At 69.0% G+C, this 452,528-nt stretch carries 395 protein-coding genes, 2 tRNA genes and 6 pseudogenes (1 of these 403 running past the window's edge); 171 read left to right on the top strand and 232 right to left on the bottom strand.

The genetic code is table 11. From position 1 onward, the window contains the following. Positions 1–39 precede the first annotated feature (39 nt). The 5 genes from ABD156_RS14700 to ABD156_RS14680 form a co-directional block, all read right to left on the bottom strand. Positions 40–717: a vWA domain-containing protein gene (locus tag ABD156_RS14700; RefSeq protein WP_344272348.1), complete on the bottom strand. Its 678-nt coding sequence runs from the start codon at positions 715–717 to the stop codon at positions 40–42. 254 nt (positions 718–971) lie between these two features. Beyond that, positions 972–1,910 (bottom strand): AAA family ATPase, encoded by a 939-nt coding sequence (locus ABD156_RS14695; protein WP_344272276.1) that lies wholly within the window; start codon positions 1,908–1,910, stop codon positions 972–974. Then, positions 1,907–3,028 carry an NDMA-dependent alcohol dehydrogenase gene (locus ABD156_RS14690; RefSeq protein ID WP_037810481.1) on the bottom strand — a complete coding sequence of 374 codons (1,122 nt, stop codon included), beginning with the start codon at positions 3,026–3,028 and terminating at the stop codon, positions 1,907–1,909. The genes ABD156_RS14695 and ABD156_RS14690 overlap by 4 nt, the downstream gene beginning before the upstream one ends. Before the next feature lie 28 nt (positions 3,029–3,056). Next, positions 3,057–4,556 carry an aldehyde dehydrogenase family protein gene (locus ABD156_RS14685; RefSeq protein WP_344272272.1) on the bottom strand — a complete coding sequence of 500 codons (1,500 nt, stop codon included), beginning with the start codon at positions 4,554–4,556 and terminating at the stop codon, positions 3,057–3,059. Positions 4,557–4,619: 63 nt separating this feature from the next. Next, positions 4,620–6,266: a sigma-54-dependent Fis family transcriptional regulator gene (locus ABD156_RS14680; protein ID WP_344272270.1), complete on the bottom strand. Its 1,647-nt coding sequence runs from the start codon at positions 6,264–6,266 to the stop codon at positions 4,620–4,622. Positions 6,267–6,394: 128 nt separating this feature from the next. On the opposite strand from ABD156_RS14680, the gene ABD156_RS14675 reads away from it, so the two are divergent. After that, positions 6,395–6,964, top strand: coding sequence for a YdcF family protein (locus ABD156_RS14675; RefSeq protein WP_344272268.1), 570 nt, complete (start codon positions 6,395–6,397; stop codon positions 6,962–6,964). A gap of 392 nt (positions 6,965–7,356) precedes the next feature. Here ABD156_RS14675 and ABD156_RS14670 read toward each other — a convergent pair whose 3' ends face one another. Both ABD156_RS14670 and ABD156_RS14665 read right to left on the bottom strand, forming a co-directional pair. After that, on the bottom strand, positions 7,357–8,508 hold the full coding sequence (locus ABD156_RS14670; protein ID WP_344272264.1) for an integrase core domain-containing protein: 1,152 nt from the start codon (positions 8,506–8,508) through the stop codon (positions 7,357–7,359). A 149-nt stretch (positions 8,509–8,657) separates the two neighbouring features. Then, complete coding sequence (locus ABD156_RS14665) at positions 8,658–9,701, bottom strand: TetR/AcrR family transcriptional regulator C-terminal ligand-binding domain-containing protein (RefSeq protein ID WP_344272262.1); 1,044 nt, start codon at positions 9,699–9,701, stop codon at positions 8,658–8,660. An 85-nt stretch (positions 9,702–9,786) separates the two neighbouring features. Between ABD156_RS14665 and ABD156_RS14660 the strand changes: the two genes are divergently transcribed. From ABD156_RS14660 to ABD156_RS14610, 11 genes are all read left to right on the top strand, one after another. After that, positions 9,787–11,238 (top strand): FAD-dependent oxidoreductase, encoded by a 1,452-nt coding sequence (locus ABD156_RS14660; protein ID WP_344272259.1) that lies wholly within the window; start codon positions 9,787–9,789, stop codon positions 11,236–11,238. Positions 11,239–11,247: 9 nt separating this feature from the next. Beyond that, positions 11,248–11,676 (top strand): MarR family winged helix-turn-helix transcriptional regulator, encoded by a 429-nt coding sequence (locus ABD156_RS14655; RefSeq protein WP_344272256.1) that lies wholly within the window; start codon positions 11,248–11,250, stop codon positions 11,674–11,676. 387 nt (positions 11,677–12,063) lie between these two features. Next, complete coding sequence (gene abc-f / locus ABD156_RS14650) at positions 12,064–13,686, top strand: ribosomal protection-like ABC-F family protein (protein WP_344272253.1); 1,623 nt, start codon at positions 12,064–12,066, stop codon at positions 13,684–13,686. Continuing rightward, a complete protein-coding gene (locus ABD156_RS14645; protein ID WP_344272250.1) occupies positions 13,683–15,299 on the top strand; it encodes an ABC-F family ATP-binding cassette domain-containing protein in 1,617 nt (538 codons plus the stop codon). The genes abc-f and ABD156_RS14645 overlap by 4 nt, the downstream gene beginning before the upstream one ends. 78 nt (positions 15,300–15,377) lie before the next feature. Next, positions 15,378–16,502 carry a serine hydrolase domain-containing protein gene (locus tag ABD156_RS14640; RefSeq protein ID WP_425546107.1) on the top strand — a complete coding sequence of 375 codons (1,125 nt, stop codon included), beginning with the start codon at positions 15,378–15,380 and terminating at the stop codon, positions 16,500–16,502. 63 nt (positions 16,503–16,565) lie between these two features. Further along, positions 16,566–17,732 carry an SPFH domain-containing protein gene (locus tag ABD156_RS14635; protein ID WP_344272244.1) on the top strand — a complete coding sequence of 389 codons (1,167 nt, stop codon included), beginning with the start codon at positions 16,566–16,568 and terminating at the stop codon, positions 17,730–17,732. A gap of 25 nt (positions 17,733–17,757) precedes the next feature. Then, positions 17,758–18,891: a TFIIB-type zinc ribbon-containing protein gene (locus ABD156_RS14630; RefSeq protein WP_344272241.1), complete on the top strand. Its 1,134-nt coding sequence runs from the start codon at positions 17,758–17,760 to the stop codon at positions 18,889–18,891. Between the two features lie 173 nt (positions 18,892–19,064). Continuing rightward, on the top strand, positions 19,065–20,165 hold the full coding sequence (locus tag ABD156_RS14625) for a methyltransferase (RefSeq protein WP_344272239.1): 1,101 nt from the start codon (positions 19,065–19,067) through the stop codon (positions 20,163–20,165). 63 nt (positions 20,166–20,228) lie between these two features. Then, positions 20,229–21,497, top strand: a complete 1,269-nt coding sequence (locus ABD156_RS14620; RefSeq protein ID WP_344272237.1) for a sensor histidine kinase — start codon at positions 20,229–20,231, stop codon at positions 21,495–21,497. Between the two features lie 238 nt (positions 21,498–21,735). Continuing rightward, entirely contained in the window at positions 21,736–22,110 is a 375-nt protein-coding gene (locus tag ABD156_RS14615; protein ID WP_344272235.1) for a helix-turn-helix domain-containing protein, read from the top strand. Between the two features lie 111 nt (positions 22,111–22,221). Then, complete coding sequence (locus ABD156_RS14610) at positions 22,222–24,165, top strand: NB-ARC domain-containing protein (protein WP_344272232.1); 1,944 nt, start codon at positions 22,222–22,224, stop codon at positions 24,163–24,165. A gap of 221 nt (positions 24,166–24,386) precedes the next feature. Here ABD156_RS14610 and ABD156_RS14605 read toward each other — a convergent pair whose 3' ends face one another. Then, positions 24,387–25,601, bottom strand: a complete 1,215-nt coding sequence (locus tag ABD156_RS14605; RefSeq protein WP_344272230.1) for a hypothetical protein — start codon at positions 25,599–25,601, stop codon at positions 24,387–24,389. A gap of 193 nt (positions 25,602–25,794) precedes the next feature. Here ABD156_RS14605 and ABD156_RS14600 point away from each other — a divergent pair, with 193 nt between their 5' ends. Then, on the top strand, positions 25,795–28,779 hold the full coding sequence (locus ABD156_RS14600; RefSeq protein WP_344272227.1) for an AfsR/SARP family transcriptional regulator: 2,985 nt from the start codon (positions 25,795–25,797) through the stop codon (positions 28,777–28,779). Positions 28,780–29,082: 303 nt separating this feature from the next. Here ABD156_RS14600 and ABD156_RS14595 read toward each other — a convergent pair whose 3' ends face one another. Genes ABD156_RS14595 through ABD156_RS14580 form a run of 4 tightly spaced genes read right to left on the bottom strand, consistent with a single transcriptional unit; the run spans position 29,083 to position 31,881 of the window. Continuing rightward, entirely contained in the window at positions 29,083–29,283 is a 201-nt protein-coding gene (locus ABD156_RS14595) for a ferredoxin (protein ID WP_344272224.1), read from the bottom strand. Beyond that, positions 29,280–30,398: an NADH-ubiquinone oxidoreductase-F iron-sulfur binding region domain-containing protein gene (locus ABD156_RS14590; protein ID WP_344272221.1), complete on the bottom strand. Its 1,119-nt coding sequence runs from the start codon at positions 30,396–30,398 to the stop codon at positions 29,280–29,282. Before ABD156_RS14590 ends, ABD156_RS14595 begins: the two co-directional genes overlap by 4 nt. After that, positions 30,395–30,958: a ferric reductase-like transmembrane domain-containing protein gene (locus tag ABD156_RS14585; RefSeq protein WP_344272218.1), complete on the bottom strand. Its 564-nt coding sequence runs from the start codon at positions 30,956–30,958 to the stop codon at positions 30,395–30,397. Before ABD156_RS14585 ends, ABD156_RS14590 begins: the two co-directional genes overlap by 4 nt. Continuing rightward, the gene (locus ABD156_RS14580) at positions 30,955–31,881 is read right to left on the bottom strand and encodes an FAD:protein FMN transferase (RefSeq protein WP_344272215.1); all 927 of its coding nucleotides are present in this window, start codon (positions 31,879–31,881) and stop codon (positions 30,955–30,957) included. Before ABD156_RS14580 ends, ABD156_RS14585 begins: the two co-directional genes overlap by 4 nt. A gap of 379 nt (positions 31,882–32,260) precedes the next feature. Here ABD156_RS14580 and ABD156_RS14575 point away from each other — a divergent pair, with 379 nt between their 5' ends. From ABD156_RS14575 to ABD156_RS14565, 3 genes are all read left to right on the top strand, one after another. Beyond that, a complete protein-coding gene (locus ABD156_RS14575; RefSeq protein ID WP_344272212.1) occupies positions 32,261–33,349 on the top strand; it encodes a glycosyltransferase in 1,089 nt (362 codons plus the stop codon). Positions 33,350–33,457: 108 nt separating this feature from the next. Then, entirely contained in the window at positions 33,458–34,906 is a 1,449-nt protein-coding gene (gene argG / locus ABD156_RS14570) for an argininosuccinate synthase (RefSeq protein WP_344272209.1), read from the top strand. Between the two features lie 115 nt (positions 34,907–35,021). Next, positions 35,022–36,623, top strand: coding sequence for a DUF885 domain-containing protein (locus ABD156_RS14565; protein WP_344272206.1), 1,602 nt, complete (start codon positions 35,022–35,024; stop codon positions 36,621–36,623). Positions 36,624–36,672: 49 nt separating this feature from the next. On the opposite strand, the gene ABD156_RS14560 is transcribed toward ABD156_RS14565, so the two are convergent. Then, on the bottom strand, positions 36,673–37,095 hold the full coding sequence (locus tag ABD156_RS14560; protein WP_344272203.1) for a Fur family transcriptional regulator: 423 nt from the start codon (positions 37,093–37,095) through the stop codon (positions 36,673–36,675). A 118-nt stretch (positions 37,096–37,213) separates the two neighbouring features. On the opposite strand from ABD156_RS14560, the gene ABD156_RS14555 reads away from it, so the two are divergent. Then, positions 37,214–37,612 carry a Fur family transcriptional regulator gene (locus ABD156_RS14555; protein WP_344272200.1) on the top strand — a complete coding sequence of 133 codons (399 nt, stop codon included), beginning with the start codon at positions 37,214–37,216 and terminating at the stop codon, positions 37,610–37,612. A 3-nt stretch (positions 37,613–37,615) separates the two neighbouring features. Here ABD156_RS14555 and ABD156_RS14550 read toward each other — a convergent pair whose 3' ends face one another. Beyond that, positions 37,616–38,455, bottom strand: a complete 840-nt coding sequence (locus tag ABD156_RS14550) for an SDR family oxidoreductase (protein WP_344272197.1) — start codon at positions 38,453–38,455, stop codon at positions 37,616–37,618. A gap of 82 nt (positions 38,456–38,537) precedes the next feature. On the opposite strand from ABD156_RS14550, the gene ABD156_RS14545 reads away from it, so the two are divergent. The 3 genes from ABD156_RS14545 to ABD156_RS14535 all read left to right on the top strand — a co-directional run bounded on the left by ABD156_RS14545 (position 38,538) and on the right by ABD156_RS14535 (position 40,442). Next, on the top strand, positions 38,538–38,900 hold the full coding sequence (locus tag ABD156_RS14545) for a winged helix-turn-helix transcriptional regulator (protein ID WP_344272194.1): 363 nt from the start codon (positions 38,538–38,540) through the stop codon (positions 38,898–38,900). Between the two features lie 77 nt (positions 38,901–38,977). Then, positions 38,978–39,844 (top strand): alpha/beta fold hydrolase, encoded by an 867-nt coding sequence (locus ABD156_RS14540; protein ID WP_344272191.1) that lies wholly within the window; start codon positions 38,978–38,980, stop codon positions 39,842–39,844. Positions 39,845–39,848: 4 nt separating this feature from the next. Then, positions 39,849–40,442 (top strand): TetR/AcrR family transcriptional regulator, encoded by a 594-nt coding sequence (locus ABD156_RS14535; RefSeq protein WP_344272188.1) that lies wholly within the window; start codon positions 39,849–39,851, stop codon positions 40,440–40,442. Here ABD156_RS14535 and ABD156_RS14530 read toward each other — a convergent pair. Continuing rightward, positions 40,435–41,100 carry a YdcF family protein gene (locus ABD156_RS14530; protein ID WP_344272185.1) on the bottom strand — a complete coding sequence of 222 codons (666 nt, stop codon included), beginning with the start codon at positions 41,098–41,100 and terminating at the stop codon, positions 40,435–40,437. The two genes, ABD156_RS14535 and ABD156_RS14530, sit on opposite strands and share 8 nt — an antisense overlap. A gap of 518 nt (positions 41,101–41,618) precedes the next feature. Then, positions 41,619–42,974, bottom strand: coding sequence for an NAD-dependent succinate-semialdehyde dehydrogenase (locus ABD156_RS14525; RefSeq protein WP_344272182.1), 1,356 nt, complete (start codon positions 42,972–42,974; stop codon positions 41,619–41,621). 237 nt (positions 42,975–43,211) lie between these two features. On the opposite strand from ABD156_RS14525, the gene ABD156_RS14520 reads away from it, so the two are divergent. Next, positions 43,212–43,727, top strand: a complete 516-nt coding sequence (locus ABD156_RS14520) for a lytic polysaccharide monooxygenase auxiliary activity family 9 protein (protein ID WP_344272179.1) — start codon at positions 43,212–43,214, stop codon at positions 43,725–43,727. A 56-nt stretch (positions 43,728–43,783) separates the two neighbouring features. On the opposite strand, the gene ABD156_RS14515 is transcribed toward ABD156_RS14520, so the two are convergent. From ABD156_RS14515 to ABD156_RS14495, 5 genes are all read right to left on the bottom strand, one after another. After that, positions 43,784–44,572, bottom strand: a complete 789-nt coding sequence (locus ABD156_RS14515) for a nuclear transport factor 2 family protein (protein ID WP_344272176.1) — start codon at positions 44,570–44,572, stop codon at positions 43,784–43,786. 36 nt (positions 44,573–44,608) lie between these two features. Beyond that, the gene (locus ABD156_RS14510; protein WP_344272173.1) at positions 44,609–44,851 is read right to left on the bottom strand and encodes a PLDc N-terminal domain-containing protein; all 243 of its coding nucleotides are present in this window, start codon (positions 44,849–44,851) and stop codon (positions 44,609–44,611) included. A gap of 130 nt (positions 44,852–44,981) precedes the next feature. After that, positions 44,982–46,097, bottom strand: a complete 1,116-nt coding sequence (locus tag ABD156_RS14505; RefSeq protein ID WP_344272170.1) for an FAD-dependent oxidoreductase — start codon at positions 46,095–46,097, stop codon at positions 44,982–44,984. 1,595 nt (positions 46,098–47,692) lie between these two features. Further along, positions 47,693–51,043 carry a TM0106 family RecB-like putative nuclease gene (locus tag ABD156_RS14500; protein WP_344272166.1) on the bottom strand — a complete coding sequence of 1,117 codons (3,351 nt, stop codon included), beginning with the start codon at positions 51,041–51,043 and terminating at the stop codon, positions 47,693–47,695. Between the two features lie 918 nt (positions 51,044–51,961). Beyond that, the gene (locus ABD156_RS14495; RefSeq protein ID WP_377927077.1) at positions 51,962–52,921 is read right to left on the bottom strand and encodes an alpha/beta hydrolase; all 960 of its coding nucleotides are present in this window, start codon (positions 52,919–52,921) and stop codon (positions 51,962–51,964) included. Positions 52,922–53,222: 301 nt separating this feature from the next. Here ABD156_RS14495 and ABD156_RS14490 point away from each other — a divergent pair, with 301 nt between their 5' ends. Next, positions 53,223–53,762 carry a GNAT family N-acetyltransferase gene (locus ABD156_RS14490; protein WP_344272160.1) on the top strand — a complete coding sequence of 180 codons (540 nt, stop codon included), beginning with the start codon at positions 53,223–53,225 and terminating at the stop codon, positions 53,760–53,762. A 180-nt stretch (positions 53,763–53,942) separates the two neighbouring features. On the opposite strand, the gene ABD156_RS14485 is transcribed toward ABD156_RS14490, so the two are convergent. The 4 genes from ABD156_RS14485 to ABD156_RS14470 all read right to left on the bottom strand — a co-directional run bounded on the left by ABD156_RS14485 (position 53,943) and on the right by ABD156_RS14470 (position 57,875). Beyond that, positions 53,943–54,782, bottom strand: coding sequence for a phosphotransferase family protein (locus ABD156_RS14485; RefSeq protein ID WP_344272157.1), 840 nt, complete (start codon positions 54,780–54,782; stop codon positions 53,943–53,945). A 99-nt stretch (positions 54,783–54,881) separates the two neighbouring features. Continuing rightward, positions 54,882–55,790, bottom strand: coding sequence for a ribonuclease Z (locus ABD156_RS14480; protein ID WP_344272154.1), 909 nt, complete (start codon positions 55,788–55,790; stop codon positions 54,882–54,884). A 154-nt stretch (positions 55,791–55,944) separates the two neighbouring features. Next, a complete protein-coding gene (locus ABD156_RS14475) occupies positions 55,945–56,910 on the bottom strand; it encodes an NAD-dependent epimerase/dehydratase family protein (protein WP_344272151.1) in 966 nt (321 codons plus the stop codon). Further along, positions 56,907–57,875 (bottom strand): ScbA/BarX family gamma-butyrolactone biosynthesis protein, encoded by a 969-nt coding sequence (locus ABD156_RS14470; RefSeq protein ID WP_344272148.1) that lies wholly within the window; start codon positions 57,873–57,875, stop codon positions 56,907–56,909. The genes ABD156_RS14475 and ABD156_RS14470 overlap by 4 nt, the downstream gene beginning before the upstream one ends. A gap of 181 nt (positions 57,876–58,056) precedes the next feature. Here ABD156_RS14470 and ABD156_RS14465 point away from each other — a divergent pair, with 181 nt between their 5' ends. Then, complete coding sequence (locus ABD156_RS14465) at positions 58,057–58,680, top strand: ScbR family autoregulator-binding transcription factor (protein WP_344272145.1); 624 nt, start codon at positions 58,057–58,059, stop codon at positions 58,678–58,680. A 439-nt stretch (positions 58,681–59,119) separates the two neighbouring features. Here ABD156_RS14465 and ABD156_RS14460 read toward each other — a convergent pair whose 3' ends face one another. Beyond that, a complete protein-coding gene (locus tag ABD156_RS14460) occupies positions 59,120–59,734 on the bottom strand; it encodes a ScbR family autoregulator-binding transcription factor (RefSeq protein WP_344272143.1) in 615 nt (204 codons plus the stop codon). Between the two features lie 274 nt (positions 59,735–60,008). On the opposite strand from ABD156_RS14460, the gene ABD156_RS14455 reads away from it, so the two are divergent. Beyond that, positions 60,009–60,776 (top strand): AfsR/SARP family transcriptional regulator, encoded by a 768-nt coding sequence (locus tag ABD156_RS14455; protein ID WP_344272141.1) that lies wholly within the window; start codon positions 60,009–60,011, stop codon positions 60,774–60,776. Between the two features lie 359 nt (positions 60,777–61,135). Continuing rightward, positions 61,136–61,570: a hypothetical protein gene (locus ABD156_RS14450; protein WP_344272139.1), complete on the top strand. Its 435-nt coding sequence runs from the start codon at positions 61,136–61,138 to the stop codon at positions 61,568–61,570. Positions 61,571–61,671: 101 nt separating this feature from the next. Here ABD156_RS14450 and ABD156_RS14445 read toward each other — a convergent pair whose 3' ends face one another. The 11 genes and pseudogenes from ABD156_RS14445 to ABD156_RS14395 all read right to left on the bottom strand — a co-directional run bounded on the left by ABD156_RS14445 (position 61,672) and on the right by ABD156_RS14395 (position 89,661). Beyond that, on the bottom strand, positions 61,672–62,244 hold the full coding sequence (locus ABD156_RS14445; protein WP_344272136.1) for a hypothetical protein: 573 nt from the start codon (positions 62,242–62,244) through the stop codon (positions 61,672–61,674). Between the two features lie 149 nt (positions 62,245–62,393). Next, positions 62,394–63,221 carry an ABC transporter permease gene (locus ABD156_RS14440; RefSeq protein WP_344272133.1) on the bottom strand — a complete coding sequence of 276 codons (828 nt, stop codon included), beginning with the start codon at positions 63,219–63,221 and terminating at the stop codon, positions 62,394–62,396. Further along, on the bottom strand, positions 63,221–64,144 hold the full coding sequence (locus tag ABD156_RS14435; RefSeq protein ID WP_344272130.1) for an ATP-binding cassette domain-containing protein: 924 nt from the start codon (positions 64,142–64,144) through the stop codon (positions 63,221–63,223). The genes ABD156_RS14440 and ABD156_RS14435 overlap by 1 nt, the downstream gene beginning before the upstream one ends. A 104-nt stretch (positions 64,145–64,248) precedes the next feature. Beyond that, positions 64,249–74,652 carry an SDR family NAD(P)-dependent oxidoreductase gene (locus ABD156_RS14430; RefSeq protein ID WP_377927049.1) on the bottom strand — a complete coding sequence of 3,468 codons (10,404 nt, stop codon included), beginning with the start codon at positions 74,650–74,652 and terminating at the stop codon, positions 64,249–64,251. Positions 74,653–74,662: 10 nt separating this feature from the next. Continuing rightward, positions 74,663–79,381: a type I polyketide synthase gene (locus ABD156_RS14425; protein ID WP_344272124.1), complete on the bottom strand. Its 4,719-nt coding sequence runs from the start codon at positions 79,379–79,381 to the stop codon at positions 74,663–74,665. A gap of 11 nt (positions 79,382–79,392) precedes the next feature. Continuing rightward, positions 79,393–84,402: pseudogene (locus tag ABD156_RS14420) on the bottom strand (type I polyketide synthase); the annotation flags it as partial. A 221-nt stretch (positions 84,403–84,623) separates the two neighbouring features. Next, a complete protein-coding gene (locus ABD156_RS14415; protein ID WP_344272118.1) occupies positions 84,624–85,496 on the bottom strand; it encodes a nucleotide disphospho-sugar-binding domain-containing protein in 873 nt (290 codons plus the stop codon). Positions 85,497–85,595: 99 nt separating this feature from the next. Further along, positions 85,596–88,151, bottom strand: a complete 2,556-nt coding sequence (locus ABD156_RS14410) for an ABC transporter permease (RefSeq protein WP_344272115.1) — start codon at positions 88,149–88,151, stop codon at positions 85,596–85,598. Then, entirely contained in the window at positions 88,148–88,915 is a 768-nt protein-coding gene (locus ABD156_RS14405; protein ID WP_344272112.1) for an ABC transporter ATP-binding protein, read from the bottom strand. Before ABD156_RS14405 ends, ABD156_RS14410 begins: the two co-directional genes overlap by 4 nt. Then, entirely contained in the window at positions 88,912–89,142 is a 231-nt protein-coding gene (locus ABD156_RS14400; RefSeq protein WP_344272109.1) for a hypothetical protein, read from the bottom strand. The genes ABD156_RS14405 and ABD156_RS14400 overlap by 4 nt, the downstream gene beginning before the upstream one ends. 99 nt (positions 89,143–89,241) lie before the next feature. Continuing rightward, on the bottom strand, positions 89,242–89,661 hold the full coding sequence (locus tag ABD156_RS14395; RefSeq protein ID WP_344272106.1) for a hypothetical protein: 420 nt from the start codon (positions 89,659–89,661) through the stop codon (positions 89,242–89,244). Positions 89,662–89,731: 70 nt separating this feature from the next. On the opposite strand from ABD156_RS14395, the gene ABD156_RS14390 reads away from it, so the two are divergent. After that, positions 89,732–90,442 (top strand): TetR/AcrR family transcriptional regulator, encoded by a 711-nt coding sequence (locus tag ABD156_RS14390; protein ID WP_344272103.1) that lies wholly within the window; start codon positions 89,732–89,734, stop codon positions 90,440–90,442. Positions 90,443–90,847: 405 nt separating this feature from the next. On the opposite strand, the pseudogene ABD156_RS14385 reads toward ABD156_RS14390, so the two are convergent. Then, positions 90,848–100,294: pseudogene (locus tag ABD156_RS14385) on the bottom strand (type I polyketide synthase); the annotation flags it as partial. 248 nt (positions 100,295–100,542) lie between these two features. Here ABD156_RS14385 and ABD156_RS14380 point away from each other — a divergent pair. The 3 genes from ABD156_RS14380 (at position 100,543) to ABD156_RS14370 (ending at position 103,559) form a co-directional block, all read left to right on the top strand. Further along, positions 100,543–101,226 carry a PIG-L deacetylase family protein gene (locus tag ABD156_RS14380; RefSeq protein ID WP_344272097.1) on the top strand — a complete coding sequence of 228 codons (684 nt, stop codon included), beginning with the start codon at positions 100,543–100,545 and terminating at the stop codon, positions 101,224–101,226. 65 nt (positions 101,227–101,291) lie between these two features. Then, a complete protein-coding gene (locus tag ABD156_RS14375; RefSeq protein ID WP_344272094.1) occupies positions 101,292–102,584 on the top strand; it encodes a nucleotide sugar dehydrogenase in 1,293 nt (430 codons plus the stop codon). A 15-nt stretch (positions 102,585–102,599) separates the two neighbouring features. Next, a complete protein-coding gene (locus ABD156_RS14370) occupies positions 102,600–103,559 on the top strand; it encodes an NAD-dependent epimerase/dehydratase family protein (RefSeq protein ID WP_344272091.1) in 960 nt (319 codons plus the stop codon). 53 nt (positions 103,560–103,612) lie between these two features. Here ABD156_RS14370 and ABD156_RS14365 read toward each other — a convergent pair whose 3' ends face one another. Further along, positions 103,613–103,756 (bottom strand): LuxR C-terminal-related transcriptional regulator, encoded by a 144-nt coding sequence (locus ABD156_RS14365; protein ID WP_344272088.1) that lies wholly within the window; start codon positions 103,754–103,756, stop codon positions 103,613–103,615. 17 nt (positions 103,757–103,773) lie between these two features. After that, a complete protein-coding gene (locus ABD156_RS14360) occupies positions 103,774–106,362 on the bottom strand; it encodes a helix-turn-helix transcriptional regulator (protein ID WP_344272085.1) in 2,589 nt (862 codons plus the stop codon). A 728-nt stretch (positions 106,363–107,090) separates the two neighbouring features. Here ABD156_RS14360 and ABD156_RS14355 point away from each other — a divergent pair. The 3 genes from ABD156_RS14355 (at position 107,091) to ABD156_RS14345 (ending at position 109,656) form a co-directional block, all read left to right on the top strand. Then, complete coding sequence (locus tag ABD156_RS14355) at positions 107,091–107,735, top strand: lytic polysaccharide monooxygenase auxiliary activity family 9 protein (protein WP_344272082.1); 645 nt, start codon at positions 107,091–107,093, stop codon at positions 107,733–107,735. A gap of 759 nt (positions 107,736–108,494) precedes the next feature. Beyond that, entirely contained in the window at positions 108,495–109,277 is a 783-nt protein-coding gene (locus tag ABD156_RS14350; RefSeq protein ID WP_344272079.1) for a thioesterase II family protein, read from the top strand. 109 nt (positions 109,278–109,386) lie between these two features. After that, complete coding sequence (locus tag ABD156_RS14345; protein ID WP_344272076.1) at positions 109,387–109,656, top strand: hypothetical protein; 270 nt, start codon at positions 109,387–109,389, stop codon at positions 109,654–109,656. 951 nt (positions 109,657–110,607) lie between these two features. Here ABD156_RS14345 and ABD156_RS14340 read toward each other — a convergent pair. Next, positions 110,608–111,210: a TetR/AcrR family transcriptional regulator gene (locus ABD156_RS14340; RefSeq protein WP_344272073.1), complete on the bottom strand. Its 603-nt coding sequence runs from the start codon at positions 111,208–111,210 to the stop codon at positions 110,608–110,610. A gap of 92 nt (positions 111,211–111,302) precedes the next feature. Here ABD156_RS14340 and ABD156_RS14335 point away from each other — a divergent pair, with 92 nt between their 5' ends. The 3 genes and pseudogenes from ABD156_RS14335 (at position 111,303) to ABD156_RS14325 (ending at position 113,879) form a co-directional block, all read left to right on the top strand. Continuing rightward, positions 111,303–112,130: an MBL fold metallo-hydrolase gene (locus ABD156_RS14335; RefSeq protein WP_344272070.1), complete on the top strand. Its 828-nt coding sequence runs from the start codon at positions 111,303–111,305 to the stop codon at positions 112,128–112,130. A gap of 312 nt (positions 112,131–112,442) precedes the next feature. Continuing rightward, positions 112,443–113,424, top strand: a pseudogene (locus tag ABD156_RS14330) (glycosyltransferase). Positions 113,425–113,490: 66 nt separating this feature from the next. After that, positions 113,491–113,879 (top strand): annotated as a pseudogene (locus ABD156_RS14325) (dihydrofolate reductase family protein). Between the two features lie 46 nt (positions 113,880–113,925). Here the strand turns inward: ABD156_RS14325 and ABD156_RS14320 are convergent. From ABD156_RS14320 to ABD156_RS14285, 8 genes are all read right to left on the bottom strand, one after another. After that, entirely contained in the window at positions 113,926–119,733 is a 5,808-nt protein-coding gene (locus ABD156_RS14320; RefSeq protein WP_344272067.1) for a type I polyketide synthase, read from the bottom strand. Then, entirely contained in the window at positions 119,730–135,497 is a 15,768-nt protein-coding gene (locus tag ABD156_RS14315) for an SDR family NAD(P)-dependent oxidoreductase (protein ID WP_344272064.1), read from the bottom strand. Before ABD156_RS14315 ends, ABD156_RS14320 begins: the two co-directional genes overlap by 4 nt. A gap of 108 nt (positions 135,498–135,605) precedes the next feature. Then, a complete protein-coding gene (locus tag ABD156_RS14310; RefSeq protein WP_344272061.1) occupies positions 135,606–136,802 on the bottom strand; it encodes a cytochrome P450 in 1,197 nt (398 codons plus the stop codon). Continuing rightward, complete coding sequence (locus ABD156_RS14305) at positions 136,799–138,067, bottom strand: methylaspartate mutase (RefSeq protein ID WP_344272058.1); 1,269 nt, start codon at positions 138,065–138,067, stop codon at positions 136,799–136,801. The genes ABD156_RS14310 and ABD156_RS14305 overlap by 4 nt, the downstream gene beginning before the upstream one ends. Continuing rightward, positions 138,064–138,540 carry a cobalamin B12-binding domain-containing protein gene (locus ABD156_RS14300; RefSeq protein ID WP_344272054.1) on the bottom strand — a complete coding sequence of 159 codons (477 nt, stop codon included), beginning with the start codon at positions 138,538–138,540 and terminating at the stop codon, positions 138,064–138,066. The genes ABD156_RS14305 and ABD156_RS14300 overlap by 4 nt, the downstream gene beginning before the upstream one ends. Next, positions 138,537–139,751: a type III PLP-dependent enzyme domain-containing protein gene (locus ABD156_RS14295; protein ID WP_344272051.1), complete on the bottom strand. Its 1,215-nt coding sequence runs from the start codon at positions 139,749–139,751 to the stop codon at positions 138,537–138,539. The genes ABD156_RS14300 and ABD156_RS14295 overlap by 4 nt, the downstream gene beginning before the upstream one ends. Continuing rightward, positions 139,748–141,217, bottom strand: coding sequence for an AMP-binding protein (locus ABD156_RS14290; protein WP_344272048.1), 1,470 nt, complete (start codon positions 141,215–141,217; stop codon positions 139,748–139,750). Before ABD156_RS14290 ends, ABD156_RS14295 begins: the two co-directional genes overlap by 4 nt. Before the next feature lie 175 nt (positions 141,218–141,392). Then, positions 141,393–142,889: an AMP-binding protein gene (locus ABD156_RS14285; protein ID WP_344272045.1), complete on the bottom strand. Its 1,497-nt coding sequence runs from the start codon at positions 142,887–142,889 to the stop codon at positions 141,393–141,395. A 233-nt stretch (positions 142,890–143,122) separates the two neighbouring features. Here ABD156_RS14285 and ABD156_RS14280 point away from each other — a divergent pair, with 233 nt between their 5' ends. Next, positions 143,123–143,368 (top strand): phosphopantetheine-binding protein, encoded by a 246-nt coding sequence (locus tag ABD156_RS14280; RefSeq protein ID WP_344272042.1) that lies wholly within the window; start codon positions 143,123–143,125, stop codon positions 143,366–143,368. Here ABD156_RS14280 and ABD156_RS14275 read toward each other — a convergent pair. Then, positions 143,361–144,320: an ACP S-malonyltransferase gene (locus tag ABD156_RS14275; protein WP_344272038.1), complete on the bottom strand. Its 960-nt coding sequence runs from the start codon at positions 144,318–144,320 to the stop codon at positions 143,361–143,363. The two genes, ABD156_RS14280 and ABD156_RS14275, sit on opposite strands and share 8 nt — an antisense overlap. Next, on the bottom strand, positions 144,313–145,245 hold the full coding sequence (locus ABD156_RS14270) for a proline iminopeptidase-family hydrolase (protein WP_344272035.1): 933 nt from the start codon (positions 145,243–145,245) through the stop codon (positions 144,313–144,315). Before ABD156_RS14270 ends, ABD156_RS14275 begins: the two co-directional genes overlap by 8 nt. A 232-nt stretch (positions 145,246–145,477) precedes the next feature. On the opposite strand from ABD156_RS14270, the gene ABD156_RS14265 reads away from it, so the two are divergent. The 3 genes from ABD156_RS14265 to ABD156_RS14255 are packed head-to-tail and all read left to right on the top strand — an operon-like array spanning position 145,478 to position 148,523. Beyond that, a complete protein-coding gene (locus tag ABD156_RS14265; RefSeq protein ID WP_344272032.1) occupies positions 145,478–146,740 on the top strand; it encodes a nucleotide disphospho-sugar-binding domain-containing protein in 1,263 nt (420 codons plus the stop codon). After that, positions 146,731–147,846: a sensor histidine kinase gene (locus tag ABD156_RS14260; RefSeq protein WP_344272029.1), complete on the top strand. Its 1,116-nt coding sequence runs from the start codon at positions 146,731–146,733 to the stop codon at positions 147,844–147,846. Before ABD156_RS14265 ends, ABD156_RS14260 begins: the two co-directional genes overlap by 10 nt. Before the next feature lie 23 nt (positions 147,847–147,869). Continuing rightward, positions 147,870–148,523 carry a response regulator transcription factor gene (locus ABD156_RS14255; RefSeq protein WP_067580506.1) on the top strand — a complete coding sequence of 218 codons (654 nt, stop codon included), beginning with the start codon at positions 147,870–147,872 and terminating at the stop codon, positions 148,521–148,523. A 332-nt stretch (positions 148,524–148,855) separates the two neighbouring features. Here the strand turns inward: ABD156_RS14255 and ABD156_RS14250 are convergent, their stop codons facing one another. From ABD156_RS14250 to ABD156_RS14240, 3 genes are all read right to left on the bottom strand, one after another. Beyond that, positions 148,856–149,065 carry an acyl-CoA carboxylase epsilon subunit gene (locus ABD156_RS14250; RefSeq protein ID WP_344272024.1) on the bottom strand — a complete coding sequence of 70 codons (210 nt, stop codon included), beginning with the start codon at positions 149,063–149,065 and terminating at the stop codon, positions 148,856–148,858. 395 nt (positions 149,066–149,460) lie between these two features. After that, the gene (locus ABD156_RS14245) at positions 149,461–151,029 is read right to left on the bottom strand and encodes an acyl-CoA carboxylase subunit beta (protein ID WP_344272021.1); all 1,569 of its coding nucleotides are present in this window, start codon (positions 151,027–151,029) and stop codon (positions 149,461–149,463) included. Next, on the bottom strand, positions 151,022–151,792 hold the full coding sequence (locus tag ABD156_RS14240) for a thioesterase II family protein (RefSeq protein WP_344272018.1): 771 nt from the start codon (positions 151,790–151,792) through the stop codon (positions 151,022–151,024). Before ABD156_RS14240 ends, ABD156_RS14245 begins: the two co-directional genes overlap by 8 nt. A 162-nt stretch (positions 151,793–151,954) precedes the next feature. Here ABD156_RS14240 and ABD156_RS14235 point away from each other — a divergent pair, with 162 nt between their 5' ends. Beyond that, entirely contained in the window at positions 151,955–152,794 is an 840-nt protein-coding gene (locus ABD156_RS14235) for an alpha/beta hydrolase (RefSeq protein WP_344272015.1), read from the top strand. Here ABD156_RS14235 and ABD156_RS14230 read toward each other — a convergent pair. After that, a complete protein-coding gene (locus ABD156_RS14230) occupies positions 152,776–153,462 on the bottom strand; it encodes a GNAT family N-acetyltransferase (RefSeq protein ID WP_344272012.1) in 687 nt (228 codons plus the stop codon). The two genes, ABD156_RS14235 and ABD156_RS14230, sit on opposite strands and share 19 nt — an antisense overlap. A 151-nt stretch (positions 153,463–153,613) precedes the next feature. Here ABD156_RS14230 and ABD156_RS14225 point away from each other — a divergent pair, with 151 nt between their 5' ends. Continuing rightward, a complete protein-coding gene (locus ABD156_RS14225; RefSeq protein ID WP_344272009.1) occupies positions 153,614–154,336 on the top strand; it encodes a VOC family protein in 723 nt (240 codons plus the stop codon). Between the two features lie 41 nt (positions 154,337–154,377). Then, complete coding sequence (locus ABD156_RS14220) at positions 154,378–154,866, top strand: GNAT family N-acetyltransferase (RefSeq protein ID WP_344272007.1); 489 nt, start codon at positions 154,378–154,380, stop codon at positions 154,864–154,866. 7 nt (positions 154,867–154,873) lie between these two features. On the opposite strand, the gene ABD156_RS14215 is transcribed toward ABD156_RS14220, so the two are convergent. Next, positions 154,874–155,305: an Lrp/AsnC family transcriptional regulator gene (locus ABD156_RS14215; RefSeq protein ID WP_344272005.1), complete on the bottom strand. Its 432-nt coding sequence runs from the start codon at positions 155,303–155,305 to the stop codon at positions 154,874–154,876. 161 nt (positions 155,306–155,466) lie between these two features. Between ABD156_RS14215 and pdhA the strand changes: the two genes are divergently transcribed. The 3 genes from pdhA to ABD156_RS14200 are packed head-to-tail and all read left to right on the top strand — an operon-like array spanning position 155,467 to position 158,821. Beyond that, entirely contained in the window at positions 155,467–156,567 is a 1,101-nt protein-coding gene (pdhA, locus tag ABD156_RS14210) for a pyruvate dehydrogenase (acetyl-transferring) E1 component subunit alpha (RefSeq protein WP_344272002.1), read from the top strand. Beyond that, the gene (locus ABD156_RS14205; protein WP_344271999.1) at positions 156,564–157,580 is read left to right on the top strand and encodes an alpha-ketoacid dehydrogenase subunit beta; all 1,017 of its coding nucleotides are present in this window, start codon (positions 156,564–156,566) and stop codon (positions 157,578–157,580) included. Before pdhA ends, ABD156_RS14205 begins: the two co-directional genes overlap by 4 nt. Further along, entirely contained in the window at positions 157,580–158,821 is a 1,242-nt protein-coding gene (locus tag ABD156_RS14200; protein WP_344271996.1) for a dihydrolipoamide acetyltransferase family protein, read from the top strand. Before ABD156_RS14205 ends, ABD156_RS14200 begins: the two co-directional genes overlap by 1 nt. A gap of 6 nt (positions 158,822–158,827) precedes the next feature. On the opposite strand, the gene ABD156_RS14195 is transcribed toward ABD156_RS14200, so the two are convergent. From ABD156_RS14195 to ABD156_RS14175, 5 genes are all read right to left on the bottom strand, one after another. Beyond that, a complete protein-coding gene (locus ABD156_RS14195; RefSeq protein ID WP_344271993.1) occupies positions 158,828–160,096 on the bottom strand; it encodes a glycosyltransferase family 2 protein in 1,269 nt (422 codons plus the stop codon). Further along, positions 160,093–160,266: a hypothetical protein gene (locus ABD156_RS14190; RefSeq protein ID WP_344271990.1), complete on the bottom strand. Its 174-nt coding sequence runs from the start codon at positions 160,264–160,266 to the stop codon at positions 160,093–160,095. The genes ABD156_RS14195 and ABD156_RS14190 overlap by 4 nt, the downstream gene beginning before the upstream one ends. A gap of 22 nt (positions 160,267–160,288) precedes the next feature. Continuing rightward, positions 160,289–161,971, bottom strand: coding sequence for a DUF2334 domain-containing protein (locus ABD156_RS14185; RefSeq protein WP_344271987.1), 1,683 nt, complete (start codon positions 161,969–161,971; stop codon positions 160,289–160,291). After that, a complete protein-coding gene (gene wecB, locus ABD156_RS14180; protein WP_344271985.1) occupies positions 161,968–163,161 on the bottom strand; it encodes a non-hydrolyzing UDP-N-acetylglucosamine 2-epimerase in 1,194 nt (397 codons plus the stop codon). Before wecB ends, ABD156_RS14185 begins: the two co-directional genes overlap by 4 nt. Positions 163,162–163,529: 368 nt before the next feature. Next, positions 163,530–164,015, bottom strand: coding sequence for a carboxymuconolactone decarboxylase family protein (locus tag ABD156_RS14175; RefSeq protein ID WP_344271982.1), 486 nt, complete (start codon positions 164,013–164,015; stop codon positions 163,530–163,532). 46 nt (positions 164,016–164,061) lie between these two features. Between ABD156_RS14175 and pdxR the strand changes: the two genes are divergently transcribed. Further along, positions 164,062–165,459: a MocR-like pyridoxine biosynthesis transcription factor PdxR gene (gene pdxR / locus ABD156_RS14170; protein ID WP_344271979.1), complete on the top strand. Its 1,398-nt coding sequence runs from the start codon at positions 164,062–164,064 to the stop codon at positions 165,457–165,459. Positions 165,460–165,477: 18 nt separating this feature from the next. Here the strand turns inward: pdxR and ABD156_RS14165 are convergent, their stop codons facing one another. Next, a complete protein-coding gene (locus ABD156_RS14165; RefSeq protein WP_067580482.1) occupies positions 165,478–165,687 on the bottom strand; it encodes a TOBE domain-containing protein in 210 nt (69 codons plus the stop codon). 229 nt (positions 165,688–165,916) lie between these two features. Between ABD156_RS14165 and ABD156_RS14160 the strand changes: the two genes are divergently transcribed. The 3 genes from ABD156_RS14160 (at position 165,917) to ABD156_RS14150 (ending at position 168,373) form a co-directional block, all read left to right on the top strand. After that, positions 165,917–166,093 carry a CsbD family protein gene (locus tag ABD156_RS14160; protein WP_344271974.1) on the top strand — a complete coding sequence of 59 codons (177 nt, stop codon included), beginning with the start codon at positions 165,917–165,919 and terminating at the stop codon, positions 166,091–166,093. A gap of 117 nt (positions 166,094–166,210) precedes the next feature. Beyond that, positions 166,211–166,819 carry an acyl-CoA-like ligand-binding transcription factor gene (locus ABD156_RS14155; RefSeq protein WP_344271971.1) on the top strand — a complete coding sequence of 203 codons (609 nt, stop codon included), beginning with the start codon at positions 166,211–166,213 and terminating at the stop codon, positions 166,817–166,819. An 18-nt stretch (positions 166,820–166,837) separates the two neighbouring features. Next, on the top strand, positions 166,838–168,373 hold the full coding sequence (locus ABD156_RS14150) for an FAD-dependent monooxygenase (RefSeq protein ID WP_344271968.1): 1,536 nt from the start codon (positions 166,838–166,840) through the stop codon (positions 168,371–168,373). Here ABD156_RS14150 and ABD156_RS14145 read toward each other — a convergent pair. Then, positions 168,345–169,154: a class I SAM-dependent methyltransferase gene (locus tag ABD156_RS14145; protein WP_344271965.1), complete on the bottom strand. Its 810-nt coding sequence runs from the start codon at positions 169,152–169,154 to the stop codon at positions 168,345–168,347. The genes ABD156_RS14150 and ABD156_RS14145 overlap by 29 nt on opposite strands. 23 nt (positions 169,155–169,177) lie before the next feature. Then, the gene (locus tag ABD156_RS14140) at positions 169,178–169,999 is read right to left on the bottom strand and encodes a class I SAM-dependent methyltransferase (protein ID WP_344271962.1); all 822 of its coding nucleotides are present in this window, start codon (positions 169,997–169,999) and stop codon (positions 169,178–169,180) included. A 36-nt stretch (positions 170,000–170,035) separates the two neighbouring features. Here ABD156_RS14140 and ABD156_RS14135 point away from each other — a divergent pair, with 36 nt between their 5' ends. Next, entirely contained in the window at positions 170,036–171,466 is a 1,431-nt protein-coding gene (locus tag ABD156_RS14135; protein WP_344271959.1) for a xylulokinase, read from the top strand. A 4-nt stretch (positions 171,467–171,470) separates the two neighbouring features. Beyond that, positions 171,471–172,154 carry an alpha/beta hydrolase family protein gene (locus tag ABD156_RS14130; RefSeq protein ID WP_344271956.1) on the top strand — a complete coding sequence of 228 codons (684 nt, stop codon included), beginning with the start codon at positions 171,471–171,473 and terminating at the stop codon, positions 172,152–172,154. On the opposite strand, the gene ABD156_RS14125 is transcribed toward ABD156_RS14130, so the two are convergent. The 3 genes from ABD156_RS14125 to ABD156_RS14115 form a co-directional block, all read right to left on the bottom strand. Then, entirely contained in the window at positions 172,147–172,857 is a 711-nt protein-coding gene (locus tag ABD156_RS14125) for an anti-sigma factor family protein (protein WP_344271953.1), read from the bottom strand. The two genes, ABD156_RS14130 and ABD156_RS14125, sit on opposite strands and share 8 nt — an antisense overlap. After that, positions 172,854–173,393, bottom strand: coding sequence for a sigma-70 family RNA polymerase sigma factor (locus ABD156_RS14120; RefSeq protein ID WP_037810598.1), 540 nt, complete (start codon positions 173,391–173,393; stop codon positions 172,854–172,856). Before ABD156_RS14120 ends, ABD156_RS14125 begins: the two co-directional genes overlap by 4 nt. A gap of 1,265 nt (positions 173,394–174,658) precedes the next feature. Then, a complete protein-coding gene (locus ABD156_RS14115; protein WP_344271946.1) occupies positions 174,659–174,901 on the bottom strand; it encodes a hypothetical protein in 243 nt (80 codons plus the stop codon). A 127-nt stretch (positions 174,902–175,028) separates the two neighbouring features. On the opposite strand from ABD156_RS14115, the gene ABD156_RS14110 reads away from it, so the two are divergent. Continuing rightward, complete coding sequence (locus ABD156_RS14110) at positions 175,029–175,913, top strand: DUF3800 domain-containing protein (RefSeq protein ID WP_344271943.1); 885 nt, start codon at positions 175,029–175,031, stop codon at positions 175,911–175,913. 253 nt (positions 175,914–176,166) lie between these two features. On the opposite strand, the gene ABD156_RS14105 is transcribed toward ABD156_RS14110, so the two are convergent. Next, positions 176,167–176,586, bottom strand: a complete 420-nt coding sequence (locus tag ABD156_RS14105) for a DUF5709 domain-containing protein (protein WP_344271940.1) — start codon at positions 176,584–176,586, stop codon at positions 176,167–176,169. 71 nt (positions 176,587–176,657) lie between these two features. Here ABD156_RS14105 and ABD156_RS14100 point away from each other — a divergent pair, with 71 nt between their 5' ends. Genes ABD156_RS14100 through ABD156_RS14090 form a run of 3 tightly spaced genes read left to right on the top strand, consistent with a single transcriptional unit; the run spans position 176,658 to position 179,748 of the window. Continuing rightward, entirely contained in the window at positions 176,658–177,731 is a 1,074-nt protein-coding gene (locus ABD156_RS14100; RefSeq protein ID WP_344271937.1) for a VanZ family protein, read from the top strand. Between the two features lie 50 nt (positions 177,732–177,781). Further along, a complete protein-coding gene (locus ABD156_RS14095) occupies positions 177,782–179,260 on the top strand; it encodes an AlkA N-terminal domain-containing protein (RefSeq protein ID WP_344271934.1) in 1,479 nt (492 codons plus the stop codon). Further along, positions 179,257–179,748 carry a methylated-DNA--[protein]-cysteine S-methyltransferase gene (locus tag ABD156_RS14090; RefSeq protein WP_344271931.1) on the top strand — a complete coding sequence of 164 codons (492 nt, stop codon included), beginning with the start codon at positions 179,257–179,259 and terminating at the stop codon, positions 179,746–179,748. Before ABD156_RS14095 ends, ABD156_RS14090 begins: the two co-directional genes overlap by 4 nt. A 689-nt stretch (positions 179,749–180,437) precedes the next feature. Here the strand turns inward: ABD156_RS14090 and ABD156_RS14085 are convergent. Both ABD156_RS14085 and ABD156_RS14080 read right to left on the bottom strand, forming a co-directional pair. Next, positions 180,438–181,262 carry an isocitrate lyase/PEP mutase family protein gene (locus tag ABD156_RS14085; RefSeq protein ID WP_344271928.1) on the bottom strand — a complete coding sequence of 275 codons (825 nt, stop codon included), beginning with the start codon at positions 181,260–181,262 and terminating at the stop codon, positions 180,438–180,440. 87 nt (positions 181,263–181,349) lie between these two features. Further along, a complete protein-coding gene (locus ABD156_RS14080) occupies positions 181,350–181,982 on the bottom strand; it encodes a peptide deformylase (protein WP_344271925.1) in 633 nt (210 codons plus the stop codon). Positions 181,983–182,075: 93 nt separating this feature from the next. On the opposite strand from ABD156_RS14080, the gene ABD156_RS14075 reads away from it, so the two are divergent. Beyond that, positions 182,076–183,272 carry a cysteine desulfurase-like protein gene (locus ABD156_RS14075; protein WP_344272345.1) on the top strand — a complete coding sequence of 399 codons (1,197 nt, stop codon included), beginning with the start codon at positions 182,076–182,078 and terminating at the stop codon, positions 183,270–183,272. Beyond that, positions 183,273–184,007: an enoyl-CoA hydratase-related protein gene (locus tag ABD156_RS14070; RefSeq protein WP_344271922.1), complete on the top strand. Its 735-nt coding sequence runs from the start codon at positions 183,273–183,275 to the stop codon at positions 184,005–184,007. Here ABD156_RS14070 and ABD156_RS14065 read toward each other — a convergent pair. After that, positions 184,004–184,552, bottom strand: coding sequence for a TetR/AcrR family transcriptional regulator (locus tag ABD156_RS14065; RefSeq protein ID WP_452039184.1), 549 nt, complete (start codon positions 184,550–184,552; stop codon positions 184,004–184,006). The genes ABD156_RS14070 and ABD156_RS14065 overlap by 4 nt on opposite strands. Beyond that, a complete protein-coding gene (locus ABD156_RS14060; protein WP_344271919.1) occupies positions 184,452–185,045 on the bottom strand; it encodes a GNAT family N-acetyltransferase in 594 nt (197 codons plus the stop codon). The genes ABD156_RS14065 and ABD156_RS14060 overlap by 101 nt, the downstream gene beginning before the upstream one ends. Before the next feature lie 318 nt (positions 185,046–185,363). Here ABD156_RS14060 and ABD156_RS14055 point away from each other — a divergent pair, with 318 nt between their 5' ends. The 4 genes from ABD156_RS14055 (at position 185,364) to ABD156_RS14040 (ending at position 188,596) form a co-directional block, all read left to right on the top strand. Further along, on the top strand, positions 185,364–185,786 hold the full coding sequence (locus ABD156_RS14055) for a hypothetical protein (RefSeq protein ID WP_344271917.1): 423 nt from the start codon (positions 185,364–185,366) through the stop codon (positions 185,784–185,786). A gap of 556 nt (positions 185,787–186,342) precedes the next feature. Then, a complete protein-coding gene (locus ABD156_RS14050; RefSeq protein ID WP_344271914.1) occupies positions 186,343–186,897 on the top strand; it encodes an Rv1733c family protein in 555 nt (184 codons plus the stop codon). Between the two features lie 710 nt (positions 186,898–187,607). After that, complete coding sequence (locus tag ABD156_RS14045) at positions 187,608–188,057, top strand: helix-turn-helix domain-containing protein (RefSeq protein ID WP_344271911.1); 450 nt, start codon at positions 187,608–187,610, stop codon at positions 188,055–188,057. After that, positions 188,054–188,596, top strand: a complete 543-nt coding sequence (locus tag ABD156_RS14040) for a toxin (protein ID WP_344271907.1) — start codon at positions 188,054–188,056, stop codon at positions 188,594–188,596. Before ABD156_RS14045 ends, ABD156_RS14040 begins: the two co-directional genes overlap by 4 nt. A 207-nt stretch (positions 188,597–188,803) precedes the next feature. Here the strand turns inward: ABD156_RS14040 and ABD156_RS14035 are convergent, their stop codons facing one another. Both ABD156_RS14035 and ABD156_RS14030 read right to left on the bottom strand, forming a co-directional pair. After that, positions 188,804–192,205: an aminotransferase class I/II-fold pyridoxal phosphate-dependent enzyme gene (locus ABD156_RS14035; RefSeq protein ID WP_344271904.1), complete on the bottom strand. Its 3,402-nt coding sequence runs from the start codon at positions 192,203–192,205 to the stop codon at positions 188,804–188,806. Between the two features lie 107 nt (positions 192,206–192,312). Then, positions 192,313–193,254, bottom strand: a complete 942-nt coding sequence (locus tag ABD156_RS14030) for an NAD-dependent epimerase/dehydratase family protein (protein ID WP_344271901.1) — start codon at positions 193,252–193,254, stop codon at positions 192,313–192,315. A 265-nt stretch (positions 193,255–193,519) separates the two neighbouring features. Between ABD156_RS14030 and ABD156_RS14025 the strand changes: the two genes are divergently transcribed. Continuing rightward, positions 193,520–194,650 (top strand): MAB_1171c family putative transporter, encoded by a 1,131-nt coding sequence (locus ABD156_RS14025; RefSeq protein ID WP_344271898.1) that lies wholly within the window; start codon positions 193,520–193,522, stop codon positions 194,648–194,650. Here the strand turns inward: ABD156_RS14025 and ABD156_RS14020 are convergent. From ABD156_RS14020 to ABD156_RS14000, 5 genes and pseudogenes are all read right to left on the bottom strand, one after another. After that, positions 194,632–195,282 carry a DUF998 domain-containing protein gene (locus ABD156_RS14020; RefSeq protein WP_344271895.1) on the bottom strand — a complete coding sequence of 217 codons (651 nt, stop codon included), beginning with the start codon at positions 195,280–195,282 and terminating at the stop codon, positions 194,632–194,634. The genes ABD156_RS14025 and ABD156_RS14020 overlap by 19 nt on opposite strands. Before the next feature lie 81 nt (positions 195,283–195,363). Then, positions 195,364–195,668, bottom strand: a pseudogene (locus ABD156_RS14015) (thioredoxin family protein). Continuing rightward, entirely contained in the window at positions 195,668–196,057 is a 390-nt protein-coding gene (locus tag ABD156_RS14010) for a MerR family transcriptional regulator (RefSeq protein ID WP_344271892.1), read from the bottom strand. The pseudogene ABD156_RS14015 and the gene ABD156_RS14010 overlap by 1 nt, the downstream one beginning before the upstream one ends. A gap of 29 nt (positions 196,058–196,086) precedes the next feature. Further along, positions 196,087–197,286 carry an FAD-dependent monooxygenase gene (locus ABD156_RS14005; RefSeq protein WP_344271889.1) on the bottom strand — a complete coding sequence of 400 codons (1,200 nt, stop codon included), beginning with the start codon at positions 197,284–197,286 and terminating at the stop codon, positions 196,087–196,089. An 85-nt stretch (positions 197,287–197,371) separates the two neighbouring features. Further along, entirely contained in the window at positions 197,372–197,827 is a 456-nt protein-coding gene (locus ABD156_RS14000; protein ID WP_344271886.1) for a MarR family winged helix-turn-helix transcriptional regulator, read from the bottom strand. Positions 197,828–197,882: 55 nt separating this feature from the next. On the opposite strand from ABD156_RS14000, the gene ABD156_RS13995 reads away from it, so the two are divergent. After that, the gene (locus ABD156_RS13995) at positions 197,883–198,698 is read left to right on the top strand and encodes a class I SAM-dependent methyltransferase (protein WP_344271883.1); all 816 of its coding nucleotides are present in this window, start codon (positions 197,883–197,885) and stop codon (positions 198,696–198,698) included. 80 nt (positions 198,699–198,778) lie between these two features. Beyond that, entirely contained in the window at positions 198,779–200,263 is a 1,485-nt protein-coding gene (locus tag ABD156_RS13990) for an alpha/beta hydrolase (protein WP_344271880.1), read from the top strand. Positions 200,264–200,323: 60 nt separating this feature from the next. Here the strand turns inward: ABD156_RS13990 and ABD156_RS13985 are convergent, their stop codons facing one another. The 3 genes from ABD156_RS13985 to ABD156_RS13975 form a co-directional block, all read right to left on the bottom strand. Next, positions 200,324–200,731, bottom strand: coding sequence for a hypothetical protein (locus tag ABD156_RS13985; protein WP_067580428.1), 408 nt, complete (start codon positions 200,729–200,731; stop codon positions 200,324–200,326). A 66-nt stretch (positions 200,732–200,797) separates the two neighbouring features. Beyond that, a complete protein-coding gene (locus ABD156_RS13980) occupies positions 200,798–202,186 on the bottom strand; it encodes an aspartate aminotransferase family protein (RefSeq protein ID WP_344271876.1) in 1,389 nt (462 codons plus the stop codon). Positions 202,187–202,354: 168 nt separating this feature from the next. Further along, entirely contained in the window at positions 202,355–202,840 is a 486-nt protein-coding gene (locus tag ABD156_RS13975) for an Lrp/AsnC family transcriptional regulator (RefSeq protein WP_182891173.1), read from the bottom strand. A 188-nt stretch (positions 202,841–203,028) separates the two neighbouring features. Between ABD156_RS13975 and ABD156_RS13970 the strand changes: the two genes are divergently transcribed. Continuing rightward, positions 203,029–204,399: an APC family permease gene (locus ABD156_RS13970; RefSeq protein ID WP_344271871.1), complete on the top strand. Its 1,371-nt coding sequence runs from the start codon at positions 203,029–203,031 to the stop codon at positions 204,397–204,399. On the opposite strand, the gene ABD156_RS13965 is transcribed toward ABD156_RS13970, so the two are convergent. The 6 genes from ABD156_RS13965 to ABD156_RS13940 form a co-directional block, all read right to left on the bottom strand. Then, positions 204,389–205,030, bottom strand: a complete 642-nt coding sequence (locus ABD156_RS13965) for a class I SAM-dependent methyltransferase (protein WP_344272339.1) — start codon at positions 205,028–205,030, stop codon at positions 204,389–204,391. The two genes, ABD156_RS13970 and ABD156_RS13965, sit on opposite strands and share 11 nt — an antisense overlap. A 293-nt stretch (positions 205,031–205,323) precedes the next feature. After that, a complete protein-coding gene (locus tag ABD156_RS13960; protein WP_344271868.1) occupies positions 205,324–205,815 on the bottom strand; it encodes a GNAT family N-acetyltransferase in 492 nt (163 codons plus the stop codon). 1 nt (position 205,816) lies between these two features. Then, positions 205,817–206,884 carry a transcription termination factor Rho gene (gene rho / locus ABD156_RS13955; protein WP_344271865.1) on the bottom strand — a complete coding sequence of 356 codons (1,068 nt, stop codon included), beginning with the start codon at positions 206,882–206,884 and terminating at the stop codon, positions 205,817–205,819. Positions 206,885–207,200: 316 nt separating this feature from the next. Further along, positions 207,201–207,965 carry an ArsR/SmtB family transcription factor gene (locus tag ABD156_RS13950; RefSeq protein WP_344271862.1) on the bottom strand — a complete coding sequence of 255 codons (765 nt, stop codon included), beginning with the start codon at positions 207,963–207,965 and terminating at the stop codon, positions 207,201–207,203. 107 nt (positions 207,966–208,072) lie between these two features. Continuing rightward, on the bottom strand, positions 208,073–209,527 hold the full coding sequence (locus tag ABD156_RS13945) for a M81 family metallopeptidase (RefSeq protein ID WP_344271859.1): 1,455 nt from the start codon (positions 209,525–209,527) through the stop codon (positions 208,073–208,075). Next, positions 209,524–210,669: an ROK family transcriptional regulator gene (locus ABD156_RS13940; protein WP_344271856.1), complete on the bottom strand. Its 1,146-nt coding sequence runs from the start codon at positions 210,667–210,669 to the stop codon at positions 209,524–209,526. Before ABD156_RS13940 ends, ABD156_RS13945 begins: the two co-directional genes overlap by 4 nt. A gap of 150 nt (positions 210,670–210,819) precedes the next feature. On the opposite strand from ABD156_RS13940, the gene ABD156_RS13935 reads away from it, so the two are divergent. The 6 genes from ABD156_RS13935 (at position 210,820) to ABD156_RS13910 (ending at position 218,117) form a co-directional block, all read left to right on the top strand. Then, positions 210,820–212,619, top strand: a complete 1,800-nt coding sequence (locus ABD156_RS13935) for a peptide ABC transporter substrate-binding protein (protein ID WP_344271853.1) — start codon at positions 210,820–210,822, stop codon at positions 212,617–212,619. A gap of 4 nt (positions 212,620–212,623) precedes the next feature. Further along, the gene (locus ABD156_RS13930) at positions 212,624–213,583 is read left to right on the top strand and encodes an ABC transporter permease (RefSeq protein ID WP_344271850.1); all 960 of its coding nucleotides are present in this window, start codon (positions 212,624–212,626) and stop codon (positions 213,581–213,583) included. Beyond that, a complete protein-coding gene (locus tag ABD156_RS13925; protein ID WP_344271847.1) occupies positions 213,580–214,410 on the top strand; it encodes an ABC transporter permease in 831 nt (276 codons plus the stop codon). The genes ABD156_RS13930 and ABD156_RS13925 overlap by 4 nt, the downstream gene beginning before the upstream one ends. After that, complete coding sequence (locus ABD156_RS13920) at positions 214,407–216,032, top strand: dipeptide ABC transporter ATP-binding protein (RefSeq protein WP_344271844.1); 1,626 nt, start codon at positions 214,407–214,409, stop codon at positions 216,030–216,032. Before ABD156_RS13925 ends, ABD156_RS13920 begins: the two co-directional genes overlap by 4 nt. After that, entirely contained in the window at positions 216,029–216,946 is a 918-nt protein-coding gene (locus ABD156_RS13915; RefSeq protein ID WP_344271841.1) for an ROK family protein, read from the top strand. Before ABD156_RS13920 ends, ABD156_RS13915 begins: the two co-directional genes overlap by 4 nt. 226 nt (positions 216,947–217,172) lie before the next feature. Then, positions 217,173–218,117 (top strand): MBL fold metallo-hydrolase, encoded by a 945-nt coding sequence (locus ABD156_RS13910; protein WP_344271838.1) that lies wholly within the window; start codon positions 217,173–217,175, stop codon positions 218,115–218,117. A 329-nt stretch (positions 218,118–218,446) separates the two neighbouring features. Here the strand turns inward: ABD156_RS13910 and ABD156_RS13905 are convergent, their stop codons facing one another. From ABD156_RS13905 to ABD156_RS13890, 4 genes are all read right to left on the bottom strand, one after another. Beyond that, positions 218,447–218,848 (bottom strand): histone-like nucleoid-structuring protein Lsr2, encoded by a 402-nt coding sequence (locus tag ABD156_RS13905; protein WP_344271835.1) that lies wholly within the window; start codon positions 218,846–218,848, stop codon positions 218,447–218,449. Between the two features lie 300 nt (positions 218,849–219,148). Next, positions 219,149–220,774 (bottom strand): phospholipase C, encoded by a 1,626-nt coding sequence (locus tag ABD156_RS13900; protein WP_344271832.1) that lies wholly within the window; start codon positions 220,772–220,774, stop codon positions 219,149–219,151. A gap of 45 nt (positions 220,775–220,819) precedes the next feature. After that, positions 220,820–222,016: a Dyp-type peroxidase gene (locus ABD156_RS13895; protein ID WP_344271829.1), complete on the bottom strand. Its 1,197-nt coding sequence runs from the start codon at positions 222,014–222,016 to the stop codon at positions 220,820–220,822. Continuing rightward, positions 222,013–223,182, bottom strand: coding sequence for an EfeM/EfeO family lipoprotein (locus tag ABD156_RS13890; protein WP_344271826.1), 1,170 nt, complete (start codon positions 223,180–223,182; stop codon positions 222,013–222,015). Before ABD156_RS13890 ends, ABD156_RS13895 begins: the two co-directional genes overlap by 4 nt. A gap of 317 nt (positions 223,183–223,499) precedes the next feature. Between ABD156_RS13890 and ABD156_RS13885 the strand changes: the two genes are divergently transcribed. The 4 genes from ABD156_RS13885 to ABD156_RS13870 all read left to right on the top strand — a co-directional run bounded on the left by ABD156_RS13885 (position 223,500) and on the right by ABD156_RS13870 (position 226,457). Then, a complete protein-coding gene (locus ABD156_RS13885; protein WP_344271824.1) occupies positions 223,500–224,297 on the top strand; it encodes an SDR family oxidoreductase in 798 nt (265 codons plus the stop codon). A 65-nt stretch (positions 224,298–224,362) separates the two neighbouring features. Beyond that, entirely contained in the window at positions 224,363–225,265 is a 903-nt protein-coding gene (locus tag ABD156_RS13880) for a helix-turn-helix transcriptional regulator (protein ID WP_344271821.1), read from the top strand. Positions 225,266–225,296: 31 nt separating this feature from the next. Beyond that, the gene (locus ABD156_RS13875; RefSeq protein WP_344271818.1) at positions 225,297–225,995 is read left to right on the top strand and encodes an RraA family protein; all 699 of its coding nucleotides are present in this window, start codon (positions 225,297–225,299) and stop codon (positions 225,993–225,995) included. A 69-nt stretch (positions 225,996–226,064) separates the two neighbouring features. Beyond that, positions 226,065–226,457: an NUDIX hydrolase gene (locus ABD156_RS13870; protein WP_344271815.1), complete on the top strand. Its 393-nt coding sequence runs from the start codon at positions 226,065–226,067 to the stop codon at positions 226,455–226,457. On the opposite strand, the gene ABD156_RS13865 is transcribed toward ABD156_RS13870, so the two are convergent. From ABD156_RS13865 to pucL, 5 genes are all read right to left on the bottom strand, one after another. After that, entirely contained in the window at positions 226,435–227,535 is a 1,101-nt protein-coding gene (locus tag ABD156_RS13865; RefSeq protein WP_344271812.1) for a glycerate kinase, read from the bottom strand. The genes ABD156_RS13870 and ABD156_RS13865 overlap by 23 nt on opposite strands. Further along, positions 227,532–227,909 (bottom strand): allophanate hydrolase-related protein, encoded by a 378-nt coding sequence (locus tag ABD156_RS13860; RefSeq protein WP_009082380.1) that lies wholly within the window; start codon positions 227,907–227,909, stop codon positions 227,532–227,534. The genes ABD156_RS13865 and ABD156_RS13860 overlap by 4 nt, the downstream gene beginning before the upstream one ends. Positions 227,910–227,925: 16 nt before the next feature. Then, positions 227,926–229,368, bottom strand: a complete 1,443-nt coding sequence (locus ABD156_RS13855) for an NCS2 family permease (protein WP_344271806.1) — start codon at positions 229,366–229,368, stop codon at positions 227,926–227,928. Between the two features lie 176 nt (positions 229,369–229,544). Beyond that, positions 229,545–230,033 (bottom strand): nucleoside deaminase, encoded by a 489-nt coding sequence (locus ABD156_RS13850; protein WP_344271803.1) that lies wholly within the window; start codon positions 230,031–230,033, stop codon positions 229,545–229,547. 35 nt (positions 230,034–230,068) lie between these two features. Beyond that, on the bottom strand, positions 230,069–230,941 hold the full coding sequence (pucL, locus tag ABD156_RS13845) for a factor-independent urate hydroxylase (RefSeq protein WP_344271801.1): 873 nt from the start codon (positions 230,939–230,941) through the stop codon (positions 230,069–230,071). Positions 230,942–231,101: 160 nt separating this feature from the next. Here pucL and ABD156_RS13840 point away from each other — a divergent pair, with 160 nt between their 5' ends. From ABD156_RS13840 to ABD156_RS13820, 5 genes are all read left to right on the top strand, one after another. Continuing rightward, positions 231,102–232,622 (top strand): PucR family transcriptional regulator, encoded by a 1,521-nt coding sequence (locus tag ABD156_RS13840; protein ID WP_344271798.1) that lies wholly within the window; start codon positions 231,102–231,104, stop codon positions 232,620–232,622. Between the two features lie 180 nt (positions 232,623–232,802). Continuing rightward, positions 232,803–233,102 carry a YciI family protein gene (locus tag ABD156_RS13835; RefSeq protein WP_116198492.1) on the top strand — a complete coding sequence of 100 codons (300 nt, stop codon included), beginning with the start codon at positions 232,803–232,805 and terminating at the stop codon, positions 233,100–233,102. Positions 233,103–233,240: 138 nt separating this feature from the next. Continuing rightward, positions 233,241–234,110, top strand: a complete 870-nt coding sequence (folP, locus tag ABD156_RS13830) for a dihydropteroate synthase (protein WP_344271791.1) — start codon at positions 233,241–233,243, stop codon at positions 234,108–234,110. Then, a complete protein-coding gene (locus ABD156_RS13825) occupies positions 234,110–234,922 on the top strand; it encodes a pyrimidine reductase family protein (protein WP_344271788.1) in 813 nt (270 codons plus the stop codon). The genes folP and ABD156_RS13825 overlap by 1 nt, the downstream gene beginning before the upstream one ends. A gap of 14 nt (positions 234,923–234,936) precedes the next feature. Then, complete coding sequence (locus ABD156_RS13820) at positions 234,937–235,992, top strand: amidohydrolase family protein (protein WP_344271785.1); 1,056 nt, start codon at positions 234,937–234,939, stop codon at positions 235,990–235,992. Here the strand turns inward: ABD156_RS13820 and ABD156_RS13815 are convergent. Together ABD156_RS13815 and ABD156_RS13810 are read right to left on the bottom strand one after the other, a co-directional pair. Further along, positions 235,989–236,492 carry a GNAT family N-acetyltransferase gene (locus tag ABD156_RS13815; RefSeq protein WP_344271782.1) on the bottom strand — a complete coding sequence of 168 codons (504 nt, stop codon included), beginning with the start codon at positions 236,490–236,492 and terminating at the stop codon, positions 235,989–235,991. The genes ABD156_RS13820 and ABD156_RS13815 overlap by 4 nt on opposite strands. Further along, entirely contained in the window at positions 236,473–237,228 is a 756-nt protein-coding gene (locus ABD156_RS13810) for a hypothetical protein (RefSeq protein ID WP_344271779.1), read from the bottom strand. The genes ABD156_RS13815 and ABD156_RS13810 overlap by 20 nt, the downstream gene beginning before the upstream one ends. A gap of 93 nt (positions 237,229–237,321) precedes the next feature. On the opposite strand from ABD156_RS13810, the gene ABD156_RS13805 reads away from it, so the two are divergent. Next, a complete protein-coding gene (locus tag ABD156_RS13805) occupies positions 237,322–238,140 on the top strand; it encodes a helix-turn-helix transcriptional regulator (protein WP_344271776.1) in 819 nt (272 codons plus the stop codon). 110 nt (positions 238,141–238,250) lie between these two features. Continuing rightward, entirely contained in the window at positions 238,251–239,777 is a 1,527-nt protein-coding gene (locus ABD156_RS13800; RefSeq protein ID WP_344271773.1) for an AMP-binding protein, read from the top strand. A gap of 5 nt (positions 239,778–239,782) precedes the next feature. Here ABD156_RS13800 and ABD156_RS13795 read toward each other — a convergent pair whose 3' ends face one another. Both ABD156_RS13795 and ABD156_RS13790 read right to left on the bottom strand, forming a co-directional pair. Beyond that, the gene (locus tag ABD156_RS13795; protein ID WP_344271770.1) at positions 239,783–240,016 is read right to left on the bottom strand and encodes a hypothetical protein; all 234 of its coding nucleotides are present in this window, start codon (positions 240,014–240,016) and stop codon (positions 239,783–239,785) included. A 14-nt stretch (positions 240,017–240,030) separates the two neighbouring features. Continuing rightward, positions 240,031–240,477, bottom strand: a complete 447-nt coding sequence (locus tag ABD156_RS13790; RefSeq protein WP_344271767.1) for a MarR family winged helix-turn-helix transcriptional regulator — start codon at positions 240,475–240,477, stop codon at positions 240,031–240,033. A 101-nt stretch (positions 240,478–240,578) separates the two neighbouring features. Between ABD156_RS13790 and ABD156_RS13785 the strand changes: the two genes are divergently transcribed. Further along, the gene (locus tag ABD156_RS13785) at positions 240,579–241,793 is read left to right on the top strand and encodes an amidohydrolase family protein (RefSeq protein ID WP_344271764.1); all 1,215 of its coding nucleotides are present in this window, start codon (positions 240,579–240,581) and stop codon (positions 241,791–241,793) included. Between the two features lie 74 nt (positions 241,794–241,867). Here ABD156_RS13785 and ABD156_RS13780 read toward each other — a convergent pair whose 3' ends face one another. The 5 genes from ABD156_RS13780 to ABD156_RS13760 all read right to left on the bottom strand — a co-directional run bounded on the left by ABD156_RS13780 (position 241,868) and on the right by ABD156_RS13760 (position 245,119). After that, the gene (locus tag ABD156_RS13780) at positions 241,868–242,413 is read right to left on the bottom strand and encodes a dihydrofolate reductase family protein (RefSeq protein WP_344271761.1); all 546 of its coding nucleotides are present in this window, start codon (positions 242,411–242,413) and stop codon (positions 241,868–241,870) included. Between the two features lie 86 nt (positions 242,414–242,499). After that, positions 242,500–243,537: an LLM class flavin-dependent oxidoreductase gene (locus ABD156_RS13775; RefSeq protein ID WP_344272337.1), complete on the bottom strand. Its 1,038-nt coding sequence runs from the start codon at positions 243,535–243,537 to the stop codon at positions 242,500–242,502. Then, positions 243,537–244,049, bottom strand: coding sequence for an SRPBCC family protein (locus tag ABD156_RS13770; RefSeq protein ID WP_344271758.1), 513 nt, complete (start codon positions 244,047–244,049; stop codon positions 243,537–243,539). The genes ABD156_RS13775 and ABD156_RS13770 overlap by 1 nt, the downstream gene beginning before the upstream one ends. 136 nt (positions 244,050–244,185) lie before the next feature. Then, the gene (locus tag ABD156_RS13765; protein ID WP_093573414.1) at positions 244,186–244,689 is read right to left on the bottom strand and encodes a winged helix-turn-helix transcriptional regulator; all 504 of its coding nucleotides are present in this window, start codon (positions 244,687–244,689) and stop codon (positions 244,186–244,188) included. 40 nt (positions 244,690–244,729) lie between these two features. Further along, entirely contained in the window at positions 244,730–245,119 is a 390-nt protein-coding gene (locus ABD156_RS13760) for a cupin domain-containing protein (RefSeq protein ID WP_344271752.1), read from the bottom strand. Positions 245,120–245,170: 51 nt separating this feature from the next. Here ABD156_RS13760 and ABD156_RS13755 point away from each other — a divergent pair, with 51 nt between their 5' ends. The 3 genes from ABD156_RS13755 to ABD156_RS13745 all read left to right on the top strand — a co-directional run bounded on the left by ABD156_RS13755 (position 245,171) and on the right by ABD156_RS13745 (position 248,517). Then, positions 245,171–246,136 carry a helix-turn-helix domain-containing protein gene (locus tag ABD156_RS13755; RefSeq protein ID WP_344271749.1) on the top strand — a complete coding sequence of 322 codons (966 nt, stop codon included), beginning with the start codon at positions 245,171–245,173 and terminating at the stop codon, positions 246,134–246,136. 230 nt (positions 246,137–246,366) lie between these two features. After that, a complete protein-coding gene (locus ABD156_RS13750; protein ID WP_344271746.1) occupies positions 246,367–247,548 on the top strand; it encodes a lytic transglycosylase domain-containing protein in 1,182 nt (393 codons plus the stop codon). A gap of 75 nt (positions 247,549–247,623) precedes the next feature. Beyond that, positions 247,624–248,517 (top strand): SDR family NAD(P)-dependent oxidoreductase, encoded by an 894-nt coding sequence (locus ABD156_RS13745; RefSeq protein ID WP_344271743.1) that lies wholly within the window; start codon positions 247,624–247,626, stop codon positions 248,515–248,517. A gap of 126 nt (positions 248,518–248,643) precedes the next feature. Here ABD156_RS13745 and ABD156_RS13740 read toward each other — a convergent pair whose 3' ends face one another. After that, positions 248,644–249,447: a TetR/AcrR family transcriptional regulator C-terminal domain-containing protein gene (locus tag ABD156_RS13740; RefSeq protein WP_344271740.1), complete on the bottom strand. Its 804-nt coding sequence runs from the start codon at positions 249,445–249,447 to the stop codon at positions 248,644–248,646. 120 nt (positions 249,448–249,567) lie between these two features. Here ABD156_RS13740 and ABD156_RS13735 point away from each other — a divergent pair, with 120 nt between their 5' ends. The 4 genes from ABD156_RS13735 (at position 249,568) to ABD156_RS13720 (ending at position 252,919) form a co-directional block, all read left to right on the top strand. Beyond that, entirely contained in the window at positions 249,568–249,981 is a 414-nt protein-coding gene (locus tag ABD156_RS13735) for a DnaJ family domain-containing protein (RefSeq protein WP_344271737.1), read from the top strand. A 193-nt stretch (positions 249,982–250,174) separates the two neighbouring features. Then, positions 250,175–251,305 carry a metallophosphoesterase gene (locus tag ABD156_RS13730; RefSeq protein ID WP_344271734.1) on the top strand — a complete coding sequence of 377 codons (1,131 nt, stop codon included), beginning with the start codon at positions 250,175–250,177 and terminating at the stop codon, positions 251,303–251,305. 120 nt (positions 251,306–251,425) lie between these two features. Continuing rightward, entirely contained in the window at positions 251,426–252,226 is an 801-nt protein-coding gene (locus ABD156_RS13725; RefSeq protein WP_344271731.1) for an alpha/beta fold hydrolase, read from the top strand. Positions 252,227–252,262: 36 nt separating this feature from the next. Beyond that, positions 252,263–252,919, top strand: coding sequence for an HAD family hydrolase (locus ABD156_RS13720; protein WP_344271729.1), 657 nt, complete (start codon positions 252,263–252,265; stop codon positions 252,917–252,919). Between the two features lie 171 nt (positions 252,920–253,090). On the opposite strand, the gene ABD156_RS13715 is transcribed toward ABD156_RS13720, so the two are convergent. Continuing rightward, positions 253,091–253,549: an NUDIX hydrolase gene (locus ABD156_RS13715; protein ID WP_344271726.1), complete on the bottom strand. Its 459-nt coding sequence runs from the start codon at positions 253,547–253,549 to the stop codon at positions 253,091–253,093. Positions 253,550–253,687: 138 nt separating this feature from the next. On the opposite strand from ABD156_RS13715, the gene ABD156_RS13710 reads away from it, so the two are divergent. After that, the gene (locus tag ABD156_RS13710; RefSeq protein WP_344271723.1) at positions 253,688–254,131 is read left to right on the top strand and encodes a DoxX family protein; all 444 of its coding nucleotides are present in this window, start codon (positions 253,688–253,690) and stop codon (positions 254,129–254,131) included. A 30-nt stretch (positions 254,132–254,161) separates the two neighbouring features. Here ABD156_RS13710 and ABD156_RS13705 read toward each other — a convergent pair whose 3' ends face one another. The 6 genes from ABD156_RS13705 to kynU all read right to left on the bottom strand — a co-directional run bounded on the left by ABD156_RS13705 (position 254,162) and on the right by kynU (position 260,105). Then, positions 254,162–254,761 carry a GTP-binding protein gene (locus ABD156_RS13705; RefSeq protein ID WP_009082429.1) on the bottom strand — a complete coding sequence of 200 codons (600 nt, stop codon included), beginning with the start codon at positions 254,759–254,761 and terminating at the stop codon, positions 254,162–254,164. After that, a complete protein-coding gene (locus tag ABD156_RS13700) occupies positions 254,742–255,113 on the bottom strand; it encodes a DUF742 domain-containing protein (RefSeq protein ID WP_344271717.1) in 372 nt (123 codons plus the stop codon). The genes ABD156_RS13705 and ABD156_RS13700 overlap by 20 nt, the downstream gene beginning before the upstream one ends. Continuing rightward, entirely contained in the window at positions 255,113–255,529 is a 417-nt protein-coding gene (locus ABD156_RS13695) for a roadblock/LC7 domain-containing protein (protein WP_009082431.1), read from the bottom strand. Before ABD156_RS13695 ends, ABD156_RS13700 begins: the two co-directional genes overlap by 1 nt. Next, positions 255,529–258,036: a sensor histidine kinase gene (locus ABD156_RS13690; RefSeq protein ID WP_344271711.1), complete on the bottom strand. Its 2,508-nt coding sequence runs from the start codon at positions 258,034–258,036 to the stop codon at positions 255,529–255,531. Before ABD156_RS13690 ends, ABD156_RS13695 begins: the two co-directional genes overlap by 1 nt. 376 nt (positions 258,037–258,412) lie before the next feature. Continuing rightward, a complete protein-coding gene (locus ABD156_RS13685; RefSeq protein WP_344271708.1) occupies positions 258,413–258,703 on the bottom strand; it encodes a hypothetical protein in 291 nt (96 codons plus the stop codon). 211 nt (positions 258,704–258,914) lie between these two features. Continuing rightward, the gene (gene kynU, locus ABD156_RS13680; protein ID WP_344271705.1) at positions 258,915–260,105 is read right to left on the bottom strand and encodes a kynureninase; all 1,191 of its coding nucleotides are present in this window, start codon (positions 260,103–260,105) and stop codon (positions 258,915–258,917) included. 145 nt (positions 260,106–260,250) lie between these two features. Between kynU and ABD156_RS13675 the strand changes: the two genes are divergently transcribed. Beyond that, positions 260,251–262,077 carry an AMP-dependent synthetase/ligase gene (locus tag ABD156_RS13675; RefSeq protein ID WP_344271702.1) on the top strand — a complete coding sequence of 609 codons (1,827 nt, stop codon included), beginning with the start codon at positions 260,251–260,253 and terminating at the stop codon, positions 262,075–262,077. A 146-nt stretch (positions 262,078–262,223) separates the two neighbouring features. Here the strand turns inward: ABD156_RS13675 and ABD156_RS13670 are convergent, their stop codons facing one another. Next, positions 262,224–263,111, bottom strand: a complete 888-nt coding sequence (locus ABD156_RS13670; RefSeq protein ID WP_344271699.1) for an SDR family NAD(P)-dependent oxidoreductase — start codon at positions 263,109–263,111, stop codon at positions 262,224–262,226. A gap of 352 nt (positions 263,112–263,463) precedes the next feature. Between ABD156_RS13670 and ABD156_RS13665 the strand changes: the two genes are divergently transcribed. From ABD156_RS13665 to ABD156_RS13645, 5 genes are all read left to right on the top strand, one after another. Then, positions 263,464–264,672: an MFS transporter gene (locus ABD156_RS13665; RefSeq protein ID WP_377927008.1), complete on the top strand. Its 1,209-nt coding sequence runs from the start codon at positions 263,464–263,466 to the stop codon at positions 264,670–264,672. A 464-nt stretch (positions 264,673–265,136) separates the two neighbouring features. Next, a complete protein-coding gene (locus tag ABD156_RS13660) occupies positions 265,137–266,501 on the top strand; it encodes a GGDEF domain-containing protein (RefSeq protein ID WP_344271697.1) in 1,365 nt (454 codons plus the stop codon). Between the two features lie 584 nt (positions 266,502–267,085). Continuing rightward, a complete protein-coding gene (locus ABD156_RS13655) occupies positions 267,086–269,257 on the top strand; it encodes a phospholipase A2 (protein ID WP_344271694.1) in 2,172 nt (723 codons plus the stop codon). Between the two features lie 164 nt (positions 269,258–269,421). Next, positions 269,422–271,095, top strand: coding sequence for an LCP family protein (locus ABD156_RS13650; RefSeq protein ID WP_452039182.1), 1,674 nt, complete (start codon positions 269,422–269,424; stop codon positions 271,093–271,095). 124 nt (positions 271,096–271,219) lie between these two features. Then, positions 271,220–271,810 carry a helix-turn-helix domain-containing protein gene (locus tag ABD156_RS13645; RefSeq protein ID WP_344271692.1) on the top strand — a complete coding sequence of 197 codons (591 nt, stop codon included), beginning with the start codon at positions 271,220–271,222 and terminating at the stop codon, positions 271,808–271,810. Positions 271,811–272,144: 334 nt separating this feature from the next. Here ABD156_RS13645 and ABD156_RS13640 read toward each other — a convergent pair whose 3' ends face one another. Then, the gene (locus ABD156_RS13640; protein ID WP_344271689.1) at positions 272,145–273,605 is read right to left on the bottom strand and encodes a flavin-containing monooxygenase; all 1,461 of its coding nucleotides are present in this window, start codon (positions 273,603–273,605) and stop codon (positions 272,145–272,147) included. A 71-nt stretch (positions 273,606–273,676) separates the two neighbouring features. Between ABD156_RS13640 and ABD156_RS13635 the strand changes: the two genes are divergently transcribed. Both ABD156_RS13635 and ABD156_RS13630 read left to right on the top strand, forming a co-directional pair. Then, a complete protein-coding gene (locus tag ABD156_RS13635) occupies positions 273,677–274,276 on the top strand; it encodes a TetR/AcrR family transcriptional regulator (RefSeq protein ID WP_344271687.1) in 600 nt (199 codons plus the stop codon). Between the two features lie 220 nt (positions 274,277–274,496). Further along, positions 274,497–275,033 carry a hypothetical protein gene (locus tag ABD156_RS13630; protein ID WP_344271685.1) on the top strand — a complete coding sequence of 179 codons (537 nt, stop codon included), beginning with the start codon at positions 274,497–274,499 and terminating at the stop codon, positions 275,031–275,033. 818 nt (positions 275,034–275,851) lie between these two features. Here ABD156_RS13630 and ABD156_RS13625 read toward each other — a convergent pair. Further along, positions 275,852–276,073: a DUF3618 domain-containing protein gene (locus ABD156_RS13625; protein WP_037358573.1), complete on the bottom strand. Its 222-nt coding sequence runs from the start codon at positions 276,071–276,073 to the stop codon at positions 275,852–275,854. A gap of 124 nt (positions 276,074–276,197) precedes the next feature. On the opposite strand from ABD156_RS13625, the gene ABD156_RS13620 reads away from it, so the two are divergent. Further along, positions 276,198–276,271 (top strand) — tRNA-Leu (locus ABD156_RS13620). A gap of 103 nt (positions 276,272–276,374) precedes the next feature. On the opposite strand, the gene ABD156_RS13615 is transcribed toward ABD156_RS13620, so the two are convergent. The 7 genes from ABD156_RS13615 to ABD156_RS13585 form a co-directional block, all read right to left on the bottom strand. After that, complete coding sequence (locus ABD156_RS13615) at positions 276,375–276,881, bottom strand: hypothetical protein (protein WP_344271678.1); 507 nt, start codon at positions 276,879–276,881, stop codon at positions 276,375–276,377. Between the two features lie 85 nt (positions 276,882–276,966). Then, positions 276,967–278,409, bottom strand: a complete 1,443-nt coding sequence (locus ABD156_RS13610) for an ATP-binding protein (protein ID WP_344271675.1) — start codon at positions 278,407–278,409, stop codon at positions 276,967–276,969. A gap of 76 nt (positions 278,410–278,485) precedes the next feature. After that, entirely contained in the window at positions 278,486–278,851 is a 366-nt protein-coding gene (locus tag ABD156_RS13605) for a MerR family transcriptional regulator (RefSeq protein ID WP_344271672.1), read from the bottom strand. Positions 278,852–278,869: 18 nt separating this feature from the next. Beyond that, positions 278,870–279,625: an SDR family NAD(P)-dependent oxidoreductase gene (locus ABD156_RS13600; protein ID WP_344271669.1), complete on the bottom strand. Its 756-nt coding sequence runs from the start codon at positions 279,623–279,625 to the stop codon at positions 278,870–278,872. A 45-nt stretch (positions 279,626–279,670) separates the two neighbouring features. After that, on the bottom strand, positions 279,671–280,261 hold the full coding sequence (locus ABD156_RS13595) for a dihydrofolate reductase family protein (RefSeq protein ID WP_344271666.1): 591 nt from the start codon (positions 280,259–280,261) through the stop codon (positions 279,671–279,673). Beyond that, a complete protein-coding gene (locus tag ABD156_RS13590; protein WP_344271663.1) occupies positions 280,258–281,067 on the bottom strand; it encodes a metalloregulator ArsR/SmtB family transcription factor in 810 nt (269 codons plus the stop codon). The genes ABD156_RS13595 and ABD156_RS13590 overlap by 4 nt, the downstream gene beginning before the upstream one ends. A gap of 46 nt (positions 281,068–281,113) precedes the next feature. Continuing rightward, positions 281,114–282,178, bottom strand: a complete 1,065-nt coding sequence (locus ABD156_RS13585; protein ID WP_344271660.1) for an FAD-dependent oxidoreductase — start codon at positions 282,176–282,178, stop codon at positions 281,114–281,116. 75 nt (positions 282,179–282,253) lie between these two features. Here ABD156_RS13585 and ABD156_RS13580 point away from each other — a divergent pair, with 75 nt between their 5' ends. Beyond that, a complete protein-coding gene (locus tag ABD156_RS13580) occupies positions 282,254–282,853 on the top strand; it encodes a TetR/AcrR family transcriptional regulator (RefSeq protein ID WP_344271658.1) in 600 nt (199 codons plus the stop codon). Here ABD156_RS13580 and ABD156_RS13575 read toward each other — a convergent pair. Further along, a complete protein-coding gene (locus ABD156_RS13575) occupies positions 282,840–283,739 on the bottom strand; it encodes an MBL fold metallo-hydrolase (RefSeq protein ID WP_344271655.1) in 900 nt (299 codons plus the stop codon). The genes ABD156_RS13580 and ABD156_RS13575 overlap by 14 nt on opposite strands. 115 nt (positions 283,740–283,854) lie before the next feature. Between ABD156_RS13575 and ABD156_RS13570 the strand changes: the two genes are divergently transcribed. From ABD156_RS13570 to bcp, 4 genes are all read left to right on the top strand, one after another. Continuing rightward, complete coding sequence (locus tag ABD156_RS13570; RefSeq protein ID WP_344271652.1) at positions 283,855–284,730, top strand: LysR family transcriptional regulator; 876 nt, start codon at positions 283,855–283,857, stop codon at positions 284,728–284,730. A gap of 31 nt (positions 284,731–284,761) precedes the next feature. Beyond that, complete coding sequence (locus ABD156_RS13565; RefSeq protein WP_116205006.1) at positions 284,762–284,944, top strand: hypothetical protein; 183 nt, start codon at positions 284,762–284,764, stop codon at positions 284,942–284,944. Positions 284,945–285,141: 197 nt separating this feature from the next. After that, positions 285,142–285,681 carry a hypothetical protein gene (locus ABD156_RS13560; RefSeq protein WP_344271648.1) on the top strand — a complete coding sequence of 180 codons (540 nt, stop codon included), beginning with the start codon at positions 285,142–285,144 and terminating at the stop codon, positions 285,679–285,681. Between the two features lie 15 nt (positions 285,682–285,696). Then, complete coding sequence (bcp, locus tag ABD156_RS13555) at positions 285,697–286,173, top strand: thioredoxin-dependent thiol peroxidase (protein WP_344271645.1); 477 nt, start codon at positions 285,697–285,699, stop codon at positions 286,171–286,173. A 48-nt stretch (positions 286,174–286,221) separates the two neighbouring features. Here bcp and ABD156_RS13550 read toward each other — a convergent pair whose 3' ends face one another. From ABD156_RS13550 to ABD156_RS13505, 10 genes are all read right to left on the bottom strand, one after another. Continuing rightward, on the bottom strand, positions 286,222–286,800 hold the full coding sequence (locus ABD156_RS13550; protein ID WP_344271643.1) for a dihydrofolate reductase family protein: 579 nt from the start codon (positions 286,798–286,800) through the stop codon (positions 286,222–286,224). Positions 286,801–286,864: 64 nt separating this feature from the next. Further along, positions 286,865–287,686, bottom strand: a complete 822-nt coding sequence (locus ABD156_RS13545; protein ID WP_344272329.1) for an AraC family transcriptional regulator — start codon at positions 287,684–287,686, stop codon at positions 286,865–286,867. A gap of 51 nt (positions 287,687–287,737) precedes the next feature. Beyond that, positions 287,738–289,492, bottom strand: coding sequence for a sensor histidine kinase (locus ABD156_RS13540; protein WP_344271640.1), 1,755 nt, complete (start codon positions 289,490–289,492; stop codon positions 287,738–287,740). Next, on the bottom strand, positions 289,482–290,171 hold the full coding sequence (locus ABD156_RS13535) for a response regulator transcription factor (protein WP_344271637.1): 690 nt from the start codon (positions 290,169–290,171) through the stop codon (positions 289,482–289,484). The genes ABD156_RS13540 and ABD156_RS13535 overlap by 11 nt, the downstream gene beginning before the upstream one ends. A gap of 66 nt (positions 290,172–290,237) precedes the next feature. Continuing rightward, on the bottom strand, positions 290,238–290,846 hold the full coding sequence (gene rdgB / locus ABD156_RS13530; RefSeq protein ID WP_344271634.1) for an RdgB/HAM1 family non-canonical purine NTP pyrophosphatase: 609 nt from the start codon (positions 290,844–290,846) through the stop codon (positions 290,238–290,240). Continuing rightward, positions 290,843–291,619 carry a ribonuclease PH gene (gene rph, locus ABD156_RS13525; protein WP_344271632.1) on the bottom strand — a complete coding sequence of 259 codons (777 nt, stop codon included), beginning with the start codon at positions 291,617–291,619 and terminating at the stop codon, positions 290,843–290,845. Before rph ends, rdgB begins: the two co-directional genes overlap by 4 nt. Before the next feature lie 37 nt (positions 291,620–291,656). After that, a complete protein-coding gene (locus ABD156_RS13520; RefSeq protein WP_344271629.1) occupies positions 291,657–292,424 on the bottom strand; it encodes an MBL fold metallo-hydrolase in 768 nt (255 codons plus the stop codon). 36 nt (positions 292,425–292,460) lie between these two features. Then, positions 292,461–293,261 carry a glutamate racemase gene (gene murI, locus ABD156_RS13515; protein WP_344271626.1) on the bottom strand — a complete coding sequence of 267 codons (801 nt, stop codon included), beginning with the start codon at positions 293,259–293,261 and terminating at the stop codon, positions 292,461–292,463. Further along, positions 293,258–293,944, bottom strand: coding sequence for a rhomboid family intramembrane serine protease (locus ABD156_RS13510; RefSeq protein WP_377927000.1), 687 nt, complete (start codon positions 293,942–293,944; stop codon positions 293,258–293,260). The genes murI and ABD156_RS13510 overlap by 4 nt, the downstream gene beginning before the upstream one ends. Positions 293,945–294,154: 210 nt before the next feature. Further along, a complete protein-coding gene (locus ABD156_RS13505; protein ID WP_344271623.1) occupies positions 294,155–295,474 on the bottom strand; it encodes an MFS transporter in 1,320 nt (439 codons plus the stop codon). 22 nt (positions 295,475–295,496) lie between these two features. Here ABD156_RS13505 and ABD156_RS13500 point away from each other — a divergent pair, with 22 nt between their 5' ends. Further along, positions 295,497–296,141: a TetR/AcrR family transcriptional regulator gene (locus tag ABD156_RS13500; protein WP_344271620.1), complete on the top strand. Its 645-nt coding sequence runs from the start codon at positions 295,497–295,499 to the stop codon at positions 296,139–296,141. Between the two features lie 49 nt (positions 296,142–296,190). Here ABD156_RS13500 and ABD156_RS13495 read toward each other — a convergent pair whose 3' ends face one another. From ABD156_RS13495 to ABD156_RS13485, 3 genes are all read right to left on the bottom strand, one after another. Beyond that, positions 296,191–297,141: a PLP-dependent cysteine synthase family protein gene (locus ABD156_RS13495; RefSeq protein ID WP_344271617.1), complete on the bottom strand. Its 951-nt coding sequence runs from the start codon at positions 297,139–297,141 to the stop codon at positions 296,191–296,193. A 4-nt stretch (positions 297,142–297,145) separates the two neighbouring features. Next, positions 297,146–297,424, bottom strand: coding sequence for a MoaD/ThiS family protein (locus ABD156_RS13490; protein WP_344271615.1), 279 nt, complete (start codon positions 297,422–297,424; stop codon positions 297,146–297,148). Between the two features lie 67 nt (positions 297,425–297,491). After that, the gene (locus ABD156_RS13485) at positions 297,492–297,899 is read right to left on the bottom strand and encodes a M67 family metallopeptidase (protein WP_067593663.1); all 408 of its coding nucleotides are present in this window, start codon (positions 297,897–297,899) and stop codon (positions 297,492–297,494) included. An 81-nt stretch (positions 297,900–297,980) separates the two neighbouring features. Between ABD156_RS13485 and ABD156_RS13480 the strand changes: the two genes are divergently transcribed. Next, positions 297,981–298,352: a hypothetical protein gene (locus tag ABD156_RS13480; RefSeq protein ID WP_344271611.1), complete on the top strand. Its 372-nt coding sequence runs from the start codon at positions 297,981–297,983 to the stop codon at positions 298,350–298,352. A 2-nt stretch (positions 298,353–298,354) separates the two neighbouring features. On the opposite strand, the gene ABD156_RS13475 is transcribed toward ABD156_RS13480, so the two are convergent. The 3 genes from ABD156_RS13475 to clpS are packed head-to-tail and all read right to left on the bottom strand — an operon-like array spanning position 298,355 to position 300,206. Further along, positions 298,355–299,392: a P1 family peptidase gene (locus ABD156_RS13475; RefSeq protein WP_344271608.1), complete on the bottom strand. Its 1,038-nt coding sequence runs from the start codon at positions 299,390–299,392 to the stop codon at positions 298,355–298,357. After that, positions 299,353–299,910 (bottom strand): DUF2017 domain-containing protein, encoded by a 558-nt coding sequence (locus ABD156_RS13470; protein ID WP_067593672.1) that lies wholly within the window; start codon positions 299,908–299,910, stop codon positions 299,353–299,355. The genes ABD156_RS13475 and ABD156_RS13470 overlap by 40 nt, the downstream gene beginning before the upstream one ends. Beyond that, complete coding sequence (gene clpS / locus ABD156_RS13465; protein ID WP_067593947.1) at positions 299,907–300,206, bottom strand: ATP-dependent Clp protease adapter ClpS; 300 nt, start codon at positions 300,204–300,206, stop codon at positions 299,907–299,909. Before clpS ends, ABD156_RS13470 begins: the two co-directional genes overlap by 4 nt. Positions 300,207–300,280: 74 nt before the next feature. Between clpS and ABD156_RS13460 the strand changes: the two genes are divergently transcribed. Together ABD156_RS13460 and ABD156_RS13455 are read left to right on the top strand one after the other, a co-directional pair. After that, on the top strand, positions 300,281–301,585 hold the full coding sequence (locus ABD156_RS13460) for a nicotinate phosphoribosyltransferase (protein ID WP_344271600.1): 1,305 nt from the start codon (positions 300,281–300,283) through the stop codon (positions 301,583–301,585). 10 nt (positions 301,586–301,595) lie between these two features. Beyond that, positions 301,596–302,171 carry an isochorismatase family protein gene (locus tag ABD156_RS13455; protein ID WP_344271597.1) on the top strand — a complete coding sequence of 192 codons (576 nt, stop codon included), beginning with the start codon at positions 301,596–301,598 and terminating at the stop codon, positions 302,169–302,171. A 4-nt stretch (positions 302,172–302,175) separates the two neighbouring features. Here the strand turns inward: ABD156_RS13455 and ABD156_RS13450 are convergent, their stop codons facing one another. Then, positions 302,176–302,835: a choice-of-anchor P family protein gene (locus tag ABD156_RS13450; protein WP_344271594.1), complete on the bottom strand. Its 660-nt coding sequence runs from the start codon at positions 302,833–302,835 to the stop codon at positions 302,176–302,178. A 187-nt stretch (positions 302,836–303,022) separates the two neighbouring features. Here ABD156_RS13450 and ABD156_RS13445 point away from each other — a divergent pair, with 187 nt between their 5' ends. From ABD156_RS13445 to ABD156_RS13435, 3 genes are all read left to right on the top strand, one after another. Beyond that, complete coding sequence (locus tag ABD156_RS13445; protein ID WP_344271591.1) at positions 303,023–303,613, top strand: biotin transporter BioY; 591 nt, start codon at positions 303,023–303,025, stop codon at positions 303,611–303,613. 91 nt (positions 303,614–303,704) lie between these two features. Then, complete coding sequence (locus ABD156_RS13440; RefSeq protein WP_344271588.1) at positions 303,705–305,756, top strand: ATP-dependent DNA helicase; 2,052 nt, start codon at positions 303,705–303,707, stop codon at positions 305,754–305,756. Positions 305,757–305,813: 57 nt separating this feature from the next. Further along, positions 305,814–306,146, top strand: a complete 333-nt coding sequence (locus ABD156_RS13435; RefSeq protein ID WP_067593690.1) for a hypothetical protein — start codon at positions 305,814–305,816, stop codon at positions 306,144–306,146. A gap of 334 nt (positions 306,147–306,480) precedes the next feature. Here the strand turns inward: ABD156_RS13435 and ABD156_RS13430 are convergent, their stop codons facing one another. From ABD156_RS13430 to ctaD, 4 genes are all read right to left on the bottom strand, one after another. Further along, positions 306,481–306,885: an OsmC family protein gene (locus ABD156_RS13430; RefSeq protein ID WP_344271578.1), complete on the bottom strand. Its 405-nt coding sequence runs from the start codon at positions 306,883–306,885 to the stop codon at positions 306,481–306,483. 51 nt (positions 306,886–306,936) lie between these two features. Further along, the gene (locus ABD156_RS13425; RefSeq protein ID WP_344271575.1) at positions 306,937–307,710 is read right to left on the bottom strand and encodes a peptidyl-tRNA hydrolase; all 774 of its coding nucleotides are present in this window, start codon (positions 307,708–307,710) and stop codon (positions 306,937–306,939) included. After that, positions 307,707–308,936: a phosphoserine phosphatase SerB gene (gene serB / locus ABD156_RS13420; protein WP_344271572.1), complete on the bottom strand. Its 1,230-nt coding sequence runs from the start codon at positions 308,934–308,936 to the stop codon at positions 307,707–307,709. Before serB ends, ABD156_RS13425 begins: the two co-directional genes overlap by 4 nt. 419 nt (positions 308,937–309,355) lie before the next feature. Further along, complete coding sequence (gene ctaD / locus ABD156_RS13415; protein ID WP_344271569.1) at positions 309,356–311,128, bottom strand: aa3-type cytochrome oxidase subunit I; 1,773 nt, start codon at positions 311,126–311,128, stop codon at positions 309,356–309,358. 135 nt (positions 311,129–311,263) lie between these two features. Here ctaD and ABD156_RS13410 point away from each other — a divergent pair, with 135 nt between their 5' ends. Continuing rightward, positions 311,264–312,094 (top strand): phosphotransferase enzyme family protein, encoded by an 831-nt coding sequence (locus tag ABD156_RS13410; protein WP_344271566.1) that lies wholly within the window; start codon positions 311,264–311,266, stop codon positions 312,092–312,094. Here ABD156_RS13410 and ABD156_RS13405 read toward each other — a convergent pair. Further along, positions 312,087–312,824, bottom strand: a complete 738-nt coding sequence (locus ABD156_RS13405) for an alpha/beta fold hydrolase (RefSeq protein ID WP_344271563.1) — start codon at positions 312,822–312,824, stop codon at positions 312,087–312,089. The genes ABD156_RS13410 and ABD156_RS13405 overlap by 8 nt on opposite strands. 50 nt (positions 312,825–312,874) lie before the next feature. Here ABD156_RS13405 and ABD156_RS13400 point away from each other — a divergent pair, with 50 nt between their 5' ends. Beyond that, positions 312,875–313,399, top strand: a complete 525-nt coding sequence (locus tag ABD156_RS13400) for a GNAT family N-acetyltransferase (protein WP_344271560.1) — start codon at positions 312,875–312,877, stop codon at positions 313,397–313,399. 81 nt (positions 313,400–313,480) lie between these two features. Here the strand turns inward: ABD156_RS13400 and ABD156_RS13395 are convergent, their stop codons facing one another. Further along, positions 313,481–314,887: an MFS transporter gene (locus ABD156_RS13395; protein ID WP_344271557.1), complete on the bottom strand. Its 1,407-nt coding sequence runs from the start codon at positions 314,885–314,887 to the stop codon at positions 313,481–313,483. Between the two features lie 65 nt (positions 314,888–314,952). On the opposite strand from ABD156_RS13395, the gene ABD156_RS13390 reads away from it, so the two are divergent. Further along, a complete protein-coding gene (locus ABD156_RS13390; RefSeq protein WP_344271554.1) occupies positions 314,953–315,447 on the top strand; it encodes a CGNR zinc finger domain-containing protein in 495 nt (164 codons plus the stop codon). A gap of 10 nt (positions 315,448–315,457) precedes the next feature. Here ABD156_RS13390 and ABD156_RS13385 read toward each other — a convergent pair whose 3' ends face one another. Then, on the bottom strand, positions 315,458–315,763 hold the full coding sequence (locus ABD156_RS13385) for a hypothetical protein (RefSeq protein ID WP_344271551.1): 306 nt from the start codon (positions 315,761–315,763) through the stop codon (positions 315,458–315,460). Between the two features lie 171 nt (positions 315,764–315,934). Continuing rightward, entirely contained in the window at positions 315,935–317,059 is a 1,125-nt protein-coding gene (locus ABD156_RS13380; protein ID WP_344271548.1) for an alkaline phosphatase family protein, read from the bottom strand. Positions 317,060–317,104: 45 nt separating this feature from the next. On the opposite strand from ABD156_RS13380, the gene ABD156_RS13375 reads away from it, so the two are divergent. Further along, positions 317,105–317,308 (top strand): FmdB family zinc ribbon protein, encoded by a 204-nt coding sequence (locus ABD156_RS13375; RefSeq protein ID WP_344271545.1) that lies wholly within the window; start codon positions 317,105–317,107, stop codon positions 317,306–317,308. A gap of 55 nt (positions 317,309–317,363) precedes the next feature. Here ABD156_RS13375 and ABD156_RS13370 read toward each other — a convergent pair whose 3' ends face one another. Beyond that, positions 317,364–318,476: a trans-sulfuration enzyme family protein gene (locus ABD156_RS13370; protein ID WP_344271542.1), complete on the bottom strand. Its 1,113-nt coding sequence runs from the start codon at positions 318,474–318,476 to the stop codon at positions 317,364–317,366. 59 nt (positions 318,477–318,535) lie between these two features. On the opposite strand from ABD156_RS13370, the gene ABD156_RS13365 reads away from it, so the two are divergent. Beyond that, positions 318,536–319,051, top strand: a complete 516-nt coding sequence (locus ABD156_RS13365; protein WP_037815315.1) for an Lrp/AsnC family transcriptional regulator — start codon at positions 318,536–318,538, stop codon at positions 319,049–319,051. Between the two features lie 18 nt (positions 319,052–319,069). Next, the gene (locus tag ABD156_RS13360) at positions 319,070–319,504 is read left to right on the top strand and encodes a GNAT family N-acetyltransferase (RefSeq protein ID WP_344271537.1); all 435 of its coding nucleotides are present in this window, start codon (positions 319,070–319,072) and stop codon (positions 319,502–319,504) included. Here the strand turns inward: ABD156_RS13360 and ABD156_RS13355 are convergent. The 7 genes from ABD156_RS13355 to ABD156_RS13325 form a co-directional block, all read right to left on the bottom strand. Then, positions 319,498–321,264 (bottom strand): 3-hydroxyacyl-CoA dehydrogenase family protein, encoded by a 1,767-nt coding sequence (locus tag ABD156_RS13355; protein ID WP_344271534.1) that lies wholly within the window; start codon positions 321,262–321,264, stop codon positions 319,498–319,500. The two genes, ABD156_RS13360 and ABD156_RS13355, sit on opposite strands and share 7 nt — an antisense overlap. Before the next feature lie 116 nt (positions 321,265–321,380). Beyond that, a complete protein-coding gene (gene dhaM, locus ABD156_RS13350) occupies positions 321,381–322,067 on the bottom strand; it encodes a dihydroxyacetone kinase phosphoryl donor subunit DhaM (RefSeq protein WP_344271530.1) in 687 nt (228 codons plus the stop codon). Further along, positions 322,064–322,687, bottom strand: coding sequence for a dihydroxyacetone kinase subunit DhaL (dhaL, locus tag ABD156_RS13345; RefSeq protein WP_344271528.1), 624 nt, complete (start codon positions 322,685–322,687; stop codon positions 322,064–322,066). Before dhaL ends, dhaM begins: the two co-directional genes overlap by 4 nt. Continuing rightward, positions 322,687–323,688 carry a dihydroxyacetone kinase subunit DhaK gene (dhaK, locus tag ABD156_RS13340; RefSeq protein ID WP_344271525.1) on the bottom strand — a complete coding sequence of 334 codons (1,002 nt, stop codon included), beginning with the start codon at positions 323,686–323,688 and terminating at the stop codon, positions 322,687–322,689. The genes dhaL and dhaK overlap by 1 nt, the downstream gene beginning before the upstream one ends. Before the next feature lie 78 nt (positions 323,689–323,766). Next, positions 323,767–324,771 (bottom strand): DUF3558 domain-containing protein, encoded by a 1,005-nt coding sequence (locus ABD156_RS13335; RefSeq protein ID WP_344271523.1) that lies wholly within the window; start codon positions 324,769–324,771, stop codon positions 323,767–323,769. A gap of 47 nt (positions 324,772–324,818) precedes the next feature. After that, a complete protein-coding gene (locus tag ABD156_RS13330; RefSeq protein WP_116203183.1) occupies positions 324,819–325,094 on the bottom strand; it encodes a hypothetical protein in 276 nt (91 codons plus the stop codon). A 10-nt stretch (positions 325,095–325,104) separates the two neighbouring features. Next, positions 325,105–326,802 (bottom strand): sodium:solute symporter family protein, encoded by a 1,698-nt coding sequence (locus ABD156_RS13325; RefSeq protein WP_344272323.1) that lies wholly within the window; start codon positions 326,800–326,802, stop codon positions 325,105–325,107. Between the two features lie 288 nt (positions 326,803–327,090). Between ABD156_RS13325 and ABD156_RS13320 the strand changes: the two genes are divergently transcribed. Next, positions 327,091–327,516 (top strand): hypothetical protein, encoded by a 426-nt coding sequence (locus ABD156_RS13320; RefSeq protein WP_344271516.1) that lies wholly within the window; start codon positions 327,091–327,093, stop codon positions 327,514–327,516. Between the two features lie 16 nt (positions 327,517–327,532). Here the strand turns inward: ABD156_RS13320 and ABD156_RS13315 are convergent, their stop codons facing one another. Beyond that, positions 327,533–328,249, bottom strand: coding sequence for a TetR/AcrR family transcriptional regulator (locus ABD156_RS13315; protein ID WP_344271513.1), 717 nt, complete (start codon positions 328,247–328,249; stop codon positions 327,533–327,535). An 89-nt stretch (positions 328,250–328,338) separates the two neighbouring features. Here ABD156_RS13315 and ABD156_RS13310 point away from each other — a divergent pair, with 89 nt between their 5' ends. Then, positions 328,339–328,923, top strand: a complete 585-nt coding sequence (locus ABD156_RS13310; protein ID WP_344271510.1) for a flavodoxin family protein — start codon at positions 328,339–328,341, stop codon at positions 328,921–328,923. 86 nt (positions 328,924–329,009) lie between these two features. Here the strand turns inward: ABD156_RS13310 and nucS are convergent, their stop codons facing one another. Then, complete coding sequence (gene nucS / locus ABD156_RS13305) at positions 329,010–329,669, bottom strand: endonuclease NucS (protein WP_344271507.1); 660 nt, start codon at positions 329,667–329,669, stop codon at positions 329,010–329,012. Positions 329,670–329,771: 102 nt separating this feature from the next. Between nucS and ABD156_RS13300 the strand changes: the two genes are divergently transcribed. After that, a complete protein-coding gene (locus ABD156_RS13300) occupies positions 329,772–330,311 on the top strand; it encodes an NUDIX domain-containing protein (protein ID WP_344271504.1) in 540 nt (179 codons plus the stop codon). Positions 330,312–330,816: 505 nt separating this feature from the next. Here the strand turns inward: ABD156_RS13300 and ABD156_RS13295 are convergent. Both ABD156_RS13295 and ABD156_RS13290 read right to left on the bottom strand, forming a co-directional pair. Next, positions 330,817–331,590: an enoyl-CoA hydratase-related protein gene (locus ABD156_RS13295; protein ID WP_344271502.1), complete on the bottom strand. Its 774-nt coding sequence runs from the start codon at positions 331,588–331,590 to the stop codon at positions 330,817–330,819. Further along, positions 331,563–332,561, bottom strand: coding sequence for a GlxA family transcriptional regulator (locus tag ABD156_RS13290; RefSeq protein WP_344271500.1), 999 nt, complete (start codon positions 332,559–332,561; stop codon positions 331,563–331,565). The genes ABD156_RS13295 and ABD156_RS13290 overlap by 28 nt, the downstream gene beginning before the upstream one ends. Positions 332,562–332,633: 72 nt before the next feature. On the opposite strand from ABD156_RS13290, the pseudogene ABD156_RS13285 reads away from it, so the two are divergent. Beyond that, positions 332,634–333,190 (top strand): annotated as a pseudogene (locus ABD156_RS13285) (cysteine hydrolase family protein). Positions 333,191–333,506: 316 nt separating this feature from the next. Here ABD156_RS13285 and ABD156_RS13280 read toward each other — a convergent pair. The 4 genes from ABD156_RS13280 to ABD156_RS13265 all read right to left on the bottom strand — a co-directional run bounded on the left by ABD156_RS13280 (position 333,507) and on the right by ABD156_RS13265 (position 337,085). Continuing rightward, positions 333,507–335,531, bottom strand: coding sequence for a protein meaA (locus ABD156_RS13280; protein WP_344271497.1), 2,025 nt, complete (start codon positions 335,529–335,531; stop codon positions 333,507–333,509). A gap of 50 nt (positions 335,532–335,581) precedes the next feature. Then, entirely contained in the window at positions 335,582–335,899 is a 318-nt protein-coding gene (locus ABD156_RS13275) for a DUF6191 domain-containing protein (protein ID WP_344271494.1), read from the bottom strand. Between the two features lie 2 nt (positions 335,900–335,901). Continuing rightward, positions 335,902–336,435 carry a hypothetical protein gene (locus ABD156_RS13270; protein WP_344271492.1) on the bottom strand — a complete coding sequence of 178 codons (534 nt, stop codon included), beginning with the start codon at positions 336,433–336,435 and terminating at the stop codon, positions 335,902–335,904. A gap of 104 nt (positions 336,436–336,539) precedes the next feature. Further along, positions 336,540–337,085 carry a hypothetical protein gene (locus ABD156_RS13265; RefSeq protein ID WP_344271489.1) on the bottom strand — a complete coding sequence of 182 codons (546 nt, stop codon included), beginning with the start codon at positions 337,083–337,085 and terminating at the stop codon, positions 336,540–336,542. Positions 337,086–337,208: 123 nt separating this feature from the next. Between ABD156_RS13265 and ABD156_RS13260 the strand changes: the two genes are divergently transcribed. Continuing rightward, positions 337,209–337,835, top strand: a complete 627-nt coding sequence (locus tag ABD156_RS13260) for a LysE family translocator (RefSeq protein WP_344271486.1) — start codon at positions 337,209–337,211, stop codon at positions 337,833–337,835. A 27-nt stretch (positions 337,836–337,862) separates the two neighbouring features. Here ABD156_RS13260 and ABD156_RS13255 read toward each other — a convergent pair whose 3' ends face one another. From ABD156_RS13255 to ABD156_RS13245, 3 genes are read right to left on the bottom strand one after another with little or no spacing between them, the layout of a single operon-like run. Further along, entirely contained in the window at positions 337,863–339,053 is a 1,191-nt protein-coding gene (locus ABD156_RS13255) for an alpha/beta hydrolase family protein (RefSeq protein WP_344271483.1), read from the bottom strand. Continuing rightward, positions 339,050–339,856 (bottom strand): NmrA family NAD(P)-binding protein, encoded by an 807-nt coding sequence (locus ABD156_RS13250; protein WP_344271480.1) that lies wholly within the window; start codon positions 339,854–339,856, stop codon positions 339,050–339,052. The genes ABD156_RS13255 and ABD156_RS13250 overlap by 4 nt, the downstream gene beginning before the upstream one ends. Continuing rightward, positions 339,849–340,244 carry a nuclear transport factor 2 family protein gene (locus tag ABD156_RS13245; protein WP_344271477.1) on the bottom strand — a complete coding sequence of 132 codons (396 nt, stop codon included), beginning with the start codon at positions 340,242–340,244 and terminating at the stop codon, positions 339,849–339,851. The genes ABD156_RS13250 and ABD156_RS13245 overlap by 8 nt, the downstream gene beginning before the upstream one ends. Before the next feature lie 94 nt (positions 340,245–340,338). On the opposite strand from ABD156_RS13245, the gene ABD156_RS13240 reads away from it, so the two are divergent. Further along, positions 340,339–340,929, top strand: a complete 591-nt coding sequence (locus tag ABD156_RS13240; protein WP_344271474.1) for a TetR/AcrR family transcriptional regulator — start codon at positions 340,339–340,341, stop codon at positions 340,927–340,929. Between the two features lie 10 nt (positions 340,930–340,939). Here ABD156_RS13240 and ABD156_RS13235 read toward each other — a convergent pair whose 3' ends face one another. After that, a complete protein-coding gene (locus tag ABD156_RS13235; RefSeq protein WP_344271471.1) occupies positions 340,940–341,587 on the bottom strand; it encodes a Uma2 family endonuclease in 648 nt (215 codons plus the stop codon). Further along, on the bottom strand, positions 341,482–342,756 hold the full coding sequence (gene murA / locus ABD156_RS13230; RefSeq protein ID WP_344271468.1) for a UDP-N-acetylglucosamine 1-carboxyvinyltransferase: 1,275 nt from the start codon (positions 342,754–342,756) through the stop codon (positions 341,482–341,484). Before murA ends, ABD156_RS13235 begins: the two co-directional genes overlap by 106 nt. A 61-nt stretch (positions 342,757–342,817) precedes the next feature. Between murA and ABD156_RS13225 the strand changes: the two genes are divergently transcribed. Together ABD156_RS13225 and ABD156_RS13220 are read left to right on the top strand one after the other, a co-directional pair. Next, positions 342,818–343,384, top strand: a complete 567-nt coding sequence (locus tag ABD156_RS13225) for a cob(I)yrinic acid a,c-diamide adenosyltransferase (protein ID WP_344271465.1) — start codon at positions 342,818–342,820, stop codon at positions 343,382–343,384. Further along, complete coding sequence (locus ABD156_RS13220) at positions 343,366–344,409, top strand: alpha/beta fold hydrolase (RefSeq protein WP_344271462.1); 1,044 nt, start codon at positions 343,366–343,368, stop codon at positions 344,407–344,409. Before ABD156_RS13225 ends, ABD156_RS13220 begins: the two co-directional genes overlap by 19 nt. Here ABD156_RS13220 and ABD156_RS13215 read toward each other — a convergent pair whose 3' ends face one another. The 17 genes from ABD156_RS13215 to ABD156_RS13135 form a co-directional block, all read right to left on the bottom strand. After that, a complete protein-coding gene (locus ABD156_RS13215) occupies positions 344,410–344,580 on the bottom strand; it encodes a hypothetical protein (RefSeq protein ID WP_344271459.1) in 171 nt (56 codons plus the stop codon). A gap of 81 nt (positions 344,581–344,661) precedes the next feature. Beyond that, the gene (locus ABD156_RS13210; protein ID WP_344271456.1) at positions 344,662–345,096 is read right to left on the bottom strand and encodes a DUF2550 domain-containing protein; all 435 of its coding nucleotides are present in this window, start codon (positions 345,094–345,096) and stop codon (positions 344,662–344,664) included. A 27-nt stretch (positions 345,097–345,123) separates the two neighbouring features. Further along, the gene (locus ABD156_RS13205; protein ID WP_344272320.1) at positions 345,124–345,480 is read right to left on the bottom strand and encodes a F0F1 ATP synthase subunit epsilon; all 357 of its coding nucleotides are present in this window, start codon (positions 345,478–345,480) and stop codon (positions 345,124–345,126) included. A 123-nt stretch (positions 345,481–345,603) separates the two neighbouring features. Continuing rightward, positions 345,604–347,031: a F0F1 ATP synthase subunit beta gene (atpD, locus tag ABD156_RS13200; protein WP_344271452.1), complete on the bottom strand. Its 1,428-nt coding sequence runs from the start codon at positions 347,029–347,031 to the stop codon at positions 345,604–345,606. Beyond that, positions 347,031–347,969 (bottom strand): F0F1 ATP synthase subunit gamma, encoded by a 939-nt coding sequence (locus ABD156_RS13195; protein ID WP_344271449.1) that lies wholly within the window; start codon positions 347,967–347,969, stop codon positions 347,031–347,033. Before ABD156_RS13195 ends, atpD begins: the two co-directional genes overlap by 1 nt. Positions 347,970–347,980: 11 nt before the next feature. After that, a complete protein-coding gene (gene atpA / locus ABD156_RS13190; RefSeq protein WP_344271446.1) occupies positions 347,981–349,618 on the bottom strand; it encodes a F0F1 ATP synthase subunit alpha in 1,638 nt (545 codons plus the stop codon). Between the two features lie 54 nt (positions 349,619–349,672). Then, a complete protein-coding gene (locus tag ABD156_RS13185; RefSeq protein WP_344271443.1) occupies positions 349,673–350,497 on the bottom strand; it encodes a F0F1 ATP synthase subunit delta in 825 nt (274 codons plus the stop codon). Positions 350,498–350,503: 6 nt separating this feature from the next. Further along, positions 350,504–351,052, bottom strand: coding sequence for a F0F1 ATP synthase subunit B (locus ABD156_RS13180; RefSeq protein WP_344271440.1), 549 nt, complete (start codon positions 351,050–351,052; stop codon positions 350,504–350,506). Positions 351,053–351,080: 28 nt separating this feature from the next. Continuing rightward, positions 351,081–351,335 carry an ATP synthase subunit c family protein gene (locus ABD156_RS13175; RefSeq protein WP_037815373.1) on the bottom strand — a complete coding sequence of 85 codons (255 nt, stop codon included), beginning with the start codon at positions 351,333–351,335 and terminating at the stop codon, positions 351,081–351,083. Positions 351,336–351,393: 58 nt separating this feature from the next. Further along, the gene (gene atpB / locus ABD156_RS13170; RefSeq protein ID WP_344271433.1) at positions 351,394–352,179 is read right to left on the bottom strand and encodes a F0F1 ATP synthase subunit A; all 786 of its coding nucleotides are present in this window, start codon (positions 352,177–352,179) and stop codon (positions 351,394–351,396) included. Positions 352,180–352,561: 382 nt separating this feature from the next. Further along, positions 352,562–353,053 (bottom strand): Cg1360 family ATP-synthase-associated protein, encoded by a 492-nt coding sequence (locus ABD156_RS13165; RefSeq protein WP_344271430.1) that lies wholly within the window; start codon positions 353,051–353,053, stop codon positions 352,562–352,564. 51 nt (positions 353,054–353,104) lie between these two features. Further along, positions 353,105–354,262, bottom strand: a complete 1,158-nt coding sequence (locus ABD156_RS13160) for a glycosyltransferase family 4 protein (protein WP_344271427.1) — start codon at positions 354,260–354,262, stop codon at positions 353,105–353,107. Positions 354,263–354,353: 91 nt separating this feature from the next. Further along, positions 354,354–355,004 carry an L-threonylcarbamoyladenylate synthase gene (locus tag ABD156_RS13155; protein WP_344271424.1) on the bottom strand — a complete coding sequence of 217 codons (651 nt, stop codon included), beginning with the start codon at positions 355,002–355,004 and terminating at the stop codon, positions 354,354–354,356. Between the two features lie 604 nt (positions 355,005–355,608). Further along, positions 355,609–356,799, bottom strand: coding sequence for a hypothetical protein (locus ABD156_RS13150; RefSeq protein WP_344271421.1), 1,191 nt, complete (start codon positions 356,797–356,799; stop codon positions 355,609–355,611). Between the two features lie 130 nt (positions 356,800–356,929). Further along, entirely contained in the window at positions 356,930–359,032 is a 2,103-nt protein-coding gene (locus tag ABD156_RS13145; RefSeq protein ID WP_344271419.1) for a M6 family metalloprotease domain-containing protein, read from the bottom strand. 396 nt (positions 359,033–359,428) lie between these two features. Continuing rightward, on the bottom strand, positions 359,429–360,295 hold the full coding sequence (prmC, locus tag ABD156_RS13140) for a peptide chain release factor N(5)-glutamine methyltransferase (RefSeq protein ID WP_344271416.1): 867 nt from the start codon (positions 360,293–360,295) through the stop codon (positions 359,429–359,431). Between the two features lie 76 nt (positions 360,296–360,371). Further along, positions 360,372–360,716 carry a MerR family transcriptional regulator gene (locus ABD156_RS13135; RefSeq protein ID WP_344271414.1) on the bottom strand — a complete coding sequence of 115 codons (345 nt, stop codon included), beginning with the start codon at positions 360,714–360,716 and terminating at the stop codon, positions 360,372–360,374. Positions 360,717–360,772: 56 nt separating this feature from the next. Here ABD156_RS13135 and ABD156_RS13130 point away from each other — a divergent pair, with 56 nt between their 5' ends. The 3 genes from ABD156_RS13130 to wsfD are packed head-to-tail and all read left to right on the top strand — an operon-like array spanning position 360,773 to position 363,749. After that, complete coding sequence (locus ABD156_RS13130; protein ID WP_344271411.1) at positions 360,773–361,510, top strand: alpha/beta fold hydrolase; 738 nt, start codon at positions 360,773–360,775, stop codon at positions 361,508–361,510. After that, positions 361,507–362,286: a TIGR03619 family F420-dependent LLM class oxidoreductase gene (locus ABD156_RS13125; RefSeq protein WP_344271408.1), complete on the top strand. Its 780-nt coding sequence runs from the start codon at positions 361,507–361,509 to the stop codon at positions 362,284–362,286. Before ABD156_RS13130 ends, ABD156_RS13125 begins: the two co-directional genes overlap by 4 nt. Positions 362,287–362,321: 35 nt before the next feature. Then, complete coding sequence (gene wsfD / locus ABD156_RS13120) at positions 362,322–363,749, top strand: glycan biosynthesis hexose transferase WsfD (RefSeq protein WP_344271405.1); 1,428 nt, start codon at positions 362,322–362,324, stop codon at positions 363,747–363,749. A 3-nt stretch (positions 363,750–363,752) separates the two neighbouring features. Here the strand turns inward: wsfD and prfA are convergent, their stop codons facing one another. Continuing rightward, positions 363,753–364,823 (bottom strand): peptide chain release factor 1, encoded by a 1,071-nt coding sequence (prfA, locus tag ABD156_RS13115; RefSeq protein WP_344271403.1) that lies wholly within the window; start codon positions 364,821–364,823, stop codon positions 363,753–363,755. Positions 364,824–364,904: 81 nt separating this feature from the next. After that, positions 364,905–365,132, bottom strand: a complete 228-nt coding sequence (rpmE, locus tag ABD156_RS13110) for a 50S ribosomal protein L31 (protein WP_043832086.1) — start codon at positions 365,130–365,132, stop codon at positions 364,905–364,907. A 233-nt stretch (positions 365,133–365,365) separates the two neighbouring features. Between rpmE and ABD156_RS13105 the strand changes: the two genes are divergently transcribed. Further along, positions 365,366–365,890, top strand: a complete 525-nt coding sequence (locus ABD156_RS13105) for a CHAP domain-containing protein (protein ID WP_344271396.1) — start codon at positions 365,366–365,368, stop codon at positions 365,888–365,890. 160 nt (positions 365,891–366,050) lie between these two features. On the opposite strand, the gene rho (ABD156_RS13100) is transcribed toward ABD156_RS13105, so the two are convergent. The 6 genes from rho (ABD156_RS13100) to argS form a co-directional block, all read right to left on the bottom strand. Next, the gene (gene rho, locus ABD156_RS13100) at positions 366,051–368,087 is read right to left on the bottom strand and encodes a transcription termination factor Rho (protein WP_344271393.1); all 2,037 of its coding nucleotides are present in this window, start codon (positions 368,085–368,087) and stop codon (positions 366,051–366,053) included. A 406-nt stretch (positions 368,088–368,493) separates the two neighbouring features. Next, entirely contained in the window at positions 368,494–369,414 is a 921-nt protein-coding gene (gene thrB / locus ABD156_RS13095; RefSeq protein WP_344271390.1) for a homoserine kinase, read from the bottom strand. An 85-nt stretch (positions 369,415–369,499) separates the two neighbouring features. Then, positions 369,500–370,555 (bottom strand): threonine synthase, encoded by a 1,056-nt coding sequence (thrC, locus tag ABD156_RS13090; protein ID WP_344271387.1) that lies wholly within the window; start codon positions 370,553–370,555, stop codon positions 369,500–369,502. Then, positions 370,552–371,826, bottom strand: coding sequence for a homoserine dehydrogenase (locus tag ABD156_RS13085; protein WP_377927071.1), 1,275 nt, complete (start codon positions 371,824–371,826; stop codon positions 370,552–370,554). Before ABD156_RS13085 ends, thrC begins: the two co-directional genes overlap by 4 nt. A 63-nt stretch (positions 371,827–371,889) precedes the next feature. Next, entirely contained in the window at positions 371,890–373,320 is a 1,431-nt protein-coding gene (lysA, locus tag ABD156_RS13080; RefSeq protein WP_344271384.1) for a diaminopimelate decarboxylase, read from the bottom strand. Positions 373,321–373,323: 3 nt separating this feature from the next. Beyond that, positions 373,324–374,988: an arginine--tRNA ligase gene (argS, locus tag ABD156_RS13075; protein WP_344271380.1), complete on the bottom strand. Its 1,665-nt coding sequence runs from the start codon at positions 374,986–374,988 to the stop codon at positions 373,324–373,326. A 203-nt stretch (positions 374,989–375,191) separates the two neighbouring features. Here argS and ABD156_RS13070 point away from each other — a divergent pair, with 203 nt between their 5' ends. Further along, positions 375,192–376,031: a thioredoxin-like domain-containing protein gene (locus tag ABD156_RS13070; protein WP_344271377.1), complete on the top strand. Its 840-nt coding sequence runs from the start codon at positions 375,192–375,194 to the stop codon at positions 376,029–376,031. 2 nt (positions 376,032–376,033) lie between these two features. After that, positions 376,034–376,780 (top strand): DUF305 domain-containing protein, encoded by a 747-nt coding sequence (locus ABD156_RS13065; protein WP_377926978.1) that lies wholly within the window; start codon positions 376,034–376,036, stop codon positions 376,778–376,780. 44 nt (positions 376,781–376,824) lie between these two features. Here ABD156_RS13065 and ABD156_RS13060 read toward each other — a convergent pair whose 3' ends face one another. From ABD156_RS13060 to ABD156_RS13050, 3 genes are all read right to left on the bottom strand, one after another. After that, positions 376,825–377,421, bottom strand: coding sequence for a flavin reductase family protein (locus tag ABD156_RS13060; protein WP_344271374.1), 597 nt, complete (start codon positions 377,419–377,421; stop codon positions 376,825–376,827). A 10-nt stretch (positions 377,422–377,431) separates the two neighbouring features. Further along, positions 377,432–378,352, bottom strand: coding sequence for a cation diffusion facilitator family transporter (locus ABD156_RS13055; RefSeq protein ID WP_344271371.1), 921 nt, complete (start codon positions 378,350–378,352; stop codon positions 377,432–377,434). Positions 378,353–378,485: 133 nt separating this feature from the next. Beyond that, positions 378,486–379,607 carry an alpha/beta fold hydrolase gene (locus ABD156_RS13050; RefSeq protein ID WP_344271368.1) on the bottom strand — a complete coding sequence of 374 codons (1,122 nt, stop codon included), beginning with the start codon at positions 379,605–379,607 and terminating at the stop codon, positions 378,486–378,488. 104 nt (positions 379,608–379,711) lie between these two features. Here ABD156_RS13050 and ABD156_RS13045 point away from each other — a divergent pair. The 3 genes from ABD156_RS13045 to ABD156_RS13035 all read left to right on the top strand — a co-directional run bounded on the left by ABD156_RS13045 (position 379,712) and on the right by ABD156_RS13035 (position 383,284). Next, positions 379,712–379,787: transfer RNA gene (locus ABD156_RS13045), tRNA-Arg, on the top strand. Between the two features lie 289 nt (positions 379,788–380,076). Beyond that, a complete protein-coding gene (locus ABD156_RS13040) occupies positions 380,077–380,886 on the top strand; it encodes a hypothetical protein (protein WP_344271365.1) in 810 nt (269 codons plus the stop codon). Between the two features lie 217 nt (positions 380,887–381,103). Next, a complete protein-coding gene (locus tag ABD156_RS13035; protein ID WP_344271362.1) occupies positions 381,104–383,284 on the top strand; it encodes an ATP-binding protein in 2,181 nt (726 codons plus the stop codon). Positions 383,285–383,745: 461 nt separating this feature from the next. Here the strand turns inward: ABD156_RS13035 and ABD156_RS13030 are convergent, their stop codons facing one another. Then, positions 383,746–384,405, bottom strand: a complete 660-nt coding sequence (locus tag ABD156_RS13030) for a response regulator transcription factor (protein WP_344271359.1) — start codon at positions 384,403–384,405, stop codon at positions 383,746–383,748. Then, complete coding sequence (locus ABD156_RS13025) at positions 384,402–385,484, bottom strand: sensor histidine kinase (RefSeq protein ID WP_344271356.1); 1,083 nt, start codon at positions 385,482–385,484, stop codon at positions 384,402–384,404. Before ABD156_RS13025 ends, ABD156_RS13030 begins: the two co-directional genes overlap by 4 nt. 208 nt (positions 385,485–385,692) lie before the next feature. Here ABD156_RS13025 and ABD156_RS13020 point away from each other — a divergent pair, with 208 nt between their 5' ends. Then, the gene (locus ABD156_RS13020) at positions 385,693–387,090 is read left to right on the top strand and encodes an alpha/beta hydrolase family protein (protein WP_344271354.1); all 1,398 of its coding nucleotides are present in this window, start codon (positions 385,693–385,695) and stop codon (positions 387,088–387,090) included. 10 nt (positions 387,091–387,100) lie between these two features. Here the strand turns inward: ABD156_RS13020 and ABD156_RS13015 are convergent, their stop codons facing one another. Continuing rightward, a complete protein-coding gene (locus tag ABD156_RS13015; RefSeq protein ID WP_344271351.1) occupies positions 387,101–387,742 on the bottom strand; it encodes a DUF4304 domain-containing protein in 642 nt (213 codons plus the stop codon). A gap of 117 nt (positions 387,743–387,859) precedes the next feature. On the opposite strand from ABD156_RS13015, the gene ABD156_RS13010 reads away from it, so the two are divergent. Then, complete coding sequence (locus ABD156_RS13010) at positions 387,860–390,688, top strand: RICIN domain-containing protein (protein ID WP_344271348.1); 2,829 nt, start codon at positions 387,860–387,862, stop codon at positions 390,686–390,688. Here ABD156_RS13010 and ABD156_RS13005 read toward each other — a convergent pair. Next, the gene (locus ABD156_RS13005) at positions 390,685–391,140 is read right to left on the bottom strand and encodes a MarR family winged helix-turn-helix transcriptional regulator (protein ID WP_344271345.1); all 456 of its coding nucleotides are present in this window, start codon (positions 391,138–391,140) and stop codon (positions 390,685–390,687) included. The two genes, ABD156_RS13010 and ABD156_RS13005, sit on opposite strands and share 4 nt — an antisense overlap. An 84-nt stretch (positions 391,141–391,224) precedes the next feature. Here ABD156_RS13005 and ABD156_RS13000 point away from each other — a divergent pair, with 84 nt between their 5' ends. Together ABD156_RS13000 and ABD156_RS12995 are read left to right on the top strand one after the other, a co-directional pair. Beyond that, positions 391,225–391,554: a rhodanese-like domain-containing protein gene (locus ABD156_RS13000; RefSeq protein WP_344271343.1), complete on the top strand. Its 330-nt coding sequence runs from the start codon at positions 391,225–391,227 to the stop codon at positions 391,552–391,554. Between the two features lie 26 nt (positions 391,555–391,580). After that, positions 391,581–392,147 carry a YceI family protein gene (locus ABD156_RS12995; RefSeq protein ID WP_344271341.1) on the top strand — a complete coding sequence of 189 codons (567 nt, stop codon included), beginning with the start codon at positions 391,581–391,583 and terminating at the stop codon, positions 392,145–392,147. Positions 392,148–392,230: 83 nt separating this feature from the next. Here ABD156_RS12995 and ABD156_RS12990 read toward each other — a convergent pair whose 3' ends face one another. The 3 genes from ABD156_RS12990 to ABD156_RS12980 all read right to left on the bottom strand — a co-directional run bounded on the left by ABD156_RS12990 (position 392,231) and on the right by ABD156_RS12980 (position 396,943). Then, complete coding sequence (locus tag ABD156_RS12990) at positions 392,231–395,062, bottom strand: AfsR/SARP family transcriptional regulator (protein ID WP_344271339.1); 2,832 nt, start codon at positions 395,060–395,062, stop codon at positions 392,231–392,233. Between the two features lie 97 nt (positions 395,063–395,159). Then, positions 395,160–395,711, bottom strand: coding sequence for a GNAT family N-acetyltransferase (locus ABD156_RS12985; RefSeq protein WP_344271337.1), 552 nt, complete (start codon positions 395,709–395,711; stop codon positions 395,160–395,162). Beyond that, positions 395,708–396,943 carry an amidohydrolase family protein gene (locus ABD156_RS12980; RefSeq protein WP_344271335.1) on the bottom strand — a complete coding sequence of 412 codons (1,236 nt, stop codon included), beginning with the start codon at positions 396,941–396,943 and terminating at the stop codon, positions 395,708–395,710. The genes ABD156_RS12985 and ABD156_RS12980 overlap by 4 nt, the downstream gene beginning before the upstream one ends. 80 nt (positions 396,944–397,023) lie before the next feature. Between ABD156_RS12980 and ABD156_RS12975 the strand changes: the two genes are divergently transcribed. Together ABD156_RS12975 and ABD156_RS12970 are read left to right on the top strand one after the other, a co-directional pair. Next, entirely contained in the window at positions 397,024–397,467 is a 444-nt protein-coding gene (locus ABD156_RS12975) for a MarR family winged helix-turn-helix transcriptional regulator (protein ID WP_344271333.1), read from the top strand. A gap of 53 nt (positions 397,468–397,520) precedes the next feature. Further along, positions 397,521–398,303, top strand: coding sequence for an IclR family transcriptional regulator (locus ABD156_RS12970; RefSeq protein ID WP_344271331.1), 783 nt, complete (start codon positions 397,521–397,523; stop codon positions 398,301–398,303). 139 nt (positions 398,304–398,442) lie between these two features. On the opposite strand, the gene ABD156_RS12965 is transcribed toward ABD156_RS12970, so the two are convergent. Next, the gene (locus ABD156_RS12965) at positions 398,443–398,853 is read right to left on the bottom strand and encodes a barstar family protein (RefSeq protein WP_344271329.1); all 411 of its coding nucleotides are present in this window, start codon (positions 398,851–398,853) and stop codon (positions 398,443–398,445) included. Next, complete coding sequence (locus ABD156_RS12960; protein ID WP_344271327.1) at positions 398,853–403,043, bottom strand: golvesin C-terminal-like domain-containing protein; 4,191 nt, start codon at positions 403,041–403,043, stop codon at positions 398,853–398,855. The genes ABD156_RS12965 and ABD156_RS12960 overlap by 1 nt, the downstream gene beginning before the upstream one ends. Between ABD156_RS12960 and ABD156_RS12955 the strand changes: the two genes are divergently transcribed. The 5 genes from ABD156_RS12955 to ABD156_RS12935 all read left to right on the top strand — a co-directional run bounded on the left by ABD156_RS12955 (position 403,012) and on the right by ABD156_RS12935 (position 407,551). Then, positions 403,012–403,764, top strand: a complete 753-nt coding sequence (locus ABD156_RS12955; RefSeq protein ID WP_344271325.1) for a YncE family protein — start codon at positions 403,012–403,014, stop codon at positions 403,762–403,764. The genes ABD156_RS12960 and ABD156_RS12955 overlap by 32 nt on opposite strands. 170 nt (positions 403,765–403,934) lie before the next feature. After that, on the top strand, positions 403,935–404,660 hold the full coding sequence (locus ABD156_RS12950) for a creatininase family protein (RefSeq protein ID WP_344271323.1): 726 nt from the start codon (positions 403,935–403,937) through the stop codon (positions 404,658–404,660). 4 nt (positions 404,661–404,664) lie between these two features. After that, entirely contained in the window at positions 404,665–405,543 is an 879-nt protein-coding gene (locus ABD156_RS12945) for an amidohydrolase family protein (protein ID WP_344271322.1), read from the top strand. Continuing rightward, a complete protein-coding gene (locus ABD156_RS12940) occupies positions 405,540–406,442 on the top strand; it encodes a dihydrodipicolinate synthase family protein (RefSeq protein ID WP_344271321.1) in 903 nt (300 codons plus the stop codon). The genes ABD156_RS12945 and ABD156_RS12940 overlap by 4 nt, the downstream gene beginning before the upstream one ends. After that, positions 406,439–407,551: a mandelate racemase/muconate lactonizing enzyme family protein gene (locus tag ABD156_RS12935; protein WP_344271320.1), complete on the top strand. Its 1,113-nt coding sequence runs from the start codon at positions 406,439–406,441 to the stop codon at positions 407,549–407,551. The genes ABD156_RS12940 and ABD156_RS12935 overlap by 4 nt, the downstream gene beginning before the upstream one ends. Here the strand turns inward: ABD156_RS12935 and ABD156_RS12930 are convergent. Together ABD156_RS12930 and ABD156_RS12925 are read right to left on the bottom strand one after the other, a co-directional pair. Then, on the bottom strand, positions 407,535–409,109 hold the full coding sequence (locus ABD156_RS12930) for a N,N-dimethylformamidase beta subunit family domain-containing protein (RefSeq protein ID WP_344271319.1): 1,575 nt from the start codon (positions 409,107–409,109) through the stop codon (positions 407,535–407,537). The genes ABD156_RS12935 and ABD156_RS12930 overlap by 17 nt on opposite strands. Continuing rightward, entirely contained in the window at positions 409,106–410,458 is a 1,353-nt protein-coding gene (locus ABD156_RS12925) for an MFS transporter (protein ID WP_344271318.1), read from the bottom strand. The genes ABD156_RS12930 and ABD156_RS12925 overlap by 4 nt, the downstream gene beginning before the upstream one ends. 215 nt (positions 410,459–410,673) lie before the next feature. On the opposite strand from ABD156_RS12925, the gene ABD156_RS12920 reads away from it, so the two are divergent. After that, complete coding sequence (locus tag ABD156_RS12920) at positions 410,674–412,104, top strand: FAD-binding oxidoreductase (protein ID WP_344271316.1); 1,431 nt, start codon at positions 410,674–410,676, stop codon at positions 412,102–412,104. A gap of 46 nt (positions 412,105–412,150) precedes the next feature. Here the strand turns inward: ABD156_RS12920 and ABD156_RS12915 are convergent, their stop codons facing one another. Beyond that, on the bottom strand, positions 412,151–412,597 hold the full coding sequence (locus ABD156_RS12915; protein WP_344271314.1) for a VOC family protein: 447 nt from the start codon (positions 412,595–412,597) through the stop codon (positions 412,151–412,153). A gap of 106 nt (positions 412,598–412,703) precedes the next feature. Between ABD156_RS12915 and ABD156_RS12910 the strand changes: the two genes are divergently transcribed. Continuing rightward, entirely contained in the window at positions 412,704–413,885 is a 1,182-nt protein-coding gene (locus tag ABD156_RS12910) for a winged helix DNA-binding domain-containing protein (RefSeq protein ID WP_344271312.1), read from the top strand. Here ABD156_RS12910 and ABD156_RS12905 read toward each other — a convergent pair. Then, complete coding sequence (locus tag ABD156_RS12905) at positions 413,854–414,861, bottom strand: aldo/keto reductase (RefSeq protein ID WP_344271310.1); 1,008 nt, start codon at positions 414,859–414,861, stop codon at positions 413,854–413,856. The genes ABD156_RS12910 and ABD156_RS12905 overlap by 32 nt on opposite strands. Positions 414,862–414,952: 91 nt before the next feature. Between ABD156_RS12905 and ABD156_RS12900 the strand changes: the two genes are divergently transcribed. Further along, the gene (locus tag ABD156_RS12900; protein WP_344271308.1) at positions 414,953–415,855 is read left to right on the top strand and encodes a S66 peptidase family protein; all 903 of its coding nucleotides are present in this window, start codon (positions 414,953–414,955) and stop codon (positions 415,853–415,855) included. A 547-nt stretch (positions 415,856–416,402) separates the two neighbouring features. Here the strand turns inward: ABD156_RS12900 and ABD156_RS12895 are convergent. Together ABD156_RS12895 and ABD156_RS12890 are read right to left on the bottom strand one after the other, a co-directional pair. Next, positions 416,403–416,873: a dihydrofolate reductase gene (locus ABD156_RS12895; RefSeq protein ID WP_344271305.1), complete on the bottom strand. Its 471-nt coding sequence runs from the start codon at positions 416,871–416,873 to the stop codon at positions 416,403–416,405. Next, entirely contained in the window at positions 416,873–417,670 is a 798-nt protein-coding gene (locus ABD156_RS12890; protein WP_344271302.1) for a thymidylate synthase, read from the bottom strand. The genes ABD156_RS12895 and ABD156_RS12890 overlap by 1 nt, the downstream gene beginning before the upstream one ends. 93 nt (positions 417,671–417,763) lie before the next feature. Here ABD156_RS12890 and ABD156_RS12885 point away from each other — a divergent pair, with 93 nt between their 5' ends. Both ABD156_RS12885 and ABD156_RS12880 read left to right on the top strand, forming a co-directional pair. Then, on the top strand, positions 417,764–418,972 hold the full coding sequence (locus ABD156_RS12885) for a cytochrome P450 (protein ID WP_344271299.1): 1,209 nt from the start codon (positions 417,764–417,766) through the stop codon (positions 418,970–418,972). A 60-nt stretch (positions 418,973–419,032) separates the two neighbouring features. Continuing rightward, entirely contained in the window at positions 419,033–419,926 is an 894-nt protein-coding gene (locus ABD156_RS12880) for a hypothetical protein (protein WP_344271296.1), read from the top strand. Between the two features lie 4 nt (positions 419,927–419,930). Here ABD156_RS12880 and ABD156_RS12875 read toward each other — a convergent pair whose 3' ends face one another. Continuing rightward, entirely contained in the window at positions 419,931–420,437 is a 507-nt protein-coding gene (locus ABD156_RS12875; protein WP_344271293.1) for a DUF1453 domain-containing protein, read from the bottom strand. Between the two features lie 144 nt (positions 420,438–420,581). Between ABD156_RS12875 and ABD156_RS12870 the strand changes: the two genes are divergently transcribed. The 3 genes from ABD156_RS12870 (at position 420,582) to ABD156_RS12860 (ending at position 422,903) form a co-directional block, all read left to right on the top strand. Then, complete coding sequence (locus ABD156_RS12870; RefSeq protein WP_344271290.1) at positions 420,582–421,175, top strand: TetR/AcrR family transcriptional regulator; 594 nt, start codon at positions 420,582–420,584, stop codon at positions 421,173–421,175. A gap of 252 nt (positions 421,176–421,427) precedes the next feature. Next, positions 421,428–422,111, top strand: coding sequence for a papain-like cysteine protease family protein (locus tag ABD156_RS12865; RefSeq protein ID WP_344271287.1), 684 nt, complete (start codon positions 421,428–421,430; stop codon positions 422,109–422,111). Positions 422,112–422,120: 9 nt separating this feature from the next. Beyond that, on the top strand, positions 422,121–422,903 hold the full coding sequence (locus ABD156_RS12860; protein ID WP_344271284.1) for a hypothetical protein: 783 nt from the start codon (positions 422,121–422,123) through the stop codon (positions 422,901–422,903). Here the strand turns inward: ABD156_RS12860 and ABD156_RS12855 are convergent. Together ABD156_RS12855 and ABD156_RS12850 are read right to left on the bottom strand one after the other, a co-directional pair. Next, entirely contained in the window at positions 422,890–423,825 is a 936-nt protein-coding gene (locus tag ABD156_RS12855) for a helix-turn-helix transcriptional regulator (protein ID WP_344271281.1), read from the bottom strand. The genes ABD156_RS12860 and ABD156_RS12855 overlap by 14 nt on opposite strands. Positions 423,826–423,932: 107 nt before the next feature. Then, positions 423,933–424,373 carry a MarR family winged helix-turn-helix transcriptional regulator gene (locus tag ABD156_RS12850; RefSeq protein ID WP_344271278.1) on the bottom strand — a complete coding sequence of 147 codons (441 nt, stop codon included), beginning with the start codon at positions 424,371–424,373 and terminating at the stop codon, positions 423,933–423,935. Between the two features lie 129 nt (positions 424,374–424,502). Here ABD156_RS12850 and ABD156_RS12845 point away from each other — a divergent pair, with 129 nt between their 5' ends. Further along, on the top strand, positions 424,503–425,573 hold the full coding sequence (locus ABD156_RS12845) for an LLM class flavin-dependent oxidoreductase (protein WP_344271275.1): 1,071 nt from the start codon (positions 424,503–424,505) through the stop codon (positions 425,571–425,573). Then, positions 425,570–426,103 carry an NAD(P)H-dependent oxidoreductase gene (locus ABD156_RS12840; protein ID WP_344271272.1) on the top strand — a complete coding sequence of 178 codons (534 nt, stop codon included), beginning with the start codon at positions 425,570–425,572 and terminating at the stop codon, positions 426,101–426,103. Before ABD156_RS12845 ends, ABD156_RS12840 begins: the two co-directional genes overlap by 4 nt. On the opposite strand, the gene ABD156_RS12835 is transcribed toward ABD156_RS12840, so the two are convergent. Then, entirely contained in the window at positions 426,055–426,963 is a 909-nt protein-coding gene (locus ABD156_RS12835) for a LysR family transcriptional regulator (RefSeq protein ID WP_344271269.1), read from the bottom strand. The genes ABD156_RS12840 and ABD156_RS12835 overlap by 49 nt on opposite strands. A 107-nt stretch (positions 426,964–427,070) precedes the next feature. Between ABD156_RS12835 and ABD156_RS12830 the strand changes: the two genes are divergently transcribed. From ABD156_RS12830 to ABD156_RS12820, 3 genes are all read left to right on the top strand, one after another. Then, positions 427,071–427,460 (top strand): hypothetical protein, encoded by a 390-nt coding sequence (locus tag ABD156_RS12830; RefSeq protein WP_344271266.1) that lies wholly within the window; start codon positions 427,071–427,073, stop codon positions 427,458–427,460. Beyond that, complete coding sequence (locus tag ABD156_RS12825; protein ID WP_344271264.1) at positions 427,457–429,031, top strand: multicopper oxidase family protein; 1,575 nt, start codon at positions 427,457–427,459, stop codon at positions 429,029–429,031. Before ABD156_RS12830 ends, ABD156_RS12825 begins: the two co-directional genes overlap by 4 nt. Positions 429,032–429,148: 117 nt before the next feature. Beyond that, entirely contained in the window at positions 429,149–429,634 is a 486-nt protein-coding gene (locus ABD156_RS12820; RefSeq protein WP_344271261.1) for a hypothetical protein, read from the top strand. Between the two features lie 42 nt (positions 429,635–429,676). Here the strand turns inward: ABD156_RS12820 and ABD156_RS12815 are convergent, their stop codons facing one another. The 3 genes from ABD156_RS12815 to ABD156_RS12805 all read right to left on the bottom strand — a co-directional run bounded on the left by ABD156_RS12815 (position 429,677) and on the right by ABD156_RS12805 (position 432,957). Further along, complete coding sequence (locus ABD156_RS12815; RefSeq protein WP_344271258.1) at positions 429,677–430,813, bottom strand: PucR family transcriptional regulator; 1,137 nt, start codon at positions 430,811–430,813, stop codon at positions 429,677–429,679. A gap of 161 nt (positions 430,814–430,974) precedes the next feature. Continuing rightward, positions 430,975–431,658, bottom strand: a complete 684-nt coding sequence (locus tag ABD156_RS12810) for a response regulator transcription factor (protein ID WP_344271255.1) — start codon at positions 431,656–431,658, stop codon at positions 430,975–430,977. 42 nt (positions 431,659–431,700) lie between these two features. Continuing rightward, positions 431,701–432,957: a sensor histidine kinase gene (locus ABD156_RS12805; RefSeq protein WP_344271252.1), complete on the bottom strand. Its 1,257-nt coding sequence runs from the start codon at positions 432,955–432,957 to the stop codon at positions 431,701–431,703. Between the two features lie 99 nt (positions 432,958–433,056). Here ABD156_RS12805 and ABD156_RS12800 point away from each other — a divergent pair, with 99 nt between their 5' ends. From ABD156_RS12800 to ABD156_RS12780, 5 genes are all read left to right on the top strand, one after another. Further along, on the top strand, positions 433,057–433,563 hold the full coding sequence (locus ABD156_RS12800) for a hypothetical protein (RefSeq protein ID WP_344271249.1): 507 nt from the start codon (positions 433,057–433,059) through the stop codon (positions 433,561–433,563). Further along, positions 433,560–434,609: a peptidoglycan-binding protein gene (locus ABD156_RS12795; RefSeq protein ID WP_344271246.1), complete on the top strand. Its 1,050-nt coding sequence runs from the start codon at positions 433,560–433,562 to the stop codon at positions 434,607–434,609. Before ABD156_RS12800 ends, ABD156_RS12795 begins: the two co-directional genes overlap by 4 nt. Next, positions 434,606–435,304, top strand: coding sequence for an ABC transporter ATP-binding protein (locus ABD156_RS12790; protein ID WP_344271243.1), 699 nt, complete (start codon positions 434,606–434,608; stop codon positions 435,302–435,304). The genes ABD156_RS12795 and ABD156_RS12790 overlap by 4 nt, the downstream gene beginning before the upstream one ends. Before the next feature lie 62 nt (positions 435,305–435,366). After that, entirely contained in the window at positions 435,367–436,500 is a 1,134-nt protein-coding gene (locus ABD156_RS12785; RefSeq protein WP_344272311.1) for an ABC transporter permease, read from the top strand. Positions 436,501–436,769: 269 nt separating this feature from the next. Beyond that, on the top strand, positions 436,770–437,408 hold the full coding sequence (locus tag ABD156_RS12780; protein ID WP_344271240.1) for a helix-turn-helix transcriptional regulator: 639 nt from the start codon (positions 436,770–436,772) through the stop codon (positions 437,406–437,408). A 5-nt stretch (positions 437,409–437,413) separates the two neighbouring features. Here ABD156_RS12780 and ABD156_RS12775 read toward each other — a convergent pair whose 3' ends face one another. Further along, complete coding sequence (locus tag ABD156_RS12775; protein ID WP_344271238.1) at positions 437,414–438,037, bottom strand: response regulator transcription factor; 624 nt, start codon at positions 438,035–438,037, stop codon at positions 437,414–437,416. Between the two features lie 146 nt (positions 438,038–438,183). On the opposite strand from ABD156_RS12775, the gene ABD156_RS12770 reads away from it, so the two are divergent. The 3 genes from ABD156_RS12770 (at position 438,184) to ABD156_RS12760 (ending at position 440,326) form a co-directional block, all read left to right on the top strand. Further along, complete coding sequence (locus ABD156_RS12770) at positions 438,184–438,759, top strand: TetR/AcrR family transcriptional regulator (RefSeq protein ID WP_344271235.1); 576 nt, start codon at positions 438,184–438,186, stop codon at positions 438,757–438,759. Between the two features lie 122 nt (positions 438,760–438,881). After that, positions 438,882–439,595, top strand: a complete 714-nt coding sequence (locus ABD156_RS12765) for an ABC transporter ATP-binding protein (RefSeq protein ID WP_344271233.1) — start codon at positions 438,882–438,884, stop codon at positions 439,593–439,595. Further along, entirely contained in the window at positions 439,592–440,326 is a 735-nt protein-coding gene (locus tag ABD156_RS12760; RefSeq protein WP_344271230.1) for an ABC transporter permease, read from the top strand. The genes ABD156_RS12765 and ABD156_RS12760 overlap by 4 nt, the downstream gene beginning before the upstream one ends. Before the next feature lie 308 nt (positions 440,327–440,634). Here ABD156_RS12760 and ABD156_RS12755 read toward each other — a convergent pair whose 3' ends face one another. The 3 genes from ABD156_RS12755 to ABD156_RS12745 form a co-directional block, all read right to left on the bottom strand. Continuing rightward, entirely contained in the window at positions 440,635–441,204 is a 570-nt protein-coding gene (locus ABD156_RS12755) for a hypothetical protein (RefSeq protein ID WP_344271228.1), read from the bottom strand. Then, positions 441,201–441,734, bottom strand: a complete 534-nt coding sequence (locus ABD156_RS12750) for an RDD family protein (protein ID WP_344271225.1) — start codon at positions 441,732–441,734, stop codon at positions 441,201–441,203. Before ABD156_RS12750 ends, ABD156_RS12755 begins: the two co-directional genes overlap by 4 nt. Positions 441,735–441,827: 93 nt before the next feature. Continuing rightward, positions 441,828–443,303 carry a flavin-containing monooxygenase gene (locus ABD156_RS12745; protein WP_344271222.1) on the bottom strand — a complete coding sequence of 492 codons (1,476 nt, stop codon included), beginning with the start codon at positions 443,301–443,303 and terminating at the stop codon, positions 441,828–441,830. An 80-nt stretch (positions 443,304–443,383) separates the two neighbouring features. Here ABD156_RS12745 and ABD156_RS12740 point away from each other — a divergent pair, with 80 nt between their 5' ends. Then, on the top strand, positions 443,384–444,025 hold the full coding sequence (locus ABD156_RS12740) for a TetR/AcrR family transcriptional regulator (RefSeq protein ID WP_344271219.1): 642 nt from the start codon (positions 443,384–443,386) through the stop codon (positions 444,023–444,025). On the opposite strand, the gene ABD156_RS12735 is transcribed toward ABD156_RS12740, so the two are convergent. From ABD156_RS12735 to ABD156_RS12710, 6 genes are all read right to left on the bottom strand, one after another. Beyond that, the gene (locus ABD156_RS12735; protein WP_344271216.1) at positions 444,012–444,869 is read right to left on the bottom strand and encodes a sigma factor; all 858 of its coding nucleotides are present in this window, start codon (positions 444,867–444,869) and stop codon (positions 444,012–444,014) included. The genes ABD156_RS12740 and ABD156_RS12735 overlap by 14 nt on opposite strands. Positions 444,870–444,880: 11 nt before the next feature. Then, positions 444,881–445,918, bottom strand: a complete 1,038-nt coding sequence (locus ABD156_RS12730; RefSeq protein ID WP_344271214.1) for an NAD(P)/FAD-dependent oxidoreductase — start codon at positions 445,916–445,918, stop codon at positions 444,881–444,883. Positions 445,919–445,983: 65 nt separating this feature from the next. Continuing rightward, positions 445,984–446,445: a GNAT family N-acetyltransferase gene (locus ABD156_RS12725; protein WP_344271211.1), complete on the bottom strand. Its 462-nt coding sequence runs from the start codon at positions 446,443–446,445 to the stop codon at positions 445,984–445,986. 84 nt (positions 446,446–446,529) lie between these two features. After that, positions 446,530–448,110: an ABC-F family ATP-binding cassette domain-containing protein gene (locus ABD156_RS12720; protein WP_344271208.1), complete on the bottom strand. Its 1,581-nt coding sequence runs from the start codon at positions 448,108–448,110 to the stop codon at positions 446,530–446,532. 158 nt (positions 448,111–448,268) lie between these two features. After that, on the bottom strand, positions 448,269–448,916 hold the full coding sequence (locus ABD156_RS12715) for a class I SAM-dependent methyltransferase (protein ID WP_344271205.1): 648 nt from the start codon (positions 448,914–448,916) through the stop codon (positions 448,269–448,271). Between the two features lie 40 nt (positions 448,917–448,956). Beyond that, positions 448,957–449,520, bottom strand: coding sequence for a class I SAM-dependent methyltransferase (locus ABD156_RS12710; RefSeq protein ID WP_344271201.1), 564 nt, complete (start codon positions 449,518–449,520; stop codon positions 448,957–448,959). 89 nt (positions 449,521–449,609) lie between these two features. Between ABD156_RS12710 and ABD156_RS12705 the strand changes: the two genes are divergently transcribed. Then, positions 449,610–450,188, top strand: coding sequence for a helix-turn-helix domain-containing protein (locus ABD156_RS12705; RefSeq protein ID WP_344271199.1), 579 nt, complete (start codon positions 449,610–449,612; stop codon positions 450,186–450,188). Here the strand turns inward: ABD156_RS12705 and ABD156_RS12700 are convergent. Beyond that, positions 450,178–451,140 carry a sigma-70 family RNA polymerase sigma factor gene (locus ABD156_RS12700; protein WP_344271197.1) on the bottom strand — a complete coding sequence of 321 codons (963 nt, stop codon included), beginning with the start codon at positions 451,138–451,140 and terminating at the stop codon, positions 450,178–450,180. The genes ABD156_RS12705 and ABD156_RS12700 overlap by 11 nt on opposite strands. 62 nt (positions 451,141–451,202) lie before the next feature. Here ABD156_RS12700 and ABD156_RS12695 point away from each other — a divergent pair, with 62 nt between their 5' ends. Both ABD156_RS12695 and trpB read left to right on the top strand, forming a co-directional pair. Continuing rightward, positions 451,203–451,811: a maleylpyruvate isomerase family mycothiol-dependent enzyme gene (locus ABD156_RS12695; RefSeq protein WP_344271195.1), complete on the top strand. Its 609-nt coding sequence runs from the start codon at positions 451,203–451,205 to the stop codon at positions 451,809–451,811. Between the two features lie 70 nt (positions 451,812–451,881). Next, a protein-coding gene (gene trpB, locus ABD156_RS12690; protein ID WP_344271192.1) for a tryptophan synthase subunit beta crosses the window boundary here: on the top strand, positions 451,882–452,528 show its 5' portion. Its footprint extends 511 nt past the window's final position; only the first 647 of its 1,158 coding nucleotides appear in the window; its start codon is at positions 451,882–451,884; its stop codon lies beyond the right edge, outside the window.

Below are 452,528 nucleotides of genomic sequence, written 5' to 3'. Positions count from 1 at the left end.
GGGGAACCCTGAGGGACTCTGAGTCCCTCAGGGTTCCCCTCACGGACGGTCTAGCAGCGTGGCCAGTGCGGCGGGGGCGGCTGCAGCACCGCTGAGTGGGTGCCAGCGGGCACCTGATTCCCGGGCGAAGCGTTCGGCTTCCTCGCAGTCTTCGGCTGGGGCCAGGATCAATAGTTCTTCGCAGGCGCGGGCGGCGGCCAACGGGTCCTCGTCATCTGTTGCTCGGCAATCCGAGAGCAGGAGAATCGTTTTTCTGGCTGCTCGCGAGGAAGTTAGTTGTTCATTCGCTTTCCGCAAAGCCGCCGCCAGGGCTGTTACTCCGTGGCCTCGCAGCGACAGGACCGAATCCACTACCGACGCCTTCGAGCGGGAAGAGCGTAGCGGGCGGATTACCTCTGCGGTTCGGGCGAAGGAAACCACTGCATGTTCCGCTGGTGCTCGCCATGAACACGCCGCAGCGGTGAGGGCAGCGGCGGCCAGGCGGGCTCCGGTCATGGAGCCGCTGGTGTCGATTACCAAGCACAGGGCCAATTCGGGGCGTGCCCACCGGCGGGCTATCAGGTCGTCCAGGGCTGGGACTCCGCCTACTGCGGCCGCGTCTACCAATGCGGGCAGGGAGCGGTCCAGGTCTAGTTCGCCGCCTCGGTCGGCTCGGTCTCGGCGTAGTTTTCCTACCCCTCGGGCTCGGGCGACGCCGCGGCGTGCGACGTCGATCATCAGGCGGCTGGCTAGGCCTCGGGCGGCTGCGCGCAAGGACTCGTCGGTGGCTTTGCTCATCTCGACTAGCAAGGCCATTGCCTCGTCCGCATCCTCACGGAACGCCGCACTGAAGGCTTCTTCGTCCAGTACGCCGACTTCGGGCGAGATTTCCGCGAAGCGGCCGTTGCGGGAGAGTTCGGAGCGCGGTGTGGTGCTGCTCCGCGCGGAGCCTGGCCGGGGTGACCGCTGCTGTTGGCCCGCCGGTGGCGGGCTCAGGCTTCCCCCGGCGGGTCACCGTCCTTCGAGTCCGGTGGAGGGGATTCCGTGCCGAAGACTGCGACGTACAACTCGTCGATTACTGATTCCGCAGTGCGACCGCTGGATTCGTGCAAGGCGATCCGGCCGGACAGGGCGGCCAGTGCGGCGTCGTGGCCGATTCGCCAGTCCGTGGCGGAAGCGCCGCGGATTCGGGCCAGGGAAACTGCCAGGCGTACGACGTCGATGGCGCCGCGTACGGAGGAGCCGACTCGGACATCGCTGTGGTCGCGGGTGCGGCGGACCAGATCTACTACCTGGTCTCGCCATTCTGCGGGAACCGGCGGGCTGCGGCGGGCGACGATGTCGGCTTCCTCGTCTTGGCTTTGGTAGCCCATGACGATTCGGCAGACGCGATCGTAAATCGCCGACGAGATTCGGGCGGTGCCGACTGCGTCGAAGGGGTTCATCGCGGCTACCAAACGGAAACCGTCCGCTGCGCGTACTCGACCCAGGCGCGGCACGTGGAGTTCGGCTTCCGACATTACCGTGATCAGGACGTTGAGGGTCTCCTCCGGGATTCGGTTGACTTCCTCGACGTACAGCAGGCCGCCGGTGCGCAGGGCTTCGATCAGCGGACCGTCCACAAAGGTCTCTGGCACGTAGCCTTCGGCGAGTACTCGCGAAGGGTCGAATTGTCCGACGAGGCGGGCAGGGGTCAGTTCCGCGTTGCCTTCGACGAAGACGAACGGTGAGCCGCCTGCTTCCGCGACTGCGCGCAGGAGCGTGGTTTTTCCGGTGCCTGGCGGGCCTTCCAGCACGACGTGTGCGCCGCAGTCGAGACCGGCCAGGAGCAGTTCGATTTCGCGGCGGCGGCCGACGACATCGGCGGTCAACAGGGGAACCGCGGACTGCGGGCCGGAAACCGGCCCGCAGTCCGCCGACAAAGCCGTCACGGTGCGTCGTGGACCAGCACGCCGCGCACGTTCCGGCCCTCCAGCAGATCGTCGTACCCCTGGTTGACCTCTTCCAGGGTGTACGTGCGGGTGATGATCTCGTCCAGCTTCAGGTCCCCGCTCTGGTACAGCCCGAGGATCTTCGGGATGTCCACGGTCGGGTTGCAGTCGCCGAACAGGCTGCCCTTCACGGTCTTCTTGAACAGCGTCAGGATCGAGCCGGGGAGGTTGACGTTGTTGACCGACAGTTTGTTCAGCCCGGTCAGCACGATCGTGCCGCCCTTGCCGGTGGCGTTGAACGCGCCGGTCACGATCTCCTCGGTGACGATGCCCGCGGTCACGATCGTCTTGTCCGCGCCGTTGCCGTTGGTGAACGACTGCGCCAGCTCGGCCGCTTCCTCCGGCGTCGCGACCGCGTGCGTCGCGCCGAGTTCCATGGCCTTTTCGCGCTTGTTCTCCAGCGGGTCCAGCGCGATCACGTTCTTCGCGCCGGCGTAGCGCGCGCCCTGCACCGCGTTGATGCCGATGCCGCCGACGCCGGACACGATCACCGTCTCGCCCGGGCGTACGTTGGCCGCGTTGACCGCCGAACCCCATCCGGTCGGGACGCCGCAGCCGACCAGCACCGCCTTGTCGAGCGGCAGGTCGTCGTCGACCTTCACGACCGAGTTCTGGTGGATCGTCGAGTACTGGCTGAACGTGCCGAGCATGCACATCGCGCCGTACTGCTTGACCGGGCCGGGGCCGCTGAACGGGAACCGCTCGCCGGGCAGGTAGCCCTCGAGGATCGTGGCGCCCATGTCGCAGATCGCCTGCTGCCCGGTGGAACACCAGCGGCACACGCCGCAGTTCGGGATGAACGAGCACACCACGTGGTCGCCCGGCTTGACCCGGGTGACGCCGGGGCCGACGTCCTCGATGATGCCCGCGCCCTCGTGGCCGAGCACCATCGGCAGCCGGGCCTCCAGGTCGCCGTGCGCGATGTGCACGTCCGAGTGGCACAGGCCGGCGTGCGTGTACCGGATCAGCACCTCGCCCTCGCCGGGGCCTTCGAGGTCGAGTTCGACCACCTCGATCGGCTTGCCCACCTCGTAGACGACTGCGGCTTTCGTCTTCATCGGGAACTCCTTTGTTCGAGCGGGCGGATCACAGCGCGATGTTCACGGACTTGGTCTGGGTGTAGAGGTCGAGCGCGGCCGCGCCCAGCTCCCGGCCCCAGCCGGACTGCTTGTAGCCGCCGAACGGCATCGCCGTGTCGAAGCCGTTGTACTGGTTGACCCACACCGAGCCTGCCTTCAGTTCCTTCGCAGTACGGTGCGCCTTCGCGACGTCGCGTGTCCAGACCCCGGCAGCCAGTCCGTACTCGCTGTTGTTGGCCGCGGCGGCCACGCCCTGTTCGGCGTTGAACGGCATGGCCGCCACGACCGGGCCGAAGATTTCTTCCCGGACGATGCTGAATTCCGGTTTCACGTCAACGAAAACGGTCGGCTCGATGAAGCATCCGGTGTCGCCCCAGCGTTTTCCGCCGGTGAGCGCGCGGGCGCCGTCGGCGAGGCCTTCGCCGAGATAGCGCGAAACGCGGTCGAACTGCTCCTGGGAAACCATCGGGCCCAGCTGGGTTTCCGGGTCGAGGCCCGGCCCGATTTTCACCTGGCTCGCCGCCTGCGCGACCGCCTGGGTGAACTCCTCGAAGATCGTGTCCTCCACGTACAGCCGCGTTCCGGCGACGCAGCACTGGCCGTGGTTGAACATCCACGCGTTGACCGAGCCGGGCACCGCGAGGTCGAGATCGGCGTCGGCGAACACCACGTTCGGGCTCTTTCCGCCCAGCTCCAGCGAAACCTTCTTCAGGTTTCCGCTCGCCGCCTGGACGATCTTCTTGCCCACCTCGGTCGAACCGGTGAACGCGACCTTGTCCACGCCTTCGTGCGCGGCCAGCGCGGCCCCGGCGTCGCCGAAGCCGGTGACGATGTTGACCACGCCGGGCGGGAATCCGGCTTCCTCGAACAGCTTGCCCAGCAGCAGCGCGGTCAGCGGCGTCTGTTCGGCGGGCTTGAGCACCACGGTGTTGCCCGCGGCGAGCGCCGGCGCGATCTTCCACGCGGCCATCAGCAGCGGGAAGTTCCACGGGATGATCTGCCCGCACACGCCGACCGGCTCGCGCAGCGTGTAGGCGTGGAACTGCGCGTCCGGCGCGAACGGCATCGACACGTTCACCGTGCTGCCTTCGATCTTGGTCGCCCAGCCCGCGTAGTAGCGGAAGACGTCGGCGGCCCAGTTCGTGTCCACCGCCGTCGCGATGGCCGCGGACTTGCCGTTGTCGAGCGCTTCCAGCTGGCCGAAGATCTCCGCCCGCTCGGACAGCAGATCGCCGATGCGCCAGATCAGCCGTTCGCGTTCGTTCGGCTTCATCGCGGCCCACGGGCCCGCGTCGAACGCCTTGCGCGCGGCGGCGACGGCGCGGTTGACGTCCTCGGCCTCGCCGTGCGCGACCTCGGCGATCTTCTCCCCGGTGGCCGGGTCGTAGGTCGGGAACGTCCGGCCCGACGCGGCCGGGACCCAGCGCCCGCCGATCAAGAGCTCCAGCGGGCCGGACACGAACTCCCGGACCTGGGTGTGCAGGGGGAATTCCACCGTTGCGGTCACCTGGCGCCTCCTCACTTCGTTGTGATGGAGGTCATCGTCACCCGGCGGACCGGGGGCGAAGTGTTACAGAAGTGGACAGTCGTCGGTCACACCCAGCGCCTGCATCCGGCGATAGAGCGTGGTGCGGCTGATGCCGAGTTCGCGGGCCGCGCGCAGCTTGTTGCCTTCGCTGGCGCGCAACGCCGTGACAATCGCGTTCCGTTCGGCGAGTTCGCGCCCGCCGAGCTGCCTCGTGCGGGAACTGCCGCGGCACGCGGGCGGCAGCTGGGCGAGGTCGATCACCCCCGTGTACGGAAGGCGGGACACTTCGCGCATCACCGCGCGCAGCTCGTGCAAGTTGCCCGGCCACGGATGCGTGCGCAGCGCGGCCAGCGCGGTGCCGGTGAAGTGCGGTTTCCGGTCCGGATATTCGTCGCGGAGCATCGTCACGGCGATCGCGGGCAGGTCGTCGAGGCGCTCGCGCAGCGGGACGAGAGCGACGGTTTCCGCGCACCTTGCCGCGATCGCCGCGACGGCTGGGGACATCGCGTCTGACGGGACGGAAGTGAGCAGCAACCGGGCCGATTCCGGGTTGTCGAGCGCCTCGCCGACCAACGGGAGCAGGCTCTCCGGAAGCAGGTGCACGTCGTCCAGGACAACGGCGGTGTGCGGCTGCGCGACGAGGTCAGTGAATCTTGCTGCCCAGGCTCGGGGTTCCTCGCGGAGCGCGGCGGCGGCGTGCAGGACGACCGGATCGTCCACGCCGGCTCGCGCACGGGCCGCGGTGGTGCGGCCGGTGCCCGGTTCGCCTGTGACGAGGACCGAGCGTGCTGGTTTTGTCGCGGCAGGGGCCGGTTTTCGGCTGCTGCTCGGTGCCTTCGCGATCCGGAAGACGGCACCGTCCGTCGAACCTTCGACGCGTTCGGCTACGACCGAAAGACTGATTCCGTCACCCACATCGAGGCGAGTGTCGAATACTCCGCGTTCCGGGACTTGCGGCAACAGCGTGCGCAGCAGGGTCGGATCGGCCGGCCTCAACTGTTCGATGCAGGTCTCGTTGGCGAACACCAAATCCCCGCCGAGTACCGCGACCGGGACGCTGCGGTGGTGCGTGGCCTGCTGGAACGCCAGGAAGAGCCGCCTTTCGCAGGCACGGGCGCTCTCCAGCACAAGCTGTTCGATGTCGCCGACGACGCGTTTCACCAGCGGCCCGAAAAGCGGGTTGCCACTGTCGCTCTCGCCGGTGATGTCGAGGACGCCTTCGATGCGCCCGGTGAGCGGATGGCGGATCGGGTGGCCGTAGCAGCTGAACCGCTTCAACGCGTCGGCGTAGTGCTCCTGGCCGTGGATTTCCACCGCCTGGCGCGATTCGTGCGGCGTGCCGAGCGCGTTCGTGCCGACACGGCCCTCGCTGAGCTGCGACCCGTGCAGCACGCCGAGGTCTTCCAGTTGGCGCTGCAGGCCGCGGTCGCCGAACCAGCGGAAGACGAGCCGGCAGTCGCGGTCGGCGAGCAGGATGGAGAACCGGGTGCCGGTGAGCTGCTCGACGAGCTGGTCCAGCACCGGGCGGGCGGCGGTCATCAGCCGGCTGCGCGGATCGACCTCGGCGATCGAAATCGCGGCCCGGTCCAGCTCCGGCTCCACGCCGAACAGCCGGGACCGGCGCCACGAATCGGCGATCGGCGGCCGCAGGACGGCGGAGCCCTGCGACGGTATCCCTCCGAGCGACACTGCTCCTCCCGACTACCGGACGGCGACGTAGCGGTTCGTGTGACAGTACCTTCGCGGATCGACAAGTTCCAGACGTGCGTCTTTCTCGGCCCAGTCTGTCCTTTGTGGACACTGGTACGATCGGGTGGGTGCTGCGGCGTTTTCTGATGCTCCTCGTCCTGGCGTCCGGCTGGGCCGAGTGGGAACACTGGCGATCCTCGCGTCGCGGAATGGGCGACCGTCCCGGGACGGCGGGCACCGGCGAGGCGGTCGTCGTGCTGGGGTACCGAAACGGCGGGTCGCGGGCCAATTTCGTGAACCGCTGGCGAGTCCGGGCGGCAGTACGTTCCCAGGCACCCGGCCTGTCGCGGCTGGTGCTGTGCGGCGGCGCTGTCGGCGGCGCGGAGGCGGAGGCCGTGCTGATGGCGCGGTATGCGCGGGCGTACGGCTACCGCGGCGAGCTGGTGCTGGAGACGGAGAGCCGGTCGACGTGGGAGAACGTGCTCGGCGCAGTGCCGCTGATCGAGGACGCGGACCGGATCAAGATCGTCTCGAATTCCTTGCACGCGGAGAAAGCACGCCACTACCTGCGGAAGCAGCGGCCGGACCTGGCGGAGCGGCTGGTGCCCGCGGCGGATTACCGGTTCGGGGAACTGCTGGCGGTGAAGCCGGTGCTGGCGGTGCTGGGGAAACAGAGGTTGCTGCGACTGCGGCAGTGAGCCGCGGCCATCCCGCCACGGTGAGCCGCGACTGCGGCGATGAACTGCGGCTGCGGCGATGAGCCGCGGCTGCACCGGTGAACTGCGGCTGCACCGGTGAACTGCGGCTGCAGCGATGAGCCGCGGCTGCAGCGATGAGCCGCGACTGCGGCCGTGAACTGCGGCCATCCCGCCACGGTGAGCCGCAGCTGCACCGGCGAACTGCGGCAGCGGTGGTGAGCCGCGGCCATCCCGCCGCAGCGCGCCCGAACCCAGCGCTAGCCGGGGCGCTCGCCGCGGCTGCCTCTCCGCAGCTCGGCACCCTGCCGCGGACAACGGGCTCCGGGCTCGTGAGTGGCAATGCCGGTTAGAACCCGGGTGCCATGTTTCAGGACCTCACGGACAGATGTGTTTCAGGACTTCGTGGACGGTTTGTGGTTGGTGAGGCGTTGGTAGCGTACTGATCTGTTGAGGGTGAGCTGGCGGGCGAGGGTGTCGCCGGTCATGACGGTGACGCGGTCTGCTTGCCAGTAGACGGTGGCGGTGTGTCCGGCCCAGTGGCGTCCGAGGACGATGGAGCAGCCGGAGAACGCGATGACGCCGGTGGCGGAGACGGGGCGGGCGGTGACGCCGCTGGGCCGGTGCGGGCCGGTGGCGGAGAGAGCTTTCGGTCGGGCGTCGTAACGCTGCCGGGGTGTCTGGCCGTCGAGGCTCTGGTGGCGGCGGTGGTTGTAGATCCGCCGGTAGTCCTCGAGCAGGTGTTGCAGGTCGGCGAGGGTGTCGGCGGGCGGTCGGGCGGCGAGCCATTTCCGCAGGGTCTGGTGGGCGCGTTCGTCTTTGCCGCAGGTTTGCGGGTGGTGCGGGGTGGAGGCGATGGCGGTGATCCCTCGCTCGGCGAGGCGGCGTTCGAGGTCGACCATGCGGCCGCGGTGTTTGCCGGAGAAGGCCAGTCCGTTGTCCGAGAGCAGCCGGACGGGCAGGCCGTGGCCGGCGAAGGCCTGTTGCAGCGCGGCCCAGGTGTCGGCGCCGTTCTCGCTGGCCGCGGCGTAGGCGCCGACGTCGAGGCGGGAGTGGTCGTCGAGGATCTGGACGATGCAGACTTTGGTGCCGTCGGCGAGGCAGTGCTCCATGCCGTCGATCTGCCAGCAGCCGTTGGGGTCGGCGTATTCGAACCGGCGCCGCGTTCGCGGTTTCTTGCGGGGTTGCGGGACGATCTGGCCGCGGGCGCGCAGGATCCGGTAGACCGAGGACTGCGAGGGCACGGGGGTGGTTCCGGCGTCTTCGAGTCGCCAGCGGATCGAGATCGGGCCGTTGTCGAGTCCTTCGTCGGCGAGTTCTTTGCGGGCCCGCAGCACCGCCTCGGCCGCCGCCGGCCCGAACGCGGTCGGGCGGCGGTGCGGGGCGGTGCTGCGGCGGGTGAACCCGTCGGCTCCCTCGTCCCGGAACCGGGCCAGGTATTTGTAGAAGGTGTCCCGGGACAGGCCGTGCTCGCGGCAGAACCTCGCGATGTTGACGTTTTCGCCTGAGGCGGCGCGGGCGACCGCGGCGACGAACTCGGGATCCATCGAAAACCCTGCTCTGCCCATCGACGCATGATCACCACGAAACAACTGGTCACCACGCCGACAGGCCGGTCAGTGTCCGCGATGTCCTGAAACATCAACTGTTCACGATGTCCTGAACTGGAGCAGCCGGTTAGAACCGGGATCGCCGCTCACGAGACCCCAGCAGCTCCCGGCAGATGCGCGTTGATCTTGGCCACCAACGCTTCCAGCCCGGCCCGCTCGTCCGGTTCGAGCGACGCGAAGACCATCTCGTCCGCCTCGGCCAGCACCGCATCCAGCCCCGCGACCAGGCCGAGCCCGGCTGGCGTGGCGAAGACCCGCTTGCGCCCGCCCTCCGTACGGCGCTCGACCAGACCGCGGCGCTCCAGCCCCTTCAGCAGCAGGGAGACATTCGCGGGCGTCGTGTAACTCATCTCCGCGACGTCTCGCTGGATGACGCCAGGCTGCCGCTCCAGGTAGCCGAGCACCATGGCCTGTTCGAAGGTGAGGTCGCGCGTGCGGCTCCATTCCTCGATCCGCTTGCGCTGCACCCAGCGAATCGACCGGAAAAGGTCGCCCGGCAGCGTCTCCGGCTGCCTTTTCCGGCTCGAAGTTAAGTCTTTAACTCTTGACTGGACGAGTGGAAGGAAGACCTCGTCGACGATCGACCGGATCCGCGCGGGCCGGGGCGGCGCGAGATCCAGCAGCAAGTCGTGGCGCACCAGCTGGAACGGCAATTCGAGCACCGCGGCGGAGAGGTGCGCCAGGTCGATCTCGCCCCGGTCGTGCGCGCGCTGGTAGATCGCCCCTTGCGGGAGCAGCCGGTCGCCGATGATCTGGTCGCGGACTTCGCCCGGGGTGGTGCCGGCGCCGAACGACAGCCCGGAGAAAGCCGCGGCGGCCGCGATGGCGAGGAATCCGGCCAGCGCTTCGCTGGTCGCGGTCAGGTACGCGAGCAGATCGCCGCGCAAGCTTCCGGTGTCCGGGGCGGCGATCGGGTTGACGTCGCGGTGCCGCCGCATCGCGGCCAGCACGAGCTCATCCTTGTTGGCCCACCGCCGATAGAGCACGGCCTCGCTCGTGCGGGCGCGCACGGCCACCGATTCCATGGTCAGCCGCGCGTATCCGGCTTCGACCAGTTCGTCCCATCCGGCGGCCAGCAACGCGGATTCCAGCTCCTCGCCGCGGCGGCGGCGGACGGTTTCAGGGGCCACCTGGCCCACAGTAGAAAGGTTTGTCTTTCTTAGCAAGTTTCCCTACCCTGGCGGACAGGAGTTCTTCGGAGCCAGGGGGTAGAAATTGTCCACGCCAGAATTTCCAGTCCTGATCGCCGGAGCGGGCCCGACCGGGCTCACGCTGGCCTGCGAACTCGCCCGGCGCGGCGTCGCGTTCCGGCTGATCGAAGCGTCGCCTGGCCTTCGCCCGGGCTCGCGCGGCAAGGGTCTGCAGCCGCGCAGCCTCGAGGTGTTCGACGACCTCGGCGTCATCGACCGCATCCTCGCCAACGGCAAGGCAGCGATGCCGATCCGCCTGACCAGCCCGGACGGCCAGACGAGCGGCGGCCCGACCTACGAGCAGCGGCTCGATGTTCCTTACCCCGCAACGGTCATCACGCCGCAATGGCGGGTCGAAGAAACCCTCGGCCTGCGGCTGGCCGAACTCGGCGGCACAGTCGAATTCGGCACCGCACTCGAAAGTTTCGACCAATCCGCCGACGCCGTGACGGCAGTGCTGCGCACCGGCGACCAGACCGAAACCGTCCGCGCGGAGTGGTTGATCGGCTGCGACGGCGGCCGCGGCGTCGTCCGCAAACAGGCCGGGATCGCGTTCGAAGGCGAGACGGACGAGCGGATCCGGATGATCGTCGCCGACCTGGCCGTCGACGGCCTCGACCGCGACGCCTGGCACATGTGGCGCTGCGACGAGGGTTTCGTCAGCCTCTGCCCGCTGCCGTCCACCGAGCTGTTCCAGTACCAAGCGCCCATCCTCGGCGAATCCGACCTCGACCTCGCCACCCTGCAAACGATCTTCGACCGGCGAAGCGGCCGCACCGACCTCCGCCTGCACAAACCGGAATGGACGTCCGTGTGGCGCTCCAACACCCGCCTGGCCGACCGATACCGCGAAGGCCGCGTCTTCCTCGCCGGCGACGCCGCGCACGTGCACTCCCCCGCCGGCGGCCAGGGCATGAACACCGGCATCCAGGACGCGCACAACCTGGGCTGGAAACTCGCCGCCGGGGTACCGGCACTGCTGGACACCTACGAGTCCGAACGCCGCCCGATCGCCATCGGCGTGCTGCAGCTGTCGACCGCACGGCTGGCCGAAGCCGCCAAACAGAAGAGCATCCCCATCCGCAGCGACCGGGACACGACCCAGCTCAACGTCAACTACCGCGGTTCCGTCCTGGCCCGCGACGACCGCGCCGATTCCGCCCAGCTCCGCGCAGGCGATCGCGCCCCCGACGCCCCCGGCCTCACCACCACGACCGGCAAATGCCGCCTCTTCGACCTCACCCGCGGCGGCCAATTCACCCTGCTGAACTTCGGCCCCCGCTTCGAGTCCGCCGTCCGCACCTTCCATGTCGTTCCCGAAGCCGCCGCCGAGGACGAGATCGCGGATTCCGCCGGCCACCTGGCCCGCGCATACTCCCCGACCGACCGCACCCTCGTCCTGCTCCGCCCCGACGGCTACGTCGGCCTGATCTCGGACGCGGGCGACTTCGCCGCTGTCACGGAGTACCTGCTCTAGCCTCTTCCCATGTCCGCCCCCGACGAACTGGCCGCGACGCTGTACGGCGCGGTCAGCCTGATCGCCCGCAGGCTGCGCCAGAGCCAGGTCACGGCCGAACTGTCCCTGCCGGAACGCTCCGCACTGGCCCGCCTGAACCGCGACGGCCCCGCCACCACCGCCGCGCTAGCCCGCGCCGAGCAAATCACCCCGCAAGCCATGAGCGCGACCATCAGCGGCCTGTCCACGCGAGGCTTCGTAACCCGGGCCCCAGACCCCGCCGACGGACGCCAGATGATCGTCTCGCTTACCCCCGAGGGCGTTGAGGTACTGCGCGCCCGCCGCGATGCCCGGATGCGCCAGTTCGCGGCTTCGCTCAGCACGAGCTTTTCGCCGCAGGAGCTGGCGGTGCTGAAGGAAGCGGCCCCGTTGCTGGAACGGTTGGGCCAGACGTTCTGACCCCTCGTCCGTCCACTGTGGAACCCGGATGCGCTTCGTCCGCTTCCTGGTATCCTGGCCGACGGACAGCAGACTCGATCAAGAGGATTCCTATCGTGGCAGGTGAAGACGACATCTCCGGGTGAGCCCGGGGCACGGGCCATCACGGCACCGGCCCCTCGCTGATCCCTGCGCGGCACAAGACCGCGCGTGGAGATTCCCCGTGCAGGTCAGGCGATCTACGTCACAAGACCCACGGGCTGCGAGGCATCCGATCACCGGCGAACGCGCCGATCGGATGAAGCCCAGGCACCAGCCGGGCGGCAGGTCGCGAACGGCCCTTCCCAGTCGTCCACACCACCACCAGCAGGACAAACACGCCCTGCCGATCCACCGCGAGGCCGCACCATGTCCGATCTTCGTATCGTCCTGTCCGGGATCTCCTTCTCCTGGCCCGACGACACCCTCGTCTTCGACCAGCTCTCCGCCACCTTCCCGGCGGGCCGCACCGGGCTCGTCGCGCCCAACGGGGCCGGGAAGTCCACTCTGCTGAAGCTCGTCGCCGGGCAGCTCAAGCCCGCGGCGGGCAGTGTCACCGTCGACGGGGTGCTCGGGTATCTCCCCCAGGACCTGCCGCTCACCGCGGACCGCACGGTCGCCGAGGTGCTCGGCATCGACGCGATCCTCAAGGCCATCACCGCCGTCGAGGAGGGCGACGCGGCCGAGGAGCACTTCACCGCCATCGGCGCGGACTGGGACATCGAGGACCGCACCCGCGCGCAGCTCGACCGGCTCGGGTTGGGCGACCTCACGCTCGACCGGCTGCTCGGCACGCTCAGCGGCGGCCAGGTCGTCTCCCTCGGGCTCGCCGCCCAGCTGTTGCGCGACCCGGACGTCCTGCTGCTCGACGAGCCGACCAACAACCTCGACCACACCGCGCGCCAGCAGCTTTACGACGTGCTTTCCGACTGGTCCGGCTGCTTGCTCGTGGTCAGCCACGACCGCGCGCTGCTCGACCGGATGGACCGGATCGCCGAGCTTGGCGCGGACGAAATCCGGTTCTACGGCGGCAATTTCACCGAATACGAGCAGACCGTGCAGGCCGAACGCGAGGTCGCGGAAAAGAATATCCGCAACGCCGAACAAGAGGTCAAACGCGAGAAGCGCGAAATGCAGCAAGCCAGGGAACGCGCGGACAAACGGGCGAGCAACGCGAAGCGCAATCTGTCCAGCGCTGGTCTGCCGAAGATCTTCGCGGGGACGATGAAGCGCAACGCGCAGGAGTCCGCGGCGAAGGCGGACGGCACGCACGCGGCGCGGGTCAGCGCGGCGAAGGCCAAGCTGGACCAGGCGGAACGGTCGTTGCGAGAGGATCAGAAGATCAGCCTGGAGCTGCCCAAAACGGCGGTACCGGCCGGGCGGACCTTGTTCGACGGCAAGCATCTTCGGGTGCGCGGGCTGTTCGCGGGCGAGGGTGCGGATCTGTCGATCCGGGGTCCCGAACGCATCGCGCTCACCGGGCCGAACGGCGTGGGCAAGTCGACGTTGCTGCGGCTCATGCACGGCACGCTCACGCCGGACGCGGGCGAGATCAGCCGGGCGGACGGGCGGATCGCGTATTTGTCGCAGCGGCTCGATTTGCTGGATCCGGAACGCACGGTCGCGGAGAATCTTGCCGGCGCAGCACCGGAAATGCTGCCCGCGGACCGGATGAATCTGCTGGCGCGCTTCCTGTTCCGCGGCGCGCGAGCGCACTTGCCGGTCGGAGTGCTGTCCGGCGGCGAACGGTTGCGCGCGACGCTCGCGTGCGTTCTCTTCGCCGAGCCTGCCCCGCAACTGCTGCTGCTCGACGAGCCGACGAACAACCTCGACCTGGTCAGCGCCGGCCAGCTGGAAAGCGCGCTCAACGCCTACCAGGGCGGGTTCGTGGTGGTCAGCCACGACGAGCGGTTCCTGGCCGAGATCGGCGTCGACCGCTGGCTGCGGCTGGAAAACGGGCAGCTGCGGGAAACGGCCGGGATCACGGAATGACCGCCCTGCGCGCGCACGAGATCGTGCGGGTGCTCGGGGAACGGCGCGTGCTCGACGGAGTGTCGGTCACCGCCGCCCCGGGTCGCCGGATCGGGGTGATCGGCGAGAACGGCACCGGGAAATCGACGCTGCTGCGGGTGCTCGCGGGGGTGGACCAGCCCGATCGGGGCGAGGTCGAAAGGCCGCCGGATCTTGGCTTCCTGCACCAGGAAATGCCGTTCGACCCAGGCGAGACAGTCGCCGACGTCCTCGATCAAGCCCTCGCCGCGGCCCGCGAAGTGCTGGCCGAGCTTGACCGAGTCGCGGCGCTGCTCGCCGAAGCGCCCGAAGATGCCGCGCTGCTGACCGAGTACGCCGAGTTGCTCGACCAGGCCCAGCAACACGAGGCGTGGGACGCGGACCGGCGCGCGGAGATCGTGCTCACCGGGCTGGGGCTCGAAGGGATCGACCGAGAGCGCACGCTCGGCTCCCTTTCCGGCGGCCAGCGCGGACGACTCGCCCTGACCGGGCTGCTGGTGCGCCGTCCGTCCGCGGTGCTGCTCGACGAACCGACCAACCACCTCGACGCCGAAGCCGCCGCGTTTCTCGAGGCCCAGCTGCGCGAATTGCCCGGAACGGTCGTGTTCGCGAGCCACGACCGGGCGTTTCTCGACGCGGTGTGCACCGACATCCTCGACCTCGACCCGGCCCCGGACGGCCCGGTGCGCCACGGCGGCACCTACACCGACTACCTCGGCTGGAAGCGGGCCGAACGCGAGCGTTGGGAACGGCAGTACGTCGAGGAGCAGGAAGAACTGGAGGAACTGCGCGACGCGCTCGGCGTCACCGCGCATCGGGTCGCGCCGGGCCGCCTCGCGCCGGACAACGAGAAAATGGGTCTCGGCCGCCGGTCCGGGCGCGTGCAGAACCAGATCTCCCGGCGAACCCGGGCCACCACGCGACGGCTGGACGAGCGGGAACGCGCCCAGCTTCCCGCGCCACCGCCGCCGCTCCGGTTCCGTCCGCACGCGCTGGCGGCCGAGAATCCGCGAGAAACCCTTGCGACGCTGGATAATGTGCACCTGCCAGCCCGGCTGTCCGTAGACCGGCTGGAGATCCAGGCGGACACCCGGCTGCTGGTCACGGGCCCGAACGGCGCGGGAAAGTCAACGCTGCTCCTGCTCCTGTCCGGAGATCTCACCGCGGAAGGCGTAACCCGGCAGCCCGACCTCAGCACCGGATTCCTCAGTCAAGACACCACTTTCGCCCGCCCGCAACGCACCGCCCGCGCCACCTACCTCGCCGCACTGGGTCCGGAACGCGTCGCAACCGTCCCGCTGAACTCATTGGGGCTGCTGACAAATCGCGAAGCTTCCCGACCGGTCGGCGAGTTGTCCGTCGGGCAGCGCCGCCGTCTCGCGCTCGCGCTCCTCATCGCCGACCCGCCGCACCTGCTCCTGCTCGATGAACCCACCAACCACCTCTCCCCCACGCTGTGCGACGAACTGGAGGACGCCCTCGGCACCAGCCCGGGCGCGATCGTCGCCGCCACGCACGACCGGCGGCTGCGCGAAAACTGGAGCGGGCAAGTCCTCCATATCGGACCCGACCACCGCGCTAGGCCGTTAGAGTGATCCGCGCCGGGCGGATGTCCAGTGGAAGGCCCGGGCGACGACCACTCCGCGGAACATCCGCCGCGAAGGGAACGAATGATGCACGAAACCTTGCGCCGCCACGTCGACTCCGGATTCATCCCGGGCGCGGTAGCCCTCGTCGCCCGCGGCGACGACGTCCAGGTGACCGCGCTGGGCTCTCTCGACGTCGAAGGCACCGCGCCGATGGCCCGCGACTCCATCTTCCGGATCGCCTCCATCACCAAGCCGATCATCGCGGCTGCCGTGCTGATGCTGGTCGAGGACGGCCGGTTCGACCTCGACACCCCCGTCGCGGAATGGCTGCCCGAACTGGCCGATCCGCTGGTCGTGCGGACGCCGCAAAGCCCGGTCGACGACGTCGTGCCCGCCGAAAGGCCGATCACCGTCCGCGACCTGCTGACCTCCCGCGCCGGCTACGGCTTCCCGTCGGACTTCTCCCTGCCGCAGGTCCAGGAGCTGTTCACGGTCCAGACCGACGGCCGCGAGGTCCGGCTGCGCCCGGAGCCCGACGAGTGGCTCGCCCGGCTGGCGCGCATCCCGCTGCTGCACCAGCCCGGCGAGGCGTGGCTGTACGACACCTGCTCTGACCTGCAAGGCATCCTGATCGCCCGCGCGTCCGGCCAGTCGCTGCCGGACTTCCTCGCCGAGCGGGTGTTCGAGCCGCTCGGCATGGCCGACACCGCGTTCGAGGTCCCCGAGGCCAAACGACACCGGTTCGCGAGCTACTACCGCGAAGGCGAGAACGGCCTGGAGCTGGCCGACGCCCCGGACGGCCAGTGGCGCGAGGTGCCGCTGTTCCCCGCCGGATCCGGCGGGCTCGCGGGCACCGTCGACGATTGGCACCGCTTTGCCCGAATGCTCCTTTCCGACGGCGAAGGATTGCTGTCGAAGGAATCCGTGAGGCAGATGACGACCAACCACCTCACCGCGGAGCAGATCGCGGCCAACCCGGTCTTCCTCGAAGGCCAGGGCTGGGGGTTCGGCGGAGCGGTCGACGTCGAGCCGACGCAGCCATGGCAGGTCCCGGGACGCTACGGCTGGGTCGGCGGCACCGGCACCAGCGCGTACCTGACGCCTTCGACCGGTTCGGTGGCGATTCTTCTCACCCAGCGCGCGGTGGACGGACCCGGTGGCATACCGCACATGCAGGACTTTTGGCGCGAGGCGGCCGCGCCGCGGTGATCCGCCGCGGGTCGCGCACTGTACTGTGGCCCGCGGGCACGAGGCAACGACGAGGGGTCAGACGTGGGCATCTTCGACAAGATCCGCGGCGAGTTCATCGACATCATCGAGTGGACCGACGACAGCCGGGACACCATCGTGTGGCGCTTCCCGCGCTACGACAACGAGATCAAGATGGGCGCCAAGCTCACCGTCCGCGAATCGCAGGCCGCGGTGTTCGTGAACGAGGGCCAGGTCGCCGACGCCTACCCGCCGGGCATGTACACGCTGCAGACGCAGAACATGCCGATCATGTCCACCCTCAAGGGCTGGAAGTACGGCTTCAACTCGCCGTTCAAGGCCGAGGTGTACTTCGTCAACACCCGGCAGTTCACCGACCTCAAATGGGGCACGCAGAACCCGGTCATCCTGCGCGACCCCGAGTTCGGCATGGTCCGGCTGCGCGCGTTCGGCGGGTACGCGATCCGGGTCGTCGAGCCGGTCGCGCTGCTGAAGGAACTGGCCGGCACCGACCCGCAGTTCCGCACCGAAGAGGTGTCGGACTACCTGCGCAGCATGGTCATCAGCAAGCTCGGGCCCGCGATCGCGGCCGCCCAGGTGCCGATGCTCGACCTGGTCACCCAGCAGGACCAGATCGCGGGCAAGATCGCAGTCGCGCTGAACCTCGAACTGCGCGAGGTCGGCATCGAGATCTCGAAGTTCATGATCGAGAACATCTCGGTGCCGCCCGAGGTCGAGGCCGCGATGGACAAGCGGACCCAGATGGGCGTGGTCGGCGACCTCGACCAGTACACGAAGTTCCAGTCCGCGAACGCGATCGAGGCGGCGGCGAACAACCAGGGCGGCGCGGGCGAGGGCCTGGGCATCGGCCTCGGCATGGCGCTCGGCCAGCGCGCGGCCGGACCGCAGCAGCAGCCCGCCCCGCAGCAGTACCAGCAGCAGGCTCCCCAGCAATACCAGCAGGCCCCGCAGCAGCCGCAGTACCAGCAGCAGGCTCCGCCGCAGATGCCGCCGCCGCTGCCGCAGAGCGAGCAGTGGTTCATCGGCGCGAACGGCCAGCAGCTCGGCCCGTTCGACCGCGCGGGCCTCGGCCAGCAGATCTCGGCGGGCACGCTCGCCAAGGACACCCTGGTGTGGAAGGCGGGCATGGCCCAGTGGACCGCGGCCGCGCAGGTGCCGGAGGTGTCGGCGCTGTTCGGCGCGACCCCGCCGCCGCTGCCGCCGTCCTGAGCCGCATCAACCTTCTGGGGGACCCATGACTGAACCGCGCTTCCCGCAGGAAGGCGTGGCCAACACGACCTATCCGTGCGGAGGCTGCGGCGCGCGGCTGGAGTTCGCGCCGGGCACGACGGCCATGCAGTGCCCGTACTGCGGATTCCGGCAGGAGATCGCGGCCGGCGAGCGGGAGATCCGCGAGATCCCGTTCGCCGAGCTGGCGAACCTGGCGCGCAAGCCGGTGGGGTCGATCGGCAAGTACGTCTTCGTGTGCCAGCGGTGCGCGGCCAGGACGGAAACGAACGAGACCGCCAGCATGTGCCAGTTCTGCGGCGCGCCGCTGGTCATCGAGCCAGGAGCGTCCGGCCAGCTGGTCCCGGAGGGTGTGCTGCCGTTCGCGTTCGACCGTCCCGCGGTCAGCACGCACCTGAAGAAGTGGACGTCTTCGCGCTGGTTCGCACCGACCGCGTTGAAGAAGGTCACCACCGCCGAGTCCACGAAGAGCACCTACATCCCGCATTGGACGTACGACTCGCAGACCGTGTCGGTCTACACCGGCGCGCGCGGCGAGTACTACTACGTCACCGAGAGCTACTACGAGAACGGCGAGCGCAAGACGCGCCAAGTGCGCCATACCCGCTGGTACCCGGCGCGCGGGCAGGTCGCGCGGAACTTCGACGACGTCCTGGTCCCGGCGAGCACCCAGCTGCCGCTGCCGGAGCTGGACAAGCTCGCGCCGTGGCCGCTGCTCGACTCCGCGCCGTACCAGCCACAGTTCCTCTCCGGGCACTTCGCGCTGCGGTACGACGTGGAACCGGAGAACGGCTTCGAAGAGGCGAAAAACCGGATGGCCCCGGTCATCGCCGACGACTGCAAATACGACATCGGCGGCGACACCCAGCAGCTGAATTCGGTCGACACGCGGCACAACAACGTGACCTTCAAGCTGATGCTGCTCCCGGTGTGGGTCGCGACCTATGTGTACGCCGGGAAGAACTGGCAGATCCTCGTCAACGGCCGCACCGGCGAGATCCACGGCCAGCGTCCGTGGAGCAAGGTCAAGATCGCCATCGCGGTGGTCATCGCGCTGATCGTGATCGCGGCGATCGTCTACCTCGTCGCGACGAAGGGCCACAGCACCGGCACGACGCACCATTCCGTTACGCACCACTGAGTTTTCGAAGGAAGTGATGTGCCGTGCTGATGGGCATGGTTCTCGGCGACCGCTTCTCCCGCGTTTCGCGGGAGCACGCGGGTACGCCGCTGTCTTGACCGGCGGGAATCCTCGCCTGCTCTCCGCGAAGCGTCGACGGCTTACTAGCCCTTCGACCCTTCCCGGGAGCATCCATGTCCACCGTCCAGTGGACCGAAAACGGAACAATCCACACTGCCCGCTGGCATTCCGGAAACGGAACTCCGCCGCCGGGCCGCATTGTCGTCGTCGATGACCGGCTGACCGCTGCGGCGGCACTGCGTTTCGCTCGCGCTGGCACCGGAATGCTCTGGCGCGGCGACTTTCCCCACGCACGACAGCTGGTGCGCGCCATGGACCGCCGGCTTCCGCAGCGCTCGGGTTCTTTCGCCGAGGTGCGTTCAGCGCGCTCGGAACGCGCGACGCTGCTAGGAAAAGTCCTGGTCTCAGTAGAGATCGACCATTCGCTGCACCTCCGCCGAGCCCCCGACATCCGAGCCGCCTGCGAGCACGCGTTCGGCGGTTTACCCGGCACGTTGATCTCGTTGCGTGAGCTGCTCGGCGCCCTGAGCGCTTATCAATGGCATCAGAAAGGCATACACATCAAGGCTTTGAACGCTCGGCTGTATCCCGCGTACAGCGTGTTCGCTCCGACACGCAGCGAGTACCTCGATCTCGTCGCGCGGGAACCGTTGCCGGGCAAGGGTTCCCCGACCGCCTTCGATCTCGGCACCGGCACCGGAGTGCTCGCCGCCATCCTCGCCCGGCGCGGTGCCGCCGAAGTGGTGGCGACCGACCTGAACCCGCGCGCCGTGCGTTGCGCCCGCGACAACCTGCGACGACTCGGCCTGTCCGACCGGGTCCGCGTCGTCGAAGCCGATCTCTGGCCCTCGCGGCAGCGTGCCGATCTGGTCGTCTGCAATCCGCCCTGGCTGCCCGGAAACCCGACTTCGGCATTGGAACTCGGAATCTACGACGCCTCGTCCGCCATGCTGAACCGCTTCCTCGACGGACTCCCGGATCATCTGATGCCGCACGGCGAAGGCTGGCTGATCCTGTCGGACCTCGCCGAACACCTCGGCCTGCGGACCCGGGCCGAATTGCTCGACCGGATCTCCGCGGCCGGTCTCACAGTCGCGGGACGGCGAGAAACCACGCCACGGCACCGAAGCGCCACGGACAGTGCCGATCCCTTGCACGCGCAGCGTGCCCGGGAGCGGACAATGCTGTGGCGGCTAACCATGTCCAGAGCGTGACCCGGCGTTTCCACACTGGACTACACCAATCGAATATCCTCGCCGAAGACACGGGGAGGGACGATGCCCGGACCGGGTTTTGCCGTACCACGCCGGGACTTCGTGCGGACACTGCTGCATCGCGGCAGCCCGCCGGAGCGGCCGGACGCCGGCGAGGACCTCGCCGCGGTCGGTGACGCGACGCTGGCCCGCGCCGCGCGGTACTGGGTCGTCGTTCCGGTCGCCTACCGGATCGCCGCGTTCGTGAAGGTGTTCATCGGGTTCGCCGCGGCCAACGGCAGCACCGGGCTGGTTCCGGTGCTGCCCGCGGCCGCGCTGGGCGTCGCCGCGAACGCCGCGTTCCTGTGGTGGCTGCTGCGTTCCGGCGGGCTGCCCGCGCGGCGGACGCGGCGGGTGCTCACCATGGACCTCGGCGCCGGGCTCCTGCTGAACCTGCTGATCGCGGTGCTCGCGCCGGACTCGGTGCAGCCGTTCGCGATCGACGTCACCTGGACGTGGCTGGTCGGCTCGGTGGCGATGTGGGCTGGGACCTCCGGGCTGCCCGCCGCGTTGCTGCTGCTCGCCGCGGCCGTCCCGGTGCGCGTCCTGCTGACCCTGGCGGGCGGGCTGCGGCTGGACGACCATCTCGCGATCAACCGGTCGATCGGCTGTCTCGTCGCGCTGGCCGTGTCGATCGTGGTGGCGTGCGGGATCCTGGTGCTGCTGGGAGTCGGCACTCGGTTCGCGCTCGACATCGGCCTGCGCCGCGGTCAGGAAGCCGAACGCAAGCGCACGCAGCGGTTGCTGCACGACAGCGTGCTCCAGACGCTGGAAGCGCTCGCGATCGCCCCGTCCGACGACGCCGACCACGCCGCCGAACGGCTCGCCCAGCTGCGCTCGGTCGCGCATGCCGAGGCGGCCGAACTCCGCCGGAGCATCACCGAACCGATCGAACCGCGCACGAGACGCGGCTTCGTGGTCGAACTGGCCGACGTCGCCGCCGACATGGCCCGCGAGGGTCTGCGCACTCAGCTCGTGGCCGCCGATTTCGCTGACGACGACCGTCTTTCCGCCGATCGCCGCACCGCGATGTGCGAGGCAGTACGAGAAGCGTTGCGAAACACGGTCAAGCACGCCGGAACCAGTCGCGTCGTGCTCCGGGTGGAAGAACGCGACGGCGGGACCGCGGTGGTCGCCCGAGACCAGGGCCGCGGCTTCGACGTCCGCGAACGCGGCCCGGGATTCGGCATCCGGCAGTCCATCGAAGCACGCCTGGCGGAGGTCGGAGGCACCGGACAGGTGGAATCGACGCCGGGGCACGGGACCCGGGTCACGCTGTGGGTGCCGCACTGACCGGAAGCCTTTCCCGATGACCGGAACGAGATCGGTTCCGCGCTGCCCGGCCACGACGTTTTGGGGAAAAACCGGATCGGGACGCGCATTATTCAATCCCTCTTTCGCGCACTTGCGTAACCATTTGATAACAAACAACCTCGATTCCATGCACCCCGTTCGTAGGTTCACATTCCGTCTTCCCGAGGCCGATAATGGAGGGTCTTGCACCTTCAGGCCCAGCAGCGGGAGCGCTTGCATGGACACGCCGGACGAGGCACGCACGAATCGGACCGAGCGGAATCGCCGGATGCTCGAATCCTGGCGGGCAGGCGCGTCGATCACCGAGATCGCCAGGGAACACGGCCTGTCGCTGAGCTGGACCGGACGCCTGCTGCGCCAGGAAGGCGCCGTCCTGCCGGAAATCCGCCAGGGCGTGCGCCGGGAACTCGACGTGCCGCGAATAGTCCACGAGTACCAAGCCGGATCTACTATTCAGAGCATCGCGGACACGCATCAGGCGTCCTACGGAACTATCCGTCGCTTGCTGCTCCGGGAAAAAGTCACCATACGCCCACACGGCGGTCAGAATGCTCTCGTTCGGCGCATGCCTGGTGACACCCAGCGTCACTGAGCCCGAATGTGGTGGGTGACTCGGACCTCTTTTCGTTCCTTTTGCCGCCCGGAACAGGTAGGGAGGAATAATCGGGGGTGTGGAATGACTGAAGCGCGGCCAGGAGCGGCAGTGGCATCCGGCAGACCAGTGCGGGCGCCGGTCCAGCTTCCGCCCGCGCCGCCCGTGCTCCTCGGCCGCACCGCCGAACTGGCCCGGCTGGACGAAATCCGGCTCCGGTCCGACCCCGCCCCGTCGGTCGTCGTGCTCACCGGCGTCGGCGGAATCGGCAAAACAGCCCTCGCCCTGCACTGGCTGCACACCCATCGCACTCGTTTCCCCGACGGCATCCTGTGCACGAGATTTTCCGCCGGAGGAAACGAAACCGCGGAATCCACCAGCGGCGCCTTGCACGGATTCCTGACCGCGCTGGGAGTTCCGGCCGACGACATCCCCGCTTCGCTCGCCCAGCGGGCCGCCGAATTCCGCGCGGTGACCGCAGATCGACGCTTCGCCGTGCTGCTCGACGACGTCGTGCACAGCGCCGACGCCCGCGCCGTGCTGCCGTCCAGCGCGAACGCGGTCGTGCTCGTCACCAGCCGGTCCCAGCTGACCAGCCTCGCGCTGGACGGCGCGGAAATCCTTCCGCTCAGCCCGCTTCCGGACCAGCCTGCCCGCGAGGTGCTGGCTCGCGCCGGGCAACGGCACCTCAGCCACGAGGACGCACAAGACCTGCTGGCCGCTTGCGCCGGCCTCCCGCTGGCGCTCGCCATCACCGGAGCGAGGCTGCGCGCCCGCCCAAGACGCCAGCCGCACCAGGAAGCCCGCCGCGGGCGCACCCGGCGGTTCGGCGATTTCACCGATATCGCAACGGTTTTCGACGACTCGTACGCCGCCCTCGACGACTCGGCGGCCCGGCTCTACCGAACCTGCGGCATCCTGCCCGGCCCGCATCACGCCGTCGACGCGCTCGCCGACACGCTCCAGAGTTCGCCCGCCCATCTGGACGACGCCGTCGACGAACTGATCGAAGCCAACCTCCTCCACGAACTGGAGGACGAAACCGTGGCACAGCATGACGTCGTCCGCCACGACGCCCGCGTGCGCGCGGAACACCAGGACGCCGAGGCCGACCGGGATTATCTCGTGCACCGCTACATCCGCTGGTACCGCGACCAGACTGTCACCGCGAGCGCGCTCATCCACCCGTTCCGCCCGACGTTCGCGTCCGAAACCGTTGCGGCGACCGGGTCTTTCACCGACCGGGACCACGCGGTGAGCTGGTGGCGACGAGACCGTTCGGTCATCAACGCGGTCGCGAACGCCGCCTCGGCCCACGGCTGGGACGAGGAGCTGTGGCAGCTCGCCGAGGCGTCCTGGGGATTCTTCTTGCACCACAGGGATTACGAAGCGTTCCTCGAGCTGTGCACAGCCGGGATCGAGGCGGCCCGGCGGTGCGAGCAGCCGTTGGCCGAAGCCCGGTTGCACAATCAAGCTGGATTCGTCTGCGACCAGCTCGGCCGTTACGCCGCAGCCGCCGCGCACAACGCCGTGAGCCTTGAAATCGGCGAACGAGAGCAGCACGGCCCGACCCAGGCCTCCGCGCTGGCCCGGCTCGCCAGGAACGCCCGGAGACAGCAAGAGTGGGAAGCAGCGCTTGAACTGTACGAGCGCAGCGCCCGGAAGCACGCCGAGATCGGACTTCCACGCGGGGTCGGCATGGCTCGTTACCGCCGCGGCGAAGTGCTGATCAAGCTGGGTCGCGACGACGAAGCACTCAGCGAACTGACCGAAGCTACCGCCATCCTCGACGAAGAAGGCGACGCCGCCCAGTTCGCGCGTGCGGTCGTCCCGCTCGCCGCGATCCACGCCCGGCGGGGCGACTACCGCCGGGCGCGCACCGAACTCCTCCAGGCACTCGAAGGCGTCGAACGCCTCCAGTCACCGCATTTCCAGGCCGAGATCCTCACCGCGCTCGCCGGTCTCGAACGCGGCGAGGGCGACGAGACAAGCGCCCAGCGCCATCTCGACGAGGCCCGACGCCTCGGCGGGGACTCCTTCGAGCCGCCGCACTGACCACGCGGCCCCGCCCGGCCAGCAGACCGCCGCGGCGATCGCACCCGGCCATTCCGCTCTCAGCTCGTCGGCCTCGCACCTCGTCGCGGTGCCGGCCCGGACCCGGACCACGACGTCCGCGCCGGCTGCCTGTCGAGGTCCGGCCCGATCCACGTCGACGACCAGCACCGGCATCGCGCGGCGTCCGGGCAACGCGATCCGGACGCGCGCGACGCCAGGGGTCACGCGTCCCACCCCGGCAGCGGCCGGGGCACCGCGGGCAACGGCGGATACGCCAGCGTGTCCGGTTCGGACAACTCCAGCAGCCGGTACATCGCCGACCGCAAAATCCCCGCCGAGCAGTCGATCCTCGTGCTGGCGACCGGCAGCACCTCCGCCGTTAGCCTCGGTGCGGCGGCGATCGCGGCTTCCTCCTGGGGCTCGAGCGGCTGGTCCAGATCCAGCGGTTTCGCGTGCGCCCGCACGACGTCCGCGACGCTCCCGGCCTGTGGCCGCCCGTCCGGCAGCGACGCGAGGGTCACCGGCCGTCCGGTCGCCGCCGCGTAGCCCGTGGTCGAACCGTGATCCCCGATCACCCAGTCAGCCGCGATCATCGTGGCCTGCCATCCCTGCTCAGGCGGGATCACCCGCAGACCCCGGCATCCTTCGAGCCAGGCAGTGACCTGACGGCGCCCGTGCACTGCCCAGACGTTCGGATGCAGCACCGCCGCCACCGCGTAGCGGTCGTCCGGCAGCGCGTTCACGATCGCTTCGTACATCTTCGGGACACGGCCGAACGCCGAGTCAGTGAACCAGGTCGAACTCAGCACCACCAGCCGCCGCGAGCCGACCTTCAGCGCCAGCCGGTATCGCTCCCGCTGCCCGGCCGCCGCCCGCATCCCGTCAAGACAGATATCGCCGGCCACGACGGCCGCGGGTACCGCCTCCGGGCACCGCTCGCGCAGCACTTCGACCTCCGCCTCCGTTCCGAGCGCCAGCACTGACGGGAGCACTCGCCCGCGAAACGTGAGCAGATCTCGGTCCAACGCAGTCGTCTCGATCGTCGCCCCGCCTGCCTTCCGGCTGAACCGACGCCCGGGGACCTGCCCGACCCCGTGCCCGATCAGCATCAGCGGCCCGCGCACCTGGTCGAGGTGGCGGTGGCTGGCCGCCAGCACCAGATCGAACCGGTGCGCCACCGCCTGCTCCCAAGGCAGCACCAGCCCGTGCTGCGCCCGCACGTACTCCTCGACCCCGGCCCACCGGTCGGTGCTGTGCGGCACCGTGAACATCACCTGCACCCGCAGATCCCGTTCGAGCAGCGAGATCAGTTCGACCAGTCGCGTCCCCGCCGTCACGGTCGGAACGACCGCCAGCACCGCGCGGCAATCCGGCCGCGTCACCCGCGACGCGGCGTCGAGACCGATCGGACCGCGAACCCACACGTCGTGCGCCATCTTCATCCCCTCCGTCCAGAACCAAGCCGACGAGCCGAGGCTGCGGCGCGGTTCTGACCGGACGCTTCCCGCCGCTGGACACAAAGGGGACCGATTCCGGACAAGACAATTCCCGGGATGATCGTTATCCCGAACCGGTCGCCGACGCACCGGATCAATGCGAAACTGGACAATCGACGAGGGAGGACGTCGAATGGACTTCGCCTACGGAATTCTCGGGCAGACTGCGGTGCGGATGCACGGGAAGATGAATGAGCAGTGGGGCCAGCGGCAGACTCGGAATATTCTCGGCGTCCTGCTCACCCGGCCGGGCCAGCGCTTTTCCCAGGACGCCCTCATCTCCTGGCTCTGGGACGACGATCTGCCCGGAAACCCGCAGCACGCCCTGCACAAGGCGGTCTACCGGCTGCGTGAAGCCCTCGCCGAGGCGGACTCGCCCGTCTCGATCCCCCGGTCCGGCGACGGCTATCTGGTTGATCTCGACGAGAAACTCGTGGACGTCGCCGCTTTTCGGAAGAGAATTCGGAAAGCGCATGACGCGGCCCGTTCCGGCGATCATGAAGCGGCGTACGAATCAGCGGAGTCCGCGCTTTCGTTGTGGCGCGACGAACCGCTGGCGGGTCTCCGCACCGAACGCGCGGGCAATTGGCGCGAGGACAAAGTCAAATCCATGTTGCTTCCCGCACGAGAAATCCTGACGAGCCAATTGCTCGCGCTCGGCCGTCCCGACGAAGCCGCGGGCTGGATGCAGGAGCTGGCCCCCGAACACGCCTGCCGGCTGGCTTTCGTCAAGCTCCAGATCCAGATCTACTACGCGCTCGGGCAGTCCGAGCAGGCCCAGGCCCATTTCCTCGACGCCAACCGCCGGTTCCACGACGCCGCCGACGACACCGCCAAGGCCGTGTTGCGCGCCTTCCACGACGAGCTCCGGGGCCGTTACGAGAACCCGCCGCCCGCCGCCCCGGTGCGCCGAGCCGCGCCGCCGTCCCATCCGTTTCCCCGCGATCTCCGCGGGTTCATCAGCCGCGCCGACGCGCTGGAAACGCTGGACCAATGGCTCCGGCCCGGCTCGCCGACGCGCTCGCCCGCGGTCGTGCTCAGCGGTCCGCCCGGCATCGGGAAGACGAGCCTCGCGGTGCACTGGGCGCACCGGGCCGCGGACCGGTTCCCGGACGGCGCGATCTACCTCGACCTGCACGGCTTCGGCCCCGCGCCGCGGCTCGAACCGTCCGACATCGTCGACCAGCTTCTCCAGGAACTCGGCTATCCCGTCGACCACGTCGTGGACGCGACAGCCCGCGCCGCGGTCCTGCGCCAGCAATTGGCCGACCGGTCCGTATTGGTGATCCTCGACGACGCGGAGAACTCCGAACACGTCGACCGGCTGCTGAACGTGCTGTCCGAATGCGCGGTGATCGTCACCTCGCGCCGCCGGCTCGGCGCGCTGACCCGGCGGCACGAACTCGCCGCACTCGGCCTCGACCGCCTCGACGACCACGATTCGCTGGAGCTGTTCGCCCAGCGTCTGCGCGGCCGCGGCGAACGAGAACCCGACGCGGCCCGCCGAATCGCCCACCTCTGCGACGGCCTGCCCCTCGCCTTGACCCTGATCGCCGAGAGCGCCGCGCGCCGTCCGGGCCTGAGTCTCAGCACCATGCTCGAGCAACTGCGAGACCCCGAAATGCTCCTGAGCATCGGCGACGACGGGGACGACCAAAGCCTGCGCGCCGCCTTTTCCTCGTCGTATCACATGCTCGAACCGCCAAGCCAGGCCGTTTTCCGGCTGTTCGGCCACCACCCCGGCGCGGAAATCCACGTCGACACCCTGCTGTCCGCGGCCGGACGCCCCGCCGCGGAGACTCGGCGGGCACTGGAAACCCTGGTCGCACTGCACTTGATCGACCAGCCCGGCGACACGGATCGCTACCGGATCCTCTCTATCTTCCACCGCTACGCGCAGACGCTGAGCACTCAGCACTACGACCCGCAACCGTTGCGGCGCTTGCTGTCCCACTACTGCAGCACGGCGGACAACGCGCACCGGATGGCGCACCCGCACCGCGACCGCCCGCCGCGGCTCGACCCGGCACCGGACATCCGCCCGACACAGTTCGAGACGTCGGCCGCCGCCCACCGCTGGTTCCTGCGCGAACGCACCAACCTCACCGCGCTAGCCGCGCTCGCCGAGCAACACCAGCTCTTCGACTACGCGTGCACGCTTCCGCATCTCATGCACGACACCTTCGTCATCTACGGCTTCTACGACGACGTGACCGCCGGGCTGGCCATCGCGGCCCGGGCCGCGCGAGCGAACAAGGACTCTCACGCGGAAGGGTCGACGCTCAACGATCTGGGGGAGCTGCACCTCACGCTCAGCAACCACAAAGCGGCCGAGGACGCGCTCTCCCGGGCGCTGGAACTGGCCATCGACGACGAATCGCCCGTGGCGAAACTGACCATCAACGTCAATCTCGCTCGGCTCCACCGGCTGACCGGCCGTCACCGGGAAGCGATCGCCCTCTTCCGCAGCTGCATCACGCACGCGCAACGCAACGGCGATCCAGTCCGCGAGGCGAAGGCGGAGCAGTACCTCGGCGAGACCCTCGCCGAACTCGACCAGTACGAAAAGGCACTCCCGCACTACCACCGCGCCCTGCACCTGCGAGGTCTCACCGGCGACGCCTCCGGGCAGGCGGCCACCTACATCACGCTGGCCGAACTCCATCTCGGCCAGGAGGAATTCGCGGTCGCCCACCGGCATTGCCAGCTGGCCCAAGCCCAGATCGCCGGCGACCTCACCGCCGGGATGCGGCTGCGCACCGTACAGGCGCGGCTCGCCGCGGCCGAACGGAACGACCGAGCCGCGCTGCGCTTGTCGCAGGAAGCGGTCGAACTAGCCGGGCGGGCGCACAACGCGACCGGCCAGGCTCGGGCGCTTGAGGCGTTCGCCGAGATTCTCTACGCACGAGGAAATCGCGAGGACTCTGTCGACGCCTGGACTCGCGCCGCCGCCTTCTACCGGGGCCGCGGCCGGGACGCCAAGGCCGACCGCGTCGAGGAGCGGCTGGCCGAGGCCCGGGATCCGCACACGATTCCGCAGGCCAGGGACGGTGAGAGCGACGAGGAAAACACCGTGGCCATGCCTGCTCCGCGACGATCCGTAATCCGCCATCGCTAAAACGGCGGGGGCGCCGAAACGGTTCACTCCGCGGTAGGGCAAACTCATCCATCCGAGGACGTCTGCATTTGCCGACACACTTTGGGTAACCCCTGAAGCTCGTTCGCAGAGTAGCCCGGACGGCCTGGGCACAGCGATATCCATGTTGTGGTGAAATAAATTCATAAATTGCACGAGGAGCGCTAGTTGACCGCCATCGCGTCAGCTCTTATTAGCATCTTGCCAGTGTCGATCATGGCGCTGCACGCCATCAGCGATTGGTGGCGTTGTTGAATAGTCGTTAATACGGGGCTGGCGTTGCGATTAATCTGATTTCCGCAGTCGCAACGCCAGCGCCGGACAAGCCGCAGCCGCCCGTCGTGCCTCGGCCAGCAGCGACGCGGGCACCGCTCCCCCGCGAATGATCGGGTAGCCCCATTCGTCCACAGTGATCAGTTCCGGCAGGACGTCCGCGCACAAACCGTGTGCGCGGCAGGCGATCGGGTCGACCGTCAGGCGGTTCATGCCGCACCTGCCGTGATTCGGCACGAGCCCGCGGCCAGGTGGGCTTGGGCGTCAGAGGCGAAGACTCGCAGAGCGCTCGCGGCAAGGCGGACCGCTCCGTCCGGATGAGCGCACGCGCCTCGTCCGCTGAGCAGCGGGAGGCGGCGGGCCAGGCGGCCGGTCGCGTCCCGGCCGACCAGCAGGTCGGTGAAATCCGCGGCGACAGCGGGGAGTCCGAACATGCACGGACCGCATTGTCGGGCTGATTCGGCGGCCAATCTCAGGAGAATATTCCTCGTCAGCTCCAGGCCGCAGTTTGGTTCCGGGAGCAAGTGCAGGGAGGACAAGCCCGGCTCGCGGCCGAGCGGCACCGGGTCGGCGAGGGAGCGCGGCATCCAGGTACCGCCGTAGCCGCCGATCAGGACTGCTTGTGCGGTAACGGATCCGCCGGCGCGGGCGAGGATCGCGGAAACGGGTGTGTCTGCCGGGACCTCCAGGACACCGGGACGGGCGACGGCTCCGGTGACGGTGACCAGGTCAGTGTGGACAGAACGATAACGGTCCGCGCCGATTCTGGCGACCATCGCGAAGCGGGCCAAGGTTTCGACATTCTGCACGAGCGTCGGGCGGCCACGCAGGCCGCGTTCGGTCGGGCGTGGGAATTTGCCGGTCGGGCGGGCGTCGCCGGTGCCCAGGAAATGCACCAGCGCGGTTTCTTCGCTGGCAACGTATCGAGGCGGTACTGCGACCAGCTTCACCGGCACGGCATCGCGACGTTCGGCCAAAGCGGCCAGGACGCTCCGGTTCTCTTCGTGCAGACAGAGAAAAGCCTCGGTCGCGCCGACTGCGCGAGCGGCGACCTGAATGCCGTCCAGCACTAGGTGTGGCGCGAGTTCAAGCAGGGCACGGTCCTTGCTGCTGAACGGATCGCTCTCGCAGCCGTTGGCGACCACAATGGACCGTCCAGGTGCGACGGAGCGCAGTTTCGCCGCGGCGGGGAAGCCCGCGCCGCCTCGGCCGCGGATGCCGGCGGCGTCGATTTCGTGGATCAGCGCGTCGCGATCCAGGGCAGGGAGTCCACCGTGGACAGACACATGGGCGGCAAGGTTGTTCCGGTGCAAGGGAAGCACGTTCACCTCCGAAGTGGAGAGAGGCGACGAGCCTCGGTGTCGGGACTGGTACTGCCGAACCGCACGCTCGCGGCGGCCAGTACGGCGAGCAGGCACGCGATGTCAAGAGCAATGAGCAGCGGACGTGCGCTGTCGGACGCCACGAGACCGATGCTGTGCACGAACGCGACCGGCCAGCACAGGTAAGCCAGCCAGTGCACCGCACGCCACAACCGCGGCGGGATACGGGTCCTCAGTAGACTCGTGACGACGATGGCGAGCAGCAAGTCCACCGCTACCGCACCGAACCCGATCCCGATCGGTGCATAACCCGAAACGAACGGAACGACGACGGCGAGCCAGCTGAGGTCCACGTAGCCGTCGACGACCGCGAAGACGATGTGTGCGGCCAAAAACACGAGACTGGCCAGGGCGAGGTTCCGATGCAGGTCCGCGAGCGCGAAGCGGGGCCACCGCCGCGTCGCGAACCTTCCCGAATTCAGGAGGCCGAGAACCACGACGGCCGTCGAGAACACCAGCGAGACAATTCCGGTGCCACGGCTGAAATACCAGAGCGCGGAACTCACGACGCACGCTCCCGGCGATCCCCCGGCCACCCCGCCGTCGTCCGGATCGCACCGCGCGAACTCACCAGCCGCGCGGGCAATCCGCGCGACCCGAGCCAGTCCAGCGCGGCTACGCCCAGCACGACCGAAGCGGTGCTCGCCGTGTTGGCGTCCACACAGGACTTCGCCGCCACCGATACCGTCCGCCAGCATGGATCCGCCGATTCGCCCGTGCGCGGGTCGACGATGTGGTGCACCGCGCGGCCGCCGCGGCGCCACGTTCGCCGGGCTACCCCGGACGTCGCCAGGCCGCCGCTGGTGAGCGTGATCGTCGTGTCGGCGTGGGCAACCGCGTCGCGGTGGTCGTCGCCGATCGCCACTTGCCAGCCGCCCGCCGGAGCCGGACCGGCGACAGCGAGGTCGCCGCCGAGGTTCACCAGCACGCCGCAGCCGGTGCGCCCGGCGATCTCGGTGGCAGCCTGGTCCGCGGCCAGCGCTTTCGCGGTCGCGCCGAGGTCCAGCATTACGCCGCGCGGCACCACGACAGTCCGCCTGGCCGGTTCGAACAGCACCCAATGCGATCCCGGCGCGGGAATCGGGGCCGCGGCGGGTCCGTCGGTGATCTCGGCGAAGTCCCGGTCGTAGCCGAGCGCGGCCATCGAACCGCCGACCGTCGGATCGACCAGTCCGCCGCTCAGCCACGAAGCCCGCAAGGCCGCCGACAACGCGTCGGCCAGCAGCGGGCTCACCTCCACTTCCCGGCCCGCGGCACGATGGAGTGCCGAAATCTCCGAATCCGTACGGAATCGGCTGCATGCCCGATCCAGTTCGGCGAGCCGCGTCCGCAGCAACGCGGTCGCCGGGCCGAGCGCGGCCTCCTCGGTGACGAGCACCCGCGCGGTCGTGCCCAGCGCGGGAAACGCGGCCGAATACGGCCCGGTCACGACGCACCCGATCCCGTGTGCGCGTGACCGGAACCGGATCCCGGGTCCTGCGCGGGCGCCTGCAACTGGTCTTGGCCGGTAGTACTCGATCCGGTGCCGCTGTCGCTCGAGGATGATCCAGTCCCGCTGGTGGACGTAGAGCCAGCCGCCGTCAGCCCGTATCCGATGCCGCCGGCCGCCGCGACTCCGAGCACGGCCGCGACCGCCGTGACGAACGCGGTCCGGTGCCGGACGCGTGCCCGTTCCTCTTGCCGTCTCCTGATGTCCGGGTCCATGCCGGGTGTCCTCTCCGGTGGTGGGAACACCCAGTCTCAGCCGCGAATCTATGAGTCCGCTGGGAGCGACCTGTCAGTTTGCTTCCAGTCACTACACTCCGTGCATGGGCACGGTCCTCGCGTGGGCGACGCTGGCGGTGTGGACCGGACTCGCGTTGTGCCACAGCTGGTTCTGGCGCACCGACCAACGGCTTCCCCCGCTGGTCCGGCCGGAGATCTGGCCGTCAGTAGCCATCGTGATCCCCGCCCGCGACGAAGCCGGGCTGCTCCCGGAAACCCTGCCCACGCTGCTCCGCCAGACCTATCCCGGAGACGCCCGCGTCATCCTCGTAGACGACGGCAGCAGCGACGGCACCTCTGGCGTCGCCCGCGCCTTGGCTGTCCCCAATGGACTCCCGCTCACCGTCACGAGTCCCGGCGAACCACCGGAGGGCTGGACCGGGAAACTCTGGGCCGTCGCGCACGGTGTCCGCGAAGCAGGAGACGTCGACTTCCTTCTGCTGACGGACGCTGACATCGCACACGACCCGGGCTCGCTCGAGACTCTCGTCGCCGCTTCCGCCAGCGGCCGGGACCTGGTATCCCAAATGGCCGTCCTGCGTACCGCGACGTTCTGGGAACGGCTGATCGTGCCCGCTTTCGTCTACTTCTTCGCGATGCTCTACCCCTTCCGCCGCGTGAACTCCGCCCGCTGGCGCACCGCTGCCGCCGCCGGCGGGTGCGTCCTGGTCCGCCGTTCAGCGCTCGAACGCGCCGGCGGAATCGGCACCATCCGCGGCGCAGTGATCGACGACGTCGCACTCGCCCGCGCGGTCACGTCCGCAGGCGGCCGGATTTGGCTGGGTTACGCGTCGAAGGTCCGAAACGTCCGCCCGTATCCGCGGCTCGCGGACCTGTGGCAGATGGTGGCCCGCAGCGCCTACACCCAGCTCCGGCATTCACCGCTGCTGCTGGCTGGGACCGTCGTCGGCATGATCGCCGTCTTCCTCGCCCCGCCGGTGCTCGCCCTGACCGGCTCGTGGCAGGCCGCCGCGGCGTGGCTCCTGATGGCGGCGACGTTCGTCCCGGTCGCCCGGTATTACCGGCAGCCTTTGGTAGCGGGGCTGTTGCTGCCGTTCACTGCTGGGCTGTACACGCTGATGACACTGGACTCGGCGCGTCGCCGGACTGGGTGGAAGGGCCGCACGTACTGAAGTAACGAAGCTCAGCAGCAGGCTGTCCGCTGGCGAGCTGGACGCGCGAGAGCGAGTTCACACCACCCGGGGATGCACGTTCATACATCGTCGTGCATAATCATTCCTATGTCCAAGGTGCTCACTTCCCTTCCCGTCGGCGAGCGGGTCGGCATCGCGTTCTCCGGCGGCCTCGACACGTCCGTGGCGGTGGCGTGGATGCGCGACAAGGGTGCGGTTCCGTGCACCTACACCGCCGACATCGGCCAGTACGACGAACCCGACATCGCGTCCGTCCCCGGCCGCGCGCACGCCTACGGGGCGGAGCTCGCGCGGCTGGTCGACTGCAAGGAAGCCCTCGTCGAGGAGGGGCTCGCCGCGCTGACCTGCGGGGCCTTCCACATCCGCACCGGCGGCCGGGCCTACTTCAACACCACTCCGCTCGGCCGCGCGGTCACCGGCACCCTGCTGGTGCGCGCGATGCTGGAGGACGACGTCCAGATCTGGGGCGACGGCTCCACCTACAAGGGCAACGACATCGAGCGGTTCTACCGCTACGGCCTGCTGGCCAACCCGGGCCTGCGGATCTACAAGCCGTGGCTCGACGCGGCGTTCGTCGGCGAGCTCGGCGGCCGCAAGGAGATGTCCGAGTGGCTGCAGGCGCACGACCTGCCCTACCGCGACAGCACCGAGAAGGCCTACTCCACCGACGCCAACATCTGGGGCGCCACGCACGAGGCGAAATCCCTTGAGCACCTCGACACCGGCATCGAAATCGTCGAGCCGATCATGGGCGTGCGGTTCTGGGACCCGGCGGTCGAGATCGCGCCCGAGGACGTCACCATCGGCTTCGAGCAGGGCCGTCCGGTGAGCATCAACGGCAAGGAGTTCGGCACCGCGGTCGAGCTGGTCCTGGAGGCCAACGCGATCGGCGGGCGGCACGGGCTCGGCATGTCCGACCAGATCGAGAACCGGATCATCGAGGCCAAGAGCCGCGGCATCTACGAGGCCCCGGGCATGGCGCTGCTGCACGCGGCGTACGAGCGGCTGGTCAACGCGGTGCACAACGAGGACACCATCGCCAGCTACCACAACGAGGGCCGCCGCCTCGGCAGGCTGATGTACGAGGGCCGCTGGCTGGACCCGCAGGCGATGATGCTGCGCGAATCGCTGCAGCGCTGGGTCGGCACCGCGATCACCGGCGAGGTCACGCTGCGGCTGCGGCGCGGCGAGGACTACTCGATCCTCGACACGTCCGGCCCGGCGTTCAGCTACCACCCGGACAAGCTGTCGATGGAGCGCACCGAGGACTCCGCGTTCGGCCCGGTCGACCGGATCGGCCAGCTGACCATGCGAAACCTCGACATCGCCGACTCGCGCGCGAAGCTGGAGCAGTACGCGAGCCTCGGCATGGTCGGCGGCACCTCGCATCCGAAGCTGATCGGAGCCGCGCAGGCGGCCGCGACCGGCCTGATCGGCGCGATGCCCGAGGGCGGGGCCGAGACGATCGCGTCCCGCGGCCGGGCCGACGACGTCGAACTGCTCGACCGCGCCGCGATGGAATCCGGCACCGACTGAGCTTTTTCCCCCGAATGCCCGCGCCGGAACACCGGCGCGGGCATTCTCTATACCAGCAGCCAGACCCCGCTAACGTCTCTATATTCCGGCGGAGCCTCCCGGCTAACGTGGCGGCGTGACCCCGATTTTTCAGCTGTCCGCCGACCACGTCACGGCCGAGGCAGCGCTCGACCCGATCGCCGCGACCCTGGACGGCGTGACCACCGACGCGACCGCGCTCACCGACCTCACCCCGGACGGTTTCGCGGCCCGAGCCGACCTGGCCCGGCGCACGCTCGCCTCGCTCGCGACGCTGAGTCCCGAGTCCCGCGCGGACCGGATCGCGTCCGCGCATCTGCGCGACAGCCTCGAGGCCGAGCTGGCCTGGCACGAGCTGGACGAGCCGTTCCGCCAGGTACAGGCGCATTTCGGCACGCTGAGTTCGATCGCCGATTCGGTCCGGCTGCTGCCGCGCCGCGACGCGGACGACTGGCACGTCCTCGCGGTCCGGATGTCCGGCGTCGAAACAATGCTGTCCGGCTGGCAGAAAACGCTGCAGGCCGGTCTCGACCGCGGGCTGCGCGCGGCCCGTCGGCAGGCGCTGGAAACGGCGGCTCAGGCCGAGCGGTACGCCGGTGTCCACAATGTACTCGTCGAGGAGTACGGCGACGGGCCGCAGGCCGGCGAACTGCGTGCCGGAGCCGACGCCGCCCATCGCGGTTACGCGGCGCTCGCCCGGTTCCTGCGCGAGGATTACGCCCCGCACGCCACCGAAACCGACGGCGTCGGCGCGGAACGCTACGCCGTCGCGGCTCGGCTTTCCCTTGGCGCGGACCTTGATCTCGCCGAGGCCTATGAATGGGGCTGGGCGGAACTTCAGCGCATCGAAACGGAAATCGCCGCCGAGGTCGCGAAAATCCAGCCCGGCGCGAGCGTGGCGGAAGTCCTCGCGCTGCTGGACGAAGAGTGCGCGGTCGACGGCGAAGAGTCCTATTTGGACTGGCTGCGGCAGGCACACGACCGCGCGCTGGACGCGGCAGGCCAGCACTTCGACATCCCGGAACCGTTGCGCGCCTTGGACGTCGTGCTCGCGTACGGCTCCGCGTCGGGTTCGCCGTACTACACCGGCCCCGCCGAAGACGGCACCCGTCCCGGCCGCACGTGGTGGCCGCTGGGCGGACGGAAACGCTTCGCGACCTGGTCCGAGCTGACGACGGTGTTCCACGAAGGCGTGCCCGGACACCACCTGCAGATCGGCGTCGCGGGCCTGGCCGGGGACTCGGTGAGCCGTTACGCGCGCGTCCACTCAGTGAGCGGCCACGCGGAAGGCTGGGCACTGTACGCCGAACGCCTCGCCGACGAACTGGGCTGGTTCTCCGAGCGCGGCACCCGGCTCGGCATGCTCGCCGGCTCCGCGCTCCGGGCCGCGCGCGTCGTGATCGACCTCGGCTCGCACCTCGATCTGCCGCTGCCGGACGGTTCCCGCTGGGACTTCGACACCGCCTGCCGGTTCCTGCACGAACGCGGGCTGGCCGCGGAACACCGGGTACACGCCGAAATCGTGCGCTACCTCGGCTGGCCGGGCCAGGCGATCTCGTACAAGATCGGCGAACGCGCGTGGCTGCGGGCGCGCGCCGAAGCCGCCGCCAAACCCGGGTTCACGTTGCGCCAGTGGCACCACGACGTGCTGGCCGTCGGACCGGTCGGGCTCGCGGCGCTGCAGGACTCGCTGCGTTAGACCCTCGTGAGTGCCTGCACCGGTTAGAACCGGCGCGAACACTCACGAGCTAGCCCTTGGCTTCGCACTCCGCGCACATCCCCCACCACGTGACCTCGGCCTGGTCCACCCGGAAACCGGGCACCGGACCGGGTTCGAGGCACGGCGCGGCTCCGATCGCGCACGGCACGTCCTGGATCCGGCCGCAGCCGCGGCAGACCAGGTGGTGGTGGTTGTCGTGGGTTTCGAGTTCGAACCGCGCCGGCGAGCCCGCCGGCTCGAGCGGACGCAGCAGCCGGGCGCCGACGAGGTCGTCGAGCACGTTGTAAAGGCCCTGCCTGGACAACGCGCCGACGGCCCCGTCGGCGTCGAGCACCGTCGCGATCTCCGCGGCCGTGACGTGCGGGGTCCGCGCGACCGCGGCCAGCACCGCACGCCGCTGCGGCGTGTTGCGCAGGCCTTTGTCGCGCAGGCGCGCCCCGAACTCGTCCATGGCCCGGATGGTACCCCCAGACTTGACCGAATCAATTCTGGCGTGCAGTGGCTCACAGTCCCAGAGTTGACCCGATCTTACATTTGACTGGATCAACTTTGCGGACTACAAAGGAAGCGTGCTCACGACCTCCGCACCCCTCCCGTCCAGCGCCGACGCCGGCACCCGGCTCCGGCGCGCCGGCCTGCGCGTGACGACCGCCCGGCAGGTCGTGCTGGAAGTGCTGGCCGAAAACCCGCACGTGACCGTCGCGGAGCTGCTGCCGCTGGTCCGCGAACGGCTGTCGATGGCGTCCACGAGAGGCGTTCACGACGTGCTGACCACCGGGGTCGCCGCCGGTCTCGTCCACCGCTTCGACCACGTCGGCGTCGCGCAACGCTACGAGCTGTCCGGCTTCGACCACCGGCATCTGCTGTGCCGTCAATGCGGCCGGCTGGAGGCAATCGACGGCGCGCCAACGGAATCCGCCGAAGAAGTGGAGTCCGGCCTGTGCTCGCGGTGCGCCTCGGCCGAGTAGAGCTCAGCGGAACGCGGCGAGGTTGCGAGCCGCCCAATCGGCGAACGAACGCGGTGCGCGGCCGAGAACCCGCTCCACGTCCGGGCTGATGCGCAGTTCGGCCGCGTTCGGGGAGCTGAGGATGTCCAGCGTGTCGTCGGCGAGTTCGCCCGGCACGCTCTGGATCATGGCCGCTTTGGCCTCGGCGCGGGTCAGCTCCTGGAACCGCACCGGCTTGCCGAGCGCGGCGGCCAGCACCTCGGCTTGCTGCCGCGGCGTGATCACCTCCGGCCCGGTCAGCTCGTACACGCCGCCGACGTGCCGGTCGTCCACCAGGCACGCGGCCGCGACCTCGCCGATGTCCGCGGGGTCGACGATCGGCACCCCGGTGTCACCGAACGGCGCGGCGACAATTCCCCGCGTGCGAACGGATTCCGCCCACCCCAGCGCGTTGGAGTCGAACCCGCCGGGCCGCAGAATGGCCCAGTCGAGGCCGGACTCCCGCAGCACGTCCTCCAGCTCGCGCATCGCGATCCGTGTCGTGCCGAACGGCCTGGTCGCCACGCCCAGCGACGACAGCAGAACCACTCGGCGAACCCCGGCGTCCGCAGCCTTCGCGATGAGGTCGGCCGGGTTGGCGCCGACGGCGTGCAAATCGCCGGACAGCAAGAGGAACAACGCTTTCGCGCCGGCCAGCGCGGGTTCGAGACTGGCCGGATCAGCCAGATCCGCCACGACATGGCGGGCGCCGTCCGGCACCTGCGCGGCCCGCCGCGACACCGCCGTCACCTGCTCGCCCGCGTCGATCAGCGCTCGTACCAACGGCCTGCCGATGTTTCCGGTCGCCCCGGTCACCACAATCATGAATCGCTCCTTCGGTAGGCGACCGACGCTAGGCCGACCTGCTTACTCTTCGTAAGGACATACCTTTGGGTAAGCTCGATACGTGACAGGAAGCGCGCAGTTCACCCCGGCCGTCTCGCAGCCGCGCTATGAGGTGTTTCACACCGACTGCCCCGCGCGGGCCGTGATCGACCACGTGACCAGCCGGTGGGGCATCTGGATCCTCATCTCGTTGCGGGACAAGGAACTCCGGTTCTACGAACTGCGCGAGAGCATCCGGGGCATCAGCGAAAAGATGCTCGCGCAGTCCCTGCGCGCCCTGGTCGAGGACGGCCTCGTCTGGCGCCACGTCGAGCCGACCACGCCGCCTCAGGTCACCTACGGGCTCACCGAGTTCGGCCAGGAGGTCCGCGAACCGCTGGACGATCTTTTCGACCGGATCACCCAGCGGATGGACCCGCGCTAGCCCAAACGCCCTGGTCAGACCGCACATTACCGCAGAGGTAATTTACATACAGACTGCATGTATGTATCTTCGCCAGCATGAACGCACACGAGGAACTCGGCACCGCCCGGCACGTCAACCTCCCCCAAGGCGAACTCCGCTACTTCGAACGCGGCCGCGGCCGCCCAGTCGTTTTCGTCCACGGCGTACTCACCAATGCCCTCCTCTGGCGGAAGGTCACCCCCGCCGTCGCGGACGCCGGTTTCCGTTGCCTGGCACCAGATCTTCCGCTGGGCGCCCACTCGGTCCCGATGCGCTCGGACGCCGACCTCAGCGCCCCCGGCCTCGCCACCCTCCTCGGCGACTTCCTGACCGCGCTCGACCTGGAAGACGTCATCCTGGTCGCCAACGACACCGGCGGCGCCATCACGCAACTGCTGCTCGCGCGGTACCCGGAACGAGTCGGGCGGGTCGTGCTGACGCCGTCGGACAGCTTCGAGTACTTCTTCCCGCCGATCTTCCAGCCGCTGCCGGCCATCGCCCGCGTCCCCGGCTCGATGGTGCTGCTGGGCCAACTCCTGCGAATCAAGGCGCTGTACCGGCTGCCGCTGCTGTTCGGCTGGGTCACGAAGCGCCCGCTGCCGCCGGACATCGCGCAGGAGTACCTGGGAAAGCTGCGGAAATCCCCTGGCCTGCGAAGGGATCTGCGCAAGTTCCTGCGCACCGTCGACTCAAGCCACACCCTGGCCGCGGCCGAAAAACTGCGCCAGTTCAAGCGTCCGGTACTGCTCGTGTGGCCACCCGAGGAGAAGCTGTTCCCGATCAGCCTCGCCCACCGCCTGGCGGAGGTCTTGCCGGACGCGGAAATCGTCGAGGTGCCGGACTCGTACACCTTCGTCTCCGAGGATCAGCCGGACGCTCTGGCCGGTCACATCACGCGCTTCGCCGCCGCCATGGCAGATTAGGTGCGTGCGACGTACCCAGCAAGAACGCTCCGACGCGACGCGAGCCGCACTGATCAAGGCCGCCCGCGACCTCTTCGGCGCGCGCGGCTACCACGACGTGCCCGCCGAAGAAATCACTCGCACAGCCGGCGTCACGCGAGGCGCGCTCTACCACCACTTCGGCGACAAACAGGGCCTGTTCCGGGCCGTCGTCGAAGTGCTGGAACGGGAGCTGACCGCCGAGGTCTCGGAAGTCCTCGATTCCGCGGCGGACCCGCTTTCCGGGCTTTCTTCCGCGCTGGGAGTGTTCCTGGACGCCTGCCTGCGCCCCGACGTCCGGCGAATCTCCCTGACGGATGCCCCGGCCGTACTGGGCTGGGATGCCTGGCGGGACCTGGAAGCCGAGTACGGCCTTGGCCTGGTCGCGGAAAACCTGGCGGCCGCACGGGAGGCCGGGTTGATTGTGGACACGCCGGTGGATGCTTTGGCGCAGTTGGTGCTGGCCGCGGTGATGGAGGCGGCGCGGATGATCGCGCACGCCGACGACCCGGGAAGGGTGCGGGGGGATGTGCAGCAGGTGTTTTCGGGGTGGTTGAGCGGGTTGTTGCTTCCTAGGTGAGGAGCCGGGCTGTGTAGCCGTGCGCTATCAGGCTCTCGAACGCTCGCTCAACCTTTTTCGGAACATCTTGGGGTATCGCGAATCCTTGCTGGGCGTAGACGCTGATCCGCTGTGTGTCGCCGACGAGCATGGAGATGACCCGGTCTACGTCGCCGATGCCTTGGATGTACTCGTCCAGCGGCAGCGGCTGGGAGGCGCACAGGACTTCGACCTCGGGCCAGAGCTTCTTACACGTCGCGTAAGCGCGGCGTTGTTGGTAGGGGCGCGAGATCAGTGTTACCGATCTGGCCTGGATCCCCTGTGCTTTCAACAACTCTCGGCTTCTCGCGATGTTGTCGCCGGTGTTTCGGGCCGTTGGCTCGACCAGGATCGCGCCATCGGGAATGCCTAGCTGCAATGCGTGTTCTCGGTAGTGCACCGCTTCGCCACGCGGGAATCGCTCTACGGTTGTCGGTGCGTTGGCTCCGGTGAAGACGATCTTCGGGAAGTAGCCCTGCTGGTACAGCTTCGCGGTGTGGGTAGCGACGCCGAGATCGTGGCTCCCCAGCCCGATCCCGACGTCCGTGGGGCGGAGTTCGTGGTGCAGGTCGTGGTAGTCCCATAGCGTTTGGACCTCAGCGCGGAGATGCTCTGAGAGGGTGGTCGCGCGCTCGGGCATGCGAGGACTCCGTGGTCAGTCGGGGATCTTGAACGTATAGGACCAGGAGAACCGGTTCGCCGGCGAGGAGCTCCAGCGTCTCGATCTCGTCGGGCGTGGGCATGCGTGAGCAGACAGTCTCGCTGATCGTGTCCGGCTCGAGGCCCTGCAACGTGAGGACCAGGAAGCCACCGCCACGACCGGCTGGTCCCGGAGTGTCGTCGACGAGACGGGTGCCCTCGACATCTTCCGGCCGGTAGTAACTGGAGAGGGTGTGCGTCGGGCGCCCCGCGTCCTTGACCAGACGCGCACGCTCGTAGACAGGCGAGCCGACGCTGAGGGCTTTTCACCCCACGAACGCGCGGAGGTACCGAACTGTCGCGGACTATGACCGCTGACACCATCACGAGGCCCTCGACTGGGCAGGCCACGAAGAGCGCACGGCCGCAAGGCTTGCCCCCCGTCCAAGGAGAACCAGAGCGAACCGAATTAGCCCACAACAGACTTCGACATCCCGGCTGTCCGAGAGCGGCCAGCACTCAAAACCGGATCGACTTCTGGTTCATGAACTCCTCAATCCCGGACGGCCCCAGCTCCCGCCCCATCCCCGAGCGCTTGATCCCGCCGAACGGCAAATCCGCCTGCGACCCGCCGGATTTGTTGAAATACACCATCCCCGCCTCAAGCCGGTCCGCCGCTCGGCGCAACCGCGCCGGATCCGTGCCGAATACCGCCGCGCCCAGGCCGAACGGCGAGTCATTGGCGATCTCAACAGCATGATCATCCGAATCAGCCCGGAACAAGATCGCGACCGGCCCGAAGATCTCCTCCCGATAAGCGTCCATCTCCGGCGTGACATCAGTCAGGACAGTCGCTTCCAGATACGCGCCCTCGCCACGACGCCCACCGGTCCGCAGCGTCGCGCCCTGGTCAACCGCGCGAGCCACCTGACCAGCGACCTCGTCAGCGGCAGCGACGGAAGCCAGCGGAGGCAACTTCACCGAAGGATCAGCCGGATCCCCCGGGACGTAATAGTCCGCGACCCGTTTAGTGAAGCGGTCCACGAATTCCGCATAAAGGTCAGACTGGACAATAATCCGCTTTGGCGCATTACAGGACTGTCCACAGTTCCGCATCCGCGCGGTCGCCACAGCTTGAACCGTTTCGTCCAAATCCGCAGTGTCGAGCACCAGCAACGGATCCGCCCCGCCCAGTTCCAGGACGCATCGCTTCAGATTTCGGCCCGCCTCGGCTGCCACCGAAATACCCGCCTGCTCACTGCCAGTCAGGGAAACGCCCTGGATGCGCGGGTCAGCAAGAATCGCCGGAACCTGACGACTCGAGGCGAAGACGTTCACGTACGCATCGTCCGGAACGCCTGCTTCGTGCAGAATCGCCTCGATCGCCAGCGCGGAACGCGGGCAGATCGACGCGTGCTTGAGCAGGATCGTGTTCCCCAGCACCAGATTCGGCGCGACAAACCGGGCCACCTGGTAGCACGGGAAGTTCCACGGCATCACGCCCAGCAACGCGCCGATCGGTTCCTTGCGGATGACCGCGGACCCGCCGCGGATCGGGAGCGGCTCGTCGGCGATCAGGTCCGGGCCGCGCTCCGCGTAGTAGCGGAAGATGTCCACGACGATCCCGACCTCGCCGCGGCCCTCGTTGACGCGCTTGCCCATCTCCAACGTCATGATGGCGGCCAGCTCGTCCGCGCGCTGCGAGAACAGGTCCGCGGCGCGGGCGACGATCGCTGCTCGTTCCGCCACCGGACGGTCTCGCCAGCTGCGATATCCGTGGCCGACACGCTCGATCGCCGCGCGAACCTCCGCGTCGCTCGCGTTCTCGATTTCCTCGATCAGCTGGCCCGTTACCGGGTCGGTCACCGTGTACATCGCGGTCTCCCTGCGGTCGGCATCCTCGGCGACATCCTATTGCATACAGTATCCCGTGTATAGATAACGCAGGGTAGCTGATCCTTGACCGAGTGCGGGCGGACAGGTATGGTCTAGACCACAAATCTCCCCACCCCCTCCGCCCGCGCTCCACCCCACCGCGGGCTCGTCGGTCGTGCCGTGGCTCGTCCGGCCGCCCTCCGGCGCGGGAGCGGGCCCGGCTTCGAAGGAGCCACCATGCCCCGCAAACGCACGATGCTCGCCGCACTCGGCGGCGCGGTCCTCGCTCCGGTGCTGATGCTGATCGGCCCCGGCATCGCCAGCGCGCACGGCTACGTCAACTCCCCGCCGAGCAGGCAGGCCCAATGCGCGGACGGAACAGTGTCCTGCGGCGACATCAAGTGGGAACCGCAGAGCGTCGAAGGTCCCAAGGGCCTGCAGAGCTGCAGCGGCGGCAACGACCGGTTCTCCGACCTCGACGACGACAGCAAGGGCTGGAAGGTCACCCAGGTCGGCACCCAGGTCACCTTCACCTGGGTGTTCACCGCGCGGCACCGCACCAGCGACTACGAGTACTTCATCGGCGGCACCCAGGTCGCGAGCTTCAGCGGCAACGACCAGGCCCCGCCGGAAACCGTGTCGCACCAGGTCGACCTGAGCGGCTACACCGGACAGCAGAAGGTGCTCGCGGTGTGGAACATCGCCGACACCGGCAACGCGTTCTACGCCTGCATCGACTTGAACGTTTCCTGACCGCGCGAAAGGCGGGGCAGCCGGGGGGGGGAATCTCCGCTCCGGCTGCCCGGCCATCAGGCGAACGCCTCGGCGACCGCGAGGCTGTCTTCGTAAACGTGATACCGCGTGATCAATCCGCCGGCGACGGTCAAACACACCGCGAAGCTCGTCGCGAAACGTTTGCCAGTCAGCTTGACCGTTTGCGCGCTGGTCCCGACGAGCACCGCGTCCGGGCCGTCGATCATGATTCGGTCGACCCGAACTTCTTCGGGGGCACAAGCACTTCCGAGCGTCCGGAAGTGGTCCGCGACGTCCGCCCGCGAGGAGCGGGGGCGGATCCACGGCACCGCGGGATGCTTCGGTTCCGGCCAGCTCACCCACCAGTCGACCGGTTCCGCGAAAAGCTCCGCGATCCGGTCCGGGTCGCCTTGCCCGACCCGGCGCGCTAATTCGTCCGCCGTCGCCCGGGCGTCCGGGAACGCGGGACGCGGCGGTTCGGCGAACTGGCAGTCACGCAGGATACGGCCGTCCTCGCCGAGTTCTGCCACGACGAAGCCGGTCCAAGCGACCTCGCCGCCCGCCGCGGGGACCATGTAGGTGCTGAACCGGACCATGCCGTGATGGCCCACCGCGTCTCCGGCGGGCCGGAACACAAATCCCGCCCCGCCAACGAATTCTTCGAAAGCCTCACCGACCCGGCGCTCGAGCGCCTGATGGCCCCGATACTCCGCGGACTCGATGAACTGCACCCCGTCCTCGGCCCACAACGACTCGATCGCCGCGCGCCGGGTGGCCGGGTCGGGTTCGTTCCACACTGCGACATACCGGTCGGCGAACGCGCCGGCGTCAATCTCGTGATCCATGCCCGGACGCTAACCGCGCTCCACTGACATCCTGTGTCAGCGAAACGAGGTCTCCGCACTCTTCTTGCCGACCAGGAACCACAGCACCGGCCCGATGAACGGCGCGCAGAACGCGAAGATCACCCACACGAACTTCATCCCGCCGCCGAGCGGACTGCCGAGCACGCTCACCAGCGCGCCGAGGAACAACAGGACCGGAAACGCCACCAGCGCCATCATCCCGGCGACAGCGGCGAAGTGCAGGCCTTGATGGACAGTGTCGGCCAGGACGACGGTCATCAGAGGTTTCCTCTCTCACAGCGGGCTGAAGCCCATTGTGCGAGCGGAACCGCCTGCCCCGGATCGGCTTGACGGCTCGATCCGGGTACCGCTTAAGTCGTACGCGCGTCCACTATGGACGCTGTGGACGTCAGGCTCCGAACAGTTCGAGCAGGGCCGCCGGTGCGTCAGCGCGGAAGCAGCTTTCGAGACTTGCCGCCGACTCCGTCGCCGATTTCCTGCTGCGCGGGAACAATGCGGCCTCGTACTCGGCGAGCGCGCGTTCGACGTCGTCCGGGTGCCGGGCAAGGGCGAGCCCCAACTCGGCACCGTCGAGCATGGCGAGGTTCGCGCCCTCTCCGGCGAACGGCGACATCAGGTGCGCGGCGTCGCCGACCAGCGTGACGCCAGGCACCCGCGCCCACGAATGCTCGACGGGGAGCGCGTGGATCAGCCGCGGGATCAGGTCGCCGTCCGCGTCCGTGACCAGGGCGCGGAGCTGGTCGGACCAGCCGTCGAAGTGGCTCAGCACAGCGGCCTTGGCGGCGTCGTGATCGGTGAAGTCAATGGAGGCGGTCCAGGTTTCCGGGACGCGCACGGCGGCGTAGACGTGGAGGCTGCCGTCCGGTTCGCGGTGCGCGAGAAAGCCTTTGTCCTCGCCGAGCGCGAAGCTCATACCTCCGCCGAGGAGAGCTGCCGCCTCCGGGTGCTTGGTGTCGGCATCGAGGAGGTCGATCTCGACGAAGGAGATGCCGGTGTAGGCCGGTTTTTCCGGCGAGACCAGCGGACGGATCCGAGACCAGGCGCCGTCGGCTCCGATGAGCACGTCCGTGGTGAGCGAAGTGCCGTCGGCGAGGGTGAGGCGATGCCCTCCGCCAGGCAGCGGCTCCGCGGCGATGACCTTCGTGCCCCAGCGGACGGTGCCTTCCGGCAGCGAGTTGAGGAGGAGGTCGCGCAGGGCTCCACGGTCGATCTCCGGACGCCCGCCGCTGCCGTCGTCCGCCTCGGAGAACAGAAGGGCGGCGGCGCGGTCGTAGACGCGGGTTTCCTGGCCGCCGGAGTGAACCAGGGCGCGGAATTCGGCGTGCAGGCCGGCGGCGTGGAGGGCGACCTGGCCGGAGTCGTCGTGGATGTCGAGCATGCCGCCCTGCGCGCGGGCGGACGGAGAGGCGTCGAGGTCGAGAACGGTCGCTTCGATGCCGTGGACGTGCAGGACGCGGGCGAGGCTGAGACCGCCGAGGCCGGCGCCGACGATGGTGATGGTCATGAGGTGCTCCGTTTCTTTCGTGGGTGGCTTGATGCGAGCATAACGAACATGTTCGTTACGAACAAGTTCGTTGCCGAGTGACGCCGGTCAACCTTCGCTTGGATGCCCGGGCGCCCAAGCCTCGCTGGGATGGTTAAGTCAAGGACGGCGGCGTACCCGACCGTGCGGCGAACGCACAACGATTCACCAGACAGCGCAACCTGATCGAGGTTCAGCCGTCGCCGGCTACTCGAGCCGACCAAGCGGTCACTCGATTGGTGGCGATCCAGATCACCTTATGGGGCCGGAACATTCGCGCGGTTCGAGCGTTGTACAGGGTGTCGGTACGGAGGTGCCCCCGGGCCTCACCTTCTGCCTTCCAGGAATACCGGTTCGGCCGGAGCCTGGTCGTGCCACTCGCCGCGAGGCGGCCCCCGTACCGGCGCACAAACCACCCGCTCCGCGCGACTGCTCCCCCCAGGCGCGGAACGGGATCCGGTGCTCCTGCTCCCGCCGGCCGGTAACCCCCAGCCGGTCCGGTCGGCGAGCGGGAGCACACCCCCGGACGCGGGAATGTTCTTGGCCCGCAACGAGTTGTATTGAGTAGCGGCAGCACTGACAACCTAGCCAAGCCCGCCGGTGCGCGGGGCGGTCCAGATGGGACTGTCCGCGCCGAACACACCGGTTTCTCCCAGCCACCCCGTCCGTTGCGGCATCTCCCCCAGTGCCCCGCGCGGACGGGGATCCAGCGCCCCCGCTCCGGCTCCCGCAAGCCGGACGCGCGGGGCGCTCAGACCACCTCGCTCGCTGCGCCACCCCTCCCCCACGGTCGCGCGAGCGGGGACATGTGCCCGCCCGGCCGCCGGATCCCGACCGCCCCGGCCGGGGCGGGCACCCCCAGCAGGCCAGCCCCTTTGACGCCGGGGCCGTCGATGCAACCCAGTCGGCACGGGCCAGCAGCTGAGTCCATGCTGGCCAGCGGACGCAGCTCAGCGGCTCAGTCGACGCGGACCCGTGGACGCACGCCAGTCGCGCAGGTCAGCAACCCAGTCGACGCAGGCATGTCGATGCAGGTCCCGTCGACGCATGCCAGTCGATGCCGATCCGTCGTTCCCGATCCGCCGATGCAAGCCAGTCGGTGCAGGTCCGCCGAAGCGAACCCCGCCGACGTAGGCCCGTCGATACTGGCCTCGTCGACGCAAGCCCCCGTCAACGCCGGGGCCATCGCCGCAACCCAGTCGACACAAGCCGGCAGCTGAGTCCATGCGGGCCAGGCGACACAGTTCAGCGGCTCAGTCGATGCCGGTCCGTCGACGCCAGCCAGTCGGCGCAGGTCCGCCGACACAGGCTGGTCGCCGCAGGCCGGTGGACGCAGCTCAGCAGCTCAATCGACGCGGACCCGTGGACGCACGCCAGTCGTGCAGGTCAGCAACCCAAGTCGACGCAAGCACCTCTACTCAGATCCCGTCGACGCATGCCAGTCGATGCGGATCCGTCAACGCCAGGCACACCGGTGCAACAGCCGGTGCAGCCAGTCGTTGCAGGCCAGTCAATGCCGGTCTCGTCGATGCAACCCAGCCGACGCGGGTCAGTCGACGCGGGTTAGTCGACGCGGGTCAGTCGATCCACTCGCGGGCATCCCGCAGCAACCCGAGCATCCCGGAGACCAGCCGCATCTGGTCCACCGTTCTGATGTCCGCCTCGAGCAGCTTCGGGGAGCACACCAGAACCGCGACGGACTGCGCGCGGGAGAGAGCGACATTCAACCGGTTGCGGGACAACAAGAAATCAAGGCCTCGTGGCAAGTCTACCGCCGACGAGGACGTCATGGTGGTCACCACAACGGGTGCTTCTTGCCCCTGGAACCGGTCCACCGTGCCGACTCGGACGTCGCCGAAACCAGCGTCGGACAAGGCCCGCGTCACGACCCGTGCCTGCAAGTTATACGGGGCCACGACAAGGAAATCGGCGTCAGCAAGCGGCCGGCCCTCCCACGAACGGCCGTGCAGCGACTTGATCACCGAGACCACTTCCGCGGCTTCTTCCACCGAACGCGTCGTATTCCCGCTGTGCTCGACCGTCGCCAGATAGAGACCCGACGGGAAGCCGTCGATCGAGCGTTCCGCGCTCGGATGCGAGTGCAGCAAACCGGCATACGACAGATTCGAAACCGGCGCGCACACCGCGGGATGCATGCGACGGGTCAGGTCGAGGAAATATCCCAGTTCCGGCGGGATGATGTCCGCGTCGCCGATCAGGTGCCCCAGCGCGGACGCCTCCGCACCTGCCGGGTGCGTGCCCTGCACCACCTGCGGCAGCTGCTGCGGATCCCCCAGCAGCACCACGTTTTTCGCGCACATCGACACCGCCAGCGCGTCCGCGAGGGCGAACTGGCCGGCTTCGTCGATCACCAGGACGTCGAAGGGTTCTTCGCGCACGGCGGCGTTGGCGAAGGTCCACGCCGTGCCGCCGACCAGGTGACCGGTGTCGTGTTCTTCACGCCACCGTACCAGCGCGTTGTTGTTTTTCGGTTGTTCCCAAGGCAATGACGTGTCCGGCGTTCGCTTCGCACGCTTGGCGCAGGCCATCTCCGGCGCGTTCTCCATGGCCGCCGAGAGCACGTTCTCGACTGCCTTGTGACTGTTCGACGTGACGCCGACAGTCCGGCCCGAGCGCACCAGATGCGCGATGAGTTTCCCGGCCAGATAAGTCTTTCCGGCCCCGGGCGGGCCCTGGACGGCGAGCACGGAACCGTCGAGCTGGTCGACCGCGGTGATCACGGTGGCGACCAGATCTTCCCCCGGTTCGGGCAAACCGCCACGCAACCGGGGGATGCGGCGCAGCAGGTCGACGCCGGGGTGTGACGGCAACGCAGGCAGGGTTTCCCCGACCAGCCGGGCAAGATCGGCGACGGCCTCGTCCTTCGGCGACGGACGGACGGGGCTGCCCGGCAGGACGGCCGCGGGAAGATCGTTCGACGTCCGGTCCGGGGCGCTGCTCTCCTCCAGGGTCACTTCGACGGCCGTCGCGGACACGACTTTCGCGTCGCGAGCATCGGGGCCGTAACGCAATCGCACGTCGTCGCCGGGCGCGAACGGATGCGGGCGGTCCGGGTCGCACCGCACGGCCAGCGTGCGTTTCGCGGTGCGCAACCGGCCGGACGGCGGCACCCACTCGCCCGCGGTCACCGACACCGGGACCGCGCAGGTCGTGTCCACTTCGAGGTCGCTGAGCGGGGCGGCCAGCTGCCGGAAGAACTCCCACCACGCCGGGTTCGTCTCGCGCCGGTGATAGCCGACGGACGCCGCCAGCAGCGCGCGGGCGTGGTCGTCGGGGGTGAAATCCGCGGGGTCCTCAGGGAGGCCGTCCAGGAGCGGGTCGACCAACGCGGCCATAACGGCGGCACGTTCGGCTCGGCGCTGGGCGGCTTCCTCTTCTTCGGTGCGGCGGAGCAGAGCGTCCACTTCGGACTCGGGGTCCGACTCGGCTAGCTCGATTCCGGCGTCGGCGCGCAAGCGGTGGAGGAATTCGTGCAGGCGCAAGGTGGAGACGCAGTCGTACTCGTTGTAGTCCGCGATGCCGCGCAGGATTTCGTCGGCCTGCTCGGTGTTTCCGGCGGAGGAGAGCGTCAGGTAGTCCTCGTACGCCTCGATGCTCGAGGCTGCCGTTTTTACCTCGCCGTCGCGGGCTTCCGGCATGTACAGTGGTTCTAAATACTTGATCGAATACGACCGCTGTCCTACCCGCAAAGCCTTGCGTACCACGGCATACAGGTCGATCATCGCACCGCTGCGCAGCAGCTCGTCCACGGCTTCCTCCCGCGTGCCGTGGACGGCGGCGAGCCGCTTGATCGCCGTGACCTCGTACGGCGCGTAGTGGTAGACGTGCGCGTCGGGGTGTTCCGCGAGCCGTGCGGTGGCGAAGTCGATGAACTCCTCGAACGCTCGTTTCTCCTGCGCGCGCGAGTGTGCCCAGAACGGGGTGAAGCGCTCGTCCGGGGTGACCGCGCCGAAGAGGTACTCCAGGCCGGTGCCGGCCAGTGCGTACGGGTCGCCTTCCATGTCGAAGAAGACGTCGCCGGGGCTGGCTTCGGGCAGTTCGGCGAGCGCGTCCGGGGCGATGATTTCGTAGGCCAGCTCGCCGGTTTCGTCCTGGCGCACCTGGATCGCGGCCTGCGCGCGCAACGAGGCGAACGTGCCCTCGGACATGTCGCGCGGACGGTCGGCGGGTTCGGAGCCGGCGAGCGCGTCGATGGTGCCGAGCCCGGCGGTCACCAGCTTGCGCCGCTGCTCGCTGCGCATCCCGGCGACGAGCGACAGATCCCGGTCGGCCTCGCGCGCGGACGAGCAGTGGTCGGCGAAGGCGCACCCAGTGCACGCCGGGCGCTCGTCGGCCCAAACCCGGTCCGGCAACTGCGGCGGACGGTCCTGCAACCGGTCGCGGAGCCGGTCCACGAGCGGGAGGAAGTCGTCGACGCGGAGGCTGCGCGTGCTGCCGTCGCCGAGCAGCAGGTGCATCTCCGGGCCGGTGGGCCAGCCGCCGCGGCGCAGAGCGTCGGCGTACGCGGTGAGCTGCACGACCGCGGACGGCTTGGCGTGCCGGGCGAGCTTCGTGTCGTAAACCTCGTAGCGGCCCTGGTCGTCGCGCAGGAGGAAATCGGCGCGGCCGGAGAACTCGCCGTCGTGGAACACCGCCTGGTAGACGACCGGCGCGCCCGCGCGCAGCGCCTCCTCGGTGGCCTTCGCCGCGACGACCGGATCGTGCTCCTCGATCTCGACGACCTGCGCCCGCTCGCCGCGCAACCGGCTGAGCGTGGCCGCCTCGTGCGCGCGCCCGTGCTTCACCGCCAGCCGATCGGGTGCGGAACTGGGCCGCGGCGCGCCGGGTATCCCCGCCGCCAGCGCCTGCTTGAGGATGCTCCGGTGCTCGCATTCGAGCAGGTCAGCGAGATCAGACGGCGTGTACATCGCCCGGCAGTCTGTCACGGGCGGTCGTGGCCCCTTGCGAGGCGGGGTGGCGACACGCCGCCCGGAATTGTCGGTGGTGGGTGGGATGATCTTGGGGTGGTCAGGGAGCGGGAGTTGAGGAGGGTGGAGGTGAGTGCTGGGGCAAAGGTTGTGCGGAGGTGAGAGGGGTTGGTGGCGAGTTGGTGGTGCGGTTGCGCTGAGGTGGAGCGGTCGGCCTGAGGTGGCGCGGCTGGCCTCATGTGGCGCGGTTGGCCCGACGTGGCGCGGCTGGCCTGATGCGGTGCGGTTCCGCTGAGATGAACCGGTCGACCTGACGTGGTGCGGTTAGTCGGAGGTGGCTTTGGGTTGGAGTCTGTGCTGAGTGGGTCTTGGTGATCTGCGGGCTGGCGGGTTGCCGGTCAGGTCGTTCGGCGGAGTGCGCACCGCCTCGGCGACCTCGGCAGGCGGCGCACGATTCGCTACGACGCGGAACGGCAATGCGGAACGGCCAAGCGATCGCTGCACCAGGCTCGCGGGCGACGACGCGTGCCTCGGCCAGCGCGGGTCTCGGTGGGGATCGTGGCATGCGCAGGACTGCGGCCTCACGACCACCACGGAGCTCGGCGCGAGCTCGCGGCACCCGCAGGATCGCGGCCTCACGGCCAGCACCGGTCGCGGTCCCAGGTCGCGGCACCCGCAAGGTCGCGACGTTCCGGCCTACAAAGGACTCGGCGCGAACTCGTGGCACCCGTGAGGCCCGGCCTTACGGCAACACGGGTCTCGATGCAAGGTCGCGCGGCACCCGCAGGGCCGCAGCCATCCGGCCCACACGGGACTCGGCGCGAGCTCGCGGCACCCGCAGGATCACAGCGTTGTCGATCATGCCGTTCCGAGACGTGCGCGCCACCCCGAGGGCCTCGGCAGGGTGGCGCCGTCCCGCTACGGCGTTGGGCGGTTGAGCAATCGCTCGAGCCACGACTCGCGCGCCGCGATGCATGCTTCGGCCGGGGCGGATTGTGGTGCTAGGTCATGGAAGCCGTGGAATGCGCCGCCCCAGACGTGGAGTTCGGCGTCGCCTCCGGAGGCCCAGATTGAGGTTGCGAAGGCTACGTCTTCGTCTCGGAAGACCTCCGCCGCGCCGACGTCGATGAAGGTTGGTGGGAGGCCGCTCAGGTCGGTTGCGCGTGCGGCGGCTGCGTAGGGCGAGACGTCGGCGGTACCTCGGCGGTCGCCTAGGACTGCGGTCCACGCGGTCAGGTTGCTGGTCCGGTCCCAGACGCCGACGCCGTCGTACTGGTGAGCCGACACTGTCTCGTTGCGGTCGTCGATCATCGGGCATTGCAGCAGCAGGCCGAGCAGCGTCGGGCCGTTGCGGTCGCGGGCCAGCAGCGCGGTTCCGGCGGCTAGTCCTCCTCCGCCGCTGCCGCCGAACATGACCAGGCGGTCGGGGGCGAAGCGTAGGGCGTCCGCGTTGGCGGCCATCCATCGCAAGCCCGCGTAGCAGTCCTCGACGGGTGTCGGGTCGGGATGTTCCGGGGCCAGCCGGTATTCGGCGGTGACGGCGACTGCGTCGTACTTCAGCACCCAGTCGATCAGCGGGCCCGCTGCGGCGAAGCGGTCTCCCATGACCATTCCGCCGCCGTGGAGGTGGTAGATGCCGACGCCCGGGGTCTCGTGGTTCACCTGCGAAAGGACGGAGACTTCGATCTCCGCGCCGTCGTAACCGGGGATCGTGTGGTGCGTGCAGCGGACCGGGCGGTCGCCGATTTGTTCTTCGATGGTGGGGAAAGGGAGGCTCCGGTAGTACCGCAACTGGTCCGGTGTCATGCCGACTGGCACGCAGCCGTCGAGGGTCGGCAGGACTGTGGCCAGTTCTGGATCGAAGGCGGGACGCGGCATTTCCTGCGTCATGAGTGCTCCTGGACGTCATCGATCCCTCGCCCCGACGGCGCGCGGCGCAGCGCGAGAGGAGGAGGTTGGTGGGAAAGAGCTACTGCCAGGGCACGCGTCGGCCAGTACGCCGCCGAGAACCCGGCGGCTAGTCTCTGTCCACCTCGATGAGCATGCCGCCAGTTTACCCGACTGCGGGGGCATCCTGTGCCGAATTTCCTGCGGGGCGCGGTCGAAGCCGGTGCCGGGCAAGGACTTTGAGCGGACTCCGGACCGGGGGCGAGTCTCGGCGGGTGCAGAATGGGCGGTCGTGACGGTCGTCCTCTCCATACCCCGAACCGAGTCCGCGAGAGCCCTACAGCTGCGGCCATGGCGGTCGGAGGATCGGCGGGCGCTGGTCGTCGCGCATCGCGATCCGCTGTTACGCCGCCGGTTGACGTCCCCTCTCACCGGCGACGGCGATGCCCGGCGGTGGCTGGACGCACAGGCGTCCGGCTGGGAGTCCGCAACACAGTTCAGCTTCGCGGTGGTAGCCGACGACGACACGCCGCTCGGGCACGTCGTCGTGAAGGTCCGGGACGCGGGGACGGCCGAGGTCGGCTACTGGACTGCCGCCCAGGCCCGGGGTCGTGGCGTTGCTGCCCGGGCGTTGGAAACCGCGTCGCGGTGGGCGCTCGGCGCGCAGCGGATCGTCCCGTTGAGCCGCCTGGACTTGCTTCATGCCGAGGACAACCTGGCTTCCTGCCGGGTCGCGGAGAAGTGCGGCTACGTCCTCGACGGACTGTTGCCGCCCGCACCGCCGGACTTTCCGGTCAGCGGGCACCGGCACGTGCGCATCTCAGGAGACTGACTGCCAGCGGGGCGGCGGGCCGGTCGCACTTCCGTCGGCCGAACAAGCAAACGGACTCGCTGGTAAGTGGCAGGGGTTTCAGGGGTTTCGTGGCCGCCCATCCCCCGCGCAGGAACCCGACGCGCCGTCCCTCGTTGAAGGCTCGGTCCCTGCCTCGAACGCCGAAATTCCGGCAGGCTGCTAGCCGCGGGCCTCCAGCCAGGCGACGATGGCTCGGACGAAGCCGTCGACGCTCGACAAGGGTTTGCCTGCGAAGATCGCGTGCAGGTGCTCGACGCCGATCGGATCGTTCCAGGCCTGGGCGCGCCGGCAGGTCTCCTCGTCGGTGGCCGCGCGGAGGACGTCCCAGCCGTGCCAGGTCGCGACCAATGCCGCGTCGATGGCCGGGTCGGCCAAGGTCGCCAGGTCCCAGTCGAGGACGCCGGTCAGTTTGCCGTTCGGGTCGAAGTGGACGTTGCTGCCGCCGAGGTCGCCGTGGACGAGTCTGGCGGGGGTCTCTTCAAGAGCCAGCAGTGTGTCCAAGCGTTGCTGGACTCCGGGTTGCCACTTTTCCGGCAGGCGCGGGATCACGTCGTGCAGGATTTCCGCCCAGCCCAGGCCGTTGGCAGATCGGCGCGGGCGGTGGAGGACGTCCGCGAGCCGCGGTGAGATCTCAACCTCGCGCAGTGCCGTCAACAGCGGGCCGAACGCTGCTGGGTCGCCGACGCCTTCTGGCAAGCCCTCGCCGTCGATCCAGGAGACCGCGACGGCCGCGCGGTCGCCGAACGTGGTCACTGGGGTCAGCGGCTCTGGCACGGCGAAAGGCAGTCCGACTGCCGCGACGGCGCGGAGGATCTCGGCTCGGCGCGGTAGCTCGGCTGCGGCGTCGGGGCGTTTGCTGATCCGCACGGCCGCGACGCCGGGCAGCAGCACGACGTGGTGCATGTTTCCCTGAGCGGCTAGCCGGGCGGAGCCGACCGCGGGACCGGGGACGAGTGCTTCGGCGATTTCGAGCAGGTCAGTGGGGACCGGTTGACGCATCCCGCGAGTTTGCCGGACATGGTCGCGCATCGCCGTCGCGGAGGTGCTCTAGGGCGCGAAGGCACCTTCGCAAAGCTGCCGCAACCTCGCGAAGGTGCCTCACCGCCGCGGAGGCAACGGCACCACGTCCAAATCCCGGGCCACGTGGATCTCCCCGTCGAACACCTTCGCTGCCTCGTCGCGGAACCGGTCCGCCTCCTCGTACGGGTAGCGCTGCGAGAAGTGCGTCAGCAGCAACTCCCGGGCACCCGACTCCGCAGCCAGCCGACCGGCGTCGGTGCTGGTCAGGTGGCCGTAGCGGTAGGCCAACTCGGCGTCGTCGGCGCGGAAGGTCGATTCGGCGATCAGCAGGTCCGCGTCTCGCGCGCAGGCGAACGCGCCCGCGCACAGGCGCGTGTCCATCACGAACGCGACCACCTGCCCCCGGCGCGGCACGCTCACGTCTTCCAGCCGGACCACGCCGTCCGCTGTCGCATACACCCCGTCGGCCTGGAGTTTTCGTATCGCTGGGCCTTGGACGCCTGCCGCGGCGAGCGCGTCCGGCAGCATCCGGATCCCGTCCGGTTCGGTGTAGCGGTAGCCGAAGCAGTCGATGCGGTGTTCCAGCGGGTACGCCGACAGGGCACCGCCGAGCGGGCCAGGGGCGGAGATCGGCAGCGGGACCAGCTCGGCGCGTTCGTGGAACGACGTCGAGTGCCGCAGCCGGTCGAAGTACTCCTGGCCGGACGCTGGGTAGTGGCAGCGGACGGGATGCGCGACGCCGTCCAGCGAGAGCCGTTGGATGATGCCGGCCAGGCCGAGGCTGTGGTCGCCGTGGAAGTGGGTGACGCAGAGGTGGGTGAGTTCGCTCGCCGTCGCGCCGGCGTACATCATCTGCCGCTGGGTGCCTTCGCCCGGATCGAAGAGGATGCCGTCGGCGTCGAAGCGCAGCAGGTAGCCGTTGTGGTTGCGGTGCCGGGTCGGCGTCTGGCTCGCCGAGCCGAGCACCACTAGCTCGCGTCGGGACATGACGATCATCTTCGCGCCACGCCGGGGCCGGACGCCACCGAAATGAACTCCGCGGAAACAGCGGCGGCCGTCCGGGATGAAATTCCCCGGACGGCCGCGCGCCGCGAATAATTGCCGTTTGAATTCGTTCGATCACTTTCCGCGAATTCGATCTTCACCCGGCTTCGGGAATTGCCAGTGTTTCCCGATACCACTTCCGGGACTGAGCCATTCGGACGCCGAGCCCCGGTCCAGGGGAGACTCCGGTGAGATCCCAGACCTTTTCGCTGGCATACCAATGGTCCTTCGTGAGCAGCGACCACTGGTGCCCGCTGAGCCACGGCGTGCCCGCCCGATGCTCGGCGAGGGGCCGGTCGTGGTCGGGAACGGGCAGGTCAAGCAGGGTGCAGACGGCTTCGAGCAGCTCGCGCATCCGCACCGGTTCCGGGTCGGCCACGTGGAACACCTCGCCGGGGCGGCCCAATGCCGGGTCCAGCGCGAACGCGCTGAGCACGGCAGCGAGATCCCACGACGAGACCACTGAAGTCCGGGACCTGCCGCCCTCAGCCCACGCCGGCACCGCCCGCAGCCACTTCACCAGCGTCGGGACCACGTACCGGTCGCCGTCGCCGTACACCAGGTGCGGCCGCAGAACGATCCCGCCCGCGGCGCGGACCCGCTGCTCTCCGGCCAGCCTGGTGCGGCTGGTGGCCGAGGCGGGCCCGAGGTCGAGTGTGTCCTCGGGCGCGCCTCGATGCTCGCCGTCGCGGTAGACCGCGCAGGTGCTCAGGTACACGATCCGGCGCGTGCCCGCCCGCCGCGCTTCCGCGAGGAGCCGGGCCGTGCCGAGATCGTTGACCTGCGCGCATTCCTCTTCGGTGCCGCCGATCCGGGACGCGGCGTGCACGAGCGTCGCGACGCCCGTGCACGCCCCGGCCAGCCCGGCCGCGCCGGCGAGGTCGCCTCGGTGGACCCGCGCGCCGGATCGCGTGATCCACTCCGGCACCTCGCCGCGCGCCAGCACCCGCACCGCGGCGCCGCGGGCGAGCAACGCCCGCAGCACCGCCGAACCGATGAACCCGGTCGCTCCGGTGAGGAGGATTTCCCCGGTCGTACTGTCCGCCCCCAGGCCGGCAGTCATGACCTGCGCATCGCCAGGGTGCCGCTCGCCACGGGACGGCCCTTCTGCTCCGCCACCACTCGCACCAGGCGGGACCCGTCCGCGTCGACGCCGATCTCTTCCGCCGTCAGCAGGCATTCCGAGTCGAACTCGACGTAGACGGAAAAGTCGAAGTCCGTGCGCAACGGCAGCGCGTACGGGTCTCCGAGCGTCAGCAACGCCGCCTGGCGCGCGCCTTCCAGCAGCACCATGCCCGGGACGTGGTCCACCGAGTGGTCGAACAGGACCGCGTGGTCCGGGTCGAACTGCAGGGACCAGGTGCCGGGCGTCGCGGTCTCGGCGACCAGCACGTCTTCCTTGCGTTCCCGGCCGACGAGCACCGGTTCCACCGTGGGCAATGCGATGGCCTGGAACGGCGTCGCCGCGAAGTGGTCGCCGCGCAGCCGGCGGTAGACCGCCGGGGACACGCAGCGAATCGTCTCCGAGGCGGTGCCGATCAGCTCCCCGTCGCGGAAGCAGCCGAACTCGAACCGCATGCCGCCGACGTTGTTGCCCCGGCGGATCACGTCCTGCACGCTCACCCGCAGCACCACGTCGATCGGCCTGCCCTCGGTGACCAGCCCTTCGGGGGTGATAGAGCTGGTCTTGCGGCCGCCGACGAACACGGTGCCGAGCGAGACGCCGTACGCGCGATGCGCGACCAGCATGATCGCTTGGCGGAATGTTTCCAGGTACAGCATGGGATCGTGCGATCCCGGAGTGCGCGGGCCGAAGAACCCGTGCCGGCGCGGCCACTGCGCGCCGACCTCGAACCGGTCCTGCCCCACGATGTTCAGATCAGTGACGAAAACTTCCGAGACGGCCGCGCGGTGCACGAGATTGCGCGGGATCGTCTGCTGGAAGTCGACCGGGCTTCCGCCCGGCGAACTTTCGCCGTCGATGATGAAGGTTCTTCCGACAGACTCCTCTAACAGCGTACCGACCATGTCGGTCCTCCCAGAAAAAAAGTACTTCCCCAGTACCCCCACAACATTTTTAGCGGAAAAGGGCGGACAAAACCATACCTACCTACCGGTTTTTTTCTCTGGCTCCGCGGGCCGCGCGGAGGTAGACTGGTGTGTCAGCGTGGCCCGGAGCGGGCCCGCGATCCCCCCGAGAGGAGTCACAGTGGCTCGCCAGGAACGCGCGGAGCAGACCCGAAATGCCATCCTCGACGCTGCCGCGTCCAGGTTCGACGCGGTCGGCTTCCTAGGCGCGAGCCTGTCGGACATCCTCGCCGAGGCCGGGGTCACCAAAGGCGCGCTGTACTTCCACTTCAAGTCCAAGGAAGAACTCGCGGACGCGCTGATCAACGAGCAGTTCACCGTGTGGGACCCGCTGGCCGACATCGAGAGCCCCGGGCTGCAGACGGTCATCGACCTCACCCAGAACATGGGGCACAGCCTGCGCAAAGACGTGCGCGTGCGCGCCAGCATCCGGCTCGTCATCGAGCAGGGCTCGTTCGTCACGCCCGCCGCGGGCGCGTACAAGCAGTGGACCGACACCATCCACGGCTGCCTGCTCGCCGCGAAGGCCGCGGGCGACGTGCGCAAGGACGTCAACGCGCACGATCTCGCGCAGTACGTGGTCGCGTCGTTCACCGGGACCCAGCTCAGCTCGCAGGTGCTGACCGGGCGGACGGACCTGCACGAGCGGGCCACGTTCATGTGGCAGACGATCCTGAACGCGGTCGTCCCGCCCCGGCGGCTGCACAAGTTCGATCCGGCCGGGACTTTTCCCGCCGACGACTAGCGGGCTCTGGGGTACGGGGCGAAACCGGACGGTCGGTTTGCGAGGCTGAGGTCGCTGCGGCGGAGTCGCGGTGGGGATCCGGAATCAAACCGGCGCAGTCGCGGTGCGGCTCGGGGATCAGCCGGGCGTGCAGTTCAGGCGCCGGTCAGCTCGGTGACGCGTCCCGGAAAACGACCCGGCACAACTCGGGCGTCGGTCGCCTCGGCAACGCGCCGCTGGCATCAACCTGGCACAACTCAGGCACCGGTCGCCGCGGCGACGCGCCCCTGGCATCAACCTGGCACAACTCAGGTCCCGGCCGCCGCGGCGACGCGTCCCTCGAACCAACCCGGCCTAGCCCACGCACCGGTCGCCTGGGCGATGCGTCCCCGGAATCAACCCGGCCCAGTTCAGGCGCCGCCCGCCTCGGCGACGCGTCCCGGAAACAACCCGGCACAGCTCAAGTGCCAGTCGCCTCGGCGGTCGAATCCGCTGGTTGCGCCGCCTCGATCACCCGCCACAGCTCGGAAAGCGTGCTGGCCAGGTCCGTGCCGGCCGGGATCGTCCCGCTTGCCGCCGCCGATTCCAGGCCGACGCAGGTCACCACGACCAGGAGTGCCGCCATGTCCGGGCGGACGTGCGGGCTCAACTCCCCCGCCCCGTGCGCGGCGGCGATGTGCGCGCGCACCTGGCCGAGCCACGCGCGGACGAAGGCGACGAACCGCGGGTCGTTCGAGCCCATTTCGCGGGCGAGCCGGAAGCTCGCGCCCACCTTCGCGTCCTCGGCGAGCCAGCCCATCAGCGCCCGGCTCAGGTCGGCCAGCCTGCGCAGATGCGGACGCCGCCCGCGCGCCCGCGCGACGTGCTGGTGCAGGACCGCCACGGCCGCCGATTGCACCTCGTCGCAGATTTCGTCCTTCGACGAGAAGTGGAAGTACAGGCCGCCCTTGGTCACGCCCGCTTCGCGCGCGATGTCCACCATGCTCGTGGCCGCGTAACCGTCGCGGTGCAGCAGCGCCGCGGCGGCGTCCAGCAGCAGGAGCCGGGTGAGCTCCGCACGAGCCTGTTTCGTCACCGTCTTCCCCATCGTCTCGCGCCGGGAACGGCACGGCGTGTGTCCCGACCGCCCAATCATGACATACCGACCGCCCGGTTTACCAGAGATTCCGGCCGATTACCTGGCTCCCGCCGGGAATTCAAGATCAAAACAGACCAACCTCCCGGTTTTATCTTGAAAACCGACCTCCCGGTTTGCTATGGTCCAGTAGTGGACCCGGCTCGGACCGGCAGGCAGCGGCGCTGGGGGCGCCGCCGGACGGGTCCGGCGCGAGAGACACCGGAGGGCAGTCATGCTGAACTACGAAATTCTCGGACAGATCAGAGTGAGCGGCCGGCCCGGCGTCTGCGCCCCGCGGGCCCGCAAGATCGAGACCTTGCTGTCCGTGCTGCTGGCCAAGAACAACCAGGTCGTGACGGCTGAGCATCTGATCGGCGAGATCTGGGGCGAACATCCGCCCGCGAGGGCGAGTGCGGCGTTGTATGTGTATGTGTCGCAGCTGCGGAAACTGTTGCGCGGCAATGGTGAGAGTGCGGAAGACAGCCCTGTTGTCACCAGTCCGCGGGGGTATTCGCTGCACGTTGGGATCGACGAGCTTGATGCTGATCGGTTCACCCGGCTTTACGAGCAGGGGCGCGCGTTGCACTGGGATCGTGGCTACGGTCAGGCTGCGAAGGTGTTGCGGGAGGCTTCTCAGCTGTGGCGCGGGGCGGCGTTCGGGGGGTTCATCGACTCTCCTGATGTGCAGGCGTATGCCACGTTGCTTGAGGAGAGCCGGCTTGGGTGCCTCGAGCTGTTGATGGAGACCGAGCTGCTCATCGGGCGGCATCGTGAGGTTGTCGGGCAACTGTCGGCACTTGCGAAGGAGCACACGCTTCGGGAGACGTTCACCGAGTACCTGATGACCGCGCTGGCTCGGTCCAATCGGCGGGCTGAGGCGTTGGAGACGTTCGCGTCCGCGCGGCAGAACCTGGTGCAGCAGTTGGGGATTGAGCCGGGGAGCTCGTTGCGGAAGCTGCATCACAGCATTCTTGTCGGGGAGATGTCAGACGCTGTTTGAGCTTGGTCGTGGGGGTGGCCCGGTCTTCCGCTTCGGCGGGGGGCCGGGTCTTTTTTGTGTGCGGGCGCGCCGCGGGAAAGCGGGTTGCGACGGGGCAGCCCGAAGCCTGATTCGGCTGACGGTCTGCGGGTGCTTGTCAAGGCGGGAAAGCCGAAAACTTGTTTCTGGCACAGAGGATTCGTGACCGCCACGCCTCCGCCGCCAGCAAGGAGGCCCCGCGGATTGCCGCCAGATCCGGACGCTCGTATCACCCAGCGAGACGGCCTCTGGCCGCCACGCCGTCGACACGGCCATGCTTGTGCCCGCCGCGCGGCCCTTGTCACTTCATCTCACCACCGTGAATCTCCCAGGAGTCTTCGATGGTCCACAAAATGAGCTTGGCCAGTCTGGCCATCGCGGCAAGCGTCGCCGGGCTGGCTCTCCTGCCCGCGGCGGCATCGGCCGCACCCGTGGCACCCGCGGTCCGCCCCGTGTCCCCGCACACCGCACCCGCGTTCAACGCCAGCGGCAGCTATACCCTCTTCCAAAGCAACGGTGTCAACGCGACAGTCAACGTCACCCAGGACAGCCTCGGCAAGCTGTACGGGTCTGCTACCACCGGTCGGGCTGCCGGAACCATCGAGAGCGGGGCATCGGTCGACGGCACGTCCATCCAGTTCACTATCGCCTGGACCAACGGACCGCACGGCCGTTACACCGGTTCGTTGGGCGCCGACCGGCGCCTCTCCGGTTTCACGTTCGACCTGGGCCACCCCGAAAGCCAAGCCACCTGGGCCACCACCCAAACCTTCTGAGTGTGCGAATGGGCGGTTTCTTTGCGGGAAAAGCCGAGAGGGGAACCCTCAGGGACTCTGAGTCCCTCAGGGTTCCCCTCACGGCACCCCTCAGCTACCGCTCAGCTGCGGTAGACCGAGACTACGAAACCGCCGCACGTGACTGGTTCTCCGTACCAGCCGCCCCAGCGGCTGTCTAACGCCAGGCCTGCCAGTTCGGCCATCAGGTCCAGTTCCGCGGGCCAGACATAACGCAGGGGCAGCGACGCGTCGGTCAGGTGCACGATTTGGCGCACGTCGTCGACCGCGCGTACGCGGGAGTCTGCGGTCCAGCACGCCGGATCTGGGTGGCGGCCCTGCACCACCAGGGCGCCGCCAGGGCGCAGGAGGCGGCTGTAGCGGCCGATGGCGCGCAGCTGGTCTCGTTGGTCTGGCAGGCGGGAAAGCACGTCCGCGCCCAGGTATCCCGCGTCGAAGCGGGGGCCGGGTTCCAGGTGGACTTCGTAGCCTTCGCCGGCCAGTGCGTCGGCTACTGGGCCGCCGCCGGGGACCAAGATTCGGCCGGGGCCGTGAGACCTCGATACGCGGTCGGTTACTTCGGAGAGGAACGCGACCGCGCCGGCGGGGTCGTCCGCCAGCGGGGCCAGCCACGCGGCCACGGGATCGACCGGCTTTTCCATCACCCGGGTCGGCATGTCGCCACCTCACTTCACGCAGTGGTCCTCTCTACTCCACAGAGAGTGCCGGACCGATCTAAAGCGGATCTAGCGGAATCGGGTTCCCCTAGGCAAGCCTGAAGGGCGACCCGCGGCACGCGGGTCGCCCTTCAGCGGTGAAAAGTGGTTCAGCCCTTGGTGCGCCGGTTGAACTTGCGCACCGCGAGGAACGAGGCCGCGGCGGTGATCACGCCCCACCAAGCGAGGGCGAGCCACGCCGTACCGCCGGCGGGAGTGCCGTTCATCAGCGCGCGGACGGCGTCCATCAGGACCGTGAACGGCTGGTTGTCCACGATCACCCGCAGCACGCCGGGCATTGCCTGGGTCGGCACGAGGGCACTGGAGGCGTACGGCACGAACACGAGGATCATGCCGAGACCGCCGGCACCTTCGACCGTCTTCGAGATCGAGCCGAGCAGCACGGCCAGCCAGAAGACGCCTGCCGCGAACAAAACCAGCAGGCCGATCGCGGCGAGCCAGCCCAGTGCGCTGCCGCCGGGGCGGAAGCCGATCGCGAAGCCGATCGCCACCATGATCACGAACGACACCAGGCTGCGCAGCATCCCGGCGGCGACGTGGCCCACCAACACGGCCGGGCCGAACATCGGCATCGAGCGGAAGCGTTCCACGAGGCCCTGGGTGAGGTCCGCGGCGACGCCGACGACCGTGGTCGTCGAGTTGAAGCCGATGCTGATGGCCAGCAGACCGGGCACCAGGTAGTCGACGTAGGCCATGCCGGGCACGTTGATCGCGGGCCCGAACATGAAGCGGAACAACAGCAGCAGCACGATCGGCAGCGACACCGCCTGCAGCAGCATCTCCGGGTTCCGCGTGATGTGCTTGACGTTGCGCCCGATCAGCACGCGGAAGTCGGACAGCACCGAGGCCAGCCCGGCGCTTTCGGGCACCGCGGGGATCTGCGCCCCCTCGGTTTCCCTGGACAAGGTCTGGGTCATCACTTCGCTCCCGCGGTTGAGGTGAGGGTGTGGAACACGTCGTCGAGCGTCGGCTCCGACAGCTCGATCCCGGCGGGCTCGAGCCCGGCGTCGGCGACCCGGTTGAGCGTCGCGCGCACCTGGCCGGGGTGGTCGATCGGGACGCTGACCGTCTCGTCCAGCAGCACGCCGCCGGTGACCTGCTGCGCACGACCCGCTTCGGCGACCGACGCGAAGGTCAGCTTGAGCCGTTCGGTGCCGACGCGGCGCTTCAGCTCGGTGGCGGTGCCCTCGGCGACGACGCGGCCCTTGTCGATGACCGCGATCCGGTCGGCGAGCTGGTCGGCCTCGTCGAGGTACTGCGTGGTGAGCAGGACCGTGGTGCCGCCGTCGAGCAGCTTGCGGATCGCGTCCCACATCGCCGAGCGGCTGCGCGGGTCGAGACCCGTGGTGGGCTCGTCGAGGAACAGCACCGGCGGCGACGTGATCAGGCTGATCGCGAGGTCGAGGCGGCGCCGCATGCCGCCGGAGTAGGTCTTCACCGGACGGCCGGCCGCTTCTTCGAGGTCGAACTGCGCGAGCAGCTCGGCGGCCCGCTCCTTCGCCCGCGCGATCGGCAGGTGGAACAGCCGCCCCATCATTTCCAGGTTTTCGCGGCCGGTGAGCAGTTCGTCGACCGCGGTGTTCTGTCCGGTGAGGCCGATCTGCTCGCGGACTTTGCGGGTGCGCTTGGCGACGTCGTGCCCGTTGACGGTCACGGTGCCGCCGTCGGCCTCCAGGAGGGTGCTGAGGATCCGCACCGTCGTGGTCTTGCCGGCGCCGTTGGGGCCCAGCAGCGCGAACATCGTGCCCCGCTCGACGCTGAGGTCGACGCTCTCCAGGACGTCGACATCGCCGTAGGACTTGCGCAGCCCCCGTGCTTCGATTGCGTAGCCGGTGACCATCGGGTTACCTCTCCTCGGTTCGGTCAAGCGGGGAAACTGTCGGGATCAAGTGGGCCACAGCGGCCGCGAGAGCGGCAATACCGGCCGGGCCCGATAGGGGTGGGCTAATCGTCGTCCCCACCCCCGATCGCCATGCTGATCAACGCGTCGGTGTCCAGCTCGTCGATCGTGTCCTCGTCCACTGCGGACGATTCCAGCTCCTCGTCGGCGACGGACTGTTCCGGGATCTGAATGCCCGCCAGCTCGAGCAGCCCGTCGAGCAGGCCCGCCGAACGCAGCCGTTCCAGCGGGATCGCCGACAGCGCGTCCCGGATTCCCTGGTCCGACAACGGTTCCGGCTCGGTCTCGGCCGGGGCCAGCTCGGTCACCAGGTGCTCGGCGAGGATCCGCGGCGTCGGGTAGTCGAAGATCAGGCTGACCGGCAGCTTCAGTCCGGTGACGAGGCTGAGCTTGTTGCGGAACCCGGTGGCGGACAAGGAATCGAAGCCGACCTCGTTGAACGAGCGGTCCGCCTCCACCGCCTCCGGACCGGCGTGCCCGAGCAGCGTCGCCGCGTGCGTGCGCACCAGGGTGAGCACGGTCGGCACCCGCTTGCCCGGCGGGAGCGCGCCGAGTTTCTGCGCCAGCGATTCGGTGTCCTCCACGGCGTCCTGAGCCGCGCGCCTGCCGCGAGTGCCGGCGAGTTCGCGCAGGACGGCCGGGAGGTCGTCGTCGCCCGAGGACGCCAGTACGCGGGTGTCCAGCGCGATCGGCACGAGCAGCGGTTCGGGTGAACCCGCTGCCGCGTCCAGCAGGCGCAGACCGTCCTCTGTGGACAGCGCGGTGATGCCGGTTTCGCCGATGCGGTGGGCGTCCGCGTCCTCCAGTGCCGCACCCATGCCGCCGCCCCACAGGCCCCAGGCGAGCGAGGAGCCCGCGAGACCCTCGCGTCGGCGGCGGACCGCCAACGCGTCGAGGTAGGCGTTGGCCGCGGCGTAGCTGCCCTGGCCCGGTGCGCCGAGCACGCCGGCGGCCGAGGAGAACAGGACGAACGCGGTCAGGTTGCGGTCGCGGGTCAGCTCGTCGAGCGTCGCCGCGGCGTCGACCTTCGGGCGCAGGACGTGGTCGAGACGTTCCGGGGTAAGGGAAGTCAGGACACCGTCGTCCAGGACACCCGCTGCGTGCACGACTCCGCGCAGGTCGATTCCGTCCAGCAGGGCGGAAACCGCGGCGCGGTCTGCCACGTCGCAGGCGGCGAGCGTGACTTCGGCGCCGAGACCGGTGAGTTCGTCCCGCAGTTCGGTCGCGCCGGGTGCGTCCGCACCGCGACGGCTGACCAGCAGCAGGTTCTGCACGCCGTGTTCGGTCACCAGGTGCCGGGCGACGGAACCGCCGAGCGCGCCGGTCGCGCCGGTGATCAGCACCGTGCCTTCGGAGTCCCAGACCGGCGCGGCAGCGGCGTCGGCGGCGCGTTGCAGTCGCGGCACCAGCACCGCACCGGCACGGAGAGCGACCTGCGGTTCGTCCGATGCCGACACTGCGGCAAGGGTGCGGCCGCTAGGGGTTCCGGTGCCGAGGTCGATCAGGGTGATCCGGTCCGGGTGCTCGGCTTGCGCCGAACGGACCAGCCCGGCCACCGCGGCTCCGACCGGGTCGGGGCTTTCCTCGGCGTCGGCCGCGACCGCGCCGCGGGTGACCACCAGCAGCGAGCCCTCCGGACGGGCGAGGAACGTCTGCAGTTCGCCGAGGACTCGGTGCAGTTCCGTGTGCACGTCGTCGCCGGTGGCGGGCAGCACGACCAGGCCGGAAGCGTCGTCGATGCTGGTCGCGGCGGTGGCGCCGAGGGCATCGGTGAGGCCGAACGGGTCGTCGCCGACCACGGTCCAGTCGGTGACCTCGGCGACCGCGTCGAGGTCGGTCTGCTCCCAGGCGAGGCGGAACAGCGACTCCGCGCCCCCGGTTTCGGCGGCTTGCGGCTGTGCCGACATCGGACGCAGCAGCAGCGAATCCACCGAAGCGACCGGCGCACCGGTGGCATCGGCGATCTTCAGCTCCGCCGCGCCCGAGCCGATCTGCTTCACGTGCACCCGCAGCGTCGTCGCGCCGACTGCGTGCAGCCGAACGCCTTCCCACGCGAACGGCAGCGCCGGTTCGTCGCCGACCGCGCCGGAGACGCCGATGGTGTGCAGGGCGGCGTCGAGAACGGCCGGGTGGATGCCGTAACGGTCCACATCGGACACCGTGGCGGGCAGCTGGATCTCCGCGAAAGCTTCGCCATCGCCCTTCCAGGCGGCGACGAGGCCGCGGAACGCGGGACCGTACGCGAGACCGTCGGCGGCCAGTTCCTCATAGGTGCCCTCGAGTTGCACCTGCTCGGCGGCGGGCGGCCAAGCGGAGAGGTCGAACTTCTCCGACTTCCCTGCCTTCGCGAGGCGTCCGGTGGCATGACGGGTCCATGGGACGCCGTCCGCCGCGCCCTCCGGTCGCGAGTGGACAGTGAAGGCGCGAATGCCGTTCTCGGCCGCGTCGAGCGCGAACTGGACGCGCACGCCGGTCCGCTCCGGCACCACCAACGGGTACTCCAGCGTCAGCTCGTCCAGACGCGGGCATCCGGCCTCGTCACCGGCGCGGATCGCCATCTCGACAAAACCGGTGCCGGGGAACAGGATCGAGCCGCCGACGACGTGGTCAGCCAGCCACGGGTGCGTGCCGACGGACAGCCGTCCGGTGAACAGCAGGCCTTCTGCGCCAGCCAACTCCGTCGCGGTACCGAGCAGCGGGTGGTCCTCCTGACCCGGTGCGGCGGCCGTGCTCTCCAGCCAGTAACGCTGACGCTGGAACGGATACGTCGGCACCGGCACCGGGTGCGCGCCGGTCGGGGCGTAGATCGCCGACCAGTCGACGTCGACGCCGCTGACATGCAGTTGCGCGACACCGGTGAGCGCGGCGACGGCTTCGTCCTGCTCCTTGTGCAGCAGTGAAGCGAGCACGAGACCGTCTGGGCGCTCGTCGAGGCAAGCGTCGGCCATCGCGGTGAGCGTGGTGTCCGGCCCCAGTTCGAGGAAGCGGGTCACGCCGTCTGCGGCGGCTCGGGTGACGGCGTCGCGGAACTGCACGCCTTCGCGGACCTGGTTCACCCAGTACTCCGGCAAGGTCAGGTCATCAGCGGGCTCGCCGGTGACCGTGGAGATGATCGGGGTCCTCGGCTCCGAATAGGACAGTCCTTCCGCGACAGTGCGGAATTCGGCGAGCATCGAGTCCATCAGTCGCGAGTGGAATGCGTGCGAGACGCGGAGTTGCTTGGTTCGCTCGAACTTCGCCGCCACTTCGGCGACCGCTTCCGCGGCACCGGAGACGACGACTGCGGTCGGGCCGTTCACCGCGGCAATGTCCACAGTGTCCCCAGCGGCTTCGCGAACCGCTTCGGGAGTCCCGTCGATCGCGACCATCGCGCCGCCGGTCGGCAGGGCCTGCATCAGCTTGCCACGGGCAACCACGAGCTTCGCGGCATCGGCCAGCGAGAAGACGCCAGCGCAGTGTGCGGCGGCAAGTTCGCCGATCGAGTGTCCGGCCAGCAGGTCCGGCTTAACGCCCCAGGATCGGACCGTGCGGAACAGCGCGACTTCCAGCGCGAACAGCGCCGGTTGGGTCCAGCGGGTCTCGTCGAGGCCGTCGCCGCTTTCGATCACTTCGCGGAGCGGGCGGTCGAGGTGCTTGTCGAGTTCGGCGCACACCTCGTCGTAGGCCTCGGCGAAGGCCGGGTACCGCGCCGCCAGCTGCGAGCCCATCTGCGCCCGCTGCGAACCTTGGCCGGCGAACAGGAACGCGGTACGGCCGCTACCGGTGGCGGTGCCGCGAACGACGCCGCGTGCGTCCTCCTCGTCCACCAAGGCCGCCAGACCGCGCACGAACTGCGGCGAACGGCTGCCGATCAGCACCGCGCGGCGGTCGAACGCACTGCGTGCAGTCGCCAGCGAGAGGCCGATGTCGGCGAGGCTGCCTTCCGGGTCCTCGTCCACATAGGACATCAGCTGCTCGGCCTTGGCCCGCAACGCTGCCGCACCGCGACCCGAGACTGGCCACGCGACCGGACCGTCGTACTCCGGACCCGTCGAGGCGGTGACCTCGCGGCGGTCGCCTTCCTCCAGGATCACGTGCGCGTTCGTGCCGCTCACGCCGAAGGACGAGACGCCGACGCGTCGGGTGTGGCCGTTCGGCAGCCACTTCACCGGCTCGGCGAGCACTCGCACCGCGCCGGTGGACCAGTCGATCTCGCTGGACGGCTTGCCCACGTGCAACGTCGCGGGGAGTTCGCCGTGCCGCATCGCTTCGATCATCTTGATCACGCCTGCCGCACCGGCGGCGGCCTGCGTGTGCCCGATGTTCGACTTGACCGAACCGATCCACAACGGACGGTCCGCCGACGTCTGCGTGCCGTAAGTGGCCAGCAGCGCCTGGACTTCGATCGGGTCGCCGAGCTTCGTGCCAGTGCCGTGTGCTTCGACGGCGTCCACATCGGACGGTTCCAGTCCGGCGTCGGCCAGCGCGGCGCGGATCACCCGCTGCTGCGCAGGACCGTTGGGCGCGGTCAGGCCGTTGGACGTGCCGTCCTGGTTCACCGCGCTGCCCTTGAGGACCGCCAGCACCGGGTGGCCGTTGGCGCGGGCGTCGGAGAGGCGCTCCAGCACCAGCACGCCAACACCTTCGGACCAGGTGGTGCCGTCGGCGTCGTCAGAGAACACCTTGCAGCGGCCGTCGGCGGCGAGGCCCTGCTGACGGCTAAATTCCACAAAGGTCTCCGGCGTGGCCATCACCGTGACGCCGCCGGCCAGCGCGAGCGAGCAGTCGCCGCCGCGCAACGCCTGGGCCGCCATGTGCATCGCGACCAGCGAAGACGAGCAAGCGGTGTCGACGGACACGGCCGGGCCTTCGAGGCCGAGGGTGTAGGAAACCCGGCCGGTGACGATCGAGCCGGCGCTGTTCGCACCCACGTAGTCGTGGTACTGGACGCCCGCGTAGACGCCGGTCGGGCTGCCCTTGAGCGAAACCGGGTCGATGCCGGACCGCTCCAGCGCCTCCCAGGACGCTTCGAGCAGCAGCCGCTGCTGCGGGTCGATCATCGGCGCTTCCTTCGGCGAGACACCGAAGAACGTCGGGTCGAAATCGCCCGCGTCGTAGACGAATCCGCCGCGCGCGACGTAGGTGGTGCCGGGACGGCGGCCGGTCGGGTCGAGGAGGCCGTCGATGTCCCAGCCGCGGTCGGCCGGGAAGTCCCCGATCGCGTCGCGACCCTCGGCGACCAGTTCCCACAGCTGTTCCGGCGAGGTGACGCCGCCGGGCAGACGACAGGCCATGCCGACGATCGCGATGGGCTCGTCCGAGTTGTCCTTAGTGGACACGGTCTTGATTTCGACCGCCGTTCCCGCCAGTTCGTCGAGCAGGTGCGCGGCGAGGGCGGTCGGCGTGGGGTGGTCGAAGATCAGCGTCGCGGGCAGCCGCTGGCCGGTGGCCGCGGTGAGGCCGTTGCGGAGTTCGATCGCGGTCAGCGAGTCGAAGCCGAGCGACTGGAACTGTGCCGACGGCTCAATCTCGTGTGCTGCACGGTAACCGAGCACCGTGGCGGCGTGGCTGCGCACCAGTTCCAGCACCGCGTCACGGCGGTCTTCTTCCGGAAGGCCCAGCAGCCGTGCGCCAAACGAGTCCACTGAGGACTCTGCAGCGGCGGCGACCCGGCGCGTGGTGCGGCCGACGAGCTGCTCCAGCGTGCGCGGGAGCCGGTCAAGCTTGCGCAGCACCGGCAGGTCGAGCTTGGCCGGGACGGCGGTCGGCTTGCGGACGGCGATGGCGCGGTCGAACATCGCCAGACCCTCCGCAGTGGACAGTGGCACGATGCCGCTGGCCGCGAGCCGCTGCACCTCCTCTTCGGTGAGCGTGCCGCCCATGCCGCCGACCTCGCCCCACAGGCCCCAATCCAGCGACAGACCCGGCAGACCATGCGCGACGCGGTGCGACGCGAGGGCGTCCAGGTAGGCGTTGGCCGCGGCGTAGCTGCCCTGCCCGGGCGCGCCGAGGACGCCGGAGACCGACGAGAACAGCACGAACGCGGACAGCGCGATCTCGCGGGTGAGTTCGTGCAGGTTCAGCGCGCCATCGACCTTCGGGGCGAGCACAGCGTCGACCCGATCCGGGGTCAACGCGGTGACCACGCCGTCGTCGAGAACGCCAGCGGCGTGCACGACCGCGGTGAGCGGGTTCTCCTCCGGCAGCGACGCCAGCACGCCGGCCAGCGCCTCGCGGTCGGCGACGTCGCAGCGCTCCAGCCGAACGTCAACGTCGCTCTCGCGCAGTTCGGCGGCCAACTGGTCGAGAGCGGGCGTGATCCGGCGGCTGAGCAGCAGCAATCGGCGGACGCCGTGCTCGGCGACCAGATGCCGGGCGAGCTTTCCGCCCAGCGCGCCGGACGCGCCGGTGACCAGCACCGTGCCGTGGGGGCAGAAGTACGGCCGCTCCAGCTCCGGCGTCGTGCGGACCAGCCGGGGCACGAGGACGGTGCCGAGCCGGACCGCTGCCTGAGCCTCGCCCGAGGCCAGGACCTGCGGCAACACCGCTTCCGGTGTGGTTTCGGCGTCGAGGTCGAGCAGGACGAACGCGTCCGGATTCTCCTCCTGCGCGGAGCGGACCAGGCCCCAGACCGCGGAGGCGGCGAGGTCGGTGACGTCTCCGGCGGCCGGGACCGCGCCGCGCGTGACCACCACGAGCCGGGCCTGCGAGGGGTGTTCGTCGGCCAGCCAAGCCTGAAGCGCGGCCAGCACACGGTGCGTGAGTTCGTGGGTCTCCGCGGCAGTGCCGGATTCGCCGACGCACTCGAGAATCTGGACGTCGGCAGTGTCCACAGTGGTCTCGACGTCCGCCGAACGCTGCCATTCGATCCGGTACAGCGGCGCGGCCTGCTCGGCGACCGGCGCGGTGAACGCGCGGAACACCGTCTCGGCGACCGTCGCGACCGGAGCCCCAGTCGGGTCGGCGAGGGCGATGGTGAAACCGTCCTCTGTGGTCGGTGTGAACCGCACGCGCAGCGCGGACGCACCGGTGGCGTGCAGCTCAACTCCGGTCCAGCAGAACGGAACCCGGCCGACACCGCCGTCACCGCCACCGGCGACACGCAGCGCGTGGGTGCACGCGTCGAGCGCGGCCGGGTGGAGGCCGAAGCGGTCAGCGTCACTGTCCTCCGGCAACGCGACTTCGGCGAAGATCTCACCGTCGCGCTGCCAGACTGCTTGCAGGGAACGGAAAAGCGGGCCATACGTCAGGCCGGTGTCGGCGAAGTCGTCGTACAGACCGTCGATGGCGACCGACTCTGCGCCAGCGGGCGGCCACTCGGTCAGCGCAGTGCCGCCGCTGGCCGACTGCGGAGCGACGCTGCCGGTTGCGTGCAGGGTCCAGTCGGCGTCGTCGTCCTCGGTTCGCGAGTGGACAGTCACCGAACGGACGTCGCGCTCCCCCGCCGCTCCGACGGTGACCTGTACCTGGATGCCGCCGCGCGCCGGCAGGACAAGCGGGCTGCCCAGGGTCAGCTCCTCGATCCGGCCGGAGCCGACCTGGTCTCCGGCGCGGACGACCAGTTCCAGGAACGCCGTTCCGGGCACGGTGACCGCGTCGCCGAGCTGGTGTTCGGCCAGCCACGGGTGCGTTTCGACGGACAGCCGGCCGGTGAGGACGACGCCGTCGGTGTCGGCGAGCGCGACGGCCGCGCCGAGCAGCGGGTGCCCGGCGGACGTCAGCCCGGCGGCGGTGACCTCGTCACGGTTGGCGCGGGCGTCGAGCCAATACCGCTTGCGCTGGAACGCATACGGCGGCAGGTCGACACGCTGGGCACCACGGTCGGCGAAGACCGCGGCCCAGTCCGGGGTCAGACCGCTGACGAACAGCTCGGCCAACGCGGTGAGCGCGGCGGCCGGCTCTTCGCGGTCCTTGCGGAGCACCGGGACCACGAGCGCGTCGGACGTCTGGCGGACCAGCGCGGACAGCACGCCGTCCGGACCGACCTCGACGAAGCGTCCGACACCTTGTGCTGCAAGGGTTCCGACCCCGTCGTGGAACCGGACCGCGGCGCGGACCTGGCGCACCCAGTAGTCCGGAGTGGACATGTCAACATCGGGGCCGACCGTGGAGACCAGCGGGATTTCCGGCTGGCTATAGGTCAGGCCACGGGCCACGGCGGCGAACTCCGCGAGCATCGGTTCCATCAGCGGCGAATGGAACGCGTGCGACACCTTGAGCTTCGAAGACTTCCTAGCTGAGAATTCCGCCACCACGGCGGCGACGGCGTCCTCGGTGCCGGAAAGCACGACGGAATCCGGGCCGTTGATCGCGGCGATGCTGACCTCGTCCGTCAGATGCGGCGTGACCTCGTCCTCGGTCGCCTGCAGAGCCACCATCGAACCGCCGGACGGGAGGGCCTGCATCAACCGAGCCCGAGCGGCGACCAACGTGGCGGCGTCGGCCAGCGAAAAGACTCCGGCGACGTGCGCGGCGGCGAGTTCGCCGATCGAGTGGCCGAGCAGGAAGTCCGGCTTGATCCCCCACGACGCGAGCAACCGGAACAGCGCCACCTCGATCGCGAACAGCGCGGGCTGAGTGTAACCGGTTTGGTTGATCAGTCGCGGTTTCTCGAACAGGACTGTCTTGAGTGGACGGTCGAGGTGCTGGTCCAGTTCGGCGCAGACCTCGTCCAGCGCCGCGCTGAAGACCGGGAACGCAGCGGCCAGCGCGGCCCCCATCCCGGCCCGCTGCGCGCCTTGGCCGGAGAACAGGAACGCGGTCAGTCCTTCCACCTGCGTGCCGGTGACGACATCCGGAGTCGCGACACCGTCCGCGAGCGCGGCGATGGCTTGCTTCGGGTCCTCGGCCAGCACGACCGCGCGGTGCGACAGCGGCGACCGCGAGGTGGCGAGCGAAAAGCCCAGGTCAAGCGGGGTCACATCGAACGACGCCAACTGCTCGGCCTGCGCCCGCAGCGCCGCACTCCCGTGGCCAGCCAGCGGCAGCGGAACCGCGACGCCCTCCGGCCAGCTCGGCGTAACGGGTACGGCGGCCTCCACCGCAGGCGCTTCCTCCAGGATGATGTGCGCGTTCGTACCGCTCACGCCGAACGACGAAACACCCGCGCGACGTGGGCGTTCCCCAGTCGCCCACGGACGCTCGGTGCGCAGCAGCTCGACCGCGCCGGAGGTCCAATCGACCTCTGTGGACGGTTCGGTGACGTGCAGCGTGCGAGGCAGCAGACCGTGCCGCATCGCCTGCACCATCTTGATCACGCCGCTGACACCCGCCGCCGCCTGTGCGTGACCGATGTTCGACTTGATCGACCCGAGCCACAGCGGCTCGGTACGGTCCTGGCCGTAGGTGGCCAGCAATGCTTGCGCCTCAATGGGATCGCCCAGCGTGGTACCGGTGCCGTGGCCCTCGACAGCGTCCACATCGGACGCCGACAGCCGGGCGTTGGCGAGCGCCTGCCGGATCACCCGCTGCTGCGAAGGACCGTTCGGCGCGGTGAGGCCGTTGGACGCGCCGTCGGAGTTCACCGCCGAGCCGCGCACGACCGCGAGCACCGGGTGTCCGTTGCGCTGGGCGTCGGAAAGCCGTTCCAGCAGCAGGGTTCCCGCGCCCTCGGCCCAACCGGTGCCGTCCGCGCTGTCGGAGAACGCCTTGCACCGACCGTCCGCCGCAAGACCGCGCTGACGGCTGAACGCGAGGAACGGTCCCGGGCGCGACATGATCATCACGCCGCCCGCCAGCGCGAGCGAGCAGTCCCGCTGGCGCAGCGACTGGACCGCCAGGTGCAGCGCGACCAGCGAAGACGAGCACGCGGAGTCGATCGTGACGGCCGGGCCTTCCAGCCCGAGCGCGTAGGCGATCCGGCCGGAGATGACCGAGCCGGCGTTGCCGGTGCTCAGGTAGTCCTCGACCTCGCCCGCGAGCACGGACGGCGGCAGCTCGTCGTAGTAGTCCTGCCCGCCGCTGCCGACGAACACGCCGACCTGCTGTTTCGCCAGCGAGTGCGGCGCGATGCCGGCCCGCTCGAAGGTCTCCCACGCCAGCTCCAGCACGATCCGCTGCTGCGGATCCATCGCCAGGGCCTCGCGCGGCGAGATGCCGAAGAACGGCGCGTCGAACTGGCCCGCGTCGTGGACGAACCCGCCTTCGGAGACGTAGCTCGTGCCGGGGCTGTCCGGGTCGGCGTCGAACAACCGGTCCAGCGCCCAGCCGCGGTCGGCGGGGAACTCCCCGATCGCGTCGCGGCCGTTGGCGACCAGCTCCCACAGGTCGTCGGCGGACCGGACGCCGCCCGGGTAGCGGCAGCCCATCGCGACGATCGCGATCGGCTCGGATTCCGCGGCCTCGACCGCGCGCAGCCGCGCCCGCGTCTCCTGCAGGTTGGCGGTGACCCGCTTCAGGTAGTCGACCAGCTTGGTTTCGTCGGTCCTGGCTTCGTCAGACATCTGGAGAACCTCTTGTCGCAGAATCAAGGGCGGGTGGTCAGGCGCCGAGCTCGTCGTCGATGAGGGCGAACAGTTCGTCGGTGGTGGCCGCTTCGAGCGCTTCGGAGCCGGATTGGCCGCCGGACAGCGTCTGGTGCAGCGCGGCGACGACCGCCTGCAGCCGGGGCAGGATGCGGGACCGGTCGATCTCCGCGGCGTCGAGCGCGGCGGCCGCCGCTTCGAGCCGGTCGAGCCCGGCCTCGAGCGGGACCTCCGTCTCGCCCGCGCACAGCTGGCTCCACAGGTGCTCGGCCAGCGCCTGCGGGTTGACGTGGTCGAACGCGACCGTGGCGGGCAGCTTCAGGCCGGTGCCGGCGCCGAGCCGGTTGCGCAGGTCGACGGCGGTCACCGAGTCGAAGCCAAGTTCCTTGAAGGCCCGGGCGGGTTCGACCGCGCCGCCGTCGTCGTACCCGGCGACTGCCGCGACTTCGCCGCGCACCAGGTCCAGCACGGTCCGGCGCTGTTCAGCCGGGCTCAGCGACGCCAGCCTGGTGGCGAGGTCGCCCGCGCCCACCGGCTCGGCGTCGGTCTGGTCGGCTGCCGCCTCGGGGATGCCGCGCAGCAGCGGGCGGGGCCGGGCGAGCTGGTAGACCGGCGCGAACGCGGCCCAGTCGATGTCCGCGACAACCAGCTGGGACTCGTCGTGGTCGAGTGCCTGGCCGAGTGCTTCGACGGCCAGCCGCGGATCCATCTCGGCCAATCCCATGCGGCGCAACAGATCGCTCGCGTCCGCGTCGACCATGCCGCCACCGCCCCAGGACCCCCAGGCCACCGCGGTCGCGGTACGACCGGCCGCACGACGGCGCCGGGCTAGCGCGTCGAGGTAGGCGTTGCTGGCGCCGTAAGCGGGCTGGCCGGAGGTGCCCCACACCGCGGCGCCGGAGGACATCAGGGCGAACGCGTCGAGTTCGGTGTCGCCGAGCAGCCGGTCGAGCAGCTCGGCCCCGGTGACCTTCGCGCGGATCGCGGCGGTGAACTCCTCCGGTGTGACGTCGGCCAGCGCGGGCTCCCGGGTCAGCACGCCGGCGGCGTGCACCACGGCGGTCGGCGGGTGCTCGGCGAGCAGCTTGGACAGCGCTGTCTCGTCGGCAACGTCGCAGGCCACGACGGTGACGCGGGTGCCGGAAAGCTCTTCCACCAGCTCACGCGCACCCTCGGCTTCGAGACCGCGACGGCTGGTCAGCACCAGGTGCTCCACGCCTCGTCCGGCGAGCCAGCGCGCGACGTGGCCGCCGACCGCACCGGTGCCGCCGGTGATGAGCACGGTGCCGCGCGGCTGCCACGGCTCGGCGACGTCCGGGCCGAGCGGCGCGTGCACCATCCGCTTGGCGAACACTCCGGACGGCCGGATCGCGACCTGGTCCTCGTCGTTGATGCCGGAGACGACAGCGGCGAGCTTCGCCGCGTCAGATGCGTCCGTGACGTCGACCAGACCGCCCCAGCTGCCCGGCTGGTCCAGGGCGACCACGGTGCCGAGGCCCCAGACCGAGGCGGCCTCGGGGTCGGCGTCGGAGAAGGCATCGACTGCGACTGCGCCTCGGGTGACGACCCAGGCCGGAGCGTCGATCTCGTTGTCCCGCAGGGCTTGCAGGAGCGCGATGGTGGTGAGCGTCGGGTTCTCGGCGAAGGCGAGCAGCGAGAGGACGCCGTCGAACGGGCGGACCGCGGTTGCCTCGCCGAGCAGTTCGGCCAACGCGGTGCGGGTGTAGTCGGCGGCGACCAGCCGGACGACGTCGCCCTGTTCGGCCAGTGCGTCCGCCATGTCGGTTGCCTGCTTGTCCCCGGCCGGGACGACGATCAGCCAGCTGCCGGTGAGTCCGCCGGTCACGCCGGACAGCGGGGCCCAGGACACCCGGTACCGCCAGGAGTCCACGGTGGACAGTTCGGTGCGGCGGCTGTGCCAGGCGGCCAGTGCCGGGACGACCTCGGCGAGCGGGCCGGTCCCGACGCCGAGCCGGGTGGCAAGCGCGTCGACGTCACCGCCGGTCACGTCCTGCCAGAACTCCTGGTCGGCCACTGGGGTCGCAGTCTCCGCCGTGACGGCTTCTTCTTCGTGCCAGAAACGCTTGTGCTGGAACGGATAGGTCGGCAGGTCGACGATCTGGCCGCCGGGGACCAGCGAGAGCCAGTCGACCGAACCGCCGCGGACCGAGTACTCCGCCATCGAGGTCGCGAACCGGGTCAGGTCGCCCTCGTCGCGGCGGAGGGTGCCGACGACCGAGCCGGTGTGCCCGGTTTCGTCCAGCGTCTCCTGGATGCTCATGGCCAGCACCGGGTGCGGGCTGATCTCGATGAACCGCGTGTAGCCCGCCTCGGCGAGCTGCGCGACGACCGGGGCGAACCGGACCGTGCGGCGCAGGTTGGCGAACCAGTACGCGGCATCCACAGTGGACTCTTCGACCGCGTCGAGGGTGACCGTGGAGGTCATCGCGACGTCGCCGCGCCTCGGCTGGATCGGGCCGAGGTCCGCGAGCAGCCGGTCCGAGAGGTGTTCGACGTGCGCCGAGTGCGACGCGTAGTCCACCGGGACCAGCTTCGCGCGGAAGCCTTCGGCCACCAGTTGATCACGCAGCTCTTCGAGCGCTTCGGTGTCGCCGGACAGCACCGCGGAGGTCGCACCGTTGTCGGCGGCGACCGAGATCCGGCCGCCCCACGCGCCGAGCCGCTCTTCCAGTTCGGTCGCCGGGAGGCCCGCCGCGAGCATGCCTCCACCACGGCCGCCGAGGATGTCGCCGATCGCTTTGCTCCGCAGCGCTACCACCAGCGCACCGTCCTCAAGCGACAGTGCACCTGAGACAGTCGCGGCGGCGATCTCGCCCTGCGAGTGACCGATCACCATGTCCGGCTCGACGCCGTGCGCACGCCACAGCGCGGCCAGCGAAACCATGACCGCCCAGAGCATCGGCTGCACGACGTCGACCCGGTCGGCCGGCGGGGTGCCCGGCTCGCCGCGCAGGACCTCGATGACAGACCAGTCGGTGAACTTCCGCAGCGCGGTGTCGCATTCGGACATTCGCGCAGCGAAGGCCGGGGACTGCTCGATGAGGTCGAGCGCCATGCCCGTCCACTGTGAACCCTGGCCAGGGAACACGAAGACAGTGCGCCCGCGCACATCCGCGGTGCCAGTGATCACGTCCGGCCTCGAAGCGCCAGACGCCAAGGCGCGCAACGCTTCCTCAGCCTGCTTGCGGTCCTGCGCGACGACCACCGCACGGTGGTCCAGCGGTGCACGACCAGCGACGAGCGTGTGCACGACGTCGGCGAGGTCACTGTCCACTTGAGCCAGTTGTCCGGCGGACTCGGCCAGCGCGGCCGGAGTCTTCGCCGACAAGGCCAGCGGGTAGACGGGACCCGAAACAGCAGTCGTTTCCTCAGCGACCGGGGCCTGCTCCAGGATCACGTGCGCATTCGTCCCGCTCACGCCGAACGACGACACCGCCGCCCGCCGCGGCCGGTTGACCTCGGGCCACGCCTGCGGTTCGGTGAGCAACTCGACTGCGCCGGACGTCCAGTCCACGTGCTTCGACGGCGTCCCGACGTGCAGCGTCTTCGGCAGCCGGGCGTGTTGCAGGGCCTGCACCATCTTGATCACGCCCGCAACGCCAGCGGCGGCCTGCGGGTGGCCCATGTTCGACTTGATCGACCCGAGCAGCAACGGCGCACCGCTGCTGCGCTGACCGTAGGTTTCCAGCAGCGACTGGGCTTCGATCGGGTCGCCCAAAGCAGTCCCGGTGCCGTGCGCCTCGACAGCGTCCACATCGGACACCGAGAGTCCTGCGTCGACGAGCGCGGCTTCGATCACCCGAACCTGCGAAGGACCATTGGGCGCGGAGAAACCGTTGCTAGCACCGTCCTGGTTCACCGCCGAACCGCGCAGCAACGCGAGCACGCGGTGCCCGTTGCGCTGCGCGTCGGAAAGCCGCTCCAGGACCAGTACGCCAACGCCTTCCGCCCACGACGTGCCGTCGGCGTCGTCGGAGAACGACTTGCTCCGACCGTCCGCCGCGAGACCGCGACGGCTGCAGAAGTCCACGAACATCTCCGGCGTGCCCATCACCGCGACGCCGCTCGCCAGCGCGAGCGAGCAGTCGCCGCGCCGCAGTCCTTGCGCGGCCATGTGCAGCGCGACCAGCGAAGACGAGCACGCGGTGTCGACCGACACCGACGGTCCTTCGAGGCCGAGCGTGTAGGAAACCTGGCCCGACACGAGGCTGCCGTCCGGGCTGCCGCCGCTGTAGTCGTGGTACATCACGCCGGCGTAGACGCCGGTCGCGCTGCCCTTGAGCCCGTGCGGGTCGAGCCCGGCGCGCTCGAACGCCTCCCAGGACGCTTCGAGCAGGATCCGCTGCTGCGGGTCGGCGCGGCGGGCGTCGCGCGGGCTGATGCCGAAGAACTCGGCGTCGAAATCCGCTGCGTTGTAAAGGAAACCGCCGTGCCGGGTGTAGGTCTTGCCGGGTCGCTCGGGCGTCGGGTCGTAGACGCCCTCGATGTCCCAGCCGCGGTCGGCCGGGAACTCCCCGATCGCGTCGCGGCCCTCGTCGACGAGGTCCCACAGGTCGTCCGGCGTCCGCACGCCCCCGGGGTAGCGGCAGCTCATGCCGATGATGGCGATCGGCTCGGTGTCTCGCGCCTCCAGTTCGTGCAGCCGGCGGCGGGCCTGCTTGAGATCGGCCGTCGCACGCTTCAGGTAGTCGCGGAGCTTGTCCTCGTTGCTCATGGTCTGCCCGTTCATGAGATGCCCAATTCGTCGTCCAGGACGGCAAACAGCTCGTCGTCGGTGGCCTCGTCCAGATCGGCTTCGGTTTCGGCTCCGGCGTGCGCGTCGGCCCACTTGCGCACCAAGGCGTCCAGCCGCGCGGCGACCTTCGCGGTCGACCCGTTCAGCGTTCCGGCCGCGCCCCCGAGGAGGGTTTCCAGCCGGTCGATCTCGGTCAGCAGCGGTTCGGCCGGGCCGCGGCCCACGCCGAGCAGCTCGTGCAGCCGCCGGGCCAGCGCGGCCGGGGTCGGATGGTCGAACACGATGGTCGCGGTCAGCTTCAGCCCGGTCCGCGCGCCGAGCTGGTTGCGCAGTTCGACGGAGGTGAGGGAGTCGAAACCCATCTCCTGGAACGCGCGCTCCGGCTCGACCGCCGCGGCGTTCGCGAAGCCGAGGATCGCCGCGACCTGCTCGGACACCAGGCCCAGCAGGTACTCCTCGCGCTCGGCCTCGGGCACGGTCGCCAACCTTGTCGCTGCCGGAGCCTTTTTGGCTGGCCGGCGAACCATGCTCCGGAGGACCGGCGGCAGGTCGTCGGTCCGGGCGCGCAGCGCCGCCTGGTCCAGGCGGACCGGCGCGAGCACGGGTTCGGTCGACGCGAGGCTGGCGTCCAGCAGGGCGAGTGCTTCGGCGGTCGCCATCGGCGGCGTGCCCAGGCGGCGGAGACGGCGGAAGTCCGCTTCGGACAGTTCGCCCGCCATGCCGCCGTCCTCGGACCACGCGCCCCAGCACAGCGACGTCGCCGGAAGTCCTTGTGCGCGACGGTGTTCGGCCAGTTCGTCGAGGAAGGCGTTGGCCGCGGCGTATCCCGCCTGCCCGGCCGCGAGGACCGTGCTGGCGGCGGAGGAGAACAGGACGAACGCGTCCAAGTTGCTCGTTAGCTCGTGCAGGTTCCAGGCACCGTCGACCTTCGGCGCGAAGACGCGGGCGGTTTCTTCCTCGGTGAACGTCTCGACGCGTCCGGCCGACGGCACGCCTGCCGCGTGGATGACGGCGGCGAGCGGGCCGACGGTTTCGAGCAGGTTCCGCACAGACTCCGCGTTGGTGACGTCGCAGGCTTCGATCGAGACCGTCGCGCCTCGGGAAGTCAGCTCGTCGCGTAGCTCGGCCGCACCGGGGGCGTTCGCTCCCCGACGGCTGGTCAGGACGAGGTTCCGCAAGCCGTGTTTGGTCACGAGGTGCCGGGCGACGACTGCGCCGAGCCCGCCGGTACCACCGGTGACCAGGACTTTGTCCCAGTTCAGTTCGGCCGGTTCCGCCGCGACGGTGGCGAATCGCGGGGCGAAGACCTGGCCGTCGCGGACCGCCGTTTCGGGCTCGCCGGTGGCCAGAGCCGGGTCGGGATCGCCGTCGACCAGCGCGAATCGGCCCGGGTTCTCGGCTGCGGCGGCGCGGACCAGTCCCCAGACGGGGGCGAGCGCCGGATCGACGTCCTCACCGTTTACCGACACCGCTCCGCGCGTGACGACCGCGAGGCGACCGTCGCCGTCGAGGGTTTCCTGGATCGCCGCGAGCACCTTCGCCGCCACTGCGCGCGCGGCTTCCGGCACTCGACGCTCCGAAGTGGACACTTCGAGGATCCGGAAGTCGTGCTGTTCGCCAATATTCTCGACGGGCTCCCACTTGACCCGGTACAGCGAGTCTTTCGCCGGAGCCAGCTTGAGCGCCCGCGCGGCGAGTGCCTCGACGGTCAGGACCGGGCCGCCGGTGGCGTCGGCGATCTGCAGGGTGATCGTGTCGGTGCCCGCCGGGGCGACTCGGACCCGCAGCGTCGACGCGCCCGGCGAGTGCACGGTCGTGCCGCTGAAGGAGAACGGCAGCATCGGTTCGGCACCGCCCTCGGGGGCCGGGCCGAGGAGCTGCGCGTGCATGGCGGCGTCGAGCAGGGCGGGGTGGACGCCGTAGTCGCGGGCCTCGGCACCGTCGGGAAGCGTGACCTCCGCGTAGATGACGCCGCCGTCTTGCCACATCGCTTGCAGGCCCTGGAAGGCCGGGCCGTAGTCGTAACCAAGTGCGGCGAGAGTCGTGTACGGGTCGTCCAGCTCGACCTTCGTCGCACCGGCGGGCGGCCACTCGGTGAGGTCGAAGGAGGGGGCTTCTGCAGTCGGGGCAACGAAACCGCTGGCGTGCCGGGTCCAGGTTTCGGCGCTGTCCTGTCGCGAGTGGACAGTGACGGTGCGGCGGCCGTTGTCGTCCGGAGCCTCGACGGAGACCTGGATCGCCGCGCTTTCGGTGAGGGTGAGCGGCGCTTCGAGGGTGAGTTCCTCGATGTGCACGCAGCCGACCTCGGCAGCGGCGCGGTACACCAGCTCGACAAACGCCGTCCCCGGAACCAGAACCGTGCCGAGCACGACGTGGTCGGCGACCCAGCCGACGCTGGTCGTCGACAGCCGGCCGGTCAGCACCACCGAATCGGTCTCCGGCAGGTGGACGACGGAACTCAGCATCGGGTGTTCGGCGGGCCGCTGGCCGTGTTCGGTCGCGTCGCCGCCGGTCGTGTCGGCGGCGAGCCAGTAGCGGGTGCGGCGGAAGGCGTAGGTCGGCAGCTCGACGCGACGCGCGCCCGGGTAGAACGCCGTCCAGTCCACCGGGACGCCGCGCGCGTGCAGGGTCGCGAGCGCGGTGACGGCGGTGATCGCTTCGCCGCGGTCCTTGCGCTGGGCCGGGACGAAGGCGAGGGTGTCGTCGTCAAATCCGTTCCGCGCGGCGGCGGTGAGGACTGCGGACGGTCCAATCTCGACAAACGTCCGAACGCCTTCGTCCACCAGCTTCTCGACCCCGGCGTGGAACCGGACCGCGGCGCGGACCTGACGTACCCAGTAGTCCGGAGTGGACAGATCCTCGCCTACACCGACAGTGGAGACGATCGGGATCTGCGGCTTCGCGTAGGTGAGCTTCTCGGCCGCGACGGCGAATTCGGCGAGCATCGGTTCCATCAGCGGCGAGTGGAACGCGTGCGACACCTTGAGCTTCGAAGACTTCCGCCCGTCAAACGCGGCCACCACGGCGGCGACGGCGTCCTCGGTGCCGGAAAGCACGACTGAGTCCGGGCCGTTGATCGCAGCAATACTCACCTGGTCGGTCAGATGCGGCGTGACCTCGTCCTCGGTCGCCTGCAGAGCCACCATCGACCCGCCGGACGGCAAAGCCTGCATCAGCCGCGCCCGCACGCCGACCAAGGCCGCTGCGTCCGGCAGCGAGAGAATCCCGGCGACGTGCGCGGCAGCCAGCTCGCCGATCGAATGGCCCAGCAGGAAGTCCGGCTTAATCCCCCACGACGCGAGCAACCGGAACAGCGCCACCTCGACCGCGAACAACGCAGGCTGAGTGAACCCGGTGCGCTCCAGCTCGGCGGCATCGTCGAGGACTGTCTTCAGTGGACGGTCCAGGTTCGGGTCGAGTTCGGCGCACACCGCGTCGAAGGCTTCGGCGAACGCCGGGTACTTCGCGGCGAGTTCCTTGCCCATCCCGGCCCGCTGTGCGCCCTGGCCGGTGAAGAGGAACGCCGTACGGCCGTTGGTGCGGCGGTCCCGTACTTCGCTCAGGCCGTCTCGCGTCGCACCGACAAGCACGGCGCGGTGGTCGAGCATGGACCGGGTGGTGGCCAGGGAGAAACCGACATCGGTCGGCGATCCTTCAAGGCCGGTGAGCTGGTTGACCTGAGCAACAAGCGTGTCCGCCGTGTCCGCGGAAACCGGCCAAGCCAGCACCGGCACCTCGATCGGCGCAGCGGCCTCTTCGACCGGCTCGGCCTGTTCGACAATCACATGCGCGTTGGTGCCGCTGATCCCGAACGACGACACCGCGGCGCGACGGGCACGTCCGGTCTCCGGCCACGGGCGGGCCTCGGTGAGCAGCTCGACCTCGCCGGCCGACCAGTCCACGTGCGGCGAGGGCGCGTCGACGTGCAGAGTCTTCGGCAGCACGCCATGCCGGATCGCCTCCACGACCTTGATCACGCCGCCGACGCCGGCCGCCGCCTGGGTGTGTCCGATGTTCGACTTCAGCGAGCCCAGCCACAGCGGTTCAACGCGGTCCTGGCCGTAGGTCGCGAGCAACGCCTGCGCCTCGATCGGGTCGCCGAGCTTCGTGCCGGTGCCGTGGCCCTCGACGAGGTCGACGTCCGCCGTGCTCAGCCCGGCCGATTCCAGCGCCTGGCGGATCACTCGCTGCTGCGCGGGTCCATTAGGGACAGTCAGACCGCTCGACGCACCATCGGAGTTCACCGCGGAGCCGCGGATCACGGCGAGCACCGGGTGACCGTTGCGGCGGGCTTCGGAAAGCCGCTCGACGACGAGGACACCCGCGCCCTCGCCCCAACCGGTTCCGTCGGCAGCGGCGGCGAACGCCTTGCACCGGCCGTCGTCAGAAAGCCCGCGCTGCTCGGAGAAATACACGAAGGTTTCCGGAGTGGCCATCACCGTCACGCCGCCGACCAGCGCCAGCGAACAGTCGCCGCGACGGAGCGCTTGCGCGGCCCAGTGGAGCGCGACGAGCGACGATGAGCACGCGGTGTCCACGCTCACCGCCGGTCCTTCGAGCCCGAGCGCGTAAGCGACCCGGCCGGACACGACGCTGCCGGCGGCCGCGTGCCCGGCGTAATCGTGGTACATGACGCCGGTGAACACGCCGGTTTCGCTGCCGCGCAACGTCTCCGGCACGATCCCGGCCCGTTCCAGCGCGGTCCACGAGGTCTCCAGCAGGATCCGCTGCTGCGCGTCCATCGCGAGCGCCTCGCGCGGCGAGATGCCGAAGAACTCCGGGTCGAATTCCGCCGCGTCGTAAAGGAATCCGGCCTCACGAGTGTTCGTGGTGCCGGGCCGCTCGCCGCTGGGGTCGTACAGCGTGTCCAGCGGCCAGCCGCGGTCCTCCGGGAAGCCGCCGATCGCGTCGGTTCCGGTGGCGACGAGGTTCCACAGGTCCTCGGGCGACGTGACGCCGCCCGGGTACCGGCAGGCCATGCCGACGATCGCGATCGGCTCGCCGTCGCGCTCGCGCGTTTCCTGCAGTGCCCGCTTCGCTTCGCGAAGATCAGTCGTCGCGCGTTTGAGGTAGGCGAGCAGTTTGCGCTCGTTCTCGCCGCCGGACTGGAAGTCGCTACTCACGCCAATCGCCCCGCCTAACCGCGAAAAAGGGTGGAAAGTGCCACGTCGGGAACGCTACCGACGGCGCTGGCGGGCCCCCACCCCTAGCGGCCCCACATTCAGCTGGCCAGCGCGGCGGCGACCGTGCGAGGGGCCGGCAGCGCGGCCACCTCCGCACGCAAAGCGCTCGCACCGGCACGAAGCGTTTCTCCCGTTAGCCGGGAAATCCCTTCTGCCGCACCGGAAATACCCGCTCCCGCCGCTGTCACGCGAGCGCTGAAAGCAGACTCGGTCAACGACAGCTGCGGCAGTCCGTACGCCACCGCGGCAAGCGCCAAGGTCTCGTCACCGTCGTGCACCACCGCCGCACAGGTCGGCAATACGGCAGCTGGCGGCGCGGCGTCGACGAGCTTCAGTTTCTGCGGCAATTCAAGACCAGCGGGCAGCTCTGCCGCACAGACAATTTCAGCGTCCACATCGGACATTGCCCGGAAGGCCGGCTCGTACCACGACGGATCGTTCAGCGACAGGAGAATGCGAGCCCGGCGTGCCTTGCGGCGCAACCAAGTCGGCACCTCGACGGGGCCGAAGTACGGCACGTGCCGCAGCGGTTGTCCCGGAGAGTCCCGCAATGAAGGCGGAACGACGTCGAGCGCGAGGTCCGCAGCTGCGTCAGGTTCATCGTCCGGACTCAGCACGCGAACCGCCTTGGCGTCGACCGCGCGCGCGGCGGCGATTCCGGCAGGAGCGTTCGACACCACCGCCGCGGGTCGCCACAGTTGCGCGAACTTGGTCAGCGCAGCGGATTCGGCGAGCTCCGCGTCGCCGTCCTCGAGCTCGACCGCGACACAGCCGGTGCGCAGGATGTCCTCGACGAACGCGGGCCGTCCGGCGATTTTCACGTCGTGCCCGGCAGTTCGCAGCGCCCAGGCCAGCGGAACCAGGGTGTGCAGACGGGCCGTTGACGACGGCGCGGCCAGGAGTACACGCATGGGGATCACTCCAGATACGACAAAACCGGGCCGGCCCGGTGCGGACAGTCGTGACGAGACTATCCACCCCGGACCGGCCCGGCGTACCCCTAGAAACCGTTACTGGCCAGGCATTTTCACCGCTTCGATGGCGTTGCGGCGCATCGCCAGCCGCGCCGAGAGCGCGGTCGCCGGCCACACGATCAGGAAGATCGCGAGGACCACGCCGAGGAACACCCAGATCGGCCCGGACGGGATGATCTCGCCGGTGGTGAGCGCCATCGGCACCACGGTGAAGAGCGAGATCACGATGCCGAGCACAAGCCCGGTCACCGCCACGATCCCGCCTTCCACGAACAGCATCCGCCGGATCTGCCCGCGATCCGCGCCGGCGAGCCGCTGCGCGCCGAACTCCCGCCGTCGGGCCAGCACGGCCACCGCGAGCGTGTTCACCGCGGCGATCGCGGCGTACGCGATGGCCAGCACGGCCAGCAGATAGTTGATCAGCGCCTCGACGTCGGCACTCGCCTGGAAGCTCGCGGCGAGCGCGCTGTCGTCGCCGACCGTGACCCCGGGCCAGTCCTTCGCCCGGTCGGACAGCGCCGACACGATCGCACTGGCGTCCCCGCCCCGCACGAGCACCTGCGACGCCAGGCCGCTGGTCGTGTGAGCGGCCAGGAGGTCCGCGGGCAGAATCATGCTCGCGTAGCTGGACGGGCTGTCCAGCAGCGCGACCACGGTCACCGGGACCTGCGCCCCGTCGCCGAGCCGCATCTTGATGTTCGAGCCGACCTTCACTTCCAGCTTTTCAGCGACCGACGCGGGCAGCGCGACGGAATTCCCGCGCAGCTGCGTCAGCGAGCCTTCGGTGACCTCGGTGGCGAGCACCGTGCCGCCTTGGTCCTGCGCGGCGACGCCCAGCAGCCGCAGCGGGTCGCTTCCGTTGCCGTCGTAGGGCTCCTCGACCCAGCCGGAGCTGGTGACGAGCGGCGATGAGGTCGCAACCCCTGGCGTACTGCGGATCTGCGCGAGCTCGTCCGGTGAGAACCCGCCCGCGGTCGAGGTGACCACCGCGTCTGCCTTCAACTGACCGGCGTACGCGGCGATCTGCGCTTTTTGGGCGGTGGTCTCGGAATACACGTTGCCGAGCGCGACCGCGCTGGCGAGCGTGATCGGCGTGAGCACCGCAGCGAACGCGACCGCCCGTGCCCGGGTGTTGATGACCGCGAGCGTGGCGTCGCGGCCGGCGACCCGGCGCACGAACGGACCGAACCGGTCCACCACCCAGGCGATGATCTCCGGACCGAGCAGCGCGACGCCGATCGCGCCGGTGAGCACCGCCGGTCCGCCGATCGCCGCCGCGGTGTCGGCGGGCATGAAGATCGTGGTCGCGGCGAGCAAAACCGTCGCCGCACCGCAGATCAGCGCGCCCATGCGGCGCATCGCGTTCACCTTGACGCCCGGGATCGCCGCTTCGGCCAGCGCCTGGATGGGCCGGGCCCGCGCGGCGGCGAGCGCGGCGAACCACGCGGCCCCGAAGGTGATCGCGAGCGTGGCGATGACCCCGGCCGCGAACGCGATGATGTCCTGGGTGAAAGCGAGTTCGTCCGGCACGATGCCGAGCGAGCCGCTGGTGCTGAAGATCCAGTTTCCGAGCAGGCTGCCCAGGAACGCCCCGCACACCGCGGCGATCGCGCCGACCGCCATCGTCTCCATGACGACCATGCGGTGCACCTGTTTCGGCGTCGCCCCGGTCGCCCGCAGCAGCGCGAGCTCCTGCTGCCGCTGCCGGACGGTGAGGCTGATCGTCGCCGAGACGACCAGTGCCATCACGACCAGCACCATGCCGCCGAACACCGCCGCGAGCAGGATCAGCGGCAGCTGGCTTCCGCTCACGCCGAGGAATTCGGCCGAACCGCGGTCGTCGCCGGTCAGCACGGTGAGCGAGGGAACCTGTGCGGAAATCTTGCCCGCCAGGTCCGCCGCGTCGACGCCGTCGGTCGGAAAAACGCCGACGAGGCCGACCGTTCCGGGATGCGGGTTGAACCGCTGGGCGTCCGTGACAGAGAAGAAGAACGCGGGCGCCTTCACGGTCTGCGACGGCTGTGCGACACCGGAAATCTGGAACGACTGCCGCTGCCCGTTCACCGCCAGATCAACGGCGGAACCGGCATGCAGCCCAGCCGCGGACGCGGTGGTCGCGTCAATGACCACTTGCCCCGGAGTGTTCGGCGCCGCGCCTTCGGTGAGCTTGTATCCGCCCAGCGAAGCCGAATCCCAGCCGTGTCCGGAAAGGACAGACGCACCCGACTCGGCGGGCGCGCCGTCGTGCAGCAGCACGGTCGCGAACGACACGTCCGGCACCGCTTGTCCGACACCCTGCACCGCGGAGATCTTCGCGACCTGGTCCTCCGGCAGCACCGCACGCTCGGCGTACGGGACGACCTGGGATTCCTCGTCCGGCAGCTTGAACCCGGCGGACCCGCCGACCACGAGCGGCGCCGCGGACAGCCGTTCCGGCGCCGCCTTCAGCACGATCGCCGTCTCGAACAGCCCGGCGCACGCGATCAGCAGACCGCAGCCGATGAGGATGGCGACGAACGACGCGAGCGACGCCGCCGCGCGGTACCGGAGGCTCGACAGCGCGAGCGCGAGCACCACTCGCCGCGAACTCACCGCTGCCTCCTCGCTTGCTCGCCGAGGTGCGCCAGGGTGCTCGCGACCGCGTCGACGCTGGGCGTGGCCATCTGCGTGACGATCCGGCCGTCGACCAGGAACAGCACGTTGTCCGCGTGGGACGCCGCGACCGGGTCGTGGGTGACCATCACGATGGTCTGGCCCGCGCTGACCAGCTCGCGCATCAGGCCGAGCACCTCGAGCGCGGTGGTGGTGTCGAGCGCGCCGGTCGGTTCGTCGGCGAACACCACGGCCGGGCGGGCGGCGAGCGCGCGGGCGATCGCGACGCGCTGCTGCTGTCCGCCGGACAGCTCGCCGGGCCGGTGCTTCACGCGCTGGGACAGCCCGACGCGCGCGATCACCTGGTCCACCCACGGCTTGTCCGGCGTGCGGCCGGCCAGGAGCGTGGGCAGCGTGACGTTCTGCTCCACGTTCAGCGCCGGCATCAGGTTGAACGACTGGAAAATGAACGCCACGTGCTCGCGGCGCAGCTCGGTGAGCTGGGTTTCGTTCTTGCCCTTGAGGTCGGTCCCCACGAGGGTGACCTGCCCCGAGGTCGGCGTGTCCAGCCCCGCCGCGCAGTGCAGCAGCGTGCTCTTGCCGGACCCGGACGGGCCCATCACCGCGGTGAAGGTGCCTGCCGGGAAGGCGACGGACACGCCGGCGAGCGCTTCGACGGCGCTCTCGCCGCGGCCGTAGGTCTTGTGCACCGCGTCCAGCTGGACCGGTGTCGCCACGGAAGTAGTGGTGGGCACGTCGTTCACTCCGATCCGTTCCCGGAACCGCGGCGCTCGAGCGACCACCAGACCGCGAGCACGATCGCGCCCCCGCCCAGCGTCCAGAGCCAGAAGGGCGACTTGAAGGACATGCTGATGAGGCTCATCAGCAGCCAGATCACGAACTGGACGCCGGTGATGGCGGCCCAGGCGATCGTGACGATTCGGCGAGCGAGTCCGCTCCCGGAGCGGGTCTTCTCGGTGCTCTCCGACATGAGGCCCCCCAATACGGCTTCGACGGAGTCGGGATTAATTGTGTAAGGCTTGAACAGTTTAGCGGACTCCCGCGGACGGGGGAACCCCAGGGGTTTCGCTCAGGACGCCCGGCCCGCCGTGGCCCGCGCCCGCCGGTCGAAGTCCCGGACGCTCCACACGCCCGCGACCAGCACTCCGCCGCCCAGATAGACCCAGAGCAGCCACAGCGGATCCCACTGCCCGCCGATCACCCCGATGCCGAACCAGATCAGCGTGTTGACCGCCACGACCACCACCCACAGCCCGAACGCGAGCTTCGGCGCGGCCTCCAGCAGCGGCGGCGGCGACCCGGACGCCCGCCCTTCGACCGCGGCCCGCAACGCCGCGTGCGACTCCGCGAGCCGGATCCGGGCCAGCCTGCGAGCCGCTTCCTGCCCGTCGCAGACGCCCTCCGAACGGGCGTGCTCGACCTCGGTAGCCGCCAGCTTCCGATCCAGTTCGGTGACCTTCCCGAATCCGAACCGGTTGGTCTCGCTCACGTTGGCTCGCCCCCAGACCAGATCAGTGTAAGACTTGCACAGTTTACTGAAAGACGTACCGGAGCGAAAGATGCCGATCGAGCCCGATCCCCGAGCCCTGCCGCCGGGCCTGACCCCAGCCTGGCTGGGCGCCCCCCGTCCCCGCCGAGGACCGAAGCCGTCGCACACCGTAGCGGCGGTGGTAGCCGCGGCGGTAGAGCTGGCCGACACCGAAGGCCTGGCAGCCGCGTCGCTGCCGAACATCGCGTCCGCACTGGGCCTGACGACCAACGCGCTGTACCGTTACGTGAGCTCGAAAGACGAGCTGCTGATCCTCCTGGCCGAAGCCGGCTTCGGCGCACCTCCGCCCGCCCCTGTCGGCCTGGACTGGCGCTCCGCCGTCCGCACCTGGGCCGACGCCGCAACCAAGCGATACGCGGCGCGCCCGTGGCTGCTGGACGTCCGCGAGGGCCTCACTCCACACCGCCTGCGCTGGACCGAGCAACTCCTGGCGATCTTTGTTGAAGCCGGTCTGTCCACAGTGGACGCCCTGTCCTGCGCAGAACTGGTCTCGGCAACAGTCCGAGCCACCGCAGACCGCCGCCGCACGATCGCCGACCCGGACTCCCCGGAATCCACCGAGTACGCAGCCGAAGTGCGGGCCTTCCTGCACCCCCGCCTGACCGAAGGCGACTACCCGCACCTGGCCGAACTAACGGAGTCCCAAGAATTCCCGGCCGCCGCCCCCGAAGACTTCGCCCTGGAACGAATCTTGGACGGAATCGCCGCCCTGCTCCCATAACGAGTCCGTGAGGGGCCCCTTCACGGAATCAGATTCCCTCAAGGAGCCCTTCACAGCCCACCCGCTCGTTCGATCGCTCGTTCGCCGCCGCGATGCGCCCCACCGCCACATTCGGTGCATCCCACGCACCCAATGCGGCATTCGGTGCGTCACATGCACCCAACGCCACATTGGGGCGCAAGCCCCGCCCACTCACCAACCGCAGCCAACGCACCCACGCATGGAGGCACCCACCCCACCCCCAACCCCGATACGAAGCCTCCTCTGCGGTTCGGGGGTGCTTGTCAAGGCATCTTTCCCGCCTTGACAAGCACCCCCGAACCGTCAGCACAATAAAACTTCGGGGTGGTGGCCCCACACCGGACGCAATGTCGCCGCCAGGCGACGAGCCCCCCGCGAAAGAACTCAGAGACTACCCAGCCACCCCTCCACAGCCTTAGCCGTAGTCTCCACATCCGAATCCACAATACTGAAATGATCCCCAGGCACAGTAACCACACCATCAGCCCGATCCCAGGTAGTCCGCCACAACCCAGGATCCTCCTCCGCCCGCTCAACAGAATCCCCAGCGATGACAAACCGCCGATCCGGCCGAACCAACACCACCGGCGAAGAAACCTCAGGCAGCCGAACCCCGTCCAGCAACCCGAGATAATAAGCCATAGCAGTCAACTTATCCCGGTCAAACGGCCCGAACTGCTCCTCCCGCTCAACCATCCCAGCAGCCATATCCCGAACAGTATCCCCGGCATCCCCGCCGTCCATGGAATAACTGTCCAAAAGCACAACCCCAGCCGCCTGAACCCGAGCAGCCAACGCATAAGCCAGAACCCCACCAGAAGAATGACCCACGAGAACAAACGGCCCGTCCCCGGAAAGCCGAACACTCTCCGCCAGCACATCCAGCAGGGCATCCAAATCAGCAGGCAACGACTCCCCAGCCACAAACCCCGGCGTAGGCAAGGCAGCAACCCGCCGCACCCCCCGGAACCGAGCAGCCAGCTTCGCGTACTGATAAGCCCCACCCATCCCAGCCGGAGTAGGAACCGCCAGCAACCTCAACTCGGCAGGCCCATCAGAAAGCTCCACCGGCCGAGGCTCCTCCCGAAGCTCACCCACCGTCCGGAACGTAGGCCGTAGCCGAGCCGCCGCCCCCAGCAACGCAAGACCGTTCTCCACCTGCCCGCCCCGGACAGCCTCGAAGAACATCTCCGTAACCGGATCCCCGCCAACCTCGGCCGCGGGCCCGGTCAACACGGACAGCAAATGCTTCGCCAACCCCGCCGGCGTCCGATGATCGAACGCAACAGACGCAGGCAACGAAACCCCCGCCACCCCACCGATCCGATTCCGCAACTCAACCGCGGTCAGCGAATCGAACCCGATCTCCAAGAAGTGCGCGTCCTCGTCAAGCTCGGCGGTATCGGCATACCCCAGCAGCCCGGCAACCTGCTCCAGCACAAACGTCCGCAGCCCCGGCTCGGTCAACTCCAGCTCCGAGACATCGTCAGCCACCGCACGCCGCTTCTTCACCGCAACCTGCGTCGACGCAACCGCCCCCGGAGCCACGAGCTCCCGCAAAGTCACCGACTCAGCCACCGCGACCGGCCGTCCGGAACGATCAGCGAACAACACCGCCACCCGATCGTCGCCAAGCGGAGTCACCCGAACCCGCAACTTCGCCGCCCCAGTGGCGAACAGCCGGAAGTCCCGCCACTCCACCGCGTCCCCGCCCACAGTGGACAGTACCGCGTCAAGAACCGCCGGAGACAGCCCAAACCGCTCGTCCGGAGCAATCTCAATCTCCCCGAACACCACTCCGTCGACAATCCAAGCAGCATCCAGCCGCCCAGCCGCCACCGATTCCGCCCCAGCAGGCGGCCACTGGCCAAGTCCCTCCGGTTCACCGCCATCGTCGACGGCCACAACGCCCTCGGCATGCCGAATCCACGCACCATCGTGTCGTGAGTGGACAGTCACCGAACGCTGCCCAACGCCATCCGGCTCGCCAACCACGAGCTGCACATGCTCAGAAGCCAACGGCGACTCGACGGCCAACCGCACCAACCGCCCGCACCCGACCTCGTCGCCGGCGCGGACTGCCAACTCCACGAACCCGGCGACCGGGAACGCCTCATCAGCAGGCAAAGTCCCGCTCAACACCACAGTGGACGATCCGGCGACAGTCAACGCAGGACCGAACAATGTCGCAAGCCCAGTCCCCGTAGCCCGCCGAGCCTCCATGTCCACCGACGGCCAGTACCGCGTCCGATGGAACGCATACGGCGGCAACGGAACAGCAGCCGCGGCTCGCCCGGAGAACATCCGCCGGACCTCCAGCCCAGCGCCAAGAACATGCAACTGCCCAGCCGCCAGAAGCGTCGAAGCAACCTCGCCCCGATTACGCCGAAGCACCGGAACAAACTCCGCGTCCTCGACCACAGCTTCAGCAGCCGCGGTCAGCACCCCGTTCGTACTCAACTCGACAAAGCGAGTAGCACCCGAAGCCCGAACCGCCTCCGCGAAGCGAACCGTGTTCCGGCAGTTAGCCACCCAATGCGCCGGATCAGACAACTCGTCGGCCACCTCAGCACCAGTGACCGTCGAGACCACCGGCACAGTCGGTGCGGCGAACGTCAGCTCCTGCGCGATCTCTTCCAGCTCTTCGAGGATCTCGTCCAGCAACGGCGAGTGCACCGCGCAATCGATCGCAAGCCGGTTAGTCCGCCGGCCGAGCTTCTCAAAGTGAGCGACGATCACCTGAACATCACTGTCCACACCGGACACCACCACCGACCGCGGCCCGTTCACCGCAGCCAGTGCGACGTCCTCGCCAAGCAACGGTCGCACCTCGTCGGCACTGGCCTCGACCGCGACGACAGCACCAGTGCGGGTCTCCGCCATCAACTGACCCCGGTGCGCGACCAGCTTCACCGCATCGTCCAAAGAGAACACGCCAGCCAGATGCGCGGCCGCGATCTCCCCGACCGAATGCCCCACCAGCACCTCCGGCCGCTGCCCCCACGATTCCAGCAGCCGATACAACGCCACCGAGAAGGAGAACACCGCGGCCTGGCTGAACTGAGTCCGGTCCAGCAACTGCGCATCCACCGACCCGGCCTCAGCGAACATCACCGCGCGCAACGACCGCCCGAGGTGCTGATCGAACTTCGCCGTGACGCGCTCTAGTTCGTGCGCGAACACTGGGAACGCAGCGGACAACTCCGCTCCCATCCCCGCCCGCTGACTGCCCTGCCCCGGCAGGAGATACGCAGTCCGGCCGCCAGAACGAGCTCGTCCCGTCACCACAGAGTCCGAAGTAGACAAAGCCGCCAGCGCCGCACGAAGCTCGGCCGCGTCCGAACCGACCACCGCGGCCCGATGCGAGAACAACGGCTGCCGATTCGCCTGCGAGTAAACGACATCCAACGTCGGATACGCATCGAGGTGCGCCAGCAATGCCCGAGCCTGATCCGGAAGCGCCGCCGCAGTACGCGCGGAGAACACCAGCGGCGGCAACACTCCGCCGGAGTCAACCGCTTCAGCCGCTTCCGCCACGACATCCGGAGCCTGCTCCAGAATCACGTGTGCGTTGGTACCGCTGTACCCGAACGCCGACACCGCGGCACGACGCGGCCGATCCACCTCCGGCCAATCCCGAGACTCGTCCAGCAGCCGCACAGTTCCGGCAGCCCAGTCGACATCGTGCGTCGGCTCGGTGACGTGCAAGGTCGACGGCAACACTCCGTGCCGCATCGCCTGCACCATCTTGATCACGCCGGCGACACCCGCAGCCGCCTGAGTGTGCCCGATGTTCGACTTCACCGAGCCAAGCCACAGTGGACGGTCCGCCGACCGCTCTCGGCCGTAAGTGGCCAGCAATGCGGCAGTCTCAATCCGGTCGCCCAGCGGAGTGCTCGCGCCATGTCCCTCGATGGCGTCCACATCGGACGCCACCAGACCAGCCGCCGACAACGCACGCCGAATCAGCTTCTCCTGTGCCGGCGCGCTGGGCGCATTGAGCCCGTTGGAAGCACCATCCGCATTGACCGCGCTGGACTTCACCACGGCCAGCACGTCATGCCCGTTGCGCTGCGCGTCAGACAGCCGCTCGATCACGAGCACCCCGACGCCCTCGCCCCAGCCAAACCCGTCCGCCGCGGCCGAGTACGGCTTGCACCGGCCATCGCGAGCGACAGCACCGTCGAGGAACTGCGCGAACGGCGCCGGCGAAACGAGCGCCGAGACCCCGGCAACCAACGCGAGCGAGCAGTCCCCGCCGCGCAACGCCTGGGTCGCCTGATGCAGCGCCACCAACGACGACGAGCACGCGGTATCCACCGACACCGCAGGCCCTTCGAGACCGAACGCGTACGCGACCCGTCCGGAGACCACGCTGCTCAGCGCTCCGGATCCGCGGTAGGCCCCGCCGCCTTGTTCGAGCGCGTCGCCCGGGTCGTAGTCCGACTGCATCACGCCGACGAAGACCCCGGTCGTGCTTCCCTTGAGCGCCAACGGATCCACGCCCGCGTTTTCCAGCGCGACCCACGACGACTCCAGCAACATCCGCTGCTGCGGATCCATCATCACGGCTTCGTTGGGGCTGATGCCGAAGAACGCGGCGTCGAAGTCGGTGGCGTCCGGAACGAACCCGCCGCGCGGCGTGCCGCCCTCCGGAGCGACCTGCTCCAGCCAGTGGTCCATGTCCCAGGCCCGGTCGGTCGGGAAGTCGCTGGTCCCGTCCTGACCGGCGGCGACCAGCTGCCACAGCTCGTCCGGCGTGGTCACGCCGCCGGGGAACCGGCAGGCCATGCCGACGATCGCGATTGGCTCGTCGCTGCCCACCACCGTGGTCTCCGGCCCGGCCGCGTCCGCGTCCAGGTCGCCGAGCAGCTCGTCGTGCAGGTGCGCGGCCAGGTCGCCGGCGGTGGGGTGATCGAAGACCAGCGTCGCGGTGAGGCTGAGGCCGGTGACGTCGTTGAGCGTATTGCGCAGCTCGACCGCGGTCAGCGAGTCGAAGCCAAGGTCCTTGAACGCCCGGTCGGCGTCGATCACGTCCGTCGACGTGTGCCCCAGCACCGCCGCCGCGTGCTCGATGACCAGGTCACGCAGGTGATCGAGGCGCTTGTCCGCGGGCAGCCGGACCAGCTTGCCCAGCAACGAGTCCGTCCCGGCCTCGCGGTCGGCGACGGTACGCCGAGCCGCCGGGACCAGGCCGCGCAGCAGGTCCGGCACCGCGCCGGCCTCGCGCCACGCGGGCAGGTCGAGCTTCACCGGCACGAAGACCGTGCCCGTCGAGCCGACCGCGGTGTCGAACAGCGCCAGCCCCTCAGCCGCGGTGAACGCGCCGAGCCCGCGCTTGCCGTTCGTCTCGCCAGCCATCCCGGCCGCCGATTCCCACATGCCCCACGCCAGCGAGTGCGCCGGCTTGCCCTCGGCGCGGCGGTGCGCGGCGAGAGCGTCGAGGAAAGCGTTTGCGGCGGCGTAGTTCGCCTGGCCAGGAGCACCGAGCACGCCTGCGGCTGACGAGAAGGTGACGAACGCGTCGACGTCGCCGGCCAACTCGTGCAGGTGCCAGGCGGCGAGCGCCTTCGGGTTGAAGACGCCGTCGATCCGCTCCGGAGTCATCGACGGCAGCACGCCGTCGTCCAGCACACCGGCGGCGTGCACCACTGCGGCGACCGGGTGCTTCTTCAGCAGCCGCGTCACGGCCCTGCGGTCCGTCAGGTCGCACGCGGCGACAGTCGTCTCCGCACCGAGCTCGGCCAGCTCCGCAACGAGTTCGGCGGTGCCAGGTGCCTGGTCGCCACGACGGCTGACCAGCAACAACTGTCGCGCGCCCTGCTTCGCGAGGTGCGTGGCGACGATCCGGCCGAGCGCCCCAGTACCGCCGGTGAGCAAGACAGTCCCGGCCGACCAGTCGACCGGCTCCCCCAGCTCCGGCGTCGCCCGGACGAGACGCGGTACACGCACCTCAGCACCGGACACCCGCACCGCCGATTCGTCGGCCGCCGCGATGGCCGCGAGCTGCTCGTCGGTCGCGTCGCCCTCGATGAGCACGATCCGGCCCGGGTTCTCCACCTGCGCGGACCGGACGAGACCAGCCACCGCGGCCCCGGCCAGATCGTTGCCGGTCACTACGAGAAGCTTCTCTTTGCCATCCGACTGCAGTTTGGACAGTGCACTGTGGACGGCCTTCTTCGCCTTCGCCGCGTCATTCCCGGCCTTCGCCCGGTAGACCTCGTAGGCCTCCTGCGCGTCCGGCAGCGTTGTCGGCACCCAGTCCACTTCGTACAGTTCGTCCGAGCCGGTCGGAGCCGCAGCCGCCAGCTGTTCCTCGCTGATCTGCCGCAACTTCAACGTGCCGACCCGCGCGACCGGCGCGCCCGCGCTGTCGGCAAGACGCAACTCGACGGCCTGTTCACCAGTCGGTCGCACGTGGACTCGCAACGAAGACGCACCTGTCGCGAAAAGCTCCACTTCGGACCAGGAGTATGGCAGCGTCGTCCCTTCCCCGGCCGCTGCGCTGAGCCCCACAGCGTGCAGAGTCGCGTCGAACACCGCCGGGTGCAGGCCGAATGCCTCGGCCCCAATCCGTTCCTGCTCGGGCAGCGCGACCTCGGCGTACACGTCCTCGCCGCGCTGCCATGCCGCCTGCAGGCCTTGGAACACCGGCCCGTAAGCCATTCCGTGCTCGGCCAGCAGGTCGTACATTCCTTCGACGTCAACGGTCTCGGCACCGGACGGCGGCCATTCGCTGAGGTCGAAGTTCGTTCCGGAAGCGGCGGACGCGAGCGTCCCGTCCGCGTGCCGGGTCCAGCCGACGGCCGTGGCGAGATCGTCGGGTCGCGAGTGGACACTGATCGGCCGGGTCCCGTCCGCAGCCGGAGTGCCGATGCGCACCTGGATCCGCGCGGCACCCTTCGCGGGCAGCACGAGCGGCGCGTGCAGCGTCAACTCCTGGACGCGACCGCAGCCGACCTCGTCCCCGGCGCGCACCGCGAGTTCCACAAACGCCGTGCCAGGCAACAGGGTCGAGCCGCCGACAGCGTGATCGGCCAGCCACGGATGCGTCGCCGTGGACACGCGCCCGGACAGCACCACGCCGTCCGCGTCGGCGAGCAACGTCGCCGCGCCGAGCAGCGGGTGGTCGACCGGGTCGAGACCCATCGACGAGACATCCCCGGATTCGGACGAAACCTCCAGCCAGTAACGCTGGTGCTGGAACCCGTAGGTCGGCAGGCCCGCGCGGCTCGCACCCCGCGAGGCGAAGTGCGCGGCCCAGTTCGGCACCACGCCGCGGACATGCAGCGTCGCCAACGCGGTCAGCAGCGCCACGTCCTCGGGGACGTCACGACGCTGGCCCGGCACCGCAACGGCGTCACCGGCGGACTGCGGAACCACGGCGGTCAGCGGCGCGTCCGGGCCCAACTCGAGGAACCGGTTGACACCGTCGGCAGCGAGCGCACGGACAGCATCAGCAAACCGGACCGGCTCGCGGACGTTGCGCACCCAGTACTCGGGATCGGTCAGCTCGGCGTAGACCTCTTGGCCGGTCACGCTGGAGATCACCGAAATCGTCGGCTGCGCGTACGCAATGCTCTGCGCGACGGCACGGAACTCGGCGAGCATCGGCTCCATTAGTCTCGAGTGGAACGCGTGCGAGACCTTGAGTTGCGTCCTCCGCCGCCCGGCGTCGCTGAACTTGGCGGCCACCGCTACGACGGCGTCTTCAGCGCCGGACAGCACGACAGAGCGCGGCCCGTTCACCGCGGCGACATCGACTGTCCCTTGTGGATCGTGCTCCGCGACCTCGTCTGGAGTTCCTTCGACGGCCACCATCGCGCCGCCCTTCGGCAACGCTTGCATCAACCGTCCGCGAGCGGCGACCAGCTTTGCCGCATCAGTCAACGAGAACACGCCCGCGCAATGCGCAGCGGCAAGCTCACCGATGGAGTGGCCGCACAACGCGGCCGGGGTCAGCCCCCACGACTCAACCAACCGGAACAACGCGACCTCGAACGCGAACAGCGCGGCCTGGGTGTTCGCGGTCTGCGCCAAAACGTCGGCGTCGCCGTCGATGATCTCGCGGATCGGCCGGTCGAGATGCCGGTCCAGCTCCGCGCACGCCGCCGCGTAAGCCTCGGCGAAGACCGGGAAGACCTCCAGCTGACGACCCATCCCGACTCGCTGAGATCCCTGGCCGGAGAACAGGAACGCCAGCGAAGCCTCGCCGCGCGCCAGACCGCTTACCGCGCCCAGCTCACCGTTCGCGAGCGCGTTCAACGCGGGCAGAACGTCCTCAGTGGACTTGCCGATCACCGCAGCCCGGTGGTCCAGATGCGTCCGCGATGCGCCCAAGGTGGCGGCGACGTCGAGCAGGTCCAGTTCCGGCTGTGCCGCAAGGTGTTCAGCCAACCGCGCCGCCTGCGCCCGCAAGGCCTGCGGCGTCCGGCCGGAAACCACGACCGGAACCGCCGCCTCGTCACGCGGGTTTTCGGCAGCCTCCGGCGCCGGTGCTTCCTCAATGATGATGTGCGCGTTGGTCCCGCTCAGCCCGAAGCACGAGACCGCACCGCGTCGCGGCTGTTCCCCGCGCTCCCACGGCCGGGCCTCGGTCAGCAGCTCGACCTTGCCCGCGGTCCAGTCCACATGCCGAGTCGGCTTGTCGACATGCAGCGTCTTCGGCAGCAGGTCGTTGTTCAGCGCCAGCACGATCTTCAGCACGCCTGCGACTCCGGACGCCGCTTGGGTGTGCCCCACGTTCGACTTGATCGACCCCAGCCACAGCGGCTCTTCGCGCTCCTGGCCGTACGTCGCGAGCAGCGCCTGCGCCTCGATCGGGTCGCCCAGTTTGGTCGCGGTGCCGTGCGCCTCGACGACGTCGATCTCGTCCGGCCTCAGCCGCGCGTTCGCCAGTGCCTGCCGGATCACGCGCTGCTGCGCGGGCCCGTTTGGCGCGGTCATGCCGTTGGACGCGCCGTCCTGGTTGATCGCGGTGCCGCGGACGAGCGCCAGCACCGGGTGTCCGTTTCGTTGGGCGTCGGACAGCCGCTCGACCAGCAGCATGCCGCAGCCCTCGGACCAGCCGGTACCGTCCGCGGAGTCGGCGAAGGTGCGGCAACGAGCGCTGCGGGCGAGCGTGCCGTCTAGGGAGAACTCGACAAACGTACGCGGCGTCGACATCACCGAGACGCCGCCGGCGAGCGCGAGCGTGCACTCGCCGTTGCGCAGCGCTTGCACCGCCAAGTGCAGCGCGACGAGCGAGGACGAGCACGCGGTGTCGATGGTCACCGCGGGTCCTTCGAGCCCGAAAGTGTAGGCGAGGCGACCGGAAATGACGCCGGAAGAGCCGTAGCTGCCCTGATAATTGTGGTACATCGTGCCTGCGAAAACGCCGGTCGGGCTGCCTTTCACCGAATGCGGCGCGATCCCCGCGCGCTCGAACGCCTCCCAGGACGTTTCGAGCAGCAGCCGCTGTTGCGGGTCCATCAGCAGCGCCTCGCGCGGACTGATGCCGAACAGGTCGGCGTCGAAATCGAGCGCGTCGTGCAGGAAACCGCCCTCGCGCACATAACTCGAACCCGGCCGTTCGCCGGTCGGATCGTAGAGCCGGTCAAGGTCCCAGCCCCGGTTCGACGGGAACTCGCCGATCGCGTCGACGCCCCCGGACAGCAGTTCCCACAACGCTTCCGGGGTGCCCGCGCCGCCGGGAAGCCGGCAGGCCATCCCGACGATCGCGATCGGCTCCCGTGCGGCTTCGGTGAGCTTGCGGTTCTTTTCGCGCAACCGCTCGGTTTCCTTCACCGAAGCCCGGAGCGCACCGACCAGCTTCTCCTCGGAGTTGCCCACGTGCCCACGTTCCTTCCGCGTCGCATGCTCGCCCGACGTCGTGACGATACGAGCGCGGCCGCGGGCGGACCCACCCCTAACGGCCCCTGCCGCGCCGGTCCGCCCGGCCGGCCAAGGTCCGCTTTAGACGGTCTTTAGGGGTTGTCGCACGCACCGGCGGATGTCAGATTTTGCTGGCGTTCCAAGCCATTTCGCACGGCTCGTTTCCGCTGGGGGTTTCACCGCCCGGACAAGGACTGGGGAATCGTATGCACACGTTGACACGCAGGCTGCTGGTGGTGGGAGCCCACGGCGACGACGAAACGCTCGGCGCGGGCGGGACTATCGCCCGGCTCGCCGACGAGGGCGTCACCGTTTCGCTTTGCATTCTCACCAACGACGACGGTTCGCGTTCGGCCGCCGGCGCCGAGGTCACCAATCGCACCGACGCGATCGAACTGGCCGCGAAAACGCTCGGCATCGAGCGCGTGCGAGTCCACGAATTCGGCGACAACCGGCTCGACACGGTCAGCCACCTCGAACTGAACCAGGTCGTCGAGCGCGAGGTCCGCGAATTCGAGCCGGACACCATTTTCGCCACGAGCATGTGCGATCTGAGCACCGACCACGCGCTGGTCAGCCGCGCCGCGCGGGTCGCCGGGCGACCGGGCAAGGGCCCGGTGCGCGAGGTCCGCACCTTCGAGATCCGCTCCGCCACCGACGTCGGAGAGGCCTCCGGGCTGCCGGTCACGTTCCGGCCGAACTGCTGGCAGATTCTCGACGAAAGCCACGTCGAACGCAAAATCGAAGCGCTGCGCGCCTACGGCAAGGAGCTCGAGCCGTGGCCGAATCCGCGCAGCGAACGCGGCGTCCGCGCCTTGGCCGAATACCGCGGCTCGCAGGTCAGCGCCGGCCTCGCCGAGGCCTTCGAAATCGTCCGTTCGGTCCGATGACCGGGTTTTCCTCCGCTTTTTCCACTCGCTTTTCCCACAGCCCATCCAGAAACGGGTGACCAGGAATGACCAGTACTGTCGCTGAATTCGAGACCATCGCCGAACGGAACGAACTGACGTCGGTCGCGGTGATCGGGATGGGCTACGTCGGCCTGCCGACCGCGCTCGGACTGCACGCCGGCGGCGTCGGCGTGATCGGCATCGACCTGTCGCAGAACCGGCTCGACTCGATCCGCTCCGGCGAGGTCGACCTCATCGAAGCCGACCACCGCAGGCTCGAGAAGGCCGTGCACCAGGAGGATTTCCAGCTCACCACGGATTCGGCGCGGATGGCCGAGGCGGACGCGGTGCTGGTGTGCGTGCCGACCGGGCTCGACGAGTACCTGATGCCGGACCTCGGCCCGCTCGAGGCGGCGTGCGCGGCGCTGGTCGCGAACGCCCGCCGCGGCCAGACGTTCATCCTCACCTCGACCAGCTACGTCGGCACCTCGAACCGGCTGCTGGTGAAACCGCTGGTGGCCAAGGGATTCACGATCGGGCGTGACCTGTTCGTGGCATCCAGCCCGGAGCGGATCGACCCCGGCAACGTCACGCACACCCAGTCCGAGACGCCGCGCGTGCTGGGCGGCGTGACCCCGGTGTGCACCGCGATGGCGCAGCGCGTGATCAACGTGCTCACCCCGAGCGTGCACTGCGTCAGCTCGCCGGAAGCGGCCGAGATGACCAAGCTGTACGAGAACACGTTCCGCGCGGTGAACATCGCGCTGGCCAACGAGTTCGCCGAGATCAGCGACGGCTTCGCGATCGACCCGATCGAGGTCATCGACGCGGCGGCCAGCAAACCGTACGGCTTCATGGCCTTCCACCCCGGCCCCGGCGTCGGCGGCCACTGCATCCCCTGCGACCCGCACTACCTGCTGTGGCAGCTTCGCGCGACGCAGAGCAACGCGCCGCTGGTGACCCAGGCGATGCACGCCATCGCGGAACGGCCGAAGCAGGTTGTCGACCGCGTACTGAACACACTGTCGCGCGAAGGCAAGGGCATGGCGGGTACGCGCGTGCTGGTGGTCGGTGTGACGTACAAGCCCGGCGTGCAGGACGTGCGTTCGTCGTCCGCGCTCGACATCCTCGACCTTCTCGCCGCGAAGGGCGCGAAGGTCGGCTACTACGACCCGCTGGTCCCTAACGTCCGAGTCACCGGCGGTTCGCTCGACACCGTCCCTGAGCCGGACGGCGAGGACTGGGACGTCGCGCTCATCCACACCGTCCAGCCGGGCCACGACTACGAATGGCTCGCCGACTGCCCGACTGTCATCGACGCCACCTATCGCTTCGACCGTGCGCTCTTCGCTAACTGAGAAAGGGACATTAACGTGCGTTACCTCATCACCGGAGGCGCCGGGTTCATCGGCTCCCACCTCACCGAGCACCTGCTGGCCCGCGGCGACGAGGTCGTCGCACTGGACAACCTCAGCACCGGCACCCTGGACAACCTCACCGGATTCGCCGGGCACCCCGGCTTCCGCTTCGTGCGCGGCTCGATCACCGACCCGAACGCGGTCGAATCGTGCATGGCGGGCATCGACGCGATCTTCCACCTCGCCGCCGCGGTGGGCGTGTTCACCATCCTCGACAAGACCATGGACAGCCTGCGCACCAACCTGCACGGCACGGAGAACATGCTCGACGCGGCGCTGCGTCACGACGTGCCGATCCTCGTCGCGTCCACGAGCGAGATCTACGGCAAGAACACCGCCGACGGCCTGCGCGAGGACGACGACCGGATCATCGGTTCGCCGCTGAAGAACCGCTGGTCCTACGCCGAGGCGAAGGCGCTGGACGAGACTTTCGCCCACCTGTACGCGGTGGAACACGGCCTTCGCATGGTGATCGTGCGGCCGTTCAACACCGTCGGCCCGCGCCAGACCGGGCGCTACGGCATGGTCATCCCGCGCTTCGTGACGCAGGCGCTGGCCGGCGAGCCGATCACGGTCTTCGGCGACGGACAGCAGACCCGCTGCTTCTGCCACGTGCAGGACGTCGTGCCCGCTCTGGCGGACCTGCTCGCCGACGAATCCGCGTACGGCAAGGTGTTCAATCTCGGCAGCAACGAACAGACCACCATCTCGCAGCTGGCCGAGCGCGTGATCGGCGCGACCGGTTCGAGCAGCACCATCACGAAGGTGCCGTACGAGGAGGCGTACGGCGACGGGTACGAGGACATGCAGCGTCGCATTCCCGACTGCACCCGCGCGTACAACCAGATCGGCTTCGTGCCGACGCGTTCCCTGGACGACATCATCAACGCGGTGGTCGCCGACCGCCGATCCTGACCTGTTCCCGGTTCCGGTGAAGGGCCTCTTGCGGATTTCGCGCGAGAGGCCCTTCACGCGTTTCGGAGCTTGACGTAGACGGTGCTCAGGTGGCCGGCGGCGGTGTTCGCGGACACTCCCAGTACCTCCGCGATCACCGCCACCGGCATGCCCTGCGCGGCGAGCTCCGCGACGCGCAGCTCTACGTCGGTCAGCACCCTTGCCCCGCTTTCCGTCACTGCCCGGCACCGGCCAGTTCGCCCGCCAGCGCGCTCCGCCCGGCCACGCCGAGTTTCCGGTACACCCTGGTCAGATGTTGCTCCACTGTGGACACTGTGATGTACAATGTTTCGGAGATCTGGCGGTTGGTCCGCCCGTGTGCCGCGAGTTCCGCGACGCGCAGTTCGGCCTCGCTGAGCGCGGTCGCCGCCGCTCCCTCCGGATCCGCGCGCGGCGGCTCGGGTCTCGACGCCACCGGACGCGGAGCGAGCGGACGCATCGGCTGTCGCGGCACCTGCACCGGTTTCACCAGGCCCGCCGAGCGTTCCGCGCGCTGCCCGAGCTGGTTGATCGCGCGAACCGTGCGGGCCAGCTCAAGCCGGTCGCCGGATTCCTTGAACGCCTCCGCCGCCCGGTTCAGCAGGCCGGACCGCGCGCCGGTGTCCCCGGCGAACGCCAGCACCCGCAGCGCCACTGCCCGCGAGAACGCGTCCGTCGTGTCCGCCAGCTGCTGTTTCGCCAGCTCGACCGCCAGGCTCGGGTTGCGCAGCCGCAGATTCGCCTCGGCGAGGTCGGTCCGCCACGGGGCCACTGCGGGCAGGTCGAGGTTGCGGTCACGGAGAATGCGCTGGCACTGCTGGAAATCGCTCACCGCGGAGAGACCGCGGTTCGTGGCCAGGTGGAACTGTCCGCGCGCCCTGAGGAACCGTACGCCGCCGAGTGTTGTGTACACCGTTTCGGGCAGCGCGTGTCGCAACACCGCGGCTGCGGCCTTAAACGCACCCGCCGCCGTGTACGCAGTCAGCATCGTCGCAAGCGGGTACGTGATCGCGACGCCCCAGTTCGGTTCGTCAAGCAGCGCAAGCGCACGGCTCGCCGCTTCAGCCGCTTCGGCCGGTTCGCCGCGACGCAGCAGCAGGCTCGCGCCGATAGCGTCGAGCATCGCCTTCCACGTCACCGCGCCGCGATACTCGGCCTCCTCGGCCAGCGAAGAGCACCAGCCTTCCGCGCGGTCCGCCTTGCCGTCGTACGCGAGCGCGAGGATGGCTGTGGCCAACGCTTCCAGCGAAGTGTCCGAGAGCCGGCAGTTCTGCAGAATCCGCTCCGCGCACACCGAAGTCTCTTCGCTGCCGCCGACCTGCCATACCGAGGCGAGCGTGGTTGCCGTGCGCATCCAGGGATCCGATGCGTCGACCGACAGCTCTGGTGCCGTGCCGTAATGCCAATGCGCGGCGAGAGTCAGTTCAGCGGCCATGCGCGGGTGCAGCGGCTCGAGGTCGTCGCCCAACCGGACCAGCGCGGACTCGAACGTTTCCCGGTCACCGAACCACAATGACTGGCGCACCAACGCGATCCGGTCGGATTGGTCGAGCGAACCAGCGTCCCGCAAGGCCGCGAGATGCGGTGCGGCCGCCGCCGGGTTGACCCGCCAGGTGATCTTGGCCAGCAGCTGCGAGATCATCTGCTGCTCCCACGACGCGGTGGTCGTCGATGCCGCCAGCTGCAGACAGCGGGTGGCGAAGTCGACGTCGTCGCCGAGCATCACCTGCTCCGCCGCCGCGACCAGCACCGGCAACGCCCACTCCGCCTGCGCTTCGCCCGCCGCCACGAGATGCCGCGCGACCTCCGGTGCCGACAACCCGCGTGCGTGCTTCACCTCAGCCGCCCGGATGTGCAGCCGCACCTTCTCGGACCCGCGCAACCCGCCGACGACCGCCGCCGCGGCCGGCTGCTGCCGGAACCGCACTCCGTCGACCAGCCCAGTCTCCACGAGCAGTCCCGCGGAGGCCTCCGCCTCGACCGGATCGACGCCAGCGACCGTCGCCACCGCGTCCGTGGTCACGTCGGTGTCCAGCACCGCGATCGCCGTCGCCACTTCCCGCAGCGGCGAACCGTAGCGACGCAGAAGCCGTTGCACCGCGTCGGAATACACCGCGCCGTCGTCCATTGAGCTACGAGATGCGTCGACCAACGCACTGACCAGCAACGGATTCCCCGCGCTCAGCCCGTGAATCCGCTCGGCGTCGCCGTGGTCGGAGACCAGCTGCGCGATCGCCTCCACGGTGAACGGCGTGAGATGCACGTACCGGTGCGGCTGCGCGGCGAATTCGACGCCCTCGCCCGAATACCAGCCGTCCGGCTGCGTCAGCACCAGCAACATCGCGGCCGACCTCGCCCGCCGCTGCAACCGCAGCAACAACCGCGCCGACGTCTCGTCCACGTGCTGCAAATCGTCGACCGCGATCAGCAGCGACCGCTCCCGCGCCAGCCGGTGCAACGCACTGCACAACGCGGCGATCCGGTCCTCGCCGTCGGCCGCGGCGAGCACTTCGCGCGGCAATGCCGGACTGGCGAGCAGCTGGTCGAGCACACCACCGTCGACGTCGCGCTCGTCGGCCGCCCCCGCCGCGGTGAGCGTCAGAACGCCCAGCTCGCGGGCACGTGCCACCACTTGGTTCTGTACCTGTGTTTTCCCGCTGGCCGGTCCTCCGCCGACCAATACCGTGTCTCCTGCCCCCGCATCGCATTCGATCAGCAGGCCCTCAAGGAGGGACACTGCTTCGTTCGGCTCGGTGCGGCGGTTCTGCCCCCAGTTCACGCCCATCGCAAGCTCCTCGACCCAACGGTCATCTTCCTGCGTGTGCCACAGTCGCAGCCGCCCCCTAAGCACAGCCAACCGCGATCTAAAGTCACTCAATCAGGTGATCACGATTACCTTGCGTTGCGGTGGTGTGGTTTTTTGTGCGGTGACGCCTGCGTGCGAGGGGAAGATTTCTGTTGTCAGGACTGGGTTTTGGCTCCGGACAGTGATCTTGATTCTCTCGCTTCAGCGGTCGGGGTTGACCACTTCGAGCGATGGTGTAATCGAACTTGTGTTCGAGAGAATGAATGGGTGACCACGACTACGACGCTCCCGTTCGATGCCGAAGAACGGCAAGTCCCGCACCAGGAACGACCTGGCCTCGCCCAGCTCCGCACCCCGCCCCCAGGACCATCGAGGTCGCGGGATCCCAGCGCCTCGGGACCCCCAGCGCCTCCAGAACCTCGGGACCCCAGTGCCCAGTGCCCCAGGGCCTCGGGGCCTCAGAGCCCCCGGACCCCAGAGCTTCGGGGCCAGGGCCTCGAGACCTCAGAGTCTCGGGACCCCTGGACTTCGGGACTTCCGGACTCGGGCTTCCGGCTTCGAGCTTCGAGCTTCGAGCTTCGAGCTTCGAGCTTCGAGGCGAGCGGAGCACGCGAGAAATCACCCGCGCCCAACTTTCGCACCTACAAGCCGACGCCCCGGGCACCTACCGTGATGTGGTCTAGACCTCTCAGGAGAGGAACCTCGCGATGAAGTTTTCCCGCTCCGCCGTCAAGGTCGCGATGCTGACCGCCGTGCTCGGCACGGTCTCGGTGTTCACCGCCGTCCCCGCCCTCGCGCACGGCTCGATGGGCAACCCGATCAGCCGGATCATGCAGTGTTTCCAGGAGGGTCCGGAAAACCCGCAGTCCGCCGCGTGCAAGGCCGCCGTCGCGGTGGGCGACAGCTGGCCCATCTACGACTGGGACGAGGTCAACATCGGCGACGCCAGCGGCCGCAGCCGAGAGATCATCCCGGACGGCAAGCTGTGCAGCGCCGGCCGCGACAAGTACAAGGGCCTCGACCTGGCCCGCGACGACTGGCCGGCCACCACGATGCCGAGCAGCGGCCCGTACACCTTCCAATACCAGCTGACCGCCGCGCACGAGGGCACCTTCGAGCTGTACGTCACCAAGCCGGGCTACGACCCGACGAAACCGCTCAAGTGGTCCGACCTCGAAGACACCCCGTTCTACAAGCAGGACAACCCGCCGATCGCCGGCAACGCCTACCAGCTCCAGGCAAACCTGCCCGGCGGGCGCACCGGCAGGCACCTGATCTACTCGATCTGGCAACGCCACTGGCCCGACTCCGGCGAAGCCTTCTACTCCTGCTCGGACGTGATCTTCAACTGACTCTCCCCCTGCCCCCTGCCCGGCGACCGCGGTCCACAGTGGACAAAAACCCCGCGCCACCTGGTCCGCTGGGCAACAGCAGCGCCCCTAGCCGCGCTCAGAACCCGACGAGAAAGAGGACTGCGCAGGCGTCCGCGGCCGGCGCTGCCACCGTCTCCAGACCACAACCCCGAGGAGGAAGGCACCGAGGATCCGTTGGAAGACAACTGCGTCCAGGTCAGCATCGGAACGGCGACGCGCAACTCGAACAACGCGGTGAAGACCGGCAACAGCAAGACCCCACCACCAAACCCGGCCACCGCGGAAAGCAACGCGAGCAAAAACGCGGCGAGGGCGGCGGCAAGCAACGCAGGCAGCAGATCGACCGGCACCGCCCCAGGCTGCCACCGACGCCGCCCTCACGCTCAGCGCACCTTCACGAATGCGGCCCCACGCCCAGCGCACGTTCGCCATGCCGCCCGCGCCCAGCGCATCCTCACCAACGCCGACCCGACTCCCAACGCACTCTTGCCAAGACCGCCCCACACCCAACACATCCGCCAACGCCGCCCCATGCCCAGCGCACTCTCGCCAATACCGCCCACGCCCAGCACACGTCCGCCAACGCCGCCCCACACCCAGCGCACCTCCAACGCCGCCCTCCGCTGAGCCCAGGCCAAGCGGACCAGGCACAACCCACCCCCTCCCTGGCCAAGACCCAGGCCGCTAGGGGTTGTCCCGCACCGCCCGGCCCCGAACACTCCTGGTTTTGTGACTGCAGTGGACGAAACACCCGCGAACGCACGCACCAGCCGGTGGATCCGCCGTTTCCACCCGACTGACCAGGCACGGGTGCGTCTGGTGTGCCTCCCGCACGCCGGCGGCTCGGCGACCGCCTACTTCCCGCTCTCCGCGGCCGCGGCGGGGCAGGACTTCGAGGTGGTCGCCGTCCAGTACCCGGGCCGCCAGGACCGTCGCGCCGAACCATGTCTGGACACGGTCGCCGCCATCGCCGACGCGATCACCGGCGACCTGGCCGACTGGTCCGACCTGCCGGTGGTCTTGTTCGGCCACAGCATGGGCGCGACCGTCGGCTACGAGGTAGCCCGCCGCCTGGAGGCGCGGGGCAATCCCCCGCTGGGCCTGTTCGCCTCCGCCTGCCGGGCCCCGTCCGCGCAGCGCATCGAGTTCGTCCACCAGCGCGACGACGACGGCTTGATCGCCGCCCTGAAGGAACTCAGCGGCACCGACGCCGGCGTACTCGGCGACGACGAGTTGCTGCGCATGGTCCTGCCCGCGATCCGCGGCGACTACACCGCCGTCGAAACCTACCGGCACCAACCGGGTTTGGAGCCAAGCTGCCCGATCCAGGTCCTGGTCGGCGACGCGGACCCGGTAACCGACCTCGACGAGGCCGGCGCCTGGCGCGAGCACACCACCGGCACCTGCCAGGTCAAGATCTTCCCCGGCGGCCACTTCTACCTGAACGACCAGCTCAACGCCGTCCTGCAGACGATCACCACAACCCTCGCCGGATGGCAACCGGGAATCTGCCGGGGATAAGGGTGGGGAAACCCCAGGGAAGCTTCAGGAGCACACCCCATGGTTCCGGCCCGCCAGTTCCGAGAAACTAGGTACATCAAGGAAACACCCCCTCAACCAGGAGGCCATCATGATGGCGATCACCACCGCCCCCGGCGTCACCCAGCGCATGCTCGCCAACGGCCACCTGGAGCTGACCTGCCGCACGACCCACCGCCACATCGAATGCGAGCCGGTGGCCGCCGCGATGTGGATCGCCCTGAAGCAGCACAACGGCGACGTCGACCAGGCCGCCGCCACCCTCTCCGCCCTGTGGGAAACGAACGAAGACGACACCCGCTACGACCTGATCGCCCTGGCCGGTTCGCTGTGCTCGCTGGGCATGGCCACCGAGTCGTAACCGAAACCGCCTCGATTCGCTCGCAAAACACCAGGCCTGGGCCGACATCCACACCGAGAACGACCCAGCCCGCACGAAAACCGTTGCCGAGCCTGTCCCCGAAGCGCGGCCAACTCAACTCAATCCCGGCCGAGTCCGAACGCCACTCCCGCGACGCTCCCGGCCGAAGCGGCCCGCACGTCCTAGGCCGCGCCGAAGATACCGACGCGAACGGCACCGGCGTCAACTCGCACACCGGGCACCAATCCGGACCCGAGCGCTACGGCATCGCCTGCCGTACCTACGAGCACCAAGCCAGATCAAAGCACTGCCGCACTCTCCCGCCGCAACTTCGCACACGAAGCCAGACCCCGCTACCCGGCACCCGCCCGCCATACCTGCGCGCACCGGGCCAGCCAGACCCGAGCACCGCGGCACCCGCCACACCTGCGCGCACGAAGGCAGACGCGAGCAAAGCCACGCCACGCCCACCGCACCTGCACTGCATTGCACTGAACTGCACCAAGCCAGACCCGGCCGCTGCGACACCCGCTCGCCGCGCTGCGTCGCACTAAGCCAGGCCCGCCACTCTTGCACGCGGAGCGTGCTGCAACACTGCCCGCCGCTCCTGCGCCGCACCAAGCCAAACCCAGCCGCCGCGACACCCGCCCGCCAGGCCAGTGCCGCGCCCGACCGCCGCTCCTGCGCCGCGCCCGGCCACCGCGACACCCGCCCGCCACGCCAGCGTCGTACCCGGCCACCGCGACACCCGCCCGCCACACCAGCGCCGCACCCGGCCAGGCCCGGCCACTGCGACATCGTCCGCCATGTCTGCGCGGCACCAAAGATCCGCGCACCGCGGAACCCTGGCCCCGCGCAGGAACACCGGCAGCAACCGCCTTAACGCGGCTCAGCTCCGGACTGACCAAGCGGCTCCCGCACTCTTGCACGCGGACCGCCCAACGCGGGGACTCAGGATTGCGCCAAGGCCCGCTCGATCGCACGTCGCGCGCGATCCGCCGCTGTCCGGTCATGCTGGAGCTGCATCGCCGCATTCAGTGCTAGTCCGGCGGCGATGATCTCGAACAGCGCCTGCTCGACGTCGAACCCGGCAGGCAGCTCACCGTTCTCCACCGCTGCCGCCAGGTCCGTTCGTAGCTGCTCCCGCCAGCGCGACCACACCTCGGCCACCGCGTCGCGGACACGGCCGGGGCGGCCGTCGTATTCGGTGAGCGCTGCGGTCATCAGGCAGCCGCCGGGGAGCAGGGGTGCTTCCAGGTAGTCCACCGAGTTGGCGCACACCGCGCGCAACCGCCGCAGGCCTGGCAGTTCGGGCAGCGCGGGCTCCGCCACGCGATGCCAGAAGTCCACGAACGCCTTGTCCAGCGTGGAGATCTGCAGCGTCTCCTTGGTCCCGAAATGCTTGTGCACCCCGGACTTGCTCATCTCCAGCTCCTCGGCGAGCCGGCCGATCGTGATCCCCTCCAGCCCTTCCTCGGAGGCGATCTCGGCCGCTCGCTCGAGGATCCGGCCCCGGGTGGCCTGCGCCTCGGCCGCTGAACGTCGCGGTGACATGCGCCAAGGATAGCGTACGGGCGTTCGCTATTGATTTAGCGTACGTCCGTACGCTAAATTTCCGGCAACCACCGAGACCAAGGGAGCACGAGATGCGGTTGCGACGACTGGGATGGGCCGGACTGGAGATCGAGGCGGGCGGCGAGCGCCTGGTGATCGACTACGTCCGGGACCTGTCACCGCTGTTCACCGGATGGAAGTCCGGCGAAGGACTGGCGGTGCCGAGTGGGAAAGTCACTGCCGCACTGGTCTCCCACCTGCACCGCGACCACACCGACGCGGCCGCGCTCGCGGACGTGCTGGCACCGGGAGCGCCCGTACTGCGCCCCGCGCCCGGCCACGGCGACGACGTGGACAACGTCACCACCCTGCCCGCCGAACACGAACTGGCCCTGCACCGATTGGCCGTCGAAGTCGCGGATCCCTGGTCGACCCGCGAAATCGGGCCGTTCCGCGCCACAGCGGTTCCGGCCGTCGACGGACTGGGCGACCCGCAGCTGAACTGGGTCGTCGAAGCCGACGGGCAGCGAGTTTTCCACGGCGGCGACACGATGTTCCACGGCTACTGGTGGCTCATTGCGCGCCGGTTCAGCCCGTTCGACGCGACATTTCTCCCCGCCAACGGCGCGGTGGTCGACGCGCCGCACCTCCAGCCGCCGAGTCCGCTGCCCGCCGCGATGGACCCGCGGCAAGCCGCCGCGGCCGCGGAGATCCTCGACGCCCGGTATGCGGTGCCGATGCACTACGAAGCCGAGCAGCCGGACAAGATCGCGGGCTACGTCGAGGTTTCCGATCCGGAGGCCGAGTTCCGCCAGCATGCCGGACAGCGCGCTCGAGTGCTGCCCGTCGGGGAATGGCTGGACCTGGCGCACGCGACCGGGAACTCCGCCGTGGCAGCGAGTTCCGGCACCAGAGCGTAAGGCATGCCCGCCGCTGCGACGGCACGACGGCGGTCCATTGTGGACGTCCTGCCACGACAAGCCTTCAAGACACAGTCCCGCAGGTCGCCGCAATCACGGGGAGGGCGCGATTCGGCGTGCGCCCCAGCAGCGCCCCCTCGAACCGCCTCGACGGATTGGCTCGCGCGTGGCAACTGCAGCTCGGTGAGCCTGTATCCCCCGTTGCCACACCTCCGGCAAGCAGGCTAGTCTCGTTTCAGATGCCGACAACATCTGAAATTGCCATCCATGGTACCGGCCGTCTCTGTCTGGCCAGGAAGGAGCAGGTCAGCGGTGCGCGTGCTTTTCGCCAGTCTCGCGTCGGTCGGGCACACCTACCCGCTCATCCCGCTCGCGGTCGCTGCCAAGGAGGCTGGGCACGAGGTGCGTTTCGCCGCGGGCGAGAACGTGCACGCGTCCTTGCACCGCAATGGATTGCGCCCCTTTCGGCCAGCGGATTCGTTCTACGAGATCTACGCCGAGGATCTCGAATCCGACCTGGCACGGCTGCGGCCTGACCTCGTAGTCCATGAATGGGGGGCAGCCGGGTCCGGCGATCGCGGCGCGGCGGGCCGGGATTCCCGGTCTCTGGCACGGGTTCGGTCGCCTGTTTCCCGACGGGATCGGGCTGGAGCGGCCCGGCCTGGACCGGCCGCATCTCGACATTTGCCCGCCGTCCTTGCAGGACAAGGACTTTCTCGCGACGGCCGAGCGGATCGAGCTGCGGCCGGTCGCCTATTCCGAACCCCTGCCGGAGTGGCGGGTCGAGCGGACGTCGCGGCCGCTGATCTATCTGACGCTCGGTACCGCGTTCGGCACGGCGGAGGTGCTCACCACGGCTATCCAGGGTTTGACGGCGCTCGACGCCGACGTGGTCGTTGCTGCTGGGAACGTCCAGCTTGGTGCGGTGCCGGGAGATGTCACGGTCCACCGTTGGGTACCGCAGGCGGAGTTGCTGCCATCTGTCGACGCGGTGGTGCATCACGGCGGCAGCGGTACGACGCTCGGTGCGCTCGCGGCCGGGGTTCCGCAGCTGGTTCTTCCTCAGGGAGCGGATCAGTTCGGCAATGCGGAAGCACTCAGCACCGCGGGGGCTGCGGTGAGCATTCTTCCCGGAGAGCTGAGCGCGGACAGTGTTGCCGAGGGCGTCCGGAAGCTGCTGTTACCGCGCAGCGGGCACCGGGATGCGGCGCGGGCGATCGCGGAGGAGATCGCGCGCATGCCGTCGCCAGGAGAGGTTGCTCGCGACCTGCCTCGGTGGGCCGAGAGCAGATAGCTGTCGATTCCCGGGTGCCCAGTTCGTAGCCACAGTAAGAGCCCCTTCGAACGAGGAGAGCAGGCCATGTCGGCTACGTACACTGTCGACGTCTTCACCAGCCTCGACGGATTCGCCGCGCACTCCGGCGACTGGGGCGGTTACTGGGGCAAACAAGGTCCCGAACTCCTCGATCACCGCCTTGACCTCTCGATCCGGTCGACGTCGTCGCTCGGCTCAAGGAGGAGTCCGCGGTGCCGTTGCGGTCGCACGGCAGCCTCACGCTGAACCGAGCACTCATGGCGGCCGGTTTGGTCGACGTCGTCCAGGTGACGTTGTTTCCGATCATCACGGGGAAAACCGGAGCCGATCCGGTCTTTCGCGGCGGCGACGACTACGACCTCGAACTTCTCGACACTCGGACGTTCGACGGGCGTATCCAGGAATTTCGCTACCGGCCATGTCTTCACCGGTAGCAAGCGCCTGGGCCGCCCGCGCGGATCGGCGGGCGGCCCAGGCTGGTTACCTGGCTTCCAGTTCCTCGTCCAGCAGGGCGAACAACTCGTCCGCGCTGGCTCCTTCCACGTCCTCGTCCGGGACCAGCGACGCGAGCACTGCCTTCAACCGCGTCACGACTCCGGAGACCTCGTCCGGTTCCAGGCTTCGCACGACGTCTTCCAGCGCGTCCAGCTGGATCTCGACTGCTGACGGCGCACCGTCCGCGACGAGGTGTTCTCCCAGGACCTGCACGGACGGGTAATCGAAGATCAGCGTCGCGGGCAGGCGCATTCCGGTGAGGACGTCCAGCCGGTTGCGCAGTTCGATGGCGGTCAGGGAGTCGAAGCCCAGTTCGATGAAGCCCTTTCGCGGGTCCACCGCGTCCCGTCGTTCGTGGCCGAGGACTACGGCGGCGGTGCCGCAGACCAGGTCGACGGCGGCCCGCACTCGTTCGGCGCCGGACAGGCGCAGGACCTGGTTCCAGGAATCGTCGACGACCTCGACGCGGCGGCGTCCTCGGACCAGGCCGCGCAGCATCGCGGGGACGCTGTGGGCGTCCGCGCGAAGACCGGACATGTCCAGCCGCACCGGCACCAGCGACGGCTGGCCGGCGGCGACTGTCGCGTCGAACAACTCCAGGCCGTCGGCGAAGGACAGGCCGAAGACGCCGGACCTGGCCATGCGGATCAGGTCGGTGTCGGCCAGATCGTTGGACATGCCGCCTTCCGACCACAGGCCCCACGCCAGCGACACGGCGGACAAGCCTTGCGCCGCGCGGTGGTGGGCAAGGGCGTCCAGGAAGACGTTCGCCGCGGAGTAGTTGGCTTGGCCTGCGGCACCGAGTGTTCCGCCGGCCGAGGAGTACAGCACGAAGGCGGCCAGGTCCAGGGACGCGGTCAGTTCGTGCAGATGCCACGCGGCGTCGACCTTCGGGCGGAGCACGGCGTCCATCCGTTCCGGGGTCAGCGACAGCAGCACGCCGTCGTCGACGACACCGGCGGTGTGGATTACCGCGGTCAGCGGGTGGTCGGAGGGAACATCGGCGATGAGGCCTGCGACGGCGTCCCGCGAGGCCAGGTCGCAGGCCACCAGCGAAACCGACGCACCCAACTCGGTCAGGGAGGCGACGAACTCGTCGGCTCCTGGTGCGGCGGGGCCACGGCGGCTCGTGATGAGCAGGCGGCGGACGCCGTGTTCGGTGACCAGGTGGCGGGCGATCAGCTGGCCGAGCACACCGGTGCCGCCGGTGACGAGAACGGTGCCATCCGGGTCGAAGGCGACGGCTCCGGAGGGCGCGTACTTTGCCAGTCGGTGCACCAAAACCGCGCCGTCGCGGACTGCGACGCCGGGTTCGTCGGCGTACATCGCGCCGAGCACCGAACCGATCGGGAGCGGGCCGTCGTCGAGGTCTACGACCATGAAACGGTCTGGGTACTCGAGTTGCGCGGTGCGGATCACGCCCCAGAGCGCGGCGTGGGTGAGGTCGGGCGCACCCTCGTCCGGACGAGTGGCGATCGCGCCGGAGGCGACGACGACCAACCGCGAAGCAGCCAGAACGTCCTCGGCGACCCAGGATTGGGCCAGCGAAAGGAGGTTGTGGACGGCCGCGCGAGCCCCTTCCGGGGTCGCCGTTTCGGGAGCGGCGAACGGCACGTAGACGACGTCCGGCACCAGCGCGCCGTTGTGGATGGCTTCCAGCAGCGCGTTTATGTCCACATAGGACTCGCCGCCGAGGCTGAAGGGATCGTTGCCCAGGACGGCGGTGGTCACCGCGGCGACGTCGTCGCCCTGCCACGGGATCCAGTCGACGCGGAACAGCGAATCGTCCACCGCGGAACGCGCGGCGGCGGCGAACGCGTCGTCCGCGATGGGGCGCAACGCCAGCGAGTCCACGCGCAGCACCGGTGCGCCGGACGCGTCCGTCGCGGTGAGCGAGACGGTGTTCTCGACGTCCGACGAGATCAGCACGCGCAGGTTCGCCGCGCCGCCCGCGTACAGCGAGACGCCGGACCACGCGAACGGCAGGACCGGCTTGTCCTCGGTCGGGCCGGCGAGGCCGATCGTGTGCAGGGCAGCGTCCAGCAGCGCGGGGTGCAGGCCGAACGCGCTGCCGTCCGCGTGCTCGGGCAGCGCGACCTCGGCGGCCAGCACGTCGCCCGCTTGCCAGGCACGACGGAGGCCCGCGAAAACCGGGCCGTAGTCGAAGCCTTGCGCGGCCAGCTCGTCGTACCGGGAGGTCACGTCGATCTCCGTGGCCCCGGCCGGCGGCCATGCTGCGGCGACCGCGGACGGCTCACTGGCTGGGGAGAGCCGGCCGCTGCCGTGCTGGACCCACTCGTCGGCGTCCTCGGCCTGGGAGAAGATCCCGAGCGCGCGGGTGCCGTCGTCCTCCTCCGCGCCGACGGTCACCTGCAGCCGCACCGCGCCCTGTTCCGGCAGGATCAGCGGCGCGGCCAGGGTGAGCTCGTCGACCCTTCCGCAGCCGACCTCGTCACCCGCGCGCACGGCCAGCTCGACGAACGCCGTGCCGGGGAACAGCGCGTTGCCCTGGACGACGTGGTCGGCCAGCCACGGCTGCGCGGCCAGCGAGAGCCGTCCGGTGAGGACGACGCCGCCGGAATCCGCCGTGCCGACCACCGCGCCGAGCAGTGGGTGCGCGGCTTCCCGCTGCCCGACCTCCGCGACGCCGCGAGCCCGCGCGCCGGTTGGGTTGTCCAGCCAGTAACGCTTGCGCTGGAAGGCATAGGTCGGGAGTTCGACCGGGTGCGCGCCGGGGTAGAACGCGTCCCAGTCGGCTGTCCCGCCGAGCGTGAACAGAGTCGCGACCGCGGCGGCGGCCGACTCCGCTTCGGCTCGGTCCTTGCGCAGGACGGGGATGAAGGTGGCGTTGGCAAGGGCGGCGCCGATGGTGGCCGGGTCGAGGGTGGCGGTGCCGCTGGCTGCGGAACCGACACCGTCGGCACTCGCCCTGGATGCACCGGTTGACGCACCGTTGCTACCGGCATTGCCGACACCGGCTTCGCGGCGAAGGGCAGCATCGCTACCGGCGGCAACGACTTCAGCCGCACCACCGATCGCAGCACCGGCACCGGCGGTGCCAGCGTTGGCATCGCCGCCAACCGCGCCACCGGCACCGGCAGCACCACCGTGAGCAACACCGCCGACCGCACCATCCACATTGGCACCGCCGCTGACCGCGCGTCCGTTACCGGCAGCAGCACCGCTGGCAGCATCACCGACGTTGGCACCGCCGCCGATCGCGCGTCCGTCACCGTCACCGGTAGCACCACCGTTGACCGCACGCCCGCTACCGCCGCTGGCAGCAACACCGGCGTTGGCACCACCGTCGGCCGCACGTCCGCCACCGGTCGTACCCGCCGCAGCGGCGTCCGCACAGCTTTGCCCCATCGCGGTCAGCACCGCGCTCGGGCCGACTTCGACGAAGGTGTTCACCCCTGCGCCAGCCAGCGCGTGTATGCCGTCCGCGAAGCGGACTGCTGAGCGGACCTGGCGCACCCAGTAATCCGGCGTGGCCACATCCGCCGATAGCTCCACTGTGGACACAACAGGCACCGAAGGCGCAGAGTACGTCAGCGTGCGCGCCACCGCGGCGAACTCGTCCAGCATCGGGTCCATGAGCGGCGAATGGAACGCGTGCGACACCCGCAACCGCGAAGTTCGATCAAATTTCCCAGCAACCGCAAGTACTTCTTCTTCTACCCCCGACACTACCACCGACCGAGGGCCGTTCACGGCGGCGATTCCTACACCATCGGTTAGTAGCGGAAGCACCTCGTCCTCGGTAGCCTGCACCGCGACCATCGCACCGCCGGTGGGCAGCGCTTGCATCAGGCGAGCTCGGGCGACTACCAGTTTTCCGGCGTCGGCAAGGGAAAGCACCCCGGCGACGTGCGCGGCGGCGATTTCTCCGACGGAGTGGCCCAGCAGGTAAGAAGGACGGACGCCCCACGACTCCAGGAGGCGATACAGGGCGACTTCCACCGCGAACAAAGCAGGTTGCGTGTAGCCGGTCTGGTCGAGACGGTCGGCATCGGCGAGCAGGGAGCGCAGAGGGACGTCGAGGTCCAGAGAAGCACCGACCTCGTCCAGGGCGGCGGCGAAGACCGGGTACGCGGCGGCGAGGTCCAGGCCCATGCCAGCACGTTGGGCACCTTGGCCGGTGAAGAGGAAAGCCACGCGAGGAGTAGAAGCTACGCCTTCGACCACCGCGGAAGATGCGCGGCCTGCTGCATAATCTGCCAGAGCGCGCGCGGCAGCTTCCCGGTCGGCGGCCACCACCCCGGCCCGATGCTCGCTGAGGGTTCGCGTCGTGGCAAGGGAAAGCCCGACGTCGGCGGCGGAGCCTGAGGGAGCAGACCCAGCCAGTTGAGAAGCCTGAGCCCGCAGAGCCTCCGGCGCGGAAGCCGATAGCAGCCAGGTCACTGGCCCAGCAGAAGCGGACGGCGCCGGAGCCGGATCGCCTTGTTCGACGATCACGTGCGCGTTCGTCCCGCTGATGCCGAACGACGAAACCGCAGCCCGCCGGGGACGGTCGGCCGACGGCCAAGGCGTCGATTCGTTCAGCAGTGCGACAGTGCCATCAGCCCAGTCGACGTGCGGCGAAGGCTCGTCCGCGTGCAGCGTCGGCGGCAGCACGCCCCGACGGAGGGCCTCGACCATCTTGATGACCCCGCCGACCCCAGCGGCAGCCTGAGTATGTCCGACGTTCGACTTGAAAGAGCCGACATACAACGGCCGTGAAGGGGTAGCGACCTTGCCATAGGTGGAGATCAGAGCTTGCGCTTCGATCGGGTCGCCTAGTTTGGTGCCGGTGCCGTGCGCCTCCACGGCGTCCACATCGGACAGTTCCAAGGAGGCATCAGCCAGGGCCGCACGGATTACCCGCTGTTGAGCAGGGCCGTTGGGCACGGTGATCCCGCTCGAAGCGCCGTCCGAGTTCACCGCGCTGCCACGTAGCACCGCGAGTACGTGGTGCCCGTTGCGCCGAGCGTCGGAAAGCCGTTCCAGCAACAGCATTCCGGCACCCTCAGAACACCCGACACCATCCGCGCCGCTGCCGAAGGCCTTGCAGCGACCGTCCGAGGACAGGCCGTGCTGTTCGCTGAAGTACACGAACATGTCCGGCGTGACCATCACCGTCACCCCGCCCGCCAAAGCCAGCGAGCATTCCCCGCGCCGAAGTGCTTGTGCGGCAAGGTGCATCGCGACCAGCGACGACGAGCAGGCGGTATCAACCGACACGGACGGGCCCTCAAGGCCCAGTGTGTACGAGACGCGCCCGGAGATCAGGCTGCCGTCGCTGCTGCCCGCGCCGTAGTCGTGGTACATGACGCCGGTGAACACCCCGGTCGCGCTACCCCGAAGGGTCGACGGCACGATCCCGGCCCGCTCGACGGCTTCCCACGCAGTCTCGAGCAGCAACCGCTGCTGCGGGTCCAGCGTGACCGCCTCGCGCGGGCTGATGCCGAAGAACTCCGGCTCGAAATCAGCGGCGTCGTAAAGGAAACCGCCTTCGTTCGAGTAGGTCGTGCCGGGCCGGGCACCGGTCGGGTCGTGCAGGGCGGCCGTGTCCCAGCCGCGGTCGGCCGGGAACTCGCCGATCGCGTCGACGCCGCCGGCCACCAGGTCCCACAGCCGCGCGGGCGTGGTGACCCCGCCGGGATACCGGCAGCCCATGCCGATGATCGCGATCGGCTCGGACTGCCGCGCGGCCAGCCGCTGGTTGTCCGCACGGAGCCGTTCGTTGTCCGTCATGGACTGCCGCAGCGCGGCGACGATCTGCTCGGTCGAAGGAGCGGACTTGTCGGTCACTGGGATTCACCCCGTTCGTCGGTGCCGCCCATCGCGGAGCGGACCAGGTCGGCCAGGTCCATCGAGGCGACTGCCGCCGCCGCGTCGTCGGTGCCGTTCAGTTCTTCTTCAACAGGAACTGCCGAAGCAGGCGCCAGTTCCGCCAGCAGGTGCCGGGCCAGCGGCAGCGGGCTCGGGTAGTCGAAGATCAGCGTCGCGGGCAGCCGCAGCCCGGTCGCGGCGCCGAGCCGGTTGCGCAGTTCCAGCGCGGCGAGCGAGTCGATGCCCAGGTCGGTGAAGCCCTTCTCGACTCCGACCGCCGAAGCGTCGTCGTACCCGAGGACTGCCGCCGTGTGCTCGCGCACTAGGTTCAGCGCCGCCGAGTCGCGCTCGTCCGCCGGGAGCGTGGCGAGCTTGTCGGCGAACCCGGCTTCCGGTGTCGCTGCCGCCGACGAGGCAACAGCTGCCCGCCGCGGTCCGGCTGTGACGAGACCCTTCAGCAGTGCCGACGCACGGTCGGCGTCCTTGAGGTCGAGCTTCACCGGCACCAACGCCGCCGCCGAAGCCGCCAGAGCCGCGTCGAACAACTCCAACCCCTCAGCCGCAGTCAGCTCTGCGACGCCGGACCGGGCGATGTGCGCCAGGTCCACCTCGCCGTCGGTGCCTTCCCACGGACCCCACGCGAGCGACGTCGCCGGGAGGCCGAGCGAAGCGCGGTGCTCGGCCAGCGCGTCCAGGAACACGTTGCCAGCCGCGTAGTTCGCCTGCCCCGCCGCGAGCAGCAAGCCGCCCGCCGAGGAGTAGAGGACGAACGCCGCCAGGTCCCGAGAAGCCGTCAGCTCGTGCAGGTTCCAGGCCGCGTCCACCTTGGGCCGCAACACATTCTCGACCTGCTCCGGCGTCAGAGCGCTCAGCACCGCACTGTCCATCTGCCCGGCCGCGTGCACCACAGCGGTCAGCCGCGGCAGCGTGTCGAGCAGCTTCGCCAGCGCGTCCCGGTCGGTGACGTCGCACGCGGCCACAGTCACCTTCGCACCCGAGCCGGCCAGTTCGTCGACCAGTTCCCGCGCCCCCGCCGCGTCGAGACCGCGACGGCTGGTCAGGACCAGGTCGCGGGCACCGCGAGCGACCAGGTGCCGGGCCAGCAGCCCGCCGAGCAGACCCGCGCCGCCGGTGATCAGCACCGTGCCGTCCGGATCCCACTCGACCGGCTCGCCGACCTCGGTGACCCGGGTCAGCCGCGGCACGCGCACCTCGCCGTTCCGCACCCGAGCTTCCGGTTCGCCGGACGCGACGACCGCGGGCAGCGCCCGGGCCGACTCGGCCGAAGCGTCGAGGTCCACGACCTGAATCCGGCCGGGATTCTCCGCCTGCGCGGCCCGCACCAGACCCCAGACCGGAGCCTGCGCCAGCTCGTCGCGAGTGACCACGACCAGCTTGCCGTCCCCAGTGGACAGCCAGTTCTGCAAGTGCCGCAACGTTTCCTGCACGACCTGGTGCACCTGAGAAGGCACCGAGCCAGTACCCGAACCGACCGGCAGCACCAGGACATCCGCGTCGACCGGCTCGGCCTTCGTCGGCACCCCGAGACCGAGGTCGTCGGTACCGAGCACGGCCCAGCCGTCCAGCGAAGGAACCAGCCGAACGCCTGAAGCGGGCTGCCATTCGATCCGGTACAGCGAGTCCGGCACCTTCGCGCCGAGCTGGCCTTCCGACACCGGCCGCGTGACCAGCGAGGCGATCTGCGCCACCGGAGCACCAGCGGCGTCCGCCAGGTCGAGCGACGAACCGCTGTCGGTCTTCCGGACCCGCACCCGCAGCGCGGTCGCGCCGCTGGCCTGCAGCGACACCGAGTTCCATGCGAACGGGATAGTCGTCTCGGTCAACGCCTTCGGACCGCCCGGGATCAGGAAGTCCGTCGCGCCGAGCGCCGAGTCGAGCAGACCCGGGTGCAGGCCGAATTCGTTCGCCGCGGTGCCTTCCGGCAGCGCGACCTCGGCGTATACCTCGCCTTCGCGCAGCCAGATCGCCCGCAGGTTGCGGAACGTCGGCCCGTAGCCGAAGCCGAGCCCGGCCAGGTCGTCGTACAACCCAGTCAGGTCAACCTGTTCCGCACCGGCTGGCGGCCACTCACTCAGCGAGAATTCTGCCGCCGAACCATTGGCCAGCGTGCCCGCGGCGTGCTGGACCCAGCCAGCTTCGGTCCGCGAGTGCACCGACAGCTCCCGGCGGCCGCTGCCGTCCGGCGCGCTGATGACCACGCGCAGGTCGACTCCGTCTTCCGGCAGCAGCAGCGGTGCCTGTTGGGTCAGCTCCTCCAGCAGGTTGCAGCCGACCTGGTCACCGGCGTGAATCGCCAGCTCGACGTACGCGGTGCCAGGCAGCATCGTCCGCCCCATCACCACGTGGTCGGCCAGCCACGGCTGCGTCGCGACCGACAGCCGTCCGGTCAGCACCGCGCCGCCGTCGGGCAGTTCCACCAGGGCACCCAGCAGCGGGTGTCCGGCGGACTGTGCGCCCAAAGTGCTGACGTCGCCGGTCGGCTTAGTCGCGTCAAGCCAGTAGGACTTGTTCTGGAACGCGTACGTCGGCAAGTCCACAGTGGACGCACCCTGGCCGGCGAACAGCGCCTTCCAGTCGATCTTCGCGCCCCGGGAGAACAGCGTCGCCAGCGCGGTGAACACGGTCGGCACCTCGGCCCGGCCGCGCCGCATCGCGGGCACCTGGACGACCCGGTCCGGCCGGTCGGCCACCGCGGTGTCGCATTCGCGAGCCATCCCGGTGAGCACCGCGTCCGGGCCCAGCTCGACGAACCGGGTCACTCCCGCGGCGAGCAGCGTGCTGACCCCGTCGGCGAACCGGACGGCCTCCCGCACGTGGCCCACCCAGTACTGCGGCGAGCGCAGTTCGGCGGCGGTCGCGATCTTGCCGGTCACGTTCGACACCACCGGGATCGACGGCGCGGAGTAGGTCAGCTTCTCCGCCACCACCGCGAACTCGGCCAGCATCGGCTCCATCAGCGACGAGTGGAACGCGTGCGACACGACCAGCTGCTTCGTCCGTCGACCGGCTTCCTTGAAGGCCGCCATCGCAGCCTGCACCGCCTCTTCCGGACCAGAGATGACCACGGATCGCGGCCCGTTCACCGCCGCGATGTCCACACCCGAAGGCAGCGAGGCGCGCACCTCGTCCTCGGTGGCCGCGATCGCCGCCATCGTGCCTCCGGTCGGCAGCGCCTGCATGAGCCGGCCGCGAGCAGCGACCAGCGAGCAGGCGTCGGCCAGCGAGAACACTCCGGAGACGTGCGCCGCCGCGAGTTCGCCGATCGAGTGCCCGGCGACGTAATCCGGCGTGACGCCCCAGGATTCGACCAGCCGGTACAGCGCGACCTCGATCGCGAACAGCGCGCATTGCGTGTACGCGGTCTGGTTGAGCAGCGGCGAGTCTTCCCAGATCACCTGCTTGAGCGGGGTTTCCAGCTCGGCGTCGAAGAGTCCGCAGATCTCGTCGAACGCTCCGGCGAAGGCCGGGAACGCCTCGTACAGCCCGCGTCCCATGCCCGGCTGCTGCGCGCCCTGTCCGGTGAACAGGAACGCCGTCAGGTCGGCCGCGCTGACCGTGCCCGCGACAGTGCCCGCCGGGGTCCGGCCGTCGGCCAGTCCGTCGAGCGCCTTCAAAGCCGCTTCTCGGTCGGCCGCCAGGACCACCGCGCGGTGGTCGAGCGCGGCCCGTGCAGTGGCCAAGGTGTAGCCGACGTCGGTCAGGCTGACGTCCGGGTTGGCCCGCAGGTGGGCGGCCAGCCGGGCGGCCTGGTCGGCGAGCGCCTGCTCGACCGAACCAGCCAGCGGCAACGGGATTGCCGCGAGTTCCGGTGCGGTGCGCCGGGTTTCGGTGGCCGGCGCGGGCGGTGCCTCCTCGATGATGATGTGCGCGTTGGTGCCGCTGATGCCGAACGACGAAACGCCGGCGCGACGCGGGTGACCGTTGCGCAGCCACGGCCGCGGTTCGGTGAGCAGCTCGATGTTGCCCGTGGTCCAGTCGACGACCGGCGACGGCGCGTCGACGTGCATCGTCTTCGGCAACATGTTGTGCCGCAACGCCTGCACGACCTTCATCACGCCGGCGGCACCACCGGACGCCTGCGCGTGGCCGATGTTCGACTTCACCGAACCCAGGTACAACGGCCGCTCGCGGTCCTGCCCGTAGGTGGCCAGCAGCGCCTGCGCTTCGATCGGGTCACCGAGCTTCGTGCCCGAACCGTGTGCCTCGACAGCGTCCACATCGGACGGTTGCAGCCCACCAGCCGCGAGAGCCGCGTGGATCACGCGTTCCTGCGACGGGCCGTTCGGGGCGGTCAGACCGTTGGACGCACCGTCCTGGTTGACCGCGCTCGACCGGACCACCGCGAGCACCTCGTGGCCGTTGCGCTGCGCGTCGGACAGCCGCTCCAGCAGCAGCAGACCAGCGCCCTCGGCCCAGCCGACGCCGTCGGAAGCCGCGGAGAACGACTTCGACCGGCCGTTGGGCGAAAGCACGCCCTGGCGGCTGGAGTCGACGAACAGGTCCGACTGCGACAGCACCGTGACGCCGCCGGCCAGCGCCAGCCCGCATTCCCCCGCCCGCAGCGCCTGCACCGCGAGGTGCAGCGTGACCAGCGAGGACGAGCACGCGGTGTCCACCGTCATGCTCGGGCCCTCAAGGCCGAGCAGGTAGGAGATGCGGCCGGAGACGACCGCGCCGGAGCTCCCGTTCGGGATGTAGGCGGCGACGTCGGCCGGGGCGCCCGGGGCACGGCTGCCGTAGTCGTCGTACATCGCGCCGGTGAAGACGCCGGTCAGGCTGCCGCGCAGCACGGTCGGGTCGATCCCGGCGCGCTCGATGGCCTCCCACGCGGTCTCCAGCAGGAGCCGCTGCTGCGGGTCCATCGCCATCGCCTCGCGCGGGCCGATGCCGAAGAACGCCGGGTCGAATTCCGCCGCGTCGTGCAGGAAGCCGCCCTGGTTGGCATACGTCTTGCCGCGCTTGCCGCGTTCCGGGTCGTAGATGCCCTCGGTGTCCCAGCCGCGGTTCGTCGGGAAGCCGGAGACCGCGTCGACCTCGTCGACCAGCAGCTGCCACAGGTCCTCCGGAGACCGGACGCCGCCGGGGTAGCGGCAGGCCATGCCGACGATCGCGATCGGTTCCTGCATCGACGCGTTCGTCCGGGCCGTCGTCGCCGGCACCTTCGCGACCGCGCCGAGCAGCTTGCCCTTGACGAAGTCCGCGACGGCCTTGGCGGTCGGGTGGTCGAAGATCAGCGTCGCGGGCAGCGTCAGGCCGGTCGCGGTGCCGAGGAGGTTGCGGAGTTCGACCGCGGCGAGCGAGTCGAAGCCCAGCTCCTTGAACGCGCGCGTTCCGTCCACTTCGGACTTGTCCGCGTAGCCGAGCACGGTGGCCACCTGCGTGCGGACGAGGTCGAGCAGCACTCGGTCCCGTTCGCTTTCGATCAGCGCGGCCAGTTCGTCGGCGAGCGCGTTGTCCGCCGCCTTGGCCGCCTTCGCCACGCGACGTGCCTTCGGCGGCACGAAACCACGCAGCAGTGCGGGCAGTTCGTCAGTGCGAGCCCGCAGCGCCGGGACGTCCACGCGAAGCGGCGCGATGACCGCGTCTTCCGTGGCCACGGCGGCGTCGAACAGGGCCAGACCCTGCTCGGCGGTCACCGCGGGCAGGCCCAGGCGGGCCATCCGGGCGAGGTCGGCTTCGGCGAGGTCGCCGCCGAGTCCGGTGTTCTCCGCCCACAGCCCCCAGGCCAGCGCGGTTGCCGGAAGCCCGGCAGCGCGCCGGTGTTCGGCGAGCCCGTCGAGGAACGCGTTGGCCGCGGCATAGTTCGCCTGCCCGGCGGGGAGCACCTGGCCGCCTGCCGAGGAGAACATGACGAACGCGGACAGCTTCCGGTCGGCGGTCAGCTCGTGCAGGTGCCAGGCCGCGTCGACCTTCGGGCGCAGGACTGCGTCAAGCTGTTCTGCGGTGAGGGAATCGAAGACACCGCTGTCGGCGGTACCGGCGGCGTGCACCACCGCGCCAAGGTCCGGCAGGCCGTTAACCAGTTGCTCGACCGCTTCCCGGTCAGCGACGTCGCAGGCCGCCACCTGGACCGTCGCGCCCAGGTCAGTCAGCTCTTCGACCAGCTGCGCGGCACCCGGAGCGTCGAGGCCGCGGCGGCTGGTGAGCACGAGGCTCTCCACGCCGTGCTCGGCCACCAGGTAACGCGCCAGCAGGCTGCCGAGACCGCCGGTGCCGCCGGTGATCAGGACGGTGCCGTCCCACGAGGTCGTGCCGGTCGATTCGGTGCGGGTGTAGCGCGGGGCGAGCACCGAACCGGCGCGGATCGCCGCTTCCGGCTCACCCGAGGCGACCACCGCGGCGATCGTCTCGACCTTGGTGTCCGTGTCCGCGTCGATCAGGAACACTCGTCCAGGGTGTTCGGCTTGCGCAGCGCGGGCGAGGCCCCACAGCAGACCCTGCGTGACGTCCACAGTGGACTCGCCAGCCGGAACCGCCGACTGCGTGACGATGGCGAGTTTCGTGTCCGTCAGCCGCGATTCGGCCAGCCACGCCTGGATCTCGGCGAGCAGCCAGGTGACGTTGGCCCGTGCCGCTTCCGGCACCGTGCCGTCCGCGGCAGGCACCGAGAGCGTCACGAGACCGGGCACCGGCTCACCGCGATCGACGGCACCGAGCAGGTCAGCGAACCCGCTGTAGGTGGCGGCCACGCCGACTCGGCCCTGGCCGATCGCGACGACGTCGCCCGGCTCCGCGGCCGGGACCGGCACGGACTGCCAGCCGATCTTGAGCAGCGAACCGTCCGTGGTCTCCGCCTGCGCGGCCAGTTCGGTCCGCACCGGCCGCGAGACCAGCGACTCGACCGACGCGACCGGGTTGCCTTCGCCGTCCGCGACCTCGATGGACGACAGCTCGTCGCCGTCGATCCGCACGATCCGCACCCGCAGCACCGAAGCGCCGACCGCGTGCAGGCTGACGCCGTTCCACACGAACGGAAGCAGCGTCGAACCGCTCGGGTCGCCGAGAAGATCGGCGTGCATCGCGGTGTCGAGAAGCGCCGGGTGCAAGCCGTAGGAGCCCGCCGTGGACGCGGCCGGTTCCGGCAGCGAGACCTCGGCGAACACCTCGTTGCCCCGTCGCCACGCGGCCTGGAGGCCCTGGAAAGCCGGGCCGTAGCCGTAACCGCGTTCGTTGAGCAGCTCGTACGCGCCCTCGACCGGGATCGGAGTCGCGCCCGCCGGCGGCCATTCGGTGAGGCCAGCGGGTTCCGGCCGCGCGGCGGCGGACAGGGTGCCCAGCGCGTGCTGAGTCCAGTCGCCGTCCGATTCGACCGGGCGGGAGAACACGGTGACCGGGCGACGGTCGCCGTTCGCGGGCCCGACCACGACCTGCAGCGCGACCGCGCCGTCCGGCGACAGGATGAGCGGCGCTTGCAGCGTCAGCTCCTCGACCACCGGATGGCCGACCTGGTCGCCAGCGGCGACGGCCAGCTCGACGAACCCGGTGCCGGGCACCAGGATCGCGCCCTTCACCACGTGGTCGGCGACCCACGGCACCGAGGAAGCGGACAACCGTCCAGTGAGGACAGTGGTGTCCGAACCGGACAATGCCACGACCGCGCCCAGCATCGGGTGCGCCAGCGGCTGCTGACCGACCGAGGTGACATCGCTGGACGGAGTCGCGTCGAGCCAGTAACGCTTGTGCTGGAAGGCATACGTCGGCAGGTCGAGCCGGACCGGACCGTCGCCGAGCAGCGGGCCGAGCTTCGCCGCGCCGCGGATGTGCAGACGACCGGCCGCGGTGAGCGCGGTGCGCACCTCGTCCTGCTCGCGCCGGCCAAACGGCACGAACTCCGCGTCGACGCTCTCCGGGCCGAGCGCGGACAGCACGCTGTCCGGGCCGATCTCCAGGAACGTCTGGACGCCGCTCTCCGCCAGAGTGGTAACCGCAGCACCGAACCGGACCGTCTCGCGGACATGGGTGACCCAGTACTCCGGCGAACGCAGCTCGTCGTCGGTGGCGAGTTTCCCGGTGACCGTCGAGACAATCGGGACCTTCGGTGCGTCGTACTTCAAGCCAGCGGCGATCTCGCGGAACTCGTCAAGCATCGGCGTCATCAGCGGCGAGTGGAACGCGTGGCTCACGCGCAACCGTCGCGTTTGGACATCGCCAGCAGCGCGCTCGATCTCGGCGACCACGTCCGCGTCACCCGAGATGACCACGGCGGCCGGGCCGTTCACCGCTGCGATGCTGACCGCGTTCTCGTGGCCCTGCAGCAGTTCGCGGACCGTCTCTTCGGTCGCGGAGAACGAGACCATCGCGCCGCGCCGGTCGTTCAGCGCGCCCATCAAGCGACCGCGAGCGGCGACCAGTTTCGCTGCGTCCTCAAGGGAAAGCACGCCCGCGACGTGAGCCGCGGCCAGCTCGCCGATCGAGTGCCCGGCGAGCGCGTCGGGCCGGAAGCCCCACGACTCGGCGAGCCGGAACAGCGCGACCTCGACCGCGAACAGCCCGGTCTGGGTGTACTGCGTCTGGTCCAGCAGGCCGCGGTCGGCGAGTTCGGTGGTGCCGAACACGACGTCCCGCAGCGGCACGTCGACCAGCGGGTCGATCGCCGCGCACACCGCGTCGAACGCCGTCGCGAAGGCCGGGTACGCGTCGTACAGCTCGCGTCCCATGCCGACTCGCTGCGCGCCCTGGCCGGAGAACAGGAAGGCGAGCTTCCCGTCCACCACTTGACCGGTCGGTGCGTCGCCGCCCACCAGCGCGTCGAGTCCGTCGGCAAGTTCTGCCGCAGTCTCGGCGACCACCACCGCGCGATGTTCCAGCGAGGCCCGCGTCGCAGCCAGCGAACGCGCGATCTCCGCGACGGAAACGCCCTCAGCGAGCCAAGAACGCAGCCGCGCCGCCTGTCCGCGCACCGCAGCGGCGGACCGGCCGGACAACGCGACCGGAACGATCGTCTGCGTCTCGGAAGGCCGCTCGACCGGGATCGCCGGAGCCTGTTCCAGGATGACGTGCGCGTTCGTGCCGCTGATGCCGAACGACGACACCGCGGCGCGGCGCGGCCGATCGACCTGCCACTCCCGCGATTCGGTCAGCAGCCGGACCGCTCCGGTCTCCCAATCGACCACAGTGGACGGACGGTCGACGTGCAGCGTCTGCGGCAACTGGCCGTGCTGCATCGCCATGACCATCTTGATGATGCCGGCGACACCCGCCGCGGCCTGGGTGTGACCGATGTTCGACTTGATCGACCCGAGCCAAAGCGGCTGATCCTCGGAACGGTCTTGGCCGTAGGTGGCCAGCAGCGCCTGCGCCTCGATCGGGTCACCCAGCGTCGTGCCAGTGCCGTGACCCTCGACAGCGTCCACTTCGGACGGCTGCAGACCAGCGTCGGCCAACGCCTTGGCGATTACCCTTTGCTGCGAAGGGCCATTCGGTGCGGTAAGGCCGTTCGACGCGCCGTCGTGGTTCACCGCGGAGCCGCGGAGGACGGCGAGCACCGGGTGCCCGTTGCGGCGTGCGTCGGACAGCCGCTCGACGAGCAGCATGCCCGCGCCCTCACCCCAGCCGGTACCGTCCGCCGCTTCGGCGAACGCCTTGCACCGGCCGTCGGCGGAAAGCCCGCGCTGACGGCTGAAGTCGATGAAAGTGTCCGGAGTGGACATCACGGTGACACCGCCGGCCAGCGCCAGCGTGCACTCGCCGCGACGCAGCGCCTGCACCGCCCAGTGCAGTGCGACCAGCGACGACGAGCAGGCAGTGTCCACGGTGACCGTCGGGCCTTCGAGACCCAGCGCGTACGACACGCGACCGGACACGACGCTGGCGAGGCTGCCGTTGCCGAGGTAGCCCGCGATGTCGTCGGAGACCGTGCCGAGGCGGGTGCCCCAGTCGTGGTACATCACGCCGGCGAACACCCCGGTCGCGCTGCCGCGCAAGGCGACCGGGTCGATTCCGGCGCGCTCGAACGCCTCCCACGAGACCTCCAGCAGCAGCCGCTGCTGCGGGTCCATCGCCGCCGCCTCGCGCGGGCTGATCTCGAAGAAGTCCGCGTCGAATTCGGCCGCGTCGTGCAGGAAGGCGCCGTGCTTGACGTAGGAGTGGCCGGGCTTGCCGGGCTCCGGGTCATACAGCGAGTCGACGTTCCAGCCGCGGTCGACCGGGAAGCCGGACAGCGCTTCCTCGCCCTCGGACACCAGCCGCCACAGGTCTTCCGGCGTCGCGACGCCACCCGGGTAGCGGCAAGCGATGCCGACGATGGCGATCGGCTCCTCCGGGTCCACGGTGGTCACCGGAGTGATCGTGCGAGTCGGGGCCAGCCCGGCCAGGCGCGACGCCAGGTACTCGGCGAGCGCGCGCGGCGTCGGATAGTCGAACACCAACGTCGCGGGCAGCCGCATGCCGGTGACCGAGTCGAGGATGTTGCGCAGTTCCACGGCGGCCAGTGAGTCGAACCCGATCTCGCCGAACGGGCGAGCCGGGCTGATCGCGTCCGCGCTGTCGTGGCCGAGTACAGCCGCGACGTGCGTGCGCACCAGGTCGAGCAAGGCGCGGTCCCGGTCTGCTTCGGCGAGGTGCGCGAACCGCTCGGCGAACTGCTGCTCCGGCGTCACTTCCCCGCTGGCGACGGCGATCCGGCGGCGACCGGCGGGAACGAGCCCGCGCAGCACAGCCGGAACATCCTCGCCGCGCGACCGCAGGGCAGCGCGGTCGACGCGGGTCGGCACGACCGTCGGAACGCCGGTGCCGAGCGCGGCGTCAAGGGCAGCAAGGCTTTCCGAGACGGTCAGCGGAGCCAGGCCCAGCCGCGCGATGCGGTTACGGTCCACTTCGGTCAGTGTCGCGCCCATGCCGATCGCCTGACCGGCGTCCGGGGCCCAAAGACCCCAGGCCAGCGACGTCGCGGGCAGGCCAGCGGCGTTGCGGTGCTCGGCGAGTGCGTCGAGGAACGTGTTGCCAGCGGCGTAGTTCGCCTGCCCGGCACCGTCGGCGAGACCGGCCGAGGAGGAGAACAGGACGAACGCGGACAGGTCCAGCTCCGCAGTCAGCTCGTGCAGCGCCCACGCCGCGTCGAGCTTCGGGGCGAGGACCGCGTCGAGCTGCTCGGCGGTCAGCGAGCCGATCATCGCGTTGTCCAGCACGCCAGCGGTGTGCACGACGGCGGACAGCGGGTGCTCGGCTTTCTTGATGGCAGCCGACAGCGAACGCTTCTTGCTGACGTCCGAGGCGACCACCTTCGCGGTCGCGCCCAGCTCAGCCAGCTCGTCGACCAGTTCGGCCGCGCCCGGCGCGTTGGGGCCACGACGGCTGAGCAGCAGCAGGCTGCGGACGCCGTGCTTCGTGACCAGGTGCTTCGCGACCTGGGCACCGAGACCGCCGGTGCCGCCGGTGATCAGCACGGTGCCGTCGGCGCGCCAGGTCGGCTCCCCGCTTTCGGCGGCCAGCCGGACCAGCCGACCGGCCGAGACCGCGTCACCGTCGATGCGCAGCTCCGGCTCGCCCGAGCCCAGCGCGGTCGCCAGGGTCGCCGCCGTGGCAGCGCCCTCGACCAGGACCACGCGACCCGGGTGCTCGGCCTGGGCCGAACGCACGAGACCACGGACGGCGGAGTCGGCCAGCGAGCCGCGCGTCAGCACGACCAGCCGCGACGAGGCGTAGCGGTCGCCTTCCAGCCACTGCTGCAGCACAGTCCGCACGCGGTGCGCGGTCTGCTTGGCAGCGGCGGCGATGTTCTTGCCCGGCACGGAAACCGGCAGCAGCACGACCTCGGGCACGTCGACCAGCGACACCAGCGAGTCGACCACCGGAACGTCGAAGCCGCTGACCGAGCCCAGCGAGGCGAGCGTCGGCAGCTCGGCGGAACCGGTGACCGGCGTCCATTCGACGGTGTACAGCAGGTCGCGCGCCTGGGTGCCGAGGTCAGCCTCGCGGACCGGCCGCGAACGGAAAGACTCGACGGACAGCACCGGCGTACCGGCCACATCCGTCACGTCGATCGAGACACCGCCGGTGGCCGGCGACGTGATCCGCACCCGGACCTCGGTCGCACCGGAAGCGTGCAGCCGCACGCCGGTCCACGCGAACGGCAACCGGATCTCGTCCGGCTCGCGCGCCTCGCCCGGAGCGAAGTCGGTGGCGTGCAGGACCGCGTCGAGCAGCGCCGGGTGGACGCCGAACGCCGCGTCGCGACCGGTTGCGGGCAGCGCGACCTCGGCGAACACAACGTCGTCGCGCTTCCACGCGGTGCGCAGGCCCTGGAACAGCGGGCCGTAGCCGTAACCCTGCTCGGCGAGTTCGGTGTACAGCTCGCTCGTCGCGACCACTTCGGCACCGGCGGGCGGCCATTCGCCGCGCGGGGCGGGCTCGACCACCGGACCGGCGGCGAGGACACCGATGGCGTGCCGGGTCCAGGCCGCGTCGGCGTCGTTGTCGGGGCGGGAGTGGAACTCGATGGTGCGGCGGCCGTCGACGTCCGGGCCGACCAGCGTCTGCAGCGCGACGCCACCCGTCTCCGGCAGTGCGAGCGGGGCCTGCAGCGTCAGCTCGTCGACCACGCCGTAGCCGACCTGGGCGGCGGCGTGCAGAGCCATCTCGACGAACGCGGTGCCCGGCAGCACCGGGGTGCCCGCGATCGCGTGGTCGGCCAGCCACGGGTGCGTCCGGAGCGCGACGCGGCCGGTGAGGACCAGGCCGTCGTCGCCCGCCAGGCCGATCTCGGCGGCAAGCAGCGGGTGCCCGGAAGCGAGCTGGCCGAAGTCCGCCGCGTCGCCGTGGCCGGTCGGCGCGGTAAGCCAGTAGTGCTTGTGCTGGAAGGCATACGTCGGCAAGTCGACAACCTGTGCCGGACCGAAGAACGCCGTCCAGTCGATCGCCACGCCACGGGTGTGCAGGCGGCCGAGCGCGGACGCGAGAGTGGTGACCTCGGGCCGGTCGCGGCGCTGCGCGGGGGTGAACGCGATGGCGTCGCTGGTGCCGGCGGCCATCGCGGACAGCACGGCGTCCGGGCCGACCTCGATCGCCGTCGTGACACCGGCGTCGACCAGCGCCTTGACGCCGTCGGCGAACCGCACCGCGCGGCGGACGTGCCACAGCCAGTACCCCGGCGAGCAGAGTTCTTCGGCGGTCGCGATCCGGCCGGTCACGTTCGAGACGACCGGGATCGCCGGGGCCGCGTAGTCGACGACCTCGAGGATCTCGCGGAACTCGGCCAGCATCGGCTCCATCAGCGGCGAGTGGAACGCGTGCGACACGCGCAGCTCGCTGATCTTGCGGCCCTGCATGCGGAACACCGACACGACGGCTTCCACCGCTTCGCGCTCGCCGGAGACGACGACCGACGTCGGACCGTTCACCGCGGCCAAGCTGACCTGGTCGCCGAGCAGCGGCTGGACCTCGTCTTCGGTCGCCGCGATGGCGACCATCGCGCCACCCTCCGGAAGCGCCTGCATCAGCCGTCCGCGAGCGGCGACGACCAGGCACGCGTCGGCGAGCGACCACACGCCCGCGATGTGCGCGGCGGCGAGCTCGCCGATCGAGTGGCCGAGCAGGAGATCCGGCCGCACGCCCCACGATTCGAGCAGCCGCGCCAACGCGACCTCGACCGCGAACAGCGCGCACTGGGTGTACTGCGTCTCGTTCAGCTCCTCGGCGTTGTCGCCGAAGAGAACGTCGCGCAGCGGGGTCTCCATCTGGACGTCGAGGTGGTCGACGGCCTCGTCGAAGACCTCGGCGAACTTCGGGTACGCCAGATACAGCTCACGCCCCATCGCGAGGCGCTGCGAACCCTGGCCGGTGAACAGCATCGCGAGCTTGCCCGGCGTGCGCTCGCCAAGGACGACGTTCGGGTCCTGCTCCCCTGCCGCCAGCGCCTGCAGCCCGCGCACGGCGTCAGCGACGTTCTCCGCGACCACAACAGCGCGCTGGTCGTGCGCGGCGCGAGTGGTGGCGAGCGAGAAGCCGAGGTCAGTCAACTGCAGGGATTCCACAGTGGACACGAGCGCAGCGGCCTGCGCCTGCAGCGCTTCTTCGCTGCGCGCCGAGACAACGAGTGGCAGGACCGGCAGCTCGTCACTGGTGGTTTCCGCTGCTTCGACGGCCGGAGCCTGCTCGATGATGACGTGTGCGTTGGTCCCGCTCACGCCGAACGACGAGATGCCGGCGCGGCGCGGACGTTCGTTCTCCGGCCATTCCCGCTGCTCGGTCAGCAGCTCGACCGCCCCTGCGGTCCAGTCGACGTGCGGCGTCGGCTCGTCCACGTGCAGCGTCTTCGGCAGCACGCCGTGCCGGATCGCCTCGACCATCTTGATGATGCCCGCGACACCCGCCGCGGCCTGCGTGTGACCGATGTTCGACTTAATCGACCCGAGCAGCAGCGGCGTCTCGCGGTCCTGGCCATAGGTGGACAGCAGCGCCTGCGCCTCGATCGGGTCGCCGAGCCGGGTACCAGTGCCATGCGCCTCAACAGCGTCCACATCGGACGCTTCCAGACCAGCGTCGGCCAGAGCGCGCTTGATCACGCGCTGCTGCGAAGGACCGTTAGGCGCGGTAAGGCCGTTCGAGGCACCGTCGGAGTTGATCGCCGAGCCACGGACCACAGCGAGCACCGTGTGTCCATTCGCGACTGCGTCGGAGAGCCGTTCCAGCACCAGCACGCCGACACCTTCGGCAAACCCAGTGCCATCCGCCGCCGCCGCGAAAGCCTTGCAACGACCGTCTTCCGCGAGACCACGCTGGCGGCTGAACGCGGTGAACGTGCCCGGCGCCCCCATCACCGCGACACCACCGGCCAGCGCGAGCTGAGTTTCCCCACGCCGCAACGCCTGCACCGCCAAGTGCAGCGCGACGAGCGAGCCAGAGCAAGCAGTGTCAACGGTCAGCGTCGGCCCTTCGAGACCGAGCGCGTAAGCGACGCGACCGGAGACGACGCTGGGCGCGTTGCCGGTGAGGAGGTAGCCGTCGAGACCGTCCGGAGCTTCGTGCAGCCGCGGGCCGTACTCCTGTGCCTCCGCGCCGATGAACACGCCGCCCGGAGTGCCGCGCAGCGTGGACGGGTCAATCTTGGCCCGCTCCAACGCTTCCCACGCGGTCTCGAGCACGAGCCTCTGCTGCGGGTCCATTGCGGACGCTTCGCGCGGCGCGATGCCGAAGAACCCGGCGTCGAATTCCCCGGCACCGGGCAGGAATCCGCCCGAGGTGACGTAGCTGCTGCCCGGCTTGTCCGGGTCGGGGTCATACAGGCTGTCGAGGTCCCAGCCGCGGTCCTCCGGGAAGCCGGAGATGGTGTGCACCTCGTCGGCGACCAGCCGCCACAACGCTTCCGGCGACACCGCGCCGCCCGGGTAGCGGCAGCCGATGCCGACGATCGCGACCGGCTCGTCGTTCGCGCCGCCGGCGGCCAGTGTCGCGGCCGACTCCTCCGCGCCGAACACCTCGGCGTGCAGGAAACGCGCGACCGCGGCCGGGGTCGGATAGTCGAAGGCCAGCGTCACCGGCAGGTCCAGCCCGGTCGCGTCGGACAGCTGCGCGTGCAGCTCCACCGCCGCGAGCGAGTCGAAACCGTGGTCGGAGAAAGCTTTCTCCGGGTCGAGGACGGCCGGAACCTCAGGCAGCGCGGCCTGCAGCGCCGCCCGCGTCGCGTCGTGGACCACGCCGGCGAGGAACCCCGCGCGGTCCGCCGGCGGCAGAAGCGTCAGCCGCTCCGCGAAGCCGGATTCCCGATTCTTCTCACTCTCACGCATTGCGCACTCCACCGCGGTAGCCAGGCAGCATTCATGGGTCGTCGGTCGGATCGTATGGCCGGCTCGCGCCGCGCCGGATCCCCAGAAAACGTCGTTAGGGGCGGGAAATCACCAGGCGACGCGCAGCAGCGACGGGCCGCGCACGATCACCCCGTACTCCCATTTCACGCCGTCGCGCCCGTCCGCGAGCCGCAATTCCGGGAACCGCTCCAGAATCGCTTTCAGCGCCTCCTGCAGTTCCAGCCGGGCCAGCTGCGCCCCGATGCAGTGGTGCGGGCCGTGCCCGAACGCGACGTGCGGGTTCGGGCTGCGGGTGAGGTCGATGACGTCCGGGTTCGCGAACACCTCCGGATCGCGGTTCGCCGCGTGCAGCGCGGGCAGCACCGGATCGCCCGCCCGCACCACGACGTCGCCGATCCGGATGTCCTCGCGGGCATACCGGGCGAACATCGCCGCGGTGTTGATCGGCACCCAGCGCAGCAGCTCCTCCACCGCGGTCGGCATGATCTCCGGCTGCGCCCGCAGTTGCGCGAGCAGCTCCGGCTGCGTCAGCAGGGTGAAGATGAAGCTCGGCAATGCCGAGGACACCGTCTCCACGCCACCGGTGAGCAGGCCCGCGCCGGCGATCGAGATGAGCTCGTTTTCACTGAGCTTGTCCCCGGCGTCGCGCGCGTAGACGAGCGCGCCGAGGAGGTCGTCGGTCGGGTCCTCGCGGCGTTGCGCGACCAGCTGGGCCACGTAGTTGTCCAGCTGATCGCCGTAGACGTCGAGCACGTCGCCCTTCGCCGTGGCGTCGCTGACCAGCGCCTGGGTCCACTCGCGGAAGATCGTGTGGTCTTCCTTGGGCACGCCGAGCAGGTTGCAGATCACCGTGACCGGCAGCGGCCGCGCGAGGTCCTCGACGAGGTCGCCGGGCGCGCCGTTCTCGATCATCGCGTCGATCAGCTCGTGCGTCAGGACGCGGACGCTCTCGCGCATCGCCTCCAGCCGGCGCGCGGTGAACGCCTTCATCACCAGGCGGCGCAGGCGGGTGTGGTCCGGCGGGTCCATGCCCATGATGCCGTCGCCCATCTGCTGACGGCGCATCCGCGGCTGGTCCAGGCCCTGGGCCAGCTCCCGGCTGAACCGCGGGTCCGCGCTCACCAGCTTGACGTCGGCGTACTTCGTCGCCAGCCACGCCTGCTCGCCGAAGGGCAACTGCACCCGGCTCATCGGCTCGTCGCGCTGCAACTGGTGGTAGGTCTCGGATACGGACGTCTCGTGCATGTCGAACGGATACGCCCGGACGGTACGGCGCGTGCTCATCGCGAATCCCCTCCGATCGCGGTCATCGGCTGCTCCAATGCCTGGGTGTCATGGGTGTGCTGGACGTACGAGAGCGCCGACATCAGCGTCGACGAGGTGATCCGGCCGCTCGGCGCGCGTTCGGCGATCCCGCGCAACGGCAGCGAACCGAGCTCGGACCACCCGAGCCGGCCGTCCGCGTCGAGCGTGCTGCGCGCCTGCCCCGCGTTGTCCGGGTGCAGGCAGTACGGCACGTCGAGCAGACCGCGTTTGAAGGCGACCACGAGCGCGCGGTCGAGATCGGCGTGGCTGTTGAGGACCGCGTCGACCAAGGCGTACGCCTCGCGGTACACCTGGTTGTCTTCGTCCACAATGGTCTTGACGCCTTTCGCCGAGGCTGCCGCGTGTTCGAGCGCGGTCACGTTCTCGGCGACGGTCGGGATCCGGTGGGCTTCGGCGGCGGTCTTGACGATCAGCCGTTCCGAACCGGTGCTCATCGCCAGCTCAGCCGCCTTGCCCAGCAACAACATCGCTCCGTCGGGCGTGCGCGGGAAGAGGCCCATGTAGGCGTAGATCACCACGTGCCAGGTCGCTTCCGGCAGGAACTCGGCGCACAACCGGCGCAACGCGGCAACGGCTTCGCGGTCCTGCTGCAGGTTCGTTTGCTGCGCGTAGCTCACCGAAATGCTGCGCACACCCTTGCGGTAGAAGAACAACGCTTCCAGCACGCTGATCGCGACCAGTTCGCTCGGCGGACACAGCTGTCCGAGCATGCAGCCGCCGAACGTCTCCAGATGCGGACGGCCGCCAGGATGTTCAGCGTCGACCAGCAGATCGCAGCAGTACGCCCAATTCCGCACGGATTCGTCGAGCGGCGTGCGGCTGTAAGGCAGGCAGTAGGAAATCGGGCCGCCCTCGGTGGCATGCAGCCCGGCGGCGATCATCGCGCGGAAGATGTCCACCGGCCGGGCCGAGCCGTGCCGGACCTGCACCGGGAAATCCGGGCCTTCGAGACCGTCGAGCATCGCCCGGGTCACCTCGGGCGGATGGTTGACGATCGGGTAGCCGTTGAGCGGAATTCCGTTGCGCAGCGCGTGTTCCGCGGAATCGGTGTCGCGGACGCGGGTGTAGCTGTCGAGCGTGAGCGTGCCGACAGTCGCGGCGTTCGCGCGCTTGGTCGCGACCAGCCCGGCGCGCATCGCGGCCGGACTGTCGAAGCCCATGCGCGGCTGCACGACCAGTTCCCCGGCCGCGTGCCGCTGCGCTACGAACCGCTCGAAGCTCACGCTCCCTCCAACTGGCTGACCCCGCCGGGAAGCGTGGCCGCGAAGTGCCGGAAGGCGGCGGCGTTCTGCTCGTCGAAGACTCCGTCGAACCCGGCGAACAGCAGTTCCGCGGTCTGTTCGTCGGAAAGCGGGCCTCCGGTGCCGAGTTTTCCGCCGATGACGATCGGCAGCCGGCGCAGCTCAGGAAGCGCCCGCAGCCGTTGCACGACCCGGAGCCCGTCCTGGTAGCCGTGGCCGTTGACGCTGCTCAGCACGAGCATCGACGGACGGCGGCTGACGCATTCGGACTCCAGCAGCTCGTCCGGCACACACGCGCCGAGGTTCACGACGTCGAAACCGAGTTCCGCCACCAAAAGTTCGAGGTAGACCAGGTTCCAGGTGTGCGAATCGGACGCCATGCTGCTCACGATCACCGTGCGCCCGCTGGGTTCTTCGACGATGCTGCCGCCGTAAGCGCGGACTTCCTCGCTCATGGCGACACCTCATAGGCTCGCTGATAGTCCAAACGGGACACCGAAATGACCTCGTCGCCGCGAACCACGACTTCGGTCGGCGCGGAACGGCCGAGGAAGCTGATCAGACTCGCGGTGACGCCGTACGCGCCCACGTTCGGCACAGTCAGCAGGTCCCCGGCCGACAGCTCGGGCAGCTTCGCGGCCTTCGAGAGCGAATCGCCGGGGGTACACAGTGGACCGACGAGTTGCCCCGGGTTGTCGCCGACCTGCTCGACCCCGACTGCGGCGGGCAGCAGGCGTCCAATGCCGGAAAGGCCGCCGACCACGTTGATTCCGGCGTCGAGAATGACGAACCGGTGGCCCCGGCTCTCCTTCACGTTCACGACACCAGCCAGCAGCGTCCCGCAGGTCCCGGAGAGATAGCGGCCGGATTCGCAAGCCAGCTCGACCTCGCCGCTACGCCACTCCGGCAGGTAGAGGTCAAGCAGCTGCTCCAAACCGTTGCGCAGCTTCGGGTAGTCGGTGCGCTCGCCGGGAACCGCGTACGGCGAAGAGAATCCGCCGCCGATGTCGAGCAGTTCCAGCGGCAGTCCCACTTCCTGGCGAAGCTGCGAGGCCGACTGCAGCACGAACTCGTACTCGCCGAGCAGCGCGTCCTCGTCCTGCGCGTTGCTCATGGTGAAGAAGTGCGCGCCGACGATCTTGGCTCCGGTGACCGCCTTGAACAGCGGCATCAGCTCGGGCAGAGTCTCGGCGTCGACACCGAACTGCGACGGGCGACCCATCATCCGGATCCCGGTCGACGCACTGCCCTGCGTGGTGTTCACCCGCAGCAGGCAACGCGCGACAGTGTCCTGCCGGTCCGCGGCGGCACCGACATGCTGCAGGTCGGTCAGCGATTCGACGGAGAACAACCGGACGCCCGCGGTGATCGCCGCGTCCAGCTCGCCGTCGGTTTTGCCCGGACCGGTGTAGAGGATGTCTTCCGGCGCGAACCCGGCGGTCAGCGCGTTGGCCAGCTCGCCGGTCGAGCTGATCTCCGCGCGGCAACCGCCCTCGCGGAGTTCGCGGGCGATCTCCGGATGCGGGTTGGCCTTCAGCGCGTAGTAGACCGCGAACCCCTCGGGCAGCAGGCTGAACAGCTGATCGCGCGATTGGGCGGTCACGTCAAGGTCGTACACGTAAGCCGGCGTGCCGAACCGTGCGGCCAGCTCGTCGTACTTGCTCATTTGCGGGCACCTTCCACCAGCAGGGCGAGTTCCTTCGTCGCGTTCTTGCCGTGCGCGGTGAGCGGGAACTCGTCCACGACGTGGCACAGCGCGGGCACCTTCTGCGGCTCGAGCCGCTGCGCCAGTTCCTTGAGCACCGTGGTCGGCGGCAGGTCGCTTTCCACGCAGATCGCCAGGTCGCGGGTCTCGCTCGGCGGGATCGCCCCCGCCGCGCGCACGCCCGGGATGTCCATCGCGGCCGCCTCGATCTCCAAAGTGGACATCCGGATTCCCTTGCGCTTGAACATGTCGTCGCGGCGGCCCTCGAAGTAGAGGTAGCCGTCCTCGTCGAGCCGGCCGTAATCGCCGGTGTGCAGCCGCAGTTCGCCAGTGGCCTCGTCGCGGCGGAACGCTCGCGCGGACAGCTCCGGGGCGCGCCAGTAACCGGGCATCACGTGCGGTCCGGCAGCCACGATCTCGCCGATTTCGCCCGCGGGCAACGGAGTCCCGTCGGCGGCGAGGATGTGCACGGTCGTGCCGGGCAGCGGAAGGCCCGACGAACCCGGACGTTCGGTGTCTTCCTCGGGCGGCATCACGGTGATCCGCTTGCATTCGGTCTGGCCGAACTGGCGGACGACACGCACGCCGGGGAAAGCGTCGCGGAGCTTCTCGATGGTCGAATCCGGCAGCGCCGCACCGGTGTTGGTGAACAGCCGCACCGGAGCCGGTTCGCGCTGGTCGCGCTCGGCCAGCGTGGCGATCATCGTCGCGAGCGAAGGCACGATCGGGACGACCGTCGCGCCGACCTCGCGCATCCGTTGCAGGAGGCGAAGATCGGACTCGGCGTCGGCGAGCACGATCTCGCTGCGGCCGAGCGTCGAGAGGAGGACTTTGTACAGGCCGTAGTCCCAGGACATCGGGAAGCGGCAGAAGACGACGTCGTCCTGGCGGTACCCCAGCACCGCCTGGATCGCGCCGGCCGCGAAGGTGACCTGCCGGTGCGGCCCGATGACGCCCTTGGGCGCGGCCGTGCTGCCGGAGGTGTAAACGAGGACCGCGACGTCGTCGAGGTCGACCTCGGTCGGCTCTGTGCGAGTCTTGTCGCGGTAAGCTTCTTCGACTTCCGTCCACAGTGGAGCGAATTCTTCGGGCTGCAGGATCAGCACCGGTTCGGCGTTCTCGACGACAGAGTCGAAATGGAACTGCTTCATCGCCGGATTGATCGGCACGAACACCGCGCCCCGCCGCGATGTGCCGTGGAAGAGCGCGACCAGCGCCCGGTCCGTCGGCAACTGCACCACCACGCGATCGCCGCGCCGCACCCCGCGCCGCGCGAGGACCGCCTCCACCGCGTGACTCCAAGCGGCCAGCTCGGCATACGTCCACACCCCCGCCCGGTCGCGCACCGCGGCGGCGTCCGGCGCACTGGCCACCGCCGCGTCGAGCAGGGCATGGACGAGAGAACCGGATTCGTTCACGACTGCCACTCCCGAAAGGATTCGTAGAATCACCGTGCCTGCGCGGGATAGCTCCCCGACGTCGGGAAAGTTATCCGCGCGCAGGCGGTGATCCACACCCCTAACGGCCCCTAGCTGGCAGTCTGCCGGTCCGTGAAGGGCTCCTTCCGGGAATCTGATTCCCTCAAGGAGCCCTTCACGAACCTTAAGCGGGGACGGGGCTGAGGATCTCCGCGGCGCGCCCGGCGAGCGTCTTCCGGTCGATCTTCCGGTTGGAATTCAGCGGGAACTCCTCGACATGCTCGTACCGTCGCGGGATCACGCCCTCGGGCAGCACCGCCCGCAACGCTCGCACCAGTTCGAGCACCGGCCGCCGCGGCCCGGTGTAGAAGACGAACAGCTCGGTCCCGGCGTCGCCCTGGACGCCGAGCGCCACCGCCTGCACCCCGCACGTCTGCAGCGCGTGCTCCACCTCGGTGAGCTCCACCCGCCAGCCGAGCACCTGCACCTGCGAATCGAGCCGCCCCAGGTACGCGAGATCGTCGCCGCCGAGCCGGCGCACCCGGTCGCCGGTGCGGTAGAAGCGCTGCCCGTCGCGGTCGAGGAACCGGCCCTTCTCGTCGGCCGGGTCGAGGTAGCCCGGCGTCAGCTGCGGTCCCGCGATGGCGAGTTCGCCCTCCCCCGCCTCGTTCTCGTCGATGAGCAGGTACTCGTGCCCCTCGTGCACCGCGCCGATCGGCACCACGCCGTTCACCGCGACGCGCGGGGTTTCCTCGTCGTCCCAGCGGTACCCGGCGACGGTGATGGTGAGCTCCGTGGGGCCGTAGAGGTTCTCGGTCACGGAATTGCCCGCCGCCGCCCGCCAGTCCGCAGTGTCGCGGACGGTCAGCGCTTCCCCGGCGAAAAAGCTCCATCGCAGGCCGGGCATCGCGCCCGGGGTGAGCCGTCCGGTGCGGCGCACCAGATCGATCGCGCTCGGCGTGGAGAACCAGACGGTGAGGCCGCGCTCCTCCACGAACGCCGGCACGTTCCGGTACGCCGCCGCCGGCAGGACCACCGCTTCCGCACCCGCGCCCCACGCGCAGAAGAGGTCGAACATCGCGCAGTCGAAGTTCAGGTCGAACGTCTGGGAGAAGACGTCGTCCGGAGTGAAGTCGTACCGCGCGTCGAGCAGGCCGAAGTAATGTTCGGTGGAGCCGTGGCCGATGCGGACTCCCTTCGGCCGTCCCGTCGAGCCCGAGGTGAACAGCACGTACGCGGAGTCCTCAGGTCGCACGTCCTTGGGCTCGCTGAGGGCTTGGGCCGCTTTCAGTCCTTTCTGGTTAGCCTCCGGAGCGAGGAGCGTCTTCACCGACGGAGCGACGGTCAGCCCGCGTTCGTCGGCGATGATCGCGTCCACCTCCGCGGCCTCGACCATCTGCGCGGTCCGGGCCGCCGGGAAGTCCGGCCGCAGCGGGACAACCGTGGCCCCCGCGTACAGCCCGGCCAGAATCCCGGCGTAGGCAGTGACTCCCTTCCCGGCCAGCACCCCTACCGTGTTCGCGCCGGACTCCGCCAGCGCACCGCCCCACAGCAACGCCCGCTCGTGCAGCTCGCCGTAGGTGAAGGTCTCCCCGCCGACGCTGACCGCCGGGCGGGACTCGGAACGGGCCAGACCGCGCAGGAAACGCGAGTGCAGTCCCGAGGTAGTCGTCGTGTCCATCGTGGTCCTCCGCGTACTGTGCCGATCGCTGCTGACCCGACCACAGTCACGGCCTCGTGGCTTCGCGGCAACGGTTGCGTGCCGGGTGGGGGGTCGGCCTGCTTTCGGCCGGATGAGCAATAGGGGTGCCTGCGCGTCGCCCGGGAGCGACGGCGCGGGGTAAAGTTCAAAACCGAACCGGGCGGTCGGTTTCCCTGCCTGGTGAAGTGCCCGACCCAGCCACCGGAGTAGCCATGTGGGACAGCTCTTTCGACGAAGCCCTCCGCCCGTACCTCCCGTTCCTGCCCGCTGACGAAGCGCTGACCGCCGAGACCCCGCTGAAGGAGTACGGCCTCGACTCGCTCGCCACGGTGGAACTGCTGGCGGTGCTGGAGGAGAAGTACAACGTCCGGTTCTCCGACGACGCGCTGAACCTGGAGACGTTCGAGAACCCCGGACGCCTCTGGACGACGCTGTCGCAGCTGCAGCCGGCTAGCTGACCCGCGAGGGACCCGCGCCGCGCCGCCGCGGCTGCAGCGCGAGCCGCGGGTTCACCGTGGTCACCTCGAACCGGCTGGTGGTGGCGCGGACGCGGCCGAACAGCGTGTCCGGCCCGGCCACCCACAGCTTGCGCACGCCGAGCTGTTCGAGCGACGAGACGACGTCCGGCCAGCGCAGCGGCTCGACGATGCTGTCCAGCAGCATCGTGCGGACCTGCTCGCCGGACCGCAGCACCGAACCGTCCTGGTCAGCGATGATCGGAAGGAGGGGATCATGGAAGTCGAGGCCGCCGAGCACCTCGTCCTCGGCCTTGCGCCGCAACGCGCCGAACGCACGCGAGTGCAGCGGAGGACGCATCGTGTACAGCGACAGCCCGCCCATGCTCCGCACGGTCTGCTTGAGCCAGTCGAGGTTCCGCTCCCGCACCGAGACCATGTAGAAGTCGTGGTCGATGTAGCAGGAGATGTCGGCCCACTCGCCGCGCCCGTCGAGTTCCGTCAGCGCGTCGCGCAGTTTCTCTTCCGGGGTGCGGACAAACGAGTGCGTGACGACGTCGGTGTGCTCGGTCGCGAAGAACTCGTCGAGGCATTGCGCGAGCTTCGCGGTCATCCACACCGCGTCCGGGAAAGTCAGCGAACCGGCGTACACGCTGGCCGGCTTCTCGCCGAAACTCGGGCCGGTGCAGTAGTCCGGGCTCATCCCGTACTCCTGTTCGGCCCACTCGGCGAGCGCGACGCAGGTGAGCATGAACCCGACCTGGGCGTACTCGGAGTAGTCGCCCTCGGCCTCGCGGAAGCGGTCGACCAGCGAGTAGCCCAGCCGGTCGTCGGCGTCCTTGATGAGCCTGCGCGCGAACGGGTTGATGAGCAGGAACTTGCCGAAGTCGACGAACCGGCACGGGCTCATCCCGGGGAACACGACCGCCGATCCGGCCTGGCTGGCCTCATCCATGACTGGCGACCTCTCTCTCGGCGGGGGAATGGACTTCCTGCAGGAATCCCAGCAGGATTTCGCGGAACCGTTCCGGTTCCTCGAGATGGGGGACGTGGCTCGATTCCGGGAGGATCTCCCAGCGCACGTCGTGGATCCGGTCGTAGTACGGCTGCACGGTGGCCGGGGTGGCCTCGTCGTGCGCACCGGAAATGAGCAGGGTCGGCACCTCGATGTCGTCGAGGCGGTCGACCACCGAATAGTCCGCGAGCGTGCCGGTGACGGTGAACTCGCTGGGGCCGTTCATCACCGAGTAGACGGTGTTGTTGTCGGCCATCTCCATGAACGAGGCGACGTAGTCGGGCGGCCACGGCAGCACGCGGCAGACGTGCCGGTCGTAGAAGACGCGCATGAGGTCGAAGTACTCCTGCGTGTCCGTGGTGCCCGCCGTTTCGTGCGCCCGCAGGCCTTCGTCGACGCCCGGCGGGAGCAGCGCGCGCAGCCGGTCCATCTCGCTGCGCCACAGCTCGTAGGACGCCGGCGAGTTGGCGATCACCAGCCCGCGCAGGCCGTCCGGACGCTCGGCGGCGTGCCGCGCGACGACAAGGCCGCCCCACGACTGTCCATAGAGGACATAGTTGTCCTCGATGCCGAGCCGGTGCACCAGATTGTCCAGCTCGTCGCCGAACAGCTCCGGGTTCCAGAACCCGGGATCGGCGTCCGGCAGCCGGCTCGACCCGCCGCTGCCGAGCTGGTCGTAGTGCACGACCGGGAATCCGTGCCCGGCGAGCTCGGTCAGGCTCAGCAGGTAGTCGTGCGTGCTGCCCGGCCCGCCGTGCACCACGACCACAGCGGGCGCCGCTCCTCCCGGTTGCCCGGTGACCCGGTACCAGGTGCGGTGCTCGCCGAACGGGACCCAGCCTTTCGCGGTGGGCGCCACGGCCATGCTCATCACCTCGTTCGCCTCCCTCGTCCGTCTCCGGCACAGCGCGGCCGGATCCGATTACCTGTCTATCTGCCGCGGCCCGCGCGCCATAGCCCCTAAGGGGCATCTAAAGCCGAGCCAAATCCTCCTTGCCCGTGCCGGATTCAGGGGTCCCCTACCGGGTGGGCGCGGGCCTGGCGCGGCCCTACCGTTTCCCTTGTTCTCCTGTGACTACGAACCCGGAGCTGCCGCGATGCGCGTGATGCTGATGGTCTTCCCGACGAGGACGCACGTTTACAGCATGGCTCCGGTGGGCTGGGCGCTGGCCGCGGCCGGGCACGAGGTGCGCTTCGTCGGGCAGCGCAACCCGCGCGAGGTCGCGTCGTTCGCCGAAACCGGGCTGGACGCCATGTGGTTCGGCGACGAACTCGACATCGCCCGGCACCGCCAGCTGCAGGTCGACGGCAACAACGCGATGCAGGGCGACTTCCGGATCTCCGAAAGCCGTCCCGAGTGCTACACCGACGAGTACGTCCGCAACGTGTACGAGCACTGGGTCGACGTGTTCCGCTGGACCACGCCGGACTCGCTGCTCGACGAACTCGTCCGCTTCGCCCGTCAGTGGCAGCCGGACCTCGTGGTGTGGGACCCGATGATCTACGCCGCGCCGATCGTCGCGCACGCGCTCGGCGTGCCGCACCTGCGGATGATGTACGCCGCCGACCAGACCGCCCGCATCGGCGCGCAGTACCGCGACCTCAGAGCCAGCCGCCCCGAGGACACCGCGCCGGACCCGTTCGTGGCGTGGATGTCCGCCGCGGTCGGCCGGTTCGGCGCGGACTACGACGAAGCCCTCCGCTACGGCGTGCGGACCATCGACTGCCATCCGTCGTATCTGCGGTACGACGGCGTGGACGTCGACTACGTCCCGGCCCGGTTCGTGCCGCAGAACAAGCCGATGGCGATCCCCGCGTGGGTCCTGGAGCGGCCGGAGCGGCCGCGGGTGATGCTCACCCTCGGCATCTCCAACCGGCAGGTGCTCGGCGTCGAGGAGACCTCGGTCGGAGATCTGCTGGACGGGCTCGCCGACCTCGACATCGAGGTGATCGCCACGTTGAACGCGAGCCAGCTCGCGTCCGTGCGCGCGATCCCGGACAACGTCCGCGCGGTCGATTTCGTGCCGATGAACGAACTCCTCGCCTCGTGCTCGGCGATCGTGCACCAGGGCGGCGGCGCGACGATCAGCAACGCGGTGGTGAACGGCGTCCCGCAGCTGGTCATCCCGGGCACCACGTGGAGCGAACGCGGCTCCGCGGTGGCTCAGGTGAAGCGCGGCAACGGATTGCTGGTGGACCTCGAGGACGTGACGCCCGCGAGTGTCCGCGACGGAGTGTGCCGGCTGCTGGAAGAACCGTCCTTTCGGGAGTGTGCGCTCGAGGTGCGCGACGAGATGCTGGCGACGCCCACTCTCGACGACCTCGTGCCGGAGCTGGAACGGATCGCGCTATGCCCGTGACGCGGCCTCCGACCATGCGCACGATCGGGTTTCTGGTGCTGAGCCTCCCGATCCGGCTCGCCGCGTTCGTGCTGATCCTGGTGACCATGCTGGTCGGCGTCGGGACGACGATGCTGTGGATCGGCATCCCGATCCTGCTGGTCGCGACCTCGCTGATGCGTTCGTACTGCGCGTTCGAACGACGCTGGGCGCACCAGATGCTCGGCGCCGCGATCGCCGAACCCGTCCGCCGCCGTCCGGCGGGCCCGGGCATGCTCGCGGTGTGGCAGGCGCGCCTGCTCGACCCCGCCACCTGGCGCGAGTTCGCGTTCGTGCTGATCGCTTTTCCGCTGGGCATCGTGGAATTCGTGGCGGGCGTCGTGTCCACCGCAGTACCTCCTTTCGGAATCTTCGTGGCGCCGCGCATCGGGGCGATGCACGGCGAGCTGGCGGCATCGTTCCTCGGCCCGAACCGCACCGCGCAACTGGAAGCGCGCACGGTGCAGCTGCAGAACTCGCGAGCACGCGGAGTCGACGCGGTGGAAGCCGAACGACGCCGGATCGAACGCGACCTGCACGACGGCGCGCAGCAGCGGCTGGTGTCCGTCGCGATGAGCCTGGGCCGGGCCCAGCTCAAACTCGATCTCGACGACCCGACCGCGGTCCGCGAACTCATCGGAGCCGCGCACGCCGACGCGAAACTCGCTGTCTCGGAGTTGCGCGACCTGGCGCGCGGGATCTATCCGCCGGTGCTCCAGGATCGTGGCCTGGACGCCGCGTTGTCTTCTCTTACCGCAAGAATGCCTATCCCTATTGAGGTCGAGGTTACCGTACAACCCCGTCCGCCCGCACCTGTCGAAACGACGACGTACTTCATCGTGAGCGAAACGCTCACCAACGTGACCAAACATTCCGGTGCCGACCGCGCGTCCGTGCGAGTGACCCGCGACGACGACACCGTGGTCGTGGAAATCACCGACAACGGCCACGGCGGCGCCTCGATGCGCCCCGGCGGCGGCCTGGCCGGCCTGGCCGACCGCGCCGCCACGATCGACGGCGTGCTCACCGTCGTCAGCCCCGTCGGCGGCCCCACCGTCGTACGGGCCGATCTGCCCGTCCGCTGGTGAATCCTGTTGTGGAGGCAAGGAAAATGCGCGTCGTGATCGCGGAAGACTCGGTGCTGTTGCGCGCCGGAGTGCAAAGCCTGCTCGCGGACGTCGGCATCGAAACCGCCGCCGCGGTGGACAACGGCGACGATCTGCTGGTGGCGATCCGAGACCACCGCCCCGACCTGGTCATCGCCGACGTCCGCATGCCCCCGACCTTCACCGACGAGGGCCTGCGCGCGGCTTTGGCCGCCCGCAAGGAAATCCCTGGCCTGCCGGTGCTGGTGGTGTCGCAGTATGTGGAAGGAAGCTACGCGGTAGACCTGATCGCGGAAGGCACTTCCGGCGTCGGCTACCTGCTGAAGGAACGAGTCGCCGACGTCGCGGATTTCCTGGAAGCCGTCCGCCGCGTCGCCGGCGGAGGTTCGGCGATCGACCCGGACGTGGTCGCGCAAATGCTGTCCCGCAGCCGGGATCCGCTGGAGGCGTTGACGGCGCGGGAAACCGAGGTCCTGGCACAGATGGCACAGGGCCTGTCGAACACGGCGATCGCCAAGGCGCTCGTGGTGACTCAGGGGGCGGTGGAGAACCACATCAGCAACATCTTCGCGAAGCTCGGCCTTGAGGCGAGCCGGGATCAGAACCGTCGTATCCGCGCTGTGCTTACGTATTTGGACAGCACCGCGGTGCACGCCTGATCCCCCAGCCGCCGCATCCACCCTGCCCCGCCGTACACGCCTGATTCACCAGATCGATACCGTGCAGATGTTCGACCGGCGGCGGTAGCTTGGGGATATGGATCTTGGACCTGTTCCCGTGTCGTCCGTTGTGGACGATGTAGTTGTTCTCCTGTGGCGCAACGCTTCCACTGCACACCGCCGGTCTTCGAGACCGGCACTCCGCCCAGCCCGGCAATCCCGAAGACCGATGCTCCGTGCGGCTGTCGAAGCCGGTAACGCTGTAGTGCGGAAAGCCCGCATCGCCTTGCGCCGATGCGGGCCCCGCTCCTTCGCTCCATCGCCGGACCTGGCTACCGCGCCCGCCAGCTCGTCGCCGGAACAAACCTTGTCGACGGTTGCCGAGGTGACGGCACGGCAATTTCCTCGCGCCCATTCCCCGCTGCCTGACCGACTGCGGCCAACGCCACCAACAACGCAGCCACTTCACCGTCGTCCGGATTCCCACGCACCACACGTACTGCGGGCGTTACCGCCGCAGCACCCTGGTCACCACGCGTCATGGCAGCTTCCAGCCCAGCCGAATCTCCCGGTGCCACAGGGACCTCCGTCCTGTCCTCGACTCCAGACGTCATCGCATCGCGTCGATCACCGACCGCACCACCAGACTCCAGCCCAGGCAAATCCCCCGGCACCGAAGGGACCCCCGTCCTCGCCTCGACCACAGACGTCATCGCATCGCGTCCTTCACCGGCCACCCCACCAGATTCCAACCCAACCAAATCCCCCGGCTCCAGAGAAATCCCGACCCCAGCCACCCCATCCCGCGCAGCAGGCAACTCCGCCGCACCCGATTCGCCGTCCGCGTCAGAAACTCCCGCACCCGGCCCCAGATCCGCGGCCGCTCCGACCGACCCCACCACATCCCCCGTTCCTCGACGCGCGACCCGGGCCGCCATCACATCGGCGGGTTCCCGTGCTTGCGCGCCGGAACGTCGGCGTGCTTGGCCCGCAACATCGCCAGCGACCGGATCAGCATTTCCCGCGTCCGGCCGGGCTCGATCACGTCGTCGACCAGACCTCGCTCGGCCGCGTAGTACGGGTGCATCAACTCGGTCTTGTACTCCTTGATCTTCTGCCGCCGCACCGCCTCCGGGTCGTCGGCCGCGTTGATCTCGCGCCGGAAGATCACGTTCGCCGCGCCCTCCGCGCCCATCACCGCGATCTCGTTCGTCGGCCACGCCAGCGAAACGTCCGCGCCGATCGAGCGCGAGTCCATCACGATGTACGCGCCGCCGTAGGCCTTCCGCAGGATCATCTGCACGCGCGGCACCGTCGCGTTGCAGTAGGAGTACAGCAGCTTCGCGCCATGCCGGATGATGCCGCCGTGTTCCTGGTCCACCCCGGGCAGGAAGCCCGGCACGTCGACCAGCGTCACCAGCGGAATGTTGAACGCGTCGCACGTCTGCACGAACCGCGCGGCCTTCTCGCTCGCCTCGATGTCGAGCACCCCGGCGAGCGTCGCCGGCTGGTTCGCGACGATCCCGACCACGTGCCCGTCCAGCCGCGCCAGGGCGCACACCACGTTCGTCGCCCAACCGGCGTGCACCTGGAGAAACTCGCCGTCGTCGACGATTTCCTCGATCACCGCGCACATGTCGTACGCGCGGGCCGAGTCCGTCGGCACCACCTCGAGCAGCTTGTCCGTGCGGCGGTCCGCCGGATCGGCCGTCTGCTCCACCGGTGGCACCTCGTTGTTGTTGGAGGGCAACAACGAAATCAGGTACCGCACGTCCTCGAGACAGCTGGGTTCGTCGTCGTAAACAAAGGCGGCGACACCCGACGTCGAGGCGTGCACGTCCGCGCCGCCAAGACCGTTCTGGGTGATCTCCTCGCCGGTCACCGCGTGCACCACGTCCGGGCCGGTGATGAACATCTGCGAGGTTTCCCGCACCATGAACACGAAATCCGTCAGCGCGGGCGAGTACGCGGCACCGCCGGCACACGGGCCGAGCATCACCGAGATCTGCGGAATGACCCCCGAAGACCGGGTGTTGCGCTGGAAGATCCCGCCGTACCCGGCGAGCGCCGTCACGCCCTCCTGAATCCGCGCGCCCGCACCGTCGTTGAGCGACACCAACGGCGCACCGGCCGCGGCGGCGAGATCCATCACCTTGTGGATCTTCTGGGCGTGCGCCTCGCCAAGCGCGCCGCCGAAAATACGAAAGTCGTGGGCGTACACGAAAACCGTGCGCCCATAGACCGTTCCCCAGCCGCACACAACGCCGTCCGAATACGGCTTCCGGTGTTCAAGGCCGAACGCCGTCGCGCGGTGCCGGCGCAAGGACTCGATCTCGGTGAAGGAACCTGGGTCGAGCAGCAGTTCGATGCGTTCGTGCGCGGTCAGCTTGCCGCGGTCGTGCTGGCGGGCGGTCGCGGCGTCGTCGGGGCCGCGGCGCGCGGCCTCTTTGATCTCCCGCAGTTCCTCGAGCCTGCTGTCGAATCCGACCGCCAGTGCCTCAGACATGTGCACGCCCCTTGTCGACAAGCCGATCGGTCAGATACCGGAGAATCACGTCCTGGTGCCGGGTCAGGAAGAAGTGCCCGCCGGCGAGCGGGACCAGCTCGAAGCCCGCCGAAGTGTGGTCGCCCCACGACCGGACCTCGTCGACCGAGGCGACCGGGTCGTCGGTGCCGGTGAACGCGACCACCGGGGCCGCCAGCGGCAAGCTCGGCTGGTACCGGTAGGTCTCCACGGCGCGATAGTCGTTGCGCACCACGGGAAGGATCATCCGCACGACGTCGTCGTCGCCGAGCAGGTCCATTTCGGTGCCGCTCAACCGGCGCAGTTCGTCGATCACGCCGTCGTCGGTGCGGGTGTGCACGTTCTCGTCGCGATGCCGCGACGGGGCCCGGCGGCCGGACACGAAGAGCGTGTCCACGGCGGTGCCCGCGGCCTCCAGTCGGCGCGTCACCTCGAAGGCGATCATCGCGCCCATGCTGTGGCCGAACAGCGCGAGCGGCAGGTCGTCGCGGCCGCGCAGCAGCTCGGCGATCCGGTCGGCCAGCGCGTCGATGGTGGTCAGGAACGGCTCGTGCCGCCGGTCCTGGCGGCCCGGGTACTGCACCGCGAGCACCTCGATGTCCGGCGTCAGCGCCCGCGAAACCGGGAAGTAGAACGGAGCCGAACCTCCGGCGTGCGGCAGGCACACCAGCCTTGCCTTCGCCTCGGGCGACGTGTGGAAGCGGCGAAACCAGCTGTCCTCGTCGGAATTCGCGCTACCCGTCATGTCGTCCCACCGCCTTTCCGACGTCTGCGCCGGGACGACCCGGCCACGGATCCTTCTTCGCCGACCCACGGTAACCGCGCCCACCGCGCGCAACGACCCCTAACTCCCCCTAGATCCACAATGGACAGTCACGCCCAGCCCCCTTGGCCGAAGGATTCCCGCATGCAGCCAACGTTCGTCCTCGTGCACGGCTCCTACGCCTCCGGACGCTGCTTCACCGCGCTCCACCGCGAACTCGCCCTGCGCGGTCACCGCAGCCTCGCCGTCGACCTCCCCGGCCACGGCACCGCTGGCTTCTCCACCGCCTACCAGGCCCAGGACCTCGCGGCCTTCGCCGAAGAACCCTCGCCGCTGGCCGGCATCACGCACGCCGACAACGTCGCACACGTCGTCGAAACCGTCCGCCGCGTAAGCGAATACGGGCCGGTGATCCTCCTAGGGCACAGCCGCGGCGGCTTCACCGTCACGAGCGTCGCCAACGCTGTCCCGCACCTGCTGGCACGAACCGTCTACGTCTCCGCCTGGTGCTGTGTCACTGGTACCGCAGCCGACTACCTCGCGACCCCAGCCTTCAGGCCGCCCGACACCGGCGTCAACCCCATCGGAGACCCGCGACGCCTGGCCGCCGTCCGGATGAACTGGCGCACCACCGATCCCACGCACCTGGCCGCGCTGAAACGCGCCTGGACCACCGACGGCACCGACGCGGAAGTGGTCGCTTTCCTGTCTACCCTTGACCCCGACGAATCGCGAGACGCCGGTACCGACGTCGTAGACCCAGCGGCCTGGGGCCGGATCCCGCACAGCTACGTCCGGCTGACCGCGGACGCCAGCATGCCCCTCGCCTTGCAAGACCACTTCATCGAAGAAGCCGACGCCCTCACCCCCGACAACCCCTTCGACGTGTACTCCCTGCCCGTCGGCCACGTCGATCCGCTGCTCCGCCCGGCAGCCCTCGCCGAAATCCTCGCCGGGACCGCCGGCTACCGGGAGGGAGCCTGATAAACGCCGAACTGCATGTGCCGGGCGAGCCGGAACCCCAGCTTCTCGTACAACCGGATCGCGCCGGTGTTCGTCCCGGCGGCGTGGAGAAACGGCCGTTCCCCGCGTTCCCGGATCCCCGCGGCCACCGCCAGCACCAGCCGGGCGGCCAGGCCCTGCCCCTGGAACGCCGGATCCGTGCAGACCGCGCTGATCTCCGTCCACCCCGGCGGATGCATCCGCTCGCCCGCCATCGCCACCAGGACACCGTCACGGCGAATGCCCAAGTAGGTGCCCAAAGTGATCGTACGGGGCAGAAACGGGCCGGGTTTCGTCCGGGACACCAGATCGAGCATCTCCGGCACGTCCGCCGCGGTCAGCCGCACCGCCTCGGCGTCGGCTGCTGCCGGAGCGGCCGAGCCGTCCATCTGCACCCCGGCGATCTCGGCCTCCACCGTCCAGTCCGCGGGCGGCGGCGTCCCGACCGCGCCGACCACGACCGTCGACGCGCCCGGACCGATGAGGTCGGCGATGTCGTGCCACACCCGCTCGTCCGGCTCGTCCGGCACGGCAAGGAACGGAGAGACGTCCACCGGATACCGCAGCACCTGCCCCTTCTGCTCCGCGAACGACGCGTGCGGGCCGCTCAACGCGGCCCAAGCGGGGTTTTCGAGCGGGGACGTGCTCATTCTCGCCTGCCATTCCGATCCGGGGTACCCGGTCAAGAATGCGTGCGCCGGACCAGCCCCGGCCACTTCCTCCCACATGCTGAGCAGCCGAGGACCGCTGCTGTCCGCAATCCGCCATAGCGTCGCCGCCATCACTGACGAAGGGATCTCGATGAGCACCGTCGACCGCAACCAGCCGCTCGGCACCCCGACCTGGATCGACCTCGCCGTGCCGGACCTGGACCGCGCGCAACGCTTCTACCGCGCCGTCCTCGGCTGGACCTTCGACGGCAATCATTGTCTGCTGCGCGACCTCCCGGTCGCCGGCCTGCGCCAAGCAACCGACCCTCGAGCAGGCTGGACCGTCTACCTGGCCACCGACGACTGCGACGTCACCGCGAAAGCCGTCACCGCCGCAGGCGGCAAGCTTCTCGACCAACCGCACGACGACGGAGACCACGCCCGCGTCGCAGTCGCGGAAGACCCGACCGGGGCGCGGTTTGGGATCTGGCAAGGCCGCAAACTCCCCGGGGCCAGGCTGGTCAACGAGCCCGGCACCCTGCTGCGCAACGACCTCGTCACGCCAACCCCCAAGCAGGCGCGCGACTTCTACTGCGAGGTCTTCGCCTTCACCCTCGATGGCAACGACGACCTCGCCGGCGTCGACTTCACCTTCCTCCGCCGCCCAGACGGCCATGAAATCGGCGGCATCATCGGCGACCAGTCCGCCACAGCGGCGGCGTGGGGCACCCTGTTCCTCGTCGGCGACGCTGACGCGGCGGGCAAGCAGGCCGTCGAACACGGCGGCGAGGTGGTCGAAGCGCAAGACAGCCCCTACGGACGCATGGTGACCGTCCGCGATCCGTTCGGCACGGAGTTCGTCCTGGGTTCCTGAACCGGCTCCATCGCCCTGAACTCGGTGCTAGAACAGGACAGGTGGACCTCGAAACCCTTCCCGGCGCGACCCTGCGCCCAGCGACCCCGGACGACGCCGCCGAGCTGATGGTGCTCCAGCGGTGTTGCTGGGTCCAGGAAGCCCTGCTCAACAACACCCTGGAGCATCCCGCGCTGACCGAAGACCTCGAAGAGGTCCGCGAGTCGATCACGACCTGGCGCAGCTGGGTCGTCCGGCAGGGACACCGGCTCGTCGGCGCGGTCCGCGCCCGCACGGTCGAGGACGGCGGCTGGGAGATCGGCCGCCTGATGGTCGCGCCCGATCTGGCAGGGCGCGGCCTCGGACGCGTCCTCCTTGAGCACGCCGAGCGCCACGCCCCGCCGGAGACGAAGCAGTACGTGCTCTTCACCGGCGCGTCCAGCGAACGCAACATCGCCCTCTACCAACGGGCCGGGTATCGCCGCGCGCCGATGCCGTTCGAAGCGACCGGCGTCCTCCAGCTCGCGGTCTACCTGGTCAAAGCGGCCTGACCAAGGCTCACAGCTCGTCGAAGACCAGCACGGTGTGCGTCGAGAGCACGTCCGGCATGGACTGCAGCCGCTCGAACACCAAGTCTCGCAGGCTGTCCGCGTCGCGAGTCCGCACGAACAGGATCAGGTCGTTGTCCCCGGACACCAGGCCGCCGTGTTCGATTTCCGGGATGTGCTTGAGTTCCGCGCTCACCGTGCGCCACGAGTTCTGCGTGACCTTCAAGTACACGTACGCGGCCAGCCCCTGCCCCATCCGGCGCGGATCAGTCACGGCCGCGTACCCGGTGATCACTCCCTCGCGGTGCAGCCGCTCCACGCGCGTGTAGCAACCGGCCCGCGAAATGTGCGCGCGTTCGGCCAGCGCACGCATCGAAGCGCGGCCGTCTTTCTTCAGCTCGGCGATCAGTTTCAGGTCGATCTCGTCGAGCGTCGCTGCCATTTGTCCATCCGGCCGGGACATCCGCGCCGCCTCCCAAGCCAATCGTCCAGCAGAGATTCCACAACCCGGTCATCATTCCACACTTGCCGAACAAGTCTGGACCCTTGATCGCCCGACGGCGAGTATCAGGGCCTACTCGTCTTTGTCGATGGGAGCTGTCGGTGACCACCACGGAACGCACTGCCGCGTCCTATTTCCTGCCCAGCGACGAGCCGCTCGGCCTCGTGACCGCCGACGGCGCGCCGACGCCCGATCCGGCGCTCGCGATGCCCGCGGACGACGTCCTCCTCCGCCTCTACCGCGGCATGGTTTCCGGACGCCGCTTCGACACCCAGGCCACCGCGCTCACCAAACAGGGCCGGCTCGCGGTGTATCCGTCGGCACGCGGGCAGGAGGCCGCCGAGATCGGCTCGATCCTTGCGCTTCGCCCGCAGGACTGGCTTTTCCCGACCTACCGCGACTCGATGGCCGTCGTCGCGCGCGGCGTCGACCCGGTCGAGGTGCTTACGCTGCTGCGCGGCGACTGGCACTGCGGCTACGACCCGTACCGCGCCAATGTCGCTCCGCAGTGCACGCCGCTCGCCACCAACACGCTGCACGCTGTCGGCTTCGCACACGCTGCCCGCGTGAAGGGCGAGGACACGGTCTCGCTCGTTCTCGTCGGTGACGGTGCCACCAGTGAAGGCGACACGCACGAAGCGTTGAACTTCGCCGCCGTCTGGAAAGCACCGGTCGTCTTCCTCGTACAGAACAACGGCTACGCCATCAGCGTCCCGCTCGAGAAGCAGACCGCCGCGCCTTCGCTCGCGTACAAGGGTGTCGGCTACGGCATGCCCTCCGTACTCGTGGACGGCAACGACGCAGCCGCCGTACACGCTGTCGTCGAGCAGGCTGTCGAGCGCGCCGCCGCCGGCGAAGGGCCGACGCTCATCGAGGCCATCACCTATCGCATGGAGTCGCACACCAACGCCGACGACGCGACGCGCTACCGCGACAAGGCCGAAGTGGAGCAGTGGCTCACTCGCGACCCCATCAGCCGCCTTAAGCAGTACCTCACCGACCGTGGCCTCCTCGACGACAAGACGCAGCAAGAGATCGACGCGCGCGCCGAAGAGGAAGCTGCCGCGTTGCGCGAGCGGATGAACGTCGATACCAAGCTCGACCCGGCGGATCTCTTCCGGCACGTCTATGCCGAACCGACCGCCGCGTTGCGGCAGCAGGCCGCCGATCTGGCGCACGAGAACACCGAGGACCAGGCATGACCGCCACTCTGGACACGACGCTGTCCCTCGCCGGCGCACTCAACCGCGCCCTCGCCGACGCCCTCGCCGAGGACGAGCGCGTGCTCGTCTTCGGCGAGGACGTCGGCACGCTCGGCGGCGTCTTCCGCGTCACCGACGGACTCGCCGCACGCTTCGGCGACGCCCGCGTCTTCGACTCGCCGCTGGCCGAATCCGGCATCGTCGGCACCGCGATCGGGATGGCGATGAACGGCCTGCGCCCGGTGATCGAGATGCAGTTCGACGCCTTCGCCTACCCCGCGTTCGAGCAGATCACCAGCCACCTCGCCAAACTCCGCAACCGCACCAAGGGCCAGGTCGAACTGCCCGTGGTGATCCGGGTTCCCTACGGCGGCGGCATCGGCGGCGTCGAGCACCACTGCGACTCGTCCGAGGTCTACTACACGCACACGGCCGGCCTGCGCGTCGTCACCCCGGCCACGCCGGACGACGCCTACACCCTGCTGCGCGAGGCGATCGACAGCCCGGACCCGGTCATTTTCCTCGAGCCCAAGCGCCGGTATTGGGAAAAGGGAACCGTTGACCCGCAACGGCGCTCGCCTGGTCTCGACAAAGCGGTGATTCGCCGCGAAGGCAGCGACGTCACCCTCATTTCCTACGGCGGCGCACTCGGCACGACTCTCGAAGCTGCCGAAGCCGCCGCGGAAGAGGGCTACCACGCCGAAGTGATCGATTTGCGCAGCCTCGCGCCCTTCGACCTGGAAACGGTCGCCGCGTCCGTGCGTCGCACCGGCCGCGCGGTCGTGGTGCACGAAGCGAGCCGATTCTGCGGCTACGGCGCCGAAGTCGCCGCGCAGTTGTCCGAGCACTGTTTCCATTACCTGGAAGCGCCGGTCTTGCGCGTCGCCGGTTTCGACATTCCTTATCCCGCGCCGAATCTGGAACAGCACCACCTGCCGGGCGTCGACCGGATCCTGGACGCGATCGAACGGCTCCAGTGGGACGACGCGGCACCGCTCGACGGGGAGAAGTGATGGCCGTCTTCAAACTGCCCGACCTCGGCGAAGGTCTGACCGAGGCGGAAATCGTCGCGTGGCACGTCGCGGTCGGCGACACGGTGACCGTGGACCAGACCGTGGTGGAGGTCGAGACCGCGAAGGCAAGCGTCGAGGTCCCGGTGCCGTTCGCGGGCCGGGTCGCGACACTGCACGGAGCAGCGGGCGAGGTGCTGACCGTCGGCAGTCCCTTGATCACTGTGGACAGTGCCGCGGACTTCACTGAGCCCGGCGTCGTCACGCCGGAGGGCAGCGGGAATGTCCTGATTGGCTATGGCACCAGCCAAACCCGCACCCGACGGGCGAGGCAACCCCGCGGAAGCAAGGCTCCTGCCTCAACGCCAGCTGCGGCACCGAAGTCCACTTCGGACCGCATCCGCGTCGTGTCCCCGCTAGTCCGCCGTCTAGCCCGCGAGTCCGGAGTGGACCTTCACGCGCTCAACGGCACCGGAACCGACGGCATCGTGAGCCGCGCCGACGTAGAACGCGCGATCGCCGCCACGGAAATCCCAGCGCCCCCAGCGGCAACGACCGACGAGCAACGAATCCCCCTGCGCGGCCTCCGCAAAACCGTCGCCGACAAACTCACCCGCTCTCGCCGCGAAATCCCCGAGGCGACAGTCTGGGTGGACGTCGACGCGACCGAACTGCTGCGGCTGCGCACCGCGCTCAACAGCGATCCGCATGCCCCGAAGCTCAGCCTGCTCGCGCTCATCGCCCGGTTCGCCGTCGCGGGCCTGCGCCGTTTCCCCGAGCTGAACGCGCATCTGGAAGGCGACGAGATCGTCATCCCGTCCGCCGTCCACTTGGGATTCGCCGCGCAGACCGACCGCGGCCTGGTCGTCCCGGTGGTCCAGAACGCGCACCAGCACACGCTGGAAGATCTGTCCGCCGCGCTCGCCGACCGCACCGAACAAGCCCGCTCCGGACGGCTCGCTCCGAGTGACCTCACCGGCGGCACGTTCACCGTGAACAACTACGGGGTGTTCGGAGTGGACGGTTCGGCCGCGATCATCAACTACCCGGAGGTCGCGATCCTGGGCGTCGGCCGGATCATCGACCGGCCGTGGATTGTGGACGGTCAGGTCACCGCCCGCAAGATCACCGAGCTGACGCTGGCGTTCGACCACCGCGTCTGCGACGGCGGCACCGCAGGCGGGTTCCTGCGCTTCGTCGCCGACTGCATGGAAAACCCAGTACGGCTCCTGCGCACCCTGTGAGGACGGTCAGGCTGGCAACTCTGCCAGCCTTTCCGTTTTCGCCCACACATTCCGCTTCAAGACGATCCGGAACACCGCTCGCCACGTCGCCAGCACGCCGAGCAACAGGAACGCCGGATAACACAGCCCGGCCAGCAACGCCCGAGGCAGCGGTTCGTCGCGCAACCGGACAAAGTAGACGATCGCCCACATGATCCCCGGCAGCAGCAACGCAGCAAGCCACAACGCCACCGCTTGCGTCAGATTCCCGGTCTCCGCGACCAAACCGCCGAACGAGTTCCCAGTCACCAACGCCACCGGAACGATGACCAGCAGCGCCGCCGCGAGCAAGGACAGCGGAACAGTCAGCCAAGGCACCACGAGATAGACCAGGAAGTCGAACAACCCAGTCCCGGCAATGAACCGCGAGGTCGCGAGACTACGCAAATGCCGTGAGCACTGAAGGTTTCCTTGTGCCCAACGAGTCCGCTGACGCAGCAGGCGACGCACGTCCTCCAGCCCCTGCTGAGTCACCCAAGCCCGCTGCGTGTACCGGATCCGCACCCCGGCCAGATGCAGCCGAAGACCCAGCTCAAGATCCTCGACCAGGCAGTCGCTCCACGGCGACGGCCCGAACCTCCGCAGCACCGACAATCGCGTGAACTGCCCATTGCCACCCATCCCGACGCTGCCGAGCACATCCCGCAACGATTGCGAAGCATCCGCGATCGCGCCGAACTCCAAGTCCTGCAACAATGCCAGCAATCGGTGTCTATTGTGGATTCGCACCCGGCATTGCACCGCGCCGACGCCTCGGCTCCGCAGCATCGCCGCCACTTCCGTAAGCAGCCCGGCGCTGCCGCGCCCGTCACCGTCGATGATGCCCACAACGGTCTGCGAAACAGTGCCCTCCCGCTCGGCAATGCCGTCAATGTACCGGTAACCCGCATTGAGAGCCTCGCCTTTGCCCTGCCGAGCCTGCGGCAAGTCACGCCGCAGCACATGCAGCCGTTCGTCAGCAATGCCCGCGAGGATCTCCGGCGTACCGTCGTCGGATCCGTCATCAATGACGAGCACTCGCACCGGAGTTTCGGGAGTGCCCAGCCGCAACGCATTCCGCACCGTGTTGGCGATGACGCGTTCTTCGTTCAGCGCCGGAATGACAATCCAGAACAGCAACGGCTTGGAGGATCGTTCCGAAGCAGGTCGCGGTGCACGCCAGGCAAAGGCCGCCAGAACCAGGTTGTGCACCGGCCACCAGCACAACAGGAGCACGAACCACCACGGCTGCGTCATGCCGCGTGCCGACCCCGAGACCCGTTGGCACGCAGGCGAACCGAGCGGACCGTGAACGCCATTGCGACGAAGCCAGCCACGGACAGGACAAACCACAGCACCCCGTGGAACGGTGCGACACCGATCGCGGCAGCGGAGACGACCGCGGGAGCGACCCGGGTGACAGACATTTCTTTTCCTTCCAGAAGAAACTCAAGCAGCAACGGCAGCGGGCGACACGAAGCGATAGCCGAGCCCCTCGATGCCCTCGACCACCTTCCGAAGGTCGCCGATGCCGAGAAACGGGTGATAGTAGAAACTGACGACGCTGTCGGTCACCACGCGATGGGTTTTCGCGTCGGCCAGGATGTCGTCGGCAGTGCGCGCGGCATGCTGGTTGAACTTGGCCGGAGCGACGTTGCCGACGTTCTCCGGCACCACGACAGTCCCGTAGACATCGCGGACCGGATACGGGAAGAACTGGCCGTAGACCTCGCGATAGGACACGTCCGTCAGTCCACATTGGCCGCCGTCGCACTGGCCGGCGTAGTAGCTGCCCCGGTCGTACCGCATCGGGAAGATCCGGCCCGCCTCCTGATAGTCCACAGCGGACCCGCCGTAGTGCGGGAACTCGAACGCGGCCGGCCGCGGCAGTCCGACTCGGTCGAACTCGGCGAGCCCGGTCGCGATGCGACTGCGGAACCATTCCGGCGAGTCCTCCGGAACCGGTCCGCTGAGCCGCACATTGTCCTTGTGGTCGACGGTCGCGCGGTAGAACTCGTAGTCCGCAGCGCTGGTTCCCGAGTACGGATTGTCCGTCTCGCCGTACTGGTGGCTGTAGCCGTGCATCACCAAGGTCCCGCCTCGCGCGACGGCATCCCGCAGCGCCGCAACGAGTTCCGGACTGTCCACCAGCCTCGCGAACGTCGGCTTGCCGCCGTTCGCTTCCCCGCGCGGATCCGCGTAGTACGGATACACCGCCAGCGAGAACGGTACGCCGCGCCCGCTGAGATAGTCGGTGATCGCCCGAACTTCGGCAGGTGGCGTCCGCGGGCCGATGTCCTCGATCCGTACCAGCGCACGTCGGCGTTCCGGAGCGTCCGGCGAGAGCACGCCGAGCAGAATGTCCGCAGCAGCCAAGTAACGATCGCCCGCGCCAACATACGAATACGGAACTTCGGCAAGGTACGTAAACGATCCACTGTGGACCGCCCACGGCGACGTCGCGCCGTCCGCGGACTTCGCCTGCGCCAGCACCTTTGCCTTCGCCGACGTCACGCGGACTCCCACGACATCGACCCCCGCGTTGGGATCGCGCCGCAGGTCAGTGTCCCGGTAGGACACCGTCGTGATCTTGTCCTCTCGGAACGGTGCCCACGTCCAACCCCACTTCCCGGCGAGTGTCGGCGCGTGGTCGAACAGCTGCCAGATGTTGCTGCCGATCCACACCACCGGCAGCCGGGTCCGGCTCACGTCGTCCAGCAACGCGGGCGGCAACTGTGCGTCGTAAACCGTCCCGACGTAAACGACCGCCTGGTACTCGTTCAGCTCACCGCGCTGATAGTCGGCGGCGGGCTGCATTCGCCAAGCGGTGGAACGGGAAACCAGGTTCGCCGTCTGGATCGCGTTGGCCTGCGCCTCCTCCGCGACCTGCGTCGCGGGCGGACTCGGCCGCAACCGTCGCCCGTCGTCGAACAGCACCAAGGTACGCCGGTCGTCCCGCCCACCAGGACCGGCCAGACCGATTTTCGGTTGCCGCAGAACCGGTTCAATCGGCGAAGCCGCTTCCGAGCCGGAGCCGTGGTCCGAGACCACCACGACGATCCCGCCGACCAAACTGACCACCGCGACGACAATGATCCCGAGCCGCAACCATGCCGGGAACCGTTGCTTCACTGCACAACCTCGGCCAACTCCGGAACGAACGGCTCCGGCGCTTCAACAGTCAGGCCGAGCAACCAGGCCACCGCCTGCTCAGTGCGCTCAGCGGCACGGCCGTCACCGAACGGATTGGTGCGCGCGTTCATCGCCGCGCGCTGCGCCGGGTCGGTCAACAGCCTCGACGCGGTGTCCACAATGAGCTCGGCATCCGTGCCGACGAGCATCGCGCAACCAGCGTCGACCGCTTCCATCCGTTCCGTCGTGTCCCGCAGCACCAGCACCGGCACCTTGAAGGTCGGCGCTTCCTCTTGAATACCACCGGAATCGGACAACACGAGCGAACTCGCCGCGATCGCCGCCGCGGTCTGCTCATACGGCAGCGCCGGAGTAAGCACCACGCGCGGGTTCCCGGCGAGCGCCGAAGTGACCGCCTCCTGCACCGCCGGGTTCGGGTGCATCGGCAGCAGCACGCGAACGTCCGGATGGCGCGCGAGCAGAGTGTCCACAGCGGACAGAATGCGAGTCAGCGGCTCGCCCCAGGACTCCCGGCGATGCGCAGTGACCAGAACCAGCCGGCACTCGCCGCGCGTCGCCGACTCGACCACATCGGCGACCGCACTGTCGGCAAAGGACACTGGCCGGTCAGTAACCCGGGAAATCGCGTCCACCACAGTGTTTCCAGTGACCAGCAGAACGCTGTCGTCGACGCTTTCGGCACGCAGGTTCTGCGCGGCCGCCGGCGTCGGGGCCAGGTGCAGGCTCGCGGTCTGCGTGACCAGCCGCCGGTTCAACTCCTCCGGGAACGGCGACTGCAGATCGAAGGAGCGCAGCCCGGCTTCCAAGTGCACCACGGGAATCTTGCGCCAGAACGCGACCAGCGCACCGGCCACAGTGGACGTCGTGTCGCCCTGCACGAGCACCGCCGCGGGCGGCCGTTGCGCGGCGAGCGCGTCCAGACCGGTGACGAGCTGCGAGAACAACTCGGGCTGACCGCCGTCGACCCGGTTCAGCGTGAGCCGCAGGTCCGGGGTCAGCGAGAACGCCGCGAGTACCTGGTCGACCAGTTCGGGATGCTGCCCGGTCGCGACGAGCACCGGCTCCAGCCGTCCGGACCGGCGCATCTCCTGCACGACCGGCGCCATTTTGATCGCCTCCGGCCGGGTTCCGGCAATCAGCCAGACCACCGGTGCGTCACCCCGGGTCATCACGGAACTCCATTTCAGCGAGAGCGGACACGAACCGGGAAAGAACCCCTGGATCGCGCCGACCACGCTAACCGCGGCATCCGGAATAGACCTCACCCTCGCGGGTAAAACTCACCGTCAGTAGTCGCCGTCACAAGCCGTCAGTAAGGCACCAAACCGCGGTCAACCTCGGTTTTAAGCAGCTGCTTACTTAGCCGAACCCGGATGCACCAGGCACGTCGAGCACACAAGGTAATCACGCTGGATCGGTTAAGTCACCAGTCGCGGAAAAGGGCACCCGAAACCCGGATGCCCTTTTTCCATTCCGCGGTCAAACCGACGGTATGGCCGCCCGCGATCCTGCTCACATAGTGGTCCAGACCACCGGGTCAGTGTTTCCCCGGCACGTATTCGCCGGGCACCATCCGCGTCGTGACGGCGAACCGGTTCCACGCGTTGATCACCGTGATCGTCGCGATCAGCTGAGCCAGCTCGGCCTCCTCGAAGTGCTCGGCCGCGCGGGCGAAGACCTCGTCCGGCACGAAACCGTCGGTGAGCACGGTGACCGCTTCGGTCAACTCGAACGCGGCGACCTCCTTCGCCGTGTAGAAGTGCTTCGACTCCTGCCACGCCGGGAGCTGGATGATGCGCTCGGTCGATTCACCGGCGGCCAACGCGTCCTTCGAGTGCATGTCGATGCAGAAGGCGCAGTGGTTAAGCTGCGACGCGCGGATCAGCACCAGCTGCCGCAGCGCGGGGTCGAGGCCGTGCCGGGTCGCGGCGTCGAGACGGATCATCGCCTTGTAGGCCTCGGGCGCCAGCTCCGCCATCTTGAGGCGGGGCGGTTCCACCGGAAGTCGTTCTGTCGTGGTCATGGTTTCGACTCTACGAGCGATTGGCACTCTGTTATGGTCCATTTCCGTGCGCGCGGAGTGGGCCAGTTCGCTGAGTGAAGACCTCCACCTCGACCTGCGCGGGCCTCGCCTGCGCGACGGCCTGATGGAGGCCCTGCGCGACGCCATCCGCACCGGACGCCTCGCCCCGGGCGCGAAACTGCCGTCCAGCCGCACGCTCGGCGCGGATCTCGGCATCGCCCGGAACACCGTGGCGCAAGCGTATGCGGAACTCGTCGCCGAAGGCTGGCTCACCGCGCGCCAAGGCGCCGCAACCCGGGTTGCCCCGCGCGCCGAGATCGCGCCCGCGCCGACTGTGCCGAAGCCCGCGTCGCGACACCGGATCGTGCACGACCTACGCCCCGGACAGCCGGATCTGTCCGCATTCCCTCGCGCAGACTGGCTCAAGGCCGCACGCCGCGCACTGGCCGTCGCGCCAGACGACGCGTTCGGCTACGGCGGTCCGTACGGCCGCCCGGAGCTGCGCGAAGCCCTGGCCGAGTACCTCGCCCGCACTCGCGGCGTACGCGCGCACCCGGACCAGATCATGATCTGCACGGGTACGTCGCACAGTCTCATCGTCCTCGCCGAAGTACTGAAGCAGCGAGAAACGCCGGCGGTCGCTGTGGAGTCATACGGCCTGCAGGTGCATCGCGCGCATCTCGCCAAGGTCGGCCTGGACACCCCGCAGCTGCCGGTGGACGCCGACGGCGCGATGGTCGAACGCCTCAACGACCTGCCCGACGTCGGCGCAGTACTGCTGACGCCGTCGCACCAGTTCCCCACCGGCGTCGCGCTGCATCCGGACCGCCGCGCCGCGGTGGTGGACTGGGCGCGCCGGACCGGCGGCTTGGTGCTGGAGGACGACTACGACGGCGAGTTCCGCTACGACCGCAGCCCGGTCGGCGCGATGCAGGGGCTCGACCCGGAACACGTGATTTACCTTGGCACCACCAGCAAAGCACTCGCACCGGGACTTCGGCTCGGCTGGATGGTGCTGCCGCCGCGGATCGCCAGAGTCGCCGCCGAAATCAAGGGCGAGCGCGACCCGCACTCCGGCGTGCTCGACCAGCTCACGATGGCCGAGTTCCTCACGTCGGGAAGCTACGACCGGCACATCCGCGCGATGCGGCTGCACTACCGCCGCCGGCGCGACCAACTCGTCGCGGCGCTGGCCGAGCACGCCCCGAACACGCGGGTGACCGGGCTGTCCGCCGGATTGCAGGTGCTCGTGGACGTGCCGTCCGGCGAGGAAGACGCCGTGGTGCAAGGGTCCGCGTGGCAGGGGCTGGCCATGCACGGGCTCGGCGCGTTCCGGCATCCCGACGCGCCCGCGGACCGCGACGCGCTGGTAATCGGTTTCAGCACGCCGTCGGCGAGCGCGTGGTCGGGCGCGCTGGCCGCGTTGTGCCGGGTGCTGCCCTAATCACTCACTCGACATCACTCACTCGACGCCGAGCATGACCTCGGTCGACTTCACCAGCGCGGTCACCGGCTTGCCGACCTCGAGTTCAAGCTCCTCGGCGGCGTCCTTGGTGATCGAGGCGACGACAGACTGCCCGCCGTCGAGCTGGACTGTGACCACGGTCATGACCGCACCGGGCTGGACCGCGGACACAGTGCCGGTGAGTTGGTTGCGAGTGGACAGACGCATGGCGTGAAACTCCTTCGAAACTGAACGGAACACGGCCACAGTAAAGGGAAATCTCCCGATTCGCTGCCGCCGTCCCCGACCGCCCGCAGCAGGTGCGGAGGCAGTCACTCGACCGTGTCCGCAGGTGCTGCCCGCGGACCGGGTACGCGCCGATTCCGCGTTTTCGCGAGTTTGCCGCGCCGGAGAGCGGGTAGCCGAAGCGCGAGGGACGAGAAAGGGAGGACCCACAGTGAACGACAAAGCCGAAAACAAGGCCGAAGAACTTAAGGGTCGCGCCAAGGAAGCGATCGGCAACGCCACGGACAACGAGCAGTGGCAGGCCGAAGGCAAGGCAGAGCAGGGCAAGGGCAACCTCAAGCAGGCCGCCGAGAAGGTGAAGGACGCGTTCAAGAGCACCAAGGACTGACCGGACGCGCGTCGCCGAGAAGCCCGAGGCATCTCGCCCCGGGCTTCTTCTTCGCCCTCAAACTTGCGCAACGCGCAAACATTGCGCGCCACGCAAGCAGCGCGCTATGGTGGTCACATGACCGAGCGACCGAACCTGCGAGACCGCCGCCGCCAAGAGACCCGGGTCGACATCTCCTGGGCGGCAGTCCGGCTCACAGTCGAGCGCGGTCTGTCGAACGTGACCATCGAGGAAATCGCCCGTGCGGCGGGAGTTTCGCCGCGCACAGTCAACAATTACTTCTCCAGCAAAGCCGAAGCGATCGTCGCGCGGCACCAGGACCGGGCTCGCGGGATCGCCGATCACCTCCGCGCGCGCCCGGCGGCGGAACCGCTGTGGACCGCGCTGCGGGAAGCCTCGCTGGCGCAGCTCGACGACGACCGCGGCACCGCTTCCGGCGGCACCTCCGATCCACAGTGGACCGCCGGAGTCCGGGTCATGATCGCGGAACCCGCGCTGGCGGGCGAATTCCTCAAAGCCAATGTCGCGGCCGAAGAATCACTGGCCGAAGCGATCGCGGAACGCCTCGGCGCGGACGTCCACGATCTCCGCGTCCAGATCATCGCCACCACCGCGGGCGGCGTGCTGCGCGCAGTCATCCAGGAATGGCTGCGCACCGACCCGCCCGCGGAGCTGTCCACCATCGTGCACCAGGCGTTCGACACCCTCGCCGAGGTGCTTCCCTGATCCCGCAAGGAGATCCCCATGTCCGCCGTCGTCATCGCGGGCGCCGGGCCGAACGGCCTGATGCTCGCCGCAGAACTCTGCCTTGCCGGAGTCCGCCCCGTGGTGCTGGAGCGGCTCGCCGAACCCGACGGGGTGCGCCGTGCCAACGGTCTCGTCGGCCAGGTCGTGCCGCTGCTGCACCGGCGCGGGCTGTTCGAGAAGCTCACCGGCAGCCCTCGACCGGCGCCCGCGCCACGGTTCGTCTTCGGCGCTTTCCCGATCGAATTCGCCGATCTGCCCCGAAACCCGATGTACCTCCTGCCGAAACCGCAGCACGAACTCGAGCAGACCCTGATCGAGCACATCCTCGGGCTCGGCGCCGAACTCCGCCGCGGCCACGAAATCACCGGCTTCGCCCAGGACGAGAACTCGGTGACCGTGCGGGTTCAAGGACCGGACGGGTCCTACGAAATCGCCGCGGACTACCTCGTCGGCGCGGACGGCGGACGCAGCACCGTGCGCAAGCTCGCCGGAATCGACTTCCCCGGCGTCACCTGGGACGAATCGGTGTCCCGCAGCGCGAATGTCCGAATCCCGCAGTCGTTCGTCGACCCCGCGACCGGCGGGCTGAAGCTGGAAACCGGCGTCCTCCCGCCGTTCCTGCACCACCGGACGGAAACCGGGGTGTTCGTGTTCGCGCCGTTCGACCCGGCGAACCCCGCCGTGTCGACCAGCGAACGAGGCGGTGCCGCCGACTTCGCCGAGGACGATCCGCTGACCATGGAAGAACTGCGCGCGAGCGTGCGGCGCGTGCTCGGCGTCGAGCTGCCGCTCGAACCTCCGTCCGGCGCCGGGCCGTTCCTGCTGCGCAGGCTGACCGGCGGCAACACCAGGATCGCCGAGACCTACCGGCGAGGCCGGGTCCTGCTGGTCGGCGACGCGGCCCACGTGCACTCGTCGATCGGCGGGCCGGGGCTGAACCTCGGCCTGCAGGACGCGGCGAACCTCGGGTGGAAGCTCGCCGCGGAGGTCCAAGGCTGGGCTCCGCCGGGGCTGCTCGACAGCTACGAAGGCGAACGTCGTCCGGTGAGCGAGCGCGTCGTGATGCACACGCAGGCGCAGAGCGCGCTCGTCGCGCCCGGGCCGGAAGTCACCGCGCTGCGCGAATTCTTCGCCGAACTGCTGGCCTTTCCGGATACGCGGCAGCACGTCGCCGACCTGATGTCCGGGGCCGACATCCACTACGGCACCGACCCGAGCACCGGCCGGTGGGCTCCCGACCTGGCGCTCGCCGGCCCAGCTCCGCTGACCGCCGCCTACCAGGCCGCACGGCCGGTGCTGCTCGACCTGACCCCTGGCGCCGTGCTCGCCGACGTGGCCGCACCGTGGCACGACCGCGTGACCACCGTGTCCACCGCGGCCACCGGCGACGCACCAACGGCCCTGCTCATCCGCCCGGACGGTTACGTCGCCTGGTCCTCCGCCGACGCCGAACCAGACGTCGAGGCGCTCCGAACCGCTCTCGCACAGTGGTTCGGCGCACCGGTCAGGTCAGCCGTGTCGTTGCCACGTTGATGAGCGCCCCGGCCGGCAGCGTGCCGTCCGGGGCCACCAGCGACCGGGACGCCACCTTGAACGCGGTCCGCAGCCCCATCAGCTGCGTCTCGTCGAGGGCGTCGACCTGGTAGTAGGTGTCGTGGCAGGTCTGCCAGACCGAATCCGGCGGGCCGGACAGGTCCACCAGCAGCTGGTGCCATTCGACCGGCGCGAACCCGGCCGGGCCGAGCAGCGCGTCGAGGCCTTCGCGGGTGCGGCTGCGCGGGTCGCCGGAGGTCGGGATCTGCCGGTCCTCGGCGACCACCGCGAAGAGCGGCCGGGCGACCTTCAGGAACACCTCCAGTGCGTCGGTCCCGCCGCCGCCGACACCGATCACGAAGGCGCCGCCGGGCCGCAGCACGCGGGCGGTCTCGGCGATCACCTTCTCGACGTCGGACATGAGCATCAACGCCATGTGTGACACGACCGCGTCGTAGCCGTCGTCCTCGAAAGGCAGCTCCTGCGCGCGGCCGGGCCGCAGATCCGCACCGGCGAGCCCGGCCCGGCCGCGGGCGACGTCCAGCTGCTTGGCGGAAAGGTCGATGCCAGCGAGCTTTTCGGTACCGCGACCGGCGAGCACGGCCAGCAGCGCGCCGTCCCCGCAGCCGAGGTCGAGCACGCTGCCCGGCTGGCCAACGTGGTCGGCGAACGCCTCGTACACCGAGCGTCCGTCGACGCGGCCCCGATCGGCCAGTTCGGACGCGGCTGCCGGGTTCCGGTCGTGATAGTCGCGCAGGAACTCTTCGGCGGGCGTCATCATGCCCGTGACGGTAGCGCGAACGGTCACTTCAGCAGCTCGGTTTTGGCCAGGTTGACGCAAAGCCCCGCCGGAAGCCGTCCGTCGGCGGTGCGCAGCTGCTCAGTTTCGGCGAGAAAGGCCGCGCGCAGCCGGGACAACTGAGCGTCGTCGAGGGTGTCGGTCGAGTAATACGATTCGCAGCACAACGTCCACACCTCGTCCGGCGCGGCGGTCAGGTCGATCTCGTACGGTTCCCAGGAAACCGGCGCGAATCCGGCCGGAGCGAGCACCTCGTCGATCCCCTCGCGGTTCGAGGTGCGCCGCTCGGCGGTGTAGGTGGCCCGTCGTTCCTCCGGCACCTCCCGGAACAACGGCCGGGCCAATTCCAGGAACACCGGAGTCGCGCCGGTCGATTCGGGACCGCCGACGACCACCGCGAACGTCCCGCGCGGAGCCAGCACCCGCGCGATCTCGGCGGCGACCTCCTCGGGGTTGTCCATGAGCATGAAAGCCATGTGCGACACGACCGCGTCGAAGCTGTCGTCCGCGAACGGCAGCTCCTGCGCCCGCCCGTGGAACAGCTCCGCACCGGCCAGCTCGGGCCGTTGCCGGGCAAGCGCGAGCTGTCCGGAAGAAAGGTCGACGCCAGCGAGCTTTTCCGCGCCGCCCCGGGCGAAAACGGCCAGCAGCGCGCCGTCGCCGCAGCCGAGATCGAGCACCCGGCGCGCGGGCGCGACACGATCGGCCAGCACCTCGTAACTCGTCCGGCCGTCCCCAGTCACCCGACCGGACTCGATCAGCACGGACATCGCGTCCGGTTTGCGATCGTGGTACTCGCGCAGGTAATTCTCCGCGGCAGAGGTCATGCTCCGACGGTAGCGAATTCCTGGTACCCCTGTGGCATGGACGAAGAAGCTCTGCTCGGCATCGACGTCGGCACGACCGCGGTGAAAGTCGCCGCGTTCACGGCGGACGGCCGGGAACTCGCGGCGCATTCGGTGCCCTATCCGATCGCGCGGCCGCGTCCCGGCTGGGCCGAACAGGATCCGGAAAACTGGTGGCACGCAACGGAAACCGCGCTGCACACCGTCCTTTCCGGACTCCCCGCCGGTTCGGTGCGCGCGGCCGGAATCGTCAGCCAGGTCAACACCCATCTCCTCGTCGGCCAAGACCTGCGGCCGCTCGCCCCGGCGGTGATCTGGCAGGACCAGCGCTGCGCGGAGATCGCCGCGGAACTCGACGCCCGCTTCACTGACGACGACAAAAAACGCATCTGGGGTGGGCCGATCGTGCTCGATGCGTCGTTCGCGGGCGCGCGGGCCGCGTGGTTCGCGCGCGAACAACCGGAGCTGTGGTCCCGCGCGCGCTGGATGATGAGCCCCAAGGACTTCATCGGCGCCCGGCTCACCGGAAGGGTCGCGACCGACCTGCTGTCCGGCGTACGCATCGCGGGCGCTTCCGGTTACCTGCCCGAAGCAGTCGCGCTCGTCGACGGGCTCGGCGAGCGACTGCCGGAACTGCTCGCTCCAGAGGAACCCCTCGGCCACGCTGCCGTACTGGGCGACGCACCGGTTGTCGTCGGAACCATGGACGCGTTCGGCGCGGTTTTCGGCACCCGCACCACGGAACCCGGCCGTGCGATGGTCACCTGCGGGACGTCGTTGGTCGTCGCAGCCGCCTCGCACCGGAACGAATCGGTCCGAGGGCTGGTCACCTTCCCGCCGCGCGGCGACGTCGTCGTCCACGCCGGACCGACCCAAGCCGCCGGCGACGCCGTTCGCTGGTGGAGCCGGGTGTCCGGGCTGTCCGTGCCCGAGGTGTTCGCTTCCGCCGCGGACGGCCAGCCCGGCGTGGTGTTCCTCCCGCACTTGCAAGGCGAACGCGCGCCGCTGTGGGATCCAGACCTGCGCGGCAGTTTCCTCGGCCTGACCTCGTCCACGAGCACCGCGGACCTGTCGCGAGCCGTGCTGACCGGTGTCGCGTTCTCCGCACGGCACGTACTGGAAACCGTCGAAGAAGCCTGCGGCGAACGTCTTCCGTCGGTGACGTTCTCCGGAGGCGGCGCACGGAGCGACCTCTGGACCCAGCTCCACGCGGACGTCCTGTCCCGCCCCGTCGAACGCCTCCGTGTGCACGACAGCGCCGCCCTCGGAGCGGCGCTGCTCGGCGCCGTCGGCGCGGGCCAATACCCGGACGTCGAAACCGCCGCGGCCGCGACCGTCGCCGTGGAGCGAACCTTCGCCCCCGAGACGGACCTGACCGGCCTGTACGAGGCGTACCGCGCGGCACACGAAGGGCTCGCGAGAGTGCACGAACGGCTGGCCCGATGGTGATCTAATGGCCAGCATGGAAACCCTCCGCTACGGCAGCGAGCCCAGCCAGTTCGTCGAACTCCACGGGACTCCGGGCGGGCGGGGCACCGCCGTCCTGCTGCACGGCGGATGGTGGCGCGCCCGGCACGACCTGCACCAGCTCGACCCGATGGCAGCCGACCTCGTCGCCGCGGGCTGGTACGTGGCGAACCTGGAGTACCGGCGCATCGACGGCGACACCGGCGGCTGGCCGCAAACCCTGGACGACGTGCTGGCCGCGATCGCCGCCGTCGAACGCCCCTCCGCGCTTCCGACCGTCGCGATCGGACACTCCGCGGGCGGCCACCTGGCGCTCTTGGCCGGGGGTTCGCTCGCCGGTGTCGTCGCACTGGCCCCGATCACCGACGTCCCCCGCGCGCGGGCCGAGGAATTGGGCGAAGGGGCCGCCGGACTGTTCCTGACCGGCGACGACCCAGCGGCCTCCCCCATCCGGCAGGTCCCGATCGGCTGCCCGCAGCTGGTCGTTCAAGGCGACGCCGACGTCCGGGTCCCGGTGGCGCACAGCCGCGACTACGTGGCCGCGGCGAAGGCGGCCGGCGACGACGTGGACTACGTCGAGCTTCCCGGCGTCGATCACTTCCGGCTGATCGACCCCGCGGACGAGCCATGGCAGCCCGTCCGGGAATGGCTCGACCGCCGGTTCAGCTGACGTCCGCCTCCACGAACCGGTGGCCTGCAGTGTTCTCGATAGCCACCGCCGCGACCTGAGCCGGGTCGACGACCGCCGTGCCGTAGAGGTACGCGCCGTCCCGCGCCGCTCGCTCCGACACCATCCAGCCGCCCGCGACCTGGCGCTGGCCGTTCTTGCCGATGACCACCAGCAGGCATTTCTGCCCGGCCGGAATGCCGGTCACCGAACCGTCCACGCGCACCCAGCCGGTCTCCGGCACGATGCTCGCGGTGAGCCGGGTCTGCCCGCTGGCGTCCGCGCCGGAAATGACCTTCGTGCCAGGAACCACGCTGGTCGACGACGGCGGCGGCGCAGTCGGCACCGCCACCGCGGGCCCGGACCAGTTGCGTCCCACCAGCACCCCGACACTCACCGCGACCGCGGCCACCACGACCGCCGCGACGATCGCCATCGAGCGTCCCCGCCCGGCCTGCGCGCGCGACTCCGCGCGCACCCGGTCGACGGTCCGCTGCATCACCAGGTCCGCGCCCACCGGCGGCCCCTCCAGCAACGCCTCCGGCGGCAACTCCCCGAGGAAACTCTGCACCTCGCGCAGGGACGCGGCCTCGGCCCGGCACCGCTCGCAGCCGTCCAGATGCGCCTCGACGTCGCGCTGCTCGCCCGAGGCGAGCTGACCGGACAGGTATCCCGCCAGGTCGACATGTTCGTCGGCAGTGTTCATCCGGCCACTCCTTCCGCTCGCCGGAACTCTTCCCGCAACGCCCGCAACCCGTAATACGAGCGGGACTTCACCGTGCCCGGAGGAATCCCGAGCCGCTCAGCCGCCTCCGCGACGCTCCGTCCCTGCAGATACATCTGCTCGAGCACCTCGCGATGCTCCGGAGAAAGCCCGTCGAGCGCGGCGAGCACCACCATCGAGTCGACGACCTGATCGGCATGATCCCGCTCGACCGGCCCGCCCGACGGCGACTCGGCCACCTCCTGCGGCCGCGCCTCCTTGGCCCGGAACCGGTCGATCACGAGGTTCCGCACCACGGTGAGCAGCCAGCCGCGCACCGACCCGCGCCCGTTGACCAGACTGTCCGGACTGCGCCACGCGCGGACGAGCGCCTCCTGCACCACATCCTCCGCCGCCGCGCGGTCGCCGAGCAGCCGGGTGGCGTAGGCGAGCATCGCGCGCCCATGCTCCTCGAAAAGCGCGCGGACCAGCGCCTCGTCCGCAACCGCCCGCCGATGACGAGCCCTGAACCCGGCCATGCCCCGATCATCCTCCCGCTCGAGGCCGATTGTCCCGCACCGGCGGCGTGTTGCTCCCTACCCGGTGCTGACCCGTTCCTGCTGCTGTTCTTTCCAACGCTGGGTGAGACTCCGCGTCCCCCGCCCTCGCTGTTCCGCCGCCCTCGCTGTCCCCCGCCCTCGCTGCCTCTCGCTCGATGCGGCTGGCTGTCCGCTGCGCCGACCGCGCTGGGCGCCGCAGCCTTTCCCACTCCGCTGCCTCATCGGTGTCGCCTCCCCGCCCCGCCGCCTCATCCGTCTCGCTTCCCCGCCCCGCCGCCTCATCCGTGCCGCTTCCCCTCCCCGCCGCCTCATCGATGCCGCCGCCCCGCCCCGCTGCCTTATCCGTCTCGCTCCCCCGATCGGTGCAGCTCTCCCGCCTGGCACCGCACCTGCCCGGCGAGCTTTCCCCGCTGGGCACCGCTGCCCCGATCGATACCCGCCCACCAGCGTGGTTCCGCCGACACGATCGGGGAACGCACCGCCTGCGAGCCCCGGACCTGGGCTAAGTTCGAAATTGATCCAGCCGGAAGGCTTGCTCACCAGGTCGGCGCACGCCGGTGCCGTGCACTGGGATCACCGTCCCGGCCGCCCGACCGCCCTGGAGCCGCCGGGAGCGCTGCGCACACCGCCCTCCCGGCGGCTCCGGGGCACCTTGGGCCGTTTCGCCCCTGCCCTCCCGGCGACTCCGGGATGCCATGGGCCGCTCCCGCCCTCCCGGCGGCTCCAGGGCACCTTGGGCCGCTTCGCTCCGGACCGCCCGGCGCTGATGTGCACGCCGGTGGCGATTCGTAACACCCGGGCTGATCCAGTTGGAGCCAGGGCCGCCCCATACGCCAGGACGTTCCGACACGCGCAGCTCTCGCCTGGACGGCGACCAACCGTCGCACCACCAGCAGCCATCACACCAGAGCGGCCCTCGCCGCGACCCTGAGGTCTCATCCCTGGGAACCGCGGCCAACGCAGCGCGCGCCCGTCCGGGGACGTTTGGTATTAGCGACTGCAGGCCTGGCAAGCATCCGCTAGAACCCGCTGGCAATCGCCGCGGCCAGCCGCCTCCAGCGAGCTTCCGCGGAAGGAAGGCCTGCCATCGCTCGGAATCCCCGGCTCAAGGCCGCGCCGAGGCATCACCCGTCCGCCGAAACAACCCCCGCCACAGCGCTGCGGCTCGACACGAATCCCAGGCCGCAGAGCCAACTGCTTCCGACCGGCCGCGCAAAGCACCCGCGCCACTGTCCACAAAGGACTCAGGCGGCAGCCGCGCCGAGGTCGGTCAGCACCACCGGGCTCGCCGGGGCTCCCCGGCGGCGGGCGATTCTCACCAGGCCCCGGCGGCGCAGGCGGTCCATCGCCTGCGTTTCCCACAGCGGGACCCGCCCGCCGACCGACCACAGGTAGCATTCCGCGGTCCCGGCGAAACCGTTGCGGACCACCACCAGTCCGCGCCGGACGTCGTCCAGTGCGTGTACGTCCTCCTCGACGAGCACCATGACCGGCTCCCTCCGTCCCCTTCATGGTGAAACGTCCGGGGCCGCCGGCACATCCGGGAATCCACCTCAGGGGTCCCCTGGAGAAATGGGGTCGCCCTCGCCTCGCGGACCTGGCAGGATCGGCCTTGTGCGGCCGCCGGCGATCGCGTGCGACGAGTCCGGTTCGGAGGGCGTGAACCTGATCGGCGCGAACACCGCGGTATTCGCGCACGCCGCCGTCCGGCTGGAACCGGCGGACGCCGCGGAATGTGTTGCGCGGCTGCGGGAACTCATCGGTTCGCCCGCGCTCGAGTACAAAGCCAACCATCTGCTGCGCGCGAAGAACCGCGCCGCGTTGGAGTGGCTGCTCACCGAACCTCTCGCCGATGCCGCCAGCGTCCTGCTCGTCGACAAGGCGCTGTTCCTCGCGGGCAAGATCGTCGATTTGCTCGTCGACCAGACCCCGTACCCGGAATGCCTGCGACGCCGTCCGGACGCTCGCGCCCGTGCCCTCCACCAAGACGGTCCACGCCTCCACGGACCCGGCCGCTGGACAGAATTCCTGCGCTCGTTCACCGGACTGTTGCGTACCTCGAACCGCCGCCTCCCGGCGACCACTCCCGACGAATTCTTCGCCCAGACGGACGTCCTCGGCGATCTGGTCGCGGCCCGCCCGCAACTGACCGCCCTGCGGGACGACCTGCTCGCCAACCCGGGCCTCGTCCCGCCGCTCGACCCGTTGATGCCCGCCCTCGCCGACACGATCGCGTTCTGGCGGCCGGAAAAAGTCATCCACGACGAGCAGCCGTCCCTCACCCCGGCCCGGCTCGCGCAACTGCTCGACCCGGTGCCGCGGTGGCGATTCGCCGACTCGAAGTCCGAACCGCGGGTCCAGATCGCCGATTTCCTGGCCGGGGTCGCCCGGCGGCTGACCGAGGAAACCCTGCACGGCGACGGGGACGCGGAGCTGGTCAAACTGCTGCGGCCGTACGTGCTTCCGGCGTCAGTCTGGATCGGGGATCCGGCGGACTAGCGCGGTCATCACCGCAATGGCACCCGAACGCGGTCGACGGACTTCCGGCTGGCCTGCCGACCCGGGAGAGGCGTTACCAATCCTGAGGGGTCGGCGCCGAGCTCCCGGCTGACTTGCCGATCCAGGAGAGGAATCACCAATCCCACAGGATTGGCGACGAACTCCCGGCAGGCTCGCCGCCCCAGGAGAGGAATCACCAATCCCACAGGGTCGGCACCAAGCTCCCGGCAGGCTTGCCAACCCCGCGGAGGAGTCACCAATCCCGCGGATTGACGACGTGCACTGCGGCTTCCTCAGCCGACGCCGCACCGCCGTCGATGCCGATGTCCGAGGCATACAGCTCGGCCTCGGTGTCGGGGCCGAAGCCGGCGTTGGAGGCGACGAGGCGGCCCGCGCGGAAGTCGCCGACCTCGTCGTCGACCAGTTCGCCGTCGGTGTCGTCAGTGTCGCCGAGGCCGTCGCCGTCGGTCGCGCGGATGTCCGGGAGTTCGCGGGCCAGGCGGCCCGCCCAGCTTTCCCCGGCGGCTTCCTCGGCGGCGGTGGTGCCCCAGTCGCGGGTCGCGAGTGGACGTTCCGGCGGCGAATACCCCTCGTCGTAGGGGTCGCCGTCCTCCAGGGTGTCTTCGGGATCCAGCACGCCGGTGTCGGCGTTGTCTTCGATGTCGTCGTCCACTGCTCCTCCTTCCCGCGTGCCCAGGTTACTGCCGCCCGCTAGCCTGTGCGCTCACGCCGGGTGGAGGAACGATGACTCAGTGGAGCGGTCCCACGCTGATCGCCGTATTCGCCGGATTCGGGCTGGCGTTCGTTTTGGTGGTGCCGTATGTGGCGGTCAGCTATCGCAAACGCGGCGAACTCGGCCTGCTGCGCGCGATCGCCGCGCCGGCGTTCCTCGTGTACTGCTTCGCACTGGTCACCTACACGCTGCTGCCGTTGCCGAACGTCGACGCGGCGTACTGCGCGGCGCACGAATCGCTGCGGCATCCGGTGTGGAATCCACTTCAGTTCCTTGAAGACATGAAGCAGTTCAACACCGGGTTGCTGGATAATCCGGCGCTGCGTCAGGTGTTGTTCAATGTCGCGTTCTTCGTGCCGTGGGGCGTGTTCCTGCGGCGGCTGTTCGGGCGGAGCATCGGGTTCGCGATCGTCAGCGGGTTCTTCGTGTCGCTCGCCATCGAGACGACCCAGCTGACCGGCGTGTGGTTCCTGATGGAGTGCCCGTACCGGCTGTTCGACACCGGCGACCTGCTGTCGAACACCGTCGGAGCGGGGGTCGGCGCGCTGCTCGCGCCCGTGCTGCGCCGGTCTGGACGGCTGCGTCCGGCCGACGAGCCGCGTCCCGTCCTCGCCCGGCGGCGGCTGCTGGGCATGGTGCTCGATCTGATCTCGGTCACGCTGGTGGGCGTCGTGCTGAGCATGATCGCGCTCGTGGTGCAGTACGTCATGAAGGGCACGCTGCAGAACAACACGCTGATCGACGACGTCCTCGGCCGTTGGGTGCCCACCGCGGTTCTGCTGCTGCTCGTGCCGCTGGCGGGCAACGGCGCGACGCCTGGTCAGCGTGCGGTCATGCTGACGGTCGTGCGCGCGGACGGGCGGCCGCCGTCGGTGTTGCAGTCGATCGTCCGGTTCCTGATCGGTTCGGGCGGCTATTTCATTCTGGTCGGCTTGGACTCCGGGTGGACGTCGCTGTGGCTGCTGGCGCATCTGGTGTTCATGATCTTCACCCGGGGACATCGGGGCCTGACCGGGCTGGTGTGCCGGTTGTCCGTCGTCGACACGCGGGCCGCGATCCGGGAGCCGGTTGCCCCGCCAGGGTGATGTCGTTTTTTCGCGAGGTTTCGTGCGCGCGGCGGGGCAGACTGGTCGGCGTGTACGAGGACACTGAACGCTGTATCCGCGCGGTGCAGTCGAAGGACGACCGGTTCGACGGGTGGTTTTTCACCGCGGTGCTGACCACGCGGATCTACTGCCGGCCGAGTTGTCCGGTGGTGCCGCCCAAGGTCGAGAACATGCGCTTCTACCCGAGCGCGGCCGCCGCGCAGGCCGCCGGATTCCGCGCCTGCAAACGCTGCCGGCCCGACGCGTCACCCGGTTCGCCGCTGTGGAACGAACGCGCCGACGTCGTGGCGCGCGCGATGCGCCTGATCGGCGACGGGGTCGTCGACCGGGAAGGCGTGCAGGGCCTCGCCGCGCGGCTGGGGTACAGCGTGCGGCAGATCGAACGCCAGGTGCAGGCCGAACTCGGCGCCGGGCCGCTCGCGCTCGCCCGGGCCCAGCGCGCCGAGACCGCCCGGCTGCTGATCGAAACCACCACGATGCCGATGAGCGATATCGCGCACGCGGCCGGGTTCTCCAGCATCCGGACGTTCAACGAAACCGTGCGGGCCGTCTTCGCCCTGACACCGAGCGAACTGCGTGCGCGCGTACGAGGCGGCAAGCGGACCAAGTCGCCAGGCGTCCTGTCGCTGCGGCTCCCGTTCCGCCGGCCGCTGTGCCCGGACAACCTGTTCGGACACCTGATCGCCACCGCGGTCCCCGGCGTCGAGGAATGGCGCGACGGCGCGTACCGCCGCACGCTGCGACTACCGCACGGCCACGGCGTGGTGTCGCTCCGCCCGGAGCCGGACCACGTCGCGTGCCGCCTGAGCCTCACCGACCTGCGCGACCTGGCCGCCGCGATCAGCCGCTGCCGTTGGCTGCTCGACCTGGACGCCGACCCAGTCGCGGTCGACGAGCAGCTCGCCGCGGACCCGACCCTCGCTCCCCTGATCGCCGCCGCCCCGGGCAGGCGCGTCCCGCGCACGACCGACGCCGCCGAGTTCGCCGTACGAGCCGTCCTCGGCCAACAGGTCTCGACCGCCGCCGCCCGCACCCATGCGGCACGTCTGGTCCTGGCGCACGGCACCCCGATCGAGGACCGGGAGGGCGGCCTGACGCACCTGTTCCCGTCGTCCGAGTCGCTGGCGGACCTGGACCCGGAAACGCTGGCGATGCCGAAGTCCCGCCGCGCGACCCTGCTGGGTCTGGTGTCGGCTCTCGTCTCCGGCGACGTCGACCTGACCGCAGGCGGCGATTGGGTGCACGCCCGCGCGCAACTGGCCGCGCTGCCGGGTTTCGGCCCGTGGACGGTGGAGAGCATCGCCATGCGCGCCCTCGGCGATCCGGATGCCTTCGTCGCGACCGACCTGGGCGTGAAGATCGCCGCCGAAACCCTAGGCCTGCCAACGAGTCCAGCCGCTTTGACCGCACACGCCAGCCGGTGGCAGCCGTGGCGCGCATACGCGGTCCAGCATCTCTGGGCGACCGGCGACCATCCGATCAACCGGATTCCCGCGGTGTCGGCATGACCGTGGTGCACACCGTCATCGACAGCCCCGAAGGCCCGCTGACCCTCATGGCTCGCGACGGCGGCCTGGCCGGCCTGTACATCGGCGACGAACAGTACCGCCCGCCACGCGCCGCCTTCGGCGACCGCGACGACCGCCCGTTCGCCGCGGCGACGCGTCAGCTGAACGAGTACTTCACCGGTGACCGGGTCGAGTTCGACCTTCCGTTAGCTTTCAGTGGAACTCCTTTCCAAGAGACGGTGTGGCGGGCGCTCCTGCGGATCCCGTACGGCGAGACGACGACCTACCGAGAGCTGGCGGAATCGATCGGCCGCCCGACGGCGTCCCGCGCGGTCGGCCTGGCGAACGGCCGGAACCCCATCGGCATCGTGGTGCCGTGCCACCGGGTGCTGGGCAGCGACGGATCACTGACCGGCTACGCGGCTGGGGTGGAGTGCAAGCGGAGGTTGCTGGAGCTGGAGCGGAGTGGGCGGTTGGTTGCGGGGTGAGCGTGGGTTGGCGGCGGATGGGTTGCGGCTCGGGGTGGGTTGGCGGCGGTTGGGTTGCCGCTCGGGATGGGTTGCGGCTCGGGGTGGGTTGGCGGCGGTTGAGTTGAGGCTGAGGGTGGGTTGGCTCGGGCTTGGCTGGCTGGTTCAGGTTGGGCCAGGTGGGTTGGAGTGACGCGGCTTGGGCTGGACGCAGTGGCTCGGGCTGGGCGGGCGGGCTGATTCGGTCTTCGCCGACTGGCTCAGATCAGGCCGACGGATTGAAGTGACCCGGCTTGGGCCGGATGGATCGACTTGGCTCAGGCTGGTTGCGCGGGCTGCGGCAGCTGGCCTGACTCGTTCAGGGCTGGGCAAGGCGGATGAGCTGACCCGGCCGCGAGGGGCCAGCCGGAGAAGACCGACTCGAGTCAATCGGCGCTGCCTCGGGCCAGGTTGGGCGGCTCGACACGGGTTGAGGCTGGCATCTCACCTCGCGCTGCCGCTCGGCTAGCTCCGCTCGGTTCAGCTGAAATGCTGCACCGCCCCTGTCCCGGCCCGTTCCGATTCGCCTCGGCCGCGCCTTCGAATCGACCGCTCGCGCGGTGCGGTTCCGGCTTCCCCAGCCCGCAGGACTCGGGCCGACCTGGAGCGCTGCCCGCGCAGGCTCAGGTGGCCCTGGTTCAGCCGGAGTCGGAACCAGTCGAGGACCAGCCTCAGCTGAACCAGCCGTTCACCGTTCCGAAGTCCAGGGCCCCTGTCACCTCCCCATAAGTCCCCTGCTTCAGCATTTCCGCCGCGGCGTGGTGGGCCAGGGAGTAAGCCGCCTGGGCGATCGACGTTCCCACACTCACCCGGCGCACTCCGGCCGCCGCCAGGTCTGACACCGGGGGTGCTCCTGGTCCGGCCATGGCGCTCACTGGGATCGGCGACGACTTCGCCAGCTCCGCCAAGACTTCGACGTCCGCCAAGCCGGGGACGAAGATGCTGTCCGCTCCGGCATCGGCGTAGACGCGGGCTCGGGTCAGGACATCGTCGAAGCGGCCGGCGGGTTCGCCGATTCCGAAGAGGTACACATCAGTCCGCGCGTTGATCCACAGCTCCGAAAGACCGGCCGTCGCGGCGGCGGCTCGGGCCGCGGTGAAGCGTTCTGCCTGTTCGTCTGGGGTGAAGAGGGTCAGAGTTCCGGCGCGGGAGTCTTCCAGGTTCACGCCTACCGCCCCGGCCTCGACTACGCCGGTCACGGTTTCCGCTACGGCTGAGGGGGCTAGGCCGTAGCCGCCTTCTACGTCGGCCGTCACTGGGACTTCTACGGCTGCGGCGATTTGCGCGACGACTGACAGCATTTCCGCGCGCGAGAGGTGTTGGCCGTCGCCTCTGGCTAGCGCCCAGGAGACGCCGCCGCTGGTGGTGGCGATCGCGGGCGCGCCGGCGCGTTCGATGGCGACCGCGCTGCCCGCGTCCCAGGCGTTCGGCAGCACGAGGACGTCCGACGCGTGCAGTTCGCGGAAGAGCTTTGCCTTGTCTTGCAACGAGTTCACGAGGTTCCTCCCCAGTGGCGAGCCCCGGTCGGGGCAACTGCGGAGGAACGTATCAGCGGGCACCGACAAAAATCGGAGCCAACGACATCAGGGGAGCTCGAAGCCCAGTTCTCGGGCGGCGTCGGCGGGGGTCGGCTGGGTCCAGCGGCGGGCGACTGCCTCGTGGGTGGACAGCGAGCGCAATTCGGCTCGGTCCAGGTACAGGATGCCGTGCAGGTGATCGGTCTCGTGCTGGACGATTCGCGCTGGCCAGCCGGACAATTCCTCGTCCAGGGCGGCACCGGTTTCGTCACTGCCGCGAAGCCGGATCCGCAGGGCTCGCGCGACGACGGCCTGCCAGCCGCGCACGCTGAGGCAGCCTTCGAAGAACGCGGCGGTTTCATCGCCCACTCGGGTGTACGTCGGATTCACCAGCACGCGGAACGGCAACGGGACGATCCCGCGGGTGGCGAGGGTGGATTCGGCGACGCCTGGCCGTTCGCGCGCGCCGTCTTCGACCACCGCGATCCGCACCGACAGGCCGATCTGCGGCGCAGCCAGGCCGACGCCGGGTGCGGCGCGCATGGTCTCCTTCATGCCCTCGATCAACGCCGACAGCATCCCGTCGCTCAGTTCGCCCTCGTACGGGCGGGCGGCGGCGCGCAGCACGGGGTCGCCTGCCTGCACAATCGGCCACGGCAACGGCTGGGCGAGCAGTTTTTCGACCTCTTCCGCGAGCACCGGCGGACCCCTCTCCAAGAGCAACGGGACTGCGGCATGATCGCACCCGCGCGGAGCACGACACTCGACCGGGGATCAGGCAAGCTGGCAGCCGTGGCCTACGACGTGAACGCGATCCGCAAGCACTTCCCCGCGCTCGAGAGCGGCGCTGCCCACTTCGACGGACCTGGCGGTTCCCAAGTCCCGGACGTGGTCGGCGAAGCAGTGTCCTCGACCCTCTGCGCCGCAATCGCGAACCGCGGCACCGTCACAGCGGCGGAGCGCCGCGCGGACGGCGTCGTGCGCGAAGCCCGCCAAGCCGTCGCTGACCTGCTCGGCGCGCGTCCGGAGGGCGTCGTGTTCGGGCGCAGCATGACCCAGGTGACCTACGACTTCTCCCGCACGCTCGCGAAGAACTGGGGTCCGGGCGACGAGGTCGTGGTCACCCGGCTGGACCACGACGCCAACGTCCGGCCGTGGGTGCAGGCCGCCGAAGCACGCGGGGCGACTGTTCGCTGGGCGGACTTCAATCCGGAGACGGGCGAGTTGCCGACGTCCGCGATCACAGAGCTGCTCACTGACCGGACGCGACTGGTCGCGGTCACCGCGGCGTCGAATCTCCTCGGCACCCGTCCGGACATCCCGGCGATCACCGACGCGGTGCGCGAAGCAGGCGCGCTGAGTTATGTGGACGGCGTACACCTGACACCGCACTCGCCGGTCGACATCGCCGCTCTGGGCGCTGACTTCTACGCCTGCTCGCCCTACAAGTTCCTCGGCCCGCACCTCGGTCTTCTCGCCGCCGCGCCCGATCTCCTGGAGACGCTGCAGCCGGACAAGCTGCTGCCTTCGAGCAACGCCGTTCCTGAGCGGTTCGAGCTGGGTACGTTGCCGTACGAACTCCTCGCGGGCACTACGGCGGCTATCGACTTCCTCGCTGGGCTCGTGCCGAGCGAAGGCAGCCGTCGCGAACGTTTGCGTACGTCGCTCACAGCTCTCGAAGCGCATGAAGACGCACTGCTGCAGCGACTGGAGGACGGTCTCGCTGCGCTGCCGCGCGTCGTCCGTTACGGCTCACCGACGCGTCGCCGTACGCCGACAGTGCTGTTCTCGGTCACCGGCTTAACGCCGCAGGCTGTGTACGAGCGACTCGGAGCGCGCGGGATCAACGCGCCTGCTTCGACGTTCTACGCCATCGAGTGCGCGCGGCATCTCGGTCTCGGCGACGCTGGTGCCGTACGCGCTGGCATCGCGCCGTATACGACTGCAGCAGAAGTTGATCTGCTGCTCGCTGCTGTTGCGGAGCTGTGAATGAGCATCGAGACGACTGTCGACGGACAGGTCACCACCGTCACCATCAACCGGCCGGAGAAGCGGAACGCGCTCACGAAGGCGATGTACATCGCCCTCGCCGACGCCTTCGACGCTGTACGTACGCCTATCGCCGTACTGAGCGGAGCTGGCGGTGCGTTCACCGCGGGCAACGACCTCGGTGACTTCCTCGCGCACGAAGCCGGAGACCGCACGAAGACGCCCGCGCGGGTGTTTCAAGAGGCATTGCTCGCGACGCAGGCAGTGGTGGTCGCATCGGTCGACGGTCCGGCTGTCGGCATCGGCGCGACCCTGCTGTTGCACTGCGACCTCGTCTACGCCACCGAGCGCAGCTACCTGCAGTTCCCGTTCGTACCGTTGGGGCTGGTGCCGGAGTTCGGCAGCAGTTATGCGCTGCCGCGCAGAGTCGGTCCACAGCGCGCGGCGGAGCTACTGCTGTTCGGAGAACGACTCCCTGCGGTCGAAGCTGCACAACTCGGGTTGGTCAATGAAGTGCTCCCTGACGCGACAGCGCTCAGCAAGCGCGTCGAAGAACGCGTCGCGACCCTCACCACACGGTCGGTACGCGCGGTGACGGCAACGCGCGCGCTGTTGCACGACCGCACTGACCTGAGCGTCGAAGAACGAATGGAGTCGGAGTCCAAGCACTTCGCCGAACTGCTGCATGACCCGGACACTGTCGCCGCGTTGCGCGCGAAGCTCGACCGGCGTTAGCGACGACGGCGCGTGTCCACTGCCGCGTCGAGAACTGGACCTAGCTCCTCGACGACAGTGTCGAGCGCCGTCACCGCGTGCTCGACGCGCGCCAACACCAAGGCCCCTTCGAGCGCGCTGATCATCAACACTGCCAACGAAGCAGCGCGCGCCGCCGGTACGCCCATCTGCTCCAGCGCGGACACGATGGGCTTCCGCCACTGCACGAAGGCGTCGTTCGCACGCTCGCGCAACGGTTCGCTCGACGCCGCCGTGTCAGTGACGGTGGCTACTAACGGACAGCCGTAGTCGTAGCCGATCTCGACGAACTCCGCGCGCCAGTACTCGACAACCGCAGCGAAGAGCGCGGACGGCGTCGGGTCCGTCAGGGAGGCCATCGCGCGCGTCACGCGGCGCGCGGCGTAACGGCCCGCCCAGTCGATGGCCTCGCCGAACAGCTGTTCCTTACCGCCCGGGAAGTAGTGCTGCAGCGACCCCCGCGGCGCCTCGGCATGCGCTACTACCTCGCGCATTCCGGTGCCGCTCAGGCCTTGCGTACGCAGCAACTGCGCAGCGCTGAAGACCATCCGGTCGCGCGCCGGCCGTTCCGTCATCGAGCGTCTCCTCCGTGACCGTCAGCTCGTACTCGTTCTCGCCGCCGTACCCCGGGACGAAGCGGAACCCGCACGCCCGCAGCAATCCGTCCGCGGCGACGTTGCCCTCCTGCACAGTGGCGTGCAGCGTCCAGCCTCGCCACTGCTCGGCGGCCAGCCGGACCAGGCCGCGGCCGATGCCCTGCCGCTGCCACCCGTCGGCGACGAGCAGCCCCAGTTCGACGCGGCGGTCGTCCTCCGGAACCGCGTTCAGCAGCCCGGCGGGCACGCCGGAAACCTCGGCGACGAGGGCGGTGCCGGCGAGCAGGAATCGCCGGTACCGGGACAGGACCGCCTCCGGGTCGATCGGGCCGCCGAGGGTGAACCGGCGGCTCAGCGATTCCGGCGAGCAGGCGCGGACGAGATCGGCCACGGAACCGGCGGTGGCCGGTCGCACGGCGGTCATGACAGTCGTCATAACCCGAGGGTCGCACACGGCCGCGGCTATGACAAGCGTCATGGGAGATGTCACGCTGCCGACACGGCCCGCGCGGTCCGCGAGCCCCGGTACCGCCGGGCGGCCACCGGTTTCGGGCAAGACGAATTCACTTATCGTATCCGCCATACCCCATCGGCGGTAATTCCACCGATTAATCGGGCGTTGACCACGATGCGTGGTCACTGGGCCTCTTTGGGTGAAAACGGTTCCCGATACCTGCCGGGAACCCGTTTCTTCCTTATATTTTCCTGGACGCTCCGGCATGCGAGCAAAGGAGACACGGCCATGACCCAGTCGCTCGAAGTTCCGACGAAGGAATTCTGTCTCGACTGGACGATGGACGGGGCCAATGGCGGCAGGGTGCACTTCACCCTGTCCGGCCAGGTGAGCCTGTTGGACGGCAAGAGGTTCTACAAGGTCGACGGCGTCCTGTACATCGCGGACGGCAGCGCGTACTGCCGGGAGATCGGGAACCCGCGGCTGCACGTGCGGCGCAACGGCGTCGAGGAGACCGGACGGCAATGGGGCTGGGAGACGATCAGTTCCCGCAAGAGCGCGAACCGGCTCTGCACAATGGACGGTTATTTCGTGCGCACGGGCTACTGGGCGCCCGCCGATCGCAGCATCCAACTAGGAATCGTCGCCGAACACGGGATCACCCGGCGGCGTTCGCACAGCCCGACGGCCACGATTCGACTGGTCGACTGAATGGTTCCCGGATATCGGGAGCACTCCTCGGTTTGTGCTCGGCAATGGCCCGATTCCGGGACGATCACCGGCAAGCAATTTCGCGACAGCTCGGGCGGGCGAACCCGCCCGAGCTGGCCGCGACGGAAACCCGCGGTGGCCTCCGCACGAACATCCGGCGCACGGTCGGCCGGCGGCGCAAGATCGCTTGCCCGCCAACGTGAACCGTGCGAATCAGACGATCCGCCGCCGAATCGTCGACACCGCAACCCATTCCCGGACGCGCGCGGCGAAAGATCAATCCAGGCAACGTGCTCCGGGCCGCCCGAGCCCGCCGGACATTGGCCTGGACCACTCGCCGCGATGGCCCCACCTCCGCTCGTCGTCACCCACATGGGTAAAGCCGCGCCCTGGAGGTAAGCAGAAACACACCGGATCCCCAGGAAAAACGTGAAAAACGTTGTGCGGGACACAGCGCTCGCGCGCGCGGAAGAGGACCATGGGAGCCATGCGGAACAGGACTCGGGCAGGCAGACCACCACACCCTGGCAAACGATTGCTCCGACGGCTCGGCGCCGTGCGCAACCCGCTCGTGCGACGGTCGGACCGGATCGAAGGCGTGTTCGCCGGGATCGTCACGCTGCTGGCGCTCATCGCGATTCCGTTCGCGATGATGATCGGCAGCGCGGACATCACCGCGGAGACCGCCGCTTCGGACGCGCAGCTGCAGTCGCGGCACCAGGTCACCGCCACGGTGCTCACGACGGCCGCGCAACCGGCGGCTTCCGTCGGAGACAGCGCGCCGATCGCCAACACCGCGCGCGTGAACGCGGTCTGGAAGCCGCCGAACAGCGTGCAGCGGACCGGGATCATCACGGTGCCCAGCGCTTCCGCGACCGAGGGTTCGACCACCGACATCTGGCTCGACGACTCCGGCAAGCAGACCACCGCCCCGCTGACGCACGCGGACGCGGTCACCAATGGCGTGCTCGTCGCGGCCTTCTGCTGGCTGTGCGCGGTCGCGGTGCTCGGCGGAGCGTTCTGGGTGGCGCGGCGAGTGCTGGACCACCGGCGTGCGGCGCGGTGGGCTGCCGAGTGGGCCCAGTTCGCTGGGCCGGAAGCGGTTCGCTGAGGTCTTCGGTCACGCGGTGCCCGCGGGAGCGTTCCGCGCGGGCCAGCAAGTCCGCTGACGGATGGCTGCGCTTCGCGAATCCGGACGCCGTTCGCTGACACCGCCGCTGGATGGGTGGCCACGGGGCTGGCGGGAGCATTCCGAGCTGACGGATGGCTGCAGTTCGCGAGGGGCCGGGGTGGCCGCGGTGGCACCGCGCAGGAAGACCTCCGGCGATAGTGCTGTCGGCCGCCGGGCGGGCGCAATCCGCTGACACCTCCGCAGGCCGTGCCCGGGCTCGGCGCTCAACGGGAAGCAGCAAAGCTCACGGGCGCACTTGGCCAGAAGCGCGGTTCGCCGGAGAGCGCCGTGCGGCAAGTCCTCCGGAGCTGGCGGCACCTTCCGCATGAGTTCGACCGTTGAATGGACCCACCCCCTGGCCGTAGCCGTGTTCTGGGCAGTCCCGCGCTGAACGCCGGGCCCGGAGGCAGTCCGCTGACACGGTCGCTGCCTCCGGGCCAGGCTCGGCGGACCGAGCGGGGCGACACCCCCAGCGTCGCCCCGGGCCGGTACTACGCCTTCCGCTCTTGCCCGGATGTGGCGAGTTAGCCACCAGCTATCTCGTCGAGGCACAGTCTTGTGGAGCCCTCCGGCGATTGTCAACTGTGAGCTAATCTGAGATAGTCGCCTTAGCTGAGAGCAATCAGCTGCAACTGGAGGGGCGTAGCAGCATGTCCGAAGACACTCAGCCGGCGGATGCCCGGCCCACCCTGGCCTCCAGACTCGACGACCTCTTCCGCACGGTGCGCCCGCAGGGAAGGCACTGGACGAACGCCGAGGTGGCAGCGGAACTAAAGCGGGCCTCGCCGGAGCTGAAGGCCGGCGCGGTGTACTTGTCTCAGCTGCGCACGGGCAAACGGACCAATCCTTCCCAGGAGCTGCTGGCCGCGCTGGCGAAATTCTTCGGGGTGTCCGTCGCGTACTTCTTCGACGACGAGGTCGCCGGATCCGTCTTGTCCGAGCTGGCCGCGGTGGAGGCGATGCGCCAGGCGGGCGTCCGGGCGGTCGCGATGCGGGCGGCGGGCATGCGCGAGGAAAACCTCCAGGCGATCACCACGATCATGGACCAGTACCGCAAGATGCAGGGGCTGCCCCCGGTCACGGACGAAGCGGCACGGTGACCGGCACCCCGTCCGAAGCCCCGCAGCGGCGCGAGCAGCTGCGGCGGATGCGCGACGAAGGCGCCCGGCGGATCGCCGAACTCGACCTTCCGCCGAAATACGACCTGGCCGCCCTCTGCGCGCGCCTCGGCGAGATCCGCGAACGGCCGATCACCCTCGTGCCGCTCCCGATGCCGGCGTCGCACCCGTGCGGCATGTGGGTGGCCGCGCGGGGCGAGGACCTGATCTTCTTCGACGCCAACACCACCGGGGCGCACCAGGAGCACATCATCTTGCACGAGCTGGGTCACATCATCTGCTGTCATCGCGGGTCGGGTCTGTTGGACGACGAGAGTGCTCGGTCGTTGTTTCCCAATCTGGATCCGGACATTGTTCGGGATATGTTGATGCGTGCTACTTATGATGATGCTCAGGAGCAGGAGGCGGAGATTATCGCGTTTCTGCTTTCGGAGCGGATGGGGGCGCCGGCTAAGCCTGTCGCGGGGGTTCCTGAGGCTGGGGAGAAGCCGTTGGATCGGATTGAGCGGTCGCTTCTTTAGGCGGATCTCGGTCGGCTCGTCGCCTGGCGGCGACATTGCCGTGGTGGTTGCGTGGGGCACCCCGAAGCCTGATTGTGATGACGGTCTGAGGGTGCTTGTCAAGGCTGGAAAGATGCCTTGACAAGCACCCTCAGACCGCATTTGGGCTTCGTATCGGGGTGCGGGGGTGGTGTGGGCGCCTCGATTTTTGGGTGCGTTGGTTGCGGTTTAGGGAGTGGTGGAGCGCAATTTTGCTAGCTCTGCTGCTGTGGATTCTACTGCGTATCTCAATTGATCTTGTCGGTGTTCGCTGGTGATGAAGAAGCGCAATCTGGCTTGTTCCTCTTCCACTGCGGGGTGGAGGATTGGGTCCACTACTACGCCTCGTTCGTACAATGCTGTTGCCAGTCTCAGCGTGGTGTCTGAGCCGCCTGCGACGCACGGCACGATCGGTGTGTCTCCTGCTGAGCCGGTCGGCAGTCCTACTGCCGTGGCTAGTTCCAGGAACAATCTGGAATTGTTTCGCAGGCGCGCCAGTCTTTCCGGCTCCTGTTGCAGAATCCTCAGTGCTGCCAGGGAAGCTGCGGCGTTGGCTGGGGTTATTCCTACGCTGTAGACAAAACCTGGCAGGGAATACCGCAGCCAGCGCACCGTCTTCGCCGACCCGGCCAGGTAGCCTCCGCAACCGGCCAGTGACTTTGACAGGGTTCCCATCCAAAGATCTACGCCGGCGCGATCAACCGCGAAATGGTCGCCGACTCCGGCTCCTCGTGGGCCCATTGTGCCGATGCTGTGCGCTTCGTCGACCATCAGCAACGCTCCATAGCGTCGCTTCAGGTCAATCAGCGCAGGCAAATCAGCGACATCGCCGTCCATGCTGTACACGCCTTCGACGACGATCAACACCCGGCGGAACCGCGACCGGGATCGACGCAGCACGTCCTCCAGTCGTGCTGTGTCGTTGTGCGGGAACGGTTGCCGGGTAGCGCCGGACAGGGCGCAGCCTTGCAGGATGCTGTCGTGCGCCAGCGAATCGTGCACGATGAGGTCACCCGGGCCGACCAGGTGGCCGATTGCGCCGACATTCGTCGCGTGTCCGCTCACCAGGACGAGGCTGTCCTCAACGCCTAGGAACGCCGCGAGCTCCGTCTCCAAGTCACGGGACAAGTCGCGGTCCCCAGCCAGCAATCGGCTGCCGGACACCGAAGTCCCGTACCGCTCGACAGCTTCGTGCACCGCCGCGGTTACCGCTGGGTGCCCGGCCAGGCCTAGATAGTTGTAGCTGGAGAAGGACAAATACTCGCGGCCGGACACCGAGGTGGTGGCATCCATTCGTCCCTGATGCTTGCGGAAGTACGGATTCGGCACCCCAAGGTCATCAAACTCCTTCAGGCGCGCCTCGATCGCCGCTGCCTCCGGGAAGCCTTCGATCGCCGCACTCGCCGGATCCCACGACGGGGCCGGAGTGTCCGGTACCGGAGCGGCGGGCACCAAAGCCGTCGCGGGAGCTAGCAAACCGGCCACCGCGCCTACCGTCAGCGCACCCGACTGCTCGACCTCCAGCGTCAGGCCGGGGAACCGCTTGCGGAGCCGGCCTTCCAGCTCAGTGAGCATCAGGGAGTCGAACCCGAGGTCGTCCACCAGCAACTGCCCGGCATACAACTCGCTGACCGGGAACGCCGTCGTCCGCGCGACTTCTTCAAGGACCACAGCCAGCACGTCCCGCGCGGACGTCGTCTCCTCCGCCTCCTCGACCGGCGTCGCGGCAGCGCCGAGCGGCTCCAGCGTCTGAGCCTTGGCGAGCTTTGCGTCGTCGACGACCCAGTGCCGTCGCGGGCTAAGCGGGCTTGGCGGCAGCGTGCAACGAGGGAGGCCGTCCGCGACCGGTCTCAGTCCGACCCCGGTCACCGCGCGCGGAGCCAGCTCAGCCGGTACGCCGTCCTCGACTGGCTCCTCCCCCGGTGACACGACGCCAGCGAACACACCGGGCACCAGCTCGCCGGCCTGTCCGGATTCGAGAGCGACCGACGCGGCGGTGAGCTTCGTGACCGCGTCCGCCACATCCTCCGCGGCCACTGCGAGCCGCTCCGGGAAGAGCGTCCGGCGGGCGAGCGTGCCTGCGACGGCGGCCAGCGGCGGGTGCTCGCTGCCGAGCGTTTCGGCCACCTCCCGGGCGTGCCGAGCCAGCCCGGCGCGATCCCGTGCGGTGAGCAGCAGCAGGCGCGGCGTCTCGGCGGACGGGGCTTCCTGCGCCGCCTCCTCGACGACCACGTGCACGTTCGAGCCGCCGAAGCCGAACGCGCTCACTCCGGCCCGGCGCGGTCCGTCGCTGTCCCACGGCGTGACCTGGCCTGCCACCTGGAGCCCGGCCTCCCGCAGCGGCAGATGATCCGCCTGCTCGAAATCCGGCTGCGGCAGAATCTGTCCCTTGTGGACGGACAAAATGGACTTGATCAGCCCGGCGATCCCCGCGGTGCCAAGGGAATGCCCGACCACCGACTTCGCCGCACCGAGATACGCCGGCTCGTCGGCACCCCGGCGCAGCTCCGTCAGCGCACTGATCTCCACGTCGTCGCCGACCGCGGTCGCGGTGCCGTGCGCCTCCAGGAAGCCGACCGACGCCGGGTCGATCCCCGCGTCCGCGTAGGCCCGCCGCAACGCCCGCAGCTGCCCGGATTCCTGCGGCATCATGCCGCCCTTGACCGTGCCGTCATTGGACAATCCGACGCCGCGGATCACCGCGTACACCCGGTCCCCCGCCGCCCGCGCGTCCGCGAGCCGGCGCAGCACCAGGACGCCCGCCCCCTCGCCGAGCACGAATCCGTCGGCCCGGCGGTCGAACGGACGGCATTCGCCGGTACGCGAGATCGCGCCGATCCGGCACAGGCCCACGAACAGATCCGGGGCCAAGACCAGCTGTGCGCCGCCGGCGACGGCGATCCGGCATCTGCCCGCCCGCAGCGCGAACACCGCGTTCGCCACCGCGGTCAGCCCGCCGGAGCAGGCCGAGTCGAGCGCGTAGCTCTCGCCGTGCAGGTCGAAGACGTTGCTGATCGAACTCGGCCCCATGTTGAGCAGCAGCCCGGCCATCGCGGTGGCGTGCAGGCCGCTGACCGCGGACGCCGCCTCGGCCATCGCCGGATCGCCCGCCCGGCCGAACTCGCCGCCGATCAATTGCTTCAGCCGCAGATGCAGCGTGCTCATATCGCGGTAACCGCTGTCGCTGAGCGACATGATCACCGAGGTGTCGTCGCGGTCGAAGCCCTCCGCCTCCCATCCCGCGTCCTGCAGTGCTTCGCGGGTCAGATCGACCAGCAGCCGGTGCTGCGGGTCGAGTGATTTGGCCCGCCGCGGCGGGATCTTGTAGTGCCCCGCGTCGAAGTCGCCGACGTCCTCCAGCAGCGCCATGCGGTCGGAGTAGACCGCGCCGCTGTCCCGGAAATCGTCGTTGTAGAACGCTTCGCGCCGCCACCGCGAATCCGGCACGCGCCGAAACTGCGGTTTGGGCTCGCTCAGCAGATCCCAGTACTCGTTGACGTTGCGCGCTCCCGGAAAACGGCATCCCATTCCGACAACGGCGATGTCCTGGCTATTTTCGGATTCTTCCCACCCAGATGCAACAGACCCCATGGCATGACTTCCTCGTGCCGATTCCCACCCAGTCGACACCGAGATTGCCCGTTCTTACCCGGTTTTTCAAGGGCATTGGGCAATCTGCGGAGGAATGCACAGACAACTCAACTCACGGTAGCCGAGCGATCACGCCACCAGGCCACGGTCCTGGCGAATTGATCTTTCTCCGCCGTCGGCGCGATATCGAAGAATTCCTGTGCCGCTTGGGAATCGAGGACGAACGGAAGATCGAACTGGTAGCGGACCTCGCGCAGCTCGCGCAACATCGGCGAAACAAGCGCGCCCGCGTTCAGTAACATCGGGGAAAGGCGTTGCACAGCCACCGGAGCCACTCCGGCCGCCTCGCACAACAGCGCCACCATCACCCGGGCGGACCGCGGCGGACCAGTCGGCACGTGCCATGCCTTGCCCCACGCCTTTTCTTCCCGCGCGGCCGCGACCAGCGTGCGCGCGACATCGGAAATGTACGTCCAACTGTGCGGCGCGTCCGGATCGCCGAACACCTGCACCTTCTGCCGTCGCAGCACGTTCGGCACCACCCGGGCGGCGAGATGGCCGCCGTCGGTCACTCCGGGACCGAAGAAATCGGAGGCGCGCACCTCGACCATGCGCAGCCGGCCCTCGTCGTGCATCGCGTGCAGTTGTTCGGACAGCAAAGCCCGGATCCGGCCCTTGGTTCCGGTGGCCGCGAGCGGCAGATTCTCAGTGAGCGGACCGTCGACCGGGCCGTAGCCGTACAAATTCCCCAGCGACACCACCAGCGCGTCGTTCGCTTCGGCCGCGGCGCAGATCGAAGCCTGCAGCGGCGGCCAATCGGTCGCCCACCGAGGATAAGGTGGGGCCGCGCAGCTGTAGATCGCTGTCGCGCCCTTGGTTGCTTCGGCGAGCGCGGCCTGGTCGGCAGCGTCGAGCGCGACGTGCTCCAGCCTCGGTTCGTTCTCTCGGGGCGAACGGGAGATCATCCGTACTCGCTCGCCTTGCTCAGCCAGCAAAGCCGCGGTGGCCGCGCCCGCCGGTCCGTTCCCGATCACCACCTGAAGACTCATGGCGACACCCTAGCCACCAGCGCATCCCGTTGCGGCCGTTCACGAACCGGCCGCCCGACGTTCACCGGAGCGTCTCGCCGGACGGGTCTCGCCCACGCCGCCGACACCGGGGATCCACCCGGAATTCGCCCAGGCCAGAACCCGTTTTCCGGCCCTAGTTCAGCACGTTGCGGTGGTGTATGGTCGCCGATCGTGAACAATTCCGCCGAGGTCGCCGCGCACACCGTTCCGCCCACCGGGCACTGACCGCATTCCGGGGGCGCGAGTGAACACCCTGAAGATCATTCTGTTCTCCTTGTCGGCGGTCTCCTCGTACGCGGCCTTGCTGTACAAGCTTTTCTCGATGCGCCGCTCGTGGCGCGACCCGGCCTACATCGTGCTGATGACGACGCTGATCCTGCAGTGCGTCACGTTCACCCTCGGCGCGCTCTCGCTCAGCATCGGCTCGCTGTTCGGGATCCCGAATCTGGCGATCCTGATCTTGCACCTGGCCGCGGTCGCGTACTGCATCAGCGCGCAGCTCCTCCTGATGCTGTGGGCGAATCCGCCGTCGGAGATCCGCGCCCAGATCCGCGCGTGGATCGTTTCCGGCGCGGTGCTGTTCGTGGTGCTGACCGTGCTGTTCTCCATCGGCAACAAGCCGGGCACGCCGGGCACCGCGTTCGCCGTGGGCAGCAAGGACCCGGTGATCCTCACCTATCTGCTGCTGTTCATCATTTCGCAGGCAGTGCCGTGCGTGACGATCTACCTGCAGTGCCTGCCGTACGCGCGAAGCACGTCGAGGGTGTGGCTGCGCCGGACGTTGCGGACGCTCGCGGTCGGTGCGGTGATCCTGTTCCTCTACTGCGCCACGCGCGCAGTGAACATCGTGAGCCCGGCGCTCGGCTGGCATCTCGGCACGTGGGCGATCGCGCCGTCGGTGTTCAGCGCGCTGGGCATCGTGATCGTGTCGTTCGGGCTGACCATGCCGTCGTGGGGCGAGCACGTGTCGTCGGTCGCGCGGTGGCAGCGCAATTACCGTTCTTATCGCGCGCTCTACCCGCTGTGGCATTCGCTGTACGAATCCTCGCCGGGCATCGCGCTGGAACCGCCGGCCGAGGGGGACACCGATCGGCGCTGGTCCGACTTGCACTACCGGCTGCATCGCCGGGTGATCGAGATCCGCGACGGCTGGCGCGCGCTGCGGCCGTACATGGACCGCGCCGACACCCCGAACGGCGACCAGGCGATGGCCGAGGCGCGCAAGATCCGCCAGGCGCTGGAGGCCAAGACCTCCGGCGTGACCCCGGCGGAAAATCAGGACAGCGGCGCGTTCGACGACCACGACGCGAAGACGTTCGCCGCCGAAGTCGCCTGGCTGACCCAGGTTTCGGAGGCTTACGCCAAGCTCGCCTGAGCCGGAGCCTGCGACTGAGGCTGGTCGCCAAGCAGCGTCTCGCCCTTCGTCAGCCACGCGAAACCGAACGCGAACACCGCGAGCGACTCCAGCCAGAGCGTCGGATGCAGGTCCGCGGTGGCGGCGCTGAAGAACAAGCCGTTGAGGACGATCAGCACCAGGCACGCGAGCATCACGATGCCGCACGTTCGGTAGACGGCGTTGCGCGAGCGTTTGCGCTTCGTCGGCGCGCCGTCGTCCCGGGTGAACAGGAAGAGGCAGAAGAACGCGAGGGTGAGGAAGAAGATCGCGGCGAACACGAGGTGCGCGACGCCGATCGCGTGCTGGGTGGGCGTCGGCGAGACCGGCTGGGTCGGGAACAGCGCGACGCCGATGCCGGCGATCGCCGCGACGTTCGCCGCGATGTCGTCGAGGCGGCCGTAGCCGCGGTAGGCGATCAGGAAGACGCCGATCGCGCACAAGGTGCCGACGAAGACGTTCCGGAGATCGCTGTAGTAATAGCCGCTGAGCGAGCCGAGCAGGCCGCCGCCTTCCAGCAGCTCCTTCCCGACGATCACGACGATCGGCAGCAGGATCCCGAGCACTCCGATGGCGCGGCGCAGGAACAGGTACGAGCGCACGAATGCGGTCATGGCACGGCCTCCCCGAGAGTCGTGCACTCTTTGTACCTGTTCCGTCACCGAACCACCCGGCAAACGGGAAAGGCCACCGGTTCAGCCCAGCAGATCGTCCAGGTCGGCCAGCAATTTCGCCTTCGGCCGGGCGCCGACGAACGACGCCACCGGGGCTCCGTCGCGGAACAACATCAGCGTCGGCAGCGCCATCACCTGGTAGGCCCGCATGGTTTCGGGGTTTTCGTCGGTATTGAGCTCGCGGTCAGGCCGGGGCGTTCCGCGGAGATCTCGGCGAGCACCGGCGCGATCATCCGGCACGGCGGGCACCAGTCGGCGGTGAAGTCGACCAGGACGGGCTGGCCGTGCTCCAGGACGTCGGCGGCGAAGGTGGCGTCGGTGGTCATCAGGACTCCTCGGATTCAGCGGTGCAGGGGTCAGCCGGGCGCGTGGCGGCAGCGGCGAGCTTGTCGAGCAGGGCGGAGCGGACCGCGGCGAGGTCGCGCATGCAGGCCTCGACCTCGTCCAGCTTCCGCCGGTACACCTCGACCGACGCCGGGCACGCGTCGCCCGCGTCGTGTCCGGTGCGGAGGCAGTCGACGAACGGGCGGGTGTCGTCGAGGCTGAACCCGACCGTGCGCAGGGTCTGGATTTCGGCGACCAGCCGCAGGTCGTCCTCGTCGTACTCTCGATAGCCGTTCGCCGCGCGCGCCGCCGGGAGCAGGCCCTGTGCCTCGTAGAAGCGCAGGGCCCGAGTGGTGGTCCCGGCCCGCTGTGCCAGTTCGCCGATCCGCATGTCTTCGACGCTAAACCTTCTCCTCAGCGTCAAGGCAAGGCGTGCGCGCGAGGCTGGGGGTATTCGCGGAATTTGACCGCGTTCGCCGCGCGAGTGCCCATGTATGCGAAGACGCGGCGGCCGATCGGACCGGCCAGCTGGCGGTACATCTTGTTGCGCTTGCGCAGCTTCTCCTCGGTGGCCGGTACCAGGAAGTCGGCCGAACCGGCTCCGTTGCGCTGTCCGACGCGGGCGGCCTTGCGCAGCCGCTGCTCGTAGCGGGCGAACGCGGTCGCGTGGTCGCCGCCGGCCGCGGCGAGTTCCCCGGCCAGGATCTGCGCGCCCATCATCGCGAGACCGGTGCCGGATCCGCCCGGACCGGCGCACCAGGCGGCGTCGCCGAGCAGCACTACCCGGCCGCGCGACCAGCTGTCGAGCTTGATCTGGCCGACGGTGTCGAAGTACAGGTCGGGCGCGTCGGCGACGGCGGTCAGCAGCTGCGGGAGTTCCCATCCGGCGCCGGCGAAGACCTCGGCGACGATGTCCTTCTGCCGGGCCAGGTCGGGGCGGCCGTAGCCGTCCGGGTCGCCGCGGAAGGAGAGGCCGACGGTGACGGTCGCCGGGTCGAGGTGACTGGTGACGATCGCGCCGAGGCCGGGTTCGTTGTAGAGCAGACCCTCGTGGTCGAGGCGGAGGTGGTTGGGCGCGGTGAAGCCGGCGACGTGGTAGCCGAGATCGGTGCGGAACTTGGCCTCCGGGCCGAACGCTGCCGTCCGCACTCCGGAGTGGATGCCGTCCGCGCCGACGACCAGGTCGAACCGGCGCGGGGCGCCGTGACGGAAGGTGACGTCGACGCCGTCGGCTGTCTCGGCGAGCGAGGTGACGCGGTCGCCGAAGACGTACTCGGTGTAGCCCTTGGTGTGGTCGTAGAGGATGCGGGCGAGGTCGCCGCGCAGGACTTCCAGCTCGCCGTTGGTGAACCCGCTCGGCAGGGTGAAGGCGGGCTGTCCGGACGGGTCGAGCTGCACCTGCTCGCGCAGCGCGGTGTCGAGTTCCCGCAGGTCGTCGAGCAGGCCCATCGCTTCGATGAGCTTCATCTGCTCGCCGCGGAAATCGACGGCCTGCCCGCCCGGCCGCAGCTGCGGCGCGGCCTCCACGACGGTCACCGAATAGCCGTAGCGGTGCAGCCAGTAGGCGGCGGACGGACCCGCGACGCTGGCGCCGGACACGAGAACGGTCTTGCTGGTCATCTCTTGCTCCCCTGGATCGGTAGGCGATGCGGCAAGACTGCGGCGCACCGCTTACCGCGCCCGCACGGAGCGCTGACGGCCTCGGTCAGTCCTCGGCGAGCCGGGTGAGCATCCGGGAGAAAACGCGGCCGAGCAGCTCCAGTTCGGGCCCGCTGACCTGGTCGAAGAAATACCGGCGGACGAGTTCGCCGTGCTGGCCTTCGGCGGCCTTGACCGCCGCCCGCCCGGCTTCGGTGAGCCGGACGTTCGCCCCGCGCGCGTCCTCGGTGCAGTTCTCCCGCACGACCAGCCCGCGCTTGCACATCCGGCTCACGTGATGCGACAGCCGGCTGCGGTCCCATTCGACGGTCGCGCCGAGCTCCCGCATCCGCAGCACGCCGTCCGGTTCGTTCGCGAGCGGGACGAGGAGGGCGTAATCGGCTCCGGAGATCCCGGCGTCGCGCTCCAACTGCCGGTCGAGCGCGCTGCCGAGCGCCCGCTGCACGCGCTGGTAGGAACACCAGACCTCGGCCTCGCGCCGATCGGACGCCACTTCCGCCATCCGGCGATTCTACAAAGAGCGGACACGATTTCGCGTCGGTGCGTAAGTTGGGAGAGTGACCAGGTCCGAGCAAGAAACCTTCTTTCGTGCCTTCCACGCAAGCCATCCGGCGGTTACGTCGCGCGCGTTCGGCGGCGGGCGGAGCGCGGACGGACGGTCGAGCTACGAGCTTCTTCGCGACGAGATCGCCAGACCGGGGCGTGTGCTCGATCTGGCTTGCGGCGACGGATTTCTGCTCGACCTGCTTGCGGCAGCGGGACATCAGGCGATCGGGGTCGACGTCTCGAGCGTCGATCTGGCGCTTGCCAGACAGCGTTCGGCAACGGCGGTGGAGGGACGGGCTCAGCAGTTGCCGTTCGCGGACCACGCGTTCGATTCCTGCGTGTCGCACATGGCATTCATGCTGATGAATGACATCGACCGGGTCGCCGCGGAGCTGGCGCGCGTGCTGCGGCCGGGCGGGCAACTCTCGCTCGTCCTCGGCGGCGGGGCAGCGGGAGACGAGGCGTACGGGCTGTTCGGCAAGCTGTTGCGGGAAATCCTCGCCGACGTCCCGGCGGAGCAGCGGTTGTCCCCGCTCGGCGACAAGCGCACCCGGAATCAAGCCGGATTGGATGAAATCCTCGCCCCCGCCGGGTTCGCTCCCGTTCAGTGGCGCACCGAGGCGATCGACTTCAGCGGTTCGCTCGATCAGGTCTGGGATTTCGTTTCCGTCACCTACAACCTCTTCCCGCTGGGCGAAGCGGCATCCAGCGCGCTGAAGACCGCCTTTTTCGCCGACGCACCAGCACTGGCCAGGCCAGACGGGCTGATTCCGCTTGTCTCCCAGGTCCATCTAGCCAGCACCCAGACTGTCCACAAAGGACGATAAACCCGCCCTAGTGGCACCCGTCACCTTCTGGCAAGATCGAGGGCTCTGACGTCTCCAGTTCACGCCGAAGGGGCAGGGCATTGGGTCTGGGCAGGAAACTGGCCGTCGCCGCCACCGCGGTCACCGCGGCGACGGCGTTGTTCACCGCGACACCAGCGAGCGCCGCGTCGGCGGCGATCGACTGGAAGCCTTGTCCTACCGGGCAGGGCGCCGAATGCGGCAAGCTCACCGTGCCGCTCGATTGGGACCATCCCGGCGACGGCACGATTCAGCTCGCGCTCGCGCGGCGCAAGGCCACCGATCCCGCGCACCGGATCGGTTCGGTGCTCATGGATCCCGGCGGGCCGGGCGGTGCGGGCGCGGGCGAGGTGGCGAGCGGCTGGACGTTGTCGCCGAAGGTCGCCGCGCGATTCGACACGGTCGGGTTCGATCCGCGCGGGGTCGGGGAAAGCACCGCGATCAAGTGCGGGCTCGACGAGATCACCGCGAAAAACCCGGTGCAGCCGAAGGATTCCGCCGAATTCCAGCAGCTGCTCTCGTACAACCGCGCGCTCGGCCGCAGCTGCGAGAAGATCACCGGGCCGCTCGCGACGCACTCCGACACCCGCAGCGTCGTGCGCGACATGGACGCGATCCGCGCCGCGCTCGGCGACAAAAAGCTCACCTACTACGGCGTTTCCTACGGCACGCTGATGGGCCAGCAGTACGCCGAGGCGTATCCGGACCGGGTGCGCGCGCTCGTGCTCGACAGCAACATGGACCACTCGATCCGCAGCACCTGGGAGTTCCTGAAGACGGAAACCCAGGCCACGCAAGAGTTGTTCGAGCAGTTCAGCGACTGGTGCGACCGCACGACGTCGTGCGCGCTGCACGGCCAGGACGTCAGCGCGGTGACCGCGGACCTGTACGCCCGCGCCGAACGCGGCGAACTCGGCACCCCGGACGACAAACTCGACCCGATGGCGCTGGTCGGCATCTACTCGCAGAACTTCTACGGCCCCACCTGGGGCAAGCTCGCGCAGAACCTGGTCAGCCTGCGCGACGGGAAGCCGATCGGCGCGGACTTCGCCAAGGACGACATTCCGATCCCGAACCCGTTCAACAGCATCTTCTGCTCGGACTGGCGGCTGCCGATCACGTCGTACCCGCAGCTCGACAGCTACCGCCGCGCGCTCACCGACGTGTCGCCTGACCTGCACTTCTCGCCGCTGGGCTGGAGCGCGGCGGCCGGGTGCGCCAGCTGGCCCGCCCCGGTGCGCAACCCGCAGCACCAGCTGTCGGTCCAGCGGGGCGTGCCGATGTTGATGCTGAACAGCCGTTACGACCCGGCCACGCCGTACAGCTGGGCGGTGCGCGCGTCGCAGCAGTCCGGCGCTCCGCTCCTCACCTACGAGGGCTGGGGCCACGGCGCGTACTTCAAGAAGAGCCAGTGCGTCACCGACGCCGCCGATTCCTTCCTGATCGACGGAACCAGCCCGGGCCGCGGCAAGCATTGCCCGGCGGTGGAACCGAGCGTTCAGTCCAGGATGGACGGTCCGCGGGCGCCGGCTACGCAGCCGTACTGAGACAGCGAAAAGCGGGGCCCTGATCGGATCAGGGCCCCGCTTTTTCGTGGCTGCGGCGGCTCAGTAGTCGTCACGCCCGGTGAACTGCTGTTCCAACAGCTCGGCCGAACCGGCGACGAGTTCGAGCGGATCGGTGAACTCGTTGAGGTCGAGGTTCAGCAGCGGCAGCGAATGCCGCAGCACGAGGTGCTCGCCCATCACCACGAGCCCGCCGACCACCAGCGTCTGGCCTACCTCGCTCAGCACGGTGAGCAGATCCACCTCGTCCACGCGGGCGAACGGGGTCGCGATCTGCACCCAGTCCTCGCGCTGGTCGAAAATCTCCCGGGCGATCACCACGACCTGCGCCCGCCCCGTCGTCTCCGCGTCGTCGCCGAACAGGACCCGGATCCGGATTTCGCCCGGGTCGTCCCGGATCACCCGGTAGGTCTGCCTGATGTAGGCGACCAGGTCATTCCACTGCGCCACGCGCTTTCCTCCCGTTGGTAGGCAACGAAGATCAGCGTAGCGGGACAACCGGCGCGGAGATGAGCGTCAGAGCAACTTCCACGCTCCAGTGAGCGCCTCGCGCAGAATCTGCTCCATCTCGTCGAACTGCGGCTGGTCGCAGATCAACGGCGGCGACAGCTGGACCACCGGCTCGGCGCGGTCGTCGGCGCGGCAGTAGAGGCCGCCCTCGAACAGCGCGTTCGAGAGATAACCGCGCAAAATCCGTTCCGATTCCTCGGCGGTGAAGGTCTCTTTGGTCGCTTTGTCCTTCACGAGTTCAATCCCGTAGAAGAAACCGGTGCCGCGCACGTCGCCGACGATCGGCAGATCGGTCAACCGGCCGAGGGTCGCCCGGAAGGCGGTTTCCTTTTCCAGTACATGACCGTAAAGGTTCTCGCGCTCGATGAGGTCGAGATTGGCCAGCGCGACCGCGCACGAAACCGGGTGTCCGCCGTAGGTCGAACCGTGCATGAAGGTCGCCTCGCCGCCGGCGAACGGTTCCATCAGCGCCTCGCTCGCGAGCACCGCGCCGAGCGGCGCGTAACCCGAGGTCAGGCCCTTCGCCGTGGTGATGATGTCCGGCTGGTAGCCGTAGCGCTTGGCCGCGAAGTCGTAGCCGACCCGGCCGAACGCGCAGATCACCTCGTCGGACACCAGCAGCACGTCGTGTTTGTCGCAAATCTCGCGAACCCGCTCGAAATAGCCCGGCGGCGGAACAAAGCAGCCACCGGTGTTTTGCACGGGCTCCAGGAATACCGCGGCGACCGTGTCCGCGCCCTCGAATTCGATGGCCTGCTCGATTTGATCGGCCGCCCATCGGCCATACGCTTCGTAGTCGTCAGCGTGCTCGGGTGCGCGGTAGAAGTTCGTGTTCGGCACGCGCAGAGTGCTCGGCACGAGCGGCTCGAAATCGGCCTTCGCACCTGGAATTCCGGTGATGGACAGCGCGCCCTGCGACGTGCCGTGATACGCCAGCGCGCGGCTGATCACCTTGTGTTTAGTGGGTTTTCCGGTCAACTTGAAGTACTGCTTGGCGAGCTTCCACGCCGTTTCCACGGATTCGCCGCCGCTGACGGTGAAGAACACGCGGTTGAGGTCGCCCGGCGACGCGGCGGCCAGGCGTTCGGCCAGTTCGAGCGCGGGCGGGTGCGCGTGGCCCCAGAGCGGGAAGTACGCGAGCTGTTTCGTTTGCCGCGCGGCGGCTTCGGCCAGTTCTTCGCGGCCGTGGCCGACCTGCACCGCGAACAACCCGGCGAGGCCGTCGAGGTAGCGCTTGCCGGTGTCGTCCCAGATGTAGACGCCCTCGCCGCGCACGATCACCGGGATGTCGGCGGTGTCGGCGCGGCTGTGGCGCGTGAAGTGCAGCCAGAGGTTGTCGCGTGCGGCAGTGCCCGAGCCGGTGGTGATCCCGGCGGGTTCGGCGGTCGTGGTCATGGCTCCTCGAAACGGGCCTCGAAGCTGCCGGCACACACCCTGGCGTACCGGCCGGACTTCTCGGTTATCGCACGAGCCGACGCCGGTTGGCAAGCGGATCAGTCGCCGGAGCCACCCACAACGACTAATTTCATCAGTCTCATCGGGACTGATCTTCGGATTTCGTCGTCACCGACGGTGCGTGCCCCACTGGTAGGACTGTTTCCGCAGCTTGAGGTACACGAGCGTCTCAGCGGTGCGCACTCCGGGCAGCGTGCGGATGCGGTTGGAGATCACGTCGAGCAGCGCCTCGTCGTCGGCGCAGAGCACCTCGCACAGCACGTCGAAGCGGCCGGCGCAGAGCACGACGTATTCGATCTCGTCCATTTCGGCCAGTGCGTCGGCGACCGGATCGAGCGGGCCGTCGACCGTGATCGCGACCATCGCCTGGCGGAAAAGCCCGATCTGCAAGGGATCCGACACCGCGACGATCTGGATGACGCCCGAATCGGACAGCCGCTGCACCCGCTGGCGGACCGCAGCCTCGGACAGCCCGACCGCCTTGCCGATCGTGGCGTACGGCCGCCGTCCGTCCTCTTGCAACTGGGCGATGATCTGCTTCGAGATGTCGTCGACCACCGGCGGCGCGGGCCGGTTCGGGTCCTGGCTCTGCATCCGGGGATCATCTCGGGTCGACCCCTCCGCGGGCAACCTCAGGCGTGGCGAATGATCGCCCAGAGTGTCCAGATCGTCCCTCAGCCGGGGTGGCCGACAACGGATTTCGTCGTCTTTCCGGCGTTGACAACGGCAAACCCGTCCTGTTCCATCCGTCGAATTCCAGCGCCGCCGACGGAGGGATCCCCATGCCGCCTCATCCGGTCCCCGTCCAGACCGACCCTGCCGCCGGTTCGCCCGCGCGCCGCTCGCTGACCAGATCGATCGGGGTCGGCGGCGGAACCCTGCTGACGCTGAGCTGCGTGACGCCGGCCTCGTCGTTGTTCGTTCTCGTCCCGCCGCTGTTCGGCTCGCTCGGCACCGGCACCGCGCTGGCCATCGGGCTCGCCGTGCTGCTGTGCGTCGGGATCGCGTTCTGTTACTCCGAACTCGGCACGCTGGTCCCGAGTTCGGGTGGCGAGTACGCCATGGTGTCGACGGTGGTCAGCCGGTTCGCCGGGTGGATCACCTTCATGTTGTCGTTCATCGTGATCCTCGTGGTGCCGCCGATCATCGCGATCGGGGTGGCTGATTATCTGGCGGTGGCCGTCCACATCGACCCTTCGGTGGCGGGTGCGCTGGTGATGCTGGCGTCGACCGGGATGGGTCTGGTGAACCTGCGCTCGAACGCGTGGCTGACCGGGATTTTCCTGGTGATCGAGATCGTCGCGATCGTCGTGGTGTCCGTGCTCGGCTTCGCGCACAGCGACCGTCCCGCCTCGGTGCTCGTGCGGCCCAGTCTGGACGGCGTGCATCCGATCGCGCTGGTCTCGGTGATCGCCGGGCTGGCGGTGGCGTTGTTCGTGGTGCAGGGGTTCTCGACCGCGGTGTATCTGGCGGAGGAGATGCGGGAGCCGCACAAAACGGTGTCGCGGACGGTGTTCTGGACGCTCGGCATCAGCGCGGTGGTGATCCTGGTGCCGGTCGTGGCGATCACGCTGGGCGTGCCGGATCTCGCGACGCTCGGGAATCTCGACCTGACCGCGCTCGTGGTGAGCTGGAGCAGTTCGACGTTCGGCACGATCGTGAGCCTGTGCATCGCGGCGGCGATCGTGAACGCGGTGATCGTGATGGTGATCCAGAATTCGCGCGTGCTGTACGCGTCGGGGCGGGATCATGCTTGGCCGGAGCCGGTGAATCGCGCGTTGAGTGTGGTCAGTCCGCGGTTTGGCGCGCCTTGGGTGGCGACGCTCGTGGTCGGCGTTTCGGAAGCAGTGCTGTGTTTCGTGCCGGTGGAGACGCTGAGCGGCGTGACCGGGGTGGCCGTGGTCGCGCTGTACCTGGCGATTTCGGTGAGCGTGCTGTGGGCGCGGCGGCCGGCACACCGGCGTCCGCAAGTGTGGCGGATGCCGGGGTGGCCGGTCGTGCCGATTGTCGCGGTGCTGGCGCTGGGGTATGTGCTGGTGTCGCAGAGTTTGCTGGACCTGGCGATTACGGCCGGGGTGCTGGTGGTTTCCGCCGGGTACTGGTGGGGCTATCTCCGGCGGCGATCGGATCGATGGCTGGTGACTATTCCTTGACGCGTGCTCTGGTGAGGATGGACAGCTCGGTCGGGCGGAGTGCGTCGCCGCGTTTCCATTCGGCCGGGATGTCCTTTTGCCGGACGTGTTCGATCGGCTCGAGCAGGTGGTCTCGCAGGAGCGCGGCCATCTGCTCGGCGCTGAGGAACGTTAGCCAGGGTTCGCCGTGGGCGGCTGCCGCGGCCATGACCAGCTCCGCGTACGCCTGGCCCGCCTCGTCGCGGAGGGCTGCGGGGAGGAGGTGCTCGACGATGAGTTCTGTTCCGGGGGCTAGGCCGCTGATCGCGTGGAGGGTTTGGCTGATCGCTTCCTCGGTGAGGTACATCGTGACGCCGAGCCAGCTGACCAGCGCTGGGCGGCCTGGGTCGAATCCGGCCTGAACGAGGTGGCTCGTGAGCGGCTGCTCGTTCTCGAAATCTAGGGGGACGAAGGAGACCGTGTTCGGGGTGGTAATTCCCGCGTCGGCCAGCAGCTGTTGTTTCCAGCGCTGGGTGGCGGGTTTGTCCACTTCGAACACTTGCACGGTGAGCGGCGTTCGGTAGGCGAAGGAATCCAGGCCGGCACCAAGGATTACGTATTGCTCGACGCCCATTTCAGCTAACCGGTTCTCGGTGTAGCGGCTCCGCGTGATCGCTGTTGTGCGGGCACCGGAGAGGGCTGGGTGGTCGCCGTGGGACCGATGGTAGCCGAGGAGTTCTTCGGCTACGCTCTCCCAGGATGCGGTATGCGAGCGGGTCGGCGAAGATTGCCGGGGACTCGTCGACGAGCAGATGGGCGGCTCGTGCTGCGGCGGAGAGAAGAGCGGTGCGGCTGGGTTCCGCGTCGGACGTCATGAGATCGGACCTTAACCCAGAGATGTGTTATTATAGCACAAAAACAAATTTTCTGAAAGAGCAGCGCGGTTTCGGTTCGGCGACGACGCATTCAGGATTCGACGGAGATGGCATACAGAGCGAACGGTTCGCCTCGGTGCGGGAAATCGTGGCGGTAGGTGAAGCCGAGTCGTTCCATCACCGCGCGGGAGCGAACGTTGTGCACCTCCGTGAAGGCGGCTACCTCCGTCGCGCGGAGTTCTCGCGCACAGGCCAGGCCGGCGAGGCCGATCTCGGTGGCGTAGCCGTTTCCCCACTGCACCTCGCGTACTGCCCAGCCGATCTCCAGCCGTCGTGCACCGTCAACATCCTGATAGGACAGTCCGCCGCGGCCGAGGAGTTCTCCGGATTCCCGGTGGTAGGCCAGCCATTTGCCGACTCCGTCGCGTTGCCAGCTTCGGCCGATCTCCGCGGCGCGGGCTTCCGCGTCGGCGCGGGTCCAGTTGCCGTACCAGCGGGCGATGCCGCGGTCTTGATGCAGGCGGAAAAGTTCATCGGCGAGGTGCGGGCCGATCGGGGTGAGGCGGAGGCGTTCGGTCTCCAACTCAGGCGGCCACTGTGGACGGAACAGTCAGCGAAGCGTTGACTCGCGCGATGAATTCCGCATTCGACTTTGTCGTGCGGACCTGGTCCAGGAATTGTTCCGCGGCCCGCTTCGGGTCTTGGGTGGACAGGGCGCGGCGGACCTCGTTCATCACGGCCAGTTCCTGCGGCGGGATGATCAGCTCGTCGCGGCGGGTGCCGGAGCCGAAGAAGTCCACGGCGGGGAACACGCGGTGGTCGGCGAGCATGCGGTCCAGGCGGAGTTCCGAGTTGCCGGTGCTCTTCAGCTCCTCGAAGAACACCGTGTCGGCCAACGAACCCGTGCCCACCAACGCAGTCGCGATGATGGTGAGCGAGCCGCCGTCCTCGATGTTCCTTGCCGCGCCTAGGATTTTCTTCATCGGGTGCAGCGCGCTGGCGTCGACGCCGCCGGACAGGATGCGGCCGGAGGTGCGGGCTGCCAGGTTGTACGCGCGGCCGAGGCGGGTCAGGGAATCCAGCAGCAGCACGACATCCCGGCCGGTTTCGACCAGGCGTTTCGCGCGTTCCAAAGCCAGTTCGGCGACGGCGGTGTGTTCGGCCGGCTTGCGGTCGAAGGTGGACGCGACGACCTCGCCGCGGACCGAGCGGGTCATGTCCGTCACTTCTTCGGGGCGTTCGTCGGCGAGCAGCACCATGAGGTGTGCTTCCGGGTGGTTGACCGCCACCGCTTGCGCGATCGCTTGCAGGACAGTGGTTTTGCCGGTGCGCGGCGGGGCGACGATCAGGGCGCGTTGGCCTTTGCCCAGCGGTGCGACCAGATCCAGGACGCGGGTGGTGAGCTGGTGCCGAGTGGTTTCCAGGACCAGTCGCTGGTTCGGGTGAATGGGGGTGAGTTTGTCGAAATCGGGGCGCTTTTCGCCGGGCGGGCGGCCGTTGACGGAGACTAGGTCGCCGTCGTCGAGGACGAGTTCGTCGCCGCGGCGCAGGCCGTGGGTGCGGATCAGGGATAGCGGCACGGACGGGCCGCCGGGGGTGTAGCCCAGTGCGGCGGTCTTGCCGTGGATGTCGAGAATTCCTTGCTGTGTCATGGTTTATGGCTCCTTGAAGCAGTGACAGTCGACGCGGAAACGCGGACCGCCGGAGTGAGACGAAGCGGGTCAGGCGACGGGCTTCGGGAAAGACGCCGATCCTCGTCGCGTGCTCTCACGCTGGCGGAGGGGGCGGAACCCCTGGGCGGCGGGGCCGACTTCCTGGGGTATGCGCTGAGAGTAGCGCATCGGTTCCGGCCGCACAACTGGCACTGCGAACACGAAAGGGGCCTCGTGAGCGGCTCCCGGTGAAAACCGGCGCTCACAAGGCCCCAACAAACCTGGCCGCGGGTCTATTCCCGGGGCCGCGCGGCGGTCACGGCATCTCCCACGGAGCCTGCGGCAGCACGTGCCCGGTCTCCAGCAGCGACTTCAGGTTCGACAGCACCGCCGCCCAGCCGCCCGACACGTCCTGGTGCGCCTTTTCGTCCGGCAGGTCCTCGTGGGTCACCGTCAGCCGGACGATGCCCTCGTGCTGTTCGATGTCGAACGTCGCCCGCGAGGGCTCCTGGTCCTTCGGGCCGTTCGGGTCGAACCACGTGGTGACCAGGCGCTTCGGCGGGACCGCCTCGATGACCTCGCCCTCGACGTCGGCGATCCCGGACCCGTCGGTCCGCACGTGCGCCCACCGCGAACCCTTGTTCCAGTCGGATTCGTTGCGGTGGCCCCAGTACTGCCCGGTCAGGTCGGGGTCGGTGAGCGCGTGCCACACCTTCTCCGGCGTGCTCTGGATGTAGGTCACATACACAAAACTCGGCTTCATGGCTTCCTCTGCTCGACGTTTGACGGCACTGAGCATCCGCAGCCGCGGCTGCTCGAACCGGTCCACCCACCGCTCCTGCATCTCGTGCAGCGGCACCGGATTCAGGTAGTGCAGCTTTTCCCGGCCGCGGCGCACGCTGCTCACCAGATTCGCCGCCTCCAGCACGGCGAGGTGCTGGGTCGCGGACTGCCGCGTCATCTCCAGCCGGCGGCACAGCTCGCCCAGCGTCTGCCCGTTGTCCTCGCGCAGCTGGTCGAGCAGGTACCGGCGGGTCGGATCCGCCAGCGCCTTGAACACTTTGTCCAGGTCGGGTTGCACACTTACAGTAAGGCAGGCAAATGCCTGCCTGTCAAGTCTGCCGAGGTAGATACAGGTCAGCGCCGAGGCAAGTTACGGATTGCCTCGGCGCTGACTACTCAAAGTGTTCAGAAGACCTCAGGGGTGAGCGAGGGGGCCGCCATGCCGGGGTCGAAGGGGAACATCGGCCGGACGATGCCGGAGTGGCCCAGACGGAGCAGATCCTGGTCGACGCCGCCGGGCGTGAGGGCCAGCAGCCAGTCGGCGGCCATGTCGTACAGCTCCGGTTCGAGGTAGCCGATCTTCACGATCACCACGTCCGCCTCGCGCGGGCGCAGGCCGAGCGCGTGGAAGTCGGATTCGAGGTGATACGGCTTGCGGCGCGCGGTCACGATCACCCGCAGGCCGCCGACGGCCAGCACCACCGCGGTTCCGGCGACCGGGTCGTCGGCGTCGATCGCGGCCACCTGCGCGGTAAGCGCGACCGGACCGTGCGGACCGGAGTCGACTTTTCCGCCCAGCTCAACGGAAATCGTCGCACCGACGCCCGCTGTCACCGCCGTCGCGACGGCTTCGGGGTCCACAATGGCCGCGTACAAAGTGGTCAGCAAAGAGTCCACAATGGCCGGAGTGTTCAGCAGGACGTCCAGACTCCACGACGTGTCCCCAGCACCGCCGGCGGTCGGGTTGTCGCCGGAGTCGCTGATGAAGAACGGCCGCGATTTCGAAGCGACCGCCTGCGTGAGGCATTCTTGAAGCGTGCCGGTCGGGGCGACGAAAGCGAAGTCGTGCCGAGCGTCCCAATAGGACTGGGCCAGATACTCCGCTTCCTTGGTGATCACCGAAACGTCGTCACCCATCACCACTACCGCGGCCTGGCAGCGTGGTTCGTCGGCCCACGCGTAACCGACCCAGATCGCTGCGTCCAGGACTCCGTCCAGCGCCTCGACGTCGTCCACCGCCGCGTAGATGCTCTTCGCCGGTTCGAGCCGGGTGCTGGTCTTCTCCCCCGGAAGCAGGACCGGAACCTGCACCCAAGCCTTTTTCGGCCGGCCGCCGGACCGCAGCCGCGACACCAGGTTCCGCGCCGCCCGCTCGCGGGTCTCCCACGCGTCCTCGTGCGGGGCCATCCGGTAGCAGGTGATCAGGTCCAGCGCGGTGACCAGCTCCCGGGAAACGTTGCCGTGCAAGTCCATCGAAGCCGACACCAGGACGTCCGGGCCGAGAATGGAGCGGATCTCCTGCGCGAGCGAAGCCTCCACATCGGACCGTCCGACCACGCTCATCGCGCCGTGGATGTCGAAGAACAGCCCGTCCAGTTCACCGGCCGAACGCAACCGGTCCAGGATTTCCCCGGACAGCTCGGCATAAGCCTCCTCGGTGACCGCACCGCCGGGAAGCGACCGAGCATCGACCAGCGGCACCCATTCGACGTCGGAAGCCCAGTCCGCGCCGAGAAAGTCGTAGCGAGCCAGCAAATCGTCGCCGCGCGAGATCCGGAAGTCGTCCACAGTGGACCGATGCGGCGAGAAGGTACTCGATTCGATCGCGATTCCGGTGATCCCGACCCGCAGCTTCTTCATCGTCCACTCCGTTTGATCGCTTGCTCGAACACCGCGTCCAGCGCGAGCGCGCCCGCGCCGTAAAGCCCCGCGTCCGCACCGAAACGCACCCGGTCGATCCGCAGTTCCCTGGTAGCCAAAGGAAGACACCGTTCGTACAGCGCACCGCGCACCGCCGCGACGAAGGCTTCCGAACCGGACAGCGCGCCGCCGAGCAGCACCTCGTCCGGGTTGCTGAAGTTGACCACCGTGGCCAGCACCTCGCCGAGCCGCAGCCCGGCGCGCCGCACGGCCGTGGTCGCTTCGGGATGTCCGTCCTCGGCGGTCGCCATCACCTGCGCGGTGGTCTCCAGCTTCAAGCCCTGCGCCTGCAACTGCGCGACGAGCGCGGCACCGCTGGCCACCACTTCCAGACAGCCGCGATTCCCGCAGGTGCACGGTTGATCCTCGGCAGCGGGTACACGCACGTGGCTGATGTCGCCCGCGACCCCGGCCCGTCCGCGATAAAGCTCGCCGCTCAGCACGATTCCCGAACCGATGCCGGTACCGGCCTTCACCACCAGCAAGGTACGGCCGGGCGCGCCGGACACGGATTCGCCCAGCGCCAGCATGTTCGCGTCGTTGTCCACGACCACCGGCAGCTCGAAGTGCTCCGCCAGCGCGTCCCGCACCGCGAAACCGCGCCAGCCAGGCATCCGCGACGGCAGCGTGATGGTGCCCGCGTTGACGTCCACCGGGCCGGGGAACGCGACGCCGACACCGAGTGCGCGACCCGGGCAATCCGCATCCGCCATGACATCGCGCACCGCGGCCGCGAGCCCGGCGACGAGTTCGCGCGGCTCCTGGCTGATGTCCAGCGGCCGTTCGTGCACCTCCAGCAGGTTGCCCGCGATGTCGAGCGCGCCGATCCGCACGTGCCGCGTGCCGACGTCGGCGGCCCAGACGTGGCCGAACTCCGCGTTGACCGACAGCAGCTTCGGCCGCCGCCCGCCCGCGGACCGGCCCTCGCCGGATTCGCTCAGCACCCCGGCGGACATCAGCGCCTGGGTGCGCACCGACACCGTCGATTGCGGCAACCCGAGCGCTCGCGCCAGGTCCATGCGCGACGTCGCGTGGCCGTGCGCGACCAGCCACAACAGCCGCAGCGGTCCGGCCGGATCCACCGCGTCACCTCTTTCATCATAACTGATGTAACTAAACCGTTCGACAGGACTCTTGGCAATTCCCGTCTCTCGTGCGAGATTACCCGACAGCCAGGACACCGCATAGCACCTGGCACTGGTCTTTCATCAGAGTTGTTGGAAGTGATGCGAATGGCTCGACGCCCGTGGTGCGCCGCACTCGGGGTCACGCTCGCCGCCGCGCTGGCGTTGTCCGGCTGCGCGGCGAGCCGGGAACCGCACGGCGGCGGTTCCGGCTCCCCGAAAACCGGCGGCACCGTGCGGTTCGCGATGCCGCCGTCGGCGACGCCGAACTGGATCATGCCGTTCTCGATCCCCGGCTACAGCGGGTCGTACAACGGCATGATCCGCTCGACCATGTACGTGCCCCTGTACAGCTACGACGCCAGTTCGGGCTCGGTCGCCCTCGACGACGCCGCGAGCGCCGCCAACGTGCCGCGCTACTCCCCCGACGGCAAGACCGTGACCATTACGCTCAAGCCGCTGACCTGGTCCACCGGCGAGCCGATGACCAGCCGCGACGTCGAGTTCTGGCTCAACCTCGCCCGCGCGGGCAAGGACAACTGGAGCAAGTACTCGAAGGGCCTGATCCCGGACAGCATCACCGGCTTCCACGCCGTGGACGACCGCACGTTCACGTTCACCCTGGACAAGGCGTACAACCCGGACTGGTTCACCGCCAACCAGCTCAGCCTGATCGTCCCGATGCCGCACGCGTGGGACCGCACGAGCGCCGCGGGCTCGGTCGGCGACCACGACCGCACCCCGGAGGGTGCCAAGCAGGTCTTCGATTTCCTGGTGAGCCAAGCGAAACAGCTCGGCACCTACGGGACGAATCCACTGTGGAAAGTCGTGAATGGACCGTTCACATTGGCCGGTTTCACGACGTCCGGCGAGGTGACGCTGCGGAAGAACCCGAAGTACACCGGACCGGACCCGGCGAAACTCGACACCGTCCGGTTCCTGACCTTCACCAGTTCGTCGGCGGAGTACAACGTGCTGCGCGCCGGCGGCGTCGACTACGGCTACCTGCCGACGTCGAACCTCGGCCAGCGCCCGAAACTGGAGGAGCAGGGCTACCGGGTCGAACCGTGGACCGGCTGGTCCATCACATATTCGCCGTACAACTTCCACAATCCCCAGCTGGGCAAGGTGTTCTCCCAGCTGTACGTGCGGCAGGCGATCCAGCACGCGGTCGACCAGGACGCCATCACCTCGGTGATCTGGCGCGGTTCCGCCCGCGTCGGCTACGGCCCGGTCCCGCAGGACAATGACACGAAGTACCTGTCCCCCAAGCAAAAGACCAATCCGTATCCGTTCGACCTGAACAAGTCGAAGCAGTTGCTCGCCGACCACGGCTGGAAGCCCGGCTCCGACGGCGTCCTCCTCTGCGCGGACCCGGCGAAATGCGGCGAGGGCATCGCCGAAGGCACCCGGCTCTCGCTGACCATGCTCACCGAATCCGGTTCCGACGAAACCGACGGCACCATGCAGGAACTGCGCTCGGAGCTGTCGAAGGTCGGCATCGAGATGAAGATCAACGCGCAGCCGTTGAACACCGTGCTGGCCAACGGAACCGCCTGCGAGTCGAAGGATCCTTCGTGCAATTGGCAGCTGTCCTATTTCGGCACGCAAGGCAGCTGGTACTTCTCGGCGAACCCGAGCGGCGAGGAGCTGTTCGCGTCCGGTGCGGGCACGAACTTCGGCAGCTACACCGATCCGAAGGTGGACAAGCTGATCGCGGCCACCAACCTGGCCTCGGACAACGGAGCGATGCTCGAGTACAGCGCCTATCTGGCCGAGCAGCTTCCGGTGCTGTGGCTGCCGAATCCGCCGTATCAGGTGTCGGCGATCGACACCGCGCTGCACGGCGTTTCTCAGGACCCGTTGGCCGGGCAACTGCTTCCGCAACGCTGGTTCTGGACGAGGTGAGGACATGACGCGCTACATCCTCCGCCGGCTCGTGCTGGCCGTGGTGGTCGTGCTGCTGGTGACCGTGGTGACGTTCGTGCTGCTGCATTTGCTTCCCGGCGGCCCGGCTCGCGGCGTGCTGGGCGTGAAAGCCACCGAGGCGCAGATCGCCGCGTTCAACCACGCGCAAGGCTTCGACCAGCCGCTTCCGGTGCAGTATTGGGATTACCTGCTGCGGTTGCTGCAAGGCGACCTCGGCGAGTCGTACACGCAGAACTCGCCGGTGAGCACGTTGCTGGCCGAGCGGATGCCGAAAACCCTGCTGCTCACCGTGCTTTCCACCGCGCTCGCGATCCTCGTCGCGCTGCCGCTCGGTGTCTGGCAAGCGGTTCGCCGCGGCCGTACCGCGGATCTGCTCACCACAGCCATCACCTTTGTGCTCTACGCGACGCCGGTGTTCTTCCTGTCGCTGGTGCTGATCATCCTGTTCGCGCAGGTCCTGCCATGGTTCCCGGCGCAAGCCGCACAGGGCGAAACGATCGGCGAACTGCTGTCGCAACCGGGCGCGCTGGTCCTGCCGGTGCTCGCCGGGACCGGAGCCGCGCTCGCCGCGTTCAGCCGATACATGCGAGCGTCCACTCTGGACAGCCTGTCCGAGGACTTCGTGCGCACCGCGCGGGCCAAGGGAACGCCGGAGCGGACGATCATCTGGCGGCACGTCTGGCCGAACTCGCTGACCTCGGTGGTCTCGATGCTCGGTTACTACGTGCCAGTGGTCTTCGGCGGTTCGCTGGTCGTCGAATCGATGTTCAACTACCCCGGCATCGGCCTGCTGTTCTGGACCGCGACCCGCACCGCCGATTTCCCGGTGCTGCTGGGCGTCGTGCTCGTGATCGCCATCGCGACCGTGCTCGGCTCCCTGCTCGCGGATCTGATCCAGCTGGCGATCGACCCGCGGGTGCGGGTGAAGGGAGCGCGGTCGTGACTGTCCTTTCGCGGCTGTTTGCCCGCAAGTCCGCCGTCGCGGGCGCGGTCCTGCTGCTGCTCGTCGTAGCGTTCTGTTTCCTCGGGCCGCTGTTCTACGGCACCGACCAGTCCCACACCGACCTGGCCTCGGCGCGGCTCGGCCCCAGCGGAGGGCATCTGCTCGGCACCGACGACCTCGGCTACGACGTGCTCGGCAGGCTCATGGTCGCCGGCCGGACGTCGCTGGTGATCGGCGTGCTCGCCGGGCTGATCGCGACCGCGATCGGCGCGGTATGGGGCGCGGTCGCCGGGTACACCGGCGGCTGGCTGGACACCGTGCTGATGCGGATCGTCGACACCGGCGTCGCGATCCCGGCGCTGTTCCTGCTGCTGGTGGCCGCGACGCTGGTGACGCCGAGCGTCGGCGTGCTGGCGCTGCTGATCGGCGCGGTGTCGTGGCTGGTGCCCGCGCGGCTGATGCGCGCGGAAACGGTGAGCCTGCGCGAACGCGATTACATCCGGGCGATCACCGTGCTCGGCGCGAGCCGCACGCGCGTGGTGTTCCGGCACATCATTCCCAACGCGATCGGCACCGTGGTGGTGAACGCGACGTTCCAGATCGCCGATGCGATCCTGCTCGTGGCGTACGTCAGCTTCCTCGGGCTCGGCGTGCCCGCCCCCGATACCGACTGGGGAGCCATGCTGTCTAAAGGAATTACCTACACCTTCGACGGCGCGTGGTGGCTGATCCTGCCGCCGGGCATCGCGATCGTGCTGGTGGTGTGCGCGATCAACTTCCTCGGCGACGGGCTGCGCGACGCGTTCGCGGTGAAGGGGCGACGATGAGCGAAGCAGTGCTGGACATCCGCGACCTGCGGGTGTCCTATGCGGACGGTTCGGCGGCGGTCGACGGGCTGAGCCTGTCGGTCGCGCCCGGCGAGATCGTGGCGGTGGTCGGGGAGTCCGGCTCCGGCAAGAGCACGGCCGCGCTCGCGGTGCTCGGGCTGCTGCCGGATTCCGCGCGGGTCACCGGGTCGATCGAGCTGGCCGGGCAGAACGTGCTCGACCTGCGCGGCGAAGACCTGCGGAAACTGCGCGGCCCGGCGGCCGGGATGGTGTTCCAGGAACCGATGACCGCGCTGAACCCGTTGCGGACCATCGGTTTCCAGCTCGCGGAGGCGATCCGCAACCACGACCCGGAGAAGCTGCGCCACCGCCGCTATTACGACCGGTGCGCCGAACTGCTCGACCGAGTCGGCGTCCCGGAACCGGCTGCGCGGCTGAAGCAATACCCGCATGAGCTGTCCGGCGGTTTGCGGCAGCGCGTGATGATCGCGATCGCTCTCGCGGCCGGACCGAAACTGATCATCGCGGACGAGCCGACCACCGCCCTCGACGTCACGGTGCAGCAGCAGATTCTCGACCTGCTGCGCGATATCCGCGAACACGAAGGCACCGCGACGCTGCTGATCACGCACAACATGGGTGTCGTCGCCGATGTCGCGGACCGCGTCGCGGTGTTGCGCCACGGAAAGCTCGTGGAAGAAGCTCCGGCGGCGGAACTGTTCGCTTCCCCGAAGGCGGATTACACCCGGGAACTGCTGGCCGCGGTTCCGCAACTGGGTTCGTTCGCCCACGACGCGACCGCCGAAGAAACCCGGAAACCGGTGCTCGCGCTGTCGAAGATCGTGGTCGAGTACGGCGGACGGCAGGTGGTAAACGACGTTTCCCTGTCCGTCTCACCCGGTGAGATCGTCGGGCTGGTCGGCGAATCCGGTTCGGGGAAAACGACGCTCGGCAACTGCGCGCTGGGCCTGGTCACGCCGAAATCCGGCACCGTCGAGGTGCTCGGCGGGCCGCTCCCGAAAGGCACCGGTCGCGCCGCGCGGGCGGTCCGGCGGCAGATCGGCGCGGTGTTCCAAGACCCGGCGTCGTCGCTCGACCCGCGGATGACGGTCGCGCAGACCGTCGCCGAACCGCTGGTGGTCCACACCTCGACCGGCCGCGGCGAGCGACAGCGGCGGGTGCGGGAACTCCTCGACGCGGTGGAGTTGCCGGAAAGTTTGCTCGGCCGGTACGGGCACGAGCTGTCCGGCGGGCAACGGCAGCGCGTGAGCCTCGCCCGCGCCCTGGTGCTGGGCCCGAAGCTGCTGATCGCGGACGAACCGACGAGCGCGCTGGACGTATCCGTGCAGGCAGCGGTGCTGGAGGTGTTCCGGCGGCTGCATCGCGAGTTCGGTTTCGGCTGCCTGTTCGTGAGCCACGACCTCGCGGTGGTGGACAGCCTGTGCGACCGGGTGGCGGTGCTGCGCGCGGGCGAACTGGTGGAGGAAGGCCCGGCGGAAACGGTGTTGCGCACTCCGGAACACCCGTACACGCAAGCGTTGCTGCTGTCCTCGCCGGTGCCGGACCCGCAGTTGCAGCGGAGCCGGCGCGAGGCGCTGGCCGGCGCGGACCCCGCGGCGTGACGGAGTTGCGGGCCGGAGTCGACATCGGCGGGACGAAAACCCTGGTGGTGGTGTGCGACGAGGAAGGCAGGGAACTGGGGTCGGCGTCCGCGCCGTCCGAATCGCACCAGGGCGGCGCGGCGATCCTCGACCGCGCCGCGGAGCTGGTCAGCTCGCTGGTGCCGGACCACGCGGTGCTCGCCGGGGTCGGCGTCGGCGCGGCGGGCGTCGTTGACCCGGTGACCGGAACAGTGCTGGTCACCGGCGATTCGTTCACGGGCTGGGCGGGTACGCCGGTCAACGCCGAGCTGTCCGCGCGGCTCGGCGGGGTGCCCGTGCGCACCGTGAACGACGTCGACGGGTTCCTGCTCGGCGAACTGCTGCCGGGCGAGCGGAACGTGCTCGGTGTCGCGGTCGGCACCGGCGTCGGCGGCGCGCTGTTCGTCGACGGACGGCTGCTGTACGGCGGTGCGACCGGCGCGGGCGAGATCGGGCATGTCGGCCGCTACGGGGAGGAACGCTGCACTTGCGGGCAGATCGGACACCTTGAGGCGTACGCCGCGGGCCGGGCGTTGACCCGCCGCTACGCCGAGGCGACCGGCCGGACCCTCGCCGCGGAGGACGTCGCCGCGGAAGCACTCGCTGGGGATCACGCCGCCCAAGCGGTGTTCACGGACGCGGGCCGGTTCCTCGGTCAGGCGGTCGCGCACGCCGCCGGGCTGCTCGGCCTCGCGACCTGCGTACTCGGCGGTTCAGTGGTCAACTCCTGGTCGCTGCTGGAGAAGCCGGTGCGCGAAGCGCTGGAGGAACGGCCGCTGCTGTCCGGGAAACCGGTGTCCGTGCGGCTGTCCCGGCACGGCGCGAAATCCGTGGCATTGGGCGCGGCCGGTCTCACTGCCGGTATTCGGCGATTACCGGACGTGAGCAACCCCTAATCCAGTCCTCTGTGGACCATCGAGAAAACCGTGGCCTCGGGGTATACGCTGTCGGGCACCGACGGAGCCGGGGGCAACGATGCGCGCGAAGCTGGGCGGAACGGGACGGGCGAGAACCGCGGCGGACCACGTGCGTGAGCGTGGTCTCCACCCCGCTGACAGCAGGTGACTTGGTCTATACCATTCCGGTGATCAATTCCCGTCCGGTGGCCAACGAGGGGATCCCATGCCCGTCATCAGGCGCAATATCGTCCCGCTCCGGTATTCCGACCCGAGCGTCGTCGCTTACGTGCGCAGCCCGAGCGACTGGATGGTGTCCAATTGCGGCTGGATCCGGGGCCGCGAAGGGGTTCTGCTCGTCGACACCTGCGGCACCGAACGCGACACGCTCGACCTGGTCAGCGACGTCCGCAAGTACTCGACCGTCGAAATGCCGCTCACGCTCGTGCTGACCCACGCGCACGGCACCCACCACAACGGCGCGGGCGTCGCGCTGCGCAACGGCGGCCGGATCCTCGCCGCGCCCACCGCGGTGCCGATCATCCGGTCCGGCCCGCAGTGCAACGAGGAGATCTTCGCCTGCGCGAACTGGGGCAAGCTCGAGGCGCCGCGCCCGGAGGCGGTGCACGCGGTGATCGAACCGGTCGAGGTGGATCTCGGCGGCGTCGTCGTGGAGGTCGTCCCGTTTCCCGGGACCGCGCACACCGACGGCGACCTCGTGTTGTTCGAACCGCGCACCGGGACGCTCTTCACCGGCGACCTGCTGTCGGTCGGGTCGACGCCGTTCGCCGTGCACGGTTCGATCCCGGGCTGGCTGACCGCCCTGGACTGGCTCGACAAAATGTTCCCGGACGTCCGCACCTTCGTGCCGGGGCACGGCGGGCTCAGCCATCCGGGCAGTTTCCCGGTCGCGGTGCTGCGCACTTATCTGCACTGGCTGCTCGACGCGACCGCGAGCGCGGGCACGCCGGACTTCGCCGAACTCGCCACGATCGCCCGCCGCCGCTGGCCCACGTGGACAGTCCCGGAACGGCACATCGGGAACCTGCTGCGCGCGCACGCCGACCAGCACGGGGAACGGCTCGCGTCCGCCGAAGCGATGCGCGCGATCCGCGACGCCGCCGGCGGCCGGATCGACCTGGACACGCTGCTCGGACTCGGCAAGTCTTAACGCCGGGAAATCGATTCCCCGGGCGCTCTTTCCGCGAGTCCGTGAGGGGAACCCTGAGAGACTCTGATTCCCTCAGGGTTCCCCTCACGGACGGCAAACCGGGCGACCGCCGCCCGCGTCGGCCCTGGCATTGCCGCAGCAGTCCGTGAAGGGCTCCTTGAGGGAATCTGATTCCCTCAAGGAGCCCTTCACGGACGTCTCATCGTCCCGGTGCGGGGAATGCGCTATTTCTCCCGGACAGCCAGAAGGGCGCCGCCGGGAATCCCGGCGGCGCCCTCACCGCTGATCACACGCCGCGGCCCCCGCGGCACAGCTGCCGAAAAGAACGCTCAGGCGCTGGCCTTCTTGCGCGTCGCGCGCTTGCGCACCGGCTTGGCCGGAGCCTCGGTGTCGCGCTCCTCGTAAGCCTTCACGATCTCCGCCGGGAGCCGACCGCGGTCGGACACGGTGAAACCGTTGTTCTCGGCCCACTCGCGCATCGCCTTGTTGCGCTCGCGGTCCGCGGCGGTCGAGGCCGGTCGCGGGGCCTGCCCGGCGGCCATGCGGACCTTGCGGCCGCCGACCCGGCGCGAAGCGGCGACGTAACGGGCCAGCTCTTCCCGCAATGCGGCGGCGTTGTCTTCGGACAGATCGATCTCGTAGCTCACGCCGTCGAGACTGAACGGGACGGTCTGTTCGGCGATGCTGCCGTCGATGTCGTCCACCATCTCGACAAGGACTTTTTGCGCCATGATTCGCGTTCCTTCACCTTCTACAGGATGTGCCTGCGATTACCCTATCGTGTCGAGTGAGGGTCCGCGCAGCGCGAGTCCATTCCGGTTGCGCCGCCCGCGCTTTCCCGACCGGTTCCCGAACACCTTCGGTGCCCAATCCGCGACTGCGCGCACAGTTCTCCGGCACTGGAAAATTTCCAGTCTCGCGGTATTCGCACGCGGTTTCCCGCTGAGCGGACTGGGAGACCGGCCCCGGAAACGGCCGAAGGCCACCGGGTCGAAACCCGATGGCCTTCGGTGTCGTGCGAGAAACGCGAGCTAGCCGCGCCCGGTCGGCGCGCCCGTCTTCGGGTCGAGCGGGAGCTTGCCCGCCTGCGGCCACCAGAAGTTGAACATGTTCCAGAGTCCGCCCGCGCGAGTGTCGAACGAGCCGTCGCCGACCCGGCCGGAGAACCAGTTGTCCTCGATGAACTTCAGCACCGAGGTCTGGTCGGTCCGGGTGTGGTCGACGAAGTTCGTCTTGCTGTAGGGCGAGATGACCAGCAGCGGCAGCCGCGGGCCGTAGCCGCAGCGGTCGGCGTGCCCGCCGAGACCGGCCGGCTTGCCGGTGCAGACGGCCTGGTCCTGCGACGCGTCCTGAGAACCGTTGACGATCTTCGAGTTCTCGTGGTCGTACCAGCCGTCGGAGTCGTCATAGGCGAGGACGACCGCGGTCGAACGCCACTCCGGCGACTGCTGGATCTTGTTGATCTCGTCCACGACGAAATGCTGTTCGTCGAGCGGGTCGGAATAGCCCGCGTGCCCGTCCTGGTACTCCGGCGCCTTCAGGAAGCTCACCGCGGGCATCGAACCGGCCTTGAGCGAAGCGTCGAAGTCGCTCGTGTCGTACTGGTGGTTGGCCTGGTCGGTCTGCCCGATCGCCTGCGCCGAGGACGGCGGCAGGTGGTGCGGGTTCGAAGTGGACTTGTAGTACTGGAACGGCTGGTGGTGCGGGCTGTAGTCCACGGAGGACTGATTGCCGATGTTCGCGTGCTTCTGCCCGCAGACCGCGTAGCCGTTCTCGGTGCCGGTCGGCTTGAAGCCGCCCTGGAACCAGCCCCACGTGACGTGCCGGTCGTTCAGCAGGTCGCCGACGTTGCGGCCCTGCATCGCGCCGAGGTTGTCCTTGGCGGTGTGGTTCTTGTCCGAGCAGTCGTCCCACGCCGGGTCCGGGTCGTTGATCACGGTGCCGACGCCGTTCCCATCGGGCGACGCGACGACGTACGGGTCGCTCTTCGGCTCGTGCGTGACCGGGTCGACCGCCTGGATCCCGTGCGTCTGCCCGGAGATCAGGTTGATCGCGCCCGGGGTGGACGGGCCGAAGACGGTGTTGAACGAGTTGTCGCCCATCGAGTAGTGCTGGGCGTAGTTCCACATGCCGGTGACGGTGTTGCCGTCGTAGTAGTCCATGACCAGACCCGGCTCGCCGAACAGCACCGGCTGGCCCTTGCATTTGTCGGTCTCGGTCTTCTCGACGAACTTGTCCATCTTGCCGCCGTTGAACGCGGCCTGCTCGGCGCCGTAGCTGTGGTTCTGGTCGCAGGTCAGCGCCTTGTCCGGCCCGAGCCGCTTCGGGTTGTAGGCGTTCGGGTTGTGCGTCAGCAGCTTGTCGTCGAGGCCGTTGACCTTCGGCGTGTGCTTCGCCGCCTGGAACGGCGTGCCGTCCTCGTTGGTGGCGTTCGGGTAAGTGCCGAAGTAGTGGTCGAACGAGATGTTCTCGCCGAAGATCACCACGACGTGCTTGATCGGGGTGAGCGTGGGCAGCCACGACGCCGGCAACTGGTGCAGCGGCTGGGCCTGCGCGGACGACGCCGCGGAGCCGGTGACGATCGCGAGCACGGCCGCCGAAACGAGCGCGCCCGCACCGAGCAGGCGACGGCGCCGTCTGCCGAATGCTGTGTCCACTGAGGATTCCTCCTGGTTTTCGCGGGGTGGGGATCGGGGCGCGCCTCAGGCGAGGAGCGCCCGGCCGAAGTGGTCGCCAGGACCGGTGACGCCGGGCAGCGCGAAGAAATAGCCGCCGCCGAACGGGGAGATGTAGTCGACGAGCGGCTCGCCGATCAGCCGCTTCTGCACCGCCTCGAACTGCCGCTCGAGGTCCTGCTGGTAGCAGGTGAAGACGAGGCCCATGTCGAGGTTGCCGTTGGCGTCCACGCCGCGGTCGTAGTTGACCGCCCGGCGCAGGATCCGCTGGCCGTCGGTCTCCGGGGTGCGCGGATTCGCCTTGCGGATGTGGCTGGTGAGCGGGATGACGGTGCCGATCGGGTCGTCGGCGTAGCGCGGTTCGTCCTTTTCGGACGCCCCGTCGAGCGGAGCACCAGTGTCGCGGCGGCGGCCGAACATGTTCTCCTGCTCGGCGATCGAGACCCGGTCCCAGAATTCGACCAGCATCCGGATCAGCCGGATCACCTGATAGCTGCCGCCAGTCGTCCACGCGGGCTCGCCCGCGCCCGACACCCACACCAGCCGGTCCATTTCGGACTCGCCCGGATTCGCGGTGCCGTCCTTGAATCCCATCAGATTGCGCGGGGTGCCGGACGGGCGCGAGGGCGAGCTGAAACCGTTGATCTTCCAGCGCAACTGCATTCCGCCGCGGGTCGCGCGGGCGATGTCGCGCATCGCGTGCAGCACGGTGTCGGTGTCGCCCGCGGACAGCGTGAGCGACAGATCCCCGTGGCACTGCGGGGCGTCGAGCGCGTCATTGGGGAACATGGTCATCGGCTTGAGCTTCTTGGGCTTGCGGTCAGCCAGCCCGTAACGTCCGTCGAAAAGGGACGATCCGACACCGACGATCACGCCGAGGTCGCTGTGCGGCACGACCGGGCCGAGCACGCCGGAGTCGGCGGGCGGGGCAGTGATCCCGAGCGCGGCCGGGGCGCCACCGTTCGTGAGGAACCGGGCGCGGTCGGTGATTTCCTGGAACAGCTGCGTCAATTCCGCGCGATTTTCGGCGACCACGTCGAAGGACGCGACGATGCTTTGCGCCGGAGGCTGACGGAGAATCGCGGCCTGTTTGGGGCCGTGGAAGGCAACCGTGCCCGGCTCTTCGCTCGCGCTAGCCGTCATGCCGAAACCGGCGGCCGCCGTGACGCCCGCGCCCACCACGGTGCGACGCAGGAAGGACCGGCGAGAGGATTCCGTCGTCACGAGGTCCTCCTCGGCTCCGCGATGGCCGCGATCGGAGCGAGCAGCTCGGTCAACTCGCTGACGTCACCGTTGAGCTTTTGCCGCTGCGGCGCGGACAATTGGCTCACCGGCGTCCACGAGTTGTCCGGCTTCTTGGTGCTGTCCAGCGTCGTTTTGGTCCGCTGCATCCAGCTGTCCACCTTGGACAGTGCCGGATAGCGCGGGGCGAGAACCGGGCGCAGGACGTCGAGGACCGACTGAGTCCCGTCGAGATTCGCCCGCGCGGTGGCAAGGTTGGTGCCGCTGCCGTAATCGGTGCGTGCGGTCAGTTCGAATTGCAGGGTGTTCTCCACGATCTCGTGCGCGCGCAGGCCAAGGTCGTTCGGATCGACTTGACTGTCCGCAAAGGACTTGCGGAGCTTCTGCACGTCGCTGTCCAGCTGATCGGCCACCGGCCCGAGTGCGGCGAGGTCTTCGTTGTGCCACAAGCCGGATTCGAGCCGGTGGAAGCCGGTGAAGTCCGGGCTCTTGATCCCGTCCGGCAGTCCGGCGGCGGTGCCGTTGATGGCCTTGTCGGAGTCGCCGAAGGCGTTGTAGGCCGCGCCGAGCCGCTCGTAGTCGAGATGCGCGACAAGCCAGGCACCCTGGCTCGCACCGCGATCGTTGCTCCGAATGGCGTCCTTCAGCTTGCCGACATCGGCGGCCAGCTGGCCGAGCCCTTGCGTCACATGGGCTTGATAGGACTTCAACGGCCCGAGCAGATCATTCTGCGTCACCGGCGCGACGCCCGGACCGCGTTCGGCACCGCCGCTCACCGTGACCGTCGGCCCGACCATCGCCGACGAATCCTCAGGGAGGCAACGGAATGCGTAGCTTCCGTTGCCGAGCGTAACCTGCATCGGCCGGGTCGTCCCGCTGCCCAGCCCCTCGACCTCGCCGTAGACCACGCCGGTCGCCGGGTCGATCAAATCCACCTCGGCGGTCACGGTTCCGGTGTTGTGCAGGTGAAAGGTCTGGACCCCGGCGTGCGGATCCGCCCAGCCCTGCCCGCAGGCCGACCGGGAGATCTGGATCTCCGGATCCTGCGCCGAAGCCCCGTCCGGCCAGACCGCGAACGCGATCCCCGCCGCCACGACCGCAATCGCGACCCCACCGCCGATCCAGCGGGCGCGCACAGACCCCGGCACTCTTTCCTCCTGCCACACGTTCGGACTACCGGGACGGAATTATGCGTGCGGAAAGTGAAGAAACCCTGGTCGAGAACGTCGCCCACCCGGGAATTCACCAGGACTTCAACCAGAGAACGGAAGAAGCCGGACATAGCCGCCAAAGCGTGTGGTAATGCACTGCCCGATTCGCCGGGTATGCCACTTTCACTCAGTGGCCGGACAAGGTCGGGCAAGGGAGGTCTCCCAGTGCCGGTATCGCCAGGGTCTCCCAGCCGTCCGGGAATCCCGTCAACCTGGGTCAGCACCTGCTTCCACGGCAAAAGGAACGAAGAACCATGGCGGGTTTCACCACTCACTCAGGCCTTTTCGATCTGAGCGGAAAGCACGCACTTGTCACCGGCGGCACCCGGGGCATCGGAATGATGATCGCGCGCGGCCTTCTGCAGGCGGGCGCCCGCGTCATTGTCAGTTCCCGCAATGCAGACGCGTGCGCGGAGGCACAGCGGCTGCTGTCTGAATTCGGCGACGTGCAAGCAATCCCCGCCGACCTGTCCAGGCACGAAGAATGTCAGCGCCTCGCCGATCTGGTCACGGCCGATTCGGAACGCCTGGACATCCTCGTCAACAACGCGGGAGCGATGTGGCGCGAGCCGCTGGAGACGTTCCCGGCCGAAGCCTGGGACACAGTGCTCGACCTCAACCTCAAGTCGCCGTTCTGGCTGGTGCAGGCACTGCTTCCGGCACTGCGCAGGGCAGGCGCCGCCGACGATCCCGCCCGGATCATCAACATCGGCAGCATCGCCGCCATACACGTCGCTGAGGCGCCCAACTACTCGTACGCCAGCAGCAAAGCGGCACTCCATCAGCTCACCAGGGTGCTGGCCAGGGAACTCGGCCCCCAGCACATCACGGTGAACGCGGTGGCCCCAGGAGTGTTCCCGTCGCAGATGATGGCGGCCACGATCGATGCCATCGGCGACACGATCGCGGCGAAGGCCCCGCTGCGCCGGCTCGGTCGCGACGACGACATGGCTGGTGTTGCTGTGTTTCTCGCCAGCCGGGCCGGGTCTTACCTGACGGGAGCCATCGTTCCGGTCGACGGCGGGACCGCCACGACCGCCTCGGGAACCTAAGCCTCCGGGGATCGGGGTACCGGCAGGGCCTCCCTCGGCCTGCGGGCAGGGCATACGGTGAGGAGGTGGCCACGATCGATCTGCGCACCGAGATCAAGGAGTTCCTGAGTTCGCGTCGCGCGCGGATCACGCCCGAGCAGGCCGGGCTGCCCGCCTACGGCGGCAACCGCCGGGTCAAAGGCCTGCGTCGCGAAGAGGTCGCGCTGCTGGCCGGGGTGTCGGTGGACTACTACGTGCGGATGGAGCGCGGCAGCCTCGCCGGCGCCTCCGACGGGGTGCTCGACGCGCTGGCCTCCGCCTTGCACTTGGACGAGGCCGAGCGCGATCACCTGTTCCACCTGGCACGGCAGTCCAAGGCCCCTGGCCGCCGCCGTCGACCCGCCGCGACGCTTCGTCCGGCGCTGCTGCAGGTGCTCGCCGCCATCACCGACGCCCCGGCGTGGATCTGCAACGGCCGTTACGACGTGCTGGCCACGAACCCCCTTGCCCGCGCGCTGTATTCCCCGGTGCTGGCCGACCCGCGACGACCGGCGAACACCGCGCGGTTCGTGTACCTGGATCCCGACGCGGCAAGGGCGTTCTTCGTCGACTACGACCGGGTCGCCCGCGACGTGGCGGCGAAGCTGCGCATGGAAGCCGGCCGCAACCCGCACGACGAGGAGCTGATCGCCCTGGTCGGCGAGTTGTCGACGCGCAGCGAACTGTTCCGGCGGCAGTGGGCGTCCCAGGACGTCCGGCTCCACCGGTCCGGACCCAAACGCCTGCACCATCCCGTCGTGGGCCAGCTGGACCTGGACGTCGAGTCGATGGACCTGCCTTCCGAACCCGGCCTGATCCTGAACGTCTACACCGCCCCCGCCGGCACGGCGACCGCGGACGGCCTGGCCCTCCTGGCGTCGTGGGCGGCCAGCCAGGAGGAACTGGACCCAGCTGATAAACCGGCGCCCCTCGGCACGGATTCCCGCTAGCGTGAAGCAGTTCGCACGAAGGGCGGGAAGCATGAACCACACCGAACGTTTCGCAACCCTGACCACCGCCCACCTGGCCGACGGCTGCCTGCGCGCCCGCCTGTCCGTCCGGTGCGCGCCAGCCGGAACCCGAGCAGTCATCCCGGGACTCAAACTTGCCGGACGAGTGCTGCCCGCCCGCCACTCCGGCAGCGTGGACGTCTTCCTGGAAGCCCTCACCTCCGCGCAACCCGGCGATGTTCTGGTAGTGGACAACCTAGGCCGCCTAGACGAGAGCTGCGTCGGCGACCTCATCACCGCCGAAGTAGCCGCAGCCGGGCTCTCTGGGATCGTCATCTGGGGCCTGCACCGAGACACCGCGGAACTACGCGAAATCGGCCTCCCGGTCTACAGCCTTGGCTCCCTCTCCACCGGCCCGCTGCACCTCAACGACCGCGCCGCCAACGCCCTGGAATCCGCCACCGTCGGCGAATGGACGGTCACCACCGACGACCTGGTCTTCGGCGACGACGACGGCGTGCTCTTCATCCCAGCAGCCCAGGCCGACGACGTTTTCCGGCTGGCCGAATCCATTCGCGACACCGAACACCGCCAGGCAGCGAAGATCCGCGACGGCGTAGCCCTGCGCGAACAGGTCCGGTTCACTGAATTCCTGTCCCGCCGGGAAAGCGACCCGGCTTACACGTTCCGGCAGCACCTCCGCGCGAAGGACAGCGCCATTGAAGAATAGGAAAACCGCTCTGGTCACCGGCGTCGGCTGGGTGAACGGCCAGATCCTCGTCGCCAACGGAGGCGCGGCATGAACGACAAACAGCTCGCCTACGTCCTGCTCCCCCGAGGCGAAACCGTCCTGCTGATCCGCCGCGCCCCCGGAACTTTCCTAGGCGGGCATTGGGAATTCCCCGGCGGCACCGTCGAACCCGGCGAAGCCCCGGAGACCACCGCGGTACGGGAAGTCGCCGAGGAAACCGGGCTGCGGGTACGGCTCGCCAGGGAACGGGCCCGCCAATCCTGGCCGGACCGCACCGGCAAACCGTTCACCGTGCACGCCTCCTACTACGACGCGCACCCGGAATTCCTCGGCGACCTTCAGCTCAACCCGGCCGAACACGACGACCACCGCTGGCTGACCCCCGCGGACGCGGCCGGACTCCCCCTGTCCGACCACGTCAGGCAGGTACTGCTCGGCTGAAATCCCGAGCCAGCTGCGCAGCCCGATCCCGCAACAACGACCGAGCCTCCGCCACACACCGGTACTCGTCCGGCTCCACGTCCGTCAGCGCATACACCCCGGCGAACCCCGCCGACCGCCACTCCGGCGCGGACAGCAAACACCGACCCGCCAACGCCACCACCGGAGTACCGCCAGCCGCCCGAAGAACACCCACCGGCGCTTTCCCGTGCAGCGACTGGGTGTCCAGCGAACCCTCGCCAGTGATCACCAGCCGGGCGTCGCGCGCGGCGGCCGGGAAACCCAGCAGCTCCAGCAACAACTCGATGCCCGGCCGAATACGGGCGCCGAGTCCGGTGAGGACACCGAACCCGACGCCGCCTGCCGCGCCGGCGCCCGGGGTGGTGGCGTGCGCGGAGCCCAACACTTCGGCCCACCGGGCCAGCCCGCGTTCCAGCGAGGCGATCTCGGCGGGGCCAGCGCCCTTCTGCGGCCCGTACACCGCGGCAGCGCCATCCACACCCAGCAGCGGGTTGTCCACATCGGACGCTAGGACAATGTCCACTTCGGGCAGTCCAGAAAGATCCACTGTGGACAACTCGGCCAACGCCGCACCGCCCGGCGGAAGCGGCGCACCGGAAGCGTCGAGCACTCGCGCGCCCAACGCGGTCAGCAAGCCGGCCCCGCCGTCGGTACAGGCACTGCCGCCGACGCCGAGCACGATCTGCGTGGCACCGGCGGCACGGGCGGCCGCGATCAGCTCGCCCGTGCCGTAACTCGACGCGGTCAGCGGTTCCAGCCGGCCGCCGGGCAGCCGGTGGAGGCCGGACGCCTCTGCCAGCTCGACCACGGCGACCGTCTCGCGCAGCGCGTAGTACGCGGTGATCCGGCGGCCGGTCGGGCCGGACACCCGCACCGGAATCCGCTGGAACCCGGCCGCGACGGCGGCGGCGACTGTTCCGTCGCCGCCGTCGGCCACCGGCAGTTGCCGCACCGGTTCGCCGGGCGCGACCTCGGCGAACGCCGCGGCCACCACCTCCGCGACCTCCGCCGCGGTGAGCGAGCCCTTGAACTTGTCCGGAGCCACCAGAACCGTCACGCGGCGGCCTTGAACGCGCGCCAGTCGCCGATTTCCGTGATGTCCCGCAGCTGCACGTGCGAGGTCTGCGGCCGCCGCAGCAGCATCGCGAACGCCGAACTGCCGTCGGCCAGTTCGATCACGCCCAGCTCCAGCTCCGGCGGTTCGGACGGGAGCACGCGGTCGCGCAGCTGGTCCAGCGTGAGGTCGTAGACCTCGCCGGAGATCGCCGCGCCGCCGTGCGCTACCGGGACCAGCGCCGGGCATTGCCCGCCTACCGAATAGAACCGGTACTTCGCGGCCGTCGTTGTCTCGGCCACCAGTGGAGCGCCGTCGAGCAGGTGGTGCAGGGGTTCGCCGCGCATCGCGCCGCCGTTGAGGAACATCAGAGGCATGTCGGTCCCTTTCTACTTAGAGGATCGCCTTCACCACGTCGATTCCGAAATAGACGGTGAACACGAGCGCGAGCACGGTGAGGATCCACCCTGCTTCACGCCACTTCCCACGGAAGGTCTTGATCAGCACGAACGCGATGAGGCCCGCGCCGACGCCGTTGGTGATGGAGTAGGTGAACGGAATGAGCGCGACCGTCAGGAACACCGGGATCGTGTAATCCGGGTCGTTCCACGGGATGTTGCGGCATTGCGCCACCATCATCCCGCCGATCACCACGAGCGCGGGCGCGGCGGCCTGCGCCGGCACGATGCCCGCGATCGGCGTGAACAGCAGCGTCGCCCCGAACAAGAGCCCGGTCACGACACTCGCCAGCCCGGTCCGCGCGCCCTCCCCGACGCCGGCCGCGGATTCCAGGAACACGGTGTTCGGCGACGAGCCGGACATCCCGCCCGCGATCGCGCCTGCCCCGTCCACGAACAGGATCCGGCCCATCCGCGGCACCCGGCCGTTCTTCGACAACCCGGCCTCGGCCGACACGCTGGTGATGGTGCCCATCGCGTCGAAGAAGCCGGACAGCACCAGGGTGAACAGGAAGATCGTCGCGGTCAGCGCACCTGCTTTGGCGAATCCGCCGAACAGATCGACGTGTCCGAGCAGCCCGAAATCAGGAGCCGCCACGACGGAATGCGGCAGCGTCGGCGTCGTCAACCCCCAGTCGCCGACGCCGAATCCGTCGTGCAGCACCACCGCGAGCACGGTGGCGGCGGCGATGCTGATCAGCACCGCGCCGGGCACCTTCCGGGACATCAGCACGGTCATCAGCAGCAGGCCGAAGCAGAACACCGCGAGTGGCAGGCCGGACAGATGCCCGTCGGTCCCGAGCCGCACCGGGACAGTGGTGTGCGCGGAGTCCGGAATACGAGTCACGAACCCGGCGCTCACCAATCCGACAAGCGCGATGTAGAGGCCGATGCCGACGGTGATCGCGGTTTTCAGCGGTCCGGGAATCGCGTTCATGATGCGTTCCCGGACGCCGCTGACCGCCATCAGCACAATGCAGACGCCTTCCAGGACAACAAGTCCGAAGGCCTGTGCCCACGTCATCGACGGGGCCATCTGGAACGCGACGATGCCGTTGATGCCGAGCCCGGCGGCGAGCGCGAGCGGCGCGTTGCCGACGAGTCCCATGAGGACAGTCATCACGGCGGCGGCGAGCGCGGTCGCCGTGGTCACTTGCGCGGCGCTGAGTTTCGCGCCGGTGATGTCGGCGGAAGCGCCGAGGATGAGCGGGTTGAGCAAAACGATGTAGGCCATGGCGACGAAAGTGGTGATGCCGCCGCGTACTTCCCGGCCTACCGAGGTATTGCGGGCGCGGATTTCGAACAGTCGCTCCACAATGGACTTGCGCTGTGGTCCGGGAGCCGAGGTCACCGCTTCGTCGAGGCGTACCTGGGTCATGCGTCCTCCCCTTGCCGGTGGGTGTGCCGCACCGCACCCCTGGCACACGCAAGGGGCGGGACGGCGGGACGTTTGCGTTTTTCTGGTGCTCCGGTCAGCACCGGGATGGTGGCCCGGTGGGGTGGGGCGGTGGACGCTGAAGCCGATTCTGACCGGCATTCAGCACTCGCCGAGACTCAGTACTCGATCCGGTCGGATCGGCCGAGCCAGGCGGAAAACGGGGCGAAATGATCCGGTGTGGACACTCGCGAAACGGGGGTCTGCCACGTTTCGCGCGGGTGCTCGAACAGCTCGTAGAACGCCCGGTCGTCGAATCCGGCGCGAGCGGCGTCGTCCCGGTCGGCCGCGTACAGCACGCGGTCCACGCGAGCCCACAGCGACGACGCGAGGCACATCGGGCACGGCTCGCACGAGGAGACGAGCACGCAGCCGGCCAGGCTGAACGTGCCGAGCGCCTGGCAGGCCGCGCGGATCGCGACCACCTCGGCGTGTGCGGTCGGGTCGAGCGACGGGGTGACGCGGTTGACGCCGGTCGCGACGATCTCGCCGTCCTTCACCACCAGCGCGCCGAATGGGCCGCCGCCGTCGGCGACGTTCTTCTCGGCGATCCGCACGCATTCGGCGAGCCAGGCGCGTTCGACGTCGGCATCGATGGACACGGTCATAACGGTAGCGCTCCCAACAGGTCGGAGGTCGGTTTTCAGGACCAGGCCGGGCCGGCCGGCGGGGCGTCGTCGCGCAGGACGGTGCCCTCGATCAGGCCGTAGGGCCGGTCGGCGGCGTAGAACACCTCGCCGGGGTTGTCGAGGCCGAACGGCTCGAGGTCGACGAGGAAGTGGTGCTTGTTCGGCAGCGCGAAGCGGATCTCCGCGATTTCCGGGACGGCCTCCAGCACCGCCTGCCCCATCGCGTACAGCGTCTGCTGCAGAGATTGGCTGTGCGTGCCGCCGAACGCGTCGAGCAGCGTGGCGAGCGCGGTCTCGTGCGCCTTCGCCCAGTCGGCCTCCTCGACGGAGTACCGCCAGGTCGCGGACACCGCGGTGGCGAGGATCCGGTCCTTCACCTCGACGAGCGTGGTGTATTCGTCGCGCGGGAAGCCCCAGAATTCAGAGCCGGTGGAGTTGAGCACGGTCAGGTCTTCCACCCCGCCGAGCACCCAGGCCCGCTCGCCGTCGTAAGTGACGCGCGTGGTGCGGGTGCCAGCGCCGGAGCGCGCGAACGAGTGATGCGCCGGCCGTCCGCCGACCTGCAGCCGCTCCCACGGATGAGCCACGATCCCGACGCGCGCGGCGTGGATGCTCCCCTGCGTGGACACGAAGTGCCGGGCCAGCCGCAGCGCGAAGTCCTCGATCTCGCCGATGCCGTCGCGGGCGAAGGCGAAGACGGTGTTCTTCTGCGTGTCGGTGGCCAGCACCTTGTCGTTGGCCCCGGTCAGGTGGGTGTCGCTCATGTCGCCCGACAGCGACACGCTCACGGTGAGGTCGGTGATCCGGTGCTCGTCACCGTCACGGTCGACGCGGACCAGCCGGTTTTCGGCCTTCCCGTAGCGGTTGTCGCCAAGAACGATCGCCATTGTCATCCCTTCTTCTTCGCTCGCCGAGTGAGTACACCTGCCCCGGCGTGGCCCGGGCCACGGCAGATCCACCGAAAGCCGCGAGCGCGAACGGCCGGTTTTTCGTAGTTTTCGCCAAACCCCTCTGGTGTGCGGTACTGATGGGCGGAAGGAGGCGCGCATGCGGCTGGGTGCACTGCTCGACACCCCGGAGCTGGGGTTGCGGCTGCTGGCGGGCGAGAAGGCGCGCGACCGCGAGTTCGGCCGCGTCTTCCAGGCGACCCTGCAGGATCCGACGCGGTACCTCGACGGCGGGGAGATCGTGCTGTGCGGAATGCGCTGGCTGCCGGGACCGTCGGACGCGGACGCGTTCGTCGGCAAACTCGCCGCCGCGGGCGTCACCGCGCTCGGGGCCGGGACCGCCGAGGTCGGCGGGCCGGTGCCGGACTACCTCGTGACCGCCTGCGAGCGCGTCGGCCTGCCGTTGTTCGAGGTGCCGGTGTCGGTTTCGTTCGCGACCGTGGCCGAGAAGGTGATCCTGGGCCTGGCGGCGGAACGCTCGGCGCCCGCCCGCGATTCGCACCGGCGGCTGGTGGCCGCGGTGACCTCCGGACGCGGGCTGTCCGCGCTGGTCAAGGCCGGTGCGGAGGAATTGGAAACCGGCTGTGTCGTGCTGAGCGCGACCGGGCACCAGCTGGCCGGCGGACCCGAACTGCCCGCCGCGCGCCGCACCGCGCTGGCCCGCCGATTCCTGCGCGCCGAACGGCTGCCGTGCCAGGACGGCCCGGTCACGCTGCTCGGCGCGGCCGGCCGCTCCGGGCACCGGATCGCGAGCTGGTTCCTGGTGGTGGACGGCGATCCGGCGCAGTGGCCGTCCGCGCGCCGCGAGCTGGCGCTGGAACTGGCCGCGCTGGTCGGGCTCGAACGGTCCCGGGTGGACGAGGCCCGGCGGATCGAGAACCGGGCGGCCGAACCGCTGCTGCGACTGGTGCTCTCCGACGACGCCGCGCCGGGCGAGCTGACCTCCCGGCTGTCCGCCGCCGGGTTCGCGCCGCAGGAACCGGTGGCCACGCTGTCGGCCGAGGTCCGCGGCGGCGGGCCGGGACTCGCGCAGGTGCTGGTGGAGGAGCTGCTTTCGACCACCGGGCAGCCGGTGCTGGTGGCGACCGTCGACGGCGAGACGTTCGGCCTCTTCTCCTCGCGCGACACCGAGACGTTGCGGGAAGCGGTGCACACCATCGAACCCGCGCTCGGGTCCGCGCGGCTGACGCTCGGCCTCAGCCGGGCCGCGGACGCCGCCGGTCTGCGCGCCGGCGTGCAGGAAGCCCGGCACGCGCGCACACTGGCCGCGTTGACGCCGGGCCGCGCGACGGTGCTGTCCGGCGACGAAGTGGCGTCTCATTTGCTGCTGCTCGCGGCCGTGCCGGAAGACTTGCGCCGGACATTCGGCGAAAAAGTACTGGGGCCGGTACTCGCGTACGACGCCGCACACGGTTCCGAATTGATAACGACGCTCAAGGCGTTCCTGGAACATTCGGGATCTTGGACACAGACGTCGGCCACGCTCCACTTGCACGTGAACACCCTGCGATACCGCATCACCCGGATCGGCGAACTCACCGGACGCGATCCGAGCCGGTTCGCCGACCGCGTGGATCTTTATCTGGCAGGCTGCTTCACGCAGAACTGGGGGTGGTCTTGACCATCCGTCCGAAATGTCCTGCGGAAACGCCGGCCATCGTGATTTCCCGTACCCCGTAACGGAATTCCCAGCAGTACGCTTATCCGTAAAGAATTATTGGGAATACTTGACCATTCGATGAAGCACGACGGCACTCGGGAGGAGGATGCACCATCCGACCGAGCGTCCTACGCTGAGGTCATGTACATCGCATTGCTGTCCTACACAGCGCCTCGAAACGAAGTCGACTACGCACTGGCCGAACACGCGGACTGGCTGCGAAGCCACTTCGCGCACGGATTGTTCCTCGTTTCCGGAAAAGGAAACGAGGACGCGGACCAGGTCATCATCTCCCGCCCGTGCCTGCGCGGCAAGCTCGACGCCGTGCTCGCCACCGACCCGCTCGTGCTGCAACGCCTCGCGCATTACCGCGTGATCGAATTCTCCGCCACCCGCACCGCTGATGAGTTCCTGACCGTCAACGAGGCGCTCGCCTCCTGATCGCACCGCGCACGCAGATCGACGAACGCCCGGACGCAGGTGGCCTCCGGACCGCTCCGCCCGCCACCTGCCGGACGTACTCCCGCCGCGAACTCGCCTATGATCACGCGAGATTGACGTTCCGGCCCGGGAGACCGCATGCATACGCCCGACCTCGTGTTCCGAGGCCGTCGCCTCACCAGTGACCGAGCCCTGGTGATGGCCATCATCAACCGCACCCCCGACTCGTTCTACGACAACGGCGCGACCTTCGAAGAAGCCCCCGCGCAAGCGGCCATCCGCCGCGCGCACGCCGAGGGCGCCGATCTGATCGACATCGGCGGCGTACCGGCGGGCAAGGGCCCGGAGGTCACGGCGGCGGAGGAGATCCGCCGCGTCGTGCCGACCGTCGAATGGGCCCGCGAGAACTTCCCCGAGCTGGTCATCAGCGTGGACACCTACCGCGCCGAGGTCGCCGACGCCGTCTGCCGCGCGGGCGCGGACCTCGTCAACGACAACTGGGCCGCGATCGAACCCGAGATCCTCGACGTCGCCGCTGAGCACGGCGCGGGTTACATCTGCTCGCACACCAACGGTCTCGTGCCGCGCACCGAAGCGCTCCGGCCGGTGTACGACGACGTGGTGGCCGCGGTGGTCGAAGGCACCACCGAGCTGGCCGAGCGCGCGCTGGCCGCGGGCGTGCCGCGCGAGGGCATCATGATCGACCCCTGCATCGACTTCGGGAAGAACTCCTACCAGTCGCTCGAACTGCTGCGGCACGTCGACGCGCTGGTCGCGACCGGCTGGCCGGTGCTGATGGCGCTGTCGAACAAGGACGTGATCGGCGAAACGCTGGACCTCCCGGTCGGCGAACGGGTGATCGGCACGCTCGCCGCCACCGCGGTGTCCGCGCTGCACGGAGCGGCGATGTTCCGCGCGCACCAGGTCCGCGAGACGCGGCAGGTCGCGGAGATGGTGGCCAGCATCATCGGCACCCGGCCGCCGGCGAACGTTGTACGGTCGGTCTGATGCGCGAAGTCTTTCCCGGAAACCAAGACCGCACCGAGGCCGACGTCGAGCAGCTCTACGTCTATCCGGACGTGCCGAAGTGGCTCGCGGTGAACTTCGTGTCGAGCGCCGACGGCGGGATCACCATCGACGGCCGCTCCGGCGGGCTGTCGACGCCCGCGGACCGGATCGTCTACCGGCTGGGCAACGACCTCGCCGACGTCCTGCTGGTCGGCGCGGGCACCGCGCTGGCCGAGGGTTTCGAGGGCCTGCGGCCGGACGAGAAGACCGCGCAGCGGCGGCGCAGGCACGGGCTGGCCCCGATCGCGCCGATCGCCGTGGTCAGCACCGGCCGTTCGCTGCCGCCGGACGCACCGGTGATCACCAAGGCGCTGGTGCCGACGATCGTCATCACCAGCGCGGCGACGGACCCGGACCTGCGCGCGGCGTGGGCGTCCGCTGGGGCGGATGTCCTGGTCGCTGGGACAGGCGACCCAACTCTGCACGAGGCCACCGGAGACCCTGCCCTGCACGCCGATCCGGACGACCAGCGTCCGCGCCCCCGGCACGGCGACGTCGACCTCGCGGCAGCGGTGGACGAACTGGCCCGGCGAGGCTTGCGCCGGATCGATTGCGAGGGCGGACCGCACCTGTTCGCGTCGCTGCTGGCCGCGGGCGTGGTGGACGAACTGCGCTTGACCGTCGCGCCGATGCTGATCGCCGGAGACGCGCCGCGGGTCGCGATGGGCGCGGCCATCGACCCTCGACAGCTCGAATTAATGTCCGCCCTGGTAGACGACAACTCAGTACTCTTGCGGTATCGCGTCCACTGACCCGGGGAGGGATCGTGGCCAAGACCGCTCTGCGCAACGCGCGCGTTTTCGACGGGCAAGGGCTCACTGAGCCGCGCACCGTCGTGATCGACGGGCCGGTGCTCGGCACAGATCCCGCCGGGGCACGGGAAATCGACGCCGCCGGGGCGACGCTGCTGCCCGGGTTCATCGACGCGCACCTCCATGTGGAACGGCCGGAGCAGTTGGCCGACCTCGCCGAATGGGGCGTGACGACCGGGCTCGACATGGCGTGCTGGCCCGCCTCTCGGGTAACCGAGCTGCGGTCGGCGGGTCCGGCGGATTTCCGCAGCGCCGGGCTTCCCGCGATCGGCCCGGACGGCCTCCACTCCACGATCCCGGAGATGCCCGCGTCCGCGATCGTGACGACCGCGGAGGCCGCCGTCCGGTTCGTCGAAGCGCGGGCCGCGGAGGGCGTCGACTACGTCAAAGGCGTCGCCGAAGCTCCCGGTGACGGCGGGCCGCCCGCCGAGGCCTTGCAGGCGTTGGTCGACACAGCACGGGAGCGAGGCCTGGACGCCGTCCTGCACGCGGCGACCTCGGGCGCGTACCACCTGGCCGTGGCGACCGGTGCGCGATTCGTGACGCACGTGCCGGTGGTCGGCCGGATCGCCGACGAGGACGTCGCCGCGATGAAAGCCGCCGGGCAGACGGCGATCCCGACGCTGACCATGATGGAAGGGGCGCTCGACTTCTTCGCCGGCGCCGCGGGCGATTTCGTGGCCAACGTGGCGGCTTTGCACGCCGCCGGGGTCGAAATCCTCGCCGGGACCGACGCCAACGGAGGGGCCGGAGCCCCGGTCGCGGTCGCGCACGGGTCGAGCCTGCACCACGAGTTCGAACTGCTGGCCGAGGCCGGGTTGACCTCGGTGGAGATTTTGCGCGCCGCGACGATCGCCCCGGCGCGGGCGTTCGGACTGGCCGATCGAGGCGAAATCCGGCCTGGGCGGCGAGCCGACCTGGTGCTGGTCGACGGCGATCCGGTGGCGGATCTGTCGGCGACGTGGGCGATTCGCGCGGTGTGGTGTGCGGGAAGGGAAATCTCCCGCTAGCGGAGGTCTAGAAAGTAACGGTCGAACACTTCGCCGTCCTCGGTGACCTGGCCGCTCAGCTCAAACCCCGCCCGCCGCGCCACCGCACTCGAGTTCGCGTTTTCCGGCTCCACCATGATCACCGCCCGCCTCGCGCCCTCGCCGGCCGCGTACCGGACCGCGAGCAGCACCGCCCGCGTCGCGAATCCGCGCCCCCGCCACACCGGATACAAGCCATACGCCACGTTCGCTTCCCCCGGCGCGAGATGCTCGCCGGAGAACCGCAGGTCGACCGTCCCCGCCAAGACGCCGTTCACCCGGATGCCGAACGCCCGCAGCGACCCGCCGGAAGCCCATTCCTCCTGGCAGTGCCGGAAATACTCCCGGGTCCCGGCCAGCGTCCCCGGCCCGCCGTTGAGCCAGCGGATCAGCTCCGGGTCCTCGCCGGCGAAGTGCGCCTCGGCGTCGTCCGGACGCAGCGGCGACAAGGCGAGTTCGCCGTCAAGACCGCTGAACCGCATCGTCGGCTTCCTCGAATGTCTTCTGCGCCTTGGTCAGCTCGTCGGCCGCCCGGGCAGCGCGTTGCTCCGCCTCGGCGAGCCGCTCCCGCAATTCGGCCACCCGCTCGTCGGCCTGTTCGGCGGTCCGCTCCGCGCGCTGCAAATTCCGTTCGGCTTCCGCTCGCGCGCGCACCGCCTGACGCCGTTCCAGTGCGCGGACCCGGGCTTCCTCCTCGGCCTTACGGTCCTTTTCGGACTGTCGGGTCTTCTTGGCCGGCGCGGGATTCGTCGGCAAGGACAGCCAGCGGTCGGCGTCCTGGCGGGCCTTCGACGTCAGCCGTCCGGCCAGCGCCAGCCGGGCGACGTCGGCGTCCGCGACGATCGCCTCCAGCGTTTCCTCCACCTCGCGTTCGACGGAATCGCTCAAATCGGTCGCGTCCCGCACGATCCGCTGCACCAGCTCCGCCCGATGGTGCGCCAGTTCGCGCAGCCGCGAGCCGTCGAGCTGTTCGTGCGCGTCGCGCAGCTTCTCGCCCAGCGCCGCCAGCTCGGACAGCGGGGCGGAACCGTCGCGCGCCAGGCGGTTGACGTACGCCGCGGCCGCGGTCGGCTTGCGCAGCGCGCGGATCCGGCGCGCCAGCTCGACGTCGCCCGCTTCCTTCGCCGCGCGGGCGGCCGCGGTGCGCTCCGCGACGAAGTCGGCCGGCTCACCTGCGTAGAGCCGGTCGGCGACGGTATCGAAATCCGTGGTTGCCACGTGTGCCACCGAACCACACGAGTAGTCCGAACGCGACGCAACGCGTAACGTGGACGTCCACCCCACAAGGTCGAGTGAAGCGGGACGGTGCCCATGACGCCTCCGGGCCGGCTCGCGCTGACGGCCAGCCCCCTGGTCGCCGGCGCGCTCAAAGCACTGCAAATCGCGACCGAGCTGCCGGTCGCGATGGGCGGACCGGTGTCGGCGGCCTCCCGCTCGCACGTGATCGACCAGCTCCGCGGCACCGCCACCCGGTCGATGCAGCACGTGCAGGTCGACACCGGGGCCGGGCTCGGCGGCAAAGCGGTGGCGCTGGCCCGGCCGTCAACGGTCGTCGACTATCTCAACGCACAGGGCATCACGCACAAATACGACCACGCGGTGGCGCCCGAGCGGCTGCGCGCGATGGTGGCCCTGCCGGTGCGCGTCGGCGAGACCACGCGCGCGGTGTTGTATGCGGCGTCGCGGGATTCGATCACGTTCGGCGATCGGCTGTTGCACGCGGCAACCGCGGTGGCGACTCGGCTGGGACGCGACATCGAGGTGGAAGAAGAGGTACAGCGACGGCTGTCCGCGCCGACCGTCGTCCCGGCGGCCGAACGCGGCGACCTGCACGCGGAGCTGACCGCCATCGCCGGGTCAATCCACGACGAAAGCGCCCGGCAGCGACTGCTCGCGGTGTGCGAACGGCTGCGTCCGGAGCTGGACCTGCCCGGCGTCGCGCTGACCCCGCGCGAGGTCGACGTGCTGCGGCTGGTCAGCGAGGGCTGCACGAACGACGAGATCTCAGACCGGCTCGGCCTGCTGCCCAACACGGTCAAGTCGTATCTCAAGCACGCGATGCGGAAACTGGCGGTGTCGAACCGGGTGCAGGCGGTGAACCGGGCTCGCGCCGCCGGACTGCTGCGCTAGGACGTGGTCCACATCGGATACACCCTCCATGTGGGGTGGCTGTATCCGAGGCGGTGAGCGAAAATCACCCGCGCGGGCAGTGCGGCCCGCAGACGCGAAGGGATCGGCACGTGTTCTATGACCTCAGTGTCCGCGACTTCCTCGACCGCGCCGAAACGGTGTACCCGGACCGGATCGCGGTGGTGGACGAACCCGCCCAGCCCGCGGAGTCCTGGGGCTCGGTGTCCTACCACGAACTCGCCCGCCGCGCCCGCGCGCAGGCGGCGAACCTCGACGCGCTCGGCGTTCCCGCCGGCGGCCGGGTCGCCATCGTCTCGCACAACTCCGCGCGGCTGCTGACGTCGTTCTTCGGCGTCTCCGGCTGGGGCCGCGTCCTGGTGCCGGTGAATTTCCGCCTCGCCGCCGCCGAGGTCCGGTACATCGTCGAGCATTCCGGGGCCGAGGTCCTGATGATCGACCCCGAGCTGAAACCGTTGCTGGACAGCGTAACCGCGAAACACGTGTTCGTCCTCGGCGAGGACGACGACAAGATCTGGGGCGGAGACGGCGAACCGCGGCCGTGGAACGCCGACGAATCCGCGACCGCCACGATCAACTACACCTCCGGCACCACCGCGCGACCGAAGGGCGTCCAGCTCACGCACCGCAATTTGTGGCTCAACGCAACGACTTTCGGCCTGCACACCACGCTCAGCGACAACGACGTCCTGCTGCACACCCTGCCGATGTTCCACGCGAACGGCTGGGGCATGCCGTACGCGGTCACCGGCCTCGGCGGACGGCACATCGTGCTCCGCAAGGTGGACGGCGCCGAAATCCTGCGCCGCGTACAGGAACACGGCGTGACGATCATGTGCGCCGCCCCCGCCGTCGTCACCGCGGCCTTGGACGGCGCCGCTTCCTGGGACGGCGAAATCCCGGGCCGCGACCGCGTCCGGATCGTGGTCGCCGGCGCGCCGCCGCCGACCCGGACCATCGAACGCGTGCGCGCGGAACTCGGCTGGGAGTTCATCCAGATCTACGGCCTGACCGAGACTTCGCCGCTGGTCACGGTGAACCGATTCCGCAGCGAATGGGCCGACCTGGACCCGCACGAGCAGGCGAAGCTCCTCGGCCGCGCCGGCGCTCCGGCCCTCGGCGTCCGCGTCACGATCGACACCGACGGCGAGGTCCTCACCCAAAGCAACCACAACCTCGACGGCTACTGGGAAAACCCGGACGAGACCGCGCGGGTGCAGGAAGGCAACTGGTTCCACACCGGCGACGGCGGCACCTTCACCGACGGCTACCTGACCATCGCCGACCGCAAGAAGGACGTCATCATCACCGGCGGCGAGAACGTGTCGTCGATCGAGGTGGAAGACGCGCTGAACTCGCACCCGGCCGTCCGGGAGGTCGCGGTGATCGGCATCCCGGACGAGAAGTGGGGCGAACTGGTCACCGCGCTGGTGGTGACGGACGGGAGCGAGGTGACGGCGGACGAGCTGATCACGCACTGCCGCCAGCACCTGGCCGGGTACAAATGCCCGAAGCGGGTGGAGTTCCTCGCGGAGCTGCCGCGGACGGCGACCGGGAAGATCCAGAAGTTCAAGCTGCGCCAGCCGTTTTGGGAGGGACAGGGGCGGCAGGTGAACTGACCCGGCTACGGCTCGTCGGGGCGGATCACCTCGCCTTTCACGTATTCGGTCAGGACGCCGTCGTCCGCCCAGATCCAGAGCCGCTCGCATTCCGGGCAGCGCACGACCCCGGTGGCTTTGCCGAACAACGCGCTGCCGGAAGCCTCGACGTCGAACTCGTCATCAGTCAGGAAGTACATCGTGTCGTGCGGGTCGTCGTCCCTGACGATGTTCCCGCACATACACCGAATCTTCGCCATCAGACGTCTCCCCGTCAGTCCCGGCTCGCCGCCTGCTTCCTCGACCACTCCGCGGCATCGGCACCGTAGCGGGTCAACAGCCGCGCGAACTGGACCTGTTCCTCCGCCGACCAGCCAGCCGTGATCTCCTCGAACGCCTTTCGCTGTTCGGCGGCGAAACGTTTCCGTTCCGCCTCGCCCTGCTTGGTGAGCTCGAGAACCGTCCGGCGTCCATCAGCCTGCGATGCCGCCCGGCGCAGCAACCCGTCGGCGATGCACGCGGCGACAGTCCGGCTGGCCACCGGTTGCGCGACCCCCATCTCGACGGCGAGCCCGCCGACTGTCGTCTCGTCCGGCGCGTCGGCGATCACGTTGAGCACGAGATTGCGGGACAGGTCCTTGTTCGACGCCGGGGTGCGCCGCCGCAAGCGGGACAGGGCCGGGCCGATCTGGTCCAGCACCGGGTCGGGAGAGCTGCTCATGCGCTTGATCCTAGGCCGCACCAGCCCATTTGCATACCCGATCGCAAGTACATATCATTAGGTATGTAAATACTCGATGCAAGGAAACGAGACGAACCGCCATGACACTCACCGCCATCGCCAACGCCCGGGTCTTCGACGGGGAGAAGTCCCTCGGCGTGCAGACCGTGGTCCTCGACGGCACGCGGATCGCCCAGGTCGGCGGCGAGATCCCCGCGGGCAGCGAAACCGTCGACGGCACTGGCGCGACCCTGCTGCCGGGGCTCATCGACGCCCACGTGCACTCCGCCCCGGGCTCGCTGGCGCTGGCCCTGCGGTTCGGGGTCACGACCGAACTGGAGATGCAGGGGATGAACACCCGGGAGAACCGGGGGCACATCACCGACGACGACACCGTCGCCGACGTGCGGTCCGCCGGATTCGGCATCACCCCGCCCGGCGGTCATCCCAGCGAGCTGATGCCCGAAGGGTTCCGGCCGAAGTGGGACCTCCCGCCGGTGATGCCCGTGATGCCGTTCTCCACCACGCCCGAGGAAGCGGCCGCCTTCGTCCCGCAACTCCTCGCCAGAGGCTCCGATTTCATCAAGTTCATGATCGACGACGGCAGCGTGGAAGGACATCCAGGACTGCCGTGTCTCGACCAGGCCACCGTGAACGCCGGGGTAGCGGAAGCCAAGAAGCACGGCGCGCTCACCGTCGCTCACGCGCTCACCGTGGAGGCGACCAAGATGGCCGTCGAGGCGGGCATCGACGGCCTTGCCCACGTCTTCATGGACCAGCCGCACACCGCCGAGATCATCAGCCTCGTCAAGGACGCGGGCATGTTCGTCGTTCCCTGCATCAGCCTTAACGCCTCGCTGATGGGGATCACCGGCAGCGCGCTCGCCGACGACCCCCGGGTCGCCGCGCGCCTCGACGACAAGTGGGAAGAAACCCTGCGCTCCAGCTACAACCGCTATCCGCAGGGCAAACTCGAAGACGTGTACGACACTGTGCGCGCGCTCGATGCCGCCGGTGTCGACGTGTTGGCGGGCACCGACGTATCCATGCCTGAGACGTTCTTCGGCGGCCTCGCGCACGGAGCAAGCCTGCACCACGAGTTGCAGTACCTGGTGCAAGCCGGTCTCACGCCCGAACGCGCCTTGCGGGCAGCCACCGCGACCACCGCCCGCCGCTTCCGGCTCAGCGACCGAGGCCGCGTCGCCGAGGGACTCCGCGCCGACCTTCTGCTCGTCGACGGTGACCCGACCAGCGACATCAGCGACACGCTCAACACCCGCGCCATCTGGCGTCGTGGCGCTCGCCTGGCGGAATGACCCGGAGATGCCCCGAATCCCGCTCGGCGAACCGAGCGGGATTCGGGGTCTCGCGGACAGTCCTCTTTGGACCGTTAGTCGTCAGAAGGCCGGTACACCAACCGCAGCACCCCGTTGCGGAACGCCGTCGTGTCGGTGAGCCGGAAGTCCAGCTGCGGTCCCTCCGCCGGGAACAGCCTCCGTCCCTTGCCGACCACCACCGGGTACTGCAGCAGGGTCAGCTCGTCCACCAGCCCGTGCGACAGGAGCCAGCGCACCAGCGTCGTGCTCCCGCTGGTCATGATGTCGCCGCCCTCGCTGGACTTCAGCTCCGCGATCGCCTCGCCGAGATCTCCCCGCAGCAGGGTCGTGTTGTGCCAGTCCGCCGCGGTCAGGGTGGTGGAGGCGACGTACTTCGGCACGCTGTTCATGAACTCCGCGCCCGGGTCGTCCGTGCGGCCGGGCCAGGCCTCGGCGAAGCCCTCGTAAGTCACGCGGCCCAGCAACATCGCGTCGGCGTCCGCCATGCCGTCGCCCACCGCGTGTTCGAGCTCGTCGTTCCAGTACGAGAGCGACCACTGGTCCGGCGCCTCGACCACGCCGTCAAGCGAGACGAACAGGGTGGACACGATCTTGCGCATCGAGCGACTCCTTGGTGTTCGGGATCGCCGACACTATGGCGCAGCTGGACCCGCCGACGCAGCCGGTTGGCCCAATGCTTGGTCTGTCAGGGCACTTCCGTTACCAACTCGAGTGCCCGGCCGAGCGTCGCGAGCCGGTTTTCCAAGGTGTCGCCCGCCGGATACAGCCGGACCGTGTCGACTCCGGCGGCGCGCCACACCTTCAGCCGCGCGCGGACCATGTCCTCGGTGCCGATCAGCGTCGTCGCGAGCACCATCTCGTCGGTCACCAGCCCGGCCGCGCCGTCGCGATCCCCGGACTGCCAGCGTTCCCGCACCTCAGCGGCGACCTCGGCCCAGCCTTGCCTGCTGTAGGCGTCGTGGTAGAAGTTCGTGCTCGCCGAACCCATGCCGCCCAGCGAAAAGGCCAGTTCCTTCTTGCGCCCGGCGACCATGGTCCGCAGTTCGTCCTCATCGGACGCGAACGCGACCTCCGCGCCTTGGCACACCACAAGATCGCTGCGGCTCCGGCCGGCTTTCGCGAGCCCGGCGTCGAGATGACGGAAGTAGGCGTCGGCACCTTCCGGGACGAAGCTCGTGCCCAGCCAGCCGTCGGCGAGTTCGCCGGTGAGCTCCAGCATTCGGGGCGACAGCGTGGCCAGGTAGATCGGGATGTTCTCGTTCGGTTTCGCCGACAGCCGCATCGGGCGGGATTCGCCGGGCAACGGAATCTGGAAAGCCTTGCCGGCGAAGGAGATCTTCTCTCCGGCGAACGCGCTGCGAATGATCTGCACGGTCTCGCGCATCCGGGTCAGCGGCCGTGCGAACGGCACCCCGTGGAGCCCCTCGATCACCTGCGGGCCGGACGGACCGAGCCCCAGCGCGAACCGTCCGCCGGACATCTCGGCGAGAGTGAGCGCGGCCTGCGCGAGCGCGACCGGCGTGCGCACGCCGAGTTGCATGATGCCGGAGCCGAGCCGAATCCGGTCCGTGCGCGCGGCGAGGTAGCCGAGCACCGAAGGCGCGTCCGAACCCCACGCCTCGGCCACCCAGCATTCGTCGAGACCCAGTTTTTCCGCCTCCAGCACGAAATCCCGGGTTCCGGGCCAGCCGGACGACGCCTCGACGGTGGTGGCCGTGCGCATCATCCGGCGGTCTCCACGCGGTCCTTGATCGCGCCGAGCGTGGCGGTCATCGAGGCCTCGAACTCGCTCAGCCGGACGTGCACGATCTTCTGTTCCTTCTCCGGCATCCGCGCGATCACCTCGGTCACGCCGGACGGCCCCGGTCCCATCTGCGCCCATTGCGTGAGCCGCGTGCCGCCGTTCTCCGGGGCGAGGGTGAACCGCCAGACCGCGGTCGGATTGGCCGGATCGGTGACCGCCCAGGCGAAAACGCGCGGCTCCTCGCATTCGACGATGTAGGACGTGGTTTCCCAGTCGCCGCGCATGTCGTGGTGGTTGTGCCCGACGAAGGACCGTCCGAGCGCCGGCGCCGAGCCCTCGTCGCACCACCGGACCGACTGCAGTTCGCCGCTCAACTCCGGCATCAGCACGACGTCCGAGGCGAACCGCCAGACCTGCTCGGGCGAGCCGTCGATCCACGCGTCCACCTGCACAGTCGGGGCGTCCGCGTACCGCGCGCCGGTCCACTCCATGGCGAGTCCTCCTCCGTTGGCGTCTCGACCAGCATAGTTGCGTAACAAGACTAACCATGTCAATCACGGGGAGCCCAAAAGCCGTGAGGGGAACCCTGAGGGACTCAGAGTCCCTCAGGGTTCCCCTCACGGACGGCTACTCCTGGGGTGCGAACCGCGCTTGGACGTCGGGGCGCTGCGAGAGGCGTTCGGGGAAGCCTGGGCCCCGCCGCATTCGGGTGTCGTCGGCGGATAGCGGCTCGCCGCAATCAGCGCACACGACGGTCGCGGTCGTGTCGTGCCCGCAGGCGTCGTGGTGCAGCACGATCGGCGGGCCCGCTTCGGTGGCCAGCCACCGGTCGCCCCAGGCCGTCATCGCGGCCAGCACGCTCCAGAAGTCGCGGCCCTTCTCGGTGAGCACGTAGTCGTAGCGCACCGGTTCGGCCTGATAGGCGCGCTTCTCCAGCAAACCCTCGTCGACCAGCCTGCGCAGCCGGTCGGCGAGGGTGTTGCGCGCGATGCCGAGCGCCTGCTGGAACTCATCGAAGCGGCGGACGCCGTAGAACGCGTCCCGCAGCACCAGCGGCGTCCACCAGTCCCCGAGCAGGTCCATGGTCCGGGCGATCGAGCACGGCCACTGCGCGAAGGAAGTGCGTTTCATGACGGCGAGGATACGCCGTCCCACGGTGCAACCCAGCAGGTCAGACGCGATGCCCGACGGTCACGTCGACAGTGTCGGGCACTTCCTCGTGCTCGTCGCCGACCGAAAGCGTCCCGGACGGCTCCACCAGAAGCACCACCGCACCCTCCTTCGACGACGGCTTGTGGAACGTGCCGCGCGGGACCACGAACCCCTGCTCGCGCGTCAGCGTCACAGTCCGTTCGCCGTCCGCTTCGCGCAGGCCGATCTCGATGCTGCCGTCGAGGACGAGAAAAAACTCGTCGGTGTTGTCGTGCTTGTGCCACACGTGTTCGCCGGCGAACCGGGCGAGGCGGATGTCGTAGTCGTTGACGTTGGCGACGATCCGCGGGCTCCACGGAGCGTCGAATCCGGCGAGCACCGCCTGCAAGTCGAGGGGCTGAGTTGTCATGGTTCGATCTTGGGCCTGGTTTCCGGCGGCCGGGAGTGCTAGGAATCGCACATGTCGAAAGGATCCTCGCACCGCGTCGTGATGATCGCCGGCGACGGCTCGAACCCGTTCGAGATGGGCGTCGCGACGGAGCTGTTCGGCTTGCGCCGGCCGGAACTGCCGACGCCGTGGTACGACTTCGCGCTCGCGGCGCCCGGCGGGCAGGCCCGGATGCACCTCGGGTTCTTCACCCTCGCCGACGTCGCCGGTCTCGAAGCAGTCGATGCCGCGGACACCGTGATCGTCCCGAACCGGCCGGATCCGCAGACTCCCGCCGACCCGGAGATCATTGCCGCGATCCAGCGAGCGGACGCCCGCGGCGCGCGGCTGATGAGCTTCTGCACCGGCGCGTTCACCCTGGCCCAGGCGGGCGTGCTCGACGATCGCCGCGCCACCACGCACTGGCAGTGGGCCGAGGCGTTCACCGCGCGCTACCCGCGGGTCCGGCTGGAGCCGGACGTCCTCTTCGTCGAGGACGGCACAGTTTTCACCGCCGCCGGAAGTGCGGCCGCGCTCGATCTGTCGCTGTATGTAATCCAGCGTGACCACGGCGCGGAAATCGCCAACGCGGTGAGCCGTCGCCTCGTTTTCACCGGACACCGGGAAGGCGGCCAGCAACAGTTCGTGGAACGCCCGGTGCCGGAGATTCCGGACGCCTCGCTCGCGCCGGTGCTGGAATGGGCGCGGCAGCACCTCGACCAACCGCTCACGGTCGCCGATCTCGCCGCCCGCGCGGCGACCAGCGCCGCGACGTTGCACCGCCGGTTCCGCGCCGAACTGGGCACGACGCCACTCGCCTGGCTCACCGCCGAACGCGTCACGCTGGCCCGCCGCCTCATCGAGCGCGGCGAACATGGTCTGGACCGCATCGCCGCCCGCACCGGGCTGGGCACCGGCGCGAACCTCCGGCTGCGGCTGCGCAGGCACACCGGGCTGTCGCCGTCGGAATACCGGAAACGATTCGGCCCGGCGGCGTAAATCGCCCCCGGGTCCGCCGCGGTCCACTGTGGACCCGACGAACGGATTACTCCATTCGGCCTATTCAGCAAAATCCCGGTTAAGCACCGATGACCGGAACCCACCGAAGGTTTTATGCCAGACGAACGAAAGTTGGCCGGAACGGACAGAATTCCGGCGACCCCTCACCGGATCGCGCACAGATCCGCTAGCTTTGGCCGCAGACCGGCCGAACGAACGGGGAGACACGCATGGCCAGACGCCGCCCGCAGGGACGGAACGCCCGGAGCCGGGCTTTCGCCGCCCTCGCCGGAGGCGCGCTCGTGGTGCTGCCGACGGTGACGTCGTCCGGCATCCCGGTGGCGTTGCGCGCCGCGGAGCCGCCGTCTGCCGCCCAGCCCGCGCCGAACTTCCCCGGCCTGCCGCCCGGCATCACGCTCCCGCCGATCGGCGTGGACGGCAGCCTCCCGCAGCCCCCGGTCCCGCAGGCGCTCGGCGTTCCCGGCTACCCGAACGGCCCCGGTTCGGCCACCACCGCCGGTCCGCTCGGCATCCCGGAGAGCATGCTGCGCGCCTACCGCAACGCGGCCGACATCATGGCCCGCGAACAGCCCGGCTGCCACGTCGACTGGGCGCTGATCGCGGCCATCGGACGGGTCGAGTCGAACCACGCGCGCGGCGGCTACGTCGACGCCAAGGGCAACACCCTCGAACGCATTCTCGGCCCGGTCCTCGACGGTTCCGGCGGATTCGCCGCGATCCGCGACACCGACCACGGCCGCTACGACGGCGACCCGGTGTGGGACCGCGCGGTCGGCCCGACCCAATTCATCCCGTCGACCTGGGCGTCGTATGCCTCCGACGGCAACGGCGACGGGATTTCCGACCCGAACAACATCTACGACGAGACCCTCGCCACCGCGCGCTACCTGTGCTCGGGAGGTCTGGACCTCTCCACCGACGCCAACCAGCGCCTCGCGGTGCGCCGGTACAACAACTCGCAGTCCTATGTGGACACCGTGATGGCGTACGCGAACGGCTACCGCAGCGGCGTCTCGAACCTGCCGGACAGCAAGGTCCCGATCGGAGCTCCGCCCGGCCCCGGCGCGGTCGAAGCCGCCGCGGGCAGCCCCGCCGGCGACGTCGCCCCGCCCGTCCCGCCGCCGGTCGCCCCGGCCCAGCCTGGCACGCCGAACCAGCCCGGCACGCCGACGCAGCTTCCTGGCAGCAGCACCGCGCCGAGCAGCAGCACTCCCGCGAAGCCGACCAGCGCTCCGCCGACCACGCCTTCCAGCACCACGCCCACGAGCAGCACGCCGACGACGCCGACCACCCCGACCAGCACCACGCCGTCCAGCTCCTCCGCCCCGGCGAACCCGGCCACGTCGACCACGACTTCCAGCACCACTACGGAGGCCGCGCCGACGCACTGACCGCGGCGTTCGTATAGTCCGGACCGACCGGAAACCGGACTGTTGGGGGCGATCGTGGCGTGGAATCCCCGGAACTTGCCCGACCTCGCTGGCAAGACCTATGCGGTGACCGGGGGCAACGCCGGAATCGGCTATTTCATCACCGAGCAACTGGCCGCCGCCGGAGCACACGTCGCGCTGCTGGGCCGCGACCCTTCACGGCTGCGCGCGGCCGTCGAGATGGTGCGCACCCGCGTCGGTTCGGCCTCGCTGAGCACGATCCCGCTTGACCTCGCGGATCTCGACTCCGTCCCGGCGGCCGTCGAGGCGCTCGGACGGCTCGACCGCGTGGACGCGTTGATCGAGAACGCCGGCATCACCGCGCCCGGCCCCGTGCGCCGGACCACGAAACAGGGCCTGGAACTGGCGGTCGGCACCAACCACTTTGGCCACTTCGCACTCACCGCGCTCGCGATGCCGGTGCTGACCGCCTCATCCGCGCGGGTAGTGCTGGCGGGCAGCCTGATCACCCGGATGTACCCGTACGACATCGACGATCTGCAGAGCTCGCACAAGTATTCGGACTTTCGTGCGTACGCGCTGTCGAAGCACGCCGTGCAGTCGTTCGCGATGGAACTCGACCGACGGCTGCGGGCGGCGGGTTCGCCGGTGCAGTCGATCCTCGCGCACCCGGGGTTCAGCCTCGAACGCACCAGCCCCGCCCGGCCGGGAATCACCAAGCCGGTGCCGGTGATGCGGCTGCTCGCGCCCTATACGCACGGCAAAGATCACGGCGCTTGGCCGGTGGTTCGGGCCGCGATCGATCCGGCCGCGACCGGCGGTTCCTACTACGGTCCGGCGTTCGGCGGAGTGGGTCGGCCCCGATTGGGGACGGCGATGGGCGCTTCGCGGGATACGGCGCGGGGCCGTCGGTTGTGGACGCTTTCCGAGGAAGCGACCGGGATCCGGTTCGCGCTCGGGGATTCCTGACTCGCCCGCAGCTTGGATGGGTGTGCGAAGCCTTGGCCCACAAGGGTTTCCGCGTCGCAGGCGTCTCTCTCGGCGGTATGATCGCCCAAGTGATGGCGACCCGGCAGGCGGAGCGAGTGCTTGATCCTATTTGCGGACCTGGTCGATCCGGTCGGCGATCCCGTCGAGCAGCCGGTCCAATCCGAACTCAGACGCGTCCGACGCCTGCTTCGCAGAGGGTTTGTCGAACCCGCCTGCGAGCCAGGTCCGGTTCATCGCCGGATGGGATTCGACGTCAAAATAGGTGTACCAGAAAGAAGAACGCTGTCCCCACCACGCGTCGTTAGACTGTCCCGTAGTCTGTTCCAAGTGGACACTCTCCGCCTCGGCCGCCGCATTCGCGTCCACATAGCCCGCGACCGAACTAGCCGCCGCAACGACTTCACGCGCGGGCAAACCCAGGCCGTCCATAATGGACAACAGATATTCCTGACCGGCCAGCTGTCCTGGACCGAGCGCGGGCCGCACCCTCGACCGCTCCCGCAGCCACGGATGCCGCCGGTAAATATCGCGCGTTCGGTCGGCGTAGACGCGAACCTGCGCACGCCAGTCCTGCGGCCGGGGCTCGCCCGGGCCGGGGAGATTCCGTTCGAGGAGAACGGTGTCCACCATGAGGTCGATCAGTTCGGTTTTGCCGGGAACATAGGTGTAGAGCGTCATCGTGCCCGCCCCGAGTTCCTTGGCCACGCGGTGCATCGACGTCGCGACAAGCCCCTCGGCGTCGGCGACCGCGATGGCTGCCACGATGATCCGTTCGATGGTGAGCGTCGGGCGCCTGCCGCGCGCTGAGGGTTCCGGGGCGCCCGTGCGGTCGCGCCACAACAAGGCGAGCGTGCGCGCGACTTCCTCGCGCGCAGCCTCGGGACCGTCGCCCTCCTGCTCGACGATCATCGCGTCCCCTCCCGGCCCTCCGTGCGGTCAGCGTGGGATCTTACCTGCCGTTTCAGGACCTTCGTCCCCTCCGCACCGGCGCACTGGCCGCTACGCTGGGCAGCGAGGGAGGTGGTTCCCGTGACGGAACGCAAACCACCGGGCGTGTCGTACGGCACCTGGGTCGACCGGCAAATCGCCGCCGCCGAATCCCGCGGCGACTTCGAAGACCTGCCTGGAGCCGGAAAACCCTTGCCGCCCCCGACCGGCCGCGACGCGGCGACAGACTGGGCGATCCGCCGCGCTCGCGAAGGCGACCTCGACGTGTCCGCGTTCCTGCCGCCGTCGCTCGCCCTGCCGAGGGAAATCCAAGACCTGCCGGGGAAACTGGCGAAAGTCCACTCCGAACGCAAGGTGCGGGAGATCGTCGAGGACCTGAACGACCGCATCCGCAAGGCACACGCGATGCCGCAAGACGGCCCGGTGCTGCGGGCCAGGCCGCTGGACGTCGAGGAAACGGTGGCCAGCTGGCGCGCGGGTCGCGGAGAATCCTGAGCCACGCGAAATCCGAGCAGCAGGTTACCCGGTCGCGTGTCGGTTGACCGAATCCCCAGCGGTCGCAGCGCCCGCGGCTTCACCCCCGTCGAACCGCTGCTGCCCGCCTCGCCCTAACCACGCAACGGCACCACCACGCCTGCCTTCGGACTGCGGCTACGCTGGGTAGTACCTGGGCGAAGGGAAGAGAACCGTGGTTGGAGTTCGTCGGGTTGCCTTCGTGGTCGCCGCGGTGCTTTTGCTGTTCGGCGAGCCGTGGTCGGTGCTCGTGCTGCTGCCGGACTGGCCGGTCGCGGGCACCGTCGTCGGCACGGTCGTTTTCGGCGTGGCCGCACTGAGTTTTCCGGTGCTCATGGTGCTCGGGCACGGTCCGAAGCAGAGCGACGCCGCCGCGCGGATCGGGGACGTCACGCTCGGCACGATCTGGGTGTTGTTCACCTGGAGCGTCCTCACGCACGTGCTGCGGCTGGTCCTGCTCGTGTCCGGAGTGGACGATCCCGCGCGGCCACGGATCGTAGCCGCGGCCACGCTCGCCGTCGCGGCGGTGCTGCTCGTCAGCGGGAACCGGATCGCCATGCGGGTGCCGCCGGTGAAGGCGGTCGACGTCGTGCTGCCGAAGCTCGGCCCCGGGCTCGACGGACTGCGCGTCGCGGTCATCACCGACACCCACTACGGCCCGCTCGACCGCACCCGCTGGTCAGAGCGCCTGGTCGCCGAACTGAACCGATTACAGCCCGACGTCGTCTGCCACGCCGGGGACCTCGCCGACGGGTCGGTCGCCAAGCGGCGCAAGCAGGTCGACCCGCTCGGCGGCGTCCAAGCGCCGCTCGGCCGGTTCTACATCACCGGCAACCACGAGTACTTCGGCGAAGCCCAGGCCTGGCTGGACCACATGGCGAGCCTCGGCTGGGACACCCTGCACAACCGCTCGACCCTGATCGAACGAGACGGCGCCCGCCTGCTGTTCGCCGGCATCGACGACCCCACCGGAGCCGCCTCCGGACTGCCCGGCCACGGCCCCGACCTGGCCGCCGCCCTCGACGGCTCCGATCCCGAGGTACCCGTCGTCCTGCTAGCCCACCAGCCCAAACAGGTCGCCCAGGCCCGCGAGGAAAACGTCGACCTGCAGATCTCCGGCCACACCCACGGCGGCCAGATCTGGCCCTTCCACCTCCTGGTGCGCCTGGACCAGCCCACCCTGTCCGGCCTCACCCAGCACGGCCCGACCCAGCTGTACAACAGCCGCGGCTCCGGTTTCTGGGGCCCGCCGTTCCGGGTCTTCGCCCCCAACGAGATCGCCCTGCTGACCCTGCGCAGCGCCTAATCCCTCGCCCACTCTCCCTCGCCGTCACCCCGTGCCCCACCGAATAATTTTTTTGTCTTGACAACTCAACTAGTCGGATGCGAGAGTTCTTCCAACGGCACCACCCCGAGGAGGAACCCCATGCCCACCGTCACGTCCGCCGACGGCACCCAGATCGCCTACTCCCGCATCGGCTCCGGCCCCGCACTGGTCCTCGTCGACGGCGCGCTCTGCTACCGCACCTCGACCCCCAACGACGACCTCGCCAAGGCCCTCTCCGACCGCTTCACCGTCTACACCTTCGACCGCCGAGGCCGAGGCGAAAGCGGCGACACGAGCCCGTACGACGTCGAGCGCGAGATCGAAGACATCACCGCGCTGGCCAAAGAAGCCGGCGGAGAGATCTCCCTGTACGGCATCTCGTCCGGCGCCGCCCTGGTCCTGGAAGCCGCCCACCGCGGCGTGCCGGTGAAGAAGGTCGCGGTGTACGAACCGCCCTTCGTCGTCGACGGCACCCGCAAGCGAGTTCCCGCCGACTACCAGGCAAAACTCGAAGCAGCCGTCGCCGCCGGAAAGCCGGGCAACGCGATCAAGACCTTCATGGTCGAAGGCGTCGGCCTCCCCGCCTTGATGGTCTGGGCGATGCGCCTGATGCCGGCCTGGCCGCGCATGAAGCGCGTCGCCCACACCCTCGCCTACGACGCGCAGATCATGGACGACAACCAGTCAGGCCGCCCGCTGCCCGAAGCCCGCTGGTCCGGAATCACCGCCCCCACCCTGATCCTCGACGGCGGCAAGAGCCCAGCGTGGATGCGCAACGGCGTCGCAGCGGCTGCAAGCCAACTGCCGCACGCCGACTACCGCACCCTGCCCGGCCAGACGCACCTGGTGAAGACCGCCGCACTGGCCCCGGTACTCGCGGAGTTCTTCACCACGAACTGATCCCGCCGCCGGACCAGGTGAGGCAAGCTGCGAAACGTGGCTACGCGAGCATTGATCTTCGATTTCGACGGCACCCTGGCCGACACGGAAGCGGCGGTACTGCGGTCCTGGCAAGAAATGTTCGCCAGGCACGGAGTCGAACTCCCCCTGGACGTCTGGCACACAGTCATCGGCACCCAGAACACCGCCGCGACGATGTTCACACTCCTGGCCGAACAAGCAGCAGGCATCGACCCGGAAACCCTGCGCCCCGCAATGCGAGAGCGAGTACACGAACTCCTAGCCGAAGACGGCCCGAGAGAAGGCGTACTCGACTACCTGAACGAGGCCGCCCGCCGCGGCCTGGCACTGGGCGTCGCCTCCAGCTCGTCCGGAACCTGGGTACACGGCCAGCTAGAACGCCTAGGCCTGGCATCCCGCTTCACCGCAGTAGAAACGGGCGACCGCCACAAACCAAAGCCGGACCCAGACACCTACCTGGCAGCCCTGCGCACCCTAGGCGTAACCGCAGAAGAGGCCCTGGCCTTCGAAGACTCCCCACACGGAGTCAGCGCAGCAAAAGCAGCCGGAATCACCACCATCGCAGTCCCCAACCCCATCACCGCAACACTGGACTTCGCCAAAGCAGACCTAGTCCTCCCGTCCTTCACCACCACCTCCTTGAACACGCTCCTGCGGCGCTTCATCGAGTAGCAGCACCCACACCCGCCCCCGCACCCCGATACGAAGCCTCCCTACGGTTCGGGGGTGCTTGTCAAGGCATCTTTCCCGCCTTGACAAGCACCCCCGAACCGTCAGCACAATCGGGCTTCGGGGTGCGGGGCCGACCCAGGGCGCAATGTCGCCGCCAGGCGACGAGCCGAATCACCCCAGCTCAACCAACCGATCCAAAAACCCCCGCTGCCCCTTAACCAACTTCTCCCGAGCCACCTCGAGAGAAAACCACTCCACCCGATCCACCTCAGGAAACTCCCGCATCCGCCCAGACCGAGGCGGCCACTCCATCTCAAACACCCCCGGCACCACCTGAGCCGGATCAAGCTCCCCCTCCACCGCCCAAGCAGTCACCACCTTCCCGGACTGCCGAACCTCCCCCAACGCAACCCATTCCCCAGAAGGCACCGGCACCCCCAACTCCTCCTCAAACTCCCGCCGAGCAGCCACCTCAAGAGACTCCCCGTCCTCCACCTCCCCCTTGGGCAACGACCAAGCAGCCAAATCCTTCTTAGCCCAAAACGGCCCGCCCATATGCGCGAGCAACACCTCGACCCCCGCCGCGCCCCGCCGAAAAACCAACACCCCAGCACTACGCCTGACAACCATCCCCCCACCCTGCCAGCCCCCCACTGACCAGCCCAAACACCCCCACAGAAAAAACTTCCCGGCGATGTGTCGATCCAAGCCAACCCCATTCGACGCCTAGGCAGAAGCACCCCACAGCCACCCGGGAAGGACCCCACCATGACCACCACCACCGCCCCGAAGACCACGGCGATCACCGAAGGCAAGAAGTCCCTGGCAGACCAGGCCCGCCCCACCGTCCTGGCCCTCTTCCGCGCCGTGGTGTCGTTCCTCTTCCTCTGCCACGGCCTGATGGGCTTCGGCCTCTTCGGCGGCATCGACAACGCGGGCGGCGCACTCCCGCTGGGCCAGTGGCCGGGCTGGTGGGCCAGCGTGATCGAGGTGGTCGGCGCGATCCTGGTCTTCGCCGGGCTCTTCACCCGAATCTCGGCAACGGTGCTCTCCGGCGTCATGGCCTACGCCTACTTCACCGTGCACGCCCCGGAAGGCCTTCTCCCCCTGCACAACATGGGCGAGCCCGCCGCCCTGTTCGCCTGGATCTTCCTCACCATCGCCGTGGTGGGGCCGGGGGCGGCCGCACTGGACAATCTGCGCCGTCGCTGAAACCCGCGACAGAGCGGCAATCCCGGGAACCTAACCGGGGTTGCCGCTCACGAGCATCGCCCGCCCCAGCGCGTGCTCCATCAACACCGTCAGCACCTGCTTGGTCGAATCCCGCTCCCGCGCGTCGCACAGCAGCAACGGCACCTGCGGATCAAGATCCAACGCCCCGCGGACTTCCTCGGTCCCATACCGGTAAGCGTCGTCGAAGCAGTTCACGCCGACCACGAACGGCAACCCGCGCTGCTCGAAGAAATCCACCGCGGGGAAACAGGATTCGAGCCGCCGCGTGTCCGCCAGCACCACCGCGCCGAGCGCGCCTTCGGCCAGTTCGTCCCACATGAACCAGAACCGGTCCTGCCCCGGCGTGCCGAACAGGTACAGGATCAGCTCGGGGTTGATGGTGATCCGGCCGAAGTCGAGCGCGACCGTCGTGGTGGTTTTGCCCTCGACGCCGGACAGGTCGTCCACGCCCTCGGACGCGGCGGTGATCACCTCTTCGGTGCGCAGCGGCGGCACCTCGCTCACCGAGCCGACCAGGGTGGTCTTGCCGACCCCGAAGCCGCCGGCGACGAGCACCTTCACCGCCTGCGCGGTGAGCGACCGGCGGGGCTCAGAGTTTCCGGATGCCATCGAGAACCGCCTGGAGTACGTGGGGGCTGGGGGCGTCGGTCACCGGCGTCGCGGTGCGGAAGAGCACGAGGTTGCGTTCTATCAAATCGCTCAGCAGCACCTTCACCACGGGCAGCGGCAGATCGACGCGAGCCGCCACCTCGGCGACCGAAACCGGGCGCTGGCACAGGGAAAGAATGCGCGAGTACTCCGGTTCGAGGCCGGGCGTCTCGCTCGCGGTGCGCAGCGCGACGACGAGGGTGATGAGATCGAGCCCGCGCGTGTCGGACCGGGTCCGCCCGCCGGTGACGGCGTAGGACCGCACCAGCGGACCGGCCTCGTCCTCGTACCAGGACTCGCGGCCCTGCGCCATCACGGCGAGGTCCGCTGGACCGCTCCGGCCCGCGGCGCCGCGGTGAGCACCGCGCCGACCCGCTTGACCATCAGGTTCATCTCGTAGGCGACGAGCCCCATGTCCGCGTCGACCCCGGCCAGCAGCGCGAGGCAGGCGCCCCGGCCCGCCGCGGTGACGAACAGGAACGCGTGGTCCATCTCGACCATCGTCTGCCGCACGTTGCCGCCGCCGAAGTGCCGTCCGGTGCCGCGGGCGAGGCTCTGGAACGCCGACGCGACCGCGGACAGGTGCTCCGCGTCCGCCTCGGACAGGTTGCCCGACCGGCCGATCAGCAGCCCGTCGGCGGACAGCACCACCGCGCGGTCCGCGCCGGCGACCCGCTGCACGAGGTCGTCGAGCAGCCAGTCGAGCTCGTTGACGCCGTTGTTCGCCATCAGTCGCGATCTCCGTACCTGTTGTCGTGCCCGGGATCGGCCTCGCGGGCCCGCCGGGTGCCCTGCTGGAACGCGCTGAGCCGGGAGCGGGCCTCCTCCGGCGAATCCTCGCGGACGTCGTCGGATTCCGGGGCCGGCCGGTCACTGCGCAACTGCGGAACCAGGTTCTGCTGCCGTCGCCGCTGGGGAAGCGGCGGACGACCAGGCGGACGCGGCGGCGCGGCGCGGCCGTTCTCGACCGCCGGACGCGGCGCCCGGCCGTTGTCCGCGGGCGGACGCTGCTCGTGCTGCGGACGGGTTTGCTGCGGGCGGACCGGCGGCGCCTCGGCGACCGGACGCATGGCACGGCGGGTCGGCAACTCCGGCCGCTGCTGTTCCGGTGCCACCCGAGGCTCAGGTGCGACCCGCGACGGCTGCGGCAGTTCCGCTTGCACTGGTTCCGGGCGCGACGCTTTCCGCTGCGGCAGTTCCGGTCGCTGCGGCTCAGCCCGCTGCGGTTCCGGCGCGGGCCGCGACGGCTCCACCGCGAGCCGGGACAGCTCCGGCGGCCCGTCCGATTCCGTGTCAGCCTCGGTGTCCGACGGCTCCGTCTCGCTGATCGGCGCGAGCAAATCCTTGCGCACCAACACGATCGCCCGAGTTCCGCCGTACGCGGATTCGCGCAGGTGCACCGAGATCCCGTGCCGCGACGCCAGCCGCGCGACCACGAACAGGCCCAGCCGCGGTTCGTCGGACAGCGCCATGATCCCGAAGTCCGGCGGGTCGGCGAGCATCGCGTTGAACTCGTCGGCCTGCTCCTGCTCGATGCCGAGACCCTGGTCCTCGACCTCGATCACGACGCCCTTGCCGACGACGTTGCCGCGAAGTTCGACGCGCGATTCCGGCGGCGAGAACGACGTCGCGTTGTCGATCAGCTCGGCGAGCAGGTGCACGAGGTCGCCGACGACCGGACCGCGCACCGCGACCTCCGGCAGCTTCGCCGTCTTCACCCGCGCGAAGTGCTCGGTCTCCGCCGCCGCGCCGCGGACGAGTTCCACCAGCGACACCGGATTGCGCCACTGCCGTCCGGGCTGGCCGCCGCCGAGGATGATCAGGTTCTCCGCGTTGCGCCGCGCGCGGGTGGAGAGGTGGTCGAGCCGGAACAGCGTGTCGAGCTGGTCCGGGTCCTCCTGCTTGCGCTCGGCGGCGTCCAGCACCTTCAGCTGCCGGTGCACGATGACCTGGCTGCGGTGCGCGATGTTGAGGAACACCGCCTTCGTGCCCTGCCGGGTCTTGGCCTCCTCGACCGCGGCGGCGAGTGCGGACTGCTGCGCCAGGTTGAACGCCTCGGCCACCTCGCCGATCTCGTCCGTGCCGTGGTCGAGCAGATGCCCGCCCTCGTCGAGGTCGACTGGTTCGCCCGCGCGCACCCGGCCGACGAGTTCCGGCAGCCGCACCTCGGCCGCGTCGAGGGTGTCCTCGCGCAGCCGGGCGAGCCGGGAGATGAAGCGGTTCGACAGCCGCAGCGCGATCAGCACCACGGCGAGCGCGAAGAGCACCGCCGCCGCGCCCGCGATGATCGAGTTCCGCAGCGTGTCGTCCGCGTCGGTGATCGCCGCGTTGGTCGCGTGCGCGCTCTGCGCGGCGAACATCGTCATCAGCGTGGTGGCGACCTGCTTGGCGTCGGTCCGCCACTGCTCCAGCGGCACCGGAAGCTGTTTCGCGCCGGACAGCAAGGCGTTCTCGACCTGCGTCACGGTCGTCCACGCGGGACTCGAGACGAGCTTGTCGTAGTTCGCCCGCACCTCGGGCACCATCTGCGGCACCGACTGCTCGAGCTGCGCGTGGTACGCGCCGATCTGGCCGAGGTACGCGCGCTGCTCGTCGCCGGACAGCCCGCCCGAGGCGAGCCCGGCCGACGCCAGCGCGTCGCTGCGCTGCATTTCCTCGGCGGCGTTGAAAATCGGGATCGCGGACAGCCGGGCGTAGGCGTTGTCCGCGCCGCGCGCGGCCTGCGCGAGCCCGGCGACGCCCTGCGTGAACTGGTCGATGATCTGGTTGTAGAAGGAAAACACCTCGAGCCGCGGCACCTGGCCGGAGTCGACCTGCTGGCGCAGCTGCGGCAGTTTCGCTTCCAGCGCGGCGAATGTGGCGATGTTCTGCTTGACGCTCGCGGGCACGTTCGAGTCGCTCGCGAAGTTGCCCTGCAGCACCGAGGTGATCTGCGCGGCGGACGCGTCCGTCTTCGGCCGGGTGGCCAGCAGCGCGGCGCGCGCGGCGTCCTGTCCGGCCAGCACGCTCATCGACAGCTGGCGTTCCTGTTCCGCGGCGAGCAGGAACGGAATGCCGGGGCCTTCCGAACCGCGAATCTTCTGCGCGTAACTCCGCGCCTGCGACGCGTCGAAAATCAGGTATCCGGCGAGCGCGATACCGACGATCAGCAACGCCACGCTAGGAATCAACGCGATCGCGAGCACGCGAGAGCGAATCGAGGAGCCGCGGCCCTTTCGCCCGGAATTCTGCTTCACCGTGATCCGTTTTCCTTCCGGCACTGCTGTGGTATTCGGGTCCTCGGTGTTTTCGTTGCACCGGTCCGACCAGCCGGATCACAGTTCACCGTGGTCTGCGTTGCCCGCGACGGCGGTAAGCAACCCGGACGGGCGAGTCAAGTCCGGACCCGCGTTGCCGTCATCCTCTTGTTACCTGCTAGTAACCCACTGCGGTGCTTGGAAAACTGATCACCACCGGACGTGACCTTGGTCGCACCGGCCGCGCCGCCGTCCGCCGGGAGCCCGCGCGTGAGGTCGGTCACGACCCGGCCCGCGCGAAAACTCACCGGAAACTCATGCGCATTTCCGCATCAGCGGCGGAATCGAACGGGAAACCGAGATCGATTTCCGGAATTCAGCGCCGGACGCCATTCGGCGGCCGGTGCGCGGAAAGCCGCGGGACCGGAGTCGGTTCCGTTTCCGGAGCGACCTCCGGACGGTCGCGCCGCAGCAGATCGTGCAGCATCTCCCGGCACGCCCACGCCAGCACGGCCACGGCCGCGATCAGCACCGCCACCAGCGTCGATTCGACCGGATAGCGCCCGATGAAGTCGCCGAAACGCGCGAGCAGGAAGCCGAGAGCCACGCCGACGAGCAGGGTCACGACATACGAGAGCGGCACTTCCCGACCGCGGGTCTCGATCATTTCGGCCCCTTCCGCCCCGGATTCGCCCGGCGGTACCGCTCCCCGGTCGGCTCCGGCCCGCGAAAAAACAGGCACCGAGCATACCCGCCGGGCAGCGCGCGGCGCCCCCGTCGATCACCCAAAGGGGCGAGCACGACACCGATTGTTCACCCAGGACCCGCGAATCCGGCCGGATCCCCGCGAATCCGCGGGGACATTGCGCGAATTCTTTTCAGCGCACCTCGCGCAGCACGGTCACCGCCCGCAGCACCTCGGCGTAAGTCGTGTACAGCGGGGCCAGCCCGAAGCGCAGCACGTCCGGCGGCCGGAAATCGCCGAGGACACCGCGTTCGTGCAGCGCGTCCATCGTCTGCTGCCCGCCCGCGTCGCGCACCGAAACCTGGTGTCCCCGAACGTGGTCGCGCGGCGTCGGAATGTCGGCTCCCGGCAGCAGTTCGTCCGCACACCGGAAGAAGAAATCGCCCAGTGCCAAGCCTTTCGCGCGCAATACGGAAAGGTCGACGTCGTCCCAGACGTCCAGCGCGGCGTCGAGCGCCAGCATCGACAGGATGTCCGGCGTGCCCGCCCGGGCGCGGGCGATCCCCGCGCTGCCGCGGTAACCCGGTTCCATTCCGAACGGATCCGCGTGCCCGGCCCATCCGGCCAGCGGCTGATCGAATTCCGCCTGATGCCGCTGTGCCACATAGATGAACGCGGGCGACCCCGGTCCGCCGTTGAGGAATTTGTACGTACAACCCACCGCGAAATCGACGTCGCACGCGTCGAGCTGAACCGGAATCGCGCCGACGCTGTGGCAGAGATCCCACACCGCGAGCGCGCCGGCCGCGTGCACCGCCTCGGTGACCGACGGCATGTCGTGCAGCCGGCCGCTGACGTAATCGACGTGATTCACGAGCACGGCCGCCGTCCGCTCGCTCACCGCGCCGGGCAGTTCCGCCACCGGCACGCGCCGCACAGTGTGCCCGGTAAGCCGGGCCGCCTGGTCGGCCACGTAACCGTCGGTGGGGAAAGTCGCCGAGTCGACCAGCACCTCGTCGCGGCCGGGGTTCGCCCGCACCGCCGCGACGAGCGTCTTGAACAGGTCCACGCTCGTCGAATCCGCCACCACGACCTGTCCGGCGGCGGCCCCGATCAACGGCGCGATCCGCTCGCCGACCCGTTGCGGAGCCTCCCACCAGCCCTCGGTCCACGAGCGGATCAGCCGCCGCCCCCACTGCTGCCGAACCACCTCGGTCAGCCGCTCCGCGACGTGTTTCGGCGGCGCGCCAAGAGAATTCCCGTCGAAGTACGCGACTTCCGGGTCAAGGTCGAACTCCGCGCGTTTCGCGGCGAGCGGGTCGGCGGCGTCGAGCGCGGCCGCCTCGTCGGCAAGGCTCTGGCCGCGCACAGCGGATTCGGTCATCGACGCTCCTCGGGTCCCGGTTCGCCCCCTTTCTAACAGGAGGCGGGCCGGTCTATCGAGCGCCGAGGCTGGCCGGGATTCTCTATCGGCCGCCGCTTCGACGACCTACAGTGACCTGACCAGGCACCACCGGAGGAGGTCAGCGTTGACCCAGTCGATCGCCGAACAAGCCGAGGGCCAGACCATCCCGTCGCTGCTGCGGCGCAATGCCGTCGAGTACGGGGACCGGCCCGCGCTCACCTCGCTCGATCTCGAAGGCCGTCCGACGCTCACCTGGAGCGAGTTCCGGACCGCGATCGCCGAGGTGTCGCGCGGGCTCGCCGGGCTCGGCCTCGCCGCGGGCGACCGGATGCTGATCATGGCCCCGAGTTCGCCGGACCACCTGGTCGCCGACCTCGCCGCGGTGCACCTGGCGGCCATCCCGTGCACGGCGTACGCGACGCTCAGCCCGGAGCAGATCCGCTACGTCGCCCGGCACAGCGCCGCGCCGGTCGTCGTCCTCGCCGGCGCCGACGAGCTGTCCCGCTGGCTGCCGGTGCTCGACGATCTGCCCGCGCTGCGCCGCGTGGTGGTCATCGACGAATCCGTGATCCCGGACGGCGACGACCGGTTCGTCGCGTACTCCGCCGTCCGCGAAGCCGGCCGCGCCGCGCTCGCTTCCGACCCCGAGGCGTTCGACCAAGCGTGGCAGGCGATCCGCCCGGACGACCCGCTCGCGATGATCTACACCTCCGGCACCACCGGCGACCCCAAGGGCGTCGTGCTGTCGCACCGCAACGCGATCCACGAGGGCATCGCCGTGCACACGCTGCACAAGGCTCCGATGCATCCCACGAACATCGCGTACCTGCCGCTCGCGCACATCGCCGAACGCGAGCTGTCGATCTATCTCCCGATCGTCGCGGCGGGCCACGTGCACACCGTCGGCGATCCGTCCGGCGTGGTCGCGGCGCTCGGCCAGGTGCATCCGCAGAGCTTCTTCGGCGTGCCGCGGGTGTGGGAAAAGATGGTGGCGGGCCTGAAGAACATGCTCGCCGGCGTGCCCGAGGACCGGCGCGAGGCGCTCATTTCGGCGAACGAACTCCTGCAAGAGGGCTACAAACTCCGCAGCGCGGGCGAGGAACTGCCGGCTGACCTAGCCGAGCGCATCGCGAAGACCGACGAGACCGTGCTCGCGCCGGTGCGCGGCCTGCTCGGCCTTGACCAGCTGCACATCGCGTCCAGCGGCGCGGCCGCGCTGCCGCTGGAGGTGCTGTACTTCCTCGCCGGGCTTGGCGTCGAGATCCGCGAGGTCTGGGGCCTGTCCGAGACCACCGGCGCGGCCACCGCGAACAGCGCCGACGCGTTCCGCGCGGGCACCGTCGGGCGCCCGATCGACGGCGTCGAGGTGAAGACCGGCGAGGACGGCGAACTGCTCGTCCGCGGCCCGATCGTCTTCCTCGGCTACCTGCAGCCGGACGGCACGATCGAACCGGCCACCGACGCCGACGGCTGGTTCGCCACCGGCGACATCGGCACGATCGACGACGACGGATACGTCACGATCACCGACCGCAAGAAGGAACTGATCATCACCTCGAGCGGCAAGAACATCGCGCCGACCCGGATCGAGGGCTTGCTGAAGGAACACCCGCTGATCGGCCAGGCAGTCGCGATCGGCGACGCGCGGCCGTACGTGACCGCGCTGATCGTGCTCGACGACGAGATCGCCCCCGGCTGGGCGGCGGCCAACGGCGTCGAAGCGGCGGGGATCGACGCGCTCGCCGCGCACGAGGCGGTCCAGGCGGAGATCGCCCGGGCCGTCGAATCAGCCAACAGCAGGCTCGCGCGGGCCGAGCAGATCAAGCGCTACCACGTGATCACCACCGCGTGGACACCCGAAACCGGCGAACTCACCCCGACGCTCAAGCTCAAGCGCCGGGTGATCAACGACCGCTACGGCTCCGACATCGCCTCGCTCTACTCCTCGTGAGCGGCTAGGTCGGTGAGAACCGGCGTCGCCACTCACGACACCCACCCGGGCGACGCGACCGCCGCGGCCTCCGTGACTGCATGCTTGCCCCGTGCACGGCCGCAGGTCTCGTGAGTGGCTATGCCGGTCCTAACCGGCGTCGCCACTCACGAGGCCTGCCGGGACCACTTGCGCAGCCGCGGCGGCACGCGCTTTTCCAGTCCGTAGTTCTCCAGGTGGGCGGAGAACACCTCGTCGAACGCCTGCTGCACGGTCTCGGTGTCCCAGTCCGGGCGCTCCAGGATCGGCTGCTTCAGGTACGGCTGCCCCATCACGTGCAGCTGCGGCCCGTTGCACCGGATCATCTGCCCGGTGATGCCGTGCGATCCCTCGCCGAGCAGGAACAGCACGAGCGGCGCGATCTTCGCCGGCGTCCGCTCGGGCGGGCACGCGCGCAGCGCCCGCTCGGATTTCCAGACCATCCGGGTGTGCGCCACCGGGCACACCGCGTTCACCCGGATCCCGGAATCGTCGAGGTCCAGCGCCCACGAATAGGTCAGCGACGCGACCGCGCCCTTGCTCGCCGAGTACACGCCGAGCTTGCGCTGCCCGAGCGACGCGCCGGAAGAAATGTTCACGATCGACCCGCCGCCGCCCGCGCCGACCATTGCCCGGATCGCGGCGAGCCCGGTGTACATCACGCCGAGCACGTTCACCTCGACCAGCTGGCGGGCCTGTTCCGCGTCGTCCTCCCAGGGCAGCGCCTCGTAGTTGAGCCCCGCGTTGTTGACCAGCCCGTCGATCCGGCCGAACTCGGCGACGCACTGGTCGACGATCGCCTGCGCCTGCGCCGGATCGGCCACGCTGTGCCCGTTCGCGACCGCGCGCCCGCCATGGTCGCGGATCGTCGCCGCGGTGCGCTCGGCCAGTTCGGCGTCCACGTCGTTGACCACCACGGCCCCGCCCGCGCGCGCGACGTGCACGGCGAACGCCTCCCCGAGCCCGCGCCCGGCCCCGGTCACGACCACGGCCTTGTCCTGCAACAGTCTGTCCACGCTCACTCCCCGCTGGTGCGCCCGGCGCGAGGACGTTCGCTCCGCCGGGTCTCTCCCAGTGTTGGACCGTTCGGCCCAGTCGCACCGGACGATCGCGACGAACGGTGGTCGCGCTGCGCCGAACGAGGAAAGCTGATCAGTGCTACGGGTACCCCGCGGCAGGTCACTCCGAACGGCTCCGCGTTCCGGCCACCGGATTCTTCCCGACTGTTCACCCTGGTGTGATCGGCGGCATACTGAGGGTGCATGCCCTGGCCGGAGCAGTGACACTCCTGGCCAGGGGCGAACCAGGCGAAGGCAGAATGCGGGTCGGCCGCATTCACTCGATCGGGGAGGGGGCAGTGGTCATCTCGTGACGACCGAAGCGACCTCTCGGCTGACGGCGCCGCTGCGGAATGTCGAGTATCGCGTGCTCTGGGCGGCAGAGGCCATCTCGAGCGCGGGAGACCAGCTGGCGAAGGTGGCGTTGTCCATCCTCGTCTACCACCGCACCGGTTCCGCGCTGTGGGCCGCGATCGTCTACGCGCTGACTTTCCTGCCCGCGCTCGCCGGCGGGCTCGGGCTGTCCTTCCTCGCCGACCGCTATCCGCGACGGGCCGTGCTGAGCGTGAGTGCCGCCGCGCAGGCCGTGCTCGTGGGGCTGATGAGCCTGCCCGGAATGCCGCTGGCCGCTCTGTGCCTGCTGCTCGTCGCGGTGCAACTGGCCGCGTCGCCCGCGAACGCGGCGCAGAACGCGATCACCCGCGAGGTGTTCACCGACGACCATCTGTACCTGCGCAGCCAAGACCTGCGCGGGATCACCACCAACACCGTGCAATTGCTCGGCCTGGCCGGCGGCGGCGTGCTGGTGACGGCCGTGGGCACGTCGTGGGCGCTGGCGATCGACGCGGTGAGTTTCGCGGTGGCCGCGGTGATCGTGCGGGTGTGGGTGCACAACCGGCCCGCTGCCGGCGGCGACCACAGCACCTGGTTCTCCGCGACGCGCTGGGTGTTCGGGCAGCGCAAACTGCGGGTGCTGATCGCGTTGTCGTGGCTCGTGGGGCTGGCCGTGGTGCCCGAAGGGCTGGCCGCGCCGCTGGCCCAGCAGCTGAACGCGCCGTCCGCGGCGGTCGGCTGGCTGCTCGCCGCCGACCCGCTCGGCTTCGTCGCCGGGGCCTATCTGCTGTCGAAATTCGCGTCCGCCGAGGTCCGGCAGCGGCTGCTCGGAGTGCTGGCGACGACGTCGCTGGCCTTGCTCGCGCTGTTCCTGCTGCAGCCGAATCTGGTGGTCGCACTGGTGCTGCTCGCGCTCGCCGGTGCGATGGGCGCCTACATCATCACCGTGACCGCGACGTTCTCCACCTGGGTGCCGAACGAACTGCGCGGCGGCGCCGGCGGGCTCTACCGCACGGGGCTGCGCGTGGCCCAAGGCATCGGGGTGGCTCTCGGCGGGGTGGTCGCACAGGCGACCGGTTCTGCCGTCACCGCCATCGCGCTGGCCGGGCTGGCCGGCGTGGCTCTGGCGATCCCCACCGCGTTCTCGTGGACCCGGGTGCGGCACGCGGTCGCGGCCGGGGCCTGATCGTGGGTTGCCGAAGGGAACTGTGGCCGGGGTCGAGGCACCGGCCGAATGGGTCCGGGTACGCCGGACGGGAAGTCTTTTCACGCTTCACGGTCACGCACGGAACACACCTCCGTTCGCATTGTCACGAATCCGTCGTGGATCGGTCACGGAACTCACGCTTCACGGTCACGCACAGCTGCTCACCTCCGCTCGCTGACAATTCATCGGAAAATGACAACAGCTCGATTCACGCTTCGCGGTCGCGCACGGGAAAACACCTCACTCGGGGGGACGGCGGGGACGCTCCTCCGCAATTTACTTCATGGATGCAGCAGTTGTCGCGGAAGGCGTCTCCGGGTTCGGAGACTACGACCGAATACAGCGTTCGAAGTCGGTGAGTGAGATGATACCGGCAACTGATAACGGCGCAGAACCGGGAACCGTCCGGGAACCGCATCCGACACCGGAGGAGGCACGGCCCGATGCCCGGAACCGAACCGGCGCGCGGTGAAGACCGCGGGCCCGGGGAGGAACCGCCCGCCGCGAAGGGCGTCGCGGGAAGGCTGCGCGCGCTGATCGCCGGGAACCCCATTCCCTCCTGGGATCTCTGGACGAAACCGCGCCGGATGATCGCGTTCCTGCTCGCCTGGGACGCGATCGCGGTGGCGCTGCTGACCTTCGGCGTCGTCACGTCGCCGAGCCCGGATTTCGTGGACTGGGGCCGGTTCGCGATCCTCGCCGGCTGCGCGACGGTGCACATCCAGCTCACCCGGCGGCAAGAGGAACGGCGGCGCAACCGGGTCACCGCCGTCCACATCGACCTGACCGGCATCTGGGTGTTCCCGGCCGCGCTGCTGCTGCCGATCCCGCTGACGCTGCTGCTGATCGCGCTGCTGCGCGTCCAGCGGTGGTTCAACTCCCGGCGACCGCCGCACAAGTTCGTGTTCACCTCGTTCACGCATGCGGTGTCGGCATTGCTGGCGCACCACCTGTACCAGACTTTCGCGTCCGCCGAACTGGCCCGGCTTTCGCCCGCGAACTCGTTGCAGGTCTTCGGGATCCTGATGCTCGTCGGGTTCAGTTACGCGGCGCTGCAGGCGATCGTGATCGGCGGGCTGCTCGCGCTCGGCGGCACGTCCGCGCCCACCCTGCGCAACGTGTTGGGCACCAAGGACGACAACCTGCTGGAGCTGTCGACGATCAGCCTCGGCACCATCGCGACGATCCTCCTCGTGAACATCCCGCCGGCGATCGTGATCCTCGTGCTCATCACGGTGCTGGGCAACCGGCTGGCGGAAATCAACCAACTGCAGTCCGAAGCGCGCACCGATCCGAAGACCGGGATCTTCAACGTGCGCGGGTGGTCGGAGTCCTCGGAACGCGCGCTGGCGCGGGCCGCGCGCGGCGGGGAATCCCTTGCGCTGCTGATGATCGACCTCGACCACTTCAAGTGGATCAACGACACGTACGGCCATCCGGCGGGCGACGACGTGCTCCGCACGGTGGCGCAAACTCTCGACGAGATAACGCGTCCCAAGGACATCATCGGCCGCTTCGGCGGCGAGGAGTTCCTGATCCTGCTGCCCGACGCGGACACCACTGCGGCGAAGGTGACCGCGGAACGGATCCGTACCGCAATCGCCGATCAGCGCATCGTGACGACCGACAAACGCGGCGGTTCGGCATTGATCACCGGGCGCACCGGGTCGATCGGCGTCGCATTGCTCGGGGTGAACGGAACGACACTGGAACAGTTGCTGCAAGCCGCCGACGCGGCCGTCTACACCGCGAAGGAAGGCGGCCGGAACCAGGTGCGCTTCGCGGATGCGAATCCGCCTCCGGAGTGATCAACAATTCCGATCACCGGCACTGTTTTCGATTAATCGCGAAACCGATTCAGCAACTGTGCGCAACGGCGCGCACCCCGTTCCGCCGCCGGATTGGGCCGCCGGGTTAATTGCCCGCCGGACCGCTAACCGCGACCGCCGGTTTTCGGGAAGGAACGAAAGCCGCCGGGCCGGGCGAACCCGGTTGGCCGAGGACCGAAAATCCCTCGCGACCGCATCGGACTCAACCGCGCTCCGTCCACCCCTCGACCCGCACCGGCCCCGCACCCGGCCGCGGACCGTGCGGCTGCGTACCCGCGAAGGTCCGTGAGGGGAACCCTGGGGGACTCTGATTCCCCCAGGGTTCCCCTCACGGACCTCGACGGCGCCGGGCCTCGACGCTGCGGGCCTCGGGTGCCGGGCCCGTCGACACGGGCAAGACCTCCCGCCCGCTGCTGAGAGAACCTCAATGGGCGGGTCGACCGCACCCACCGTGGCGTCCGGTGCGCCGAGAGCAATCCGCCGCACCCCGGGGGTTACCCCCCGCGCGGGTGAGGGGGACAGCCGCCTCCCGCGTCGGGTGCCGGGCTGGCACCCTGGAGCGCATGCCAGCCACCGACGACCGTGCCCCGGCCGCCGTTCGCGTTCGCCGACCCTGGTCGACGTCCGGCTGGCTGCTGCTCGTCCTGCTCGTGGTGTTCGGGTTCGGCCTGATCGCCTCGCGGCCCGCGTCCCCGCCCGACCAGGGCCCGCCGACCGGCGGCGTGCTCGCGGCGCGGAACGCCGTCGCCGCGCTCGCCCACCCCGACGGCCAGGCCACCGCGCTGGCGCTGCTGCCCAAGGACTTCACCGCGGTCACCGGCGTGAAGCCCGGCCCGCTGCCCGCCCGCGATGGCACCGTCCGCGCGGCGCACCTCGACGGCGGCTGCTCGGCCCCGTGGGGCGACGACAACACGAAGTGGGACTTCTCCGTCCCGTGCAAGGCGCACGACCTCGGCTACGACCTGCTCCGCTACGCCAACGACAAGGGCCACCCGCTCGACCAGTCCGCCCGGGCGTCGCTCGACGACCGGCTGGAGCAGGACATGCACCGCACCTGCGAGCTGAACCCGATGAACTCCGAGCGCACCTGCCAGCTGGTCGCGTCGGTGTTCACCGGCGGGCTGGTGGTCAACTCGTGGCACCAGCGCTGGGGCCCGCCGGTCGGCGACCCGATCGGCCCGATGGTCGCCGGCGTGCTGGTGATCGGCTGCCTGCTCGTGATGCGCCTGCGCGGCTGGCACACCGCCCGCCGCACGACTCCGCGTCCGCGCCTGCCCCGCGGCGTCCCCCGGCCATGGGCGGTGCTCGGCATCGCCGGCGCCGTGGCGCTGATGGTCGGCGAATCGGCGACCGCGCTGGCCGACTGGGCGGGCGCGCCGGAAGCCACCTGGTGGCCGCTGACCTGGCTCGCGCAGCTCACGCCACTGCTCTTCTTCGCGGGTGGGCTCGCCAACGCGGCTGGCTGGCGGGCCGAACGCGACCGCGGCTACCGGCATTACCTGGCCGAGCGGTCCAGCCCGCTGCTGCGTCCGGCGTTGATCTTCGCCGTGGTCGCCCTGATCGTGCCGCTGGCGCTGGAGCTGCTGGGCATCCCGGCCGGAACCAACGCCACCGTCATGCGGATCGCGCTGCACCCGCTGTGGTTGCTGGGCGTCTACCTGCTGACCGTCGTCGGCGCGCCGATGCTGCTCGCGCTCTACCGCCGCACGCGGCTGTGGTCGGTCGCGGCGCTGACCGCAGTCGTCGTAGCCGGAGAACTCGCCGCGAGCTGGACGGACGTGTCCTGGCCGCGCTACGCCGCCACGCTCGCCTTAGCGCTCCTCGCGCAGCAGGTCGCGTTCGCGTACGCAGAGGGCGTCCGGCTTCGCCGCGCAGTGCTCGCTGTAGCCGCCGTAAGCGGCGTCGCGGCCCTCGCGGTCGCAGTGTTCGCCTTCGACGCTTCGCCGGTGTTGCTCGGCAACCCGGGCGCGCCTGCCGCGTTGTCCGCGAGGCCGTGGACCGTGCTGCTGCTGGGTGTGTCGCAACTCGGCCTCATCGGGCTCCTCGCGACACCGCTGCGTCGCTGGGCCGCACGCGACCGCGTCACCCGCACCGCCGCGCTCATGCTGCGCGCCCCGATGAGCCTGTATCTGGCGTTCCTGGCCGCGATGCTGCTGCTCGTCGCCGTGGTCTACCTGCCAGGGCCGATCGCGAACGGCCTGAGCTGGCTGCTGCGTCCGCGCATGCTCGCCGCGGTGGCGCTGTTGCTGGTGCCCGCGGCGCTGGTCTTCTGGTGGTTCGAGCGACACCCCGGCAAGCCCGGCACCGAGGCACCGGCCGCGCCGCTTCCGTACACCCCGACCGGCCGCCGTCCGGTGCTGCTCACTCGCGCGGCCGCCGCGCTGGGCATCGGATACGCGACGCTCGGCGTGTTCGGTCTCGCGCTGGCCCGGTTCGGCGCGGAAGCCGCGGACGCCGACGTGCTCGGTTTGCGGCTGGACCCGGTCCAGAGCCTCGTGCACCTGCTCCTCGGCGTCCTGCTGCTGCACGCGGTCCGGACCGGCGGAGCGGCGACCTCGGCCGCGACGTGGTTCGCCGCCGCGCTGACCTGTGTGCCGTCGCTAGTGGCTGCCGCCGGCGGTGAGACGCACGGCTCGGCGGTCGTCGTCCTGCACACCCTCACCGCGGTATTCGCCCTGGTCGGAGCCGGTACGTGCATGGTGCCGACGAGAAGGCAGGCCGCCGCCGCGCCCTGACCCGCGACACGCGTACCGCCGACCGGGCGAAAATGCTTCGGATACCGGACGATAGGTGGTGCGCGCCACACCGTCCGGGGGAGGTGCGAATCCTTCGCAACCCCCGCCCGGCACCATGCGTCTTCAGAAGCGGACGACCAGAACGACGAGAAGGAGCCGACCGCGTGGACTACCCGCCTCGGAACGGGCAAGGCGATCGCCGCCCCGCCCGCTCGTGGCAGGACCAGCCCGGCCGGGGACCGGCGCGGCGGCCCGGGCCACCGCCCCGCTCGCGACGCGAACCGCAAGGGCCGGCTCGTCGTCCCGGACCACCGCCGCGCAACCGCGCCGGACGGTCCCGCCGCGGCGGGCTGCGCGGCGCGAAAATCGCTCTCACGGTGGTGTCGCTGCTGGTCATGGGGCTCACCGGGTACGCGTGGGCGTCGCTGCAGGGGCTGGTCAACGGGCTGAGCTACTCCGACGTGATCGGCGAGGGCGCGGGCGGCGACAAACCAGCCGACGGCGCCCGCGACATCCTCCTGGTCGGCCTCGACAGCCGCACCGACGCCCAGGGCAACCCGCTGTCGCCGGAACTGCTCGCCCAGCTGCGCGCGGGCGAATCGGACGGCGAGCTGAACACCGACACGCTGATCCTGGTGCACATCCCGAACGACGGCAGCAAGGCCGTCGCGATGTCGCTGCCGCGCGACTCGTACGTGGACATCCCCGGCTACGGCAAGCACAAGATCAACTCGGCGTACGCGAGGGCGATGCTGCAGGCGCGCAAGGACCTGCAGGCCCAGGGCGTCACCGATCCGAAGGAACTCGACGTCAAGGCCAACCAGGCCGGGGCGAAGCTGCTGATCTCGACGATCCAGGAGCTGACCGGGTCCACGATCGACAACTACGCGGCGATCAACCTGCTCGGCTTCAGCGACATCACGAAGGCCGTCGGCGGCGTCGACGTGTGCCTGAACAACAACGTCGACGACGACTACTCCGGCGCGAACTTCACCAAGGGCCAGCACACCATCGCCGGGGTGGAGGCGCTGGAGTTCGTCCGGCAGCGGCACGGGCTGCCGCGCGGCGACCTCGACCGGGTGGTGCGCCAGCAGGTGTTCATGGCGGGCATGGCGCGCAAGATCCTGTCGGCGGGAACGCTGACCGACCCGTCCAAGCTCAACGCTCTGGTCGACGCCATCAAGAAGTCCGTGGTGCTGAACCAGAACTGGGACATCTTCAGCTTCGCCCAGCAGATGAAGGGCCTCACCGGCGGACAGCTGGAGTTCCGCACCATCCCGGTCGACAACGTCGAGTACCGCACGCCGAACGACGGCGTCGCGGTCAAGGTCGACCCGGCGAAGGTGAAGGCGTTCGTGCAGGGCCTCGCCGGTCCGCAGACCGGACCCGACGGCGCCCCGGCCCAACAGCAGCAGCAGAAGCCGGACCAGTCGCATAAGGACACGACGGTCGACGTGCGCAACGCCTCGGACCGCACCGGTCTCGCGGCGACCGTGTCGAAGCAACTGGTGGACAAGGGCTTCACCGCGGGCGACACGGACAACGCGTCCTCGCGGAAGACGACTGTGATCTGGGTCCCAAGCGGCGGCGAGGCGGCCGGGCAGGCGGTCGCCGACGCGCTCGGCACCAAGGCGACGGTGCAGGAAGACAAGAGCGTGCCCAAGGGCCACGTGAAGGTGTTCCTCGGTTCGGACTACCAGCCTTCCGCTGGCGCCTCGAGCGGAACCGGTGCCGCGCAAGCTCCTCCGGCACAGCAGGCCGCGCCCCCGGCGACGCCCTCGGGTCCGGGCAGCGACGAGCAGCCGATCACCGCTGATGGAGTGCCCTGCGTCAACTGACGCGTTGCTCCATTCGGGGAAAGTCGAAAATCTTCCCGAAACCCGCGTAATGAGCGGCCGCTTCGGCCCTTTCACCATCGGGACGCAAGCCCGCGTCCGCGAAGTTGGTTGAGGGGCAGGGGCCGTGATCGACGCTGAGCACTACCAGCGAGTGCTGGGAGACGAGCTGCGCAAGCTCAGGCGTGGCCGGGGATGGACGCGCAAAGAGCTGAACGCGCATCTGCAGAGCGAAATCTCGCTGCAGACGCTGGCGACGTACGAACTGGGCACCCGGCAGTGTTCCGTGGTGCGCCTGGTCGAACTGTGCGTGGCGATGGACGAGCTTCCGCAGGATTTGCTGGCGAAGGTGCACAGCCGGGTCTTCACCGAGGAACCGGGACGGGTCCGCGTGGACCTGCGCCGGGTTGTCGCGGAGGCGGGTCCGGAGCTGACTCCGTTGCGGCGCTGGGCCGAAGGACGGTTGCGGCAGAACGGAGTCGCGATGCCGGGGTCGCCCGCCCGCGCGAGCGCCGCCGCCCGGCCGCCGGTCGCGGTACCCGGATCCTCAAGCACGTCAAGCACTTCCGCTCCCGCCGCTTCGGGCCAGCCCGCTTCGGCGAGCGCCTCGACCGACGAGGTGTCGTTCGACTTCGCCGCACTGGAGCGGATGGCCGAACTCTGCGGCCTTCCGACGGCTGAGCTGGTTTCGCACCTGCGCAAGCTCGCTCCCGCCTGACCCGCGCCCACAGACCACGAGGGGGACCCTTCGCGACTCCTCCCCTGCCGCGAAAGTCCCCCTCGTTCTGCTCAACCTCCGCGCGCACTCGTCCGCGCAGGTTTCTTCCCGCTCAACGACAACGCTGCCTTGCCCGCGTCCACTGTGGAGCGCCCGCTCCCTGTTCAATGCTGCCGTTTTGCCGCCCCCAGTACTACGAGGGGAACTTTCGCGACTCCTCCCCTGCCGCGAAGGTTCCCCTCGTACCCGGCAGTCCACTGTGGACTGCCACCGAGACCACGAGGGGGACCCTCGCGACGCCATCCCCCGTCGCGAAAGTCCCCCTCGTGCCAGCTCACCCAAGCAGTTCGTAGTCCTCCCGCCGCACCGTCCGGGTGTCCAGCCAGTACCGCCAGGTGAATCCCGGCCACAGCGTCCGGTTCACGCCCTTCGCGTCCAGGTACCAGCTCTTGCAGCCGCCCTGGGTCCAGATGCCCTTGTCGAGTTTCCGCTGCATCTCGGCGTTGAACCGCTCCTGCACCTCCTCGCGCGGGTCCAGCGCCCGGCCGCCGGCCAGCCGCAACGCCTGCGCGATATAGGAAATCTGCGCCTCGATCATGAAGACCACCGAGTTGTGGCCCAGCCCGGTGTTCGGGCCGAGCAGGAAGAACAGGTTCGGGAAGCCGTTCACGGTGATCCCGAGGTGCGTCCGCATCCCCTCGGTCGCCCACTCCTTCGCGAGGTTCCGCCCGTCGCGGCCGACGATCTCCAGGCTGTCGAACGCGTCGGTCACGTGGAATCCGGTGCCGTAGACGATCGCGTCCACCTCGTGCTCGACGCCTGCGTTGTCGACGACGCTGTGCTCGCGCACCTCGGCCACGCCGTCGGTGACCACGTCGACGTTGTCGCGGGCGAGGGCCGGGTAGTAGTCGTTCGAGATGAGCACGCGCTTGCAGCCCATGGTGTAGTCCGGGGTCAGCTTGGCGCGCAGCTGCGGATCCGAGACCGCGCGGTCGATGTTGCTCTTCGCGAGCCGCTGCCCGACCTTCATGATCCACGGCTGGCCGTTGAACCCGATCGCGCGCGCTTCCAGCGTCCAGTAAAGGAAATTCCGGTACAGCCGCTGCACCGGCGGCACCGCGCGGAACAGCCCGCGCAGCCAGCCCGGCATGTCGCGGTCGGCCTTCGGCATCACCCACGGCGGCGTGCGCTGGAACAACGTCAGCTCGGCCGCCTCCGGCGCGATCTTCGGCACGAACTGGACCGCGCTCGCCCCGGTGCCGACCACCGCGACGCGTTTGCCGGCGAAGTCGAAGTCGTGCTCCCACTCGGCGGAGTGGAACGCGCGGCCCTGGAACCGCTCGATGCCCGGCAGGTCCGGGATCATCGGCCGGTGCAGCGCGCCGACGCCCGCGACCAGCGCCGGAGCCACGAATTCGTCGCCGCCGCGGGTGCTGACGTGCCAGCGGTTCTCCTCGGCGTCCCAGCGCGCGCCGGTCATCTCCTGGCCGAAGCGGATGAAGCGGCGCAGGTCGTACTTGTCCGCGACCCCGCGCATGTACTGGTAGATCTCCGGCTGCGGCGAATACGCGCGCGACCAGCCGGGGTTCTGCTCGAAGGAGAAGGAGTACATGTGCGACGGGATGTCGCACGCGCAACCGGGGTAGCTGTTGTCGCGCCAGGTTCCGCCGACGTCCTCGGCCTTCTCGAGCACCACGAAGTCGTCGCGGCCGTCCTTGCGCAGCTGAATCGCCATGCCGAGCCCGGAGAACCCGGTGCCGACCACGATCACGCCGGTCTCGGTGCGGTTGCCCATGCGTCCTCCCGTTAACTGTTACCCGAAGTCCAGCTTACTCGGAGTAGGTTACTGGCGGTAGAGTGTGCGGCATGACCACCGCCAAGCGCAAGCGCATGCCCCGAGCCGAACGGGAACGGCAGATGATCGAGATCGCCGAGCAGGTCTTCGGCGAGCGCGGCTACGCGATGGCGTCGATGGACGAGATCGCGGAACTGGTCGGCGTGTCCAAGCCGATGCTGTACGAGTACTTCAACTCGAAAGAGGGCCTGCTGCTGGCGTGCATCCGGCAGTCGCGGGCGGCGCTGCAAGAGGCCACTGAGCAGTCGATCGTCGGCGCGGACTCGGCACAGGAGGCGCTGCGGCGCGGCTTGCTGGCCTTCTTCGTCTTCATCCGCGAGCGTCGCCAGGCCTGGTCTCTGCTGCGGCACGAGATGGCCCTAATCGGCACCCCCGCCGCGGACGAGATCGAGGAAACCCGCCGCCAGCAGACGGACCTGATCACCGCGTTGATGAGCGGCTACTTCGACAGCGAGGACACCCTGCGCGCGGAAGCCTCGGCCGAGTTCGTCGTCGGAGCCTGCGAGCGGCTGGCGATCTGGTGCGAGCGCTTCCCGGAGGTGACCCCGGAGAAGGCCACCGAGTACGCGATGGATCTGCTGTGGGCCGGGTTGTCACAGCGAGCTATCTGACGTGCACGTGAAGATGACCGTGCATTAGGCCATTCGGTCGTCACTCAGCGCACATCTCGTCCCGTTACTTGTGACACAGAGTTTTCTTGCGGTATCGATGACACGGTAGAAAGACACACTGAGTGTCGCGCCAGCGGCCGGCAAGCAGGAATCGCGTCATGAGTTTGCGGTGGCCGGGTCTCGACCTGTGACGCATGCTGATGACGAGAGGGGTGAGGCAGTGGTGGAAACGATCACGGCGACTTACAAGCACGACAACGACGACTGGACGATCACCGTCAGCGGCCGCGGCAAGGAGCTGACCGGCAAGGCGCCGGGCATCATCGCCGCCCGCGACCGGGCCGACCAGCTCGTGGAGAAGCTCGCCCCGAACGAGCGTCCCACGGTCGTGCACCTGCTGAACGGCAACGCACTGGAGTTCACCAGCGCGTACATGGCCGCCCGCCTGACGCTGCCGGAGATCGAGCCGCTGGAAATCCCGCCGTCCGGCGGAGCGAAGGCCGCTGCTGCGGACTCCGGCAAGGCTGAGGCTCCTGCCTCAACCACGGCCTCTGCCTCGGCTGCCGCTTCTGCTGCTGCCACTCCCGCTGCCGCTGCGAAGCCCGCTGCGGAGAAGGCCCCCGAGCAGCCCGCGAAACCGGCGCTGCCGCCGAGCAAGCAGCTCCCGAAAGAGGTCGAAGACCGCAAGCCCGACGAAACGAGCCGCCCCGGTGTGACAGCCGGCGCGTCGGCCACGCCGCCGGTCGCACGCGCCTGACCTGCAGTTTTTCTTTCCCGCGGCCCGCGTTTTTCGCGGGCTTGTTCGGTGTGCGCGGGCCCGTCGCGCCGTTCGGAGGCTTGCCCTCACGCTGTTCGCGGGCTTGCCTCGCGCTAATCGCGCGGCTTGTTTGGCTCCGTTCGCGGGCTTGTTCAGTGTGCACTGACCGGCCCGCCGCCCTGCGACGCCGGACGTTCGGGGTTCAGTCTCCGGCGAGACCTCGTTCCTGACGCCCGTGTTCCCCGCTCAGGACCTCGCACCGGGTTAGCTCTGAACACCGAACGCCCGCAGCGACCGTCGTGCCCTTCCACCGGCCAGCCCGGACCTTCAAACCACGGCGCAGATGCAGCCGTACGACGTCCGGAGCCGGTGTCGGCACCCCTCTGCTGACCGGGCCCGCGAATAGTCGGCTAAGCCCAGTACAGCGGGATAAAACCGACGCGTCACCCAGGCGGGGTAGCCCAATACGGCGAACGTGCTCCGCCAAAGCGACCCAGGCGGGCGACCGCCGAATGAGTGACCCCGGGTTCAGTGGCACTTCTCACGAAGTTAACCCGCCGTGACGATCAAGGCTGTCGATCCGCCATCCGGGGACGAAACAGCCAGTATTCGGCGGATCACGCGCCGCCGAGCAGTCCCGCCCGAGCGGCGACGCGGGGTAATCACGGATCTGCGCCGCGCCTCGTACCGGCGCACCAGGGGAAGCCCCAGGCAAGTCGCTGAGGCCGCAGGAAGCCGCTCAGGCAGGTCGGAACCGCGCCCGGCCGCCTGCCTCGAACCAGCGAGGACCCGGGGTCGTCAGCGCGGGAGGCGAACCGTCAGCGGAACAGCTTCCGCACCAGCAGCACGGCCACCAGCACGCCAGCCCCGATCAGCGGGTACTTGACCTTCGGGTTGTCGAGCTTCGCGCGCACGCCGTCCTTCGCCTGTTCGGCGAGTTTCTGCGGATTGGCCTTCGTGCCCAGCTGGTCGAGGGTCGCCGCCAAAGCGGTCCTCGCCTGCTCGATCTCACGCTCGATGGTCTCGGGGTCGCGAGCCACGTGCCCTCCTCGCCGCAGTCGGACTGTAGGCGGTCCACGGTAGAGGACAACCCCCGCGCAACGGCGACTGGCCACGCCGAGCCGACCCGAACGTGGCGCGCGCTACGATCACACCTGGTTCCTGGGGGCCGTAGCCCAATTGGCAGAGGCACACGGTTTAGGTCCGTGCCAGTGAGAGTTCGAGTCTCTCCGGCCCCACTCTCAGGCCCTGACCAGCGGCACGGCATGCGGTTCAACGATCCATATCGACCGCGTGCCACGGAAATGTCCCCAAGAAGACGGATGGCCTGAGGCTGCCGGGTCACCCGCCCCCGATGGTGAGAGTGATCGGCGCGTGTGCCTGATCGGCCGTCAGGAACTGGTCCCCGCGATGGGAAACTGTCAGCACGTAGGACGGCAGGCCGTCGGGGACATCGTTGACGGTGAATCCCAACTGGCAGCCAGTCACGACGTTCTGGCCGTCGAAATAGGTAGTTCGCACCTGTCCGCTGGTGATCGAACCAGTTGCGACCACCTGGCCTGATCGATCGGACACCTTGACGGCAGTTCCGGGCGTGAGATCCGAGTACCCGCCCGTCCCTTGGCAGTCGGAGTCAGTCCCTCCGGCACCGGTCGATCGCACCCCTGACGGGCCGCTTTCGATCGTGAGAATCCCGGTCAGCACGAATGTGTTCTTAGGCAGCGGGACCGACGCAGGAGAGATCAACGCCGTCGCATTCGGTTTCGCGACGACGTAGGTGACCGTGGCCGTAGCCGCGATAACGAACACCAAGGCACCGACTCCGGCAATAAGGCGGGTACTCGCCATCGCGCCCTCCTGTTCGAGCGGGCTGTTCTGGCAAGTCGCGGTCGGCCGGTGGTGCGTTACCGCTGCACCGCTCGGACCCGTGCGCTCAGCGCCGCCATGCCTCGATGATCTCGTCGGGACCGAACGACGCGGCCAGCGGCAGTCCGTCTTCGATGCCGTTGCGGGACACCGCGATCAAGGGCGTCGTGTGATCACGTCCGGGGATCGACATGGATCCGGCGAGCAAGCTTTCCCACTCGCGTTTGCCGAAGAGTTCGGTCTCCAGCCACTTGATGGAGCCGGTGAACGCGATGCGAGTGGCGGCGGGCCGGTCCCGGTCGGCGCCGACCAGGTCGATTTCCGGGTTGTTCTGCCGGTTCCACCAGCCGCCGACGACGTCCGCGCCGGGCAGCCGGTCGTCGGGCAGGAGCCGTTCAAGGCCCGTCCGCACGACCGGCTCGACGGCGCGGCCGCGCCAGGACGGCCAAGACGCTTCGATGCGCGCCGCGACCAAGTCGCCGCGGCCGCGTTCGACCTCGGCAATGCCGCGCTGCAGGAACGCCAGCCAGAACCGCAAGTACGGATCCTCGATCCGATAACGCTTGTTCTTGGTGTCCGGACGGGTGGCCAGCGGAGTGTCGACGGCGACGATGCGCTTGGCCGTCAGGGTGTTCAGGATCGGGGCGAGGGTGCCGGAAGGGATCGGGTTGCCTGCCCCGATTCGATGGGCGATCGTTCCGAAGGTGCGTTCGCCCGTACCGATCGCCTCCAGGGCCGAGCGACTGTGCGACGGTTCGGGAACCTCACCGAGCAAGGACAGTTCTCCCGCCATCAGCAACGGGGAAAGCGGGTCGGCGAGCTGGTCGCGCAAAAACGCGGTACGGCTGGTGCCCGGGCTCCAACGCTGGACGATCTCCGGGAAACCGCCGGTGATCAGAAACGCGTCGATGGCCTCCGCCGGCTCTAGTGCGGTCATCCGCTGGACGTCGGCCGGGTCGAGGGGGCGCACCAGCATGCGGGCAGCACGGCCGTGGAAGGGACGGCCGTACTCCTGGAGGGACTCCATCATCGACAGGTCGCTTCCGACCAGCAAGAGCAGCACCGGCTTGGCCGACAGGTACCGATCCCAGACAGTCTGGAGGGCGCCTTCGAACTCACGGTCCTGCTCGACCAGCCACGGCACCTCGTCCAGGACGACAATGCTGGGAGTTTCGTCGGGCAGCGCGACTGCCAGCGCGCGCAGGGTTTGGTTCCAGTCAGTGCCAAGCGCCCCGGCGACCAGATCCGCGCCGGGCAGGGCTGACTCGGCGAGCGCGCCGGCGAAGTCGGCGCGCTCCGCGGCCGGATTGCGACCGCGGGATGCCTGGAAGATCAGATACGGCACCCCCGAGCGGTCGCAGAACTCCTGGACGAGCCGGGATTTGCCCACCCGCCGACGGCCGGTGACGATCACCGCCTGACCGGGGGTGGTCGCGGCGGCGTCCCGGACCAGGCGAAGCTGCCGTTCAAGCAGCGCGAGATCGTTCGTGCGCCCCTGAAACGCCACCATAAGCTCGACCTCATCTAAGTATGATCGGATCTTACTTAGATTGAATCATACTTAGAATGAGACTTTGGAAGCGATGTCAGCCGCAAGCAACATCGCCGCGAGCAGCGGTCGCTCGGGAGGACAGTTGCTCCCGTGCCCGGGTCAGTGCGGCGATGCGTTCGTCCAGTACGGCCAGCCGCCGGTCCACCAAGGCCACCGCGCTCGAGGACAGGCGGCGGGAGGGCAGGTCGCCTTGCAGGCACGAGCCCAGCGGGCGGATGTCTTCCATGGTGAGTCCCGAGTCGAGCAGGTAGCGGATGTTCGCCACCCGCTCGATCGCGGACTCGTCGTACTGCCGGTACCCGTTGTGGGAGCGGGCGGCGGTCAGCAGCCCCTGCTCCTCGTAGAACCGCAGTGCCCTGGTGGTGACTCCGGTGGCCTTCGCCAGCTCTCCGATCCGCACCGACCCGAGCGTACGCCGTTAAGCGATCACTGCGCCGCCGTCGACGGGCAGGACTACGCCGGTCAGGTAGTCCGCGCCGGGGCTGGCGAGCTGGACGATCCAGTGCGCGACTTCTTCCGGCTGGGCAAGGCGTCGCAAGGGCACCATCGCCTGCAGGGAGGCGTGTTGTGCTTGGGCCTGCTCGGCGGTCAGGCCTTCGCGGGCGTAGATCTCGGTGGCGACCGGGCCGGGTGCGACCGCGGTGACGCGGATGCCGCGCGGGGCGAGTTGCACTGCCCAGCTTCGGGTCAGCGAATCCAGCGCGGCTTTCGTCGCCGCGTAGAACTCGCGGCCCGCCATGGGCCAGCCGCGTTGGCCGATCGCGGTTGTCACGTTGACCACGACGCCATCGCTCAGGTGCGGCAGCGCGGCTTGCACTAGGTAGACCGGCGCGAGCAGGTTCGTCGCGACTACCGCGTCGAACGCGCCTGGCTTGATCTCGCCCAGCGCGGCCGGGTCGACGATCCCGGCGTTGTTCACCAGCACGTCGATCCGGCCGAATTCGGCAAGTGCCGCAGAGACAATCTCCTCTGCGGCACCCGGCGAGGTGAGGTCGGCGGCGAACGGGCGGATCCGCGAGAAGCCCTCCGCGGTTTCGGCGAGTCGCGCGGCGGTCCGGCCGACGACGAGGACGTTCGCGCCTTGCCGGGCGAACTCGCGTGCGGTGACCTGTCCGATGCCCGTTCCGCCGCCGGTGACGATCACGGCTTTGCCTTCAAACTGTCCTTCACTCATGACAATCGACGCTAAACATTGCCGTATGCGTGAAGGTCAAGCCGCTCAGCGCACGCGGTTGTAGACCAGGGCCACTTCGCCGAGATCGCCGGTCTCCTGGTGCGCGACTGTCCACTTAGTACCCGGCAGGCCGTCGTCGAACAGGCGCGGGCCGCCGCCGGCGATTTGCGGGCAGATGGTCAGGTACAGCGTGTCGATGAGGTCCTCGGCCAGCAGCGCCTTGATCACGCTGACGCTGCTGTTGACCAGGATGTCGCCCTCGCCGTCGGCCTTGAGCTGGGCGACGACCTCGGCGGCGGGCGCGTTCACGAGGCGCGTGCGCTCCCACGGCGATTCGGTGAGCGTGCTCGACAGGACCACCTTTTCCGTGTCCACCAACCATTTCGCGTAACCGCGGTCGCGCGGGTCGGCGTTCTCGTCGGCGGCGACGGTCGGCCAGAAGCCGAGGAAGCCTTCCGCGTTGCGGCGGCCGAGCAGGGCGGTCGTCGCGTTCTCCCAGATGCGGGTCATCTGGTTGCGGGCGGTTTCGGTGGTCATGTACGGGATGATCGCGCTCATGTCGCCGGGGCCTTCCGGGCCGTGGTAGCGGCCGTCGAGGGTCAGGGCGAGGTTGGCGGTGACACGACGCTCGGTCATGACTGGGTTTCCTTTCGGGTGATGACTTCGGTGAGGTGGTCGAGGACCTGTCCCCAGCCGGTTTCGATTCCGGCGATGGCGGACACGGCCTCGACGGTCGTTGCGCTGATTCCCAGACCCAGCCGCAGCTGGGTGCCGCCGTTCGCCGAAGCGGCGAGGGCGAGGTCGTAGTGACCGGTGAACGCGACGGCTCCGGCCGCGTCCAGCACCGACAGGTCGAACACGAGCCGCTCGGTTTCGCGAGCGGTCCGGACCTGTCCTTCCGAGCGGTAAGTGCCTTCGGCGTCGCGGTAGGCGAGAACGACGCGGCCGCCCGGCTTCGGTTCGAGGACACACTCGGTGACAGTCAGGGACGGCGGGACCCACCACGACGCCAGCAGCCCGGCGTCTGTCCAGTACCGCCAGACCGTTTCCGGCGGTACCGGCAGCACGCGTTCGAAGGAGAACGCGCGACCGTCGGCCCAGCGATCCCGGTCCGCGGCGGCGGTGTCGGCTTCGATCGCCGCGCGGTAGCGGTCGAGCACGTCGCGCTCTCCCGTGTGCGCCTCGATCGTCGCGGCCAGCTTCTGGAGCTGCTCCGCGAACTCCCGCAGCGGAGCCGCTTCGGCCGCGTAGACCCGCCGTTGGCCGAGCGGGGCCATGGTGACCAGGCCGGCGCGGGCGAGGGTCTGCAGGTGCTTGGTCGTCTGCGGCTGCCGCAGCCCGGTCAGCTCGGCCAGCTCGCCGACCGACCGCGGCCGTTCAGCGAGCAGTTCGACCAGCTGCCACCTGGTGGTGTCTGCGAGTGCTGCGGCGATCCCGTCCATGCACAGAAGTATTCACCACATCGAATATTCGTGTCAAGGAATACTTTTAGCTGGGCAGCAGCCGAGCTGCGAGGTTGCGGGCCGCCAGACCCCTCTTCGTGCGCGGGACCAGCATCGATGCCGCCGTGCGGACCCCGCGCTGCTTGGGCTTCACGCGCGCTCGATGGGTCGCCTCGTAGTGCGCGAACGCCTCGGCGTGTCCACCGTCAGCGAGCGCCGTGGCCAGGGTGTGCGCCCCGACGATCGCGAGGCTCGAACCGTCGCCGAGCAGCGAGACGCAGGAAGCGGCGTCGCCGACCAGAGCAACCCGGCCGTGAGACCAGCGAGGCGGATCGACCACGGCGACCGCGTCGAAGAAGACGTCATCCGCTGCTTCGAAACGGGCCAGCAACTCCGGGACCCGCCAGCCGAGACCCCGGTAGGCGGCGGACACGATTTCCTTGCCCTGTCCGGGGTTCGGCGCGCGGAAGATGAACGCGACGCCGGAATTTCCCCGCACGGGATGGATCGCCACAAGCCTGCCCGGGGTGTTGAGCAGGACCACGTCCTCCGGATAGTCGGACGGCACGCCGAGCGACACCGTCCCGACATACATCCCGGCGTGCCGGACGAACCTCTCCTCGGCACCGAACACGAGCCGCCGCACCGCCGAGTGAACGCCGTCCGCGCCGATCACCAGGTCGAACCGGCGCGGAGCCGCGCGCTCGAAGGTGACGTCGACCCCGCCGTCGTCCTGCTGCAACGCGGTGACGGTGTCGCCGAAGAGAATCTCCGCGTCGTCGCGCGCCGATTCGTACAGCGCGGAGGCGAGATCAGCGCGCGGAACCTCGATCTCCTTGCGCACCGCCATCCGCACCGTGGTCACCGAACGCCCACGCGCATTGAGCACTCGCAGCCGCTGCGCGTGCGTCGCGACCTCTCGCAATCGCGGGATGACGCCCATCGCGTCGGCCACTTCCATCGCGCCAGCACGCACGTCCACCGGGTTGCCGCTGCTGCGCTGGCCAGCCGCCCGCTCTACGACAGTCGGCCGGAAACCGTTGCGCGCCAGCCAGAACGCGAGGGTCGAACCAGCGATCCCGGCACCGCACACGAGGACGTCACGAGTCATGTCCCCGAAGATAACCGCACTCAGTGCAGATTTGCAATGAGTGCGGAAGTGCATCCAGTGTCGTAAGCTTCTGGAGTGTCTCTCCGTGATCGCAAGCGCGCCCGCACCCGCCAAGCCCTGATCGACGCGGCGACGGACCTCTTCGAGCGCAACGGCTACGACGAGACGACCATCGCCGACATCGCAGCAGCCGCCGAGATCGGCACGCGCACGTTCTTCAGCTACTTCGCCAGCAAGGAAGAACTGGTCTTCCCGGACGCCGAGAGCCGGGTGCAGGCGTTGCTCGAAGCCCTCGCGAACCGCGCCCCGGACGACCGGCCGATCGACCTGCTGGTCCGCGTCCTTTCCGACGGCGGCAAGGTCAGCAATGACATCATCGGCAAGCTGACCCCGTTGCGGATGCGGCTGCTCCAGACCGTGCCCGCGGTCCAGGGCCGCGCCCTGCAGATCCAGTTCGACGCCGAGCGCCGGATCGCCGAAATCCTCGCCGAAGCCTTTCCCGACGAGCTCGACGACCTCAGCGCCCGGACGTTGACCGGGGCGTTCGCCGGCGCCGTGCGCGGAGCCTCGCAGGCCATGCTCGACCGCCCCGGCGAACTCACCGCGGAACAGCGAACCCAAGCGACCCGGCAGGCCATCGTGAAGACGCTCGGACCGTTGCTCAACCGCGACTGACGTGCTCCGCGCACAGGCACGCCACCGCGGTGTCGATCCACTCGCGGCCCTCCCACTCCGGATGCCGCTTGATCAGCTCCTCCCGCACCTCCGCGATCACGATCGCCTCGGCCATCTCCGAATCGCGGCGACGCCAGGTCTCGTCGCGGAGCAGTTCGAGGTAGGCACGCAGGTCGTCGAGCAGCTCCGGGCCGCTGATGTCGCCGTGGCCGGGGACGACGATTTCCGGTCGCTGCGCGGAAAGTTTCCGCATGACCTCGATCCAGCGGATCCCGGACACGTCGGTGTCGTGCGGCGGGAACCACGGGAAGATCGCGAACTGGCCGGTTTCGGCGAGGTCTCCGGTGAACAGGACGCCCGCGTCCGGGACCGTGACGACCTGGTCGCCCTTGCTGTGCGCGCGGCCGGTGGCGCGCAGCTGCACCACGCGGCCGCCGAGGTCGAGGTCGTGCGACGAGTCGTAGACGACGTCCGGGGTCGGCAGTTCGACGCCTTCCAGCTGCCGCGCGACCGGCTCGCCAAGACCGGTGAACATCTGCAGGTAGCCGGGTCCTTTCGCGGCGAGATCAGTCACCTGCGCGCGGTTGACCAGGTAGGTCGCGGCCCCGGCGAAAGTCTGCGCGCCGAACGCGTGCTCGGGGTGGAAATGCGTGGTGGTGAGGTAAATCCGGCGGCCGCGCGCGTACTCGGTCGCGAACTTCAGCACGGTTTCCGCGTTGCGCGGCCCCATGCCGGTCTCGACGACGAGGACGGAATGCGTCCCGCCGACGACGCCGACGTTCGGCACCAGCTGCACGCCCTGGTTCGGGACCACGACCAGGTCGCGGGCGAGTTCGCGCACCTGCGAGGTCTGCACGACGGGATCGGGATACGGGTAGTCGGCCATCGCCGGAGGCTCCTCGGAAAGCGGGATCAGTGACCCTTCCAGTCCAGCGCCGCGCCCGCGCGGTGTCCAAGACCGATCCGCTTTTCCCGATACCGCACGGGTATTGTCGCTGGTTGTGGATCTCCGTTCGCTCCGGTACTTCGTCGCGGTCGCCGAGGAACGCCACTTCGGCCGGGCGGCGGCGCGGCTGCACATGACCCAGCCGCCGCTGAGTCGCGCGATCAAACAGCTCGAAACCGACCTCGGCGCGGCCCTGCTGGACCGTTCGCCGTCCGGGGTCACGCTCACCGCCGCCGGAACCGCGCTCTACGACGAGGCTCGCACCCTGCTCGAAGGCGCGGACCAGGCCCGCGCGAAGGTCGCCGCGGCGGCCGGGCCGGGAACGCTCACGCTCGGCACCCTCGCCGACAGCTCGGAACCGGTCGGGATCCGGCTCGCCGGCGAGTTCCGCGAGCGGCATCCGGGCGTGCGGATCAGCGTCCGCGAGGCCGATCTCACCGACCCGACCACTGGTCTGCGCGCCGGGCTCGTGGACGTCGCGCTCACCCGGATTCCGTTCGACACCACCGGAATCCGCACGCACGTGCTGCGCGCCGACCCGATGGGCGTCGTCCTGCGCGCGGACGATCCGCTGGCCGGACGCGACGAGGTGCGCCGGGAGGAGCTCGCCGACCGGGTGTGGTTCCGGTTCCCGGACGGCACGGACCCGCAGTGGCAGGCGTTCTGGAGCGGCAGCGCCGTCAGCGGGCCGGTGGTGCGGACGGTGCACGAATGCCTGCAAGCCGTGCTGTGGAACGGAACCATCGGGCTCGCCCCGCTCGCGCACTCGTTTCCCGAAGGCGTCGCGACGGTCCTGTTGGCGGACTATCCGCCGAGCAAGCTCGTCGTCGCGTGGCGCGAGGATTCGACGCCGCCGCTGGTCCGCTCGTTCGTCGAACTCGCCGTGCGCATCGCCGGGCTCGACCACCGCGAAACGCCCGCGAACCCGTAGGCTGGGCCCGGAGATCGGGGAGGTGTGGGCCGTGCCGGGACGCAATCCGCTGCGGGTCCTGCGCAAATGCGCGGACTGGTTCGAAAACCGCGGCGTGTACATCCCCGGCGAGGAAAGCCGCGCGGTCGACCCGGTCCGCGACTTCGGCTGGCTCATGGTCGCCTGGGGCGCCGGCGTCGCGGTGTTCATCCTGTTGTTCGCGTTCGCGGTCTGAATCCCGACTTGCGGCTGTTGACATCGGGGTGACGACTGTCACCCGGAGTGCTCTTTCGATCACGGATCGGCCACGGCTGTACACCAGGTCCGCGTCTTCCGCACCGTGACGGCATTAGTGCCGCCAGAGTGGAGCGGGTCCGCTCGGCAACTACGCCGAACGGCACACCGCCCCACCCCGACTGGAGTACCCCCGCGATGGCGCCCCCGCGCACCCCGAAACTGCTGTTGACCGCCTGCCTGCTGTTTTCCGTGGCAGCCTGCGGCGGCGTCAACGCTCGGGAAGGGTCCGCCGCGATGGGCGTCGGCAATCCGGCGGCGCAGCCCGCCGCCGCACAGGCCTCCGGCGACCTGCAGTTCGGCGCCAACCACCGCTTCGCCAGCGGGATCACGGTCTCGCTGTCGGCCCCGCAGTCCTTCCAGCCAAGCCCGGCGGCGTACCCGCGCAGCGCTCGTGCGGCGGCGTTCTACATCCAGGTCACGAACAACGGCACGGATCCGTACCGGGTTTCCGCGCTGTCGGTCACCGCGACGGTCGCCGGGAAGCCCGCCAAGCAGGTCGTGGACGCCACGCAGGGTCTCGGCGGCGTTTCCGACGCGGGCAAGGACCTGATGCCGGGGCGGTCTACGCAGGTCACGCTCGCTTTCGCGGTGCCGTCCGACAGTGCCCGGATCGCCGTGCAGGTGCGGCCGAGCACGGGCGAGCCCGCCGTCGTCACCTATTGCGGAGACGCCTGAATTACCCTCGTCTCCATGACCGACCAGCGACTTGCCGTGGGCGACGAAGCGCCCGGATTCACCCTGCCGGACAGCACCGGCAAGAACGTCTCGCTCAGCGACTTCCGCGGCCAGGCCGTGGTGGTGTACTTCTACCCGGCCGCGGGGACGCCGGGGTGCACCAAGCAGGCTTGCGATTTCCGGGACAATCTCGCGGAACTGAACGACGCGGGATATCAGGTGCTGGGGATTTCGCCGGACAAGCCGGAGAAGCTCGCCAAGTTCGTCGACGCGGAGAAGCTGACGTTCCCGTTGCTGTCCGATGTGGACAAGGAAGTGCTGTCCGCGTGGGGCGCGTTCGGGGAGAAGATGAATTACGGGAGGGTTTATCAGGGGGTGATCCGGTCTACGTTCATCGTGGACGCGGAGGGGAAGATCGCCAAGGCCGCTTATAACGTGCGGGCTACCGGGCATGTGGCCAAGCTGATTCGGGATTTGGGGATTGCTTCCTGAATTGTTTTCCGGAGCGCGGAGAGGCCGGACCAGCCTCTCCGCGCTTGGTCAGCGACGCACCTGATAGCGCAGGTGAAGCACCCGGTCGCCTTGAACCACGTCGGGGTTCTCCAGCAGGTGCGGTGCGTTGACTGAGCCGAAGTAGCGTTTGCCGGATCCGAAGACGGCCGGGACGACGTCCATGCGCACCTCGTCAATCAGGCCTGCGGCGAATGCTTGGCCGCCGACCTCGCCTGCGGCGACTTCGACTATGCGGTCGCCTGCCAGCTCTTGTGCTTTGGCTACAGCTGTCTTGACGCCGTCGACGAAGTGGAACGGGGCTTCGGGGTCCCAGCCTTCGGGTGCTGGGCGGTGTGTCACGACAACGACGTGGTCGATTCCGCTTGGCGGCTTGCCGTCCCAGCCGTCGGTCAGGTCGAAGACGTGGCGGCCGACGATCGTTACCCCGATCTCGTCCCAGTACGGGCGGGTGTAGTCGTAGGACTGCTGCGACACCTTTAGCGCACCGCTCTCGTCCAGCGGGACATCGCCGCTGGTCAGCCAGTCGAACAGCGAGCCGGGCTGGTCGCTTTCGTCGGCGATGAAGCCGTCCGCCGACACCGAGCTGTACATGACGACCTTGCCCACGGGGTCTCCTTTGCTGGGGGTGGCCCCAAATTAGCGGGTTGCGGGCGGTCGCTCTTGTAAGAAATCAATCGGCCGGCAGCGGCCAGTTGTTCAGTGTGTGACCGGGGTGTTCGCGCAGGAAGCGCCGCCGGACTTCGACGTACTGGGTTGGGGTGAGGCCGGTGAAGGCGCGGAACTCGTGGCCGAAGTGGGCCTGGTCGAAGTAGCCCGCGCGGCTGGCGAGTTCGCCCCAGTCGATCGGTCCGGTGGGGTCGAGCGCGAAGACGGTGGCGGTGAAGCGGTGGGTGCGGGCCAGCCGTTTGGGAGTGACGCCGACGAGTTCTTTGAACCGCTTCGCCAGGTGGGTGCTGCTGACCCCGGCTGCCGCGGTCAGGTCGCCGATGGTCACCGAGCCGCTGGTCGCCGAGATGATGCTGCTCGTGTGGCGGACCAGGCCAAGGCCGGAGGTCTCGCGTAGCCGTCGCAGCAGCTCGTCTTCTAGCAGCGTCAGCATCTGTCGCGGTTCGTTTGCGGTGGCCAGGCGATCTCGCAGTTCGGAGACGGCGGAGCGGCCCCAGACCTGTTCTATCGTCACCGGCCGGTCGCACAGTTCGGTCGCGGGCATCGGCAGGAACGGGGCCAGGCCCCATGATTTGAAGTGCACGCCGACGGACCGGGTCCGGGGCGGGTAACCGAACTCGTACGCGCGGGTGGGCATGGTGATCACGCAGCCGTCGGCGTACTCGGCCGTCTCGATCTCGGCACCGGCGCGAATGCGGAACGGCGCGCCCAGGTTGACGATCAGCAGCGCCGCCGGTGCCGGCGGCAGCGTCAGCCGGGCATACGGCGGCGCGCCCTCCAGGTAGTAGAGGTCGTCGATCAGCCCGTCCAGCGGCGGTCGCGGCACTCTGGACACGTACTCCACGCTCACAGCATCGCCGACACCTGCTGGCAAGCGCTACTCACGGAAATTTGCGGGGAAGCGCAAAGTGAACGTCGTGCCTTCGCCGGGGGTGCTGGTGGCGGTCACTTCGCCGCCGTGGGCTTCGGTCAATTTGCGGACGATTGCCAGGCCTAGACCGCTGCCTCCGGAGATTCGGCTTCTCGACGGGTCCGCGCGCCAGAAACGGTCGAAAACCCGGGGCAGATCTTCTGGGGAAATCCCGGTTCCGGTGTCGGTCACTTCGAAAATTGCGTCATTTTCCCGTTGGCTCGCGGTGACGGTTACCGATCCGCCGGGCGGGGTGTGGCGGATCGCATTGGAGACCAGGTTGTCCAGGGCTTGGCGAAGGCGTACGGGGTCCGCGGTAATGGCCGGGTTTTCCATCGGCGGGACGGACAACTGGACGCCCGCGGTTTCGGCGCGCGGGACGTGGGCGGCGGCGAGGTGGGTCAGCAAGGTGTTCGCGTCGATGGGTTCCGGGTGGACGCGCAGCGCGCCGGCGTCGGCCAGTGCGAGGTCTTGCAGGTCGTCCACGATGTGCTGCAGGTGGACTGCTTCTTCCAGCAGCGAGGCGACCAGGTCGTCGTCCAGCTGGCTGATGCCGTCTTGGGTCGCTTCCAGCCAGCCCCGGATGGTGGCCAGCGGGGTGCGCAGTTCGTGCGCGACGTCGCTGACCATCGCTTTGCGGGCGTTCTCCAGCTCTTCCCTCGCCCGCGCCATGTCGTTGAACGCGGTGGCCAGGCGGGCGATCTCGTCCTTGCCTTTGACGCGGACCCGGGCGCCCGTCTCGCCTGCCTTCAGGCGTTGGGCCGCGCCGGTCAGCGCGCGGAGGGGGCGGATCAGGCGGATCGACGCCAGTGCGGTGACGATGACTGTCAGCAGGAGGATCGCGGCGGTGACGGCGATGAGTTTCGTGCGGTTTTCCGACGAGAGAGTGAAGCCGGTCGGGGGCTGGTCGGTGCCTTTTTCGGTGATGTAGAGCCAGGCCGCGGGCGCGACGTACGGGGTCAGCTGCTCTTTGCGGGCTGAGGTTACGCAGTTGGTGATGGTTTGGTCGGTGGCTTGGACGATCGGCCCGTCGAAGGTCCAGGACAGGGCCAGTTTCGCGACCGGGATGGTGCTGTCGTTGCGGCCAAGGCACGCGTCGACCAGGCTGGACAGCTTCGCCAGGGCGGCCCGTTCGGTCTCGGTCGGGCGCTCCAAAAGGCCGGTGCCGCATTGGGCGGTTCCGGCCGGGGCGATGACTCTCGGGTGGCCGCTCGGGGAGATTTCCAGGCTGCCCAGGCCGGTTCGGCGCTGGGTGCAGGAAAGGACTTTTTCGGCGACTTCCTGGAGATCGTCGCGTTCGTCCGCCGGGAGTTTGTAAGGGCCGACGGCGTCGGGGTCGATCCGGTCGGGCGTGGATTTGATGCCAAGGCGGGTGTCGACGGCCAAGGGATCGATGACCGCGGACGGCTGGGTCGGGAGTTTGCCGGGGTTCTGTTCCGAGCTGGCGATCAGCTTGCCCTGCGGGGTGGTCAGGACGATTTTGCGGCCGGTTTTGTCCGCGTAATCGTTGATGGTTTTGGTCGCGCCGGACCACGTGGGATGGGTTGCCGCATACGAAAGCAGAGCCTGGTAGATCGTTCCGTCGTCGGCGAAGAGCTGGCCCTGTTCCCGTTCGATGGCACCGGAAGTGGTCCGGGAGGCTAGCCAGGCGGTGGCCGCGATCGCGCACACCGCGATGGCCGCGGTTACCGCGAAGAGGCGGAAGAGGAGGCTACGGGGCATCGGACTTGGCGGTCAGTTTGTAGCCCACGCCGTAGACCGTGAGGAGTTTCGCCGGCTTTCTCGGATTGGGTTCGATTTTCTTTCTGAGGTTCATGATGTGCACGTCAATAGCGCGCTGGGTGATGTAGCGGTCGAAACCGTGCAGGTGTTCCAAGAGTTGCGCCCTGGTGAAAACCTGGTCCGGCCGCGCGGCCATGACCTCCAGGATCCGGAATTCTCCCGGAGTGGTTTCGATCGGGTTTCCGCTTACCGCGACCTCGTGTTTGTCTTTGTCGACAGTCAGGGTGCCCACTTTGATGGGACCGTCTTTCGCCGCGTTCGTTCGCCGGAGCAGGGTCCGGACCCTAGCCATGAGTTCACGCGGGCTGTAGGGCTTGGTGACGTAGTCGTCCGCGCCCAGGTCGAGGCCCTGGAGCAGATCGTCCTCGGTCGAGCGGGCCGTCAGCATGAGGATCGGCAGGTCGGAGGACGCGCGGATGGTCCGGCAGACGGTCAGGCCGTTCATGCCGGGGAGCATGACGTCCAGGATCAGGAGATCGGGTTCCGCCGTCCGGATTTCCGCCAGTGCGGCTTCGCCGGTGGGCGCGACGGTGACGGTGTGCTGCTCGTGTTCCAGGTAGCGGCGGACCAGTTCCGCTTGTTTGGGATCGTCTTCGGCTAGGACGATATTGGCGCACATACCAGCCGAGACTAGCCCGAGCCCCGCCCCGGAGCCACCAGCGCGGCTCCGGGGCGGGGCCGGCAGTTATGCGTCGGCCAGTTTCCGCAAAGCCGGCAGAAGTGCGCGCAGGGCTTTGCCCCGGTGCGAAGCGGCGTCTTTTTCCGCCGGGGACAGTTCCGCACTGGTTTTCGTTTCGTTTTCCGGCACGAAGATCGGGTCGTAGCCGAAACCGTTGGTTCCGTGCTTTTCCCTTGTCAGCGTGCCTCGCCATTCGGCGCGGACCGTGGTGGCCTCGCCGGACGGGAGCGCCAGCACGGCGGCGCAGACGAAGGCCGCGCCCCGGCGCTCGTCCGGGGTGTCGGTCAGCTGCGCCAGCACCAGGTTCAGGTTCGCTTCGTCGTCGCCGTGCTTGCCGGACCAGCGAGCCGAGAGGACACCGGGCATGCCGTTGAGGGCGTCGACGGTCAGGCCCGAGTCGTCCGCGATGGCGGGCAACCCGGTGGCGGCTACCGCGTCCCGCGCTTTGGCCGCCGCGTTGCCTTCGAAGTCGGGAGCGGTTTCCGGGGCTTCCGGGAACTCCTCGACGTCGTTCAGGCCGAGCACCTCGACGCCCTGGATGCCTTCCGCTTCCAGGATCCGGCGCAGTTCGCCCAGTTTCTTCGCGTTCCGGGTGGCCAGCAGCAGCTTGGTCACTTCTGGCCCTTCTTCTTGTCCGGCCGCGGTTCCGGCAGCTCGCCCGGGTACGGCAGCGCCAGCGCTTCGTTCTGCAGGCGCGTCAATTCCTCGCAGCCGGCCAGTGCCAGGTCCAGCATGGTGTCCAAAGTGGACCTAGCGAAGGTGGCGCCCTCGCCGGTCCCCTGCACCTCGATGAGGGTTCCGGCGTCGGTGGCGACCACGTTCATGTCGACCTCGGCGCGCGAGTCCTCCTCGTACGGCAGGTCGAGGCGCACCCGGCCGTCCACGACGCCGACGCTCACCGCGGCCACCGAGGACGACAGCGGCTGCGGGTCGTTGAGCCGGTTCGCCGCGCCCAGCCAGGTGATCGCGTCCGCCAGGGCCACGTAGCCGCCGGTGACCGCGGCGGTGCGGGTGCCGCCGTCGGCCTGGATCACGTCGCAGTCGATGACGATGGTGTTCTCGCCGAGCGCGGCCAGGTCGATGCAGGCGCGCAGGGAGCGGCCGATCAACCGGGAGATCTCGTGCGTCCGGCCGCCGATCCGGCCCTTCACGGCCTCGCGGTCGCTGCGGGTGTTGGTCGCGGACGGAAGCATCGCGTATTCGGCGGTGACCCAGCCGAGACCGGACCCGGCGCGCCAGCGCGGCACGCCCTCGGTCACGCTCGCCGCGCACAGCACCCTGGTGTTGCCGAACTCGACGAGCACCGACCCGGCAGGCCACTTCTGGAACCCGCGGGTGAGCTTCACTTCGCGGAGCTGGTCGTCGTTCCTGCCATCTTTTCTAGCCACGGGGAGCACTCTAGGACGTGCCCCCGACAGTTTCGCGTCAGAGGTCGTAGACCGCGCCTTGCGTCACCAGCTCGGCATCCGGGAACACGGCTTTGGCCTCGGCCAGGACGGCATTCCGGTCGGTCCACGGAGCGACGTGGGTCAGCAGCAGACGGCCGACCCCGGCGTCCTTGGCCAGTTCACCGGCTTCTTTCCCGGAGAGGTGCACGCCTTTCGGACGGTCGGCGGCATCGGTCCAGGACGCTTCGGAGAGCAGGACATCGACACCGTCGGCCAGTTCGCCCAGACCGCGACACAGCCCGGTGTCGCCGGTGTACGCGAGAATGGTGCCGCCGTACGCGATGCGCAGGCCGAAAGCTGGCGTCGGGTGGTACACAGCGACGGCTGTCACGTCGAAGGGGCCGATTTCGATCGTCTCTTCGCGCAGCTCGTGGAACTCGTACACGTCCGACAGATCCGCAGCGGCGCGCTCGGCGGCGTCGGCCGCGTACGCGTGCGCGAGACGCGAAGGCGCTTCTGCTGGCGCGTACAGCGGCAACTGCCGCGGCCGGGCGGGGTATGGCGGCGCGGGGTGATAGCGGCGAAGCACTGTCAGCGAGTTGACGTCGGCGCAGTGGTCGGCGTGCAGGTGCGAAAGGACGAGCGCGTCCAGGTCAAACGGGTCCAGCACAGTCTGCAATTGGGCGAACGTGCCGGTGCCCAGCTCGAGACCGAGCCGGTAGCCCTCCGCCTCCAGGAGATACCCGGACGCGGCGGCGTCCGGCCCGGGGATGCTGCCCGAACACCCGAGGATCGTCAGTCGCACCCCGTCACCCTAACTCCGCACAGCGGCGCCGCAGCGTCACGCGCTGACCGGGTCCAGCGCACCCGGCGCGAAGCCCATGAACCGCTGCGCCAAGCGGGCGAACGGTTCCGGCGAACCAGTGGCGAGGAACTCGTGCTTCGGCGGCTCGTCGCGCTCGGCGAGCAGGTCGAGTTCGGTCAGCACGCGGTAGAGGTCCTTGGCGGTTTCGTCGGCGCTGGAGACGAGCGTGACGTCCTGTCCCATCACGATCTGCAGCACGCCGGACAGCAGCGGATAGTGCGTGCAGCCGAGGATGAGCGTGTCCACCTCGGCTTCGAGCAACGGCTGCAGATAACCCTGTGCCAGCCCGAGAATCTGTCGGCCGGTCGTGATGCCGCGCTCCACGAAGTCCACGAAGCGCGGGCAGGCGACACTGGTGAGGCGTACGTCCGGCGCGGCGGCGAAGGCGTCGTCATACGCCCTCGAACGCACAGTGCCCTCGGTGCCGATCAGGCCGACGCGTCCGGTGTGCGTGGCGACGGCTGCCCGGCGCGCGGCGGGAAGGACCACTTCGATGACTGGTACGTCGTAGCGTTCGCGCGCGTCGCGAAGACAGGCGGCGGACGCTGTGTTGCACGCGATCACCAATGCCTTCACCCCGCTCTCGACCATGTCGTCGAGAGCGGCGAGCGCGTACTCGCGAGCGGTGGCGATGGGCAACGGGCCGTACGGGTTGCGCGCGGTGTCGCCGACGTAGCGGAGCTGTTCGGCAGGCAGCAGTTCGAGAATCGAGCGTGCGACGGTGAGCCCGCCGACGCCGGAGTCGAAAACACCGATGGGCGCGCCGGGAGAACTCACCCCCCGAGGTTACCCGGCGTCGTCGGCTCGATCTTCGGGGATTTGACGCGTTCGCCGCGTGAAGTCAGCCACGCGGCGAGGATGCCGGCCAGCGCGCCGAAGAGGTGGCCCTGCCAGGAGATGCCGGGATTGCCGGGCAGCAGGCCCCAGAGCATCCCGCTCCAGATGCCCAGCAGCACGACCGCGACCGCGATCTGCGCGAGCGACCGGTGGAACAGGCCGCGCACCAGCAGGTACGCGAGCCAGCCGAAGGCGAGCCCGGACGCGCCGACGGTGTAGGCGTTCGACGGTCCGACCAGCCACACCCCGAGCCCGGAAACCAGCCAGATGATCGCGGTGACCACGGCGAACCGGCCGATGCCCGCCGCCATCGCGAGGAAGGAGAAGATCAGCACCGGGACCGTGTTGGAGAACAGGTGCGACCAGCCCGCGTGCAGCAGCGGCGCCCAGAGGATGCCGTCGAGGCTGGAGGCGTCCCGCGACAGGATCCCGCCGTGGGTGAACTCGCCGGGCAGGATCACGTCGAGCAGTTCCACGAGGTACAGCACCGCCACGAACCCCAGCGCGACGAACGCCGCGGCCTTGGGATTGGGCGGCAGGATGCGCTTCGCGGCGTCGACCGGCTTGCCGCCGCCGGCAGCGGGCGGCGGCGACGTCGGCGGGAGGGGAGGCAGTGTGCTCACGCCCTCAGGCTACGTCGGCGGGAAGCGGACGGCCTCGGGAGAAATCCCTGAACTTGGCCCTGGGTGACCTGCCGTGAAGGACTCCTTGAGGGAATCAGATTCCTTCAAGGAGTCCTTCACGGCAGGGCCCGGCCACGCGGGGTCGCGCGGGTCGTGAGGGGAACCCTGAGGGACTCAGAGTCCGTGAAGGTGGCCCTCACGGACCGGTAGTCACGCCATTGCTGGCTTCCGGAGCAAGTTTCCGTAGGCGGCGAACAAGGCGGAAAGCAGCGCGGCCACCGCTGCCACCGCGAAGCTCCATCCAGGACCCCCGGCCGACAACACCACCGCGCCGACCGCTCCGGCGAGGCTGCTGCCCACCACCCGAACCAGCGCGTTGATCCCGCCGGCGGCGGCCGTTTTCGCGGGCTCGACGTGCTCGACCGCCATCGTCCCCAGCGCGGCGTACCCGAGCCCGATCCCCAGCCCCAGCACCGCCGCGACGGCATAAAGCCCAAGCCCGTCCCCCGGCAACGTCGTCAGCCACAACGCGGCCACCAGCACCACCGCCGAACCGCCAGCGACCAGCGCGGGCGCGCTGAACCGGCGCATCAACGAACCAGCCAGCACGGAAACCACGAGCATCAGGATGGTCGTCGGCAAGAGATAAAGGCCTACCTGCAACACCGACGCCTTGAGCACGCCTTGCGCGTACGCCGAAAGCGTCATGATCGTGGCGAACAGCGCGAAGCCGAGCAGGAACGACGCCACCGTCGCGCCGACCGTTTTTCGGTGCAGCAGCATGGGAATCTCAATCAACGGCGTCTTCGTGCGCCGCGCCGTCACCACCCACACCGTCGCCAGCACCACGGCCGCGACCAGCAGCCCGACGGTCCCCCAGCCCCATTCGGAACCCTTGCTGATCGCCAGCAGCAGACAGATCAGCCATCCCGACACCAGCGTCGCGCCCAGCAGATCCGGCGAACCGCTCCGCACCGCGGCCGTCCGGTCCTCCTTAACCGCGGCGACCAGCGCGAACGCCACCACGCCGAGGCCCGCCAGCACCCAGAACACCAGCTGGTGATCGCCACCGGCGAGCCCGGCGAGGATCATCCCGCCACCGCTGCCCGCGCCGATCGTCGCGCTCAGAACGCCGATCGCGGTCGGCAGCGATCGGGCCGGCAAAACAGTCCTGACCTGGCCGATCGCCAGCGGAAGCAACGGCGCGGCCGTCCCCTGCAGAATCCGGCCGACGACCAGCAGCGGCAGCGAGCCCGCCACGGCCGCCAGCACCGATCCCCCGACCAGCAACGCCAGCACGACCAGCGACATCGCGCGCCTGCCGTACAGGTCGCCGAGCTGCGCGACCAGCGGAATCGCGACCGCGCCCGCCAGCAGCCCGGCAGTCAACGCCCACGACACCGAACTCAGCGGCACGCCCAGCTTGAGCTGCAGCCGCGGCAGCAACGGCACCACCACAGTCATCTGCAAAGTCCCGACCGCCACCGCGAACGCCAGCGCGGCGACCGTCCCCCAGTAGTTTCTATACATGTATAAAAAGTAGCATGGCGACATGCCAGCGCGCACCGGCCGACCGCCGAAGATCTCCAAAGCCGACATCGTGGCCGCCGCTCACCGGGTCATCGAGGAGGACGGCGTCGACGCGTTGACCATGCGGCGGCTCGCCCGCGAGGTCGGCAGCACGGCGATGGCGCTGTACCACCACGTGCGCGACAAAGAGGGCCTGCTTCTGCTGCTGCTGGACGACTACGCGCACCGCGAGATGCCTCGGCCGGAGAACCTCCCCGAGGAGCCGGCGGAGCGGATCGTGGCGGTCGCGAAGGCGATGCGGGACGGGCTGGCGGGCTGCCCGTGGATCGTGGACGTGCTGCGCTCCGACGACCTGCTGTCAGTCGGAGGGCTGTGGTACCCGGAGAAAATCGTTGCGGCGGCGGCAAAAGCGGGCCTGCCGACCGATGCGGCGGTGGAGGTCTACCGAGCGGTGTGGCACTACACGCTGGGCGAGATCAGTTCCCGCGCGGCCGCCGCGCACCGACGGGATCGGGGCGGCGACACCTACCGCGAGCGAGTCTTCGCGGAACTGGACGCGACGGAATTCCCGGCGCTCGCCGAGATCGGACCGCACTGGGAAACCCTTACCGCACAAGACACTTACGAACGAGGCGTCCGCGCACTCGTCGCGGGATTACTGCCGTGAGGGGAACCCTGAGGGAATCAGAGTCCCGCAGGGTTCCCCTCACGGACGGTCAGGCCCAGAGCTGACCGTCAAGCCGTTCTGCCGCTTCGTCCAGCGACCCGGAATACGCGCCGGTCGACAGATACTTCCAGCCGGCGTCCGCGACCACGAAGGCCACGTCCGCCTTCTCGCCGCGAGCGGCGGCCTTCTCCGCGACCCCGAGCGCCGCGTGCAGCACCGCGCCCGTGGAGATCCCGGCGAAAATGCCCTCGTGCTCCAGCAACTCCCGCGTCCGCCGGAGAGCGTCGTACGCCCCCACCGAATAGCGTCCGTTGAGCACACTCTCGTCGTAGAGCTCCGGCACGAACCCCTCGTCGAGGTTGCGCAGGCCGTACACCAGCTCGCCGTACCGCGGCTCGGCCGCGATGACCTGGACGTCCGGCTTGTGCTCGTGCAGGTACCGGCCGACCCCCACCAGCGTCCCGGTCGTGCCGAGCCCGCCGACGAAATGGGTCAGCGTCGGCAGGTCCTTGAGCAGCTCCGGCCCGGTCCCGCGATAGTGCGCGTCCGCGTTGGCCGGGTTGCCGTACTGGTACAGCATCACCCAGTCCGGGTTCTGCTTCGCCAGCTCCTTGGCCCGCCGCACCGCCTCGTTCGAACCGCCCGCGGCCGGCGAGAACACGATCCGCGCGCCGTACGCCTGCAGCAGCTGCTTGCGTTCGGTGGACGTGTTCTCCGGCATCACGCACACCAGGCCGTAGCCCTTGAGCTTCGCGGCCATGGCCAGCGAAATCCCGGTGTTGCCCGAGGTCGGTTCGAGGATCGTGGACCCGCGCCGCAGGATGCCGTCCCGCTCCGCCGCCTCGATCATGGCCAGCGCGGGCCGGTCCTTGATCGAGCCGGTCGGGTTGCGGTCCTCGAGCTTCGCCCACAGCCGCACCTCGTCGGTCGGCGACAGCCGCGGCAGGCCGACCAGCGGCGTGCCGCCGAGGGCGTCGAGGAGGGACTCGTAGCGAGTCATCGACTCAGCGCGCGCCGCCCGCGACGGCGGGCAGGATGGTGAGGGTGTCGCCGTCCTTGACCTCGGCGGCGAGCCCGCCGGAGAAGCGCACGTCCTCGTCGTTGACGTAGACGTTGATGAAGCGGTGCAGCTTCTCCTCCTTGACCAGGCGCGCCTTCAGCCCGGCGTGCCGCGACTCGACGTCGTCGATGATCTCGAGGACGGTCTTGCCCGCCGCCTCGACGGACTTCTCGCCGCCGGTGTGGGTGCGCAGGATGGTCGGGATGGACACGGTGACGGCCATGGTTCTTACCTCCGGTGGGTTCCTAACACGCTGACGCATCGGACGCCGCGCTTTATTCCGCAAGAGTTCAGTCGAGGATCTCGACCGGCTCCTCGGTGATCTCGGCGTCCACGATCCGGTACGAGCGGAACTCGTGCGAATCGGGCTCTCTTGTCGAGACGAGCACGTAGTGCGCGTCGGGTTCGGCGGCGATGTTCGCGTCGGTGCGCGACGGATAGGCCTCGGTCGCCGTGTGCGAGTGGTAGATGACCACCGGGACCTCGTCGTTCGCGTCCATCTCGCGATAGAGCTTGAGCAGGTCGCCCGAGTCGAACTCGTAGAACGTCGGCGAGCGGGCCGCGTTCAGCATCGGGATGAACCGCTCGGGGCGGTCCGAGCCCACAGGACCGGCCACCACCCCGCACGCTTCGTCGGGGTGGTCACGGCGGGCGTGGGCGACGATCTCGTCGACGAGTTCACGGCGGATCCGGAGCACACGGACATCTTAGTTCGTGGACCGAACGAGTCCACACTGTGAGAGCTACCGCTCATCCCCAGGTCAGGGCACAATAACGGGATGCCGGTGTCCTCGAAGCTCCGCGAACGCTGCCGTCGCCTGCTGGCCGAGGGGGACGTCGTCCAGTACGTGTTCCCCGCCACATCGCTGATGATTTCGATGATGGCCGCGCACCGGAGCTTCGTCATCGTGGTCACCGATCGGCACGTGACGGTGCTCGCCTGCAGCACTTTCCGCCGGTCGAAGCCGGTTTCGGTGTGGGAACAGCTGCCGCGCTCGACCGAGCTGGGCCCGGTGGACCTGCATCCCTCGCTCGGGCCGACCGTTTCCTTCGGCGGCCTGGTGCTGGAGATCGACGAGGAGTACGTGGCCACCGTGCGCGCCGCCGACCTCGAGCGGAGCGAGGACGCGCTCCCGCAGGACCCGTTCTGACCTCAGCCCAGCGCTTCCGGCCACACATCCCGGTACGCCGGGATGTGTGCCGCGGAGGTCGCCGACAACAGCCCGTGCACCATCGCCCGCGCGAACACCCGCGCCGACGCCGCGCACAACGCGTCCAACGCGCCCGCTCGCGCCGCCACCGCGAACGACCCGGGCTCCCCCGGCAGCTCCCGCGCGCCGGTCGCCAGCGCGAAAACGGTGTCGCCGTCGAACATCGAATGCGCCGGACGCACCGCCCGCGCCAGCCCGTCCTGCGCGGCGACTGTCAACCGGCGTGCTTCGGCCTTCGTCAGCGCGGCATCGCAAGCCACCACACCGATCGTGGTGTTCAGGTCCGTCCGCTGCCCCGGCACTTCGCCCGGCCGATCCGGCCAGCGGACGCCGAACTCGCCGTTCACTTCATGGTCTCCGGCAAACGCCCGCCCAGTCGCGAAATCCACCGCTTGGCCCGCCGCGTTCACCGCGACGATCGCGCCGACCGTCACCTCACCGACGACCTCGCTCGCCGTCCCGATGCCGCCTTTGAGCGAGCCGACCACCGCGCCCGAGCCCGCGCCGACGGTACCCATCGCGACGGCGTCCCCGGCTGCTTCGCAAGCGGCGTAACCGAAATCGGCGTCCGGCCGGTTGCCCCATTCGCTGCGCGGCAGGTCGAAGAGCACCGCCGCGGGCACGATCGGCACGACCTCATACGGTTGCGCGCCAACGGGAAACCCGTGGTTCCGCTCGGACAGCCACCGCATCACGCCGTCCGCCGCCGCGAGCCCGTACGCGCTTCCGCCGGAGAGACAGACCGCGTTCACCTGCTGTACCAGGTTTTCCGGCTCCAGCAGGTTGGTTTCGCGGGTTCCCGGCGCGCCGCCGCGCTGATCGACCGCGCCGGTCGCGCCGTCCGGCACGAGCACGACCGTGGTTCCGGTGGCCCAGCCGTCGCCGAGCCTCTCGTAATGGCCTACGAGCACGCCCGGAACATCGGTGATTTTCCCGCCGGTCAGCCGGTCAGCGCCTGGATCAGCGTCTCCTGCACCCATGTCAGCCAATGGTAGACGCCGAGATGGGGTGCGCGGGGGTCGTCGTCCGGCAGCTCGTCGGGCATGTCCTCGGTGACGTCGAGCGCCGTGCCCAGCGCCAGCCGGACGTCGTTCAGCGCGCCGAGCCAGGCGTCGGCCTGCTCGAAGGTCAGCTTCACCGAACCGCCGTCGCGCGGGAGCGTGTCGAGCACGATCTTCGCGACGCCCACCTTCTTCTCCAGCAGCTCCGGCTCGTGCAGCGACCGCATCGCCGCCGCCGAATCGAGATCCTCGCGGCTCGGGTTGTCCGGGTCGAGCCGGTGGAAGTCCGGCAGCAGCCGCGACAGCACCGGGTCGTCCGGCGATTCCGCGGGGCCGGTGCGGATCCCGGTCAGCTCGGCGAGTTCGTCCTGCGGGGCCTCCTCGGCCCGGGCGGTGAGCATGTCCTCCAGCTGCCCGACCAGCCCGCGCAGCACCGCGGCTTCCTGCTGTTCGAACCCGGCGAGGATGGCGTCCCCCTTGCGCCGCCAGGCCTTCACGAGGGCTGTTCCATGGTCGCCCACAGGCCCGCCGCGTGCAGCTTCGCCACGTCGGTCTCCACCTTCTCCTTCGAACCGGACGACACGATCGCCCTGCCCTTGTTGTGCACGTCGAGCATCAGCTTCGTGGCGTGGTCCCGGCTGTAGCCGAACAGCTTCTGCAGGACGTACGTCACGTACGACATCAGGTTCACCGGGTCGTTCCAGACGATCGTCCGCCAGGGCTGGTCGGATTCGGCCAGCTCGGCCCCGAGTGGATCGACCTGCGTCTGTTCGGATGCGACAGGCGTGGACATGCACACCATGGTGTCACGGGGCCATCCCGGTACGCCGCGCCAGGTCCGTCCATGTGAGTGAATAGGCTGCTCCCATGGGTTCCCCCGAGCCGGTCACCAGCGCCAGCACGGCGCTGCTCACCGACCACTACGAGCTGACCATGCTGGCGAGCGCGCTCGCGGACGGGACGGCCGACCGGCCGTGCGTGTTCGAAGTGTTCGCGCGACGGCTTCCCGACGGCCGCCGTTACGGCGTCGTCGCGGGCACCGCGCGCGTGCTCGACGCGATCGCCGACTTCCGGTTCACCGACGCCGAGCTGACCATGCTGGAGCAGACCGCGGTCGTCGACCCGGAAACGCTGGCGTGGCTGGCGGACTACGAGTTCCGCGGCGACATCGACGGCTACCGCGAAGGCGACCTGTACTTCCCCGGTTCGCCGATCCTCACCGTGACCGGCAGTTTCGCCGAGGCCGTGGTGCTGGAGACGCTGGTGCTGTCGATCCTCAACCACGACAGCGCGATCGCGTCCGCGGCGGCGCGGATGTCCGGCGCGGCGCACGGCAGGCCGATCATCGAGATGGGCGGACGGCGCACGCACGAGTACGCCGCGGTCGCCGCCGCGCGCGCCTCCTACCTGGCCGGATTCGCCACCACGTCGAACCTCGAAGCGGGCCGCCGCTACGGGATTCCGACGCGCGGCACCGTCGCGCACGCCTTCATGCTGCTGCACGACAGCGAGGAAGCGGCGTTCCGCGCTCAGGTCAGCAAGATGGGCGCGGACACCACGCTTCTGGTGGACACCTACGACATCACCGCGGGCATCGAGGCGGCCGTGCGCGTCGCCGGCCCGGAGCTGGGCGCGATCCGGATCGACTCCGGCGACGTCGGCCCGCTCGCCCGCAAGGCCCGCGACCAGCTCGACGCGCTCGGCGCGAAAGACACCCGGATCGTGGTGTCCGGCGACCTCGACGAGCACGCGATCGCGGCGTTGCGCGCGGAACCGGTGGACGCCTACGGCGTGGGCACCTCGGTGGTCACCGGATCCGGCGCGCCGACCGCCGGGATGGTGTACAAGCTGGTCGAGGTCGACGGCCGCCCGGTCGCGAAACGCAGTGCGCACAAGGAATCCCGGGGCGGGCGCAAGCACGCGCTGCGGCGGCACCGCAGCACCGGCACGGCGGTCGAGGAAGTGGTCTGGACCGCCGCCAGCGGCCGCCCGGAGCCCGGCGAGAACGATCTCGACCTGCAGATACCCCTGGTGCGAGAGGGCGCGCCGGTGGATGATCTGCCCACGCTGGACGACGCGCGTGCCCGCCTGCGGCGCGCGCAGGTGAGCCTGCCGTGGGAGGGCCTCAAGCTCTCGCACGGCGAGCCCGCGATACCGACGACTTTTCTGTAGGGAGCCGACCATGGGAACCGCGCTGATCGTGGTGGATGTGCAAAACGACTTCTGCGAGGGAGGCTCGCTCGGCCTGCCGGGCGGGGCGGCCGCCGCGGCCGCCATCTCGCAGCGGATGGCCGACGGCGGCTACACCCACATCGTCGCCACCCGCGACCACCACATCGATCCGGGCGACCACTTCAGCGACACGCCCGACTTCAACACCAGCTGGCCGCGGCACTGCGTCGCGGGCACGGCGGGCGCGTCGTTCCACTCGGCGCTGGACGTGGTGCCGGTCGAGGCGGTGTTCTCGAAGGGCGAGTACACCGCCGCGTACTCCGGTTTCGAGGGCAAGTCCGGCGACGGCAAGACGCTCGAGGAATGGCTGCGCGCGCACGAGGTGATCGACGTCGAGGTCGTCGGCATCGCGACGGATTTCTGCGTGCGCGCCACCGCCCTCGACGCCGCTCAGGCCGGGTTCAACGTGCAGGTGCTGCTGGACCTGACCGTGGGCGGATCGCAGCCGACGGTGGACGCGACGCTGAAGGACTTCGACGAGGCGGGCGTGCGCTACGTCGGCACGCCCGCGCTGCCGCCTGCCTGACCTGTCACGGCTTGGGCGCACCGCCCTTGCCGTACGGGTTGCACGCCGCGGTGCCGAGGTAGATGTCCCCGCTCGCCGGACCGCCTTGCGGGAACAGCTTCACGTGCACCGCGTGCGTGACCAGGCTGCCGTCGGCGGGCTGCGGCGTCACGGTCTCGTTCAGCGTGATCGTGGCCAGCGCCGTGCCCGCCGCGCCGCCGGGGATCGTGATCCGATAGTTCGCCGGGATCGACGACGGAATGGTGAACCCGGAGACCTCGCCGATCGACATCGAGCCGGTGCTGCCCGAATCCGTCGTGGTGGCGCAGCCGACCGAGTACGTGCGGACCTTCAGCTCGGGCCCGCCGTACCGGGTCAGCAGGTCGGATTCGAACCGCTGCCCGCCGGTTTTCACCTGCGCGACCGGGCCCTTCCGCTCGCAGCTGGTGCCGCCGAACCCGAACACCGCGACCTCGCCCGCCGCGCCGCCGGGAGTGCGCGCGGACGCCGGTCCGTCGGCGTCGCAGCGGGCTAATTCGCCGGTGACCACGTGCTCGTGGTCCACCAGCACGTCGAGGCTGCCCGCGGAACCCCAGCCGGTGGACGTGACCGGCGGATCGGCGTGTGCCGCCGCCGGCGCCGCAGCCAGCAGAACCCCGGTGACCAGCAGGATCCGTCCGCGCATTCGACCTGTCTCCCTTCGCCCGTGCTTCGACATCGGCAGCGCGGCAGGGGTCCCAAACGTCGACGGTCGCAGCTCACCCGGACGTGTGGCGGAAGACAGGGGTGGTGAGGAACGCAACTTGTCTCGTTCCGCCGCCTCGCTCGACGATAACCTGCCCGGACGTCCGTTTTCCGTGGTTGGAGGTCCCGTGTCGTCACTGTCTCTCCCGGCCCGCCGTCAGGTGCTGGCCGACCTCGTGCCCGGCACCCTGGTGCGCGACCTGGCGCTGGTCGCCGGCGGCGCCGTGCTCACCGGCGCGGCCGCGCAGCTGGTCATCCCGCTTCCGGGCACGCCGGTGCCGATGACCGGCCAGACCTTCGCCGCGCTGCTCGTCGGCGCGACGCTCGGCATGCGCCGCGGCGCCGCCTCGATGCTGCTGTACTTGCTCGTCGGCGCGGCCGGCGTGCCGTGGTTCCAGGGCGGGACCGCCGGGCTGTCCGGCGCCTCGGCCGGGTACATCGTCGGGTTCGTGTTCGCCGGCGCGCTCGTGGGCGCGCTCGCCCGCCGCGGCGGCGACCGCACTCCGCTGCGCACGGCGGGGACCATGGTGCTCGGCAATGTCGTGATCTACGCCTTCGGCGTGCCGTGGCTGATGGCCGCCACCGGATTCGACCTCGCCACCGCTTTCGACAAGGGCGTCACGCCGTTTCTCGTGGGCGACGTGCTGAAGACCGTGGTCGCGGCGGGTGTGCTGCCGCTCGCGTGGGCCGCGGTTTCGCGGTTCCGCAAGGAAGACTGAGCCGTAAATCCGGGGTCTTCGATCCGGCGCGAGGGGTCCGTTCGCGCCGGATCGAAGATCCTGTCGGACCTGGCGGCTATCGTGTCTCGCTGTGCCCGCCCGAACCGATTTCCCCGGCGTCCTCGAACTCCTCACCCACGCGGTGGAGTCTGTCGGCGGCGCTGAACGCCCCGGCCAGGTGAAGATGGCCGATGCCGTCGGCCACGCCATCCGCACCGGCGAACACCTCGCCGTGCAAGCGGGAACGGGCACCGGCAAATCGCTGGCGTACCTGGTGCCCGCGATCCGGCACGCGGTGGAGAAAGACACCACCGTCGTCGTCTCCACGGCCACCATCGCGTTGCAGCGCCAGCTGGTCGACCGTGATCTCCCGCGGCTGGCCAAGGCGCTCAAGAAGCCGCTCGGGCGCGAACCGACCTTCGCGATCCTCAAGGGCCGCCGCAACTATCTGTGCCTGCACCGGCTCGACACCGGCCCGGCCGACGAGCCCGAGGACGCGCAGCTGTTCGACCCGTTCGCGGTGTCCCGGCTCGGCAAGGAAGTCACCCGGCTGCACGAGTGGACGTCGGACACCGAAACCGGCGACCGCGACGAGCTGGTGCCCGGCGTGTCCGACCAGGCGTGGCGGCAGGTTTCCGTCACCGCAAGGGAATGCCTCGGCGCCGCGAAGTGCCCAGTCGGCACCGATTGCTTCGCCGAGCGCGCGCGAGCCGAAGCGGGCCGCGCCGATGTCGTGGTCACCAACCACGCGCTGCTCGCCATCGACGCGCTGCAGGGCTACCAGGTGCTGCCGGACCACGACCTGGTGATCATCGACGAGGCGCACGATCTGGTCGACCGCGTCACGTCGGTCGCGACCGGCGAACTCACCAGCGCCATGGTCTCGGCCGCCGCGCGCCGCTGCGGAAAGCTGATGGACGCGGGGATCGCGGACCGGCTGCTGGAGTCGTCGGACGGGCTCGCGCTGATCCTCGACGACATCCCGTCCGGAAGGCTCGACGCGCTGCCGAAGCCGTTGCAGGGCGCGATCCCGGCGGTGCGTGACGCGGCGAAAGAATGCCTCACCGCGCTGGGCTCGGATCGCAAGGAAGACGTCGGCGAGGCGACCGCGCGCAAGCTGGCGCGGTCGCTGCTCGAAGAAGTGCACGACACCGCGGTGCGGCTGCTCGACGCGTACGACGAGGATCTGGCGCACCAACGCGACGTCGTCTGGCTGACTGGGGACAAGTACTCCGCGAATCCGCGCCCGCCGGCGTTGAAAGTCGCGCCGCTCGGCGTCGCGGGGTTGTTGCGGGAGCGCGTGTTCAACCAGCACACCACCGTGCTGACCTCGGCGACGCTCACCCTGGGCGGCGAATTCGACACCATGGCACGGCAATGGGGTCTGCCGCCGAGCGGCGCGCGCGTGGTGAAGTCGCCGGGCACGGCCACCGACAAGGAAGCCCCCTCCGACGAGGACAACGGCCCGAAGTGGACCGGGCTGGACGTCGGTTCGCCGTTCGACCACCGCCGCAACGGCATCCTCTACCTCGCCAAGCACCTGCCGCCGCCCGGCCGCGACGGGCTCGCCGAGTCCACAATGGACGAACTGGCCGCGCTGGTCGAAGCCGCGGGCGGCCGGACGCTGGGCCTGTTCTCCTCGATGCGCGCGGCGAAACAGGCCGCGGAGGCGATGCGGGAACGGCTCGACCACCCGATCCTCTGCCAGGGCGACGACGCCACGCCGTTGCTGGTGCGGCAGTTCTCCGAAGACGCGCGGACCTGCCTGTTCGGCACGCTCACGCTGTGGCAGGGCGTGGACGTGCCCGGGCCGTCGCTGCAGCTCGTGGTGGTGGACCGGATCCCGTTCCCCCGCCCGGACGATCCGGTGTCGTCCGCACGCCAACGCGCGGTGGAAGCCCGGGGCGGCAACGGATTCCTCACCGTCGCCGCGACGCACGCGGCGCTGCTGCTGGCACAGGGCACCGGACGGCTCCACCGCTCGGTCACCGACCGCGGCGTAGTGGCCGTGCTGGACTCCCGCCTGGCCACCGCGCGCTACGGCGGTTTCCTGCGCGCGTCGCTGCCGCCGTTCTGGCCGACAACAGATCCGCAGGTCGCACGGGACGCGCTGAAGCGACTCGACGCGGCCGCGCCCGCCTGACCGAGCGCACGGGACAGGCGGGTACGGTGAGTGGAACGAACACGACAGGGAGCACCGTTGACCCAGGATTCGTCCAGCGCACAATCCCGGACCGTCAGTGTTGACGACACCGGGGTGCGGCGCCGGCTCGCCGATGGCAGCGAAGAAGCTGTGACGTGGTCAGAACTGAGCTCGGTCATGGTGAGAGTCATCCCCGACGGCCCCTGGAACGAAGACGTCTTCTTCATGCTGGTCGGCAACGACGGCAAAGGCACGGCAGTCCCGAGCGGCGACCCGGCCGCGGACGCCCTCATCGAACGCCTGCAGACCTTGCCCGGCTTCGACAACGAGAAGTTCATCGAGGCGATGACCACGGACGCCGACCAGGCGTACGTGGTGTGGCAAAGCTGATCCGGAATCCCTGAAGCCGCTCCACGCTCCGGGGCGGCGTCCGGGCTGCTGCCGCTTTCGTTGCCGACGCTTTCGCTGCTGCGGCTTTCGCTGACCACGGTCCCAGTCGGAAGCGCTTGCTGGGCAAGGGTTGGCGAGCCGCGGCTTCGATAGATCCGGCTACCGCAGCTCGACGAGCCGAATTGCCACTACCGTCGCCACGACGCTCGGCGATCGCACCGCCCGAACCGCCCACCGCGGCTCGACAACCACACCACGCGAACCACCGCCGCGTCAGCTCAGCAACCCCGCCCGCCGCCGCGACTCGCCGACTCACCGCAAGAACCGTCGCGGCTCAAGCGGTCGGGAAAGTCTCCGTCACCGGAATGGCCTTCTTCAGCGTCCGGCTCACCGTGCACAACCGCTCGATCGCCCGGTCCACCGCACCGGCCAGCGCCTCTCGCTGGGCCTCGTCCAGGCCCGAGACGTCGACGTCGAACGCGACGTGCACCGCGTCCAGTTCCGAGGCTCCCTCGCGCCGGTCGGCCGTCACCGCGACGCGGAACTTCGAGTCCTCGCCCACCCGCCGCGTGATCAGCTGCTCCGCCGTCACCGCGGAGCAGCCCGCGGCCGCGATCTGCAGGAGTTCCGCCGGGGAGAAGGCACCCTCCGCGCCAGCCCGGCCCAACCGCACCTCCGCGCCGCGCTCGTTGCGGCCGACGAAGCTGTGCGTGCCTTCTCGCTGTACTTCCAAGGTCATCGGAGACGCCTTTCCACCCGTCGAATCACTGCATTGGCGCAACCGCGCGGGTCACGCCGATGTTCCGGGCTGCTGCGCCAGCACGGTGATCGTGCCGGGGTCGACCTCGGTGAAGCCCGCGTCCCGGACGGCGATCACGCGGTTGTCGCGCCAGCCCGCCTCCGGGTCGTCGACCGGGCACAGTTCCTTCCACCGTGCCGGGCTGGGCGTGCGGACCGCGACGCGGTAGTCCTTCGCCGCCCACGCCGCCAGTTCGTCGTCCGGCAGCAGCGACGCGAGGATCATCGTGGCGTGCCCGACCTGCGCGGACGCCTTGCCGACGGTCATCGGGACGTCCGGGTTCAGCATCAGCAGCGGAACGTCGGCCGGGGCCGGGCCGGGGGTGTCGGCGGGCAGTTCGCTGCCGGAGATCTGCAGCCGCGAGACCTCTTTCGGGGCCTCCTTCACACGCCCGGGCACGAGTGCCCGCGCCTGCGCGCCGTCGACCTCGATGGTGATTCCCGGCAGGTCGAGCACCGCCTGCCAGTGCGCGCCGCGAGCCCGGCGCGCGACTTTCCGGATGCGATTGTCGAGCCACGCCTGCACCGGCTCGGCCCATTCGCCGCCGGGCTCGACGCGTTCGTCCAGGCACACCGCCAGCGCCGCCGCGGCGGCCGCTTCGAGCAGCGCCGTCCGGCCGGGCGGTTCGGCGCGTTCGATCCGCAGGATGATCGGCATCGCGCGGACCTCGTCCGGGTCCTCATAGGAGGTGTCCGCGGTGTCCTCGGCGGGGAGGCCGAGCCACGAGGCGTACCGGCTGCGCAGCGGTTCGAGCAGAGGGTTCACGGGCGGGCCAATTCGAGTCCGTCGGCCGCGTCCGCCGCCTCGACCTCGGCGCGCGTGACGCCGAGGACGAACAGCACCGCGTCGAGGTACGGGTGCGAGAGCGCGGTGTCGGCGACCTCGCGCAGCGCGGGCTTGGCGTTGAACGCGACGCCCATGCCAGCCGCGGCGAGCATGTCGATGTCGTTCGCCCCGTCGCCGACCGCGACGCACGCGCCCAGCGGAATCCCGTACTCGCCGGCGAACCGGCGCAGCGCGGTCGCCTTGCCCGCGCGGTCCACGATGTCGCCGACGACGCGGCCGGTGAGCTTGCCGTCGACGACCTCCAGTTCGTTGGCCGCCGCGAAATCGAGGCCGAGATCGTCCACGAGATGGTCGATGACCTGGGTGAACCCGCCGGACACGACGCCGCAGCGGAAACCCATGCGCTTGAGCGTCCGGACGGTCGTGCGCGCGCCCGGAGTCAGCTCCAGCTTCGCCGCGACCTCGTCCATCACGCCGGCGGGCAGCCCGGCCAGCAGCGAGACGCGCCGTTCCAGCGACTCCGCGAAGTTCAGCTCGCCGCGCATCGCGGCCTCGGTGATCTCGCGGACCTGCTCCTCGACCCCGGCGTACGCGCCGAGCATCTCGATGACCTCGCCCTGCACGAGCGTGGAATCGACGTCGAAGACCACCAGCCGCTTCGCCCGGCGCGTGATTCCCGCGCGCTCGACGGCGATGTCAATGTTGGCCTCGGGCGCCGCGTCGGCCAGCATCGACCGGAGCTCGGCGTCGGCCGCTTCGCTGTCTTCGCGCACCGAGACGTACAGCTCGAGCCCGGTCACCGGGTAGTCGGCGACGCTGCGGATCGAGTCGATGTTCGCCCCGACGCCCGCCAGCCGCCGCGCGATCTCGGAGAACGCCCGCGCCGTCACCGGACGCCCGAGCAGGACGAGCACGTGCGACGAATCGCGCCGGCCGAGCGCGAACGGATCCGCGCCGATCGCGTCGCCGATCCGGACCTCGACCTCCATGCCGACGGTCGCCATCGCCTGCTCGACAGACTCCTGGAGCCCCTCCGGGTCGCGGTAGACGCCGGCGAGCACGCCGAGCACGAGCTGCCCGCGGATGACCACCTGCTCGATGTCGAGCACGTCCACGTCGTGCCGCGTGAGCACGGCGAACAGCACGGACGAGACCCCGGGCTTGTCCGGACCGGTCGTGGTGATGAGGACGGGAGTCTGGCTCACTGGTTCGGTATCCCTCGTTCGTCTCGGCACCGACGCTTAGGCCACGGCGAGTCGGCACGCCCAGTCTGGCCTCCAGCGGCGGCGGGCAGAACGCCCCCGTGCCGCGCTTCACACCGCGGGTGCCACTAACGGGCGATGTGCGGGGCTGAGAGCCGGGTTAAGGCGTGTGCTGCCGTGGGAGGTCGGGGCGGAGGACCACAGCTGTGGATGGCGGTCTCGGCGAAGGGCAGCCGGGCCGTCCCAGGGTGCGGCCCAGCGGCGCGGGATGGGGCGGCGCAGCGAGCAGCGAGTGGCCGGCGCGTCGGGTCAGCACCGCCGCCCACACGCCTCGACAGCCCCTCTCCGGCACGAAAAACGGCGCGTGCCCGGCCGAGAAAATCCTCGACCGGGCACGCGCCGTACGACTGTTCCGAGCGTCGTTACTGCTCGCTCGCGTTGTCCTTGCTGTGGTCGCCCGGCATGGTGGCGTCCACGAGCTTCTGCGACGGGGCCGCGACGTGCTTGGCCTTGCCGAAGAAGCCGATCTCGCCTTCCGCGTGCAGGCGTTCGACCATGTGCGGGTAGTGCAGCTCGAACGCGGGGCGCTCGGAGCGGATGCGGGGCAGTTCGGTGAAGTTGTGCCGCGGCGGCGGGCAGGACGTGGCCCACTCGAGCGAGTTGCCGTAGCCCCACGGGTCGTCGACCGTGACGATTTCGCCGTACCGGTAGCTCTTGAACACGTTCCAGATGAACGGCAGCGTGGACGCCCCGAGGATGTACGCGCCGATCGTGGAGATCGTGTTCAGCGTGGTGAACCCGTCGCTGGCCAGGTAGTCCGCGTAGCGCCGCGGCATGCCTTCCGCGCCCAGCCAGTGCTGCACCAGGAACGTGGTGTGGAAGCCGATGAACGTGGTCCAGAAGTGCCACTTCCCGAGCTTCTCGTCCATCATCCGGCCGGTGATCTTCGGGAACCAGAAGTAGATCCCGGCGAAGGTCGCGAACACGATCGTGCCGTAGAGGACGTAGTGGAAGTGCGCCACCACGAAGTAGCTGTCCGACACGTGGAAGTCGATCGCCGGAGCGGCCAGCATGATGCCGGTCAGACCGCCGAAGAGGAACGTGACGATGAAGCCCATCGAGAAGATCATCGGCGTCTCGAAGGACAGCTGGCCCTTCCACATCGTGCCGATCCAGTTGAAGAACTTCACGCCGGTCGGGACCGCGATGAGGAACGTCATGAAGGAGAAGAACGGCAGCAGGACCGCGCCGGTCGCGTACATGTGGTGCGCCCACACCGCCACCGACAGCGCCGCGATCGACAGCGTCGCGAAGACCAGGCCCTTGTAGCCGAACACCGGCTTGCGGCTGAAGACCGGGAAGATCTCCGACACGATCCCGAAGAACGGCAGCGCGACGATGTAGACCTCTGGATGGCCGAAGAACCAGAACAGGTGCTGCCACAGGATCACCCCGCCGTTGGCCGGGTCGAACACGTGGGCGCCGAGATGCCGGTCCGCCAGCAGGCCGAACAGGGCCGCGGTGAGGATCGGGAACGCGAGCAGGATCAGGATGCTCGTGATCAGGATGTTCCAGGTGAAGATCGGCATCCGGTACATCGTCATGCCGGGCGCGCGCAGGCAGACCACCGTGGTGATCATGTTGACCGCGCCGAGGATGGTGCCGAGACCGGACACCGCGAGGCCGGCGATCCACAGGTCGGCTCCGACGCCGGGCGAGTGGATGGCGTCCGACAGCGGCGTGTAGGCGAACCAGCCGAAGTCGGCGGCGCCGCCGGGCGTCAGGAAGCCGGACAGCACGATCAGGCTGCCGAACAGGAACAGCCAGTAGGAGAACGCGTTCAGCCGCGGGAACGCCACGTCGGGCGAGCCGATCTGCAGCGGCAGGATGAAGTTCGCGAACCCGAACAGGCTCGGCGTCGCGTACAGCAGCAGCATCACCGTGCCGTGCATGGTGAACAGCTGGTTGTACTGCTCCTGCGACAGGAACTGCTGCCCCGGCTGGGCGAGCTCCGTCCGGATGAGCATGGCCATCGCGCCGCCGATCATGAAGAAGGCGAACGACGAGACCAGATACATGATCCCGATCTGCTTGTGGTCCGTCGTGCGGAACAACCGCAGCAGGTACGAACCCTTTGCCGTCTCGCGCGCGGGATACGGGCGCGTTGCGATCGGCTTGGGGGCTACGGCCGTCACTCCTGCCTCCAACACTGCAACCTTGTGGTGGTCAACTTCGGGGCGCTCGGGCTCAGGCGGGCCTGATCCGGGCGGTTAAGGGGATCGTAGCCCTCGGTACCGACAGTCGCTCGCACCGGCTGGTTAGATCACCGCGTGACCGACTCGTACCGCGCCGCGGCGGTCTCCTCCGCGCTCGCCGCCGGCCGCCGGTTCGGCCTCCCCACCGGCTCCGCGCGGGTGCTGCACGAGCGCTCGAACGTGCTGGTGAGGATGGGTCCGGTCGTGGCGCGGGTCCCGGCCACCACCCGGTTGCTGCGGCCGGACGCGACCGCCTGGCTCGAGCGGGACGTCGCCCTTTCGGCCTACCTCACCGAACGTGGTGTGCGCGTCGTCTCACCGGCCGCGGATCCCCCGGCCGGACCGCATTTCGCCGAAGGCCTGCCGGTCACGCTCTGGCACTGGACCCCGCACGATCCGGACCATCGGCACGGGCCGGACGAGACCGCCCGATCGCTCGCCCGGGTCCATGCCGCGTTGCGCGACTACCCGGGCGAACTGCCCTCCCGCGGCCCGGTCGGCGAACTTCTGGACACCGTCTCCCGCAACGGTTCGCTGCTGGACGGCTTCGCCGGCCGGATCCGCGCGGAAACCGAACGGCTCGCGGCGCTGCTGCCGTCCGGCCCGGTCCAGGCCCTGCACGGCGACGCCCATCCCGGCAACCTCATCGAGACCGCCGACGGTCCGTGCTGGCTCGACTTCGAGGACACCTGGCGCGGACCACTCGAATGGGACCTGGCGATCCTCGCGCGACAGGGCGGGCCGGAGTTCCTCGCCGCGTACCCGGGCGAAGCCGACGAAGCCGTTCTCGCGACGTGTACGCAGCTTCGCGCGCTCTTCGCGGTGGCGTGGCGCTTCTTGATCGCACAGCGTTTCCCACACCGCCTCGCCGAAGCGCGCGCCGCAGCCGTCGAGTACTTCAGCTGACCCAGCCGAGGATCGCTTCGACCACGCCTGCCGGGTCCTCCAGCGGCGTCAGGTGCCCGACGTCGGGAAGGACCGCGAGAGTCGCGTCGGGCAGCGCATCGACCATGGTGTTGGCGGCGTCGAGCGGCGTGATCGCGTCCCGCTCCCCCACGATGACGAGCGCCGGGACGTCGGTTTCGCGCAGCAGGTCAACGGAATCGGGCCGGGTGCGCATCGCCCGCGCGGCCCAGGCGACTCCGGACGGCGGCTGCGCGTCGATCAATTCGCGCACGCGCGCGCGGACGTCGGCGGACGCGGTGTCGGCGAGCAGGTTCGGCAGGTTCGCGTCGGCCAGCCAGTCTTTGACGCCCTCGGCCTCCGCGCGGTTCGCGACGTCGAGCCTGGTCTGCGCGGCTTCGGGGGTGTCGGCGGTGGCTTTGGTGTCGATGAGGACCAGTCCCCCGACGCGCTCGGGAGCCAGCCGCAGGACGGCCAGCGCCAGGTAGCCGCCCATCGAACAGCCGCCGAGAACCACCTGATCGAGTTCGAGCTTGTCGAGGAGCGCGACGACGTCCCTGGCGGCGTCGGCGAGATCCGGCTCGGCTTCGGTCTCCGGCAACGGGCTCCGGCCGAGACCGCGCTGGTCGGGCGTGATGACCCGGAGGCGTTCCGCCAGGGGCGCGCGGACCGGGTCCCACATGCGGGCGTCGAGCGGGAAGGCGTGCAGGAGCACCAACGGCAGTTCGGTCATGGCGGAGATTGTCGCCGTTGTCGCTTCGGTTTTTGTCGGACCCCGTCGTTATGGTCGGGGGCGTGACAGAGATCGTGACGGAAAGGCTGGTGCTGCGGCACTTCGTGGAGACCGACCGGCAGGCAGTGGTGGAGATCCAGAGCGACCCGGAGACGAACCGGTACAACCCGCGTCCGCCGGACACCGCGACCACCCTGGTGATGTTCGACAGCTGGCTCGAGCACTGGGCGGAGTTCGGCTACGGCTACCTGGCGGTCCGGGAGCGGGGCAGGCCGGAATCCGCGGACGGGTCGGACGTGATCGGCATGGCCGGAGTGCGCAACCGGGAGTTCCGGGGCGAGAAGGTGCTGAACCTGGCGTACCGCTTCCGGCCGTCGGCGTGGGGGAAGGGCTACGCGGCGGAGGCGGCGCGGGCGTCGGTGGAGTGGGCGGAGCGGGAGATTCCGGCGATTCCGGTGCTGATCAGCGTGGCGGTGACGAACACGCCGTCGCTGCGGGTGGTGGAGAAGCTGGGGTTCACGGAGTACGTGCAAGAGGAGTACGAGGGGGCGGTTTCGCGGCATTTTCGGCGGTGAGGGGCGGGCCCGGGCAAAGCCGCGGACCGCTGCCGCAGTCCGCTCACCGGCTTGACGCGCTGGAACTCGCCGCCGGACAGGTCACCCGTCGCTGCGGCGGTTCGTGTTGTCCCGCAACAACCATCCGCCGACGAGACCGCTCACTGCCGCGATCACGCCGCACAGCAGCAACACCAGCAACAGCCCGTGCGTCGCCCCTTCGCTCCCCTCGTCTCGGGTCGCGTAGACCGCTCCGGACACCGCGATTCCGAGCGCCAGCCCGAGTTGCCGGGAACTGTTCGCGGCCGCACCGGCCGTGCCGCCGTATTCCGCGGGCACCGACGCGATCGCGACCGCCGGGAAGACCGGGGACACGATGCCCGCGCCGATTCCGGTCAGGATCAGCGCCGGCAGCAGGGCGATCCAGGTCGGACTGAGCAGCACGGCGACCGCGGTCAGGCAACCGAGGCCGAGCAACGCCGTCGCGCCGCCCAGCACCCGGCCCGGCGACCTGGTGTGCAGCCGTCCGCTGATCAGCGCCGACACCACGACGAACACCACCACCTGCAGCGCCAGCACCGCCGACGTCGCCGCCGGACTCAGGCCGGTCGCGTTCTGCAGCCACAGCGAAATCACTGGCAGCGCACCGAATCCGGCGAAGTAGTAGCTGAACGCGACGAGCAGTACGCCGACGAACCGGCGCGTCGCGAACAAACTGGTCGGCACCATCGGCGCGCCGCTACGGCGTTCCACCACCGCGAACGCCGCGATGGCAACCACTGTCACCAGGTATCCGATCACCGCGCCGGCGGAAAGCCATCCGCGATCGCCGCCGGTGATGACGGAGTAAGCGAGGCCCGTCGCGGCGAGCGAGAACGTGCCGATGCCCGGATAGTCAACGCCTCGGCCGCGCGCTCGCGGGCTTTCCTTCAACGACGTCGCCGCCATGATGATCGCGACGAGGCACAGGGGCAGGGAGACAAAGAAAATCCACCGCCAGCCGAGCAACTGCGCGAGCACGCCCCCGGAGAAAGTGCCCACCGCGCTGGCCACTCCGGCGACCGTCCCCCAGATCGCGAACGCCCGGGCCCGGTCGCGGCCTTCGTAGGTCAGCCCGACCAGCGGCAGGATTGTCGCGAACATCGCCGCGCCCGCGACGCCCTGCACGAGCCGCGCGGCGATCAGCTCGCCCGGCGTTCCGGCCAGGCCGCAGACGAGCGTCGCGAGGGAGAACAGGACCAGCCCGGCGAGGTAGACGCGCTTGCGGCCGAGCAGGTCGCTCAGCGAACCGAAGCCCAGCAGCAGTCCGGCGAGCGCGACGGTGAAGACGTCCACGATCCATTGCAGCTGGCCGTATCCCGCGCCGAGTTCCGTCCCGATCGCGGGCAGCGCAACAGTGACGATGCTGGTGTAGACCAGCAGCAGAAACGTCCCCACACACGCGGCGATCAACGGAACCCAGGACGGCGCGGCGACCGAGGGTTCGGCGCGACTCGTCAAATGAGACATGCCCACGATCGTGATGTAATGGTCTTATGCCACACAACTCTTACCACCGGAGTTACCTCAAGTTTGTGACCGGCCTCGCCAACGACCGTCCCGCGAACCTCGCCGACCTGGTCGAACGCTGGGACGAGCCGGAGATGGGCCCGGTCCCGCCGGTCGCCGGCGAGGACTTTCCCGAGGTGTGCGCTTTTCTCGACCGGTGGATCGAGGTCGTCGACGCCACGGACGAGACGGAACGGGTGCGGCTGCTGAACGCCCTGCTGGCCGAGGCCGCCGCCTACCCGAGGATCACCGAGCACGACGGCTACAGCTGGCACCTGCACTACCGGGACGACGGGATGCGCCTGCCCGCGGTGCTGCGCGCGGTCACCTCGGTGGCGGCGGCGCAGTACCTGACCTCGACCAGCCTGCACCGCCTCGGCCGCTGCGCCGCGGCGGAATGCCGCCGCGCGTTCGTCGACTTCACTCGCAGCGGGACGCAGCGCTACTGCACGCACGCCTGCGTCAACCGCGACGCGGTCCGGCGGCACCGCGCGCGGCGGAAAGAAGCCCTTTCGCGGTAACGGTTTCCCCTCACCAACGCCGGTTCGGCCGACGCCGGGCCCGAGCCTCCCAGCAGGGTCGATGCCAATGCCTGCGATCCGCGACGCCGCCGGTCTCGTCCGCGGGCCAGACGACCAGGTGCGGGACGCCGGGGCGGATCTCGTGGTCGCAGCCGGGACAGCGGTAGGTCTTGGCGGCCTGCGAGCCGGGGACGGTGCGCACCAGCCAGTCCCCGTCGGGACCGGATTCGCTGCGAGCCCAGCCGCTGACCGCACCGGCGTCCGGCCGCTCGCCGGAATCGGGACGGCCTCGGCCGGGTCGATTGCGTCTGGGCACGCAGCCACGGTAACTGGGCGTCGGCGGGGCGGCTCACCAGGTGGGACCTGCGTTGTCCCGAAGGAATAGTCCCTGCTGAGCGGCGCGCCCGGGAACCGTCACGCGAATCAAACTTCGTGATCACCCGCCTGACCCGCGCAGCCGCGCCCCAAGCCAAGCCACGGAGCGAAATCAGCCCCGCGCGATCGCCAGCGGGACCAGCTGTTCCGCCGACGTCAGCGAACCGTGCTGGCCCACCAGATTCGACTCCACCGCCTCGGCCAGTTCGCGGACCATGCCGAACGTTCCGGTCGCCGCCGCGACGACGTCGCCGATCCGCGGGCGCACCCGGTCGCTCACCGCGGCGCCGAACCAGCCTGCCGCGATCGCCTCGTCGCGCGGCAGGACCCAGGCCCGCGAGCCCAGCACCTCGCGCCACGCCGCCACGACATCCGCCGTCGCGCCGGGTTCCGTGTAGACGTGCCGCGCACGGACTTCGCCGCCGAAAGCACGGACTCCCGACAGCAGCGCCGGAGTGTCCTCCAGGTTCAGTTTCTCCTCGACGGTCACCATTCCGTGGTCCGCCACCACCGCCAGCACCGCACCGGCGGGCAGTCCGTCCACAATGGACTCCACCAGGCGGTCGACGTGCCGGAGTTGCATCCGCCAGGCCGTCGAGCCGGGGCCGTACAGGTGGCCCAGCAGGTCTAATTCACTGTGGTAGGCATAGCAAAACGACCGCGAAGCCAGTACGTCCAAGGTCCGCGCGGCCAGGTCGCCCAGTGCGTGGACGCCGGCGTAGCGGGCTCCGCTTTGGGTCGCTTGAGTCAAGGCTGTGTTGGCGAAATGCGCCGAAGACACCACCGCGGCCTCGATTCCCGCGGCGGCGGCGCGTTCGAAGGTCGTCGGCAGGGGTTGAACTTCGCGTGGGGGCAGCGTGCCTCGCAGGTCGCTGCCGTCGTCGTGGGAGCGCCAGCGCAGGGCGTTCATCACGCCGGCGCCGGGGATCTCGAAGGTGTAGCCGACCATGCCGTGCTCGCCGGACGCCAAGCCGGTGCCGATCGCGGCGACGCCGGCCGCGGTGGTCGACGGGAAGCCGACTCGCAGGGGGCTGCTGGCCAATTCGGTGAGGACGGGGGCGTCCGCGGCGTGCTGGGCGAGCAGTTCCCAGCCGAGGCCGTCGATGAGGAGCACGCAGGCGCTGCGGGCTTCGGGCAACGCCAGGCCGCCGTCCTCGCCGGGCACGCCCAGCGCGCCGAGCAGGGCGGGAACGACCTGGCCGAGGTGCGGAACATCCGCGTACTGGGGCACATCCACCCGGACAGCTTCCCACCAACGCGGCCCGCCAGCGATAATCAAGCCATGCCCACCTACGCCTACCGCTGCCGCGACTGCACCGAGACGTTCGAACTCCAGCGCCCGATGGCCGAGTCGAGCGCGCCCGCCCCTTGCCCGGAAGGTCATCTGGACACGGTCAAGCTGCTCACCACCGTCGCGCTCACCGGCTCGGCCTCCGCGCCCGCACCGGCCGGCGGAGGTTGCTGCGGAGGCGGTTGCTGCAGCTGATCGGCGCCGAGCCGGGCCGTGGCATCCGCCCGCAGCCCGACCGGCACCGAACCGTTCAGCAGCCCTTCAAAGCCTGATCCAGATCAAGCCACAGGTCCTCGACGTCCTCCAGCCCGGCCGAAAGCCGCAGCAAACCGTGGGTGATGCCGGAGCCCGTGCGGTCGTCCTCCGCGACAATCCGGTGCGTCAGCGAAGCCGGGTGCTGGATCAGCGTGTCGACGCTGCCCAGGCTCACCGCGGGCGTGATCAGCCGGACTGCGCCGATCACCGCGTGCGGGTCGCCGGTCACCTCGAAGGCCACGAGGGGGCCGCCCAGTTTCGGATAGTGCACGGCGCTCACCGACGGGTGGGAGGCTAGCCGCGACGCCAAGACGGCGGCGGTTTCCGAAGCGGCCTTGACGCGCAGCGGGAGCGTCGAAAGGCCGCGCAGCAGCAGGTATCCGGCGAGCGGGTGCAGCACGCCACCGGTGGCGAAGCGCAGGGAACGCAGGCGCGCGGCTTCCTCCGCGTCGCAGGCCACGATGCCGCCCATGACGTCGCCGTGGCCGCCCAGGAACTTTGTCGCGCTGTGCAGCACCATTCGGGCGCCGAGGCGGCCGGGGCGCTGCAGAACCGGCGTCGCGAAGGTGTTGTCGACCAGGACCGGGACGTCGCCGCACGCGGCGGTCAGCGCGGCGATGTCCAGTTCGCTCAAGGTCGGGTTCGCCGGCGTCTCCACGAAGACCAGGCCGGTGTCGGGGCGCACTGCCTCGGCGACGTCCTCGGGGGCGGTCCAGGTGACCTCGGTGCCCAGCAGTCCGGTGGTCAGCAGGTGATCGGTGCAGCCATACAGCGGGCGGACGCCGACGATGTGGCGTTTTCCTTGCGACACAGCGGAAAGCAGGCACGCCGAAACCGCCGCCATGCCGCTGGCGAAAGCCACGGCGTGCTCGAAGCCTTCGAGTTCCGCCAAGGCCTGCTCGAACCGTTCGACGGTCGGGTTGCCGATCCGGCCGTAGATGCCGGTGACGTTCCCGCCCGCGGCGAACTCGTCGATCCGGCGGGCCTCCTCGGCGCTGTCGCGCGCGGGGTAGGTCGTGGAGAAATCGAGCGGGACGGCGTGCAGGCCGAGGTCGGCGAGATCGTCGCGACCGGCGTGGACGGCTCGGGTGCTCAGGGCGGAAGTCATGGCAGTCACGGTCGGACAAACGCCGGTCGCAAAGCAATACACTCGGATAAGATTCAGGGATGTCCGAAACAGTCGAACTCAGTCCGGTTGATCTTGAGATTCTGCGGGTGCTGCAGAACGATGCCCGGACGTCGAACAAGGAGCTGGCGGCGGCGGTCGGGCTCGCACCGTCCACCTGCCTGGACCGGGTGGCGCGGCTTCGCGAGACCGGCGTGATCACCGGTCAGCACGCCAAGGTCGACGCGGCGAAGGTGGGCCGTCCGCTGGAGGCGTTCCTGTTCGTGCAGGTCCGGCCGCATCGACGGCCGCTGGTGGAGCAGTTCGTCGAACATCTGCTGGCGCTGCCGGAAATCCGCGCGGTCTACCACCTGACCGGACCGGACGACTTCCTCGCGCACGTCGCCACCACCTCGGCCGCCGAATTGCAACGGCTGGTGCTGGACGAACTCACCTCCCGCGACGAGGTCGCCCGCGTGCACACGAATCTCGTCTTCCAGCAGTGGCAGGGCGGCCCGCTGCTGCCGCCGGACGGCGAACCCGCCCAGGGCGCGCGCATCCGGCGGCGCGACCGGTGATCAGCGCAAGATAGACCTGTGCAGATCAGCCTCCTGACCGAATCCGACCGCGCCGCCTGGGAAACCCTCGCCCGCGGCAAAGACGCCTACTTCGACGTCGAGCGCACCGACGACAGCTACGACCGGACCTGGCGCCGCCTGCTCGACGACGACCGGATCCGCGGGGTCGCCGCCAAGCTGGACGGCGCGATGGTCGGCATCGCGCACTACCTGTTCCACGCCAGCATCTGGTACTCCGGGAAGTGCTACCTCGCCGACCTGTTCGTGTCCGAGGACGTCCGGCGCAAGGGCGTCGCGACAGCGCTGATCGAGTGGGTCGCCCGCGACGCCGACGAGCACGGTTTTCCGTCGCTCTACTGGAATACCCTCGAGGACGCCCCGGCCCGCGCGCTTTACGACCGGGTGGGCAAATTCCACGACGGCTTCATTCTCTACACGTACAAACGTCAGTAGTCCTTGAAGCCCTTGCCGGTCTTGCGTCCCAATCGCCCGGCCGTCACCAGGTGCTCCAGCAACGGCGCTGGAGCAAAACCTTCTTCGCGGAACTCGTTGAACAGCGTCCGCTCGATCGCCAGCGACACGTCCAGCCCGACCACGTCCAGCAATTCGAACGGCCCCATCGGCAACCCGCAGCCGACCTTCATCGCGGTGTCGATGTCGTCCGCCGACGCGTAATGCGCCTCCAGCATTTTCACCGCGTCGTTGAGATACGGGAACAGCAACGCGTTCACGATGAATCCGGCTCGGTCGCCGCACTGCACCGGATGTTTCCCGACCGCCGCGCACACGGCCGTCGCGGTCGCGGTGACGTCCGGGGCGGTCGCGATCGTCGACACCACTTCCACCAGTTTCATCACCGGCGCCGGGTTGAAGAAGTGCAGGCCGACCACATCGCCGGGCCGCGAAGTCGCCGCCGCGCATTCGATGACCGGCAGCGAGGACGTCGTGGTCGCGAGCACCGCGCCCGGCCGGACGACCTCGTCCAAGGCCGAAAACACCGCCTGCTTAACGGAAAGCTCCTCGGCCACCGCCTCGACCACCAGGTCGACCTCGGCCAGTTCTTCGAATTCCGTCACCGGACGGATGCGACCGAGCGCGGCAGCAGCGTCCTCTTCGGACAGTTTGCCCTTCACCACGGCCTTGTCGAGCGACTTCTTCACCTTCGCCACCGACGCTTGCGCCTTCTCCATGCTCCGCGCCCGCAGCACGACCTCGAAACCGCGCTTGGCGAACACTTCCGCAATTCCGGTGGCCATTGTCCCGGTGCCGATCACGCCGACGGAGCGCACTTCGCGAGCCATCGAAGAGTCCACTTCGGACGAAGCAACCGAATCCACCACGACTGGCGAATCCGGCGCGTCGTAGGCGTAGAAACCGTGCCCGCTCTTGCGTCCCAGCTGACCCGCGGTGATCATCTGCTTCAGCAGCGGCGCGGGGGCGTGCAGCCGGTTTCGGGATTGATGGTACATCGTGTCGAGGATTTCGTACGCGGTGTCCAGCCCGATCAAATCGAGCAGCGCGAGCGGGCCCATCGGGTAGCCGCAGCCGAATCGCATTGCCGCGTCGAGATCTTCGCGAGTCGCGTAACGCTGCTCGTACATCCGCACCGCGTGGTTGAGATAGCCGAACAACAGCGCGTTCGCGATGAACCCGGCCCGGTCGCCCATCACCACCGGCGATTTGCCCAGCCGCTGCGCGAATTCCACCACGTCGGACACCACGTCCGGCTCGGTTACCACCGTGCGCACGACCTCGACCAGTTTCAGCACCGGAGCCGGGTTGAAGAAGTGCATCCCGACGACCTTGCCCGGCCGCGCGGTGTGCACGCCGATCTCGGTGATCGACAGCGACGAGGTATTGGACGCGAACACCACGTCCGGCCGCGTCACCTGGTCCAACTGGGTGAACACCTCGGCCTTCGCCGCGAGGTTCTCCGGGATCGCCTCGATCACCAGGTCCACTTCGGACAGATCGGCGAGCGAGGTGGTGGCGCGGATCCGGCCCAGCAGCGCCTCCCGGCCCGCCTCGTCGAGCTTCCCGCCCGCGAGCGCCCGTTCGGTCGAATGCCGCAGGTGGCCGAGGCCGCGTTCGACGCCCGCCTCGTCCAGTTCCACCGCGACCACGTCGAGCCCGCTGCGGGCGAGCACCTCCGCGATGCCCGCGCCCATCGTGCCAAGACCGACCACACCGACCGTCGAGATTTCCCGTGCCACAAGGCCTCCAGAGGTTACCCGCTGGTAATTGCCGCTCACTGTGCCACGCGAGCCCCTCGAAAGCACATCGGAATCGAGTCAGTCCGAGCGAAGTCACCCGGTCGGAAACCCGCAGGTCACTCCCCGAAGTTCGCCTCCACCAGCTCGGCCACCTTCGCGACCGCCTCGGTCGCCTGCAGTCCGCGGGCCCGCACCACGATCCGGTCGCCTTGGCGCGCGCCGAGCGACATCAGCGCCAGCACGCTGTGCGCGTCCGCCTCCTGCTCGCCCAGCCGGATCGACACCTCGGCCTCGAATTCGGCAAGGCTGCGCACCACGACCGCGGCCGGGCGCGCGTGCAGGCCGACGTCGTTGGTCAGCGTGAATTCCTTCTCCACCACGCCTTCCTCGCCGGCCGCCGACAGCTCCACCGCGGCCAGATCGGGCGCGACCCCGGCACTCGCCGCGGCCTCGCCCACCGCCTTGGCGTCCGCGCCGCCCTGCGCCGCGACGGCCGCCGCCACCGCGCCTTCCACCAGCGGTGCGTCGACCACCACCGCGGCGGACGGGTCGGCCAGCGACTCCACCGCCAGCTCGGCGGTCATCTGCGCGCTGCCGAGGTCGTAGAGCAGCACCACGCCGTCGCCGGAATCGGCGCGCTGGGTGGCGGCGACGACCTCGTCGTAGTCGGTGCCGATGCCGCCGCCGTCGGGCAGCCCGCCCGCCGGGACGATCCGGACGTCCGGGGCCATCTGCGCGGCCAGTTCGGCCAGTCCTTCGGCCAGTTTCGCGCTGTGCGACACAAGAACGATTCCGACGGTCACCGGGCCGCCTCCGCGAACGCGCGCAGCAACAGCGCCGTCGAACGGGCGCCCGGATCCATGTGCCCGACCGCGCGTTCCCCGAGGTACGAGGCGCGGCCCTTGCGCGGCACCAAGTCCACAGTGGACTCCGCACCGCGATCGGCCCCGTCGGCCGCCGCGGTGAGCACGTCGGCGATCGTGCCGTCGGCCGCGCCTTCGGCCGCAGAGATGGCCGGGATCAGCGCGTCGACCATCGTCGCGTCGCCGCCCACCGCCTTGCCGCGCGCCTGCACGCCTTCCAAAGCCGCGCGCAACGCGTCCAGCAGCAGCGGCACGTCGATCTCCGCCGCGTCGCCGAGCTTCGCCGACGCGCGCAGGAAAGCCGTGCCGTAAAGCGGTCCGGCCGCCCCACCGACCTTGGAAATCAGTGTGGTGGCAGCGAGTTTCACCACCCCGGCCGGCGTTTCCGGCACCGCGGTTTCCAATGCGGAGACGATCGCGGTGAAGCCCCGGCTGAGGTTCTCGCCGTGGTCCGCGTCGCCGATCGCGCGGTCGAGGTCCACCAGTTCGGTGCGGTGCTCGGCGATCACTTCGGCGGCGGCGCGCAACGCGGCCGCGACCCCTTCGGCAGAGCAGGCCATCAGATCCCCCACCGCAGGGCGGGCGTGCGCACCGGCGCGTCCCACAGCTGCGTAAGCTCGTCGTCCAATTTCAGCAGGGTCAGGCTGATGCCCTGCATTTCCAGGCTCGTGATGTACGGCCCGACCAGCCTGCGCTCGACCAGGATCCCGCGCTCGGCCAGCAGCCGCTCGGCGATCCCGTGCGCGAGGTACAGCTCCAGTTGCGGCGTGCCGCCCATCGAGTTGGTGAACAGCAGCACCTTGTCGCCGGATTCGAACGGCAGGTCGGACACCACCGCCTCGACCATCCGGGCGACCAGCGCGTCGGCCGGTTCGGCCGGGATCCGCTCGCGGCCGGGCTCGCCGTGGATGCCGATGCCGAACTCGATCTCGTCCGGACCGAGGTCGAAACTCGGCTCGCCCGCGTGCGGAACGGTCGGCGCGGACAGCGCCACCCCGATCGACCGGACCTGCCCGATCACCTTGCGCGCCAACGCTTCCACCGCGTCCAGCGAATCGCCGCGCTCGGCCGCCGCGCCGGTGATCTTCTCCAGCAGCACGGTGCCGCCGACGCCGCGCCGCCCGGCGGTGAACGTGGAGTCCTTGACCGCCACGTCGTCGTCGATGACCACGCTGCGCACGTCCAGGTCCTCGGCCGCGGCCAGTTCGGCGGCGGTCTCGAAGTTCAGCACGTCGCCGGTGTAGTTCTTCACGATCAGCAGCGCCCCGGCCGGACCGGTGGTGGCGGCGATCGCGCCCTGCACCGCGTCCGGGGTCGGCGAGGTGAACACCGGCCCGGGCACCGCGGCGTCGAGCATCCCCGGCCCGACGAACCCGCCGTGCAGCGGTTCGTGCCCGGACCCGCCGCCGGAGACCACCGCGACCTTGCCCGCCACCGGCGCGTCCGCGCGCACGACCAGCGCCGGGTCGTCGCGCACGCGCAGCAGGTCCGCGTGCGCGACCGCGAGCCCTCTCAGCGATTCGGCGACAACGGCCGCCGGATCGTTGATGATCTTCTTCATGGCGGACCTCCGGCACCTCGGCGTCGTGGACGGACCCAACCTATGAGGTCGCCGGGCCCGCCGCAAAGCGCCCCCTGGTCACGCCTTGGGCAGTTTCCCGGCCAGCTGCTTGGCCAGCCCGGAGGTCTTGCCGCACGGGTCGTCCTTGTCCGCCTGCGCGTCGGAGTTCGTGTACTCCAGCTGGACGACCTCGACGCGGTCTTCCTTCCACTGCCGGTGCTGCCATTTGACCTGGCAGCTCGACCCCGAGGTGCCCTGCTTCGCGTACGCCTGGTTCGGCGTGCCGACGTCGGTCTTCAGCCAGCCGTCGCCCTCGCTCGGCGCGACGCCGGGGAACATCGTCACCCGGACGCTCGGGATGAGCCCCCAGTCGCACGAGTGCAGCCCGGACGCCCGCGGCTTCCCGCCCTTCACGACGCCGTCCACCGCGGCCGCGTCGAGCACAGTGCACGGGTCGACCGCCAGCAGCGAGCCCGGGCCGGGCGTGTACTTCTGCGGGTTGTTGTGCAGCTTCTCGACCGCTGTCGCGACGAGTTTGCGGCCGGCCGCGCAGGCGTCGCCGCCGGTGTAGTCGATCCGGAAGGAGACCCCGAAGGACGGGTTCCGCGCGGTGAGCGCGCTGACCACGCAGCCGGACCCGCCGCCGAGGTCGGGCACCTCGACCTGCGGCAGCCCGCCGACGGCGCCGGTGGTCTTGTCCGAAGCGAACGTCACGATGCCGCCGACCTCGACGCTCGCGCGGATTTCCTTGCCGCCCGGGTCGTTCGCCTTGGCGACGCAGGAGTCGAACTGCGTGCTCGACGCCGTCGCCTCGCCCTGCATCGTGCCGAGCGGGCCCATCGCGGTCTTGTCCACGAACTGGCACGGCAGCAGGTCGCGCAGGACGGCGGGGGCGACCGCGGGATCGGTGATGGGGCCGGAAGTCGCGGCGCCGTCCCCGGCGGCGGGGACGGTCGTGCGCGCGAAGTTCTCCTTGCCCAGATTCGGGCCGCCGCACGCGGACATCGCGGTCGCCGCGACGATGCCCGCGGCGACCAGGGCGGACAACTTCAGGAACCGGCCGAACCGGCGATCGTGCACCACGTCCGGCAACCTAGCCTGCGAGGTCGCCGGACGTGGTCGCAACCCGGTTATTCGGCGGGTGACTCTTCTGTCGTTTCCGCGGACGGCGGCACGACCAGCGGCCGCAGCACCGCCCACAGCACGAACAACGCGGTCACCACCAGCAGGCCGATGCCCGACCAGAGGTTGATGTTCACGTCGGCGGCCTTCTTCAGATCGGCGTCGCTGGTGAACCCGGCGCCCATGATCGTGAGGATCACGCCGTAGACGCCGAGCAGCAGCGCGATGATCAGCCGGATGTCGAAGGCGCCCGCCTTGTGCGGCCGCGAGGTTTTCTCGGTCATGCGGGCCTCCTCAGAAGATGATGTTGAGGGCGATGGTGATCACGAGGACGATGCCGGCCAGCAGGCCCGGCTTGCGGTACCAGCCCGCGTTCTCGCCGGTGTTGTCGTGCTTGAGCGCGTCACGCGGCGTGAGCGAGTAGACCAGGCCGACCAGCTGCGCGTCCGGCTTCGGCTGAGTGGCCAGCGAAACCCCGATGCTCACCACGATGTCGACGACGAACGCGGTGCCCGCCGCCACGAAGCTGGTGCCCTGCCCGGCGAGGGAGAGCACGTCCAGCTGCGAGAGCGCCCAGATGGTGATCGCCGACGCGGTACCCGCCACCAGGCCGATCCACCCGGCGGCCGCGGTCATCCGCTTCCAGAACATGCCGAGGATGAACGTGGCGAACAGCGGCGCGTTGAAGAACGAGAACAGGTCCTGCAGGTAGGTCAGGATGTTCGCGGACTGCGACGCGACGAACGCGGTGCCGATGGCGAGCACCGTCGCGACGACCGTGGTCTTGCGGCCGAGGTTCAGGTAGTAGCCGTCCGGCTTGTCCTTCTTCACGTACGTCTGCCAGATGTCGTACGTGAAGACGGTGTTGAAGGAGCTGAGGTTCGCCGCCATGCCCGCCATGAACGACGCGAGCAGACCGGCGATCGCGATGCCGAGGATGCCGTTGGGCAGCAGGTCGCGCATCAGCAGCAGGAGCGCGTTGTTCGCGGTGACCCCGCTCGTGGCCGGTTTGTCCGCGAGCAGAAGTCCCTTGTCCTGCAAGTACTCCGGCACCACGACGCCGGCGATCATGCCCGGGATGATGACGATGAACGGCACCAGCATCTTCGGGAACGCGCCGATGATCGGCGTGCGCCGCGCGGCCGACATGCTCTTCGACGCCATCGCGCGCTGGACCTCGACGAAGTTCGTCGTCCAGTACCCGAAGGACAGCACGAAGCCGAGACCGAACACGATGCCGAGGACGGACAGGAAGTTGTTGCCGAAGCCGGTCAGGTTGTCGCCCGGCCAGGAGTGCAGCTGCGCGGTGCCGCCGGGGCTGTGCGTGATCTTGTCGACCAGGCCCTGCCAGCCGCCGACCTTGACCAGGCCGACGATGGTGAGCGGCAGCAGCGCCACGACGATCACGAAGAACTGCAGCACCTCGTTGTAGATCGCGGCGGACAGCCCGCCCAGCGCGGTGTAGCCGAGCACGATGGCGGCGGCGATCACGATCGACACCCACAGCGGCCAGCCCAGCAGCAGGTTCACGACGCTGGCCAGCAGGAACAGGTTCGCGCCCGCGATGAGGATCTGCGCCGCGGCGAAGCTGATGCCGTTGACCAGATGCGCGGTCGGCCCGAACCGGCGGCGCATGAACTCGGGCACGCTGCGGACCTTGGAGCCGTAGTAGAACGGCATCATCACCAGGCCGAGGAACAGCATCGCCGGGATGGCGCCGATCCAGAAGTAATGGACCGTCGGCAGGCCGTAGAGGACGCCGTTGGCGGACATGCCCATGACCTCGACCGCGCCGAGGTTCGCGGAAATGAACGCCAGGCCGGTGACCCACGCGGGCAGCGACCGGCCGGAAAGCAGGAAGTCGAGACTGCTCGACACCTGCCTTCGGGCGAGAGCGCCGATACCGAGCACCAGGACGAAATAGAACGCCAACTCGATGTAGTCGATCGGACTCGCGTCGAGCCGCAAGTTCGCGTCGGCGAGGAACGGCACCCCTGCCACCTCCGAATCAAACATTCTCACACAGAAAACACCATCGTTCCTGTCAGACCGGCACAGTACTGCATGGATTCCGAACAGGCACCCCGACACCGCGGTTTTTCACCAACCTGCCGCTGACCTGTGCATTCCGCGTGCCCGGAAGCACCGGTGTTGAGTCCTGTCGCTTCGCCCGCCAACCCCTCACCATCGGGACAGATTCACCCGTTCCGGGAGGGTTCCGCCGGGCTGGCCCCTAGGCTCCTGGCACCGTCGGCCGCCTTCGGAAAGGACCTCGCCGCGATGACCGGCCCCGCGATCCCCATGCCCGGACGGCTCCGCGCCGCGCTCGCGCTCGCGTTCCTGCAGGTGCTCATGAACGGCGTGTTCGGCGCGTCCGCCCAACTGCAGATCGCCAAGCAGCGGAGCGGCGGCGAGGAGCCGTTTTCGATCCTGTACGCGATCACGTGCTTGTACTACGTCTTCGCCGCGGGCCTGCTGATGTCCTGGATCGCGATCTTGTTCGGCTACGGCTGGGGCCGATGGTCGCTGCTGGCGTTCGAAGCGCTGTCCGCGATCGGCGGCCTGGCCAACCTGGCGGGCGGCAGCCTGGCGGCAGCGGCGGGTTTGGTGCTGGCCGGACTGGTGGTGACGACCTTGTTCCGCGCGGAAACGCAGGCGTGGCTGGACGCGAAGGCCGCTCAGCGCCGAGCCGGATCGACGATCTGACGGATCCCGTCCGTCGTCATCGGCTGGCCTTGCCGAGCCGGGCGAGCCATTCGCGGAGCAGTCCGGCCTCGAAGACACTGAAACCCGCGTCGGTCACCGGGTCGGCGTCGCCGGCGGGAGCGACGATTCCGAGCAAAGCCTCCGCACGGTCGGCGATCGGGGAAGCGTCGACGGGTGCTTTTTGCTCAGTCAGCGCGTTGAGCACGATGTCGCGCAACGGCCGGATCAACTCGACGTCCCGCGCTTCTTCCGGCTGGGCCAGCAGGAGCAGGACGGCGCCGGTCGTGGACGCCTCGATGGCGACCGCGGCCGCCTCGACCGACGTCCGGAGCAGGCCTCGCGCGTTGGCGCGTTCGAGCATGCCGCGCAGGATGGCCCGGTTTTCCGCGGCTGCCGCGGGCTGCCGGCCCGGCCGGACGCTTCCGTACATCAGCGTGTAGATCGCGGGATTGGCCAGCCCGAACGCGACGTGCACGTCCCAGCCGCGGCGCAGGTCGTCGATCGGGTCGTCGGCGGGTTCGAACGCGCGCTTCTCCGCGAGGTAGCTCTCGAACCCGAAGGTGGCCACGGCGTCGAGGAGCCCGTCCTTGTCCGCGAAAAGCCGGTACAGCGTGGGCGTTTGCACTCCCGCCGCCGTCGCGACAGCCCGGGTGGACAGCCCCGCCGCCCCGGCCGAGGCCAGCAATTTCACCGCTTCGCTCAGGATGCGCTCGCGCTGGTCCTCCACTGCCATGTGCCGACGATAACAGATTCCTGTTGACGTTGACACTGACGCTGTCACGGTAATAGCGTTATCAGCGTCAACAGCGAAAGGATCCGCTCATGTCCTCCGTTCACGTCGCGATCGCTTACTACTCCGGATACGGGCACACGCTCGAGCTCGCGAAGGCCGTCGCCGCCGGTGCCGAATCAGTGCCCGGGGCTCGCGCCGACCTGGTCGACGTCGCCGAAATGTCCGACGCGAAGTGGGAAACCCTCGACGTCAGCGACGCGATCATCTTCGGCACCCCGACCTACATGGGCTCGGCGTCCGGGGCGTTCCACGCGTTCGCCGAGGCGACCTCGAAGCGCTGGATGAGCCAGCGCTGGCTGGACAAACTCGCGTCCGGATTCACCAACTCCGGCTCGATGAGCGGCGACAAACTGCACACGCTGCAGTACCTCGCGCTGCTCGCCGCGCAGCACGGCATGCACTGGGTCAGCCTCGGCCTGATGCCCGGCTGGAACACCACCACCAGCAGCGAACACGACGACAACCGGCTCGGCTTCTACCTCGGCGCGGGCGCGCAAACCTGGAACGACCAGGGCCCGGACGCCGTCCACGCCGCGGACCTCACCACGGCGCGCCACCTCGGAGCGCGGGTCGCGACCCAGGCTCTGCGGTACCAGGAGCCGATCGCTTCCTAGCCGTCGTCAGCCCGGAACCGGTTGCCGCGAAACGAAGTGGCGGCGAGGGGATGCGCTCCGGAGCACGGGCTGAGCGGCGAAGACGATCAGAACAGCCGGAACTCGTCCGAATCCGTGCCGCGCAACGCGTCGTAGTCCAGGACGACGCAGCGGATCCCGCGGTCCTCGGCGAGGACGCGCGCCTGCGGCTTGATCACCTGCGCCGCGAACACGCCCTGCACCGGAGCGAGCAGCGGGTCGCGGTTGAGGAGTTCGAGGTACCGGGTCAACTGCTCGACGCCGTCGATTTCGCCGCGGCGCTTGATTTCCACCGCGACCGAACCGCCGCTGGCGTCGCGCGCCATGATGTCGACCGGGCCGATCGCGGTCGGGTATTCGCGGCGGACCAGGGTGTAGCCGTCGCCGAGGGTTTTGATGTGCTCGGCGAGCAGTTCCTGCAGGTGCGCTTCCACGCCGTCCTTCTGCAGGCCGGGGTCGACGCCGAGTTCGTGCTTCGAATCGTGCATGACCTCGGCGAGCGTGATGACGAGCTTCTCGCCTGCCTTGTTCTGGACCGTCCAGATGTCCGGGTCCTCGATCAGCCAGCACGGCGGCGACATCCAGTTCAGCGGCTTGTACGAGCCGCCGTCGGAGTGCACGAGCACCGAACCGTCGGCCTTGACCATCAGGACGCGGTTGGCCATCGGGAGATGCGCGGTCAGCCTGCCGACGTAGTCGACCTGGCACCGGGCGACGACGAGCCTCATCGGATCCGCCCCGCACGGAGCGGGCTGGCGAAACCGGCCGGAGAGGTGGGGAGCACGAGACGCACCCGCCGAGGGTAGGACAGTCTCGGTGATACTGGCGAGGTGGACCCCATTCAGCGTGTCGCGACCCGCGAGGTGTATCGGAACAACTGGATGACGGTGCGAGAGGACGCCATCCGCCGCGCCGACGGCAGCGACGGCATCTACGGCGTCGTCGACAAACCGACCTACGCACTGGTCATCCCCCTGGACGGCGACCGGCTGCACCTGGTCGAGCAATTCCGGTACCCGCTCGGGATGCGGCGGTGGGAATTCCCGCAGGGCACCGCGCCCGATCTCGCCGAGACCCCGCCCGCCGAGCTGGCCCAGCGGGAGCTGCGGGAGGAGACCGGATTGCGGGCGTCGGCGTTCACGGAACTGGGGATGCTCGACGTCGCGCCGGGCTTGGCGAGCCAGCGCGGGCACGTGTATCTCGCGACCGGGCTCACCGAGGGCGCGCCGGAGCGGGAACTGGAAGAGCAGGACATGCGGACGGCGTGGTTCAGCCGGACGGAGGTGGAGAAGATGATCTCCACCGGGGAAATCTCAGACGCGCAGTCGGTGGCGGCGTACACGTTGCTACTGCTGCACGAACGCCGCTGACCGCTTTACGGCACCGGGCCGCCGCTGGTGCCCCAATGCCACATTGGGTGCGTCAGATGCACCCAATGTGGCGTTCGGTGCGTTCAGCGCACCCAATGCCACATTGGGGTTTTCTCAGCGGTGCGGTGTGTGGCGGGTTCGTTGTAGCGGTGGCTGGCCAGGGATGCGGAGCACCGCCGGGCCGCGTGGCTCGGTTCCTGCCGAAAGTCCGTGAGGGGAACCCTGAGGGACTCTGAGTCCCTCAGGGTTCCCCTCACGGACCTCTGCATCAAGCGTCAGGCCGACCGCGCGACGCGAGAACCCCGGCGCAAACCGGGGTCTCCCCGCGGGGCTGCGCGGTGGCATGCGGCGCGGGGCCGCTGGCAGCTGCGGCGATGCGGCCGACCCTCGCCACACCGCTCCCCGCTCCCGGAGAAGTCCTTCACAGACCTCCCCAAGGCCCACTACTGAGAAAACCTCATTGGGGCGGCACGAAACCGAGGCCAGGGCGGCCGGCGCCTGGGGATCAATCCGTCCAGTCGGGCTTGCGCTTCTCCAGGAACGCCGCCATCCCCTCCCGCGCGCCCGGCAGCTGCGAAGCCGACGCCATCACCTCGACCGCGATCGCGTACGCGTCGGCTTCCGGACGGTCCAGCTGGGCGTACAGCGTCTGCTTCCCCATCGCCTTGCTCGCCCGGCTGCCGCGGGTCGCGCGGCCGAGCAGGTCCGCGACCGCCTCGTCCAGGGAGTCGTCCGGGACCACGCGGTTGACCAAACCCCAGTCCAGCGCCGTCGCCGCGTCGATCACGTCGCCGGTCAAAGCCAGTTCCATCAGGCGTTTCCGACCGATCGCGCGAGCCACCGGCACCGCGGGCGTGTGGCAGAACCAGCCGCCCTTGCCGCCTGGCAGAGCGAATCCCGAGGACTCCGCCGCGACCGCCAGGTCGCACGACGCCACCAGCTGGCACCCCGCGGCCGTCGCCAGGCCGTGCACCCGCGCGATCACCACCTGCGACACCGATTCCATCGTCCGCATCAGCGTCGTGCAGAGGGTGAGCAGCTCGCGCACCCCCATGAGGTCGCGCTCGGCGACGTCGCCGAAGTCGTGCCCGGCCGAGAACACCGGCCCAGCCCCGGCCAGCACGATGCCGGTCGCGTCGGACTCGCCCGCCTCACGGAACGCGGCGAGCAACTCGCCGAGATGCTCGGCGGACAGCGAATTGCGCCGCGCCGCGCGGTTCATCGTGATGGTGACCGTGTCGCCGTCCCGCTTTACGAGGAGGTGCTCGTACTCGCCCATGCCCCGACCGTAACCCCGCCGGCGGGGATGCGGAAAGTGCGCCGATACGAATCCGGCCCGACCCCCACCTCTGCCCGCAGCCGTCGGCGCAGGTTCGCGGCGCTGCCGAGCCCCGCCCGCTCAGCCACCCTGGCGACCGGCAGATCCGTGGTCTCGAGGAGCCGCTGCGCGTGCTGCACCCGCTGGACGAGCAGCCACCGCCCCGGCGTACTGCCGGTGGCGGCAGCGAACTCGCGGTGAAACGTCCGAGGACTCATCCCCGCATGCTCCACCAAATCCGGCACGCCGATCTCGTCGGAAAGCCGAGTCATCGCCCAGTCCATTGTGGACGCGATGCCCGGCCGCGAAGCGTTGGCGGGCAACGGAGCCTCCGCATACTGCCGCTGACCCCCTTCCCGAACCGGCGGCATCACCAGCCGGCGAGCAAGCCGCGCGGCGACCTCCGCCCCATGATCACGACGCACCAGATGCAGGCAAAGATCAAGCCCGCCCACGACCCCCGCCGACGTAAGCACCCCGTCCTGCTCGGTGTACAACACATCGCGCCGAAGCTCCGCCGCCGGCGCCGCTGTCGCCAGCGCGTCGAGATCACGCCAATGCGTCGTAGCGGGCCGCCCGTCGAGCAACCCCGCAGCAGCGAGCGTGAACGCTCCAGAACAAAGCCCAGCAACCGTCGCCCCACCCCGATGAGCCCGCCGAAGCGCACTCCGTGCGACAGCAGGCACCTCAGCCAACGGATCGTCACGCCCCGGCGCGAGAATCAGGTCGCACTCGTCCAGCCCGGAAAGACCATGCGTCGCAACGACTTCTCCAAACGGCGAGACCCGCGTACGCCCCCGCCCAGGCGCACACACCCGCACCGTGAACGGCCCGATGCCACTGTCGGTGCGGTCCTGAGCCCACACCTCCGCGATCACCGCCAGGTCGAACATCCGGCTGCCCCGCAGGAGCAGCACCCCGATCGTGCGCATGGCAGAAAAGTACCGCCTCGCGCCTCTTATGCCACTCCCCTTCGGCGCGATCTCGCGGCCACAATCACGCTTATGACCACCGCACTGCTGCTGATCGACGTCCAACAAGGCTTCGACGACGCCGAGTTCTGGGGCCCGCGCAACAACCCCGACGCCGAAGCGAACATCCAAGCACTGCTGCAGTCTTGGCAGGCCCGGCGCGCCCCAGTCGTGCTAGTCCACCACGACTCCGTCAAGCCCGATTCGCCACTACGCCCCGGCCAGCCAGGCAACGACTTCAAACCCGAACTGGCAGGCGCCCGCCCAGACCTGGTCTTCGGCAAAAAAGTGAACTCCGCCTTCCTAGGCGACGCAGACCTGGACGCCTGGTTCAAAACCCGAGGCATCACGAGCTTCGTCCTGGCCGGAATCCAAACCAACTTCTGCTGCGAAACCACCGCCCGCATGGGCGGAAACCTAGGCTACGACGTAACTTTCGCCCTGGACGCCACCTTCACCTTCGCCTTGGAAGGCCCAGACGGCACCACCCTGACCGCAGACGAACTGACCCGCGCAACCGCAACAAACCTCCACGGCGGCGGCTTCGCCCAGTAAAAAACACCAAGGAAATCCTGTCCGCCATTCCGTGAGGGGAACCCTCACGGGCTCAGAGTCCCTCAGGGTTCCCCTCACGACCCGCCATAGTCCGTGAAGGGCTCCTTGAGGGAATTAGATTCCCTCAAGGAGCCCTTCACAGACCACTCGCCAACCGCAGCCAGCGCACCCAACCAGCGAGGCACCCACCCCACCCCCGCACCCCGATACGAAGCCAAAAACGCGGCGCGGGGGTGCTTGTCAAGGCATCTTTCCCGCCTTGACAAGCACCCCCGCGCCGTAGTCACAATCAGCTTCGGGGTGCCCCACGCAACCAACGTGCCAATGTCGCCGCCAGGCGACGAGGCAGGGCTACCCCACGCTCAACCCGTGCCGCTCCCGAACCAACTCCACAATCCCAGCCATAATGTCAGTCAGCTCGTAATCCTTAGGCGTAAACACCCGAGCAATCCCCCGCTCGGTCAGCAAAGCAGCATCATCAGGCGGAATAATCCCACCCACAATCACCGGAATATCCCCAGCCCCAGCCGCCCGCAACCCGTCAACGACAAGCGGCACGACCTCGAGGTGAGAGCCGGACAGGACCGAAAGCCCAACCACGTGCACCCCCTCCTGCACCGCAGCCGCGACAATCTGATCCGGAGTCAACCGAATCCCCTGGTAAATAACCTCAAACCCCACATCCCGAGCCCGAACAGCAACCTGCTCAGCCCCGTTGGAATGCCCGTCCAACCCAGGCTTCCCGACAAGAATCCGCAGCCGCTCGCCCATCTCGGACTCAGTGCGCCGAACCAATTCACGGACCCGCTCCAACTCCGGATCCCCCTGCCCGGCAGCAGCCGCGGCAGAAACCCCAGTAGGCGCCCGATACTCCCCGAACACCTCCCGCAGAGCCCCAGACCACTCCCCAGTAGTCACCCCGGCCCGAGCACACTCCAAAGTAGCCTCGAACAAATTATCCGAAGTACCAGCCGCATCCTTCAATGCGGCAAGAGAAGCCGCGACAGCGGAATTGTCCCGCTCCTCCCGCCACTTCTCCACCGCGGCAACCGCGGCCTTCTCCACCGCGGGATCAATAGTCTCGATCGCCTGGGCCCCCTCCGCCTGCAACGGCGACGGCTCAGTCGTCTCGAACTTGTTCACCCCGACGAGAACCCGCTCCCCGCTCTCCATCCCCCGCCGATACTCCGCAAGAGAAGAAACAAGCTGCGACTTCATATACCCGCTCTCGACCGCGGCCACCGCCCCGCCGAGATCCTGCACCCGGGCGATCTCCTCCTGAGCCCCGGCCACGATCTCGTCCACTTTGGACTCGACAACCCGCGACCCGTCGAAAATGTCCTCGTACTCCAGCAAATCCGTCTCGAACGCGAGCACCTGCTGCATCCGCAACGCCCACTGCTGATCCCACGGCCGCGGCAGCCCCAGCGCCTCATTCCAAGCAGGCAGCTGAATCGCCCGGGCCCGCGAACCCCGCGACAACGACACCGCCAGCATCTCCAGCACGATCCGCTGGACGTTGTTCTCCGGCTGCGCCTCAGTCAACCCGAGCGAGTTCACCTGCACGCCGTACCGCAGCCGGCGCGCCTTCGGGTTCTCGACGCCGTAGCGCTCGCGCGTCAGCTCGTCCCACAGCTGCGTGAACGCACGCATCTTGCACATCTCTTCGACGAACCGGACGCCCGCGTTGACGAAGAACGAAATCCGCGCGACGACCTTCTCCATGTCGGCCTGGTCGACCTGGCCGGAGTCGCGCACCGCGTCCAGCACGGCGATCGCGGTGCACAGCGCGTAGGCGACCTCCTGCGTCGGCGTCGCGCCCGCTTCCTGCAGGTGGTAGCTGCAGATGTTGATCGGGTTCCACTTCGGCACGTGGTGCACGGTCCACGCGATCATGTCGGTGATCAGCCGGAGGCTCGGCCCCGGCGGGAAAATGTAGGTGCCGCGGGACAGGTACTCCTTGATGATGTCGTTCTGCGTGGTGCCGGTGAGCTTCGCCAGCACCTCGTCGACGTCGCGGCCCTCGGCCTCGGCCTGTTCGCGGGCCACCGAAACGTACAGCGCGAGCAGCCACATCGCGGGCGCGTTGATGGTCATCGAGGTGTTCGCCTCGGCGAGCGGGATGCCGTCGAACAGCTGCCGCATGTCGCCGATGTGCGAAACCGGCACGCCGACCTTGCCGACCTCGCCGCGCGCGAGCACGTGGTCCGGGTCGTAGCCGGTCTGCGTTGGAAGATCGAAAGCGACCGACAACCCGGTCTGTCCTTTGGCGAGATTCCGCCGGTAGAGCTCGTTGGACGCGGCGGCGGACGAATGACCCGCATAGGTGCGCATCACCCAGGGCCGGTCGCGCTCGTGGTCGGTGGGGTACGGCACGGTGCACCTCTCTTCGCCGAGACGACCGCCCGAGTGTACCCGCCGGTAACTTAATCGGCGGAGTGGAATCGGCCACGCCCGGGTGACGCGCCGGGCCGGACGACCACTACCCCGCGGTCGAGGTCGACGGTACCCAGCGGCGGCGCTCCCTGCGCTTCCTCCTCGAGGGTCATCTCGACCGAATCGCGGTGCTCGAGCTCGTTGCGCTTGGTGCCGTAGAGGAACGCGGTGACCTCGTCGAGGTACGTCGAGGACAGCCGCGCCTTGAGCCGCGACGGCTTTTTCTTGCGCCGCAGTTCCCAGCCGCCGACGATCAGCAGCACGATGGTGGCGACCGGCAGCGAGAGACCCAGCAAGGTCAGCAGCATGGTCAGCCAACGACCGGGCTGCGCGGAGCGTTCCGGGCGATCAGATCGGCGACTTGGGCGGCGTCCGGGACCGCCATAAGCTCCGGCAACATCGGGTACCAGGCGGGCCGCGACCGGTAGCCCTGGTCTCGCAGCCATTCGGTGGCCGTGGGGTGGAAGTCGATCGTCCCGGTGCCGTCGCCGTGGTCGCGCACCCGCGGCGGGCGGAGGTAACCGAGCGGCACCCACCGGAATTCGACACCGGGCGGCCACTGCGAGACGAAGATCAGCCTGCGGTCGGTAACCAGGTAACTGGTCCCGGCGACGAAGCTGCGGCGCTCGCGGTTGCGCTCGACAGCGGTACCGGCGAGCAGGCCGAGCACAACGATCCAGGGGACCGTGTCGCGGTAGCTCAGGGTGAAGATCGCGGTCGCCGCCGCTGCGGCGACGAGCACGATCACGACCAAGACGTAGGGGTGGTAGTCGCGGTAGCGCCGCACGTACCGCTGCGGCCGCCCGGACCAGAGCAGCTGTTCATCCTCGGCCAGTGGGTACATGACGCCCTCCTCGCTCCCGAAGAGTGCACGCCGTCCGGTTCGCCCGGGTTGCCCGGCGGGTCGGAATTATTGGGTGCCGCGGCGGCGAGCGATCCGGGCATGTTCTACCCAGCGGCCGGGGTGCGCGGAGCGTTCCGGGCGATCAACTCGGCGACGCGCTCCGGATCCTCGATCGCGACCAGTTCGGGCACCATCGTCGTGAGCAACGACCGCGCCTGGAACTTCTGGGCGCGCAGCCGCACCCGCACGGGCGCCCCGAAGCCGACCGTGCCGGTGCCGTCACCGTGGTCGCGTACCCGCGGCTCATCCAGGTCGGGAAGCCACACCCAACGGAACTCGATGCCGCCCGGACGGTCGGCGACGAAGACGATCCGGCGGTCCGTCACGAGGTACGTCAGCACCCCGAACAGCACCTTCCGCTGCCGATTCTGTTCGGCGATCAGCGCGATCGCCACGCCGAAGAAGGTCGGCCACCAGGCGAACGCAACGGGATCCGCGTCGAACACCATGATGCCGACGGTGCCGAGCGCGACGGTCACTCCGAAGGCCACCGCCACTGCGACGTAATTGTGAAAGTCCGCGTACCGGCGCACGTAGCGCTGCGGCCGCCCGGACCAGAGCAGCTCTTCCCCCTCGACCAGTGGATACACAGCGCCCTCCTCGCTCCCGAAGAGTGCACGCCGTCCGGTTCGCCCGGGTTGCCCGGACGGCCGGAACCGGTGTGACGGAAATCCGCGAGACGTCGGCCGATCCGGGATCTACCGTGGTCAGACGTGACGTGGAGCGGGTACGGCAGTTATCTGGTGATCGTGGTCCTCATCGTGCTCGCGCCGGGGCCGGACACGATGGTGATGTTGAAGAACGCACTGTCCGGCGGGGCGCGCGGCGGCTTGCTGGCCACCGCCGGCATCTTCGCCGGCAACGCGGTGCAGGGCACCGCCGCGGCGCTCGGGCTCGGCGTGGTGATCGCCCGTTCGCAACCGGTGTTCCTCACGCTCAAGTGGCTCGGCGCTGCTTACCTCCTCTTCCTCGGCATCCAGGCGCTGCGCGGCGCCTGGCGCGGCAACTACGACGCGGTCGCCGACCCCCAGCGCAAGCGCGCCAGCGGCTTCCGGCGGTGGCGCGAGGGATTCCTGTCGAACATCACGAACCCCAAGGTGCTGGTGCTGTACCTGTCGGTGCTGCCGCAGTTCCTCGACCCGGTGCGCACGACGACCTGGGACGCGCTGGTACTCGCGTACACGGTCGCCGTGCTGGGCACGATCTGGCTGCTGGTCCTCCTGTTCTTCGTGCATCGGGTCCGCGCGTGGCTCAGCCGCCGCAAGGTGCGCCGCGCGCTGGACGGGGTGACCGGCACCGCGCTGGTCGGCTTCGGCGCGGCGCTGGCCCTGGAAGCCTGATCCCGGTTCAGAGCGGTTCAGCGCGGTTCAGAGAATCTCGTCCAGCCAGTCGTAGATGCGGCCGTTCGCGAGCCGCATCGCGCCGACGTGGCAGTGCGCGTCCGCGCCCTCCTCGGCGGTGAAGTTCAGCAGCTTCTTCGGGCCGCTGATTCGGTCGTACAACTGCTGCGGCTGACCGGTGAAGAACAGGTCCTCCGGAGCGTCGCAGATCAGCGCCGGGCACGTGATGCGCTCGGCCACGCCGTCGTACAGGTGGTATTCGAGGTACTTCCCCAGGAACTCGCGATCGGTCGCGCCGCCCATCACGTAGCGGCCGTGGCTCAGCGCCCAGCGCACGGTCGGGCTCTGCTCCCTCGCGGCGGCTAGAAAAGCGTCCAGCTCAGGGTCCTCCGGCGCTTTCGCCCGGCGGACGACCTCGTCGCGGTCCCACGGAAGCTGCTCCACGAAAACCGCGCCGGCATCAAAGAGCCCGTCCACCGCGACGACCGCCGACAGCCTCGGCTCGAACGCCGCAGCGCGCGGCGCGAGCATCCCGCCCAGGCTCCAGCCGATCAGCGCGACCTTCTCCGGGATCACCTCCGGGAGAGCGAGCGCGTAGTCGAGCACCTGGCCGACGACGTGCTCCCAGTCCGGGCGGAACAGCATCCCGTCGCGGTGGACGGCGCTGGGCTGGCCGGGGCCGTCGAAGGTCAGCACGTGGTAGCCGCGTTCCTGGCCCGCCGTCGCGCCCATGAAGTGCAGGTCCTCGGCGCTGCCGTCGAAGCCGTTGTGCGCCACCAGAAGCGGCTTCGGGCCGTCGCCGGGAGCGCGGTAGAAGTAGCCGCGCAAGACGTGGCCGTCGTAGGGGATTTCGATCCGTTCGACGTAGTCGATCGTCTCCACCGCACGCTGGAAACACTCGACGTTGCGCTCGTAGGCGTAGTTGATCCGCGGGTCTTCGGGGTTGCCGTGCAAGAAAAACTCGGCGCGGCGGTAGTACGTCGAGGCGCGCAGGTACGCGTCGCGCGCGCTGACCGGGTGCATGGTGGCGGCTTCGGCATAGAGCCGTTCGGCGGTGGCGAGCCACGCGTCGTGCCAGCTGTCGTAGTCACCGGACTTGATGGTCGACGCGGTGGCGACGACCTCGCCGAAATCCGCGCCTCCGTAGGCGATCTCGCCAAGGGCGATCAGGGTTTCGAACCAGAATTGCGGGTCGTCTTCGAACAGCAGCGGCTTCATCGGATCTCTTCTTTCGCGAAGGTGCGGAAGTCACGGGCGGGTCGTCCGGCGACTCGCTCGACGGTGTCGGTCACGCGGTCCTCGGCGCCGCCGCGGATCGCCTCGTCCAGCAAGGCGAGCATTTCGGCGTACGACTCGGGGAGGCCGTCGCGGACCAGGAATCGCTGGTACTCAAGGGTGGGAACCGGAGCGTGCACGACCGGACGGCCGAGCCGTTTCCCGACGATCTCGGCGGCCTCGTGGTAGCTGAGCGCGCGCGGACCGGTGATGAGGTGGTCGGTGCTGTGCGGTTGCGGGTCGAGCAGCGCGCGGACGGCGACCGCGGCGATGTCGCCCGCGTCCACGAACGCCACCCTGGCGTCGCCGGTCGCGGTCACGATCCGGCCCGCGCGGGCGCTGTCGCCGACGAGGTGCCCGGCGGTGAAGTTCTGCATGAACCACGACGGCCGCAGCACCGCCCAGCCCGGCTGACGGCGGACCAAGCCGGGCAGACCGCCCACCACCGGAGTGTGTTCGTCCACGGAGGACGAACTGAGCAAGACCACCCGTGCGTCCGGCGAGTGGCTGAGAAACTCCTCAACGAGCGGCTGCGGATCGGCCGCGACCGGCGCGATCAAATAGACCGCCGAGACCCCGTCCAGCGCGGGGCCGTATGTCGCTGGCTCGTCCCAGTCGAACCGGATTTGGCCTGGCTTAACGGGATTCCGAGTCGCCGCCCGAACACTTGCCCCGGCGGCTTCGAGACCGCGCACGACGCGGCTGCCGGTGGTGCCGGTCGAGCCGAGCACGAGGACGTCAGACACCCGGCACCCCGAGAACGTCGATCACCGCGAGCGGGCTGAAGTAGTCGCGATAGCGGTGGATCAGGCCATCGCGGACAGTCAGCACCACGACGTAGCCCAGGCGGTACGGCTTCTGCGTGGCGACCGCGATGCCGGCCAGTTCGAACTCCGCGATCGAGACCTCCGGATCGGTCGTCTGGTGCACGCGCTTGGCGGCGACCTCGCGCACGTCGAACAGGTTCGGGTAGTCGCGCAGGTACTCGGCCAGAGCGGCGCGGCCTTCGACGCGCTTGGGCTCGCTGGGCGCGGCGAACGGGAACTCGAGCACGGCGTCTTCGGCGAACAGCTGCACGAACCCGGCCATGTCGTGCTGAACCAACAGGTCGAGCGCGTGATCGATGAGTGGCATCGGACCCCCTCCTCAGGAACGGACGAGACGGTATCGTCTCGACGCCAACGTACACGGGACGGGACCGTATCGTCCACCCGCTATGCTCATCGGCATGACGACCCGCCGGACGCCGACCGGAGCTGCCGTGCTGCAGCCCGACGTCACCTACGCCATCACCGAAGCCGTGATCGACGAGCTGGCCGATCACGGCTTCGGAAGGCTGTCGATGGAAGCGGTCTCGAAACGCGCCGGGGTCGGGAAAAGCGCGCTATATCGGCGCTGGCGGTCGAAAGACGAAATGATCGGCGCGGTCATCGCGGAATTCAGCCTGGCGCGCGCGGCGGACCCGGACACCGGCAGCTTGCGCGGCGATATCCGAGCCACCTTGGAGGCGCTTTACGGCTGGATCGCGCATCCGCGGTTTTCGCGGATTTTCCCCGGGCTGATCGCGGAAGCCCGCCAAAACCCGGCAATGGCCGAATTCGCCCGCGAAGCAATCGGCGGACCGCGGCGGGCGATTAACCGGGCGGTGTTCACCAGGGCGATCGAGCGCGGGGAGATCCCGGCGGACACGGATATCGAGATGGCCCTGGATTTGGGACCGGGGATCGTTTACTGGCGGCTGATCGTGCGCGGGGTTCCGGCGGAGGAAGGGTATTTGGATCAGGTGACGGACCTGGTGGTGCGCGCGTTGCGCGCGTAATCACTGCCGCTCAGAGCAGGGTTGTCAACTCCACTGACACCTCGACCGGAGTGGCGACCCGGAGCGTGCCCTGGTGTGCGCCGGTCGGCACGTAGGAATGAGTGGTCGCGTCGAGCCGGTAGCAGAAGACAGTGAGCCCGCCGACCTCGTCGGTGGTGTTCTCGATCCGCCAGAACTGCGGGATTCCGGCAGCGGCGTACTCGGCGGGCTTGTCGATTTGGTCGACAGTGATCGAGCCTGGCGACATCACCTCGACGACGAGGCGGCAGTGCTCCGGCCGGAGCACCGCGTCGGCAGGCAGATCAGCGTCGTAAACGACCAAATCCGGCCGTCGGTTCAGCAACGGAACATCGCGCAGCCGGAGGTCGACGTCGAATTCCACGGCGAGATCATTTCCGCAGGCTGATTCGAGTCCGAGGGACAGCCGCCGAATGATTCTCTGATGCGTTCGCGACCGTGCCGGCCGATCACGAACAGCGCCGTCGACGATCTCGATCCCTCGACAGCGCTCTTCGTCCCACTCCGCGTAATCAGCCGCGGTGCGGCCGCCGCTCAAGCCCGCTCCGGCTCTCCCGCCACCCGGTCGATCCGCGCACCCAGCCGGTTCAGGTTCTCCACGAAATGCGGGTACCCGCGGTCGATGTGGAACACGTCCCACACCTCGGTCACCCCGTCCGCGCACAGCCCGGCCAGCACCAGCCCGGCCCCGGCGCGGATGTCCGAGGCCCAGACCGGCGCGCTCGACAGCTTCTCCACACCGCGGACCACCGCGTGGTGGCCGTCGGTGCGGGCGTCGCCGGACAAGCGGATCATTTCCTCGATGAAGCGGAATCGGGCCTCGTACACGTTTTCCGTGATCATCGACGTGCCCTCGGACACCGCCGACAGCGCGACCGCGAACGGCTGCAGGTCAGTGGCGAAACCGGGGTACGGCAGGGTCACCCAGTCCACCGCCTTCGGGCGTTCCGGCTGGACGACTCGGAAACCCTTGTCGTCGTAGGTCGTCACCTCCGCGCCGGCCAGGCGCAGTTTGTCCAGGACCAGGTCGAGGTGGTGCGGGTTCACGCCGCGCACGGTCAGGTCGCCGCGGGTCATCGCGGCGGCGAACGCCCAGGTCGCGCCTACGATGCGGTCGCCGATCACGCGGTGTTCGGTCGGGTTCAGCTGTTCGACGCCGTGGACGGTCAGCGTCGAGGTGCCCGCGCCCTCGATCTTCGCGCCCATTTCGGTCAGCATCGTGCAGATGTCGGCGATTTCCGGCTCGCGGGCGGCGTTGTCGATCACCGTCGTGCCCTCGGCGAGCACGGCCGCCATCAGGATGTTCTCGGTCGCCCCGACGCTCGGGAAGTCCAGCCAGATCTGGGTGCCGACCAGCGTTTCGGCCTTCGCGACGACGCAGCCGTGCTCGATGGTGCTCGTCGCGCCGAGTTTGCGGAGGCCGTTCTGATGCATGTCCAGCGGACGCTGGCCGATCGCGTCGCCGCCCGGCAGCGCGACGACCGCCTGCTTCAGGCGGCCGACCAGCGGGCCCAGCACGCACACCGACGCGCGCAGCTTGCCCATCGCCGCCGAATCGGCGCGGTGCGACAGCTCCGCGGGCGTGGTGATGCGCGCCGTGTCGCCCTCGATCTCCACCTCGCAGCCGACGCTGCGCAGGACGTCGCCCATCAGCGGGACGTCCAGGATCTGCGGGCAGTTCGTGATGGTCGTGGTGCCTTCGGCCAGCAGTGCCGCGGCCATCAGTTTCAGCACGCTGTTCTTGGCGCCGACCACGTCGACCTCGCCGACCAGCCGGGCTCCGCCATGCACGTCGAAGTGCTCGCTCATGGCCGCCAATCATGCCCTCTCGCCCAGTTTTGCCCGAACCCGGGCCGGTAGAGTCGAACGTATGGTGGTTCGTATCAACCGGGTCTACACGAAGGTCGGCGACAGCGGCACGACCGCGCTCGGCGACGGCTCCCGGGTGCCCAAGACTTCCGCCCGGCTGTCCGCCTACGCCGACACCGACGAGGCCAATTCCGTGCTCGGCCTGGCGATCGCCCTCGGCGGGCTCACCGACGAGATCGCGCAAGTGCTGCGCCGGATCCAGAACGACCTGTTCGACGTCGGCGCGGATTTGTGCCTGCCGATCCAGGAGGACCCGCCGTACGAGCCGCTGCGCATCACCGAGGCGTACCTGGAACGGCTCGAAGGCTGGTGCGACGACTTCAACGAGCGGCTGCCGAAACTCACGTCTTTCATCCTTCCGGGCGGCACCCCGGGCGCGGCGTTCCTGCACCAGGCGCGCACGGTCTCCCGCCGCGCGGAACGGTCGGCGTGGGCGCTGATGGAGGCCGAACCGGAGACCTCGAACCCGATCGCGGCCAAGTACCTCAACCGGCTCTCGGACCTGCTGTTCATCCTCGCCCGGCTGGCCAATCCGGACGGCGACGTGCTGTGGCAGCCGGGCGGCTGATCGCGGCCGCCGTTCCCGCCGCGGCAGGCCTCGCCGCCGGCGGCTGGGCGGCCCGCAACCTCAAGACGTACGACTGGGCGATGGCCCGCACGCGGCGTGCCGGGTTCACCGAACACGACGCGGTGGTCAACGGATCGAAGGTCCACTACGCCCAAGGTCCGGCCGGTGACAAGCCGGTGCTGCTGCTGATCCACGGACAGGCCGTCGATGGGCAGAGCTACGCGCGCGTGCTGCCGGAACTGGCGCGGGACTTCACGGTGTACGCGGTCGACGTCCACGGACACGGTCAATCCGCCCGGACGCCGGAGAAGTACACCGCAGCCGCGATCGGAGCTGATCTGGCCCGGTTCGTCGAGGACATCATCGGGACGCGCGTCGTCGTATCCGGGCATTCGTCGGGCGGCCAGCTGGCGGCCTGGCTCGCCGGGAACCGGCCGGACCTGGTCCGCGCGCTCGTGCTGGAAGACCCGCCGCTGTTCACCACCCTGCTGCCGCGGGCGGAGAAAACCTGGAACTGGGTCGATCTCGCCACCGCCTGCCACACATATCTGCGGTCCGGCGAATCCGACTGGGCCGCCTACCTGTTCGCACACCAGAAGCTGTGGGACTTCTTCGGCGACGGCGCGGCCCGGATCGTGCGGCCCGGGCTCAAGCGGCGGGAGAAGCATCCGGACCGGCCGATCACGCTGTTCTTCATGCCGCCGAGCTGGAACGACATGCAGCGCGCGGTCGAGCACTACGACCCGCGTTTCGGCGACGCCTTCTACACCGGAGCCTGGGACGAAGGCTTCGACCACGAGGCGACCCTGCGCAAAATCGAAGCGCCGACGATCCTCATCCACGCCAACTGGAAGTACGGCGAGGACGGCGTCCTGCAAGGCGCGATCGACGCGGACGACGCGCGGCGGATCGCCTCGCTGATCAACGACGTCGAGGTCGTCCGGGTGGACAGCGGCCACAACGTGCACGGAGAGAAACCGGCGCGGTTCGCCGGGCTTGTCCGCGCCGTCACCGCCCGGCTCTGACTACCGGGCCCAGTTGGCTTCCTGCGCGGCCCAATAGCGCTCGTAGTCGACGTCCCACGTCGAATCGCGGCCCGGTTCGACGGCCTGGGTGACAGTGAGGTCCTCGAGCCGCACCGGCTTCGGCAAGGTCTGCCACCGGCGGGCGCGGTCTTCCCGTTCTCGGGCGTCCATGCACCCAGGGTAGCGCCGCAGAACCCGCCGTACGAGAAGCAAAAACCGGGCCCGCCACAGTGGCGGACCCGGCTGAAAAACTCACGAAGCTCGCGGGAGCCTTCGCCCCGGCGGAGCCGATTCGAGCCACGACAGGAACCCGGTCAGCGCACCCGGCCCCATCGCGATCTCGATCGCTTCCTGGTCCGAGGACTCGCAGCGCAGCACCGTCGACCCCTCAGGCACCGCGTACGCCTCGGAACCGGACGGGTCCCGCCGGTCCGCGATCTGCATGCTTTCCCGCTGGAACACGCGATCCGGGCCGGTGCGCAGGCTCCACACCCGGTACCAGACGAACTTCTCGCCCTCGTACCGGCCGAGGCCGAGATGCCAGCTCGAACGGGGACTGTCCGGACGCCACCGCAGCGCGACGCTGACGCCGCCGCCGCGGCGCATCCGGATCCACCGCTGGCCGTACCAGCCGACCACGACGACAAGCACGATCAGGAGCGCTAGCACCACCACAGCGATCTGCACGGCCCGGCTCCTGCCCGTCTAGTCCGCTCAGACCGACTGTCCAGCCGCGCGGAGCTGGGCCGTGGCCCTCGTCCGCTCGGCCTCGTCGCCGGTGCTGAGAGCTGCCTTCGCGGCGGCCACGTCGATTTCGTCGGACAGCTCGGCGCTCTCCGCGAGCACGCTCACCCCGGTCCCGGTGACGGACAGGAACCCGCCGTGCACCGCGGCGGTCAGCACGTCGCCGTCCGTCGTGTTCACCTTCACCACGCCACCCTCGACGAGCTGGCCCAGCACCGGCTCGTGTCCGGGCATGATGCCGATCTCGCCCTCGGTGGTCTGCGCCACCACGAAGGTGGCGGTACCCGACCAGAGCCGGCGCTCGACGGCAACCAGCTCCACGGACATCTCAGCCACGTAGCACTCCTTCGCTCGGGGTGTCACCACCGAGTGTAATAGGTCTTGCTTCGGTTACGAGAACGGCGGGGGCCGATGTCCACAATGGACAGTGCCCCCGCCGGTCTCACGCACTCACTTGCCGGTGATCTCGTGGTACTTCTTCTCGAGGTCCTCGAGCCCGCCGATACCCAGGAACGCCTGCTCCGGGTAGTGGTCGAAGTCGCCCTTGGTGATGCGGTCGAACGACTCGATGGTCTCGGCCAGCGGCACCGTGGAGCCCGGGATCTGCGTGAAGGCCTCGGCCACCAGCATGTTCTGGGACAGGAAGCGCTCGATCCGGCGCGCCCGCTGCACGGTGAGCTTGTCCTCTTCGGAAAGCTCGTCCATGCCGAGGATCGCGATGATGTCCTGCAGCTCCTTGTACTTCTGCAGGATCCGGATGACCTCGGAGGCGACGCGGTAGTGGTCCTCGCCCACGATCGCCGGGTCGAGGATCGTCGACGTCGACGCCAGCGGGTCCACCGCCGGGAAGATGCCCTTCTGGAACACCGACCGGGAAAGCTCGGTGGTGGCGTCCAGGTGGGCGAACGTCGCGGCCGGGGCCGGGTCGGTGTAGTCGTCCGCGGGCACGTAGATCGCCTGCATCGAGGTGATCGAACGGCCTCGGGTCGAGGTGATCCGCTCCTGCAGCTGGCCCATCTCGTCGGCCAGCGTCGGCTGGTAGCCCACGGCCGAAGGCATGCGGCCCAGCAGGGTCGACACCTCGGAACCGGCCTGGGTGAACCGGAAGATGTTGTCGATGAACAGCAGCACGTCCTGGTTCTGGACGTCGCGGAAGTACTCCGCCATGGTCAGCGCGGACAGCGCGACGCGCATACGCGTGCCCGGCGGCTCGTCCATCTGGCCGAACACGAGGGCGGTGTCGTTGATGACGCCGTCCTCGGACATCTCCAGGAAGAGGTCGTTGCCCTCACGGGTGCGCTCGCCGACGCCGGCGAACACCGACGTACCGCCGAAGTTGCGGGCGACACGGGTGATCATTTCCTTGATCAGCACCGTCTTGCCCACGCCCGCGCCGCCGAACAGGCCGATCTTGCCGCCCTGCACGTACGGGGTCAGCAGGTCGACGACCTTCAGGCCGGTCTCCAGCATTTCCGTCTTGCCCTCGAGCTGGTCGAAGGACGGCGGGTTGCGGTGGATGCCCCAGCGCTCGAGGTCGTCGCCGTAGCCGGGCTCGTCGAGGCACTCGCCGAGCGCGTTGTAGACGTGGCCCTTGACCTTGTCGCCCACCGGAACGGTGATCGGGCCGCCGGTGTCGGTGACCTCCGCGCCGCGGACGAGGCCGTCTTGGGGCTGCAGCGAAATGGTGCGCACGAGGTTGTCGCCGAGGTGAGCCGCGACCTCGAGCGTCACCGTCTTGCGGAGCTGCTCGAACTCGATCTCGACCTTGAGCGCGTTGAACTGGTCGGGGACGGAACCGCGCGGGAACTCGACGTCGACGACCGGCCCGGTCACCGAGACGATGCGCCCCTTGGCGCGCGGGGCTTCAGTACTGGTCATCAATCATCACTTCCTGCTGCGGTGAGCGCGTTCGCGCCACCGACGATTTCGGAGATCTCCTGGGTGATCTGCGCCTGCCGGGCCTGGTTCATCTCCCGCGTCAGGGTGCCGACCAGGTCGTTCGCATTGTCCGACGCGGCCTTCATCGCCGTGCGGCGGGCCGCCAGCTCCGAGGCGGCCGACTCCAGCAGCGCCGAGTACAGCCGGGTGTTGATGTACTTCGGCAGCAGCGCGGAGAGCAGCTTGTCGGCACTGGGCTCGAACTCGTAGCTCGGCAGCAGACCGGCCGGCTTCTCGTCCGTGCCGTCGGAGTACTCGACCTCCAGCGGCGCGACCCGCTTGGCGACCGGGCGCTGCGTCAGCATCGACACGAACTCGGTGTAGACGACGTGGATCTCGTCCACGCCGCGCACGCCGTCCGCGTTCCCCGAAGCGTCGTCGACACCCGCGTTGAAGGACTGCACCAGAGTCTCGGCCGCCGCGACCGCGTCCGGGTAGCCCGGCTGGTCGGAGAAGCCGATCCAGCTGCCGGTCACCGGGCGGTTGCGGAACCGGTAGTAGTTCAGGCCCTTGCTGCCGGTGGTGTAGACGTCGACGTCCTTGCCCTCGGACTTGAGGAGGGCAAGCAGCTCTTCGGTCGCCTTCAGCACGTTGGAGTTGTAACCGCCGCACTGGCCCTTGTCACTGGTGACGACCAGGACGGCGGCGCGCTTCGGGTTCGGGCGCTCGACCAGGAGCGGGTGGTCGAGGTTGGCCGCCGCGCCGGCCAGCGCCGAGAGCACCTTGGTGATCTCGTCCGCGTACGGCCGGGAAGCGGCGACCTTCGCGCGCGCCTTGGTGATGCGCGCGGTGGCGATGAGTTCCATCGCCTTGGTGATCTTGCCGATCGACTTCGTCGCCTTGATGCGCGAGCGAAGCTCCCGGAGTTGTGCGGCCATGGGCTACCAGCTCACTTCTTCGGGGCGGGCTTGTTGACCTTGACGGTCTCCTGCCCGACCTTCTCGGCGGCCATCGCGTCGGCGTTCGACTCGAGCGGCTTGCCCTCGGAGGTGGTGAACTCCTTCTTGAACTCGTTCACCGCCGCGATCAGCGCGTCGCGGGTGTCGTCCTCGAACTTGCCGGTGTCGCGGATCGCGCCCAGCACCTCGGCGTGCTTGCGCCGCGCCGAGTCGAGGAACTCGAGGTTGAAGCGGCGCACGTCCTCGGTCGGGACCGAGTCGAAGTAGCCGTTCGTGCCCAGGTACACCGTGGCGACCTGCTCCTCGACCGGAACCGGGGAGTACTGCGGCTGCTTGAGCACCTCGTACAGCCGGGCGCCGCGCTCCAGCTGCGCCTTCGACGCGTCGTCCAGGTCCGAGGCGAAGGCGGCGAACGCCTCCAGCTCGCGGTACTGGGACAGGTCGATACGCAGCGAGCCCGCGACGTTCTTCATCGCCTTGACCTGCGCGGCGCCACCCACGCGGGACACCGAGATGCCCACGTCGATGGCCGGGCGCTGGCCGGCGTTGAAGAGGTCCGACTGGAAGAAGCACTGGCCGTCGGTGATCGAGATGACGTTGGTCGGGATGTAGGCCGACACGTCGTTCGCCTTGGTCTCGATGATCGGCAGACCGGTCAGCGAGCCGGCGCCCAGCTCGTCCGAGAGCTTCGCGCAACGCTCGAGGAGACGGGAGTGCAAGTAGAAGACGTCGCCGGGGAACGCCTCGCGGCCCGGCGGGCGGCGCAGCAGCAGCGAGATCGCGCGGTAGGCGTCGGCCTGCTTGGTCAGGTCGTCGAACACGATCAGGACGTGCTTGCCCTCGTACATCCAGTGCTGGCCGATGGCCGAGCCGGTGTAGGGGGCGATCCACTTGAAGCCGGCCGAGTCCGAAGCCGGGGCCGCGACGATGGTGGTGTACTCCATCGCGCCGGCCTCTTCGAGCGCCGACTTCACCGAGGCGATCGTGGAGCCCTTCTGGCCGACCGCGACGTAGATGCAGCGAACCTGCTTCTTCGGGTCGCCGGTCTCCCAGTTGGCCTTCTGGTTGATGATCGTGTCCACCGCGACCGCGGTCTTGCCGGTCTTGCGGTCGCCGATGATCAGCTGGCGCTGGCCGCGCCCGATCGGGGTCATCGCGTCGATCGCGGTGATGCCGGTCTGCAGCGGCTCGGCCACCGGCTGGCGCTCGACCACCGAGGCGGCCTTGACCTCCAGCGGACGCCGGGTCGTGGTCTCGATCTCGCCGAGGCCGTCGATGGCGTGGCCGAGCGGGTTGACGACCCGGCCGAGGTAGCCTTCGCCGACCGGCACCGAGAGGACCTGACCGGTCCGCTTGACCTGCTGGCCTTCTTCGATGCTCTCGAAGTCGCCGAGGATCGCGGCGCCGATGGAGCGCGCGTCCAGGTTCAGTGCCACGCCAAGCACGCCGCCCGGGAACTCGAGCAGCTCGTTGGCCATGGCCGAGGGCAGCCCTTCGACGTGGGCGATGCCGTCACCGGCGTCGGCGACGACGCCGACCTCTTCCCGCTCCACGGAAGGGGCGTAACTCGAGACGTAATTCTCGATCGCGTGGGCGATCTCGTCCGAGGAGATCGTCAGCTCCGCCATTTCGTTCCCGCTCTCGCTTCTCTTCTGTCCAGTGTGCAAAGTCTGTAGTGCCGCTCAGGCCCGGCTCAGCGTGCGGCGCACGGCCGCCAGCTGCCCGGAGGTGCTGCCGTCGATGACCTCGTCCCCGACGCGGACGACGAGTCCGCCGCCGAGTGCCGGGTCGATTTCGACGTGCAGCGCGATCGGCCGCCCGTAGATGCCGTCGAGCTTGGTCCCGAGAAGGGCCCGCTGCTCGTCGGTGAGCGCGTTCGCCGAGGTCACGTACGCGACCGAGCGCTCGCGCCGCTCGGCGGCCAGCGCGACCAGCTTGTCGAGCGCGTTGCCGATGCCGCGCCCCTTGGCGCGCTGCACGGCCTGCTCGACCAGGGTCTCGACGACCGCGTCGACCTTGCCCGCGAACAGCCCGCGGACCAGGGTCCGCTTCGCCTCCGCGGGAGCGGTCAGGTCGGACAGCGCCGCCTCGAGTTCCGGGGCGCCCGCGACGATCCGCGCGACCTGGAACAGCTGAGACTCGACGGTTTCGACGTTCCCGGCCTTTTCGGCGGCGGTGAGCAGCGCCGAACGGCCGATCGATTCGAGCCCGTCCACCAGCTCGCGGGGACTGGACCAGCGGCTGCCCGCCACGGTGTCGAGCACCTTCAGGGCCTGCTCGCTCAGCTTTCCGTCGAACAGGCGGCGGACCAGGCCCTGGCGGCTCTCCGGCGCGACCGAAGAATCGCCGACCGCGCGGCGCAGGCCGATTTCGCGGTCAAGGAGGTCGACAACCGAGAGCAGCTCGTCCCCGACCTTCGCGGGATCGGCACCCGCGCCGGCCAGCACCTCGCCGAGGCGTTCCTCGGCGAGGTCGAGCGCTTCACGGCTCGCAGCATGCAGCGTCATCTCTGGTTACTTCCCCGCTCCGTTAGTGGCCCCGGCGGTGTCCAGCTCCGCGAGGAACCGGTCGACGGTGCCGCGACGGCGCGCCTCGTCCTCGAGCGACTCGCCGACGATGCGGCCGGCCAGCTCGACCGCGTTGCGGCCCATTTCGGCCCGCAGCTCGGCGACGATCTGCGCCTTCTGCGCCTGCAGCTGGGCGTGGCCCTGCGCCACGATCCGCTGGGATTCGGACTCCGCCTGCTCCCGCAGCTCCGCCTTGATCTGCTCGGCTTCGAGCCGGGCGTCGTCGCGGATCTTCGCGGCTTCGGAACGGGCGTCCGCCAGCTGCGCCTTGTACTCCGACAGCGCCTTCTCGGCCTCTGCCTGAGCCTTCTCGGCCTTCTCGATCCCGCCTTCGATCTTCTGCGCCCGCTCCTCGTACGCCTTCTCGAAACGAGGGACGACGTACTTCTTGAGGATGAACAGCAGGATCAGGAAGGCGACGATGCCGAGGATCACTTCCGGCCACGCCGGAACGATCGGGTTCTCTGATGCGAGCACCACTTCGGTCTTCAGCACAACGTCTCCTTACGCGAGAGCGGACGACTCAGGCGGAGGCGATGAAGTAGATGACGATACCGATCAGGGCCAGCACCTCGGTGAGCACGAAGGTGGCGTAACCGATGCCCTGCAGCTTGCTCTGGGCCTCCGGCTGACGCGCGGTGCCGTTGATCACCGCGGCGAAGATCAGACCCACACCGATGCCGGGGCCGATCGCGCCCAGGCCATAGCCGATCGCGGCGAGGCCCTTGTTGATGCTGACGGCTTCGGCGGCCTGCTGGGCCAGAACGATGTTGCTCACGTGCGTTTCCCTTCACTTCGGTCCGCGCACTCACGCGGATCGGGGTCTTTAGGTGTTCTCAGTGCTCCGACGCCAGCGCGGCGCCGATGTACCCCGCGGACAGCAGGGCGAAGATGTACGCCTGGAGGCACTGGATGAAGGCTTCCAGGAACGTCAGGCCGATGGCGAAGATCCACGCCACCAGCGACACCGGCTTCAGCGCGATGCTCGAGGTCTCGGTCAGCAGGAAGGAGCCGCCGAGGGTGAAGACCGCCAGGATCAGGTGTCCCGCGAACATGGCCGCGAAAACACGGATGGCGAGCGTGAGCGGGTTCAGGAAGAACTTTTCCGCGAACTCGATCAGTGCGTACAGCGGAAGCACCGCGCCGGGGACGCCGGCGGGCGCGAGTTCCTTCTTGAAGTACCCGCCGAGCCCGTGCTTCTTGATCCCGACGTAGTGGTACATCGGGTAAACCACGAGCACCGACAACGCGATCGGGAACCCGAACCGCGCCATGGTGGGGAACTGCAGGAACGGGATGACCCCGTAGAGGTTGTTCAGCAGGATGAAGGTGAACAACGCGAAGATCACCGGCACGAAGCGCTGGAAGTCCTTCGAGCCGATCTGCTCGCGGGCGATGTTGTTGCGCGCGAAGTCGTAGATGCCCTCGGCCACGAACTGGCCTTTGGTCGGAACGACCTTCAGCTTGCGCGTCGCCAGCAGGAAGTACCCCGCGATGATGATCACCGAGAGCACCACCAGAAGCATCGGCTTCGTGACGAAGCCGAACAACGGCGGCAGCTCAAAGCTTTCGGCGCCAGGGGGCGCGAAGGTCGCACCCTCGGTCAGTACCAGCGCGGCCACTGGGCTCCTCCCGGTTCTCCCGGCCGGCGTTCACTCCGCCGGGGGAATCGTCACGATCTGGACTTAACGTACCCGATACTCATCGGGACGCCGGAGGCGGCGGTACCCACCGCGCGCGGAGTCCATTAGCCGGTCCGCGCACGTGGGATGTCTCGCGTGAACACTGCCCTGCGGTCTACTTCGGACCAGGTGAGAGAGGCGGAACCATCCGGTCGCCACACTGCTGATCGCGGTTCGTCGTCGGGAGTGCGCGGCCGAGGCCGCCACCCATGACGCGGACCATACCAGCAGGTCAATCAGTGCCGTACAGGCGTACTCCTTACCAGCCGAATGGTCCAGGACCTAGGTCCCGGGTCCGGCTGGGACCCTTGTCCCGAATCCGTCAATTCGAGGCGGGAATGATGGTCGGGATACGCGCTTTGCGGAATGTCGCGAACTCCACGGCGGCCGCCACGAGAATGGCGACGATCATCGTGATCCCGAGCGAAAGCGGGTGCAGCACGGTGACGCCCTTGAGCAGAGTGAGCGCGAGGAACAGCAGGATGACCTTCGCCGCGTAACCGCCGAGCGCGATGAGCATCACCAGCGACGGGTCCTGCCCGGCGGATACCTTCATCATGCCCAGCGTCGACAGCGACGCGACCATCGCGAGCACGCCGCCGACCAGTGCGCCGAGGAAGCCGTGCAGTCCGTTGAGGACGGTGAAAAGAACAATGCAGACCAGGATGAACGGCGGGGTGAACAGGAGCGAGGCCCGCGTCATCGAGCGCGCGAGCTGGCGCACCGGAGCGGCGTGCGGGTTCTCCGGAGCCTTGGCCTGGGACGCGGCCTCGGACGTCTCGGGCGTCGTCTCCGGCGTCTCGGTGTCGCTCACTGCATTCGCTCCTCGTTCGGTTCGACCCGCCAGTATAGACCGCCGGGGAAGTCAGACGCCGTGCCGGTGCCGGGAACGCAGCCTCGGCACGAGAGAAACCAGCACCGCCATCACCAGTGCCGCGCCAATCGCCCAGAACACGACCGGGCTGTCGAAAATCGTGATGGAGACCGCGCCGAAAGAGAGAATTCCGGCCCACAAATAGATCAGCAGCACCGCGCGCCGTTGCGAATGGCCGATTTCCAGCAACCGGTGGTGCAGATGCATTTTGTCGGCGGCGAACGGGCTCTGCCCGCGCCGCGTGCGCCGGACGACGGCCATCACGAGGTCGAGCACCGGCACGAAAAGCACCGCGACGACGACCACCAGCGGGGACAGCAGGGCCAGCGCGTCCGAGGCGGAGAACCGGGTGTAGTTGACTCGCCCGCTCGCCGACGTGGTGGCTCCGGCGAGCATCAGCCCGATCATCATCGATCCGGAGTCGCCCATGAAAATTTTTGCCGGCTGGAAGTTGTACGGCAGGAAACCAAGACAGGCTCCGGCGAGCGCGGCGGCGATGAGCGCGGGCGGGTACGCGCCGAAGTCGCCGCCCGCGTTGTCGAGCAGGCCGAGCGAGAACGCGCAGGTGGCCGTCGCGGCGATGAAGCCGAGCCCGCCGGCCAGCCCGTCGAGGCCGTCGACGAAGTTCATCGCGTTGACCATGACGACGACCATGACGACGGTCAGCAGCGCGCCCTGGTTCTTGTCCAGTACCAGCACCGAGCCGATGGAATCGCCGTTTCCGCCCCACGGCACCCAGAACGACACCCACTGCACGCCGAAGATGACGAGGATCCCGGCGCACATGACCTGTCCGGCGAGCTTCGTCCACGCGTCGAGTTCGAACCGGTCGTCCAGGATGCCGATGAGCGAGATGACGCCCGCCGCGAGCAACACGCCGACCGCGTCGTAGGAGACGTCGAAACCGTGGCTGAGCGCGGGAAGCTGGTGCGCGAGGCCCATCGCCGCGGCGATTCCGAGGTAGATGCCGACGCCGCCCATCCGCGGGATCGGCTTGACGTGCACGTCGCGCGCGCGAGGGTTGGCGATCGCGCCGATCCGGATGGCCACGCGCCGCACGACGCCGGTCAGCAGATAGGTCACCGCGGTCGCCGTCAGCGCGACGAGCAGGTACTCCCGGATCGGGAGAAGTCCTTGGACTACAGGCATGACCGCGTCACGCCCGCCGGGAGGTCGGAGTCACCGCGCCACGCTACCGCGCCCGCGTGCGGTGCCGGTGAACGGCAGTCACTTCCCCGGCTCAGTCCAGCGTCTCCTCGCCGACGCCGATCACCTCGGCGATGGCGGCCTTCGTGACCGCGCCCTCGCGCAGCACCACCGGCTTGTCGCCGGTGAGGTCCACGATGGACGACGCCACCGCTTCGCCGCTCGACCCGCCGTCGAGGTACACCGACACCGAATCGCCGAGCTGCTCTTGAGCTTCCTCGGCGGTCGAGGCGGGCGGACGCCCGGAGACGTTCGCGCTCGACACCGCCATCGGGCCGACGTCGCGAAGCAGCTCCAGCGCGACCGGGTGCAGCGGCATCCGCAGCATCACCGTGCCGCGCGAGTTGCCGAGATTCCACTGCAGACTCGGCGCGTGCGGCAGCACGATCGACAGGTCGCCGGGCCAGAACGCCTCGATGAGCGCGCGCGCCTGCGGCGGAACGCCGAGCACCAGACCGTCCACAGTGGACCAGGAACCGACGAGAACGCCGACCGGCATGTCCGGGCCGCGGTTCTTCGCCCGCAGCAACGCCTGGACGGCGCCGGAGTCGAACGCGTCGGCGCCAATGCCGTACACCGTGTCCGTCGGCAGGACGACCAGCCGGCTCGACCGCACCGCGGCAGCCGCCGCGGACAGGCCTTCGGCTCGGGATTCGCGCTTGCCGCAGTCGTAGACCGCACTCATGACGGGCAGCCTATCCCCCGGCGCGGAGGGGTTCGGAGCGCCCCGACGTGCGATGGGGCGGTGGAGCGGTCTGGCTCCGGCGAGGGGCGGGCTCGGTACGCGACGCGGAGGTCCGTGAAGGGCTCCTTGAGGGAATCAGATTCCCTCAAGGAGCCCTTCACGGACGGCTTCGGGAGCAGGGAGCGGCGAGGGTCGGCCGCATCGCCGCAGCTGCCAGCCGCCCCGCGCCGCATGCCACCGCGCAGCCCTGCGGGGAGACCCCGTTTGCGCGGGGTTCTCGCGTCGCGCGGCTGCCCTGACGCGTGACGCCGAAAGTCCGTGAGGGGAACCCTGAGGGACTCAGAGTCCCTCAGGGTTCCCCTCACGGACCTTCGCCAAGAGCGGAGCCACGCGACCAGGCTGACCCCAGGCGGTGCTCCGCACCCCTGGCCAGCCACCGCTACAACGAACCCGCCACACACCGCACCACTGAGAAACCTCATTGGGGGCATTTCGTCAGGGACGAGGCGGAGGGCTCGGTCCGGTGCGGGGCGCGGCCGCACCGGACCGAGCCTGGCCGGGTGGCCACCGGACCCGAGGGGTCAGGTGGCCGAAGGTCAGGCGATCAACTGCCGTAACTGGCCTGCTTCACCGCGAACACGTTCCGGTTCCCGGCCCCCTCCTGCAGGGACCACAAGAGATCCGCGTCCTTCGGGTCCTCCCAGTACGAGATGCTCTCCCCGCTGCTCACCCAGGCGTGCGTGGCCGGGCCAGCCGTCGGGGTCCAGTAGTAGAGCTGCTTCTGGGCGGAGGAGTTGAACCACCAGCGGCCGTTGTGCGAGGCGACGCCGTTGAGGTTGTACCAGGGCAGCTGCAGGGCCTGGCTCGCCGTCGTCGAGGCGGCGAACGTCGTCGCTCCCGAGGCGAACGGGAAGCGCACCGCGCGCGGCGGGCGGTTCGGGTAGTCCGTGCAGTCGGCCTTGCAGGTGTACTCGGTCATCACGATCGACTTGCTCACCCGGTCCAGCGAGATGCTCGACCAGGCCAGGTTCGTGCCGGACGTGGTGTGCGCGGCAACCGTGCCGACCTGCGGCAGGACGTAGCGGTAGTTGTGCGCGTAGTACTGGCCGCCGGAAAGGCCGATCTGATCGGCCGTGCCGCCCGAGTTGACCTCGAGGATCTTGCGCATGTCGAAGACCCGCATGCCGCCGCCGGTGTCGGCGACGTACAGGCAGTCGCCGTACCAGGAGACGCCGCCGGCGTGGATCGGGATGTCCTTGTAGTTCGGCGAAGCGGTGGTGCCGGTCGGTTCGACGAGCAGGATCTTGCGGTACTTGTTCGGGTAGGTCGCGTCCCAATCAGCGAGCGTGATCCGGCTGCGGACCTGTTTGCCGCCGCATTTGTCGCGCGTGTACCAGCTGACCGCGACGAGCTGGTGCCCGTCGTAGTTGCCGCCGTTGTCGCCGCCGACCGCGTCGCGGCTGGTGGTGATGCCCTGCGGATAGTTGGTGCAGTCGCTGTTGTCGCCGTCGTCGAAGCGGAATCCGCCGGTGAGACCGGCCGGGTTGAACGTCGAGGGCGGCGGTTGGCGGTCGTGGTTCGCGTTGTCCATCACCGTGTGCACCGGCACGGTGTGCAGCTTCGACGACAAGCCCGAGTAGGCCGCGTCGTACTTGTGATAGTCCGAGGTCAGGGTGTACTGGCTGGCGGGCAGCGTGGTCGGCCCGGCGGCGGCGGACGCGTTCGTCGCGCTCGCGGTGAGCGCGGTGGCGGCGATGAGCGCGGCGCCGCATCCGGCGGTGATTCGATGACGCATGAACATGACTCCCCCAGAAGTCTGATTGTTCGGCCGCCCCAAGGTAGGGGGTGGCCTTGCGGCGGGGCAAGCAGTTGCCGCCCAGCCGAAAGGCGCCATCCGCCGGTGGACGGATGACGCCTTTCAGTGCTCAGAATCCGATCGCGGTACAGGCAGTCGTCGTTGACTTCGACGGGTCGGCGATCGACGTCGCGGTCAGCCGCACGCGAGCGGTGTGCGGTGCGTCCGCCGAGCGTTTCGCGTACGCCTGGACTTGCGTCGAGCTGCCGAACTTGGCGGTGGCCAAGGCGTTCGGGAGCCGGACTTCCCAGCCGCGAGCGTCGGTGGACGCGGTCAGCCGGTAGGTGTCCTGGTCGTACGGGGCCGCCGCGCCGCGTGCCGAACCCTGGTTCGACAGGCGGAAGTCGCAGGTGGCCAGCCCGCCGCGGGTGAACGCGGGCAGTGCGGGCCACAGCCACGCGCCCCGCGCCTGCGGTCCGGCACCGTCGAGCGACGCGACGGTGACCGTGTACGACAGCACGCCGCGGCTGTCCCGGTCGAGGTCGGTGACGAGGAACCGCAGCCGGTTGGCTTCATCGGTGTACTCGTATCCGCCGGCCGCGCCGGTGCCCGCCTTGAACGTGGCGTCGTTGAGCTGCCGGTAGTCGCCGACGGTGATCTTGACCGGCGTGCCGTCCGGGCGGACGTAGTCGGTCAGGCCGATGTCCTGCGGGTTCGCGTCGACGATCCATTCGAACGGAGCGGCATCCTTGGCCTTGGTCTTGGCCAGCAGGACGCCGGAATCCGGCGCGAACGAGTCCGAACCCATCCGGTCGACGACCTCGAGGCTGTAGTGGTCGTACCCGCCGCCGTCGCACTTCGGGTCCTTCGTCGGATCGCACTTGGGCGAACGGTCGCCGCCGGTGAGCGCGATCGTGACGCCCGCGTACGCGCCGGTCGCGGGCTCCGCTTCCCGAGCAGTCACGCGAGCGGTGACGGGACCGGTCGTGGCGAGCTGATTCCGGTCCAGGTTCAGGACGGCCTTCGGATCGACGATGCCGAGCTTGAGTTTGTTGCGCAGCATGTGGTGCGCGCCCATCGAACCGCCTTCGGTCGCCGGGATCTGCCAGCGCGTGTGCGGGCCGCCGGGGCCGTTGAAACTGCCGCGCGACAACATTTCCCACGGCCCGGTGTACGAGCGCCGGGGCGGGTCGCCGAACGGGTTGTTGTAGTTGTCGCCGATGCCGAGGATGTGGCTGAACTCGTGCGCGAACACGCCCTGGCCGGAGCTTTCGGCCTGGGTCGAGGATCCGTTGGCCGCGTTGGGCCAGATGGTCGACGCCGAGGCCCACGACGTCCACGGCACGTAGCGCGTGTGCGCCCAGTTCTGGTCGCCGGGCTTGCTGCCCGGCGGGCCGAATTCGGCGGGCACGTTCTCCTTCGTGCCGAACTTCATCTCGCCGAATTCCTGCCACGTCGAGCTTTCGTCCTGGCCCGCGGAGAGGAAGAAGATGAAGTCGAACTGGTCGGCCACCGGACCGACGTCGGCGCGCCACGCGTCGCCCGCGTCCTTGCGCAGGTCGCGGGTGCAGTCGGCGTTCGCCGGACAGTCCTCCGGCTGCATTTCCATGCCGTACTCGAAGGATTTGCCGGGCATCCGGTAGGGGCCGAACGCGGTGAGGTCGACGCCGAACCGGCCGCCGGAGTCCTCCATCCAGTACTCGTTGATGGTGTGGCCGTGGTTCAGGGTTTCGGGTTTGTTGAGGAAATCCTGGTAGTGCTGCGCGACTTTTTCCCGCGGCAGATTGCTCGCCGACGGCGACGGATTGCCGAAGACGGTCGAATGCGGCGGCTTCGTGACGACGAAATCCGCGTCCGGGTAGTCGGCGAGCACGACAGCGCCCTTGAACTTGCGCACGGTCGGTTTCAGCGACGGGTCGGCCCAGTTGGTGCCGGGCACGTGGCGGTAGTCCTGCCAGGTCATGCTCGCCTGGTCGGCCCAATGCGCGGAGTCGAGCGGTGCGGGCCAGCCCCCGGTGAGCGGATCGGCCGCCGCGGTCCCGGCGAGCAGCGCGGGCGCCAGTGCGGCGATCGCCACGACAATGGCTGCGCGACCGCGGGCGCTCCGGGTGCGGGCGACCCCGAGGCGGCTGATCCGGGCGCTGGTGGTCCAGGCGCGGTCGGCGCCGAGCCGGATGCTGCCGAGGCCGGTGGTCCGGGTGCGGTGATTCCGGCGGGGTAAGGGGGATCTCATCCTCGCTCCTCACTTCTCCGCCGGTCCGCCCGGCGGTCCCGAGGCCCGACGCTAACGGTGATCGTTAGGCGGGCGAACGAAATCCACCCCGCTGCCGCACGACGAAAGTCGGGCAAGACAGGGGCAAAGGTGCGAATGGCGCAGCGCGACCGGCCGGGTGCGGCGGGCGGTCCGTGAGGGTGGCCTTCACGGACTCAGAGTCCCTCAGGGTTCCCCTCACGACCTCCAAGTCAGTGAAGGTGGCTCACCGACTACCGCAAGTCCGTGAGGGTTCCCTTCACGGACTTGGGTCCCCTCGACGGCCCTTCACGGCCAACAGCGGTCCGTGAAGGGCCCCTTCACGGACTTAGATTCCCTCAAGGAGCCCTTCACGGACCTTCGGAGAGCAGCGCGGCCTCAGCCCAGGCGACGGGCGGTGACGAAGCGGGCGCGGCCCGTGTAGTCCGGGTGGTCCTCCACCCCGGTCAGCACCCGCCGCGCTCGCACCAGTGCGGGGACTGCCGAACCGTGGGTGTCGTCGTGTTCGATCGCCAGGCCGCCGCCGGGGCGCAGCAATCGCGCACCGGCCGCGATCGCGTGCCGGATCACCGCCAGGCCGCTTTCCTCGGCGAAGACCGCGCGGGCTGGGTCGTGCTCGCCGACTTCCGGCGGGACTGGCGTGCCCTCCGGCACGTAAGGCGGGTTGCACAGCACCAGATCGACGAGACCGTCGAGTTCGGCGAACATCGTCGGGTCGGCGATGTCGCCGGAGTAGAGCCGGATCGGGGTGTTGCCCGCGGCGGTGTGCACGTCTGCGTTGTGCCGGGCCCAGGCGAGCGCCTGCGGGTCGACGTCGACCGCGTAGACCACCGCGTCCGGGCGTTCGTGCGCGAGCGCCAGGGCCAGCGCGCCGGAGCCGGTGCACAGGTCGACCACCACCGGGTATTCGCGGCCCTGCAGGAACTTCACGCCCCATTCGAGCAACAACTCAGTCTCCGGGCGCGGGACGAACACGCCCGCGCCGACGTTGACGGTGATGTTGCCGAGCGCGGCCCATCCGGTCAGATATTGCAGCGGGATCCGCTTGGCGCGCTGCGCGACCAGCTGCCCGATCGCGTCGATCACCGGCGGGTCGACCAGCGGCACCATCGGCAGCCTGCCCCGTTCGACGCCGAGCACGTGCGCGGCGATGAGATCCGCGTCCGACCGCGGCGATTCCACGCCCGCCTCGGTGAGGATCCGGGTGGCCTCCATGATGGCCAGGCGCAGCGGCTGCCGATTCACTGGTCGTCCTTCACTCGTCGAAGCTGCCCCCAACGGGGGTGCTGCTCAGCGTATCGACCCGCGGCCCGCGCGGGCCTCACGCCTGGCCGAGATACCCGGACAGGACTTCGCGGCGCTGGGCGAGATCCCCGATCCGCCGCTCCACCTCGGCCAGTTCCCCGCGCAGCCTGCGGACCAGGTCGGGGCACAGGTCCAGGTGCGCGGCGGGACCGATCGCGCAGTCGAGCATCTGGGCGATCATCTCCGTGGTCAGGCCCGCGGCCAGCAGTTTCCGGATCTGGCACACGCGGACGACGGCCTCCTCCCCGTACACCCGGTAGCCGCTCGTGTTGCGCGCCGAGTCCAGGAGCCCCTGTTCGCCGTAGTAGCGCAGCAGCCGCGGCGCGACGCCGGTGCGCTGCGCGAGTTCGCCGATCAGCATCCGATTCTCCCCCGTGTCTGGCCTTCACACTGGTGTCAATCTTTAACGTCGCGAACATGACAGAACATTTCGCGCCTCTCGTTCTCGGGGAAGGCCCCGGCCTGTTGCTCGCGCACGGCGCGGGCGGCGGCGTGCGGGCCAATTTCGGCCCGCTGCTGGACGATCTCGCCCGTACGCACACCGTGGTCGGCGCCGATTACCCCGCCGCGGGCGGCACGCTCGACGAACTCGCCGACGGCCTGGTCGCGACCGCCGTCGACGCTGGTGTCGAGCAGTTCACCGTCCTCGGCTACTCGCTCGGCACGGCCGTCGCGGTCCGCGTGGCCACCCGGCATCCCGATCGCGTGACCGGGCTCATCCTTACGGCTGGCCTCGCCCGGCCGGACGCACGGATCGAGCTGGCGCTGGACGTATGGGCTGAGCTGCTGAAGGGCGACCGCACCCTGCTCGCCAAGTTCCTGATGCTGACCGCCGTCAGCGAGCAGTTCCTCGCCACGCTGACACCTGAGCAGGTCACCGCGACGGTCTCCGGGCTGGCCGAGTCGGTGCCCGCGGGCACGGCGAACCAGGTGGAGCTGGTGCGATCCGTCGACACCCGGGCCGAGCTGGCGTCGATCGCGGTCCCGACGCTGGTGATCGCCACGACGCTGGACGCCCTCGTGCCGCCGAGGCACTCGCGCGAGCTGGCCGACGGCATTCCGGGCGCGGAGCTGGTCGAGATCGAGTCCGGGCACGGCATCACCGACGAAGCGCCGGACGCCTGGCTCACCGCGATCCGGAAGGTGCTGCGATGACCCGCCAGGCAGTCCTGCCGAACGAATCGCCCGACCTGACCCCGCGGCGCCTCGCCGACCTCGCCCGGCTGGCCGAGGAGCTGGGGTACGAATCCGTCTGGCTGCCGGACCACGTGCTGCCGCCGGAACCGTTCGGCGAGGTCTTCGGCGGGGTGTACGAACCGCTGGCGACGCTCGGCTATCTCGCCGCGGCGACCGAACGGGTGCAGCTGGGCACGTCCGTGGTGATCGCGCCGTTGCGCGAGCCGTATCTGCTGGCCAAGCAGGCCGCGACGATCGACCGCCTGTCCGGGCACCGGCTGATTCTCGGCGTCGGCGCGGGGTGGAACGAGCCGGAGTTCGCGGAGATCGGCGCGGATTTCTCCCGGCGCGGGGCGACGCTGGACGACACGCTTTCGCTGCTGGACCAGCTGTTCACCACCGGACGCGGCCGGGCCGGCGGGTATTTCGAGCCTCGGCCGCAGGGGCGGATTCCGATCCTGGTCGGCGGGAACTCGACGGTCGCGCTGCGCCGCGCGGTTCGGGCCGGCGACCAGTGGCTCAGCGCGGGCCTCTCGCCGGAAGCGTTCGCGGAACGAGTCGCGACGCTAACTCGGCTCGATCCTGAGCGGCGCGTGCGGCGGATCGCCCGGCAGCAGTTCAGCAAGGACCTGAGCGCGGCCGTCGAGACCTACCGTGCGTATCGGGAGGCCGGTGCGGACGCGGTAGCCGTGCATTTCGGCAGTGACGACGGATACGAGGAGCGGATGGCCGCCTTCGCCGCGGCAACCGCCTGACGTCAGCTCCGGGCCCGCCCCATAGACTCCGCCTGGTGAGATCCAGGGACCTGCGCTTCGGCCTCGGGGTATTCGTCGCCTCGCTCGGACTGTTGCTGGTGCGGTTCCTGGTGCCGCGCCCGGTCGGCATGGCCGACAACGGCGACGGCTGGCGGTTACTGTGCCAGCTCGGCGGGCGGCAGCTGGACCGGCCGTCGGAGGGGTTCGTCCGGTTCAGTTACGGGTCCGCGCCGCCGTGTAATTCCGCCTACGTCTCGAGCCAGGCCTGGCTCGACTGGGCGGCGGGCAAGATCGGCGCGTTGTTCGGTGCCTCCGGGGTGCTGAACCTGCTGGTGCTCGGCGTGCTCACCTGCGTGCTGGTCGCCGGCGCGATCACCGTCACGGTCCTCGGCCTCGACCTGAACCGGCGAAACCGGCTGATCGCCACGGTCTTGCTGCTGCTCGTGATGGGCGACTCGGCGTTCTTCGGCTATTTCGCGTCGGTGCTCAGCGAAGGCGCGGCTTTCCTCGGCATCCTGCTGATCTGCGGCGGCCTGTTCCTGTTGCACCGCCCCGGAAAGCTGCGCTGGGCTGGTGCCGCGGTGACTGTCCTCGGTGGACTCATCGGGATCAACGCCAAGTCGCAGACCCTGTTGCTCATCCCGCTTTTCGCGCTCGCGCTGTTGCTGACCCGGCCGTCCGGCGTGCGCGGCCGGAAACGCTGGGTGCTGCCGCTGGCGGTGCTCGCGATCGTGGGCGCGGGCACCCTGGCGGTGCAGTCCCAGGGCGACCCGGCCAACGCGGAATACCGCGAGGCCAACATGTACCACGCGGTCTTCGACTCCATTGTGGACGGAAAGCACGACACGAAGGCCGACCTCGCCGCGCTCGGGCTGCCGGAATCGTTCGAACAGTACGTCGGCACCGGCTGGTGGGGCGAGCGCGCGGCCTGGCACGACCCGCTTTACCCGCAGTACAAGGACAAAATCAGCCGCCGCAACGTGCTGCACTACTACGCGACGCACCCTGGGCGCACCGCCGAAATCCTCCAGCAGGGCGGGGTCGACGCCCTCACCGCGCGTCCGGCAAACCTCGGCAGCTTCGGCGAACTGTCCGGACAGCCGCGGCTGTCGAAGGAATACCGGGTTCCGGTGTTCTCCGGGCTGGCCGCACTGATCGCGCCGCTCGGGTTGTTCGCGCTGGTGCCGATTTGGGTGCTCGTCGGCTGGGCCGGGGTGCGCGCGTTCCGCCGGAATCGGCGCGAATACGGGATTGTCGCGTTCCTGCTGGTGTTCTTCGCGGCGGGACAGCTGGGGCTGTCTGCGTTGGGCGAAGGCATCGAGGGCGTGAAGCACCAGCTGCTGACGCTGTTCCCGACCGTGCTGGCTGTGGTGTTCGCGGTCCTCAGCCTGCTCCCCCGTGAGGAACGCGCGCCGGAGCACGCTGAAGACCCGACGGCTGACGAAATCCCCGCCGCAGTCTGAGAATCAGCCCGCCTGCGAGGCGAGCCGCTCCTCCCGGTCGGCCGTGGCCAGCGCGTCCAGCACGCCGTCCAGCTCACCGTCCAGAACCTGATCCAGGTTGTACGCCTTGTAATTCACCCGGTGATCCGAAATCCGGTTCTCCGGGAAGTTGTACGTCCGCACGCGCTCCGAACGGTCCACCGTCCGCACCTGCGAACGGCGCGCGTCCGAGGCCTTCGCCGCCGCCTCTTCCTCGGCGACCTGCTGAAGCCGCGCCTGCAGCACCTGCAGCGCCCGCGCGCGGTTCTGGATCTGCGACTTCTCGTTCTGGCACGACACGACGATCCCGGTCGGCAGGTGCGTGATCCGCACGGCCGAGTCGGTGGTGTTCACGCTCTGCCCGCCGGGGCCCGAGGACCGGAACACGTCGATACGGAGGTCATTCGGGTCGATTTCGACCTCGACCTCTTCCGGTTCCGGATAAATCAGCACGCCGGAGGCGGACGTGTGGATGCGGCCCTGCGATTCGGTGGCCGGCACGCGCTGCACGCGGTGCACCCCGCCCTCGAACTTCAGCCTCGACCACACGCCTTCGACATCCGCGGTTTTGCTCTTGAGCGACAGCGTGACGTCCTTGTAGCCGCCAAGGTCCGACTCCGTCGAGTCGAGCACCTCGGCCTTCCAGTTGTGCCGTTCGGCGTAGCGCAGGTACATCCGCAGCAGGTCGCCGGCGAACAGCGCGGATTCCTCGCCGCCTTCGCCGGACTTGATTTCCATGACGACGTCGGAGCCGTCGTACGGGTCGCGCGGCAGGAGAAGTTCGGTGAGTTTCGCTTCGAGCTGCGGGATTTTCGCCGCCAGCTCGTCGGCCTCGGCGGCGAACGCCGCGTCCTCGGCCGCGAGTTCCTTGGCCGCGGAAAGATCGTCGCGGGTCTGGTCCAGCTCGCGCACCGCGCGCACGACCGGGCTCAGCTCGGCGTAGCGGCGGCCCAGTTTCCGGGCCCTGGCCTGGTCCGCGTGCACCGCGGGATCGGCGAGCTGCTGTTCCAGCTGTGCGTGCTCGTCGAGCAGCCCCTTGAGCGAACTCGAATCCACTTCGCCGTCTCCCTCTCGCGAACAAGCCCGGACAGAACAACGGCGCCCACCCGGGCGTGCGGGTGGGCGCCGTCGGACAAGCTACTTGGCGTCGGTCTTCTGCTGACGCTTGCCGTAGCGCTTCTCGAACCGGGCAACCCGGCCACCGGTGTCCATGATCTTCTGCTTGCCGGTGTAGAAGGGGTGGCAGTTCGAGCAGATCTCGACGTGGATCTGACCCGACTCCTTCGTGCTGCGGGTGACGAAGTTGTTCCCGCAGTTGCACGTGACGGTCGTGGTCACGTATTCGGGGTGAATACCGCTCTTCATGGTGTCCTCTCTCGTTGGCCCCGGGTCCCCAGTGCGGGGTGAACCGGTGCCGGACTTCAGCGGGTCATTCTGCCAGACGTGCTGGCACGGGCTACAACACACCCCGGTGACCAGGTATTCCACGCTCCGCCGCGACAGTCGGTAGTGAAGGACATTCGCATTGTACGGATTTTGTACCTGATGGCGTGAAGCTGGCCGAGTTCGTGAATCGCTCACTTACTGGAGGTCCGGACATGCGCACGACCGACCTGCTCACCCGGCTCGCGAAGCCGGCCGCCGTGCTGGCGCTGGCCGCTTCCGCCGCGGTCTTCGCGCCTGCCGCGAACGCCGCCGACGGGATCACCGCCGCGGACGTGAACCCCGCCGCGGGCACGTTCTCGGAGGTGTCCGAGGCGAACCTGACCGGTGCCGCGGACGGCACCCCGGCCGGTGCTGTCGCTTGGTACAAGGCGCACGCCGGCAGCACCGGGTGGGAGCACTACTGCGAGAAGGCCGCCGAGAATTCGTACGGCACCACCGGGGTTTGGGCGTCGGCCAACGCACATTGGAACGGAGCCAGCCCGAAGCACACCAGCGGCAAGCCGCCCGCCGGTTCGTTCGTGTACTGGAACATCAGCGCCTACGGCCACGTCGGCATCGCGGACGGCAACGGCGGGTTCTACGCCACCAGCGTCGGCGGCAAGATCGGCCACGGCAGCTCCACGAGCTACTTCAACAACTACCGCGGCTGGACCCCGGCCGCCGTCCCCCGCCACTGAGTTTTCTCCCCGTGCCACCTCCCCGGTGCGGGGAGAAACGTCCGTGAAGGACTCCTTGAGGGAATCTGATTCCCTCAAGGAGTCCTTCACGGACCTCCACACGCAACACGGCCCGCCCCCGGAAGCGATGGGGGCGGGCCGTGTTGTGTGAAGCGGGAACTCAGTCGTCGTCTCCGCCGCCGAGGGCGGTCTTCGAGACCTGCATCAGGAATTCGATGTTGGTCTTCGTCTTGCGCAGACGCGAGATCAACAGGTCGATGGCCTGCTGCGAGTCCAGCGCGTGCAGCACGCGGTGCAGCTTGTGCGTGACCGCCAGCTCGTCCGGCGAGAGCAGCAGCTCTTCCTTACGGGTGCCGGACGGGTTGACGTCGACCGCCGGGAACACGCGGCGCTCGGAGATCTTGCGGTCCAGCTTGAGCTCCGCGTTGCCGGTGCCCTTGAACTCCTCGAAAATCACCGTGTCCATCGTGGACCCGGTCTCCACCATCGCGGTCGCGAAGATGGTGAGCGAGCCGCCGTTCTCGATGTTGCGCGCGGCGCCGAGGAAACGCTTCGGCGGGTACAGCGCGGTCGAGTCGACACCACCGGACAGGATCCGGCCGGACGCGGGCGCGGCCAGGTTGTAGGCCCGGCCCAGACGGGTGATCGAGTCGAGCAGGACGACGACGTCGTGGCCCATTTCGACCAGGCGCTTGGCCCGTTCGATGGACAGCTCGGCGACCGAGGTGTGGTCGGACGGCGGGCGGTCGAAGGTGGAGGCGATGACCTCGCCCTTCACCGACCGCTGCATGTCGGTGACCTCTTCCGGACGCTCGTCGACCAGCACGACCATGAGGTGGGCCTCAGGGTTGTTCGTGGTGATCGCGTTCGCGATGTCCTGCATGATCGTGGTCTTACCGGCCTTCGGCGGGGACACGATCAGCGCTCGCTGGCCCTTGCCGACCGGCATGATCAGGTCGATCACGCGGGTGGTGAGCTTGTGCGGCTCGGTCTCGAGGCGCAGCCGCTCGTTCGGGTACAGCGGGGTCAGCTTGGTGAAGTCGGGACGGCGCTTGGCCTCGTCCGGCTCCAGGCCGTTGATCGAGTCGACGCGCACCAGCGGGTTGAACTTCTGCCGCTGCTGCTCGCCCTCGCGCGGCTGGCGCACGACACCGGTGATCGCGTCGCCGCGGCGCAGGCCGAACTTGCGGACCAGCGACAGCGAGACGTACACGTCGTTCGGCCCGGCGAGGTAGCCCGAGGTGCGCACGAACGCGTAGTTGTCGAGCACGTCCAGGATGCCGGCGACCGGCAGCAGGACGTCGTCCTCGCGGATCTCGGTGTCCGGAGCGCCGCCTTCGCGCTGGCCGCCCCCGCTGCCCCGGCGGCGACGGTCGCGGAAGCGACGGCCGCGACGGCCGCCTTCCTCGTCGTCGTCCTGCGGGCCGTTGTTCCGGTTGTCGCGGTTGTCCTGCTGGTTCCGCTGCCGGTTGTCGCGGTCCTGGCGGTTGTCCTGACCGCCGCGGTTGTCGCGGTTGTCCTGCCGGTTGTCGCCGCCGCGGTTGTCGCGGTTGTTCTCCCGATTGTCGCGGCCGCCGTTGTCCCGGCTGTCGCGGTTGTCCCGGTTGTTGTCGCGGTTGCCGCCCTGGCGGTCGCCGCGCTGGTCGCGCTGGCCGTCGCCCCGGTTGGCTCCGCCGCGGCGACGGCGGTTGCGGCCGCCTTCCTCGGACTGGCCGTCGGACTGCTGGCCCTCGGAACGGTCGTGGCGCTCCGGGCGCTCCTGCGCGGCGGGCTTCCCGTCCTGCGCGGTCTCCGCCTTCGGCGCCTCGGCCTTGGGAGCCTCCGCCTGCACCGGCTCGGCCTTCGGCTCCGCCTGGGGAGCGTCCGCCTTCGGCGCGTCGGCCTTGGCCCGGCGGGCGGGCTTCTCGGCCTTCTCCGCCTTGACCGGCTCGCCGACGCCGTCGAGCGGCAGCGTCTCGGCCGTCGCGGCGCGCTTCTTGCTCTTGCCCTGGCGCTCGCGGATCGCGGCGATCAGGTCCCCCTTGCGCATGCCGGTGGTCTCGCCCACACCCAGTTCGCCCGCCAGCTGGCGGAGCTCGGCGATGACCATTCCGGACAAGCCCCCGGTGCGGCGCTTCGGAGCGGCCGCGGCCCCATTGGTCTCAGCGGCCGCGGCGGGGGTCTCCACGTCGCCGCTCAACAGATCGGTGTTGCTCACACATGTCCTTCCTGACCGATCCACGTTCCAGGTGGATCAGCGGACTGCCGCCGGTAGCGAGACGGCTTCTGCCTCCGATGCGGACGGCTCGCGCCCAGCCGTGCGAGACACAGCGAAGCGCCGCCAGCACAGGGTGTTTGCCCCCTCCGGACGGAGAAAGCGGAATTCGGCACCGCCGGAACCGGAAACCCGCCTGCGTCCCTCCGCCTCCCGCGTGCCGGGCGGTGCGGAATCGGCGGATCGACGAAGGATGCGGACCGGAGCCGCCGCTAGGGGCGAACAGGCCCGGCATCGGGTGCGGAAACGCACGGTGATCGAACGCCCCCGAGGGTAGACCGCGCCTTGTCCGGGTGCAACAACCACCCCCCGCGTGGCGCACGCTGCCGTCCAGCCTGTGACCAGGTCGTCACCTGGCCACAACCTGCACGCCGTCGCGGTCCACGGGCAATTCGGCGACGTCGAACCCGGTAACGTCGACGCCCGCCGGGAGTATTCCGGTCAGCGTGAGAGCGAGCACAGTCGGGCCGGCCCCGGAGATGGTCGCGGGCACGCCCTGGGTACGCAGCGTGCGCACCAATTCGGTGCTCGCCGGGTACGCCTCGGCGCGGTAATCCTGGTGCAACCGGTCCTCGGTGGCCGCCATCAGCAGTTCGGGCCGCTCGGTGACGGCCAGCACGGCGAGCGCCGCCCGTCCCGCGCTGTGCGCCGCGTCGGCGTGCGGCACCCGCGCCGGAAGGAGCCCGCGCGTCGTGTTGGTGGACGACTTCTCCGCGGGCACCGCGACCACCGGCCGGATCGCCGCGTTCGGCTCCACGCGTTCGGCGCGGAATCGGCCGTTTTCGGACCACGCCACCACGAGCCCGCCGAACAGGCTCGCCGCCGCGTTGTCCGCGTGTCCCTCGAACTCGGCTGCGAGCTGGAGCGCGTCGGCGTCGAGCGGACGCTCCGCCAGCGCATAGCCCAGCGCCACGCCGGTGACCACCGCGGCCGCCGACGACCCGAGGCCGCGCGCGTGCGGAATGCTGTTGTGGCAACGAAGGTGCAGGCCCGGCGGCCGGACGTCCAGGTGTTCGCAAGCCCGCCGGAGCGCGCGGACCACCAGGTGGGATTCGTCGGTCGGCACGTCCTCGACGCCGCCCGCTCCCGCATCGAGCACCTCGATCTTCAGGCCGCCCTCGGTGACCTGCAGTTCGACCACGTCGTAGCGGGCCAGTGCGAGGCCGAGCGCGTCGAATCCCGGGCCGAGGTTCGCGCTCGACGCCGGGACCGTCGCGCGGAACCCGCGCAGGGCCGTCACGACCGCGCCCCAATGTGGCATTGGGTGCATGCGACGCACCCAATGTGGCGTTCGGTGCGTGAGACGCACCCAATGCCACATTGGGGCGCTGTGGCCGAAGCGGGAGCCGGGCCGGTCACCGCAGGTCCAGCGCCGCCGCCACGGCCGTCGGGTCGACCGCGAGCGGTTCTACCTCGACGTTGCCTTCCAGCGCCGTCGCCGGGTCCTTCAGGCCGTGCCCGGTGACCGTGCAGACGACCTTCGAGCCCTTCGGCAGCCGTCCGTCCGCCGCGGTGGCCAGCAGACCCGCCACGCTCGTCGCGGACGCGGGCTCCACGAAGACGCCCTCGCGGCGGGCCAGCAGCCGGTACGCCTCAAGGATCTTCTCGTCGGTGATCGCCTCGAACAGGCCGTCCGACTCGTCGCGCGCGGAGACCGCGCCCGCCCACGAAGCGGGGCTGCCGATGCGGATCGCGGTCGCGATGGTGTCCGGGTCGGAGACCGGTTCGCCGTGCACCAGCGGCGCGGCGCCGGCGGCCTGGAAACCGAACATCCGCGGGGTGTTCTTGACCACACCGTCGGCCGCGTACTCCGAATAGCCCTTCCAGTACGCGGTGATGTTGCCCGCGTTGCCGACCGGGAGGCAGTGCACGTCCGGGGCCTCGCCGAGCACGTCGCAGATCTCGAACGCCGCGGTCTTCTGCCCGGCGATGCGCACCGGGTTGACCGAGTTGACCAGCGTGACCGGATAGTCCGCCGCGGTCTTGCGGGCGAGTTCGAGGCAATCGTCGAAATTGCCGTCGACCTGGAGGATCCGCGCGCCGTGCAGCACCGCCTGGGCGAGCTTGCCCATCGCGATCTTGCCCTGCGGCACCAGCACGGCGCAGGTGAGCCCGGCCCGCGCGGCGTACGCGGCGGCCGAGGCCGAGGTGTTGCCGGTGGACGCGCAGATCACCGCTTTGAGGCCGCTGGCCAGCGCGTGCGTGATCGCCACGGTCATCCCGCGGTCCTTGAACGAGCCGGTCGGATTCGCGCCCTCGACCTTCAGGTACACCTGCGAGCCGGTCAGCTCCGACAGGTGCGCGGCGGGCAGCAGCGGCGTGTTGCCCTCGCCGAGCGTGACCACGCGCGCCCCGTCGGGGACCGGAATCCGGTCGCGATATGCCTCGATGATCCCTGGCCAACCACTCACGCGTCTTCGCCTTCCACCCGCATCACGCTGACAACCTCGTGCACCACATCGAGTTTCGCGATTTCGTCCACAGTGGACTGCAAAGCCGCGTCCGGCGCAAGATGGGTCACCACGACGAGGCTCGCCGTGTCGTTCGCGTCGCGCTGGCGCACCGCGGCAATGCTCACGCCGTGCGCGGCAAACGCTTGCGCCACCTGGGCGAGCACGCCCGCGCGGTCCGCGACGTCGAGGCTCACGTGGTAGCGCGTCGGCGTCTGGCCCATCGGCCGCACCGGCAGCGCGGCGTGCGCCGATTCGCGCGGGCCGCGGCCGCCGAGCACCTGGTTGCGCGCCACCGCGACGAGGTCGCCGAGCACCGCGCTGGCGGTCGGCGCGCCGCCGGCGCCCTGGCCGTAGAACATCAGCTCGCCAGCAGCGTCCGCCTCGACGTAGACCGCGTTGAACGCGCCGCCGACGCCGGCCAGCTGGTGGCTGCGCGGAATCATCACCGGGTGCACGCGAGCGGAGACCGACTCCGCACCGTCATCCGCCGTCACCCGTTCGCAAATCGCCAGCAGCTTCACCGTGCGGCCAAGCGTGCGCGCCGCGGCCAGATCGGACGCCGTGACGTCGGCGATGCCTTCGCGGTGCACGTCTTTCGCGGTGACCCGGGAGTGGAACGCCAGCGAGGCAAGGATCGCGGCCTTCGACGCGGCGTCGTAACCGTCGACGTCCGCCGTCGGGTCCGCTTCCGCGTAGCCGAGGCGGCTCGCCTCGTCGAGCGTTTCGGCGTAGCCCGCGCCGGTGGCGTCCATCGCGGAAAGGATGTAGTTGGTGGTGCCGTTGACGATCCCCATCACGCGGGTGATCCGGTCGCCAGCCAAGGATTCGCGCAGCGGGCGCAGCAGCGGGATGGCCCCGGCCACGGCGGCCTCGAAGTACAGGTCGACGCCAGCCGCGTCGGCCGCCTCGAACAGTTCGGCGGAATGCTCGGCGAGCAGCGCCTTGTTGGCGGTGACCACGGATTTGCCCGCGTTCAGCGCGGTGAGCAGCCAGCTGCGCACCGGGTCGATCCCGCCGACCAGTTCGACCACGACGTCGACGTCGTCCCGCGCCACCAGCGCGGCGGCGTCGTCGGTGAGCAGCTCGGCGGGCAGCTCCGGGTGCTTGTCCGGGCGCCGCACCGCGATGCCGACCAGTTCCACCGGCGCGCCCGCGCGGGCCGCCAGCTCGCCGGCCTGTTCGGTGAGCAGCCGGGCGACCTCGCTGCCGACCGTGCCGCAGCCGAGCATCGCGACGCGAATGGGCGCACGATCCGTTGGAGAGAGGCCTTTCGGAGACACAGTGGACACTTCTCAAACCTCCAGGCGCAGCATGTCGTCCGTCGTCTCCCTGCGCAGCAGCAGCCGGGCGGCGCCGTTGCGCACGGCGACCACCGCGGGCCGCGGCAGCCGGTTGTAGCCACTGGCCATCGCGTAGCAGTAGGCGCCGGTCGCCGCGACGGCCAGCAGGTCGCCGGGAGCCAGCGTGTCTGGCAGCCAGCAGTCTCGGACGACGATGTCGCCGGACTCACAGTGTTTTCCCACCACGCGAGACAAAGCCGGGGTCACCGGCTCGTCGCCGTCGGCGGCGGACCGCGAAACCACGCGGCAGTCGTACACCGCGTCGTAGAGCGCCGTGCGGATGTTGTCGCTCATGCCGCCGTCGACGCTGACGTACCGGCGGGCGGTCTCGTCGCCGAGCGCGACGTCCTTGATCGTGCCCACTTCGTACAGCGTGAACGTGCCCGGGCCGGCGATCGCGCGACCAGGTTCGCCCGCGATGCGCGGCACCGGGAGGTCGGCGTACGCGCATTCCTTGCGGACGATTTCGCGGATCTGCGTGATCATCTGCGAGGGCGGCGGCGGGTTGTCCTTTTCGGTGTAGGCGATGCCGAAACCGCCGCCGAGGTCGACGACGTTCATCTGTTCCAGCAGTTCCGGGCCGTGCTCCTTGGCCAGTTCCGCGAGCAGCCCGACAACGCGGCGCGCGGCCACCTCGAACCCGTCGGCGTCGAAGATCTGCGAACCGATGTGGCTGTGCAGGCCGATCAGCTTCAGCGACGGCGCGTTCAGCACCCGGCGCACCGCCTCGGCGGCATCGCCGGAAGCCAGCGAGAAACCGAACTTCTGGTCCTCGTGCGCGGTCGCGATGAACTCGTGGGTGTGCGCCTCGACGCCGACCGTCACCCGGACGAGCACCTTCTGCTCGACCTCGTGCGCGGCGGCGATTTCGGCGAGCCGGGCGATCTCGTAGTACGAGTCGACCACCACGGTGCCGACACCCGCTTCGACGGCCGCGTCAAGTTCGGCGACCGATTTGTTGTTGCCGTGGAACGTGATCCGTTCCACCGGGAAGTTCGCGCGCTGCGCGACGGCCAGTTCGCCGCCGCTGCAGACGTCGAGGCTCAGTCCCTGCTCGGCCACCCAGCGGGCGACCTCGACGGACAGGAACGCCTTCGACGCGTAGTGCACGAGCGCCGGGTCGTCGAACGCCTCGGCGTAGTCGGCACAGCGGGACTTGAAGTCCGCTTCGTCGACCACGAACAGCGGCGTGCCGTAGGTCTCGGCGAGATCGCGCACGTCGACGCCGGCGATCCGCACGACGCCGTCCGCGGCGCGATAAACGTTGCGCGGCCACACTTTCGCGGGCAGCAGGTCGAGTTCGCCGGCGCTCGCGGGCGGGAACCCGGAGGCGTCGGCATGGGGGTAGACGTCGGCGTGGCGGGGGCCCGCGGGGTGCGCCATTGTTTACATCCGTTCCGGAGCGGAGACACCGAGCAGCGACAGGCCGTTCGCCAGTACCTGGCGCGCGGCTTCACACAGAGCGAGCCGGGCGTACGTGAGGGGTGTTGCCTCCTCGTCGCCCTGCGGGAGGACCCGGCCCACGGTGTAGAACTTGTGGTACGCGCCGGCCAGTTCCTCGAGATAGCGGGCCACGCGATGCGGTTCGCGCATCTCCGCCGCCCGCCGCACCACGGCGGGGAATTCGCCGATGGTGCGGATCAGGTCGCCTTCTGCAGGCAGGGTGAGCAGTCCGAAATCGACGTTCTCGCCGGACTCGCCGGTCTTCAGGCCGAGGTCCGCCGCGCCGCGCCGCAGCGACGACAGCCGGGCGTGCGCGTACTGCACGTAGTAGACCGGGTTGTCGTTGGAATGCTTGCGCAGCAAGTCCAAATCGATGTCCAAAGAGGAATCGACGGAGTAGCGGATCAGCTCGTAGCGGGCCGGGTCGACGCCGACCGCTTCCACGAGGTCCTCGAGCGTGATCACGGTGCCCGCGCGCTTGGACATCCGCACCGGCTTGCCGTCGCTGACCAGGTTCACCATCTGGCCGATCAGCACCTCGACCGTGGCCGGGTCGTCGCCGAACGCCGCGGCGGCCGCCTTGAGCCGCGCGATGTAGCCGTGGTGGTCCGCGCCGAGCATGTAGATGCACAGGTCGTGGCCGCGGTTGCGCTTGTCCTTGAAGTAGGCCAGGTCGCCCGCGATGTAGGCGGTGTTGCCGTCCTTCTTGATGACGACCCGGTCCTTGTCGTCGCCGTACTCGCTGGAGCGCAGCCACCAGGCGCCGTCGGCGAAGTAGAGGTTGCCGGAGTCCTTGAGCTGCTGCACCGCCGCGTCGACCGCGCCGGATTCGTGCAGCGAGTTCTCGTGGAAGTAGACATCGAAGTCGGTGCCGAACTCGTGCAGGCTCTGCTTGATCTGGCTGAACATCAGCTCGATGCCGATGCGCCGGAAGGTCTCGTGCCGCTCGTCCTCGGGCAGGCTCAGCGCGCTCGGCTCGGCCTTGATCACCTCGGCCGCGATGTCGCTGATGTACCCGCCCGCGTAGCCGTCCTCCGGCGCGGGCTCGCCCTTCGCGGCGGCGATCAGCGAGCGCACGAACCGGTCGATCTGCGCGCCGGCGTCGTTGAAGTAGTACTCGCGGGTGACGTCCGCGCCCTGCGCGCCGAGCACCCGGCCCAGCGCGTCGCCGACCGCGGCCCAGCGCGTGCCGCCGAGGTGGATCGGGCCGGTCGGGTTCGCGGAGACGAACTCCAGGTTGATCCGGGTCCCGGCCAGCGCGTCGCCCCGGCCGTACGCCGCGCCCGCGGCCAGCACCTGGCGCACGACCTCGCCCTGGGCGTCCGCGGCGAGCCGGAAGTTGAGGAAGCCCGGTCCGGCGACCTCGGCCGCGGCCACCCCGTCCGCACCGGCGACCACCTCGGCGAGCGCCTCGGCGAACTCGCGCGGCTTCAGCCCGGCTTTCTTGGCCACCTGCAGCGCGAGGTTGGTCGCGTAGTCTCCGTGGTCCGGGTTGCGCGGGCGTTCGATGGTCACGGTCTCCGGCAGCACGGCGGCGTCGACGCCCCGTGCGGCGAGGACCTGCACGGCGGAGCTGCGGACCAGATCGGCGAGAGCGGCGGGAGTCACTCGCCGGATTCTAGGTGCGCTTCGGCCGCGCGGTCGCGGCGGTACGCGCTGGCGAGACGGCGGGCACACCGGAGGCGGATGTTCCGCTCGCCGGGGCGCCTCGCGGGTGTTCACGGTGATCGCACGCCCGGTCTCTACACTGGGCTACCGGCAGGGTTCCGTCCGGATCCCTCCCCCGCTCTCACGAGGAGATCTCGGCAACCATGGCCAACGGGACCACCAAGAAGAAGGGCTCGTCCGCGTCCGCGGTGAAGGCGGCGAAGAACCGCTCGGTCGTCGCGGGCAAGCGCACGCCCTGGGGCACCATCATCGGCGTCGTCGTGGTGGTCGCCCTGCTGGCCGGCGTCATCGTCTACTACCTGCAGGCCTCCGCGCCCAAGCGCGACCAGGCCTCCCGGGACGAGGCCGCCGCCGCCTTCGCGCCGACCGCGAGCAATCCGGACCCGTCGAAGAAGATCCCCGGCGTGATCACCAAGCAGTACACCGGTTCGGTGCACATTCTGCCCACCGAACGGGTGGCCTACGACCAGAGCCCGCCGTTCGGCGGCCCGCACGACGGGTACTGGGCCACCTGCACCGGCGTCGTCTACCCGACCGCGGTGCGCAACGAGAACATGGTGCACGCGCTCGAGCACGGCACCGTGTGGATCGCCTACAACCCGGACCTCGTCAAGGGCGACCAGCTGCCGCTGCTGGAGGCGCGGGTCAAGGGCAAGCCGTACACGATGATGTCGCCCTACCCCGGCCTGGACAAGCCGATCTCGCTGCAGTCGTGGGGCCACCAGCTGAAGCTCGACAGCGCCGACGACCCGCGCATCGACCAGTTCATCGCCGCGCTGCGGACCAACCCGAACGGCGTGTACCCGGAGATCGGCGCCTCGTGCGACGCGCTCGGCAAGGGCATGTTCGACCCGAGCAACCCGCCGAAGTTCGACCCGAGCAAGCCGGGCAAGGACGCGAAGCCGATGGACTACAAGGGCAGCACCGGGGCGCAGAACGAGCAGCAGCCCGGCATGCCGGGCACCCCGCCCGCCGGGCAGTGACCGTGGGCAGCTCCGAAAACGACGCTGACCAGGCGGAGGCGAGCGCTGTCGAACCCGAGGAGCCCGCTCCGGCGGAGCGGACCGGCTGGTCCCGGTGGGTGGTCATCGGCGGAACCCTGATCGCCGTGCTGCTGGTCGGTGCCGCGATCGGCGTCTTCGCGACGCGGCTCACCGACGGCAGCGACGCGGTGCCCGCGACGCCGGGCGCGGGTTCGGTCGAGGTCGGCTTCGCCCAGGACATGTCGGTGCACCACCTGCAGGCGGTCACCATGGCCGGCTGGGCGCGCGACCACTCCACCGACCCGGAGATCCGCCAGCTCGCGTTCGACATCGAGCGCACGCAGACCGAGCAGGTCGGGCGGATGAAGGGCTGGCTCATGCTGTGGGACCAGCCGGAGCAGGCGACCGGCGCGTACATGACGTGGATGACCGAGCCGATGGGCCACGCGGGCATGCAGATGCCGACCAGCAGCCCGGCGGGCGGCGCGCCGATGCCCGGCATGGCCACCGACGCGGACCTCGCGAAGCTGCGCTCGCTGTCCGGGCGTGCGCTGGACGTCGAGTTCCTTCAGCTGATGCTGCGCCACCACCAGGGCGGCGTGGCGATGGCCGAGTACGCGCAGGACCACACGTCCAACGACGCGGTGAAAGCGTTGTGCCGCAGCATGTTGGTGTCGCAGGGCGCGGAAATGGACCAGATGAAGCTCATGCTGAAGGGGCGGGACGCGCAGCCGCTGCCCGCCCCCTGACGTTCTCCGTGAACCCGTTCAAAAGCTCGTGAGCGCTTAGCCGCTCACGAGCTTTTGTATGTGGGCCGCGCCAATTCCTTGATGTCGCCCAGCGTTCCCCATTCGTCGCGCCCGAGCCGGGACAACGGGCGCAGCCGGTCGATCATCGGGTGATCGCCGTCGAGGACGTCCTCATTGACCGCGAGGTGCACGACCCGGCCGAACACCACTGTCGAGCGGCCGAAACCGACCGTGCTGTGCAGTTCGCATTCGAACGCCACCGGCGATTCCGCCACGCGCGGCGGACGGACCTTCAGGCTCGGTTCGCGGGTGAGCCCGGCCTCGTCGAATTCGCTCAGTTCCGGCGGGAAATCCGCGCCGGTGGCGTTGATCTGCTCGAACAGCGGCTCGGGCGCGAGGTTGACCACGAACTGCCGGGTCGCCTCGACGTTGCGCAGGGTGTCCTTCCGCCCGACCGAGGTGAACTGCAGGACCGCGGGCGCGGCCGAGGCGACGGTGAAGAACGAATGCGGCGCGAGGTTGTCGACCCCGGCTCGCGAGGTGCTCGACACCCAGGCGATCGGCCGCGGCACGACGGTCGCGGTCATCAGGTGGTAAAACGCGTTCGGGGCCAACTGTGCGGGGTCGAAGTCCTTGCGCATGGTTCCCGGTCTACCAGGACAGCTCCGCGCATCTGCGGGCGCATTGCGGTCCTTCGACTTGAAGCGTCGCGTGTTTGATCTCGTAGCGGACCGACAGCAGGTCTTGCGCCTTGGTGAGCACAGTGGACTGTTCGGCTTCCGCGTTCACCGTCAGGTGGGCCGAGGCGACTTCCATGCCCGAGGTCAGCGTCCAGACGTGCAGGTCGTGCACATCCGCGACGCCCGGCAGCGCGGCGAGTTCGGTGCTGATCGCGCCGACGTCGACGCCGGCGGGCGCGTGCTGGAAGAGGATCCGCAGCGCGCGGCGGGCGAGCGTCCAGGTGCGCGGCAGGACGAACAGTCCGATGGCGACACCGATGATCGGGTCGGCGTAGCGCCAGCCGGTGGTGAGCGTGATCGCGCCGCTGAGCAGCACGCCGACCGAGCCGACGAGGTCAGCCAGCACCTCGAGGTACGCACCGCGGACGTTCAGGCTTTCCTTCGCGCCCGAGCGCAGCACCAGGAAGGACACGATGTTCGCGCCGAGGCCAGCCGCGGCGGCGAGCAGCACCGGCAGGCCGGGCACCTCCGGCGGATCGGTAATCCGCCCGATCGCTTCGACCGCCACATACCCGGCGACCCCGAACAGCAGCACCGCATTGGCAAGCGCGGCAAGGACTTCCGCCCGGTACATGCCGAACGTGCGGCTGGGCGTCGGCCCGCTGCGGCGCGCGAGCACGATCGCGGCGAGCGCCATGCCGACGCCGAGGACGTCGGTGAACATGTGCGCGGCGTCGGAGATCAGCGCGAGCGAGCCGGTGGCGAAGCCGACGACGAACTCCAGCACCATGAACCCGGCGCCGACCGCGAGAGCGATCAGCAGCGCGCGGACGTAGCGGCCGGACGCGCTCGCCGGAGCGGCGGTGTGCCCGTGGCCGTGCCCGTGTCCCATCGCTCGCCTCCCAAGTTTCGGTGTCGAGAGGAATATATAGTGACATGCGCATATGTGCAATACAGGGTAGCCTAACTTCACTCTAATGCCTGGTGGCGTGTTTCTCCCAGCCCTGTTCCGCGAGATGGGAAGATCAGCGCACGAGCCGGAAGAACCCGCGAATCTGCTCGACGAGCGACGCCGGTTGTTCCATCGCCGCGAAGTGCCCGCCGCGCGGCAATCGCTCGAACCAGCGCAGATCGGTGTACTTCAGCTCTGCCTGCCGCCGCGACGGCCGGATGATGTCGCGCGGGTAGACGGAGATGCCGGACGGTGCCGTGACGAGATCGCCGAAGCTGCGGAAGCTCTCCCAGTACAGCCTCGCGGACGACGTCGCCGACGCGGTGAACCAGTACGCCGAGATCGCGTCGAGGAGCTGCTGCCGGGTGACCGCGTCCTCCGGGTGCCCGTTGTTGTCGGTCCAGGCCCAGAACTTCTCGGCGATCCAGGCCGCTTGTCCCGCCGGCGAGTCGGTCAGGCCGTAGCCCAGCGTTTGCGGACGCGTGCCCTGCTGGCCCGAATACCCCTGGCCAGTGCTCCGGAACTCCGCGGCCGCTCGTGCCCCTTCGCGCTCCTCGTCAGTCCGGTCCTCGAACTGGCCCGGTGGCGCGGCCGCCATGTTGACGTGCACCCCCGCGACCCGCTCCCGCGCGACTTCGCCGAGCGCGCCCGAAACCGCCGAACCCCAGTCGCCGCCCTGCGCGCCGTACCTCTCGTAGCCGAGGGAAACCATCAACTGATCCCAGGCGGCCGCGATTTTCGGGACGCCCCAACCGGCCTCGCTCGGTTTGTCGCTCCAGCCGTACCCCGGCAGCGAAGGCGCGACGACGTGGAACGCGTCCGCCGGATCGCCGCCGTGCGCCCGCGGATCGGTCAGCGGACCGAGGATGTCGAGGAATTCGAGCACCGAGCCAGGCCAGCCGTGCGTGATCACCAGCGGAAACGCGTCCGGCTCCGGCGAGCGGAGGTGGACGAAGTGAATCCCGAGGCCGTCGACCTTCTGGCGGAACTGCGGGAAAACGTTGAGCCGCTCGGCGAACCCGAAGTCGTAGTCCTCGGCCCAGCTGCGGCAGAGCTCCTGGGCGTAGGCGAGCGGCAGCCCTTGCGACCAGTCGCCGACAGTCTCCGCCTCTGGCCACCGGGTGCGCCGCAACCGCGCCCGCACGTCGTCGATGTCCTCGTCCGCCACCCTGACCTGGAACGGCTCGGCGCTCACCGGTGCTCCCTCCGCGTCGACAGTTCGACGCTACCGCGCTAAGCACCCTCTGTGCGCGGCCGTGAGGGGGCATGCGCTAGGCTTTGTTCAGTTCGCGCGAGCGAGCCCTCGTAGCTCAGGGGATAGAGCACTGCCCTCCGGAGGCAGGTGTCGCAGGTTCGAATCCTGCCGAGGGCACCACAAGGATGGGAACGGGAGAGATGTCTGACATCTCTCCCGATTTTGTTTGTCCTGTCACCGAGCGGCGTCTTCGGGCAGATCCTCGGCCTGCACCAGTTCCGGCCACCGCGGCACCCGACGTCCGACCCGGGCCAGGAGCGGCTGCCGACTCCAGCGAGCATTCGCTATGCCGCTGATCAAGCGCCGCTGATGTCTTCCGACGAGCGCGGACAGCTCCTGCCGTGGTGCTCCGCATAACGATTGGGTCACTGCCCGGAGGTGAGACCAGTACAGCGACGATGCTGATCGAATGTTGTTGGACATCGCTACCAACGTCATCGCAAACATCATGTTCTGGCTCGGATTAGGCCTCGCAGTCGCAATGATGGCAAGGATCGCGCAACGGCGCTTCCGCAGCTTCTTCGGCTTGCACACGAATCAGCAATTGATCGTCTGCCTGTCTAACCTGTGGACCACCGCGACAAGTTCCCGCCCGCGAGGCTACTCTATTTCCTTGCATGAACTGCGCGCATCCGAGGCGATCACCCGTTTGTTCGGCTCGGCGTCCTTCCGCCTTCCGGATCTGGTCCGCGGTTTGGTCGACGCGATCTACCTGGGGCGTCACCGCTACGACTTCCGCAACAACGTGAGCCCCGCGTCAAGCGATGACCCCAAGCATTTCTCCGACCTGAGCGGCAACCTCATCGTGGTTGGCGCCGCCACCCGCAACAGCATCCGCAGACTGTATCTGCGGGAGAATCTGATCAGTCTCCGAATCTCCAACGAATACTCGGACACAGACGATCAGCGGCCGCCGCCCGAAATGAAATACGTCGAGGTGCTCAACGGAGCAGATCTCGGTCAGCTGGTCACGTCAGAATCCCTGGACCTCGCCGTAGTCGAAAAAATACACGACACCGCACGTGGCACGACGGTGATATTTTGCCTAGGGCGTCGAGGAGATACGACGTGGGCGGCGACTGAATACCTGGCCCGAAACTGGCGATCCCTTCAACGGGAATTCGGCGACAAACCGTTCGCTCTGTGTCTGGGTTTTCGCGACCCTGGCTACCAGTACGACTACCACACGCCCCGTCGCCTGCTGACCCTGCGAGGCTGACCGAGACGACCACCGATCCGGACAGCTGCCGCCTGCGTGCTCACAAGCTCGACCAGCGAGAAGCCTGAAACGACGCTGGGTGAGTGGCGCACCTGACACCGCAGACGATCTTGAGGGGGCCGAGACCAGTTGCCGGGTCGGGGACACTCGTGGTCCGTGCGGGTGGAGCTGGTTGTTCCCGCACCGCAGCCGGGGCAGCTGGCGCGACACTGGTTTCGTGTCGGACGGGGCGGGTTTCCGCAACGAGGCGAGTGGCGAGGTTCGCGGCACAGTGGTGCAGGCCGGGTCGATCGGTCAGTTGTCACTGGCCGGCACCGCGACGGGCACCGGAGGTTCGGTGGCTCGGCAGCTGCCGTCGGTGGTCCGGGATTTCACCGGCCGCACGGAGCAGGTAGCGGCGCTGGACGCACTCCTGCCCGCGGAAGCCGAGCCCAGCAGTGACGGTGCCGTCGACGATGCGGGTACCGGCGGGTCGGTGGTGATCTCGGCCGTGGACGGCGCGGCGGGGATCGGGAAGACGACGCTGGCGGTCTGGTGGGCGCATCGCGTGCAGCACCTCTTTCCCGACGGCACCCTGCACACGAACCTGCGTGGCTACGGTCCGGGTGATCCCGCCAGCCCGGGCGAGGTGCTGGTAGGGTTCCTGCGAGCGCTGGGGCTGCCGGGCGAGCGGATCCCGACGGGCACGGCGGAGAAGGCCGCGACGTTCCGGTCGTTGCTGGCGGGGCGGCGGGTACTGATGGTGCTGGACAACGCCAATGCCGCGGAGCAGGTGCGGCCTCTGCTGCCGGGGACGGCCGGATGCGTGGTGGTGGTGACCAGCCGGGACCGGCTGACCGGGCTGGTGGTGACCGAGGGCGCGGCCCGGCTCACCCTGGATCTGCTCAGCGAGCCGGAGGCGATCACGCTGGCGAGCGGGATCGTGGGTCAGGACCGCGCGACCGCCGAGCCGGACGCGGTCCGGGAGCTGGTCCGGTGCTGCGGGCGGCTGCCGCTGGCGGTGCGGATCGCCGCCGGCTACGCGTCCGGGCCGGACACCACGGTGGCCGAGGTGATCGCGGAGATGGCGGACGAGCGCTACCGACTGGACGTCCTGTCGCGGGAGGGGGACGAACGGGCGGCGGTGCGCGCGGTGTTCGACTGGTCGTACCAGCAGCTGGACGACGAACGAGCGCGGGTGTTCCGGCGGCTGGGGCTGCACCCCGGGCCGGAGTTCTGCGCCGAAGCGGCCGCCGCTGTCACCGGCCTGGATTTGCCCGGGGCTCGCCGGGTGCTGGGCGCGCTCGCCGCCGCGCATCTGATCGAACCCGTGCGGCGGGGCCGGTACCGGTTGCACGACCTGCTGCGCGCCTACGCATCCCACCGCGCCGAAACCGACGACCCGCCCGAGCACCGCGAGCAGGCACGCGAGCGGATGTGGCAGTGGTACGCCCACCACGCCAAAACCGCCCACCAGGTCCTGTTTCCCGCACACTGCGGCTGGCGTCCAGCGCTGAACCTGGAAGTCCGTGCCGATCCGCGGATCGAGTTTCCCGACGCCGCGCGGGCCTGGGCGTGGATTGAGAGCGAACAGGACAACCTGGTGGCTGTGGCCCGCGACACCGACCGGCACGGCCGCATCCCGCTCACCATCCTGCTCGCCACCGCCGCGGCGGGGTTCCTGTATCGGCTGGGGCGGAAGAAGAGACAGCTCGACCTTTCGCGCATTGCGCTGGCCGCTGCCCGCCGCGGCGGAGATCGCACCGTCGAAGCCCACGCTCTCCTGGACCTGGGCACCACGCATTGGACGGTGAGGCAGTTGCGAGAGGCCCGCAGCGCCTCACTGGAAGGACTTGGTTTGGCCCGTGACCTCGGCAATCGGGAATTGCAGGCATGGGCGCTCAACGACCTCGGCTTGGTGCTGCTGGAACAGGGGCAGCACGCGCAGGCGCGGGACCGCTTCCTGGCAGCGCTCTCACTGGCATCGGGTTCTCAGAAGGGGCGGCTGGAAGGGGTGGTCGAGGGCAATCTCAGCGACCTTTGCACCGGGCTGGGGGACTACCAGCAGGGCCTGCGGCACGCTGAACGCAGTCTTTCCCTCCGTCGGACCGCCCACGACGACCAAGGAGAACCCTTCGCGTTGCACCAGATCGCGCGGACCCGACAGGGCCTAGGAGATCTCCGGGAGGCAATCGCGCAGTGCGAGAACGCTCTCGCCATCGAACCCCACCACCGCATTCCCCAAGACACTGCCGGGATCCTGGACACCCTCGGTGCCTGCCTGCGCGACACCGGCCACATCGACCGGGCCAAGTCCTGCTGGCGCGACGCGCTGGCCCTCTACGACCAATACGGCCATCCCCGCGCTGACGACCTCCGCACAAGCCTGCGCGCGCTGGACACCACGCGCCACCCGTAACCCGCCACTGGCAACACGGCCAGCCGATAGCCAGGCCCCAGACCGGGATACCCAGAAGACGGCCCCTGTCGATTCGCAAGATCGCCGACAACGTCAAGGGCACTACGCGAACCGTCGACAAGAGCACCAGCGAATCTCTCGCCCGTGACCCGCCAGCTCATCTCGCATCTGCCGAGCACTAAAATAGAACGGTTCACGGCACCGAACCCGAAGACCAGGCCCAAACAGTCCCGTTCTCGCCATCTGGACCTGCCTTTGGACCCCACCTCGGCCGGGCACCGGCACGAAGAGTTCGAGCGGACGGGACAAAGCTCGCCTCAACTACCAACGTCCCGGTGAAGATTCCCTGGCCAGACCCGTTCCCATCCTTTAGCAGCCCTGCCGAGGGCACATTATCGGCCGATACTCGAAATCACCTTCACGGTGCGGGTATCGGCCAATTTTGTTTCCGCCGATCGACGTCACGCCGGGTGGATGAGGCGGCTTTCGTAAGCGAAGATCACCGCCTGGATCCGGTCGCGGAGTTCGAGTTTGTGCAGGATTCGCCCCAGGTGGGATTTCACGGTTGCCTCCGCGAGGTGCAGGGCGGCGGCGATCTCGGCGTTCGAAAGACCGGAACCCACCTGGACGAGCACCTCGCGCTCGCGGGCGCTGAGTTTGTTCAAGCGCTCGTCGCCGGCGGCGTCCGTGTCGGGCAGGTGCGGGCGGAACTTCTCCAGCAGGCGGCGGGTGATGCGCGGGGAGACCACCGCGTTGCCCGCGGCCACGGTGCGGATCGCGGAGAGCAGTTCCTCCGGCCTGGCGTTCTTGAGCAGGAAGCCCGAGGCTCCGGCTTTGAGCCCGGCGAAGGCGTATTCGTCCAGGTCGAAGGTGGTGAGGATCAGGACTCTGGTCTGCGGACGGCCTCGGAGGATCTGCCGGGTGGCTTCGATTCCGTCGGTCACGGGCATGCGGACATCCATCAAAACGACATCCGGGCGGAGGTCGGCGGCCAGGCGGATGGCGTCGGTGCCGTTCGCGGCTTCGCCGACTGGTTCCAGGTCCGGTTGGGCGTCCAGAATCATGCTGAATGCCATGCGCAGCAACGCTTCGTCGTCGGCGATCAGGACGCGGATCGTCATGCGGACTCCGCTGTGCTGCCGAAGACGAGGCGGGTGTGCACTCCCCAGCCGCCGCCGGGAAGCGGTCCGGCCAGCACCGTCCCGCCGTAGCCGGCCGAACGTTCGCGCATGCCGGTGATGCCGTTGCCGGAGCGGGTGGCGGGGGAAGCTGGCGGGCCGGTGTCGGTGACGGTCTCGGCGGCGCATTCGATCCGGACCGTCGCCTGGGTGCCCGTGGGGGTGTGCTTGAGGACGTTGGTCAAGGCTTCCTGCACCAGGCGGTAGACGGTCAGTTGCGCGGTGGCGGGGATGTGCGCGTGGCCGCCGTCGATGTCGAGGGCGGTCGGAAGCCCGGCGGCGCGCGTCTGGCCCGCGAGGGTCTCCAGTTGCGCGATGCCGGGCAGCGGATGGCGCGCCGCGTCCGGTTCGTCGGAGCGCAGGACGCCGAGCGAACGCCGCATGTCAGTCAGTGCCTGCCTGCCGGTTTCGGACACCTGGCGCATCGCGGTGGTGGCTTTGGCTGGCGACGAATGCTGCGCGAAGACGGCGGCATCGGTGAGCGCGACCATGACGGACAGGTTGTGCGTGACGATGTCGTGCATCTCCCTGGTGATCCGGGCCCGTTCCTCGGCGACGGCCCGCTCCCGCACGGCTTCCAGGTAGGCGCGCGCGGTCCGCTTGTTCACCCCGAGGACGGCCGCGGCGACGACCATCGCGGTAAGCGCGGCGAACGGGGTCAGGAACGCACCGTCGCTCGCCCAGCGGAGGCAGGCGAGGACAGCCCCGATCTCCACCACGACGGCAGCGGCGAGCGTGACGCGCTTGCCCGAGTTCGCGGCCACTGTGCAGAGCGCCACCAGCAGCGCGATGTCGGCGGGCAGTTGGATGCCTGCCAGCCACTGGACGGCAGCCGCGGTCGCCACCACACCGAACACGATGAGCGGGGCCCGGCGCCGCCACACCAAGGGCAGCGCGAGCGCGACGGTGAGTGTGGCGGCCATCGGCAGCTCTGCGGGCGCCCACATGGTCAAGACGTGAAGCAGGAGAAGCGCGGGCAGCAGGGAATCCTGCACTGACGCCCAGCGTCGCTCGATCTTCACAACGCGAGGGTAGGCCGACGTCCCGCCGCGCACATGAGCCTGCCGGCTGACCGTGGCGCGCCGGATTGCGACTGCGGAAGGAGTCCCGATACCTCCTGTGGTCGTAGTGCGGCCGCCGGTTCGGGTGCTCGATTGCCACTGGAGACGGGTTGGAGATCGGGTCCGGAGAGCGATGTGGCCGGACTGGTCCGGCACCGAATATGGCGGCATGAACCTGTCCCTGCTGGAAATTCTGGCGTTGCTCGGTGCCGTCGCGCTGGTGGCAGCACGCTGGCTGCCCGCCGCTGCCCGCCCGCGCGTCACTATCGCGGCGGGAGCGGTGTTCCTGCTGTCCGCGCTAGCGCTCTGCGTGACTGGGATCCGCTGGCAGCTGCTGCCGGTGGTGGCGGGCGGTGTCGTCGCGGCTCCGCTCGCCTTCTTGCCGCTGGTACGACGCCGGTCCCGCTGGTGGTTGGCGTTGCCGGGATCGTTGTTCTGCGTCTGCCTGATCGCCACCGGTCCCGTGACGGCGTGGGCCTTTCCCGTCCCCGTCTTCCCGACGCCCTCCGGCGGCTTCGCCATCGGCACCCGGGTGCTGCAGTGGACCGACCCGGACCGCCCCGAGACCTTCACCGCCGATCCGCGCGACCGGCGCACGATCGTGGCCCAGCTCTGGTACCCCGCTAACGGCCCAGCTGACGCGCCGCGTGCCCAGTACCTCGGACGCACTGAGGACGAAGCGCGCACCGTCTCCGAAGCACTCGCCAGCGGAGTCGGCCTGCCGGGCTTCCTGTTCGACGGTGTTCCGCGCGCCCGTACGCACGCGATTCCCGACGCACCGGTGGCCGTTGAGGGCGGACGGTTCCCGGTGGTGCTGTTCTCGCCGGGATCCAGCGGAGTGCGCACGCAGAACACCGCGTGGGCAGAGGAAATCGCCAGCCATGGTTACGTGGTCGTCGCGCTCGACCACCCGTACGACTCCGCCGCCGTCGTGCTCGCCGACGGCCGGACGATCACCAGCGCGACCGTCTCCACCAGCGACCGGGAGGCAGACGACCGGCTGGCCGACGACTGGACCGCGATCCGAGCCGCCGACCTCAGCTTCGCACTGACCCGGCTGGAGAGCCTCCGCGCCGACCCACTGACCGGACGCCTGGACCCCGGCCGGGTCGCCGTAACCGGGCACTCGATGGGTGGCGCCGCCGCGCTGCAGGCGGCTAGGCGGGACCACCGGTTCACCGCCGTCATCAATCTGGACGGCTACCCTCGCGGGCCCTTGTCTCCCATGCTTGATCAGCCGACGCTCGCGCTCACCCAGGCCGTCACCCCGGCTACCGATCCGCGATACCTGCCTCAGCTCACCGAGGTGCTCACGCGCGGCACGGCGACGAACTACCGACTCACCATCCCCGGCGCGGCGCACCTCACCTTCACCGACGGTCCGCTGTATCTGCCGCCGGTGCCTTCGATCGTCGGTTCGCTGGGCCGCGCTGAGAGTCCGCGGGTGGTGGCCGCTGCGAGTCTGGCGTTTCTGGATTCCTTGCTGCGCAAGGGATCCAGTGACCTGGCAGGCGCATTGTCGGCCTACGGCGAGCTCAAGGTGTTTCATCCTGGCAACGGCCGCTGATCGCTCGTGATCAGCGGCGCGTTCCGGTGCGTTCGCGCGCCCAGCGCACGAATTCCATCGCGTTCTCCCGCTGCGGTTCGGTGGCCACCGTCTCGAGCAACCGGTCAAGCTCGTCGCTGCGGCCATGCTCGGACAGCATCGCGGCCTCAGCCCGCGCGAGATAGCCGGCATTCTCGTCGCCGCGGATGAAGCCGAGGTCGCGCGACCGGATCTGCTCGGTCATCCGCTCGCGATCAAGGAGCGCGGTCAAGAACGGCCAGCCGTCGTCGGCCAGGCGGGCAGCCATGTCCCGCACGGCGACCGCGCTGTCCCGCCGTCCGGTGATCTCCCACCACCCGTCGCTGCCGGGCGGCGCGCCGGCGGGGTGCAATCGCCCGCGGTAGAGGCCCAGGCTCTCGGGGATCGGCTTCGGCAGACGTCCGAGAGTGCGCTCTTGCCAGTCGAGCCACGGCCGAGGTGCCAGCGACAAGTTGATCACGCACCTCAGTCGCTCACGATTGCTGAACGACGACGACTGAACATTGACGATGGCCCAGTCTCCCAACGCATTCGACCGACGCCAGTTCCCGCCCGAGCCGCTGAACCCGTGCACGCGCGCGGCCGGGCCGACAACATCACGCAGGGCCTCGCGAAGCGCGATCTGGGCGGTCACGAAGCCGAGCATGGCAGACCCCCTGGTCCGCCAGCTACGACGAACGGCGGTTGTCCCTCGCCCCACCACCAGGTATTTCTATTTTTACAACGTTGTAACGAGTGGAGGCTGGTCTCCGTGCCGCTGAACCGCAGACACTTCGTCGCCGGGACCGTCGCCGCTCTGCTCGCCACCGCCTCCGCCGGGACCGCTGAGGCCGGGCGCAGGCGCGGCGGCTTCTACTCGCCCAACGCCGCCCCGCTCTCCCCCACCGCGTTCCTCAAGCTCCCGCCGGGCGCGGTCAAGCCGAGGGGCTGGCTCGCCGGCCAACTGCGACTTCAACTCGACGGCCTCTGCGGCCACTATCCCGAGACGTCGCACTTCCTCGACTTCGACACCACCGGCTGGGTCCATCCCGAACGCGGCGGCTGGGAAGAACTGCCGTACTGGCTGCGCGGGTACGTCGACCTCGCCATCGTCACCGGAGACAGCACCGCGCTGGCCTCCGCGCGCCGCTGGATCGACGCGGTCATCGCCACCCAGCAGGCCGACGGGTTTTTCGGTCCGAGCGAACTGCGCACCAGATTCCGCGGCGGGCCGCACTTCTGGCCGTACCTGCCGATGATCCAGGCGCTGCGGTCCTGGCAGGAGTACTCCGGCGACGGGCGCATCATTCCGCTGCTGACCCGATTCTTCCGGTACATGAACGCGCAAAGCACCGACGTGTTCGACGCGGACTGGCTGAACATGCGCTGGGGCGACGGCCTCGACAGCGTTTTCTGGCTGTTCAACCGCACCGGCGACCCGTTCCTCCTCGACCTCTCCGACAAAATCCACCGCTACGGGGCCAACTGGGTCGGCAATCTGCCGAGCCTGCACAACGTCAATGTGGCACAGGGATTCCGCGAACCCGCTCAGTACTCGCTGCGTTCCGGCGACGCGAAGCTGGTCCAAGCGTCCTATCAGGACTATAACCAGATCATGGCGGCGTACGGCCAATTCGCCGGCGGCGGCTTCGCCGGGGACGAGAACGCACGCCCAGGTTACGGAGATCCGAGGCAGGGCTTCGAAACCTGCGGAATCGTCGAGTTCATGGCAAGCCACCAACTCCTCGCCCGGCTGACCGGCGACCCGGTCTGGGCCGACCGCTGCGAAGACCTCGCCTTCAATTCCCTCCCCGCCGCTCTCGACCCGACCGGGCGGGCGGTGCACTACATCACCAGCGCGAACAGCGTCGATCTCGACAATGTGCCCAAGACCGAAGGCCAGTTCCAGAACGGCTTCGCGATGCAGGCGTATCTGCCCGCCGTCGACCAATACCGTTGCTGCCCGCACAACTACGGCATGGGCTGGCCGTATTTCACCGAGGAATTATGGCTGGCCACCCCGGACAACGGCCTCGCCGCGTCGATGTACTCGGCGAGCACCGTCACCGCGAAAGTCGGCGACGGCAGTTCGGTGACCATCGACGAGGACACCGCCTACCCGTTCTCGGAGACGATCACTTTCACCATCCGGACCCCGCACCCGCTGAATTTCCCTTTGTACTTCCGGATCCCTTCGTGGTGCGCCGCCCCGAAATTCACCGTCGCAAGCACGCCGGTCACGGTTCCGGCCGGGCCTACGTATGCGAAAGTCCAGCGAGTATGGCGAAACGGCGACATCGTCACCTTGACTCTGCCGCAACGAACCACCGTACGAACCTGGCCCGCGAACCACGACTCCGTGTCAGTCGACCACGGCCCGCTGACGTACTCGCTGCAGATCGGCGAACAGTACGAGCAACTCGGCGGTTCCGCGCAGTTCCCGGAATACGCCGTGCACGCGACGTCGCCGTGGAATTACGGACTGGTCGGCGACGTTTCGGCGATGACGTTCGCCGCCACCGGCGGATCATTGCCGGACAATCCCTTCACCCCGGACACCACACCGGTCCGGATCACCGCGCCTGCAAGGAAAATCGCCGAATGGACCGCAGACGACCAGAATGTCGTGACGCCGCTGCAGCCGTCGCCGGCACGCAGTACAGCGGAGGTCGAGCCAGTCACGCTGATCCCGATGGGCACGGCGCGGCTGCGGATCACGTCTTTCCCGACAGCCGCTCCCGACGGCACTCCTTGGCTTCCCGGCGGAGGCGGTGCCGGATTCCGGATCATGAACCTGAAATCCGGCAAGGTTCTCGGTGTCGATCGCATGTCCACAACGGACAGTGCACAGGTGGTCCAGTACACCGACAACGGCACCGCCGACCACCTCTGGCACCTCGTCCCGAACGGCGACGGCTGGTATCGGATCCGCAACCACAACTCCGGCAAAGTCCTCGGCGTCGATCGCATGTCCACTGCGGACAGCGCCCAGGTCGTGCAGTACACGGACAACGGAACCGCGGACCATCTCTGGCGGCTCATCGACAACGGCGACGGCTGGTTCCGGGTCGTCAATCGCAACTCCGGCAAGGTCCTCGGCGTGGACCGGATGTCCACAGCGGACAGTGCACAGGTGGTCCAGTACACCGACAACGGGACCGCCGACCATCTGTGGCAGCTGGTGCCGGACGGCCAGGTGCGGATTGAGAACCGAAATTCGGCGAAGATACTGGGCGTCGACCGGATGTCCACTGCGGACAGCGCCCGGGTCGTCCAGTTCGGCGACACCGGCACCGCCGATCATCTGTGGACCTTCGAGGCGGCCGGAGGGTGGCTGCGGATTCGCAATGTCAACTCGGGCAAAGTGCTCGGCGTCGATCAGATGTCCACAGCGGACAGCGCGATCGTGGTGCAGTACGCCGACAACGGCACCCCAGACCACGACTGGCGGCTGCTCGACGACGGAAGCGGCTGGTTCCGGATCGTGAACCGCAACTCCGGCAAGGTGCTCGGAGTAGACCGGATGTCCACTGCGGACAGTGCGCAGGTGGTCCAGTTCAGCGACAACGGCACCGCTGACCATCGGTGGCGGTTGCGTTAGGCCGGCCGCGAGGCCTTCCCGCTTTCCGCGACTCGCAGCAGCGCTTTCCCGATCACCGCCGCCTCCTCGTCGCTGACGTGCGCCGAGAAATGCCGTTCGATGCTCCGCAGGTAGACCGGCGCGGTCTTGCGCAGCGCGCGGACCCCCTCGTCGGTGATCACCGCCCAGCTGACCCGGCGGTCATCCGGTTCCGGGCGCTTCGTCACCAGCTCGGCCCGCACCATCTCGTCGATCAGCCGGCTCACCCGCGTCCGGCTCAGCACCACCCGGTCGGCGACCTCCGCCATCCGCAGCCCGTTCTTCCCCGCCGCGTTCAGTTCCAGCAGGACGTCGTACCAGGCCAGGGGCACGGTTCCGCCCCGCTGCACGTCGGTTTCGATGGCTCGCACCGCGGCGCTGTGCGCGAGCAGCATCGCCCGCCAGGCCTCCAGTCCGATCTTCGGGTCGCTCACCCGCCCAGTGTAGGTCATTGCGTGCGGGCGCACCTAATGAGTTGAGTGCGTGCGTACGCACATAAATTCTTCGAGGAGGACTGCATGGTCAAGCCCATTACGCGGGACGAGGTCAAGCGGCGGATCGACGCCGGGTCGGCGATCGTCGTCGAGGCGCTGCCCGCCAGCTACTACGCGGAGGCGCACCTGCCCGGCACCCTCAACCTGCCAGTGGACGAAGTCGAGAAGCTCGCCCCCACTCTGGTGCCGCACAAGGATTCCGCGGTGATCGTCTACTGCGCCGACTCGCCCTGCCAGAACTCGGGCACAGTCGCGAAGCACCTGTCGGAACTCGGATACACCCAGGTTTTCGACTACGACGAGGGCAAAGCCGACTGGATCGCGGCCGGAATGCCGACCGAATCCGGCAATTGAACGCCCGGGACAGAAGGGACAGGAACATGACAGACGCAACTCGCGTGGTCGCCGGAACGGAACTTCCCGCCGCGGGGACATGGAAGGTCGACCCCGGGCACGCCGAGGTCGGCTTCGTCGGAAGACACTTCATGCTCACCAAGGTCCGCGGCCGGTTCACCGGCGTGGACGCGACACTGGAAATCGGCGAGCGGATCGAAGACACCACGGTGCGCGCGGTCATCGACATGGCCACAGTGGACAGTGGAGACCAGACCCGGGACGATCATCTCCGTTCCGGCGATTTCTTCGACGTGGACCATCATCCGCGAGCCACGTTCGAATCAGTCTCGGTCACTGCGACCGGCAGCCACGCGACCATGGCCGGAAACCTGACCATCAAAGAAGTTTCGCATCCGGTCACGCTCGCCGTGGAGTATCTCGGGCACGCGCGCGACCCGTGGGGAAACGATCGAGCGGTGTTCTCCGCTCGGGGCAAGATCAATCGCGAGGATTGGGGACTGGTCTGGAACATGGTGCTGGAATCGGGCGGACTTCTCGTGTCGAAGGAGATCGAACTCGTCCTGGAGATCGAGGCGATCCGCTTCTCCTGATCGGACAGATCCCGCTCGCTGAACCGCGAACCGGCCGGGTGGGCCGCCGTTGCCAACCCGGCCGGGCGGATCGGTCAGCGGACCTAAGCCATCACCGCAGCGGCCAACTCGAACTGTTCCCGCGCCGCCTCATCCTCGCCCCGGGCGTGCAGGCAAGCTCCCAGCCGATTCCGAACCTCGATCTCCGCCCACGGCGACATTTGATCCGTCAACGCCCCCAGCGCCCGCACGTGATACGAGTGCGCGAGATCCAAACTCCCCAAATCCTGTTCCGCGGAGCCAAGGCGAGACAGCGAACTCACCAGCAACAGCCGATCCTCCACCCTCTCAGCCAATTCGACCGCCTCCCGCAAGGATTCCGCCGCTTCCTCCGATCGACCGAGATGCAGCCGGACACTGCCGATATGGCTGGAAACCCGGCCCAGCATCGCCGGATTTCCGGTCTGGACCGCCACTTCCCGCGATTCGGCGAAACAGGCGAGCGAGAGTTCGTGCTCGCCCTGCTTAAAATGCACGTAACCCAACCCGGATACCGCCCGCTCGACCAGCCAGCTGTCCGCGACCTCAGCGGCCAGCGTTCGAGCCTCGCTCAGCACCTGTTCCGCTTCATCGAGCGGTCCGGCGAGCATCGTGACCATTCCCAGCCCGCACAACCCCCGCGCCGTTTCCCGCCGGTCGCCGGTTTCGCGGCTGATCCGCAGTCCTTCTTCGCACCATTTCCGGGCCTGCACGGAATCCCCGAGCGCGAGATGCGCCCAGCCGAGTCCGAAACGCAGCGCCGTCGCCATCCGCCGGTCTGCCACGTTGTCCACTTCGGATAGCGCGACTTCCAGCAGCGCAAGGCATTCCCGATACCGGATGCGCCGCACGAGATAGTCGACGGCACCCTCGGCGATCCAGCACGCGTAATCCGGATGCCCCGCCGCGACCGCGGACGAGACCACTTCCACCAGGTCGCCCGCGCGGTCCAGCCAGGCCGAAGCGTCCACCAGCCCGGCGAACGGCGAATCAGCGATTTCCGGGCCGCTGGGGAAACCGGGTTCGTCCCATTCGCTCGCGGCGCGGCAGGCGTGCAGATACACCCCGAGCCCGCTGGCGACGTCGGGTTCGTCCGCGGCGAGGCGGCGGGCATAAACCGCGACCAGGTCGTGCATCCGGTACCGGCCCGCGGCGGGCGCCTGCACCAGGTTCGCGTCGACCAGGTCTTCCAGCACGTTTTCCGCGGCACGGCGGGAACAGCCGAGCATCGCGGCCAGGACCAGCTCGTCGAACTCGGGCGCGGGTGCACGGCCCAGTGTGCGGAAGGCGCGTTGCGCGTCAGCCGGAAGCTGGTCGTAGGACAGCCGGAACGCGGCCTCGACACTGCGTTCCTCGGCGGTCAGTTCGCCGAGCCGTCCGGTGTCGTCGGCGAGCCGGTCCGCCAGGTCGCGGAACGTCCACATCGGACGGTTTTGCAGCCTTGCCCCCGCGATGCGCAGGGCGAGCGGAAGCCGTCCGCACAGGCTGGCGAGTTCGTGCACAGCCTCGCGTTCCTGGCCCGCGCGGGCCGGGCCGACGATCCGGCTCAGCAGGCCGGCCGCAGCGTCAGAGCTCAACGGACCCAAGGAAATCCGGCGTTCAACGTCCAAACCGGGCAGTCGGCGGCGACTGGTGATCAACACCCGGTTCCCGGTTCCGCCGGGCAGCAGCGGGCGGACCTGTTCGGCGCTGACGGCGTCGTCCAGCACCAGCACCAAGCGCAGCGGAGCAGTGGCGGCACGCCAGTTCGCGGACAGTTCGTCCAGGTCGTCCGGAATGTTCTGATCGTTGACGCCCGCCGACCGCAGCAACCGCCGCACCACCCGCACCGGCGCGAGCGGAGCCCGGCTGGTGCTGTGGCCGTGCAGTCCGACGAACAGGCAGCCGTCGGGATGTTCCTCGCGCAGCAGCTGGGCCGCGCGCACCGCCAGCGCCGTCTTTCCGGCCCCGGGTACACCGTCCACTGCGGACACTGCACTGCCCGGCGAGGCGAGGCGGGCCAGTTCGTCGTCGCGGCCGGACAGCTCGCCGACGTCGTGCGGCAGCTCGTCCCGGATCCTGGGCAAGGTGGCCTGCCGCGTCGCGACACCGAGCGCGACGTCGTCACCGCGCAGCACCGCTTCGTGCACGCGCCGCAGGTCTTCGCTGGGTTCGAGCCCCAGCTCATCGAGCATCCGGACGCGGAACTCGCGCCAGGTGTCGAGCGCGTCGGTCTGCCGCCCGGCACCGTAGAAGGCGCGCATGAGCAATCCGGTCAGCGGTTCGCGATCCGGATGCTCGGCGAGCAGCGCCGACACCTCGCTGATCGCCGATTCGTAGTCCCCCAGCCGGATCAGCGCGTCCGTCCGGCCTTCGACCAGCCCGACGCGGCGTTCGCCGAACCGCCGCCGCTCCCGTTCGGCGAACGGGCCGGGCAGTCCGGCCAGCGGAACGCCGTCGTAGAAGGCCAGCGCCTGGCCGTATCCGTCCGCCGCCGCGGCGAGCGCACCGGCGGCCGCCGCTTTCTTGGCGCGGGCGGCGATCTCCTCGACCCGCACGGCATCCACCCCGACGCCCGCCCCGGCGAACCGGTATCCGCCGGGGTCGGTCCGCAGCACCGATTTCGCGTCCGCGCCGGCCGCGGCCAGAGATTTCCGCAGCTGGTAGATGTAACCGGGCACGCCGTCGCTCTCCGGCGGATGCTCGCCCCACACCCGGTCGACCAGCTCGGCCCGGCTGACCGTCACGTCCGGCCGCAGGAGCAGCGCGACCAGCATCGTCGTCCGCAGCACCGGCCCGAGTTCCAGCGGCTGCCCGCCGTACCAGCCGCGGACCGGCCCGAGCACGGCGAACTCCAGCCGGGACCCGGGCTCGCGCTCCGCCCCTGCCCGGCCGGTTCGCGCGGCACCCGATGACATACCGGGAGTTTAAGGCAGCTCTTTCCGGGGACGGGCGGATCCGTGTTCCTCGCCTCATTGCCCCGCCTGTGAGCCGCAGTGCCGAGCAGTGGTGTGGCTACCCCTTGGCCGCCCATTCTTCCCGGGTCAACGCGTACTCGACCTCGCCGTGTTCCGTACCCGGCAACGGATCGTCGAAGTGGACGTGGAACGTGCGCACGTAAGTCAGGCCCGCGCGTTCCATCACCCGGCGCGACGGGGTGTTGACCGCCATAGTCTGTGCCCACACCCGCCGCATGCCGAGTTCGGTGAATCCTTTGTGGATCACCGCCCGCGCGCCTTCCGTCGCGTAGCCGCGGCCCCAGGATTTCGCCAGCAGCCGATAACCCAGCTCCAGCTCCGCGGTGCTGCCGTCTTCCGGTGGATCCAGGGAAATCCAGCCGAGGAACTCGCCGGTTTCCCGCTCGATCGCCGCCCACCGCCCGGCCGGTCCGTTTTCGTAGGTCCGGAGGATGTCGGGAAGGGTTTTGTGCTCAACCTCAGCGCGAGGTGTCGGCTCACCGGTGAGATACCGCATCACCCGCGGATCGCTGTCGAGCCGCACCAGATTCTCTACGTCAGCTTCGGTAAACCGCCGCAACAGCAACCGGTCCGTCTCCAGAACTTTCACGCGATCACGAATCCGGCCGCCGCCGCGATCCGGTCGCGAGATTCCAGCAGCCTGGTCCTGAGCTTCGGCAAATCCACTCCCAGCAGCCGACCGTCCCGTTTGACCGCCTTTCCGCCGACGAAGACGCTGTCCACCAACCCCGGATGAGCAGCGGTGACCACTGTGGACACCGGATCGTTGACCGGAAACACCGACAGATCCTCCGCGTCGATGAGTACTAAATCCGCGTCCTTCCCGACGCTGATACTCCCCGCCCGGTTCTCGCGCCCACAGGTCCGAGCACCGTCCACAGTGGCGAACTCCAGCACATCGCGCGCGAAGAGACCGCCGTCCAGGCCGCGCTGCGTCGCGAACGCCGTGCGCATAGCCGAAAACATGTCACCCCCAACTGACGGACAGTCGTCAATGGACAACGACGGCCGGATCCCGGCGGCCAGCAGACGTCCGGTTTCCGGCCACCCGAACCCCATCTTGAGCTCGACGTCCGGGCTGACCGTCACCGAACAGCCCGCGTCCGCGAGGATCGCCAGCTGCTCGTCGGCGAGGCCGTTGCCATGAACGATTGTTGTCCGGTCGTCAAGCAGTTTTCGTTCGCGCATCTCGGGAATCGAGTCGCGAATCGCGCGGTGGATGTGCACGCTCACCCTGAGCCCGAGCTCCCGCGCCAACGCGACGTCGGCGGCCGTAGTGTCCATTGTGGTCAACATCGGCCCCCGCAGCCCGAACGCCATTTCGTCGCCGGTCAGCCGGTTCCGCACTCGCGCGGTGTCGGCGGGGTCCAGCGCGCTGTAGCAGAAGATCGACCTTCCGGGAGCCTCCTGAAGCGCGTCGATCGCCGCGTCGGCGTTCTCCGGCCGGTCAGAGCAGTGGAACCAGTCGAGCATCGTCGTCACACCCGAATTGAGCGCTTCGAGCCGCCCCAGCAGATTGCCGAGATACACATCCTCCGGCCGGTAGTGCGGCCTCAGCTTCTCGTGCATCGTCTCGCGGTATTCAGCGAACGTCCAGTCCGCGCCGATCCCCCGAAACGCCGTCTGCCAGGTGTGCCGATGAGTATCCACGAACCCAGGCAGGACGATCTTGCCCGCCGCGTCCACGACCTCAGCGTCGGCTTCGAGCGCGGTGCCGACCGCCGCGATCCGCCCGTTCTCGATCAGCACGTCGCCACGCGGGAGATCCCCGACCTCCGGATCGAGACTGACCACTGTGCCGTTCCGCAGCAATGTCCGCATGAACCCTCCCCAAAGTTGATGCATCAACTCTAGGGGCGGGTTGAGTTGATGAGTCAACTGCCGAGGTACGCTCTCTGCCCATGACGCCCGACGACTGGGAGCTGTGGAACGCCTGGGTGCGCGCCCAACGCCTGCTCACCCGCGAGCTGGACCGCGGACTGCAGCGTGACTGCGGCATTTCGAAGGCCGAGTTCAGCGTCCTCGTGACCCTGTGGCGCACCCCCGGCCACGAGGCGCGCGTCGCCGACTTGGTCGAGTCCCTCGGCTGGGAGAAGAGCCGGGTCTCGCACCAGCTGACGAGGATGGAGTCGCGCGACCTGGTCACCCCGACTCGCAGCGGCCCCAGCGGCCGGCGCACCGGAATCAGCCTCACCGCACACGGCCGGTCGATCATTCAGGACGCCTTGGTGGTCCACGGCAATAACATCCGCCGCCACTTCCTGGACGAGCTGACCCCCTCACAGGCCGACGCCATCCGGTCCTGGGCCGAACAGACGATCGAGCGCATCGAGCCAGCCGGCTGACCGGACGCTACCGTGTTCCGAAGATGAGTACAGGTATCCGAAAGGTTGATGCCATGAGCGACGCACCGGGCAAAGCAGCGTCGCCGGCCGCGGACCGGACGCTGACCGTGCTGGAAGCCCTCGTACGGGCCGAGGAACCGCTGACGCTGACCGCACTCGCCAAGGCTGCCGGGGTGCCGCTCGCCACCTGCGCCTCTATCGCTTACACGCTGGAGCAGCGGGGGTATGCCGTTCGGCGGGTCGTCGGCCGGAGCCATTTCTGGCGCCCCACGCTGCGTCTCTATGGGCTGGCCATCGAGTTGGTCCGGAAGGTCGACCTGCCGTCCATCGTCCAGGCCGACCTGCGGCGTCTCGCGGAGAGCCTGGGGATGCCTGCGCATGTGGGGATCTTGGAGGATGCTTCGGTCGTTTATGTGGCTAAGGCTTCTACGCCTGGGTTTGTTCAGTTCGATACTTATCGGGGGAAGGTTGCTCCGTTCGACCTGACTGCGTTGGGGCGGGCAATCGCTGCGCATCTGTCGGAGGCTGAGTTGAAGCCGTTGTTGTCCCGTCTTTCGCTCGGGGCTGGGCCGAAGGCTGCTGCGCCGGATGCGGGTCAGTTTCTGGCCTTGCTGGCGAAGGTGCGGGCGGATGGGTATGCGATTGAGAGCGAGGAGGAACAGGCTGAGATCGCTTGCCTTGCTGCACCGTTCTTCGACGCCGAGGGTGCTGTCGCTGGGGCCGTTGGGGTGACGGGGTTTGCGCGGCAGTTGGTTGGGGAGAAGCGGAAGGCCGCGGTGCGGGGTGTGGTGCAGGTGGGGCAGGAGGTCTCGCGACGACTGGGTTTTGTGTTGTGAGCGTTTACACTAGACACCTCCTTGACATCGGCTACATATCGACAACCGATGCCACCGCCCACCACCTGCCAATCACCGTTCGGCAAGCATAAATAAGACCAAATTGAGCATTTCATAAACCACTTTTCGAGCAGGTCGACTAATTACTGGACACAAGTATTGACACACGCTTCACCCGCCCTTGCGTTGCGCGAGAGTCAGCGAGCGAACCTGAGATGTCGCTCAGGATCCCCAGGGCAATCTCATACTCGGAAGGGTTATTTTTTTTAAATAGACGAGCATCCTCCCACCAAACAATAATTCGGCTGGCCTGGAGCTCGAACAGCCCCTGCCAGAGTGAATCCGACAAGGAATCCCAACTATTTGAACCCACCACCGGCGGATTCAAGGGAAACACTGCGCGCACGGCATCGAAAAATGGGGCAGAGCCACGTCCTGGCCCAGTATTCAAGATGAATACCCGACCATCCGCTTCCCCTGAAATCAGGTCGACGACGTTCACCCTTACTGAATCAATATGGGTAACGCCTGTTCGGATATTCATTTTCATCACCGGATCCTGACGAACGCCGGAGTGGCACCGCCGTCGCCGTAATGAGTCCACGTGTAGTATGTTTCACCGGCCTGCGAGTTTTGCACGACACGAAGCGGGCCGGGTTGTTTCACGCCAGGCGGTGCAGCCACTCGATACTCCAGATAGGGCGAGTCCGCACCAACACCTCCAGGTAGGTCTTTTTTCCAATTTTTGAACGGAGTTCCCCACTTGACAGCGGTCGCGCCCGCAGGTGTCGTCTTCATGTCAATATGGCCCAACGTATCAGACAAAGCCTTCTCCTCTGCCGCGGGCAGCTTACCAGTTATCCAAGGAACTTTTGCTATTGCCTTTGCTGCCCCGACCGCGCCAGCAGCCAGGCCAGCACCCTCACCGGCCAAGGAGTCATATAGCTGGTCAGCGGAAATATTCAAAAGATATGACCGGTCACACGACTGAGCGCAAATAGAACGCAGTGCGCTCATCGTGGCCTCGCCAGTCAGACTTCCGATCCGAGCCATCCCTAGGTCAGCTTGCCGTCTCGCAGTCTTCCCCCAAACGCTATTGTTGCGAACCCAGTCGTCCAACTGCCCCGCCAAAACCTCAAAATCAGGAGAAACATCAGTGATCGGCAGTTCCACGCCGTTAATGAACACCTGGTCAGCAGTCCTCTGATATTCAGTCCCCCCAGGAAAAACGACATGCCTTCCCTTCTTGCTCTCCGCCTGATAGTCTTCTTGATTTTTCCGCATGGCTGGCGTCTGCGGCTTTTCCACACCGGAAGCGTCGTAGTACTGGTTGGTCTGCTGCAGATACTGGTCGTACTGCTGACAGTCACTGGCGCTTCCGCAGGGTTTATGGCCGTCAATTTCCACCCGACCAATAGGGTTGCCACCAGTGAAGGCGTACCGGTTGCCAGTCCAAGGATCAGCCGACAGCCCGAGGTCATCGACAGCCCCGTTGTACGAGTCACGCGTCAGGAAGGTGTTGCGACCAGGGCTGTAGTGCCGGAACCCCATGTCGTAGTTACGAGTAACCGGGTCGTAGCGCTTCCCGTTGAACCGATACAGGTTGTAAGCCTGCGCCGAAGGATCCTGCGGCTTAGGCTTGTCAATCCCGGTAAACGACTGCTTGTCGTCACTCCCGTAAGCCGTATAACCGTAAGTCGCCTTCGTATCGCCCTTATCCGTAGTAAGAGTCTCGACGTCCGTATGCGGGTTATACCCGTACTGAGTCGTCTCCTTGCCACCGTCACCGGTCTGCTTGGTCTGCGACAGCCGCTGCCCATTGGGGCTGTACTGGTAAGACTTGTCCAGCTTCCCGGCAAGCTTCTCGTTCAAGACATTGGAAGACAGACCGAGATAAGCGAAATCAGTGGTCTTACCGCCCTCGGTCTTGGCGAGCGTCCGGTCCAACGGGTCGTACGCATACGTCGTCGTGACCCGCTCAGTCGCGCTGCCTTCCTTAAGCTTCTGGTACTCCGCGATCCGGTCGAACCCGTCGTACCGGTATTTCTCCAGCAACGTCCCGTCGACAGTCACGTTGTCCAGGCGGCCGAACGGGTCGTAGGTATGAGTGCTGGTGTTCTTGTCGATCGACGACGTGACCAGCCGGTTGCGGTCGTAGGTGTACTTGGTGGTCTTCCCGTCGATCGTCTGCTCGATGACGTTGTTGTTCGCGTCGTGCAGGTACTTCTCGACACCGAGGGTGGCACCCGAAGGCTCGGTCTTGGTCGATGAGCGGAGCCGGTCCCGTGGGTCGTAAGCGAACGTGCGGGTGTTGTCCAGGTAAGCGCCGTGGTTGTCCGCGTTCATCGTGTGTTGCGTGTCGTGCGCGGGGTTGCCGTTGGCGTCGTAGTCGCGGGTGTGTTCGCTGACGATCGTGCCGTCGGGCTTGCGTTCGACCTCGTGCCGCAGTGCGCCGTCCGGGAAGTACTCGGACTGGAGTTGGTTGCCGTTCGCCTTGGTTTCGAGCAGTTTCTGGGCTCGGGGCGTGTAGGTGTAGGTCGTGTTCTGCGGGGTGCCGCCGGTGTCGGTGTTGGTGGCCTTCTCGACCAGGTCGCGGACGTCGTACTCGTAGACCGAGTGCTGGTCGTCGTGGTCGCGGGTCTTCGGGTTGCCGTTGGGGTCGTAGCTGTAGCTGGTGGTCTTGGCTACGGCGCCCTTGAGCTTTTCCTGGACCTGCTGGATCTGGTTCAGCCCGTTGTACGCGATCGCGTAGTTGTCGATCTTGGCATTCGGGCTCGAATCGGTGATGTCGACCAGATTGTTGTTCGGGTCGTAGCGGTAGCCGAACGTTTTCTGCTGGGCCGGACCGGTTTCGCCGCTGCCGTCGCGGACGATCTTCACCGCGTCCGCGGCTACGACGCCGTTCGCCTTGTCCGACAGCGTGACCTTGCGCGGCTGGCCTTCGGTGAGACCGTACGAGCCGAGGCTGACCCACTGGCCGGGTTGCTGGGTCTGGTCGACGGTCTTGGTCGTGCTGCCGCCGTCGTGATCGATGGTGTAGGTGGCGTTGGTGGCGGTGGCGGCCTTGGGATAGCGGACGAAGATCTCGTACGTCCCGGTGCGCGGCGCGTCGAGGTTCCAGGCGACCGTGTCGGTGCCGGTGCCGGGGTTGTGCCGCCGGTAGTCGAACCCTTCGTAGTCGGGGTTCGGGTCGGCTCCGCCGGTGCCCCAGGTGCCGGTGACGATGGCGGCGGGGTCGCTGTTGTCGATCACCCGCACGTCCCGGCCGATCGGGACGCCGTCGTCGGAGCGCGACTTCAGCTTTCCGTCTGGGTAGAACGACCACGCCATGGTGCGGCTCATGGATCCGCCGGCCGCGGTGAGGGTGCGGGCGGTCTGCTTGCCGAGCTGGTCGTAGTCGTAAGTGGTGGTGATGTTCCACGGGTCGACGCTGGAGCGAAGCCAGCCGGTGTCGAAGTAGCTGGTGCGGGTGACGTTGCGGAAGTTCTGGCCGTTGGACGGCGGCGCGCTGACTTCGGTGAGCCGGCCGACCTCGTCGTAGGTGTAGGTCGTCTTGTCCGGCGTCTTGACGCGTTCGTCGTTGACGTCGAACGGGGTCTGCTGTTCGATCGGACGGTTCAGCTTGTCGTAAACGGTGACGGCGGCGAAGTTGTCGGTGTTGCCCGCGATCTCGGTGCCGCGCGGGGAAATGACCTTGGTTTTATTGCCGACCTCGTCGTACTCGAAGCGGGTCTTGCGGTAGACGGGATTGCCTGACGCGTCCTTCGCGCGCGGCACCCACTGCTCCTCGACCATGGCGCGGGCATCGAGTTTGAGCACTGAGGTGTTTTGCTCGGCGTCGGTAGCCTCGACGATATTGCCGTCTCGGTCGTACTTCCGGCCGGTGGTGAAGCCCGCGGCGTCGGTGACCGTCTTGACGCGGTGGTTCAGGTCGTAGGCGTACTTCGTCGTGTACGCCTTGGGGTCGTGCGTCGCGGTCTTGCGCGGGTCGACCACGGTGGTGAGGTTGCCGACGTTGTCGTAGTCGTACGTGGCCCGGTTGCCACTGGCGTCGACGGTGGCGATGACCCGGTTGAGCTGGTCGTATTCCCGTGTCGTGGTGAAGTCGCCGGGGTCGGGCGTCAGAGTGCCCTTCGGGTCGGTTTGCCGCAGCAGGTTCCCGACGTTGTCGTAGTCGTACGTCGTGGTCCGGTCGGGATCGCCGGCGTCGTCCTTGGGGGCGCTGACCGCGGCGATCTCGTCAGTGGGCCGGTAGGCGGCCGAGGTGACCGCGCCGTTGGCTGCCGTCGTTTTGACGACATTGTCGTTCGAGTCGTATTGCGCGCCGGGGGTGAAGATGAAGTCGCCCTTGTCGGCGTCCTTGGGCACCTTGGCCGACAGCGGCCTGCCGAAGAGGTCGTAGGCGTACTCGCTGACCTTCTTTCGCGCGTCCATTGTGGACAGCACGTTTCCGGTCGCGTCGAACTTGGTCAGCGTGTCGTGGCCGTAGGCGTCGGTGATCCGGCGCGGCGAGCCGATGGGGTCGTAATCGCCGAAGGTCGTGGTGTTGTTGTTGGCGTCAGTGACGGTCAGCAGCTGGCCGTAGCTGTCATAGCTGCTCAAGGTGGTGTAGTGGCCGGAAGCGGGATCTCCGCTGCCCTTGGGATCGGTGACGGCGACCAGGTTTCCGCGGTCGTCGTAGGTGAACAGCCATTTGCGGCCTTCAGGGGTGATCTTCTCGGTCAGGTCGGCGATCGACACCGCCACGCTCGCCGAAACCGCTCGCTACCCCACCGGAGCCCAGACCTGCCCGGCACATCTCGCGCGCACTGGAAACGTCGTGTGGTTCGGCTACGGGTGCGAGGAATCCTGGAACGGCGGCATCGGCAAGCTCGACACCGCCGCCGTCCCGCCTGCGGTCACTCTCGACCAGCAGGGTGTGAACGTCCGGTTCCATCACGCGCCGCTGGTCGCGGCTCAGGCCGGGGACACTGGACCGCTCGTGGCGGGGCAAGCAGAACTCAGCCAATCGTCGGTCTACGTCTATGCCGTCGCCGCGGGCAAGCTCGAGTCTCGCGCGTCCGGCGCGGTCGTCGGCAGCGACCTGGCCGACCTCACGCTCGCTCCGGACGGTGCCACCATCTACACCGCCTCGGGCTCCCGTGACGCAGTCGAAGCCTTCAACAGCAAGGATCTCACTCGTGCCGGCGCGTATCACACCGGGCAGTATCCGAACTCCGTCGCGGCATCCGCGGACGGCAAGTACCTCGCGGGCGGCGTCCGCAACCCGCGCGACGACGTCTACGTCTACAAGGTCGGCGGCAGCGCGCCAGTGGCCACGTTGGATGCGACCAGCGACGGCGTCCTCGCACCGCGAGGGTTGGCGTGGGCCGCGAACGGCGAACGGCTGTTCGCCATCACCCGGCCTGCCAACGGGTCGGAGCCCGCGTTGCGGGTGCTCAAGGATCCGACTGACCGGTAAGCCTTTTCCGCACATCCTGGGCCCGTCCGCATCTTCGCCTGCGGCCGGGCCTCTTCTTGCCGCCTGGTCAACGGCATTGCTTCTCCTCCCCCGATCGACTATCTTCCTGAATAAGGAAGACTTCTACGAAATACCGGAAGATAGGCCAACCGGAGTATCGGGGAGACGTCGTGGGCGCACTGCTGCGCTGGGCGGAGGCCGACCGCGCTGTGGTGCGCGGGGTGCTTTCCGAAGCGCTCGTCTTGGTGCCGATCGGCGCGACCGAGCAGCATGGGCCGCATTTGCCTACTGGCACTGACGCGTTTCTCGCGGCCGCCGTGTGCGAGCGCGCGGCTGAGGTGGCGGCGCCGCGAGCCGAGCGGGCGTTGTTGCTTGCGCCGCCGATTCCGTACGGGGCGTCTGATCATCACTTGCCTTTCAACGGAACGCTTTCTCTCTCCGCGCAGACCTTGTTGCACGTGCTTGACGATCTGGCTCGGTCGATCGCGGTCCAAGGCGGGCGGCGGATGGTCGTCGTCAACGGGCACGGGGGCAATGTCGGCGTCTGCCATGCGTTCGCGGGCGCTGCTTCGACGCGGCACGGGCTTGCTGTGGCGCATACCGACTATTGGCGGGTCCTCGAGCCCGAGGACATTGTTCCTGGACATGCCGGCGAGTTCGAGACCTCGATGATGCTCGCGGTCTGCGGGGAGCTGGTTCAGGAACCGGCCGCACGGGAGAAGCCGCCGCGGACGGGAGTGTCTGATGTGGACATCCATTCCGGACAGGTCTGGCGAGAGATTGACGGGTATACCGACCGGCCCGAGTTAGCGACGGAGAGCCGGGGCACCAGGTGGTTCGAGAGGATCGCCAACGGGCTCGCGGACCGGTTTGTGGCGCTGGCGAAGGTGTTGTGAAGCCATGATCGTGGACGTGCACACGCACACTCCAACCCACCAGGCAGCGGTGCCGGAGGACGAGCGGCGCGTTTACGAGGGGTGGCGCACCGACCGGGCCGTGGTGACCACGAATTCCTGGGACGACTACGACAAGGCCACTGAGGCCGCTGATCTGTCCATTGTGTTCAACATCGCGGTCGAGAAACCCGAAGAGGCCACGGGATTGCCGTATCGGGCCGACGACACCAACACGGCCACGGCGGCGTTCGTGACGGCTGATCCGGAGCGGCGGATCGGGTTCATGTCGGTGAATCCGACCGCGCCCGACGTCTTCGACGAGGCTGATCGGTGTCGTGAACTCGGGCTGGTCGGGGTGAAGCTCGGGCCGAACTATCAGAATTTCGACCCGCTGTCGCAGCCGGCGTTGGACTTTTACGGATACTGCGAGCGGAACGGGTTGCCGATCTTGTTCCATCAGGGCGCGTCGCCGATTCGGCAGGCGCCGCTGCGGTATACGTATCCGCTGGTGACGGACGAGGTCGCGTTGCAGTTCCCGGAACTTCGGATCGTGATGGCGCACATGGGACATCCGTGGGGGCGCGAAACGGTGGTGACCATCCGCAAGCATCCGCACGTGTACGCCGACGTCTCCTCGATCTATCTTCGGCCTTGGGTCTGTTACGAATCGCTGCTCGCGGCGCAAGAGTGGGGCGTGCCGCACAAGCTTCTCCTTGGTTCGGACTTTCCGATCGCCACTACCGCGGAAGCGATGGCGGGGATCCGGCGGGTCAATGACATCGTCGAGGGCACCAGGTTGCCCAAGGTTTCCCCTGAGCTGATCGAGCGAGTCATTCACGCGGACGCGATCGCCGCACTCGGGCTGGAGAGGAATCCGCGATGACGCCGATCCGGGGAGTCTCGCCCGTTCTCGAAGTGCCTTTTACCGACGACGGCGAGATCGACGTTTCCGGCTTTCGGCGCGTGGTCCGGCATGTGCTCGGGACCGGGGTCGGCAGCGTGATGTTCCCGGGGTTCGCATCCGAGTTCTACAAACTGGCGGAGGACGAAAGGCAGAACCTCACCGAGATCTTGCTGACGGAGACCGCGCCGCGGGCGGACGTCCTGGCCATCGTCGCGGTGCAGGATCATGCGACCCGGCTCGCGGTGAAGCGGGCTGCAGACGCGGTGGCGGCGGGAGCCGATCTGATCAATCTTTTGCCGCCGCATTATTTGCAACCCTCCAGAAAGGAGCTGGTCAAGCATATTCGGGAGGTGCTTGACGCGGTGGCGCCGACTCCGGTGGTGTTGCAGTACGCGCCTTCGGAAACCGGCACCAGTCTTGATGCGGACGTCCTGCGCGAAATCGCGGCCAAGCACGCCAATCTGCAACTGGTCAAGGTCGAATCCAGCCCGCCGGGGCCGTTGATCGCCGAACTGGCCGCTGGGGATCCGCCGATTCCGGCGGTCGAGGGATACGCGGGGGTGCAGCTGCCGGACGCGATCCGGCGGGGTGCGGTCGGGACGCAGCCGGGGTGTTCGTTCACCGAGATCTACGTGGAGATCTGGCGGCGGTTCGAGAACGGCGACGACGCGGGCGGGGACGAGTTGCACCGCAGGCTGCTGCCCTACATTTCGTATTGGATGCTGGACACCGAGCGGATCATCGCCGCGGAGAAGCTGATTTCGGTACGCCGCGGGCTGTTCGCCAGCCCGTACTGCCGTGCGCCCGCACACCGGCTCGACGCCGAGGACGTCCGGATGATCGACCGGTTTCTCGCGGAGTTCCGGGAGTTCCTGTGATTACGGTCGAAGACGTCGAGGTCGTCGCGATCAGTCCGGTCGTCCGGCCGGAACTCGTCGTGGCCGGGGCCCGTGGGACCCATGACCATTCCGACTTCCTGCTGGTCCGGGTGACCACTTCGGACGGAGCGACGGGACTGGGCGAGGTCAGCGCGACGCTTCAGTGGAGTGGCGAAGACGCTGGCACGGCGGAATACCTCATCGGAAAAGCGCTCGCCCCTGCGATTCTCGGCCAGCCGCTTATCCCGGTCGCCGATCTTGAACGGCGGATGGACGAAGCGGCGGCCGGTGCACCGTTCACCAAGGCAGGGATCTCGACGGCGTTGTGGGACGCGTACGCGCGCACGCTCGGCGTCCCGCTCGCAACCGCCCTCGGTGGTCCATTAAGGACTGAAGTACCGGTGAAGTGCTCCCTCAGCGGCAGCGGGCAACGACTCCAGGACGTCTACCACGCAGCTTCAGAGGCGGGATTTCGCAGCTATAAGCTGAAAATCGGCTTCGAGCCAGAAGAGGACGCCCGTCGGCTCGCAGAGGCCCGCGCGCTCGTCGGGGAGGACACGTTCCTCGGTCTCGACGCGAACGGCGGCTACCGGCCTGCCGACGCGGCCCGGGCGATTGAATTGATGCGCGACCAAGACCCGGCGTTTCTCGAGCAGCCGGTGGCCCCCGGGGACCTCGCTGGGATGCGGAACCTGCGCGGACGCGGACTGTCCATTGTGGCTGATGAAAGCGTGTTCGGCACGGACGATCTCGTATCCGTGATCCGGGCCGAAGCGGCGGACGCGGTCAGCCTGTACATCGGCAAAGCGGGCGGGCCGGGGCGGGTGGTGTCGATGGCGCACCTCGCGAATGCATTCGGGCTGGACGTCGTGCTCGGATCCAATGGGGAGCTGGGCATCGGCGCGGCGGCGCAGCTGCACGCCGCGTGTGCCGCGCCGGGGCTGTCGACCCGGATTCCCTCCGACATCATCGGCGCGCACTATTACGAGCGCGACATCCTCAAGACGCCGTTGGACAGCGACGGCCAGAAGGTCCGGCTCGGCGCCGCGCCTGGCCTCGGCGTCGAGGTGACCGATGACGTCGCCGCCGGGTTCAGGAGCGTCCGATGAACCGGTCGAGCACGTTCGCGGTCACCGCGGAAACGCCGTCGTCCACCAGCACCGCGGACGTCCAGGTGATCGAACCGACCGAGAAGACCTCGCCGCCGCTGGCCGTGGCGTAGCAAGCGATCTCACCGCCGCCGGCACCAGGGTTGCCGCCGCGCGCGAGGACCTGAGTCCCTTGTGGACTGTACGGGCCGGTCTTGTCGGTTTCGTGCCCGGAAGCGCCGCCTGAGCATCGTTCGTGCAAGCTCCGGACTCCGAACAAGTCCCCTTTGTCCAGTCCGGTACCGCGGAAAGCCCAGTGGCTTGGGTCGATCACTTCGTACGGCGCTCCGGTCATCGCACCAGCGCTGGTGAACACGACGCCGAACAGCTCTGAGGTCGGCCGGAACGTGCGGTGCATCCGGCTCTCATACGGACCGGATTCGATGGCCTGAGTACGGAATTGCAGCGCGTCAGCGGCGAAAGCCACTTCGCAGTCGGCGACATTGCCGCCGAAGTTGGCCAGCTTTCCGCCGCGATCGTGCACCCAGGAGTAGACAGCGGAGTACATCTCGCGGGACCAATATTCCGGATGGGTGCTCAGGACCAGCGCGCGGTAACTGTCCAGCGGCAGGGTGCCGTCGTGCAGGTGTGCGTCGGAATAGAGGTCGTATTCGTAGCCGTTGCGTTCCAGCCAGCTGAGCAGTCGCCATTCCGCGGCGGCCAGGTGGCACGGCTGCCTGCCGCGGATCGGGTCCTCCGGCTGGTCGGCCGCGCTGAGCTGGTTCAGCGGCTCCGGGCGTTCAAAGGACAGCGGCGGGTACGCGTCGTCGGGCAGCGCGTGTTCGCTGAAGCTTGATTCGAGGTAGCGGGGAATTTCCAAGCGCGGCACCAAAACTGGCGCCGAAGGCAGTCCGGCGGCGTTGATGTAATTGCTGCGGCCTCCGAAGTTGTTGTAAGCGTTCCACGTGTTCGTGGAGGCGACTACGGCGATCGGCGCCGTCGGCTGGCGCGGCGCGACCACCCAAGGGAACGAGAATCGGGCACCGGATTCGCCTTCGACGTGAAAGTAGTACAAGCCGCTGCGATCCGGAGCCGTCACGTACTGGCGGTGTGACGGATCGACGTAGCCTTTTTCGTTGAACCGCACGCCGGTTCGCGTGTAGTCGCCGTCCGGCGTCACCTGCACCGTGGCGCGCGGCGCGTGTTCGTCGAACCAGCCGATCAGCGCCGTCTCCTCGGCCTCGGCACCGTGCCGCCACAGGCTCAGCCGGTACGGCTCGGGGCTGTGGATCCGGAACTCTCCCTCGTCGCCGCTGCGGGCCCATTTCGGCCAGACATAGCCGAAAATCCGGTCGGACAGCAGCCGGAACTGGTGCGGTTCGCCGGACCCGAGCGCGACGTCGACGTGTTTGGCTCCGTAGCCGTCTTTGGCGAGGGTTACGCGGTACTCGCCGGGCGGGACGTCGGCGTGGATCGCGCCGGTCGCGGTGGAGCGGGCGGTCCCGTGGCCGCCGATCTCCACGAGCACGTCCGGCAACGCCAGATAGCGTTCGTCGCTGACATATCCCAGCAAGGTCATACCGTCGCGGCTTTCGGCTCGGCAGCTGGCTCCGGCAACGGCTGGCCGGAGCGTTCGGGCAACATCAGCATCGCGACCGCGCTGAGCACGCAGCCGGCGATCACGTAAATGCCGACGCCCCACACCGCACCGGTCGCGCCGACCAGCCACGCGCTGAGGTACGGCGCGAACCCGCCGCCGAACACCGCGGTGAGCTGATATCCCAGGTTGACCCCGGTGACGCGCGAGCGGGTGTCGAACAGCTCGGACAGAATCGTCTGGGACAGCGCGGACATCGCCATCACGAACACCGAGAAGCCCAGCACCATCGCGACCGCCACGAGCACCGGGTTCTTGGTCTCGAACAACCAGAACACCGGGAAGATCACCACCGCGAGCCCGACGCAGCCGCCGAGGAACACCGGTTTCCGGCCGATCCGGTCCGACAATGCGCCCCAGGTCGGCGCGAGAATGATCTGTGCGCCGGCGGCGACCATTGTGGCGGTGAGTGCCACCGAGGCGGGCATGCCGAGATCTTTTTTGACGTACGACGCGCCGTAGGTGGTGATCACGTAGCCGCCGATGCTGTTGGCGAAACCGAACAGAACACCGTAGATCAAATTGCGCGGACGACGAAGTACGGAGACCAGCGGAATGCGCGCACCGGAATCATTCTTGCGTGCGCGTTCGAACTCCGGCGTTTCGCCGACCCGCAGCCGGATGACCAAGCCCGCGACCAGCAGCACGAAGCTCAGCAGGAACGGGATCCGCCAGCCCCAGGCCAGGAAATCCCGATCGGGAAGCGTCGCGAACAACGCCATCAAACCGGAGGAAATGAGCAGCGCGACGCCCGCCCCGGAAAGGAGCAGCGCGCCGTAGAGACCGCGTTTGCGCGGCGGGGCGTGCTCGACGGCCAGCGAGATCGCGCCGCCCATTTCGCCGCCGGTCGAAAACCCCTGCAGCAACCGCAGGATGACGAGCAGAATCGGGGCCGCGACACCGATCTGGCGGTATCCGGGCAGCGCGCCGATGAGAATCGTGGCGATCCCCATCAGCACGATGGTGAGGATCAGGGCCTTCTTGCGGCCGAACCGGTCCGCGATGTGGCCGATCACGACGCCGCCGACCGGGCGCAGCACGAACCCGACCGCGAAGGTGGCGAACGACGACAGCTGTCCGGTGAGCGGGTCCGCGGACGGGAAGAAGACGGCCGGGAACACGACAGCGGCGGCTAGGCCGAACAGGTAATAGTCGTAATACTCGAGCAGCGTGCCGATACTGGAAGCCAGCACCGCGGACCGGCGCGCCGATCGAGGCGGGGCCGAACCAGCCGAGCCGGAGCCGTCCGAGTGAGAGCTGTCTGCGCTCATGACGCCCGCACCTCCTGATCCGATGGTGGACCAAGGCCGGTCGACCTCGACCCGACAACCCCCCGAATCACGTATTTCCGAGATACCGTAGATACGTCTTCTATTTCGGAAAGATTAGTCTATGCTGGCGCCGTCGGACAAGGGGAATCTCGGGCGGGCGCCGGCGGGTTTCCGCAGCGCGGGCAGCGGGCCGCCGAGCCGTGGAGGGGTCGACCATGACGTTGAGCCGTCGTCGTCTTTTGCAGTTGTCCGCGGTCGCCGCGGGCACGGCCGTGGTCGGGGCCGGAACCGTTGCGGAGGCCGCCGGAAAGGAACCGGACTGGGCCGCGTTGCGCAGGCGGCTGCACGGCGCGCTGCTGCAGCGAAATCACGCCGGCTACGAGGAAATCCGGCCGCCGTTCAACATCCTTTACGACGACCGCTACCCGCCGGCGATCGCCCGGTGCGTCGACACCGACGACGTCCGGAAATGCCTGGAGTTCGCCGCGGAAAACCACATCACGTTCGCGGCCCGCAGCGGCGGTCACAGTTATGTCGCATATTCCACTCCGGGCGACGGATTGGTCGCGGACCTCAAGCTGATGAACCGCGTGGAGGTCCGCCGGAACGGCACCGCGGTCGTCGGCCCCGGCACCCGGTTGATCGACGTCTATCACGCGCTCGCCGCCGAAGGCCGCGCGCTGCCGGGCGGAACCTGCGGTTCGGTCGGCATCGCCGGGCTCGCGCTCGGCGGCGGAATCGGCGTGCTGATGCGGAAATACGGGTTGACTTGCGACCACCTGGCCGGCGCGAAAGTGGTGACGCCGTGCGACCTGCGAGTGCGTTCGGTCGACCCGGGCTCGGACCTCGGCTGGGCGCTCACCGGCGGAGGCGGCGGGAACTTCGGCGTCACCACGGAATTCACCTTCCGCACGGTGCCCGCGCCGCCGCGGGTCACGGTGTTCGTGGTGAACTTCCCCGAGGGATCCGGCACCGACGTTTACGGGGCCTGGCAGGACTGGATCACCGCCGCGCCAAGGGAATTCTGGTCGAACATCTCGGTGCTCGGCGGCCCGCATCCGGCCGCGGGCGTTCCCGGCTGTCTCCTCGGCGGCGAGCAGCAGGCGCGCGAACTCATCGCCGGCCTGGAACGCCGGGCCGGAGTCAAGGGCACCGTGAGCGGCTTCCAGGAGACCGATTATCTGGGTGCGATGAATTTCTGGTCCGGAAACCTGGGACGTCGCCGATTCATGGCCGCGTCTCGGGTTCTGACGAGGAGAGCGGATCCGGCGCAGATGAGCGCGCTCGTCACCGGCGAGACGAAGATCGCGCTGGAAGTGAACCCGCTCGACGCGGCGGTCTCCGACGTCCGGCCTACCGACACCGCATTCACGCACCGCGGCGTTTTCGGCGACGTGCAGGTTTATCTCAGCGCGGACCCGGGCGTCGACCGGGAGACCGCGAAGCACGAAGTGAACGACGTCCAGGCGCGGCTGGCGAAATTCGCCACCGGCGGGGCGTACGTCAACTACATCAACGACGACCAGAAGGATTGGGCCACCGCGTACTACGGGGTGAATCTCGGGACGCTCCGGGCGGTAGCGGCGAAGTACGACCCGAGTGGGGTGCTCGCGTTCGAGCAGGGTCTCTCGCCGCGCCCGGTGTGAAAGCCGGTCTGCGGCCGGCGCAGGACTCCGGCCGCAGACCGGCGGGCTAGGCGGCGACCTGCAGGATCCAGGTGACGCCGAAGCGGTCCCGGAGCATGCCGAACCCCGGGGCCCACTGCGACGGGCCGAACTGCTCGATCACCGTCGCGTCCTCGGACAGCTTCTTCCAGAACTCGCCGACCTCGTCGACGGAATCGCCGCCGACGGACAGGAAGAACTTCTCCGTCGTGATGGTCATCCCGTTCTCGCGGGTGGTCTCGCCGACCGGCGCGGCGGCGGCGAGGCCGGGAACGTCGTAGGCCATCACCTGGAATCCGTTCTCGCCGGCGACCTGACCGAACACCACGTGGTCCGCGCCGGGCGCGTCCTTGGGCATCCCGAAGTCGCCGTAGGTCGCGATGCGGATCTCCCCGCCGAACACCGACCGGTAGAACTCGAGCGCCTCCCTGGCCTCGCCCCGGAAATTCAAGTGGGCGACGGCGTGCACTGCCATGATTTCGACTCCTCGGTTCCAGCGCCGGACTCGTTCCCGCGCTGGAACCGAGACTCGCAGCAGTAGCGGTCAGGCAGTGGCCGCTACTTCCGGCATGATCGAAACCATGCGAAAGGTGACCGACGACGAACGACGAGACCGCATCGGGCTGCGGCACGCGCTGGCGACCGCCGCGCCCGGAGTGGAGGCCGCCGTGCGCGCGGTCACGTGCTTGCACGCGACCGAGGCCAGCAGCATCTACCTGTCCGCGTACGCCCGGTCCCGCGCCGACCGGGCGTCTATTTCGGACGCGTTGTTCGGGCGGCGCACGGTGGTGCGGCAGTTGGCGATGCGCCGGACTGTGTTCGCGTTTCCGGTCGATTTGTTCGCTGCGGCAAGGGGAAGCGCGTCGGCCCGGGTCGTCCGGCAGATGGCCGCGCGGCTGGCCAAGGACGCCGAACTGGCCGGGATCGACGACGGTCCGGCTTGGGTTGCCGACAGGTGCGCCGAGGCACTCGCCGCGATCCGCGAGGTACCCGGAACCACAGCGCAGCTACGCGCCCGCCTCCCCGAACTGAGCACCCGGATCGCTGCTGAAGGACGGCCCACCGTTCTCGCTCCGGTGGGCTCGCGCGTCCTCTCCGTGCTCGCGGCGGGCGGTTCGGTCGTACGCGGGGACAACGCCGGTCGCTGGCAGACGTCGCGTCCAGTGTGGACGGCGGTTGAGCAGTGGCTCGGCGAGGATCCGGGGGCGCTGGACGAACGGGAGGGCTACCGGGAGCTGGTGCGGCGGTGGCTGTGGTCGTTCGGGCCGGGGACCGAGGACGACCTGGTGTGGTGGCTCGGCGCGACGAAAACCGCGGTCCGCCGGGCGCTGGACGACGCCGGCGCGACGCCTGCCCTGCTGGAGGACGGGACCCCGGCGTGGCTGCATCCCGACGACGAGGACGAGATCCGCCTCGACGGCGACTGGGCGGCACTCCTCCCGACCCTCGACCCGACCACCATGGGCTGGCGCCGCCGCGACTTCTACCTCGGCGACCACGGCCCGCACCTCTTCGACGGCGCGGGCAACGCCGGCCCGACGGCGTGGTGGAACGGGCGGATCGTCGGGACGTGGACGCAGCGGCCGGACGGGACGGTGGAGGTCGTGGCGATCGATCCGTTGCCGCGGGCCGCGGTGCGGGCGTTGGACCAGGAGGCCGCGAAGCTCACCGCCTGGTTCGACGGTGAGCTGGTCGCGACCGGTTACGTGTCGCCGCTGGTTCGGGGCCGGGTCAGTCGCGGCGACGGAGCCTCGGGTCGGTAAGCGACGGCGGAACGTACGAGACGTCGATCGGACCCACGTCGGCCCCCGGCGCGACGATCTCGTCAATCCGGTCCAGGACATCGTCGTCCAGCCGGATGTCGGCACCAGCCAGCAGGTCGTCCAGCTGCGGCAACGTCCGAGGCCCGATGATCGCGGACGTCACGGCCGGATGGTTGACCGCGAACGCCAGCGCCAGGTGCGTCAGCGAAAGCCCGGCTTCCTCGGCGACCCGCGCGAGCTGCTCGACCGCCGCGTGTTTGCGCTCGTCGCTCATGTGCCGTGGCACGAACCGCAGCTGCGCTTCCCGGAGTTGCTCGCCGCCGGGCCGGTAGCGGCCGGTCAGCAGGCCCATCGCGAGCGGGCTCCACACCAGGACCCCCATGCCGTACCGGTCGCACACCGGCAGGATTTCGCTCTCGATCCCCCGGTTGAGCAGCGAGTACGTCGGCTGCTCGGTCCGCAGCCGGGCGAGCCCCGCGTGTTGCGCCGCCCACTGGGCTTCGACGATCTCGGACGCCGGGAAGTTCGAGGACCCGACGGCGCGCACCTTCCCGCTGCGCAGCAGGTCGGTCAGCGCGGAGAGGGTTTCCTCCAGATCCGTGTCCGGGTCGGGGTGGTGGAGCTGGTAGAGATCGATGTGGTCAGTTCGCAAGCGCCGCAACGACTGTTCGACTTCCGCGACGATCCAGCGCCGGGAGCTTCCACCGCGGCCCGGGCCCATCGAGCCGTTGACCTTCGTGGCCACCACCACGTCGTCGCGGCGGCCCCGCAAAGCCGCGCCGAGGATCTCCTCGGACTCCCCGCCTGGCCCGTAAACGTCAGCGGTGTCAACGAAGTTGATCCCCGCGTCAAGCGCCCGGTGCACCATTCGGACGCACTCGCCGTGATCGGGGTTGCCGATCCGCCCGAACTTCATCGTGCCGAGGCAATAGGCGCTGACCTTGATTCCGGTCCGTCCCAAAAGCCGCATCTGCATCTGCCGGTTTCCTTTCCTGAGCAACGCCACGCTGGCAGAGGAAGCGGCCAGCCAGTGACCGCTACCCCGCGCGATCTGCGAAGGTGATCAGGTGACCGACGTCGTGCTGCCGCCCCGGCTCCGCCGCGGAGACCGGGTCCGGCTCGTCTCCCCGGCGAGCTGGCCAACTGCCGAACTGCTCGCGGAATCCGTGCGTACGCTGGAAAACTGGGGCCTGACCGTCGAAGTCGGCAAGCACGCCCTCGATCGGCACGGCTACCTCGCCGGGCTAGACGAGGACCGGTTAGCCGATCTCAACGACGCCTACCGCGATCCCGGCGTACGCGCGGTCATCGCCACTCGCGGCGGGGCCGGGGCGTACCGGATCGCGGACGGGATCGATTTCGCGGCGGTGCGCGCGGATCCCAAGCCGCTCATGGGGTTCAGTGACATCACCAACCTGCACCTCGCGTTGTGGCGGCACTGCCGGATCGCCGGAATCCACGGCTTCCTCGCCGGCGAGCGCTCCGCCGAATCGACCCGGCGGCTGCTGTTCGAGCCCGAACCCACGACGCTGCACCGCGACCCGAACTCGCTCACTGCCGCGGTCTCGTTTCCCGGCACCGCCACGGGGAACCTGGTCGGCGGCCACCTCGGCACCGTCATCGGGTTCATCGGCGCCGGACTGCCCAGCCTCGACGGCGCGATCCTCTTCCTCGAAGCCCCGCGCGCGATCGGGCTCGGCCAGGTCGACCGGCAGCTGACGCACCTCATGCGATCCGGTTCGCTGCGCGGCCTGCGCGGGGTCGCGCTCGGCCGGTTCCCCGGTTTCGAGGACTACACCGACCGCGGCTGGACCGTGCTCGACGTGCTGCGCGACCGGCTAGGCGCGCTGGACGTGCCGGTGCTCGGCGGCATCGACGTCGGCCACGGCACCGCCCCGCTGTCAGTCCCGCTCGGGCCGGTCGCGACGCTGGGAGAGGACACGCTGACCGTCGGGGCCGCAGTGTCGTGAGCGGCGATCCCGGTTAGAACCGGTTGCTGCCTAGGGTAGCGAGCGCCCCAATGTGGCATTGGGTGCGTCAGATGCACCCAATGTGGCGTTCGGTGCGTCCCACGCACCCAATGCCACATTGGGGTTTTCTCAGTGGTGCGGTGTGTGGCGGGTTCGTTGCAGCGGTGGCTGGGGCCAGCCTGGTCGCGTGGCTCCGTTCCTGCCGAAAGTCCGTGAGGGGAACCCTGAGGGACTCAGAGTCCCTCAGGGTTCCCCTCACAGACCTCGGCATCACGCGTCAGGCCAGCCGCGCTACGCGAGAACCTCGCGCAAACGGGGGTCTCCCCGCAGGGCTGCGCGGTGGCATGCGGCGCGGGGCCGCGGGCAGCTGCGGCGACGCGGCCGACCCACGCCACACCGCTCCCCGCTCCCGGAGAAGTCCTTCACAGACCTCCCCAAGGCCCACTACTGAGAAAACCTCATTGGGGCGCAAGACCGCGCACACCCCGAACCCGCAGAGCACTGCGGCCTCGTGAGTGCCGATGCCGGTTAGAACCGGCATCCCCGCTCACGAGGTTCCGGAGCCCCAGCTCAGGTGCCGGAAGTGCAGTCCGTTCTTGGACTCCTGCCATTCCCCGACGGTGTCCGGTTCCCGGCCGATCTCCGGCGCGTAGACGTCGCCCTCGAAGGACTCGCGGAGTTCGGTCACCTCGATCCGGTCGGCGAACGGCAGCGACTCCTGGTAGATCCGCGCGCCGCCCATCACCCACACGTCACCGTCGGCGGCCGCAAACGCTTGCTCCAGTCTGGGGAACGTCTCCGCGCCTTCTTGCGGCGTGCGGGACACCACCAGGTTCCGCCGTCCCGGCAGCGGCCGGACGCGTTCCGGCAGCGACTCCCACGTGCGCCGGCCCATCAGCACCGTCGCGCCGGCGGTCACCGTGCGGAAGTGCTTCATGTCCTCCGGAATGTGCCACGGCAAGGCGTTGTCGCGGCCGATGACGCGGTTCGCCGACTGTGCCCAGATGAGTCCGATCATCAGACGGCCACCGGAGCCTTGATGCCGGGGTGCGGGTCGTAGCCCTCCAGCGAGATGTCCTCGTAGCGGTAGTCGAACAGGCTCTCGGCCGGCTTCAGGCTCAGCGACGGGAACGGCCGCGCGTCCCGGGAGAGCTGCTTGCGCACCTGGTCGACGTGGTTGTCGTAGATGTGACAGTCGCCGCCGGTCCAGACGAAATCGCCGACGCGCAGGCCGACCTGGTCGGCGATCATGTGCGTCAGCAGGGCGTAGCTCGCGATGTTGAACGGGACGCCGAGGAAGAGGTCCGCGCTGCGCTGGTACAGCTGGCAGGACAGCTCGCCGTTGGCCACGTAGAACTGGAAGAACGCGTGGCACGGTGGCAGCGCCATCTGCGGAATGTCCCCGACGTTCCACGCCGACACGATGATGCGCCGCGAATCCGGGTTCTCGCGCAGAGTGCGGAGGACGTCGCTGATCTGGTCGACATGCCCGCCGTCAGGAGTCGGCCAGGACCGCCATTGGACTCCGTAGACCGGGCCGAGGTCGCCGTCCTCAGCGGCCCATTCGTCCCAGATCGTGACGCCGTGGTCACGCAGCCAGGTGACGTTCGAGTCGCCGCGCAGGAACCACAGCAGTTCGTACGCGATCGAGCGGAAGTGCACCTTTTTCGTGGTGATCAGCGGGAATCCGTCGGCCAGCCGGTAGCGCAGCTGGTACCCGAAAATCGACCGGGTGCCCGTACCGGTGCGATCCCCCTTCCGGGCTCCCGTGTCGAGCACGTGCTGAAGCAGGTCTTCGTACTGCGTGTCCGGCATGTCCGCGGATGTTAGTCGAGACAGCGCCGTGTCAGCCGGATATCAGCCGCGGCGGTGACGCTGGTCGCACCACCACACAGAGGGGGATCTCCGATGACACGCCCACCCGGCCTGCCGCTCGAGCGCGACGCAGGCCCGTTCGCCCCGCCGTCCGCCATCACCCGGCTGCGGGAGTCCCGGCCGGTGAGCCCGCTGAAGTTCCCGGACGGGCACGACGGCTGGCTGGTCACCGGCTACGACGCGGTCCGCCAGGCGCTCGCCGACCCGCGGTTCAGCTCGCGCCAGGACCTCGGCCCGGTGCACGTGCCATATGAAACGCCGAGCATGCCGGAAGCGCAGGAGGAGTTCGAACCGTCGCCGCAGACGCCCGGCCTGTTCATCACGATGGACCCGCCGGACCACGGCCGGCTGCGCCGGAAGCTCACCGGCACGTTCACCGTCAACCGGATGAAACGGCTCGAGGAGCACATCGCCGAAATCTCCGAACGGCAGCTCGACCATCTCGCCGAATGCCCGAAACCAGCCGATCTGGTGACGGAATTCGCGCTTCCGGTGCCGTCGCTGGTGATCTGCGAAATGCTCGGGGTGCCGTATTCGGACCGGGAAATGTTCCAGAAGAATTCCTCGCAGATCATGCTCCGGGACCAGAGCATCGAGGACAAGATGGCCGCTTGGACGGCGATCTCGTCGTACCTCGGCGAACTCGCGGTGAGCAAGCGTGCGGAACCCGGTTCGGACATCCTGTCCGACCTGGCCCGCGACGACGACCTGAGCATCGAGGAACTCGTCGGGATCGGGTTCCTGCTGCTGCTCGCCGGGCACGAAACGACCGCGAACATGCTGGCGCTCGGCACTTTCGCGTTGCTGGAGAACCCGGAGCAGATGGCGGCACTGCGGGCCGATCCGGACCTGATTCCCGGCGCGGTCGAGGAACTGCTGCGCTATCTCGCCGTAGTCGACGTCCTTTTCCGGTACGCGGCCGAAGACCTCGAACTCGGCGGCGAAAAGATCAGCAAGGGATCGACCGTTCTTATTTCGATGCTGGCCGCCAACCGCGATCCTTCGCATTTTCCCGACGGCGAGGCTCTCGATGTCGAACGGAAAGCGCGCACGCATCTGTCGTTCGGGCACGGCGTGCACCAATGCCTCGGCCAGCAGCTCGCCCGGATCGAAATGCGCGCGGGTTTCGCCGGGCTGCTGCGCCGCTTCCCGGCGCTCGCGCTCGCGGTCCCGCCGGAGGAGGTGCCGCTGCGGACCGGCATGAACATCTACGGCGTTCACGAGCTGCCCGTGACCTGGTGAAACCGCACGCGTCAACAGATCAGTTGACGCGTGCCCACGTCAACGTATACGTTGACAACCATGGCAGACTCCGTGCAGGAAATGGCCGCCCGATACTTCCGGCAACGCAGAAACCCCTTCCTCGACGAACTGGTGCGCGCGGCGAGATCCGGACGCCAACCCAGCGAAGACCTCAGCGCCGAGGACGCGGCAGGCGCGTTGCACCTGGTCCCGGACGTCCGAGGTGACCTGGACCGGGCGGAGGTCACGCTGATCGAATCGGCCCTCGACCGCGGCTGGACCTGGGAACAGCTGGGGGCGGAGTACGGCAACCGGTCCAAACAGGCGATGCAGCAGCACTACCGGCGGCGCGGCGGGAAACGCTCCTGGCCAGCAGGGGAACGCCCGCCGCGCGCCGGATCGCCGCACCGCCTGGGCGACGAGGACCTCGACCCAGCCGACGTGGCGAAGGTGCGTGAAGCGATCAGCGCCCTGCTCGCCACCGCGCACGACGTCGCCGAAACCCACACCGTCGACGGGGTGTGGACCGCGAGCGAACCGATCCTGGAAGAGATCTCGACGGTCGGCCTGGATCCGTTGCCCCGCTTGGAAGTCGCGTGCGCCACCGCGGCCCGGGCCATCTCGGACATGGTCATCGCGGGCTGGGAACGCCGCGATCCGGGACGGGAGGAGCGGCGGCGGCAGTCGTGGACGGTGCGGCTCGAAGACGAGATGCGGGACATGGCGTCCTGGCTCGACCGGGAACCGCAAGGACGGCCCCTCCCCCGCGTCGACCGTCCGCTGACCGTCGGGACGACCACCGCCGTACGGGCGGACCACGTCGAGATCGCCGCCGAGGACGTCGAGCAGGTACAGGAGTCGATCAGCCTGACCCTAGATCGGCTCGAAGCCCACCGCGCCGTGTTCGACCAGGTCATCGACGAACTGCGACGACGACAGGCCGAATTGTCCTGAGCCGTCAGCGGACCCGGGACTGCAGCCACTTGTCCCACGGCCGTTCCTTGTCCTTGGCGAACGGCACGTCCGAGCGCAGCCCGCGCGGGATGAGCACCAGCGCCTCGCCCGCGAAGCTGACCCCGATCGCGAGCTGATACGGCCTCGCCTGTTCGTGCATGCCGAATTTCACTGCCAGCACAGTGAATCCGAGCGACACGGCCACACCGAGCACGAACAGCGCGAGGCTCGACTTGCGGTAGCGCTGCCACAGCGCGCCCTTCTTGGCATACAGCCGGATCGTCGCCCCGCGCGCCGCGCCGAAGGCGAGACCGACCACGCAGCTGCCGACAATCCACCACACGTCAGCGCTGGTCAGCCCCTTGAAACCGACCACCCCCACGACACCGATGGCGATCAGCACCACCGGCGGCGCGACGGTGTCCCGCCAGTTCAACGGCTCCCCGAGCATCCGGAACACCAGCATCACCACGACGCCGACGACCAAACTCACGAGCACCCACCCGCTCATCGCGGACCCCCTTCACCGAGCGCTGGGCCTCGTGCGTGTTCGCGCCGGTGAGAACCGGCGCAGGCACTCACGACCCCAGCGTTCACCCCATTTAGCACGGTCATGCTAAATCCATCGTGGCATCGTCGTGCTATAAACGCAACCATGCCGAAGATCGTGGTGCCGGAAGACCGGCGGATGGCCGTCAGCGAAGCCGTGGTGCGGGTAGTCCGCCGCTCCGGCGTCGAGGGCGCGACACTCGGCAACGTGGCCAAGGAGGCAGGCCTCGCGATCGGATCGATCCGGCACTACTTCGCCGACCACGAGGCGATGATGATCTTCACCATGGACCAGCTCGGCCGCCGGATCGGCGAGCGCGTGGCGGTCCGCGCGGACCGGCTCCTCGCAGCCGACACCGATCGCCGGACGCTCGTCGAAGACCTGCTCGCCGAATTCCTCCCGCTCGACGACGACCGCCGGGACGAGGCCGTCGCGTGGCTGGCGTTCACCGTCGCCGCCCGCACCCGGCCGGCGTTCCGCGCGAGCGCCGACGCCCAGCACCAGTACTTGCGCGACCTGATCACCCGGATCCTGCGCGAGGCCGTCGCGCTCGGCAGGCTTTCCGGGAAACTGGACCTGACCGTCGAGTCGGTCCGGCTTTCCGCACTGCTCGACGGACTGACCATGCAAGCGGTGCTGCACCCGGAATCGACACCCCCGGAATTGCTGCGCGACGCACTCCGGCGAAGCCTGCCGTAACCCCGGGTCCCTTGTGGACCAAAGTCCCTCCGGCGCGATTCATCGGTTGTGAACGCGCTGTGAATATTGCGAATTACCTGTCGCCGCGATGAGCGAAACCGCGGCGGTGCCAGTTGTTTTCCCGCAGAACCGGATGTGAACACTCACACGGCGTGCCGGAGCCGTTGCTCTGCGGGAGCGGGCGAGAACACAGTGATGCTCGGCCGGGTCACCCCGGCAAGCTCCCTTCCCCGTCTGGCACAAGGAGATTCGATGGATTACCGACCCACCCGGCGGACAGTCCGGATTACGGTGGCGACCGGGGCAGCCGCGCTTGCCGTGGCGCTGCTGCCGGGCACCGCGCTGGCCCAGTCGACCAACGACGCGAACCAGCCGAACGGCCTCATCAAGACCGCCACGCACACCAAGGTGGTCGAAGTCCAGCCGCTCGGCGGGCACCTGAACCGCGCCGCGCTGCCCGCTTCGAAGCAGCTCTCGTACAACCAGCAGGTGCAGGAAAACGACCAGTGGTGCTGGGCCGCGGACGGCTCCAGCATCGAGCAGTCCCAGGGCGGCTCCGCCTCGCAGGCCGATTTCTGCGCGGCGGGCAAGGGCACCCAGTCCGGGTACTGCCCGAACGAAGGCGGCCAGATCTCGGAGATCGTGCAGGGCTTCATCGGCACCGGGTTCAACGCGGAGAGCGCGAACGGGCCGATCAGCTACGACTCGGTCCAGAACCAGGTCAACTCCGGAATCCTGAACCTGACCGGCATCTACTGGACCTCCGGCGGCGGCCACGCCGAGGTGATCTACGGATACGACACCACGAACAACTCGATCATGGTCGGCGACCCGTGGCCGAGCTACGAGCGTTACCAGACCTGGGACTACACCCAGTACCAGAGCAACGCCCAGTTCAACTGGAACGACACCATCGTCAACATCAAGAAGGGCTGACGAGCCGCCATGGGTGAGATCTGCCGGAAGTTCGCCGCCGGCGCGGCGATCGCGGTCGCGGCGCTCCTGTCCGCCGGTCCCGCCGAGGCCGCCGGGGCCTCGTGGGTCGCGCCGCCGTCGGAGCAGGACGTCGCGGCCGCGGTCAAAGCCGCGGAAACGGCGCGCGCGATCAGTTTCGCCACGTCGAACTTCCGGCAGGTCGGCCACGGCGAGCCAGGCCGGATCACGGTCGGGCACCAGGGAATCCCGGTCTACACGCTCAATCCCGATTTCGTCGCGGCGAAGCCGGGAGCCGCGGCGGGCGTGCTGCGGTCGATCGCGGTGACGGCCACCTCGGCCACCGGTGCGAAAGCCACCCTCCGCGCCGCGCCCGACCGCGCCGCGCCGAGCGGCTGGTCGGTCGGGAACGTGTTGTCCGGCAACGACGAGGAGCGGCTCAGCGCCCGGCTGCGCCCGGGTTCGGTGCTGCTGAACGAACCGCAGATCAACGGCTGGTACGACCTCGGCCGCGACGGCGTCGTGCTCCTGCAGGCCAGCCTTCCCCAGTCGCCGGTCGGCCAGTTCACGCCGATCGCCGACTACGAGCAGCAGGTACATTCCCGCTACGCCGACAAACTGCCCGGCTCGGATTACCAGCGGGGCGGCGGAATCGGGTTCAAGCAGACCCTCCAGCGCGACACCGGGCCGGCCGGTTCGCTGACCGTCGGGCTGATCGTGTTCGGCTCCGCGGTGGCGGCGGCAGGCGCGTTCCTGTTGTGGCGCTGGACGAAACGCCGGATCAGTCCCAAATGAGATCGACTCCGGCGATGCCTACGCCGAGTTCCTCGAAGTAGGCGCTGACCGTGTTCCCCGGCCCGCAGAACAGCGGCTCGCGGACCAGCAGCTCCAGGTCTTCGCGAGGCCGGACGGTCCGCAGGCAGCGCGCGGGCAGCGCGGCCGGGTCGAAGCGCAGCCGCAGCAGGTACGCCGACATGCGAGAGCGCACGACCCGGTGGAAACTCCCCGGCCGGACCGAGGCGGAGGGACGCAGCGTGAAGCCGAACGTGTGCGTCTCCCCCTCGGCGAGGCCGCGGTCGAAGAGCACCTCGAACACCATCCCCGCCGAGCGCATGCTGCGCCGCACCCGCCCGACCCGGCAGCCGTCGACCGCGATGATCTCCGTCGCCGTCACGTCGCTGCCTTCCTCGTCCTGGTGCGTGACCAGGAAACTGTCCGGTCCGGATCTTCGGGCCCGCACCACCATCGTCGACGTGATCTCCTCGGTCCGGCCCTGCGCGCCGAGGGTCAGCACGTCGACGACCGTCGCGACGTCGAGGTCCGCGTTCTCCTCGACGCCGGGCGTTCCGCTCAGCTCGTCGCGCAGCGCGAACGTTTCGGCCCAGCTCTGCTGAAGCTCCGGCAGCGACGGCCTGCGATCGGCGTCCGCGGTCCGGTGCGGCCCGATCAGCACGACCAGGCTGTCCGGCGGCAGGTTCAGCACCGACTCCAGAGCGCGCACGACGTCGAGCGACCGGGGCGCGGACGGACTGCGCAATCCGCGCTGCCAGTAACTCAGCGTGGACTCCGCGACCGAAACCCCGTGCGCGGCGAGATGCGCGCGAAGCCGCGAAAGGGACAGCCCGCGCCGGTCGACGGCCTCGGACAACGCGCGGTGAAACGGGCCGGACCGGACTGTTCGCGACGACCACCGGACCGCCAAGCTCTGCTGCTGCATCTGGCTTCCCCTGCTCGTGCCGAATAACTGTTCAGCATGAGCAGTTCGTGACCGGGCAACAACCGTCCATGGTCGAGAATCGGACATTTCCCCCGGCTTGGGGAGGCTCAGCCGTCCTCGAGGGTCCGCCAGATGCCCGCCAGAAGGCGCAGCTGCTCGTCGTCCAGCCGGTCGAAGAACAGCGTCCGCAGGTCTTCGTGGTGGCGTCGGCGGGCTTTGCGGATCAGCGCGCGGCCCTGCGCGGTCAAAACGGCGTCGAAGCTGCGGGCGTCTACCGCCGATTGGCGGCGTTCGATCAGGCCGCGGCTGACGAGGCGGTCGGCCAGCCGGGTGAAGCCGCCGGTGGACATCAGCCGGCGCTGCGCGAGGTCGGTCATCCGCATGCCCGCGTCACCCGCTTCGGCCAACAGGGCTAGCACGCTGTACTCCGCCATGCTCACGTTCAGCGGCGCCAGCCCGTCCGCCAGCGCGCGCCACAGCCGCTCGTGCGTGAAGAGGAACCCGCTCCACGCCTCCTGTTCCAGGTCTCGCAGCCCGTCGCTCGCCATGGCGACACGGTAGCCCGGCCCTGGCAAACGGGTGATCACGGCCGTCGCCGGAAATAGTTGTCTGCGCAGACAGGTTAATTCCGGCAGGCCCGGCCGCGGGTGCGGCCGGGCACGCGAAAGGAGTCGACCATGGCTGAACCGCAGACCGCCGCCCAGACCGCTGAGGCGCGGCCGTTCGAAATCGGCATCCTGACCTTCGGAGAACTCACCAAGGACCCGGTTTCCGGGGCGCTCCCCTCGCCGCGGCAGCGGGCGCGCGAGACGATCGAGCAGGCGCGGCTCGCTGACGAGGTGGGGCTGGACGTCTTCGGCGTCGGCGAACACCACCGCACCGACTTCGTCGGGTCCGCGCCGGCCATCCTGCTCACCGCGGCGGCCGAGCGCACCGAGCGGATCCGGCTGACCAGCGCGGTGACCGTGCTGAGCTCCGAGGATCCGGTGCGGGTGTGGGAGCAGTTCGCGACGATCGACCTGTTGTCCGCGGGCCGCGCCGAGATCATCGCGGGCCGCGGCTCGTACACCGAATCGTTCCCGCTCTTCGGCTACGACCTCGCCGATTACGCCGATCTCTTCCGCGAGAAGCTCGACCTGCTGCTGGCGATCCGCGAGCAGAATCCGTTGACCTGGAAGGGAAAGTTCCGCGCGCCGCTCGATGACGCCGACATCGCGCCGCGTGCGGACGGCCTGCCGATCTGGGTAGGCGTCGGCGGGTCCGCGGCCTCGGCGATCAGTACTGGACGACGCGGGCTGCCGATGGCGATGGCGTTGCTGCTGGGGCCGTTGACGCAGCACGAGCAGACCGCCGCGCTTTACCGGCAGGCCGCGCGGGAGGCCGGGCACGATCCGGCGGCGATCAGCATCAACGTGCACGGATATGTCGGGCGCACCAGCCAGGAAGCTCGCGAGACGATGTATCCCTACTTCGCGCAGGGCATGCTGGAGAACAATCATCAGCGCGGCGAAGGAATGCTGCTGTCCCGATCCGCTTTCGACGCGCAGTCCTCGCCCGGGTCGGGACTGCTGGTGGGAAGTCCGGCGGAGCTGATCGAGAAACTGCTTGCCTACCACGAGTTTTACGGCCTGAACCGAGTGCTGGTCCAGCTCGGCTTCGGCGGGATGCCGCAGAAGGCGCACCTCGAAGCGATCGAGCGGCTCGGCACCGAGGTCGCCCCGGTCGTACGACGGGAGATCGCGTCGTGAGCGGGCTGCGAGTGGCGGTCGTGAACGAGAGCCCGAGCCAGCCGTCCAAGACGATGGGGTTGGTGGACGTCATCCTGGAAACCCTGGGCGGCTTGGTCCCGCTTGAGGCATCCCGGATCGACGTTTACCGGCTGGGGCTCGGCGGAACCAGTGAACGCTCGGACGCGCCGCCGAAGGTCGAGGCCGCGTTGCGGAGTGCGGAAGAAGCTGACCTGCTGATCGCGGCGACACCGGTGTTCCGCGGTTCGTATCCGGGCATGTTCAAGCAGTTCTTCGATCTGGTCGACCAATACGCGCTGGCTGACAAACCCGTCCTGCTGGCGGCGACTGGCGGCGGCGACCACCACGCCCTCGTCTTGGAACACGCGCTGCGGCCGTTGTTCGGGTTTTTCCAGGCCCTGACGCTTCCGGTCGCGATCTTCGCTTCCAGCGGCGATTTCGACGGGACCGTGCTGTTGAATCCGCGCGTGCACGGGAGGATTCAGCTCGCGCTCTCGACCGCGGTCCGGTACCTGCCGGTGCTGAAGTAAGCCATCGCGAATTCCGTCAACCGTTGCGCCGCGGCGGAAAGGTAGGCGTCCGCCCGCCGCACCACCGTCAACGTCCGATAACAACCCGGAGCATCCAGCTCCAACCCGACGGCCGCCTCGTCCTTGGCGGCTCGTCGGGCCACCTCCGGCACCAAACCGATCCCCAGCCCGCTCGCGATCAGCTGGCCGGTCGCGCCGGGTTCGTCGCTCTCGCAGGAGTAGTTCGGTTCCAACCCGGCCTCGGCGAAGAGGCGGTCGGCGAGGGTGCGCGGCCAGTAGCCGGGGCGGGTGGTCACCATGGGCTCGTTCGCGAGGTCCGCCATCCGCACCCGTTTGCGCCGCGCGAGGCGGTGCGTGTTCGGCACGGCGAGAATCACCTCCTCGCGCAGCAGTTCCCGCGCCTGGAGGCCGGGTTGCAACAGCGGTTGCGAAGCGAAGCACAGATCGACCTCGCCCGCGCACAGCTGCTGCGCCATGGTTTCCGCCGAGGATTGGTACAGCCGCAGCTCGATGCCGGGGTACTCCGCGCGGAAAGCGCTCATCAGGCCGGTGAGCGTGAGCAGGGTTTCCGACGCGACGGCGACCCGGCCGTGCTCAAGGCCGGACAGGTCGACGAGCTCCTGGCGGGCGTCGTCGAGTTCGCGCAGGGCCCGGTCTACGCGGCGCAGGAACGTGGTGCCGAAGTGGTTGAGCCGCAGCCCCCGCCCGGCCCGTTCGAACAGCGGCACGCCGAGATCCGCCTCCAGCCGCGCGATCGCCCGGCTCAGCGACGGCTGCGCGATGTGCAGCTCGGCCGCCGCCTGGCTGAGGTGGCCGCGATAGGCGACCGCCTGGAAGTAGCGCAGTTGCAGCAGGTCCATCTCATAGCTCCGAGGTCATGAGTATATGCCGTTTTTGGTCTTGGACGGCATGAGAAGTTCAGCTTAGCGTCTGTTCGGGGGAAGAGTTACGCGCACAAGGGGGAACAGTGGCCGAAGCGGCCCTTACACGCGGGCGGACGTTGCTGGTGGTGATGCGGGCTTTCGTGACGGTCCACGCCGTCGCGATCCTCGGTCAGCCGGTGTTCGCCGGACGGTATCTGATCGGCGACTACGGCATGCTGGCGATGCACGAACTCGGCGCGAACATCGTGTCGACGGTCGCGCTGGCACAGCTCGTGCCTGCCGCGTTGTACTGGTGGCGAGGCGGCGTCCAGTGGCCGTTCTGGGCGAGCCTGCTGCTGGCCGGCGGCGAGACCGCGCAGTACTTCGCGGGCCTGGCTGGCGCCCTTGACCTGCACATTCCGCTCGGCGTCGCGCTGGTCGCGATCGCGCTCGGGACGCTGTTCGGCATCTGGCGGACCGGGACGCGGCGATGAGCGGGATGTCGCGCCGCCGGTTTCTCGGGCTGGCCGGCGGGGCCGGAGTGGTGCTCACCGCCGGGTTCGTCACCCCGCGGCTGTTCCGGGACGCTGCCGCCACCGGCGAGCTGCTGACCAGCGAAGTGCCGCTGCCGCAACCGTTTCAGGTGCCCCTGCCGGTGCCGACGGTGCTGAATCCGGTCTCCCGCGACGGTAGCGTCGACCGGTACGAGATCGTCCAGCGGGCGAGCACCGCGGAGATCCTGCCCGGCCTGCGCACGCCGATTTGGGGCTATCAAGGCACTTTCCCCGGCCCGACGATCGAATCCCGCAGCGGCCGGACCACGATCGTGCGGCACCGCAACGAGCTTCCGGTGCCGACGGTCGTGCACCTGCACGGCGGACGCACGCCGCCGGAGTCCGACGGATACGCCACCGACCTCGTCCTGCCCGCCGACGGCCGGTATCTGGCCGGTGCCGGGCACGGTCATTCCGGGATGGCCGATCCGGACGCCGTCGTCACCACCGGCACCCGCGAGTACACGTATCCGTTGCGGCAGAAGGCCGCGATGCTCTGGTATCACGACCACCGGATGGATTTCACCGGCCCGGCGGTGTATCGCGGGCTCGCCGGACTGCACGTCGTCCGCGACGCCGAGGAAGACGCCCTGCCGCTGCCGCGCGGCGAGCGGGAGATCCCGCTGATGATCACCGACCGCGCGTTCGCCGAAGACGGATCGATGCGTTACCCGTCGCTCGACCCTTCATTGCGGACCGTTCCCGGTGTCGAAGATGCTTACGCCGCAGGGGTTCTCGGTGACGTTCTGCTGGTGAACGGCGCACCGTGGCCGGTCGCGGAAGTGTCGGCGACCCGATATCGGCTGCGCTTCCTCAACGGTTCCAACGCCCGCCGCTACGACCTCGCACTCGACCCGCCGCCTCCGAGCGGACCCGCGTTCACGCAGATCGGCTCGGATCAAGGCTTGCTCGCCGCCCCGCGCGGCCACGAACATCTGCCGATCGCGCCCGCCGAACGGTATGACCTGGTGGTCGATTTCGGCGCCTATCCGGTCGGTACCGAAGTGACGCTGGTCAACCGGCTCGGCACCGGGACTACCGCGCAGGTCATGCGCTTCCGCGTCGTCCGCCGGGCCAAGGACGACAGCCGAATCCCGGCGCGACTGTCCGAAGTGGAGCGACTTGACCGCGCACAAGCGACAGTGACTCGCGAGTTCGCGTTCCGAAGTGGACAGGTCAACGGCAGGCACGGCTGGACCATCGGCGGCGAAGCCTTCACTCCGACGCGCATCGCGGCCCAGCCGAAACTCGGCGACGTCGAGATCTGGCGGTTCGTCGCGGATCTACACCATCCGATCCACCTGCACCTGGTGCACTTCGAGGTACTTTCCCGCGGCGGCAAGGATCCCGCCCCGCACGACGCGGGCCGCAAGGACACTGTGGACCTTCAGCCCGGCGAGGCGGTCGAGGTGATCGCCCGGTTCGACGGGTATCGCGGGCGGTACATGTTCCATTGCCACAATGCCGAGCACGAGGACATGGGGATGATGGCCACGTTCAAGACCGTCTAGGAGGTGGCGCGGTCACCACGAGCCTCGCCGGCTGGGTGTTCCCGTCACCGTGACCTCGCGCGGCAGCGTTCCTACGCTGACCGCGACGGTTTCCTCTTCGATTCTGGAGGTGCGGCAATGAACTCCACAGCCCGGCTGGCCGGCGCTGCGCTCGGCCTGTCCGCGGTGCTGGCCCTGACCGGCCAGACCGCCGCGACAGCCTCGCCAAAACCGGCGGCGAATTCGGTGACGTGCAATTCCGGTCCGCTGCAGGTGAAGTTCTCCGAATTCCCCGGTTCCCCGCCGAACGTGTTCTGGTCGCTCGGCGTCTTTTGTTCCGCTCCGGCGCAAATCTCCCTGTCGTCCCGGTTGGTCACCGGATTCAGCACGCTGGCCTTCGGCACCAATCCCAGCGCGTTCACCCAGCTGCTGTTCACCACCTCGCCCGGCAACAAGTCCGTGTCGGTCCCCAAGGGCATCCCGGTGGAAGTGCTGGCGTCAGCCACGATCGCCAACCGCACCGGCGGCGTCGTGACCATCGCCAGCTCCGCGGGCGGAAACTGCACCCGGAACAATTCGGTGCAGGTGACGTGCAATTACGCCAGCGGTTTCTTCCGTCCCTGACCGGGCTGGGCGTCCGAGTGCCGACGGCCGCGGCACTCGGCGTCACGGGCGCGCGGACAGCGCGGCGAGAGCCAGATGCAGCACCTGCAGATCGCGATAGCCGCTCACCGACAGCCCGGTGCGCTGCTCGATCTGCCGAAGCCTGCGGTCGAGAGTATTGGGATGAATTTGCAGCGCGGCAGCCACTCGCCGCCGGTCGGCGTCGCCGAGCACCCAGCCGCGCAAGGTGTCCACGAGCGCCGGCGAATCGGCCAGCGGCGCGACCACGGCGGACAACCGCGTCGCGAGATCCGGATCGCCCGACACCAGCCGATCCGCCAGCACCTGCGACAAGTCGTAAAAACCGGCCGGATAGCCGCGACCGCGCACCAGCCGCCAGACTGTCACCGCTTCCCGGAAGGCACCGAGAAGTCCCTGCGTGCTTCCCTTGGCCAACACCACCTGCACGCCAGGCCCGAGCGCGCCGAGAGCCGGGACCGACGCGTGTTCCGGCACCCGGATTCCCGGCCCGTCGAATACCGGCAGGGGATGCAGCAAGATGACGAAATTCCTGCGCGCCAACACTAAGGCGCCGCTTTCGAGCAGCGACCGCTCAAGCCGGGCCAGCTTGCCCGCGAGGTCGCCGCGCGAATCCGCGGGCGACACCAAAGCAATCAGATGCGCCGGAGCCCGCGAGCCCGCCCCGGCGGCCGAACCGCTCAGCAGGCCGCGGATCACCTGTTCCCGGTACCGCCCGGTTTCCGCTCGTTGCCGATGCCAGCCGAAGAACGCGCCCAGTTCGGCGTCCTCGGCCAGCGGACCCAGCTGAGCCGACCACCTCACCAACGGCATCAGCGTGGCCCGGTCGGTCACCGACGCTTCGGCGAGCGCGATCCGCATCGCGGCGGTGTAACTGGTGGTGACGCCGAGCCGCAGCGACTCCGCGGAAAACCCTCCGTCGGCCACGACCTGACCGAACTTTTCGTACGGGGAAAGGGTTTCCGGGTCGACAATCTGGTCCGATCGCGCGCAGTCGAAGGCGAGGTCCGCGCCGAACCGGATGAGTTCGATCGAGCGCGGGATCAGCGCGAGCGCCCCTGGCCCGTGCACGGCCATCGTGGTGTTCAGCTCGTTCCGCACCCCGGTCAGCACGCGGGGCAGCAGCCGTTCCAGAACAGCCCGGGTTTCTCCGCTTCGCATGGCGACGGTTTCCTGACGGCGAGGTGCGCCCAGCATAGCGGCGGAACTGCTTGGTCCACACCTGTCGAGCGGCCGGATCAGGAACGCCGTCACGGCTACCAGGGACCGCGAATCCGTCCGCTCCGCCGCCAGACCCTCCTCCGTCACCGAGGCCGGTCAAGCTAAGCCGGTCTGGGCGTGACCGGTCCCGAATCCAGCCGATACCCGGCTCCCGCGACCGTCTCGATCACCGGCGGCAACCCCAGTTTCCGCCGCAACGTCATGACGGTGACCCGCACCGTGTTCGTGAACGGATCGGCGTGCTCGTCCCACGCCTTCTCGAGCAACTGCTCCGCACTCACCACCGTCCCGTCCGCGCGCATCAGGACCTCCAGCACCGCGAACTCCTTGGGCGACAACGGCAGAAACCGGCCGTCACGCGAAGCCTGATGGCGCGGCAGATCCAGCACCAGCCCAGCCGCCTCCAGCACCGGCGGCAACGCCGGACGCGCCCGGCGGGCCAGCGCGTGCACCCGGGCGACCAGCTCCGCGAACACGAACGGCTTGGTCAGGTAATCGTCCGCGCCCAGGTTCAGGCCTTCGATGCGATCGGTGACGTCGGCGGCCGAGGTGAGCATGAGGACCCGGGTCTCGCCGCCCGCGTCGACGATCGCCGCGCACACCTCGTCGCCGTGAACAGTCGGCAGGTCCCGGTCCAGAACGACGACGTCGTAGGCATGCACGGCGACGCGTTCGAGCGCTTCGCCGCCGTCGTAGCAGACGTCCACCGCGATGGAATGGCGGCGCAGCCCCTCGGCGATCGAATCAGCCAGGAGCGGCTCGTCCTCGACAATCAGTACCCGCATTCGATCATCATGCCTTGACCGGCGATAAAGGCGAGATAAGGATCAGGCGGGCAACCGGACATCGACAGTCAGCCCGCCATTCGGGTTCGCCCGCGCCGACACCTCCCCATCATGCGCACGAGCGACAGAACGCACGATCGACAACCCCAGCCCCGAGTGATCCGCCGCACCGGTGCGATCCGGCTTCCCCCGCCGAAACGGCTCGAACAAACCCGGCACCGCAACCTCGTCCACAATGGACCCGGAATTGCGCACACTCAACGCAGGCGTCGCACCGATCGTGATCGACACCCACCCATCCGGAACGTTGTAGCTGATCGCATTGCTCACCAGATTCAGCACCAATCGTTCAAGCAGCACCGCATCACCAATCACCGTCCGCGCGCGCAGCCGGGCTTCCACCGTCACGCCAGCGTCTTTCGCCTGCGCGACGGTAAGTTTGACGACGGAGCGGACCACTTTGTCCAATCGCACCGGTGCCCGCGCGCTGAGTCCGCGATCGCTGCGCGCGAGCACGAGCAGCCCTTCGATCAGCCGCTCGCTGCGTTCGTTGGTCTGCAACAAATGCGCGCCCAGTTTGGTCAGCTCCGGCCCGGCATCGGGGTTCTCCAACGCGACCTCGATCAGCGTGCGTTGCACCGCGAGTGGCGTGCGCAACTCGTGCGAAGCGTTGGCCACAAAACGTTTCTGGCTGTCGAACGAACCGGCGAGACGGTCCAGCATGCTGTCGAAAGTGTCGGCGAGTTCCTTGAGTTCGTCGCGCGGGCCGTCGAGGTTGATCCGCTGATCGAGCTTCCCGGCTTCGAGCCGTCGCGCGGTCGAGGTGATGGTGTGCAGCGGCCGCAGCGCGCGGCCGGCCATGAACCAGCCGAACAGCAATGCCAGCGCCGCCGTCACCACCAGTGCGATCGCCGAAGCGAGGACCAAAGTGGACATTGTCGAGCTGCGGTAATCGGTGAGCACCGCTGTGGCCACCCGTTCCACCGAAGCCGAAGCGGCATCCGCCGGGACCGCGCTGAAAGTCGCGTTCGCGGGAAGCGCTTCGGCTGACATCACCTGGCCGAGTCTCAACGACACCCCGTCGCCGAGGTACTGCGCGGGCACGGGCAGCTCGTTGCTGACGACAACGTAGGTCACCACCACCAGCACGATTCCGGCCAGCAGGAAGAACCCGCCGTACAGCGCGGTGAGCCGGGTCCGCACGGACAGCCGCAGCGGGCCCCGGCGCGCGTCGGCGTTCTTCTCGGCCAAAGGTCCTCCCCGGTCGTCGCTGCCGGGAAGTCTGCCGGATCCGGGCATAAGGAGAGGATAAACAAGATCGCTTAACGGGCCTGTATCGCCGCGTCGGTACTACTTGGCCACCGGCGGGAACCACCCGCTCGAGCGAAGGAGAATCCGATGCGGAAAGCACGTCTGGCGGCCGTCGGGGCCGGAGTGGCGCTGGCGCTGCTCACCGGGTGCTCGTCTGGGGACACCGCGCCGCAGGTGCCGTCGATCTCCAGCCCGAAGGCGAGTTCGGACCCGGGGGCCGCGGCCGGGAAAGCCGATCCGGCGGCGGACCGGGACGCGATGCGCAACTACGCGAAATGCATGCGCGAACACGGCGTCGACACGCCGGATCCGGGCGAGAACGAAGCCCCGACCATCAACTTTTCCAACGATCCCAAAACCATGGCGGCACTCGACGCCTGCAAGAAGCTGCTGCCGGGCGGCGGAGTGCCGAAGAAGCTGACGCCGGAGGAGATGGACAAGGCGCGCAAGGACGCCAAATGCATGCGCGAGCACGGCGTCGACATGCCGGACCCCGACGCCGAGGGCGGCGCGCGGGCGCTGCCGATGAAGGACGACGGGACCAAATTCGAGGAAGCGCTCAAGGCGTGCGGAATGGGAATGGCCGGAAAGTGAGCGGAAAACGAGCACGCTGGATCATCGCCGCGGGGGCGACTGTCGTCGTGGTCGGCACTACCTCGGCCGTCGTACTGACACATGTCGCCTCCGGTGGCGAACCGGCCGCGGCGGCGAAGCCGGTGGCGACCGCCGAAGTGACCAAATCGGACTTGAAGGAAGAGGAGAATGCGACCGGGAAACTCGGCTACGGCAAGGAATCCACGCTGAGCGGCCGGAAGAACGGCACGCTGACGTGGCTGCCCGCGCGCGGCGACGTACTCGGCCGTGGCACGACGGCGTACACAGTGGACGCCAAGCCGGTTCCGCTGTTTTACGGAAGCCTGCCGTTCTATCGCGCGCTGAACGACGGCGTGGACAAGGGCCCGGACGTCAAGGAGCTTGAGGAGAACCTGAAAGCGTTGGGGTACGGCGGCTTCGGCACGCCGGACGAGAAGTTCACCTCAGCGACCGCGTCCGCGCTCAAGCGCTGGCAGAAATCGCTCGGCCTCGAACAGACCGGGTCCTTCGATCCGGCCGACGTCCTGCTCGCTTCCGGCGAGATCCGGGTGTCGGCGGTGACCGGCCAGCTCGGCGGTCCGGGAGCGGGCGAGGTCTTCAAGTACACCGGCACGGCGCGCGTCGTGGAGGCTGAACTGGACGCGACCAAGCAGAGCGTCGCGGTCAAGGACGCGAAGGTGTCCGTCTCGCTCAACGGCCGCACGCTGACCGGCACCGTCACCGACGTCGGCAACACCGCCACGGAAGACAAGGAAAACGGCAAGGCCAAGGTCACCGTCCAGATCCGGATGGACGACCCGGCGGCCACTGGCGATGTCCTCGACGTTCCGGTCTCCGTGCGGTTCACCAAGCAGGTCCACCAGGACGTGCTGGTAGTCCCGGTCGGGGCGCTGGTCGCGCTCGCCGAAGGCGGGTACGCGGTCGAGGTCGACGAGCAGGGCAAGCGGCGGCTGGTCGGTGTCGAGACCGGGTTGTTCTCTGGCGGCCAGGTCGAAATCAAGGCGGCCGGCCTGCACGCGGGCCAAAAGGTGGTGACCACGTCATGATGCCCGTACTGGCCGCGTATCAAGTCTCGCGCACCTACGGCGGGAATGTGCCAGCGTTGCGGAAGGTCTCACTGTCCTTTTCAGACGGTGAGATGGTCGCGATCGTCGGTCCTTCGGGCTCGGGCAAATCCACGCTGCTGCAACTGATGGGCACGCTCGACCGGCCGACCGAGGGCCGGATCGAAATTCGCGGACACGACGTCGCGCAGCTGTCCGACCGCAAACTCGCCGCGCTGCGCTCGCGGTGGATCGGGTTCGTCTTCCAGCAGTTCTTCCTCGACGACGGCGAAACCGCGGTGGGCAACGTGTGCGGCGGCCTGTTGTACAGCGGAGTCCCGAAGCGGAAGCGGCGCGCGCGAGCGTTGGAGGCGCTCGACCGGGTCGGGCTCGGGCATCGGGCCAGTCACCTGCCGGGCGAACTCTCCGGCGGCGAACGCCAGCGGGTCGCGATCGCGCGCGCGGTCGTGAACACGCCGCCGATCCTGCTCGCCGACGAACCCACCGGGAACCTCGACACCGGAAACGGCGCGGCAGTGCTGTCGCTGCTCGCGGAACTCAACGCCGCCGGCACCACGGTCGTGCTCATCACCCACGACCGGGAGATCGCGGCCGGAATGCCCCGCCGGATCGAGATTCTCGACGGAGAACTGCGCCTCGACACCGGCGCGGCCGATCTCGAGGGAGCAGCGCGGTGATCGCGCCGCCCAGCCCGAACCGGCTCGGCCCCGCCGACCTGATTTCCCTTGGCGCACATGGGATGCGCACCCGCCCGCTGCGCGCGATGCTGTCCGCGCTCGGCATCGCCATCGGCGTCGCGGCGATGGTCGCGGTACTCGCCATTCCGGCCTCCGCGGACCAGGCGCTGCAGGACAAGCTCGCCGCGATGGGCACCAACCTGCTGCGCGCCGAAGCCGGTCAGACCCTCATGGGCGGTTCGGCGAAGCTGCCGGACTCGGCGGTCCCGATGGTGCGGCGGATCGCTCCGGTCGAGGGTGCGGTGGAGGTCGGCAAGGTCAACGCCAAGGTGTACCGCAACGACCGGGTCGGCAAGGACGATTCGGCGGGCGTCTCGGTGTTCGCCGCGCGGCCGGATCTGCTGCCGCTGCTCGGCGGCAAGGTCCGGGCGGGAACGTTCCTCAGCCCGGCGAACCAGCGGTTCCCGGCGGTCGTGCTCGGCTCGGAAGCGGCGTCGCGGCTGGGGATCGACCGCCTCGACGCGGCACGGCCGCCGCAGATCCTGATCGGCTCGGCGTGGTTCAGCGTCGTCGGGATTCTCGCCCCGATGCCGCTCGCGCCGGAGGTCGAACGCTCGGTGCTGATCGGCTGGGACGTCGCCAAGCAGGTCTTCGGCTTCGACGGCCACCCGAGCACGGTGTACCTGCGTGCGCGGGAGTCGCAGGTCAACGCGGTGCGCTCGGTACTCGCCGCGACGATCAACCCGGCCGCGCCGAACGAGGTGGCGATCGACCGGCCGTCCGACGCGCTCGCGGCGCAGCAGCTGACGAAGAACACCTACGGCGCGCTGTTCCTCGGCCTCGGCGGGGTGGCGTTGCTGGTCGGCGGCGTCGGCGTGGCGAACACGATGGTGATCTCGGTGCTGGAACGCCGGCGCGAGATCGGGCTGCGCCGCGCGCTCGGCGCGACCCGGGGCCAGATCCGCGGGCAGTTCCTCGCCGAATCGGTGCTGCTGTCCGGACTGGGCGGGCTGGTCGGAGTGGTGCTCGGGGTCGGCGCGACGGCGGGCTACGCGCTCAGCCAGGGCTGGCCCGCGGTGCTGCCGCCGGTCGCACTCGCCGGCGGGGTGGCGGTCTCGGCCGCGGTCGGCGCGATCGCCGGGGCGTATCCGGCGATGCGGGCCGCGCGGCTTCCGCCGGCCCAGGCCCTCGCCTGAGTCCGCGGGCGGCCCGCACGGCCGCGTGAACGCCACCCGGTCGTGCGGGCAATTACCAACACTGGACTCCCGTCTAGTGCTATGGTTCAACTACGGTTACAAGTACTAACGTTCGATTCAGTTCTTAACTAACGCTGGCTGCCGAGGTACCGCAGGCACTACCGCGGCCCGGCAGCGCGGGGGATCGATGTCGCGCGCCGAATCGCGGATCCTCGGCGGAGGCGGAGGACGCGGCGCTGCCGCCGGGAACGACTGGTCTGTGAGCTGACATGAGCGCATTGCCCGAACGAGTGGCGATCATCGCCAACGACCCGATCAGCGGCGAGGGCGCCGCCGCCTACCTGCGCGCCGCGCCGCGCTACGCCGTGATGGCGCCCGCCGAGGTCCCGCGCGCGGACGTGCTGCTGGTGATCGTGCCGGAGGTCCGCGAGAAAACCCTGCTCGACCTGGCGCGGATCCGCCGGACGACGCTCGCGCCGGACGTGCGCGCGGTGCTGGTCGCGGACCGGATCGAGAAGGCCGAACTGAGCAGGCTCGGCGGCTTCGGCCTGTCCGCCGTGCTGTACCGCGGTTCCGCGACGCGCGAGAAGATCCTCGACGCGCTGGCCGCCCGGGTGCCGGCGGCCGAACCGGAGGAGGTCCGCGCGACCAGGCTGACGAACGAGTTCCGCGCCAGCGAGGGCGAGGCCCGCTATCCGCGGGGTTTCCTCGACCGGCACCGGCTGCAGAGCCGCGAGGTGGAAATCCTCGGCCTGCTCGCGGACGGCTTCGGCACGGTCGAAATCGCCGACCGGATGGCGTATTCGGAGCGGACGATCAAGAACATCATCAGCACCCTGCTGGTGCGGTTCGATCTGCGCAATCGCTCGCACGCGGTCGCGTACGCGCTGCGCACCGGCATCATCTGAACGGCTCAGATCGCGCCGTTGCGCAGCGCGTAGGCGACGGCGTGCGTCCGGTTGCGCAGATCCAGCCGCTGCGACAAATCGTGGATCACCTTCTTCACCGCGCGCTCGGAGAAGTTGATTTTCTCCGCGGTTTCGGCGGTGTCGAGGCCGTCGGCCAGCAGGCGGAGCACGTCGATTTCCCGTTGGGTCAGGCCGGAACTGTGCGTCGGGCGAGGATCCATCGGGCGGCGGAAATGGCTGAGCAGCGTCCCCAGCGCCGCCGGGGGCAGGATTCCGCCGCCCCGGGAAGCGGTGAGCACCGCGGCGGCCAGCTGCTCGCTCGACGTGCGTTCGCGGTTCAGCAGGGCGACCACGTTGCACTCCACCGCTGTCAGCACCGCCGCGCCCGAGGTCTCCTCGTCGACGAGCAGAACGACCGGAGCGTCCACAGTGGCCTTCAGCCCGCGCAACACCGAGGTCGCCTCCACCGAGAGCAGCTCGGCCGCGACGATGATCACGTCCACCTCGTCGGCGACGACGGAAAACTCCGGTCTCGCCTGCAGCCAGCTCCGGATCCCCGTGTCAGTAAGCGGATCCGAAGCGTGAATCAGCACCCGGACCGCTTCCTCGTGCACCGCCGCCCCGTTCATCCCATTCCCCCTGCCGCCGGTCCTCCCGGATTGCCGAATTTAGGGCCCCGGCGCGGCGACCGGCGATCCCGCGCGGGGTAAAGATCAGGTACAGCCAGCTGTACCGACCATGGTCCCGCGATACTGGGGAGGACGAAAGGACGCCGATGGCACGGACGGGACGCCGCCCCGGGCAGACCGAAACGCGGGAGGCCATTCTGGCCGCCGCGCGGGACCTGTTCGGCCGGAACGGGTACGAGGGCGCGACGATCCGCGCGATCGCCGCCGAGGCGGGCGTGAATCCCGCGCTCGTGCACCATTTCTTCGGCAGCAAGGACCAGGTTTTCGCGACCGCCCTGCACCTTCCGGCCGACCCCGGAGTCGTAGTCGCGGCAATCCTCGACGGCCCGCGCGCGGAGGTCGGCGAACGGCTCGTGCGGCTGTTCCTGACCCTCTGGGAAACCCCGGCCTCGCGCGACGCGTTCTTCGGCGTGCTGCGCTCGGTCTCCACCACCGAACAGGCCGCGGACATGCTGCGCGGCTTCATCCAGGGCGCGCTGCTGGACAAAATCGCCGACGCCCTCGACATTCCGCCCCTGCGGGTCACCGGCATCGCCGCCCAACTGGTGGGGCTCGCGATGGTCCGCTATGTCATCCAGGTCGAACCCCTCGCCGGGGCCAGCCACGACGACGTCCTCGCGCTGATCGCGCCCGCCGTGCAGCAATACGTCGACCGCCCCTGAACCCGCCGCAGTCCGTGAAGGGAACCCTGACGGACTCAGAGTCCCTCAGGGTTCCCCTCACGGACATCTGCCAGCCCCGCCCGTGCTTGACAGGGAAATTCCGCGCGCGCAGAATTAACCGCATGATTAATTCCGCGGTGGTCATCGACGGCCTGCGGGTCGTCCGGGGTGGCCGGGATGTGCTGCGCGACGTGAGCTTCCGCGTCGAGGCCGGTTCGGTCACCGGGCTGCTCGGGCCGAGCGGCTGCGGGAAGACCACGTTGATGCGCGCGGTCGTCGGCGTGCAGCTGACCCACGGCGGCACGGTGACCGTGCTCGGCGAACCCGCCGGAAGCCGTCGGCTGCGAAGCCGGATCGGGTATGCCACGCAGGCGCCGGCCGTCTACGCCGATCTCACGGTCACCGAAGCCCTGCGCTATTTCGCCTCCGTGCTGGGCGCGCCCTCGCGATCGGTGGCCGACGCGATCGAACAGGTCGGCCTCGGTTCGCACGCCGACGCGCTGGTCGGCCGCCTTTCCGGCGGGCAGCGCAGCCGAGCCAGCCTCGCCGTCGCCTTGCTCGGCAAACCCGAGCTGCTCGTGCTCGACGAGCCGACCGTCGGGCTGGATCCGTTGCTGCGCGAGCATTTGTGGAACCTTTTCCACCGGCTCGCCGCGGCAGGCACCACGCTTCTCGTGTCCAGCCACGTCATGGACGAAGCGGCCCGCTGCACCCGGTTGCTGCTGATGCGCGACGGCGCGCTGCTCGCCGACGATTCGCCGGACGCCCTGCGCGCCGCCACCGGCGAACAAGACCTCGAACGCGCGTTCCTGCACCTGGTGAAGGCTCAGCGATGACTGCCTCGATCACTCTCGCCACCACCCGCCGGATTCTCGCCCAGCTGCGGCACGATCCGCGCACCGTCGTGATGCTCGTTCTCGTGCCGACGCTGCTGATGTTGTTGCTGCGCTTCGTGTTCAACTCGGCCGAGGTGTTCAGCCGGATCGCGCCCGCGCTGCTCGGCGTGTTCCCGTTCGTGATCATGTTCCTGATCGCCTCGATCACCACCCTGCGCGAACGCACCGCGGGCACCCTGGAACGGCTGATGACGATGCCGCTGGGCAAATTCGACCTGCTCGCCGGGTACGCGCTGGCGTTCGGGCTGGTCGCGGTGCTGCAGGTGGCGGTCGCGACGGCGGTCAGCCTGTGGTGGCTCGGACTGACAGTCGCCGGTTCGGTGTGGTCGCTGCTGTTGATCACCGCGCTCGACGCGTTGCTGGGCATGGCGCTGGGCTTGTTCGTAAGCGCGTTCGCGACGAGCGAGTTCCAGGCCGTGCAATTCATGCCGCTGTTCGTGCTGCCGCAAGCGTTGCTGTGCGGGCTTTTCCAGCCGCGCGACGAGATGGGCTGGGTGCTGCACTGGCTGTCGGACGTGATGCCGCTGTCCTACGCCGTCGAAGCGCTGACCCAGGTGACACACAGCGCGGACTGGACGATGACGTTGACCCGCAACATTCTTATCGTGCTGGGATGCGCGGTACTGGCGCTGGGTCTTGGCGCGGCGACGTTACGCCGTCGTACGCCTTAGAGACGGCTCGTCGCGGCCTCGTAAGCCGCGCGGTTGCGGTTAAGCCACTTCGCGAAGTACCGGTCGGACTGGGAGTAGACGTATCCGGGCTTCAGCACAGCGTCCGGCCGGTTGCTGGATATAAAGGACAGTCCACATACGACAGCCGCGAGAAGACCCATTCCCGCTGCGGCGAAGAAAGCCCCTCGCAGATTCCCGGGAGTACGAGCAGACTGGACGATGACGTTGACCCGCAACATTCTTATCGTGCTGGGATGCGCGGTACTGGCGCTGGGTCTTGGCGCGGCGACGTTACGCCGCCGTACGCCTTAGAGCCGCCGAGCCGCTGCCTCGTAAGCCGCACGGTTACGGTTAAGCCACTTCGCGAAGTACCGATCGGACTGGGAGTAAACGTATCCGGGCGGGACGAACAAAACGGCGAAGACCGTGAAAGTGCCGAGCCCCACGATAACCAGCTTCAGCACCGCGTCTGGCGGGTTACTGGACATAAAGGACAGTCCACATACGACAGTCGCGAGAAGACCCATCCCCGCTGCGGCAAAGAAAGCCCCGCGCAGATTCCCGGGAGTACGCCCGGCGGGCGGATGCGAATCCGGGTTCATCGCACGTTCGGTCGCGGGCCTACCGCGCCAGATCAAGACTCCGCCGAGCCACAGCACCGCGAAGAAGACGCCGCCGCCAGCCAGGCTGAAACCTCCCGCCGCGGAGTGGGCCAGCATCCCGACCAGGAGCCCGCTGACGCCGAAAAGCCCGGCGAGGCTGGCCGTCATCACCCGGTAGACCCGCCGCGTGGTGACGATCGCCTGCAGCCGGACGGTGTAGTCGCGCAGCCGTTGTTCGGGAGTGTCCGCGACCGCGCGGACCTGGTACCCGCTCACGGCTTCCGGACGAAACCGGCCGCGCGGAGCCGCTCGGTCTCGCGGACGTCGATGCTCGTGCGGACGCCGTTCGTCACGGTGACGTCGCCGTTGAGCACCCCGAGCGCGATGATCACGAAGCCGAGCGTCCGGATCAGCATCGCCCAGCCCGCCTTCCAGAGCCCGATCCGGCCGCCGTCACGAAGCCGGACGAGGCGGATCCCGTTGAACAGTGCGCCGAGGCCGCGGCCGTTGCCGTAGAACCAGCCGTACAGCAGCGGCAGCACGAAGAGCCCCGCGATCCCGATCACGCTCGCGCCGACCGCGGCGTCGACGCTGTACGACTTGAAGTAGTACGCCACCGCCGCGGCCACCGAGAGACCGGTGACCAGGAGAAAGTCGACCAGCCAGGCCCAAATCGTGGAAGCGGTGCGCGCCTCGACGTACAGGTCGCCGTTCTCGAACGCACGGATCCGCGCCGCCGCGGCCTTGCCGAGGACGGGCTCCGCCTGCGTGCGGAGGTGGGCCATGACGTCTTGCTCAGTCTTCACGCCAACCTCGACGCCGATCGGGGGCCGGAGGTTCCCTTGACCGGCGCACATCACCCGGGCTTCACGCGTCAGCGATCAGTCCACGTGGCGGGCTCACGCGAAGCTGTAATCCTCCAACGGGAACCGCGCCGCCTCCCGGTGCGCGCTGATCGTCGACGTCGGCCGCAGCAAGGTCGCCTCGCCGTGCTGGTTGAAGTAGTAGCTGTTGGCGGTCGCGCACTGACCGAGCGCGAACACCGAATGCCCGACCTTGTGCTTCATCCGGTCGAGGAACTCGTCGTTCGCCCGCTGGGTCACCTCGAACACGTCGGAGCCGCGAGCGCGCATCCCCTTGAACAGGCGGTCGATGTGCTTCATCTGGCATTCGATGGTCGTGAAGTACGACAGGCCGCTGTAGGAATACGGGCTGTTGAGCGAAACCAGATTCGGGAACCCGGGCACGGTGACGCCCTCGTACGCCTGGAACCGGTTGTCCCGCCACCATTTCCCGAGGTTCTTGCCGTCCTTCCCGATGATCTCGATCGCCGGGAAGTTCACGTCCCACAGGTTGAAGCCGGTGGCCAGCACGAGCGTGTCGATCTCGGTGCGCTTGCCGTCCGCCGTGACGATCCCGGTCTCGTCGATCCGCTCGATGCTGGTGGTCTCCAGGTGCACGTGCGGGCGGGTGAAGGCCGGGAAGTAGTCGTTGGAGAACGTCGGCCGCTTGCAGCCGAAGGAGTAGTCCGGGGTGAGTTTGCGACGCAATTGCGGATCGCGGACCTGGCGGTACAGGTGCGCGCGGCACCAGCGTTCGGCGATCCGGTTGGCGCCGCGGAACTGCCGGTACTGCACGACGCCGGAGATCATCATCAGCTCCAGCACCGAACTGCCCGCGAGCCGCACCGCTCGCTGCACCAGCGGCAGCTTCGCGAACGCCTGCTGCAGCGGCTTCGGCACGGCGTAGTCCGGCTTCGGGCTGACCCAGATCGGCGTGCGCTGGTAGACGGTCAGGTCCGCGGCGACCTTGGCGATCTCCGGGATGAGCTGGACGGCCGTCGCGCCGGTGCCGATCACCGCGGCGCGTTTGCCGGCGAGGTCGTAGCTGTCGTCCCACGCGGTGGTGTGGATGACCTTGCCCGCGAACTTCTCGATGCCCTCGATGTCCGGCATCTTCGGCTGCGACAGGAACCCGGTGGCGGTGAGCAGGTACTTCGCGGTGACCGTCTCGCCGCCTTCGATGCTGACCCGCCAGCTGGAGCCGTCCCAGGTCGCGCCGGTCACCACCGTGCCGAACCGCATCGAACCGCGCAGTCCGTACTTGTCCGCGACGTGCTCGGCGTATTTCTTCAGCTCCGCGCCCGGCGCGAACAGCCGGGACCAGTACGGATTGGGCTCGAACGAGTACGAGTAGGTGGACGACGGGATGTCGACGGCCAGCCCCGGGTACCGGTTGACGTGCCAGGTCCCGCCGAGGTCGTCCTCGCGGTCGAGAATCAGCAGGTCGCGGTAGCCGAGACGGCGGAGCTGGATGGCCGCTCCCATCCCGCCGAAGCCCGCGCCGACGATGACGGCGTCGTACTGCGCGTCCATGTCCGACCTCTCGTCCGGAATTACTTGTCAGTAACGGAACGGTATGTCACTTCGCCGGACTTGGCAATACACTGCAGTGCGTGACAGCCCAGGAGAGCGCCCGCACCACCCGAGCCGAGCGCAAGAAGCAGGAACTGCGCCGCGAGATCATCGACGCCGCCTTCGACTGCTTCGCCGACCTCGGCTACCACGCCACCGGCATCTCCGACATCGCCACGAAGCTCGGCATCGGGCACGGCACCTTCTACCGCTACTTCCAGAACAAGCGGGACATCGTCGACCACGTCATCGACGACCTGGTCGCCCGCATCGTCACCGCGCTCACCGCGGAGAACGCGCCGGACGCGGTATCCACTTTGGACGCCTACCGCGAGCAGACCGCCCGGATCGGCGACGCGCTCGCGCAGATCTTCGGCGAGGACCCGCGCGTCCCGCGGCTGCTGCTGTTCGAAGCCGCCGGTATCGACAAAGCGATGGCGGCCCGGGTACTGGACTTCTTCGAGCTGGCCACCGAGCTGACCGCGGCGTACCTGTCGCACGGCGTGGAACTCGGCTACCTGCGCGCGGATCTCGACGTCGACAACAGCGCGCGGGCGATCAACGGGATGATCCTGGCCTCGGCGATCGCCTCGCTGCGCAACCCGGATCCCGACGAACAACGCCGAATCAGCGAAGCCGTGCGGCGAATGATGTACGACGGGATCGCGGCTAGGCGAGAGTGACGCCAGTCAGCTTGTCCGGGTTGCGCACGAAACACAGCGTCGACACGCCCGTCGCTCCGGCTCGCACGGTGACGGTGGTCGTTGCCTTGCCGTCCTGCAGGAAAACCGCGCCAGCGCCGCCGTTGATGATCGCGGGGACAATCGTCACCTCCTCCATCGTGGAGATTCCGATCAGGAACTGCGCGATCCGATCCGGGCCATACAACGGCTTGCGTGCGGCCAGCACCTTGCCGCCGCCGTCGGAGTACAGGACCGCGTCCGGCGCGATCAGCGCGGCGACCTTGTCGATCTCGCCGGAAAGCACCGCTTCGGCGAGCTTCGCCAGCCCCTCGGCGTCGCGTTTTCCCTGATCCGGCAAGGAATCGCCGATCGCCGAGGTCACCGCCCGTTGCGCGCGCGAGACGAGTTGCCGGGCCGCGGCGGGCGTGGTCTCCAGCACCTCGGCGACGGAGGGGTAGTCGACGTCGAGGACCTTCCGCAGGACATACGCCGCCGCCTGCTCCGGGGTCAACGTGCTGAGCACGAAGTCGAGCGCCTGGCCCAGACCGTCGCGATGCAGCATCTCCCATTCCGGCGAATCCCCCTCGACCACCGGATCCGGCAGCCAGGGACCGGGGTAATTCTCGCGCCGGCGCCGCTGCGCGCGGACCGCGTTGAGCGCCAGCCGCGACGCCATCACCGACAGAAACGCGTGCGGGGTGCGGACCGTTTTAAGATCGACACGAGACCAGGTCTCCCACGCGTCCTGCACGACGTCCTCCGCGTCGTAACGCGATCCGGTGATGTGGAAGGCGGCGGCGAGCATCGTCGACCGGTGCGCGGTGAAGACGTCGCCGTGATCCATGCCGGCCAAGTCTAGGCGCCCGCCGGCCACGAGTACCGGCCCGCGCGATCTCGCTCCTGCGTCAGCCATCGCACGCTCATCCGGCAGATCGTCTCCTTGACGAGCCCGCCTGCCCGGCCGTCGATCGCGAGCGCGCGCTCGGTGTCGTCCGGGTGCAGGAACTGGACGCGCCCGCGTCCGCTTCCGAGATCCGTGCATTGCAGCACGTAGCCCATCCGGAACTCCTCCCCCGCCCGCCCTTCGCGGCGCGCGGTGATGACGTCGGCGGCGTGCGCGCCCATCGGCAACGCGGTCGCACACGCGGCGCGGAGGTAGTTCGGCGCGTCGAGATGCACGGCGTCGCCCGCGCCGAGGATGTTCGGGTGGCCCTTCACCGTGAGCTGCTCGTCCACTAGCAACCGGCCGAATTCGTCGACCGGCAGCCCCGAATCGGCGGCAAGGCTCGGCACGGTGAACCCGGTGGTGTCGACGACGAGCCCGTCGAGCTCAGCCGGGGCTACGCGGCCGACCTCGATCTCGACTCCTTGTTTGGCGAGAAACCGCAGGTGCGCCTGGATCGCTCGCCGGCCAGGGGCGGTGGAGACCAGCTTGACCGCGCGCCCGGCCTCGCGCAGCGCTCCGGCGAGCTCGACCCCGGTCAGCCCCGCGCCGACGATGGTGACCGGAGCGTCCGGCGCTTCGGCGAGGGCTGCTCGAAGCCGGTCAGTCTCGTGCTCGGAGACGATCCGGTAGGCGCCGTTTTGGTCGCTGGCCCCGGATCCGATCGCGTAGACGAGGGTGTCGTAGGGCAGGTTCTCGCCGGAAGCGAGCTGGATCTTCTCGTCGCCGATCTTGGTCGCGGTGTCCTGGACGACCTCGACGGCGGGGTTCAGCACGGTGTCGAGATCGAGCCGGGCGTTTTCCCGGAGGCCGGTTGCCACGCGGTGGAGCCGGATTCGTTCGACGAACCACGCGTTCGGCGTGACCAGCACCACTTCCTCGCCGCGTCCGGCCAGCCGGTTCGCTGCCATGACCCCGGCGTATCCCGCGCCGAGCACTGTCGTCGTCATGCTGTCCTCCTCCGCTTCGGGTCTTTCAGCGGATGGACACCGGCCGCGGAAAATCTGTGACAGCTTCAGAGCCGGCGGGACAGGTAAGCGCTATTCGGGTCGTCTCGGTAGCTGCCGAACGGCGCGCACGGCGTGAAGCCCGCTCGGGTGTACAAGGCGCGGGCCGGGGCGAAGAAGTCCATGCTGCCGGTTTCCAGCGAGATGCGCTCGACGCCGCGGTCTTTGGCGTCCTCGAGCAGGTGGTCCAGAAGCGTGCGAGCGATGCCTTGCCCGCGTCGCGCGGGGTCGGTGCGCATGCTTTTCAGTTCCTCGTGCCGAGGTTCCAATGCCGCGAGGGCCGCGGTGCCGACGATGCGGTTGTCGGCTTGGACGGTCCAGAGCCTGATGCCGGGACGCTGGAGTGCGGCCAGGTCGAGGGCGTGCCGGCTCTCGGCCGGGGAGGTGGGGGCCAGATCGTCCAGGTGCGCCTGCAGGAAGGCGTGGAGCTGCGGGTCCGCGAAGTCGGCTCGGGTGATCTGCAGAGGCATGGTGCCGAGCCTGCCCCGCGGATGTTTCGCGGTCGTTGCCGCCCGATGTGGCGTTGAGCGCACCCAACGCCGCATCGGAGCGGTTCAGAGCGCCAACCGTGGCCAGGAAGCCGTGTCGCGCAACAACTGCCGGTCGTGTGTGGCCACCACCACCGCGGCCGGGGTCTCGCTCAGGGCGGCGGTCAGCTCGTCGACCAGCGTCGCGGACAGGTGGTTCGTCGGCTCGTCCAGCAGCAGGACCTGCGGCCGCGCGGCCAGCACCAACGCCAGATCCAGCCGCCGCCGGGCTCCGGTCGACAGCTCGGCGATCGGACGGTGGCGGTCGTATCCGCTGAGCAGGCCCGGGTCGGCCGAGCCTGGGAACCGTTGTTCGAGCAGCTCGGCGGCGGTGCGGCGCGCGGGCAGGTCGGATTCCTGGCCCAGCCAGCCGATCCGTACCGACCTCGCGGGCGTGACCGTGCCCGACGTCGGCTCCAGCGCCCCGGCCAGCACCGCCAGCAACGTCGATTTTCCCGCCCCGTTCGGGCCGGTGACGACGAGCCGGTCCGCACCGCCGAGGGTCAGGTCGACCGGGCTGTCCAGCCGCCCAGCGACGGTCACCCCGGCCGCCCGAACCGCGACGGTTCCTTGGTGCTGCGGCAATTCCGGCATGGCGAACCGCGACGGCGGCGGCGGGACGGCCACCACATGCGCGTTCAGGTCCTCCTGCCGACGGTGGACCGCGCGGACCAAGCCAGGCGCCCGGGTCGCGCGGGCGTGTTTGCCGTGGCCCTTTTCCGGACGCCAGTTGTCGCGCAATCGGTTCTGTGCCGCGGAAAGCTCGTCCGCCAGCCGCTGCCGTTCCGCGAGTTGCTCGGCGTGCAGCGCCTCCCATCGGGCCCGTTCGGCCTGCCGGGCCTCGACGTACGCCGAATAACCGCCGCCGTAGCCGCGCGGGCGGCCGTCGCTCGACGGGTCGAGGTCCAGTACGGAGGTAGCGACGTCGGCGAGCAACGCACGGTCGTGGCTGACCAGCACGACCACGCCCGGGTACGCGCGCAGCCGCTCGGTGAGGTGGGCGAGGCCGGAGGCGTCGAGGTGGTTGGTCGGTTCGTCCAGCAACAGCACGGAATGCCCCGCGCCGAGCAAACAAGCCAGCCGGACTCGATGCCGTTGCCCGACCGAGAGTGTCCCGAGTGGACGGTTTCGATCGCCGACCGCGTTCAGCGCGGCCAGCGAAACCTCGACCCGCCGGTCCGCGTCCCAGGCGTCGAGAGCTTCGGCATCTGAAAGAGCTTTGGCAAAAGCGTCGTCCGCGCCGGGTTGCTCTTCGGCGAGCGCGGTCGTCGCGGCTTCCAAACGGGCCAACGCATTTCGTACCGCAGCCAGTTCGAGGTCGATCAGATCGCCGACGGTTTCCTGGTCTCCCAAGGGAATCTGCTGATCGGCGACGCCGAACGTGCCCACGCGGCGAACCTCTCCATGGTCGACCGGCTGAGCCCCGGCCAGCACGCGCAACAGGGTGGTCTTGCCGCGCCCGTTCTCGCCGACAATGGCGACCCGGTCGCCGGCCGCCGCGACGAGATCGACTCCGGCGAGCACCGGACGTCCGCCGAAGGCGACGTGGACGTCGGACAGCCGGACGTGCGCCGTGCGCACGAGCGCAGGCGTAAGCGGAGATGTCATGAGGGAATGCCTCCGAAGAAACGTGATGAACAGCAAGGACGAGGGCCGGTGCCGCGAACGCGCGCGGACCGGTGGAGGCGGTCATCCCTCAGAGGTAGAACTGGTGCTGTATCACGATCGCCAGGATAAAGATCTTCCCGGCGGCGCGCATCCGAATTTCATCGCGCGTGTGCTCGGGCCGCCAGCACGATCGGGAGCGGAGTGCCGGCCTCGGCGAAGCGGTCGAGAGTCAGACCGGCGTCGAGGAACCCGTTCAGCAGTTCGGGCAGCGGCCAGTGCGTGGCACCGACCTTGTCCCGGATTCCCTGATCGGTCCACGATTCCTTGGTCCAGTGCCCGTCGAGGTAACCAGGGCGCACGACCACCGCGGCCGGATCGCCGCGGTCGGCGAATCCGCCGCAGAAGCACGGATGGACGCCGACGTGCACGAACACTCCGTCCGGCCGCAGCACCCTGGCCACCTCGCGCAGGACAGCGAAATACGCGGGCATGTCGGTGTGCACCAGCACCGCGACCACCGCCGCGACGCTGCTGTCCCGAATCGGCAGCCGCGCGGCGTCGGCCCGCGCGATCGGCAGCCGGGCGCGAGCATGCCGCAGCATCCCGCCGGACAAGTCGACGCCGACCGGAGTCCAGCCCAGCTCCCGCACCAGGCCAGCGTGCACGCCAGTGCCGCAGCCGAGCTCGAGGCACACGCCGCTGCCCTCGCCGAGAAGACCCCGCAGCGCTTCGGCACCGGGGTTCACCGGCTGGGCACGAAGGAATTCTTCCTCGTACCAATCCGCGATCTCGTCGTAGGCCGCCACCGCTCCAGTGCACTACCGAACCGGGCCTGGCCGCCACCTATTACGCGTTCAGCGAAGAAACCTTGCGGGCACAGAGAATCGTGTCGTGCAATTCCCCGCCGGGAACCTTCCGCGTGCGGCTTTCGGCGACCGTGATCACCCACTGCTCGGCGTCCAGACCAATGTCGTGGACAGTGATCGTCGACTCCGGCGGATGCAGCTCCCCATGGTGATGCCCCACCACCAGCAACGTCCCGCCCGGCCCGACCCACTCCGCCAACCGCTCGAACAGCGGCCCGGCAGCGTGCACGTAATGGGTGGCGACCAGGTCGAACTGCCCCGGCGGGGTCCATTCCAGCAGGTCAGCACACACCCACTCGACCGCACTCGACCGTTCGCGTGCGTGCCGCAGCACTTCCTCCGACAGGTCGACCGCCGTCACCCGCCATCCGTTCTCGGCGAGCCAGACCGCCTCGTTGCCCTCGCCGCAACCGGCGTCCAGCGCGCGTCCGGGAGCGAGTTTCCCTGCTTCCTCTACGAGCCGCGGATGCGGTCCGAGCCGCGCGTGCCCGGCGGCGCCAGCCCAGTGCTCGTCCCAATAGGACTGATCGAATGCGTGCGGCACAAGGAGTTCCTTTCCTGCTTCCTGGTACCACCTTGCAAACCCGCCGGCACGACTGGCAAGCAATCTTGCCAATCTGTCAAACTCGGAAGATGGACGACGACCAGGCCCTGGACGCAGTCGGCCCCCGGCTGCGCGAACTGCGCCGCAAACGGGAGGTCACGCTCGCCGAACTGGCCGAGCGGACCGGAATCGCGGCCAGCACGTTGTCGCGCTTGGAGTCCGGCAATCGGCGGCCCACCCTGGAACAGCTGCTGCCGCTGGCCCGCGCGCACGGCGTGACCCTCGACGAGCTGGTCGACGCCCCGCAGACCGGCGATCCGCGTATCCACCTCCGCCCGATCAGCTGCGCCGACGGCGTGACGATCCTGCCGTTGACTCGCCGTCCTGGCGGGATCCAGGCATACAAGTTCATCCTGCCCGGGCAACGGAAAAAGCAGGAACCGGATCCCAAAACACACGAGGGCTACGAGTGGACCTATGTCCTCAATGGACAGTTACGACTGGTTCTCGGCGAGCACGACATGACGCTTTCGCCCGGCGAGGCAGCGGAATTCGACACCCGGGTGCCGCACTGGTTCGGCGCGGCTTCGGCGGAACCGGTCGAGTATCTGTGCCTGATCGGACGGCAAGGGCAGCGCGCGCACGTCCGGGCGGCGCCTAAGGCATGACCGACGCGGGCAGCCCGAAGGCCGGGAAATGCTCCGCGCCGAGGAACGACGTGAGGTCGCGGATCCGGTCGCCGCGCAGGGTCAGGACGGTGATCGACCATGCCTCGTGCGGAAGAGCCGCCGAACCGCCGAGGTAGAAGGCCACCGCGGGCTGGGCGTTCGCGCTGGTCAGCCGGAAGCGCCAGCTCGGGCAGCGCGTCATCGGGACCTGGACGGCGAACTCCGTCACGGCGTCGCGGCCGCGGTACCAGTGCGGCAGCGGCGGCATCGACCAGGTGACGTCCTCGGTCAGCAAGCGCACCAGGCCGTCGACATCGCCGCTGGTGAGGGCAGTCGCGAAGCTGGTCACCAGTTCCTGGAGACGGGCGTCGCCGAGGGTGCGGAGCGTCTGCTGCTGAGTGCGCGCGGGGACGTGGGCCGAGAGGGTCCGGCGGGCGCGGGCCAGGGCGGAGTTCACCGAGGTCACTGACGTTTCCATCATCGCGGCGATCTCGGCGGCGGAGAACCCGAGGACGTCGAACAGCAGCAGCGCCGCCCGCTGATTGCCCGGCAGGTGGCGGCACGCGGCGACGAAAGCCAGCTCGACCGCCTCGCGTTGTTCGTAGCTCGCCGCAGGAAAGTCGGGGCACGGGCCGAGCCAGGCCACGTCGGCGCGCGGGGCCTCGAACACGACTTGTTCGCTCGACTGGCCAAGATCAACCGGCAGCGCGCGGCGGCCGCGTTGCTCGATGAGGTCCAAGCAGGTGCGCGTGGCGACCGTGTATAGCCAGGTGCGCAGCGCGCTCCGGCCCTCGAACCCGGGCAATCCGCGCCACGCTCGCAGCAACGCCTCTTGCACGGCGTCGTCGGCGTCGTGGATCGAGCCGAGCATTCGGTAACAGTGCGCACGCAATTCCGCACGCAACGGGGCCACCGCACGGGTGAACGCGGCTTCGGAAGAAAATTCCGCCACGACCGACGATTCTGCCTCATCCGGCCGGTCTCACCTGGCAACCACGACCAAGGAGAACCGGAATGACCGCCACCTGGCCACAGATCCACGCCGAACGCGCCGCGCTGGCCGACGACCTCGCCGACGTCTCCTGGAGCACGCCTTCGCTGTGCGAAGGACTCTCCGTCCGGGAGGTGCTGGCCCACCTCACCGCGGGCGCGTCGCTCACGCCGGCGCGCTGGCTGGCGGGCGTGCTCCGCTGCCGGTTCGACTTCGATCGGCAGGTCGCGATGCGGTTGGCCGAGCATCTCGGCTACAGCCCGGCCGACACCTTGGCCCGCTTCCGCCGGATCGTCGCCAGCACCACCAAACCGCCGCTGCCGGTGGTCGCGATGCTGGGCGAGATCGTCGTGCACGGCGAGGACATCCGCCGTCCGCTCGGGATTCGCCGTGCGCATCCGATCGGCACCCTCACGACGGTGGCCCGCTACTACCGCGGCTCCGACCTCGTCGTACTCGCCAAAGGACGCGTCCAAGGCCTCCGTCTCGTGGCGACCGACAGTGACTTTTCCGGCGGCGCGGGACCTCTCGTGTCCGGCTCGACGCTCGCGCTGATCATGGCGATGACCGGCCGTTCCCCGTATCTCGACGACCTGGACGGCGACGGCGTCGAGATCCTGCGGCAGCGCTGAGAGGCTTGCACTCTGCCGTCAAGAGTTCTATAACTGTGGAGAAAGTTATAGAACTCTAAGGAGATGCCCCATGCGCACCCCGACCCGGAAAGGACGCTTCGGGGAGTACGGCGGGCGCTGGGTGCCGGAATCCCTGGTGCCCGCCTGCCTCGAAGTCGCCGACGCGTTCGAGAAGGCCTGGGTCGACCCCGGCTTCCGCGAGCAACGCCAGACAATGCTCGCCCGACACGTCGGCCGGCCCACGCCGCTGACGCCCGCCGAGCGGTTGTCCGCCGAACTCGGCGTGCGCGTCGCGCTGAAGCGGGAAGACCTCACGCACACCGGATCGCACAAGATCAACAACGCGGTCGGCCAGGCGCTGCTCGCGCGGCGGATGGGCAAGCGGCGGCTGATCGCCGAGACCGGGGCCGGAATGCACGGCGTCGCGACGGCCACCGCGGGCGCGCTGCTCGACCTGCCGGTCACGGTGTTCATGGGCGAACAGGACGTCGAACGCCAGTCGCACAACGTGTTCCGCATGCGCTACCTCGGCGCGGAGGTCGTCCCGGTCTCGAGCGGCAGCCGCACGCTCAAGGACGCGACCAGCGAGGCGATGCGGCACTGGGTCAGCTCGACCGAGGAGGCGCACTACTGCCTCGGCTCCGTCGTCGGGCCGCATCCGTATCCGTGGATGGTGCGGGAATTCCAGCGCGTGATCGGCGAGGAAGCCCGTGAGCA

This window comes from Amycolatopsis albidoflavus, from assembly GCF_039525725.1.
Lineage (GTDB): Bacteria > Actinomycetota > Actinomycetes > Mycobacteriales > Pseudonocardiaceae > Amycolatopsis > Amycolatopsis albidoflava.
Note: the sequence above shows the minus strand (reverse complement) of the source record. Positions and strands in the feature narration are given on the sequence as shown.

Coding starts and splice junctions, on each gene's coding strand:
- ABD156_RS14000 (WP_344271886.1), bottom strand. CDS start 197,827: ATGGCGGAAGTGGCGTCCGATCGGCGCGAGGCCGAGGTCTGGTGTTCC.
- ABD156_RS13695 (WP_009082431.1), bottom strand. CDS start 255,529: ATGGCGAACAACGGCGTCAACGAGCTCGACTGGCTGCTCGACGACCTC.
- ABD156_RS12880 (WP_344271296.1), top strand. CDS start 419,033: ATGGCAGACTCCGTGCAGGAAATGGCCGCCCGATACTTCCGGCAACGC.
- ABD156_RS13590 (WP_344271663.1), bottom strand. CDS start 281,067: ATGGACGGGATCGCCGCAGCACTCGCAGACACCACCAGGTGGCAGCTG.
- ABD156_RS13430 (WP_344271578.1), bottom strand. CDS start 306,885: ATGACCTTGGAAGTACAGCGAGAAGGCACGCACAGCTTCGTCGGCCGC.
- ABD156_RS14250 (WP_344272024.1), bottom strand. CDS start 149,065: ATGACGCGTGGTGACCAGGGTGCTGCGGCGGTAACGCCCGCAGTACGT.
- ABD156_RS14440 (WP_344272133.1), bottom strand. CDS start 63,221: ATGACCCAGACCTTGTCCAGGGAAACCGAGGGGGCGCAGATCCCCGCG.
- atpA (WP_344271446.1), bottom strand. CDS start 349,618: ATGGCGGAGCTGACGATCTCCTCGGACGAGATCGCCCACGCGATCGAG.
- ABD156_RS13970 (WP_344271871.1), top strand. CDS start 203,029: ATGCCGCCTCATCCGGTCCCCGTCCAGACCGACCCTGCCGCCGGTTCG.
- ABD156_RS14550 (WP_344272197.1), bottom strand. CDS start 38,455: ATGATTGTGGTGACCGGGGCGACCGGAAACATCGGCAGGCCGTTGGTA.
- ABD156_RS14200 (WP_344271996.1), top strand. CDS start 157,580: ATGGCCGTCTTCAAACTGCCCGACCTCGGCGAAGGTCTGACCGAGGCG.
- ABD156_RS14690 (WP_037810481.1), bottom strand. CDS start 3,028: ATGAAGACGAAAGCCGCAGTCGTCTACGAGGTGGGCAAGCCGATCGAG.
- ABD156_RS13255 (WP_344271483.1), bottom strand. CDS start 339,053: ATGAAGCCGCTGCTGTTCGAAGACGACCCGCAATTCTGGTTCGAAACC.
- ABD156_RS12845 (WP_344271275.1), top strand. CDS start 424,503: ATGGCTGAACCGCAGACCGCCGCCCAGACCGCTGAGGCGCGGCCGTTC.
- ABD156_RS12770 (WP_344271235.1), top strand. CDS start 438,184: ATGGCACGGACGGGACGCCGCCCCGGGCAGACCGAAACGCGGGAGGCC.
- ABD156_RS13085 (WP_377927071.1), bottom strand. CDS start 371,826: ATGCTCGGCTGCGGCACGGTCGGCAGCGAGGTCGCCCGGCTGCTCACC.
- ABD156_RS13155 (WP_344271424.1), bottom strand. CDS start 355,004: ATGAGTGCGGTCTACGACTGCGGCAAGCGCGAATCCCGAGCCGAAGGC.
- ABD156_RS14300 (WP_344272054.1), bottom strand. CDS start 138,540: ATGAGCGAGGAAGTCCGCGCTTACGGCGGCAGCATCGTCGAAGAACCC.
- ABD156_RS12885 (WP_344271299.1), top strand. CDS start 417,764: ATGACACGCCCACCCGGCCTGCCGCTCGAGCGCGACGCAGGCCCGTTC.
- ABD156_RS13270 (WP_344271492.1), bottom strand. CDS start 336,435: ATGTACCCACTGGCCGAGGATGAACAGCTGCTCTGGTCCGGGCGGCCG.
- ABD156_RS14530 (WP_344272185.1), bottom strand. CDS start 41,100: ATGCCCGAGCGCGCGACCACCCTCTCAGAGCATCTCCGCGCTGAGGTC.
- ABD156_RS14380 (WP_344272097.1), top strand. CDS start 100,543: ATGCACACGTTGACACGCAGGCTGCTGGTGGTGGGAGCCCACGGCGAC.
- wecB (WP_344271985.1), bottom strand. CDS start 163,161: ATGACCCGGGGTGACGCACCGGTGGTCTGGCTGATTGCCGGAACCCGG.
- ABD156_RS14125 (WP_344271953.1), bottom strand. CDS start 172,857: ATGAACACTGCCGACGAACATGTCGACCTGGCGGGATACCTGTCCGGT.
- ABD156_RS13480 (WP_344271611.1), top strand. CDS start 297,981: ATGCCGGTGTCCTCGAAGCTCCGCGAACGCTGCCGTCGCCTGCTGGCC.
- ABD156_RS14655 (WP_344272256.1), top strand. CDS start 11,248: ATGTCCGCCCCCGACGAACTGGCCGCGACGCTGTACGGCGCGGTCAGC.
- ABD156_RS14425 (WP_344272124.1), bottom strand. CDS start 79,381: ATGAGCAACGAGGACAAGCTCCGCGACTACCTGAAGCGTGCGACGGCC.
- ABD156_RS12765 (WP_344271233.1), top strand. CDS start 438,882: ATGATTAATTCCGCGGTGGTCATCGACGGCCTGCGGGTCGTCCGGGGT.
- ABD156_RS12980 (WP_344271335.1), bottom strand. CDS start 396,943: ATGCGGACATTGCTGCGGAACGGCACAGTGGTCAGTCTCGATCCGGAG.
- ABD156_RS14455 (WP_344272141.1), top strand. CDS start 60,009: ATGCTGAACTACGAAATTCTCGGACAGATCAGAGTGAGCGGCCGGCCC.
- ABD156_RS14625 (WP_344272239.1), top strand. CDS start 19,065: ATGTCCACCGTCCAGTGGACCGAAAACGGAACAATCCACACTGCCCGC.
- ABD156_RS13215 (WP_344271459.1), bottom strand. CDS start 344,580: ATGGACGCCCGAGAACGGGAAGACCGCGCCCGCCGGTGGCAGACCTTG.
- ABD156_RS13455 (WP_344271597.1), top strand. CDS start 301,596: ATGGGAACCGCGCTGATCGTGGTGGATGTGCAAAACGACTTCTGCGAG.
- ABD156_RS12800 (WP_344271249.1), top strand. CDS start 433,057: ATGCGGAAAGCACGTCTGGCGGCCGTCGGGGCCGGAGTGGCGCTGGCG.
- ABD156_RS12965 (WP_344271329.1), bottom strand. CDS start 398,853: ATGAAAATGAATATCCGAACAGGCGTTACCCATATTGATTCAGTAAGG.
- ABD156_RS13575 (WP_344271655.1), bottom strand. CDS start 283,739: ATGGCCGACTACCCGTATCCCGATCCCGTCGTGCAGACCTCGCAGGTG.
- ABD156_RS12785 (WP_344272311.1), top strand. CDS start 435,367: ATGCGCACCCGCCCGCTGCGCGCGATGCTGTCCGCGCTCGGCATCGCC.
- ABD156_RS14445 (WP_344272136.1), bottom strand. CDS start 62,244: ATGCCGACCCGGGTGATGGAAAAGCCGGTCGATCCCGTGGCCGCGTGG.
- ABD156_RS12725 (WP_344271211.1), bottom strand. CDS start 446,445: ATGCCTCTGCAGATCACCCGAGCCGACTTCGCGGACCCGCAGCTCCAC.
- ABD156_RS14230 (WP_344272012.1), bottom strand. CDS start 153,462: ATGAGCACGTCCCCGCTCGAAAACCCCGCTTGGGCCGCGTTGAGCGGC.
- ABD156_RS13055 (WP_344271371.1), bottom strand. CDS start 378,352: ATGGGACACGGGCACGGCCACGGGCACACCGCCGCTCCGGCGAGCGCG.
- ABD156_RS13600 (WP_344271669.1), bottom strand. CDS start 279,625: ATGAGTGAAGGACAGTTTGAAGGCAAAGCCGTGATCGTCACCGGCGGC.
- ABD156_RS12730 (WP_344271214.1), bottom strand. CDS start 445,918: ATGACGACGACAGTGCTCGGCGCGGGATACGCCGGGGTCATGGCAGCG.
- dhaL (WP_344271528.1), bottom strand. CDS start 322,687: ATGGCCTGCTCTGCCGAAGGGGTCGCGGCCGCGTTGCGCGCCGCCGCC.
- kynU (WP_344271705.1), bottom strand. CDS start 260,105: ATGACCGAATCCGCTGTGCGCGGCCAGAGCCTTGCCGACGAGGCGGCC.
- ABD156_RS14165 (WP_067580482.1), bottom strand. CDS start 165,687: ATGCGTCTGTCCACTCGCAACCAACTCACCGGCACTGTGTCCGCGGTC.
- ABD156_RS13240 (WP_344271474.1), top strand. CDS start 340,339: ATGACGACCCGCCGGACGCCGACCGGAGCTGCCGTGCTGCAGCCCGAC.
- nucS (WP_344271507.1), bottom strand. CDS start 329,669: ATGAGGCTCGTCGTCGCCCGGTGCCAGGTCGACTACGTCGGCAGGCTG.
- ABD156_RS14495 (WP_377927077.1), bottom strand. CDS start 52,921: ATGCCGCGTCCCGCCTTCGATCCAGAACTGGCCACAGTCCTGCCGACC.
- ABD156_RS13020 (WP_344271354.1), top strand. CDS start 385,693: ATGAACCTGTCCCTGCTGGAAATTCTGGCGTTGCTCGGTGCCGTCGCG.
- ABD156_RS13245 (WP_344271477.1), bottom strand. CDS start 340,244: ATGCCACTCATCGATCACGCGCTCGACCTGTTGGTTCAGCACGACATG.
- ABD156_RS13375 (WP_344271545.1), top strand. CDS start 317,105: ATGCCCACCTACGCCTACCGCTGCCGCGACTGCACCGAGACGTTCGAA.
- ABD156_RS14010 (WP_344271892.1), bottom strand. CDS start 196,057: ATGCGGATCGGCGAACTGGCACAGCGGGCCGGGACCACCACTCGGGCC.
- pucL (WP_344271801.1), bottom strand. CDS start 230,941: ATGGCGATCGTTCTTGGCGACAACCGCTACGGGAAGGCCGAAAACCGG.
- ABD156_RS14260 (WP_344272029.1), top strand. CDS start 146,731: ATGCCCGTGACGCGGCCTCCGACCATGCGCACGATCGGGTTTCTGGTG.
- ABD156_RS14285 (WP_344272045.1), bottom strand. CDS start 142,889: ATGGACACGACGACTACCTCGGGACTGCACTCGCGTTTCCTGCGCGGT.
- ABD156_RS14345 (WP_344272076.1), top strand. CDS start 109,387: ATGATGGCGATCACCACCGCCCCCGGCGTCACCCAGCGCATGCTCGCC.
- ABD156_RS13490 (WP_344271615.1), bottom strand. CDS start 297,424: ATGGCCGTCACCGTGTCCATCCCGACCATCCTGCGCACCCACACCGGC.
- ABD156_RS14280 (WP_344272042.1), top strand. CDS start 143,123: ATGTGGGACAGCTCTTTCGACGAAGCCCTCCGCCCGTACCTCCCGTTC.
- ABD156_RS13640 (WP_344271689.1), bottom strand. CDS start 273,605: ATGGGCAACCGCACCGAGACCGGCGTGATCGTGGTCGGCACCGGGTTC.
- ABD156_RS13655 (WP_344271694.1), top strand. CDS start 267,086: ATGCCAGCCACCGACGACCGTGCCCCGGCCGCCGTTCGCGTTCGCCGA.
- ABD156_RS14295 (WP_344272051.1), bottom strand. CDS start 139,751: ATGAGCAAGTACGACGAGCTGGCCGCACGGTTCGGCACGCCGGCTTAC.
- ABD156_RS13535 (WP_344271637.1), bottom strand. CDS start 290,171: ATGTGCGCCAATATCGTCCTAGCCGAAGACGATCCCAAACAAGCGGAA.
- ABD156_RS13755 (WP_344271749.1), top strand. CDS start 245,171: ATGTCGAAAGGATCCTCGCACCGCGTCGTGATGATCGCCGGCGACGGC.
- ABD156_RS14120 (WP_037810598.1), bottom strand. CDS start 173,393: ATGGCCGGGTTCAGGGCTCGTCATCGGCGGGCGGTTGCGGACGAGGCG.
- ABD156_RS14620 (WP_344272237.1), top strand. CDS start 20,229: ATGCCCGGACCGGGTTTTGCCGTACCACGCCGGGACTTCGTGCGGACA.
- ABD156_RS13920 (WP_344271844.1), top strand. CDS start 214,407: ATGAGCGAAGCAGTGCTGGACATCCGCGACCTGCGGGTGTCCTATGCG.
- ABD156_RS14315 (WP_344272064.1), bottom strand. CDS start 135,497: ATGCGTGAGAGTGAGAAGAATCGGGAATCCGGCTTCGCGGAGCGGCTG.
- ABD156_RS13905 (WP_344271835.1), bottom strand. CDS start 218,848: ATGGCGCAAAAAGTCCTTGTCGAGATGGTGGACGACATCGACGGCAGC.
- ABD156_RS13290 (WP_344271500.1), bottom strand. CDS start 332,561: ATGCGCACGATCGGGGTGCTGCTCCTGCGGGGCAGCCGGATGTTCGAC.
- ABD156_RS13400 (WP_344271560.1), top strand. CDS start 312,875: ATGGTCGGGGGCGTGACAGAGATCGTGACGGAAAGGCTGGTGCTGCGG.
- ABD156_RS13105 (WP_344271396.1), top strand. CDS start 365,366: ATGCGCACGACCGACCTGCTCACCCGGCTCGCGAAGCCGGCCGCCGTG.
- ABD156_RS14055 (WP_344271917.1), top strand. CDS start 185,364: ATGACCCAGTCGCTCGAAGTTCCGACGAAGGAATTCTGTCTCGACTGG.
- ABD156_RS14390 (WP_344272103.1), top strand. CDS start 89,732: ATGCCGATCGAGCCCGATCCCCGAGCCCTGCCGCCGGGCCTGACCCCA.
- ABD156_RS13365 (WP_037815315.1), top strand. CDS start 318,536: ATGTCCGAAACAGTCGAACTCAGTCCGGTTGATCTTGAGATTCTGCGG.
- ABD156_RS14670 (WP_344272264.1), bottom strand. CDS start 8,508: ATGGATCCCGAGTTCGTCGCCGCGGTCGCCCGCGCCGCCTCAGGCGAA.
- ABD156_RS13805 (WP_344271776.1), top strand. CDS start 237,322: ATGACGCCTCCGGGCCGGCTCGCGCTGACGGCCAGCCCCCTGGTCGCC.
- ABD156_RS13710 (WP_344271723.1), top strand. CDS start 253,688: ATGACCACCACCACCGCCCCGAAGACCACGGCGATCACCGAAGGCAAG.
- ABD156_RS13450 (WP_344271594.1), bottom strand. CDS start 302,835: ATGCGCGGACGGATCCTGCTGGTCACCGGGGTTCTGCTGGCTGCGGCG.
- ABD156_RS14645 (WP_344272250.1), top strand. CDS start 13,683: ATGACCGCCCTGCGCGCGCACGAGATCGTGCGGGTGCTCGGGGAACGG.
- ABD156_RS12865 (WP_344271287.1), top strand. CDS start 421,428: ATGGATTACCGACCCACCCGGCGGACAGTCCGGATTACGGTGGCGACC.
- ABD156_RS14265 (WP_344272032.1), top strand. CDS start 145,478: ATGCGCGTGATGCTGATGGTCTTCCCGACGAGGACGCACGTTTACAGC.
- ABD156_RS14195 (WP_344271993.1), bottom strand. CDS start 160,096: ATGACGCAGCCGTGGTGGTTCGTGCTCCTGTTGTGCTGGTGGCCGGTG.
- ABD156_RS14235 (WP_344272015.1), top strand. CDS start 151,955: ATGCAGCCAACGTTCGTCCTCGTGCACGGCTCCTACGCCTCCGGACGC.
- ABD156_RS14375 (WP_344272094.1), top strand. CDS start 101,292: ATGACCAGTACTGTCGCTGAATTCGAGACCATCGCCGAACGGAACGAA.
- ABD156_RS14640 (WP_425546107.1), top strand. CDS start 15,378: ATGCACGAAACCTTGCGCCGCCACGTCGACTCCGGATTCATCCCGGGC.
- ABD156_RS12930 (WP_344271319.1), bottom strand. CDS start 409,109: ATGACCTTGCTGGGATATGTCAGCGACGAACGCTATCTGGCGTTGCCG.
- ABD156_RS12910 (WP_344271312.1), top strand. CDS start 412,704: ATGCGAAAGGTGACCGACGACGAACGACGAGACCGCATCGGGCTGCGG.
- ABD156_RS14035 (WP_344271904.1), bottom strand. CDS start 192,205: ATGGGGTCTGTTGCATCTGGGTGGGAAGAATCCGAAAATAGCCAGGAC.
- ABD156_RS14600 (WP_344272227.1), top strand. CDS start 25,795: ATGGACTTCGCCTACGGAATTCTCGGGCAGACTGCGGTGCGGATGCAC.
- ABD156_RS13815 (WP_344271782.1), bottom strand. CDS start 236,492: ATGCGGTTCAGCGGTCTTGACGGCGAACTCGCCTTGTCGCCGCTGCGT.
- ABD156_RS13125 (WP_344271408.1), top strand. CDS start 361,507: ATGACCCGCCAGGCAGTCCTGCCGAACGAATCGCCCGACCTGACCCCG.
- ABD156_RS14270 (WP_344272035.1), bottom strand. CDS start 145,245: ATGGCCGTGGCGCCCACCGCGAAAGGCTGGGTCCCGTTCGGCGAGCAC.
- ABD156_RS14355 (WP_344272082.1), top strand. CDS start 107,091: ATGAAGTTTTCCCGCTCCGCCGTCAAGGTCGCGATGCTGACCGCCGTG.
- ABD156_RS12945 (WP_344271322.1), top strand. CDS start 404,665: ATGATCGTGGACGTGCACACGCACACTCCAACCCACCAGGCAGCGGTG.
- ABD156_RS13790 (WP_344271767.1), bottom strand. CDS start 240,477: ATGAGCAGCTCTCCCGACCCGGTGCTGGACCAGATCGGCCCGGCCCTG.
- ABD156_RS13540 (WP_344271640.1), bottom strand. CDS start 289,492: ATGCCCCGTAGCCTCCTCTTCCGCCTCTTCGCGGTAACCGCGGCCATC.
- ABD156_RS13495 (WP_344271617.1), bottom strand. CDS start 297,141: ATGACTCGCTACGAGTCCCTCCTCGACGCCCTCGGCGGCACGCCGCTG.
- ABD156_RS12815 (WP_344271258.1), bottom strand. CDS start 430,813: ATGCGAAGCGGAGAAACCCGGGCTGTTCTGGAACGGCTGCTGCCCCGC.
- ABD156_RS12860 (WP_344271284.1), top strand. CDS start 422,121: ATGGGTGAGATCTGCCGGAAGTTCGCCGCCGGCGCGGCGATCGCGGTC.
- ABD156_RS14615 (WP_344272235.1), top strand. CDS start 21,736: ATGGACACGCCGGACGAGGCACGCACGAATCGGACCGAGCGGAATCGC.
- ABD156_RS13500 (WP_344271620.1), top strand. CDS start 295,497: ATGCCAGCGCGCACCGGCCGACCGCCGAAGATCTCCAAAGCCGACATC.
- ABD156_RS14525 (WP_344272182.1), bottom strand. CDS start 42,974: ATGTACACGGTGACCGACCCGGTAACGGGCCAGCTGATCGAGGAAATC.
- ABD156_RS13885 (WP_344271824.1), top strand. CDS start 223,500: ATGGCGGGTTTCACCACTCACTCAGGCCTTTTCGATCTGAGCGGAAAG.
- ABD156_RS13775 (WP_344272337.1), bottom strand. CDS start 243,537: ATGCGCACGGCCACCACCGTCGAGGCGTCGTCCGGCTGGCCCGGAACC.
- ABD156_RS14005 (WP_344271889.1), bottom strand. CDS start 197,286: ATGACCAGCAAGACCGTTCTCGTGTCCGGCGCCAGCGTCGCGGGTCCG.
- ABD156_RS13840 (WP_344271798.1), top strand. CDS start 231,102: ATGCGGCTGGGTGCACTGCTCGACACCCCGGAGCTGGGGTTGCGGCTG.
- ABD156_RS14575 (WP_344272212.1), top strand. CDS start 32,261: ATGGGCACGGTCCTCGCGTGGGCGACGCTGGCGGTGTGGACCGGACTC.
- ABD156_RS13910 (WP_344271838.1), top strand. CDS start 217,173: ATGCCCGTCATCAGGCGCAATATCGTCCCGCTCCGGTATTCCGACCCG.
- ABD156_RS13760 (WP_344271752.1), bottom strand. CDS start 245,119: ATGACAACTCAGCCCCTCGACTTGCAGGCGGTGCTCGCCGGATTCGAC.
- ABD156_RS14400 (WP_344272109.1), bottom strand. CDS start 89,142: ATGTCGGAGAGCACCGAGAAGACCCGCTCCGGGAGCGGACTCGCTCGC.
- ABD156_RS13330 (WP_116203183.1), bottom strand. CDS start 325,094: ATGACCGAGAAAACCTCGCGGCCGCACAAGGCGGGCGCCTTCGACATC.
- ABD156_RS13505 (WP_344271623.1), bottom strand. CDS start 295,474: ATGTATAGAAACTACTGGGGGACGGTCGCCGCGCTGGCGTTCGCGGTG.
- ABD156_RS12895 (WP_344271305.1), bottom strand. CDS start 416,873: ATGATCGGACTCATCTGGGCACAGTCGGCGAACCGCGTCATCGGCCGC.
- ABD156_RS12940 (WP_344271321.1), top strand. CDS start 405,540: ATGACGCCGATCCGGGGAGTCTCGCCCGTTCTCGAAGTGCCTTTTACC.
- ABD156_RS13150 (WP_344271421.1), bottom strand. CDS start 356,799: ATGCGTCATCGAATCACCGCCGGATGCGGCGCCGCGCTCATCGCCGCC.
- ABD156_RS14030 (WP_344271901.1), bottom strand. CDS start 193,254: ATGAGTCTTCAGGTGGTGATCGGGAACGGACCGGCGGGCGCGGCCACC.
- ABD156_RS12705 (WP_344271199.1), top strand. CDS start 449,610: ATGGACGACGACCAGGCCCTGGACGCAGTCGGCCCCCGGCTGCGCGAA.
- ABD156_RS12780 (WP_344271240.1), top strand. CDS start 436,770: ATGAGCGCATTGCCCGAACGAGTGGCGATCATCGCCAACGACCCGATC.
- ABD156_RS13615 (WP_344271678.1), bottom strand. CDS start 276,881: ATGGCGAGTACCCGCCTTATTGCCGGAGTCGGTGCCTTGGTGTTCGTT.
- ABD156_RS13610 (WP_344271675.1), bottom strand. CDS start 278,409: ATGGTGGCGTTTCAGGGGCGCACGAACGATCTCGCGCTGCTTGAACGG.
- ABD156_RS14255 (WP_067580506.1), top strand. CDS start 147,870: ATGCGCGTCGTGATCGCGGAAGACTCGGTGCTGTTGCGCGCCGGAGTG.
- ABD156_RS12720 (WP_344271208.1), bottom strand. CDS start 448,110: ATGACATCTCCGCTTACGCCTGCGCTCGTGCGCACGGCGCACGTCCGG.
- ABD156_RS12855 (WP_344271281.1), bottom strand. CDS start 423,825: ATGCAGCAGCAGAGCTTGGCGGTCCGGTGGTCGTCGCGAACAGTCCGG.
- ABD156_RS14020 (WP_344271895.1), bottom strand. CDS start 195,282: ATGACCGCATTCGTGCGCTCGTACCTGTTCCTGCGCCGCGCCATCGGA.
- ABD156_RS12875 (WP_344271293.1), bottom strand. CDS start 420,437: ATGAGCGGGTGGGTGCTCGTGAGTTTGGTCGTCGGCGTCGTGGTGATG.
- ABD156_RS13795 (WP_344271770.1), bottom strand. CDS start 240,016: ATGGCGAAGATTCGGTGTATGTGCGGGAACATCGTCAGGGACGACGAC.
- ABD156_RS13310 (WP_344271510.1), top strand. CDS start 328,339: ATGTCCTCCGTTCACGTCGCGATCGCTTACTACTCCGGATACGGGCAC.
- ABD156_RS13705 (WP_009082429.1), bottom strand. CDS start 254,761: ATGGCATCCGGAAACTCTGAGCCCCGCCGGTCGCTCACCGCGCAGGCG.
- ABD156_RS12970 (WP_344271331.1), top strand. CDS start 397,521: ATGAGCGACGCACCGGGCAAAGCAGCGTCGCCGGCCGCGGACCGGACG.
- ABD156_RS12915 (WP_344271314.1), bottom strand. CDS start 412,597: ATGGCAGTGCACGCCGTCGCCCACTTGAATTTCCGGGGCGAGGCCAGG.
- ABD156_RS13785 (WP_344271764.1), top strand. CDS start 240,579: ATGACACTCACCGCCATCGCCAACGCCCGGGTCTTCGACGGGGAGAAG.
- ABD156_RS13935 (WP_344271853.1), top strand. CDS start 210,820: ATGGCTCGACGCCCGTGGTGCGCCGCACTCGGGGTCACGCTCGCCGCC.
- ABD156_RS13595 (WP_344271666.1), bottom strand. CDS start 280,261: ATGACCGAGCGTCGTGTCACCGCCAACCTCGCCCTGACCCTCGACGGC.
- ABD156_RS14140 (WP_344271962.1), bottom strand. CDS start 169,999: ATGACCTCTGCCGCGGAGAATTACCTGCGCGAGTACCACGATCGCAAA.
- clpS (WP_067593947.1), bottom strand. CDS start 300,206: ATGTCCACGCCTGTCGCATCCGAACAGACGCAGGTCGATCCACTCGGG.
- ABD156_RS13295 (WP_344271502.1), bottom strand. CDS start 331,590: ATGGGCGAGTACGAGCACCTCCTCGTAAAGCGGGACGGCGACACGGTC.
- ABD156_RS13685 (WP_344271708.1), bottom strand. CDS start 258,703: ATGATCGAGACCCGCGGTCGGGAAGTGCCGCTCTCGTATGTCGTGACC.
- ABD156_RS12820 (WP_344271261.1), top strand. CDS start 429,149: ATGAACTCCACAGCCCGGCTGGCCGGCGCTGCGCTCGGCCTGTCCGCG.
- ABD156_RS14045 (WP_344271911.1), top strand. CDS start 187,608: ATGTCCGAAGACACTCAGCCGGCGGATGCCCGGCCCACCCTGGCCTCC.
- ABD156_RS13740 (WP_344271740.1), bottom strand. CDS start 249,447: ATGATCGTCGAGCAGGAGGGCGACGGTCCCGAGGCTGCGCGCGAGGAA.
- ABD156_RS13475 (WP_344271608.1), bottom strand. CDS start 299,392: ATGGGTGCAGGAGACGCTGATCCAGGCGCTGACCGGCTGACCGGCGGG.
- abc-f (WP_344272253.1), top strand. CDS start 12,064: ATGTCCGATCTTCGTATCGTCCTGTCCGGGATCTCCTTCTCCTGGCCC.
- ABD156_RS13980 (WP_344271876.1), bottom strand. CDS start 202,186: ATGACCACGACCGCCGAACCCGCCGGGATCACCACCGGCTCGGGCACT.
- ABD156_RS12745 (WP_344271222.1), bottom strand. CDS start 443,303: ATGGACGCGCAGTACGACGCCGTCATCGTCGGCGCGGGCTTCGGCGGG.
- ABD156_RS14700 (WP_344272348.1), bottom strand. CDS start 717: ATGATCGACGTCGCACGCCGCGGCGTCGCCCGAGCCCGAGGGGTAGGA.
- thrB (WP_344271390.1), bottom strand. CDS start 369,414: ATGCACCCAATGCCACATTGGGGCGCGGTCGTGACGGCCCTGCGCGGG.
- ABD156_RS14070 (WP_344271922.1), top strand. CDS start 183,273: ATGAGCATCGAGACGACTGTCGACGGACAGGTCACCACCGTCACCATC.
- ABD156_RS14500 (WP_344272166.1), bottom strand. CDS start 51,043: ATGTACACGCCGTCTGATCTCGCTGACCTGCTCGAATGCGAGCACCGG.
- ABD156_RS14115 (WP_344271946.1), bottom strand. CDS start 174,901: ATGGTGCTCGTCGAGGAGGACGTACACGCACTGGACGACGTCCGGCGC.
- ABD156_RS12890 (WP_344271302.1), bottom strand. CDS start 417,670: ATGCCGGACACGCAGTACGAAGACCTGCTTCAGCACGTGCTCGACACG.
- ABD156_RS12850 (WP_344271278.1), bottom strand. CDS start 424,373: ATGGCGAGCGACGGGCTGCGAGACCTGGAACAGGAGGCGTGGAGCGGG.
- ABD156_RS14190 (WP_344271990.1), bottom strand. CDS start 160,266: ATGTCTGTCACCCGGGTCGCTCCCGCGGTCGTCTCCGCTGCCGCGATC.
- ABD156_RS14310 (WP_344272061.1), bottom strand. CDS start 136,802: ATGAGCACGCGCCGTACCGTCCGGGCGTATCCGTTCGACATGCACGAG.
- ABD156_RS13850 (WP_344271803.1), bottom strand. CDS start 230,033: ATGACCGTGTCCATCGATGCCGACGTCGAACGCGCCTGGCTCGCCGAA.
- ABD156_RS13000 (WP_344271343.1), top strand. CDS start 391,225: ATGGTCAAGCCCATTACGCGGGACGAGGTCAAGCGGCGGATCGACGCC.
- ABD156_RS14225 (WP_344272009.1), top strand. CDS start 153,614: ATGAGCACCGTCGACCGCAACCAGCCGCTCGGCACCCCGACCTGGATC.
- ABD156_RS13825 (WP_344271788.1), top strand. CDS start 234,110: ATGCGCGAAGTCTTTCCCGGAAACCAAGACCGCACCGAGGCCGACGTC.
- ABD156_RS13315 (WP_344271513.1), bottom strand. CDS start 328,249: ATGGCAGTGGAGGACCAGCGCGAGCGCATCCTGAGCGAAGCGGTGAAA.
- ABD156_RS14335 (WP_344272070.1), top strand. CDS start 111,303: ATGCGGTTGCGACGACTGGGATGGGCCGGACTGGAGATCGAGGCGGGC.
- ABD156_RS14520 (WP_344272179.1), top strand. CDS start 43,212: ATGCCCCGCAAACGCACGATGCTCGCCGCACTCGGCGGCGCGGTCCTC.
- ABD156_RS13395 (WP_344271557.1), bottom strand. CDS start 314,887: ATGTCTCATTTGACGAGTCGCGCCGAACCCTCGGTCGCCGCGCCGTCC.
- murA (WP_344271468.1), bottom strand. CDS start 342,756: ATGAGCGAGCACTTCGACGTGCATGGCGGAGCCCGGCTGGTCGGCGAG.
- ABD156_RS12775 (WP_344271238.1), bottom strand. CDS start 438,037: ATGAACGGGGCGGCGGTGCACGAGGAAGCGGTCCGGGTGCTGATTCAC.
- ABD156_RS14605 (WP_344272230.1), bottom strand. CDS start 25,601: ATGGCGCACGACGTGTGGGTTCGCGGTCCGATCGGTCTCGACGCCGCG.
- ABD156_RS12905 (WP_344271310.1), bottom strand. CDS start 414,861: ATGCAGATGCGGCTTTTGGGACGGACCGGAATCAAGGTCAGCGCCTAT.
- ABD156_RS13405 (WP_344271563.1), bottom strand. CDS start 312,824: ATGACCGAACTGCCGTTGGTGCTCCTGCACGCCTTCCCGCTCGACGCC.
- ABD156_RS13700 (WP_344271717.1), bottom strand. CDS start 255,113: ATGGCGCAGGGCCGCGAGTCCTGGTACGAGGACGAGGCCGGTCCGCTG.
- ABD156_RS12920 (WP_344271316.1), top strand. CDS start 410,674: ATGACGTTGAGCCGTCGTCGTCTTTTGCAGTTGTCCGCGGTCGCCGCG.
- ABD156_RS14475 (WP_344272151.1), bottom strand. CDS start 56,910: ATGACTGCCGGCCTGGGGGCGGACAGTACGACCGGGGAAATCCTCCTC.
- ABD156_RS12805 (WP_344271252.1), bottom strand. CDS start 432,957: ATGCCCGGATCCGGCAGACTTCCCGGCAGCGACGACCGGGGAGGACCT.
- ABD156_RS12975 (WP_344271333.1), top strand. CDS start 397,024: ATGACGCCCGACGACTGGGAGCTGTGGAACGCCTGGGTGCGCGCCCAA.
- ABD156_RS14470 (WP_344272148.1), bottom strand. CDS start 57,875: ATGGTCGGTACGCTGTTAGAGGAGTCTGTCGGAAGAACCTTCATCATC.
- ABD156_RS14540 (WP_344272191.1), top strand. CDS start 38,978: ATGAACGCACACGAGGAACTCGGCACCGCCCGGCACGTCAACCTCCCC.
- ABD156_RS13160 (WP_344271427.1), bottom strand. CDS start 354,262: ATGCCTGTAGTCCAAGGACTTCTCCCGATCCGGGAGTACCTGCTCGTC.
- ABD156_RS13765 (WP_093573414.1), bottom strand. CDS start 244,689: ATGAAACGCACTTCCTTCGCGCAGTGGCCGTGCTCGATCGCCCGGACC.
- ABD156_RS14205 (WP_344271999.1), top strand. CDS start 156,564: ATGACCGCCACTCTGGACACGACGCTGTCCCTCGCCGGCGCACTCAAC.
- ABD156_RS13585 (WP_344271660.1), bottom strand. CDS start 282,178: ATGACTCGTGACGTCCTCGTGTGCGGTGCCGGGATCGCTGGTTCGACC.
- ABD156_RS14090 (WP_344271931.1), top strand. CDS start 179,257: ATGACCGTGGTGCACACCGTCATCGACAGCCCCGAAGGCCCGCTGACC.
- ABD156_RS13770 (WP_344271758.1), bottom strand. CDS start 244,049: ATGGAGTGGACCGGCGCGCGGTACGCGGACGCCCCGACTGTGCAGGTG.
- ABD156_RS14245 (WP_344272021.1), bottom strand. CDS start 151,029: ATGTCTGAGGCACTGGCGGTCGGATTCGACAGCAGGCTCGAGGAACTG.
- ABD156_RS14215 (WP_344272005.1), bottom strand. CDS start 155,305: ATGGCAGCGACGCTCGACGAGATCGACCTGAAACTGATCGCCGAGCTG.
- ABD156_RS13660 (WP_344271697.1), top strand. CDS start 265,137: ATGCCCGGAACCGAACCGGCGCGCGGTGAAGACCGCGGGCCCGGGGAG.
- ABD156_RS13040 (WP_344271365.1), top strand. CDS start 380,077: ATGTTGTTGGACATCGCTACCAACGTCATCGCAAACATCATGTTCTGG.
- ABD156_RS13070 (WP_344271377.1), top strand. CDS start 375,192: ATGGCCAACGGGACCACCAAGAAGAAGGGCTCGTCCGCGTCCGCGGTG.
- ABD156_RS13855 (WP_344271806.1), bottom strand. CDS start 229,368: ATGACCCAGGTACGCCTCGACGAAGCGGTGACCTCGGCTCCCGGACCA.
- ABD156_RS14630 (WP_344272241.1), top strand. CDS start 17,758: ATGACTGAACCGCGCTTCCCGCAGGAAGGCGTGGCCAACACGACCTAT.
- dhaK (WP_344271525.1), bottom strand. CDS start 323,688: ATGAAGAAGATCATCAACGATCCGGCGGCCGTTGTCGCCGAATCGCTG.
- ABD156_RS13195 (WP_344271449.1), bottom strand. CDS start 347,969: ATGGCCGCACAACTCCGGGAGCTTCGCTCGCGCATCAAGGCGACGAAG.
- ABD156_RS14360 (WP_344272085.1), bottom strand. CDS start 106,362: ATGGGCGTGAACTGGGGGCAGAACCGCCGCACCGAGCCGAACGAAGCA.
- lysA (WP_344271384.1), bottom strand. CDS start 373,320: ATGGCGCACCCCGCGGGCCCCCGCCACGCCGACGTCTACCCCCATGCC.
- bcp (WP_344271645.1), top strand. CDS start 285,697: ATGACCGACCAGCGACTTGCCGTGGGCGACGAAGCGCCCGGATTCACC.
- ABD156_RS13275 (WP_344271494.1), bottom strand. CDS start 335,899: ATGCTGCTGACCTTGCTGGGTCTCTCGCTGCCGGTCGCCACCATCGTG.
- argG (WP_344272209.1), top strand. CDS start 33,458: ATGTCCAAGGTGCTCACTTCCCTTCCCGTCGGCGAGCGGGTCGGCATC.
- ABD156_RS14275 (WP_344272038.1), bottom strand. CDS start 144,320: ATGGATGAGGCCAGCCAGGCCGGATCGGCGGTCGTGTTCCCCGGGATG.
- ABD156_RS12990 (WP_344271339.1), bottom strand. CDS start 395,062: ATGTCATCGGGTGCCGCGCGAACCGGCCGGGCAGGGGCGGAGCGCGAG.
- rpmE (WP_043832086.1), bottom strand. CDS start 365,132: ATGAAGAGCGGTATTCACCCCGAATACGTGACCACGACCGTCACGTGC.
- ABD156_RS13030 (WP_344271359.1), bottom strand. CDS start 384,405: ATGACGATCCGCGTCCTGATCGCCGACGACGAAGCGTTGCTGCGCATG.
- ABD156_RS12870 (WP_344271290.1), top strand. CDS start 420,582: ATGCCGAAGATCGTGGTGCCGGAAGACCGGCGGATGGCCGTCAGCGAA.
- rho (WP_344271865.1), bottom strand. CDS start 206,884: ATGACACAGCAAGGAATTCTCGACATCCACGGCAAGACCGCCGCACTG.
- ABD156_RS13750 (WP_344271746.1), top strand. CDS start 246,367: ATGGCCAGACGCCGCCCGCAGGGACGGAACGCCCGGAGCCGGGCTTTC.
- ABD156_RS14415 (WP_344272118.1), bottom strand. CDS start 85,496: ATGCGTGTACTCCTGGCCGCGCCGTCGTCAACGGCCCGTCTGCACACC.
- ABD156_RS13635 (WP_344271687.1), top strand. CDS start 273,677: ATGACCACCGCCAAGCGCAAGCGCATGCCCCGAGCCGAACGGGAACGG.
- ABD156_RS14450 (WP_344272139.1), top strand. CDS start 61,136: ATGGTCCACAAAATGAGCTTGGCCAGTCTGGCCATCGCGGCAAGCGTC.
- ABD156_RS14135 (WP_344271959.1), top strand. CDS start 170,036: ATGGACGAAGAAGCTCTGCTCGGCATCGACGTCGGCACGACCGCGGTG.
- ABD156_RS14480 (WP_344272154.1), bottom strand. CDS start 55,790: ATGTCCCGACGCGAGCTAGTGGTGCTCGGCTCGGCGAGCCAGACGCCG.
- ABD156_RS13945 (WP_344271859.1), bottom strand. CDS start 209,527: ATGAAGAAGCTGCGGGTCGGGATCACCGGAATCGCGATCGAATCGAGT.
- ABD156_RS14595 (WP_344272224.1), bottom strand. CDS start 29,283: ATGAACCGCCTGACGGTCGACCCGATCGCCTGCCGCGCACACGGTTTG.
- ABD156_RS14240 (WP_344272018.1), bottom strand. CDS start 151,792: ATGACGGGTAGCGCGAATTCCGACGAGGACAGCTGGTTTCGCCGCTTC.
- ABD156_RS13930 (WP_344271850.1), top strand. CDS start 212,624: ATGACGCGCTACATCCTCCGCCGGCTCGTGCTGGCCGTGGTGGTCGTG.
- ABD156_RS14505 (WP_344272170.1), bottom strand. CDS start 46,097: ATGACCATCACCATCGTCGGCGCCGGCCTCGGCGGTCTCAGCCTCGCC.
- ABD156_RS13875 (WP_344271818.1), top strand. CDS start 225,297: ATGAACCACACCGAACGTTTCGCAACCCTGACCACCGCCCACCTGGCC.
- ABD156_RS14155 (WP_344271971.1), top strand. CDS start 166,211: ATGACCGAGCGACCGAACCTGCGAGACCGCCGCCGCCAAGAGACCCGG.
- ABD156_RS14150 (WP_344271968.1), top strand. CDS start 166,838: ATGTCCGCCGTCGTCATCGCGGGCGCCGGGCCGAACGGCCTGATGCTC.
- ABD156_RS12695 (WP_344271195.1), top strand. CDS start 451,203: ATGACCGCCACCTGGCCACAGATCCACGCCGAACGCGCCGCGCTGGCC.
- ABD156_RS12825 (WP_344271264.1), top strand. CDS start 427,457: ATGAGCGGGATGTCGCGCCGCCGGTTTCTCGGGCTGGCCGGCGGGGCC.
- ABD156_RS13225 (WP_344271465.1), top strand. CDS start 342,818: ATGGTGGTTCGTATCAACCGGGTCTACACGAAGGTCGGCGACAGCGGC.
- ABD156_RS12735 (WP_344271216.1), bottom strand. CDS start 444,869: ATGGATCACGGCGACGTCTTCACCGCGCACCGGTCGACGATGCTCGCC.
- ABD156_RS14175 (WP_344271982.1), bottom strand. CDS start 164,015: ATGACCACGACAGAACGACTTCCGGTGGAACCGCCCCGCCTCAAGATG.
- ABD156_RS13205 (WP_344272320.1), bottom strand. CDS start 345,480: ATGTCCGTGGAGCTGGTTGCCGTCGAGCGCCGGCTCTGGTCGGGTACC.
- ABD156_RS12760 (WP_344271230.1), top strand. CDS start 439,592: ATGACTGCCTCGATCACTCTCGCCACCACCCGCCGGATTCTCGCCCAG.
- ABD156_RS13060 (WP_344271374.1), bottom strand. CDS start 377,421: ATGCGCAAGGACTTCGACCCCGCACAGTTGGCCCCGAACGCGTTTTAC.
- ABD156_RS14515 (WP_344272176.1), bottom strand. CDS start 44,572: ATGGATCACGAGATTGACGCCGGCGCGTTCGCCGACCGGTATGTCGCA.
- ABD156_RS14340 (WP_344272073.1), bottom strand. CDS start 111,210: ATGTCACCGCGACGTTCAGCGGCCGAGGCGCAGGCCACCCGGGGCCGG.
- ABD156_RS13860 (WP_009082380.1), bottom strand. CDS start 227,909: ATGCCTCTGATGTTCCTCAACGGCGGCGCGATGCGCGGCGAACCCCTG.
- folP (WP_344271791.1), top strand. CDS start 233,241: ATGCATACGCCCGACCTCGTGTTCCGAGGCCGTCGCCTCACCAGTGAC.
- ABD156_RS14060 (WP_344271919.1), bottom strand. CDS start 185,045: ATGACCGCCGTGCGACCGGCCACCGCCGGTTCCGTGGCCGATCTCGTC.
- atpD (WP_344271452.1), bottom strand. CDS start 347,031: ATGACCAGTACTGAAGCCCCGCGCGCCAAGGGGCGCATCGTCTCGGTG.
- ABD156_RS14100 (WP_344271937.1), top strand. CDS start 176,658: ATGACTCAGTGGAGCGGTCCCACGCTGATCGCCGTATTCGCCGGATTC.
- ABD156_RS14435 (WP_344272130.1), bottom strand. CDS start 64,144: ATGGTCACCGGCTACGCAATCGAAGCACGGGGGCTGCGCAAGTCCTAC.
- ABD156_RS13870 (WP_344271815.1), top strand. CDS start 226,065: ATGAACGACAAACAGCTCGCCTACGTCCTGCTCCCCCGAGGCGAAACC.
- ABD156_RS14560 (WP_344272203.1), bottom strand. CDS start 37,095: ATGGACGAGTTCGGGGCGCGCCTGCGCGACAAAGGCCTGCGCAACACG.
- ABD156_RS13780 (WP_344271761.1), bottom strand. CDS start 242,413: ATGCGCAAGATCGTGTCCACCCTGTTCGTCTCGCTTGACGGCGTGGTC.
- ABD156_RS13145 (WP_344271419.1), bottom strand. CDS start 359,032: ATGAGATCCCCCTTACCCCGCCGGAATCACCGCACCCGGACCACCGGC.
- ABD156_RS13715 (WP_344271726.1), bottom strand. CDS start 253,549: ATGGTTGTCAGGCGTAGTGCTGGGGTGTTGGTTTTTCGGCGGGGCGCG.
- ABD156_RS13560 (WP_344271648.1), top strand. CDS start 285,142: ATGGCGCCCCCGCGCACCCCGAAACTGCTGTTGACCGCCTGCCTGCTG.
- ABD156_RS14130 (WP_344271956.1), top strand. CDS start 171,471: ATGGCCAGCATGGAAACCCTCCGCTACGGCAGCGAGCCCAGCCAGTTC.
- ABD156_RS14145 (WP_344271965.1), bottom strand. CDS start 169,154: ATGATGACGCCCGCCGAAGAGTTCCTGCGCGACTATCACGACCGGAAC.
- ABD156_RS13370 (WP_344271542.1), bottom strand. CDS start 318,476: ATGACTTCCGCCCTGAGCACCCGAGCCGTCCACGCCGGTCGCGACGAT.
- ABD156_RS13975 (WP_182891173.1), bottom strand. CDS start 202,840: ATGCAGAGCCAGGACCCGAACCGGCCCGCGCCGCCGGTGGTCGACGAC.
- ABD156_RS13835 (WP_116198492.1), top strand. CDS start 232,803: ATGTACATCGCATTGCTGTCCTACACAGCGCCTCGAAACGAAGTCGAC.
- ABD156_RS13725 (WP_344271731.1), top strand. CDS start 251,426: ATGCCCACCGTCACGTCCGCCGACGGCACCCAGATCGCCTACTCCCGC.
- ABD156_RS12810 (WP_344271255.1), bottom strand. CDS start 431,658: ATGCGGGTACTGATTGTCGAGGACGAGCCGCTCCTGGCTGATTCGATC.
- ABD156_RS12925 (WP_344271318.1), bottom strand. CDS start 410,458: ATGAGCGCAGACAGCTCTCACTCGGACGGCTCCGGCTCGGCTGGTTCG.
- ABD156_RS12835 (WP_344271269.1), bottom strand. CDS start 426,963: ATGGACCTGCTGCAACTGCGCTACTTCCAGGCGGTCGCCTATCGCGGC.
- ABD156_RS13135 (WP_344271414.1), bottom strand. CDS start 360,716: ATGCTGATCGGCGAACTCGCGCAGCGCACCGGCGTCGCGCCGCGGCTG.
- ABD156_RS13320 (WP_344271516.1), top strand. CDS start 327,091: ATGACCGGCCCCGCGATCCCCATGCCCGGACGGCTCCGCGCCGCGCTC.
- ABD156_RS13130 (WP_344271411.1), top strand. CDS start 360,773: ATGACAGAACATTTCGCGCCTCTCGTTCTCGGGGAAGGCCCCGGCCTG.
- ABD156_RS12790 (WP_344271243.1), top strand. CDS start 434,606: ATGATGCCCGTACTGGCCGCGTATCAAGTCTCGCGCACCTACGGCGGG.
- ABD156_RS14485 (WP_344272157.1), bottom strand. CDS start 54,782: ATGCGTCAACCGGTCCCCACTGACCTGCTCGAAATCGCCGAAGCACTC.
- ABD156_RS13460 (WP_344271600.1), top strand. CDS start 300,281: ATGGGTTCCCCCGAGCCGGTCACCAGCGCCAGCACGGCGCTGCTCACC.
- ABD156_RS14510 (WP_344272173.1), bottom strand. CDS start 44,851: ATGACCGTCGTCCTGGCCGACACTGTCCATCAAGGCCTGCACTTCGCC.
- ABD156_RS13185 (WP_344271443.1), bottom strand. CDS start 350,497: ATGACGCTGCATGCTGCGAGCCGTGAAGCGCTCGACCTCGCCGAGGAA.
- ABD156_RS12995 (WP_344271341.1), top strand. CDS start 391,581: ATGACAGACGCAACTCGCGTGGTCGCCGGAACGGAACTTCCCGCCGCG.